We start from the raw sequence: 461,373 nt of genomic DNA on the forward strand, positions 1-461,373 counted from the left end.
TTCCTGAGTCTTCATCTTCCCACTCTGGTTCACCTATAGACTCCGGAATACTTTCAGTATCAGATGCTGGTTTAGAACCAATTCCCGAGTCATTATCTTCTACTTCTTCCACCAAAAATATTTTGAGAATTGCTTTACACTCTTTATCAAGCTCCTGAACTCTAGAGCCTGTTATTCTAGCGTTTTGAAAGTAATTATTGCGGTGCCATTTTTCGAAGCTTTTCGATAACTCAACAACAATGTTTGCAACCTCTTCTGGCTCACTCTGATTTATCTTATTAAATTTCTCTGTAAAGCTTTCACCTAAAAAAGATAAGTCCTCAACTTTTCTGAGATGTTCATTATTAAGTTCTTGCAATATTGCTTTAAGCTGTTTGCATGCTTTTGATAATTTTCTATTACCCAAAGAAGCATCATCGTTTACAGTTATTCTTTTTTTATTTTTCACCCCATCCTCTACATACTGAAGCATTCCCCCTCTTGCTGAACCTTTAAGGTATGACTGACCGAAAGTAGAGCTTATAGCTCTACCCAGTAGACTCTGACTACCAGGTAAAGAGCGCGCTATATGACGTGGAGTTTGATTAGGAAGGTTATTTTGAACCGCTACGCCCTGTGATTTCTGACTTTTTGGTGAACTACCATGAGGTAATTCCCTAGGTTGAAACTCACCACTTGTCCGTCCAAGACTGTTACTCTTATCCATAATAAACTCTGGCTGTTAATTCCCAATAATCATCAGATGAAAAGCTGTTCAAAAAACAAACAACAAATTAATCACCCAGCATTGATTAAGTTCAGATAACACTTATTAATTTCAGGCTAGCAGAACAAGAACAAACCAATTAGTGTGGGAAGAAAATATGAAGCATGTTAAAAAGGAAATAGCCAAACCTAAACCAAAAGGCTTTCAAAATTCAGCCAACTCAACAATTAATCATTTTTTTGACTGAACATATAAAGACAGACATAAATAAAAAAATAAAATAGATTAGCTAATACAATCAATTAATTACCCATTACCTGAAGTTAAAAAGATATGTCTTTTAATAAATCATGCATCCTTTTATTGATAACTGCGCTTATTTGGCTTAAATAATCAAAATCAAGTGGCTGCCCATCGCCGGAGTCTCCCTGTGCATTCAGCCCTTGCCACGACACAGAACAACGCCCATAACTGACAAACTCGTCAGAAATCAACCGGTTATCATTATCAAGCAATACCCAGTCCAGACTCTTCCTTAACATAAAGGGCTGAAGATGCTGATAACTGCTTTCGGAGTTCTGCTCGGTAATCACAGGGGAGTTTGGAGAATAACTTAACTGCAGAACAGAATCTGACTTTAACAGTGCCAGATCAGGAAGGATCAGATAATCCAGAGGAGCCTGCTGAGTCAGCCAGTTATTAATCCGCTCCAGCTCATAACTGGAATCACTGTCCAGAAGGCCTCCCAGAGAATAGAAAGGTTTCATAACACAGTGAGGCAGTTCACGCCTTAAGCCATCAGGACAGGAGTGCTCAACACCACTTACCCAGCGCTGATAGAGCTGCAGACTGTCATAAGGAGATCCCAATGACCATTCTGATTGCAGCAACTTATAGACCGGTTTACTCGCTATCAGGTCAAGAGTGATCTGCCCCTGCTCACCAAAAGCCATCAGTGGTAAAAGCAGACCTCGATGTTGATTTGATCGTAATTTCAGAAGCTCTGATTGAAACTCACACTCACCCACCAGTGTTTTACTGCTTTCAGGTAAGCCAAGAGATTCAGCAGGCAGTTCAGGATGAAACCACCGGGTCTCAAAGCGAAGCGGAGATACTTTTTCGGGAAGCACTTCAACCTCCCCGAAAAAATTCAGCCAACTACACCCTTGTAACCAGAAACTGGCCAGTAGCATCATCAACAAGCCGCAGTTTTTATTGTTCACCGGCTATTTCCATCCCTGATGTTAAAGGCTACTGAATCTTCAGCCCCTTGTCTTTAGGGTTTCCAAGGTCCCGCATGGTATTTTCCAGCTGCTGCAACCGGAGGGAAACCTGCCCCTGGAAGGCACTGAGTTTCTTGCTCAGTTCTTCCTGCGATTGCGTGGAAGCCTGAATTTTCTGCTCAACGGTCTGTTGGGCAGATAACGAGTTCCTCAAACCATCAATTTCCGCTTTCAGTGCTTCCACATGGGCGGTCATGTCTGAATTAGCCACCAGCTGCTCGGTAGTAATGGCCTTGATCATCTGATCCATTTCTGACAGTTTGGAAACTACCTGTTCAGATGACTTTTTAGCTGCATCAGACTGTTTGACGGCAAGATCAACTTTCTTCGCCCCCTGCTCAATCTTCTCTTTATTCTCATTAATCCACTCACGGTTTCTCTTGTTGGAAACATCCCAGAGCTTGCGAATCTCAGAATTAACCACCTTGAGTTCAGAGCGGAAGATGGAGTCGCTCTGGTTGATAGTTTCACCCGTTTCAGAAACCTTTCCAGTCACCAGGCCAAGCTGATCACGGGTTTGCTGAAGTTCATGACGGGTATCTGCCAGGGTTTTCTGCAATTCGGTCACTTGCCAGTAGCCACCAGCCGTCACACCTGCCAGAAGCACAAACAAGACACCGGAAACAAAATAACCTGCACCACTGTGTTTACTGGTGGTAGCTGGCTTACCAGTACTTTTGGGAGCATTACCAGCAGGGCGGTGCCTTGAAGGTCGCTGCTCAGCGGTAATGGACAAATCCTGGCTTGACTGACGAATCTTTTTATCCTCTTGCATAGTCACTGCTTTCGATCAAAAACACCGCACCAATCATTCGATCCGCTTTAGGTTAAACGGCGTTCCCAGCTCCTGGCTGTTCTGAAAAATAAATGAGGGACTATTGTAGAAGAAAGAAATCCAGCCCCCAACCCTTTCTTCAACGTAAAGGGCCACTTAAGACTTGAAATTTCTGTTTTTCACCTCAAGATACAGCTCACATGGATTCGTAGTAGCCACAGTGCTACTATCGCTTTGCGAAAAATCAGGTCTCTGAACGAAACCACAACTATTCCAATCACATCTGGAGAAGACAAATGGCTTTTCAACTGCCAGAACTGCCTTATGAGCGCGATGCCCTGGAACCACATATCTCCAAGGAAACTCTGGATTACCATTACGGCAAACATCACAACACTTACGTTGTCAAACTGAACGGCCTGGTTGAAGGCACTGAGCTGGAAAACAAGAGTCTGGAAGAGATCATCAAGACTTCTGAAGGCGGTATCTTCAACAATGCTGCACAGGTATGGAACCACACTTTCTACTGGAACTGCCTGAGCCCAAATGGCGGCGGTAAGCCTTCCGGTGAACTGGCTGCGGCTATCGACAAAGCCTTCGGCTCTTTTGATGAGTTCGTTGCCAAGTTCTCTGACATGGCCGTTAACAACTTCGGTTCTTCCTGGACCTGGCTGGTGAAAAACACCGACGGTTCTCTGGAAATCGTAAACACCAGCAACGCCGGCACTCCAATCACTGGCGATCAGAAGCCTCTGCTGACCTGCGACCTGTGGGAGCACGCTTACTACATTGACTACCGCAATGTACGTCCAGACTACCTGAAAGGTTTCTGGGCCCTGGTAAACTGGGAATTTGTTGCCGCTAACTTTGCCTAAGCAACATTCGAATATGAACCATTTGCATGGTTGATATTGATGACCGCCTGATGAAGAACATTATCAGGCGGTTTTTTCTACCCTCTTAATTCACCACTTTACCCATCGCCTGTTGCATATAAAGTGCTGTTTCACAGAAGTCACCATGTGCTTTCCCTTCATGGTTATGGCCGTAATGATTCTCCAGCTCAAGCACACTCAAACTATTTGCGGTGACTTTCATACCGGCATTACTGACATTAATGAGTGAAGATTCACCACGATACACAGTCGCCATAACATTGATGTCATTAAGATCCTGCTTATCTACCTTATAAGGGTTCTGATCAAGTACCGCAAAATTTGCGTATTTGCCCACATCAATGCTGCCTATCTCATTTTCGAGCCTGGCAGTATATGCAGCATCAATCGTTATGGCCTTCATCGCTTCATGAACCGTAATACGCTCACTGGATCCCATTACGGTTTCACCGGATAAACCGATGCGATTTACCGCTGCCCACATCAGAGTGATTGGCTGAGCAGGGGCCATAGGGGCATCAGAATGCAATGACAAAATGCCTCCAGCATCAATAAATGAGCGACCCCTTGCCATCACTTCGGCTCTTTCCTTCCCAACTCCTTTTTCACTGTAAAGCTCTGCCAGCACATGAGTGTAGTAAGGGTTAACACTGAAGTTTGCCCCGCTCTTAACTGCACGAGGAATGTCGTTTTTATCAGTAATCCCCAAATGATGGAAACTGGTGCGATGATCATCACGGGGCGTTTCTTTATTTAGCGTTTCCAGTACTTCAATGGCCGCTTCAAACCCCAAATCACCATTAGCATGAATCACAACGGTGTAGTCATCTTCCCAGTAGGGCCTCATACTGTCTTCAAGTTCTTCCGGCGTCTGCAACCACTCCCCATGATGACCGTCAGTGTAACCATCCTTTAACTGCATCAGTTGACTGTACATCGCACCATCCGAAAACAGTTTTACAAATTTGGGCAACCATTGAATCTGATCCTGTCCCTTGTATGACTGTGTCTGAGATTCAGCAATCGCTTTGCCTTTAAGTGCATCATAGCCCCCAGCACTGTAGGTAAAGTTGCCAGCAGGCATCAGCCAGTAATCCATTGGAAAGTCGTCGTCGAGGAGGATGGAAACCATTTGCTGATACATTTCCGGAGTAGCAATCACCCCCGGATCGACTGCGGTGGTAATACCTGCTGACTGGACGTAATCACGGGTTCGCTCCATACCCATGGCAAAACGGCCACTTTCCACGAGGAATTTCAACGTATCATTGAGTACTACCTTGGCTCCATTTTCAAAGGCATGCCCCCGCTCCCAATCAAGCTGCTCATAGGCTGCTCCTTCACCTTTCCAGTCGCTCTCCTCCCAGCCAAGCATGTTCAATGCCGCGTCATTGTAGAAAAGCTCATGAAAGCTGCGGTGCCAGACAATGATGGGCCGAGTATCAGACACCTGATTAATCAGCTCCCTGCCCATCCTGTTGCCATGGAAATAGTTATGATACCCCCAGACAATAAGCGGCTCCCCTTCCGGTTTGGTCGCTTCAATTTCCCGTAAGCGGCGGATAAATGTCTCTTCAGTCTGAACACCCGCTACATCTCCCCATGGCAGTTTCCAGTCGCCAGGGGTTATAAAATCAGTGCTCATTAAAATCCCACTGAGCCACAGATGAATATGGGGTTCAACAAACCCCGGAGTGATCACGTTATGTTCAAATTGTTTATCAACAAGCAGGTTGGGGTGCTCTGCGTACCTTTCCAGTAACTCTGCACTTTCACCCAGATCAAGAATTTTCCCATTCTGCACGGCAATGGCCGTTATATTTTCGGCCGCTGACTCTGACATGGTGATAATGTCATCCGCTATGTAAAGGGTGACAGGATTTGACGTTATCTCTTCCGATATTGCTGAAGCAGTGTTCTCATTGTCCGCCTGCTGAACACAGCCAGCCGTTAAAGCCACAATAGCGGCAATCACTGTGAGCTTGAATGTATTTTTCATTACTGTACCTCCATTTACCCAAACTTTTTTCTATTTCTATTGGCTGATGATGGAACAAGACTAACAATGATTTTTCGTTCCAAAAAATGCATTATGTGGGGTAAATTCCATCATAAAATAAGAAGTATGTTTTCTTACGAACATCTCTCATCCTTCTGCGCCACCGTAGAGGAAGGCAGTTACAGTCGAGCAGCACGTAAACTGGGTAAAGATCGCACAACAATCCGCGAGCAGATCAAGGTCATTGAAGAAAGCTATGCTGTCAGCCTGTTCCACATAGAGGGTAAAGCAGCGGTCGTTACAGAAACCGGGGCAGCCATCTACAAACAGGCAAAGCTACTGGTGAAACACAGTGAACGGCTGAATACACGACTGCTCAGCAGCTACATGGAGCCAGTTACCCAACTGGATGTGTTTCATGATGTGTTAGTCCCACCCAGACTGGTCGTGGAAATAGAGCACTTCATGACAAACCGCTTTCCTTATATCAAGCTCAATTGGTTGCATAAAAATCGGGAGGAAGCGTTAAAAGCAGTATCTGAGGGAACCAATCAACTCGCACTGATGCAACATCGTCTTGCCCACGAAACACTATTCCCGCTTGGGTATGCGTTCATAGGTACACAGGATATTGCTCTTTACTGTCATCCCGATCATACATTGGCAAAGATGGAGATCATCACTGTTGGTGACCTGCAGCTCGAAAAACAGTACATCAGTGAAAACCTTTACAAGGCAATGCCTGAGCTTTTTGCGCTATCACCAGACCTGAGCATTATCAGCAATAATGATGTGCTGCTTGAACTGCTTCAGTACGATGGCTGGAGCGCAATAAGCACCAGTCTTGCAAAGCCCTTGGTGAACCAGGGCTTACTCAAACAGTTAGTATTGGTTGAGTTGGAAACATCACTCAAACTGGGCATCTCTTTTTTCTACCCTGAAGCCAGAGATCAGACACCGGAAATTCAGGCACTTATCAAATTTCTGAAAACCTGCACAGACAGATTCTTTCTTTAAATCTTTATTATCTGGAAAGTGTCCGGTTAAAGGTGACGACAAACGGGCTTGAAAAATCTCAAGCCCATTCATAGAGACGTTATTGAACGTTTTCAAATACAAGGGGTCAGCACTGCCACTGCAATCAAATTTGGCAACATGTTCCTCACTGGTTAATGTGACAGGTGTGCCCTTCTGAGCATCCCACTCCAGTCCACACTCACTGCTATCAATGGTGCTGTAGATAAAGTCACTGCTAATCGTCATTGCATCACCAGCCTGGCTGCAATCGAACTTGGCAACATGCTCGTTGCCATCGACCGTCATTGGTGTCCCCGCCTTTGCATTCCATTGAAGGCCACAGGAAGAACCATAAATATTGGCATACACGTAATTGCCTTTCACCAGCAGTGGGTCACTGTTCCCTCCACAATCGAATTTAGCAATATGCTCACTGCGTTCCAGCGCTATTGGTGTACCGGCATCGGCATCCCATTCAAACCCGCAACGAGCACTGCCGATGGTTGCATACATCCGTTGATGCGGCTCGATCGGTCCCAGAAGAGGAAAGCCATCAAGGTACCCCAGTAGATCACTGCCAATGCCCAGATACTGCAAAATGGTGGGTACTATGAAGGTTTGTGCCGGTGTGTTGTACAGCCCATCAAAGTCCTGATTAGGAATTGAAGCAAATTGTTGGTATGCCTGACTCAACTCTTTATTAGAGGCGATAAACACCGTCTTCTCACTGCGTGTCTGGCTCCCATGACCATTACCGGTTATCGCATTCCTGCCATGGTCTGTGGTGACCAGCACCAGCCACTCTTCATTCAACACCTTTTCCCGCTGCTCAACTTCATCCAGTAACATACCCAGTCGTCTATCACTGTCAATGATGGACTGATCGTACTCTACGCCCCAGCCATGAGAGTGACCGGCACCATCCGGCTCATCCAGGTGTATAAAAATGAAGTCCGGACTGTTATTCCTTAACACATCCAGTGTCAGATTCAGGCTTTTATCATCACCACCGCCTTCAGAGCGAGCGGCCAGCAAAGGCATATCATAGGGAAAATAGAGCGTATTAATGGTGCCCCAGGTTGAAAATGAATAGAGTTCTGCATCGTTATTAGCGTTATGAATCAAGCGAAAGATACTTGGCCAGTCTCGGTTTGCTGGCCCTGTATCATTACTCTTAATCCCGTGCTTATTGACCCAGACACCCGTTAAGATGGTACTCCATCCTGGCCCACTGCTGGTGTTCTGCTGGTTGAAGCGCCCCTTAATACCACCTGCATAAGCTTTGGTTATGGTTAAACGATCAAAGTTTGGGGTGGGCAGCCTGTGAATATGTTCAAACTGCACCCCATCAATACCCACCAGCAGCACTTTTTTATTATCTGCAAAAGTCTTTGATATGGCCGTAAGCCCAACCAGAATGATCAGGCATCCCTGATTCAGTATTTTTTTTATCATTGCCTTATTCATTCGTGTTGTGAATAAGGTATTTATTTAATCTTCAATTTATGACGCTGGCGTTAATGTTTGATGACGTATTTATTGATCAATAACAGAATCAAGTTATCATTTTTTTAAACACCAGGCTTTTCTTTATGCCGACTCATTTAAATATTTATTCACTCGATTCTCGTTATACAAGAACAAAACAGCACACGCCAGAAAGGAAAAGCTGCAGCCAATCCAGGCAGTCAGGGAGACACCGTACTCCGTTGGTGTACCATTACTGCTTCCGATAATCAGCAGAGATGGGAAAACCAGGCTGGTCACCGAACCAGCCAGTTTTACATTCAGGCTCTGTAAACCAAAGAAAGTTCCCTCTTTATGCTCACCTGTACGTCGAGTGTCTGACAGAGTGATATCGGTCATCATGGCAGCCGGAATGATACTGGTAATGGCAATAGGAATCGCCCCCAGGAAAACAATCAAGCCAGCCAGCACCATTGGATGGGCAACATCATTGGCCAGCGGAATCATGGAAAAAACCGAACCTTCCAGAATGAGGGCAACGATATAAATGTTCTTCTTCGCGTAGAACTTAGTCAATCTGACGACCAGAGGGTAGAGGGCAAAACTCATGGCAAACATACCAACCATCAAAGCGGTTGCCCACTGCTCAGAAAGCCCAAGCAGCATCGTTACGTAATAAACAGCTCCTGTTTCCAGAAAATAGGTTGCCATCAACGTCAGACAGTTAACCAGCACAAATACGGTGAAATCGCGGTTTTTCAGCGCCTCCCCCATGGATTTGATGGCCCCTTCACTCGCCACCTTGCCACTGCAGTGCTTCTTCTCATCAATCACCAGAAGAGGAACCAGCATGCAGAGGGCACCGATCAGAGCAAAGCTGACCACAATGATTCGCAGGGCATCCATTGGTGATACCCCCTGCCCCTCAAGTACTCCTTTGAAGAACCACAACGTTTGCCCCACACAGAAAGCCGCTCCCCAGGCTGCAGCACTCATGGTTGCAAGAAACACACGATCATCCGCCGTTTTACCCAGCTCCGGAATCAAGGCCCCATAAGGCATCACATAGAGAGTCATAAAGAAGTAAAACAACAGAACACTGGCCGAAACCCACAGAATATTCCATGTGGTCGCCGTGTCATCCGGTGGAAAAAATGTAGTAATAGAGGTTAGTGCAAAGGGCACCAGTCCAACCATCATAAACAACCGACGTCGCCCGAACCGACTTCTGGACCGGTCGCTCAGATTGGCAATAAACGGGCTGGATACCGCATCAAATACACGACTTAAAGCGGTAATAATGCCGAGAGCGGTAAGGCCAAGAAACAAAGGAATCCGTGGCAGTAATTCCGGGATTTCAGCCTTACCTTCAACAACAGGAGGAAAGTAAAAATAGCTTAGGACAATACCCATGGAGAACGCGGTTAACGTTGCACCAAAATGCCCCAGAGAAAATAGCACCAGTCGCCACCTTGGCAACCGTTGGGAATGAGTTAATTCACTGACACTGGAAACATCCATCATTCAACCTTACTTCCTGCTACTTACCTTTCCCAGGCCCTAAGAATAATCAAAATTTCCTTTAAGCCCTTCACCATCGTCCTGTCTATCAGGAGCATCGTTCAAAAACTGGTTAACCCGGTCTTCGTCGTAAAACTTCAGCGCCAGGGCCGCCAGTAGGCAGAGCGCACCACCGACCATGACTGTGATAGAAGCTCCCGTGGCATTAGGTGTGCCACTGGCACTACCAATAATCAACAGTGAAGGGAAGACAAGACTGGTCAATGAGATGGCTAGTTTAATATTGAAATTCATGGCGCCAAAAAAGACACCCTCCTTATGACTGCCCGTGCGATTGCCATCCGAACGGGCAATATCAGCAAGGATAACCGTCGGCAGAATGCTGTTAATAGCGGTAGGAATTGCCAGCAGCAGAATAAGAATCCAACCCGTCAGAGCCGCATCGGGTAAAACAGTACACAGAGGAATCAGTGCCATTAACAGGCCATGCAATACCAATGCAAAAATTTGCATGGTGCGTTTCTGGAAACGACGGGTTAACTTCACAACCAATGGGTAACAGGCAAAGCTGCAGACAAACATGACAATCATGACCAGTGACGCTGTGGATTCACTCATCCCCATCAAAATGGTCACGTAGTAGATAGCACCGGTTTCCAGAAAGAATGTGGCCATGCACGTGAGCAGATTGGAGAGCGTAAACATGCGAAAGTCCACATTGGAAAAAGCGGACTTCATGGCACTGAAAACATGTTCCGAGCACTGATTACCATCGCAGTATTTCTTCTCATCAATAACCAGCACCGGGACAGCCATGGCCAGTGCGCCCACAATAGAGAAAAAGATCGCACACATTCTGATCGCGGTCATGGCATCAAACCCCATGGACTCCAGCTCACCCTTCAAGGCCCAGATTGACTGACTGAAAGCAAAGGCCAGTGCCCAGGCAATGGAGTTACAGGTTGCAATAAAAACTCGATCATCAGAGGTTTTCCCAAGCTCAGGAGTGAGAGCGCCATAGGGAATGCAGTACATGGTCATAAACAGGTAAGCCAGCAGCGCACAGACTGAGACCCAGATAACATTCAAGGTACTGGGGGTATCATCGGGTGGCCAGAAGACCAGAGCCGTTGTCAGTGCAAAAGGCAGTAATGCGGAAGCCATAAATATACGACGGCGACCAAACTTATGAGTCGAGCGGTCACTCATATTGGCAATAAGCGGGTCGGTTATAGCATCAAAACACCGGGAAAGGGCAAGAATAATACCCAGAACCGTTAGCCCCATGAGTACCGGTGCCCGTGTGATCAGTTCAGGTATGGGAGTAGTACCCTCCACCTCTGGAGGAAAGTAAAAGTAAGTAATCACTGAACCAAAACTGGCCGCAGCCAGCATCCAGCCAAAATTCCCGAATGAAAAAAGCACCAGCCGCCATCTCGGAACCCGGTTATTGATATCCATTACACTCCCCCAACCTACCGGTACAACCGGACTCTTTTTTATTATTATTTTTCACATCTGTTTACTGAGGTGTTATCAGGCTTTCTGGAACCATGGCAATGGTGATTTTTTCCGAGTAAGACATGACTCCGTTTTCAAACAGAACAGCCACATCACCATTGGAGAGTGTACCAAGGTCGGAGTAACCGGCAGCGCCAGGATAGACAGTGACACTGTTCTTCCAGCTATTCCCCTGATCCTCACTGTATCGAACAGTCATATTGACCCGTGCCCGGGTATTGGCCGGATTGGCAAAAAGCAAGCCCTTTTCGCCATACTCCTCAACAGAGGCTTGGCAAACCGGCGTGAGCAAGGACAGATCCTTTTCTGCCTCCAGCCAGTTCATCCCACCGTCAGAAGACGTACTCACCCAACGTCCATTAGGGGCAGGTGCCCGACCCAGGGCTGCATGCTGACGGGTATTCATATAAATACGACCATCGGCCAGTTCAGCAATGGCCGTTTCATCACCGGTATTGAGTGGCTCACTGGTCTGCCAGGTATTGCCATGATCATCACTGAACAGAACCACAGCCTGGTTGGCACGGCCTTCAACCTTCTGGTTCAGATAGCCTGGAATAATCAGACGCCCTTTCGCTGGATTCTGCTGTTTCTGGATACCATGCCCAGGCCCGAAAATCAGGCCCTTAAATGGCAGTACTTCACGATCACTCCAGGTCAGACCACCATCACGGCTGGTGATCATTACTGGCCAATGCTGCCTGGCTTCGTTACTGATATTGTGCGCAAGATGAATAATGCCGGTCTCCTGGTCAAAGGCCGGTGTGGGGTTGCCGCACTTACCCCGCTTATTATTGTCCTCATAGGTGCAGACGACATTCAGCTGGCTCCAGCTTTTACCCCCGTCCTTACTAACTTTGGTCACCAGATCAATAACACCGGTATCCAGAGCAGCATCGCGGCGGGCTTCAGCCACCCCAATCAAGAGGTCAGACTTCAGTTGTTCGCCATTACCCAGCTGACTGCCTGCTGGAACCACCAGCAATCCGGGAATCCGGTAGATGGCGTAACCATCAACACCGCCCACAAAGAGATCCTGCACATCCCTCAACTCATCATTATATTGCGGGTTATTGACCCAGTTCAGAGAACCCATCAATGGCCAGCCCAAAATGGCGATTAATCCTACGGTTGCCGTGTTTTTCAGTATTGCCTGATCATTTCGGTGGCGAGGCAATGCAGAAAACAACATGGCGATGGCTAAAAAGCCCCAGGCAACACCCAGTGCCGCAATCACTTCATCAAAAATACTGACCGGCTGGTAATAGTCGAATACCGTACTGTCGAGAAACACGATAACCAGGAGAGCGGCGGTTGCCAGAAAAGACAGAGAATAAAAAAAAGGTTTTACCCGTCTACTCTCTGGGTCTGATCGTTTAGCCCACAACCGGTTAACCAGACGAACTGATGCAATGGTGTAGATAAGGCCATAGATCACAGCTATGGCGGTAATCAGCCCAAATGCTGTCAGCCCCGGGGCATTAAACTCCAAGAACAGAAAGAGAAAAGTCAGCAGCCCCAGGCAGCTGACACTGATAAAAACAGCGGTGATTCTGGAAAGAAACACAGTCAGGTTACTCCATTTTATTCTTATTATTTTCAGGGTCTGTTGATGTCTTTGTGCGTAAGCTGCACGTCAGAGTAAAAACATACAGGCCGAGATCTCAGGCAATGGATTCCGTCATTTCACCCTGAGAAGGCGTCTCATCCTGTTCATCATCCAGATGACGGTTAACCCGTTGCTCATCATAAAACCTCAATGCCAGTACGGCGACAAAACAGAGGCCCGCACCCACCAGCGCAGTAAGCGAAACCCCAAAAGTGCTGGGAGCCCCATCGCTGCTGCCAATAATCAGCAACGAGGGAAAAATCAGGCTGGTCACTGATGTGGCCACCTTGATGTTGAAATTCATGGCACCAAAAAACACCCCCTCCTTATGACTGCCGGTGCGATTGCCATCAGACTTGGCAATGTCCGCCATAATGGCGGTTGGCAGAATACTGTTAATGGCGGTCGGTATCGCCAGTAACAGAATAATCACCCACCCCGTCAACGCGGCATCCGGCAGGATAGTACACAGGGGAATCAGTGCAAACAGAAGACCATGCAGTGCCATGGCAAACATCTGCATATTTCTTTTGGGAATTCGGCGGGTCAGTTTCACGATAAAGGGGTAACAGGCAAAACTGCAGCCAAACATCACAATCATAATCAGCGATGCTGTTGCCTCACACATCCCCATTAGCATCGTGACGTAATAGATAGCCCCGGTTTCCAGAAAAAACGTCGCCATAAAAGTCGCGACATTAGCCAGTGAGAACATGCGAAAATCAGGATTAGTAAATGCTGACTTCATGGCACCAAGAACAGGCTCTGAGCAGGTGTTTCCATCACAGTACTTGCTTTCATCAATGGCCAGAATCGGCACCAGCATGGCCAGGCCACCCAAGACCGCAAACAGTCCTGCACAGACCCGGATTGCCGTCATGGCATCCATACCTGAGGATTCCAGCGTATCTTTAATCACCCACACCAGCTGACCACAGGCAAAAGCCAGAGCCCAGGCAACCGAGTTAACCGTAGCAATAAATATCCGATCCTCAGACGTTTTACCCAGCTCGGGAATCAACGCGGTATAAGGCATGACATACATGGTCATAAACAGGTAGGCGAGAATGCCAAAAACAACCACCCAGGCGGCATTCAAGATCGTGGGGGACGTATCAGGAGGGGTGAATACCAGAACAGAACAGATGGCAAAGGGGATCAGGGAAAGTGCCATAAATATACGACGTCGACCAAATTTATGTACTGAACGGTCACTCATATTGGCGATCAGGGGGTCGGTGATCGCATCAAACAGCCGGGATACAGCCAGTATCAGGCCAAGCACTGTCAGCCCCATAAAAACAGGCGCGCGGTTGATTAACTCCGGTATTGGCTCGACGCCCTCAACAGTGGGTGGAAAATAAAAGTAATTAATGACTGACATAAAACAGAAGGCAGTCAGCATCCACCCAAAGTTGCCAAAGGAGAATAATACCAGCCGCCAGCGCGGCACCCTGCCTACTGCTTTCATATTTTCTCCCCCATCACTCCATAATGTGAATTTTTATCATGTTTTTATCATATACCAGAGAAATCTCGTGAAACAACCATGATTCTCTGAAACCGCATACCGTTGCCTTCCTCTCCTTCTGAAACAATACAGGATTGGCCAGTTAAATAAACACTGAACCAATGAAGGCTTTCATATTATCCCGGATGCTGTTTAAATGAGCACAAACAATAAAAATGAAAAATATTCAGTTTTTAACAATACAAAGACTGATCGATTGCTGATGGAGCCCAACCATGAAGCTTATTACCACATTGATTACCAGTTTTACATTCGCCCTCCTCTCCTTTACTGCCCATGCAAACCAGCTCAGCGCTGGCTACGAGCTGGAGAGTCAGTGGATTCAGGCACTGCAGGAAAGTGATACGGATAAGAGAGTCGCTGAACTTGAACGGGTACTGGAAGAAGCAACTCAGGCACTGATCGCAACACCAGACGACGTAGAACTGTTAATTGTTAAAGCCAATAGCAACCTTGAAATTGCCAATGCCCTCAACAGTGTAAAATCATTGGGTTATTTAAAAGAGGGCAAAAAGGATCTGGAAAAAGCCATCGAAATCTCGCCAATGGCACTTGATGGCATGGCAGAAGCGAGTCTGGCATCCGCACTCTACTGGGCACCTGGCTGGCCACTTTCTTATGGTGATAAAAAAGAAGCTATCGAGTTGTTTGATGAAGCGCTCACCAGAAACCCTGACAGCCTGGAGCTATTGACTCAATACGGGTACATCATGAGCCTTAATGGTGAAGGTGACCTCGGCAAGGCCAGGTCTCTGTTTGAATAAGCATTGCAACAGATCGAAGCAACGGAACAACAGGGAAGAACAGTATTCGCACAAATCCGGAAAAAGGACATTCTTTCGGCTCTCGAGAGCATAGAAAACCAATAACGGAGACACCCGATGTCCGGCAAGTGGTCTGCCGAGAAGGCACAGCAGTGGTATTCAGCGCTGCCCTGGCTGCGGGGGTTCAACTACCTTCCCAGAACAGCCATTAACTGGACCGAGCTCTGGCAGGGACTCTCTTTTGACCCTGCCACCATTGACCAGGAGCTTGGCTGGTCAACAGCCATCGGTTACAACACACTCAGAACCAACCTGCCTTTTATTGTCTGGAAGCATGACCGGGATAGGTTGATCCAGCGTATCAACCAATTCCTGAACATTGCCGAAAAGCATGGCATATACGTCATGCTTTGCCTGATGGATGACTGTGGATTCTCCGGTGATGAACCTTACCTTGGTCAACAGAAACCGCCGATTCCGGGCATCCATAACAGTCAGGCAGCTGCCAGCCCCGGCCGAGAAGTGGTTAAAGACAGACGTCAGTGGAAAGAAGTTGAAGCTTACATTCGGGATATTATTTCCACATTCCGGAACGATAGCCGGGTTCTGCTTTGGGACCTGTACAATGAGCCAGCGAATTCTGCAGTGTTCGGACGATTTAACTGGAAGCTGATAGACCCCAGGCTGACATCCCATGCAACGGAATTATTAGAACAGGCCTTTGTCTGGGCACGGCAGGAATCGCCAACCCAGCCACTGACGGCAGGCGCCTACGAAGTGGGCACCACGGTCAATGTTAAACTGCCACTGGTAGGCAATATCAGTCTGGATTACCTGCTGACAGGACAAAAAGATCCTTTTTACCACCGTCGATTTGACCGACTGGCCTTGGAACTCTCTGACATTATCAGTTTCCACGCTTATGTTTCCGCTGACAAAATGCAGAGCATCATTCACTACCTTGACGGGAAATATCAGCGCCCACTGTTCTGCACTGAATGGCTGGCCCGCCATGTTGGCAGTCGTCTCGAAGAGCAGCTTCCGATCTTTAAATCACACCGTGTCGCCTGTTACCAGTGGGGATTGGTGAATGGTCGTACACAGACACACCTGCCCTGGACAGATATCCGGGTATCTGCCAAAGAAAAAGATCTGTGGTTTCATGATTTGCTTAAACCGGATGGCACCGCTTATGATGAAAAGGAAGTTGAGCTGATTCGGTCATTGACCCATGAAAAAGTCACTGAGACTGCCTAAGTAGAAGGTTTATAAAGCCTGACCCACAGTCAGGCACGTTCTAAAGTCATAAGACCGGCAGGCACTTCAAGGGCACCTCTCTGCCGAATCTGTTGCTGCAGCCAATAGCCTGAATTTTTAATGGTTCTCTTACCCGACTCATAGTCAACATGAACCAGGCCAAAGCGGGTGCTGAAGCCTTTCGCCCACTCAAAGTTATCCAGCAATGACCAGGCAAAATAACCGCGGACATCAGTACCTTCCTGCCTGGCTTTCAGCACTTCATGGATATGGGACCGCAAGTAACTGATGCGAGGCTGGTCGCTAACAATTCCATGATCAACCTTGTCAAAATAGGCCGCCCCATTCTCGGTAATATAAACGGGAGGATTGCCATACTCCGCTCGCATCAATGTCAGCAGTTCATTAAAACCTTCAGGGTAAATTTCCCAATCCATAGCCGTATATCGATAGGGGTCTGGCTCTGGCCTTCTGGCAACAAACGTGCCTCTTAACCCTGGAACAAGCCGGTTACCTCTGACAAATTCACGGCTGTAATAGTTGAGTCCGGTAAAGTCGGTGGGTGTTTGGATAATATCAAAATCACCTGGGTTTACCGGTGGCCGAAACCATCGAAAGCGCTGCCATAAAACCTCTGGATAATGCCCCTTGAAGATTGGGTCAAATGCAATACCGTTCATAAAGGCATTGGCCGTCTTTGCTGCCTCCAGGTCAATAGCCCGGCTACCTTTGATATGCATAGGGGTATAACTGAGGGTAAGACCTGCCTTTGCTGTAGAGTCTTCACTGCGTATGGCCTGCATGGCCATACCATGCCCAAGAAGAATATGGTGCATGGCTCGCCAGAAAGTCCAGGGGTTTCGCTTACCGGGAGCATGATGGCCAAACAGATGGCCAAACGTAGCGTGCTCCCATGGCTCATTGACCGTAATCCAGTGTTTTACACGGTCACCAAAATGATTAACAACGGTTTTTGTGTAGTCGGCAAAATGGTAACAGGTCTCCCGCCCGGCAAAACCACCATACTGCTGGTACAGCGCTTCTGGTGTATCCCAGTGAAACAGCGTAGTGAATGGGGTAATGCCTGCTTCAAGCAGTGAATCGATCAACCGATCGTAAAAGGCCAACCCTTTCGGGTTTATCCTGCCCTTTCCTTCCGGAAAGATCCGTGACCATGAGATGGAAAAACGATAGGCATCCAGTGAAAGCTGATCCATGATGCCAACATCTTCCTGATAACGATGGTAATGATCACAGGCGGTATCGGCATTATGGCCGCGATCAATGTTACCAGGCTGGTGACAAAACGTATCCCAGATACTGGGACCCCGCCCATCTTCTCTGACAGCACCTTCAATCTGATAGGCCGCGGTTGCTGCGCCGATCAGAAAGTCCCTGGGAATGTTGAGATGATCCATTGGTAAACCGCACGGTCAGAGAATAAAAATATGAATAAAATCCATCATCTGACCATGGCAGTTTAATGTCAACCAAGACCTGAAAAAAATTCAGATTTATTGATAGGCAGGCAAATAGTCTCCATGGGCTTCAATCAAATCATCACAAAGGTTGGTAATCTGATCCATTGTCAACTCCGCTGCGGTGTGTGGATCCAGCATGGCGGCATGATAAATATAATCACGCCGACGTGTGAGTGCCGCTTCAATGGCCAGGTCCTGAACATTAATATTGGTTCTGTTCAATGCCGCCAGCTGGGGAGGCAAGGCACCAGTAACGGTCGGGGTAATGCCGTTCTGGTCAGCAAGGCAGGTGACTTCTACTACCGCATTTTCAGGCAAATTAGTAATCAGCCCTCTATTCAGGACATTTCCCCCGAAAGTATATGGGCTCCCCGTTTCCATCGCTTCCAGCATATAGGATGCGTATTCTTCAGAGCGGGTATGCGGCAGCGCCTCACCTTTTCTCCAGGCACTCAACAGCCCCTGAACCTCATTGGCGGTATTTTCATCCAGCAACGTCATCAACTGGGCTTCCATCTCTTCCGTCAGCATGCCCCCCAATGCCGCCTCAATCCCTGTCCACAGGTGCTCGTATTCCTCACAACGTCGTGGATACTCATCCAGCGGGATATTAAAGCGATCAATCAACTCTGGAGCCGTCGATTTAATGAAATAAGGAAGGTATTCCGCATTATGCTCACTAGACTCTGTGACGTAATAACCAAAGCGCTTCATCATTTCATAGCGAACCATGTCATTATGCTTTCCGGCTTTGCTGCGAGCCTCCGCCAGGCGCTTGATCTCTGGATAGAGATCCTCCCCGTTATGTGACACCTCCAGTAGCCATGCCATATGGTTGATACCGGCGATTTTCCACTTTACCCCGCTTAACGGAATATCCAGGGGTTTCAGCAGCTCTGGAACACAGCACTGGACACTGTGACACAGGCCTACCGTTTTAACGTCCGTTGCCCGAAGCATGGCACCGGTAACCATCGCCATGGGATTGGTATAATTAAGCAACCATGCGTCAGGGCAAAGCTCCTCTATATCCCTGGCAATATCCAGCATCACGGGTATGGTTCGCAAGCCACGGAATATACCGCCTATACCCAGCGTATCGCCAATGGTCTGCCTGAGGCCGTATCGGGATGGAATTTCAAAATCAATGACGGTTGAAGGCTTGTAGCCACCGACCTGAATGGCATTAAAGACATAATCAGCATCTTTAAGGGCTTCCCGGCGATCCAGGTGAGTCGTAATGGTTGCTTTCGAGCCAAAGGTACGGCTGATCGCCGTCATAATCTGAGCTGTCTGCTCAAGGCGCTTGGGATCTATATCATGCAGTGCGAAATGGCTATCTTCCAGGGCAGGGCTGGCCATACAGTCGCCCAGAAGATTTTTGGCAAAAACCGTGCTGCCAGCACCAATCATAGTAATTTTTGGCATGGACTCCCTCCACCGAATTAAACGACATGTTTTAATTATTATCTGTGTCTGGTAATAAGTAGCTGAGGATATGGAATCATATATTTCTGGCTACTTGGGCAGGTGCTATGCAAGGCACAACGGAGGAAGCATAGCCGTAGCTATGTGACCGGCGTTGTAACGAAGCAGAGTGGCTGAACAAGGAGTCAGGATATATGATTCCATATGCTCAGCTACTTACTATAAGCGGTTAGTGGATCACTCAGAATGGTGGAATGTCGGAAGATGTTGGCAAAAAGTCAGAATAATTACAGATCCAATCCTCCTGAAACCCATCACTATTTTGAGAAAGCCCCCTTCCCTTCCCAGGATATTATTCTCTACCACTGCGGCGAGCATGAGCGCTCACTCAACCGCAATGAAGCCTGCCCACAAGAGCACTTTTTGATTCATATTGTGTATCAGGGTGAGGGGCGATTCTTGCCCAACACATCAGTGGACAGTGAGCCTGTACTGATCAAAGCCGGGGATATTTTTCTGATCCCTCCTGGCACCAAAGCAATCTATCAGGGTGATAGCAGTAACCCTTGGTCATACTGCTGGTTGGGAATACAGGGGCAGATGGCTGAAGCAGCCCTGGAACTTGCTGGCTTTAACAGCCAGCAGCAAACCCTCCATTACCCAATGACGATCATTCACTCAATAATAGAGGCAATACAGTCACTGATTCTCAGTTCTGAAGAGCATTCTGTTAACCCCCTGGAAAAATTAAGCCAGGTATATCGAATTTTGGGATTGATGTGTCAGGCAACAAAACAGGTCCAGGAAAATCCAACCGGAACCCGCAGCAAATCGTATCTGGATCAAGCCCATGCTTTTATCAGTAATCACTATCACCGGAAGATTTCGCTGGATGATATTTCGGGCGAGATCGGTATTACACGAAAACACCTGAGCAGCCTGTTTCGTGAGAAATACGGGCAATCACTGAAAAACTACCTGACCACTTTCCGCATGCGAAGGGCTTGTGAGCTGCTAAGGCAGCAGCCACCTATACCGGTGGATACCGTGGCTTCTCAGGTTGGCTATGAGGATGTCCATGGTTTTTCCAAGATGTTCAGAAAATACATGACCGTTTCTCCCAGTCAGTACCGGGAGAAAAGCAAATGTATAGAGTCGATCTGTAGTGGGATATTGAAGTGAAGAATTATTTCCAGGTGAGTAATAAGCCCATACTGCGCAGCAGGTGCTTAAACGACTCATGAAGCTTTTTTCCCTCTTCATCACCAGCCATAATGCACAGACGGACCGCATTTCCTGCCAGGTGAGTCATCAGCAGCGCATAGCTTTCCAGCTCAGGAAGTTTGTCTTTATGAACAAAAGGCGACAAGGCATCCATGATGATTTTTGCCGACTCTCGACTGACCTGAAGTTCGCTGTTCTCAACGATCTTATCCGACGCCAATCCATACCAGATATCGGTAATCACCGGCTCTGATTTATACCATTCATAGTACTCATCCAGCATATCCTGCAGCGCCTGAAAGCCCTCTTCCAGACTTTGAATACCTTCCAACCGTTGAATGATCAGATCATTGGTAGTGCTGATGTAACGTTCATCCAATGCCTGAATAATCGCCCGTTTATTGGGAAAATACTGATAGATCGAGCTTGGTGTTACTCCGGCACGCTCAGCCAGTTCATGAATCTTAAGACCGCTGGTCCCTTTTTCACTGACAATATCACGTGTTGCGTTAAGAATCGCATCTACCCTGGAGCGACTACGCTCCTGACTGGGATTTCTTCTTTTCTGCCGACTTTTTGCAGGGGCAATGGTTTCACTCATAAACGTTTCAGCCTGAATAAATAACCAAGCCCTTTATGACCAAGGGCTTCAGGGCAGTCAAACTATCCAGCTTAATAGAGCTGCAACAGCTCATATCCTGACCGACCGAATAATCAAATCAGAAAAGAATATATCACAGATCCACCTTCTATTTTTACTCCAGACAGACTGCCTGTTCAGACTTTTCATGCCGTATTGAGGCCTGGCTCTGTTTAGAGACCTGTATACGCTGTTCAACCACACCAAAGCGCTCATTTCGAATGCGGACAATGGCTTCTCCGGAAACCCCGGTTGTCCTGACCCAGAAAGCAATACCACCACCCACCAGTGCAATACTTTTCGGGCCAATCACATCAACCGGCCCTTCGGTTTCGATATTGAGCGTATCGCTGGCATAGGTCAGCACATTATCTCCCTCATCAAGACAGCGAATTACAAAACGTGTTGTGTCGTAGGTTTCATCTTCCAGAAGATCAACATCATCAACCTGAACATCCAGTCGCTGCTCAAAGGATTGCTGACAGCTTTGCGTACATACCAGCTCACTGCCCCGATAGCCTTCGATACGGAAGGTAGTTGCTGAATCACCCCAGCCACCGACGTATTTACCATAGAGGGCAACCCCATCACTGAGCTTCATCCGGTTCTTTTTCAACAGATAGAGCATCTTCAGCTTGCTGAACAGCGAAAGTCCTTCCAGCCCAACCCTGCTGACCTCAATTAACAGTGACTTCATCAGGCGACAATCCGATTTACTGAAAGACTCATTCTCTTCAATCAGGTTACCAATAAAGTTATCAATGATAATGGGTGGGTTAGGAACATGGGGGTACTGCTCTCTGGCCGGATAAAAAGTCTCTATATACTGGTCGTTTTTATACAGTTTGATGTAATCGCAGTTCGTAAACACATGAACATCACTGAGCTCGCTGCCTGGGTAATCCCCCATTCGCATATTGCTGAGTACTTTCAGATACGGTGTTTGATTCTGCTGGGAAGCGTAGGTGGCCGCGGCATATTTTGGAATACGGAACATATCCATAACGCCGTGATAACAGATCCGGTCACCACTGCCAAAATCTTTGTGGGTATTGTAATCAAACATACACCAGCCAATGGCCCCACCAATACCATCATCCCCGTACATGGCATCCAACACCCTCAGGTGTCGGAGCGCATGCTCAAGACGATGCTCCTGGGAGTCAAACTGCTTGGTGGGAAACATATGGCCATTGTGCTCTGTCACCAGATAAGGCGCATCGTAACCAATAACGTCTTTTGGCCGGTCCAAACCGTGGGTTTTGCCGTTATGCACAAAATCGTTGTAGGTATAGACATCCTCGATCAAATTACTGTCTTTACGGCAACGCACGCCCCCCGTCGGCCGTGTATCATCCAGTGACTTGGCCAGCCGGCGGGTCTCCTGGTAAAGCGCGTCACAATCTTCTGACTCATTAATCCGCACGCCCCAGATAAAGATACTGGGCCGGTTCCAGTCCTTTTTTATCATCTCCTCAACATGCTGCAGGGTGATATCCCACCATTCACCTTTCTCACCAATGTGCTGCCAGCCAGGAATTTCATCAAACACCAGCAAGCCCAGCTCATCGCACCGATCAAGAAAGTGATTGCTTTGCGGGTAGTGAGAAAGACGAACCGTGTTCAGCCCCAGTTCCTGCTTGAGTATCTCAGCATCCTTCTGCTGCACACGCTTGGGCATGGCATAGCCGACATAAGGGAAAGACTGATGACGATTAAGACCGCGAATTTTCAGACGGTTACCATTCAGGAAAAAGCCATCATTGTTAAACTCAACCTGACGAAAACCAAATCGGAAAGAAGATTGATCAATCAAACGATCATGGTTTTTTATTTTAACGTCAAGAATATAGAGGTTAGGGTTTTCGGTATCCCATAGCTCCACACCGCTAATGATCTGCTGAATATTGAGCTGTTGATGACTATCCTCTGTCAGATCAACCGTTTCCAGAAACGTCAGAACGGGTTGATCTTCTTTGAGTACCGAAAACTCCAGATTAACCGTGGAAGTGCGTTGAGCAAAGTTGGTCAGATAGAGGTTAAGATCAAGAAGTTTCTCTGGGCTGAGCACATTACGGGTACGGACATGGCAGTTTTCCACAATCACCTGTTCAGTAAATTCCAGCCAGACCTCCCGGTAGATACCGCCATACGTCAGATAGTCCACCACATAGCCAAAAGGAGGAATTTCCCTTCTCTCACTGGAGTCAACATAAACCACCAGTTGGTTGTCCGCGCCGTATTTCAGGAATCGTGATACATCGGCTTTAAAAGGGGTATACCCACCCTTATGCTCCATCACCTGATGGCCATTCAAAAAGACCTTTGCATAGGTCATCACCCCTTCAAAGTGGAGAATGGCAGGCTTGCTCTTAAGCTCACTCTCAACATAGAGTGACTTTCGATAGCAACTCTCAAACTGGTAACGCTTTTCATCAAAATTGTTATAGGGCAGCTCTGTATTGGCATGAGGAATCTGAACGACCTCAAATTTACTGTCGTCAAAGCCAGAGTCGACAAATTCCTGCCTGAACTCGGGACTGTACTTCCAGTCAAAGTTAAGGTGTCTCACTTCTCTCATGGTACAAACCTGCCTTGGGTTTATTCTTATTATCAGTCCATGGTCAACCAAGTCATGATTACGGTCTGACCACAGGTAGCCTATGGTAAGTGGGGTCAGAAGTAGATATAGAACTCTATTTGGGTGTTGACTAGGTCCTGAGTGCTACAGGACTCTAATATCAATGATCTGAAAGGTGAGATCAACAATAATGTGAATATTTTTCAGATTTTATCTATTTGGTGATTTAGCCTGAATTTACTCGACACATACCAACTTATACCGGATATAGCTTCGCTATCAGGCTGCAAAGTAATAATAAAAAGAGGCTTCTATAAGATCTTGATCCTTATGAGAAATTATTATTCTCTTTCCTCAATTCTGACAACAAACCTGTTCGTCATCTGAAGCTCACTCAGGGGCAATAATGGTTCATCTAAGATCCGGCGATGACCAGGAGCGTCACCCACTACGAAAATAAAAGCACTGGGTGGATAGCCATTGATATGAGCAAAATCAAATATGCTCTGAACAGTATCACGAGGCCTGAAGCGGCGTGTTATTTTTTGACCACCTGTTGTTTGGAAGCGAATAGAAAAGATGCCATCATCACCTTCAGGCGGAGCATCCACTAATCTATTCTTTGCGGCAAGCTTAGCAGCCTCAGCCACCTCTTTAGCCAATCTGGCTTCTTGCTCACGAGCCCTTTTTTCTTGCTCCTGGGCTAATCGTTCCTTCTCAACATGCTCGACAAGCTCTCTAGCTAGTTTTAACACTATTTCTGGATCATGAGTTGGTCTGTAGAGCCTGTAAAACTCATCTCTTGATATTTTCCATCCAGAGATAAACTGCTGAATTGCTTCTTCAGGTATTTGCGAAACATTAATGCCACTTTTTGTGAAATCTTTTTCCTTCTCCTTCAACTTTTCCCTGACATTCTCATTATCAATATAAATTTGTTGATCGGCTTTACGACTCTTATTCTCATGCACTACATGCTCTAAAACAGTTCTGAGAGGCAGCTGAACAACTGGTATAGGAATGGCGGACGGAGTCACTGATGCTAGTTTCTGAATGGATGAATCCAAAATGGGCTGTGGGGTTCGTTGATTAGAAATATCTTGTTGTTGAATATTACTGCTGTCCAACCTCCGGTGAGTATATACCCCTGCATCGTCCTCCTCTGGTAGCTGAACAACTAACCCTGGAGCCGTTAACTGGGTCACTGGGAGCTGCTGTTGAGAATGATGTTGAGAATGGCTGTCGTGTAATGACTGGACAGTAGCCTCCCTTACATGATCCTCTTGTGGTAGCTGAACAACTAATTCTGGAGCAGCGAACTGGGTCATTGGGGGCTGCTGTTGAAATGATGCCAAGATTGCCTGCTGCATTTGTGAATTAGAAATATCAGGCTGTTGAGCATAGCTGTCGTGTAATGACTGGACAGAAGCCTCCCTTACACCATCCTCTTCTGGTAGCTGAACAACTAATTCTGGAGCAGCTAACTGATTAATATGCGGCTCCTGTTGAAATGATGCCAAGATTGCCTGTTGCATTTGTAGATCAGAAGTATCAGGCTGTTGAGCATGACAGTCGTGTAATAACTGGACAGAAGCCTCCCTTACACCACCCTCTTCTGGTAGCTGAACAAACAATTCTGGAACATCTACCGGAGCTCTCCGGCAACTCTGCTGAATTGAAGACAGAATTGCCTGTTGAATTTGTGGATGAAAAACATTCTGCTGACGAACATCGCTATCTTGTAACAATGGTTGATTAGCCAGATCCAGCGTTAAGTCTTCCTCTTCCTGCTGAACCAAGCAATGCTCATGGCTACAATCATCAAATACAGATTGTAACAACTCTTGATCCGATCGTTCTCCCCCCCGAGATCGGTTCTGTTCTACCAGATACTCTGAACGTGGATTTCGACATACATTGCTCTCCACCTGCTGTTCAGTCTCTCTAGGTAATGAAGCGATCCCAGCATTGAGGTTATCTTGATTTATTTCACCTGTTTTCTGCTGCGATGTTAAAGTCAATTGACTTCTTTGTTGAGCATTTTGATACTGAGACTGGTTCGATACCTGAACAGGGTCTGGAGATCCTGCAGGTCGGCTGGTTTGCTGACTCAGCCCACCCGTCCGCGTAGAAACCTTTTGATGAAGTGGTACTGAAGAAGGTTGATCAGAAACGGCTGTATTGACATGGTTGATCCCCATGTCAGCCGAAGCGTCAGCTTTTACATAGTCTGGATTGACTTTGGAATCAACGCTCTTACATTGCACTTCACGACTCGCAATAGGCGTTCCAGCAAATTTATTCCAAGCTGTAGAAATAATATAAAGCGTTGCTTTTACAGGAAGAATGCAAACACAGAATGCATTCCAAACAGCCCAGACAAGAAATTTCAGCTTTACTAAATTTTCAATACTCAGTTTGGGTGGTGCGTAAAAAGGGGGTAATGGAGATTCAATTCCAGCCATTGCACAGTCCAGATTTTATCATTATTGATTAAATTCTGACCAGAAAGTTAGATTTGAGTTCCATATATAAGGACTAAGGAGCCAGCACAGGTTGAAATGTGAAAGTATATGGTTGATAAAACCTCAAAATTCAGTTACTTGGCAGACAGTTAAAAGCTGAAAAGCCATTTAAATTAGAGCTAGAAGCATTCAGGCATTCTTGGAAAAAGAATGCCTGACCATTAATTAATGAATACCTCCAAAACACAGATATTTGGTTTCCAGGTACTCTTCTATACCTTCCTGCCCACCTTCTCGACCAAAGCCGGACTGTTTAACACCCCCAAAAGGTGCCAGTTCAGTGGAAATAATACCGTCATTAACCCCCACCATCCCGTATTCAAGTGCTTCTGCAACGTTCCAGATACGGTTAATATCTCGGCTGTAAAAATAAGCTGCCAATCCATAAATCGTATCATTAGCCTGTTTAATCAGCTCTTCATCGCTACTGAACCGAAGAATCGGAGCCACCGGGCCAAACAGTTCTTCCTGGATAAAGCTCATGGGCTGCTGAACACCGGTCAGAACCGTCGGCTCAACAAAGCAACCGTTCAGGGCTTTACCACCTGTTGCGACTGTTGCCCCTTGGTCTACAGCCAGATTAATTTTCTCAAGAATCCGCTCTTTTGCCAGTGCATCAATAACCGGACCAATCTGTACGCCTTCTTCCAAACCATTACCAACTTTTAGGCCTTTAACAGCCTCAATAAACTGGCTGACAAATTCATCATGAATGTCATCATGCACATAAAACCGGTTAGCACATACACAGGTCTGACCGGCATTTCGAAATTTGGAAGCAATAGCCCCCTGAACTGCCTGATCAATATCTGCATCATCAAAAACGATAAACGGAGCATTTCCGCCCAGTTCCATAGACGTGTTTTTAATGGTTTCAGCAGATTGGGCAACCAAATGACGTCCAACCCTGGTAGAACCAGTAAACGACAACTTTCTGATCGTTGGGTGCCGGGTAAATATATCCCCAACCTTTTCTGGAGAGTGGTGAACAACGACTTGAAGAACATCCTTTGGTATCCCAGCCTGCCAGGCAAGCTCAGCAACGGCATAGGCAGAAAGTGGGGTTTGGTTGGCTGGCTTTACAATAAAACTGCAACCTGCAGCCAGTGCGGGCGCAGCCTTACGGGTAATCATGGCAATGGGGAAATTCCATGGGGTGATCGCAGCCGCCACACCCACCGGCTGTTTGATGGTTACCAGTCGTCGATCCTGCGTATGTCCCGGGATAGTACTGCCATACGCCCGCTTTGCCTCTTCCGCAAACCATTGGATAAAAGATGCTCCATAGGCGACTTCGCCCTTGGACTCTGCCAGTGGTTTACCCTGTTCAAGAGTCATCAACCGGGCGAGATCATTTTGATTTTCCATGAGCAGCTCATACCAGCGGCAAAGAAAAACTGATCGCTCTTTTGCTGTCAGCCTTTTCCAGTCACCCTGCGCCTGACGGGACCTTTCAATAGCCTCCTCAACCTCAGCTTCTGACTGAACAGGAATATATCCGATCACAGCACCGTTAGCCGGATTATCAATAGCCAGCGCTGTATCCGCAGGCTCACATAGAACACTGAGCAATGATTTGTTATTAATTTTATCCATCAGCCAGCACCTCTCTATTTATACGACAATATACAACCACATAGATTTTTCACAATGTTTCACATAGTAAACCAAAGACTGGAACAAAGCAGTGACAAGTGTTGTGCTTTTACAGAGTTAAGTGTGCGTAAAGCAAAGCTATAGTTCTGGTTAACTGACTGATTTATCGCTAACATCTACCTCCAAAGCGCTGTATCCCAAACAATAACAAGCTGACCAGAACAATGACTGAATATCTGATGCCGGCAAAGTATGCCAAGCTATTACTGAAAGTGGCTCAGGAACAGGGTTATGACGTCAACCAGCTGATCAATGACGCGGGACTCTCTTTTAACCCGCTTGAATTACATACCGATGAGGAACTGGAAGTTCCCGCACTTACCTTCAGCAGGTTATACAGGAAAGTATCCGGTGCCATGCAGGACGAAGCATTCGGTCTGGGTACCACCTACAAAATGCCACCCGGAACTTTCCGGATGCTCTGTTATTGCATTATTCACTGTAGTTCATTACGAAAGGCTCTGGATAGAACCACTGAATTCACCGCCATGACCTATGGCATTCGAGGAATCACCATAAAACCAGAACCACCTTATAGAATTGCCCCAGATGGTAATGAAGCGACACTGGTATACTCCAGCGCCTCAAATAAATTCAATGCTGAAATGACTTCCGCAAAACAGCTGAGTGTTGTAAATAGCCTCTCGCTCTGGCATCGCTTCTGCAGCTGGCTGATCGGTAATAATATTGCGGTAAAACGGGTTAACCTGATGGGTTCCCCCAGCCTGAATCTGAGCGGCTACCGCTATTACTTTGACTGCCCGATTGAGTTCGACCAGCAGGAGAACTCAATCGTCATCAATGCCCAGATGCTGGATGCCCCACTGGTACATACGGAAGAGTCTCTGGAATCTTTTCTGGAAACCGCCCCTTACCAGTTATTTGTCATTAAAGACGAACAAGGCAGTGACAGCATTATTCCAAGAATCAGGGCCCTGATCGGCTATAATTTTACCCGCCGAATTCCCAGCTTTGATGAACTGGCTGAACTGCTGAATATCTCTTCAAGAACCTTACGGCGGCGACTTGAAAAAGAGGGTACCTCTTACCAGAAGGTAAAAGATGAGTGCCGCAGAGATGCTTCTATTGATTATCTCAGTCGCCCAAACCTAACCATTAACTCTGTAGCAGCACTGATGGGCTTTGATGAACCAAGTGCCTTCCACCGGTCATTTAAAAAGTGGACTGACATGACTCCAGGAGAGTTTCGGAAAAAGAACAATATTCAGATGGAAGAGATTGAAGAAGTTCCCTGACCGTCTGTTCTGAATAGTATTTGTAGCTCATAAAAAAAGCCGGCTTCCACCGGCTTTTTTATTAACGTGCAGCCCTTGCCATTCTTAAACCAAACATGGCAGCCAGCTCTCGCTGTACCTCATTAACCCCTCCACCGAAGGTATTAATCTGGCATTTGCGATAGCCTTCCTCAATTTCACCCTGAATAACAGCACCTTCGCTCCCAGAGCGAACCATACCCGGTGCACCAATAACATCCAGCAGAAGTCGGTAAACCTGAATCAGCGCTTCGGTACTGTATACCTTGATACCAGAAGCAAAGCCCGGACAAAGTTTGTTCTGCCCAAGTTCCCAGGCCATCCGGCTATTCATCACCTTCATAGCTTCCAGCAAACTGTAGGCTTCAGCCAGGTTATTCTGAACCCAGGGTTCATCAATCACCCGCTTGCCATTACCACGCACTTCCCGTGCCCAGTTCAGGACTTTCTGGAAGTGGCCCGTGCCATTGATACCAATAGCCGCCAGACCCACACGCTCATGGTTAAGCTGAGAAGTAATCAATTTCCAGCCACCGTTCAACTCACCAATAATCATTGAAGAAGGTACGCGTACATTCTCGTAATAGGTCATATTGGTGCGAACATCACCCACGGTATAGATCGGCGCTACACTGAAGCCCGGATCCTTACAGTCAACAATAAACAGCGTAATACCTTTGTGCTTTGGCGCATCTTTATCCGTTCTTGCCGCCAGCCAGATATAGTCAGCACCTTCTGCACTGCTGGTGTAGACCTTGGTGCCGTTGATGATGTAATCATCGCCATCTTTCACCGCCGTCGTGCCTAATGATGCCAGATCAGTACCGGCACCGGGCTCGGTATAACCAATGGCAAAATGAATTTCACCTTTAGCAATCTTTGGCAGGAAAAACTGCTTATGCTCTTCAGAACCGTGGTCGATCAGAGCAGGGCCTACCGTATTGAGCGTTACAAAAGGAATGGGAGCACCGGCCAGCTGCGCTTCTTCAAAGAAGACCAGCTGTTCAGCAGCAGAGCGCCCCTGACCACCGTACTCTTTTGGCCAACCGATGGCCAGCCAGCCATCCTCACCCATCTGCCGGATGACCCGCTTATAGGTTTCACCACTTTCATTACCGTGACATTCAGCCTTGACCTCTGGAGTAATCAACTCGGCAAAGTAGGTCCTTAATTCCTGGCGCAGCTTTTTCTGCTCGTCACTCTGATCCAAAAACATCATCAAGTCCTTTCATGTTGATTGCTTCAGAGGCTGCCGGGAAGGAGATACTTCCACAGCAACTTTCAAAGCCATTCACGCGATTAGCGCATTCCCAGCTTTCTCAGGTTATTAGGTGTGAAATACGACAGCTGCTTAACTTCGTGGTTCATCTTCGGAACCCCACCTTCTTCATTGAACAGGTTGGCAGCCATGTAATCCCTGGAAATCAGGTCATAATAGAGCTCTGTGCGCCCGCCAATGCCTGGGAGGTCATACATATTAATGGTATTAATATGTGTTGTTCTCCACAGCACATCACGATTGTCGTAGTGATCGGCATAAACGGTCTGCCAGCTGTCTTCGTCGATAAAGAGTTCACGGGTCTTATAGACGTGACGCTCATCATCTTTCAGCACTCCACGTACCACCCAGACGCGATGCAGCTCATAGCGCATATGTTCAGGATTGGCATGGCCCTGACCAAGAATGTCGTCATAGGACAACTCAGGGTTTTCAAAGTCATAGTTGTTGTAAGGAATATAAATTTCCTTCTTACCCAGCAGCTCCCAGTTATATTTATCTGGTGCACCATTGAAGCCCAGGAAGGCGTCAGTGGTCTGCATATTACCCAGTCCCTGCGGGCTATCGTAGTTGATGGTTGGCGCCCTTCTTACCCGACGGACACCCGGAATGTAGGACCAGGCAGCACGAGGCTTGAGTTTGGGGTTAATAAACTCATGAACCAGAACGCCCTTGCCTTTTTCACGAGTCGGCTTCAGCGTCTGGGTCAGCTGATAGATACGTGGATTAACGTCACCATTCACTCCAAAGGATTCCAGCGTGTGATTTTCTGCATCCTGAAATGGACTGTATCTGACGGTGTGCTGACGGCCATGAAGCCTTGAGCCATTTCGGTACACGACCATCTGCGAGTACTTACCATCCGAAGCATAAGAACCTGCACGTATCATCTGGTTCCAGAGCGCTTCGATGCCAGTTTTTGGAATTGGGAAAGGGAAGCCAACGAAAGCATTGGTTACACCATTACCACCCTCGATCAGCTCAGAGCGGGTCGCATTTTTAAACACCTCCTGTTCAGCCAGCGAGGAGTAACGGCCATCACGACGACTCGGGTAAACTTTCATTTCGAAAGTCTCAGGATAGCTCTTGAACATGGCCTGAGTGCCTGGAGTCAACTTGTCCTTATACTGGTCTACATTTTCGGCAGTGATGGTAAACAACACTTCATCATCTTTATAAGGGTTCGGGTAATAGCTACCAGTTCCGTTGTATTCTGCAGGGATCTGGAAGTTTGGATTCCAGGCTGGAATGGTGCCATCTTCATTCCCCGCTCTTTCAGCGCCAACAGGGGTTAAATCATTTTTCAGTCGTTCAGCTTCTTCGGGAGAAACCTTGGCCATTACCTGGACTGAAGCCAGAGTCAGGGCGGTCATTCCCACAGCCAGTAAGGATTTTTTTATTATCATCATTATTTCCTTGGCTTATACCTTGTTGATTAATGTGGTCAGGCTAATACCTGACCAGCTATTTTTTTATTGCTTAATCAGAAAGCGTATTTAACGTTGAAGGCCAGATAATCACGGTCGGTATATTGATTATCCTCGTAGTCTCCAAAATAAGCGGTATAAATAAGTGACGTTTCCAGATTCCCCTGATAAATCAGTTTACCACCCAGACTTAGACGATCCGTGTTTTCAGTATTGGTAAACTTACCACCGGCTGAATCACCCCGAAAATTTGCACTAAATTTAATAGGCACTTCAAAATTAGTACCTACCATAACGTTCGTATATTTAAGGGTGACAGAAGCGCCCAAACCAGAGCCCATTTTTTCACCGCTCATTTCATTATCTTTCAGGCCCTGAACCCGGTTAACGCCAACTTCACCACTGAACATAATATCGTCAGCAACCGGTGTTACACCAAAAGCATGCACAGCAGAAAGCTGAGCCTGTAAAATATCAGCTTTCATCGGTACAGAGTTTGGGTCACGAACGGCAGCGTCCTTCCTCATGGAAACTTCACCACCAATGTTGGTATTACCAACCAGAGTTCCAAAACTTGCGCCAATCATCTTAATGTCTTCGAAATATTCAAGATGGTAGCCAGTTGGAACGGTGAAAGGTCCCATCATGACAGTATCAAAAATCATTGATGGCTGTTTATCGTGATAATTGATGTAATAAAGGCCAAGATCCATTCCATTACCCAAGCCTTCAGCGAAGTAGTTTAATGCAACCCCCCACTGACCACTATCACGAGCGGCTATGTCATCATTCCTCTGAACCGAGCCAAGATTGGGAATAAAGAGGCTCTCTCCACCTTCATCCAAAATATCAGACAGACTGAAGAAACTACCTGCACCATTAATGTCTGTTTTTTCCCACTCCCACTGAGAGTATGCAGAAATACTCAGGTCGTTCGTCAAATCAAACTGAGCAAAGACTTGTCCAACAGGCAACAAGACATCTTTAACTTCAACCCCAGGCACGTTTGCCTTCGTTCCATCAGCCGGACTCATTGCACCGCTGATACCGGGGATAAATAAGCTCTCCCCCCAGCTAACCATCTGGCGCCCAACACGAAGATTCAAATTTCGGCCAGCAATATCAAAGTCGCCATAAACGAAAGCATCTAACAAGCGAGCATCTTTACCATTCTGATCTTTGGTTCCCTGAGTAAACTCGTTATGGGGAACTGAAACATTATTACTGGTGGTAGGAGAGTTATGGTCATTGGTATGAAAATAGACATCATCATAGAAAGCACTACCACGAATGAATGCCCCATAGTTTCGATAGCTTAGAGCTGCTTCAGAAATAATTGAGAGACGGTTATTAACCATCGCCCCTTTATTAAAATTCCGGTTTCCATCATCACCATTATTATTGGCCAGTGCTACTGCATCAGGATCTTCCATCCGCCATGCTGCTGCGTAACCAATATTGGTATCCCAATCTACAGTGATTTCATCGGTTGGCTGAAAAGAAAGCGCATACGCACCCGGCATGGCCATTGATGCAGCAATGGCTGCAGCCATAACAGACTTGCGTGGTAATTGAAAAAGAGGCGTTCGCTCTTTTGGTGAGAAACCAGGATTTTTTATTATTGTTTTTACCATCTCTACCCCCAGGAACAGCAACTGCAACCCAATTCTCACTATCAAAATGAAAACTGATGAATCCATCAGCAGGAATTCACAGTTAATGTTCTACCTTGTTGTTATTTTTTCTTGTTTGGCAGACTACTCGACAACAGTATATGGATGCTTGAAATCGCTCAATGACAAAAAACGGCCAAGAAAAATTAGCAAAATTCGCCACTTTTTATTTATTTAAAATCAATAAGTTAAGAATACAAAGAATAAAAAAACCGGCCCTTTTATAAAAGAAACCGGTTAAAAAAGAAGTCCATAAAGAATACGTTAAACTATTTAAAAACCCTCCAACCTGGCATACCGGTCATAATGAAAATGCGCATCTCCGAGTAACAATTGAGCAACTCGAGCCCGCTTCATGAAAAAGCCAATCTCCAGCTCGTCCGTCACACCGATCCCACCATGCAACTGAACTGCTTCATTGGTTACCAGCTCGGCCGTTTCCGATATTTTTGCTTTAGCCGCACTGATCAACGCGGGCGCTTTTTCCTTACCCGCCTCCAGTGCACTTAATGCATCCATCATCAGAGATTTGCAAAGCTGGATTTCGGTATACATATGAGCACAACGGTGTTGAAGCCCCTGAAAAGTACCAATCAACACACCAAACTGCTTACGCTCTTTTAAGTACTCAACGGTTCTTTCAAACGCTTCCTGCACACCACCAAACAGTTCCGCAGCCAAACAGATTCTGGCAACATCCAAAGCTCTATCCAGCGGAGCAAAGCCCTGACCCGCTTCGCCCAACAGAGCACTGTCAGACACTGCAACCTTATCAAAGGTAACACGGGCATAATTACGACTGTCAGCCAGGTGCGTTTTGCTGATCATTACCCCTTTAGCACCAGCATCCACCAGAAACAGGCTGATGCCATCATGGTCACCAGGCTGACCAGCGGTCCTGGCCACAACAATCAGCTGATCTGCTACATGAGCATCCATCACCAGGGTTTTGCTGCCACTGATGGTATAACCACCTTCATTTCTAACAGCAGTTGTAGAGATTGCCACCGGGTTATGACGAACGCCCTCTTCCAGTGCCAGACTGACCAACAGTTCACCTGACGCAATAGACGACAATAGTTCTTGCTTCTGGGTTTCATTGCCTGCCTGCAGGATTACGGAACCGGATAGAGCAACAGAAGACAGTAAAGGAGAAGGCAGCAGCGTACGACCAAACTCCTCCATGCAGGCGGCCAGGCCTTTTACGCCAAAGTCGAAACCACCGTAGGCTTCTGGAAAGATAATCCCCCCCCAGCCCAGTTCCACCATCTGCCCCCAGACGTCTCTGGAAAATCCAACCGAATCCTGGCTGTCTCGAAGTTTTCTGAGACTTTCAACCGGACTGTTGGCCTGTACAAACCCCCTGGCCGTGTCTTTCAGGGAACGTTGTTCTTCATTAAATACTAGAGACATGACTTACTTCCCCGCTGCATCTGGCAGCCCTAATACCCGCTTGGCAATGATATTCAACTGAATTTCAGAGGTGCCGCCCGCTATACTGTGGGTTTTTGAAGCTAACCAGTCCCTGGTCAACTGAAGCTCCGCATCACTGAACCCTTCACCAGACCAGCCCAAAGCCTGCTCACCGGCAATTTTCAAAATCAGTTCGTATTTGCGCTTCTCTTCTTCAGTACCCACATACTTCAAAATCATCGCCACACTCATATCGCCAACACCCTGGGCAAACTCATCAGCCATTCTCTGCTGAGTCTTATCCAGTGCCCGCTTCTGAATTTCATGCCTGACAACAGACTGACGAAAAACCGGATCCGCCAGCTTTCCATCCACAAGACCAATATGCTCAATCGCTGCAGAACGGGGAGTGGTTCCAGAAGTATTCGCAGAGGCTTCCATATCGGACATCATATTCCGTTCAAACTGAAGTACCCGCTTGGCAACCGTCCACCCTTTATTCTCAACACCCAGAGCGTTCTTCTTCGGAACACGGACATTGTCAAAGAAGGTCTGACAGAAATGAGTTTCACCGGTAATCAATTCAATCGGCTTGGCATCCACACCTTCACTGGCCATATCAAACAGCAGGAAAGTGATGCCTTCATGCTTCGGTGCATCCGGATCGGTACGAACCAGGCAGTAAATCCAGTCAGAATGATCCGCATAGGAGGTCCAGATCTTTGAACCATTGATGATGTAATCATCACCATCCGACTCAGCTTTACACTGCAAACCGGCCAGATCGGAACCGGCACCTGGCTCGGAATACCCCTGACACCAGCGGATCTCACCACGGGCGATTTTGGGAAGGTGCTCCCGCTTCTGCTCCTCAGTGCCAAATTCCAGAATCGCCGGACCAACCATCCAGATCCCCAGGTTGACCTGCGGTGCACGACAGTTGAGACGCGCCATCTCCTCTTTGAAGATGCGGGTCTCTTTTGCTGAGAAACCTGCACCACCATACTCTTCAGGCCAGTCAGGTACGCAGTACCCCTTCTCTACACAACGGTCAAACCAGAGTTTTGCATCTTCTGTTGGGAAACGAAGGTTACGACCACCCCAGATCTGCTCTTCCTGGGTAACCGGTGTACGCATTGACTCAGGACAGTTGTCGTTAAGCCAGTCACGTATCTCCTGGCGAAATGTGGTTAAATCGGACATGGACTGCCACCTGGATTCATTATTCTGTTTTTTATAAAAGTACCGACTAATGCGGTTTGCCAGGAGGCTGTCTGAGAATAGCGCCCGTAGCGAGGATGGCAGAAAATTGAGGATAAAAAATCCTTTTTGTGAGGTGAATAGTGGTTCTATTTGCCGAACAAAAAGGTTTTATTAGACCAATTATCTGCCACCGCACGACTGCATGGACGCAGGAGCTAGAGCAACGCAGGAGCAGTTGCCGTGCAGGGCAGTCTATTCTCGAACAGCCTCCTAGTTAACCCGCTACTCTGCGGTCAACCAGCTTCTGATAATTCTTTCTGAGTACCGTAACAAACAGGGCTTCTGCCTCAACCAGCACGTCATCCCCATTTTTCAGCACCGCTTTCATTGTCGACTTTCGCCCCCGGGTTTCTACCACCCAGGCTTCATAGCGCAGCTCAGTATGCAGAGGTGTTGGTTTCACGTAGCGCAGAGTCAGACTGGCCGTCATACTGGGCAGCTCTTTCTGATGTTGAACAACACCAAACAGCTCATCAAAGAGTGCCGCGATAAAGCCTCCGTGAACCAGACCGGGACCACCTTCAAACGCTTTGCCATAACAGACTCTGGCAGACACCCGATCCCCGGAACCCGAAGACTCCGTAAAATAAGTCACTTCCGGCGCAACGGCATTACAGCAGCCACTCACCGGGGTATACAGCCCCTGAAGCGTCTTTGCGTTATACCCCAGTTCAGCAGATTCTTCATCATCGCTCGGCGCAAAAACGGCTTGATAAGTACGTTCTGAAAACCCGGACAACCGGTTATGAATAGATGCCAGCTGATGACTGGCATCAGCCATTGCTTCTTCGGAAAGATCACTGCTGACCAGTTGCTCATTAATCGAACGAAGCAACTGAACCAGTTCCTGCTTTTTCTGATGAGAGCCAGTGTTCTCTTTCTCCCCGAGTGCATGTGTTTGCATGATTATTCTCTCAGGCAGTACCGGCCTTTTTAACGGTTGATAAGAAGGCCGGTAAGAAAACGACAATTACTGTGGAATCACACTGAACCCATCACGAACGGGTACTTTATTGGCAAAGTACTCACCCAGTGATTTATTGAGAGACTCTTGAGTCCAGGCCTCTGGGCTGTTGAACTGTGCCGCCTCTTTCGGACTGTCAACAACCACTACCTGCTTACCCCATACCACAAATACCTGTCCGGAAACGTTACCCGCCTCTGGTGATGCAAGATAGGTGACGAGAGGACTGACGTTTTCCGGAGCAAACGTATCAAAACCGGACTCCGGCTTGGCAAACATGCTGGCGGTTACGCCCTGATTGGTCATATCCGTCCGCGCTCTCGGGCAGATAACATTAGCTGTCACCCCATAGTTGTACATCACCTGAGCAGCCCCCATGGTCATGGCAACAATGCCTGCCTTTGCCGCTGCGTAGTTAGGCTGTCCGGCCGAACCAAACAGAAATGCTTCTGAAGAAGTACTGACCAGCCTGCCATAAACAGGGGCTCCATCCGCCTTACATTTTTCACGCCAGTACTTGGTCGCATGACGCATGTTGACAAAGTGTCCTTTCAGGTGGACACGAACTACCGTATCAAACTCATCTTCTGTCATGTTGAAGATCAGTCGATCTCGACAGAAACCGGCGTTGTTGACCAGGATATTGACATCACCCCAGGTATCCAGCGCCTTTTTGAACAGCTGCTCAGAATCATTCCAGTCGGCGCAGTCACCAAAGAAGGCAAACGCCTCACCACCAAAGCCTTTGATCTCTTCAACTACGGACATTGCAGCAGCTTCAGCATCCGGATTACCACCCAAATCATTAATAACAACCCGGGCACCTTCTCTGGCCAGATTCAATGCTTCAGCACGTCCCAGACCACGACCGGCACCGGTAACAATGGCGACTTTTCCGTCCAGCTCTCCGTTACGAGAAGTCATAACTCTTTCCTATTCTTATAGTTTTTTTTCAACCACAAAGATCACAAAGGAAAACTATAAAAAAGTCTTTTCTTTGCGTGCTTCGTGCCCTTTGTGGTTCAACATCTTGTAAACCTAAAGACGCTCAATAATGGTGCCGGTACCCACTGATGCACCACAGCACATGGTGATCAACGCGGTATTCTTGTCAGTCCGCTCCAGTTCGTGAAGGGCTGAAACAATCAGACGGGTACCGGTACTGCCCACGGGGTGGCCAAGGGCAATCGCACCACCATTGACGTTTACTTTATCCATATCCGGCTCATATACCCGGGCCCAGGAAAGGACAACAGCGGCAAACGCTTCATTCACCTCAAACAGGTCAATATCACTGAGGCTCATGCCGCTTTTCTTTAACAATGCTTTTGTGGCATCCACTGGGCCATCCAGCAGATAATAAGGATCAGTACCCACCACAACATCGGTCAGAATCCGTGCTCTTGGCTTCAAACCTCTGGCCAGAGCTTCTTCTTTGCTCATCCACAAAATTGCAGCGGATCCATCAGAAATCTGGGAGGAGTTGCCCGGGGTGTGGATACCACCTTCAGCCACGGCTTTCAGGTTACCCAGGCTTTCCATCGTCGTATCACGGAAGCCCTGGTCTCGACTCACCTTTCTGGTTTCACCATTTGGCTTACCATCTTCACCAAAAGCCGGGGCATCGACAGAGAACACTTCACGATCAAAGTAGCCTGCTTCCCAGGCTGCTTTCGCCCGCTGCTGGGATCGAAGTGCAAATTCATCCGCTTCCTGCCGTGTAATTCCACGGTTGGCCGCGATTCGCTCAGCACTTGCAAACTGGTCTGGCGTGCTGTCCCAAGGCCAGTTCCTGGGTAAGAAGAAGCCTGGACCGTTATAGACATTCATACCCAGTCCAACGCGGCTCATGGCTTCAACACCACAGGCAACGCCTACATCAATAGACCCACCGCGAACCAGGGAGGAAATCAAATGGTTAGCCTGCTGGGCAGAGCCACACTGGGCATCAATCGTCGTGGCTCCCGCTCCCCAGGTATTGCCCATGGATAACCAGGCATTCCGGGTTATATTGCCAGCCTGCTCCCCGGCCTGGGTAACACACCCACCAATCAGCTGCTCAACGTCGTCATACTCAAGCCCTGCTTTTTCAACAACAGCCCGCATGGACAGAGCCAGCAACTCAGTAGCATGAAAACCATGAAGATCCCCGACGACAGGCTTACCTCGGGCAATGGGGGTACGTAGTGCTTCAACAATGACTGCTTCCGCCACGACAGACTCCTTGTTCTTGTTATTAGCGATTAGGTGAAAAGGTAGTGGATGGCAAGCAGCCGATAAATGGCAGAACCTGTCCAAGGTGCATGGGCAAAATCAGCCGCTACCGGGCTGAAAAAAAATCCGCTAGGATGCCAACTGAAGCGCAGTGGTGTGCGAAAAAAATAACATCAACAAAGAGAATAATAATGAAAAAGTACGACTTTAAAGATATCGACGCCATGCAGGCTGAAGTCACTGAAGCTTTCAGTGACTGGAGTGAACAGGTTACCGTTTCCCAGGAACTGATCAACCAGTTTGCCGAGCTTTCCGGCGATAGTTACTGGTTACATACCGATACCGAGAAGTGCGCCCAATACAGCCCGTTTAAAACCACCATTGCCCATGGATTTCTGACACTGGTTTTGCTGCCTAAAATGCAGACCCCACAAACCTTTGAAGTCACCGGCTTTAAAAACATGTTGAATGTTGGCTCTGACAAACTCCGGTTTACCGGTATCGTTCCTGCAAACAGTAAAATTCATTGCCGCAGCCGGGTTAAAGCCATTACGGGCAGTGCCAAAGGCACAACGGTCACGATGGAGCAACAGGTCCATGTGGTTGGTGAAGAGCGTCCAGCACTGGTTTATGAGATGATGTTCATGTATATGTGAGTTATCTTGAACAACGCTGAGTAGCTCTTATAAGGAGCGAACTGTCAAAACCCTATGGACAAACATCATTTTCTGGATGAAGTGGAAACAAGGCTGACCAGACTGTCGTCAGCCTCCAGACAAGGCTACCCTCCCTCCCCTTTGGAGCGCCACCGTCTCGAAGGCTTTATGGAAGCCGGTGTATTCCTTGGACTGGTGACACCGCAGGAGCTGATTGACCTCAAAGAGCGCACCTGCCGGGCCATTTTCGGAATGAGTGTGGCTGAAAGAAAAAAACAAAAGCAGGGTAGCTGGCCATTGGAAGACATCGACTACAGCCAATATGAAAAACCTCGCTGGAGTCGCTGAAAAAGCATCTTTTAGACGATGAAGTGAAGAAACACCGGAGTCACTGATTGAGATCATCAGTTGCGCCTATCCTGCTCCCTTCTTCTTTGTTAACGTAATTAGTAACTAACGCCAACAAGGAAGGGAGAACAACATGCTGACCATTACACCTCACTCCCACAATCGTATTGACCTTTCGCTCGATGGACAGCTTGATGCTGAACAGATGAGCAAGGCAATTGACCAGTTCGTTGAAAAAACAAAAAACATTAAACAGGGCACCATGCTCTATCGCATAGAAGCGCTTCATATGCCGACACTGGGTGCCATGGGCATTAAACTTTCCCAGCTGCCACGGGCATTCAGTGCATTTCGCCGTTTCAGCCGAATCGCCGTGCTTAGCGATACCCAGTGGGTTCGGAATGTCAGTGAGATAGAAGGCATGCTATTCCCCGGTATGGAAATCAAAGCATTTGCTCTCTCTGAACAGGCAGTTGCAGAACAATGGCTGGATGCAATTTCCGACTGATTCCGCTACCCTGACGCCCAGATACACTAACGCTTTTTCATAATAAGTATAAAGGGTCACAGGCATGGATTGGTTATCCGCTGTTCAATTGTTTGTCCTGTCCCAGGGACTGTTGTTACTGGTCATCATTCTCGCAGTTCGCAGTGAGACCCCCAATGCCAATAAACTCCTCGCTATGTTTATCGGCATTAACACCATGGGTATTGCTCTCCATCTGGCGGTGAGAACCGAAGCAATCATTTACCAACCTTTCTATATCATCTATCTGTTGATGATTATGAAGGGCCCATTGATTTACCTGTATGTTCGCTCACTCACCGAACAACAGTTTGCCTTTGTCCGACAACTGCTTATACATACCCTCTGTCTTTTACCAGGATTACTGGCCTGGCTGGCCATCGCGCCAGAGCAGCCATTACCATCTGCCAGTCAAATATCTGAGGTTGATCATGCCATCGCTGTTTTCTACCTGCTGAACAGCCTGATATTGTTTGTTTATGGCGTGGCAGCCCTGCGCTTACTGCACTCCCACGAACACCGGCTGAAGAAAACCTTCTCCTCACTGGGTCCAATCACACTGGGCTGGCTCAAATGGCTGATTATTTACATCATCACGCTTCGTCTCACCTATATCGCCACAGGTTTACTGCTTAGCCTGGGACTCATTAACGAGCAACCTTCTTTTTTCCTTTTTCTGGACTTTGGCGTTATCTATCTCATTGCCATTGGCGGACTCAGACAGCCCAGAATTTTTACCGGAGAAGTTCAGAAAGTACTCGAGAGAGTCGAACAACCTTCTCTCACTGAAGAACACCCAACACAGACTAAATACGAACGATCCGCTCTTGATGATGACTCCATCAATCATATCTGGGGGAAATTACAGGCGTGCTTTGAACAGGACCTGACCTATATGCGTGAAGACCTCAATCTAAGCCAGCTTGCTGACCTGCTGGGCGTTACCTCGCACGAATTAAGTCAGGTAATCAACCTGAGGTCAGGAGGGAACTTCTATGAACTGGTCAACCGCTACCGAATCCATAAAGCTCAACAACTGCTTGAAGACCCTACGAACCAACACCGAAAGCTGCTCGATATTGCCCTGGAAGTTGGCTACAAAAGCCAGTCCACATTTTACAGCCAGTTCAGTAAACAATCAGGCACTACCCCCAGAAAATACCGCGAAAAGCACTGCCTGACAGATAACACTGGGTCATTAGCACGTTAGAAAAACAGCCTCTGAAAGGGGGGCTTATCAAAGATACTTTTAGAGGTTATACAATTTTCTGAATTGTCCAGAAAGCAGCTCTGCGATTAAATAGTAATCACATTTTTAATTCCCAGAGGGTCAGGTTTTTCCTGGCATCAGTCAAGATGACCATTACCACAACGACAACAGCCTCCTGCCTTATGCTGGCTTTACTTCTTTTCATTGTTGCCAGTGCAGTTATTGAAACCTCAATGTTAGTCCGTTTAGCAAAGCCACAGAAAGTTCAAATCGCTAGAAAAGGTACTCAATAGTAATACATTTGTACTGTAAAGCAGGGACTATCCTGTAGTGTTTACATGAACAGATAGCTCCTCTATGAAAACACCACTTGAAGTCACTCAAACCATCTATCAGCTTTTTTCTGAAGGAAATTTGGCTGGATTTATTGATCTCTGCCATGAAGACATACACTGGGTTGTCAATGGTCCGGCCGATTTGAAGAAGTGCCAGAGTTACCGAGGCAAACAGGGTGTTCAACAATTTCTGGATATCCTGGGAGAAACCTGGACATTCTCCTCCTTTAATCCCAAGGAGTTTATTGTTCAAGGCGACACCGTTGTTGCACTGGGCGAAGAGTCTGGTAAGGATATTTCCAGAGACCAACCTTTCTATAACCGCTGGGCTCATATCTTTACCATTGAAAATGGCCGGCTCGTCCAATTCAGAGAGTTTCTATGCTGCTGGTTTGGCGAAGAGAAAGCCCCGGATATGAACTGGTCAACAATGCATTAGTACCAGCAATAAGACCCTATATCGATATTGCTGTATTTTTACGAAAGGCTATGGGCGTTTCCCCCTGCCACCGCTTGAACGCTTTGGTGAAATTACTCTGATCAGAAAACCCCAGTAGCTGGGTAATTTCGCTCAAAGCCAGCTTATTCTGGCTTAAATACTTTTTCGCCATTTCATGGCGGACATCCAGCAGCACCTGACTGTAGTTGGTACCCAACTCATTCAGTTTGCGCCTCAACTGCCGGGAAGAGATATTCATCAGGCCGGCAATCACTTCCTGATTCGGTTCTCCGTAAGGCAATTGGGCAATGATATGAAAGCGGGTATTCAGCAGAACTTCATCACGTTCAGAGCGCTCCAGGTACTCAAGAACAATCTGTTCATTCAAATGAGCAATTTCCGGATTGGCACTTAACAGTGGCTTTGATAACAGGGCTGAATCAAACTCAAGCCGATTAATAGACTGGCCAAACATAACGGGAGCATTAAACATCTCCAGGTACGGCCCAACCTTCTCCGGCTCTGGCCTGACAAAATAGACACCTTTTGCCTTGAAATCCGGATCCATCAATTGGCGGATATTGTGTATTAATGCGGCAAAAAGCGCATCAATCCCCTCGAATGCCACCACCTCTCGATGCACTTCAGAGGTTATATACTCAAGGAAAATACTGCTGCCTTCCTGTGACAGTTTCAGCGCACTCATTTCATTGACGAAATGAAACATCTTACAAAGACGATCAAGTGCCTGCAGCAGATTATCACTGGAAGAAAACGCCGCATCCAGAGCGGGGTTCAGAGGAGGGCGAACCTTGGGAACTTCAAGACCAAAAGCGGGGTCACCGCTGGCATGAGCAGCCAGCCGCCAGAGATTGGCGAATTTGCGGGAGTCGTAACGCGCCCCGGGGTCGTACGACAATGATATATCCAGTCCAGCGGCATCAAACACGGCTTTACTGTCACAGCCATAATGCTCAAGCGTGATACTGATGGCACGTCCCAGTGTCGCGATGGTCGTCTCTTTTTTTATCATAGCGGACATAACGTGTTCTTCTTATCCATCCAGCCTCGGAGCCTCTGATCACCAAAAATCAGGCCGAACCAGACCAGAGATCCCAATTTCTGCTCACTATACTCGACCATGAATAGATAGTCATGGCTCATAAACCTGTTGCCAGAAGATTAATAATAAAATTCGGGGAGTATCTGATGGGTCCACTGAAAGGTTTCAGAATTATAGAGTTAGTAGGTATTGGTCCAGGTCCATTCTGCGGGATGATGCTGGCCGATATGGGTGCCGAAGTCATCAGTATCGAGCGGGCGCAGTCTGGAGGCATGAAAATCAAGGACATTGCCATGCGTGGCAGACGTTCAGTAGCCCTGGACCTGAAAACACCCGAAGGTGTTGAAACACTGCTCAAGCTCTGCGAAAAGGCGGATGCCATTTTTGAGGGATTTCGCCCAGGCGTGGCAGAAAAACTGGGGGTCGGCCCTAAAGACTGTTTAGCCCGGAACCCGAAACTTGTCTATGGTCGTATAACTGGCTGGGGACAGGATGGCCCTCTGGCCAAAACAGCAGGCCATGATATCAACTACATCGCACTATCCGGAGCACTCCACGCCATTGGCCGAAAAGGAGGAAAGCCCATCGCACCTCTGAACCTGGTGGGTGATTTTGGCGGAGGTGCCATGATGCTGGCTTTTGGCATTGTCTGCGGCCTGCTGGAAGCACAGAAGTCGGGTAAGGGCCAGGTCATCGACAGCTCCATGGTGGATGGCAGTGCCGCCTTAATGACCATGTTTTTCACCCTCCGCGGCTATGGCATGTTCACAGAAGAGCGCGGTGCCGGACTGCTTGATGGGGGCGCTCACTTCTACGACACCTACGAAACAGCGGATGAAAAATACATCGCTATTGGTGCCATTGAACCTCAGTTTTATCTGCAGCTGCTGGAAAAAACAGGACTGGATAAACACTCTCTCCTACAAGAACCTGGCAACCAGATGAACAAAAGTCAGTGGGAAGATTATAAAGAAACACTGGCGGAGTTGTTCAAGACCAAAACACGGGATCAATGGTGCGAACTGCTGGAAGGCACCGATGCCTGTTTTGCCCCGGTACTGTCAATCTGGGAAGCGCCAGACCACCCCCACAATCAGGCCCGTGGCACCTATACCGAAGTGGAAGGGGTATTGCAGCCATCACCAACGCCCCGCTTCAGCCGGACAGAAGCCACCATTTCTCATGGTCCACGGTCCACTGGGGAAGATACCGGAGCAGTACTGGCCGAATGGGGTGTGCTCGCTCCTGCCAGCGCCTGAACCTAATAACTAAAAAGAAAAATCAGGAATAAACATGACCACTGAAGCCTATATCTACGATGCGATCCGCACGCCAAGAGGTCGGGGAAAAGCGGGAGCCCCCAGCAAACCCGCCGGCAGTCTCTATGAAGTCAAACCCATTGATCTGGTAACCAACCTTCTGGAGAGCATGAAGGAAAGAAACCAGCTGGATACCCGACAGGTGGATGATCTGATCCTGGCTACCGGAGAACCGGTGAACGAACAGGGCCAGAATATTGCGAAGACTGCCCTCGTCTATTCCAGCTGGGATGACATCACTACTGGGGCACAACTGCACCGCTACTGCGCCGGAGGTCTGGATGCCGTTAACCTGGCCGCGATGAAAGTCCGTTCCGGGTTTGAAGAGATGGTAGTGGCCGGAGGTGTTGAGTCCATGTCCCGGCTGGGTATCGGTGCCAGCGGAGCTGCAGCAGGTGATCCCTGGACAGCCATGGAAAGTTATGGCATCTCCCAGGGTGTTGCCGCCGATCTGACAGCAAGACTGGAAGGTTTCAGCCGCTCCGATCTCGATCAGTATGCGCTGATGTCACAACAGCGTGCGGCTCATGCTCGGAAAAATGGCTATTTTGATCGTTCTATCATCCCCGTCAAAGACATGAATGGCCTGACCATTCTGGATCACGATGAAACCATCCGGGGTGACATTACCTCCGAGAGCCTGACAAAACTCCCTTCCTCTTTTCAGATGTTTGGCGACCTTGGTCATGGCGACCTGCTGAAATTCAAATACCCGGAAGTTGAAGCACTGGACTATATCCATACCGCAGGTAATTCATCCGGCATTGTGGATGGCGCTTCGCTGGTTCTGGTAGGCAGTGAAGCGGCAGGAGCTGCGCAGAACCTTACCCCAAGAGCTCGCATTGTCGCCTGCGCAACCACCGGTACTGAGCCAACGATCATGCTGGCCGGTCCGGTACCTGCTACAGAAAAGGTACTGGCCAAAGCCGGGCTGACACTGGACGACATTGATCTGTTTGAACTTAATGAAGCCTTTGCGGCCGTGGTTCTTCGCTACCAGAAAGCGCTGAATATTCCCGATGAAAAAATCAACGTCAATGGCGGAGCTATTGCCATGGGCCACCCTATTGGAGCAACAGGCGCCATGCTGGTTGGCACACTGCTGGATGAAATGGAACGACGGGATCTGAAACGAGGACTGGTCACACTGTGTGCCGGTGGCGGCATCGGTATTGCCACCATCATTGAGCGGCTGTAACCAGACAAAGCATCGTTTACATAAAAATAAGAACGGACAAATCAATGGAATACATTCGACTGGAAAAAGACGACAACGGCATCGTTGAACTGATCCTTGATCAACCGGGAAAGTCGGTAAATACCATGGGCTTCGAATACATCGAAGCCATGAAGAAAGCCGTTTCCGAGCTTCAAGCCCTGGCTTCGGCCGGTGATATCAGCGGTGTTTATATTCGCTCGGGCAAGAAAACATTCTTTGGTGGAGGCGACCTGTCCAGCCTGCTGGAAATACCGACTCAGCTCAGCGAAGAGGAAGCCAGAGACAACTTCCAGAGCATTCTGGATGCCAAACTCCCCTTACGGTATCTGGAAACGCTGAGCGTACCGGTTGTGGTTGGCATTAACGGCGCAGCTCTGGGCGGTGGTTATGAAATCTGTCTGGCGGCACATCATAGAATTGCCATCAATCAGAAAGGCGTTGAAGTCGGGCTGCCAGAAGCCCAGCTTGGTTTGATGCCTGGAGCCGGTGGCGTGGTTCGTATCGTGCGGATGTTCGGTTGTGAAAAAGCCGTAACCTGGTTATCTGCCGGTAAAAAGTTCAAGGCCGAACAGGCGCTGGCCAAAGGCTGGGTTGATGAACTGGTGGATAGCGAAGAAGCAATGCATGCCAGCGCCAAAGCCTGGCTTCTGGCCAATCCAAAAGCCTGCCAGCCCTGGGATGAAAAAGGCTTCAAGATACCTGGCGGTGCGCCCAACGATAAAGAAATATCCCGTGAACTGGCCGGTCTGTTTTACTTCGGGCCAGTCAATGTCATGAACAACACCAACAACAACTTCCCTGCCCCCAAAGCCATCATGGCCTGCGTCAACGATGTCGCCCGCGTGGACTTTGATACCGCAGAGAAAATTGAAGCACGCTACTTTATGAGCCTGATGACCTCACAGGTGGCGAAGAATATGATTCGTACGTTCTTCTTCCAGTTGAACGACATTAATAACGGTATCAGTCGTCCAAAGGGAATTGAGCCGACGTCGGTCAGGAAGCTCGGTATTCTCGGCGCAGGACAGATGGGTGCAGGTATTGCCTTTGGCGCAGCCAAAGCCGGTATTAAGGTCGTATTAAAAGATATCTCGCAGGAAAACGCCGATCAGGGTAAAGGCTACTGTGAGCAGGTCTGCAAAAAGAACAAACGCATCAGTGAATCTCAAGCTGAGGAGATCCTGGCCAGAGTAATCCCAACGGCCAGTTATGAAGACCTTGCTGACTGTGATCTGGTCATTGAAGCCGTGTTTGAAGACCGACGCATCAAAGCCCAGGTTACCCGGGAAACCGAAGAGGCTATTCCTACCAACGCCATACTGGCTTCCAATACCTCTGCTCTGCCCATTACCGAACTGGCGGAAGCCTCTTCAAGGCCTGAAAACTATATTGGCATGCACTTCTTCTCCCCTGCGGAAAAGATGCCTCTGGTTGAAATCATCTGTGGTGTGAAGACCTCGGACCATGCTCTGGCCGTCGCTTTTGATCTGGCCAAAGCCATGGGTAAAACGCCTATTGTCGTAAATGATGCCCCGGGCTTTTTCACAACCCGTGTGATCGGCAAAACGATTTCCGAAGGAGCCACCATGGTTCTGGAAGGAATCAACCCGGCACTGATTGAAAATGCCGCCCGTTTTAATGGTTCACCGGTAGGGCCTCTGGCGGCCATTGACGAGATAAGCCAGGAAACCGCCTACAAAAACACCATGCAGACCCGTGCAGATGCTGAAGCACAGGGTAACCCCATCAATAACGATCCTGCCGCAGAGTTGATCATTAAAATGGTCGAAGAGTTTGGCCGCAAGGGGAAAATCCACGGCGGTGGTTATTATGACTATCCCAAAAACGGTAAGAAGCACATCTGGCCGGGCATGAAAGAGCACTTTGCCCCCAACGGCTACCAGGAAATTCCCTTTGAAGATATCCGTGACCGACTGACCTTCTGCCAGAGCCTTGAAGCATTAAGAGCGCTTGAAGAAGGCGTGGTGAACACAGCCGCTGACGGCAATATCGGCTCCATTTTCGGTATAGGTTTTCCGGCTCATTCGGGTGGTGTATTCCAGTTCATCAATGCCTATGGCCTGCGTGCATTTGCCTGCAGGGCGAGAGAGCTGGCTAAACGCTATGGTTCACGGTTCGAACCACCGGCAATCCTCCTGGAAAGAGCTGAAAGCAACGAGCTGTTCATTTAAAAGAATAATAAAGGGTTATACCTCGTTCCCACGCAGAGCATGGGAGCGAGAGCCCATAAAAATAAGCATAAGGGTACAATAATGAGTCATTACCAAGCCCCTGTAAGAGATATCCAGTTTGTTATCCATGAGCTGCTGAACAGCGAAACCCATTACCAGTCTTTGAGCAACTGTGAACAGCCAGGCCAGGAGTTGATCGATGACATACTGGTCAATGGCGCCAAATTTGCTGAACAGGTGGTGGCCCCCCTGAATCAAAGCGGTGATGAAGAGGGCTGCCGCTTTGAAGGCGGTGATGTCCAGACGCCGGCAGGCTTCAAGCAGGCTTTTGCCCAGTACGCAGAAGCAGGCTGGCTGGGCCTCTCTCTCCCAGAACAATACGGTGGCCAGAATCTTCCGGGGTCCTGCGCCATGATGATGGGAGAGATGACCGGTTCTGCCAACCATGCGTGGAGTATGTACGGAGGCTTAAGCCAGGCACCTGTCACCTGTCTTCTGACTGCAGGCAGTGAAGAACAGAAAAACACTTACCTTCCCCACCTGATCAGTGGCCGATGGGGTGGCACCATGTGCCTGACTGAAGCTCACTGTGGATCGGATGTTGGCCTTATCCGGACCAAAGCCAAGTCAAACGACGATGGAAGCTACTCCCTCTCCGGCACCAAGATTTTTATCTCCGGAGGTGAGCATGACCTGACTGAGAATATTATTCACGCGGTACTGGCCCGTGTAGAAGGAGCCCCGTCAGGCACTAAAGGCATTTCACTGTTTATCGTTCCAAAGTTTCACTCCGATGAGAACGGGAACCTGACCGAACGTAATGCTGTTCACTGTGGCTCTATTGAAAAGAAGATGGGACTCAAGGGATCAGCCACCTGCGTGATGAATTTCGATGGAGCTACGGGCTATCTGGTCGGTGAAGAGAATAGTGGCCTGGAGGTCATGTTCAAAATCATGAATTCAGCCCGCATTGGTACGGCTCTGCAGGGAGTTTCCATGGGGGAGAACTCATTCCAGGGTGCCCTGAACTATGCCAGGGAACGCACACAGATGAGGGCATTAACTGGCCCAGCCAACCCCGATGGTGAAGCAGACCCCATTATTGAACACCCGGATGTACGACGGATGCTTCTTACTCAGAAAGCATTAAATGAAGGTTCACGGGCACTCATCTACTGGCTCGCCCAGTTAGTGGATCAGTCAAAATACGGCAATGAGGAGAATGCCAGAGCAGCGGATGATCTCCTTTCCCTGTTAACCCCAATAGCCAAGGCATTCTGTACCGAGGTTGGTGTAGAAGTCACTAACCTGGGCATTCAGGTTCTGGGTGGGCATGGTTATATCCGTGACAATGGTCAGGAGCAGATAGCACGGGACGCCCGTATTGCCACACTTTATGAAGGTACTACCGGAATTCAGGCGCTTGACCTTCTTGGCCGTAAAGTCATGGGAAGCCAGGGAACCCTACTGCGCAATTTCACCAAACGGATTCATAAGTTCTGTGAAGCCGCTGGTAACAATGAAGCAATGAAACCCTTTATCGAGCCATTGCGGACCCTGAACAAGCAATGGGGTGAACTGACCATGGCCATTGGTTCCAAAGCGATGAGTGACCCTAATGAGGTAGGGGCTGCATCCGTGGATTACACCATGTTCTCCGGCTATGTGGCACTGGCCTATATGTGGGCACAGATGGCTCAGCTGGCTCAGCAAAAAATTGCTGAAGGTGTCGAGGCCCCTGAGTTCTATCAGGCCAAACTGGCGACAGCAGAATTTTATTTTCAGCGACTGTTACCCCGTGCTGACAGTCATTCCAAAGCAGCCGAGGCTTCTGGTAAAGCAATGATGGCACTGAGTCAGGATGCCTTCGCTTTTCTATAAGCGTCATTCTCACGAACAGTTCCCACTGCAAGGTGGGAACAAAACAAATAACAATAAGAAAGAGAGTTCACATTATGACCATGCATCCCACTTTCCATGCGCAGAACACACCTGACAAACCGGCTTATATTCTTGCGGATACTGGTGAGCAACTGACATTTGGTGAGCTTGAACGGTTCAGTAATCGTGGTGCTCAGCTGTTCCGCCAGCTGGGTCTTAAAACCGGTGACCATGTTGCGGTCATGATCGAGAACTGCCTGGAGTTTCAACATATCTGCTGGGCTGCCGTCCGGGCCGGGCTGTACTTTACCCCCATCTCCACCAGCCTGAAGAGTGATGAAATTGCTTACATTGTCGAAAACTGTGAAGCCAGTGTCTTCATAGCCTCTGGCAAACTTGCCGACACCATCGACTTTTCCCAGCTGCCAGTACCAGCCGGTGTTGAAAAGTTCATGATCAAAGCGGATGAGCAACTGGTGGATGGTTTCCGCGACTGGGATGCCGAGCTGGAAAACATGAGCGATGAGCCTATCGACGATGAGTGCGAAGGCATGTTCATGATGTACTCCTCAGGCACAACAGGCCTGCCAAAAGGTATCAAGCGTCCATTTGTACAGGGCCCACTCGGCATGGGGAACAGTGCTGGCAACTATCCTGCCATGCAGAAATTCCTCTACGGTGCCAGCAGTGATTCGGTCTTTCTGTCGCCCGCTCCTTTGTATCATGCAGCACCTCTTTACTGGGCATCCGCTTATACACGACTGGGAGCCACGGTTGTGATCATGAAAAAGTTCGAGCCAGAAAAAGCGCTGCATTTTATCGAGCGCTTCAAGGTCACTCACAGTCAGTGGGTACCCACAATGTTCGTACGCTTTCTCAAGCTGGAGTCCGAAATCCGAAATCGCTACGACCTGTCTTCACTGCAGTGTGCTGTCCATTCTGCAGCACCCTGCCCAACCAGCGTTAAAGAGAACATGATCAACTGGTGGGGCCCTGTGGTTCATGAGTATTACACAGGTTCCGAAGGGAATGGCATGACCGTTATTAATCCCAAGGAGTGGCTGGAACACAAAGGCTCTGTAGGAAAGGCCATCTACGGTGAAATCCATATTGTTGATGAAGCAACCGGGGAAGAGCTTCCCAGTGGTAAGGAAGGCACAGTGTACTTTGGAGGCAGTTATACCTTCGAATACCATAATGAAGAGGAGAAAACCCAAAACAGCCGTCACTCTCAAGGCTGGAGTACTCTGGGTGATGTGGGTTATGTCGATGAGCAGGGATATCTTTACCTTACCGACCGCAGAACCAATCTGATCATCTCCGGTGGCGTCAATATCTACCCACAGGAAACCGAGAACCTGATTATTACCCTGCCAGAAGTGGCAGATGTTGCCGTGATCGGTGTCCCCAACGAAGACTTTGGTGAAGAGGTTAAGGCCATTATCCAACTGCAATCATCGGAACTGGAAGCGTCTGTTTCAGAGCAGCAGATCATCGACTTCTGTCGTGAGCATCTTTCAAATATCAAGTGCCCACGCAGTGTTGAGTTTGTGCAGGAACTGCCTCGTACAGAGACCGGAAAGCTTCTGAAGCGGGTACTCAAGGCTCAATATAAAGTAAAAGAGGAAGCGACTGCTTAACTAAGCTGGTAGGGTTCATTTATCAGGCTCGCTTCGGCGAGCCTGAGTGCTGTGCATAAAGCTCAGGAAGAAGTGAACCCCTTTGCACGTGAGATGTATGCAGACAGCTCGACTACAAAAATAAAAAGAATAACAGCGTCTTCATGGAGTTGAAGTGTTTGAATGGAGATCAGGAAACATGAATAACAACAGTGAAACCCAGCCACTTCCGGGACACTCAAACAATAAACGTCGATACTTCAGCAACGCTCATCACTTGATTGCAGGGGCAATCATTGCCCTGACTGCCTTACCTGGAATGTCCATGGCTGAGACTGGCCAGGTACAACCTGATCAGCCCAATATTATTGTCATGATGGCCGATGACCTCGGCTGGGCGGATGTCGGTATCAATGGCTCAACAATAGAGACGCCAAATATCGATAGCCTTGCTGCTGAAGGCGCCACCATGGAGCGGTTTTACGTTGCCCCGACCTGCTCTCCGACAAGAGCGGCACTGATGACTGCCCGGGATCCCATGCGCCTCGGTATTGCCTACGCCACCGTTATGCCATGGTCAAATAATGGGGTAAACCCTAACGAAACCCTGATGCCGCAATCGTTTAAGGCCAATGGCTATCAGACAGCCATGTTTGGTAAATGGCATCTGGGCATGTCCCAGGAAAGCTATGTTCCCAACCAGCGCGGCTTTGACTACTTTTATGGCCACCTGAATACCGAAGTTGATTACTTCCCACCTTATAAGAATCAAGGTGGTGCCGACCTGCAGCGCAATGGCGTCTCTGTCGCGGAGGAAACCGAGGGCTATGCAACGTATCTGCTAGCTGACGATACCAGTCGGTGGATCAGGGAGCGGGATAAAACTAAACCATTTTTTGCCTATGTCCCCTTTCTGGCGCCCCACACGCCTCTCCAGGCGCCGGCTGAGCTGATCGAGAAATACAAAGACCTGAATGACGATACCGAAAGCTCCCGTACCGGCACGGAAAGTATGCGTAAGCTGGCCAGATTGACCAATTCAGAAGCCCGTCCAATATATGCCGCCATGGTCGACGCCATGGATCAGGCCATCGGCCGTATTTTGAATACCCTGGATGAAGAGAACATTGCAGACAACACCATTGTCATGTTCTTCAGTGATAATGGCGGGCCAGTTTATGGTGGAGCAGGTGCCTACAACTACCCTCTCAGAGGAGGCAAGGGCAACACATTTGAAGGTGGTATCCGGGTTCCTTCTGTGGCTCGCTGGCCTGAACAGATCCCTGCCGGAACCAAAGTGGACAGCATCATGACCGTTATGGATGTGTTTCCAACCATGGCTTCAGCTGCAGGCTTTACACCAGAAACCACCTACCGGCTGGATGGTCATGACATGCTGGAAGCGATGACCGGCAAACAGAAAATAGCCAGGGATGATTACGTCTTTTTCGTTTCAGAAACGCCCGTTAGAAATCATTTCAGTATCACGGCGTTTAATGACCAGTGGAAACTAGTGCAGAAAATTGATCAGTCCCTGACTTCGATTGATGTTACTAATTACCTGTTCGATATTAATGCAGATCCTTACGAGCATAATAACCTGGCTGCGAATAATCCCAAGCAGGTAGCAAAAATGGCTGAAGCCATTCGTGAGTGGAGACTGCTGCATCCATTAAATGGTACACGGTCAAATGTAGTGCCACCTCCCGGCTGGAGAGCCCCTAGAGACTGGGCGGACTACCCCATTCCCATGGAGCGACTTCAGGCTGAGGAAGCGCGCGGTATGCCGCCTGAAGGGGTTAAACGGTTGCTGGATCGCACATACGGCGATGCGGGCCGCCTGATTTACGACTGTACTCCCAACCCCTGGTTGATGGGTTTCTGTACCAGGAATAATTAATCTGATAGCTCAGTGAAGAAGCCACCTTGTGAACAAAGGTGGCTTCTTTTTGTAGTCACTTACATAGGTCATTATTCAATTAATTCTGTGCCAACTTCTGCAAACACTCCTCTTTTGTTCGATATCCACTCACCTTCGAAGCACCCACTCATATGATTAGCCCGTCTGACTTCGTTAGAAAGTCAGGTGGTCAGCTTTCAGGCCAAGCCATTTGAATAATACCCATCGAGCTTTCTAACTACGCCATTGCTCTAGTGAAATGGACGCCAGCCCAGCGTTGGAACTCCTCGTAATACCTGAGGGCACAAGTAGCCCTGCTATTACTCGCCATTCCGCCTTGCTCTGACGCCCATATCAGCAGTTCATTACGATAGTTAGACAGTACGCTTGATATAACAAGGACACTGAAATAAATGGTTTAGGGATAGCCATAAAAAAGCAGCTCGTATTGAGCTGCTTGTTTATCTTCCATCTGGTTCTCTGGTTTTTACAACGCAGCGATATCCCTTTCTGTTGCTGAAATGCGAGCCTTCAGCCAGCCGGTTTCACTGAAGTTACTGCCATTCTCATAAGCATGAGCCAACAGCTGTTTCAGTGCCTGTAAACGCAGCTGGTAAGCTGATTTATGGTTTGGCTCACTGGAAAGCACCATTTCAATATAATGGAGCGCCTTAACCGGTTGGTTACTGCTTACCTGCTCTTCAGCCTTTACCATCAGAGGCTCAGCTCCACCCGCCAGCTCAGCCAGTTCAGGATAGAGCTGTCTTACTGGGGTCGTATATAGTTCAGTGGTGGACTCAAAGTGGAACCAGGTGCTGTAGTACTCCCAGATACTGCGGACATTCCAGGACACCTTGCCGTGCCCCTGACTGATGTTGATCTCATCAGGCAGCTGAACCTCATCCATGAGTTGCCACAGGGTTTTACCCGCATTCATTCCGGCAATGGTCGCGTCATGGATATAACGGGTGGCTTCCCGCATTTTCAACAGGTCGCTCTGTAATTGCGCAGCATCCGTCAAAGGATCAAAGTGGCTGGGCAAAATGATTTCCGGCTTCAGATCAACCATGGTATCCAGTGAGTTGATATAGGCGACAGGATCACGGAAGCGCTCACCACGTAAAGTAAACAGGTTGGGAACCATTGGGAACAGAGGGCCAAAGACATCTCCGGTGAAGAGTGCCTTCTGGTCAGGTATCCACATCACCAGGTTATCATCCCCTTCTGCGCCGGGTGTTGGAATTACCTGAAACTGAACGCCACCCAGCTCAAATTCGTAGGTACTACCATCTTCCACAACGATATCGCCGTTAATACCACCGTAGGCAAACATTGAGCCCTCTTTTGGCGGCTCCTCTGGCATAAAGGTATACAGCGTGCGATTCCGGTTCCAGAAATATTGTTCCAGGTCTTTCAGATAACGCTGCCCTTCTGCGAACCGTTCATGAACAATGACTTTGGCATCCGGGTATTCCGCCTGCCAGAATTTCAAACCGCCAATATGGTCACCATGTGAGTGAGAGAGGACGATATAGGCAATATCACCACCGGCCGCTTCCTTCAGCAGTCGTTTATGTTTTACAGCCTGAGTTGGAAGACCGGTATCAAACAAGACATTACCTTCCGGGGTTTTAATCAAAAAGGTGTTGGCAACGCCACTGGCCCGAAAGATATTCTCCTGAAAGCGATCCACCTCAATGGGAATGTGATGCAATTTCGCAACTGTTTTTACCTTCAGGTTCGGGTCATGCTCTGATTGTGATGCAATAAACTTGCTGGCCAGGTTACCAGCCACCTCCGCCTTACGTTCATCAATCATTCTGCCCGCATCGGTACCACTGATTCCCAAACCGATACCAACACCAATCAGCGCTGACAATGTGACCGTGAGCAAAAATTTTGTACTGCTTTTTTTCATAATGTGATGCCCCCAAAACAAGAGCTATTCGCTTTCTGATTATTGTTATGTTGTCAGGGATCCACCCTATTCCCCTGAACTGAAAGGTATTTGAACATAACCAGCTATTTCAGGCTTATTAGCCGATCTTTCAGGCGTTTTTTTTTCTCCAAACGGATCGGATAACACAAGAAAAACGATAATTCGCTCAAAAAACGCACAAAAATACAGCTCGGGAAGTAATTGGCCAGAAAGAACTGGCCAATTAAGAGGAGGGAGTGTTTTTCTGTTTTATGTGCTATTTCTCCAATTACTTCTCAACAAAAGCTCTTTCAATAACATAGTCAGCCACATCACCGGTATGTGCCGATGCTGTAAAACCCAAACTGTCCAGAATGTCACAGGTATCATTCAGCATGGCCTGGCTTCCACAGATCATAGCCTTATCGGTTTCCGGATTCAGCGGAGGAAGATCAAGATCATTACACAGCTGGCCACCGGTAATCAGATCCGTCAGCCGACCTGTATTTCTGAATAATTCACGGGTGACGGTTGGGTAGTAGATCAGCTTTTGACGGATCTCTTCACCCAGGTATTCATGGCTGGGCAAATCATCCAGCAGGTAGTCGTGATAAGCCAGCTCACTGACGTAGCGAACACCATGGACAAGAATAACCTTCTCAAATCGCTCATAGGTTTCAGGGTCTTTGATAATGCTCATAAACGGAGCAAGACCGGTTCCGGTAGCAAAAAGGAACAGGTTCTGGGCTGGCTTCAAATCCCCCACCACCAGTGTACCAACCGGCTTGCGACTCACCAGCACCGAATCCCCCTGCTTTAAATGCTGAAGTCTGGAAGTCAGAGGCCCATCAGGCACTTTGATGCTGAGGAACTCAAGGTGCTCCTCATAGTTGGCACTGGCAATACTGTATGCCCGCATCAATGGTTTCCCCTCAACCTCAAGACCAAGCATGACAAAATGGCCATTATGAAACCTGAGCGATGAGTCACGGGTTGTGGTGAAGCTGAACAGTGTATCGTTCCAATGCTTCACGGTTAATACGGTTTCTTGATTAAATGCTGACATACTCTGCTTCTTTTTCGTTGTTTGCTTCCTTACCAAAGAGTGCTTCGGAGTCCATATCCGATTGAGGAGCCAGATCCTTTTTATCAGCAACCTCAAAAGCCAAAGGTAACTTTAGCAAAGTACGGGCAAAGATGCTGGCCTCATAAGGACTATCTCCCACAATGGCAAACTGGCTGGTTTTCTCAAGCAGCTTTTTCAGTACGATACGAATCTCCATTCGCGCCAGTTCCCGACCAATGCAGGCGTGTACACCAAAGCCAAAGGTCAGGTGCTTCTTCACATGTCGCCGGTTCATATCAAACACTTCCGGGTTATCCCAGAACCGCTCATCCCGATTTCCGGAAGCCCACATCAGAAAGACCTGAGCACCCGAAGGAATGGTGACGCCATGCATCTCCACTTCCCGTGTGGTGACCCGGAAATGCCCCTGGAATGCCGACTCCGTCCGAAACACCTCTTCAATAAACAGCGGAATTTTATCTGGCTCAGCCCGGAGCGCCTTCTCAAGCTCAGGCTCCCTGGCCAGCACCCTGACCGCACTGCCCATGGAGCTGGCAGAGGAATCACTGCCAGCAATCAACAGCTGCAAAATAATAGCGATTGCTCTCTGATCATTGATAATACTGTCCGGGTCAGCACTGTTTTTGATCAGTGTTCCGGTAAAGTTGGCAGGCGGATTCTTTTTGGCTTCAAGGTAATGCTTCCAGAGATAACGGGTAAACTGTGCACTGCTCACACCGATTTCGATCAGCTCCACCCGACTGGCGGTACCGCTCAGTGAGCGTATACCCTGCATACACCAGTATTTGATCTGCTCAAAATCGTCTTCCGGCAATCCCAGTAACCGGATAATCAGGCGCATGGGCAAGCGCCAGGCAAAATCCTGTACAAACTCAACATTCCCCTTGGGCAGGAATTCATCCATCATCTCGTCGCAGAGATCTTCCACTTCCTTTTCCAGACTTTTCACAAAGTGCGCATTAAACCCGCTGTGGCCAACCTTTCGCTCTTCTTTATGGATAGGCGGATCCTGCAAAGCCAGTACATCCACAGGAACCACACCCAGTTCACCAAGCCGTTCTGCCAGCGTTTTTCCTTTTTTATCCGGATTCCGGGAGCGTCCCCTGACCAATATCTCCATCAGTTTTGAAGAAAAGGCAGCGGTGTCCTTACTCACGGCCTGTATATCTTCAAAGCGGGAAATACAGTAAAAATCTTTTCCCGGCATTTTATAAACCGGATAATGATCCCGAAGCATCCGATAATATTCAAATGGCTCCGTAAAATTACTCTGACTCAGGGGCCGAAACTCTTCTGGTGTTTTCGGATTCAGAATGGGCAACACTTCCCTCTTATGTTCCTGATCCCGCTGCTTCTGACGTTGTAAAACAGTCACTGCCTGGTAAAACAGCAGGGACTCAATTACGACCAGTACACCATGAATGCTCATGACCGGCGCACCCTGAATAAAACCTATGATGCGCCCTACCGCAGAACCAACGGCAAAGCCGGCAATCACCATCAGTGCTACCCGTCCACCGGTTTCAGTTTTGCAGGCTGCCGCCAATACCACGCCCAGTGCAATGAGCATGGTTCCGTAATAGGACTGAATATCCGTTCTGGCAACCGCATCCAGATTATTGAAATGAAAAACAGCTGCCAGCGTATCCGGCCACACCGTAAAACCGATGCCACAGAGGATGCACGCCATAGAAAAATAGAGCACCAGCATAAAGGGTTTCTTAATACTTAACGCCCAACTCAGTGACATCAGGAATCCCTGATAGAGATAAGACAACAGAAGTCGTCGGCTATGAAAGAAAAGGGATTGCATTGGTAGATCCATCCGGGACAGTTGTTTTTATTGTTTTCGAATACTCTTTTCAAACCACAAGTATACACTGTATACAAAAACAAAGTTTACACCGTATACTAATTTTTGCAACACTTATGGAAAGAGTTAACGCAGTCAGGAAAACCATGAAAAGAGCAGCACTGAGCCAGCAGCAAATTGTCGATATGGCTCTGATCCTCGCCTCCGAAGACAGTGTTCACAATGTCAGCTTTCGCAAACTTGCAGACCGCCTGTCAGTGACCCCCATGGCCATCTATCGCTATTTTGATGATAAAGAAGCACTTCAGGCGGCGATGCTGGATCAATTCATTATCAATGCCCGGGTTTTGCCCGACAGCCCGCTTAACTGGGAACAGTGGCTTTTGCACACATCGGATAAAATGTACGCAGCACTTTGCAGTGAGCCGGGCTGGATTACGCTCTTTGGTCAGATCCAGTTAAAACCCGGTGCGCTGGCCGTTATGGACGAATGTCTGATGACGTTGGAGGATGTCGGTTTTTCCATAGAAACCGCCATCGAAAGCTTTTTTATCCTGTTTCAAAATCTGCTGGGTGCTGTTTGCCTGAATACAGCATTTAATAACAGTGAGGGTCAGGGTATAGCGATTGATATGGACAGTATCCAGCCGTTTACAAGTGTGAAAAATAATCTTCATCGACTGAATAAGGTTGATCACAGAGATCTGTTGAAAAAAGGAATGATGTTGCTGGTTAAGGAGCTTAGAGAAGAAATGTAAACGATGGGTGTGGCATAACTTCCATCATGATGGAAGTTATGCCTGAAGAGAGCCAGGTCCCCCGGCGGCCTGCATTTGATATGTTCACTGGCCCAGTATCAAGCCACTGGTAGGAACACCGGTACCGGCAGATACCAGCACATTATTTACCTGATCAACCTGATTCACAGCACTGCCCCGCACCTGACGCACAGCCTCGGCAATACCATTCATGCCATGGATATAGGCTTCACCAATCTGCCCACCATGGGTATTGATAGGCAGCCTTCCTCCCATGGTGATCTGGCCATCGCGGATAAAATCTTTCGCAGTTCCCTTATCGCAGAAGCCAAACTCTTCCAGCTGTGGCAGTACAAACGGTGTGAAGTGATCATAGATCACCGCCGTCTGAATATCGTCCGGAGTCAGACCTGCCTGGCGGTAAAGCTGCTTGGCAACCAGACCCACCTCGCTCAGTCGGGTGATATCCTGCCGGTAGAAGTGAGTCATCATCTGCGGATCATCACAGGCACCCTGTGCCGCACCCTTAATCAGAGCAGGTTTATGATTCAGCTTTTTTGCACGCTCCGCAGAAGTAATGACCAGGGCCACACCTCCATCACTTTCCTGACAGCAATCCAGCAGACGCAGTGGCTCACAGATCCAGCGGGAGTTCTGATGATCGTCCAGGGTGATGGGCTGTTCATAGAACCAGGCATTGGGGTTAGTAGCAGCAAATTGTCGTGCAGCAACCGCCACCCGCCCAAAGTCCTCTGTCGTGGCACCCGTTTCATACATATAACGCTGTGCACACATGGCTACCCAGGAAGCTGGAGTAACCAGACCATGGGGGATATACCAGCCATAATGTGCCGTTTCAAAATCGGCCTGTGCCTGGGTGTCCTGCATGCCGGCACCAAAACGGTATTCCGAGCGCTCATTCATCGCACGGTAACAAACGACAACCTCACACACTCCACTGGCCACCGCCATCGCCGCCTGCTGTACGGTTGCACAGGCTGCGCCACCACCATAATGAATCCGACTGAAGAACTTGAGCTCTTCCCCACCGATCTCACGAAATATCTCTATTTCAGGGTTATTATCCAGGGTGAAGGTGACCAGACCATCCACTTCGGAGGGATGAATACCGGCATCTTCCAACGCTGAAGTTACACATTCCACGGCCAGCGTCATTTCACTGCGGCCAGAGTTCTTGGAAAATTCGGTTGCACCAATGCCGACAATTGCGGCCTGGCCACTGAGAGATCCTGCTGCCATTTCTTATTCTCCCCGGTCTACTGCCGGCAAGGCGACCACTACGGTACCCGTGACATGATTCCCCATGCTGTTCTTACCAGTCACAGCAACTTCTACCAGGTTTTCTCCTGATACTTCCCGTTTGTCCTGCACTTTGCCAACCAGTTTCATGACATCACCGGCATAATTAGGCACACCCAGCTTTATCTTGACTGATTTCAGACGCCCTTTTGGTCCGGTCCAGTCCGTAATAAAACGGCCAACCAGACCATTGGTGGTCAGAATATTCATAAAGATATCTTGAGAGCCCAGAGCCTGAGCCTGATCCCGGTCATGATGAACATTTTGATAGTCCCGAGAGGCCAGTGCCGTCGAAACAATAAGACGCGTTGTGACGTCTATCTCCTGAACCGGGAGCTTCTGGCCAACGTCTACCTGATCGAAACGCAGATTATTAAACTGCTGCGTCTTGTCCTGATTATCAATCACGAGCCCACTCATAATACATTGACCTCTGCTGATTCATCCGCCAGCAGTGCACCCAGTGCCGCCTGCTGATAGGTACCACCACCCAGGCTCAGCTCGAGCTGCTTGGCCCAAAGGAAGTAACGGTGGAGTGGATAGTCAATATCGGCACCAATACCGCCATGCAGGTGCTGGGCGGTATGAACCACACGACCACCACCGATGCAGGCCCACCATTTAGCGGTAGCAACGGCCGGTGCGGCTGCCTTTTCTTCTTCAAGTTGCCAGAGCGCCTGCCAGTATGTGGAGCGCATGGCTTCAATATCGATGTAAGCGTCTGCGCAACGCATGGTGGTGCTTTGGAATCCGGCAATGGTCTTACCAAATTGTTTACGCTCTGTCGTGTATTCAGCCGTACGTCGTAAGGCCTCTTCAGTCACACCAACCATTGTCGCAGCAGCAGCCACCTGACCACGGGCAATGATCCACTCCAATGCTTTTTCACCACTCTCAGCATCCACCAGAACATCTTGTGGTCTAACAGCAACGTCGGCCATTTGCACGGTATAAAGGGGTTCGCCATGAGTACTGTTCTGCGGGGTCAGCTCAACACCCGCCGCCTGGGCATCCACCAGAAGCAATACCGTTTTACCCGACTCATCCGTTGCTGGCATCAAAATAGCCCTGGCTTCACCTGCGTACGGTACACACTCACGAGTGCCGTTCAGAAGCAGGCTGTCGCCATTGGTGGAGACTGTCGCTTCAGACCTGATGGCCTCAGGCATACTCTGCTCGGCAAATGCCGCCGTGAGAATGTGTTCACCGCAAGCCAGTGGCTTCAGGTATTTTTCCTGCTGCTCTTTTGAACCAAAGCGGGCAATCGGCAGTGCCGCCAGCACCAGGGAAGGAAGCAGTGGCATAGGGGCAACATGCCGCCCCTGTTCTTCGAGCATCAGGCAGAGCTCTGTTAAACCAAAACCACTGCCGCCAGATGATTCAGGAATGGCCATCCCCAGCAGCCCGGATTCTGCAAACTGATACCAGAGGTTTTTATCAAACCCTTCACCTTCAGCTTTCAGCTGGTTCAGACGGGTCTCGGTTGCCTGATCAGACAGAATCTGTTTTGCCAGATCCCGAATCGCTCCCTGATCTTCACTAAATGAAAAATCCATTACACTGACTCCGCTATTCTCTTTTTTATTCTTATAAAATGTTGCCTCAATCTCCGACCAACCATCGGAGCAACAACACCTGATCATGCTTTCCAGATTTATTCTGTTACCGGACTGAACAGAGCCAGTGTCAGCTCATCATCACACTGGGTAATTTCAGCCTTCACCGGCATACCAATACGGACGTCTTCCGGCTCAATATTGATCAACCCTGCGACCAGTCTTGTGCCTTCTTCCAGCTCCACCAGAGCAATAGGGTTCGGATCATCAAAGGCGGGCAGTGCTGGATGATGCAGGTTGACAAAGCTGTGAACCACACCCTTACCACTGGCTTCTACCACGTCTTTTTCCAGAGACTGGCAGCTTGGGCACATTGGGGAAGGGGGATGCCTCAGGGTCTGACAGGAAGTACAACGCTGGATTAATAGCCTGCCCTGCTTTAAGCCTTCCCAGAAAAATGCGTTGTCTCGATTCAATCCCGGACGGGGACGTTGAGGTGCCTTGGGCTTATTGCTCTGGCTGTCGGCACTGGCCGGACGCTGAGCCTGTTGGGGAGCTTTGAACTTCAACAGACGGAAGCGCATCTCTGCAACTTTTTCATTGTCCTGATTAATAAACGTCCACAGTTCAGTAACAAAATACCCTTCACCCAGGGCCGTGTGCTTCAGTTCGGAGATCGACTCAATGGTCATGGTATGGGAGATATCATCACCGGGCTTGACGTAACTGAAATACTCCTGATCACAGTTAACCGCCACAACAGAGACATAGCCCGCTTCGTCCAGCATATCGAGAACGTATGGCTGTTCTTCAGTTCTGGGAACTGAACCCGGTGCCGGCGTTTCCGTCACACCTTTCATGGTCCAGGCCTGAATCATGGTGGGTGGTGCAATAATTGATCCCTGGTCGGATTGCTCTGCATATTCCAGATTGGTGTACATGGGGTTATCATCGCCCATGGCCTGACACCAGTGACGGATCATTGGAAGATTGACGGGATCCCAGCTTCGCTGTGGACCCACCTCAACACCAATCGTGGCAGCCATTCGGGCTTCCAGTTCTTTATTGTTATTTTCCATGAAAATACCGCTTTTCTGGCTTGTTCACTGTATCCAGGATTCAGAAGATGGTCTGAAAACAGACTACCCTGCTGAATCATTACTGTTTATCTGATCAACCAATTCGAACCGCGTCTTTAAACCCAAAAAGAAGCCGGATCTCCGATATACACCATTCTACGCAGCCAATAACAGCCCTCAATTACAAAAACCGGCCATTGTCGGCTATCAATATGCGGCCTCTCCATGACCTCAAATCGCTAACTGATACCTTGCCCGGTTACTTTCTGTTCTAATATCAGCAAGGGAATAAAGCGGCAGCCACTGGAGTTGGACGGAATCCATGGAAAACAGTCTGAGCATTCGCTCGTATACCAGAACAACACAGGCACACACTCACGACTTCCATCAATTGGTTCTGCCTATCCAGGGAACCATTGGCATTGAGCTCCATGATTACCGGGGGAAGGTCGCTGTTGGTGAATGCGTGGTTATCAGGGCCGGCGTGGAGCACCATTTTAATGCCGATGAGGCGGCACGATTTATCGTCGCAGATTTATCGGAACTGCCTGCCAACCTGATGGCACTTGAGTTTGTGATTTTTGCCATTTCCTCACCATTAACCAGTTTTCTGCACTTCGTTGAAAAACAACTGGAGCGGCAGGTGAATAACAAAATAGAGTCAGCAATCCTTGAGGTTTTTGTCGGCCTGCTGGAACAGGAAAGTGGCAATAAGTTCTTGGACCCTCGTATCCGCCCAATCCTCGCTTATATTGTTGATCATCTGGAAACGGAGCTAACGATAGACCGTCTGGCCAGCATCGCCTGCCTGAGTCCTACGCAGTTCAAAAAGCGATTTAAAGAAGCCGTCGGTTGCACTGCTATTCAGCACATTATCAAGAAACGCATGGAAAAGGCTAAGGCATTGCTGACCCATACCGACCTGCCCATCCAGCTGATTGCAGAACGTGTTGGCTACAACGATGTTTCTGCCTTCAGCCGTCGTTTCACCTCCCATTTCGGCCTGTCTCCAAAAGCGTTTACCCGCTAGCCCCTGAAAAGCGCCTGATCAAACAGCCATAGCGTCTTTTCAGCAAAGTGCATGCTGAATCTCTCCTATACCCTTAGATGCTAAGAAGATGACAACTCAGGGAGCAGGGAAATGAAGTATGCTTTGAGAAATATCAATACCAGCCGCCAAGGCAGCATTGCAGTGCTGTTATCTGCTTTAATGTGGGGAACCACTGGTGCTGCAGCCAGTTTTATATCGGATGTAAACCCCATGGCGGTTGGTGCTTTTTCCATGGGCATCGGCGGCATATTACTGGCCCTTACCGCCAGAAAAAAATTGATAGAAGAGTGTCTATTACTCAGTCATTCCTGGCGAATAATACTCATCGGTTCTCTCTCTTTAACGGTGTATCCGCAAGCCTTTTACTCATCGATGCACTTCGCCGGCGTCGCTGTTGGCAATGTGATTTCCATCGCCAGCGCTCCTTTTATGACCGTGATTATTGAGCGCCTGCTGCTTAATAAAAAGCAGATCACCTTTCGCTGGCTATTCAGTGCAGTGCTTGGAGCATCAGGTATTGTATTACTCACCTTATCAGACGCTTATAGCACCCAGGCTATCATTGAGGATTCAAGCAGACAGATAGGGGTACTGCTTGGATTGCTGGCGGCACTGACTTATGCCGGGTATACCTGCGCCGCCAAGAAATTAATGGAACAAGGAGCACATTCAACATCAGCCATGGGGAGTATTTTTTGCTGCGCCTCACTCATCTTACTGCCAACACTTCTGTTTACCGGTGAACATTTGTTCTCAAGCATTGAGAATACAGTAGCTGTCTGGTATCTGGCCTTGGTCCCTATGTTTCTGGGCTATCTCTGCTTCGGTTTTGGCCTGCGATTCATACCGGCCAGCAAGGCAACCTTATTAACCTTGTTTGAGCCGGTGGTTGCAGTTTGTCTTGCAGTAATTATCGTCAAGGAAGTAATTGCACTAACTGGATGGTTTGGTATGGGATTGATTATGGTTTGCCTGATCATCCAGGCTAGCGAAAAAGATGAAACGAGAAGAGGATTATTAAAGGAATACAGTAAAGCAGGATAACGACGGCCTCACCTTAATGAGGCCAGACATTTTAGACAAGAGAGCGCTATTCAATAACCGCAGGGTTAGGTATTGCCGGCCCACCCAGGAATGCCCGATGTGAAGGGGGCTGTGCACCATTCACATCCTTTACTCCGAGTTCTTCTGCCAGCTCTGCGCCAACCCAGATTCGCCCCGTTCTCTCCAGCATATCATCACTGTTTGCCAGAGCGGCAATCACACGTCCGCCAAACTCGGGAGATTCTGCAGTCGCAGCCAGGTCTGCGTATTTTTCAGGTTCAGCATCAAATACACGCTGGGTACGCTCTGTCAGAACCAGGCCTAACCAGAGCGAAATACAGGCGACATTATGAGGCTTGAGATCAACCCCCATATCCGCCGCAAACTTGTCCACCGCAGCCTTGCCACCGCCATAGGCCGGACCATGCATATAGCAGCGACCACCAAACGACGATGTATGAACAATCAAGCCCTGTTTCTGCTCTGCCATAATTTTTGCGCCGTAATAGCTGGCAACATAGGTGGAGCGCATCCCAACATCCAGAATATCCAGAAGTGACAGGCTCTTCTGCCAGAATGGGCCAGTTTGGGTCAACTCATCAGGAACGGCAGTGGCATTATTCACCAGCACATCCAGACGGCCAGACTCTTTCTGAATCCGCTCAAACAGTTTCTCAACCTGAGCATCATCACTGTGATCACAGACCACAGCAATGCCCTTGCCACCACGCTCATTGACTGCTTCAGCAGTGGCGAATACCGTTCCCGGTAAAGGGGCATCACCTTCCTGCTGACTTCTCCCGGTAACATAAACCGTGGCACCACTTTCTGCCAGCGCCAGGGCGATCCCCTTACCAACACCACGGCTGGCACCAGTCACCAGAACAACCGAATCAGGCTTCAACAGCATTTTTATTCTCCTGAGTATTCTCAGCCGCTTTAACAGTACGGGCATCTACCTGACGCTGCGCAACATGGTTTGCCGAAAGATAACCAAAGGTCATGGCTGGGCCGATGGTTGAACCGGCACCAGGATAGGTTTGCTTCATGACCGAAGCAGAGGTATTGCCAATTGCGTAAAGTCCAGAGATTGGAGAGCCATCCTCTTTAAGTACCTGACCATCGACGTCGGTAACCAGGCCACCTTTGGTGCCAATATCACCGATATTAACTTTCACCGCATAGAATGGGCCTTTCTCCAAAGGGCCAAGACAGGGGTTAGGCGTTGTATTGGGGTCACCGTAATAACGGTCAAACAAAGAATCTCCTTTGCCAAACTCAGGGTCTTTGCCTTCTGCTGAGTACTGATTGTAATTGACAACAGTCTCTTGCAGGCCCGATGCATCTACCCCAATCTTTTCTGCCAGAGCCTCAAGACTTTCCGCTTTCTGGAAGAAGTTTTTATAACGCTTCGGCACCGCTTTATCTGGCACAGCGTAACCCGGCAATAAGGCTCCACAGGGGTATTTATGGCGGTATTGAGCATCAAAAACAAACCAGCATGGTACAGATTCGGTACCATACATACCGTCTCCAAAGTCGTTATAAGGGGCGGCTTCATTCATAAAGCGCTTGCCGTCTTTATTGACCAGAATACAATTGGGTAAAGCACGCTCTACAAACATGGCTCTGGAGCGTGTTTCAGCCTCAACATGACTGGTCGGTGCCCACCAGCTGTGCTCCATTAATGCCGTTGCAGCCCCAAGGTTCTGGCCTGCCTGAATGCCGTCCCCGGTATTAATGCCTTCTGGTGCAGCACTCCAGAGACTCTGTGAAGGTTGAGGATGGTATTGATCCCGCATGGCCTGATTGCTTTCAAAGCCTCCGGCACCAATGATCACCCCTTTCCTGGCCTTTACCCTTAACGGTTTGCCATCACGGTTAACTACCACCCCGATAACCTGACCGTTTTCTTCCACCAGCGATTCCATTGGGCTGTTCAACCACAGGGGAATATCTCTATCCAGCATGGAGGCACGTAAAGCGGCAATCAGCGCATTTCCCAGGGTGAGAAATCGATCCCGTTTGGACTTCAGCCGCCAGAAAATATCCCGATAATAGCGCCACATGATTCTCATATTGGTCAGCAGAAAACCTTTACCACGACAGAGCAATACACGCGCCTCTTTCATGGTCATGGCCATTCGCCCCAGCATCAACGTGGCAGGTGTCGTCGGTCTCAGGTTTTCAAATTCACTGCCCAGCTTGCTGGCATGAAAAGGCATGGGATCCATGGAGCGATAGCCCGGCATTCCGCCTGGCAGCTCAGGGTAGTAATCCGCATAGGCTGACTGGGCTTCATAACGAACCCTGGTGTTCTCTTCGAGGTAACGGAGCATTTTCTTGGCATTGGCCACATAGGCTTCAATCCGGCCATCACCCGGCTCTTCTCCAATAACCCGTTTGATGTAATCGACGGCTACCTCATCAGAGTCTTTTACTCCCATGGCCTGCATCTGAAAGCTGTTTGGAATCCAGATGCCACCACCGGAGATGGCTGAAGTACCGCCATATTGTTCTGTTTTTTCCACGACCAGCGTTTTCAGGCCCAGATCATGGGCACGCAGTGAAGCGGTTAATGCCCCTGCACCAGATCCCACGACCACCACATCAACAATGGTGTCCCAGGGTTTGCTCCCGCCTTTTTTATTATTGCTGCTGTCCAAGTTAGTTTCCCCTTGTCGTTATTATGGGAATCGCTGTTAGGGATATTGATGACTTAAACGTGGTACCCGCCATCTACACAAATAATCTGCCCGGTAATATAACGTGCCCGGTTGGAAGCCAGGAAGCTCACGGCATCGGCCACTTCTTCAGCCTGACCAAAGCGTTTCAGGCAGAGGTTCTGCAGTACCGCATCCTCCCATTCCTGATCAAACGCCGTGCCTTTCAGCCTTAAAAATATGCCGGTTTCAATAACACCAATGGCAACACTGTTTGCCCGTACACCATAAGCACCTTCTTCTTTTGCAATCCCTTTTATCAGGCTTTCAATGGCCGCCTTTGGTGCAACAGAGAGGACATCCCGGGCGGGGAAACGGAACAGACCCGCAGAGCTGATATGTACAATAGAACCACCACCCTCTTTTCTCAGATAAGGAATGGCCGTATGCGCAATATTGAAAAAGCCATTCACATCCGATTGGATAATGTCCTGCCAGAGCTCCGGTGTCGTTTCTGAAATAAACTGCTGGGGGATATCATAACCAGTAGCAAGCACGACGGTATGAATATTGCCATACTGCTCGGCAAGGTCAGCAAACAGTTTCTCAGCGCTTTCCTTGTCCCCCATATTGAGCTGAAAAGCTTCTGCCTGCCCACCGGCTTTGGCCAGAGAAGCAACCACTTCCAGCGCTTTATCCCGGTTCTTGTTGTAAGTCAGTGCGACAGTCGCGCCCTGCTCTGCCAGACGATGACAGACTGCAGCACCAACACCACCGCTGCCACCAACTACCAGCGCCACACCTTTAGAAAACTCGTTTTTATTATTATTCATTGCCTTGTCCGGAAAATAAGAAGGTTACCGGTATCGCCATGATTGTGGTAACACAACCCTTATCCAGCTTGCTGCTGAAGTAGTCCCAGAAGACAGGCGAAGTCAATGATGAATTTTTGCGGCTGTACGGTTAACTCTCATCGTCTGAAGAGACTAACGACACTTTAATGCATGAAAGCTACAGAGCCTGTAAACGACCTTGGTATTTCTACCTAAAACAGGTAATAATCACGCTCAAATGGATCTTCCGATTACCATTCGGATCATAAAACGAAGAAATGCCTAATGAGCAAAACCATCAGTGTTGAAGCATTCAGTGATTTGGTGGACAAGCTGTACGGGGGATTACAAAGCAAAGTTCCCTGGAAGCTATTTCTGGAAACGCTGGAACGGCAGATTGGCGCCAGTTTCTCTACACTTATTTTACGTCCGCCATCACAAGATAGTGAAGGTCTGATTCTCAGTACTGGCGGTGACCATCATAATGAAGCGCTGACCTCCTATAATGAGCACTTTTTTGCTTTGGATCCCTTTGTAGATCTGCCCAGCGGGCAAGTGGTAACCCTGGATGAATTTATTCCTGAAGATGAACGGCACCAGTCCGAATATTTTCAACAGTTTCTAGCCCCTATAAATGTGCACCATATTTTAGGAGCAGATATCTACACACCTGACGGTGCCAAATGCAGTTTAAGAATCAGCCGCGGGACAGAAGACAAAGGCTTTGATCAGGATGACAAAGGAATTATTGAAACCCTGATCCCCCACCTCAAGCGGTCTGTTCAATTGCATATGCAGTTGAATCGTATGGAGGCTGAGCGCAATCTTTATGCTGGCGCAGTGGACCAGCTGGCAGTAGGAACCATCATACTTGATGAAGAAGGCAAGGTTCTTGAAATCAATCAAGTCGCTAAAGAACTGGAAAATGAAGATGACGGCCTGAGAGTCAATAACCGCACCTTACAAATTGGCACACAGCAGGATACACGCAGATTCAGGGAACTGATCAAGGAAACCCTGGCCCATCAACGAAACAACACACCCTCCATCGTACAGGCAATGCGTATTGCCCGCCTGTCCGGGAAACGTGACCTTGGAATTATTATTCGCTCAATACCATCAACCCAATGGTCCGGAACGGGAAAGCGCCCCTGTATCGCAATATTTGTCAGTGATCCGGAAAGACAGTCACAACCCGCTCAGGACATTGTCAAAACCCTGTTTGATCTCACACCAGCAGAAGCTCAGCTGGCCATGCATCTGGCCAATGGCCTGACTCTGGATGAAGCATCAGAGACCCTGTTTATCAGCCGTAATACCGCCCGAGCTCATCTGCGCTCAATATTTTCCAAAACGGGTGTTACCCGGCAAACCATGCTGGTCAGGTTGATTCTGAAAAGTGTTGCCCCTTTGGGATAAACGAGAAAAATTATGGTACTTAGTACCAAAAAATAATCATTATTCATTCAGCAATGAGTAATACAAGGGTTAATTGAAGTAACAAAATATTATTCCAATACTCATATAAGTCTAAACTGGAAGGCTCTAATTCCAATAAGAGCCTCTGCAATGGATAGTTTACGTAACATAACCAGTTTATCCCAAACCGGCTTTCAATCACCCAAGCAAGATGACGAAAAACCCTATTCTTCAAAATCTCCCCCCCTGGGCCCCGGATTAAGAAAAATCGGCTTTCATGAGAGCAGGAAAGCTACAGCTTTTAATATACCCAGTCCTGAGAAGAAACTTCAGCAATTACCAAGTCAAGTTACAATAGTGAAAGGTGTTTCAAGAATAGAGCCCCAAAGTTTATCGGGTGCAGTCTGCCAAGATACTAGTTTTTTTCCTGATGATAAACAGCAACTTACATTTCCTCTTTCCGCCAAACAAGAAAAGAGCATAGAGCAAACCCCAAAACCTCAATTGCAACCACTGAGTTACGTGGAGAAACTTACTGCAACACCAGTTTATAGAAGCCTCGAATCGCCGGGGCAGTCAGCTCAAGTTAAAGTTAGAAGTGAACCTGGCAGACTTGAAAGCCATATTCGAATAAATGAGGCAATACAACGACGTGACTGGCATCCACCTTTACTTGAAGAGCTCAAGCTACAACCCTGGAGTCATTTCTCTCAAAAAGTCAACACATACTTAAAGTATCTTCAGAATGTATTAAAAGGTGTCTCTGAGCCAATTGAAGCATGTATTAGAGTGACTTCCTGCATTAACTATCTTCAGGAAATGTTGAGGCCTGATGAAAACGATAATTTCAACCTCCTCAGACTTAAATTTGAATCCATATATAAGTTAACACTCCATCCTTGCATCGTAGAAATCAGAAAGCAGACAAGACCTGGCCTTGCTAAAGAGTATTTTGAGGCATTACACCAGGCAATCAATATATTTCATTTCCATCCTTTTCACAGAAAAGCCCCAAGTGATGAGGTTAGAGCTGAAATTCGTAACACACTCACTACAATGATCCAGTCTGAACTGGATTATTTAAGTTACGCTGCAAAATTATCAAATAGATGTGATAACCATTGGGCAATCACCCGCCTCCAGTGGACTCTTGGAGAGGGTGGACCAGCCAGACGATTTGACTTTTTAAGACCTGATAAAAGAAAACAATACCTTGCCAACGTAGCATCCATTGAAAAAGAACAATCCCAAGCAAGTGTAGCACCACAAGACAGAGCATCTGCACCTGAGAAAATACATCTTAATACCCAAGAAATTGACTCAATAATTGCATCTGGAGATCTTGAAAAAGCCGCCGATTTTCTGTCAGCACATCGGGGAAAATTCCCTATGCAGGAAAGGCTTTTATGTCAAATACTAAAATATGAACTGGACAAGGTACTTGAAACATTCACCCAAGAAAAAAACAGAGAAAATGACCTGTCATTGCTAGCAGCCTTGTATTCTTTCAGAAAAACATTCCGCAAATTTATTCCAATTCATCATTTCCTAAATAAAGATACACAAAATTTATTGTCCGCAGTTGTTGTACGCGTACTGTCATCCCACATAACGATAATAACCCCCCCTGATAGAAAATTAAAAATAGAGCGAATGATTCAAGAGCTAATAAAACATACAACTATGACAGATCAATGCATTTCCATGTGGCGAAAATTTCAACATGGAGAAATCATTCTCGAAGATTCATTAGAAGGCATGACCAGCTATGATGCTTTTCAGGCATTAATCAAAATATCCAGTAGATTAAGCTCTGAGCCGGCTGTTAATAACGATTTCCTTATAGCTGCCCAGGAAATAAGAGTATGGGCATTAAATGAAAAGACTGTTAGAAAAATGAATGATGGTATTCGTCTTTCAAAAATGCTTGCAGCATTAAAACATAAGCTGTATTTACATTTCTTCCATCATATATACAAAGATGGAAGCATGAGAAAACCAGGAACACTTACCGAATACAATAAAGTTATATCAAAAATGGATTGCCACAGGAAAAACTGTATAGAGAACCAGAAACTTTTATACTTACTGAAAGATGATAAACAAAGAAAGAGCTGGCAACTGATCGCATGCCAGGCATGGGGGCAATATATTTGTAACCTGAGGAAAAAAATATTTCGCTCAGAGTCTATTAGTGATCAAGATATAAGTAATCTCCTGCTATTAAAGGGCATTTCACCCGATATAGACTTAGGTTTTACTAGAGTTGATTTTAAAAAGCTGGCGATCGACATCTTCAACTCCGCAGTAAAAACGCCACATCTTGTTCAAGTACGTCCCGATAAGCTTCAAGCTTTATCAGGCTGGGTTCTTGCTCTTCTTGACACTGAGCCCAAAGACATTCCTGCTGCAATGAAGCGAAATGAAGAGGTTAAGACAAGTATCTCAGCGTATAGAACCCGATGCCATCAACAAGTACTGGCAGCGACTGGCCACCCTTCCTCTTCTTCACCTCAGCCAATTCCTGAACCTGAAACACAAAAAGCCAGAATACAAGTCGAGCACAGTCCACAAGAACAAGATTCTCAAGCAACTGCCCAAGCCTCAGAAGTATCTCACACTGCGGTTTCAAAATGTTTGACTCGTTTACCTCAAAAATCGTCTGAAGTTTGTCTGGTTGATAACCCAGCAACCCAGACCCAAAAAGAGCTTAACTTGTTGTTAGTCACCGACAGATTAAAAGAAGAGTTTGGTTGCAGCACTGAAGCAATGAAAGCGGTTGATCAGAAAGCCCGTGAAATGGGAGTGACGAGAAAAAGTTTACAAGACATGGCTCAGATAAACCCAAGCTCTTTCAAAAAGCTGATGGGCTTAGACATTTCTATTAGCGTCGATGATATTTTATCCGGTAATAGACCTATCAACTTTATTCAACCCAGCCTTATCGATGATGCTTTACCCAACCATAGGTCTCTTAAACTTTCTCAGCCCAGCTTTACCGATGAGATATTGTCCGGCAATAGACCCTTCAGCTTTATTCAGTCCAGTTCTGTCAATGATGGAGGTAATACAAAAATATCGACCACTCAAAACACAGGCCAGAAACCTGTTTCACCAGCCTCCCATGAAACCCAGCAAGCTGCCGAGCCTTTCCTCAATAGCCAGAAGACCAATAATCAGCCTATACTTCAAACAAACAACATTGCTTCTGCTTTCGCTCAACTCAACCGACATCCAACAGAGAAAAAGGTGGAGCGGGTCGATATTGAGACTGCTCAGGTTCATGCATTTTATGACACTTTAAACCAAGTTCCTTCCTGCTACCCAGCAACGGCTGCCCCTGCAACAACGAGTTACCATATCCCCCAAGATGTTCCACAGAATAGAAGATATCATACTCCTATGGATCTACTCACTGCACCACCCCTGATACCTCAACTGGAGAAAAACAGCCATAAACAAAACGTTCAAGCTAGTAATATTGCTCCAGCTATATCTCAGCTCCCACGATACCCAGAGAGAAAAGCTGCACATAGCTTTGTTAGAGATAACCGGGTTAATACATTTCATGAAACCCCAAGTTCAGTTCAGCCCATCTACCCGATAGCCAGTGCACCTGAAGCAACAAGCTACCCCACTGCCCAGATTATTCATCATGATATGAGATATAATGTTCAGGCAGAGCTACTGACAGCCCACCATCTGCCCGCTCAACAGCCCCCCTGTAACGCTCCCTTTTCGGAAATCCCATTTACGCCCTCTGAGCCATCAAACTATCTATACGTGCATAGAGTTTTCGAAGAGTCATTACTTGTCTACCTCCCACACACCAATACCATCCACCTACACGAAGACCATCTTCTTGAAGAAAACCTTAAAAAAATCGAGTTAATCCTTCAAATCTTGTATCAACGTCTTCAGGGAGATATTCGCTACAAGCTGGTAGAAGAGCATGAGATACAACATATTGATGACTGCATAAATGCATTGACACCGTGGTTTAAGAAATTTCATATTACTGATCAGGCAAAATACACTGAACTAGACGTTTCATTGAAATATTTAACCAAACCTGTTGAGAATGGAAAAATAGATCAGACCTTTCGTGACCTTGTGAATGACCAGATCATACAAGGAAAGCTTGCTGAGGCAGCTCAGATCATCCGTGTACAGCAGGGCTTATATCATGTTAGAGAGGTCTTAGGCTTATCCGTCAATTACGCTCCATAGCCAGGAACCTCAGGGTTTGTTCTCAAATCGTCATGGGACCAACCGCCCACGGTCTGCGCAGCTCGCTTTGTCTGAGTGCTGGCTCTGGTCAGTTTTGAAGTTGGTGAAGCCTGTGCTCCGCCACCTTCTCAATTAACCGGGAAAGTGTGAGTTCACATGCACTCCAAGCTCTGCGCCATTCAAGATCTTTACTGAGGTATTTAGTCGCACTATCCTGGAAGTGATCATTTCCACATGCCTTTAAAGAGCTGTAGTGTGCATGATGGCTGCCTTTAAGAAGTTCCATAATTCGGTGTCGACGATGGAAGGGTATGTGCACCTACTCCCAGAAATCGTTACACATAAATACAGAATTCTGGCAAAAGTTATTTATGTGGAGGAAAGTAAGGCAAGGACGCGGCACTATCGATGCTTGATTAATGAAAAAGATAGATTGCCAAAGGATGGCAAATGAGGAATGAATGATAGGGCAGTGATGGACGATAGCGTTATCTTCCAAGTAACAGACAAGAAAGAACTCTCTACAGGGCTTGGCATTCTCTGCATGTTTACTGCAGGGATAGTACCCTGCCCCAAAAGCTCAATTTTCAGATATCCATGTTTTAAGGCCTATGGAAATTATCAACCATGGCATATAAAAACGAAAAATTGACCCAGATCAACAACACCTAAGGCAATCGTCCACTTAGACGATGATGACCAGTGACTACTCACTGGAAAATCATCATTTGAGGATTATGCAAGCTTCTACCCGAATCATGGTGTTTTTTATTTTACAGGCCGGGAAGATAGCCTCGCACATGGCAGAATGCCAGATATTGCAGCCAGGAGAACAATAATATGAGCAAGTTGCACCTGATTGAGACCAACCCCATTCCTGATCGATATGCCCGAGGCTGGCACTGCCTGGGTAAAGCGGAAAACTACAAGGATGGCAAAGCCCATACCATTGATGCATTTGGTACCAAGCTGGTCGCATTTCAAGGTGAAGATGGCAACGTTCATATTCTGAATGCTTACTGCCCCCATATGGGTGCAGACATGAGTAAAGGCTGCATCGAAGGCAACTCTATTCGCTGCCCATTCCATGACTGGCGCTGGAACTCAGAAGGTGTTTGTGATGACATCCCTTATGCCAAGCGTATCCCGCCCAGAGCCAGAACCAAAGCCTGGCCTTCATGCGAGCAAAATAATCTGCTGTTTGTCTGGAATGACCCTGAAGGCAATCCACCTATCGAAGAACAGGCTATCCCTAAAATTGATGCCTGCTTTGATGACGAGTGGTTCGATTGGGAAATTGCGGAGATGCATATCAAAACCAATTGCCGGGAGCTGGTTGATAACGTAGCGGACAAGGCACACTTTGGCCCAGTTCATGGATCCCCTATTAAGCTATTTGCAAACGTGTTTGAAAATCACGTAGCTGAGCAGACCATGATTGGTTGCAGTGAGCGCCTTTCCGAAGACAGTGACCTTAAGACTGTTGCCACTTACTACGGCCCGTCTTACCAGATTACCGATATGAGTGGTGAGATGAATGGTGTGCCCATTTACTCCATACTCCTGAACTGCCATGTTCCCATTGACCAGAATAACTTTACTCTGCGCTATGGTGTATTAATCAAGAAAGTACCAGGACTCACAGAGGAGCAAAATCGCGAAATGGCTCAGGCTTACATCAAGCTCGCTCAGGATGCATTTTATGAGGATGTAGAGATTTGGGACAATAAGGTACGTATTGATAACCCACTACTTTGCGATGGAGATGGTCCTGTTTACCAGCTGCGTAAGTGGTATGACCAGTTCTATACTGATGTCGCTGACCTGAAAGATGAGCTTAAAGAGCGGAAAGTATTTAAAACTGAATCCTCTGAAGCTGTATAATCTTTCAGATTAGCCCCAAAAAAGCACCACCATATAGTCTAATTTCTTCAACTATATGGTGGTGTTTCGATAAAAAAAGCAACTTTTCCACATCAACTCATAGTAACTACTTTTAGTATTGTTCGGCTGAAGTGGCTTTAACAGGCTCTATTTCCACTTAATAGCCCATTTGTGTATCAGCTACCAGATCCATAAACATTTTTCTCATCCTAGCTTCAAACTCTTCCTGATGTTTTTTTGCCTCCAGCTCCCATGGATTCAATTCAGACTTGTCCAATGTTGCCGCACGATAAATATCGACGGGTAATTTAACCACGCTGCCAGCAGTACCAATAACAACACCAGCAGCCACACCAACAGCAGCAAGTGCAACCGCCACAGGTAAACCAACCAGCCCACCAGTTATTAAACCAATAGCAGCACCAATTTTACGGGCATTGGAGTTTTGACATCCAATCATTTTAGCCAGTTTAACGATACCACCTGCAATACTACCTGTGACATAACCCACAAACGCCGGAATGGAAAAACCAACTGCAGCACCAGCAACGCCCCCCCAAAAAGCTGATTGGATCAGTTGATTCTTAATTGCACGGAAGGGGTAAGCAATACGATCTCGAATAGATGATTTAGACTCTGAACTATCACTACTTCTACTGTAACGTGCACCTTCGGCTTCAGTAGCATCGAGCCCCATAAACCGAGCAGTTTCACAGCCTCCAACTGATGGCGATGACACTTCCATATTGCGGTCATCGCTTCTTAGATGACCGACTGTTGCTGTTGTATCCATCATATCTCTCCATTAATTTAGTTATTATTAGTCCGGACACCATATTGAACTGGCGTACATATTTAAAAACATCGGAAAGATAAACAGAATTTAGTCAGCTGCCTATAACAATATGGACAGAGGCACTAACAATCTAGAACCGCGTAAATGGAACAATCCGCTCTATGACGATTATGAGCATCAAAAAGATAAGATTAAGTAACGTAAAGCCTTTTTAAACGATGAGCTAATCGATTAAAACAGGCGCAATAGGCGCCTGCTTGCTTATTGATTATTCAATTTTCAAAAACTGGAAGAACATGCACAAGATATATGACTACGACTCCCATTAGAAGAACCCAGGCAGGTGTTACTGTTCTTGAAACTGTACAGCAATTCAACGACAGCATCACGATAGAAAGCGAACTCATCAAAATCCATATTCCTTACCAGGAACTCTGAAAAGCCCGCTACTTCCATTAAGTCATTTTTGCACAATACTTTAAAGCCCATGGACCATTCGGGAAAGTTACGTCGAGAAATCTGAGACTCAATCAATACTATATTCCCATTATTGCGACTATCACTGGTGATTGAACGGTAAATCTCTTTAACGTCTTTCTCTTCACCTTCTAGTACCTGAAAGAAGTTTCCATCGCAATAGATCAACATGCCCGTAACATTTTGCTTAAGATTACGATCCCTGCTTTGTGCCAAAAGAGTGGTCAGCTCGTGTTCGTCCATGATTTTGGAAGCACTGCTCACGTAAACCAGATTTATCATTTTTTTTCAATGCAGCTTTTGAAGTAGTTCAGATCAGAAACTCCCTTTCCTTTGTTGGCAGAATCGATTCTCCCAGTTGAGGAAAAAGGAAATGAGTTGATAGTGGAGGGAGCTATATATTGAAACCCAATAGTCAGGTGAATATCTTATATATTTCTATAATATATTTATTGCTTCAGGTCACAGTTTGCTTTCCTCCTGAAGGTTTATTTAACTATGAGCTATTTACTTTAAGGGAGTTAGGTCTTTCATTGAACCCATCAGGCAGTATACCAAGCTTGGTAGACATATGTGATTACAAAAGTAGTGTCGTTTTCAATTACGATATAGAGGGAACCCTGTTGGATGATAAGCAGTGTTTAGAATCACTGAAAAAGCCGCCGAAAAGTTATTCGACACCTGGTAGAGTTTTTGACCGGTGGAGTAAAACAGGCTTAATTACAAAGGTTCTCTTCCTATAAAAAATAATTTTACAATGTCGTACATATTGCAATCTATACTTCAAGCCCAGCTGATTCAATTGTGCTTATTCTTTTTGCACCTTTGGAGTTCCGAATATGTCGCGGCTAAGCCCCCCCCTCCTTGTCACAATTTATGTCATTTTGGTATTTAGCATTGAGCCTGTATTGGCTATCAACGTTGAGCTGAATACCTTACCTGATGACTATTTATCCGATACCTATACAGAACTTATACGTGAGGCTAAACCCGGCTGGTGGGGAAACTGGAGTCTAAGCAAAAGCGTAGAATTGGGTGCTATCGGTGTTGTTGGAGATGACTCTTCATTTAATCCTTCTGGGCTTCACCTGAGCAATCTGAAGATGAAAGTCAGTCCATTGTCAGAAAAGCTAAAAGTATCTACACAGCATGTACTAGGACCAAATGTGGTTTCTACAAATATGGCCGCCGGGCCTGCAGAAACCAGTGCACAGGTTACATTAAAGTGGGAGTTTTCTGCCAAGGGAGCCATGTCGGCACAGTGGATTCTTGTTGAAGAGCAGCACTTGTCAAATAGCGCTGATAGTATCATTAGAAATATGGAATTTCTCAAGTCGGTTGCCCGGGAAATGAATATGCTTAACCCGCTGACCGGAGAAATCAGCCAGGGTTTTGGCGTCATTACGGGCGTTATACTGGCAAAGAGCGGCGTTAATCTTGCTTCTGTTTCTGATTCAGCTGAATGGAGTATTTCCGGTGAAGGAGAAGGCCTTCAAGGCATGCTGGGAAATGCAAACGCTTTTGCAAGCTATGCCAGTGCAGAAAGCAGCAGCAATATAGTCTCAGTACTCTGGCCTGCAACGCCTAATGAGGTGACTGATGAACTCGTTCCCATCGCTTACACTTTTACCTCAATTCATGGTGAGACGGTTATCCCTCTCTGGGTTGAGAAAATCAATGATTTTGAACTTATTTTTAAAAACCATAGCAGCTATATAGTGATTGCCACTGTCAGTTACCACTCGTCGGAAGGCAGAGCAGAGAGGCAGACAAAAATATCTGGCTTTTTGCAAGGTTCGATTGGTGATATTCCCCTTGATGCTACCAGCTTGAAACTCAGACTAGAGTTCGTTGGGAGTGTGCCATACACCACACTACACAACCGTTGGAATACCCCATTGGGAACCTGGCTGACAGGAAAACGCCACATAGATGTCTGGGGCTTATGGCCAGACCATCCAAGCTTCACCATTCAAGAAGAAGAGTAAACAGCCTATTTAACGTGGTTAATATAAAAAACACATGAACTATGGGCGCAATACCCCCTTTTTTATCCATAACTGATAATTTTTCCAAAAATATGATTAGGACCAGTTGACGTTTCATTGTGAGCTCAGTGGCTCAGAAAAGCATCATATGCGTGAAAGGCTTACGCAGCACGTAGTTAATCTGCGTCAAGCAAGTATGACGAAGCAAATGGCGCTTTTCTGTGTCACCCAAACGGCGTATCAGGGCACGCAATGAAACGTCAACTGGCCCTGGCAAATAAAAAAGGGAGACCTGTAAAACAGATCTCCCTTTTAAAAACCAGTATAAAAACTTAAGCCAGAGCAGCTTTAGCCTTTTCAACCAGCTGGCCAAAAATCGCTTTGTCGTGAACGGCCAGATCGGCCAGAACCTTACGATCGACTTCGATAGCCGCTTTCTTCATGCCTGCGATGAAACGGCTGTAAGACAGACCATTCATACGAGCACCGGCATTGATACGGGCAATCCACAGAGCGCGGAACTGACGCTTACGCTGACGACGGTCGCGGTAAGCATACTGACCAGCTTTGGTAACTGCCTGCTTGGCTACACGGAATACACGTGAACGTGCACCATAATAACCTTTAGCCTGCTTCAGAACTTTTTTGTGACGACGGCGTGCAATGACGCCACGTTTTACACGTGCCATGAGTTTATCTCTCCGAAAAAATGATCAAAAAAGCGATTAGTCGCGCAGCATACGCTTAACGAGACCAGTATCAGCAGGAGATACCAGGGAGGTACCACGCAGCTGACGCTTACGCTTGGTGGTCATCTTGGTCAGAATGTGACTCTTAAAGGCACCTTTACGCTTGTAACCGGAAGCAGTTTTCTTGAAACGCTTCGCGGCTCCACTGTTGGTTTTCATCTTTGGCATGAAAAACACTCCGCATTCGCGATCTCCGAACAATCCAAAGGACTAGCAGGAGTCGGGATAGTTTAAAAAACAGTAATTCACGAAAAGGCCGACAACCAACCTGAACTTCATTCAGGAAGTTGCCGGCCTCTGCAAAACGAATTACTTCTTCTTTTTAGGGGCAATCACCATGATCAGTTGACGGCCTTCCATTTTTGGATACTGTTCAACGGTTCCGAGTTCTTCCAGGTCTTTCTCAACCCGCTTCATCAGTTCCATGCCCAGCTCCTGGTGAGCCATCTCACGACCACGAAAACGAAGGGAAACCTTCGCCTTGTTGCCCTCAGTCAGGAAACGTATCAGGTTGCGCAGTTTTACCTGATAATCCCCTTCTTCAGTACCCGGGCGAAATTTAATTTCTTTCACCTGGATCAAAGTCTGTTTCTTCTTAGCTGCTGCTTTCTGCTTTTTGCTTTCGTACTGGTGCTTACCGAAATCCAGGATCTTACAGACAGGTGGTTCACTGGTTGCGTTAATTTCAACCAGGTCCAGCCCCGCTTCCTGGGCCATACTCAAAGCGTCAGCTATATCTACAACCCCGACTTGTTCCCCGTCGGCGGCAATAAGGCGGACTTCTTTTGCACGGATATTTTCATTAATCGGAGCCTTTACTGGGCGACGATCACGGAAGCTGTTGCGTCTGATGGTTGTATCTCCTGTGTAAGCAACATAGTAAGTTCCGACCTTTTGTTATAAACAACATCAAAATCAAAGGTCGGAACCATTTTCCAAGCAGGCAGGTCAAGCAGTACGGCCACGCTTGAGAACGTCTGAATCAAGACGCTCTTTAAACTCTTCAATGGACATTACGCCCAAATCTTCACCGGTACGAGTGCGAACCGCAACGGTATTATTCTCCATTTCCTTATCGCCGATTACCAGCAGATAAGGCACCTTCATTAAGGTGTGCTCGCGGATTTTAAAGCCGATCTTCTCATTTCTCAAGTCCGCTTTTACCCTGATACCCTGTTCAGACAGATTTTTCTCCAGTTTTCTGGCGTAATCTGCCTGTCTATCAGTGATATTGAGGATAGCAGCCTGCGTCGGAGCCAGCCAGACCGGCATTGCACCTTCATAATGCTCGATCAGAATACCGATAAAGCGCTCGAAGGATCCCAGAGTCGCGCGGTGAAGCATAACGGGTGTTTTACGTTCACCCTGCTCATCCACATATTCAGCTCCGAGACGACCCGGCATGGAGAAATCCACCTGAATCGTACCACATTGCCACACTCGACCAATGCAGTCTTTCAGGGAAAACTCTATTTTAGGTCCGTAGAAAGCGCCTTCACCCGGCAGCTCTTCCCATGGAAGATCTTTGGCATCCAATGCTTCTGCCAATGCCTTTTCGGCTTTATCCCAGATTTCATCGGAGCCTACACGCTTCTCCGGGCGGGTTGAGAGCTTATAAATCAGGTTGTTACGATCAAACCCAAAATCATCATACACACTGTGCAGAAAATCAATAAAATCACAAACTTCAGATTGAATCTGATCTTCTGTGGCAAAAATATGGGCATCATCCTGAACAAAGCCACGGACACGCATCAGCCCATGAAGAGATCCGGAAGGCTCATTTCGATGACAGGAGCCAAATTCAGCCAATCTCAGTGGCAGATCACGGTAACTCTTCAATCCCTGGTTAAAGACCTGTACGTGACAAGGGCAGTTCATCGGCTTAATAGCCATGTCCTTGTTTTCAGAACTGGTGGTAAACATGCCATCAGCGTATTTGTCCCAGTGACCAGATTTCTCCCACAGACTACGATCGACCAGCTGAGGTGTTTTGATCTCTTCATAACCGGCCAGACGCTGCTTGTTGCGCATGTACTGTTCCAGTTCCTGATAGATCGCCCAGCCATTAGGGTGCCAGAACACCATGCCAGGAGCTTCTTCCTGCATATGGAACAGGTCAAGCTTCTTGGCCAGTTTACGGTGATCCCGCTTCTCAGCTTCTTCCAGACGGTGCAGGTAGGCTTTAAGGGCTTTCTTATCTTCCCAGGCAGTACCATAGACACGGGTCAGCATTTCATTATTCGAATCACCGCGCCAGTAGGCACCTGCAACCCGCATTAACTTGAATGCTTTCAGCTTGCCAGTAGACGGGACATGCGGGCCACGGCAGAGATCCATCCATTCGCCCTGACGGTACACAGAAATAGCTTCACTGGACGGCAGGTCGTTGATGATTTCAACTTTATACTCTTCACCCATTGCCTTGAAAGCACTGATAGCCTCGTCGCGGCTCATCACAACCCGCTCAATAGCAAGATCCTGTTTTGCCAGCTCTTCCATACGTTTTTCAATTTTGGACAGATCGTCCATATTGAAAGCCCGCTCATAGGAAAAGTCATAATAGAAGCCATTTTCAATCACTGGCCCAATGGTCACCTGAGCGCCAGGAAACAGGTCCTGCACCGCCATGGCCAGAAGGTGCGCCGTGGAGTGACGAATAACATCCACACCCTCTTGATCACGGGTAGTGATGATGGATAAATCAGAATCTTCAGTAATTTTGGCACTGGCATCCACCAGTTCACCATTCACACGGCCGGCGAGCGTCGCCTTGGCCAGCCCTGGACCGATGTCCTGGGCGACTTCCATTACGGATACTGCATCAGCAAACTCGCGCTTGCTGCCATCGGGAAGCGTAATAACGGGCATGAAGGAGTCCTTACATTGTTTTCACTATTTCAGTGGCAACCCGTACCGGAGGCTGCTTGTTCTATGACTCTTGCCAACCCATACGCAGGGCTGAGAGCCGGAAACCAGTGGCAATCCATACCAAGGATTGCATGAATTTTCTCAACGTTCATTGAGGAACTAATGGTTTGTAAAACCGAGGGAGAAAATTGCAGGTTTAACTTTATATAATCATAGTTACCAATCAATGATGTCAACCATATAATTTTGTTTTCTTCCATGTTTCCTGATATGCGTGCATGGATCAGGCGCAGCTATCCCAATAATGATTGTGAGAAGCAAACCACTCTCGCTTAACTCGGACTAACTCAATATGGGGATGATGCAAACTCATACCTGCCTGAACCTTTTCTACCGTCATACCTGGTTTAAAGATAAACACTTCATCATGATCCAGCTCTGCCTTTATGGTTAGTTCAAGGGCTTCTGCATATACCATTAAGTCAAACTTCAAGTCTTTGTAGTCGTAGCTTTCAAAGGCATTTGACCACAAAGAAGAGAATGCATCGATATCGTCCAGACTGAATATTTGCCGATGATTGTATCGGTCAAACCATAGACTTACATCAAACCACGGAGGAAGCTGTTTACCCGAACGCAGGCAACCCTTCTCAAGAAACTTTTTGACGTATCGATTAAACTTTGATTCTAGCTCATATGGCTTTACATCAGTCCCTACTGGTTCTTTAGCCTTATTACTAACAAGCGCTTTTTTGTTCTTTTGCTTTTGTCTTTGCCTGGCTTTTTTACCCTTTCCGGCAACATGAGTAGTCTTCTCGGCAAGGGATACTTCTTCTGCTTTCAGGTTTTCGCGCAGCCCTTTTTCTTTAAATGAATGACAAGATGCCTTCACAAGAGAGTCAGGGAGTGCATGACCAAACATTATTGGCGAATCTGGCTTATCAAGTTCATCAACATCGCTATATTGTGGGTCATGGTCATCATCTTCAATATTGATTTGCACAGCAAAGGCTGGCGGCTCTTCGGCATTTCTCACTATAGACCCAGAAATATTCATAGCAGGATTTGCCGGATAAAAAACTGCCGACTCTTTTCTACTGACTATCAGAACAGGCTGCTTTAAAGCTTCAGCCAATACCTTGGCTGGATGCTCAACCGCATCACTGGCCGGATGCCAAAAACGCAAATCAGTCTTTAGATTCTTAAGATCATCTATTTGATCTAAAAAAGCTTTTAGTTCCTCAGGTTTGCACATTTTTACAAGCTGCTGCTTAATCAAATCGGGGATTAAATCCAGTGATAGTTCATGAAACCTCTGAGCAACGTTGGCGTCCCCTTTTTGTAAGTTAACAATAGTCGCTGTATCAGATTTGCCTTTCTCAAAAACACCAAATGTATTGCCAGAAGCCAAACCCTCTTTGCTCTCACACTCAACCCCCTCGGACACACATATCACCGGCTGGGGTATAGTTTTTTTTGAAACAAGACTGTGGCGATCACTACTTTCCTGCATTCCACCATGTTCATTGCCTGATGCAGTGGAGTCAGCCATAGCACCAAATTCAGGCAAATCAGGGACAGACAAGTCTGGTATCATCTTTTGGCAATCAATTGATGCTATTACCTGCTCAAGTTCAGCATTTCCCTGACCTGAATGATCGGAAGGAAGATTAATAATTGATCCACTCTCCCCCCATTTCACACTGAGGGTTTCGTCAGTTGAAACATCTGAAATTTCTACCGGTTGCGAGCTTGGTCCAATACTCTCAAGTCCATCGGGATGCAGAGACTCACGGAAAGGCATCGCTTCCATGGTATTATCTATAATCGTAGAGGGAAGATTGAGGCTAGATTCTCCAGAAAATACCAGAGAACTCTGTGCTTCAACATCCAAAATCTGTTGCGCACGATGACAAACTTCCCAGGATCGCAACGCTCTTAGAGAAGAACAGGCCCTTTCAATTTGATCACTATTTGTTCTGAGCGAGTTCGACGCATCCTTAAGGCCGATAGCCCTGACTGTATCCTTTGAGGCAGTCAGCCCCCGTTTTCTAAGGACTCCCCCCCTCAATGTATATAACTTATCCAGCAGCTTACAATCCTCAGCGACTTTCTCTCCCCTGGTAGTCAGATCAGCAAGTTGATCATGTAACTCAATCATCTTATCTGCGATATCGTGTAGTAACTCCCCCTCATCTGAACACCGGCTGTTAAACTGACTGGCTATAGATTGCAGATGATTCAAGTCCCTGCTCACAGGTTCTGATGCACGGGCATACACTCGCATTGCTTCACAAAACAGAAAGTCAAGCCCCAGCACAGGCAACGTATCCTGAACAATCATATTCTTAAATTCTTCTATCGTGGGCAAGTAACTCTCACAGTGTTCAACTGCACTCAAAATTTTGTCTCGCAGCATATCTGCCAGTGCATATTGAGCCAATGCAATTTCTAACTGACTGCCATGTGCCAACAAAGTTTCCAGGCGATGCTCTACCTCATGAAATGGCACCTTAGCCAAATAGAGGTTAATGGCCGAACATATATCGGGATGAAGCGAAAACTCTTCCGTTTCCTCATTGACTTTTATTTCTGTGGCATCAACCTCAGGTGTTTTCACACCAGTCTCTTTGACAGGAGCCCCACTCTTTTTAACCGTTTTCCTCTGCCGTTTAAGCCTTGCTTCTAGTTCATTTTTTTTCTCAAGTTCTTCTTTATGAATCAAATCCATAACTGCATCATTGATTTTCTTTTCTTCGAATTCCAGACTCTTTCTAATAGCTTTGACTGTATCTCCCATACACTGAATCAGCTTAACAGAATCATAATGCAAATCATCCGGCAATATTTGCCCACCAAATTTATCAATAATATTTGCTTGCTCACAAATTCTCTGAGCAATTATTATAAGGTTTTCAAACCCAGATACTCGTAAAAGATCTTTTGAAAGGTTTTCTGTATTATGCCGAAATAAAATATCGCACAAGTAAGTAAGATGAAGAACCAATAGAAAAATATCGCCTTTTTCAATAGCACCAAATGGAAGTACTTTTACCATCCTTTCCAAGCATAAACATGCTTGCTTTAAGTCGCCAACAAGGCAATAGCCAATAATCGTATAAAACAATCTTCGAGAATTTTCCCTTGCAAAGCTGGCACTACCAAAATCCTGAAGATCAAGGCTATCAAGCCATTCAATCAAAACCTTATCATTCGCAGTGAGTAGTTTAAAAAAATCAACATCGCAGCGATTCCGGTGGGTAAATTTAAGCAGATCACAAACCTCTTTCATAATGACAGAGCCATTCAAAATGGCGTCATCATATATTGACTGAATCTGTGCAGAGTCAATATCCGAAAGCCTCTCTGAAGCACATGCAACCTGGTAGTAAGTTTTTAAAAGCTCCAAATTATCCAGTATCCAGTTAACATAGAGGTGCGGGGCAAAATCTGGCCTCATCAAATTAGGCATTGCATGAATATTTTCAGAAAAAGAAAAATTTGCCTTCATTCGCTTACACATAAAACCAATCAAGGATGTTGATAGTCTCATACCCTGCCAATAACATCTTTCTATCGCTTGCTTACCTCCAAAATCTTTTAGTAGCCTAACGTCCTGACTGAAAGCCTCTGCCAACCCCCACTCCTTACAGACATCCTGGAATTTGATATCAGAAACACCTCGAGCACGGATTGAGGGAAAACTTTCAATTAACCTTTTCTCATACTCTCTTATTAGGCCTTGAAGCTTTTTAAAGCATGTTAAGGTATCTGGTGGCTCAACTTTGTAGACAAGACCAATGCATGAAACAGATACTTGCTCAAATAGCCGGGTATAATCTCTTATAAGACCTGTAATTTCTTCATATAGCTCCCCAAATGCATCCGCATTTCTGCACATTTCTTCATCACTTTGGAGCTTTTTACTCCTTGGCGCTAATACCTCAGGGCTAAAGTGCCGTCGAACCTGTCTATCTCTGGCAGGAGCTCCCAATGGCAAGGAAGGGAGCTTTTCACCTGGATCAGGGGTTACGTTTACAGTAAGAACATCTACAGATTCTGGAGTAATGCTCAAAGATCTGTGCCCATGCGTATATTCAGGCTTTCTTTTACCAGATTTTGATTCTTTTCGAGACTGATTAGTCACATCATGTGATGATGCTTCGTATTGAGAAACGGGCAACTGTCCAGATAAACTGTCCATTTTTTTATTCCTTTACAACCTGAAAAATCTCATAAAGCAAAGTTTGTCTACAACCCTATTTTTTATTATTGACACCCTAATCCAAATTAGATTTTGGTTATCGCCAAATTGTTCCCCAGCGCATTAAAAATAATTTTGCATGCATAAAAATCCAGTTAAACACCATATAGCTCTCTATACCCTTATGATAATGTAGATAAAGTCACTCCAGACCATTACTAAGCGTTACAGCACAGACTGAATAGAAAGGTTCTGAACATTGGTTATATCAACACTTCTGCAATCGTTCTCTGACCAGTAAGAACATCAACAACCCCCGTCATACCAAGTAATAAAGGTAATGATTTAATACCATCAGGAAGAATGACTCGAACCCGTTAATTAAGCCTGCCCTGACCTCAGGAAGCCAATATCTGAGGGCTTAATACGTGCTTCAAGGATAAGTGGTTCTTCTGCTGGTACAATCTCAACCACCGTGTTTCCTGGCTGAATAACACTGACTTATTTATGTATCTTTACTGTTTTAATCAAGCCATCTACCGGTGCATATAAAGCGGCTTTTCGCACCGGGTCTTCCAGCCCCACCAGCACCCAGTAATTTACCCAACCAATCCCGACTATCCTGCAGCCCTTTTTTCAGTTCAGCCCGCTAACGAATGACCAGATCATTACGGCGCACAACTGACTCTGCCAATGCTGACTCAAGACGAGTCACCATTAATTGAGCGTTGGCCAGATCCCCCCTAAAGCTCAGTGGTTTTTCGTTCCAGGTTAATGATTCCTACACAGCTAATATCTCCCTCAATAGCCAATGGTTTCTTTAAAGATAATACTTCATCTAAAAGCTGTATGCTTTGCCCAGCGTTCTGTCTATCGCCACCCTACGAAGAGGCAGAAAGAGGAACTCTAACAAAGATGATCATTGAGAAAGTATAAGTCGTGCAAGCAGGTTGAAAGGATATTTGCCTGTTCTCATAGCCTCATGAGGATTGATGATTTGAGACAGATCATCACGAAAGACAAACCTTTTACCAATATCATCACATCAAACCTTCATTTTTTTGAGGGTAACTTCTATTGATAATAATTTCTTCTCAATAGTATGAAATTCTTTATCAACCTCTATCAGTTGCGTGCCTACTGAGATTCTAGAAGCTATATGCTGACAGTATCTCAGCATAAAGGGCAATCTTTCACTCTCGTTTGAAACATTGCCTTTTTCAATGCAAACCTTTTAAGGCTTTTCAGCTTTCACATTCCATAAACTCAACTTTGCTTTAACTTATTGGGTTAAAGTATTCTCAGGATGGTCAGATCGGTATTTTTGAAGAGAGTGACTACAATAATGATAATGACAATTTTTTTTCTGAATCCATAATCCAGAGCATTACCTAATAAGCAAACAAAGATTTCCCACCAACTAATCACCCCCTTACATTAACCCTTCTTTTGTACACTGAAATTTCTTAGTAAAGGGCTTATAAAATACTCGAGTACACTTTTATTCCCTGTAACAATGTCGGTTACCCCTGTCATGCCGGGGATCAACAGCAAGGAGCCATTATTACCTGATAGCACTATTCGAACCCGGTAATAAGGCAGTCCTTTTTCATCATCCAATGTATCGACACTGATCGTATCAACATGTCCTTTTAAACTACCAAAAGTAGCAAACTCATAAGCACTTAACTTTATCAATGACAACTGTCCTGAATGAAGGAAGGCAATATCTGCTGGTTGAATACGTGCTTCAAAAATGAGCGGATCTTCTGCAGGAACAATTTCAACTACAGTACTTCCTGGTTGAATAACGCTGCCTTCTGTATTTACCTTTACTGTTTTAATCAGGCCATCCACAGGCGCATACAAAGCGGCTTTTCGTACTCGGTCTTCCAGACCAGTCTGCCCCTCCAACAGTTTACCTAACCGATCCCTTGTATCCTGTAACTCTTTTTGCAGTTCGGCTCTGTGACGAATGATCAGGTCATTACGACGTCCAACTGACTCTGCCAAAGCTGACTCAAGACGAGTCACCATTAATGTAGCATTTGTCAGATCTCCCTGAAGCTCATTTACTTTTCGCTCCAAGTTAATAATCTCTACGCGGGTAATAACGCCATCATCAGTGAGCGGCTTCTTGAGCGATAACTCCTCATTGGCAAGCTGTAAGCTTCTAGCCAGAGTTTTTATTTTTTCTTTTAACTCATTCAGTTCATGCTGTTTCTGGATGACTTGCTGATCGAGAATGGTAACCTGACTCTTCAGTGCCGCCATTCGTTCATTCTTCAATGCTTTTTGCTGAAGCACCTGTTCAGGGAATTGCTTCTGATACTCTTCAGGAAAATGGATCTCACTTTGATCATCAATAGCCCATAAGCCATTCTGCAACCCTGACAATGCGGATAACTCTGACTCAAGCCTAGACACAGAACCCTGCAAACTTTCCAGTTCGGACTCATTCACCCGAAAAGAAGATTGATAGCGTGTTTCATCAATCTGCAAGAGTAAGTCCCCGGCATGCACAAACTCACCTTCCCTGGCATGCACCGATTTCAGAGTTCCACCATCCAGGCTCTGAACCTCTTGAACTCTGCTGGAAGGGATAATGCGTCCATGGCCTGTGACGGTCTCATCCATCATGGCCACACAGCTCCAGACAAGTAATGACGCAACAAAAACCACCATCACCCAGATAAACCAGCGTGAAGTGACAGTAATGTCCATCAGTTGAGCCTGCTGCCGATTATTAGCGGTTAACCGCAACCATTCCGGCCACGATTTAGCTCTCATGCCGGATGTTCTCTGACAAGAACAGGCTGATCGGATACCAGCTTTCCTCCATCCAGTACAATGACACGGCCAACTGCGGATAACAGGCTGCTTCTATGAGTGATGATTATCAGAGTAACACTTTCCGGTAAACTCTTGAGAGTCTTCTGAACACGGGCATCCATCAGGCTATCCATATGGGCAGAGGGCTCATCAAGGATCAGGATGTCTGGTTTGGATAGCATGGCACGAGCCAATGCAACGGCTCGCCGTTGACCACCAGAGAGTTGTCGTCCACCTTCGCCCACCGGGTATTCCAATGCAGCCAGAGAGTCGCCAGTGAAGAGGGTCACACCACAGTCTCTGGCGGTAGTCAGCAGATCTACCTCGGAGAAACTGGAAGCTCCCATCGTGATATTATCCATGACTGACCCATGAAATAACCAGGGGTCCTGTGCCAAAAAGCCGATTTTTGCCCTCAAGGTTGCCGGATGAATATCCTCCTGGGGAATACTATCCAGAAATACCTGCCCCTGGTCGGGTTGGTAGAGTGCCGCCAGAATACGGGCAAGTGTTGATTTCCCCGAGCCAGAACGACCCACCACAGCAATCTTCTCACCACTGTTAATGGACATAGATACATCAGAAAGAGCAGGAATGGCACTATCAGGGTAAGAAAACGACAACTGCCTTAACTCGAGATTCCCGTGAAATTTTTTTATCCTGCGATAGGTCGTTTGCTTACTCTGCTCTTCAGGTGCACCCATTAACTGGTTTATCACCATAAAAGCACTGCGAGCCTGGTAATATCGCGTACCCAACAGTGCCAGTTGCATAAAAGGCGCTATCGCCCTGCCAGAAAGCATCATAATAGCTATCAATGCACCCATGTTCATTCTGGCAGAGCTGATGAAGATCACGCCGAAATAAACAATACCCACGGTTGCCAGTTGCTGAAGCCAGGTTGCTACCGCGGTGACATTACCGGTAATTGAACGGGTTTTTAGTCCCCAGGTCGCCATGTGGCCTGTAGCCTGCTCCCAGCGTCGCTGGAAGCGGCTCTGAGCACCAGCAAGCCGCAGGCTTTCAAGCCCAGTAATGCTTTCCACCAGATCCCCATGCTTGCGTGCAGAGAGTCGCTCACTCTCTTCTATGCTCTGACGGAGCAGGGGTTGGACAGCGGCACTGATAAACGACATAACAATAATAACCAGTATGGGAATCCATACCAGCTGACCTCCCATAAGCCCTATAACGATCAGGAACAGAATGGCAAATGGTAAATCAACCATGGCTGTTAGCGTGGTCGAGGTCATAAACTCCCGAATAGCCTCAAAGTCCTGAACTTGCCGCGCAAATGAGCCAACGGCAGCAGGAATGAACAACATTCGGATTCCCATAATTTTGGCAAATAGCTGACTGGACATCAGCAAGTCGGACTTTTTTGCAGCTATATCAATAAATCGGGTGCGTAACTGTCGACAGACCAGTTCGAAAGAGATTACAACAACCACACCTGTGGTCAGCGCATTCAGGGTGGTAAGTGCCATACCTGGAATCACCCGGTCATAGATCAGGCGAACAAACAGAGGCACCGCCAGAGCAAAAACATTGATGAGCAGGGACGCTAACAATACTTCCCGATAAATACGTCGCCCTTCCAGTAACGAGCCCCAGAACCAATGATCTCGCCAGTCGGGTGGATAGCCCGGATCACGATCATCCTCAACCCTTGCCCGACTGAAAAAAACAATTCTATTTTCAATACTCTGAAGAAATTCGTCAGGAGGTAAACGCTCAGTAACCATCCCAAATTTCGGTTGCCGAAGCTCGACATACTCTTTGGTGATCTCTACAACAACGATGGGTGACTGTTCAAACCAGACAATACAGGGAAGGCACGATGGGGGGCAGTTTTCTTCCAGTGATTCATGAGATGCAAGAGGTCTGGTGAACATGGCAAGCCCCGCGCGCCCAGCAGCTCGTTCCAGATACTCATCGGAAAACTCACTTGGTTTAACGGGCAACCCCGTCAGTACACTTTCTGCAATGACTCTGATCCCATGAAACCTGGCAATCCAGATCAAGCTGGTCAGTAAAGGGCTTTGAGCCATTGCAACTCCATAGAAAGACAGGTTCTGTCATAGCAAGAACAGAGCCTAGAGTAGAAATGCCTCTCCCGCCATTCTCAGCCAAGCACAAAAAAATCATCTATTCTTAGTCAGACTTTTTATCACTGGTTCTTTTCAATTTTAATTCTCAGATAGCTCACATTGTTTACCTGAATATCACTGCCCCCATTGCGGGAAAGATCACCCCCAGAACATTTTCGACACTTTTATGATTATGAAGCGTCTTTCCTGTATTCATCATCTTCGATTCTGGCTGCCTGCCCTGATGGTTGCATCCACCATCTCAACAGTAAATGCTCAAAGTCTGGAAGAAGCCGTATCTACTGCATTGATGACGAACCCGAAGGTGCATCAGGCCATTCAAAAAGTGCAGACCCGCATTTATGAGGAGGGCATTGCCAAATCAGGATTCCTGCCAACACTGAACGTACAGGGAGGCTCCGGTTATGAATGGTCCTCCAACCCCACAACCCGTGCCGGTGGGCCTAACAGTAGTGACCGCCTTCATCGGTATGAGTCTTCCATTGCACTTCGCCAGGTGCTTTTTGCCGGCTTTTCAACAGTACACGACAGTAAAAGATCTGAAGCGACAACACGCTCTGAACAGTACCGCTTGATAACGACAGCTTCTGAAATGGCTCTAAAAGTCGCCCAGACCTATCTGGCGGTAATTATGATGGAAAGGGCACTGACCATGTCCGAGCAAAACCTGAAGATTCATCAGGATATCTACTACAACATATTTAAGCGTTCTGAGTCCGGTGTGCAGAGCACTGCAGACCTCAGCCTTGTCAGTGGAAGACTGGCAAGGGCTCAGTCCAATACTATTTCCGCTGAAAACAATTTGCAGGATGCCCGTTTCCAGTTAATGAGGCTGGTTGGGGCTCCAACCCATTCTCTGCACGAACCTGTACCTGATTTTGACTTACTGCCAGAAACGATGGAGCAGACAATATTACTGGCTGGCAAAAACTATCCTTTACTCAAATCTGCACTTCAGGACAATAACGCGGCAGAGAGTGAGTACCAGGCCAGCAAGGGACGCTTCTACCCAGAGATCTCCTTTGAGGCAACCCGATCATGGAACTACAACATGAATGGAGTAATCGGGCGTGATGATGATTACAACCTCATGTTCCATGCCCGTTACAACCTGTTTAATGGCGGTGCTGACTCTGGCCGGATGAAGGCCTCTCTAAGCCGTTGGAACGAAGCGAAGGATATATACCATCAGGCATTGCTGGACACCCAGGAAGAAGCCCGTCTCGCATGGGAAGCCCATACTCAGCTCAACAAACAAATCCCTCAATTGCAGAAGCACGTCACCTACAGTCTGGATACGGTATCCGCTTACCGAAGACAATTTGTCCTGGGAGAACGGTCATTACTGGATGTATTGAATGCAGAGAATGAAAGCCTTGAAGCTGAGCTGGCATGGAACCGGGCATGGGCTATACAGCTGGATTCATGCTACCGGCTTCTCCACATAACCGGCCGGCTCCTTGATTCATTCAGACTGACGCTACCAACAGACTGGTCTCCAGAGAGTTATTCAGGGCACAGTCACGGGCGGAAATCTCATATACAGGCTCACAGGGAGAACATGTTTGATGAGCAGTCTCAGCTCCTTACGCAACCTGATTCTATCAGTGCTAATACCGGTTTTGATGAACGGTTGCATGAGCCAAAAAACCGGAATCATGTCGTATCATCAGCAAACGCTCGATATACACGATGATGATCTTGATGGTGTAATTAACGAGAGGGATCACTGTTTAAATACACCTGTGGGTGCATCAGTTAATAGTGTCGGCTGCCCGCAATGGGAAGCAGTCCTGAGCCAGTATGCACAGACGATCTTTTTTTCCAGGGATTCATCATCTCTCTCAGGCCCTAAGGCTCAAAAGGTTCTGCAAGAAATTGCCACTGTAGTTATAGATAACCCCCAGAGCACGATCATACTCACCGGATATGCCAGTCAACCCGCTTCTGATGACTACAATCTGAAGCTTTCACAGAGGCGTGCAGAACATGTCCAACAGCAGTTAATCCAAAACTTTGGACTGAGTACTGACCAAATCAAAATTCGCTGGAAAGGTGAACAAAATCTAATAAAGTCAGGCAATACACCTCAAGCCAACCAGGCAAACCGAAGAGTAACCGCTCTGGTCATTAACGAACAAAACCGTCTAATCAAGAAATGGTCTGCTCAAACATTTCCTCAACCTGTTTTTCAGTGATTGGTGGAGGCCATGAAAAAAATCATTCAACTGGATAGCAATAGTATTGTCACCATTATTGCTGGAGAGGCTTGGAAATTATTACCCGATGGTACACAGCGCCCTTTATTGGAGGGGGAGCAACTCAGTGCCGGAGATCGACTTGAGCTTGATGACGACACTCATATCGAGCTTACCCCTGTAGAGAGTATTTCTGGTTCCGATGCTGACGAAGTTCTTACAGGAGGATCGGAGGCTTCGATTACCAGTATAGATTCACCACTTCAGGATACTAACCAATCGGATGACCTTGCACTTAATGGCCTGAAAGAACCATGGACTCTGGAGCTTATTCCACTTCAGGTTATACCAACAGCCGGTTTCACAACAGAAAGCGACAACCGTTCACAAAATACTGAACAACGATGGCTAACCCCGGAAGAACGGCAATATATGGATGACCGGGCAGTTATCACGATCAAAGAACCCATTACTGCTGACAATATCATTAATCATGAAGAGTCTCTGGCATTTGAAATAAGTGGGTTCGTTTATCATGTGGAGGCGGGACAACCGGTTACTTTGACATTGACCGATAGCCAAAGGCATAGCTTTGAACTGAATACCATTGTTTCCCCTGATGCACTGAACTGGAAAACACCCGTTGAAAAGCTTGGAGCCGAAGGATATGGATTGATTGATGGCACTGTCACCATCAAAGCTGAAACCGTTGATCTTGCCGGTAATTATGCCGAGGACATATCAACTTTCCTGCTGGATACAGTGACAGAGGTCACCATAGATCTCGCTCCGGAAAGTGATTCCTGTGACGATGATCAGGATAATGTGACCAATGACACGACACCGTTAATTCAGGGTACTGGTGAATCCGGAGCATCTATTTCCCTTTACGACGATGGTAATATAGTAGCTGAAGGTATTAAGGTTAATGACAGCGGTCAGTGGTCTACCAGAATTCTTAACCCTCTTAAGGATGGGGTACATAACCTGACAGCATCCGCCACGGACATTGCAGGCAATAAAGCATCCAGCAGTCTGGAAGTCACCATCGATACCTATACCAAAGTGTGGGTCAATGACCTGGATACCTTTCAACAAATACAATTTGAACCAAAAATTTCCGGTGAAACCGGTGGCGTCGCCAATGGTAAGGTGGTTAATGTCGATGCTTCTGATTTTTCCTCCCTTTTCACAGCGAAACCGGTTGTGCATGACAATCTGTGGAGCACCAACCTTCCTCCCACGCCCATAACCCCCGGCACACCTTACCATGTAACCGCCATTGTTCGTGATCGGGCATGCAATCTGGCCAGTGACCATGTAGTGACTCTGGGAAATCCGTTACCCGTAACGCTGACCGAAAAAGAGAGTCTTGGCTCCAACGTATCGATTGATCCCATTTCAGACCAGGAGACCCGCTTATCGATTGAGCCTGGCTTTCTCTCTGATCTTCCTGACAACCTGTCAATTATTCACTCCGGGCATATTTTTCCCATTCACTGGCAGCTGGATTCACCGCAGGAACTGAAAGCCGTTTATGAAATCAACAGCGATTTCAAAACTGCCTTGGCATTCTCGGTACCAGAGACAGGGAATGGACTTTCTGAATTAACCCTCTACACCCCTTTGAAACACCCTGCTGGTGCTGGCAACAATACCATTGAGATTGATATCCCTTACCAGAAAAGTCGTTATTCCCCGACCTTTTCCCGCTTTCACCACTCAAAGGCCGGAGTTCACATTACGGTCGAAGATGATATCCCCGAGGCCATCGACCATGAAACAGTGGATTTAAAGGAAGGCGAAGAAAGAAGCTGGCAGGACAGTGGTGGAAAACTATTTCATGAGCAGGATACTGGAGTAGATGGCGGTCAATTATCGCATATCAACCGAATTGCACTGGATACCGCTAATGAAGTGCATAATGGCAAGCTTTCAGGCTATAACGCATTTGATGGCAGTTATGGAAAACTCTATGTCAAACCCGATGGGACATGGACGTATCAGGCCAACATTGACCTTATTCACACGCAGGGAGCGTCTCTAGAGGATACGTTTACCTTTGCCCTGACGGACTTTGATGGCGACAGCAGTGATGCACACATCACCTTTGCCGTTGCAGATGGACCCCCTCTGTCTTTCAGTGGTGATTCCGTCAGTGAGATGGCCATAGATCAGGAGTGTGACCAGCCAAAGCCAGTTCCAGACAATGGCCAGCTATTGCTTATTAAGGGATCTGATCCTGTCCCCCCCGAAATGCTGAAGTTTGACCTGACAGCTACCAGTGAGCAGCTCAAAGCAGCATTAGATAAAAAAAATCCAAACAGTCATGGCATTCCCCTGGATCTTGATAACCTGCACCCTGACTCAGCAGTTCAATCCCTAACACTTTCAACAATTGATGGATCTCCTGTTTTCAAGATCAGCCTTATCAATATCAGCACAACCTCTGAAGGCAATCTGGCTGCGACGCTCAATGTAGAACAACTCAACTCTTTTGATGTTTCTGGCTCTGAGCCTGCCAGCCTTCCTCTCACCATTACGGCCAGTGATCATGATATCAATACCGTAACGCACCGTGTTTCCCTGACCATTATTGATGGTGGTATTACACTTCACGATGATTATGCTGAAGTCATAGAAGGAGAAACGATTACCGGTAATTTACTGGCCAACGACCAGCTCTGTATGGATGCGGTTGAAGTTACTCAGGTCACCGTTGATGACTCCGTCTTTCTGACCCGCCATATCAATGATCAGTTCACAGTCAGTTTTTTACCCTCCACAGCCATTGACACGCCTCTTGGCAGTCTGATCGTTCAAACAAATGGTGATTATGTATTCAGTGCACATGACTCCCTGAAAAATAACCCTGATCCAATTCAGTTTAGATTTGATTATTCTGTAAAGGACAGCAGCGGTGATACGGCTAAAGCCACAGCCGTCATCGATATTCTGGATGGAGCAGCCCCATCTGGAGGCAAAAATGCCACCCTGATCATTACTGAAGCCAACCTCAGCCACCCTCCGTATTACCCTGAATACAAGACAACTGGCATATATACCCTGAAAGCGGATGGCTCAGATCCCGTTGCTCCAGGTAGCCTTCACTTTGACTTTCCTGATGGAGCTCTCGACAATCTGATCACCTCTACCGGGCTTCCAGTAATCTTTCAACGTGAGAACCATGTACTTAGAGGCATAGTTAGCCCTCCGGGTCAGCCACCTGTTCCTGTGCTGGATTTTAAAATCGCCTCAGTATCTCCAGTTGGTAAAGACCTGCAGGTGCAAATCAAGAGCGAACTCTTTCAACCTCTGGATCATATCAATAAAATCACAGGCTCAGAGTTGATCACTATCACCGATCATGAAATCACCTTAAAACTTCCTTACTCCTTCAGTGATCATGATGGAACGCCTGCCCTGAAGGAAGGCACATTCACCGCTACCATTATTGACGGCTCCCCACCATTTCTTGCCCATATAGCCACCGTAAGGTTGGAAGAGGTGAATTTTCCCGTCAGCCGTACCGGGGAAATGATTACCAGTCCATCGTCTGACACAATTGTTCCATCAAGTTGGCAGTTCAGCTCAGCACAGCCTGGCCTTGAGAAACTTTATTCAAATGGTCACTCTCTGGAATACACAGTCACCGGCAGAGAAATACATATTTTTGAAGAAAATGTGCCCGACCAGGAAGTCTTAACCATTGAGCTGACAAATGAACCCAGCCCAGAGCACATCACAACGCTTTTTTACCGGGTGACGCTCAAGCAGGCCATGGACCAGGACAAAGGAACCTGGCCTTTGAAGGTACTTACTGAAGTTCAGGATTATGATGGCGATATCACTAAGCGCAACCTGATCGTCAACGTCATTGATAGAGACGATAACCTCAGTATTGATATCGCCCTGGATGATATGGGGCTGATTGAGCCTCTCTACCAGGGTGCTTCTGTAAATGAATACAGCCAGATCAGTATTGATGCTGGCACGGATGCTGTACAAGAAGTCTATTTCCTGAAGCCTCCGACCAATGCACAAGATTATGCGATAGAGAATAATGGGCAGCAGCTCAAGGCTGATGGTAAACCACTGAAGTATTTTCCCGGGCCGGATGGCTCCTGGGAAGCCTGGTCAATGGATTCCGGGATCCAGCATACGAAAATCTTCACACTGTCACCGATCCCTCCCGATGGTTCCCCCATAGTCATTGATCCAAGCACAACAGGGACAACCCGGCTTCAGGTTACCTGGTATCACTATCTTGATCACCTGACTGCTACCGGTGAGAACAAAGATTTAATCCCCATAACACTAACAATTCAGGCTAAAGACAGTGATGGCACTACGGTAGAAGACCAATTCACTCTCAAACTGTTTGATGGCGCACTGCCTGTACCCGGTGAAATAGTGAACCCACCCCAGGTTATTGATATTAACTGGGGCGAGCATAATAGTTCAGAGGGTACGATTCACTTCACAGCGGGGTCAGACCGGCCCATACCAACATTTGATCTGGATACCATCAAAGCATCCCTATCTGGCATCAAGTCAGATGATCAGCCTCTGGAGAAGTTTGAGCTGATCAATACGCCAAACGCTCAGCTAACCATCAGTCGTCAGGACGGGCATCCAGTATTACGCTTTTCCATAAAGAACCTGAAACCTGACAGTGCAACGGTACTGTTTGAGCAACTGGATAACCTTGACCACCCAAAGGAGCCTGGAGATCAGGACGACCTTATTGAATTATGCGTTCCGGTTCTTCTGGAAGATAGTGACAAAGACATCGTCACCAAAAGTATGGATCTGATATTCCGGGTTATCGATACCAACCCTAAAGCCAATCCGGATCACTTCTATAATGGTTACGCCATAGCAGAGGAGGGTACTCTCCTCGACGCTTCACCGGAAAGAAACCTGTTAAGTTATGACGAGCTAAAGGCGGATGCCGATCCGGCTCATATCCATGCAGTGGAATATAACAACAATATTTTTCCACTTGGATGGAGCCGAAGTATATCTGTGGACACAGATATTGGAGAGCTTTCACTCCATTTTGATGGGGAATGGTCTCTGCAAGCCCTGCCCCACATTGATCACAGTCAGGGGGAAAACATTACCGCTACTCTAAACGCAGTCATCATAGATGGGGATGGTGATACCGATAGCGCGCCGTTTACCATTACGATCGCTGATCAGCAGGTTCGGTTTGAGAATATCAAAAATGGAGAAGGTCTTGAGGATCCACTGGAACCTATACCTTTCCTCTTTCAGCTGAATCTTGGCGATATAGACCGTCACGAAACCATCAGCAAACTATCCATTGACGTCAGTGATCTTCAGGGAGGAACCCTGACACTGAATGGGCTTCCTGTCACTGACAATGCCGGTGAAGTACTGATCCCTCCAGACAGCCTGGAAGTCAAGGATGTCAATGGCGACAGAATCTACACCAGCAGAAACCTAGGCTATATCCCTGCTGAAGACGCCTCTGACTATACCTTCGCTGATCACCAGATAACCCTCAACCTGAAGGCTCATATCACCAAGACCCCGGGCCCCAATCAAGACCTCAGTTCTCCGGTGGTTATTCATGTTAAAGGCATTGCTGATCCCCCCATCTGGCCGGAACAGATACCGGTGGTTACCGGAGAGGAGGATCAATACATTCCCCTGGGCAACAGTATAAAAGCAGAACTCAAGGATAAGGATGGATCAGAAGTTCTCTCATACGAGATAACGCATTTACCAGACAACATGAAACTGTTTTGTCATGGAAGGGAAATTAGTGCTGGAACCACGCTGACACCAGAACAGTTTGGGCAGCTGGTTGTTCAGTCTGATGAACACTGGAGTGGCAAGCTGGAAATAATGGTTGATGCCATCGCCACCGAACAGGGTTATTTTGCGGTTGAAACCGTACAATCACCAGCGACCATTGTCGTTAATATTCAGCCTGTAGCAGATCCTCCCACACTGGTGGTTATGCCTGCCGGTGCAGATCCTGATACGGTTAAGATAACGGGAAATGAAGATGAGCGCATTGCCATTGGCAGTCACATCAAGGCTGCCCTTGTGGATACCGATGGGTCTGAGAGCCTCTTCCTGAAAGTTACACCATTGATTAAGCCTGGAGAAGATTTAGGCCAGCTGTGGGTTCAGCAGGGAAGCACCTGGACAGAAATATTACCCGGCTCATCGAATAGTTTTGAAGCGACGGGTCCAGATATTGACCATCTCTATTATCAACCCGGAAAAAATCGAAGTTCGGCAAACTTTGATGATGTTCGTTTGCAGATAAACGCCATCAGTCGAGAGTCTACCCAGGGTGGTGTCGCACCGGCACCTGGAAAAGAAGAAGCCCTATCACCAGACCGGTTTATTCAAATAAGCATCAAAGGGGTTCCAGATATTCCAGAAGTGACGCCTAACGATACCTGGACCGTGAATCCGGATAATGCCTATGAGTTAATAGGCCATGGCAAAGAAGACCTGCGATTGCCACTGGTGTTTGATCTTCACTCAACGGATATCGATGGCTCCGAAAGTCTTAACTCGGTTGTGGCCTTGGAAGACAGCCGGTTTCGCCTGGAAGATAACCATGGGAGACAGCCTCCCATCGCTTATGTTGTCAATGGAAAACCGCTGTACCAGATAACGCCAGTCGATCTTATTTCTGGTAAATATCTGCTGAAACCACCGTTGGACTACGCCGGTGAGGTATTGGTACCCATGAAGGTTCTGGTCACAGAACTGGACGGAGCCTATGCCATTTTTGACTATCAACTTCGCGCCATTTTTGAACCGGTGGTGGATACCCGGGATCAATCCATCGAGCCCATCCAGGGTAATGAAGTTGAACTGAACCGAGCCGGTAAATTTCTCTCGGGTGGTGCACCACTTGCCCTTACCGGGTTCACCCTGGGCGACAGTGATGGCAGTGAGTCCATTACCGATATCACCGGGTTCAATTTGCCTGATGGCTTCCAACTGATGGTAAATGGCGCATTAATGGCCAACCAGTGTGGGTCGCTGGCTGAACACCTGGGTGGCCTGGAAGTACTGAAGAGGACGCTTGCTGAAGGGAATATCCGCATTGTGCCTATCCATTCCGATGGAACCATTGACAATGATTATCCAACACCCACCAGCCAGAGCACCGACTTCAGTTTTACTGTAGAAATAACGGATCAGCAGAATGGGTTAACGGCAAAAAAAGAGGTAACCGTCAGTGGACATATTGACTGGCGGGGTGAAGTTGATGGTGAACAGCCACCAGCTACACCGCTGAATCCGGATGAAAATACCCAGGTTACCATCGATAATCCCGGGCCTTTTACAGGAAATGACTTTTCACTGGAAACATTACATCTTGCCTCCACCGATAAGGATGGCAGTGAGTGGATAAAAGACGACAAACGACCTCAATATGAGATCGCTGTTTATGATACAGCGGGAAATAAGGTAACAGGAGGCTGGCATCTTCAAACCTCTGGAGGACAGGAGCTGATCTTTGATAATGATGAGTGGCTGATCCAAAGTGGTGGACTCGATGGCGTATCGGTCCATTTTACCGAGAAGGGCACTTATTTTATTCATACAAAAGTCATTGTTGAAGACATTGGGGACGAAGAAGCCCGATATGCCCGGATGCAGGTCATTGTTGAAGAGAATACTGGCGGTCCGAGTGAACCAACAACACCGGAAAACATCGTTGTCTGCTCAGAACAGGTAGAAGGAAAAGAGGATTACTACTTCTCCATTCCAGACCATTGCATCAACCTGGATCAGACCCATACCTCGACCGAGGAAGAAACCACATTCCGCATAACGGTGGCTGATCTTCACGGATGGAGTCTTAAGGGTTTCACAACGGTGTACTGGAATAACGATGGCGAGGTCACCGAATACATCACGAAACCGGGAGATTTCGGCAACCTTCAATTCCGCCCACCCAGGGACTTTTCCGGAGAGGACAGCATCACCTATCACATATTAAAGAGAAACATCGATTCCGACCAGACCAGCAAAACTGACTACAAGATCTCATTCAGAGTACTTCCGGTTGTGGAAAACTCACCGGATGAACCACCAGAGGATTCGGTATATGACTTGAGAGCCTGGACAGAACCGGCTGCCGAAGCCGATGAGTGGAAGGATGCGGATCATCCCGAGCTCATGCATCTGCAATTAAGAACCACCGATATTGATGGCTCGGAAACCATCGAAAGAGTTGTTTTTAAACCACCCGAAAATATCGTCATCAGTGGTAATGGACTTCAACCAGACAACTCGGTCTATCGGCAAGTATCCGAAACAGAAGCGCAGTTTGAGCAACGGATAGCCAGCTTCACCTTTACTCCCGGGCCGGGACTGCCCGCCGGAACCTATCCTCTGCCACTTGAGGTGGAAGTACTGGATACCGCTCTGGGAACGGGAGATACCGACAGAAAAGTATTTACCAAATCAATCGACCTGATTGTCAAACCGGTCAACCACTGTGCCACTCTGACTGCACCCAATCAGGAAGGTTATGAAGACTCAGATATCTCTATCACCGGGCTGATTGCTGCACTGAACGATAATGATGGCTCTGAGGTCATCTCTGTTGTGCTCTCCGGCGTCCCTGATGGTTCGGTGATCAAGGACAGTTATGGAAAGCCCCTGCCCTTTAACGGCAATGGAAAGTGGCAGATTCCAGAACATTTGATGGATAACACCGGCCATATACAGCCACTGTCATTCAGGCCGGTAAAAGACTTCAGTGGTGTTGTTGAACTGACCTTGAACAGTCACAGCCACGAACAGAGCTTGAGTACGGTTTGCAGTGATGAGCAAGCATTTCAGATTATGGTACAGCCTGTGGGTGACCCAATCACACTGGATCAAATTCCCAAGGCTCTGACGGGTGATGAAAACATTCCCATCGTTTTTCATCTGAATGCCAAAACCACAGACACTTATTCAGACAGCCATGACCATCCGGAAGGTCTTCAGGTAGCGTTCACGATTTTACCGGGCAGCGCTACCACACTGATACCTCCAGAACCAGAGGCCATCAAACCCAGCCTTATCATTCCAGGCATCACACCAGCAACGTTCTCACCCAATGCTTCAGGTGGTTACACCGCAACCATAGAAACAGCGGATACCACATTGCCCAACCTGGAATTTAACCCGGGTGATGGTCATGGAACGCTGCTGATGTCTTTAGCTGTCCGGTCTGTGGATAAAACCGATGGACTGACAACGGCCTATGGTCCTGAAGTTATTATGGATAGCACAATCTCCATTGCACCAAAGTCCGACAAACCCTCGCTGCAGATTGATCGCAAAAACATCATTACCACCGTAGAAACACCAGTCCCTATCTTCATCCAGGCCTCAGTCATCAATCCGGCTGTGACTGTCAACAACCTGGTCGACACTGAACTCTATACCCTTGTCCAGGGACTTCCTGGCAGTGCATCGCTGGTTAACCATGCAGGCACATCAACAGGTACTCCGTCCACCAGCCCTGCAGGTATTGCTCTGGTCAACAATGAACTTCAAGATCTGTATCTTAAAGATCGTCAAACTGGAAGTTATACTCTTGATGTTGAGGCCATCTCAGATGTCGGTGATGGGGATAACCAAAACAGTGATGTCATACCCCTGAACGTTGTGGTGGTTGAAAGAAGTCAAAACATCAGTGGCACACCAAACAACGATATTATTGTTTCCGATGGAACAGCTCCGAAGATCTCCGCAGGCAATGGGGATGACCTTATTGCCGGAGGTAGCGGTGAAAACCAGATACTTCCCGGTTCAGGAAACAATACGGTTTGGGGGGGAGAGTACTCAGGATCAGGTGATAGCCAGCGTGATACGTTCCTTTTTGAAGCTGGCGATACAGGCACAACTGCTATCCAGGACTTTGAACCCGGCGTGGATGTGATTGATTTGAGCAAGCTTCTGAATCTTGACGATGTGTGGTCCAGCAGCGATCTGGCGCACCGGGTCACTATTGACGAAATGGATGGAAAAGCGCGAATAACCGCACTATCCGAGGTTATTACACTGGATACCATACCACTGGAAACGCTATTGCCGGGTGGAAGCGCAATGGATCCCGCAGAACGATTAAGCTCGCTGTTTGAACAGGGTCAGCTGATCGTCTCCCATCAGTTTGGCCACGAAGGAAAAGACACCCTGTATGCACCACCAGCTGCTGAACTGAAAGGCGATGGCATTGTGAATGCCGGTGCAGGAGATGATCACCTGTATGCCAATAACGAAGGCAGTGAGCTTAGAGGTGGGCCTGGCAACGATATTTTGGAGCTGAGCCCAAGCAGTCATGCGATAGACACGCTCTACTGGCTGAAAGAAGACGCTGGCAGTGTAGCAACACCCGCTTATGATCGAATACTCAATTTTCACGATGCAGAGGACGTTATTGATATCACAGATTTTCTGCCTGCAGAAGCCAGCGCCCAACCTTATGATTACATGGAGCTGAGCGCCAATGGCAGTAGCACTAACCTGAATATTGCCAGTGCAACAGCCCATCAATGGAGCAACACTATTGAACTCTCGGGTGTTGACTGGTTGCAGGGCAGCAGTTCGGAAGATACTCTGAAATACCAGCTCGAACAGGGTTACCTGATCACTGGATTTACTATATAGGTGTTCCAATAAGGGTAGTTACGGTAACCCCTGCACATATTCAGACTTGCCAAATCACTGCTTCGGGTACGACACTATGCAGTTTTGATCAGCCACTGCAGCCCTCGATGACGACGATCGCAAAAACAAGCACAAACAAAGAAAGAACAAATACTGAAGACTATCTGTCTATTTTTCTTCAGGACATTCCGTTGATGGATGTTCGTGCCCCTGTAGAATTTTCTAAAGGAAGTTTCCCTGCTGCTACGAATGAGCCGATTCTGGATGACCGTCAACGGGAACTGATTGGCACCTGTTATAAGAGGGAAGGACCTGACGCTGCTGTAGAGCTTGGCCTCCAACTGGCTACTGAGGATGTTCGTGCACAGCGTCTTGACAGTTGGCAATCGTTTGTTAAGGAACACCCTGAAGGTTATCTGTTCTGCTTTCGTGGTGGGCAGCGCTCTCATATTACCCAGCAGTGGCTGAAAGAGTCAGGATACCCTTACCCGTTAATTAAAGGTGGCTATAAAGCTCTGAGACGCTTTCTGATTGATGAGCTGGAACGCTCCATTGAAGAAATTCCTTTCATTATCCTCAGTGGCAAAACCGGTACCGGTAAAACCTACCTTATTCAACAGCTGCCTTACAGCATTGATCTGGAAGGGCTTGCGAACCATAGAGGCTCAAGCTTTGGCCGCAGATACGGAGGACAACCCAGCCAGATCGATTTTGAAAATCGCCTGTCCATCGCACTGTTAAAGCACCGTCACAAGCACCCCGGAATGCCCCTACTGCTGGAAGATGAGAGTAAACTGATTGGCCGCTGCAGCCTACCGCAGGAGATGCGGGACAAAATGCAGCAATCACCGTTAATTTTGCTCGAAGAGACAATGGAAGAACGGGTCAAGATTGGTCTTAAGGAGTATGTTACTGACAACCTTGCTGAGTTTATTGCTGCTTATGGTGAACAACAGGGTTTTGAGCAGTTTTCCGAGGGACTTTCTGGCAGCCTTTACCGCATTCGCCGCCGACTGGGTGGAGAACGCTATCAGCAATTAACCGACATTCTGGAAAAAGCCATTCAGCAGCATAAAACGGATGGTGTAATAGAAGGCTATAGCCCTCTGATCAGTGACCTGCTCAGTAATTATTATGACCCCATGTATGACTATCAGCTGGAGCAGAAGGAAGGTGAAATTATCTTCCGGGGTGATCGAAAGAAGATTCAGGAGAGCTACAGCACATTGCTGTGCAAATAACGATACAATAACGCCAGCCTGAGCGTTGATAAAATACACAGTCTCGCAGGGGAATTTGAGGCTGTGTATTTAGAGAAGCACATCTTAATAGAAAAACGACGATAACAGGATAAAACAGTGAGCATCGATTTCGATAAATTGGTGGATCGAACCAATACCTCCAGTCTTAAATGGGAACGCTTCAGTTCTGACGTTCTACCCATGTGGGTAGCGGATATGGATTTTCAGTCAGCTCCAGAGATTATCGAAGCTCTCCACCAGCGTATTGATCATGGTGTTTTCGGATATACTGAGCCAGATAGTGAGCTTGAACAACTGGTGGTTGAGCGCTGTCGCAACCTTTATCACTGGGATATTGAGCCGGATTGGATCGTCTGGACACCGGGCCTGGTATCCGCGCTGAATGTCTGTGTACGTGCTTATGCGGGGAAAAGAGAGGGTGTTATATCCCCTGTTCCTGTGTATTACCCATTTCTGATGGCTCCAAAGCTCGCAGGACGTGAACTTATTGGTGTCGAATGGATTAAGCAAAACGATCAATGGGTTCTTGATCTCGAAAGCCTGGAGCAGAAAATCACGCCCAGCACTAAGCTGCTGATGCTGTGCAACCCACAAAACCCGAACGGTCGGGTATTTACCCGGGCAGAGCTGGAAAAGCTTGAACAACTCTGTAAAAAGCATGGGCTTGTCGTCTGCTCAGATGAAGTGCATTGCGATCTTATTCTTGATCGCCATGCCGAACATATTCCCTATGCCTCCATCAGCGAATTTGCCCGAGAGAACTCAGTCACCCTGATGTCACCGTCCAAAACCTTCAACCTGGCAGGTTTCGGCTGTGCATTTGCCATTATTCCCAATAATCAGTTACGCCATCAGTTCAACCGGGTTCGTACCGGAATTGTACCGTCAACGGACAGCACTCTGATTGGTTATACCGCAGCAAAAGCAGCCTATCGTCATGGTGAACCCTGGCGGCAGTCATTACTGGATTACCTGCGTAGTAACCATAATTACCTGATGGAAGCCATCAATAACATCCCCGGCCTTTCCATGGAGCCACTGCAGGCAACCTACCTAGCCTGGATTGACGTCAGCGAACTGGGGCTGGATGACCCACACCAGTTCTTTGAACAGGCCGGTGTAGGCCTCTCGCCAGGAAAACAGTTCGGTGATGAAAATTACCTGAGGCTGAACTTTGGCTGCAGCCGATCACTGCTGGAAGAAGGCGTTAAGCGAATTGCCAAAGCCGTTGCACAGCTGTAAATAGCTAAAAGACTTTCACCACAAAGGCACAGAGACACAAAGAAAAATGTACTATTGAACTTTGTGTCTCTGTGCCTTTGTGGTTACACAACATTATTGCCAATAGCACTGCCTGGCGTCATTATACCCAGCCCAATAACTTGCCAGACTCACCGTGAAAGAAACCACCACTCAGTCATTCCAGTTTGAACAGATCGGTGTTATTCGCTCCTGCTACCGCCAGAAATTTGGAATCCCCCGCCAGCCCGGTATTGTCACCGCTGCTGAAGCCACACTGGAACTTATCCCACCCTACAACCAGGAAAACCTGGTACGTGGTCTGGATGGTTTTTCACATATCTGGGTCCATTTTATCTTCCACAAGACCATGGATGAAGGCTGGCGCCCGACCATACGTCCGCCAAGGCTGGGTGGTAGACAACGCATGGGGGTGTTTGCTACCCGCTCAACACATCGCCCCAATCCTATGGGCATGTCCGTGGTTGAATTGCGTAAAATTGAATCAGGAAATGGCAAGTTGAAACTGCACATTGGGGCTGTAGACCTTCTTGATGGTACTCCGGTTATAGATATCAAACCCTACCTGCCTTATGCCGACGCACTGCCTAATGCAAAGGGGGGCTTTGCTCCCTTACCCATGCAAATGGCCGAAGTGAAGTTCACCGATGAGGCCATGAGTCAATGCCTGCGTTATGAACAACGAACTGGCAGACAACTGATTCTGCTGATCGAGCAGGTGCTTGGTCAGGATCCAAGACCAGCCTACCTGAGGGAAACCTCCGAACGGCGCCATGGTACCGCCCTATGGGACCTGAATGTGGTCTGGGAATACACAAACCATCACTTTCTGGTTAAAGAGCTGGAGCCCCTTAAGCTGGATGAGAATACAAAGGAAGGTAATGGGCAATGATTATTCCCTATGAGATGCTTGAGCAGGAAACGCTTGAAAGTCTGATCGAAGAGTTTGTCAGCCGGGAAGGGACGGATAACGGCTATGACGAAGCACTTTCAAAGCGAGTGGAGCAGGTTTTGTCCCGATTAAAATCGGGAGAGATGGTGATCGTTTTTGATCAGGAGAGCCAGACACCCAATATCCTGCACAAAGATGTTGCAAAACAAATCCTGAGAGAGCAGGAAGTCTGACCTTCGCCTATTACTACCATCTGGCACCATCGATAAACCCTTTGGTGCCTTTCTTCGAAAGGTAGGCATCCTCCAGCTCTGTAGGCATTCTTTGCTTCGCCTGGTTTCGATGCGGAAAGCGCCCGAACATATACACCATCTGATAATGCTCAAAACCTTTATTCAGCGCATTAAGGAACTCATACGGGTGATCAGAATGTTCATTCAATGCTTTGAGATAATCAAGCGCTATCTGTTGTGACGCAAGATGCTCATGATGCATCATGGGAAAAATGACAAATAGCTTTTGATAGCCCGTGAAGTAGTGCTCATAAAACTGCTTTTCCAGATTAACCTTCGCCGCATCCCGAGCCAAAGCATCATAATAGAAAGCTCGTCCCTGATTCCGAAACATATTTCGGCTGAACTGATCAATCAAGATAATATAGGCCAGATTTTCAAAAGGATTACGATAAGTATTCCAATCGTGTTTACCTGAAACAACGGACTCAAAAATCGGAAGAAACTTCTCTCGGGTCAATCGATCAACTTCCTGACTACCCGCCGCACCATTTGGGCCATGAGGGAACCACTTCTCGTTATAACGACCCGCTCCGCGAAGTTCTATATCACGGTCCCACTCTTCAAACCAGAAGTGAAGAACGTCCAAAGCTTCAGGATTGGCCTCAGCTAACCAATCCTGACTGCTTCTTGTGGAGTCAAAAGTCTCTTTAGAAACAACAGAGCACCCATTCAGAAACAGCTGCAAAGCAAACAGAAGCAAGAGTGGAAGAAAATGTGTACGCAAAGGCATCATCAATTCCCTATGTAATACCTTGGCACTAGACCAAAAGAGAGGTTTAACTTGAGAAAGCTTCTGTTATGTTATCGACCTCTCAAATAACTTTTACAGGTCACGACGCTTACAGGTTACAACGTCGAAGTTGTTCACCATAATCACTTGCTCGACGCTTTACTGTACTGGCAGTATTAAGCAACCATTTCTTTTTCTTATGCGTCCCCTTTCGGTAACCGTACCAACCCTCATGGTAATTCAGATACTGTTGATCCGCAGCCCAGAGTGAAGTCCCGTTAACCTTACGGGACTTGTGGGTATACCAGCCAATAAAGTCGATGGAGTCGCCAAAATCTTTCCGGCTGGAGAAAAAGCCACCCGCCTCTCTGACATACTGATCCCAGGTACCATCCTGAGCCTGAGAGTAGCCGTAGGCAGAAGAATCACGAGGTAATGGAATAAAGAGAAACCATGGCCGTGGGGGCTGGGCATTATGCCGGTAGGATGACTCCTGATACATAATGGCCATCATAATCTGAATAGGTGTCCCCCAACGCTGATTGGCTTTTTTAGCATCCTTATACCAACTGCGTTTTTCCTTGAAAACATTGCAAAGATTGTGAGGCTTCTCAGGTGGTGCCTTAGAGGCACAGCCTGCCAATACTGCAGAAAATATCAGAACAATCAGCTTTCGGCTCAGGTTTGACATTCAGCCGCTATCCTCCTAATTCCAACCAAAGAGATCACAAAGCACACAGAGAAAAGACAAGCTTTATTCCACTTGATAAATTCTAACGTTCAGGAGTGTTTATCGGAACTTTGTGAACTCCGGGGTTTCAAATCAAATTACCGCAGGCACTACACGCCCCACTCCTGCCGCATCTGCATAAAATCATCTTCAGTGACGATACGCACTCCCAGCTTCTCTGCCTTGGCCAGTTTTGAACCCGCTTTTTCACCAGCCAGCAGCGCCGATGTTTTTGCAGACACAGAACCGGTCACCTTAGCGCCAAGCTTTTGCAGGATGGCTTTGCCTTCATCGCGGGTCATTACGTTTAAGGTCCCTGTCAAAACCCAGGTTTCACCAGCAAGCGGTTGATCCCCCTCTTCTACAACGGGAGATTCGGTTTCCCAGGCAACGCCTTTCGCTAGAAGCGCATCAATCACTTCACAGTTATGCTCCTGACGGAAAAACTTCTCAATATGACCAGCGACAATCGGGCCAACATCATCAACGGTTTGCAAATCTTCAACGGAGGCAGTCATCAACTTATTCAAATCTCGGTAGTGAACTGCCAGCCCCTGTGCGGTTGCCTCGCCCACTTCCCTGATACCCAGAGAATAAATAAAACGGGAGAGCGTGGTTTTTCTGGACTGATCAAGGGCATTGATCAGGTTTTCAGCCGATTTTTTACCCATACGTTCAAGGCCGGAAACTTCCAAGGCAGAAAGGCTGAATAGATCTGCAACCGTTTCTATCAATTTACGATCGACCAGCTGCTCGACCAGCTTATCCCCAAGGCCATCAATATCCATTGCCTTACGGGATGCAAAGTGCTTGATCGCTTCTTTACGTTGAGCGGAACAGAACAGTCCGCCAGAGCAACGCATGATGGCTTCTTCCCGTTCCAGTTCAGAATCACACACCGGGCAGCGATCAGGAAACTTGATATCCCGGACATCATCAGGGCGCATGGAATGGATAACCCGATCCACCTTGGGAATAACGTCACCAGCCCGGAGGATAACGACACTGTCACCTATTTTGATATCCAGACGTTCAATTTCATCCATGTTGTGCAGGGTCGCATTACTGACAGTCACCCCTCCAACAAACACAGGCTGCAAACGGGCGACCGGAGTGATCGCACCGGTTCTCCCTACCTGAAACTCCACATCCTTAAGCGTAGTGATTGCTTCCTGTGCCGGAAATTTACGGGCGATGGCCCAACGAGGCGCCCGTGCAACAAATCCCAGGGCCTTTTGCTGAGCAATTGAATTGACCTTATAAACGATACCGTCAATTTCATAGGGCAGGCTCTCCCGCTTTTCAGCCATAGCCTGGTAGTAGTCTTCACAGGCTTGAACCCCTTTGACGACTCTCAACTCAGGACTCACTCTTAGCCCCCACTTTCTGAAGCAGGCAAGAATCTCGCTGTGCTTATCCGGAAGTCCCCTCCCATCAACAATACCAGCACTGTAACAGTATATTGTCAGTGGTCGTTTGGCCGTAATACGAGAATCTAATTGACGTAGGCTACCTGCAGCCGCATTTCTCGGATTAACGAAAACTTTCTCTTCCCTTGCCCTGGCTCGTTGGTTCAACTGCTCAAATCCAGCCTTGGGCATATAAACTTCCCCCCTCACTTCCAGACGTCGGGGCCAGTCATCACCGATCAGTCTGAGAGGAATGGACTCAATGGTGCGTATGTTTTGGGTAATATCTTCTCCGGTTGTGCCATCTCCACGAGTAGCCGCCCTGACAAGAAGGCCATTTTCGTATAACAGACTGACGGCGATACCATCAAGCTTGGGTTCGCAGGCGTATTCAATATCCTCAGTGGTATCGAGACGCTCTTTAACCCGGCGATTAAAGTCCGCCTGATCTTCTTCATCAAAAGCGTTATCCAGAGAGAGCATTGGCAGTTCATGACGAACCTGACCAAACGCTTTCAATGGAGTACCGCCAACCCGCTGAGTAGGAGAGTCTTCAGTAATCAATTGTGGATATTCAGATTCAAGCGATTTCAAGCGGATAAACAACTTATCGTATTCGCTGTCCGGAATTTCCGGCTTATCCAGAACGTAGTAGCGATAGTTATGATCAGTGATCTGCTGGCGAAGCTGAAGAACCTCCAGTTCTGCAAGATCAAGGGAAGGAATGTCTGAAGAAGTCATGCTCATGGAGATTATCAAATGCAAGCGGGTTCTCTGACCGAGAACCCGCTGAAGAAAATATCAGGCGGCTGGCTAACCCCAGTAATAGGTGACAGCCTGCCCGTGAGAAAATTAATGAACTGGCTGTTTAGCCAGCTGCTTTCGCTCATACTCACGAATACGCTGACGACAGTGTTCCAGGGTTTGCTGTGTCATTACGCTAAACTGTTCATCCTTCAGCTCACCGCCCAGATCAAGAGCCAGGCGACGCGCCGTCTCTTCCATCAGGGCAAACGCCTGCATAGGTTTTTCAGGTCCGGGAAGACTCATAAAAAGACTCAAAGCCGGTGTTTCAGTGGCTTCCAGATTATCAATGGTAAAGGTACCCGGCTTTACACCATTGGCCATACTGAAAAGAATCTTTCCGGTGCCATCGGCGTTGCTGTATCGATGGAAGATCGACATATCACCAAAACGCATACCTGAAGCAAGCATTGACTGCATCAGTTGTTCACCAGCAAAAATACCACCTCCTTTTGACAGCACGTTGATCACGATAACTTCACTGGCTGGGGGACGGTCCTTTAACTTCTCAGCCTTTTCACGGCCTCCCAAGTTAAGCTCTTTCTGTGGGTTTGGATTATCTCTAGCAGAAACTTCACGCTCCTGAATCGTTGCCTTACCCTTGCTGGACGCCACCCTTGGTCGACTGACAAACTCTTCCGGCTCGGCACTCAGCCTGGAGGCTTCACGTGAGCGTACTGATCGGTCAGGGCCTTCAGTTCGTGAAAAGCCTTCGCTTTGTAGAACATCTTCAGATGGTGAAAAACGTTTAGCTCTACCAGACTGATGAGATTCATCCAGATTCATCAATACCGGTACAGGTTCGCCAAGGTCCAGCGCTCGCTGAGACTTGGTTTTTTCTGAAAATTCAGGTGTATCAGCCAGCTCATCAGAATAAGCGTCTGTATCTGGCTCTTTAACAGTGGGTTTCGGATGTTCCCTCTGCCTTGATGGTTCAGAGTATACCTGCTCATATTCAGCATAACCCTCTGAATAATCGGCACTTGAAAAGTCAGGCTCAACACGTTCCCTCAGTTGATCTTTTCTTGAGTGTGATTCGTTCGACGAGCGAGAGCGTGCTCCACCATTAGGAAGCTCACTGGAAAAGTCATCGTCATAGCCTTTGACCTCTTCCAGGCCAAAGCTGAGCTCTGATGCTCTTTTTCTGGCCAGCCGCATCCTGCGATAACCATCAGCCAGTACACCGATGATTACCAAAATTCCAATGAGTATTAGCCAATCTCGCAAACTCATGTCCTTGCTGCCCTATAGACCTTGAAACAACGCCCCGAATTGCAGTCTGTTTCCCTGTGATAACACTTTATGTCAAAACATAGACCGTCGTCATTTATCACATCTGAATTAATTACTGCTGCAATCGACCAACGTTGCAATATTACAATAAAAAAATAACAAATTAAGCTATGTTCTTCTGCTTTACGCGTTTTATAGACTGCTTTCACTCAAAGTCATAGCTTATTTATCCAGTTCTAAAATCCTGGTATAGCGAGTGTTTATAACTCCGCCATGGCCGCTGCCTGCTCAATATCTACCGATACAGGTCGAGATACCCCAGGCTCATGCATGGTCACACCCACCAACTGGCTGGCCGCCTGCATGGCTATTTTGTTGTGAGTAATATAAACAAACTGCACTTTATCACTCATTTCAGACACCATTTTCGCATACCGACCCACGTTGGCATCGTCCAAAGGTGCGTCAACCTCATCCAGCATACAGAAAGGTGATGGATTCAACTGGAAGATGGCAAATACCAGGGCAATCGCCGTCAGTGCTTTTTCACCACCGGATAGCAGGTGAATGGTACTGTTTTTCTTTCCTGGTGGCTGAGCCATTATAGCCACACCGGTATCCAGAAGATCATCCCCTGTTAATGCCAGATAGGCCTGACCACCACCAAACACTCGAGGAAACAGCTCCTGCAAACCAGAGTTCACTTTATCGAAAGTAACTTTGAACCGTTGCCGGGTTTCCTTGTCAATCTTGCGAATCGCATTCTCCAGCGTATTCAGCGCAGACTCCAGATCATCATTCTGGGCATCCAGGTACTGCTTGCGCTCCGACTGGGTTTCGTACTCTTCAATAGCCGCCAGGTTTATTGCACCCAGCCGCTCAATTCTTGCCGCAATTTTCTCCAGATCCTGCTCCCACGCCTGCTCTGAAGCATCATCAGGAAGGTTTTCCAATACGGTTTCAAGATCAAACTGATCTTCTTTTAACTGTTCAGCCAGTGTCGTTCGGCGAACCTGCATTCCCTGCCAGTCCATTCTCAGCTTTTCCAGCTGCTCACGAACCTTCTGGGCCTGCTGCTCGGCAGCATGACGCACTTTTTCACCAGAGCGAATCCGCTGTTCAACTTCTTCAAGAGCAATCCGGGCCTGCTGCATCGCCTCTTCTTCCTCAAGGCGCCTGGCCAGTAATTCTTCCAACTGGTCTCGCAGATCCCCTTCTGGTGAATTGGATTCCGACATGGACTCACGAAGAAACTCTCTTCGCTCTCGAAGCTTGGTAGCTTGCTGGCTCAATCGTTCAATAGCGGCTTTCAAAGAGCCAATCTGTGTATTGATGGATTGCTGCCTCAGGGCCAGCTGATGAGACCGCTCTTTATCAAATCGAGCCTGATGACGTACGGTTTCAAGGCGGGATTGGAATTTTTCCCGCTGTTCCTGCATCTCTTCCCGCCGACCAATATCCTGTTCCATATGGTCAAGGGCTTCCTGCAACCGCATTCGTGATTCGCCAATCACTTCCTGCTCAAGCTGATACTGCTCGCGGACTTCCTGCAACTCATGATCAAGACGACGACGACGCTCTGAAAACTGTTCAAGTCGTACTTTTCGAGCCCCGAGGTCCGCCCTCACCTCACCCTGACTGCGATTAATACCCGACAACTGCTTCTGGAGCTGCTCCCTCTGAACTTCATGTTGCTCCAACGCCGCTCTTGCACTATCGAGCTGCTCTTTCAGTATCAGGCTATTTTCTTCCAGTGTGGCCAGCTTTTCAGCTAAAGCTTCCATCTCTTTCTGGCGTTCAAGCACACCAGCATTATTTTCCACACCTCTGCTGACCCGAAGCCAGCCAGAGGATAACCAGATGCCATCCATGGTGATAATGGACTCACCGGGTTGCAGTTTGGATCGCAGTGAAAGTGCAGTATCCAGAGACTCTGCTGCATAAATTCCAGCCAGTAGAGGTAATGCTTCCTGACCGCTGACTATCTTTTCAGCCAGCAGTGGCAGCTCGCTCAGAGAAGGTGAAGAGCGCAACCCATTTCCTGCTTCCAGCAGTAACAGTGAACCCTGCTCCAATGAACCCAGAGCCTCGGCAACTGGGTCAAAGTTATCCAGACATACCGCCTGCAGACTATCACCCAGCACGGTCTCAACCGACCGTTCCCAGCCGGCTTCAACGTTAAGCTTATCCATCAAGCGGGGATGATCCGTGAGTCGCTGCTGCTCGAGCCACTCAATGGTTCCGGTATCCTGATGCATTGAGGCCTGATGCAAAGCCTCCAGTGAGGCATGACGTCCACGAACCATGCTCAGTTCATCACGGTTGTTTTCCAGCTCAGCGGTCAATTGCTGAACCAGGCCACGTTGATGCTCAACCGCCTCAACACTTTCTTCTATTCGGAGTTCTACCGTCTCTGCCGTCAGTTCCAGCTCTGTCAGTTTTTCAGAAAGCAGCTCCATCTCCTCCTGATCTTCACTGCCTCCCAGCGCTGCTGACTCTTCTTTCAAGCGGCCTTCACGCTCCTGCAGTCTTCCCATCACCTGCTCAGCATGGTTGATACGGGACTGCTCAACTTCTGCCGTTCGCTTTGGCTCATGAGAACGCTGGTTAAACTGGTCCCATTCCTGCTGCCAGCGCTGCATGGCCTCTTCAGCCTGAGCCAACACATCACCAGAGTCGGACTCCTGATCTTGCAGCATCACCAGTTCAGGCTCAAGCTCAATCAGCTCTTCCTGAAAAGCTTCCAGTTGCTGCTGATCATCCGCGAGCTGTTCCCGCGCCTCTTCCCAACCCTGCTCTACTTGCTCAAGATCACGACTTAGCTCTTTTGACCGTTCTTCCCGGTGTTGCAGCGTCTGCTCAATACGGGTAACTTCATTTCCTGTGCTGTAGTAGCTGGACTGGGTTTCATGAAAACGGTCACTCAACTCCATCTGCTGAACACGGTCTTCTTCCATGGCAGCATCAGCAGAACGTTGTTGGCTGATCGCGGCTTCCAACTGCACTTCAAATTCACGAATAGCCTGTTCCTGAGACTGGGCGCCGGTATTGATGGTCTGCCACTTCAATGCTTGCAGCTGCGCTTTTTTCAGCCGTTCTTCAGCTTTATATTCTTTATACTTTTCTGCAGACTGAGCCTGGCGCTGAAGATGCCCTAACTGACGCCCCAACTCTTCTCTCAGGTCGGTGAGACGCTCAAGATTTTCTTTTGTTCGACGAATCCGGTTTTCGGTCTCACGACGACGCTCTTTATAACGGGAAATACCCGCAGCCTCTTCAATAAATACCCGAAGCTCTTCCGGTTTTGATTCAACAAGGTTGGAAATGATGCCCTGACTGATGATGGCATAACTCCTGGGACCCAGACCGGTCCCAAGAAAGACATCCATAATGTCCTTACGGCGACATTTACTGCCATTCAGGTAATAGATATTTTTTGCATCAGAGTTAACAGTACGCTTAACGGAGATTTCCCTATAGGCGGCAAACTCCCCCGTAACCCGCCCTTCGTTGTTATCAAAAACCAACTCAACAGAGGCCTGGTTTGCTGGCTTACGGCTGTTAGAACCCTTAAAGATAACGTCCGTCATCGACTCGCCACGCAGATGTTTGGCGGAAGACTCCCCCATTACCCAACGAACAGCATCAATGATATTAGATTTACCACAACCATTGGGGCCAACCACCCCACACATATTGGAGGGAAAGTGAACCGTTGTAGCATCCACAAAAGATTTGAATCCGGCCAGTTTGATGGATTTTAAACGCATCGTTTCCTTTAGCTCTTCACTGTCGGGGCCCGGCTCTGTACACAATATACGAGCCTGAATACTGACCAATAGTTCACGCTATGGGGCTTTATGCTCCGGTAAAACCACCATTCATAGCATGCTGCTTTGGGCTCCGGTTCCTTGTCATAGCGAATCGTTTATTTGAAAGAATTTATATTTCTTTCAATCCAGATCTTACACATTACCACAGTTAATAGAAAAGTCGCCTTTTCCGAAATGAAAAAGGCGACTTCCATTATTTTTAATAACTTGAGACCGCTTTTAAGTACTTTAGTTCAAAGAATCACAGTTTACCCTGCTGGCGTAAAGGTAAGCCTGACCGGCTCGGTTGCCGAGGTTTTCACCCCTTTAGCCTGCACCTGATAATCAGGGGACATCACATTGCCAGTGAGGCTGATCCGTGCCGTGATATCAAGGCTCTCGATTGATGACAACAGCTGTCCACCCATCATCATCGCACTGTTATCATCAAGTAAAACTTCCCGGGGAAGATCTCTAACACTCAGCGGAACAGCAACCACGGGGGGCTGTTTAGCATCACCGGCAGGGCGGGCAAAGACCACCACACGCGCATCATCCGGCAGTTCACCCATCTCTGGGTCCAGATCAATCATGACCCGAAGAGCAACCACGGTATCACCCAGCATTGAGCGAGCCTGATTAATGCCCGCACTTAACGACTGCCGCGCTGTCGGATCGACTTCATGGGTCAACGCCAGCTGCCAAGCGGCAATCGCTTCCTGGTAGTTACCATTGGAAAAGGCATCAATCCCCTTCAATCCTAGTGCCGTGGTATTTTGACTCTCCTTCAGCAGTGTCTGCTCATAAAGCTCCCGGATTTCAGGTGTCACCACATTATTGCTGCTTAAAAACAATACCTGAGCCAGTTCTGCGGTTACCTGGGGATGCCCATTACTGATACTGGCAAGGTGTCGATAGGTTTTAACCGCTTCATCCAGCTTGCCTGCTCTCAGGTAATGGCTGCCCAGCATGAACAGCGCCTGATTATTCTCAGGTCGTTTGGCCACCCAGTCTTTAAGAACGGTTTCCACCTGTTCGCTATTGAGGTGGCCATTTCTCATGGCGTTGACTACCGCAATCTCGGTGGTTGCACCCAGCTTAAAATAAAGGAGTACAGCGGACACAGGCACAATCAGTGCAATGAGCAGTGCAAACCCCGGCTTTTTCAACAGGGAATATACGCTGGCTGGCGGTTCATCCCCTAACTCATCCGCCAGTTTTTTCTTTAACTCCAGTTTCAGCTTTTCTGCTTCTTCTGCTGACACCAGCCCCTGCTGGAGCTGCCAGTCGAGATCTGCCGTCTGATCACGAAAACTGGCAACGTTGGCAGATTCTTCAGATTCACTCTCATCAGGAGCTGATACTACTGGTTTAATTAATGGCCAGACAGAAACCAGAACAGCAATGGCAATCAGCAATGCGGCAACTAACCAGAACTCCATCATTACTCCTTACCATCCGTTTCTTTATCTTCTGATGAACGCTCGCTCAAAGAGTTTGCCAGAAATCTATTCAGCTTTTGATCCAGCAACGCTTCCTCTTCGACGCTCTGTCCATCAGGAACACCCTGTGAGGATTCCGCAACAGCCGCTTTATGCTTGCGAACGACAACAACAAGCACTGTCAGACCTGCCAGCAGCAGCAACAGAGGCCCAAGCCAGAGCACAAGGTTCACCCCTGAAAGACGGGGTTTGTAAAGCACAAAGTCACCGTAGCGGGCGAGCATAAAATCGACAACGGTCTGGTTGTCTGCCCCTTCATTTAACAGGCGGTGTACTTCTCGCCGAAGATCCTGGGCAATGGGGGCATTAGAATCAGCTATGGACTGGTTTTGACACTTTGGACAACGCAGCTCATTGGTGAGTTCGAAGAAGCGCTGCTCCTGCTCAGGATTAGAAAACTCATAAGAATCGATAACACCATAAGCCGTGCCCATAAACAGAATGGCTGACAACAGAATGATCAATCGGGAGGTTATGCGCTTCATCATATGGCCTCCTCTTCATGATTATTTGCCGTTGCTTTGAGCGCCTTCTCTTTCAGATGCCTGAACCTGGGCTCAAGGTCATTTTTCCAGACATTAGCATCAACAATACCGACATGCTTATACCGAATAACGCCCTGATGATCGATTAAATAGGTTTCCGGTGCGCCATAAACGCCCAGGTCTATGCCCAGAGAACCACTCTTATCGTTGATGCTGAAGCGATAAGGATCATGCAGCGTCTTCAGCCACTTTCTGGCTTCAGGCTGATCATCCTTATAGTTCACACCGTAAATGGGGATGCCTTTATTGGCCAGATCCACAAGGTATGGATGCTCTACACGACAGGCAGGGCACCAGGTGGCCCAGACGTTGATCAGGGCGACTTCACCCAGCAGGCTCTCTCTGGTCACTGTTCTGTCAGGATTCTTAACCGTTGCCAGTTCAAATGTCGGTAAAGGCTGATCCAGCAAGGCGGATGGCAGCTCTCCCGGGTTATCCCGGAATAACGCCACATAAAACATCAGGCAAAGCCCGAGAAAAATCGCCAGCGGCAAAAACAGTTGCAAACGTCGCTTCATGCGCTGGCTACTCCCTCATTTCCAGACGGTCTCAATGCGCTCACTTTCTGACGAACTTTCATTCTGTATCGCCGGTCTGAGATCGCCACAACACCACCAAGTCCCATAAATATGGAGCCCAGCCAGATCCAGCGGACAAAAGGTTTAATATGCAGTCTCAGGGCCCAGCTGCCGTCATCACCCAATGGCTCCCCCAGCGCAACATAGATATCGCGGGTTAGCCCTGGGTCAATGGAGGCTTCTGTCATGGGCATCTGCTGCGCGGTATAGACTCGCTTCTCAGGGTGCAGCACGGCTATTTGACGACCATTTTCGTATACAGTCACTGAACCGTATTCGGATGTATAGTTAGGGCCGGGTTGTAACCTGACACCATCAAAACGGAACTGATACTCACCGAGCGTTACCCGGTCACCGGGAGCCATCCGCAAGTCACGCTGACTGCTGTAACCACTAGTGATTGCGACACCAACAATAGTGACGGCCAAGCCCAGGTGCGCCAGATGCATCCCGTAATACGCGGGTTTCAGTCGCGTTAATGCCTCCATCAGTCCATTTTTAGCGCGGGTGTTTCGGGTTTTATTCAGAATATCCCGGATCATGGTGAGCAGGATCCACAGCACCAGTGCCATGGCCAGCACTTCACTGATCAGGAAGCTTTCACCGTAGAACAGGCTGAACCCTAAACCACCAATAATGGATACCAACAAAATCCATCGGGTCTGGCTGATCAACCATTTAACGGAGCCGTTCTTCCAGTTGAGCAAAACACCAAAACCCAGGGCAAAGGCCAGCAACATGGCCATTGGGACAAACACAAAATTAAAATAAGGAGGCCCAACTGAAATCATGCCCATATCGAGAGATTCCAGAAGCAGCGGGAATAAAGTTCCGAGAAGCACGGTCGCAGCACTGGCGGTCAGCAAAATATTATTGACCAGCAGCAGTGTTTCTCTGGATGCTATGGAAAAACTGATTCGACTGCGTACCTCAGGTGCCCGGAGGGCAAACAGCGTCAACGATGCACCGACGACAATCATCAGGTAAAAGAGGATAAAGACTCCTCTTTCCGGGTCATTGGCGAAAGCGTGGACCGATGTGAGCACACCAGAGCGAACCAGGAATGTACCCAGCAGGCTCAACGAGAAGGTAAAGATGGCCAGCAGCAACGTCCAACTCTTAAACAGGCCTCTTTTTTCTGTCACTGCCAGAGAGTGGATCAGTGCCGTTCCCACCAGCCAGGGCATCAGAGAGGCATTTTCCACTGGATCCCAGAACCACCAACCACCCCAGCCTAGCTCGTAATAAGCCCACCAGCTACCCAGTGAAATTCCCAGGGTCAGAAAAACCCAGGCCACTGTCGTCCATGGTCTGGCCCAGCGAGCCCAGGCAGTATCAAGCTGTCCACCCAGAAGTGCGGCAATGGCAAAGGCAAAGGCAACGGCAAAACCAACATAGCCCATGTAAAGCATGGGTGGGTGAACGATAAGGCCAAAATCCTGAAGCAGTGGGTTCAGGTCTGCACCATCTTCCGGAGGAAAAGGCAAGATCCGGTTAAAAGGGTTTGACGTCAGCAGAGTAAACAGTAAAAAGCCAACGGTAATCATCCCCATGACGGAGAGCACCCTGGCGGAGAGTTCAGGAGGCAGGCGGTAGCTTTTAAGTGCGACCATCGCCATCCAGCCGACTAGAATCAGGACCCACAACAGAAGCGATCCCTCGTGACCACCCCAGGTGGCACTCACTTTATACTGTACAGGCAACAGACTGTTTGAGTGCCTGGCGACATAATCCACAGAAAAGTCGTCAGTAATAAATGCCCAGACCAGGCATAAAAAAGAAAAGCCGACAAAGGCAAACAGACCCCAGGACAGGGAACGGGCCTGATTCATCAAACGGATATTACCGGTGTAACTGCCCACCAACGGGAAGATACTGAGCAAAAGACTCAGACACAGAGCAATAATCAGAGCCAGCAGGCCAGCTTCAGCTTCCATCTTGCAGACTCCTCAACTCACTTTGAGCAGTGGTTTGTGCAGCCGGCTTTGAGTAACCCGACTTTGGATGTGCATCATCAATGGCTTTCTGCACTTCCGGGGGCATATAGTTCTCATCATGCTTGGCCAGCACTTCCGACGCTTCAAAAACGCCGTCACTACTGAGTGTCCCCAGAGCAACGACGCCAGAACCTTCAACAAACAGATCTGGCAGAATACCCTCATAACGGACAATCACTTCTCCCGCACCATCACTGATGCGAAAGCTCACCTTCAGGCTTTCGGTATCACGCTCAACTGAGCCCGGAACCACCAGGCCACCACCACGCATCCGCTGACCAACCGGAGCTTCACCAGCAGCCATCTGAGCGGGAGAGAAGTAGTGATTAATGTTCTCGCGAAGCGCAAACAACATCAGAGCCACAGCCAACCCAACACCTGCCAGCAGCAGTAATACGAGTATTAATCTCTGTTTGCGAACTGCATTCATTGGGCGCTCCTCTCTACAGACTCAGGGCTTTCTTTCTGTCGCTCAGCGCGATGTTTTTGTTGTGTGCTTTCAGGGTTGGCAAAGCGTTGTTCAAGGTCATTACCACTGACTGTAGTGGCCTTGAAGTCATTTACGACGACTTTTCTTTTGACCAATCGTTCCTGTCGTCTTACTTGCGCAACTACCTGCCGTTTTGCCATAACCGGTGAAATCAGATTGTAAGCAATCACTACCGCAGCAACGGCGTAGGCACTCCAGACATAAAGCCCATGCCCCTCCATGGCCAGAAAACCACTCCAACTGTCAAAATACATAGACATTAACTCACCAGCTCTTTTACCCAGCGGGTCTTTCTTTCACGACTCAGAATTTCTATACGTAGACGAAGCACCATGACCAGGGTAAAAAACAGATAAAACCCAAGAATCGCCAGTAGCAGGGGCCATAACATTTCAGGAGCCATGGATGGTTTTTCGGTCAGTTTCAGTGTGGCGCCCTGGTGAAGAGTGTTCCACCAATCCACAGAAAACTTGATGATCGGGATATTCACAACCCCCACCAAACTCAAAATGGCACAGCCTTTAGCGGCAGCTTCTGTTGTCTGGATGGCACCACGCAGGGCAATAATCCCAATATACAGAAAGAGCAGAATCAGCATGGAAGTCAGGCGCGCATCCCATACCCACCAGGTTCCCCAGGTTGGCTGCCCCCAGATTGCTCCGGTAGCCAGAGAAAGCACACAGAAAGAAGCGCCAATAGGTGCCATGACTTTCAGCGCCATATCAGCCAGCTTGATTTTCCAGATCAGGGTCACTGCTGCAGCGGTTGCCATCATCATATAAACCGCCTGAGCAAGGAATGAGGCAGGCACATGAATAAAGATAATTCGGTAACTATTACCCTGAAGGTAATCCGGAGGTGTGAATGCCAGCCCCCAGACAAGCGAGACCAATATCAACGCGAAGGATGACACCTGAAGCCAGGGTAGCCATTTCCCGCTGATATCATAAAACCACTTGGGAGAACCCAACTTATGAAAAAACGTCCAGTTCATAATCTTGTTCTACTTACTGAGGCCGCTACCAATGCGACCTGATTTTGCAGGGACACAATGCTGGAAATCTCTTCACTTTTCAAGAAATTGCCCGAATAAAGAGCAACCTCTTTACCATATCCTGAAGAAAATTCATTACTCATTAATCACCCTTAATGCCCCCGCAATAGCCAGTGGCGAAAGACAGATCCCAAGTATCAGAAAAACAGACAACCAGAGAATGTGGCCTGTGTATGGCATGTTTTGAACTGCTGCATTCACTGCCCCGGTAGCAAAAATCAGTACCGGTATATAAAGCGGTAGAGCCAGCAAAGTCAGCAATACACCTCCTCGCTGAACTCGTACGGTTAACGCAGCACCAATGGCACCCGCCAAACTCAGTACTGGAGTTCCCAGTAGAAGGGTTATCATAAGAGCAGGAAATGCTTCCGATGGGAGGTGCAGCATCACAGCCAGCAGAGGCGCCATCAGTGTTAAGCAAAAACCACTGGTCAACCAGTGGCTGAACACTTTTGCTAATACTAATATGGGAAGCGGATGTGGCGACATTAATAATTGATCCAAAGCCCCATCGTCCTGGTCACTTTTGAATAACGAGTCCAGAGAAAGCAATACGGCTAATAAAGCACCAATCCAGATAACTCCAGCCGCCAGTTCTGACAACACTTCCCTATCGGGAGCAATGCCAAGAGGAAATAGAGTGGCCACCATCAGAAAGAATGCCATGGGGTTGATGGCCTGACCGGGAGAACGAAAAGTCAGCGTAAGATCCCGTCGAATCAGAGCGGCACAAGCAGAAAGGCCATTCATCGACGTTTTTTCAAAACTGGCCATTGTCTGCTCCCTGCTTTTCGAAAACAGCTTCTTCGATATACGCCTCTGCTGCAAAAGTTTCTAACCGAAGCTTGCGCAGATTCCCTTTTAAATTGCTTAAAGACTGATGGCTTGTAACTAAAACCATTCCTCCTTGACTGGCATGTTCATCAAATAACCCTTCAAGCCAGGCAACGCCCTCTGCATCAATTGCAGTGAAAGGTTCATCAAGGATCCAGAGGCTGGCTTGACTGGCAACTAAACCAGCAAAAGCAACACGCCTGAGCTGCCCGGCGGACAAGTGACTGCAGGGAATATCTTCATAGCCCGCCAGATGAACACGATGAAGCGCTGCCAATAAGCCTTCACGGCTTACCGTTGTATTAGCAAGCCGGGATCGCCAGGCAAGATTCTCGAGGGGGGTTAAATCCAATTTCAAACCAGGCTTATGGCCAAGAAAGAAGCAGTCCAGGCGGAAGTCAGCATAAACCTTTGGCATCGGCTGGCTGTTCCATAAAACATCACCGGTATAGCTTGATGACAGACCAGCAATTATGCGGAGTAATGAGGTTTTTCCGGCACCGTTTCGCCCTTCAATCTGGATCATCTCTCCAGGGGAGAGCACAAAGGACAAGTTACTGAAAAGCAACCTGTCGTCTCGCTCACAACTCAACTGAACCACACTCAGCAAAGAGAACTCCCGAATTTCTTATCATCTACGATAAATTTGATGCACATATCGGGATCCAGCATGAAAGAGACAAAGCCTTGTCTTTACCAGACCTCTTTTAAGGAGCATCGGCTCGCGATTATATCAGGAATCTTTGGCAACTGCGGAGCTAAATACTATTTAGAGATATGTATGGAGTTAGCTGAAATTATAACCAAATCCCCCACAACAAAATCGAAAGCAAAGTGGGCAAGGATATCTGTGGTTATAAGCTTTACGAAACAAGAAAAAATCAAACCTTAACAATTTGAGAAATCAGATTGTATCTTTCATGTTAAGGCTTGCTGTGAGAAGCAGGATTGACAAAGCTTACCTGATCAATCCATGACTCGCGTGGTATAAGATTCATCCACTGGGTCCGACTTCAATGTAACCGGGTAATCCAGAGCCAGCCATGAGAAATATCCATCGCGAAGAAAAAATACCCGCTCATAGCCCCATAGCGCTGCAAGGTAACTGCCTATAGCTCCACGCATGTGGTAAGTACTGTTACCATAAATAACTATCGGTGCTTCTTTCTCCAGCACTCCCGGTACCAGCAGTTGACGAAACCCTCCTCTAAGATCAAGACTGTGAGAACCATCTACGTGCCCGAACTGCCACTGCTGGTATGGCCGCACATCTATAAAAAGTGCTCCAATATCATGAAGTCGCTTAGCTTGGTGGGTATTAATGGTAATTACACCATTTATTTGCTCTGGTGCTTCTTCTTGAGCCGGAAGAATAAAAGAGAAAGCTGACAGCAAAAGTGCAGCTGGAATAGAAATCCATTTCATATGATGCAGGTCCGTTATTAAACAACTCTAACCAAAAAGTATATGGAGCCAAGACCCAGCTACTTGGAATAATAAGAAGCTAAAAAATAATTTTTCAAACCAATAGAGCATATAACCGGACTATTTTTCTAAAACCGCACCAATTCAACTGAACTCTGTCAATATAAAAAAATTAAACCATCCATTCACAGCCCCCGACAAAAACCCGTCAATAAATAATTCAAGAGTGGCTGGCTGAGAGCTTAGCTCAGCCAGTTTTGAAGCCGTGATCTCAAACGCAATGCAGCCTGCGAATGAATTTGACTAACCCTTGATTCACTAACACCCAATATCTTACCGATTTCTTTCAAATTCATTTCTTCATCGTAATAAAGCATCAACACGAGCTTTTCTCTTTCGGGCAGCTTATCGATAGCTTCGATCAACGCTGTTTTGAATTTGTCTTCCTGAATATCTGCTGATGGTCCTCTATCCCCAGAGCGGGCCTGCATTCTAGACTCTTCACTATCAAACAATTCTTCATAACTGAAAAGACGACAACCTCTGAGGTCACTGAGAATGGTATAGTATTCATCAATTTTCACATCAAGCTCTTTTGCCACCTCAGTATCCCGGGCATCTCTCCCCAGCTTTGCTTCAACCACCTGAACAGCTTCTGTAATACGACGACTGTTTCGATAGACTGATCTTGGACCCCAGTCGCCTTTTCGAATTTCATCCAGCATTGCACCCCGAATCCGAATACCCGCAAAGGTTTCAAAACTTGCTCCCTTGGTCGCATCATACTTTGACGCAGCTTCCAGTAAACCAATCATGCCAGATTGAACCAGATCATCAATCTGAACACTGGCTGGCATTCTCGCCGCAAGATGATTTGCAATTCTTTTTACCAATGATCGATGCTTAACAACCATTTCTTCCATGGTTGGTTTCTTTGTTTGCACTTCCTGTGCAGTCGCTGTCATGATTAGATCCTCTCCTTGATCCTACCAGGCAAAAAGAATTCGATACGACCTTTTGGCTCAGGTACCGGTAATTTAGATAACTGATGTCCAATTCTGTGAAAAGCTCGCGCGGCTCTACAGTCATTATTTACAGATAATAATGCTGACTGCTTGAATGCTGCTTCACTTACAGCCTTGTCATATGGAATTGCTCCCAGATAGCTTAAAACTATCTGCTTATCGTCTTTCAGGTATTGCTGTAGCTTCTCAAACTGCTTTGCACCGCCTCTTCGACTACTGACCAAATTAACGACTATGTAGAACTGATGTACATTAAACACTTGATACAAAAGTCGAATTTGTCGGACAGCATCAACTACAGAAACATCCTCCTGGTTAATAACAACCATTACTTCTGTCGCTGCCTGAATGAGCGTTACATTATCCGGGGCTAGCCCCGGAGCAGTATCAATAATCAACGTATCCAGATCTGATGCAAGATCATCCATGCCCTGAATCAGTTCAACCGCTTTGATAATCTGAATATTGTCCTGCCACTCCCCGTCAGCATCAGGAGTATAAACCCTCACTCCTGAAGGTCCCTCCAACAGGACTTTCTGCTGACTACTTATCTCTTCTTGTGAAAATCCGGAAAAAACAAATTCAGACGACAACTGATCTCTTTTAACCTCTTCATCCAACCCAAGGGTGAACTCAACATCAGGTACCGAGAGATTACCATCCATCAAAACGACACGCTGACTCAGCTTTGTTAAAGCCAGAGCAAGATTAACCGCAACCACAGTTTTACCAACACCTCCTTTACATCCCGAAACCGCAATCACTCTTTTCTTTACTTGTGTCATTGTTCTCACTTTGTTTTTCCCATTGCTCAAGAAGTGCATATAGAAAAACGACAAACTATATACATCAATGAACATGCCAACTTTTTTAAAAAAAATGAAAACATCAATACAGCCCAAAAATATCAAAACCAAAAAAACCATAAAAGCAAAAAAATCATAACCATCTGTTTTTATTGTTATTTTTACATTCTGATTATTTGTAATTCGTTATTTTTTTGACATAGATTAATTTTCGGTCATTCCAGAAAATTCTTGAACGCTTTTTTGAATTATTGAAAAAGGTAATTATTTGACAGTGTCACTTTATAGTGACACGAAACTGTCACTCTTCATTAGAGAATCAAAGGATAAAAATCGTAGAATTTTGCCAAACCTGGAAGTATCAGGATGCGCACTCATAAAAATCACTTCGTAAGAAACATAAATTTAAAACCATGAGCTCACTTACCCCCCCCTTCTCTTAAAAAAAATACTCCAACCTTTTTTCATCGAACAGCCATCCCGTAAATTTTATTTCGAAAAAATCATGAGATCTTTAACCTGAAATATAAAAAATAAAAACCAGAGAATAAACAGCAAGCCCTAAATAATCCGGAAATTTTAAAATAAATCCGAACCCGAAATTTTACACAAAAAAAAGCTGCAAGTAATTGCAGCTTTTTTAGGTTCGCAGAGCTTTATATCAAGTTTTTATGGTCTCTTCATATCGTTGAAGCCCATATTTGCGCATTTTCTCAACCAATGTTGTTCTTCGAATTTGCAGTTTATCAGCAGCCCTGGCAACCACACTATTGCAGTCACTCAGCGCCTGCTGGATTAAGCTTTTCTCGAGGCGAGTAAGATACTCTTTAAGATTCAGCCCTCCCACAGGTAAAACAGCAAGATCCTCTGACGTTGCATTTCCCGCTGGCTGAATACTGTCCGGGAATAAATCAGCAACACCATCATCCTCCTGACTGATCAAATCCAAATGACAGAAGCTATCCGGTAAATCCTGAACCCCAATAACACCATAGGGATACATGATGGCTAAGCGTTCAAGTAAATTAGCCATTTCCCTCACATTCCCGGGCCAGTCATGCCGACAGAGTGATAAAATTGCCGCAGAGCTGAGCCGAATTGAGCCCCGCCCCTGTTTCTCCATATTGTGAGTCAACTCATTAATCATGAGTGGAATATCTTCAGGGCGCTCTTTAAGAGAAGGCATCTCAATGGGGAATACATTCAATCGATAATAAAGATCTTCCCTGAAGCTTCCCTCTGCAATCATACCCTCAAGATTCTTATGGGTTGCGGCAATAATTCTGACATCCACTTCAACCTGCTCTGTCCCACCGACCCGCTCAAATGTTCTTTCTTGAAGAACCCGGAGCAGCTTCACTTGCATATGTAAAGGCATATCGCCTATTTCATCAAGAAACAGGGTACCTCCCTGGGCAAGCTCAAACCGTCCTTTCCGACTCGTCACCGCCCCCGTAAATGCGCCCTTTTCATGACCAAATAATTCACTTTCCAGTAAATCAGTCGGGATAGCGCCACAGTTAACAGGTACAAAAGGAGCACTTCTACGATAAGAATGTTCATGGAGGTTGCGAGCAACCACTTCTTTACCCGTACCGGACTCACCAGTGATCAAAACATTGACGTCCCGATCGGCAACCTGAGCCATCGCTGCCCGAACTTTTCGAATTCGTTCACTCTTGCCAACCAATCCACGGAACAGCTGCACTTGCTGGTTATAGCCAGTCTGATGAGCCTGACGCCACTGCTCGCGATAGACCTGGCCATAATGAAGGCTCGATAGAAGTTGGGGCTTACTGCATGGCCAGTCCACTCGGGCAATAATCTGCCTTGCAAGTGCAATGGGCAAATTGCTTGGCAATGCTTCCGAAATTCGGACTACCGGCACACCGCCGCACCAGCTCTGGACTCTGGAAAGCATTCCCTGAAGGGAACTTTCTGCCTGGAGAAAATCACCAAGGAATAAGGCACTGAAGGTTTCGGGAGGAAAAGCACTGACGGCGTCTTCCCAGTAGACTGCTCCTATAGCTACTGTTTGATACCCCATAAACTGCAAAATAGTGCTGAAGTCATGACGACGCTGCTCTGCGTCTTCAATGATGAGTACTTGCTCAGCTGTTTCCATAAGACGACGATCCCTGTCATCCGATTAATAAATACAGCAAAGATACAAATATTCGAAATTAAACTACCTCTTATTATTTCAGTAAAGAACCAAAAAGTGGGTTCGTCAAATTTTTGTTTGTTTTTTATTTCGAAAAAACATAAAAGAAAAATATTTAGCATATAAAGATGCAGAAGGCTCCGATTAAATCTCAGGGTCTGAAGACCAGGATATCAATCAGAACAGGCTCTGGATTCTCCCCCCCCCTTATCATCAGCGTTAGCCACACCTTCAATATCCACATGATTCACCAGCTGACCTGCCACATCATTCAGGCTGCTACGAATATTAGCCCTCTGGAAGTAATTAACACCTGTTTTCTGTATAACTGGAAGCTTCTACACCTTTACCATTAATACCTTTTAATACTGCACTCTGTGTATCAACAGTCGTCGCAGTATAACGGACAAAGGCCTACCACTTAACACCCTTTGGCTTGCCGAAGTTTCCTTTCTTGTAAGATCGCTTACCAACATCGAGCATTTAGGAAATCCCCCATAATAACCATTCAGGTTCATACTCAATTACTTCCACTTGATGTTTATTTTGCCCTGAAATGCCAACACGATTAGGATAAGCTCAATCCTATTCAGAAGAACTGACATCCTTCCTATTTCCCCGGGCATTTTTAATTACCGAGGGAGGTATTCTGGAGGCAGCTCAGCTCAGCTCAGCTCAGCTCAGCTCAGATTCATTAATGTTCGACAAAGCTTTTATGTCAATAAAAATTGATATTCCCTCCATGACGTCTGATTCATAGAGGGAATATCATTTACTTAAATATCTTCAACCTCTTCCCATAATTTGCGAAGACGTTTGTCCGATACAGGGAAACGCGTCCCTAATTGTTGAGCGAAAAGAGAAACCCGATACTCTTCGATCATCCAGTAAAACTGCTGAAGATTTGGATCCACAATCTTGTGCTGAGTATGAGCTTCCTGTCGCTTCTCATATTTCTGCTGGAGCACTGTCAGCTCTTCTGTCCAGGCCCGGTCCCGATTAACCTGCGCAGGTAGTTTCTCAAGCCTGACCTCGATTGCTTTGAAATAACGGGGATAGTGGCTCAGCCACTCCATTCCAGCATCCATCATGAACCCAGGGCGTAAAAGTCTTTGCAAATGCTGCTTGATATCTGCCAGCGCCAGTGCTCTATCGAAGGTAATCTTACCTTTGAGCTGACGACTCACGCCCTGGGCGATACGAAAAACCTCATTAATGATGGGGTCGAGCTTTTCAGCACAAGGCACTATGTGGCCTTTATGGCTTTCAAGCAACGCCATAAATGACTCTCGATTTCTTGGCACATCCTGACTTTCAGTCAAATAGACACCACTAATGATCAGATTTTGCAGATCATCCTCCAGCTGATTCTGGTTAATCAGGTTAGTCGCCAGCAATTTGCTCTCTTTTAGCTTCACCATTTTACTTAAGGCAAACTTCAGCTGAGTTGAAAGCCTGATTCTCAAAAGTCGAGTGAGCCCTCGCCGATTTTCAAAGTCGGCCATCGCCCGGCTTTCAAACAGCTGAACGGCCACAGAGTCTCGCTGATCAACCAGCGCCGGATAAGACTTGAGCAGCAGACCACCAGCCTTGCGAGTGATTTCGTATGGGAGCTCGTCACAAGACCAATCCAAAAGGCCTTCCTGCTCAAGGTGGCTTTTTGCCAGCTTACGAATCGTATCCTGCACATGATCTGAAAACTGCTGTCTCAGCTGATTTAAATCACGCCCCTCTCCAATGACGCCCCCCTCTTCATTAATCACCCGAATATTCATCAATAAATGAGCATCCAGACTGTCAGAACTCCAGTGTTCTTCGAGAATACGCACTCCAGACATTCGGGTTAACTGTCGCCCGAGCATTTCAGTAAGCGGCTCATCACAGGCTGCAAGTGACTCCAGGGCACCTGTTACATAATCTGGAACAGGAACGAAATTCTTGCGTACAGGCTTGGGCATAGACCGGACCAGCGCTACACATTTATCAAACAACATGCCCGGAACCAGCCACTCCAAACGATTTTTTGGTAACAGCCTCAACGCCTCTACCGGCACGGTCAGCGTTACACCGTCATCAAGTTCACCCGGTGCAAAATGATAGCTGAGAGGAAGCTCAAGCCCTTCCCAACGAAGTCGATCGGGATACCGGTTAGCCGTCACCTGTTCGGCATCATGCTTCATCAGATAATCTTTGGTAAGGTGGAGCAAATCAGGCCGCTGTCGCTCGGCGCCCTTGCGCCACTTCTCAAAGCCCGCACCATTACAGATCTCTGCAGGAATCAGCTCATCGTAGAAATAATAGAGAGTGTCGCTATCCACCAGAATATCCCGGCGACGGGATTTTGCTTCCAGTTCATCCACTTCATCAATCAACGCCAGATTATGCTTCTGGAATTCACCCTTGGACTCAAAGTGCCCCTCTACCAGCGCTTCACGGATAAAGATCTCTCTGGCAACCACCGGGTCAATCGCTCCATAGTTAATCCGGCGACGACCAACAACAATCAGCCCATATAAGGTCACCTGCTCAAATGCCACAACCTGCGCCCGTTTTTTCTCCCAATGCGGCTCAAAATAATTCCGCTTCACCAGATGTGAGGCTAGAGGCTCGATCCATTGAGGCTCAAGTTTTGCGCTCGTTCGGGCAAAAAGCCTGGATGTTTCCACCAGTTCAGCGGCCATAACCCACTTTGGTTTGCGCTTGTAGAGCGTTGACCCGGGAAAGAGATAGAAGCGTCGATTTCTGGCTCCCATGTAATCCGCTTCATCGTCTTTACTGCCTAACTGCGATAAAAGGCCAGACAAAAGTGCTTTATGGACATCACCATAACTGGCTGGGCTATCGTTGAGTCGGAACTCTAAATCTTTACAGGCCAACGTCAGCTGTCGATGAAGATCCCGCCACTCTCTCATCCGCATAAAAGACAGGAACTGTGTATTACAATATTTACGCAACTGATTCTGTGACAGAGCCTGGCGCTGCTCCTCGTATGCTTCCCAGAGATTCACATAGGTCAGAAAGTCCGAGTCATCATGATAAAACTCACGATGCCGTTGATCCGCAGCCTGCTTCTTGTCCTGTGGACGCTCCCTTGGATCCTGAACAGCCAGAGCACTCACAATGATCAGTACTTCATGCAACGCATTATTCTTATGTGCTTCTATCAGCATGCGACCCAGACGAGGGTCGACCGGCAACTGCCCAAGTTGTCGGCCAACTGGTGTAATACGACGATCCTGACCCACAGCCACCAGCTCCTGAAGAAGCTTGAAACCATCATTAATTGCTTTACTATCCGGCGGATCCACAAATGGGAACGCAGCTATATCCCCCAATCCCATACGAAGCATCTGCAAAATAACCGCGGCAAGATTGGTTCTGAGAATTTCAGGATCCGTAAACTCAGGGCGGGAAAGGAAATCCTCCTCTGAATAAAGGCGGATACAGATACCTTCAGCAACACGACCACAACGACCTTGACGCTGATTAGCCGATGCTTGGGATACAGCCTCTACCGGCAATCGCTGAACTTTGGAACGGACACTGTATCGACTGATGCGAGCCGTACCCGGGTCAATAACATAGCGTATACCCGGAACCGTCAGGGACGTCTCTGCAACATTGGTCGACAGTATTACACGACGGCCTGAGTGCTCCTTAAAGATTCGATTTTGCTCAGCCGCGGAAAGTCGGGCATAAAGGGGTAAGATCTCGGTGTGAGGCAGCTTTGCATCCCGAAGGAACTGGTGAGTTTCCCGGATATCCCGCTCACCACTGAGAAAGACCAGCACGTCACCCAGCCGCTTGCCCTTTCCTGAACGTTCAATGCCATCAATTTCTTCCAGTGCAGCCAGAATACCCTGTTGCAGCCGCTGGTCTGCATCCCGGCCTTCAAGCTCAAGATCTTCAAGGGGTCGATATAACGTCTCAACCGGATAGGTTCTACCGGATACTTCAATCACTGGCGCATTCTCGAAGTGTTTCGAGAAGCGTTCAACATCAATAGTGGCAGAAGTAATAATAACTTTCAGATCAGGGCGCTTAGGCAGAATCAGCTTGATGTACCCCAGAAGAAAATCAATATTCAGACTGCGCTCATGGGCTTCATCAATGATCAGGGTGTCATAACGATTAAGAAAGCGATCATTCTGGATCTCTGCCAACAAAATACCGTCAGTCATCAGCTTTATCAGCGTCGTTTCACAGGAATGATCCGTAAAACGCACCTGATAACCAACCTGCTCTCCCAGCGTTCCCCTTAACTCTTCAGCAATTCGATTAGCGACAGAACGAGCTGCCAGACGGCGTGGTTGAGTATGTGCGATAGTTCCAAAGATACCTCGCCCGGCCTCAAGGCAGATCTTGGGCAACTGGGTCGTCTTACCCGAGCCCGTCTCTCCGGCAATGACAACCACCTGGTTCTCCCGGATAGCCCTGGCAATATCAGTTTTCCGATCAGTAACCGGGAGATCAAGGTCATAGCGAACCTCTGGCAGAGCAGCCTGCCTTTGCTCTACCAAAGACTGGGATGACTCGATTCTCTTCCGGATCCGGTCCAGGCCAGCAGCATCATCCTGCTTAAGCCGACGCAATTGACCGCGTAAGCGATAGCGGTCACGAATCATGCACTTATTGATGGACTGACGCAGTTGCTTGTCGGAAAAACCGGACACCCAGATACTCCCGTTTTGATGGAATCAGTGGTTGATTATACAAGTTTGGAAAAGCGGCCAGAATGGCCGCCTGGCAGGAATTCTACCCGTTGTGCCGAGCAGCAAGTTCTTCATCACGCAAATGTCGACGAAGGATCTTACCCACATTGGTCATGGGCAGTTCATCTCTGAACTCAACCAATTTTGGTACTTTATAGCCAGTCAGGTTCTGCCGGAAAAAGTGAATGACTTCTTCTTTGGTCAACCCAGGGTTATTAGAAACCACAAACACCTTGATTGCCTCACCGGAACGCTTATCTGGCACACCAATGACTGCACACTGGGCAACATCCGGATGAGCAGAGAGAACATCTTCAAGCTCATTAGGATACACATTAAAACCGGAAATGCAGATCATATCTTTTTTACGATCCACAATAGTGACATAGCCTTCTTCATCGATACGGGCAATATCACCGGTTCTCAGCCAGCCATCCAGCATAGCCTCTTCAGTGGCCTGCTCACTCTGCCAGTACCCCTTCATCACTTGAGGGCCTTTTATACAGAGCTCACCAGCCTCCCCAATCGGCAGATCCTTATCGTCACTGTCGACGACTTTCAACTCACAGGAAGGCACCGGCAAACCAATGGTTCCCAGCTTGATTTTACCCAATGGGTTGATGGTTACCACCGGTGAGGTTTCCGTCATACCATACCCTTCACAGATACGACTGCCTGTCAGGTTTTCCCAGCGCTCTGCTGTATCCAGTTGCAACGCCATACCACCAGAAATGGTGTTTTTCAGATAGGAAAAATCAAGACGACGGAAGGCTTCCTGATTCATCAGACCAACAAACAGGGTATTCAGGCCAATAAACATGCTGAAGGGCTTACCAGTCAGATCCTTAATAAACGATTTCATATCCCGTGGGTTGGTAATGAGCATATTGTGCTCACCCAGCAAGATGGCGACCATGCAATGCACGGTAAAGGCAAAAATATGATAAAGCGGCAGAGGTGCAATAATCAGCTCCTCACCTTCCCGAAGATTACCTCCAACAAGCGCCTTTACCTGGAACATATTGCTGAGAATATTACGGTGAGTCAGCATAGCACCTTTCGCGACACCGGTTGTTCCACCAGTGTATTGAAGGATGGCAACATCGTCATTCTCCCTGCGGACATCCGCGCAATGGTGCAGGGCTCCTCGACTGAGAACGGTAGTAAACGACACGGCTGATGGCAGCGAATAGTCAGGCACCATCTTCTTGACGTGTTTAACGACAAGATTTACCAGTGTGCGTTTGAATGTCGGCAGCATATCACCAACCTGAGTCACCACAACATGCTTGATCGCTGTTTTGGGGATGACCTTCTCAGCCATATTAGCCATGTTGGCCAGCACAACGAGTGCCTTGGCGCCGGAATCACGAAACTGATGCTCCATCTCACGCTCGGTATAGAGCGGATTGGTGTTCACAACAATCAACCCAGCACGCAATGCACCAAAAACCGCCACAGGAAACTGCATGACGTTGGGCAACATAATCGCTATGCGATCGCCAGGACGTAAATCGGTGTGATTCTGCAGATAGCTGCAGAAATGGCCGCTGAGCTCATAAAGACGAGAATAACTCAGCTCATGCCCCATGTTGCTGAATGCTGGCTTACTGGCAAACTTGCGGGTACTGTATTCCAGTACATCAATAATCGAGCGATACTGCCCAACATCAATCGTTGCAGGAATGCCTTCCGGGTACTTGTCTTTCCAGAAACCGGTGGTCATGGGGTAAGCCTCCCGCATCCATGATGAAGCTGTATAGAATAAAAACTGGCTCGCAAACTGTTCAACCTGTCTTGCAAACTAAGGATCTTGCCGAACGTCGCAGCAGATAGTCTTGAACGGCATAACACCGCAGTGGTGTTGCCGCACTGGTCTGAACCAATAACGTTGGGCCTTATAGCCTCAGATAGCATCATGGTTAACAGAAGACAGAATGCTGCTTTTTATCGCATTGAAAAATTTTTTGAGATTATCAGTTTTCCTCTGTTCCTGATAGACGACTTACGGAAAATACCTTCATAACAAAATACATCAGGGTGACTTTAAGGACAGCCATATGCCGTACCCAAAACCTACATTTTTTCTGGAAAACCACATAGATAAGCACAGCATACCCATATACCACTGGGAGCCAGTAGAAGCAGCAAAAGCCATCATACACATCAGTCATGGTATGGCAGAACACGGAGCTCGCTATCACGAACTGGCTGAACAGCTGACAGCACAGGGTTATATTGTCTATTCCCATGACCACCGTGGACACGGGGCAACAATAAAAGATTCAGAAAACCATTCGATTCAAGGACACTTTGCGGATCAGGGTGGATGGAACAGTGTTGTTCAGGATCTGAAAATGGTTGCTAACCATATCCATGCCCAACACGCTTCACTGCCCTGCTTTCTCCTGGGCCATAGCATGGGGAGCTATATACTCCAAAGCTATCTGAGCAGATATAACCCAACGATATCTGGCGCCATTCTTTCAGGATCAAACTATGTTGCAAAGCCATTGCTGATACTGGGAAGGCTAGTGGCCAAAATTGAAACCCTGCGTCAGGGACGCATAGGATACAGCCCAGTCATCCACCAGCTGACGTTTGCTGGTTACAACAATAATTTTAAGCCCAATACGACCGAGTTTGACTGGCTAAGCCGCAACCCTGAATCAGTGAATCGTTACGTAACAGACCCACTTTGTGGTTTTCGCTGCAGCAACCAGCTCTGGTATGACCTTTTTTGTGGTCTGCAGGAAATATGTTCTGAAAACAGGTTAGAGAAGATTAGTGGCCAGCTGCCAGTATTGATTTTGGGGGGAGACCAAGATCCTGTCAGTGCACCAAATGGTTTAGAGAGACTGCATAAGGCATTTATCCGTTCTGGCCATAGCAACACAACATTAATGCTATACCCAGATGCAAGGCACGAATTATTTCATGAAACAAACAGTTCGGAAGTTATTAATCAACTTTGCACCTGGCTTAAGAAACACAGTTAAAGCAATATAAAACTGCACATTCACCAAAAATATAATTGGTCATTGTGCATTTCCCCTATACCAGCAGTTAACTCTACCACTGTTTTCAAAAAGCGCTCAACGGTTAAGAATTCATTAAGGTTCACTGTGCATAATGGCATCACCAATAGGGACAGAGTGAATTGAAAACAATTGAGCAATCGATGTTTATTAAACATCACTGTTTTTACTTCCACTCTGAACAACCCGAATAATCAATTAACTTTCTGTTCGCTAACAGTATTCGAATCAGCACAGACTTATCTTCAAGGTAGTAAAGAATGTTAAAGCATATCGCATCTGCAGCCATCGCCGCTTCTGTATTAATGAGTTCTTCAGCCGTTATGGCTAATGACTGGTTTGTGGGTGCAACCGTCGGTAGCGCCAATCATGGGTTCAAAGCAGATGAAGATGGCGATAAGCCAGCATTCAAAGATACTTACACTGGCCTGAGAGCAGGGACCTTTATTAATGATAATATCCGTGTGTATGCAAACTTGGGACAGGTGAAAGGAACTGATAAAGAAAGCATCGGTCCGGTTAGTCTGACTGGTAAGATCAAAAATCAGGAATTGAGCGTCTCTGCAGATTATGTAGACAACCTTCTGCAACTTGAAAACACCAAATACTTTGTTGGTGGTACGCTTGGCTACAACCGTATGAAGCTGGATCTTGATATCGAAGAAGGAAACAACAAGCTGAGTGCATCAGGTAAAGACAATGCGGCATTATATGGCGTGCAATTTGGTCTAATTCAGGAATTTACACCAAGTATTTCTGCAGAGTTGGGCTACCGCTATTCACGCATGAACAACAAGGTCAATCTGAACAATCCTGATTTTGATGAGCCAGTTGAATTCAAACAGAAAGATCAGAAACTGGCATATATTAACGTCTCTTACCGCTTCTAAATTTTTAAACAGGCATAAGTACTATAATCAGCAACATGTCAGATTTATCCGGCATGTTGCTTTTTTATTAACTCACCCACAGGCAGCATCAATGAAAAAAGTCACCTGTTTTCTTCTATTCTTCGCATTTCTGTCCGGCTGTTCTCAAATGACCACCACCACCCGCCAAACGGAGAGTGGGAAAGAGATAGCCATCGGTCAGTTCGCCCCAAAAGCAGAATCAGGGTGTACAATGGTTCATAATGAAGAACTGACCCAAAGCCTGCTTCAACGTTACACCGATGAAGGTGCACTGCTGGGCTTTTATGCTGATTCAGAAAAAACACTTTCAATCGCTGAAGCCAAATCAGCCAACTATGTCCATATTTACCTCCCCCCAAAAAAGATGCTGTTTGGTATTGTCGATCTGAATTACAACGACAAACCAAGAGCCACTTATTACCAATGCAAGCACATTCCTTTCCAGTAAGGGAGAAAAAAGTCAATGAACGTTCTTCTGGTAGAAGACGAAGCGCTTTTACTCCACCACCTGAGTTACCAGCTTGAGGAGGCAGGACATAAAACCCTGGAAGCCTCTGACGGAAAAAAAGGATGGGCATTCTTTCAAAACTATACACCTGATATTGCTATCATTGATCTTGGACTACCTGACTTTGATGGGCTTGAGTTAATCAGAAAGGCTCGACATGAAGGCATTGCCACCCCCATCCTGGTTTTAACCGCCAGAGACAACTGGCGCGATAAGGTAAACAGCTTGAACGCAGGTGCGGATGACTACCTTGTCAAACCCTTCGAGCTTGAAGAACTCAAGGCCCGCCTGAATGCACTCCTGCGCCGCAGCGTTGGATATGCACAGCCAGCCATGAGTTGCGGTCCCTTTACCCTGGATAGCATCACAGGGAAATTTACCATTAACGATGAGCCGGTTGTTCTTACCAGTTATGAAAGCACCGTAATGGAATCATTTCTGAGAAACTACAGTAAGGTTCTTTCCCGCTCACTGCTTGAAGATCAATTATACGGCAGCAATCATAGTCCAGACAGCAATGTGCTTGAGGTATTGATCAACCGTCTGCGGAAAAAACTGAAAAAACACAGTGGGCTTAACCCTATTGCTACTGTACGTGGTCGTGGCTATCGGTTTGAGTTGCCGTGCAGCTGATACGCTCTCTTAAAGGCAGGGTAACGACGGCAGTTGCTATTGTCCTCACCCTGACGTTCAGTCTGGTGCTTATCTCTGTCCTGAGTTCATTCAATGATACCGTCGAGCAGGCAGCCCGTGAGCAGATGGCATCCAATGCCAACACCATGCTTGCTGCTGCTGCCAAAGAGGAAAATGGGGCACTTGTTATGCCTGATACTCTGGCGGACCGACGCTTTAATACGCCAGGGGAAAGTACGCTTCGCGGTTATATATTTGATGCCACTGGAAAACTGATCTGGCAATCCATTTCGACAGATAATAAACCCATCGCTTATACACCCAATTTTGATCTCGAGCAGCGGGTCACGTTGAGTATTCTTGAGCTGGAAGGAAAGTCTTTTCTGGCGTACGAGGTGGACGCATTATTAAACAGACACTCCCCCGGTTACAGTTTTGTCACCATTGTGCCCGCAAAACGCTATCTGGATATTATCAATGTCTTTATCAATAACCTGTACATATCCATCAGTCTTATCTCCATCCTGATATTGGGATTTTTCTGGCTGGCTCTCTGGTGGACCCTAAAACCTTTCAGGCAGGTATCCAGACAACTGAATGAAATTGAGTCAGGTCAGCGGAGCTATCTTGAAGGTTCCTTTCCCAGTGAAGTACAGCGATTAACCGACAGCATCAATACTCTATTGCATTCCGAGCAGAAACAGCGGGAAAAATACCGCACCACCATGGATGACCTGACTCACAGTCTGAAAACGCCCCTCGTGGTACTGCAAAGCTTCAGCAACACACTCAAGATTCAAAGTGAAACACCAGATAAAGGCGTAATTCTTGACTTGTGCAGTAACCTGAATACCCAGATAAACAAGATGAATCAAATCATTGGTTATCATTTGCACAAATCAATTACTGGTCAGCACGGCCTGACCCGCCAGATCATTTCTGTTCAACCAATCATTGAAGACCTTCGAGATACACTGAATAAAGTGTATCTCGAAAAGCAGGTCTCCATGAGGATTGAGCTTGACCCCTCCTGCCTTTTTCACGGTGATGAAGGGGACTTTCTGGAGATGATGGGCAACTTACTGGAAAATGCATTCAAGTTCTGCGAGCGAGAAGTTTTACTGACAGGGTTTATCCAGGCAGAAAACCGAAAGCAGGCCAGCGAACTTATTCTTATCATCGAAGATGATGGTCCAGGCATAGCTGCAGATGAACGGGACCTGGTTTTCCAAAGAGGTGCAAGGGCTGACTGCCAGAAGCCCGGGCAGGGCATTGGACTGGCTATTGTCCGGGATCTGGTAGAAGGCTATCAGGGCAGCATCACAATTGAAACATCCGACCTTGGCGGGGCCAGAATTGTCATTAGCCTGCCCTGTTAACCCAAAGTTCAAAACGATGAACCAGGCTGTTTCAAAAACTCGAGTTCTTCTGCCGTGGAAGTCCGGCCAAGAATGTCATTTCGATGAGGGTAGCGACCAAACCGATCGATAATCTCTTTATGCTTTTGTTCCCAATGCAGGTCTAAACCATATTGCTTACGCAACCTGACAGCCTCTCCATGCACAATCCTGGACTCACTGTGCATATAAGGCATTAAGATCAGGTTTTGCTGAAACTCTCCTAGATGATCCAGTGATCCAGCCCTGACAGCTTCCTGGGCCAGCACCAGAGCAATACCATCATAAGCAAAAGACTCAGGCGAATCACGAAACATGTTCCTACTGAACTGGTCAAGAATGATCAATTCAGCCACACGACCCTCCGGAGTCGCACGCCAGTGAAACAGCTCACCAGCAACAGCCATTGCGTGTAGATCACCAAAACGTTCAACAATCTGCTGATCCAACGCAGGGCTTTTTTCATACCACTGAGCAGGCTTCAACTCTTTAAACCAGAAGTCCAGAACAGCCTGAGGTTCTTTCATCATTCGCTCACCCCCCTTTAAATACACACTTAGCGTTAACGCAATTGATAGTAAAATCAAGCGGTAACAAACAGTCATATAGGCTCTCCCAATAATGTAATGAAGTTCGCAGGCAACATAACCTCTCAGTGTCTGGCTGTTAACTATGCTGGAAAGCCGCCGATTTCTGCAATATGGATGGATCTTCAGGAGTTGGCGGCCCTGGGCAGAGTCACTATATTTCCACTCTCGGCTCCTCTAGTGCCTCAAACAGCAAACAAACCACAGCACAAACTCGGGGTTTGAGAGCTACCCCTGAGAAAGCGCCTCCCCAAAAAGGACTTCATGAGCGCTCAATAGTACCAAAAGAGCCAACCTCCTATCTTGGCTGGCTAACCACCCCAGCCAAAGAGGTTGCCCGAGCTGCAGCTTTATTTTCTTACGACCTTGCCAACACCACCTACCAAACCCTCACCGAGGGCTGGTCATCCATTGGCCAGGGGGTATCCGAAGTTTCAAAATTTGGTCTTGGAACACTTGGTCTGGCCGCCTCTTTGGCCCAGGCAGGACTTGCCGCTGCTGGAGAACTGGCAGATACAAAGGGTATGGCTATAGACGACAGCAGAGTTGATATGGTTGGCTGGGCTCTTGCCAAAGCTGGAATTAAAACGGTTGGAGTACCAAAGTCAGAATTGCGCCAGCTCGGCATGTCACTGGCCAGGCTCCATGTTGGCCTACAACAGGATATTCATATTACGCAGGGAAAGCTCGAGTTAACCTCCAGCGGTGATAGCTCAGGAGGACTGAAATGGGCCAGAAGCTATACTTCAAATGACCATACCCATCGCCCCCTTCATACTCAACCCATTGAAACGTCAACGCAAAAGAAACCAGATGGTGATAACCCTGTCGTCAGGATCAGCAATATTCATCTCGAAGGGATACAGCCTGCTACAGTAAACACGCAGGGCGTTGATGCCAGTAGGAACCCCATGGAAAGACTGACAATCAGGGCCGATAAGCTGGCTTTTGAAGTTGAGTATTCATCACCTGACACCATGAGAGAAAACCAACCCTCCCCCGTTACGCTTTCTATTGAGATTAACCAACCGGAACTCGTTGGAGAAAGTAACTTACTGTCTCTGGTTGCGATGTCCATCAATCGCTATTGCTCAGAACTCAGGCATCACCTTCCAAGTGCCATTATCCAGAAAAGTGATGATACGCTACCAAAGCCTTCTCTCTGGGGTCAGGAAGAAACTGGCGCTCAACTCACGTCGCAGACTGCACATATTAAGGTTAGAAATATTAAAAACCTAGCTCCCGACTACTCAGATTACATTCCTGAAGTAACAAACCTTTCACTAATTGATTTAAGAGCGGGGTTACATCAAGGTCTAATAGGTGGACAAACATCTAAGCCTCATATCTTTTTCGAAAACCTTGGGTTCAGTGGCAACAATGCAGGCCCATTCCATATACGAACAGGCCAAATGAAACTGGATGAAGACATGAGTGGCTCGCTTGATATTATGATTCAAACTCCTTTTTCCAAACTCGAGGAGTTTATGCAACATCTTCCCGATACAGTCAGAGCTCTGGCAAAGAAAAAAATCACTGGGAATGAAGCAGGTAATAACCAGCTGGGCATTATGATTCATCTGGACATTATTCATGGTGATATTGACTTAAACACTCTTACTGCACTGGGAGTGAGTGAAAAGAAATTACCTATGCTGCAGAAACAAATTGAGAAAGCCGCACTTCGAACATTAAGATCTGAACACACAAGGTTCCGAGACTTACCGTCGGGCAACAAAGAATTCAAACTCGATTCCCTTGCCATTTCGGGCAAAGCTCCTGAGTTTTTCAAAAAGAAACTCCATGGTGCAGCGACAAAGAAAACATCAAGCTATTTCGATGTTGGTGACAAATCCTATATTAAAACAGGCAAAAAAAGCAGAGGAATGATTTCTCTGCCCGAACTATTACAACTGGAGATAAGTTCAGATTTCAAGCCTACGAAACCATCCTGAACAATCGCCCTGCCAACTTCTGATTCAGTAACTTCAGCCAAAGTGTTAACCTTCCATCAAGCAACAAAGAGTGGTCGATAAAAACCATTACGGCAGACCCTGGTACCCCACAATAGGTACGATAATTATTCCCGATGAAAATATACTGCCACTAACCGTAAACCAGACCACTCTGAAAAACGGTTACTCATACCCTAACAACGCAATAGAGCCATACCTTATGCGCAAGCTGGAAAACATCCCATTCGAAGAGTTAACCATTGGCACCAAGGCCAGTCTGACACGCACATTGACAGAAGAAGACCTTCTGCTATTTGCCAAAGTATCCGGCGATACCAACCCCGTTCATCTGGATGAGGAGTTTGCCGCAACCACACAGTTTGAAGGCCGCATTGCCCACGGCATGTGGACGGCTTCAATTATCTCATGTGCCCTGGCAACAAAACTGCCAGGACCCGGTGGTATCTACCTGGGCCAGGAGCTAAAATTCATGCGTCCTGTCAAAGTCGGTGATACGGTAACCGTTGAGCTGGAGATTCTGGAAATCAACGAACAGCGAAAACGTGCGACAGTCTCAACGAATGTTGTAAACCAGCACGGTAAAGCCGTAGTGAAAGGCAAGGCAGAAATCATGCCTTCTTCTGGTAAAGTCGTTGTTGATGAATACCCTCTGCCTGAGGTGGTATTAAAGCCAGCCGACTGAAAGACAGTTCTTGCCTGACTGCGCTTCTGCTGTCAGGCTTCACTACAATAATAGACCGGCATTCGCTCTACCCGTAAGTAGCCGTGCCCATAAGTGGAGAAGAACAGGCAGTTATGACAATCACCTCTTTTCACCCCCCACAACGCACTCTGATGGGACCCGGCCCTTCTGATGTTCACCCAAGAATCACCGAAGCCCTGGCCCGACCGACCATTGGGCACCTTGATCCTGAGTTCATCCGAATGATGGACGAACTGAAATCACTGATCCAATACGCTTTCAAGACCAGCAACCGGCTGACGCTGCCCATTTCTGCGCCCGGGTCAGCAGGAATGGAAGCCTGTTTTGCCAACCTGGTGGAAGAAGGCGACAAGGTCATCGTTTGCATAAACGGTGTCTTTGGCGGTCGGATGAAAGAAAATGTCATACGCATGGGTGGCACCGCCATTACCGTTGAATCAGACTGGGGACGTGCAGTAGACCCAAAAGCTGTTGAAGAAACACTGAACACTCACCCGGATGCAAAAATTCTGGCCTTTGTTCATGCAGAGACTTCAACCGGTGCACGCTCCGATGCAAAAACACTGTGTGAGTTGGCAAGAAAACATAACTGCCTGACGATTGTCGACACCGTAACCTCTCTGGCTGGCTCTGAGCTAGAAGTTGATGAGTGGGGAATCGATGCCATTTATTCAGGCTCACAGAAATGCCTGTCCTGTGTGCCAGGCCTTTCGCCTGTTAGCTTTAGTGAAGCTGCCATTGAGAAAATTCAGGCCAGAAAAACGCCGGTACGGAGCTGGTTTCTCGATATGAACCTGATCATGGGCTACTGGGGAGGCGATGGAAAAAGAGCCTACCATCATACAGCACCGGTCAATCAGCTTTATGCTTTACATGAGTCTCTTTGCCTCTTGCAGGAAGAGGGCCTGGAAAATAGCTGGGAACGACACAAGTTACACCATCAGGCCTTGGTTGCAGGACTTGCGGCCATGGGACTGGAAATGCTGGTACCTGAAGAAGAGCGACTTGCTCAATTGAATGCAGTGGTAATACCAGAAGGGGTTAATGATGGGGCAGTAAGGCAACAATTACTGGCTGAATACAACCTGGAGATTGGTGCTGGTCTTGGCGCGTTTGCTGGAAAAGTCTGGCGGATTGGCTTGATGGGCTATGCCGCTAATCAAACCAATGTGTTGAACTGTCTCTCCGCACTTGAGTCTGCACTGCTGAGACAAGGCCATACGTTCACACCCGGCGAGGCGGTAAAAGCAGCCATTTCAATTTATCAATAGTAATAAAGGCTCAAAGGGTAAACCCTTTGAGCCTTTCGTAAGCGACGATGACTATCAACTACGAAGCCAGCTCATCAATGTACTGGTCACGAACCTCCTGCTTAACTACCTTCTGCATGGCATTTCTTGGCAGCGGCTGTTCCGCAAAAACAACATGTGTCGGTACTTTGAATTTAGCCAGTGATGCCGCCACGTAATCCTGCAGTTCGGCATCAGACAATTCTTCTCCTGGCTGAAGATGAATCGCAACCGCCAGCTCTTCACCCCATCTATTGTGAGGAACACCGAAAGCAGCGCTCTCCACAACAGCCGGATGCTCATTGATGAGTGCTTCTACCTCGGCACAATAAATATTTTCGCCCCCACGGATCACCATATCTTTCTTTCGATCGCAGACGAAGAGCAAGCCCTTCTCGTCCAAATACCCCACATCACCAGAACGATACCAGCCTTCCTTCAATACCTTGGCGGTCTCTTCCTCTTTGCCCCAGTAGCCTTCCACCATGGCTGGACTTTTAATACAGATTTCACCCACCTCTCCAACAGACAGCTCGTCACCACCTTCATCGATCACTTTAATTTCTGACACAGGGAAAGGAAGGCCAACACTGTCTTTGTTTTCCAGATACATAGGCCCCATATTAATGGAGGCATACATGTTACATTCCGTCATTCCATAACCAGTGCCCAGAAAGTTTAGAGGGAATTCATCAAGAATGTCTTTCAACAATGCTTCAGGCTGGGCAGCGCCAACACCGGTCAGGTTCAGAATACTCTCAGTGTCATACTGATCAAACTCAGGGTGCTCAAGGAAATCCCAGATCATTTTTGCGGCACCGGAGAAGGTAGCAACTTTTTCACGCTCTACCAATTCTAATGCTTTTTTAGCATCCCACTTTGACTGAATAACCACTTTCGTACCCTGTCGCAGAGCGGAAAGCACTACAGTATGCAGGCCGCTACCATGAAATAGTGGTAATGCCAGTAACACCGCAGGGGCATGCCCTCGTTTCATCGCTGCCTGAACAGATTCAGGGTGCTGGGTAGCCATGGTCATGCCCGCAACAGAACCACTGGTAAGGGCCTGCCCAATGGACCAATGCGAAGAAAGCGCCCCCTTTGGTCTGCCTGTTGTGCCTGAAGTATAGAGAATGAAAGCGGGATCTTTGCCATCAATACCCACATCTGGCATTTCAATTGCTGGACCACTTACCAGTGTCTGCCATGTGGTTACACGGTCATTCTGTGAAGCCGCTTCATCATCAACCACAATGGCCCGAACATCCATCTCGGCCAGGTCAGCAACAATATGATTCAATCTACGAGCATCGGTGAAAACTAACTTTGCTCCAGAATCCTCAATGCCATATTCCAACTCATCCCGCCCCCCCCAGCTATTAAGCGGAACAGCAATCGCGCCAGCAGAAGTAATCCCCATAAAAGCAAGGATCCACTCAGGCAGATTACGCATGGCAATAGCAACACGGTCACCCTTTTTAATGTCAAACTGATCAATCAGCTGTGATGCCACCTTACTGGCTAGAGAGTAAGCTTCCTTAAAGGTATAGCGCTTGTCCTCATAAACAAGAAATGGCTGCTCGCCAAAAGCCAGGCTTTCCCGATAGATCTGTGGCAGCGTGGCTGGTGCATTTTTATAGGAACGGTAGGTGATGCCCTGGATGGTCGTCTCTTCAAGTTCAAACTGCGCGCCGGGACGAGTTAAACCTGCAAATACGGTCTTTACCGCATCAATAGCATTGGACATATTTTTTTATCCTTATTGTTATTAAGAGCATGGTGAAAGCTGACTCAATTTCACACATCCTCTGGCCCCTACAAACCAGCTACACAGTTACCGGCCAAAATGGCTGTATTCTGCGAACTCACAAAAGAGGCATAAACCAGTGCAAGAAATAACTTTTTGTATCATCGCCAAACTGACAGCGGGAACAATGACAAAAACAGGCCAATCTGCAATGGCAATTTTTTAAATCTCAATCATTCTGACCAGAGGCTTAAAAAACCAATGTCGTTTATTGTAGTAAAACGGCCACAAGCACATCAATAGAAATCACAAAAACACAACAAACAACAAACAACAAAAACACTTGATCTCCCAATCATTTTATTTATAGTGACGCTATAAAAACAAAATAAAACAGGGAATCTATTCCATGAAACATCACTTTTTTGCTCTGCTATCAGCCGTACTACTGGCAGGCTGCAGCCCTTCTAAAGAGCCTGAACCTCTGAAAAGCTCAGCATTAACTGCTCCCGAATTTATTGGCCAGTCAGCAACCGCCAAGCCCTTTCAGGGGAGCAATATTACCCACCCTTTTATGGCTAAAGCGGGTAAAAGTACTATTCATGGCGATGGTTTTAATTCCGATGTCCATCTGATATCAGGCCCCCTGGGCATTAACCCGCAGATACAAACCCGTGATGGGTCCAATATGCCTGGAGGCATGTGCGCAACGGTCACCATCACAACTAAAGACCAGCTTATTGCACTGTGTGCATCTATTGCCGGGTTTGAAATCCACATGCTGAAGCCCAGATCACTTGAACTGTTGGCGCGCTTCAAATTACCAAACCGTCCAAGCTCGTTTCAGGCTCTGGTGAAACGTGACCCAACCATTGTTATGACGGATACTTCTGGCGGTGCCTACTACTACCTTGATGATCAAGATCGAGTTGTGCTGGCTGACAGCACACAGCGAATTATCAGGCTTGCCAATCGCCAGACTGAAACCGGTGAATGGGAGTTCTATTTGGATGGCAGCTGGGATCTCAGCCATGAAGTACCTAACGACTGTATGAATTGGAACAACTGGTTCCCTGATGGGGAATGCGACCCAATCACTGCCGTATTACCTGATCACAAAGGCTTGATATGGTGGGTTACCCGTTATGGCCGGGTCGGCACCCTTAACCCTGAAACCGGCAGAGTAAAAAGCACACAATTTAAGGGAGAAGAGATCCAGAACAGCTTCGCAATGGATGAAAATGCGGCCTACGTTGTCACAGATCATGCAACCTATGCCATGAATACCGATGCCAGGGGAAAGCCCACTGTTCTCTGGCAGGAAGCATACGACCGTGGATCTGCACGTAAAGTGGGTTCTATCAATCAGGGATCTGGCACTACCCCGACGCTGCTGGGTGATCGGTATATCACGGTTACTGACAATGCAGACGAAAGGATCAACCTTCTGGTATACCGCCGTCAGCCAGACTTTAACGGCCAGCGGTTAATTTGTACGGTTCCCCTGTTTGAAAACCAGCAGTCGGCTACAGAAAACTCAATGGTAGGCTGGGGACGCACAATCATTATCGAAAATAATTTTGGCTACAGCAGTGCCGTCCAACAGAAAGAGTGGGATGTTATTCCCGGCGGTATCACCCGGATTGATATCCGTAAAGATGAATCCGGTTGTGATGTTGTCTGGAATTCTCCTGAAAAAGCACCTTCCGTTGTACCAAAACTATCAGCCGATAATGGTCTTGTGTATTTCTACACCTTTGAACAACAGAAAAATGCAGAGGATGTCGCATGGTACCTGATGGCTCTGGATGCAAACAGTGGTAAAACAGCCTTTAAAATTCGCACTGGTGCAGGCATGGCGTTTGACAATAACTGGGCTCCCATTACCATCGGCACTGATGGCACGGCTTATGTAGGCACCATCAAGGGCATCATTGCTATCTGGGATGAGCCGCAACCAGCCTTGAGCCAATCAACAGAGCATGGGGCAAACCAGGGATAATAAATTATGGGTAGACCCCGCGTGCGTAACCGTATTCTGGAAGCCGCCAGGAACCTTCTGGAAACGGAGGGCCTCACAGGGCTCACAACCAAAGCTGTTGCAATGCATGCCGGGGTTACCGAAGCCAGCCTTTTCAATAACTTTGGTGATAAAACAGGGCTACTGCAGGCTTTGATTAATGAAGCCCTGCCTGAACAAGCAGCGCTTATGACACATATTACCGAAGACATTGAGCCAATAGACTTGTGGCTTCATAACGTGTTTGAAGCTGCTATAGCCTACTTTGAACGCGTTCTTCCAATCGCAGCGTCCTCTCTAACAATGGGTCAGGCTTCTATTCCTAAAGGTCGGGTAAAAGGATTCTATACTCCCCGTCAAATGCTTTCTGACAGACTGAAAGAGTTGAAAGAAAACAACCGGATTAAAAGAGAGATTACACCAGAACTCACTGCCGTCATGTTGATGGGAACTGCCATGCATACCGCAATGACCCGGCTGTCATTAGGTGACAGTGAGTTCTCACACCATTTCACCGCTCAACAGCTTGCTGAATCTCTCGGTATCGCATAGTCCATAACAACCATGAGCATCATAAGGGCTGAGATACAATGGACACTTGCCATCACAACCTGTTCACAATTCACTACTATTCTGTTAAATATTATGAACAGGTTATCCTTGATAATTAATGAGCTTAGTTATCGTAACCAATATTGCCGTGCTAGCATGAAGGCCGCATAGAACAGCACGCTTAATAATAAAATAAGACAGGTAGTCCCATGCCCAATAGAATTCCTCTGTTTATCGATGGCGAGTTCACTGCCAGTGAAAGCTCGCAGTATATCCCTGTCACAAATCCTGCGACTCAGGAGCTGCTGGCGGAACTGCCTTTTGCGACTGAAGCCGAAATGGAAAAAGCCATTGAAAGCGCTAAGTCGGCCTTTAAAAAGTGGAGAGATGTCCCTGTTTCTGACCGTGCCCGCTTGATGATGCGTTATGTTGCCCTGCTAAAAGAAAATCATGATGCACTGGGCGAACTGGTTTCTAAGGATACCGGTAAAACTTTTGCTGACGCCAAGGGGGATGTATGGCGTGGTATTGAAGTGGTAGAACAGGCAGCTAACATCCCATCTTCCATGATGGGTGAAACGGTTGAAAATGTTGCCAATAACATCGACACCTACAGTTACACGCAACCACTTGGGGTTTGTGTTGGCATCACCCCTTTCAATTTCCCGGCCATGATTCCATTGTGGATGTACCCCCTGGCCATTGCCGCTGGTAACACATTTATTCTCAAGCCCTCTGAGCAAGTTCCCCTGACGGTCATGCGCCTGATTGAGTTGTTTGTGGAAGCCGGTGCTCCTAAAGGTGTATTACAAGCTGTTCACGGTGGAAAAGAGCAGGTTGACTACCTGTTGAACCACCCTGATACCAAGGCTGTGTCGTTTGTAGGATCCGTACCTGTTGGTAAATACATCTACAAAACGGCCACTGAAAACATGAAACGGGCACAGTGCATGGCTGGTGCAAAAAACCACATGGTCATCATGCCTGATGCGGACAAAGACCGCGTATTGAATGGCCTTGTTGGCGCATCCGTTGGTGCTGCAGGCCAGCGCTGCATGGCCATCAGTGTCGCGGTCTTTGTCGGCGATAGCAAGAACTGGATTAATGAGCTGAAAGAGCAACTTTCAGTCGTTAAGCCTGGCGCGTGGGACGATCCCAAAGCCGGTTATGGCCCGATTATTTCCAAGGCGGCTACAGAGCGTGTACTGGGATTAATTGCCAAAGGTAAGGAAGAAGGGGCTACCTGTCTTCTGGATGGCAGTGATTGCACCGTTGAAGGGCTACCGGATGGTAACTGGGTTGGACCAACCCTGTTTACCGATGTAACCACTGATATGGCCATCTATCAGGAAGAGATCTTCGGCCCGGTTCTCTGCTGCATCACCGTCGACACTCTGGCTGAAGCGATCGAACTGATCAATGCCAGCCCATACGGCAATGGCACATCAATTTTCACCGGCTCTGGTGCCGCTGCCCGTAAATACCAGCGTGAAATTGAAGTTGGTCAGGTAGGTATTAATATTCCTATTCCTGTACCGCTCCCCTTCTTCTCCTTTACCGGCTGGAAAGGCTCGTTTATGGGTGATCTTCATGCCTATGGGAAGCAGGCAGTGCGTTTCTATACAGAAACCAAAACCGTCACTTCCCGCTGGAACTATGATGAAGAAGCCTTCAAACAGAGTGATCAGCCAAACCTGACGATCAACCTGAAGTAAACTTCCAAAGGCTGGCTTTTGCCAGCCTTGCCTCACCTCCTCCGACCTCAATGCATATGCCTTAACAAAAAGTCATTCAACTCGGCATACACCTGTCTGGACTCAGGAGTATCCGCTGCATACAGGTAATCAGCATGTGACATGCCCTCATAAACATTCAACTCTGCAACGACAGAAGCCTGTCGTAGTTTTCGATGAACCCTGACCGTATCACTTAACAACAAATCCCGAGTACCAGTAACAAGATACGTTGGTGGAAAACTCCCGTATTGTCCATACACCGGGGAGATTAAAGGCATTAGCAGATCATGATTACCGGCATAAAGCGCTGCAGATTGAGACAATAATCCCTCATTCCCCACCAGTAACCGGTCAAGTCCTTCATTGGTATATTGTGTATCCCCTGTTTTCGTCAGATCAGACCATGGCGTTCCCAGGTAGAGCGCTCCGGGAAAAGCAATCCCAAGCTCTCTGAATTTCAATAACGATGCCAGCGCCAGGTTCCCCCCAGCCGACGTCCCCCCCAGAATCATTGATTTTGCATGTCTCTCCCTCAGCAGTCCCTGGTACACGATGACAACATCATCCAGAGGAGCCGGAAACGGATGCTCTGGCAATGTACGATAGTCAATGGACACAACCGGGATCTTTAGACGAGTAGCAATATACATTGACTCTTGAATGGAGCCATCTCCCTCGTTAAGTAAAAATGCACCACCATGGATATCCACAAAAAGGTGATCTTTATGCCTTTCATCCACGTCATGGGGGGTTACATAGCGGACTGTTACGCCATTAATTTTTGAAAGGGTGATATTTACAGGAAGCTGTTTCATTAACTCTTGAGTCTTAACGATACGCTTACTGTTCACGCTGTTCTTTTTCTCTTTCCACTCGGCCCCGCTCTCAGGCTTGAACTGGCTGGCTGCTTTTACATCGGGCTGCAGGTTGCTCGTAATATAGTCGCGTAGACCAATGCTGATATCTTCAGGTACCGGAACAGTGCGTTCAGCAATCATCCAGCTTACTTTACCGTCCTTCGGGATTATCTCTTTCTGCCAGACACAACCGGAAACCAATAATAAGCATAGGATTAGTTTCCCGAGTAGCAGTTTTTTATTCAGAATAATCATTAAAAATAAAACCTAATATTTTTAAAGTTTGAGCATAGAACCAGGTTGAAAAATCATGAAATCAACATCTTAAATACTTATATATCAACAAGATATAAGATCGAATCCATTTGACATCCAAACATTTAAATCCTATTAAAACAACAAGCCACTCTATTTTTATTGAGCGTTAGTTTCAAATTAAATTCAAGTAAAGAGATCTGTCATGGTTAGAAAAATCTATCTATACCTGCTTATCCATTCCATTTTTAGCCTTTGCACCCTTCCATCAGCAGTATCAGCAAAGGAGTTTAATTGTATTCAGTTTTTAAATCAGCCAGTAGAACAGCAACGCGAAAAATTTACGGCCGCAAGAGATCAACTTATTGAGCACTTCAGTAAAAGTGATAGTTATGGATTTTCTACCTCAGACTTAGCCAGCCTGCTTCGTAAAAAAAAATTCGATCCAGACATTGGCAATGGAGTATACTTGGTTCACCTTCCTAATTTTATTTTCGAAACTAATCAGCACATTAATGCTGATTTTGTCAAAGATTTATATTTCAAAATCAATAATCTTGAAACGATTGGAAAATGCTTCCATTATCAGGCTCAGGAAACTTCACCGCAGCCTCTTATGGCATTAAAGCTATACACCCCGGAAGACAGCAACCCCTTTGATGCAAGCAATCAAGTCTTTATGGGCTACACAACAGTATCTACATTGAATGGAAAGCCAGCGAAGCAGGCAAGAGTTACATCCCCCCAAGAGTGTGCAACACACCAGTGCATATTTACAAATACACCTTTAGAACAAGCCAGAGAGTTATTAAAAACAAACACCGTAATTAGACTAATTCATAATCCAAAAGAGCTGGCAAAAGTTGTTTATGTGGCTCCAGATCAGCCTGATGAAAACCATCTTCCTTTACAAACCTGGCTAACTGAAGTAACCCTTTTTAAAACAGGAGAGATCTTCACTCGTCCCGAAATTTATATGACCATTGCCTATTACTCAGAAGAGCAATTAATCAGTAAAGTCGCTCGCCCTCTTCCGTGGGTGAACAAAAAAGGAATTAACACAGGATCTTCATTGTTGCTGGAATGGCCAACAGGAAGTGACAGAGCAAAACTGACCGTAATGGAGAGTGATATGGATATTCCTTACCGTTCAATAGCCAATATTATTCTTGGCATTTTCCAACATTTCATCAGTGATTCATACGCATCCCCGGCCATAACCTCAATTGCTGAGCACATGCAGGACCAGCCTAAGTCTGCAACAAGCTGGGGTGACGATGACTATATTGGCAAAGTCACTGTACACAGAAGAGGCGCCCTCACTGATATTATGACCGATGAAGGAACTGCAACATTAAAGCTTCAACACAAATATAAATAATGCTCCAGGAGCCTGTCGGACTTAGCGTAGCGAGAAAAAGTCCTAATGCAGTCAGTGGTAAGTCAAGCAGGCTCCTGGCGTCCTATTATTTAGCAACCAAACTCACCACCCACAACGGCATTTGTGAATGGTTCCCAGGGGGCCTCCAACACGCGGCCTTGATTAATTCAGCCTCCACCGTGAAGCAAACTCAAGAAAGTTGGCCATAATTGGTCCCGACTGGTTATAAGGAACAACAGCTGCCGGATGGAACTGGGTTGAGTAGACTGGACGATTCACATTATGCATGGCCTGGATATAGGAAGATCTGGCCATCACAGCGAAATCCTGGTGTTCCTTGATAAACTCATCACTCACTGACCAGCTGTGTATCTCAACCGCCTGAAAAGGGTTTGGGACATTGTCAAAAATCGGGTTACTGGTGAACGGTGGCTGAATAGTCACTTTATCGACTGGCAACCCCTGGTTTTTCCTGAATATTGTGTCATCAAACCATTCCATCCAGTGTGCGAATGAGATGCCATACGCCATGGCAAAAAATTCATTGCCTGCGCACATGCCCATCATGGGAATATCGCGGACTTCCCTCATCACTTGATATTCACCATAGTATTCAAACATAGGCAGATACTGCCAGTCTGCATTGTTTCCACTGAACATAATGGCCATTGGTTTATGTTTCAGTTTCTTCAGCACATCCAGTGAGAATTCGTAATGCGGAACCAATACCGTTTTAAACCCTTTACTCTTTACAAAATCACTAAGCTGCGTATATGTAAAACCATTCATCTGGTTACCAACAAGAAGTACATATTTCCCTTCAGGCACATCTGGAATTGAAGGAGAGCCTTTGGTGTAAGGAATGATGGTGTTGATCTGAGCCTGGAGAGCATTCTGCTTATTGATCAGTAAACGGAAATAGCGAGCTGTGACCGGTTTAAAATCAATAATATTACGATAAGTATCATTACCCACCACTTTGGCATCTCTAATGTCTTTCCAGCTGACTCGATCATCACTGTACTGCCATTGGAAGTCCACCAGCCACCCGGCAGCGGCCGTTATACTGCGGGTTGACAGCATCCAGAAACGACTTAGAGCTGTCTTTTTCCCAAGATCCAGTACTACCCAGCTATTTTTTTCCCCTATCCCCAGGGGTGAATTGTTCCAGAAAGTCAGCTGTCCCTGATCGTCCCAGTCAATGATGTTTTTCGGGTTCTCTCCAGAAGACACTTCGATGGATTTAACCGGTACTCTTAGATGCCCACTGAATGTTCTGGATCCCTGGTAATCCATAACAAAACGACTGACCGCCCATGGACTGACTGCCTTTTTATTAAGGGTACGAACCCGCCAGTAATAACGACCATCTTTCAATCTATTTTCCGGCTTAACACGCACCTGAGCAAAATACGGATTTAGTTGCCTGATATTTTTATAGTGGGCAACCACATTCCTGAACGTCTCATCACTGGCAATTTGCAGTTCATAATGCCACTTGGGGTCATGACCACTGACAGAGAACGTCATCACCGGCCTGGGGTTAGTTAATACCATGTCCCACTGCGGGTTATTGTTTTGCCTGGGTGATGGCAGTTCGCTGATGGATAGCGCAATTACAGGCATGAGCAGTAGCCAAAGTGCAAGAAAAGGACGCAGAAGAAGCATAATGAGACTCTTGGGAAAGGAAGCATGAAGGAATGCAGAGAGAAGGGATGATCATTTCGGTCTGAAATCAGTTAGAAGTTAGCATATATTGCTGCGCCCACAAGTTCAGGTTTCGCAACGGCAAGCCGCTGCTTTTTATTCGACATCACTGTGTTGTTTTGCCAGGTGCCTGAACCGCGTACCTAGCGATTTAGCCGATGTTATCCAGACAATAAAGAAACCCAGAACAATAACAGCCACATAAGGTGTTATGGCTGAAAGAGAGCCAAAGATAACCAGCAAGACCTGTTGAATCAGCGAGCCGGTAGACTTGCCCAAAGGGTTACCAATAACGTCTACGGCTGCCTTGCCTTTCACTTTCTTCTCAGGGTCCAGAGGGATATAACTCATCTCTTTGGTGGGGTCGAATAAAGAATACTTGGTGGATTTACTGAGAATATTTTGCAGCGCTCCTATAACAACAGTCATCATTAAGGGCGACATTCCCAAGATAAACCAGCCATTGGGTACGCTATCCCGGAACAGAACAAAGCTGAAAAACAAACAGCCCGTGGTTAAAAGCACAGCCGGTGTACAGAGTGCCGCCACGGTCCAGCCAAATCGTCGAATGACATTATTAGTCACGAAAAGCATCATGAAGATAGTAAAAATCCCGGTACAGGTAGAAAACAGACCCATAAACTGATTGTATTCATTCGGTGATGGGTACTGCATTCGCAACTGATTCTTCCAGGTTACCTCCACCATATTGATACAAACTCCATAACAGATAACCAGCATCGCTATACAAAGCAAGTACCTTGAGCTGAGAATCAGATGCAGACTGTCTTTTATGGAAAGGCTCAACTTTTCCAGCTTTGACTCTGCGGTATTATCCGCCTGATAAAGCTTGGGGTCGGTTACAACAAAGCGGTTAATCCACCAGTACACCAGCATAATTAGCAGACCGGCAATGGTTATTACTCCGGTCATGATATTGAGGGAGTACCCCCAGGAGTCAGTTCCTTCAGGTAATGTTTCCCGTGCCTGAGAGGCGTAATAGACAAAAAAACCAGCGGTTGGTAACGCCAGGTTTCCCATCATTCCAAAGAGTGCATAAAACCGTTTTGACTCGGATATCTGGGTAATATGATTGGCAAACCCCCAGAATAGGAGTGAGAGGCAAACACTTCCCCAAAGCTCAGACATCACATAGAAAAGGGAGAAGGTCCAGTTACGCAGAACGGCGATAAACCCTTTAAACCCCAGAGGCAGAACGGTTTCCAGATAGTCAGCCAGCTGATCGGCATGAAGAACATCCCGACAGGGGTACAAAACAAAAGAAAACAGGCAGAAAAAAAGGATGAACCCCGAAATGATAAAATAGAAAAGCATATTGCGACGAAGCACGTTGCTCAACTTTGCGTAGGAAATAGTAAAAAGAATGGCAAAAGGGACATTCACCCATAACTTCAGAAACGGGATAATTTCTGCTCCCGAACCATGACCGGTAATCACCAGTGTATCTTTAGTATCCCTGAGAATGGTGTAAACAAACAAAACCAGATAAAACATCAGGATCATGGGAATCACCTTTTTCAACTCATAGCCATGAACAGGCCAGAGTCTGGCTCTCCACACACTGAACGGATGATTATCTTGCATGGGCTTCCCATTGGGACGAGTGATTCATGATTCTGCTTATAGATAGCCAGTAAACCGGTAAAGTTCCATGCGGTGAGCTCTTTGAGCCGCTTTACGTTTACGTAAAGGGAATCTATACTCAAGTCATAATAAGAAAATGAAGCGTCTACAAACGCGCTTTAAATAAAGAGCACAGAACAATGTCCGAGACCACGTTCACAATTTCAGAACTCGCCCGGGAGTTCGACCTCACCCCCAGGGCGATACGCTTTTATGAAGACCAGGGGCTACTCAGCCCCAGCCGCAATGGCCTGCAGCGCATTTACTCCAAGAAGGACCGCGTACACCTCAAGCTCATTGTCCGGGGCAAGCGTCTTGGCTTAAGTCTTGCTGAATCCAGAGATCTGATTGAGCTGTATGACCCGACTTCCCGAAATAAAAAGCAGCTCCAGGCAATGCTGGATGCCATTGACACGTCCAGTACGCGTCTTGAGCAACAGCTCAAAGACATTCAAATGATGCGGGATGAACTTTTCGAAGCCAGAACGCGTTGCCTTAAAGCCTTGCAGGAAAACGAGAGTTAAATCGTCTCTTTTACATAAAACTCATACGGTAATAAGAATAAAAAAGTGAGGAAGCACCAATGAGTCAATACTCAGAGCTGAATTTCAACCTTGGAGAGACCAACGACATGCTCAGAGAGCAGGTCAGGCAATTTGCTGAAAAAGAGATTGCGCCAAGGGCAATGGAGATCGACCAGACTAACCAGTTCCCTATGGATCTCTGGCAGAAAATGGGTGATATGGGCTTATTGGGTATCACCGTATCGGAACAGTACGGCGGCTCAGAAATGGGATACCTCGCCCATGTCATCGCCATGGAAGAAATCAGTCGGGCTTCTGCTTCCGTTGGACTCAGCTACGGTGCCCACTCCAACCTTTGTGTAAACCAGATTTTCCGGATGGGCACCGATGCTCAGAAAGAAAAATACCTGCCTGACCTTATCAGTGGTCAGGCCGTTGGCGCGCTGGCCATGAGTGAACCGGGAGCGGGCTCAGATGTGGTCAGCATGAAGCTTAAAGCCGAAAAGAAAAGCGATCGCTATATCCTGAACGGAAACAAAATGTGGATCACAAATGGCCCTGATGCATCCACCTACGTTATCTATGCCAAGACGGAGCCTGAAAAAAAATCCCGCGGCATAACCGCATTTATTGTTGAAAGGGATTTCCCGGGATTCTCCAGAGCTCAAAAGCTGGACAAACTGGGAATGCGGGGTTCAAACACCTGCGAACTGGTCTTTGAGGACTGTGAAGTACCGGCAGAGAACATTCTGGGCAACCTGAATGGCGGTGTTGAAGTTCTGATGAGTGGACTGGACTACGAGCGTGTGGTTCTTTCAGGAGGCCCTACCGGCATCATGCAGGCCTGTCTGGATGTGGTTCTGCCCTACATTCACGACCGCAAGCAGTTTGGTCAGTCCATCGGTGAGTTTCAGCTGATTCAGGGTAAAGTTGCCGACATGTACACCCAGATGAATGCCTGCAAAGCATACCTCTATGCCGTTGCAGCAGCCTGTGACCGTGGTGAAACAACCCGTAAGGATGCAGCAGGCGTCATCCTCTACTGCGCCGAAAGAGCGACCACTCTGGCACTGGATGCCATTCAGATACTCGGCGGCAATGGCTATATCAATGACTACCCAACCGGACGCCTGCTAAGAGACGCAAAACTGTATGAGATTGGTGCCGGCACATCTGAAATCCGTCGTATGCTGATCGGTCGTGAGCTGTTTCAGGAAACAGGACATTAAACTAAGGGGAGCTGGTCATGGTTGCACTTACCACAACAATAGCCATAGACAGTGCAGAATTTAATGACAACCGTCGTCAAATGCAGGCACTGGTTGATGAGCTGCAGCAGAAGTCTGATCACCTGAAACAGGGAGGCCCTGAAAAAGCCCGCGAAAAGCACATCGGCAAAGGGAAGCTTCTGGCCAGAGATAGAATTGCCATGTTGCTGGATCCTGGCTCCCCCTTTCTGGAAGTCGGACTGTTTGCCGCAGACAAGGTCTATAACGAAGAAGTGCCCTGTGCAGGCGTAGTTGCCGGCGTTGGTCAGGTTTCAGGTCGCGAGTGCATGATTGTCGCTAACGATGCCACAGTGAAAGGTGGCAGCTACTTTCCACTCACCGTTAAAAAACATTTAAGAGCCCAGACCATCGCAGAGCAGAATCAACTTCCCTGCATCTACCTGGTGGACTCCGGTGGCGCCAACCTGCCCAGGCAGGATGAAGTGTTTCCTGATCGGGAGCACTTTGGCCGAATTTTCTTTAACCAGGCCAATATGTCCGCCAGGGGCATTCCACAGATTGCTGCGGTGATGGGTTCCTGCACCGCCGGCGGCGCTTATGTCCCTGCCATGGCCGATGAAAGCATTATTGTCCGCCGTCAGGGCACCATTTTTCTTGCCGGCCCTCCCCTGGTTAAAGCGGCCACTGGTGAAGAGATTACCGCGGAAGCTCTGGGCGGTGCGGACGTTCATTGTCGTAAGTCCGGCGTGGCAGACCATTATGCCAATGATGATGCCCATGCCATCAGCCTGATTCGTCAATCGGTATCCCGACTCAACTCGGTTAAGCTCTCTATTGAAAAGCGCCAATACGACCTTCAGCCAGGTGTTGAGCCACTGTATGACATCAGAGAGCTCTATGGGGTTGTCCCTTCCGACTTGAGACAACCCTATGATGTAAGGGAAGTGATAGCCCGCATTGTTGATGGTTCCGATTTTGATGAGTTCAAGGCACTGTTTGGTGAGACGCTGGTGTGTGGTTTTGCCCGTATTCATGGACACCCGGTCGGGATTCTTGCCAACAATGGCATTCTCTTTTCCGAATCTGCCCAGAAAGGTGCTCACTTCATTGAACTGTGCTGTCAGCGCAAAATACCACTGGTATTCCTCCAGAATACCACCGGTTATATGGTGGGATCTCAGGCAGAGTCAGGGGGAATAGCCCGTCATGGCGCCAAAATGGTCAACGCCGTTGCCTGTGCCAGAGTTCCCAAGTTCACGGTGATTATTGGCGGCAGTTTTGGTGCCGGTAATTATGGCATGTGCGGAAGAGCTTATGATCCCCGGTTTCTCTGGAGCTGGCCCAATGCACGTATTTCCGTGATGGGTGCAGAACAGGCTGCCAACGTACTGGTTCAGGTCAAACGTGACGCTATGGAAAAGCAGGGTCAGGCATTAAGTGAAGAGGAAGCCCAGGCCATTCGTCAGCCCATTCTTGAGAACTACGACCATCAGGGCAACCCTTACTATGCCAGTGCACGACTCTGGGATGATGGTGTGATTGACCCTGCTGATACCCGTAACGTCCTTGGGCTTGGTCTTTCCGCAGCAATGAATGCGCCCATTGAAGACACCCGCTTTGGCATATTCAGGATGTAAGTCTGAAGAGTACTCATCACAATGAACTACAAAAACCTGATACTCGATATAGAAACACTCAGTGGGCAGTCCAGCAAGATCGCTACGCTCTGCCTTAACCGCCCTGAAACCGGTAATGCGCTGAATGAAGCACTGATTGCAGAAATGCATCAGGCTTTTGATCAGATTGAGCAGACGCCCACACGCCTTCTGATACTCAAGGCCAATGGGAAACATTTCTGTACCGGTGCTGACCTCAACTGGATGAAACAGTCAAAAGCACTGAGCAAAGAAGAAAATCATCAGGATGCCCGGCAACTGGCCGGATTGATTCAACGGCTGGACCAGTTTCCTGCCCCCACCATAGCCGTGATTCAGGGAGCTGCGTTTGGTGGTGCCCTGGGATTGATCTCCGCCTGTGATATTGCCATCGCCAGTAAATCCGCAAAGTTCTGCCTGAGCGAAGTCAAACTTGGGCTCATTCCCGCTGTAATAAGTCCTTACGTGGTTCGAGCCATTGGAGCCCGCCAGGCAAGACGCTATTTTCTCAGTGCCGAAACCATCTCATCCAAACAGGCACTTCGCCTGAACCTGATTCATGAGCGGTGTAAAGAGCAGGATTTATCGTCAACGGTCGAGACGCTTTGCCATCAAATCCTCCAGAACGCACCGGTTGCGATGGCAGAGGCCAAACAACTAATCGATGACGTCAGTAATCAGCCAATTGATGAAAACCTGATTGACCTGACCTGCGACCGAATCGCCAGCATTCGCACGTCACCGGAAGGTCAGGAAGGTTTGAGCGCCTTTCTGGAAAAGCGGACTCCTGGATGGAGAGAGCCATCAGCGGATAAAAAGCCGTCAGCAAATAGAAAGCCATCAACAGGGGAGCAACACCATGATTAAACGCCTGCTGATTGCCAACCGTGGGGAAATCGCCTGCCGAATTATCAAAACAGCCCATACCATGGGCTTTGAAACCATTGCCCTCTACTCCGATGCAGACCATCGGGCCCTCCATACGACGATGGCCACGAAAGCTGTCTATGCGGGCCCTAGCCCTGCTCTGGAAAGTTATCTGGATATTGAAAACATATTATCCATCGCGGAACATGAAAAGGTGGATGCCATTCACCCGGGCTATGGCTTCCTGTCAGAAAATGCCGGCTTTGCCAAAGCCTGTCAGCAAAAGGGCATTATCTTCGTAGGCCCTCCTGCTTCGGCCATCGATGCCATGGGGTCGAAAAGTGAAGCCAAAAAAATCATGGCAGAGGCTGGGGTACCTCTGGTTCCCGGATACCACGGCGATAACCAGAGTAACGAAAGTCTGATGGCTGAAGCCGAGCACATTGGTTATCCCCTGCTGATCAAGGCTGCTTTTGGTGGTGGCGGTAAAGGGATGCGTGTTGTCGACAGTTCAGAGAACTTGAAACAACAACTGGAGTCCGCAAGGCGTGAAGCAGAAAAAGCCTTTGGCAATGACAAACTGCTCCTTGAACGTTTTGTTACGAAAGCACGGCATGTCGAAGTTCAGATTTTCTTTGATCAACTGGGTCATGGTGTTTTTCTGTTTGACAGAGACTGCTCTCTGCAGCGCCGACATCAAAAAGTGATCGAAGAGGCGCCCGCTCCCGGACTGACTCCCGAACTGCGCGAAGCCATGGGTAATGCTGCAGTAGCCGCTGGAAAAGCCATCGGTTATCAAGGGGCTGGTACCGTAGAGTTTCTGCTGGATGGTGATCAATTCTACTTTATGGAGATGAACACCAGACTCCAGGTTGAGCACCCGGTAACAGAGATGGTCACTGATCTTGATCTGGTTGAATGGCAGTTAAAAGTAGCGTCTGGAGAGCCTCTCCCATCGGACCAGGAGTCGTTACACTGCCATGGCCATGCGATTGAAGCCCGGTTGTATGCAGAAAATCCAAGGCAGGATTTTCTGCCCACCTCTGGACGTATTCTTGCCCTGGAATGGCCAGAAACCCACGGTAACCTGCGTATTGATACCGGAATTCAGGCCGGTGACAGCATCACCGCCTGGTATGATCCCATGATGGCAAAAATTATTGCCAGAGGCTCCAGTCGAAAAGCAGCAATAGAACAGCTTCAGACGGCGCTGGCCCAGTATTATCAGGCGGGGATCTGCGATAACCGGGATTTTCTGGCCCATCTGCTGGCAACTCCTGAGTTTATTGAAGCAAAACTCAGCACAGACTTTATTGATCATCACCCATTCCCTCCTGTATCAGTGGAGCAACAACACCAGCTGTTAGCGGTTGCAGCTATATATCAGTTTGAAACCCGGGCAGCCCAAAAACCGGTTAGCGATGCTTTATTTCAGCAGTCACCTGGCTCGAACTTATCTGTAGAGTCCCTGATACAGCTCTACCTTGATGATCAAAGCTGGCAAGTTCGAGTTAGCAGGCAAAAGGCTGGCTACCAGCTCTCGTTTGCTGGACAAGACTTGTTTGTCACCGCAGATTGGCAGGAAGAGCCACAGGGCATGTCCTGCTCACTGGGAATCAGCGTTACTGATCACACTAAAAACAGTTCGCCTTCTGATAATCCGCTGAGTTGCAGAGTGATTCCTCTCCCTGGAGAAAGACTGAAAATCATTCTTCCGGATGTCAGCCATGAAGTTGCACTTCCTGGCCATCCCATGGAACATGAAGAAGATCAGGATAATGTTCCTCTTGCCCCCATGAGCGGCTCAATCACCTGCGTGATGGTAAACGAGGGTCAGTCTGTGGAACAGGGAACCCCTCTTCTCATGATGGAAGCCATGAAGATGGAACACTGCATCACAGCAAAAGAGCCCGGAACCGTTGAGCGGATACTTTATAAGGAAGGTGACCAGGTTGCCGCAGGTTCTCCATTACTGACGTTCATCGAATAAGCTATAAAAACAAGAAAAGTGGAGCAAAAGGATGTCCAGTGACACAGCCAATTCACAGCGACTGCCAGACAGGGTCACGCTCGTTGAGATGGGGGCCAGAGACGGGCTGCAGAATCAGCCAGAGATACTCTCTGCTGAGATTCGCTCAGAGCTGATCAACCATCTTGCCAGAACCGGCCTGCAGCGTATTGAAGCGGGTAGCTTTGTGTCGCCCAACGCGGTTCCTCAAATGGCAGAGTCCCATAAAGTCTTCAGCCTGCTTCATCGACAACCAGGAGTCACCTATGGTGCCCTGACCCCAAACCTTAAAGGTTTTGAGGCGGCTCTGACCGCTGGCGCTGATGAAGTGGCCGTATTTGCTTCCGCCTCAGAAGGGTTCAGTCAGAAAAACATCAACTGCTCAATCGCCGAAAGCCTGCAGCGTTTTTATCCTGTCATGGAAGCCGCAGAAAAACACGGTTTGAAAGTCAGAGGCTATGTCTCCTGTGTCATGGGCTGTCCCTATGATGGTGATATCCACCCTGCCGCTGTTGCAGAGGTTGCCGGGCAACTCTGGCAGATGGGCTGTTATGAAATTTCCCTTGGAGACACCATCGGTGTCGGTACGCCCCTCAAAGCCAAAAAGGTTCTGGAACACACTTCCAGAACGATTCCCATCTCATCACTGGCTGCCCACTTTCACAATACCTATGGACAGGCGCTTGCCAATGTTTTTGCACTGCTCGAAGAAGGGCTTGCAGTCATTGATAGCTCTGTTGCCGGCCTGGGAGGATGCCCTTATGCCCCCGGAGCATCAGGCAACCTGGCCACAGAAGATGTGGTCTATATGCTGCATGGGATGGGAATAAAAACCGGGGTAAATATGGAGGAACTGCTAAAAGCAGCTACATTCATTTGTGACCAATTGGGCATACCCTCAAGATCAAACGCCGGGTTTGCATTAAGCAGTTTGATTCATCCTTCGGGGTGAGTCAGAAAATCACTAATCAATAAGGCTCTCCATTAGAGCATCCAGAAGAGAAGGCTTATGTCAGCACTGTGGATACCGGATCAAAAAACAATAACATCATCCAATCTTCAGGCATTCATCAACCGCGTTAAAGAAGTCACAGGTTTGCCGCTGGAGGATTATTCAGATCTTTATCACTGGAGTCTCCAAGACCGTCAGGAATTCTGGCAGTTATTAATAGAATTCTATCCGATAAAATTTCACACCCAGCCCTCCTCCACTTTAATAAACGACAGCATGCCGGGAGCTCAATGGTTTCCGGACTCAACGCTAAACTACGCAGAACACCTCCTGAAAAGAAGAGACAATAAAACAGCCCTTATTTTCAAAAGTGAGAATGGCAGTCGGAGAACCCTGAGTTATCAGGAACTGTATCAGTCGGTTGCTGCAGTCCAGCAGGGATTGATTCAAGCGGGCATCAAAAAAGGTGATCGTGTAGCCGCTTTTATGCCCAATTGCCCGGAAACCATTATTCTGATGCTGGCCACGACAGCGCTTGGGGCAATCTGGTCATCCTGCTCTCCAGATTTTGGTATTCAGGGCGTTCTGGACCGTTTCGGACAGATTGAACCCAGACTACTGCTCACCGTAGACGGTTACTTTTACGGTGGTAAAACCATCAACTGCATGGAAAAAATAGAGCGGATTCAGCAAAAAATCCCCTCTCTGGAAACGACCGTCGTTGTGCCTTTTGCCAACCTTGAACCGAATATCGAGCCGCTCAACAATGCGGTGCTCTGGCCTGATTTCTGCCAACCATCGAATGACCCGTTGAGCATCGTTCCTGTCGAGTTTAATCATCCGTTGTTCATTATGTACTCTTCAGGTACAACAGGCGTTCCCAAATGCATCGTACATGGTCACGGTGGCACTCTGCTGCAACACCTCAAAGAGCTTGGCCTGCATACAGACCTGAAAGAGCAGGACACAATTTTCTACTTTACGACCTGTGGCTGGATGATGTGGAACTGGCTCGTTTCGTCACTGGCCATTGGGGCTACCGTGGTTTTATTCGACGGTTCTCCTTTTTATCCGGAACCATCAACTCTGATGGATATGGCAGAGGAGGAAAAGGTTTCAATATTTGGCACCAGTGCTAAATACATTGCCGCCCTTCAGAAAGCCGGTGTAAAACCAGCCACCAGCCATAACCTGAAACACCTCAAAGCCATTTTATCAACAGGCTCCCCCCTGCTTCATGAAAGTTACGATTATGTCTTTCAGGATGTAAAGCCAGATGTTCGCCTTTCGTCCATCTCTGGAGGAACCGATATCATCTCCTGCTTTGCCTTAGGCTGCCCCATCCTTCCGGTATACCGGGGTGAGCTGCAATGTCGTGGGCTGGGTATGGATGTTCATTTTGTGGATACTGCAGGTACGTCACTGATCGAAGAAAAGGGTGAGCTGGTCTGCCAATCCAGTTTCCCATCAATGCCTGTTGGCTTCTGGAATGACCCGGATGGCAATAAGTATCACAATGCCTACTTTAATGAATTTGATGGCATCTGGGCTCATGGAGACTACGGTGAACTGACTCGACACGATGGGGTTATTATCCATGGTCGTGCAGATGCCGTACTGAATCCCGGAGGGGTACGCATTGGCACAGCAGAAATTTACCGCCAAGTTGAAAAAGTCGAAGAGGTTCTTGAAAGTATTGCTGTGGGGCAAGAGTGGGAGGACGACACACGCATTGTATTGTTTGTTCAACTACGGGACGGGATTACTCTCAATGATGGACTGATCGAGAAAATCAGCCACATCATTCGCAGCAATACAACGCCCCGGCATGTTCCGGCCAAAATTCTGCAGGTAACCGATATCCCAAGAACCATCAGCGGAAAGATTGTAGAATTAGCCGTTCGTGAAGTTATCCACAACCGTCCTGTGAAAAATACCGACGCTCTCGCTAACCCCAATGCTCTGCAGCTCTACAAAAACCGTCAGGAGCTGTCTTCCTGATTACAGTACCTCCGGGCTCAATTGATCCGCACGAGGAGCCTTTCCTGCCAGATGATTGAATAGTGCCAACATTCTCTGGCACCACATCTGGACAGGATCATCCTCTGCCAACAGCTGGAGTGCCGAGGTGCAATTCGCCCATTGGAATGTTCCAAACAGCAGGTAGTCTGCACCGCCAGGCTGATCTCCCCCCATGTAAGGCTGCCATTCAAGGGTCTTACGTATAGGCTCCAGCAACTCCCGAAAAGCCTGAATAGCTTCATCGGATGAATCTGAAAATGACTCGAGGGTCATGCCAAGACGCTGTTCTCTGGAAGTACGGAACCAGTCCTTATCTTTTTCATGGATACAGTTGAAGATATCCATAATCAGAATTTTAAATAAAGGCACGTGAACTGTTTTCTCCACCCAGAGCTTCAGGCTATAGGCAGACTCCTTTGCGGCTTCATTGATAAACAACGGTGGTTTGTCACTGTATGCTGTATCCAGGTAATTTAGTATGGTCCAGGAGTCATGAATAACCTGATCACCATCCACCAACACCGGTACTTTCTTTTGATTGCTGAAAGCAATCTGATCTTTTTCTGTAAACCTCCAGGGTTTGCAATCAACAATAAGCCCCTTATGGGCTAACGCCATCTTTACCCGCCAGCAGTATGGGCTAAAGCGCAACGCATCATTCTGACCAGCCAGATCGTATAAAGTCATCATCATTGTTATTCTTCTGGTTTAATGGAAAGGCAATACACTGACTACGTCAAGGGTGCCAGCATGCATTATAAGGGAATACCAGTATTCAGTCCCCCATGACGGCACCTTCCCGCCGTGGGTCCGCAGCACCTTCCAAACCTGACTTGTTAATAACAATGGCATGCAGACCGCTGTTCAGGTCACGGATAGAAACCTTATACCCCATATCTTTAAGTGGCTTTGCCAACGCTTCAGCATCTGTTCCAGCTTCAAGTTCATAATAGCCATTCATATTTATTCGGTGAGATAAATTAATGGCTTCATTCACAGGCAACTGCCAGTCAAGATGGGCAATTATCGTCTTGGCAACATGAACAATTATACGACTGCCACCCGCTGACCCGAGAACCATATAGGGTTCACCATCACGTAAAACAATGGTTGGTGACATAGAGGACAGTGGCCGCTTCCCTGGCTCTATGCGATTAGCAACCAGTTTTCCATCGATTGACGGACGCAGCGAAAAATCCGTCATTGAATTATTCAATAGAAAACCACGAACCATCAGGCGTGAGCCAAAAGCATTCTCAACGCTGGATGTCATTGCTACAACATTGCCTTCGCTGTCTACGATACTGATATGCGTGGTTGCAGGGAGTTCCAGTGCTTCACTGGGTGCCAGGGTTATTTTTTCTGCTCCGGATGGCAAGCCTGGTGACACTTCATTCAGGGGGCTTCCAGTTTCAAGTAGCTTCCTTCGCTCAAGAAGATATGATTCATCCAGCAAACCCTCTGGCACTTCGACAAAGTCCGGGTCAGCGATATACAGTCCACGATCCGCAAAGGCCAAACGAGTGGCATCTCCGATCAATCGCCAGCTCTGGGGGTTATCTTTACCCATTTCGGCCAGCTCAAAATGATCCAGCTGCCCAAGAATCTGTCCTATGGTTAACCCACCTGAACTCGGTGGCCCCATACCGCAAATCAAATCATTCCGGTAATCCATACAAACCGGGGCACGCTCGCGAACTTCATAACCTCTCAGGTCCTCCATACTCAAGAGACCCGGGTTATCTTTCACTGAGCTCACAGCCGCCACGATATCACGACCAATCTCTCCCTCATAGAAAGGACTGACCCCACGGCTGGCAATCAGAGATAGAGTATTTGCAAATGGAAGATTCTTCAGGAGATCTCCTTCCTGAACAGGGCTCCCTTCGGGATAAAAGTAGTTATTAGTGTTTTCATACCGGCTCAAACGTTTCCGGTCCATGGCAACAAGTCTGGCAAGTCTTGGAGAAACTATGAACCCTTCTTGAGCTAGTTTAATAGCGGGCTTGAATAATGCTTCCCAGTCAAGTTTCCCATGTTTTTGATGCACTTCGTACATTAATTTGAGAAGACCCGGAGTTGCTACAGAGTGTCCACCGACAACAGCATCATAAAAAGCCAGAGGCTCTCCGCTCTCATCAAGAAAGTGGTCAGGCCTTGCTAGCCCGGGTGCAGTCTCACGCCCTTCCCAAGTCGATAGCATTTTGGCGTTATTATCAAAATAAACGACTAATCCCACCCCTCCGATACCTGAAGACTGAGGCTCTACCAAATTCAGTACAAGCTGGGTGGTTATGACGGCATCAATAGCAGTGCCGCCCATTTTGAGAATTTCATAGCCAGCATTAGCAGCATAAGGATTTGCTGCTGCCACCATATAACTGGAGGCCCTGACCAACTCCTGCTCTGTATTTCCGGTGCCGGGCTCCGGAGCGACCTCTCCCGGAGGCGCTGTTTCAGCCAGTACGCAACTCGCCTGTAGCCAGAAGATACCTGTAACAATCCATGTTATTGGTTTTCTCACGCCCCATCCTCTTTATCACTTCTCAAGTTTCAAAATAAAACGTTGCAGACAGTGAAATAAAAATCAGACTGAAGCTTATACAATTACCACTTTATGGCCATGAGAGCGAATAAGTTATGTTACGCGGCATATAGTTAACAGAGATGGAGAAGAAGATAAAAGCCTGTGACCAGAGGGCGTTATCAATTAGCAATGAAGCCAGTTGATCACACAAGCGCTCAGTCAAGATGAATGACCCAGGATCCACAAGGCCTAAAGGCATGTGGCTCCATGTTCATGTCGCTCGCTAAAGGCTGTATGAGTGCTTTTGTGACCAGCCTCCCATGTCATGGCAAGTAACTTCAACACAGGTTAGCTATCACTATTCCAAACGCCCAATAGTTGGAATGCAGCAATGGAATTTAATAACAAAAAAATCAAACTACCGGCTCAAGGGTACTTTCCCGCTCAACCACATACTGGTAAAGGTCTTCATACGCCTCCCACAAATGGGAGCCAAAGAGGGGGTCAGACATCTGTTTGAGGTCATTATCAACCAGCACAAGATCATCCGTGGTTAATAATGACTGCATTGCCGGAATCATAAACTTGTTTTCCAAATCCATATGTTCCCGCTGCAGCTCACTGTATAGAGTATATTCAGCCAACAGTAGATTAATCGGCACCACGCGATCCGAGGCAACGGTGTTAAATGACTCAACCAGCTTCTGGGTCATTGCCGTAATCTGCTTATGTTGCTCCTCAATCATGTCAAACTGGAGACGTTCTTCTTTATTACCAAGACGTGGCCTCAGCCTGGCCATCAACCTTGATTCCAGGGGATGATGAAAGGCATCTGGATAGTTATGCATGTAGTCAAGGGCTTCAATAATGATATTAAGCTGAGGAGCGTGCTCACTACCCTCCCGATAGCCAGTTACCTCATAATCCAGATAGTCCAGAAGACGTGCCATATGCTGATGGTCTTTGATGATCCGGTCAATCACTGTCGTCATATCGCATTCCCCTTGGCTATTATTCTTCAAATACTCTTTTTTATAAGGCCTGTTGCTTTCGAGCATTGATATGAGTCAATTTTACAACTATTAACCCTGTAAACACTACTCAGGCATCATCCATATGCATCCTTGTCTCAAATAAAAACAGGTTTTCTGATTACAACGTCAAAGAGCATACAATGAACTTTTTTTTTCCAAATTGATAGACGACAAATGTAATCATCTATTTACATTTATTTTCAAAACAGTTTCATATCAAGCCATTCATTTCATGTCCTGCATCAACAAAAATGGCCACTCTGAAAGGTAAGCTACCGCGCAAGTTGTAACTGGTTTGGAGGTTATTATGCCTAACCCCCTGTACATGCTTGAATACCTGGAATATGCTGGAATTGATATCAAGCCTCTCATCGATGAAAAAGCCATTAAGAAAGAGTATCTTCGACAGATCTACCGTGTAGATTCCCGGGAAAAAATACTCGACAGCAAAGGAAAGGTGATTGGAAAATCAAGCAGCCCAAGAAACCTTCATTGATGACTCAACTCCCCTCTTATAAGTGTTGAGCTGTGTTTCATATCACGGCTCTCTTTATTACCAGCAATAATCAATTTAAAATGCAAAAATGGATGTTTTACTCTGGCTGACACTGCTTTTTATCCTCCTCTATTACTGGTTTGATACAGCCAACGCAAAAGAGGCGGCAGTTGCCCACGGCAAAAAGGCTTGCCGAGATATGAACGTGCAATTTCTGGATGATTCTGTGATTCGTTACAGAAGCAGAATAGCCCGTGGTATTTCAGGCCAAATGGTTATTGAACGCTCTTTTCGGTTTGAATTCACTGTTGATGGACAGACGCGAGAAAATGGCTTCATACGGCTATCCGGGCAGCGACTCCTGGTGCTTGAACTGGACTACCCGGACCTAAGCAACTCTGACCAGAGCAACCATCACTCCAATCGTATTTATATGCATACCAGCTATTCCGAGGAATCCGATGCCTTACGCTCGAGAACTGAAAAAAGGTCAGATTGTTGAAATTGAAGGCCAGTACTATCAAGTTCGTCAGGTTGAGGCCAAAAGCCCATCAGCCCGAGGTGCTCAGACATTATATAAGATTCGTTTCAACTCGGTACCCGGTGGTCAGAAGTTGGAACAGACATTGACCGGAGATATCCTTCTGGCCAATGTTGATATGCAAAGACGGGCAGTAACCCTGCTATACAGGGAAGGTGATGAATGCACCTTCATGGATACTGAGGACTACACCCAATACCTCGTCAATGTCAGCACTATTGAGGAACAGCTTCTTTATATTGCCGATAATATGGAAGGCCTGACTGCTCTGCTTGTTGATGGTCAGCTACTGGCAATTGATCTGCCCTCATCCGTTGCTCTGGAAATTGTCGATACAACACCTGGTATTAAAGGCGCCTCTGCGGCGGCCAGAACCAAGCCAGCCAGACTGAGCACAGGCTTGGAGGTTCAGGTTCCAGAATATCTCAGTAATGGCGAAATCATTAAAATCAATACAGAAACTGGAAAGTTCATGTCCCGAGCCTGATTTTAAATGGTTTCTGGAGAACATCTCCGGAAACCATTCTTGAAATAAAAAAATCTATTTTAATTCTATAAAAGCAGTAATACCTGCGAAACAAATATAACAAATCGAAATATAATACCTTTGTTCAAGTTATTTACCCTAATTAAGATCCTAAAATACTGATATACCTTTCAAAAAAACGGTATCTGAAAATAAAATTCTAGATTTAGTAATTGGAACTAAATAGCCATTTATTCAATCTAACTTGTAAAACATTTCTCTTGCGGAGATAGAAATGACCAAAACATAAACGACACACCTCAAGGAAGAAGGCCATGAATATAAAAAATATTGCTCAATACATTATTAGAACAATTTATTTATCTCTGGCCATGGGCTATGCCTCATATTCGTCTGCAGACCAATACATTACTACTGGATATAGCACACCTTATTCAAGAGATGTTGCTTCCCTTGAATATTATTCTTATCAAGAACCAGCATATCAGAGTGAAGAAAAAATCCCTGACTTATATTTTAAAGGAAAAAATAAAACGAATGAAGATCGTGTAGGGTCATTCTTTTATAAAACCATTAATGATCCAGACAAAGTTCGAAACCAGGTTGCTGGCACAGCCATACTTTATGGACTGGATGGCATCGGACTTGGTGATTCTGTTAGAGAAGGCATCTACTTTATTAAAAAGAACACTCGCTACTCTTTCGGAGACTGTGGAAATGTACAATTAAAAACCGGCAAGATTACTGCAGGAAGCTGTTTATCCGACGGCGGCTCTGTAGAGCTAAACTCAAGCTACAATTTCAACTCGGTTCAACTGCAATTTAAATGGTCATTATAAATGACTTAGAGGTGATGCCGCTGAAATCAAGAACTGCTAGAATGCCAGCGGCATTAATCCTAATGGTAATCATCATTGAACACCCGCAAGTTGTACACTCAGTATTATCGTCAAATCGAATCACTCTCTTCCTGGCAACTGACAGCTCTCGCTACTGCGACCACTGAACAAGCCTGGCCAAACTTCGCCCTGTTTTCAGAGCTGACAGAGTTTGGAGAGCCAAATGAAGTAAGGCACTGCCTTAACATGCTTTGGGATTATACAGCCGGACTTCAATCATCAAAAAATTTCGAACGCCTGCTTGAACGACTGGATGAAAATACTCCAGCCCTTGAAGAGTTTGATATGTTTGGTGTTCAGCCAGCACTGGATTTTTCGGTTAGTCTCCACTGTGCGATTAACTGTGCCATGAAAGCATCGGTAGATGACGCTGCCAGTGCATTGACCCTGTCGCTCAGTACCATTGGAAAATTTATAAAATACACAGAAGCTGCTGAACTGAAAGGGACTGAGTTAACTCAGTATATTGAAGAGCATGAGCTGTTTGAGGTTCAACTGAACTTCATGAGTGAACTGATTAGCATGGTCTGTCAGCAAAAAAAACAGACGAAAGAATTTACCAGGGAAGTCCGGATGTTTTCTGCCAATGATGGTATCAGTCAGCTGGGAATCAGCCTTGACTAGCTGGAACTCTGTTAACCGGCATTACTGCGCAAAACAAATGCCGGTTAATTTTATAAAGCATTACTTCACGTTAGAAATGATATCCTTAAGCAGTGAGTAGATCTTCTGCTGAGCGTTAGACATGGCTTCATAGTTTTGGTTATACGTCTGCATCGCCCTTTGCAGCTGAACGGTCTGTAGCTGATTATTTCCGTTGAGATTATCCCTTGCATTTATGAGATCCTGCTTTAAATCCTTCCATTCCTGCTGGGTAAGACTCCCTGTACCACTAGCATCAACATACGAAATTCTCAGTTCCTCCGTTAAAAGATCTATCTCCTTCTGTGTCATAAACGGGATTGAACCGGTGAACTCGTTAGCAAGATCCTGTTCAAAAGCCAACTTCCGAGCAAAATAGCCAGTGACCTGATCATTGGCATCATTGGGGTTAGTCTGGGTAATACTGCCGGTCCCTGAGCCATTAAATTCCCAGGCATGCATACCACCAGCTTCAAGCAGGATATAACCATCATTGTCGTTGGCATCGAGTGTGATGCCATTCAGGTTTGGCGCTCCTACGGTGGGTGTAGCAGTATCAACCCCCGTGATTGTCAGTCCCTGGTTACCACGGGTAATCGTGACAGTGGTAATATCTGCAAGCCCCCCGGAGAAATCTGTCGAATTGAAGGCAGTATCCGGCGTACCTGCTTCAAAAGTAATTTCCGTTCCGTCATCAAGAATAAAAGTCATATCGCTCATCACAGGAATACCCACTTCCAGGGCATCAACTGTTGTCCCGACGGGAACAGGAACCAGTGTCTGATTCTGATAAATTAACTGGTTTCCCTCAGCATCCAGAATGGTGAACGTGGTTCCGCCATTACCATCAGGCTGAAAGTTCAGCCCGTAACCATTATCCAGAACAACATTGCTGTTATTGGCAGTTGTACTGGTACTCCAGGTAGTGGCCGCGTAATTCGTCGTTCCAAATTCAGCGACATTGGCTTTACCAATCAGCGTATTGATCGTATCTACATACTGATTACTGGTATCCATTTCACCAATGATTCGACGAACTTCTGAATCCAGCATCTCACCACGTTCAAGATAAACGGCAGCGATAAAATCCTGCTGGCTCATTTCCGCAGGATTTAGCGTGGTTACTCCATTATTCGTGTTAACGCCATTAACGTTATTCATGCTGTTCTCATCCCTGAAAAGCAGTAACTATTTTTTACGCTGATCCGTTTATGGGTTATACATACCCGGAACGCTTTTTGGCTGAAGTTGTTTTGTTCACCTTGCGCTGACTGAGCAGACGACTGGCACTTCTCAACTCTTTCCGTTTAGCTGAAGCCTCATTAGCCATATTGCTTTTAAATTCATTATGAAAATTCAGCAGTTCTTCCCTGGCTTTCTGCTTTTGTCGGGATGTCCAGTAGTCACTGTTAATAAAAGCACGCAGCTTTTGCCGGTCCATGCCCCCGTTTTTCATAAATTCTTCCTGCTTATCCAACAGCACCTTTGCCTCACGTATGGCAGACTTTGATACTTCAGATGCCAGATAGTTGGATTTCTGCAACTTGGTAATATCTACCAGCTTGAGTTTGACCGCCATGACATCCCCCAGATAGCCTTTTTAAATCAGGTCGTATTGAAACTCTCTGGATACCTATATCGGTCTTAATCCGAAACTATGTAGAACAATGACCATTTTTATCACCGTGTCCGGCTCTGTTGCTTGAACAGTACTTCTTATATGGTGATTTGTCTGAAAACATTCAGCAGCCAAAATTGGCGAGCCAGACGTAAAATGCCTACAATGTCGCCAAAATAATGGGAGGTTCTATGGACGTTGCTGAATTCGAAGCCTTAATGATGCAGGTTCTAATCGGCGGACTGGTTTTATTCATGGCCTTTATCGTTTATGACCTGGCCAAAAAATCCAATGCGGGAAAGTGGGGAACCTTCGTACTTTTTGGAGCACTGGGCCTTGGTGTCCTAGGCTTTCTAATCAAAACGTTTATTGTTGAAATCATTCTTTAGGGGTCGGCTACAAATATGTATGCAAAAAAACCAACAGGTATGGGGCTGTAGACAAGGGCGTTTAGATAAATATCTTCCAAGAAAAAGTAATCTGCTATTTAAAGAAAAACAGATTTTTAGTGGGACCTTGCCCAAAAGTGATTAAGAATAGCCAAGCCAGGACATCCAGACACTACCTAAACCAAGCCAGACCACCAGGTATACCGGACTCATTATCAGCCCTACCTTCCACCAGGTTAAAAGAGGTACATATCCGGCACCATAAAGAATCGGGGCAGGCCCATTCCCGTAGTGAGTGACAACAGCACAAATATTACTCATATAAGCCAGCATCAGTGCTCCTCCCAGTGGAGGCACGCCGGCACTAAGCATAATCAGTAGAAAACTCGCATACATGGCACTGATCTGCGCTGTTGATGCAGCAAAGAAGTAATGAAAGAAATAGTAAAGTGCACAAATAGAGATCATTGTCAGCCAGGCAGGTAAACCACTAAACAGAACGCCAACCTGCTCACTGACATAATTCACAACCCCATAGGCACTGAGATAATGAGCCATGGTAATAAATGCCCCGAACCAGATCATGGTGTCCCAGGCTCCTTTATTGCCACGAACATCATCCCAGTTCAGCACACCACTTAACAGCAGAATACAGACCCCTACCATAGCAACCAGTGTTGCTGAAAAGCCAAGCTGGTGACCAAATATCCAAAGAACAAGCAGAGTCAGGAATGTACCAGCCATAATCCATTCATCCCTTGTCAGAGAACCCAGACGATGGAGTTCATTCTGGGCCACCTTGACGGCCATGGGGGTTTCTTTCAATTCTGGCGAGACAATGCGGTACAGACAAAGTGGCATTAAGATAAGGCTGACAATACCGGGCAGCAATGCTCCCAATGCCCACATAGCCCAGCTCAACTCAATACCCTGAGTGCCTGCAAGCTTGACCACCAGTGGATTACCTGCCATTGCTGTCAGGAACATGGTGCTGGTAATAGCATTGGCATGGAAGACAATCATGACCAGAAAGGATCCCATCCTGACGGCGGTCACTCCCGGTTTACTGTCATAGACAGTGGCAATGGATTGCATAATCGGATACACCACAGCGCCTGCACGAGCGGTAGTACTTGGCATTGCTGGAGCAAGCAGCATATCCGTCAGGGTCAGACCATAACCCAAAGTCAGGGTTTTCTTCCCCATGATACGCATGAAGCAGTAGGCGATTCTGAGCCCAAGCCCGGTTTTTATAAACCCGTGAGAGATGAAAAACGCCAGAACCACCAGCCAGGTAACAGGGTCACCATAACCCGCCAGTGCCTGCTTGAGTGTCAATGTTTCGGTCAACCCCAGGGCTGTAACCCCCATCAGGGTGATTGCTGACATCGTCATTGGAGTGACCATTACCCCCATCAGGGTGCTGAAAAAAATAATCAGCATATGCCAGCCCTGCAGATCCAGACCTTCCGGAGTCGGAAGTACCCATAAAGCCGCCCCCAGTAGCAATGGAGCTAAAAAACGGATAACTAATTTCAAGTCAATCGCCCGCTGCCGAATGTGCTCATTGCTTACTGGTGGTGTGCTCACAACAAACCCCTTTAAAAATTGTGGTTTTTGCCACAGTCTAGTCGTCAGGACCTCCTGCATTTATAATTCTGACTTTATTCCATCAGTGATCACCCATGCAGGCTTCTGTCATACGCTCTACTTCAAAAAACCGATTACTCCTCTTCAATAAACCTTACGGTGTTCTCACTCAGTTCACTGACCAGGAAGGTCGGCAAACTCTGAAGGATTTCATCAACATTCCCGGCATTTACCCTGCAGGCAGGCTGGACCGAGACAGTGAAGGGTTATTGCTGCTGACCAACAATGGTCAGTTACAAAACCTTATTGCCTCACCAAAACACAAGATGCCCAAAACGTACTGGGTTCAGGTTGAGGGAATCCCCGATGCCCAAGCTTTAGACCATCTTTGTACTGGAGTAGTTCTAAATGATGGCCCCACTCTTCCAGCGCAGGCAGAACTCATTGATTCGCCTGAAGTTTGGGACAGAAGCCCCCCCATACGAGAAAGAAAGTCGGTACCGGATTGCTGGATTCAATTAACCATTCAGGAGGGTAGAAACCGTCAAGTCAGAAGAATGACTGCCGCTATTGGTCATCCAACGCTCAGGCTGATTCGCTGCCAGATTGGACCATGGAAAATTGACGGTCTACAGCCAGGACATTGGCGTGAGTTGGAAATCCCTGCTTCACTGAAAGACAAACTCATTAACAATAAATCCAACAGTGTGAAGTGGAAAACATCAGGAAAACGCCCTCGCTGGAAGCGATAATTCTTCAGCACTATTTGCCAGTCAGCAAAGCGGCATTAGCGATAACCCTTACGACGATCACCATTTTGTCTCTATTGCCTGTAGACAACATTAAAGGCATTGATCTGACATTCTGGAATCTGCCGGTCGCTGCTGACAAAATAGCTCATTTTATTGCTTTTCTAGTTATCTCAGGGCTTATTGATAGCTTCTGTTATCAAGATGCGTTTAACCTTAAAAAAGCAGCAATCGCGGCCATTTATGGTATTTGGATCGAAAGCCTACAATCCCTTACGGATTATCGACACCCCTCTTTTTGGGATATCGTCGCTAACTGTGTTGGCATACTTATGTATTGGATGCTCATTCCTTTATTTAAAATAACTCCCATTTTAAGAGTTCGATGGCAATATAAAGAAACAACTCACCTTGAGACAACCTCAGAGCATGTTGATAAATAATGTAGCTCACTTATGCATCGCTACTACCAAGAAAATGACTGTAAGGTATAACCGAGCTTTCAAATAGCACAACAGGAACGTTTTCTCCTCCTGAGTTTTTTACTACCTTCAGATTACCTTTGGTCTCATTATCAGGAACAACAACCATCTTCGGCGTATATCCATCCTTAATCTGACTTATTAAAGTATCCGGATCAGAAAAAACTTTTACCTTAATTCCATCTTTTGCGAGCGTACGCCTGAACAGGTTCTGCTCCTCAGTGGAAAGTCCTATTAGTGCGATAGAAGGGGTAACCGGAGGGATCACAATGCTACCAAACAAAAATAAAAGGTTACTCCCTGCAACAGGAATCAAACCAGCATTTCTGGGCGTGTAGGCAAGATTGACACTCATGCCTCGTCCATCTTCATCCCGGTAGCGAATTGAAGGATAGGCATAGGGTTGAATGGCTCCTGAATCAAAACCAGATAACCATTGGAAAGTTCCCATAATTGAAAGGGCAAGATTCAGATCAATACTCCAGCGTTCGGATATATGAAAGGAAAAGCGAAGAATAGGACCAGTGAAGATCATCGGCAAAAAGCGGCAATCAAACATGCCCCCAAACTGCCAGAGTAAATCAACATCTCCCCATTCATTTTCATAGCCCGTTAAGACAACTTTTCCAGCAATTCCTGGATTTAGAACAAAGCGACCATCACCATCCAGTAAAATACCAGAATTCTGCTGCTGAAAGCCTCTGTCGATATGAGCCGATAAGCCCGTAATATCTATTTCAAACCCACTTACCCTGAACCCAAATAAAAGCAGGAAAATGCATATGGAAAGCTGAAGTTTTTTGATTAAACTGAAAGCCCTTGGCATAGCAAATAAACCCCACCCCCTAACCCATTGACTAATCAGGCAACCAAGAGATGGACAAAAACATAAGCAAATAGTTCAAGAACAAACGAATGCCATACTTATACGTATCAGGAAGGCCAGAAACAGTACATCTCTCCCCTTCCATAGTTACCAGAAAACTCAAAACTATAATGTTGGAAGGGAGTATTTAATAATCCAAAGACTATGGTCATCTATAGCTACTGCCAGCTTACTATAGGCCTGGGTGCAGTGATTAAAGGCTGGTGAGCATTCGTCGAACAGGCAACGCCATGATTATTCAAAAGATTGCAGGCATACTGCGCAATCTCATAATGAGTATGGGCAGTCGGATGAACCGTATCGAAAAAGAAGTGTTCATCAGGATTGGAACAGACTGGAACCTCTTCCCCAGCAGCAGAGTGAGATGCAACCTGTGCTGCATCAGCAAGGGATGGGTTATTCATGATGTGCTCAACAAGCCCTGCTCCATACTTTTCCTTGTGAGCATCAATGTTTGGAAGTCCCGCAGTTATCCCCAGACAAGGTTTATCCGTGATAATGCCATGCTGTGCTGCTCCAGAGATCAACTGATTCATCATGGTTGCTGCATCCAACTCAATAATCACCGTTTCCTTATAGCGCTCACGAACAGCTTGCAGAGCGGCTTTCAACTCGCTGTTGTTTTCCTGAACAGCATTGGCCATCCAGGCTCGAACAGGTTCCGGTGCCAGCTGATATCGAGGCGTTAAATTAATGTCCGGAAGGTTTATAACCACTACATGCCTGGCACCCAGACGAATCAAGCGCGTAATATCAGACACATATTTATTCACCACCTCTTTGGAATCAGGCCAACCATTCAAATAGTCATTTGCACTGTTAAAGAACATCACCAGTGTCTTTGACCCATCAAATGAGAGGTTTTCCTGTGACCAGGCACTAATAATCAAACCTTCACATGGGGGAACAAGACTGCCGGAAACGAAATCTTCCGCAAGGCTCTCAACCCCGTGAGCAATGTGAATAAGGTTACCAGGATGCTCCATTTTTTGAGGTGCACATAATGTCCAGCTACCAGCCATAGCCCGATTATCAAGGCTTGCCCCCAGCATATGATGGAGATAATCAGGCCAAACTCCCTTAAATTCGATACCACCTGTGAACATGCCTTTCAAATAGTATTTAGGGTCAGGCAAAATCGGGATAGGCAGATGTTTAGTAAAATCCAGAAGTGCAGTTAAAGACTCTTTTTCGATGTGCAATAGCCGGGTGCGAATCCAGTGCAAATGAGAAACCGCAGCATACCCAGGCACATCCTGCATCAGTGAATTATTCAGAAATGGCAGCAGGTTCAGCATAGGTTTGCCATCAACCATATTACCTTTCAGGGTGTTCAGCAGCTTCCAGGTTGAGAATGGGCCATTACCATCTGAAACACTGTCCCCGAAAACAAGCACATTCTCGATGCGTATCAGATCCGAGGAATCATCTGAAACTGAGTACTCTGGCAAGACAGAGCAGCAAGAAACAACAACGAGAAAGCACAAACCCTTCAGAAAAGGTCTCATGATAGCAACCTTGGAATCGTCTGATACTGGAATGAAAGTAGCCACATATCAGGATTGCTACCAATGAAACTTCGGTTGATATTTATGGGTTAATATAAACGACGATCATAATAAGACAGTATTAAATTACTTGACTTAAAAAAACCTTTAAACGATCACTTTCCGGAGCATCAAAAAAGGCACTTGGTTCACAGTCAACCAATAACTCTCCTCCATCCATAAACAGCACCCGATCAGCAACTTCCCGGGCAAACCCCATCTCATGGGTAACGACTACCATCGTCATACCTTCTCTGGCCAGCTGCTTCATGACATCCAGAACTTCACCCACCATTTCCGGGTCAAGCGCGCTGGTTGGCTCATCAAACAGCATAATACGTGGTTGCATAGCCAAAGCTCGAGCTATGGCTACCCGCTGCTGCTGACCACCCGAGAGTTGTGGAGGAAAGCTGACGGCTTTATCCGCCAGACCTACTTTTAACAGCAGGTCTTTTGCTCTCTCTTCCGCTTCAACCCGACCAATCCCCCGAACCTTCATCGGTGCCAGACAGATATTGTCCATCACGGATAAATGGGGAAACAGATTAAATGACTGGAAAACCATTCCCACTTCTTCCCTGAGCTTATTCACATCTCCAGGAGTCGTCAGTGAAATGCCATCAACAACAATCTCACCATCATTAATGGTTTCCAGCTGATTCAATGTTCTCAGGAAAGTCGACTTGCCGGAGCCACTGGGGCCGATAACAACAACAACCTCCCCTTCCTGTACATTCTGATGAATATTCCTGAGTGCATGAACCCCATTGGGATAGATCTTTTCAACGCCTTTTACCTGAATAATGGCTTCAGTCTCTGACGGCATATCTCACCTCCAAACGACGAACCAGCAAGGAAAGAGAAGCTGTCAGAATCAGATACAAAAATGCAACGCTGAACCATACTTCGAATGGACTGAATGTCACACTCACCACTTCCCGCCCGGCCTTGGTCAGATCCGTCAGAGAAATCACGGATACCAGTGAGGAATCCTTGATCAGATTGATAAACTGTCCCGCCAGGGGAGGAAGTACTCGTTTAAAGGCCTGAGGAAGAATGACATAACGCATGGTTTTACCACGACTCATCCCGAGGCTTCTTCCCGCTTCCATCTGTCCCCGGCTGATGGACTCAATACCCGCCCGAATAATTTCTGCAACATAGGCTCCTGTGAATACAGACAACGCCACCACGCCAGCAGTGAATCGCTCCAGATCCAGAACCGTGCCAAGAAAGAAATAGACAATGAAGATTTGAACCAGCAGAGGGGTTCCGCGAACCAGCTCAACGTAGAGAGTAGCAAAATGTCGCAATGCTGGATTCGGGGATATTCGAGCCAAACCTGCCAGGGATCCCAGAAGAATGGCAAAAACAATGGAAACCAGCGATAGCTTAATGGTCATCCAGAGACCGGTGGCTATTGGCCCTGACTGCCATTGATAATTTACAGCCAGTAAATCTCCTTCAAAGATGAGGTCACCCTCAGCGATGACAAACTCCTGATAATTGACAATAACAGCACGTTCACTGTCGTCAATATCATTAACAAGGATTAACTGCCCCTTATCGTTACTTTCAATGGTGCCATCAAACTCAGCGCGGAGTTCATCGCGGGCTTGATAAACGATGTACTGAGGAATACGATCCCAGCGCCAGATATAGTCAATCGCTTGACTGGACTTATAGATACCCAGACCCAACAGCAGCAATATTGCAGCGAAAACCAGATTCCAGAGAACCTGGTTTGGCTGCTTCTCCATTTGCAAAGGCTGGCCTTTCACGGGTTTACTCTGCAGCATCAACCGTTACTTAAGGGTCTTGTGCCATTCGGAACTTTCGAACCATTTGGCATAGATCTTATCGTAGGTACCATCACCCTGAATCTGACGCATGAAGTTATTCAACCAGTTCAAGAAATCCGGGTCACCTTTACGAACACCCCAGGCCAGTGGCTCATAGGTAAATGGAGTATCCAGGTGAACCAGTTTTCCTGGGTTCTGGCTGGAGTAAACCGCGTTGAATGGCAGGTCATAGATAAATGCATCTGCTTTGCCATTCACCACCTCAATAGCACCTTCTGACTCAGTTTCAAACAGTCTGAGTTTGGCCTTGCTCAAATAGCGCTTGGCAGCAATATCACCTGTAGTACCCAATTTAGAAACCACAGTGTATTTAGAGTCATTAAGATCTTTATAAGACTGAACTTCATCTTCGAGACCATTTCTGACCATGATACTCTGGCCAATAACAATATAAGGGTCCGCAAAGTTGATTTGCAGGTTACGCTCGGCGGTCAGTGTCATACCTGACATGATGATATCGAACTTATCAGTCACCAGGGCTGGAATGATGCCATCCCAGGCAGTGTTCACAATCTCAAGCTTTACCCCCATGGCCTTGGCCATTTGACGGGCAATATCCACATCAAAGCCAACAATTTTGCCTTGCTTGTTGGTCATCTCAAACGGCATATAGCCAGCATCCAGACCAACACGGAGCACTTTACGTTCCATAATCTGATTGAGTGTGGATTTTTCCCAAAGGTCGTTATCAGAGGCAAACAACGATGTACTGAATGCGAGCAGAAATGCCAGCATGGCGGTAATTTTTTTCATTATAACTCCTGTCCGCAACCAGAAATCCTATGAATCTGGAGCCAGAACTTTTTTTATCATTATGTACGGCTAATCGCTGACCGCTTTACCCTCGAATTCAAACCAGTTACACGAGGAAACATTCTGCATTGTACATACCCTGTCGTTTTTGACCAGAGCCTGAATCAAAAACCACACATAAAAAAACTGCCGGTATAACCGGCAGTTCTGGGTTAAAGCTATTTAACAATGAAGCATCATGCAGCCAGAGCACCCATTGCGTGCTGGCTGCGAAGCTCCTGAATACGGTTCATGTAGTTGTTGTACTCAGGGGATCCATGATGCGCATAGTGCATGTTCTTGAACAGGCCTGTCAGCTTGATGAAGTAATCACGCACTTCTTCTTTGTCACTGAAGCTGTACTGCTGACGAATCAGACTGACCACCAGGTCAAAGTTTTCCTGCTGACGATTGATTGGGCAGGAAGCGTCCACATCGTCAAAAGCGTCCTGTTGTAGGTACACCATGTCCAGCATGAAGGACTTCTGGAACGTCACGTAGTCTTCCAGGGTGATACCCTCTTCACCGGTTACCTGCATCATCTGGTTGATGCTGTCACCACGAACCAGCAGCTCCTGCATCTCCTTAACGTTACTGACCCACTCTGGTGACAGATTCTTGGAGTACCAGTCTTCCAGCTGATCCAGGTAACGAGACCAGGAGATCAATGGATCAATCGCTGGGTAGAAGCGCTTATAAGCACGGTCATAAGACAGACCAAGGAACGCTTTTACCGTACTCAGGGTTGCCTGGGTCACTGGCTCTTCAAAGTTACCACCGGCAGGTGATACAGAACCAATCATGGTCAGGGAGCCTTCGTCACCGTCTTCATTGCGAACCACACCACAACGCTCGTAAACACCCTTGATGGCAGAGTCCATATAGGCAGGGAAGCCTTCTTCACCCGGAATCTCTTCCAGACGGTTAGAGGTTTCACGCATTGCCTGAGCCCAGCGGGAAGTAGAGTCCGCCAAGGCCAGAACATTGTAACCCATCTGGCGATAGTACTCACCCAGTGTCAGACCGGTGTAGATAGAGGCCTCACGGGCAGCTACCGGCATGGACGACGTATTACAGATGATTACGGTACGGTCGATCAGGGCACCACCAGTCTTAGGATCCTGCAGATGCGGGAACTCTTCGATGGTTTCTACTACCTCACCGGCACGCTCACCACAGGCAGTGACAATTACAATATCCGCATCACAGTACCGGGAGAAGCCGTGCTGCAGTACGGTCTTACCGGAACCGAAAGGTCCTGGGATACAGCCGGTACCACCACGAGCAATCGGGAAGAAGGTATCGACGATTCGGGTGGTTGTGATCAGTGGCTGGTTAGGATAGAGACGCTCGGTCTTTCCTTTCGCAGCGAGTGTTTCAGAAATCGACTTACGCACCGGCCAGCGCTGGTACATGGTCAGAGGAATTTCTTCCCCCTTCTGGTTCTTAACCCGAGCCACCACAGTGTCAACAGAGAAGTTACCTTCCTGAATCCAAACCACTTCCACTTCGCCCACAGTATCAAATGGAATCATGATCTTATGAGTAAAGCGACCTTCCGGCACCGTACCAAAGGTTTGGCCAGCATGAAGTCGATCGCCAATTTTGGCAACGGCGGTAAAGGCCCAGTTTTGGGTTCGATCCAGGGACTCAACCTGAACACCTCGCTGCAAAAAACGGCCATGTAGATTCGCCAGACGTTCCAGTGGGTTCTGCAGACCGTCGTAAATCATACTGAGAATACCAGGCCCCAGATCCACAGACAGCATGTGCCCGGTCTGAATGATCATGTCTCCTACAGCGACACCACGGGTTTCTTCAAACACCTGGATGTCAGCAGTATTACCACGAACACGGAGAATTTCAGCCATCAGCTGTTCTTCTACCGCCTCATTGGCGCGACGGCTTGGCAGTACATAAACCACCTCGTTCTTAACCAGAGGCTTTCTCTCACCATCCTGGCCAGTGATGCTTTCGATGGTAATGATATCACCCATCACCGCTACCACCCGGGCAGAGGCCTGTTGCATCAAATCTGTATTTGTCTCTTCAGTCATGTGTATAACCGTTGTCGTAAATCGTCAGCTATATGTCGTTGTAGACACTTCTGTCATAGTCGACACTGTTGACGTTTAATCTGGGGAACCCGGCAATTGGTGGGCAAATTCGCCCAATGCCTGCTGGGTCAGCTCATTAAACCGAACCACTGCCTCTTCGCCATTGTAGGCCGTCCAGCGCGCCACCAGGTTCCAGCGAAGCAGATAGATCACCACGGCTTCAAAGTCGAAACGATGTCTGGCACCAAGCTCATTCAGCTTGTTCCATACCGCTTCCATCACTGTTTTTTCCAGCGTGAGGTAGTCTTTTTTGCTCAGGCATTCAACAGCCACCGGTATCCACGGGAATGCATTCTGCAAACCGAGTGTTGGATGATTCCAGTTGCGGCGGATGTATGCGTAGCGGCTACCGTAACTCCATTTCGCCGACGTCGGAGCCTGTATACCATTGGCCTTTCGTCTCAAGGCAGCAGCAATGGTTCGCATATCCAGACGCCAGTTCACCAGCTCTTTCAGATCAGGGCTGTCCAACTCCTGTAACAGGCGCTCTGCCAGGTTGATCAAATACTCTTCTTTGATCTCTTCGCCCAGGTGGCTCCAGTGAACCAGCTGCTCGACCTTAACCAGGGTTTCACGATCTTCCGTGGACAGCATGGCCAGACGACGATCCAGCTGAATTCGGGAGATAGGCGTAATCTTGCTGTTAAACAGTGAGTCAATATGCGGCAGCGATGTCAGCAGGGTATAGTAGGCATTGTCTGCCATCTCATTCTCCTCTATTTCAGGACAAGCATCAGGACACAAGTCCTCAGGATGAGAAACCGGATCAGACGGCAGCCGTAAACCCGGCTACCGATGATCTGACATCACTTTATTTAATAATGCCTTCAAGCAGGGCACGGAAACGTGGCTGCAGGTGCTTCAGCAGAACCGCAGCAACCGCTTCGTCTGTCAACTCTACCTGGATATCCTTATCTTTCAGACGGAACGCAATGCCACTCTGGCCGGCACCACCAACGGTGAACGTCACGCCATCCTGAAGCATCTCACTGGCACGCTTCATGGCAAACTCCAGCAGGCCACCCGCCTTGAGAAGTTCAGGGTTATCGCGCAGTTCATCCACACCAATCACTTTTCTTGGCAGGATCACTTCGATGTTGTTTTCGCCACGGAGGTTGTTCTGGCCAGCAACTTCAAGAATCATCTCTTCCAGCAGTTTGTCACCTTCCATGGAATGGCTGACGACCGCACGTATCTGGTCAGAGAATTTTTCCAGCAGATAATCTTTCAGCTCAAGGATGGCATTACGCTCAGCCAGCTGCAGTGCTTCTTTACCCGCTTTGGTAATAAAATCAGCTTCTTCACGGGCCTTGCCAACAATGGCACTGGCACGCTTTTCGGCATCCGCGATCATCTCAGCGGCTTTGGCTTCAGCATCAGAAATAATCTTGCCCGCTTCCTGGCGGCCACTGTCGACGCCCTGGTTACGCAGCTTTTCGATTAGTTCCTGAACACCGACGGAAACGGTTTTCCCGGTTTGTTTTTCAGGAGTTGCAGTACTCATTATCTAATCCTGTATTTGCTAATGGGTCAGTAAGTTTTTGTCACCACAAAGACACGAAGGCACAGAGAAATGATTTTTTAAACGCTGTGTCTTAGTGACTTTGTGGTGCCAATCATTCACCACATCATCAGGCAGCGATGCCCTGACCCATCACCAGTGCGAATACGAAAGCAAATACCGCAAAGCCTTCTACGATCGCAGCAGGTGCGATAGAGAGACCAAACACTTCCGGCTTGTTCTTGGAAGCATTGATTGCAGCCGCTACCGCCTGTCCCTGGTAAACAGCAGAGTACATCAGAGCAATACCAGTCAGCAGACCAATACCAAACAGACCAGGAGCGCTGGCCAGAGTGACGCCGATGCCACTCAGGGTAAACATGATTACAATGCCGTAAATAACCTGGGAAGATGGCATGGCCGAGAGACCGACGAACTTACCGTAGCCGCTCTCAACATCCAGCATCGCACCACAGGCAGCCTGTCCTGCGACAGAACAGCCGATTGCAGAACCCACTGCACCCAGAGCAACCGGCGCGAAAACACCTACCCAACCCAGAGCCAAAATCAGTGCATCCATTGTTAATCCTCTTCTTTACTAAAAGTTGTTCGTTGGTTAAAGACTTTGAATGGGTAGCCTTCGTCAGACAGTCCCCAGTTGACAAATTCAATGACGTTAAGACGCATGCCGTGAACCACACCACTCATGATGCATAGTGCAAAGTTAAGCAGGTGACCCAGCAGCAGAATAATTCCTGCAAACAGCACACCGGTAACGGGGCTGGAATTAAGAACGTCCATGGCCAGAGAGTTAAACGTCATGGCCAGGGATGCACCGGACAGGCCGAGGGCAAACAGGCGCATGTAACTGAGCACATCACCAAAAGCACCGGTAATGTTGTAGACGGCTTTCAGGCCATCCAGCATTCTCAGAATAAGGTCCTTGAAAGATTTCACTTCACGGCTGCTGGAGAACAGGAATACCAGCAAGGCACCGGCAATCATCAGGCCGGGGCCAATCGTGGTTTCAAAAGCTTCTGGTAATGTCCGGGTCATACCCAGCCACAGCGTCAGGCCACCACCCATTAACCCAGCCCAGCCCAGTGGGGCAAGAGCATAGCTTGAGCCTCGATTTACCACCGCCGTCATGACGTTGGCAACGATCAGGTGAGAAACACCGATCACCACCGACAGTTTCATCATGGCGTTGTAATCATTGAGATCAATGAAGGCCAGCTTACCCAGGAAGCTTCCACTGTCCGGTGCCGCACCGAAGTAACTGCCGATAAAGACACCCCAGACAATACCCACGCCGGACATAAAGTACGCCAGATTCATCAGACGACGACCCGCTTCACTCTGCTTGAGCTTGCCTCTGAGCAGAAAGATGATCAGTCCGAAAATCAGACAGTACATGGCGTCACTCATGATCATCGCAAAGAACAGCGAGAATGAGTAAAACACCACATTGCCCGGATCCCAGGCACGGTAGTTTGGTGTTTGGAAGAACCCAAGGGCATCCGCACCACCACCGGTTCCGGCCGGCTTGTCCAGCAGCGTCGGGGGATTGTCGTCTGCTGTCGGGTCTTCAAATATTGCGGCAACACCGTGGGCAGCGGTGAAGGCTTCAACATTGGCCTGCTCAGAAACCGGAACCCAGCCCTGAACCAGGAAGAAGCTGTCTTCATCCATCGTGCCACTCGTGGCCTGCTGCAGATCAGCACTGTCCAGACGAGCCGCCAGTACCTGATCCAGGAGGTAGTTCCAGCGTGTAAGCGCTTCGCGCTCAGCCAGAAGGTCCTCGATTGCATCTTCTGCTTCATCCAGCATCTCTTCCAGACGGGAAAGCGGGATCTTACCCACATGAGAACGATGAACAGGCAGCAGAACGTCTTCAGGCTCCTTGTCAGAAACAACAATAACGTAGCTGTCTTTCTGGCTCTGGTGAATCAGCTCCCAGGGCAGCTCGCACTCTTTCAGCGAATCCTTCAGTGCCGGCAGTTCACCATTGGGCAGAACATAGAACCAGAGCCGCTGACCATTCAGGTCTGACAGGGCAGGAAAAGTAAACTCTCCCCAGGGACGCACTTCACGAATACGCTCCTGCAGCTTGTCGCGAATATCGGACTGCTCACGGAACTTAGACTTATTGTCCAGAATCTTATGAACAATGTCGTCTACTCGGGCAGCATCCTTACGCTCGCGAAAGTTGCGAACCTGCCTTCTCTGCTTAGGACTGCGCTCCAGCCACGCTTTCGCTTCACTGGCTTCCGCAGGCTGTACCTGAACATCAGCCGGTTTCTCGGTTAATGGAATCAGATGCAGGCAGCCAAGGGATTGCAGCTCCTTAAGGATGCCGCTTTTCTCCTGACTGGGCCCGTAAAGGGTAATCTTTTTAAGTCGTTTAATAGCCATAATCAATGCTTTCGCAGGTTATGCGTGTCAGGTTCTTACCGAGCCAGACACCAGCCGGATATCAGCCTGCCTGCGAATGACCTCCTTTGGCTTCCTGGGCCAGAACCTTGCCCTTGGAGAGCTTGGCGTTCATTACGCTGGCTCTGTCCTGGTCAGACATATAGATCTGGATTTTCTGGATGTTCTTTTTGGTCTGGGGAATCAGAACCTTGGAGAACAGGTTTACCCGCTGGGACGTAGTACGTGTCGCCTTGTCCAGCTCCTTGTGCCGCAGCTGACGAACCTGAAGTTCTATTCTCAGGCGAATCATCTGCTGCAGAAGCTCAACCAGGTAATCAACCCAGTGGGGCTTAGCCAGATCACTGTATGGTGTCAGCGCAATTTCAATATGCTCTACCAGAGGAACTGATGTTCCGACAATATTTTCCTGGGTCAGGCGAACATCTGTCACCTTCACCAGGTTGTCCACTGGAACATCCTGTCTTGCCAACATCGGGAGCTGCTGTCTGACCAGCTGCTCCACTTCAGCCAGATGCTCCCGTGTTTCCGCCAGAGCCTCTTCGGCTTTCTTACGTTCCATCATCAGCTGCTGACGCTTGAGTTCAAGCGCTGGCAGATAACGGTTGTAAGTCTTTAAACTGCGCTTCTCTTTGTTTAATGAACTTTTGTTGAGAGCTACCTTGGCCATGATAATTACGCCTCAGCTGCAGCTTCAGAAGCTTCCTCAACGGCCAGTTGCTCTGGGTTTGGCCAGTACTTTTCCAGAAGACTCTGTTTCATCAGGGTCTCTTCAGGACCAAAGCATTCGGCCATGGTCTCCCAGCACTTATCCAGCGCTTCTTCGAGAGACATCGCAGCGTCCAGAGACATAAAGCGTTTCTTGAAGAGCTTGCCGAACTTGATGGTTTTCAAGTCATAGCTGGACAGTTCAAACGCCATTGCCTGCTTCTGAGCCGCATTCACAGAGTCAGAGTAGAAGCGGATCATGGTGTTCATGATCGCCGGATGGTCTTCGCGGGTTTCTTTACCCTGAACCATCTGCTTCAAACGAGACAGGGAACCAAATGGATCCAGGTGTCCTTCGTGCAGGTAGAACTGACCTTCGGTGATATAACCGGTGTTGTCGGGAACCGGGTGAGTCACATCATTACCAGGCATGGTAGTAACCGCCAGAATGGTCACAGAACCGGCACCCTTGTAGTCACAGGCTTTTTCGTAACGACGCGCCAGCTGGGAGTACAAATCCCCCATATAACCACGGTTAGCAGGAATCTTGTCCATGGCAACACCGATCTCTTTCATGGCATCGGCATAAGAGGTCATGTCGGTCAGCAGAACCAGAACCTTTTTGGATTCTTCTACTGCGAAGTGTTCAGCCACCGCCAGCGCCATATCCGGCGTCAGCAGACGTTCAACCGTTGGGTCTGAAGCCAGGTTGGTGAACATAACGGTACGGGCAGATACACCGGCTTCTTCAAAGGTAGTGCGGAAGAAGTGGTAATCATCGAAGATCAGGCCCATGCCACCAAAGACTACAACATCTGCCTCTGCCTGAATGGCAATACGGGCCAGAAAGCGGTTGTAGGGTTCACCAGCGACGGAAAAGATAGGGATTTTCTGAGACTCAACCAGCGTGTTGAAGACATCAATCATCGGTACATTGGTACGTACCATGCGGGAAGCCAGTACACGACGAACCGGGTTTACCGAAGGTCCATCAATCTCTACCTTGGGATCCTGCTCCAGTGCAGGACCACCATCAATAGGCTCACCGGCACCGTTAAAGATACGCCCAAGGATATTGGGTGAGTATGTCGTCTTCATTGGCTGGCCCAGGAAGCAGACAGACGCACCGGTGGATAGCCCCTTGGTGCCGGCAAAAACCTGGAGAGAAACCTCTTCATGGTCAATCTTGATGATCTGCGCCATGGAGTATGTCTGTCCATCCTGCTCAATCAACGCCAGGTCACCGTAGTTAGCCTGGGCATTACCCTCAGCCAGGTTAGGTACGTGGACGCGAATGAGGTCACCAACGATGCTGAGAATATTGGTGTATCGCAATAGGCTCTGGGGCATTACTGCTCCTCTATACTGCTGGGAAAATGAAAAGAGAATGGATCATGGGCTCAGAAGATCATCAGTCATACAGGTGACGCTGAGTAAGTGGCGATACACCTCATTGCACACAACATAAGCCAAGTGTCGTATGTTTGAACTAATAAGCTCAAACACTGATTTGTACTGCTGGCTCTATCCAAGCCTCCTGCTAGTAATCATTTCAATCAATAAAGCAGGCACCTCAGTCATCCATAGGGAAGATCTGAGGAACCATTCCAGGTAACGAATGAAAAACACCTAATAGAGTAGACAATTCCACGAGTTTCGCAGAGTTCTACCTGAACAGCAGGACAGGTTCATTGCTTCCTGCAATTCTGATGGGTAACCGTCGTTTGTACGAACTACCGACTCCCTATGGACTAACGGCTTTTACCCAATGTTTCCACCATCACTGCCTTGATGGTATGCATACGGTTTTCTGCCTGATCAAACACAATGGAAGCGTCAGACTCAAATACGTCCTCAGTAACTTCCAGGCCGTTCATACCAAATTTGTCAGCGACTTCTTTGCCAATCACCGTGTCATCATTGTGAAAGGCTGGCAGACAGTGCAGGAAACGGACATTAGCATTGCCTGTTTTATGCATCACTGTCTGATTCACCTGATAGGGTTTCATAAGCTTGACCCTTTCATCCCAGGCTTCCATCGGCTCACCCATGGAAACCCAGACGTCGGTGTAAAGGAAATCACAACCAGCGACCGCTTCATCCACCGACTCGGTAATGGTGATCTTCGCCCCGGATTCCCGGGCAATTTCCCGACATTGTTCAACCAAAGTGCTATCAGGGAAAAATGCCGCTGGCGCTGCGATCCGGAAATCCACACCCATTTTGGCAGAGCCCACCATCAATGAATTGGCAACGTTGTTACGCCCATCCCCGAGATAGCAAAGCTTCATCTCGTTCAGGGGGCGACCATTGCCGTGTTCCTGCATGGTCAGAAAATCAGCGAGCACTTGAGTCGGGTGCCAATCATTGGTCAGACCATTCCATACTGGAACACCGGAAAAGGTGGCCAGATCTTCAACATGTTCCTGTAAGTGGCCACGAAATTCGATGCCATCGTACATACGCCCCAACACCCGCGCGGTATCCTTCACGGTTTCTTTGGCCCCCATCTGGGAACCTCCACCGATATAAGTCACATTGGCGCCCTGGTCAAAACAGGCTACTTCAAAGGCGCAACGGGTCCGGGTAGACGCTTTTTCAAAAATCAGAGCAATATTTCGACCTTTCAAAAACTGCTCTTCAGTACCAGATCGTTTGGCAGCTTTTAACTGCGCGGCACGTTCCAGCAAGTGGCTGATCTCCAGTGGAGAAAAGTCCAGTAGCTTGAGAAAATGACGGTTCTGCAAACTCTGAGTCATAACAGTTTCCTGTGTCAGGTCATTTATTGTTCTTTCTTACACAATCCAGCGATCCTGAAGTACGTAGCCAGCCATAATAAAATTACTGCGTACGATCAGGCGTCAGGGAGTCACATCATCCATAGACCGGTTATTGCTGTCCAGCTCCAAATTGAATTTCATTCGGACATAGACTAGCGCCGGATGATACGGAAGGCATTACGTAAAAATACGTTTCCGATCTTTGAAGGGGTGCGAAAAGGCTTAGGCTCTGGAATGGTTGCTGACGCTCCGGGCTCTCGATATGCTCAAATATACAGTAGCATTAAAACAACCAGCCAAAGAGCTACTTAAAATAAAGTCAGAAGGGAACATCATGAAGATTGTCGCATTTGGAGCATCAACCAGCTCTACATCCATAAATAAAGCCCTTGCTTCCTACGCTGCTCATCTAATTGAAGGTGCAGACGTGATCGTTCTGGACCTCAACAGTTACAAGGTCCCTTTATTCAGTGAAGATAAAGAGAAAGAGATTGGACAGGCAGATGACGCGAAAACATTCCTCGCCGATATCGCCCAAGCCGATGCACTGGTCATTTCATTTGCAGAGCACAATGGTTCTTACTCTGCCGCCTATAAGAACCTCTTTGACTGGGCAACCCGTATTGAGCGTAACGTATTTGCCAATAAGCCAGCCGTTTATCTTTCTACCTCACCCGGACCAGGTGGTGCTCAGAGTGTATTGGCTGCAGCCAGAGGCTCAGCTCAATTTTTCGGCGCAGATGTTCAGTCTTCTATTTCCGTTCCCAATTTCTATGAAAATTTTGATTTAGAAGCAGGTGCTTTCAAAAATCAGGACATCGCTGAACAAATCAATCAGGCAGTATCGAAACTCTGATACCAGTCATTTGCTCAGAAAAAAGAATAAATGAAGCAGGAAATCACCTTACTCAGCTGGCGATGACCTCCTGACTTCATTCTTTCCCATCCCTGCTAATAACTGACACCCTGTTGGACTACAAAGTTACAGTATTTGATAAACAACAACAGAGTTACCCACCTTTTGGCGCAACTTCCATACTAAGACTATCCTTTCGTGAAAGTACTTACCTGCTACTCACTGCCGCTTCCCGGGGACGTTTGGTAACTAGGCATATGATCAACCGGTCTCGTGACTGATTGAGAACGCCCCCGAGGAACACGCTTCTGTGTAATCCCGAGTTCCTGTCAAGCCGCTTTCTTCGAGGTTGATTATGAAGATCACCAAACGGGCATGGCCAGTCCTGATTATTTCTGCTCAGTTTGACGCCAATAATGACGAAGGTTTCCGGCTGCGAGAGCTGGTTGAAAATCTGGAAGAGGTTCAGGAGTTGTCCGTACATCCATCATTCAGTTACGAAGATGGTGTTGAAATTTTCATGTCCCGCTCTGACCTGGGTGCTGTCATTATCGATTGGGATATTCGCAGCGAAACCTGCAGTGAGAATATGGAGCCCGAAGAACTGCTAAATCTCATTCGTTCCCGAAATAAACATATCCCGATTCTATTGCTGACCGAACGTTTGGCCGCTGCCAATATTCCTACTCATGTCCTTGAGATCATTGATGATGCTCTGTGGAAAACAGCAGACACCATCGAATTTCTCGCCGGGCGTATTGATGTCTTTGTGAATGACTATATCCGGAGCGTATACCCCACCTTTTTTGGCGCTCTGGTCGAGTACTCCCAAGAGTATAAATACGCCTGGCACACGCCCGGACACATGGGTGGCGAAGGCTTTCTGCACAGTCCCTCGGGCACGGCCATGCATGACTTTTATGGAGAGAATGTCTTTCGTGCTGATCTGTCGATCTCTGTACCGGAGCTCGGGTCTTTGCTGGATCATTCTGGAGTGGTAGGTGACGCAGAGAAAAATTCAGCCCGTGTATTTGGCGCTGACTACACCTATTACGTTCTTAATGGGACATCCAACGTTAACCAGATCATCTGGCGCAGCCAGCTGGTCAGGGATGACATTGCCTTTGTTGATCGCAACTGTCATAAGTCCCTGAACTATGCCATGGTCATTACCGATGCCTATCCGGTGTACATGGTTCCCAGAAGAAACAAACGGGGAATCATCGGCCCCTGCCGTTTATCCGAGTTTTCGGAAGAATCCATCCGCAGCAAGATCGACGCTCATCCTAATATTCCGGCTGAGATAAAAAGTCAAAGTGCGGTAAAAATGTCAGCACTGACGAACTCAACCTACGATGGCATCTGCTACAACGTTATCAACATTAAAAAAGAGCTTCAGCAAAGTGTCGAAAACCTACACTTCGACGAAGCCTGGTATGCCTACGCCCGATTTCATCCAATCTACAAAGATCACTTTGGCATGGCGGATGACGACAGGAACAGCGACCATCCCCCAATCTTCTGCTCCCACTCGACTCATAAGCTACTGACTGCCTTCTCCCAGGCATCCATGTTGCACATCCGCAGTGGCAGTAAAGTCAAAATCAACCCGGATGAGATTAACGAATCCTATATGATGCACTCATCCACCTCGCCACAGTACAGCATGATTGCGTCGCTGGACGTTGCCACCAAAATGATGGATGACAACGGTGAAATTATGCTGAACGACATTATTCTGGAGGCTATTCGTCTGCGCCAGAAAGTCACCCGGATTGCCAGAGAAATGAAAACCGCCAAAGGCTGGTTTTTTGAAATGTGGCAACCTCGCATCGTCAATTACGACGGCAGTGATACGGCTTTTGAAAATGTTCCTGTGGAATACCTGGGCAACCATCAGGAAGCCTGGGTATTCAACCGGAAGAATGACTGGCACGGCTTTGAAGACATTGAAGACAACTATGCCATGCTGGACCCCATAAAACTGACGTTTATCACGCCAGGGCTTGATGATGCTGGTAACCTTGCTGATGAAGGCATTCCCGCATCCATCGTTACCGACTACCTGATCAAACACGGCATTGTCTGCGAAAAAACCGATTATTATTCCTTCCTGCTGCTCAACTCACTGGGTACCACCAAAGCCAAACAAAGCGCCCTGCTTTCAGCGTTGCTGAAATTCAAGGCACTTTATGACACTAATGCTCCTCTTGAACAGGCACTGCCGAGACTGGTCAATGACTATCCGGAGACATACGCCGGTGTCGGCCTGAAGGATCATTGCAATGAAATTCACCAGTATTTTAAAGAGCACCAGATGCTCGACAAGATGCAGGCTGCCTTCCAGGTCATTCCAGACCCCGCCATGAAGCCAGCCGATGCCTACCACTGTGTCGTCAGAAAACAGGTTGAGTATGTGGAACTGGAAGCCATGGAGGGGCGTGTTCCTGCCGTCATGATGGTTCCCTACCCTCCTGGAATCCCCATCATGATGGGTGGGGAATCCATGAATGATAAAGCCAGCCCCATTTTTGACTATCTGACGGCAAGACAGAACTTTGAAAACCTGTTCCCAGGCTACGAAAGCGATATACATGGCGTCGAACGAGTAGAACGGGATGGCAAGAAATTCTTCCATACCCTATGCGTGAAGGCATGACCCATCCACCGGGAGTTTCACGCTCCCGGTCTACTTTTAACGACCGAGCCGACTCAGCTCTTTACCAAGAGAATGATGAAGAAAAAAACATCAAGCCATGTACGTTTAAAAAAGCTGCCTCATAAGCTCAACGTTTTCACCCTGACCATGATCAATGTGGCAGCCATACTGGCTCTCCATGCTCTCCCCAGTCTGGCAGAGTATGGGTATTCACTGGTTTTCTACCTCGGCCTTGCAGCACTGTGCTTCTTTATTCCTTCCGCCCTGGTATCTGCTGAACTGGCTTCCGGCTGGCAGGGTGAAGGCGGGGTTTATCTATGGGTTACTGAAGCCTTTGGCCCAAAGTGGGGTGTCGTTGCGATTTTTATGCAGTGGGTAGAAAACCTGCCCTGGTTTGCCATGGTTCTTGCCTTTGCCGCTTCTGCCGTGGCCTACATCATTCATCCGGCACTGGCCGAAAATAAATGGTTTGTGGTCGGGTTTATCTGGCTGGCACTGGCTTTTTCTACACTGGTCAACCTGAGAGGGCTGAAGTTCTCGGCCCTGCTGAGCACTACAGGCGTTATTATTGGCAGTATTATTCCCTGCCTGATTATTATCACGCTGGGTGGAATGTACCTTTTATCGGGTAAACCCACTGCCATTCACTTTTCCTGGGCAGCCACTATTCCAAAGTTTGAAAATGTCCAGCACCTGATGCTGATGGCCGCCATGCTGGTGTCGTTTACCGGCATGGAGATGTCCGCCGTTCATGTCACAGAAGTCAAAGACCCGGGAAAGAGTTACCCAAAAGCCATTTTCTCAGCCTGTGCCCTGATCATCGCTCTGTCGTTGCTGGCATCACTTTCCATTGCGCTGGTGATCCCCTCCAGTGATGTCAGCTTGAGTGCCGGTGTAGATCAGGCGCTCAGAACCTTTTTTGCCATCCATGACCTCTCCTGGCTGGCCCCAGTAATTACCCTGCTGATTGCCTATGGCGCCATGATTATGGTCATCACTTGGATGATCGGCCCTTCAAAAGGCATTCGTGAAGCCGCTCAGGAAGGCTACTTCCCAAGCCTGTGGCAGAAAAACAATAAATACGGTGTTCCTGTACCCATTTTAATTCTGCAAGCCTCACTCTCCGCCTTGTTGTCACTGGCAATTTTATTCATGCCTTCGGTCAGCAGTGCCTTTATGTTGATGAACGCCCTTGCTGCACAGCTGTATCTGATCATGTATCTGCTGATGTTTGCCGCAGCAATAAAACTGCGCTATTCACGCCCCGAGATCTATCGCAGTTACCGGATTCCCGGCGGAAAACCTGGTATCTGGCTGGTTTCCGGGGTTGCCATTATCACCAGCTGCTTTGTCTTCATGTTTGGCTTTATCCCCACAGCCGCAGTCAAAGAAGAGGGACTAACCGCAACCCTCAGCTACATTGGCTTCCTGCTGGCTGGCTGCATCATCTTTATGTCATTACCACTGTTTTATTACCACCGCGCAGGGCACAGGAGTCTTCACCATGTCCAGTGACACCCCGAATAAACAACAGACGTCTTCAAGTCAACCTGACTCAAACCCAACAGGGAGTAATGCGAAAAAACTGGGTGTCATCGGTGCCACCTTTTTAATTATTTCCAGCCTTGCCGGCAGCGGCGTCATTGCCCTGCCCCAACAACTCGCCTTTACCGGCTCTATTACGCTGGTTTCATTTATTCTGGTCACCTTGGGTGCGCTGTTTCTAACGCTGGTCTATGTCAGAGCAGGTGAACGTTTTGATGATCCAAGCCCAACAGCCCTGGCAACCACCGTCAGCCCGATCATTGGTGCCAAGTGCGGTTTCTTTTACGTCTATGGCAACCTGATTTCCAATGTCTCCATTCTGATTGCCGGACTTGGCTATATAGCTATGTTTCTACCAGAGCTGAATGATCCAATCATCCTTGGTTGCACTGTCATCGCTCTGATCTGGCTCTTCGTAGTGTTATCACTGAGAGGTGTAGGCATCATTGCCCAGGTAGTTTCCATCACGGTCACGTTACTGTTGGTTGCCGTTGCTCTCACCAGTGTACTGGGTTGGTTGGAGTTCAGCCCTGCTCAATTTCATGAAAACTGGAATGTCTCGGGCAAAGGCGATGGCTCAGCCATTATGGCTGGGTTTGCCATACTGATCTTTTCTTATGTGGGTGTAGAAAGTGTGGCCACCAATGCCGAGCAAATAGAGAACCCCCAAAAGGTGGTACCCATTGCTACCATTGTTGGCTTTCTGGTCGTGGCTGTATTCTACATCCTTTCCACCACGGTGATGGAAGGCATGTTTACCGCAAAAGTGATTCAGGAAGCCCCTGCGTCCTTTGCCCTTTCCATGGAAAAGATTTTTCATTCATCTTACGTTGGGCAGGTAGTTTCCCTGGTCATGGCCGTCGCCTGTATCGCCAGTTTTATGGTCTGGGGGCTGAACTCAGTCAGTGCCGCAAAAACCAGTGCGGATAATGGCTTTCTGCCTAAAGCCTATTCCTATACCAACCGATATGGCATTGCCAGCAAGGGGCTGGTTATTAACGGTGTAATTATGACCGCCGTAGAACTGGTTCTGATGTTGATGGGTAGCGATATTGCTGAGGCGTTTAATATCTCAGTAACCATCTCAGTTCTGTTACTGTTATTTCCTTATTTCTGGTCTGGCGTGGCATTGCTGAAACTGGATCACCTGGAGAAGAAAACATCCCGCTCCAACATTGCGATTGTGGCTCTTTCTTCGCTGTTTATTATCTCTGCCTTTGCCTCAGCCAATTATGATGAGCTGATGATGGTTATTGCCATGGTAATGATAGTTCCGGGAGTTTATGCAATTTTAATGAATATCAAAATTGTTAATGTTGATAGCGATGATGAATAAGACCAGCTAAAGAAATAGCTACTTTTGACTATTATTTGCCTCATATAGAGAGGCAAATAATATTTTTTCATCAAATGCCAACTTTAAGCTCAGCTCACTTGTATTGATAAAAAATACAATAGCCAATCACAAATGAGAACGAGTATCAGGATCCTGAAACACCCCACCAGAAATACTTGGAGTGCTTGGCCATGACTTAACCACGGCCACATCACGTGAGCTCACCGACCCTGAAGTCGAAACCTCTTGATGATCAACTTTTGCTTGGGTCAAAGTTGCTTGCTTTGTTTCTGCACTCTGACTGTCCATGGCTGCGGACATATCAATTGCAACATGTAACGCTCTTTGAGTACCAGGATTTTTTTCTCTTTTGGGTAAAAATGGAGTGGTTTCATCATTAACACCAAACGGTGTCATCTCGATACTTTCAGATATCCTAGAATCTTCAGCAGCGGATACAGCTTTAACCTTTTTTGCAACTGCACCCAATCCCGGTTGCAGGCCTGTATTTTCAGGCTTACCCTGCGTTGCATCGTCATAACTTACGACATCAAAACGCTTTATTTTGTATTGATGAGCCGGCGATAGTTGTTTTTTATTGCCCCCTCCTCCCAAATAAGCAAGCCGCCTTGTATTCGTATGTGAAGTATGGGTTAGCACATTTCCTAACTGCTGTACTTTTTTCGGTATTTTAATACCAAACCTAGTATTTACTTCTTTATAATAACCAATACCTTCCAACCCTTGGTCAACAAGCCCCAAAAACCCCCCAACGGTATAATTCTCCCAGGGTAGAGTTTGCATTTGACTACTGAACTCTTTTTCCTTCTTTTGACACTGATTTGCATTGGATGTTCTTTTAATATCTCCACCTAACTCACGAACATTATCCTCCCAGTATAAGCTCTTCCATAGATCCGAAAATGATCCAAGAATAGGAAGTATTGTAACATATTCTACAGATTCAGATGCTGAAGCATTAGAACCAGAAGCGTCTGAATAGACAGAACTTTCCGTGGCTCCCCTAGTTAGCGAAAGGGGCACCCCGGCAGTAGTTCTATGAATGGGTTCAGTAACCGAACCACTCATATTTGATAAACCTGCAGTGCTGTCTACATTGGCGGTAGCAAAAGCGTCTGAGCCATTGACTGTAAATATAGAAGTCGAATTAACTACTCCGGCAGTTGTACTTTCAATCGGCTCCGTAGGAATACGACTAGCACTCTCTGTTGTCTCTATAGAAACCCACGAACCTTTAGTGTATCCAGAAGCCCCATCAGAACCTACTCTCCTTGGATATGCATCCGGTACAGCTATCACAACAGTAGCCACAGTACATCCAAACCGAATGGCAAGGGCTTTTAGATATGTATTAAGTTTTTCTCTTACAATAGAGTTGTCACAACGTTTAATATCTAAAAAAGTATGGGCAGTTAAAGATGATGAAGCGGATAAGCTAGCTATTAGCAAAAGCCGAATAACCTCATCTCCGCCACTTAAAGGAGTGAATAAGTTATTTACCAAAGACCGAAGAGTATGAGGTATAAAGTTCTGATCACCTCCACTATAACCCCAATACTTTTTACTAGTCTCAGGAATACATAGAGGCAAAAAGTAGCAGGTACCACCTATCAAAATCGCAGGAGCATAAATCTTAGCCTTGCCCTTCCAATCCATGGGTCTCATGTCAACTTCATAAGCTTCCAAAAACCGGTGAATAAGGTCACGGGCAAAAATCGTACTTAAGCCAAGATTTAATAATTGACATAGACGAGTAGCAGGAGACACCCCTAAAAGAGAAAAAACACTTCCACCGAGAGCTGTCAAATCCTTACCAAAATTTGTAGCTATGCTAAAAACCGTATCTTTTTTAGGAGTCTCTGGATTATTTTTACCTGCACGATAGATGCTATAGCTGTTTTTCAAAGACGGAGGAATAACAGTGAATATACTATATAAAACAAGAAAGATACGAAACTGACTTGCGAATTGATATTCATTTGATATTTCTCCTTCACCGATTGAATGGAGTATTGTAAAAAAGATATCCGTGAGGTATAGCAGTGTTATACCGCTTCGAGTAAAGCAGCCAGCAAGTACATTAGCAAAAGATCTGCGCCACTCTGGTGATGCAGGAGACAAAGCAGTATGTAATTCAAAGTACAAGTTTCTATACAGCTCAATTTCCGAGGACTTAATTTCAATCTTACAAATCTCAAGAAAACAAATTGACAGTAAACTGATCATACAATCAAGATTAGCTCCATCAAAATCCGCCCCAAGATCAAACATAGCTTTTAAAACAATATCTCTGCACACATGATAATAAGTTAAATAATCAACATGAGAATTTTTCAAATACTCACTAACTTCACCTGGGCTACTACATTTTTCCAATTGTTCAATCACAGCCTTCATGGACTTATGGCTTTCCCCATCCAAACATCCTAGAGTAGAGTTTAAAAGCGATATTATTTTTTTCTGAAGGTAAAAAACAGGACTTACTTCCTTGTTCAACTTAGATGCTTTGATTGATTCAAAAATGAGTTCATAAAACTGATTAAAACCACCATTCAAATTATCAGAACTATAAATACCTCGAGCTCTTGCCCTTATAATATCTCCCGCCAGCACCTTTACTTGTTCCAGCAACATCATTCTTTTTGTCATATCAAATGTACTAGACGATAACTCCGCCTCTGTTGGGTTTTCCAAGTCAGGTGGTGTTACACTTTCAGTATCACAAAGAGAGATCTCATCAACTGATTTCTGCTCTTTTGAAAACTCATACTCTCTATCAAAATCATCAATCTCTTTAAGGTAATCAGCCATTTCATCAAATAAGATCCCTTTAATCGGTTCTATATATTCTTCAGGTTTGCCCACATCGAAAGCATGATCAGACGTTATTGGATTCACGGGCAATACGGAATCACCACTCTCACTGGAAGCTTGACCTCTATCGCCTGTGATACATGAATGTTCACACTGAGGCAGAAAAACCGGCTCTAGAACCTCAGTACCAGAACATGCAGAAGTAACAGGCTCATCGTTAGCAACATGTGGGTGCTCAGAAACTTCGGTTGTAGTACCTGAAGTTGAATGCTCTGCTAGACGTTTTTTTGTCACACTGGAAGCTTCGTCCGGCACTTTCATATTTAGCTCAGGCTCTGCAGGTCTAGCATCTCTGACCATCACAGAAGAAGGTGCACTGGAAGTACCAACACCAGACTCACCTTTGGGGCTTGATGTAGAGTGATGAATAAGGCCTGAAAGCTGACTTGGTGTAACAGTGTCAGGGGAAAAGTGAGGTAAAGAACTGCATTTCTCTGGAATTGATAAGCTGGGTGAGGGAGTTGAAACACCGTACCGCCCCAAGCTTGGAGTAGACATACTCCTTGTTAGCCTCCTGCAAGATCCTGAGGCAGGGTCTTGCAATCGCGATACGACACATTGTGAAGAAGTATCCACTATTGATTGGTGCATCATCAATCCTTTTTATAATATTACACTGTTTTTATAAACCTGGCGGGAACTCACGATGCTTAGTCATAAAGCTCAAGAATTTTTAATGGTGAAAATCAGCACCAGAAGCGTTTAAACAAACGCCACCACCAATCGAAGAGGTAAATTTCGAAACAATAGATTTAAATAAACTCTTTTGATTAAGAATAGGCACTGTAAAGAATCAATTTTTTTTTATTATGAAAAGAAAAAGTAAAAATAAACAATATTATAAAATGAAAAGTATGTACCAATAACCTCTGAAAGACTCGACCATCTTAATAAAGATAGGAAGCCAGCTACAGAGTGGGTATGCAGCTGGATTTACGCATCACCAATCAAAAGCCGAATATTCACCAATACCACACAAATTGAACAGCAATTCTCAAATCCAGCTTAATGGCGCAATTCTGTCCTCTATAACCTCTCCTGTTACCGCATTCACCACCATTTTATGCCTGACTCGGTTGTCATCCAGGAAAACAATTTCTCTAACTCTAATGTTATCTTTCATACTGCTTCGAGTTCTCAGCACCACCATTCCACGGTACTTTTCCCTTGCATTTTTAATAATCTGCTCTAGAGATATCTGCTTGCCATCCGGTTTCATGTCATAGGTTTCATCCTTGATTACTCGACCGGTATAAGCATCCATGGTTAACTGACGACGCTTTACCTTAAACTGCTTATCAGCCAGTTCGATAACATAGACCATACCTCCATTCTGTCTTTCCAGCCAGGTTCTGATTCGATTCGATCCCGGATACTTGCTATCTACCTTTGCCAATATTTCTTCCATAGGCATAGGCGTCTGCATGGGAGCATGATCTATCTGCTTTCCACTGAAGGCATCATAAACCACACGTTCCAGCTTGTTATTGGCATCGATAAAGTCGATAACAAACACCTTCTGCCGCTCCTCTTCCAGCAGCCGTGCTGAGTGGACAACCACGTCAGAAGCCTTATTTCCAAACTTATTTCGCGTTGTCACGATCAATTGATCAAGAGGCACCATTGATCTCAGCTTGCCAGGCTGTTCAAGGTGTGTAGGCGTTACTGGAGCATTACTCCCTACAGCAAAAGCTGAAGATGAAGACAGGGCTACACCTGCCAATACGCCTAATACTATAGGAATACGCAAACTGAACACTTTCATTGGAAAGCTCCTCTTCTTATATAACAAGAGCTGAGGAAATAACGCTAACTACCACCGAACAAAGGCATAAGGTTCATTGAATGGAAGTGGAGGTAACACAAAGATGGCAGGCGTCATTGATGCTAGTCTTTATGCCCGCTCATGCTGAGCGGATATAGTTAATTTAGAATTGATTTTCTATATTGCAAGCAGCAATACCCAATAGAAAAACAGGAGGCTACAGATTAAAGAAGGCGTAAAAGCTTTTTAAACTCTTGCCTGCTGTCTCAAGAGATACCAACTGGAAGCGTATTGAGGTGCCTGGCATTGCCTGCGCCAGTTTATTCAAGTCCAACTGAGCAACACAGCCAAACTTGGGGTACCCACCCAGCGTCTGGTGGTCACGCATAAGAATAATCGGCTGACCATTTTCAGGAACCTGAACAGCTCCTAATGCTATCCCCTCAGAAATTACGCCACTAAACGGCGGTTTAATCACAGCTCCGTCTAATCGATACCCCATTCGGTCACTGTTTGACGATAGCGTAAAGTTTGAGTCATAGAAACGTTTACGACTTTCTTCTGAAAAAGCTGATGCCTGATACGACTCTATGAGATTCAGCCTGAGCTCCAGTCCATATTCTGGGATAAAACAAGCCGGAACCATACGATTGATTTCTGGCCTGAAAACCTGATCAGATATCGACTTAAGACAATCCCCTCGGCCTATAAGGCAACCAGCACTGTTGTTAGCTCCAAGCCCACCAATACCATCCCTGGAAACTGTCGCGACACTGCCAAAAACCTCTTGTGCAGAAAAGCCACCGGGAATAGCCAGATAAACTCTAAGGCCTTTTCGGGGGAACAGAAACGAAAGCATATCCCCCTTATTGAGATGAATGGTTTTCCAACCACCTACAGGCTGGTTGTTCACTCTGACCCCCAGGTCTGCCCCCGTTACAGCCAGCGTTACGGCTCGATGCGCTAGAAATTTTGCCTGTCCTCCCGTTATCTCCAACTGGGAACAAGACATACTGTTTCCCAAAAGATAATTTGCCCAGCAATAGGCATGAAGGTCCATCGGACCTCCTTGAGCCAAGCCCTGATAACCCATTCCCTCTCGACCAAGGTCCTGAAGCTGCACCAGCATTCCTGGATCAATCACTTCCAGTGTGACCACACAGTGCCTCCAAGCTCAAAAAACTCATCCCGTGATATGGGTTGGAATTTAACAGAAAGGCCGACAGAAAAAGGCGACATAGGTGTCTTATCAAAATCAACCAGAGAAATTGGGCAGTTACCAATAATCTGCCAACCTCCGGGCGTGCTGGAAGGGTATACGGCTGTCTGTCGGTCAGCTATTCCTACACTCCCGGCAGGCAGCATCTTTCTTGGCTCAGTTTTTCTTGGCATTGCAATAGATGGATCAACAGCACCAAGGAAGGCAAAACCAGGACTGAAACCGATAGCACAGACAACATAGGTCGATTGACTGTGAATATGAACAACATCATCAACTGTGCACTCATGAAACCGGGCTATTCCAGGCAAATCCGGACCAGTTTCCAAGCTGTAATAGATGGGCAAGGTGATTACCTTGCTTACATTCTGGAGAAGGTCGCCGGACAGGAAAAAGGTATCAACCAACGCCTGCAATCTTTTTTTTAACTCATAATAATCAGCTTTGAGAGGATGGTACTGGATATAAATCGTCGTGTAAGAAGGGATAACTTCAATTAACTCTGATGCAAAGCTATTTCTAATACCGTCAGCTATATCACCTATTTTTACTGCAAGCTGCGTATCAATATAATCACCCAGCTTTATGATCAACGCCGTTTCTGAGATAGGCTGGATATCCATCATGGAGCCGAGTCTGCCGGCTTCAAAATCTGTCGAATCTGTTGGATCAGCGCGATAGCGTCAAGATTATCACCATGAACACACAGACTGTCGGCTTTCAGCACCAGTCGGTTTCCACTGATGGTGTTAATTTCCCCTGATAGTAAGTCTTTAACCTGTTGAAGTATCACGGCTGAGTCCTGGTGAACTGCATCCGGTAAAGACCTTGATACCAGCAAACCATTATCATCGTAAGCCCTGTCGGCATAGGCTTCATAAATCAGTGGCACTAAATACTTATCAGCCATCTTTTTATGCAATTCATTATCACCCATTGCCTGAATCATAAGGGCTGGCTTGATATCCATGTTTGCTGCCGCAATCACAATGGCCTCAAATACATCAGGATTATTCATCATCTCATGATAAAGAGCGCCATGAGGCTTAATGTACTTTACACGAGTACCATGCTGCTGACAGATAGCATCCAGTGCACCAACTTGGTAAGCCACCAGATTTGTGATGCTTTCAAGGCTGTGGGGAATAGGCCGGCGACCAAACCCCATCTTGTCATTGTATCCGGGGTGGGCTCCAACAGTGACACCACAGCCTACCGCCTGCTTCACAGTGTCACTCATGATATCGGGGTCAGAGGCATGAAAACCACAGGCAATGTTGGCCATATCGATCCATGGCATGACTGCTTCATCATTTCCCATTTGCCAGGAGCCAAAGCTCTCCCCCATATCACAATTCAGCTTCACTGCCTTACCTGTATAGTTTAAGTACTTCTTCCGCCAGAATAGAAAGACCTTTTTCAACGTCTTGATGATCACGGGTATAGGTCAACCGGAGACACTCATGCTTATGAGGCCAGTCATCGTCTATTCCCGGGAAGAAGTAATGTCCGGAAACGACCAGAACATTTCTTGCCTTTAGTCGTTCATAAAGCTCAAGACTGGAAATAGGTAACCCTTCAAACCACAGCCACAAAAACATTGCCCCTTCTGGCTTATGGACATGCCAGGGAATATCACCCAGCTTCTGCCTAAGGCAATTCACGGCAAACTCGGCTTTTTCCTGGTAGTAAGGGCGAATCACATTTTCACAAAGAGGGTTAATACTGTCATCGCGTATCATGTCGAGAGCCAGCAAACTGCCAGTACTGTTTGGAGCAAGATTCATAATGGCGTTAATACCAGACAGCGCCCTGATAACCTGCTCATTAGCAATAACAATACCGGTTCTGACTGCGGGAAGACCCAGCTTTGAAAGGCTCAGACAGAGAATCGTATGCTCATTCCAGCGTGGGGTCGCTTCTGTAAAAATCAGTTTGGGGAATGGCGTTCCGTAGGCCCCATCAACAATCATTGGAATATCATGCTGATGGGCAAGACTGTCCAGACGTTCAATTTCCTGATCCGTCAAAACATTCCCGGTAGGGTTGGTAGGGCGGGAAACACACAGCGCACCAATGCTCTTATCAATGACCAGTTCCTGAAAATCAACACGGTATTTAAAAGTGTGCTGATCCAGATGGTCAATTTCCGGTTTGTTGGCTGCAAAAAAATTATCGCTCAACCCAGCATCCGCATAACCAATGTATTCTGGCGCCAATGGTAACTGGATTCGTTTATGACTGCCGTCACCATAGTTTCCAGCAAACATATTAAACAGCATAAAAAATGCGGCCTGGCTGCCATTGGTTAGCGCGACATTTCTTTCTGTCAACTTCCACCCAAACTGCCGGTTAAGAAAAGCAGCCATCTCTCGAACAAAATCTTTTTCTCCCTGGGGAGGATCATAGGTACCCACCAGCCGGGTAAACTCCACCTGGCTTTCGGTTATTTTTCGCAGTCGCTGTCTGAAGACCTCTTCTACTTCGGGGATATGGGCCGGGTTACCACCGCCCATCATAATCATATCTTTACCATCGGCGAGGGCATTGCCCAGATCATCCATTAATGAAAGGATGCCGGAGTGGCTGGTAAATTTTTCGCCAAAGGCAGAAAGCTTCATGCTTACCCCTGATTATTCTGGTCGCAGGATAATAAAGGTGCTGTTATAACAATGGTAAGGTCGGGCTGTCTACACTACTCTGAATTATCAAAGGGCTCTACCCCTGCCCTGAGGCAATGTTATTTTTTAATGCTAAACAGAAAGAGAGAATGCTGATTTACTAAAGAAGAGTTTAACAACATCCATGTTCTTCACCGCTAATAAACCAGATGAGACTGATCAGTGCTTTCTACATTGCAATTGACATCATCCGACCTTTTGTAGGTTGTGCTGATCAAGCTAACACTCCAGGCCGCAAGAAAACCATTAAGAAACCCGCTAACACCGATAACATCCTTATCTTCCCCCTGACTGAAGTTCATGTCAGTGAACACACCGCCGGATGTGTCGCCTTTTCTGGTTCCGTTCAATGTATACCGGCTATAAGCAGGGTTTGAGTAAGTATTCTGAAACCGTGGGTATACACCGGACGCATCACGCATTTGAAACTGACTTACACTGCCTTCAGACCAGGTTTTATAATAAAAGCCATCAGGAACCACCTTAAAGAATGAGTGGGCCTGTTCTTTATCAACCCAGCAACCAATCAGCCATGAAGGACTCTGTATCGGCACATTAACCATCTCAAGCGCTGGTTTTACTGCACTTTGTACTTCTGACTCAACTTCATTCAGAAAACTCTGGGGATTTAAAACATCTGAAAACACTGGAGCAGACGCCAGCAGCAAACACGCCATGCACTTTTTCATTTCTCGCCTCTCTACCACTTTTAAAATCAGGTGACAGATAAGATAGTTGAGCTGCCAGAAACACGCCCAAAAAGCCCGTTATACAACACAAAAAGATCATCCTTTTGATGGGCTGACTGTAGATCCGTTAAAAACGGCCAGTGCAGGATCCACTTCTAGCAACCGGCTTTTCTGTTTTCCTCTGAGGACTTCAGGACTCTGCTATCTTAGGGCCTGTTGACGTTTCGTTGCGCGCTCAGCGTATCAGGGCGTTCCGACTGACAAAGCGCGTCATTGCAGGAAGGCTAGCTGCCTTTCAAAATGCCGCAACGAAGACATAGTGGCGCCCTGATACGCCCTTCGGTCGGGACGCGTTGTCTGGCTCAGAAACATAGTATCTGGAGTTTGAAAATGACTGTTCTGACGTCTTTTCTGGAAAAGCTGGGTGCCACAATAGCCCTCGTGTTGATGTTTTTTGTGGGCTTGTCACCCTATGTTGAGGCCAACCCTGCTTTTCCTGACATTGAGGTATCGGAAGAATTCGAAGAACAGTCCTCAACGCTGAACTCTGAGTCTGTTGATCAGTCAGTTGACGATATCGTCGAATACGATGATGAACCGGAAGATATGGAAGAAAATCAGAAGTTTGAGTACGAATCAGACGATGAGCCGCCGGACTATTATTCAGAAGATGAAGTAGACTGATATGAGGATTTCATGGAGGAAAATGGCGTCCCCTAGGGGACTCGAACCCCTGTTACCGCCGTGAAAGGGCGGTGTCCTAGGCCACTAGACGAAGGGGACGCAGACCTTCGTGCATTGCTGCAGCGGATGCGTATACTAATGGCCATTTTTTATAGAGTCAACCTTTCTTTGAGTATGAGCCGTTTCCCTTGAAAAACAGGCTTATTCAAGATTAGATGGGTTACTGATCACCGCCCGGGATAGGCAAAACAATGAGACTCAGGGACAGGCTCTCGTNTATTCCCGCAATGAAGATGATTTTAAGGGTTCTTCAAACCCTGCTCTCTATAAAGAGATAAGTGGCGTCCCCTAGGGGACTCGAACCCCTGTTACCGCCGTGAAAGGGCGGTGTCCTAGGCCACTAGACGAAGGGGACGCAGACCTTCGTGCATTGCTGCAGCGGATGCGTATACTAATGGCCATTTTTTATAGAGTCAACCTTTCTTTGAGTATGAGCCGTTTCCCTTGAAAAACAGGCTTATTCAAGATTAGATGGGTTACTGATCACCGCCCGGGATAGGCAAAACAATGAGACTCAGGGACAGGCTCTCGTATAAGCAGGTCAGATACACAGTTAGCGTCGCTTTTATACTGGGACTGGTTTTCAGTGCCTTTCAGGTTACCCACGACTATAAAACCCAGGATAAAAGTATCGACAATGCTATTGAGGCCTACCTGGATATCAGCAAAGCGCCCGCCTCTCGCATTGCCTATAACCTGGATGAAGAACTGGCTATAGAGCTGGTGAATGGCCTAATAGAATCACCACTGATTCTAAGTGCGATCATCACCGATTCCGACAAACAACTACTGGCCAAAGCAGGCAGCAATGAGCAGCCAGAAAACCAGAGCCAATTTACGGATCTTTTTTTCGGCACCACCCGAACCTACCGTCAACCACTATCAGTTCCTTATGATCTTGAAGAAGATCTTGGCACACTATCCATTATTGCAGACACACGCCCTTCCGGTCAGGAGTTTCTGGACCGATCCATCTTAACCCTTGTATTTGGAGTCATACGAACCCTGCTGCTCGCACTGGCCCTCCAAAGCATGTTTTATTTGATGCTTACCAAACCGTTGTTAAAACTGACGCGTCATGTCAAACAAGTTCGAAAGGGGATAACACACCATTCGTTATCGGTCTCTAAAAGACATCAACAGGATGAAATCGGGTTACTTACCACGGCGTTCAATGAGTTTCAGGATGATATTGAAAAGCAGCTCTACCATAGAAGCCTTGCTGAAAATGAACTGAGAAAGCATACCCAGGATCTTGAAAACCGTATCGCCGAGAGGACTCAAGAGCTACAGGAAAATAATAACGCCCTGTTCAAAGCCAACGAAGAGCTTGAGATAGCGCGACAGAAAGCACTTCACTCTGCCCAGCTGCGAGGGGATCAGCTTTCAAGCCTTAGCCATGAAATCAGAACACCACTCAATGGCATTCTGGGGATGCTGGAGCTAACCATTAATGAAGAGCTGTCCGAAAAACAATACGCCCGGCTCGACCTTGCCCATCAATCAGGCGTTCGACTGGTCAAACTGCTGAATAACATGTTGGATCTGGCCAGACTCGAATCAGGCAAAGCGGCCATAGAACAGTCGCCTTTTGATCTACGCGAGATCATCGAAGAGTCTGTGGTGATGATGAGCCAGAAGACCTATGGCAAAGATATCCCGCTAACCTGCGACATTGACCCCACAATGCCAGCAAAACTCCTTGGCGACCCTACCCGCATCAGCCAAGTCATCAATAACCTTCTTGGTAACGCCATCAAGTTTACCCACAAAGGCGAAATCAGCCTTTCACTGGAATCAAAATCCCTGGATGAAGACAATCTTGAAGTCATCATTAACATTACCGACACTGGGATCGGCATTCCCCAGGAAGCACTTGACGCAATCTTCACGCCTTTCACACAAGCCAATAATGAAATTTATCAGAGCTATGGTGGTTCAGGCATGGGACTGGCACTGACTAAAGAGCTGATCACAGCAATGAATGGTTCAATTCAGGTTATTTCCCGTGAAGGGCATGGCAGCACATTTTCAATAAGGCTTCCCCTGATTAAGCCTGAAAACGCGAATACCGAAACCATCAGGCCACTAATGAGTCACCCGATCATACTGGCCTGCAAAGAGTCAACACAGCAAATATGTTACAGAATGCTCAGCCACTGGAATATACCCTGCCGTATCATTGACCAGTATACCCCTGATCTGGACTTTAACTACCATTCAGGTACACACAAGACAGCCTCATTGGTTATTACCGATCAAAAAGCGCTGGCGCTTAACATGGCCAGACATCACCCAGACCGTAAAACCATTTTTATCAGCTTTGAACAACCACAGGGAATGCCGGACAATCTCGTCTGGCTCGCCCTCCCTGTCACACAACAAAAGTTATACCAAAAGTGCGCTGCCGTTGTTGGCATCAAAGATCCCGGCAAACTATCTGCCACAAAAATGCGTCACAAGCCTCATTGGGAAAAAAGTCCGCACACCCAGCCAGGTGAACGCAGGAAAAAAAGAATTCTGGTGGTTGAAGATAATGCCATCAACCGGCTGGTTACAGAGGGCATGCTTGAACAACTGGGACACGACGTAGAGCTTGCCCACAACGGTCAGGAATGCCTGACACTCTGCACTGATGAGAAATTTGACCTGATCCTGATGGACTGCAACATGCCATTAATGGATGGCTACACTGCAACAAAAAAGCTTAGAGCAATACCGGCTACTAAAAAAACACCGATCATTGCCCTCACCGCCAATACGCTGGAAGAACATAAGGAGCGTTGCAGGCAAGCAGGAATGAATGATCATATCGCCAAGCCCTTTAACAAAAAGGGACTCGGCAGCGTCATTAAAGAGTGGCTGACTCCTGAATAATCCGGGTTAGCGATCTTTAAATTTCATCGCAACCGAGTTAATGCAATAACGCAACCCGGTAGGCTCCGGTCCATCTGGAAATACATGCCCAAGATGGGCCCCACAATTGGAGCAGAGAACTTCCGTACGCTCCATACCGAGACTTTTATCTTCCTGCAGGGTTATCGCATCGCTATCGATGGTCTGGTAGAAACTGGGCCAGCCACACCCTGCATCAAACTTTACGGTTGAATCAAAGAGCGGCTCCCCGCAGCAGACACAGTGAAAAATGCCTTCTTTTTCAAAGAAGTTATACTCCCCGGTAAAAGGACGCTCTGTCCCTTTTTCACGGCAAACATGATACTGCTCGTCGGTAAGCTCTTCCCGCCACTGTTCATCTGACTTTTTCTCTTTCATCACACACAGCCCTCTTATTCCACCTTTAATCAGCAAACAGGTACTCACTGGAATACGCTCGCACCACTCAGAATAACCGCCCGAATAAAAACTATCTACCTAGTGCAACTCTTGACAGATCGCTTCATAATGCCATGCTGCGGAATGCATTGAAGCTAAATTAACCATCGGTACGACATCCATGAAGGATATTGAAAAATCCACCAAACTCGACAATGTCTGTTACGACATTCGCGGCCCCGTTCTTCGGGAAGCCAAGCGGCTGGAAGAAGAAGGGCATCGTGTCATTAAATTGAACACGGGAAATCCTGCGGCGTTTGGCTTTGATGCACCCGATGAAATCACCCAGGATGTTATTCGCAACCTGCCTCTGTCTCAGGGTTACTGTGACTCTAAAGGCCTGTTCTCTGCGCGCAAGGCCATTATGCAGTACTGCCAGCAGAAGAACTTCCCCCCCATTACCGTTGAAGACATCATCATTGGTAACGGTGTCAGTGAACTGGTCGTCATGACCATGCAGGCACTGCTCAATAATGGTGATGAGATGCTAATCCCGGCGCCAGACTATCCTTTGTGGACTGCTGCAGTGCATCTGTCGGGTGGCCGGGCTGTTCACTACCGCAAAGATGAACAGTCTGACTGGTATCCTGATATCGAAGATATGCGCAGCAAAATTACCGCCAAAACCCGCGGTATCGTCATTATCAACCCCAACAACCCCACCGGAGCTGTGTATCCGGACGAGATACTGAAAGAGATTGTCCAGCTGGCCAGAGAACATGACCTGATCATCTTCGCTGACGAAATTTACGACAAAATTCTCTATGATGATGCTGAACACACCGCACTTGCCTCCTTAGCAGACGATGTGCTCTGTATCAGCTTTAACGGCCTATCCAAATCTTACCGGGTTGCCGGTTTCCGGGCTGGCTGGCTGGTAGTTTCAGGACCAAAGCACAATGCCAGAAGCTACCTTGAAGGCTTGGAAATGCTTGCCTCCATGCGGCTTTGTGCCAACGTACCCTCACAACACGCTATCCAGACAGCGTTAGGCGGCTATCAGAGCATCAATGATCTGATATTACCGGGCGGCAGACTGCTCGAGCAGAGAAACCGTGCCTGGGAAATGCTGGATCAAATCCCGGGAGTCAGCTGCGTTAAACCAAAAGGTGCGCTCTACCTGTTCCCACGACTTGATACAAAACATTACTCAATTCACGATGATGAGAAGTTGGTTCTGGACTTTCTGCTTCAGGAAAAAGTGCTTCTAGTTCAGGGAACAGCCTTTAACTGGCCAGACCCCGACCACCTGAGGATCATCTCCCTCCCCTGGGTTGAAGATCTGGAAACGGTAATGACCAAACTTGAACGATTCCTTAGCCGATACAAACAGTAAACGAGCTAATAGGGGGTAAGCTTGCCCCCCTCTGTTCTTATGGATGGACTATGGCCGACATACACATTGACGAGTTTTACCAGGACTGCCTGAAAATTCTGGTTCAGCTCTATAATACTTTTCCTCGCCTGACGACACTCTACGTTGACGACCTGATCTCCAACGCTGGAACCGATGAATTCGGCATTCCTAACAGGCGTCACAAAGCCTGTTTTGATGCCATGCTCTGGCTGGCCTCAGAGGGCTATATCCGCTATCAGGACAACATTCGACATGATGCACTGGATCAGGTTGTACTCACTGAAAAAAGTTTTCTACGCTTAAGTCTGCCTGTCGTCATTATTAATGACTCACAGGATCTCCCGCCATCCGTTGCCCGTAAACAAGCGACAATAGCCTGGCACTGCCGACAGGCACTCAAGGACAAAGGCAGTGAAGCGATAGTGCAAGCGGCACTGCAATTTTTCTCTCAAAGCTGACCTTTAACAGGTCAGCTCAACACTTGACTCTCCCTTTTAAAACAACCTTTCTGTCAGCTCCGTGTAAAAAATGAACACATTTTTTAGGCTGCCTTACGACTCGCTTGAAAATATAAGGGTCTGCCTTTATATAGCTCTTTCTTGAAAATGATGACGATGAGGTCACCTTAACTAATGAAGAGAATCCTGTTGTTTCTGGCCACAAACATGGCAGTCCTTTTGCTGGCCAGTATCACACTGAATATTCTCGGCGTCGGCAGTTACCTGAGCCATCAGGGGCTGAACATGGGTTCCCTGCTGGTATTCTGTGCCGTATTCGGTTTTGCCGGCTCTTTTGTATCCCTGCTGCTCTCCAAAACCATGGCCAAGATGAGCACAGGAACGCAGATTATTGAACAGCCTCAAACAACCCAGGAACAATGGCTGGTCGATACCGTTAGAGAACTCTCTGAAAAAGCAGGCATAGGAATGCCGGAAGTGGGTATTTTCCACTCGCCAGAAGCCAATGCCTTTGCGACTGGGTGGAACAAAAATGCGGCACTGGTTGCTGTTAGTCAGGGGCTTCTGGACCGCTTCAACCCTAACGAAGCCCGTGCAGTTATTGGGCATGAAATTGGTCACGTAGCCAATGGTGACATGGTTACTCTGAGTTTGATCCAGGGTGTTGTGAATACCTTTGTGATGTTCTTCGCCCGGATTATTGGCTATGCCGTTGATTCCTTCCTGCGTCGTGATGATGAAGGAGAAGGTGGTGTAGGTATTGGGTTTTACGTAACCAGCTTTATTGCCGAGATTATTCTTGGCTTCCTGGCCAGTGCCATCGTTATGTGGTTCTCCCGCCAACGTGAGTTCAGAGCGGATGAAGCCGGTGCCGAACTGGTAAGCCGCAGGGACATGATTGCAGCGCTGGAACGCCTTCGCTCTGAATACGAAGCGCCCAGTGCCATGCCGGCAACCATGACTGCCTTCGGTATCCGAAGTGGTGTTCGCAGCGGACTGGCCGCCCTGTTTACCAGCCATCCGCCACTGGATCAGCGAATCGAAGCACTACGTGCGCACAGTTAAGCTACCCCCTTCAGGCCGGTGTTATCCGGCCTTTTTTATTGAAACCTCAGAGATCACAAAGAACACAAAGGAAAATAAAAGCATTTCTCCGTGAGCTTTGTGATCTCTGTGGTTGTACCAGCCCCCATCAAGATTAAAAGACAGAACCGATAAAAACTGTAATGTCCTATCAACAGTAGCTCATGACTGTTTATAATGGAGTTTTCCATTAGAACCATTAGCTATGCCACTTTTGCCTCCAGAGCCCGTCTGGATAATCAACAATCAGACACTGGAAGACTACTGCCAACAGTGGTCTGCTCTTGATGCGATTGCCCTTGACACGGAGTTCATTCGTACCGATACATTCTACCCACTGCCAGGCCTTATTCAGGTTGGGGCCGGGGCTGATGTTTTTTTGATTGACCCTCTGGAGATTAGCCAGTGGTCTCCTCTCGCTAAACTGTTTGAAAATCCAAATGTGATCAAGGTGCTTCACGCATGCAGTGAAGACTTGGAGGTTTTCAAGTTATTAACCGGTACCGTCCCACGACCACTGTTTGATACCCAGCTTGCAGCAGCATTTGCTAACCTTGGTTTTTCCATGGGCTACCAGGCATTATTAAAACATATATTGAATATTGATCTGCCCAAGGATGAAACCCGTTCGAACTGGCGGCAAAGACCATTAACAGAAGCTCAGATTCGTTATGCTAGCCTGGATGTCACTCACTTGCTTGAGGTTTATCAGCACCTTAATCAATTACTGGTACAGACGCCTAAAAAAGCGTGGCTGGATGACGAGTGCCTATCATTAACACTCAATGTGCTTCCTTATGATCCAGATAATGCCTGGCAAGATGTAAAACGGGCATGGCAGCTACGCCCTCAACAGCTGGCTGTATTAAAAGCCCTTTGTTATTTCCGTGAGACTGCAGCCCGCGAGGAAGATGTTCCCAGAAACCGGATTATCCCGAAAGGCAGTCTCTGGCCCCTGGCAAGATTTCAACCCAAGGCCATCAATGCACTCCGGGAAATACCGGACATGCGCTCCAGCATTATTCGTCATCATGGCGAACAAATACTGGATATCATCAATGCAGCCAGCCAAATCCCGGCGGAGCAGAGGCCCGGCTCCCTCCCCCCCCCTTTACCCAAAAACGCAAAGGACTGGGGAAAGCAAATCAAAGCCCTGATATCTCAACAGGCTGTTGAGTTGGAAATCCCTCTTGAGCTGCTGACGCCCAACAAGCTGACATCGCCACTGCTGCGCAGCTGGCTGGATAATGGCCATTTTTCCCTGCCTGATACACTCACGGGCTGGCGTCGTGATATCATCGGCCCCCCTCTGATCAATCAGCTCAATGCAATGGAAGAAAAAGGCCACTGAATGAAGTCGCTGGTATCGATTTACAAAAGCCCCAAGCGGAACGAGATGTACCTTTATGTCACCAAAGGTGCCTCTCTGGAGCAGATAATCCCTGAGCCGCTACTGAAGGCATTCGGCAAGCCTGCCCATGTTTTTGATTTACTGCTGACCCCGACCAAAAAGCTGGCCAGAGTTGAAACCGCCAGTGTACTTGAGGGGCTGACCAGTAACGGGTACTACCTGCAAATGCCACCGTCTGATTCTCAGGGACAAGAAGATGACTACACAATCCGTCTGCCGGATGAGTTTCTTTCGTTTAACGACCCAATATGACTTTACAACCTTTCTGGGAAACCAAAACCCTGTCAGAAATGACATCCGATGAATGGGAAAGCCTTTGCGACCGTTGCGGCCGATGCTGCCTACACAAGCTGGAAGATGAAGACACGGATGAAGTCTACTATACGTCAGTCGCTTGCCGGTTACTGGATACTGACAGTTGTCAGTGTCGGGACTACCCAAACCGAAAACAGATAGTGTCTGACTGCACTGTATTAACACTAAAGGATGTTAAGAACTTCCATTGGCTACCCGAAACCTGTGCCTACCGTCTGATCAGTGAAGAAAAGCCACTGTCCAGCTGGCACCCATTGGTCTCCGGCTCCAATACATCTGTTCACACAGCAGGAATCTCGGTCAAAGGCTGGGTGCATTCAGAAGTTGACGTAAACGAAGAGGACCTGGAAGACTTTATTATCCCCCACATCATGGTTCGCTGAACCTGTTTCTAATTTGAGCCTATTGATGTTTCTCTACCTGCTCAACAAAGAATAAGCTGACCACAGAGGCCCAGAGAAAAAGCTTTTCCTCCGTGACTCTGTGGTAAAGATGAAAATATACTAATTCCACCTTCTAAGAAACCTGAAGCCCTCCTGTCCAGACAGAAACAAATTGGCCTACATCCAGCACAGGCACTTTCTTTTTAACGCCCACAGGCTTACCCAGATAGATAAACCCCATTAACTGCTCATTGTCAGCAAGACCAAGCCCTTTGGCCAAGGACGGCTTGTAACACAGATCTCCAGTTCTCCAGATCGCCCCAACGCCTTGGGCATGGGCAGCCAGCAGCAGAGATTGAACTGCAGCCGCTAGAGACATCTTCTGCTCAACCTCCGGAACCTTTGGATGCTTCTTAACCGGACAGATGGCCAGTACCAGCATAGGTGCCCGGAGCGGCATCCCTCTGAAACGAGCCAGTGCATCTTCTGAAAGGTCCGGCTGATCTTCCAGGGCCGCTTGTGCCATCAACTCCCCCAGAGCCTCCCGCGCTTCTCCACTGACTTTCAAAAATCGCCAGGGGCGAATACGACCATGATCAGGGGCTCTCAGGGCAGCCCGAAACATGACATCCAGTTGCTGATCGCTGGGTGCCGGTTCATCCAGCATCGGTGTGGACACCTTTTCCAACAAAAGCTCTATAGCATTCATCAATCACTCCCACCAAAATTACTTACGGTTTTGATGTATTCAAGGCCATCGACAAAATCATCTCTGCCAGGGCTTCCAGGGACAAATCACCATCAGGCTTAAACCAGTTGATACTCCAACTGATGGAGCCGGTTAATAGCCGTCGTAACATGGCCGGTGGAATGACAATCAAATTCTGCTCCCTGGCCTCTTCCAGAACATCAATCCACAGTCGCTCATATTCATCTCTCAACTTCAGAATTTCACTCTGGTTTTCATCATTCAGCCCACGCCACTCGTAAACCAGCACTGCCATCTCCGCACCATTATCCACCAGAATGGACTGCAGCTCGCAGAGAATAAGACCATAAAGTCGATCCCTGACATCCTGATTCAGGCTCAATGACAATTTCATGGTTTCAATATTCAGTAAGATGGTCTCTTCCACCACACTGCGCAGGATCTCCTGCTTGCTGGGGTAATGGTGAAACAGGCTACCGGATTGTATCCCGATATCTTTTGCCAGATCCCTGACCGTCGTCCTCTCGTAGCCATTGGTTCTGAATAATCGGGCAGCAGATTTCAGCAGGCGCCCCTTAGCACTCTCCGGGGCAACAATTAATCCCTGATCAATCAACTGCTGGGAAAGCTCTGCGGTTTGCTGGGCACTGAGTGCAATAAATGACATAAGACGTCTGTTTGAGTTCTAAAATTATAATTTGAGCCAGTCTAACACAGCTGGAAAATCAGCAGCATATCACAAAGCAAACGCTTGTTTTTTTAGCTCAACCACTTCCCAACCAATCACTTGCTTGGTAACCTCCATCAAACAATAACAATATTTGTCATCAAACTCACCTATGACACCTCAAAAGACGCCTGAAAAAAAAGTTCGAATCGGTTGTGCCTCCGCCTTCTGGGGTGATACTGCCAATGCTGCCCACCAGCTGGTTAACGGTGGCCAACTCGATTACCTGGTTTTTGATTACCTTGCAGAAATGACGCTGTCCATCATGGCCGGCGCCCAAATGAAAAATCCATCCGCTGGGTTTGCTCCCGATTTCATTGCCACATTGAAGCCGCTGCTTGGTCAGATCAAAACCCAGGGTATTAAGGTATGCAGCAATGCTGGTGGCATCAATGCCATGGGTTGTGCTGAAGCACTGGCAAAAGTCGTTGCAGACTCAGGGATTGACCTGACGATCGCCGTCGTTGAGGGGGACAACCTGACACAAGCTTTTCAGACCAGCCAGCAATCACACCCCCATATCGTGGATATGTTCAGTGGCCAACCGATACCCAACCACTTAACCAGCGTGAACGCTTACCTGGGTGCTCCTTCTATTACGACAGCACTGGCTGCGGCTGCAGATATTGTGATTACTGGCCGGGTTGTGGACAGTGCGGTCGTACTTGGCCCACTGGTTCATGAGTTTGGCTGGTCCTGGCAGGACTACGACAAACTGGCGCAGGGCTCCCTGGCGGGCCATGTTATCGAATGTGGGACCCAGGCAACCGGTGGTAATTTTACCGACTGGCGTCTGGTGAAAGATGGTTATGCCAATATGGGATTCCCCATTATTGAGTGTCAGGAGGATGGGGCATTTATTGTGAGCAAATGTTCCGGTAGCGGTGGACTGGTGAGCTGCAACACCGTTGCTGAGCAGATTCTCTATGAAATTGGTAATCCCGAAGCGTATTTACTGCCTGACGTCACCTGCGATTTCAGTCAGGTAACGGTGGAGCAAACTGACACCAACCAAGTGCGGGTAACTGGAGCCAGAGGTCGCCCTTGTACGACCCAATATAAAGTCAGCGCGACGTATATGGATGGCTTTCGTTCAACAGCCACCTTTATGATCGGAGGCATTGATGCTGGTGAAAAGGGGCAGGCAGTTGCTGATGCAATTATTCAAAGAGTCCGTGGGTTGTTAACACTGAAAGGCCTGGATGACTTCAACGATGTGAATATTGAAGTACTGGGTACCGAAGCAACCTATGGTGCTCAAGCACTGACAGGTCAGGCTCAACCTCGTGAAGTCGTTGTAAAAATTGCCACTTCCCATCAGGATAAAAAAGCCCTGCAGTTATTTGGCTCTGAGATTGCCCAGGCGGCAACAGCCATGGCTCCAGGCATTACGGGTCTGGTGGGAGGTCGGCCAAAGCCAAGCCCTCGCCTTTGCCTCTTCTCTTTCTTAATCAACAAACGTGATATTTCGCCCACTTACCGGCTGATCAATGCCCGAGAGAGTGAATCTGAAGTGGTATCCGTTATTTCAGGACAGGCTGCAGATTCCTTAGAAAACACCTGGAAGGATAAGCCACTGCCCGAACCACTGAATAACAGCCCTGAATTTACCATACCTCTGATCAAGCTCGCTCTCGGACGCAGTGGTGACAAAGGTAACCACTGCAATATTGGCATTATTGCCCGAGATAAAAGATATTTGCCGTATATTGAAAAGACATTAACTCCCCACCGAATTGCAGAGTACTTTGCTCATCTTATGAGTGACCGAAGTGAGGTTATCCGCTATCAGCTACCCGCATTAAACAGCATCAATATTGTCATGACCCACTGCCTCGGCGGTGGTGGCATGGCCAGCCTGCGTATCGACCCACAGGGAAAGGCCCTTGCTCAACAATTACTTTCGATACCCATTCCTATCAATAAAAGCCTGTATGAACAGGTTGCGGGGGAAGCAGAGTGAGGATCATTGACTCTCAAATAGACCTTCATGGCCAGGAGTTCAGCGAGAATCGAAACGCCATGCTATCGGCCATTGAACAGTTTCGATGCCTTGAGAAGGCAACGCTCGATAAAGCCCACAGTGCCAGGGATAAATTCCACAGCAAAGGCAAACTCCTGCCCCGCGAACGTTTAGCACTACTCCTCGACCCCGGCTCCAGTTTTATTGAGCTGAGCTCTCTGGCCGGTTATAAAATGCACGATGATAAGGATGGCTCAACAGCGGGTGGCGGGATTATCGCAGGCATCGGGTTTGTCAGTGGTGTTCGGTGCATGCTGCAGGTCAATAACAGTGCCATAAAAGGCGGCACCATCTCTCCTACCGGCCTTGAGAAAACCCTGCGACTGCAGGAGATTGCCCGTGAGAATAAATTACCTCTGATCACGCTTGCGGAAAGTGGTGGAGCAAACCTGACCTACGCCACGGACGTCTTTGTCCCTGGTGCCCGGGCGTTTGCCAACCAGGCTCGTTTGTCAAAAGCCGGCATACCTCAGGTCACTGTCGTACATGGTAATGCCACTGCTGGCGGCGCCTATCAGCCGGGTTTGTCCGACTACGTGGTGGCTGTTAAGAATCAAACCAAAATGTTTCTGGCAGGACCGCCTCTGCTTAAGGCTGCTACCGGTGAGATTGCCACCGATGAAGAACTGGGTGGCAGTGATATTCATGTTTATCAAGCCGGTACAGCGGACTATCTGGCTCAGGATGATGTCGAGGGAATAGCCCTTGCCCGAGATATCACCCAGAGCCTTGGTTGGAATGAACGACTTGCATTGCCTGAGAAACGCGAAAGTAAACCGCCACGATATCACAGTGATGAACTGCTGGGCATTATCCCCTGTGACAGCAAAAAGCCCTACGATGTGAGAGAAGTCATTGCACGACTGGTTGATAGCTCGGCCTTCAGCGATTTCAAAAGCGATTTCGATCTGCAGACCGTTTGCGGCTTTGCGCATATTGACGGTCACAGCGTTGGCATTATTGGCAACAATGGACCAATAACCGCAAAAGGTGCTAACAAGGCAGCGCAGTTTATTCAGCTCTGTGAACAGAGTCACCGCTCACTGCTTTTCCTTCATAACACCACTGGATTTATGGTGGGCACTGACGCAGAGCAAAGCGGCATTATCAAGCATGGCTCAAAGATGATTCAGGCGGTGGCCAATGCCAGCATTCCAAAAATATCCATTTCAATTGGCGGTTCCTACGGCGCTGGCAACTACGCCATGTGTGGTCGAGGCCTGGACCCACGCTTTATTTTCTCATGGCCCAATGCCAGAACGGCGGTGATGGGGGGCGAACAGGCTGGCAAAGTACTTCGGATCGTCAGTGAAGAGAAAATGCGCAAAATGGGACAGGAACCCGATCCATCACAGCTCGAACAAATGGAGGCTGCCACTACGGCAAAACTCAATGCAGGGTCAACCGCACTATTTGGCACAGCCCGCCTCTGGGATGATGGTTTAATTGACCCAAGGGATACCCGGGATTTGCTGGCAAATTTGCTGGATATTTGCAGGCAGGCAGAAAACAGGCACCTCAAAAACAATACATTCGGTGTCGCACGTTTTTAATCCTGTTTCCTAATAAAAATGCCAATAACAACAATAAACCAGGAAATATCATGATACTCACCCAGGAACATCTGGAGCTTAAACGCACCATTGCAAATTTTGTGGAAAATGAAGTGAATCCCCATGTCGACAGCTGGGAGGAGGCTGGCCTGTTTCCTGCTAAAGCCCTCTTCAAAAAGATGGGTGACCTGGGTCTGCTCGGTATCAGCAAACCAGTAGAAAATGGCGGTATGGGACTCGACTACACCTTTGAAATGCTGGCGGCAGAAGAGTTCGGCGCCATTCGCTGCGGTGGTATCCCGATGGCCATTGGCGTACAGACCAACATGGCCACCCCGGCAATGGCACGATTTGGCAGTGATTATCTCCGTGAGACATACCTGGCTCCGGCCATTGCTGGCGATAGGGTGGCCTGTATAGGTGTCAGCGAGCCCGGAGCCGGCAGTGATGTTGCTGCCATCAAGACAACGGCCATAAAAGACGGTGACGACTACATCATCAATGGCAGCAAAATGTGGATCACCAATGCCACTCAGGCTGACTTTATCTGCCTGCTGGCCAACACTTCTGACGAACCAGCCCACAAGAACAAATCACTGATTATCGTTCCTACCGATACACCTGGAATTTCATTCTCGGAAAAACTCAACAAACTGGGCATGCGCAGTTCTGATACCGCACAGATTTTCTTTGATAACGTACGGGTTCCACAAAAAAACCGGATTGGCTCGGAAGGTAGCGGCTTCGTCATGCAGATGCAGCAGTTTCAAGAGGAGCGGTTATACGTTGCGGCCATGTCACTGAAAGGGATGGAAATCTGTATAAACGACACGCTTACCTACACTCTGGAGCGCAACGCCTTTGGCAAACCACTGATTGCCAACCAGTCCATCCTGTTTCGACTGGCAGAGCTGCAAACAGAAGTTGAGGCGCTTCGGGCCCTGACTTATCAGGCTTGTGAACGATACAGCCAGGGTGAAGATGTCACGCAGCTTGCCTCCATGGCCAAATTAAAATCCGGTCGCCTTTCACGGGAAGTCAGTGATGCCTGCCTGCAGTACTGGGGAGGCATGGGCTTTATGTGGGATAACGTCGTAAGTCGCTTTTACCGGGATAACCGTCTGGGCTCCATTGGCGGCGGTGCTGATGAAATTATGCTCGGGATTATTGGCAAAAATATGGCTAAAGCACTGGGGTAATAACAATGGGTACTCCAGAAATCTACAAAACCCTGCTCGTCGAGCAACAGGCGGATGTTCTAACCGTTACCCTCAACCGGCCAAGGCAGGCCAATGCCATGAATCTGACCATGGTCAACGAACTGACTCAGGTCATGAATCGAGCGGTTGAGCAACAGGTAAGGGTATTCATCATCCGTGGAGCGGACGGGAATTTCTGCGCGGGCGGGGATATCAAAGAAATGCAGGCCATCGCCAGTGACCGGGAAGAACTGGCCCAATTCAACCGCTCCTTTGGCCTGATGCTGGAACAGGCGAATACCCTGCCCTGCGTGGTCATTACCGTTTTACAGGGGGCCGTGCTGGGTGGTGGTTTTGGCCTTGCCTGTATCAGTGATGTCGCAATCAGCGATACCACCTCGGCATTTGCCATGCCTGAGACCTCTCTAGGAATCATACCGGCACAGATCGCCCCTTTCGTGGTTGACCGTATTGGCCTGACCCAAGCAAGACGACTGGCGTTGCTTGGACAGCGAATTCCAGCAGCACAGGCTCTGACGCTTGGCATTATTCATCATGTTTCCCAGACTCAGGACGAACTGGACAGCAAGCTGACATTGGCCGTATCAGCGGCGATGAATTGCGCGCCTCAGGCCACAGCCACAACCAAGGCTCTGATGCACAAAGTAGGCAAGCTGCCCATGGCATCATTACTGGATGAAGCCGCTATTCACTTTGCTGACAGCGTCCAGGGAGAAGGCCGTGAAGGTGCCAGGGCTTTTGCGCATAAAAGTAAACCGAATTGGCGATAGGGGAAGAACATGTTTCATAAAGTATTAGTGGCCAATCGTGGTGAAATTGCCCAACGTATCATTGCCTCTGCCAAGTCGCTTGGATACCGGACAGTAGCTGTTTATTCAGAACCTGATTGTGATGCTCCTCATGTCCAGCTGGCAGATGAAGCGGTGTGTCTGGGTAAAGGCGTAGCTAGTGATAGTTATTTAAATATCGAAAAAATTCTCCATGCAGCCCGGATCACGAGGAGTGATGCCATTCACCCCGGGTATGGATTTTTATCCGAGAACAGTGATTTCGCGCAGGCCTGCAGTGAGCACGGCCTGGTCTTTATTGGTCCCGATTCTAAAGCCATTAGGCTGATGGGCAGTAAGCGTGCAGCCAAAGAAGCCATGCTTGCAGCAAAAGTACCCTGTGTTCCCGGTTACGAAGGTAAAGATCAAAGTAATACAGCACTGACTGATGCTGCAGAAGGCATAGGCTACCCTATTATGGTGAAAGCCTCTGCTGGAGGTGGTGGCCGGGGAATGCGTGTCGTAAAAGATTCATCAGAGCTTGAAAGTGCAATCAAATCCGCCCGCTCTGAAGCTTTCAGTGCCTTTGGCAGTGATGAGTTAATCCTTGAGAAAGCATTGACTTCCGTCCGCCACATCGAAATACAGATCTTTGCTGACACCCATGGCAACACCATTCATTTAGGTGAACGCGATTGCAGTATGCAGCGGCGTCATCAGAAAGTTATTGAAGAAGCACCATCACCGGCATTAACTCCAGAACTCAGGGAGTCAATGGGACAAGCCGCCATCTCAGCGGCAAAGGCCTGTAACTACGTTGGTGCTGGCACTGTAGAGTTTCTGCTGACCGCTGAGCATGATTTTTACTTTCTGGAAATGAACACCCGGCTTCAGGTGGAGCACCCCGTCACCGAACTGGTGACCAATCTGGACCTTGTGGAATGGCAATTAAGGGTTGCCGCTGGTGAGAAATTGCCACTGAAACAAGACCAGATCAAAACGAATGGACACGCTATTGAAGTGCGCCTGTATGCTGAAGATCCTGCAAATAGTTTTATGCCTCAGACAGGAACGGTTTCACTATGGAGACCTGCATTAACTGACAGTGTTTCAGGTAAGGATTATCCCGGATTAAGAGTTGATTCCGGTATTTACGAAGGGAGTCAGATCAGCGCTCATTATGATCCAATGCTGGCAAAATTTATTGCCTATGGGGAAAATCGAGAACAGGCTCGACGTCGTTTATTACGATTGGTGCAGGACTCTCATCTTTTAGGGTTACGAGACAATCGCAGCTTTCTAAGTGAGTTGTTACAAAGTGACACCTTTGTTAGCGGTCAGGCCACTACCGATTTTATCCGTGATCAATTCACTAATAATCCAAGCCTGGCTTCTCAGGTCATCATGCCTGATGAGTGGGGCATTGCGGCTTTACTTCTGTGTGAAGGGGCTCTGATAAAACATAGCAACCTTCAAACCACTCAGTTCATCGAAAGACCGATTAAGATTTGTTGTGGAAATTATTTACGGACATTAAAAATCTCATACCAAAACACGAATAAGTATCGCCTTTCATTTGAAAATAAAGACCCCGATGATTCAGGGCAGTCGGCAATTACAATCGAGCTTGTTGACTGTAAAGACAACCAGCTACGCTATATTGCTCACGCCGGCGAAAAAAATAGCGTCATGAAAACATCAACCTTCACAATCAACCGTAATGGCGATATATCAGAGTTATGGCTGGCCAGCAACCGTGGAAACCTTCTATTCGCTGATCAGACATTTATGGTCACAAAAAACAGCACGACCGGTTCCAATAAAATACTCGCTTCCATGGATGGTGTAGTCGTTGACCTGCTGGTTGAAAAGGGACAGACCGTAAAATGTGGCGATGTGCTCACCGTCATTGAAGCCATGAAAATGGAACACCCGCTCAAGGCAGGCATGGACGGCATCGTTGGAAATATTCTAACCAGCCCAGGCGAACAAGTGAAAGGCCGACAGCTGCTGATCGAATTACAAGAATAATACCTCTCGGGAGTATGGCAATGTCTTCAAAAAAAACATCAAAGCCATTTTCAAATCAAACACTACCTTCTGACTGGCACGACAGACTGTCCATTCCAGTGGTGATGGCTCCCATGTTTCTGGTTTCAGGACCCGACCTGGTTATTGCCGGTTGTAAAAAAGGTATTGTCGGTACGTTTCCAGCACTGAACCAGCGAACCAGCGAAGGGTTTGAGGACTGGCTGATTCAAATAACCACAGAATTGTCGGACTTTGAACAGCAGACCGGAAAACAGGCAGCACCATTTGGTGTTAATTTAATTGTCCATGAATCCAACCCCAGACTGGAAACTGATCTGGCACTTTGCATTAAATACAAAGTACCACTGGTCATCACCGCACTGGGGGCAATTCGTGATGTCGTAGATCAGGTACACAACTATGGTGGTGTTGTTTTCCACGATGCTGCCAGTGTACAACACGCTCAAAAGGCAGCAGGGGCGAATGTTGATGGCATTATTGCCGTGAGCAGTGGCGCTGGTGGGCATGCCGGAACGATTAACCCCTTCGCATTAGTTGAAGAAATCCGGACATTCTGGAACAAGACCCTGTTACTGGGAGGATGTATTAACCATGGCCACCAGATTCATGCTGCGCAAATCATGGGAGCGGATCTGGCCTATATGGGTACCCGTTTTATTAATACCCTTGAAAGTCGCGCTCCTTCCGGACACAAAGCCATGATAATCGACTGTAACGCAGAAGATGTCATACATACGCCTGCAGTGACTGGCGTACCTTCCAACTTTATGAAGAAAAGCCTGATAGACGCGGGGTATGATATGGATGCTCTATTCAACCCCGGCAAAGTTAACTTTGGTGAAAAGCTCACTCCTGCCGGTTCAGATAGTTCCAAAGCCTGGCAGGACGTCTGGTCAGCAGGACAAGGTGTCGGTGGTATCTCAGATATAGTCAGTTGTGATCGTTTAGTGGATCAGATGATCAGCGAATATAACGAGAGTGTTCGTTAAAAAAGCAAAGTTAGTAAAGGGTCAAATGAGATACAGATTCCAGATGGTTCGCATGTTAGAATTTATGGCTCACAGCAAGCTGCTGACGGTATTATCAGGCCAGGTCATGAATCAACGCTAATGCAAACCCAAAAGAATACTGTATCTCCTCCCCTGAATCATATTCCCAGGCTATCACCCAGGGCACTAGCCTATTGGATAACTGCCTCCGTTATTCTTTACAGTTTAGCCAACCAGCATCTCTCCAGTATCTTTTTAGCCGTTGTGGCTTATCTATCCGTTTTTCCATGGCTATCAAAAATGGTTATCAATGCCGTATTCCGAAATCAACAACAAGACTCGGCAACTGGCAAAAGAGGCCTGTCCATACTATTTTGTGACTCTCTAAATATTGGTGTCTTAATCAGTCTGACTGATTTTCCAATGGTTGGCAGTATGCTGCTGGTTATTTTATTAGCAGGTTGGGCTATATATCTTCAGGGACCAAAAGGCCTGATGATTATCATTCCATCCGCTGTTGCAGCTCTACTCATCGATTACTTTATCGACCTCAGCATACCCATTTCAGCAGGAAAAGATGCAACATTTATCAGTCTTTTGGGAATGCTGATTTTCACCGCCTACCTTGCCTATGTTCTCAGGTGCAGGGAACAACACTTTCAAGCTATTCAGCTGAATGCCCAACAGCAACGACAACGATACAGCAGACTTGCCAGCAACCTGGCCAAATACCTATCCCCGCAGGTCTGGGAATCGATTTTTGCCGGTAAGCGCAATGCCAAACTGGAAAGCCAGCGAAAGAAACTGACGGTTTTCTTTTCCGACATTAAAGGCTTTACCGACCTGGCAGAAGAGCTCGAGCCGGAGGTGCTTACGGAACTACTGAACACCTATCTGAACGACATGTCCCGTATTGCGCTGAAATACGGTGGCACGATCGATAAATTTATCGGTGACAGCATTATGATCTTTTTTGGTGACCCTAAAACCCGGGGCTACCGAAAAGATGCACTGGCTGCAGTCTCAATGGCCATTGAAATGCAGAAGCACATGCAAGTACTGCGTAAACAGTGGATTGCCAAAGGCATCGAGAATCCACTTCGCATCAGAATTGGTATTAATACCGGTTACTGCACTGTTGGTAACTTCGGCGCAGAGTCCCGTATGGATTACACACTCCTGGGCCGTGAGGTGAATTTAGCCAGCCGCCTGGAAAGCGCAGCAGAACCCAACCAGATTCTGCTATCCAACGAAACCTGGTCACTGGTTAAGGACGTTGTGCTTTGCCAGTCCAAGGGGGAAATTCAGGTAAAAGGATTCAGTCGCTCAGTGCCTATTTATAAGGTTATAGACCTGCGCCGTAACCTGGGTCTGCAGAAAAGCTATTTTGAACACGATAGCAAAGGGTTTTCATTCAGCCTAGATACCAACAGTATTGATGAGTTTGAACGCAGAAAGATCATTCAAACCTTAGATGAAGCAACACAGAAACTATTGAAGGATGATATTTCCAGCCCTACTAAGCCTGCGCGCCACTCTATTTCACAAACTCCTTCCGAACAGCTTCAAAATAAAACTGTTGCATAACAGGCTATAAAGTAAATTATCAAGATTTACCATCCATAATCTAGAATGCGTCCAAGCCTTACTCCTGAACAACAAAAATCATTACCGAGTAAAACTGGTTTTAGCTTCTCCAAGGTACCCTTGATATGGATAAAGCGTACAATGCTGCAGATAGGATTCCCATAACCTATGGAAATCCTACTCTCAATTCACCACCATTAGACAGTCATAATTCTCATACTGAACACATACCTGAAACAGCACAATATAACCAACACACTGTACGAGCAGTTGAGCCGCTACAACATTTTGATGAACAGTCTTCTGCCCAATTCAGTGCAACGTCAGGTGAGCCAGAATATTTAAAAAACCTTGATGCGATATTTTCCCAATTCAGCAGAGTAATAGAAATACTAGGGCCTTTGCCTTTAACGCGCCGAGCGGTACTGTCTACCCAGTTAGACAAAGTATTAGAAATGCTAGAGCCTTTAACAAGCATTGAGCTTCTGGCTGTACAATTTAGCAAGAAATTAGAACAGCTTGAACCGGAAGAAATACCGCACGCTCTTCAACTTTCTTTTAATGAAATGAACTGTCAGATTCCTGATCCGCGTTATCATGCTGTATTTAAATCCCCCCCCAAACCGCTGGAGGAGTGGAAAGAACTGTTTAATCGTCTAGTTAATGACCCCGAGGTAAACAAAGTCAAAAAAGTCAAAAAAGGGATTATAAGGACTAACAATGAATTTTCTGAAAAAGTACTTGAGCAAATGAGACTGGTTTTAACAGGGGCCAAGTACGATCAACTTAGACAAAGCCACAAGAAAATAAAGGAAGATAACCCTCTAATCAGAATAATCGAAGCAACCAAAATGGCCGGTGATATTGCACCAGAAACACTAGTAAATGCCCTGAATAGAGCAGGTCAGTCCAAGTATATCAGGAATTTTAGCGACCTTTTAGATGGCCCAGCTCTTCCCTCTGAAAGTGATTCACATATTCACCTGGGCAATCGGTTTAGAAGAAGTGATCTGACAAGACACTCCTGGTCTTCCAGAGAAAGCGGGCGCTTAAGCCGCTCCTCCAGCATAAGAGGGTCTAATACAAGTATTGATACAATGGGCACAAACGTAACTCATGAAAGATACTCTTTAACATCTACTCATCATAAAACCGGCAGGTCAACTGAAAATGACTCTCCAAAGTCCCAACGATCCCTATATGACCATATGTTACCTGCACAAACAGGGCCATCTATGCGCCCGGCTCTCCCTGCCAGCTTTGCTCAAGTGGGCTTGGACTGTTCTCAGGCCAGTTACCATAGTGATGGAGATGCCGTCGGAATAGCCACAGTTACTCAACCAGAACTTACCAAAGAGTATGATGATTGGAGAGCAGTCACAGGAAAAAGAAATCAACAAGTTCTGCCGCCCACATCAACACCAAGCATGACCATCTCTGTGCCATCAAGATACCACAGGGACCGAGTGACTGATGACCCTACGTTGTGTCACAAACCTTCTGAGCCCTCGTCTCTTACTGCTCGAACTAATATCCCTTCAACTTTCGGATCAAGGGCATCTACAGTTGCCAAGAGGTATACACAAGCGCCACAAGAAAAATCCAGCTTTAGAGGGTTGCCTGGTAATCATTATAAAACCAGACCAGCTCTCGAATATATGCCACCTTTACCTAATGAGTTAATGGCACCACTAAGCCCTGAAGATCAACGAGCAACAGTTATGTCTGAGTTGAGCAGAGTACTTAGCAAAACAACAGAGACATCATCAGCAATGATGCCTATGAGAACGACCACCGCTTCTTCAGGTTATGGAGAAAGCATTAAAGTCGCAACCATAACACCGAGAGATTCAACTTATTTGTTCGCGACACCGCAACCGGAAAGAGGCATCGCCAGCACTTCATTTTCTACCTTTAAACCCAGCCCTCAATCTTTACGCATCGCCCCTGCCAGCACACTTGCTTCACCCGGACACCAGAAACAGGTTAGTTTTCATCACCCAGGAGAAACAATCAATAGTGAACAGAGACAGGTTGATGAAAGATACCCCCCACCCCAAAGCTCTAGTACTGAAACACTATACCAAACACAAAAAACAGCAGGGAAAAGCAGTAAAGAAAGCTTATCTCCAAGCACGCTGGGTGAACAATCAGGTAGCCAGTACTGGACAGACTCACTGAGCCAACCAGAAAACTCAACGGTTAAAAGAGGCGATTCACTCCCCTCTGAGTTTAAGCTATATAGGCTTGAAGACTCCCCCCCTTTAGGCATGGTAAAGAAGGCTTCACCCCATAGCCCTGGAATGGAATCAAAGAGCAAAACAGTTTTTTCTCAAAAATCGAATATCGGCAATGGAGATCACCCGACACAAACCAGGTACCGGTCATATAAAGAGAAATAATTTCAGGCAAAGGATTGAAAACCTTAGAGGACTGTTCTGCTCCAGAGGAATTACTCTGGAGCCACAGTGTTGACGATCATCTTATTGTCGAATAAACCTGAGAGCTTCTGGCTGGATATCCAACGTACTGCGCCATGGATTAATATCCAGCCCACCACGACGGAGATATTGGGCATAAACCGTCAGTTCTTCAAATTGATAGTGCTTTTGCAAATCAACAAAAGCACGCTCAACACACTGCTCATGAAACTCCTGATGATCCCGGAATGAGCAGACATATCTCAGCAGTGCAGCATGTTCAATTGGCTCTCCTCGATATCTGACCACCAACGTTCCCCAGTCTGGCTGGCCAGTAACCGGGCAATTGGATTTTAGCAGGTGTGTATTCAACGTCTCACTGATGACCTCTGAAGAAAACTCTGGGTCACGTCTTGCCAGCAGTGACGCATCATACTGATAACAATCCACAGCCACATCCAGGTCATCGATGTTGATCCCTTGTGCACAATCAAAAGCACGAGCCTCAAACTCATCGATGGTATATAGCTGCGCTGAAACCTGTGCTCTTGCTACTTTAGAAAGATCATCAATGATACAACTAGCCACCTGCTCAGCACTTTCAAACCGAGATTGGTTAAATGAATTGAGATAGAGTTTGAAAGACTTGGATTCAATCAGGCAAGGGGAATCACAGGGCAGCTCAAACTGAGCCACGCGAACCACTGGCTTTCCAGACAGATTTAACCAGGAAAGCTCATAGCCATACCAGAGATCACGACCGTAAAATGGCAAATTATTCTGGTGGATACCTAACTCTTCACGCTTTTCTTTACGTTCAATAGGAAACAGCAATGAAGGATCATATTCTGATTTGTACTCGCTGGTTTTACCCAACGGCGAAGCATGCAGACCATCACTCATTATTCAATACAACCATTAACTTCTCAGGCCACGACCAGTTTTCAAAAGGTGCAAACTATATGCCCCCAATGACAATATAGCCAGTAGCATTACAGCAAAGGAAAAACCGGTATCAATACCACCCGCCTCGCCCAGAAGCCCATAGCGGAAAGTATTCACCTGATAAAGAATGGGGTTCAACATGGAGACCTTTTGCCAGAACTCGGGCAGTATTTCGATAGAGTAAAAAACACCACCTAGGTAAGTCATGGGCGTCAGCACAAAGGTTGGAACGATGGAAACATCATCAAACTTTCTGGCAAAGACACCGTTAATAAAGCCACCAAGAGCAAAGAGGGTAGCCGTCATGACGACAGCCAATAGTGTGACCAGAAAGTCATGAACATCAAGCTCAACAAAAAACAACCCAAGCCCCATAACAATAGCCCCGGTAATCACGCCACGGGCAACGCCACCGAGCACATACCCCGCCAGAATGATCCAATTGGGCACGGGTGATATCAGAACTTCTTCGATACACCGCTGAAATTTATTGCTGAAAAAGCTTGAGGCCACATTGCTGAAACTGTTAGTGATGACTGACATCATCACCAGCCCCGGCAATACATATGTCATGTAACTGAAGCCGCTCATGGTACCAATACGGGAGCCAATAACTGCACCGAAGATCACAAAATAGAGCACCATGGAGATGGCCGGGGGTAACAGTGTCTGCGGCCAGATCCGCATGAAGCGACGAACCTCCTTGGCAAAAATCGTCACAAAGGCAACCCAGTGATAACGGTATTCACTCTGCTGTTGCCTGTTCTGCAGCCCATTACTCCCTGTTTGGTCCATACCCGACATCACGATTCCTCTCCCTTTACACCCTCTTCTATCAGGGCTCCCTTCGTCATATTGACGAACAGCTCTTCCAGTCGGTTACTTTTATTTCTCATACTGGCCACTTCAATCTGAAACTCACTGAGTTGTCGAAACAAGTCGTTAACCCCGGTATTTTTATCGACTTCGACTTCCAGAGAGTTACTGTCGATCCTGTTCACTCTATAACCTGAAAATACTGGTAGCTGATCAATTGGCTGGCGTAGATCCAGTACAAAGCTTTCTTTCTGAAGCAGGCTTAACAATTGCTTCATACTGGTGTTTTCAACAATCTCGCCCTGATCAATAATGGCGATATTGCGGCAGAGCTGCTCTGCCTCTTCCAGATAATGAGTGGTCAGAATAATAGTGGTTCCCTGGTCATTAATCTCTTTAATAAACTCCCAAAGGCTTCTTCGGAGCTCTATATCAACACCAGCAGTCGGTTCATCGAGTATCAGCAGTTCCGGCTCATGAATCAGGGCTCTGGCAATCATCAAGCGACGCTTCATTCCACCGGACAGCATTCTGGACTGGGTAAACCGTTTATCCCATAACCCCAGCTTTTTAAGGTAGTGCTCAATACGAGGCTTGGCCTGACGGGCAGACAGCCCATAATAACCAGCCTGACTGACCAGAATATCTTCTACCTTCTCAAATTGGTTGAAGTTAAACTCCTGGGGAACCACACCAAGTGAACGCTTAGCCCTGACCAGATCGTGCTCAATATCATTACCAAAGACCGATACACTCCCTTCAGATTTGCGAACCAATGATGAAATGACACCAATAGTGGTTGATTTACCTGCACCATTGGGGCCTAAAAGGGCAAAAAAATCCCCTTTAGCAACGTCAAGGTCAACCCCTTTCAGCGCAACATAACCGTCGTCGTATACTTTTTTTAAATTTTTTATGGCCAATGCCTGGGTCATCGTTCTCAGCCTTGAGACTTTTTGAATCAGTTATGGAATTTTATTACAAACCAGTCTTTAAAATCGTCATTTTATTCACTGATCACGTTAAACGGTCTTGACCGGAACACACCCAATGATTGAGAAAAGCCTATCTCAGATATGAAAGTAATGATGCCAGTGCCTTTCTGGCGTTGAGGTAGGCAAACGTAAAACCTGCATCCTGAAGCCGTTTGGGAATCACAGCCTGGCCTTCCGTTAATAGCTGGGCTGACTCACCCAGCATTAAACTGAGCACACATTCAGGTGTAGTGAAAATTGCCGGCCGTCGTACTGCACGCCCAAGCTCTTTGGCAAACGCTTTGTTGGTCAGAATTTCTGGTGCCACCGCATTAAATACACCTTTTGTTTCCGGGTGGTTCACCAGAAAAATCAGGGCATTGAGCATATCATCCATATGAATCCAGGACATAACCTGTTGACCATTTCCAATTGGCCCTCCTATTCCCAGCCGGAAAACAGGCAACATCTTCTGCAGTGCCCCACCACTTGGATGCAATACCACCCCTACCCTGACAATACAGGTTCGAACACCCAAAGCCTCGACCCGTCTAGCAGCCTGCTCCCAGCGATCACAAAGGGTTGCAGCGAAGTCATTGCCCACTTCAGCGAACTCATCCAGATGTTCTCCAGGTTGAGAAAAGCCGTAATACCCGACAGCAGAGGCACTGATAAAACAGCCTGGCTTATTCTCCATCCGCTCAACCAAATCAACAAGCTCAGATGTCACGCCAATACGACTATCCAGCAGCACTTTCTTACGAGCCTGGCTCCACCTTTTATCGAGAATACTTTCGCCTGCAAGATTAATAACTGCATCAAAATAGGTTGATGGATTAACCGCAGATAGCGATGAAACAGGCTTCACCCGGGTGGATAGCTGCAAGCGAACTTCTTTGGCCGGCTGGCGACTCAATACAACCACTTGATGCCCTTCATTTAGCAGGCGATGAACCAGTCGACGCCCAATAAATCCTGTTCCACCAGTAATCAGAAATTGCATGTGTCCATCAGCTCCAGAGACCCAGCCACCATTCATTAATGACATTAACATCAACTAATAGTAATCGTAACATTTTCTGAAAAGATAAAAAAAACCCGGATCCCCTCAAACCCGGGTTTGATGTACTTTCACGCTGCTGGCTCCCGCTTCTGCTCTAATATCCCTACTGGAAGTTAAACACCAGTGAGCCCCGGACAGGCTTTTTTTATTTTTTGAACCTGCTCTCATTGATCTTCTTAACACCTCAATAATAAGTAATAGCCAAATTCGACCCATTGACCTGCATCAATATATCCTCGGTATATACCTACACAAAAATGACAACAGCTCAACTTTCCACCTGAAAACCAAAATCAGAGGCTGTCACCATGGAAAAGCGAATAGTTAGTCTATTCTTGTGAATTATTGTTTTCTCTTCCAACAAACTGACCAAGACATACGAACTCTGACAACAGCAAGCTTCCGAATATTCTGGCCGGGCTGATGTCAACCAATACTCTCTCCTGTTGTTCCCTTTCCGGAGTCACCCTCATGATCAAAAGCACTTTCGGTACGCTGCAAAAAATTGGCAGAGCATTAATGCTGCCAGTTGCCGTACTGCCTGTAGCCGGGATTCTTCTGGGCGTGGGCAGCGCCGGTTTTTCATTTATACCGGACCTGATTTCCAGCATTATGGCCCAGGCCGGTGGCGCAGTCTTCAGCAATCTGCCATTAATCTTTGCCATTGGTACTGCCATTGGGCTTACTGAAAACGACGGCGTATCATCCGTAGCTGCTGTCGTAGGCTTTGTCATTATGCTGGGCACCATGGGCATCATGGCCAACCACCTGGGCTTTGAACCGTCCTCTGTGATGGGTATCGATACGATTGATACCGGGGTATTTGGTGGCATCATTGCAGGCGTACTGGCTTCAATGATGTTCAACCGCTACTACAAAATCCAGTTACCTGATTACCTCGGCTTCTTTGCTGGCAAGCGATTTGTTCCGATAGCTACCGGGGTATGTGCCATTTTTCTGGGCATCCTGCTCAGTTTTATCTGGCCTCCAATCCAGGCAGTTATCAATGACTTTTCTCAATGGTCAGTCAATGAAAATCCGGAAGCCGCTGGATTTGTCTATGGGTTTGTTGAAAGACTCCTGATTCCCTTTGGCCTGCATCACATCTGGAATGTCCCTTTCCAGATGGAGATGGGTGAATTCATTGACGAGTCAGGCACTGTGTTTAATGGCGATATAGCTCGCTTTTTTGCCGGTGATCCAACTGCTGGCTTTCTTGCTGGCGGCTATCTGTTCAAAATGTTTGGTTTACCTGCTGCAGCGATTGCCATGTGGCACTGCGCGAAACCTGAAAATAGAGCGAAAGCTGGCGGTATTATGCTCTCGGCCGCTCTCACTTCCGTGCTGACCGGTATAACTGAACCCATCGAGTTTTCATTTCTGTTCGTCGCTCCCCTGCTCTACGGCATTCATGCACTGCTCGCGGGTATGGCTTATGCCATCACAAACTATCTGGACATTAAAATGGCCATGTCGTTTTCCAACGGCCTGATCGATTATGTCCTCTACTTTGGGATTGCTACCAAACCCATCTGGGTCATTATTCTTGGTGCAATTTATGCTGTGCTCTACTACCTGATTTTCCGGGTATTGATTCTGGCACTGAACCTGAAAACACCAGGGCGTGAAGATGAAAGCGAAAGCTCAACGAGTATTGAGTCTTCCAGTGAGCTTGCTGTTGATCTGGTTAAGGCTTTTGGCGGTAAAGGCAACATCAAAAATCTGGATGCCTGCATCACCCGGCTGAGAGTCACCGTCGCCAATACGGAAGAGGTAGACGTTGACCGTATTAAGCAACTGGGAGCGACTGCTGTCGTTGTAGTTGGTCAGAATATGCAGGCGATCTTTGGACCACGCTCCGACAATATTCGTACAGAGATGCAAGAAGCGATAAAATCAATGTAGCAATACAATGCTTTTAAGATGCAGGAGGGTATAGTTTTTCATACCCTCTGTTTTTCAGTTATTCATTAACACCTCCGGCCGATAGTACTATTTTCTTATTGTATAAGGGAGATACAGTAATGAAAGGGGTAGGCGGCCATCAACCTGTCAATCAGGTGCCAATTAACGACAATAAAACCCAAGGAGTTAATAAGTCAGAGGGGGGCTTTGGCAGATTCAAGGTCACGTTACCAAAAACAATAAAACAATTTTTATCCTCTATTTTTTCTTCGAAACCCAGAGACGTAGCCATTCAAGCTCGGGATACCAAACCACATAACCCAACAAAGCAGCCAGCCATAGAAGAAAATAATAACAACACCAACAGAGCAAAAGAGGCGTTTGATCAAGCATTACAGCAAGCTAAAGGTGACACTCAGATTCAAAAATGCTTCGAGAAAGTTTGTGACAAATTGGAACAGATGCAAACTTATAAAAGTGATTTACGTCACCTTATTCGTGGTACTGACGACTTCAGAATGTGCAGCCTTGAAATCCAGCTGGCTAAAGCAGAATACAAAGATGTGGTTAAAAACTTCAACGATGCTGTGAGCGATGATCTAAAAATTGATTCCTCCAAGATTGAGATGGCAATGGCTAATAAACACTCCCCATTCTTTGCTCAAGATTATGCCAAGTATCAACAAATGAAAAATATTCTGCTTTAGGACACCTGCGGTATAACATTTCCCACCCAGTGATTTTTCATGAGTAATCAGCCCAAAAGCCAGTCCGAGAATAGCCTGTCCTATGCGGCAACGGCTACTGCGTTGCTCTAGCAACTTCACCGATGAAGCCTTCGATTGCAACCATCTGGCAACTGGTCTAGAAACCCCGTTTCGTCCGGCAAACAAAATGGCAACATTGCTCACCTCACAAAGCGAAATTTTTATCCTCAGGTGTCTGCAACCTTCACTCCAAGTACTATCCTCAGACAGCCTCCCAACCGGCCACTCATTTCAAAGTACTTAAAAGTAGATAGCAACAAACTTACTTCATATATACAGTCAGCAGAGTATCTATGCCCGCCTGCACATTTCCACTGGACTTCTCCAGACGACTGACATCGTCCATATTTGATATCACAATCGGCGTTACAATACTTCTGGCCTTATCTTTGAGCAGGGTAAGGTCAACCTCAACCACAGGGTCACCCGCTTTAATTTGCTGCCCTTCTTTGGCTATTCGCTTAAAGCCTTCCCCTTTAAGCTCTACGGTATCAATACCAAAATGGACAAATAACTCAACACCTGAAGGAGTTTCCATACTGAAAGCATGATTGGTTTCAAAAATCTTGCCAATCACACCATCACAGGGGGCAACCATGACATTTCCAGTAGGGTCAATGGCAAGCCCATCGCCCACTACCTTATCAGCAAAAACAGGGTCTGGCACTTCTTCTATGGGAACAATCTTTCCCGTCAAAGGCGCCTTCAGGACAGTCCCCTCGTGTGAGCTAAAACCCAGACTTTTTTTGAGAGAGTCAAAGATACCCATAACTGTTACCTGCTGTTGTTACAACAATCTTCTATGAAGCACACTTCAATCTGAAATCAAGTCACTTCACAAATGAGGGACCGGCTTTAAAGAGCATCCCCTGAAATACCGGTAGGGAGGAAAGTAAAAAGCCTCATTTTTCAGAGGCTTTCTGTTCTAGAGAACTTTAGTCATCCAATCGTTAGCATTCAACATCTAATCAAACGGAAACAATTTCAGCCACTTTCATCAGATGATTATCAATCTGGTTGTGCTTGCTAATCGCTCTTTCCAGAGGCGTTTTCACAACCTGCTGATCACGAACACCCACCATAATACCACTGTCGCCACTTCTAAGGGCTTCCACAGCAGCCACACCAAGACGACTGGCCAGAACGCGGTCAAAGCAGCTGGGCTTACCACCACGTTGAATATGACCAAGAACAGTCACTTTAACTTCATATTCAGGGAACTGTTCCTCCACTGCACGGGACAGCTCAAAAACACCACCGCCGCCTCGGTCACCTTCAGCAACAACAATAATACTGGAAGTCTTACCGGCACGACCGCTCTTTTGCAAAGACTCCATGAACAGCTCAACATTCTTTTCCTGCTCAGGAATCAGAATATCCTCAGCACCAGAAGCAATACCTGTATTCAGGGCAATAAAGCCAGCATCACGTCCCATCACTTCGATAAAGAAAAGACGGTTATGAGAAGTCGCGGTATCACGAATCTTGTCGATGGCCTCTACAACTGTATTCAATGCAGTATCGTAGCCAATCGTAAAGTCAGTGCCGTATATGTCATTGTCAATGGTGCCAGGCACACCAATACAGGGTAGACCGTGCTCTTCTTCCAACAGCATGGCTCCAGTAAAAGAACCATCACCACCGATGACTACCAGGCCATCCAACTCTGCGGCTCTGGCATTCTCGTATGCCTTTACCCGGCCTTCTTTAGTCCGAAATTCCTGACAGCGTGCAGACTTCAGAAAAGTGCCACCCTGATTGATAACATTGGCGACAGTTCTGGCATCAGCCACGTCCATCTTGTTTTCTATAAGCCCTTTATAGCCTTCCTGAATCACAACAGGTTCGATACCGTAGTAGATACAGGCGCGGACAGTCGCACGGATGGCCGCATTCATACCAGGAGCATCTCCCCCGGAGGTCAAAACACCGACTCGCTTTAATTCGGTCATGCTAGGCTCTTCTCCTTCCAAGTGCCAAATGCTTATAAAAAGCAACAGCAAAAATCAGTTACAGGTTTAATGAAAAACACCTAAGAGAGGGACAACCTTAGCTCACGTAAATGATCTGCATAGTATTCGTTCCACCCTCAATTTCCTGACTTTCACCTTTGGTCAAAATAATTTTATCACCCACCTCAAGAAGACCACGTTCCTTAAGAACGCTAATGGCTCTCCCATTCACTTCCGCGCCGTACTCGGTTCCACTGTCAAAAGAAACTGCCTCAACACCACGATAGAGCGCCACAAGGCGCTCAGTCGTTTCATAGCGAGTCATGGCAAAAATAGGCAGACGAGTGTTAATTCTGGACATCCACAGCGGCGTAGCGCCACTTTTGGTCAGGCAGACAATCGCTTTGATATCATCCTGATGATTGGCTGCAAACATGGTTGCCTGGGCAATAGCTTCATCCACATGTTCAAACTTGCCAACCCGGCGCTCAGTCATGAATTCAACGCCCTGCTTTTCAGCACCAAGGCAGATTCGGCTCATGGCCTTTACGACCTCGTCAGGGCGTTTACCTGTAGCAGTTTCACCGGAGAGCATCACCGCATCGGTACCATCCAACACAGCATTTGCCACATCGAAAACTTCCGCACGGGTTGGCTGGGTGTTGTGAATCATTGACTCCATCATCTGGGTGGCGGTGATAACCGGCTTATTCAAGCGGCGCGCTTCATTGATCATGTGCTTTTGCGCACCAATCAGCTCCGGGTCACCGATTTCAACGCCCAGATCACCTCTGGCAACCATAATCGCATCGGAAGCAGAAATAACTTCAGCCAGAAGCTCACGATCATTGACTACCTCGGCACGCTCAATTTTTGAGAGTATAGCCGCTGTACCACCAGCCTCACGCATCAGACGACGAGCCTCTTCAACATCACTGGCACGTCGGACAAAGGATACCGCCAGATAATCTACTTCCAGCTCAGCCGCCAGCAGAATATCCTGCTTATCTTTCTCGGTTAATGCCGCTGCAGAAAGACCACCACCTTGCAGGTTGATGCCTTTATTATTCGACAACTCACCACCATTGATTGCCCTGGTCTTGATACAAGCGCCATCAATCGCAACCACTTCAAGGCTGATACGCCCATCATCCAGCAGAAGAACATCACCGACCTTGCAGTCATTCGGCAGGTCTTTATAGCCAAGCCCAACCTGAGTTTCATCACCATCATCAATTGGGAGGCCGGCATCCAGATTAAAGCTCGCACCATCAGGAAGATGGATTTTGCCATTCTGAAAACGACCGATGCGAATCTTCGGCCCCTGCAGGTCTCCCAGAATCGCTACCGGGCGATTAAGTCTTGCAGCAATAGAGCGAATGGTCTGAGCTCTGGCTTTATGATCTTCAGGGTCACCGTGGGAGAAATTGAGGCGGACTACGTTAACACCTGCTTCAATCAGCCTTTGCAGCTGATCTTCTGATTCGGTTGCCGGGCCAAGGGTTGCAACAATTTTAGTGCGTCTGAGCATGATAATCATCTCGCTTGTGAACCCGTCGCTCTCATGGGCCTTTACCATCCCACAGGAGTCAATACAGCAAGCGACAGGCCTTTATGAATCAATGATGTGCACGGCCACCGCTCATAACCTGTACACCCTTGCTCTTAAAGCCTGCAGGACAAATCTATTGAACGGAGTGCAAACAAAAGAAGAAAGTGTTGTTCAAAGTTTAGGAGCATACTGCTCAGAAACACTGTCTTCTCTTTGTTTACTACCAACCTGGAAGTCAGGCATTGAACTATCTTTGTATACGATATATCGCAACCAACACAGGCCCGTTAAACGAGCCTGTGTTGATATGACCTTTCAGATCGCGTTATGCGTTCATCAAAGCTTTGGCTGTATCCAACATACGGTTGGAGAAGCCCCACTCGTTGTCGTACCAGGACATAACCTTAACCAGGTTGCCCAGAACACGAGTCTGAGTAGCGTCAAAGTTAGAAGAGTATGGGCTATGGTTAAAGTCCATGGAAACCAGCTCTTCATGATTAACATGCAGAACAGTCGACATTGCAGGGTTAGACTTCGCTGCAGCGATGATGATTTCGTTAACTTCTTCAACAGTTGTTTCGCGAGCAGCAACGAAGCTCAGGTCAACCAGAGAAACGTTGATGGTAGGAACACGAACCGCCATGCCGTCGAACTTGCCTTTCAACTCAGGAACCACTTCACCGACAGCTGCAGCAGCACCAGTAGCTGTTGGAATCATGTTCATGGCAGCAGCACGAGCGCGGTAAAGGTCAGAGTGATATACATCGCTCAGACGCTGGTCATTGGTGTAAGCATGGATAGTGGTCATCAGACCCTTATCAATACCCAGAGCGTCATTCAGCGGCTTGGCGATTGGAGCCAGACAGTTAGTAGTGCAGGAAGCGTTAGAAATAACGGTCATATCTGCAGTCAGAGTGTCATGGTTCACACCATAAACAATGGTCGCATCAACATTTGAGCCAGGAGCAGAAATGATAACTTTCTTGGCACCTGCATCCAAGTGAGGCTTGCAAGAATCTTTAGAGCGGAAAACACCAGTACATTCAAAGACAACGTCAACACCCAGCTCACCCCATGGCAGCTTGGAAGGATCACGCTCAGAGAAAGTCTTGATTTCGTCACCATTTACGAACAGTGCACCTTCGCCTTCTTCAACCTGTGCATTGAAACGGCCGTGAACGGTGTCGTATTTAGTCAGGTGAGTATTGATTTTGGTGTCACCCAGATCATTAATGGCAACAATCTGGTATTCATCGCGACGGCCAGCTTCGTAGAGGGCACGCAGTACGTTGCGACCGATACGGCCGTAGCCATTAATAGCAATCTTGATCATGATGTCTCCAATACCGTTAATCAAAGCGGACGAACCGCCCTGTCTCTAGTAAAAAGGATTTCATTAGCGAATGCAGCAGAGTAAAAACACCTATAGCGAAAGCCTTAACACATAACTACAGGGTTTAACGGCAGGTCACGGCTTTTATCCAGCCTTCACACAACACTCACTGCGGCACTCTGAAACCCACTTCACAGGACTTATATCCCTGAAGCACACAAACTTACAGACAAGGGTTGACTTCTTAGTGGTACGGAGTTACAAATATGCAAAAGAGAACAACATATAACACATAATCTCACACCACTTCTCATCCGGATCAACCGTTTGCCGAAGCCACTGGTCAGCTTCATACGTCACCAGTGTGATATAAAGTGTGATCGAAAAACTGGAATTCAGCAAAACCGCCACAGCTTTGTTGGACTCCTGATTTTCTCTATGTACTGGCCGAACATCATTCAGCTAGACAACCATAGTTTACTGATGAATTCAGCTCTAAATCATACGTTTAGATCAGCACCTTTACCTATTCAGATAATGCGGACTGTCAGTCCTGTAGTCAAGCCTGACGCAGACACTTTTGATTAAATCTCCAACACTTATTTACCTTGAACAATTACCATATATGAACATTATTTTTGTGCGAAGCCCCCATATAGCCAGAGTAAATCCCCCTCCTATACAAAGATAACCACTTCGATAAAAGCGACAGCTCCCCTTTAAACACCAGATACCTGTCCCATAAACAAGACGAAAGTCGCTGTTATTAAAGGTCTATTATAAAAACTTCCGACTCCCCTACAATAAAAACAGATATGCCTAGCTGGTAATAAACTTGATTCAATACCGTTTTCATATAACCAAAAAAGAACATGGTCGCAAAGTTTCTGACATAACCAACACTCTTAAATCAGTAACTTTTTATGCTTTTTCCCATCAAAAAAAATGTAATTTTTTTGTAAACACCACAAAAAGAAAGCAAAAACACATTAATTCGATTAACACCATAAATATATAAAATAGAAATATTTTTATAAAAAAGCTCTATATTAAAAATCAGCAATAGATATTTATTAATCGAGTAAAGCTACGCAGGAAATTCAATAACTCCCCATTATTCAACTTTTACAAACTGATAGAATATACTCACCTACCAAGTTATATATTAAATACCTCCCATGAAGAAATTATTCATTATCACACTTCTCATTTCCCCCCATCTGACTCAGGCAGAGCTACTGACCTGCGACCAGAAACAGGCAGTCTGCGAAGCACAATGCAAAGCATCAAGCCTTATCAGCGAACAGGACAGCAACACCTGCAAAGCCCAGTGCCTGGGAGAACGGGCTGCCTGTGAACTTGACCAGGGAAAAGCGTCGGCAGAAAAGCTGGCAGAACAGGCTAAAGGCGCCAGCCAGTCTTTTATGGATAAACTTAAAGCCTTCTGGAACGGACTCAGAAGCAACCTGTGAGAACATCATGAGCAGGAAGAAAGGTTCTGTATAGGACCTGCCGACAAGGCATGAAGAGAAACCGTAATCATATTATCCAGTGCGTAACAGTCGCTACCCTCAAAAGAGTGGTGCCCTATGAATTCGTATTTTCTGACTTATTATTCAGCCACTCTCGGTAACTGTTCCCAGTATTGCCCCTCACACATACAATCGTCCAAGGCAAAAGCTCAGATCATAAAGTTACAGCGATGTTCTTGCTATCGCACCTTGCATAACCTCTAACAAGCCAATAATACCAATTGCATTTTCTAACCCCCTATTGCGCTGCCTAGCTGAGCAGAAATTCTGCGTTGAAACTCCTCGCCATAGCTAATACCCATAGGACATACCAGGCTTAGAAAACTTAATTGGTATAACATTTGCTCCCATATGACTGAACACTAACTACTGGACAAAAAAATACCTCTAACCAATATCTGATTAGAGGTATACGACATATTTCAGTCGGATTTTATTTACCGTAGTAAGCCTTCCTCAACAGCTCTTCCAGCTCAGAAATCAATGGCAAACGAGGGTTCGCCGTTGTCGTTTGGTCTTCAAATGCGTGGTTAGCCAGCATACTGATTTTGCTCTTGAACAGAGATTCATCAACACCAATCTCCTGAATAGTTGCAGGCATATCCAGTCGCTTCATCAAGTCACGAACCGCATTAGCCAGAGATTTAACCCCCTCTTCCGGAGTCTTGGCAGGCAAGCCCAGCATTTTGGCAATCTCAGCATACTTCTCATGAGCAATGTAGTACTGATATTTCGGGAATGATGCCACCTTGGTTGGATTAGGGCAGCCGTTATACTCAATCACATGTGGCAATAACACCGCATTGGCCTGACCGTGAGAAATATGAAGCTCATTACCCAGCTTATGAGCGATCGCATGGTTTACCCCCAGGAATGCGTTGGCAAATGCCATACCGGCAATACAGGAAGCATTATGCATTTTCTCACGCGCTTTTCTGTCGGCAGTTTCATAAGACTGTGGCAGATAATCAAAGACCAGCTGGATGGCTTTCATAGCCAGCGCATCGGTGTAGTCTGAAGCCATGATGGACACATAAGCTTCTATTGCATGGGTCAGCACATCCAGACCAGTATCTGCAGCCACTTTCTTAGGAACCGTCAGCACCAGATTAGGATCAATGATCGCCACATCAGGCGTCAGCTCATAGTCAGCCAGTGGGTACTTGGCTCCTTTTTCCTTGTCGGTAATAACAGCGAACGACGTCACCTCAGAACCAGTACCGGATGTGGTTGGAATCGCAACCAGCTTTGCCTTCTTGCCCAGATGCGGGAATTTATAGACACGCTTGCGGATATCCAGGAATTTCTGGGCCATACCGGCAAAGTCAGCATCTGGCTGTTCGTAGAAAAGCCACATCCCCTTAGCCGCATCAATCGGTGAACCACCACCCAGGGCAATGATTACATCCGGATTAAAGCGCGCCATTTCGCGAGCACCATTGCGAACCGTTTCCAGGCTTGGATCAGGCTCAACCTGATTGAAAATTTCAACCTGAACCGGCGTAGAACGCTTTCTCAAGTGGTATAGGATTTTATCAACATAGCCCAGAGACTGAATAATCTCATCGGTAACGATAAATACACGAGAGATGTCCTGCATCTTTTCAAGATACTGAAGAGAGTTAGCCTCGAAGTAGATTTTTCTGGGAAGTTTAAACCATTGCATATTGACCCGGCGTTTAGCGACACGCTTCACGTTAATCAAGTTAACAGCAGATACGTTGGACGTTGTACTGTTACCGCCGTAGGTACCACATCCCAGGGTCAGGGAAGGCATATTGGTATTGTAAATATCACCAATGGCGCCATGAGTACTTGGTGAGTTGATGATGATACGACCCGCTTTCATGGCCAGAGAGAACTCATCAATCACCTGATTATCCTGGGCATGAAGCACGGCAGAGTGACCAAGGCCACCAAAGTTCAACATTTGATCCGCCAGCTCAATAGCATGGTGCGCATCTTTAGCCTTAAGCACACCCAAAACTGGAGACAGCTTCTCACGTGACAGCGGGAACTCTGGACCTACCCCCTCAATTTCTGCAGCCAGAATGCGGGTATTCTCAGGAACTTTGATACCAGCCAGCTCTGCAATATAAGAAGGCTTCATGCCAACAATCTTACTATTTACATGACCGTCATGAATGACCACTTCAGCCAGCCGTCTGGTTTCTTCAGGCGTGGTGAAGTAAACATTCTGAGACTTCAGCTCTTTGATGACCTCTTTATAAACCGCCTGATGAACAATCGCAGCCTGTTCAGAAGCGCAAATCATACCGTTGTCGAAACTTTTGGACATGACCAGGTCATTACAGGCCTGTTTGATGTCGGCTGACTGATCAATAATGCAAGGTACGTTACCAGAACCCACACCCAGCGCAGGCTTACCGGAAGAGTAAGCTGCTCGAACCATGCCGGAACCTCCAGTCGCCAGAATGACGGCAACTTCAGGGTGTGTCATCAACTTCTGAGTAGCCTCAATGGAGGGATGCTCCACCCACAGCACACAGTCATCAGGTGCACCGGCTGCAACCGCCGCATCGCGAACAATCCGGGCAGCCTCACTGGAACATTTTTGTGCAGAAGGGTGGAAGGCAAAAATAATAGGGTTACGGGTTTTGGTAGAAATAATAGACTTGAACATGGTGGTGGATGTCGGGTTGGTCACCGGAGTAACCCCACAAACAATACCTACAGGTTCAGCAACCAGCATAAAGTCTTCTTCAGCGTTATCTTCAATAACGCCTACCGTCTTATCATACTTGATGGAGTGGTAAACATACTCTGTCGCAAAAATGTTTTTGGTAACCTTATCTTCAAGGATACCACGACCAGTCTCCTCAACCGCCATTCGGGCAAGCTCCATATGAGCAGCCTGACCAGCCAGTGCCATGGCTTTTGTCACCCTGTCGACATCTTCCTGCGTCAGCTTAAGAAACTTCTCCCTTGCAACCATTGCCCGCTCAATTAATGCATTAATCTGAGCATCAACATCCTGAACAACCGCATCTTTATTTACGGTTTTTTCAGCCTGCTTTTTTCCGGCCATGATTATCGCCCTCTAGTAGTTAACCAAGATAACCTTTAAAAAACTGTCTATAATTCCGAGGCTATTCGTTTTAAATCTTCGCTCGGAATAGAAATACTGTTTAATAAGCTGGCAACCATCAGATGTCCGTCTTTTATTTCAACATCCTCAAGATAGTGCATCCTGACTATTAATGCCTGACCATTGCCATTTACTGATAAATTCTATCTGTCGACAAACCAGCAAATTTCAAGCTTTGCGAATTCATCGAACAGCTCAAAGCCTTATATTCCAAAAAATCATTACAATTAATTAATTTTATTATTTTAGATATATATCGATTGCTGTTTTCAGCATTACAACACAAGAAAACCACAAAAAAACTGACTCAAATCAAAAAACTTCTATTGATTTTTTTTCCAAAAAGAGAATCAAAACCTATCAACACCATTCATACATTGACATGACTTTTCCCATACATAATCCCCAAAATACTGATAAAAACAGCATTCTTAATAAAAACCAATAAACTAAAAAAAACATTTTCAAAATCAAACCATAAAGCCAACGACATCCAATCAAATAAAATCAAAGACAAACACCAGCCAACAATAGTTACAAAACCAATCCCACTACGCTTTTTATTCATTAGGAAAAAATCCTTACCTGTTGTAACCTACCCATTTCATTCTGATTGAAATATTGCCACCCCCTTTGGATGAGGAATAATCAAACCAATGTCCCAAAAAATCATGGACCTGGTAAAGCCAGGCGTAGTTACCGGTGATGACGTTCAGAAAATCTTTGAGGCTGCCAAAGCCGGTGAATTTGCACTGCCAGCAGTGAACGTTGTTGGCACCGATTCAATCAACGCAGTTCTTGAAGCTGCTGCCAAGGCCAAGTCACCAGTCATCATTCAGTTCTCTAACGGTGGCGCATCCTACTTCGCAGGCAAAGGCCTTAAAACTGACCCTGCTGGCGCCCTGGGTGCCATTGCTGGCGCAAAATATGTCCACGCAGTTGCAGAAGCTTACGGCATTCCTGTTCTCCTCCATACTGACCACGCCGCACGCAAGCTGCTGCCATGGATTGATGCCCTACTGACTGCGGGTGAAGAGTTTTACGAGCAGAACGGTAAGCCACTGTTCTCTTCTCACATGATTGACCTGTCTGAAGAGTCTCTGGAAGAAAACATTGCCACTTGCGCCGAATACCTGAAGCGCATGGCCAAGATGGACATGACTCTGGAATTTGAACTGGGCTGCACCGGTGGCGAAGAAGATGGCGTGGACAACTCTCACATGGATAGCTCCATGCTGTACACCCAGCCAGAAGACGTAGCCTACGCTTACGAAATTCTGAGCAAAATCAGCCCACGCTTCACCATCGCTGCTTCTTTCGGCAACGTTCATGGTGTTTACAAGCCAGGCAATGTTCAGCTGACACCAAAGATTCTGGACAACTCCCAGAAATACTGCTCTGAAAAATTCGGCATTCCAGCCAAATCTCTGAACTTCGTATTCCACGGTGGTTCCGGTTCTACCCTGGAAGAAATCCGCGAATCAGTATCCTACGGTGTAGTGAAGATGAATATCGACACTGATACTCAGTGGGCATGCTGGGAAGGCGTTCTGAACTACTACAAGAAAAACGAAGCTTACCTGCAGGGCCAGCTGGGCAACCCTGAAGGCGCAGACAAGCCGAACAAGAAGTTCTATGATCCTCGCGTATGGCTGCGCGCAGGACAGGAGACCATGATCTCCCGTCTTGAGCAGGCACATCAAGATCTGAACAGCATCGACGTACTGTAACCTCCCCCGGTGCCGGCATTGCCGGCACCCTATCACTCCCCCAATCCGATTACTGTATTTTTTATTGCAAGTTCACTCATCGCGCCCCCCGAAAGAAAAGAAATTCCACTTCACTATCCCGCTCTATGGTTTATCTTTCATCTCAGTGACTATCAACATGAAGGAGTATTCATGATGGCATCACAAACTCACTCTGCCATGCTGCAACGGGTAAAAACAGGCAATGGCTTCATTGCAGCACTGGATCAAAGTGGCGGCAGCACACCACAGGCATTACAGCACTATGGCATTGAACCAGATCAATACAATGGTGATGAAGAGATGTTTGCCAAGGTCCATGAAATGCGAACCCGTATTATCACCAGCGCCGTATTTGACAGCACACGAATACTGGGAGCTATTCTGTTTGAGAATACCCTGGACCGAAACATCGAAGGCATACCTTCTGCCGAATTTCTATGGCAAAAAAAGCAGATTGTTCCCTTTTTGAAAGTAGACAAAGGACTCGCCTTGGAAAACAACGGTGCTCAACTGATGAACCCCATGCCACAACTGGACACCCTACTGTCAAAGGCCAGCGCCCAGAACGTATTTGGCACCAAAATGCGATCAGTGATTAAAAAAGCCGATAGCACTGGAATTACTGAAGTTGTCCAGCAACAGTTTGAGGTCGGGAAGCAGATTATTGCGGCAGGCCTGATACCGATTATTGAGCCTGAAGTCGATATCAATAGTCCGGATAAATCCGACTCAGAAGCAATTTTAAGGACAGAAATCCTGAAACAGCTGAACACCCTGCCCGATACTCAACAAGTCATGCTAAAACTATCCCTACCTAATGAGGCCGACTTTTACAAGCCACTGGTCGACCACCCCCGAGTTCTGAAAGTAGTTGCCCTGTCCGGTGGCTACCCACTGGAAGACGCCAATGTCAAACTGGCGGCAAACCATGGCATCATTGCCAGCTTTTCAAGAGTGCTCACCAATGGGCTATCTGCCCAGCAGAGTGATGATTCGTTTAATGCCACACTGAACAGCACGATTGAAAGTATTTACCAATCATCCCTGACATAAACTGCGAGCCTTTAGAAACAAACCACTCCCAGCCCTGCACATAACCCTTACAATGCCTGGTTCAAAACGGATAAAAGTCACGCACAAAAAAAGCCAGTCCATTTGGACTGGCTTTTTAATTGGAGCGGGAAACGAGGTTCGAACTCGCGACCTCAACCTTGGCAAGGTTGCGCTCTACCAACTGAGCTATTCCCGCATATTTGAGTCATCAGCTTAAAAGCTGGACACCACTGCTTACACAATAACTGTAATAGTGGCGTCCCCTAGGGGACTCGAACCCCTGTTACCGCCGTGAAAGGGCGGTGTCCTAGGCCACTAGACGAAGGGGACACATACATCAAACGATGTTTGGTGGAGCTAAGCGGGATCGAACCGCTGACCTCAACACTGCCAGTGTTGCGCTCTCCCAGCTGAGCTATAGCCCCATATCAACCTGCCGTATTATGCCATTTTTCATAACAAATACAACATATTGAAACTGGAGCGGGAAACGAGGTTCGAACTCGCGACCTCAACCTTGGCAAGGTTGCGCTCTACCAACTGAGCTATTCCCGCAATGAAGATGATTTTAAGGGTTCTTCAAACCCTGCTCTCTATAAAGAGATAAGTGGCGTCCCCTAGGGGACTCGAACCCCTGTTACCGCCGTGAAAGGGCGGTGTCCTAGGCCACTAGACGAAGGGGACGCAATCCTTCTTATTCAAATGACACAATCATCATTTGAACTCTAGATTTGGAGCGGGAAACGAGGTTCGAACTCGCGACCTCAACCTTGGCAAGGTTGCGCTCTACCAACTGAGCTATTCCCGCAGTGAAGATAATTTTAGGGATTCTTCAAACCCTGCTCTCCGACTCTCAATAAAGAGAAGAGAATAAGTGGCGTCCCCTAGGGGACTCGAACCCCTGTTACCGCCGTGAAAGGGCGGTGTCCTAGGCCACTAGACGAAGGGGACGCAAAACCTTCTAATTCAAATGACGCAACGATCACTTGAACTCTAGATTTGGAGCGGGAAACGAGGTTCATTCTTGTTACAAGAAAGCGCGACCTCAACCTTAGCAAGCTTGCGCTCTACCAACTGAGCTCTTCCCGCAATGAAGATGGATTATAAAGGCTCTTCAAACCTTGTCTATAAGTGGCGTCCCCTAGGGGACTCGAACCCCTGTTACCGCCGTGAAAGGGCGGTGTCCTAGGCCACTAGACGAAGGGGACGCAAAACCTTCTGATTCAAATGATACAACGATCACTCAAACTCTAGATTTGGAGCGGGAAACGAGGTTCATTCTTGTTACAAGAAAGTGCGACCTCAACCTTGTCAAGGTTGCGCTCTATCAGCTGAGCTATTCCCGCAATGAAGATGGATTATAAAGGCTCTTCAGACCTTGTCTATAAGTGGCGTCCCCTAGGGGACTCGAACCCCTGTTACCGCCGTGAAAGGGCGGTGTCCTAGGCCACTAGACGAAGGGGACGCAATCCTTCTGACTTAAATGATATAAAAACCACTTAAGCTCTAGATTTGGAGCGGGAAACGAGGTTCGAACTCGCGACCTCAACCTTGGCAAGGTTGCGCTCTACCAACTGAGCTATTCCCGCAATAAAAATGGTGGAGCTAAGCGGGATCGAACCGCTGACCTCAACACTGCCAGTGTTGCGCTCTCCCAGCTGAGCTATAGCCCCAAAACCTTCGCAGCAACAATACTCAAAGTATTTAACAACTGCTTTTGCTTTAGCGCCTTTCAAAGAGCTCTTTAATTTTGCCCCCCGAAACGCAGGGCGAATGATATGGATGCCCCCCTATCCTGTCAAGCGTCGCTTATAAAAATTATTATTGAATAACTACGCAGTTATAAACCTTTTTATAAAAAAGGCCGGTATTTCCACCGGCCCCAAAGCAAAGCAGAGTCTCTGCTTAAAGCGCTGAAAATTCTTTTTCCAGTCGCTTCGCTTCCTTCTTGGAAACACCTCCCAACACTTCGACGGCATGACGAAGACGGGCACGGGTCATATCCGGGCCAAGAATCTCCATAGACTCCATAACAGACCAGGAGTTTGGTGTTCCGGCAATAGCGACAAAAATCGGGTGATTGAAATCTCCCAGTTTGATGTCCATTGCTTTGGAAAGCCCTTTAATTTCAGAGAAAATCTGATCACGCTGCCACTGACGCAGCTGCTCAAGCTTCCAAAGAGTGAATTGCAGCACCTTCTTCACATCACCCGCTTCCAGCTTTTTATGGGCAAAGTCTTCAGGCGACAGATTCAACATACCAGAGAACATAAAAGCGGCAATGGGTGCAAAATCGCTGAGCCGCTCAACACGTTCTTTTGCCAGAGGCAAAAACTTCATCATGTAGTCACGATTGAGCAACCACTGACCTAATCGGTCAGCAAACTGCTCCGTGGTCAGGTTTTCGCGAATCCAGCTGGCGTTCAACCATGACAATTTTTCCTGATCAAAAATTGGACCACCCAGGGATACACGCTTGATATCAAAATTTGCCAGCATCTCATCCAGACCGAACTTCTCTCTCTCGTCAGGCATGGACCAACCCATACGACCAAGGTAGTTCAACAACGCTTCCGGCAAATAGCCCATATCACGATAGTAAGTAATACAGGTCGGATTCTTCCGCTTCGACAGCTTGCTCTTGTCAGGGTTTCTCAGCAACGGCATGTGACAGAGAACAGGCATATCCCAGCCAAAGTACTCATATAACAGCTGATGCTTAGGTGCAGAGTTGATCCACTCCTCACCACGAATAACATGCGTGATCGCCATCAGGTGATCATCCACAACATTGGCAAGATGGTAAGTGGGCATGCCGTCAGCCTTAACCAGCACTTGCATGTCCACCTGAGCCCAGTCAATCTCAATAGTGCCACGGAGCATGTCTTCAACCTTACAGACACCACTCGCAGGTACCTTCATCCGAACAACATGCGGCTCACCTGCATCCAGCTTAGCCTGAACCTCCGCTTCGGAAAGATGCAAACAGTGGCCGTCGTAACCCGGCATCTGTTTATTGGCTGTCTGTTCAACTCTCAACTCATCCAGACGCTCAGAAGAACAGAAGCAACGGAAGGCATGCCCCTTATCCAAGAGAATCTGGCTATGCTCAGCATAAATCTCACGACGTTCACTCTGACGATAAGGACCATGTGGGCCACCTACATCTGGACCTTCATCCCAATCCAGACCAAGCCAACGCAGGGAGTCAAGAATTTGCTGTTCAGACTCGGGGGTGCTTCTGACCTGGTCAGTATCTTCTATACGCAGCAGGAATTGCCCCCCCTGACTCTTGGCAAACGCCAAGTTAAACAAGGCAATATAAGCAGTACCAACGTGAGGATCACCGGTTGGAGAAGGTGCAATACGGGTGCGAACAGTCATGGATTTGCTTTCTCAATAAAGTCTGCCTCCTCCCTGAGGGAGGAGGCAGACAGAATGCCAAAACAACCATTATAAAGCGGAGAGCCAGTAGCACCCAAATATTGATTCACTTCAAACAGGCTCAAGCCTGTCTTTTTATCCCCAGGCGAGACATCAACCAACCAATGGTTGTCCCTTGAACCAATAAGGAGAAAAGAATAACGGCGAGTGTCATCTCAATAATCATGCGTTTTTCTGGCATTGAGTCTGGAATCGACAACATCAGAGCAACAGGCACGACACCTCTCAGCCCCCCCCAGAACATGACCTTCATGGAACCACCATCCACCTTACCACTTAGCGGAATCAGATTACTGATGGGAAGCAACAGGTAAACAACCAGAAAACGTGCCAGCAATACAGCAACGACAGCAATTAGCAGAGTAGGATAGAACATACTGAGATGCTCCATATTTCTTAGCAAAAAGTCTTCACTCAGCCCAAGAAGAAGAAAGATAAAGCTATTTGCAACAAACGCCATAAATTCCCAGTACGGATCCAAATGGCGAAGCGTCATAAAGTCAGCCATTGCCCGCCGTCCATAACTGCGAGTGATAATTCCTGCAGCAATCACTGACATCACACCCGAGGTCTCAAAGACATGATCAGCAATAATAAAGCTGGCAAAAGCAAGAATCGTTGTCAGTGCAATATGCACATAAGGCATGCCGCGAGATAACCGCAGCAGCGCCAACATACTTCCACCCATAGCTGCCCCGACAAAAATCCCACCAAAAAACACCCGGAAGAACTCTATAATCGATGCAAAAACGGCGCCACCTGTTATGCCTGTACCTGCCTGAATAATTGAAAGCACTATACCAAACATAACAATGGCCGTTGCATCATTAAACAAGCTCTCTGCATCCATTAACAAAGACATTCGCTCAGGTGCCTTTACCTCTTTAAAAAGAGCAATAACCGCCACAGGGTCTGTTGCAGAAATTAATGCACCAAACAGTAGCGCACCAGCCAAAGACAACGGCGTAAGCTCTCCCAGAATGACACCAACCACCAGCGTAGATAGCACAACCCCAAAGATCGCCAGAATCAGCACAGGCACAAGCTCTTTCATCAGAGCCGATAATTTAATATTGATGGCTGCCTCAAAAACCAAGATGGGTAACAGCACATACATGATCAAGTCATGCGTCAAAGACAGACGAAGGATCGGTGCCAGTAATTCACAGTATTCAGCAGCGATTCCAAGCGCCATTCCAATAACGACCAGACCAATCGTATAAGGGAAGCGTAACTTTTTCAGAAGGATTGCTGAAATGGCCGCCAGAAGGAATAGGCCGCAAAAAATCAGCATGGGAATGGCAAGACCTGCACCAGAATGTGTTACCGACATTTCCTGTTCCGTTTATACGTATAAACACCACCCTAGTTAGAATATTAAAAAGAGCGGTATTTGAGGCCATGACTGCTATCCACTCATGACCACTTCGATCGGTCAGCCCACGATTCGGCAAACATCAGGAATGGCGAGGTGAAAAGTAAAACCAGAGATAGCGTATGGCAACATACAAAACGATTACCGTCGCTACCAGCAGTTCGAAGCCGGCCAGATTGTTAATAACATCACAAACTTTTTGATAGCCCTGTTGATTAAGTATATCCGCCAGCTTGAACAACGCTGTAGCCCCAATCACCATAGGAAACGTAAAGGCCGCATAACCCGGTGAAAATGGCAGGCGTAACAGACGAACAAACGCAACATAGACCAGACTCGTCATAAAAATAGCCAATGGCAGCAAGACTGCAACCAGTAAGTAGTTTGGCTGGTCAGTTATTGATAAATATCCCGCCAGAGAAAGACTGGCTGGTGCCGCCATGATGGCAAACGTTGGCAATGCCGCATCCGGAATCGTTTCCCTGAAGATCAATCGATACAGCATGACCGGCAGCTTGATAAAGTAGCAGCACAGGCCAAATACAAACAGTATAAAGACAAGCTTTTCATGCCCCATACCAGCACTGGTCACAGCTGCCACAATGATTCCCACAGGAGGCACAAACCAGCTTGGGACCATATGGTGCAAACGGAAATCAATCAGCCTGTGAACCGTAAAACCTATAAATAAAAGAAGATGTACAATAACGGCCAGCAACCAGAGCCCCCTGGCAAAAACCGGCAGTACTGACAGAAGTGACTGGGCAATGACCATCGTTGCCATGGCACAGGTGGGCATAACACTGCTAATCACAGGGTGCGCCAGATCCTCTCGAAAAAGATCCGGATTGGTAACAAACTTCAGAATAATGGCCAATACCAGAATCCCACCGACAAAGGCAGAAGCCAGCTTAAACCACTCCGCATACAGGGGCAGAACAAATGCCCAGAGAGACCCAAGACTGGCAATACCCAGAGCAAGGCCCCCTAACGGAGTAGGCACCTTCCTGAGACGGACACTCAAACCTGTTTTATGCATTAGCAAGCCATCTTCAAACTGACTAACAACAGCCACTTGCGCTCATCTCCAGAAAATAGTTGGAATAAAGATATAACCCAACCTAAGATAAGAAAAATCAAACTTATGAATATATAGATTAAGTTTTACTTATACTTAATAAAATTCAACAAGATAGTTAAAGCACTAAAGCATCAATACCATGCATATCACGCTAAGACAGCTACAGGTTTTCAGAGCCACAGCTACACTCGGCCAGGTTCAACTGGCAGCGCGACAGCTATACCTGTCCCAACCGGCAACCAGCATGGCCCTGTCTGAACTGGAAAAACACCTGAACAGCCAATTGTTTGACCGGACTGGCAACCGCCTGATTCTGAACTCAGAAGGCAAGAAACTACTGCCTCTTGCCTGTGAACTATTGGACCGCAGCGAAGAAATCACCCGCCTGTTCAGCCATAACAACCATCACAGTGGCAAACTCACTATTGGTGCCAGCACCACCATTGGAAACTATCTGCTGCCTGAAGAACTGGCCCGATTTGAAAGAATTAACCCAGAGATTTCGGTAGAACTGGATATCCACAACACCACGACCATCATTGAAAAACTGGCAGCACTGGAAATTGATCTGGCCTGCGTTGAAGGCCCCTGCCAACACCCTGAAATAGAAACCATTCCCTGGAGGGAGGACCACCTTATTCTCTTTTGTGCCAGTGACCACCCATTGGCAAAACGCAAAACAATGATGGTTGAACATCTTGAGCAGACGGAGTGGGTTCTTCGCGAAACCGGCTCAGGAACCCGCATGCTTTTTGAGCTGCATATTGGTCAGCATTTACGCCAAAGGCACTTGAAGATGGAGCTTAATCAAACGGAAGCGATCAAAAGCATGGTGCGCTCAGGCATTGGTATCAGCTGCCTTTCTGAACTCTGCATTGCCAAGGAGCTGTCACAGGGCGAACTGGTACAACTCCCTTTCCCCAAAGAGCCCATGAAAAGACAGCTGTGGCTATTATTAAATAGAAGAAAATACCGGAGCGGATTAGTTAACCTCCTCCTGAAAGAACTGCAAAAGTAAGCCGAATTCAGCCACTCTAAAACTTCTCGCTGACACCCTATTGATAGAAAGGGCTTCGAAAACATCGGTGACAGCGATTCCCGCCAAAGCCTTAACATATGGATGTATATAGAGAAAACCCAGGAATCGCACGCACAACTTTTCTCTAAGCATCCAAAATATCAATGAGTTAGTATTTCGATTCATCGAAAACTGCTACCTCTTCGATGCCTTGAAGCAATTTGCTGTTAATCCCGAATGGCAATAGTTTCAATCAAAGTGACAAGTTCTGAAAAATACACCTTAAATAAATGCTAACAATGACCAGTCTCGAAAAGACAACCACATCAGCAGCTAGCCCCACCCTATGAATACTGGACAAGCTGAAATGAGAGACTAAGTTTACCGCTCAACCAATAAAAAGCTGCCTACCTATAATGAGACGATTCTTTCAGCTACCAACGTTATTGTTAGTTCTGGAATCTTTCGTACTTTCAGGCTGCGCAATCGGAAGGTATCCCAACATGTACTCTGCAACTCACTCTGCCATGCCAGACGCCATGCGGCAGGCCGTGCTAGAGTTAATTAACTTAGATAGTAAAGACCATTTATCCCCAGAACAAAAAGGTCTTTTCAAGAAAGAAGTTGAGGCATTTTCACGCCGGGTAAAAAATAATTACGTTAAAAGTGATGAAGAGTCCCGACCAATTGTGGTTGGCTTTCAGCTAAAATTCGAACAAGCACTCATTCGTGAATACCCTGAGAAAAATCTGGATCAATGGAAAATCACTATCGCCGTTGTGACAAATAGACCCGGAACTGATAAATCAATAAAACCGGATGACGAAACAACATGGGAGGGAGCCATCTCTGAAGTAGTACTAAGCGATCCTGCCAGTCTTTACACAGTAACAGAGCGAAGCAGAACAGCGCCTCTACTATCAAACCTTGGACCCAACACGAAACCTTATGGATTTTACCCCAAATCCGGCATGTTAGATCGAAGCCCAAAGCATCAGGATATATATAGATGCTTCGTTAATGAGAACGCTAACTATGCTGATAGGCCAATGGAATTTGTAACCAAGCTGTCACCAGAAGAAGTCGGCGCAATCTATATCATGCAGCCACCAGGCACATTCATCAGAAAGCCATCCGAACTTGCTGACTCTGAAAACCCTCTGCAGGTCATTGAAGACGAACTATTCGAACTGCAACCAAAGAGTGAAGAAGACTTAAGAAGCCGGGTTTTCATCACCAACATTGGTGCAAGCCAAGCAATTGATGCCAATAAGGATAGCATGTTTTCACTTTGCTCTGGTCCACTAAGTAATCCTGAGGTAAAACAGTGTTTTGATCTTAGAAAAGATACAATTAACAAAGGAATTACAGATCCAGCCCTGAAAACAACAACTGAAGGCTAGAATTCTTATCTATCCACACCTAACAAGGATTCCAGAACAGAACTACAGCTAAATAACAACTGCGCAAATGCTTCATAATGCTCACTGCAGCAGTTGCGCGCCCCATACTGGTCACTTCCTATAACCATCCAGCCTTAGCTATCTATAATATGGATTCGATCATTTTAGGTATTTATACCCAAATATACCCATTCATTGACTTTGATCCGATGACAAACATAATCGGCATCTCTAAAATTGCGCCCCTTTCCCTAAACAAACTGGCTTAATTCTCATGGAAAAAGTGATTGAAACTCCTGATGCACCTCCAGCCATCGGCCCTTACTCTCAAGGCATGCGCTTTGGCAATCTGGTGGTAACTTCCGGCCAACTTCCAATCGACCCGGAAACCGGGGAAGTCTCCGAAGATACCAAAGAACAAGCTCACCAATGCCTGAAAAACCTGAAAGCAGTACTGGATGCTGCTGGCAGCGGCATGAACCGTGTGAAGAAAGTCACCGTTTTTGTCCGTGATATGGAAGAATTCAGTAACATCAATGAAGTCTACAAGCAGTACTTCAAGGTGCCTTTTCCTGCTCGCAGCCTGGTAGAAGTGGCTCGTCTGCCAAAAGATGTCAAAGTGGAAATCGAAGCTCTGGCTACTGTCGACTAAAAAACGACTAAGCAGCCGTGCCGCTCTCAATGAAAAGTACTTTGAGAGCCTGATATTGAACGGGGGGTTAGCCCCCGTTACCACATCAGATCATCTGGAATCTGGTAATCAGCATACCAGTCTTCTTCTTCCTCGGTCAGATCACCAGACTTGTCATTCTGCATGACAATTGCTTCCGGCTTTCGCTCAGCAATTTTACTGGCCACCGGAGCAGGAATTACCAGAAAATCCTCACCAAGCACAGCCAGAGCCAGAAGTCCCCGCTCCAGCCTAGCCAATTGATCGTTAGTTACATAAATCTTCTTAATCTTATTCTCAAAGACAAACTTATACTCCGCCTCTCCTCCATCCCTGGACAATGCATTCACTTCAATCAACTGTCGAACCTGTGCCTCTGAAGCCTTACGCTGGCGCTCCTCTTCAAGCTGCCGATTAAGCTCTCGATCCTTTTCTGCCTTAGCCTGCCTTTCACGCTCCAAGTCTATACGTCTTTTTTCCTGATCGGTCATATCCCCCGATTTAGCTGCCTGCTTTTTTTTCTTCTTATTACTGGTTTTTGCCTGCAACGCCTGCTGCTTGGTCGCCAGACCCGCCTTCATTAGCTGGTCACGAAGTGATTTACTCATAGTGTTTTATATACCAGAGGGAAAACAGAAAACTGGAATATTAGCAATCCATCTTGCTACCAGCCAGTGATTATCCCCCCCACTCCTTAATTTCCCACAACCCAATTTTTCACACAGTAGTGCGAGCATGGAAAGAGAGTAAAGGATTCCAATAAACCAAAAACCTTCCACCATAAAAAAGGCCGGATTACTCCGGCCTTAGATATGTTTAACTAATCAAAGAAGAGTTAATGCACGTCTTTCCAGAACTCACGCTTAAGCAGATATGCAAACACCAGGAACACTGCAAGGAACAGGAATACATAAATACCCAATTGCTTCCGCTGCTCCTGCATAGGCTCTGCAGAGTAAGCCAGGAAGTTCGTCAGATCATAAGCCATCTGGTCATACTCTGCGGTAGTCATACTCCCCTTACGCTCAGGGTCAATAGTCAAGCCACAGATTTTATCACCCGTAAGCGGATCACGCGCCGTTGGATCCTCATCACCGCAGTTGTCAATCTGAACACCCTGAAGCCCCAAGAGCACATGAGGCATACCAACATCAGGAAAGACCTTATTATTCACACCATAAGGACGACTAGGGTCTTCATAAAAGGTTCTCAGATAGGTATACAGCCAGTCGGGACCACCTTTCACACGGGAAACCAATGTCAGATCCGGAGGCGCTGCACCAAACCAGACTTTAGCCTCTTTTGGGTCCATACTGTTGTGCATCAGGTCGCCAATCTTGGCGGACTTATCGAGCACAAGGTTTTCCATCATCAGGTCATGGGGAATACCCAGATCGTCTGCTACACGCTCATACCGCTGATACTGGGTCGCATGGCAACCCGCACAAAAGTTCTGGTAATACTTCGCCCCCCGCTGCAAAGAAGCCTTATCAGAAGGATCCAAATTAGCCTCATCAAGAGGATAGCCCCCACCGGCTGCTGCCGCCAACGATGAAAACAGCACCGAAACCAGAAACAACTTAATGGTCAGTATTATTCTTTTCATTAGCCGGTCACCCTCTCCGGTACAGGTTTAGTCTTCTCCCACCGAGTATAAAAAGGCATCAACAGGAAGAACGCAAAGTAAATCAGCGTACAAATCTGGGCAATAAGTGTATAAGTTTCTGTAGCCGGTTGCGTTCCAAGCCATGTCAGGAGAATAAAGACAAAGGCAAAGATCACGATACTGGTTCTGCTGATAATACCCTTATAGCGCCATGATCTAACCGGACTGCGATCCAGCCATGGCAGAACGAAGAGAATGGCAATTGCACCACCCATCGCTATAACACCACCCAGCTTGGAGTCGATAGGCCCAATATCAAAGGTAATCGCCCGGAGGATGGAATAAAAAGCCCCAAAGTACCAAACCGGTGCAATATGCTCTGGCGTTTTCAGACCATTGGCCGGTTCAAAGTTAGCATGCTCAAGGAAAAATCCGCCCATTTCCGGGAAGAAGAAAATAATCCCACAGAAAACAAACAGGAACACCACCACACCCACAATATCCTTCACTGTGTAGTAGGGATGAAAGGCAATACCATCAAGAGGCACACCATCAGGACCTTTGTTCTTTTTGATATCAATACCATCTGGATTGTTAGAGCCGACTTCATGCAACGCAAGAATGTGGAGAACAACCAGACCAAGAATGACGATTGGCAGAGCAACAACATGCAGCGCAAAGAAGCGATTCAGGGTAATACCGGAGATAAGGAAGTCACCACGAATCCACTGCTGAAGGTCTGGACCAATAACTGGAATAGCACCAAACAGGGAAATAATTACCTGGGCCCCCCAATAGGACATTTGCCCCCAAGGTAACAGATACCCCATAAAGGCCTCACCCATCAGCGCCAGGTAGATCGCCATACCAAATATCCAAATCAGCTCACGGGGTGCTTTATAGGATCCATAGAGGAGACCACGGAACATGTGGAAATAAATAACCACAAAGAACATGGAAGCACCGGTTGAGTGCATATAGCGAATTAACCAGCCATATTCCACATCCCTCATGATGTACTCAACTGAAGCAAAAGCAGCTTCAGCACTGGGCACATAGCTCATGGTCAGCCAGATTCCGGTCAGTATCTGATTGACAAGAACCAGCAGAGCCAGAGATCCAAAGAAGTACCAGAAATTAAAATTCTTTGGGGCATAATACTTACTGAGATGCTTTTCCCACGCCTGAGTGACAGGAAGTCGGGCATCCACCCAATCCATTATCTTATTTCCCATCACGCATTCTCCTCATCTTTACCGATAATCAGAATATCATCGCCTTCAAAGGAGTAAGGTGGCACGACCAGATTCGTTGGGGCGGGAACTCCTTTATAAACACGCCCAGCCAAGTCAAATCTTGAACCGTGACAAGGGCAGAAGTACCCCCCCTTCCAGTTTGCATCAAACTCCATGGGTTTGACTTCTGGCAGATATTTAGGAGAACAACCAAGATGGGTACATAGACCTACCAGCACAAGAACATCTTCTGTCCGTGAGCGGTATACATTGGTGGCATACTCAGGCTGGTCCGAGTTTTCTGATTTAGGGTCGCGTAGACGACCATCTTGGGACGGCAACTCATCCAGCATATCTTTGGTTCGGCGCAACACAAACACGGGTTTACCACGCCACTCATAGATAACCTGCTGACCAGGCTCAAGCTTACTTAAATTCACCTTAACAGGAGCACCAGCTGCCTTTGCTTTTGCACTTGGATTCCACGACTTCAGAAAAGGCGTGGCGACCCCAACAGCTCCGGCAGCCCCCACCACCGAAGTCGCTGCCACGAGAAAGCGGCGCCGGCCTTTGTTTACGCCGTTGTCACTCATTAACCTACTCTCCCCATCCGGGCTGAATGCCCAATGACTTCTTTTTGTTCATGGGTGTGATAACTGGGGCCACACAAGCCCACTGTAAGAGTTCTCTAATACTGCAACCCGAGACGAGCTCCCAGCTGAAACCCCAAACTTTATTATCGGCAGGACATTCTCTCTGTCACAAAGCCCAACAAAACACACCAAAACATGATAACAGATTTACTTGTATAACAGGGCTTTTGTTAGGCAATGACACTACATTATTTTCGACAGAACCAACTGTAATGGCCCAGAGGCAACACAACAACTGGAATCCCCCCCACACAATAAAGCCGCTATCGCATTATACGTACCCACATAAGCGGCAGTGCGTAATGATACTGGTTTTAGCGCATAAAAAAAATGCCCATAAGAAAAACCGGGCATTTCTTCTCTAATAAAAAAACAGGCACAAAAAAAACCTCCCAAAGTCCCCCCCAAAAAAAAGAGGCACCATGAGAGGTTTTCCAGTAATCCAACAACCTGTCGAGAACCTCGACAGGCTGAATGAATACAATATCAGCGCTTAGAGAACTGTGGACGCTTACGAGCTTTACGCAGACCCACTTTCTTACGCTCAACTTCACGAGCGTCACGGGTAACGTAACCAGCCTTACGCAGCGGAGAGCGCAGAGTCTCATCATACTGCATCAGCGCACGGGTGATACCGTGACGGATAGCACCAGCCTGACCGGAACCGCCGCCACCAGATACAGTGATCTTGATGTCGAACTTTTCAGTCAGTTCAGTCAGTTCCAGAGGCTGACGAACTACCATTCGTGCAGTTTCACGACCGAAGTATTCATCCAGAGTACGGCCATTGACAGTAATACTGCCAGTACCAGTTCTCAGGAAAACACGTGCGGTTGAGGACTTACGACGTCCAGTTCCGTAGTATTGTGTTACAGACATAACCACCCCTGATTAAATTTCCAGTTGCTGAGGCTGCTGAGCAGCATGTGGGTGCTCGCTTCCGGCATAGACCTTCAGCTTGCTGTACATGGCACGACCCAGGGCATTCTTGGGCAGCATCCCCTTAACAGCCAACTCGATTACCAGCTCAGGCTTGTGTCCGATCAGCTTGTCAAAGCTCATGGACTTCAGGCCACCGATGTAACCGGTGTGGCGGTGGTACATCTTGTCAGTGGACTTACGTCCAGTAACACGTACTTTCTCAGCGTTTACTACAACAATGTAGTCACCAGTATCCACATGAGGAGTGAACTCTGGCTTATGCTTGCCACGCAGACGCAGGGCGATTTCTGTTGCCAGACGACCCAGCGTTTTGCCTTCGGCATCCACTACGAACCAGTCACGTTTTACGGTTTCTGGCTTTGCACTAAAAGTTTTCATTAAATTCGCCTCTATGATATCGCTCACGCGATACCTGTTCCTACACGGCCGTTCCCTGCTGGGCAAGAGCCAGGCTAATAGCCCCAGATCAGCAATACCGGCCTGTTCAAAACATTGGGCGCTCAATCGGGAAACGGGAGCGGTATTATACCGTTTGGCAAGAGGAAATAAACCCCCTCTGAAACCTGATACACTTTAAACATTCAGAACTCTGTTCTCTTGCCTTCTGTACCAAGCCTAAAGAGCCAATTACGTTAAGGATTGGTACAAAATATTTCTACATCATTGTTTTACATAAAAATTAAAAGGCCTTCACAGCCTCAAGGCTGACACATTAATAGACGGCATCTAACTCCACTCCTGAGGCCCTGAGGACTTTTAAGATATGCCGCCCCTGAAAATCAGGGTTAAACTGGAGTCCATCCGGCAGAATCCTTCTGGCCAGCGTTTGAAGCTCCAGAGAAGCAGCACTCGTGCGAGCCTCTACAGCCAGCAAAAGAGAACTCACCAAAAAGCCAACAATGCTTTTATGCCAGAAACTCACACCAAAACCTCCCGCAAGAGCAACGTAAGTAACAGCTATAGACATTCGATTAATAAACCAGTTCTTTTGGTCACTGTGGTATCCAGTCACCATTCTCACAGGAGGCTGAGTTTTATCATTATCAACAAATTTAAACCCAATCCCTTCTGATACCCCATTGATACTGAATGGCCCACCAATATCCAAGAAAAGTTCATTATCCTTAGGAAAGTTATAATAACGGTAGCCGTAGACACCTCCTCGTCCCGCACCACTGATATGAATCGATTTCAAATCCCCCCACTCAAGACTGAGGATATAAAGACTCCTTTCAGGAGAAAACATCAAATCAAGACTTGACTGGTGCGTTGCCAGAATTGAAAAAAGTAGTAAAGGGTTTTTCTTCAGAGGAGTAGGCATCACTCTTGAATCAATTCTTTTTACAAAACGTTTGATTTTATTCTCCGTTGTAAACAGCACCCTGTAACCAGAAACTTCAGAAGCAGATTCAGTCAGGACTTCCTCAAAGCCAACAAACAATGATTGCCCGGTTCTTTTAAGATAAGAAAGATAATTCACATAACCAAAAAACTTATCCTCAACCTCTTCCATTTCATCAATTTCTTCAGCCCTTGATGGGACAGAAATCTTTATTCGACACGACTCAGCATCACCCAGTAAACACCCTCCTGTATATTTCAATTCTCCTTTAACACCATATATATCCCTCAATTCAAAAGATCCTTCATAAACTTGATCCTGAGTTTCATCAGAAAGGCTGTGGTAGTTCGCCTGCACCTGACTCGTAATCAAGAATACGATACATCCCCCCAAAAAAAACAGACACCTCCACCACAAAGCCCTTGAAAAAAACAAATATGCAGCTTTAATTTTCATCACAAGCCTCATTAAATAGAAATAATCAACCCACCACTTCACAAGAACACCAATTAATAGAATCTAACCCCCAACTATAGACACGCAACAAACTCGAAAAATAATTTACAAAAAAATAATAAAACCACAATCAAATAGATTTAGTTTCCAAGTACATCAATATGAATACCGGACAATCAATCAATATGAAAAACAATGGTACTTATCAAGTCTGGGAACATTTTTACGCTCCCATATTATCAGTCATACCTGACAGAACAGCGGCAACCAGTTACAATCGCCAAAAATCTTACACTGGCAGATCAGGAACACCATGCGCGACTTTATTATTGCCCCGAGTATCCTTTCCGCAGATTTTGCCCGCCTGGGCGAAGAGGTTGAAAATGTTTTAGCCGCCGGTACCGACTGGGTTCATTTTGATGTAATGGATAACCATTATGTCCCGAACCTCACCCTAGGCCCTATGGTATGCAAGGCACTAAGAAAGTTTGGCGTCACCGCCCCCATCGATGTTCACCTAATGGTTAGCCCTGTAGATCGTATCATCGGTGATTTTATTGAAGCGGGTGCCAGTATGATTACATTCCACCCGGAAGCATCTGAACATATTGATCGCAGTTTACAACTTATTCGCGAAGGTGGTTGTCAGGCTGGACTGGTACTCAATCCTGCAACATCTCCCGATGTGCTTGAGTATGTGATGGACAAGCTGGACATGATCCTGTTGATGTCGGTAAACCCCGGCTTTGGCGGTCAGAAGTTTATCCCATCTACACTGAAAAAACTGTGCCGGGTACGCAAGCTGATTGATGATAGCGGCCTAAACATCCGCCTCCAGGTTGATGGCGGTGTTACTGCTAATAATATTCGCCAAATCGCTGAAGCAGGCGCCGATACGTTTGTCGCAGGTTCTGCCATTTTTGGTGCCGAAAATTACCAGCATGTAGTTTCTCAAATGCGCTCTGAACTCGCTGAAGTAGTGGCGCTATAAATCATGAGCCCAACATCTTCTAAAGGCCACCCGTTTCTGAACAACCTGTCACTGGTTATGTACGACCTGGACGGTACCTTGGTCGAGAGCGTGCCAGACCTTGCGGCTGCGCTGGACAAAATGCTTACTGATTTGGACATGCCGGTTGCTGGTGAGTCTAAAACTCGATTATGGGTTGGCAACGGCATTCCTGCTCTTGTTAAGCGCGCACTCACTGACGATATAAGCGGAGATCAACCAGGAAAAGTGGACCAGCCACTGTTTACAGAGGCTTATGAGCGCTTCTGCTTCCATTATGATAAAGAACTTGGCCTGCACAGTTATCTCTATCCAGGAGTTGTAAAGTTTCTTCAGGCAATGAAGAAGCGCGGCATAAAGCAAGCAGTCATTACCAATAAAAGTGAACAGTTTACCCATCACCTGCTAAAACTGATGGATATTGATCACTATTTTGACTGGGTGTCAGGCGGGGACAGTCTGTCAGAAATGAAGCCACACCCAATGCCCTTGCTTCATGCCATGAAGTCACTTGGCGCTCCGACACATCATACCCTTATGATCGGGGACTCCATCAATGATATTCGTGCCGCAAAAGCAGCGGGAGTTAAAGTGATTGGCCTGCCCTACGGTTACAACCACGGGCTCCCAATAGAAGAAGCCAACCCAGACCTGGTTGTATCTTCTTTAACTGAACTTCTCTAACCTCTTAGTTCAGAGATACTCTATTTTAATGTGTAATCAGCGTCAGTCACTCAACCGGTGACTGACGCTATCAAGAATTAGCGCACCCGAGAGGCTGACAGAGAATAGCGTCGTCAAGCCACCCCGCAGCGAGGATGGCTAAAAATTGAAGATAAGAACTCAAATTTGTGAGAAGAGCAGCACGACGCTTGACGAAGAACAGCAAATCTTTAAATCGATTAACAGTCACGCACCCTAAACTTTGAAATAATGAAATATGAAGAACGCCCGCCATTCAAGGTGGGCATTGTCGGCGGCGGAGTAGCAGGTGCCACAGCCGCTTTAAAAATGGCAGGGCTCGGCATAACAACCCATTTATTTGAAGCTAAAGACAGCCTTGTCAGTGGTCCGCCTATCTGTCATCTACACGCCGGTGGCAATTTATATCGCGAGATATCTAAATCACAATGCATCGCTCTCTTGGAGCAATCCATTGACACTATTCACGCCTTTCCTGGTACGGTGAACTACAGGCCAACAGTAATAGCCATTCCTGCCAGCGACCCTGAAAAACCCGAGGCGATCTTAGTCCGTTTGAAAGCGCTGAGACAGCATTATCATGAGATGGTAATGAGTAACCCTCAAAATGAAGTACTTGGCAACCCAGGTGATTATTTCAAGATTTACCATAAAGAAGACATTTTGCGACTGGTAAATCGTCCTTTACCACAGCAGCCAGCTACCGCCGATGACTGGATGACCCCCGTTGCCCGATTTATAAACCATGAGCAGATAAAATTCCCCTTATTCCTGGTACAGGAATTTGGTTTAAGTATATTCCGGCTAGCGGCGACCGCATCAATGGGACTGGAAGCTTCACCGAACGCTCATCTTCACCTGAATCACCGGGTTGTTAAGTTAGCGGAGTCTTCTAGCGGCTGGACCATTGAAAGCCATGACAAGCATGGTCAACGATGCCAGCATCAGGTGGATTTTCTCATCAATGCCTGCGGATTCCAAACCGGCACACTGGATAACATAGCTAACCGAACACGTAGACGCTGGGTAGAGTACAAAGCTGCTTATATAGCGCACTGGCCATCACAACAGGGTGTGTGGCCGGAAGTCATCGTCCATGGGGAGCGGGGAACGCCTAATGGAATGGCGCAATTTACCCCTTACCCCCAGGGTTTTATCCAACTACACGGAATGACCAAAGACATTACTTTGTTTGAGGGCGGTCTGGTGGCAAGTGATCACCATAATGCCCAGCCATGTTTACCTGACACATTTCTGGATAATATTAAGCATGGCTGGCAATGGGCAGATACCTGCTCACGCACTGAGCGAGCAATTACTCACTTCAGTCAGTGGGTACCAGAATTCAGCACCGCAGAAGTGGGTGGGAAACCCCTGTGTGGCGCACAACAGATCCCAGGAGATGATCCGGCTCTTCGTGCCGCAGACGTCTCCTTTGACGGACTTCGTTATGCCCGCCTGGAAATTGTCAAGGCTTCATCGGCATTGTATGCCACCCAACAGATAATTGAGCATTGTAAAAAGCAAGAATGGATAGAACCACAAGAAGGATGGCAGAAACCGTTGCTTCCCTTAACCAATATGCTTGATAACACCACTATTATTGAGAAAGCCAAATCCATTGCCAAATATCGCGGGTATCCAGAAGCTCTGGCACAACCATTCCCCGCACCACACGATTAATACCGGATTACAAAAGAATCTATTACCGAGAGATACCCTAAGCTATCAGCAGATAACAGCGCCTGCTCACCTGCTGATACACCGGGATATTTGCAATACAACGAGTGGTCATATAACCTTTGGTCTACAAGAGAACAAGCAATATTGATTAGCTCGGCCTGTTACCTGATTCGTAGGGAAGCGGGCATCCGGAGTCTGCAGTGAAACACTGTTACCACCAACATACCTTTCAATTGAGGAACAGCAACCATAACTGCTGTCCCGATACGCGCTTACCTTCATCATCCCTCCTTTCTGTTTCCTGGCGCTGGCAAAGCTGGCCTTGGGCCTGATAACTATTTCAGCCCAGCCGCAACATGGTTGTTGCCAACATAGATAATTCAAATTAATAAATATCCATCAACTTTATTCGAGAGACCTACTATGACGCCTGAAGTATTCGCGCGTCTGGCCAGCGAAGGATACAACCGTATTCCGGTAGTACGTGAGATTCTGGCAGACCTTGACACCCCACTAACCACTTATCTTAAGCTTGCCAATGGCCGCTATTCTTATCTGCTCGAATCCGTAGAGGGTGGAGAAAAATGGGGGCGTTACTCCATGATTGGCCTGCCCTGTCGTACCCTGCTTAGGGTGAACGGTGATCATATTCAGATAGAAACCGACGGCCAGATAGTTGAAGAGCATATGGCAGCCGACCCTCTGGAATTTATCAAAGCCTTCCAACAGCGTTACCAAGTGCCGGAGTTGGCAGAACTCCCCAGATTCACCGGCGGTCTGGTGGGGTATTTTGGCTATGACACTATTCGATACATTGAACCAAAGCTCAAAGAAAGTGCCCCCAGGGATGAATTGCACACACCAGATATCCTTTTAATGGTGTCTGATGAGTTGGTGGTATTCGATAATCTCAGCGGCAAACTGATATTGATCACCCATGCAAACCCTGATGAATCTGCCGCACTGGAAAGAGCACAATTCCGTCTGGACAACCTTGTACGCCAGTTACAAACCAGTAATATTCAACCCCCCGTTCAGGCATCCCTGAACCCGGCCACAGAAGACGATTTCCAGTCAGGGTTTGGGGAAGAGGCTTTCAAAGCTTCTGTGGGTACTATTCGTGAATACATTCTGGCTGGCGATGCCATGCAGGTGGTGCTGTCTCAGAGAATGTCTATTCCTTTTGACAGCTCTCCACTGAACCTTTATCGGGCACTGCGCAGCACAAACCCCTCCCCCTATATGTACTATATGGATCTGGGAGACTTCCATGTCGTCGGCTCTTCCCCTGAAATTCTGGCTCGACTTGAAGATGGTGATGTGACTGTTCGCCCAATCGCAGGAACGCGAAAGCGCGGCGATACAGAAGAAAAAGATAAGGCCTTGGAACACGAGCTTCTCAATGACCCCAAAGAGCTCGCTGAGCACCTTATGCTAATCGACCTTGGAAGAAACGACGTTGGTCGCGTCGCAAAAACCGGATCAGTAAAACTTACCGATAAAATGGTGATTGAACGTTACTCTCATGTTATGCACATTGTCTCCAACGTAACCGGTACGCTAAAAAGTGGACTGGATGCCCTTGATGTACTAAAAGCTACGCTACCTGCAGGGACATTGAGTGGTGCGCCAAAAGTACGTGCGATGGAAATCATCGACGAAATGGAGCCCGTTAAACGGGGAGTCTATGGTGGTGCGGTTGGCTATCTGGCATGGAATGGGAATATGGACACCGCTATCGCTATCAGGACAGCGGTTATCAAGGATCGTCAACTTCATATTCAAGCCGGTGCAGGTATTGTTGCCGACTCCAGCCCTGATCTGGAATGGAAGGAAACCATGAACAAAGGACGAGCCATATTTCGTGCCGTAGCCATGGCTCAAACCGGCTTTATGGGTCGTGGCCAGCCGACTTATGGTGCTCAAAAACTATATAAGCGCTCCTCAGAGGTGAAACACTGATGCTGTTAATGATCGACAACTACGACTCATTCACCTTTAATCTGGTTCAATATTTCGGAGAACTGGGCGCAAACGTTGAAGTCCATAGAAACGATCACATTACCATTGCGGACATTGAGAAACTGAAACCAACCCATATCGTCATCTCTCCTGGTCCATGCACGCCCAATGAAGCCGGCATATCAATGGATGTCATACGACACTTTCAAGGAAGAGTTCCGATTCTTGGTGTTTGCCTGGGCCACCAGAGCATTGGTCAGGTTTATGGTGGCAAGATCATTCGAGCCCGACAGGTCATGCACGGTAAAGTTTCTCCAGTCCACCATCAGAACTCTGGCGTTTTCCGGCATCTGGCTAACCCCGTCACAACAACCCGTTATCACTCCCTTGTTATTGAAAAAGAAAGCCTGCCGGATTGCCTTGAGGTAACCGCATGGACTCAGCTTGAAGATGGCAGTAATGACGAAATCATGGGGGTTCGCCATAAAGAGCTGCCCGTTGAGGGCGTTCAGTTTCATCCAGAATCCATTATGACTGAACAAGGCCATGACCTACTGGCCAATTTCCTCAAACAATCGGTATAACAGACTCAGGGAGTGACATCATGCAAATAAAAGAAGCCATCGGTCGGATTGTGCAGCACCTTGATCTCAGCCGGGATGAAATGGTCGATGTGATGCAGCAGATAATGACCGGCCAGTGCAGTGACACACAGATTGCAGCTTTTCTGGTTGGCATGCGGATGAAGAGCGAAAGCATCGAGGAAATTACCGGAGCGGCAATGGTCATGCGACAGCTCGCTACTTCAGTACAGGTGAATACTGATCATCTGGTGGATATTGTTGGTACGGGTGGCGATGGTGCCCACCTCTTTAACGTATCCACTGCTTCTGCATTTGTTTGTGCCGCCGCCGGCGCTAACGTTGCAAAGCATGGCAACCGAGGGGTTTCCAGCTCAAGTGGCAGCGCCGATCTTCTGGAGCATGCCGGGGTCAATCTGGATATCACCCCAGAGCAGGTTTCCCGCTGTATTGAAGAGGTGGGCGTCGGTTTTATGTTTGCACCAGCCCACCACTCAGCCATGAAAAATGTCGTTGGTGTGCGTCGGGAACTGGGTATTCGTACGCTGTTTAATATTCTTGGACCAATGTCCAATCCGGCTAACGTGAAAAATCTACTGATTGGTGTATTTACCAAAGAGCTATGCCGTCCCATGGCAGAAGTACTCCGTGAACTCGGTAATGAACATGTCATGGTGGTGCATTCAGTCGATGGACTGGATGAAATCAGTATTGCGAGTGAAACTCATGTTGCTGAGCTGAAGGATGGCAAAGTCTTCGAATACACCCTGAAACCAGAAGATTTTAATATTAATTCACAAAGCCTGATTGGGCTGGATGTGAAAGACAGTAATGAATCACTCACTCTGATCAAGGATGCACTTGGTAAACAACAAGGACGATATGCTGAAAAAGCGGCCAGTATGATTGCCCTGAATGCCGGCACCGCCATCTACCTTTCAGGCGTCGCCAGCCGCCTCGAAGAAGGCATCCTAATGGCTCAGGATGCTATCGACAGTGGCCTGGCTCTGGAAAAAATGAACGAACTGGCCAGCTTCACACGTGTTTTTTCAGCAGATGCTCATTGAGGACAGGTGCATGCCATTACCGACCATCTTAAATAAAATCGTCAAGCGAAAGCATGAAGAAGTTTCTGAGCGCAGCCTTGTAAAGCCTTTGGATGAAGTGATAAGGCTTGCCAAAAACAGCTCACCTACAAGAGGTTTTGCTGACAGCCTTTTCGCAAAAATTGAGAAGCAACAAGTAGCAGTAATCGCTGAAATCAAAAAAGCATCTCCTAGCAAAGGGATTATCCGGGAACACTTTGAACCCGCAGACATCGCTAGAAGCTATGAACATTCAGGAGCCAGCTGCCTGTCGGTGTTAACAGACCATGACTTCTTTCAGGGTAGTGAAGCATATTTGCTAGCCGCGCGGGAAGCCTGCTCCCTGCCCGTACTGAGAAAGGATTTTATGGTGGATCCCTACCAGATATACGAGGCGCGAATGATTGGTGCTGATTGTATTCTGTTGATCGTTTCCGCTCTCTCTGATCAACAACTCAGAGAGTTTAATGCGCTGGCACAATCACTGGGAATGGATGTTCTGGTTGAAGTACATGGTGCGGATGAACTGGAGAGAGCCCTGCCACTTCCAGGAGCCATTCTTGGTATCAACAATCGCAACCTGCATACCTTTGAAGTCAGTCTGGAAAATACCTTTGAACTACTGGGCTCAATTCCCGATGGTCGACTAGTGGTAACGGAAAGTGGCATTCATACTAAAAATGATGTGGAATCCATGATCGAGCACAATGTGAAAAGCTTTCTGGTAGGCGAGGCGTTCATGCGACAGGAAGATCCTGGCCAAGCCCTGAAGGAATTATTTGGTGCTTATTTATAATACTGGCCGACCCTAAAGGTCGGCTACTCTTCCCTGACATTCAATCACGTTTGAATTACTGAATAATCCCACAGGCTATTCTGGCACCACCACCGCCCAGAGGAGGATTATCAGAATAGTTGTCAGCACCAGCATGAATGACAAGAGAGTGCCCCCTCAGCTCTGATAATGAAAGTCGGGGAGCCTCCACAGGGGTAACTGCATTCCCGTAATCATCAACCATTAATGTGGGCAAGTCTCCTAAATGTCCATGACCTTCAGGCCCTTCATGATGGCCAGTCTTCTCAGGATCATAATGACTACCTGCGGCCAGTGCGGCAACTTTCTGACCACCTTTCTCTCCAGGTTCACAGGAAGGATTTTCGTGAACATGAAAACCATGCGCCCCCGGCGGCAAGTCATGAAGCGCAGGCTGAAACCTGACCCCTTGAGCAATATCATCATCGTCAGCGTAATGAATAACTACTTTCCCCACCATGGGCCCATTACCTGCCGAGGTCACCTGAAACATCACAACTTCCAGCTTTTCTTCAACTCTGCTCGAATTATCTACATGACTCGTATTATCCGAGCAACCAGACACTAAAGCAGAAAATATGATCGGTAGGGTCAGGAATCTGATGTCTCTGTTAACCATGTTACGTAGCCTCTGAGTATATTTATAAAACTCAGTATAGGTCTCAAATACGTTTACTTAATAGTGCTGACAGTGCTGGTAGCTATGATACCCAAGCCCTCACAAGCTACCGAGTACCAAAAACAACCATGGTTTTTCCTTTAACAGAAACAAGCCCTTGGGCTTCGAGACTTTTCAGCACCCGACCAACCATCTCACGGGAACATCCAACAATACGGCCAATTTCCTGACGGGTTATCTTAATTTGCATGCCATCAGGATGAGTCATGGCATCTGGTTGACGGCATAGATCAAGAAGCGTTCTGGCCACCCGACCAGTAACATCAAGAAAAGCAAGGTCTCCCATCTTCCGGGTAGTATCCTTCAGACGAGTTGCCATCTGACCTGACAGCAGCATCAAAATATCAGGATCTTTCTGAATCAGCCCCCTGAATTGCTGGTAGCTGATTTCAGCTACTTCGCAGGGGGTCTTTGCCTTGACCCAGGCACTTCGTTCAGGAAGATCCTCATCAAACAAACCCATTTCACCAAAGAAATCGCCCTGATTGAGATATGCGACGATCATCTCTCTACCTTCGTCGTCTTCTATAACAACAGATACAGCCCCCTTGACGATATAATAAAGCGTCTCGGAAGTATCACCTGCACAAAGTATTGTGCTTCTTGCTGGATAGCTTTTCTGAGAGCACATGGACAAAAAGTGCTCCATGCCGGGACCTGGTTTGACGGGCAAATTCTTTGTCAACATCTCCTCACCACAACGACCATGTTTGGTTAATATCATACCGCAAACTATTCTTTCGTTAATTGTGAATGTCTTTTTTCTTGACTGCCTTGGCACAATTCACTGAAAAAATACCTGAAATATAAAGTGATCAACTCCTATATATGAAAAAAGCATTAATCTCTTCTATGCTCTTTGCTTACCTTTTACCCAAACCAAAGGTAATTTACCATGAAAGAGCTGCCTGCATTTTGTTCAATTCATCCATATTTCCGAGTAAAACCGGAAAGAATGGACAGCTTCAGCCAGCTTATGACGGACTTCGTCGAAAGGACTCAGAACGAAGAAGGCGTTATATTTTATGGCTTCACTTGCCACGGTAACGAAGTACTCTGCAGAGAGGCGTATATCAATGCCCATGCATTGCTGCACCACTTGGATAACGTTGCTGATTTACTGGATGAAGCCAGTAAAATTGCTGAACTCACCCGTCTGGAAATCCATGGCAGTGAAGCAGATATAACCCACCTCAGAGAGCCTTTAGCCAAGTGGCAGCCTGACTTCTATACCTTTAAACTCGGATTTATTCACTAAAAAGGTAGAGGCATTAGCTAAATCACTCGTTTTCCTCTGGTAATGGTTGTTTTCATTTAAAGGCTTTAGAATGGCTCGAAAAGAGAAACAGCCTCAATTACCAGAACAGGAATTTCGAATGCGGACACAAGTAAAGTGGGTCGATAGCCAGCGTTTTCTAGGACTGACTGCCAGTGGCAATTCAGTGGTTATGGATGCAGACAAAAACCAGAAGAACGCTCCAAGCCCCATGGAGATGGTTCTAATGGGCTTAGGTGGCTGCTCCTCTGTCGATGTAGTCAATATTCTGGAAAAAGCACGACAGAACATCACCAGTTGTCATGTAGATATTGAGTCAGAACGCGCTGATGCCATTCCTGCAGTGTTTACCAAAATACATCTGAACTTTGTCGTCAAAGGCAGCAATATCAAAGAGTCTCAGGTACAGCGTGCCGTCAATTTATCCGCTGAAAAATACTGTTCTGTAGCCCGTATGCTCGGTAAAGGTGGCGTAGAAATCACTCACAGCTACGAGATTATTGAGACTGAGTAGACTGCTTGAACCACAAAGCACGCAATGAGCACAAAGAAAGACTCTAAAAACTTGTGTGCTTCGTGGTTAAAAAATCAACCTGGAGGCCACTGCATTTGACGGCCAGCCAGCAGATGAAGGTGTATGTGATACACTGACTGCCCACCATGGCTGTTGGTATTCAAGGCAAAGCGAAACCCATCGTCATCAACCCCTTCCTGAGCAGCGATATCTTTTGCCACCAGCATCATCTTGCCAAGCAGTGACTGATCTTCTGCCATTGCATCATTCATGGTTGCAATATGCTTTTTCGGGATGACCAGAATATGGGTTGGGGCCGCAGGATTAATATCCCTGAATGCCACCACCTCATCATCTTCAAACACCTTATCAGCAGGAATATCCCCTGAAGCAATTTTACAGAAAAGACAACTCATTCAATCCGCTCCTTTATTTGCCTTTAATAAAACTCACACTGCTGCATTTTTCTGTTCCATTTCACGCTCCCATAACAGGGAAGCACCAACGACTGCAGCTGGAATAATCAACAAATTAACCAATGGTATTAACATAGCCAGATTTACAATCGCCCCAAACGGCCAGGACTTTGATATTTGTGGCTTCAGTCTTGATAGCATATCGGAAAAAGAAACGCCTCGGTTATCCGCGGCATAATCGCAATATTGGATAGCCATCATCCAGCCATTGAATAAAAACCACAGCACAAAACCCAGTACAGGAACAAAGGATAATAGTAACAGCACTATTGCACGAGGCAGGTAATAGAGCAGTTTGCGCAGCTCTCGACCAATACTTCTCGGGACAATGACCAGCCAGTCAGACAATTGGAGGTCTGGCAAATCAGCCCCCTCCATACGCTGCACTTTTTCTGCCAGAAGTGCATTAAAAGGAGCAGCAATAAAATTCCCAATAATGGTAAAGGTAAAAAACATGACCGCTGCCAGTGCCAGAAAAAACAGAGGCCACAACAGGTATTCCAGAAATGCCAACCACTCGGGCATCCAACCTGTGAGTTGTGACATCCACAAAGAGAAATGGCCCGATGCCCAGTAAATAATCCCACCAAACACCAGAATATTGATAACCAGTGGAATCAAAACAAACCATCTCAACTGTGGCAGTACGATCATTTTCAGGCCCTGAATAAAGTAACCGGGACCAGATAAAGGGTTGTTATGTGTCATCACTCTATTTTTAATTCTTGCCAGAAGTAAGGGCCTGTTGACGTTGCGTTGCGGGGCTCAGTGGCTCAGAAAAACGTCATATGCGCGAAAGACTTGCGCAGCCCGTAGTCAGTCTACACCAAGCGAGTCTGACAAAGCAGATGGTGTTTTTCTGAGTCATCCGAAGGACGTATCAGGGCGCCACTATACCGTTGTTGCAGCATTTTGAAACGCAACCAGCCTTCCTGTAATGCCGCGCCTAGTCACAGGAGCGCCCTGATACGCTGCGCACGCAACGAAACGTCAACAGGCCCTAAATATTACAACAGCTAAAGCCATTTCTCTTACTTTCTTCTGTCTTCAATAGCGTCAGGCAATGCAATCTATCATTTTTGCCAATTGCCATGGCAGAAAGGCAATAGCTATTATATGCCCATTTAATCATTACCCCTTCCCCAATGGAGTACATAATGAGCACAATCAGACACTCCCGCCTGCTGATTCTTGGTTCCGGGCCAGCTGGCTACACTGCGGCTGTCTATGCAGCAAGAGCTAATCTCAACCCAGTCATGATTACCGGTATGCAGCAAGGTGGCCAGCTAACCACCACTACAGAGGTAGACAACTGGCCTGGTGGACAGGAAGGGCTTCAGGGGCCGGGCCTCATGATGGATATGGAAGCCCATGCCAAGCGCTTTGGGACTGAAATAATTTTTGACCATATTGAAGAAGTGGATTTCAGCAAAAAACCTTACACCCTCAAAGGAAGTCATACATACACCTGTGATGCCCTGATCATTGCAACGGGAGCCAGTGCCCGCTACCTGGGACTGGACAGCGAAGAAGCCTTTAAGGGGAAAGGTGTTTCCGCCTGTGCTACTTGTGACGGCTTCTTTTACAAGAATCAAGATGTTGTCGTCGTTGGTGGAGGCAATACCGCCGTTGAAGAAGCACTTTATCTTTCCAACATTGCGAAAACCGTTACCGTGATTCACCGTCGTCAGGAATTTCGTTCAGAAAAAATCCTCCAGGATAAAATGATGGATCGCGTACAGAATGGAAATATTAAATTAATACTTGATTCTGTTTTGGACGAAGTACTGGGTGATGATATGGGGGTTACCGGCGTCCGTGTTAAAAATGTACTCAACGGTGAATCTGAAGAAATATCGGCAATGGGCTGCTTCATTGCCATTGGCCACACCCCCAACACCGGCATTTTTGAGGGTCAATTGGAAATGAAAGATGGCTACATCAAGGTTCACAGTGGGCTTGAAGGTAACGCCACTCTGACTTCAAAAGAAGGTGTATTTGCTGCAGGCGATGTGATGGATCACGTATATCGACAGGCAATTACATCCGCCGGAACGGGCTGTATGGCTGCATTGGATGCGGAGAAATATCTGGACGCTTTGGAAGCATAATAAAATTAATATCGTTGGCTTCTTCAAAAGAGAAGAAGCCAACAAATCAGGCTACTTATCCACACTCGCCTCTTTCGCAGGCTCACTGCTAAAACCATACTCTTCTGCCAAAGCCCCCTGCTCATCCGGACTAGATTTAGGCGCATAATCCTTTGGTTGCTCAAGCGGAGGCGTACGTTCATTCCGGCGCTTATGAACCTTACCTGATAATAACGCATTACTGCTCAGCAAAGAGTCTCCAAGCCGATTGCGAACCTCTTCATCCTTACAGAGGCCTTCTGCGCCATTGGCAAGATGCTCATGGACATCCCGGTAAGTATCGGTGAGTTTGTTAACCAAATGCGCAGATGTGGTGAAATGGTCTCCCACGCGCTCCTGATACTCCTTGAACTCCTGCTGCAACTCATCCAGCTGGTTTTCCAGCTTGCCATTACGGGATTTCGACCCTGACAGTAGATGGTAAACAAGCGCACCACACAAAATCCCCGCCAGAAACGCCAGACTACCGACAAACCAAAGTACGTTCATGTTTTCCACAGTATCGCCTCACTCAGTGGGGCCCGCGCCCTTGTCATTAAATCACAACGCCATGTCCTTAAGCGCCTATTGTATAGATTCCATTGAAGTTGGCCTAGTCCATAAAGGCACAAGTCAGATTCGAGCAGAATCCACTTACTCTGTCCACCACTCAGCCCCTGATTTACTTTCAATACCCAGAAGGTTAGGGAAACAGTGCCTGATGCTTCTACCATGGGCATCTACATATAAATTCAGTGCAATTGCAGGACTCTGATCAGAGGCTTCCTGCAAGCGGTGCGTATTGTTCTTTTCCGGCACAAAATACGCTTCCGGTTGAAAAACCTTTAACCTTCGGCTCCTATCCAGTATGGCAATACCTGTCCCAGAGTTCTGCAATTTATCAGTATATCCATAGAACTCTACCACCTCTCCATAGATCAATAACGGCCCACACTCTACATCGTGATCATGTGTAACCGTACTCTGGCCAGGAGACAAAACAATAGCAACAATAGCGAAAGGGGCCGAATATTTGCAAAGCCCCTGGGAATCAAGACTTCGGTATAACACTTCGCGATAATATGCTTTCCTGCTTACCTTTAGTAAAAGATCTTCTACAACGACAGGAGACATCGACAGATTAATACCCAGATAACGCCATATCCACCTGGGCATTTCATCCCCAGGCACACCCATCTCAGAACCTTTCGTTACTCCCGCATCGACCAGACTCTGAAGCGCCAGACTGAAGCTACTCAAATTAAACACCTGAAAACCAGCAAGCCCGATAACTTTGTATAGCTCTTTTCATCAGGGTGTGAGGAAAAAATAAAGCGCTTCCCAGAATCCATTGCAACAGCCCAACCACCTTGAAATCGGTCACATTGCCAGCCAATCATTCACACACTATGTTGAAGTTATTCATGGAACAAACTATTGCCAAGAGGTTTTCCTGATGACTGCTGGCATGATGAGAGCTGTTCGCATCTTTGAACATGGTGATACAGGTGTACTCAAGGTTGACGAATATCCAATACCGGAGCCGGGTGAAAATGATCTTCTGGTAAAAGTCATAGCAACCGGCGTTTCCGGCTGGGATATCAAATATCGCAGAGGAGACTTTCTGAAGCACTTCAATCAGTCCGGCCTCCCCGGCAGAAAAAAATTCCCTCTACCTCAACAACCAGGTCGTGAAGCATCAGGAACGGTAATAAAAACAGGGTCATGTGTTACACGTTTTAAAACGGGTGATGCTGTACTCGGCCTGGTTCACCCACAAAACGATTATTGCACGAATACAATGAGAGGCCTTGGCAACCTTTCCACAGAAATTGATTATCCCGGCCATGCGGCTTTTGGAGGCAATGCCCAGTATATATGCCGCCCTGAGCACTACTGGTTTCCAATTCCCGATGGCGTAAGCTATGAACAAGCAGCGGCAGGATCATGGTCCTTTCCCACCAGTCACCGGATAGTGGTTGATCGTTGCAAGATAGCTATCGGCGATACTGTTTTTATTACCGGTACTGCCGGCGGTATGGGGAATGCAGCTGTCCAGTGGGCCAGATTAGCGGGGGCAAGTATCATCGGCTGCACCCGAAAGGCCGAGAAAATTTCCTCTATCGAAGCACTGGGTGTGGACCTGGTTATCAATACAATGGATTCCAGTCACGCATATGATCAGATGATGTCAATGACCCATGGTGAAGGAATTGATCACTTTATAGAATTTACCGGTTCGCCGTCACTTATTGAACTGGGGCTGGAAGCACTGAGGGTAGGAGGAACTGTCTGTCCAGTCGGAGGCGACATGAGCGATAAGCCGCTGCCCTTTAAAGTCATGGACTTTACCAAAAAGGAAATGACCGTCCTGGGCATTCGAGGCTCCCGCCTTAATGATCAGCGAATCTATCTTGAGCAGCTGGCTACAGGAAAGATCTCAGTCCCCATCGCAGCAACACTTCCCTTGAGCGAAATTCAAGAAGCTCACCGTCTGATTGAAAATGGCGAGGTGGTCGGTAAAGTACTAATTAACCCATGGCTGTAGATCCTGTTTCTTGAATGCAAACCTTGCTACCCAGGCTCTGTTGACATAAGGTTGCTGGCTCAGCTCAAACCCGAGTGTTCGTGGCCAGGCGCAAGAACGCAGGAAAAACCTAAAGGCCACAATTGCCAATGCCTTTAAAGTTCAACGCATAGTTATGACACCTTTAGCAAATATGAAAACAATAAGCAGCGAGCTTTTATTCATCAGTATTTTATTATGACCCCGCAAGCTTGTTATCACAGGAATATAACCCAAAATGGCTTTAGCAAGGATCCAGCGCAGGCCGAAGCAGTAAAGCACTTGCAAAGCCTGTTTGAAGAGTTGGTCCAACCACCCAGAAAGTCATTCTTTAAGGCGATTAAAGGCGCTTTGGGCAAACCCATGGAGCCAGTACGCGGCCTCTACTTCTGGGGGGGAGTCGGTCGGGGCAAAACCTGGCTGATGGATACCTTTTATAATTGCCTGCCCTTTCAGGACAAGCTTCGCATGCACTTTCATCACTTTATGCGACGGGTGCATGAAGAGCTGAAGACACTGGAAGGCCAGAAAAACCCGCTATCCATTGTTGCGGATCGCCTTGCCAAAGAGGCAAGGATCATCTGTTTTGATGAATTCTTTGTTTCTGATATCACAGATGCCATGATTCTCGGCGGTTTAATGGAACAGTTATTCCACCGTGGCGTTACACTGGTTGCTACATCCAATGTAGATCCAGACCTTCTCTATAAGGATGGCCTGCAAAGAGCTCGATTCCTTCCTGCCATTGAACTGATCAAAAAACACACGCTCGTCGTCAATGTAGATGGAGGTACCGACTACCGCCTTCGACTACTTGAGAAAGCGGAAACCTATTACTGGCCTCTCAATGACGAGAACCATGAAAAGCTGAATCAGGTCTTTTCTGACCTGGCCCCCGACCCGGATCATATTGAATCCTATCAAAGCATTGAAATTTCTGGGCGCCCCATTAATAGTGTGAAGCTGTGTAACGATGTAGCCTGGTTTACCTTTACCGACCTGTGTGATGGACCCCGTAGCCAGAACGATTACATTGAGCTAGCTCGTTTCTACCATTCAGTCATTCTTCAAGCGGTTCCTCAGTTTGATGCTAACCGGAATGATCAGGCCCGCCGTTTTATAAACCTGATTGATGAGTTCTATGATCGGGGTGTAAAACTCATCGTATCCAGCGAAGTTCACCTTGAAGCGCTCTATGCAAGTGGTACTCTGTCATTTGAGTTTCAGAGAACACTGAGTCGTCTGCAGGAGATGCAGTCCACTGAGTACCTTGCCCGCCCTCACAAACCCTGAGAGCTTAAGCAATGCCCATAGGGAAAGAAAAATATTTTGCGCCATCCTTAAGAATTAAAAAGTGAAGCAAAATATTTTTCACGACAAAAGCAATAAGCAGAGAGGAGTTTCATCGTATGGATCTTGGCGTTCAAAACAAAGTCTTCATGGTTGCCGGTGCCAGCTCTGGGCTCGGCTATGCCATCGCAAAAAAGCTGGCTGAAGAAGGGGCGAAAGTTTCTATTGCCAGCCGCAGTCCGGAAAATATAGCCAAAGCAGCGGCAACAATAAGCGAAGAAACTGCGGCTGAAATCCGGGGTTATGTATTTGATGCCCGGGATGAAGGCTCTATAACACAATGGGTAGAAGAGACCCAAAATGACTTTGGCCATATCGATGGCTTAGTGATCAATACTGGCGGCCCGGCACCGGGTTTCTTTGAGGAGTTTGACGATCAGGCTTGGCAGTCTGCCTTTGAGTTGACACTCATGAGTGCCGTGCGTTTGATCAGAGCCGCTCTGCCGGCCCTGAAAGTAAATGGCGGCAGCATTCTTACGCTGACATCTTCTGCCGTGAAAGAGCCAATCGATATTCTGGTTATGAGTAATGTCATGCGCTCAGGCGTCAATAGCCTGGTAAAAACACTGGCAACCGATCTGGCGCAATACAACATCCGAATTAATAACCTGATTCCGGGCTCAATTAATACGGATCGAATCAAAGCGCTAAATCTTTTTCTGGCAAAGCGTTCTGATACCAGCCCGGGTAAAGTTCGAAAAGCAGCAGAATCTGCTATCCCTATGGGGCGCTATGGTAAACCGGAAGAGTTTGCCAATGCTGCTGCGTTCCTGCTTTCTGATGCTGCCAGTTACATCACTGGAACCAACACCGTGGTTGATGGCGGTAAAATGAAGAGTGTTTAACATACAATGACTCCCCCGCTCGAGGGGAGTCTATAAACTTACAGCCGCATAAAATATGAGCTCATCATCGTTATCATTTAAAAAGTTGATGATCATTAAACATCTGCGATCCAGCCTTGATAACAGCTATATACTTCTCATCAACTTTAATTTCTACCTGTCTACCATGAAATCGCACCACTGCACCCTGCTCACCAACCTGAATTGGTATTGGCTTCCCTGATACTCCTGCCTTTCCTCGTATATAAGTGTTAGCACTTACGGCTGGCATTAACTCAAGAGTACATTGATGTTCGGGACAAAAAATTACAATTTTTCTACCACCTGAATACCCAACCAGATCAGACAAAGGGTAGCCTGCAACATTCGTTGCATTAGGTTCTATTTGATAGGTTGAATTGTGATTCTCCCAATTTTTATCTGGGTCTGTATTGTTAGCGATTTTACTGATTGAGAGATGAAGCATCGTATTAAATCCAATATTTAGACCCAGATCATTCAGGTTTCGAGTCTTCTAAAATATTGAGTAATCTCCGGCAAACATTAGCTTCAAAAGTCCATAACCGATATTTTCAGCGAAGACATTTATCATTTTAGCGACCTGTCCTGAAGCTGCCTATAACCACCCGCATTGAGCGTATTTTTATAACCTTGGGCAACTAATGCCTTATGCGCCTTACCACTGCGATTACCACTTCGGCAATAAAGCACAATATCTGCATCCAAAGTGATGTTTTTCTGTGCAAGCCCATTAACAATATTCTGATAAGGGATATTAATAGCCCCTGCAAGATGCCCCTCTGCATATTCCGCTGGTGTTCGGACGTCGATCAGCAAAGCACCATTCTTAATCCTCTCCCAAGCCTCGCCATAGAAATCAGTTGCACCCGCTGAACCCACAATCCCAAGGGCAACCAGAATACTCAGAAAACACCGTTGAAACAGATTTTGCACCGTACAAGCTCCTTTCTATTTTCTTCGTCATCAACACTTATCGGTCAGTTATACTGGCAGCCTGAACATAAAGCATGTCCAATGCCACAGTTGCTGCTGCCAGTGCAGTAATATCCGCACTATCATAAGCAGGTGCAACCTCAACCACATCCATTCCAACAATATCAAGCCCTTGCAGCCCACGAACCAGCTGTAATGCCCGGTCTGATGTCAAGCCACCGCAAACCGGTGTCCCTGTTCCCGGCGCGTACGCGGGGTCCAGACAGTCAATATCAAACGTCAGATAAGCAGGCCGATGGGCAACCGTCGTATGAATACGGTCAATAATCTCCGTTACTGGAGCTTCATTAACGTAACCTGCATCGAACACCTGGAACGGGGTATTTTCCTGATCATGGTGAGTGCGTATGCCAATTTGAACAGAAGTCTCAGGATCTATCAGTCCTTCCTGAATGGCATGATAAAACATTGTGCCATGGTCAAATGGCCCCCCTTGATCATAGTCATCCGTGTGAGCATCAAAATGAATAAGTGACAGGGGCCCAAACTGTCTTGCGTGGGCTCGAAGTAGCGGCAATGTAATGAAATGATCCCCTCCCAGCGTAAGCATCTTTTTACCCACTGCCAGAACAGCCTCAGCATGCAGCTCCAATGACTCACACAGATCACTGGCATTACCTGCCTCAAAAACCAGGTCACCACAATCAACTATGGACAAATAATTGCTTAACTTGAAACCCCATGGCCAACGTTGCGACTCCCAGGCCAGATTTATCGATGCTTTGCGAATGGCTTCAGGTCCGAAGCGGCTACCGCTTCGGCCGGTAGTTGCCAGATCAAAAGGAACCCCTGTGATGATCCACTGTGCATCACTGTTGACCGGGTCAAAATCAAGTGGCTGCCTCAGGAAACCAAAAGCATTGGAATAGAGTGAGTAATCTGCCTTTTTTTCCAGAGTTGTCACTTCATTGCTCCTTATTTTTCTTTATAAATCTTTTTTGAACCTGCCAGAGGCTCTGTCAGGTAGGTATAACCTTTAAGTGCTGACTCCAGTTCAGCCAGTGCAGCAGAGCGCTGCTCCTCTTCAAGATGTTCAAAAGCCATTTGCCGATAGGCCTGAAAAAAATGGTCAGGTTTTAGATCAACATACCGCATCACATCTTCAACACTATTGCCCTTATAGAATTCACTGATTTCTATATTTCCGTTTGCCATGATTTCCACAGAAGCTGAATCAGCATCTCCAAAAAGGTTATGCATATCACCAAGAATTTCCTGATAAGCCCCCACCAGGAAAATCCCCATATAATATGGATCATCTGACGTCCATGGCGGTACAGGCAACGTACTCTCAATCCCCTGACCATCGACATACTGACTCATAACACCGTCCGAGTCACAGGTAATATCAAGCATAAAAGCACGGCGGGTCAGCGGCTTATCAAGCTGGGATAAAGGCAATACAGGAAATACCTGCTTGACCCCCCAAACATCAGGTAATGACTGAAACAGTGAAAAATTCAGATAAAAACGATCAGCAAGCTTCTCGCTCAGTTCATCAATCAAATCCCGATGAGCCCGATTTTTAAAACCAAGTCGTTTCATTAATCGATGGCATATACACACGTTGATTTTTTCAGCCCAGGCTTTTTCTTCAAGACGAACGACTCCAGCCTCAAAACCCGTATGAATCTCAGCAAGATTTCGTTGTGTATCATGATAAATCTCGACAAGCGCCCGGTGACAATTCTGTTCTAACAACTCTAACCAGGATGCCCAGAGGTTATGAAACTGATAGGTACTGTCATCTGAAGGCTGTTCAGGAGATTGCTTAGATAATACACTCTGACAGCTTTCTACACTCACCACATTAGTAATCAGAACAGCATGGTGCGCTGCCAGATTACGACCAGATTCAGAAATAATTCCGGGTTCCGGAACTAGATATTGATGACATAGGCTACCTATTATGGAAACAACGCTGTTAGCGTATTCACAGAGGCTGTAATTCATTGAGCATTGGCTCTGACTACGAGTCCCTTCATAGTCCACAGCAAGTCCGCCACCAATATCTATCCACTGAATTGATACTCCCATTCGAAAGAGTTCTACATAAATACGTCCACACTCACTGATGCCCAGACTGGCATCCCGGATGTTGGTAATCTGCGAACCCAGGTGAAAGTGCAATAGTTGTAAGCAGGACAACTGACTGGATTCTCTCAGCCGGGCAATAACACTCAAAATTTGTGCAGTAGTCAGCCCAAACTTTGAGCCCTCACCTCCGCTTGCATACCACCGGCCTTTTATTTTTGAAGTAAGCCGCGCCCTTAACCCAAGTCTGGGAATAACCCCGAGCGCTTTTGCTTCGGACAGCACCAACTCCAGCTCTGAGAACTTTTCCAGAACAATGTATACCTGACACCCCAGCTTTTCACCAATAAGCGCCTGACGAATATACTCCCGATCTTTGTAGCCATTACATACAATGACAGCACTGGTTTGTTTGGCCAAAGCCAGCGCAGCCATTAGCTCCGGTTTGCTACCAGCCTCCAGACCCAGCTGCTTATCAGCCAGCAACGATTGGCTTCTTATGAGGGTTTCAACAACACTTCGCTGAGGATTTACTTTTAACGGATAAACAGCAAGGTAGCGATTACTGTACTCATGATCGCTGATTGCCTGGTTGAAGGCCTGGCACAACGTATGAACTCTATGGCAAAGAATCTCGGGAAATCGAACCAATACCGGCAGTGAAGCCCCTTGATTCAACAGCGCTTTGATTATGTCATTGAACTCCACCGCTATTTGCTTTTCTGGAGAGGAAAAAACGGCCTCACCATCATCATTGATATCAAAATACCCCTGACTCCAGTATTGAATATTGTAAGTTCTGCGCGATTCATCAACACGCCAGTTAGCTTTGATGGGGGAAACGACACTGGGGATTTTTTTTCTGGAGAAGCTGTGCATTGAACTGGTGGGTAACCTCCCGAAGAAAGTAGCAGCTTAGCTAGCCAACTAAAACAGCAGGAGTATAGTCACTCGTGAACAATAACAATCAATTGAAAACACATTTTCAGAGCAATAGCATTTATGTCAGGCGTAACAGCCTGTTACAAGCTTATTACAGAGAACTAATACGGAAAAACACATGATGAGCAGTACGAAAAACCAATTGAAAGAGGGAGAGTGCATCAAGCAGACGGATGCACAGCTCTCTCAACGATGGAGGTGGAAAGCCCATTAATCTCTTTGAAGATAAGGTATTTCTTTTTTCTTCTCAGTGCAGATCTGACCTTTCTTCGCAACTCGGAGAAGCAATAAACTACCGGTCTATTGGACTCAAGATCCACCCTGGTAGCTGCCGGAACGTACCAGTACATAAACTGCTTGCGCTTGGAATAGATCACAGCTCTGGCCTCCAGGAAAATAATCGACAGAATGATCCAGTTGATCAATTAGTCAATTAAATCCTGAAAAAGTTCCCTGGGAGCTTGTCAGACTTACCACTGACCGATCGCGAAAAGCCGAATTTGGCAATTTTTACGCTGTTTTTTGCTAAATAGCGCCGCTATTCACCTAACATCTGTACATAAACTAGTTCAAACCGGACTATCCTCGCTACGGCCGGTTAAGTCAGACAGACTCTTAACCTTTCTTTCTGGCTGCTCGAACCTGATCATAAGCTCCCTGAATTTCCTGCGTTTTCTCCTTGGCCACCTCCATCATCTCTTCCGGAAGCCCTTTAGCAACCAGCTTATCGGGGTGATGTTCACTCATCAGCTTTCGGTAAGCCTTCTTTACTTCAGTATCTGAAGCACTTTCTGAAACACCCAGAACATCATAGGCTCTTTTCAGATCCATTCCTGATGAGGCCCTGCTGCTACCACCAGGTCCAGAATGGTACCCACCTTGTTGATAATATTCTCTCTGGGCAATGAACCGTTTATGAATCTGGTCAAAGGCAAAGTTCCCCACCCCAAGAATACTGCAGACCTGCTTGAATACGGCTTGTTCTGCAGGGCTAAGCCCTCCATCTGCATACGCTGCCGAGAGTTGAATTTCCAGAAACATGGGAATCAATGTGCTGGCACCAGCAACTTCACGAAACGCCCTGAGTGCTCCTTCAATATCGGAAGATGGCTTCTTCCCTTCGTTAAACAAATCAATAGCCATCCTGCGCTGATCTTCCGAGAGGCGCATGTTGTGCATAATAGCTCGAGCCGTCTCTATCTCATACTCACTCACCCGCCCATCGGCTTTGGCAACCCGCCCCATTACCAGAAAGGTTGCCCGGAAGAAAGCAGTCTGCGCTTTTTGACGAGAAGCGGCAGAAGCACCAAAACCTGCTGCCCCCCGTCCACCTAGGTACGTGCGATTAATCCAGGAACCAACAAACGCGCCTAAAATAGCGCCAAACGGCCCCCCGGTCATGAACCCAACCAATGCGCCAATTACTATTGCGGTCATGAAGTCCTGCTCTGATCTTGAAGATTGTTTTGATTTTGATCCTGGAGATGTTCTTGAAGCTGTTGTTTAAGATAGCGCTCCAGTGCTTCCAGTCGTACTATAGATCCAGCATCAGTCCAGAAACCCTTATGGTACTGACCACTAACCTTGTCCTGTTTCATGGCACGAATCAATAAAGGGGCCAGAGCAAAAGACTCTCCTACCTGACACCCATCAAACAAACGTGGAGACAGAACACTGATACCACTGAATGTTAAATTCTGACCGGAAGGCATTTTATCCTTTTCAAACAGATGGCCATCTCTCAGACAAAAATCACCCTCCGGATGAAAATCGGGGTTATCCACCATCACCAGATGAGCCAACATGCCTTCAGGTAATCTTAAGGAGCCCAACTCTAAGTCGGTATAAACATCCCCGTTCATCACGATAAAAGGCATATCACCCAGCATAGGTAAAGCCTGAACGATCCCCCCACCGGTTTCCAGCGGTTCACCTTCAGGGGAGTATTGAATATTAACACCCCAGTTTGAACCACTGCCAAGTGCCTGCTCAATCTTTTCACCCAACCAACCATGGTTAATAACCAGCTCATGAAAGCCAGCCTGTGCCAGACGTTCAATATGATAGGTAATCAGTGGTTTACCCGCTACCAGCACCAAAGGTTTGGGAGTGGACAAGGTAATGGGCCTGAGTCTTTTACCATAACCCGCCGCTAGAATCATGGCCTTCATACGCTGGCACCCTCCAGTACACGCTTAAGCCTTTCATTCATGATCGGTTTGACATGTTCCTGCAACCAAAGCGCATACTCTTCGAACTGAGGGTATCGCTGACAAACAGACAGTACGTAATCAAATGTTCTTGGAATATCCTTGAGGTAACCTGGCTTGCCATCACGAAGCCACAATCTGGAAAAAATCCCCAGACATTTCAGGTGACGCTGCAGGCCCGCCAAGTCAAACCAGGTTGTTAACTGTTCTAAATCATAATCAGCCAATATCGGGTGGCGCGTCATAAACGCAGAAAACCACTGATCAATTTTTTCTTGAGGCCAGGAGATATAGCAGTCCTTTAATAAGGAAGCCACATCATAAAGCAGCGGGCCATGGAGAGCTCCCTGAAAGTCAATCACACCGACAATACCGTCAGGCGTGAACATCAAATTCCGAGAATGATAGTCCCGGTGAACAGTACCCTGGGGCTGCTCAAGCATGGTTGAAACCAGAACGGAAAAGAGTTCGGACAGTTGGCCGGTTATTTCTGAACCCTCTGTTTCAAAGCCCAACAGCTCCCCGAGAAACCACTTAGGGTATAGAGATAGCTCAAAACGCATTAACGTTTCATCATAAGGAGGCAGGTTTTCAGACGCCTGCTTCTGAACAGACAGCAATGTATCCAACAGTTCCGGATAGTACTGATCTGCTGAAGAGTTATGCAGTAAAGCCTGCATTGGCGTATCACCCAAATCTTCCTGAAGCATAAAGCCACATTCGAAATCGACAGCAAAGACCTCAGGGACATGAACCCCCCCGGCTCTCCAGCGACGGGCTATATCAACAAAGGTATGCGTATCTTCTGTTGCCGGAGGTGCATCGACTGCAACCAGCGTTCTCTGGGGAGTCTGAACCCGGTAATACTTTCGAAACCCGGCATCACTGCCAATCGCCTGTAAAGGCATTGAAATGCCCTCACCGGAACCCTCATTACCAAAAGAAAGGTCTTTATCAAAAGAGAGGTCATTTCCATCCGATAGAACTGAGACAACCCATTGTGCAAGTTGTTCCCGGCGCTGAGCATGTTCAGGCGAGGTCTGAAGCTCTGAAATTGTGGTGGCCAACGCGTTTGCTTCCTGTTAAGCAATAATGTCAGATCAATACTCAAGACTATCACAGAGAGTTATTCTGGCCTATTGAAGCTTCCAATGACTTTCATTTCCCTGCAATCGTCACGATTGGGCAGCATATAATCCCGGGATATTTGACATTTCAGGCTGTCGTGTTCAAAGTTCCCAATGGATTTAAAACTGCATTTCCGGTGCAAATGCATATAGAATGTTCCAGTTCTGATCCAGTTTGCATGTTGCAAGGTTTAAGCCTTTCTGCTGTATCACTCTACTGAGTGATGGGTAACCGGCCAAATAAGCCCTTCTCCACCGGTAATTAAATTGGCCCGCAAACGGTTTGTATGTCGACAAAAAGCCCGTAGAACGAGCAAGTTTATTTTCATGAAAAGCCGCTTCATTAATCGAGCAGAAAACACTACGTGTTTCAAGTCCAGCTATCGCGGGCTGTTCTGCTCTGCCTCTCCTATGCCCGTGGAGAAGGTTAACAGTGCACTTTTCGTGGTTTCAAATAAACAACAGAGTACCTTTATTTTAACGCAGCCTTTTCGCCAAATAAGAACGTTGCCCCAGGATTGCTGAGCTATGGACATGCATCTGCATCATTTACCATTTACCCCCAGAACCCTCACATTAGCCATTGCTGCCAGCATTCTGGCCAGCCAGCCAGCCTCTAATGTAATCGCAGCTGAAACCAGAGCACAACAGACTGAGTGGCGTTGCCAGACACTGACCAATGGCCAGTGGAGCTGTGATCCATCAACAGCGCAACCAATACCAGTGCAAAAAGTACAGAGAAGCAAGCCCAAAACCAGGGCCCAGAAAAAAAGTGTGCCTGCCACTGCTTCTGCCTCAAAAGAACAGCACCACTCTCTGAAAGCCCTTTTAGACTGGCAACCTATCCAAGACCTTCCACCGGAAATGAGAGCCTCTGAACCATTCTATAGCTGTGGTGCTTATATTGAACCGCCAAGGCCTGGTAAAGACGATACCGGTGATGTCAATAAGGCACCTATTGTCGCTGAGTCTAATGAGTCCAGCTATGACAAAGCGTCTGTTGCCACATTCAGAGGAAATGTCATTGTTCGCCAGGGTAGTCGACAATTTGAAAGTGATAAGGCATCTCTGGATAAAAACAGAAACCATGGCCAGTTCGAAGGCAATGTTCGCTTCCGTGAGAGAGGCGTACTCCTGGCCGGTGATAAGGGTGATCTACAACTGGACAGCGGCCGGGCAACACTTGAGAACACAGCTTATGTGATGCATGAACAGAAAGCCCGTGGCAGTGCGACTCGCATAGTTCGCAATGAAGATTCAACCCTTGAGCTGACCGACGCCACCTATACCACCTGCCCTCCGGGTGACAAAGGCTGGCAGTTGTTCGGACAAAACGTGACCCTTGATATGGACAGTGGTCAGGGCCTGGCTAAAAACGCCGTGGTTCGTGTACAGGGGCTGCCAATCCTATATACCCCTTATTTATCCTTTCCTATTGATGACCGCAGAAAATCGGGATTCCTTTATCCTACGCTGTCCCAGAGCAGTGATAATGGTCTGGACTTCTCCATTCCGTACTACCTGAACATTGCGCCAAACTATGATGCGACACTCACGCCCCGCTATATGAGCAAACGGGGGCTGATGCTGGAGAATGAATTCCGCTATCTCGCAGGTAATAGTCAGGGAGAACTGGGTCTCTCAGGACTACTGGATAAAGATGAGCTGAAGAAAGAAAACCCTTACTACAATGATCATCGGTGGCTAATTAACTATCGCCATAAGACCGACTTAACCAGTCGCTGGATTGCAGAAATAGACTACGCAAAAGCCAGCGATAAAAATTACCTAGATGACTTCAGCACCGCCCTTAACCTGTCTGCAAACTCACCACTCAACCAGCGAGTTGGCACTCGTTATCTGGGAGGCGATACCAATCATAGCTGGCAGCTGAGCCTTGATGCTCACCAATACCAGAACATGAACCAGACAGCAGATGATCCATATAACAAGTTGCCACAAATAAAGCTGGCGGGTAACTGGCTGGCCAATGACAGCCTGAACTTGAATTATGTCGCTGACTACACCAAGTTCACTCGTGCTGACAACTGGCATTACCTGAATGAAACGCTGGTAAACCCATCAGATGACGTTTACCAGAGCAATTACGATTCCGGCTATGGCATTAAAAGTGCAAACGGTGAGCGGCTTTACCTGGAAACGGGGGCAGGTTACTCGTTTGACCGGAGTTATGGTTTTATTCGCCCCTCAGTAAAGGTTCAGCACGTTGAATACCGGCTAACTGATCTGGACCAACAGAATGTTATTGATGACTTGAATCAGGCGTACTTTGGCAGCTTCACCGCAGCAGATTACACCGAGTCTCCAAAAACCACCGTACCCAGTTTCAGCATCGACAGTGGTCTCTACTTTGATCGCTTCACTAATATTGGCGGGACTACATTTACCCACACACTGGAACCCCGAATGAAGTATCTCTATTCTCCTTATGTTGAGGGGCAGGAGATGAATCCCGTGTTTGATACGGCGTTGATGAACTTCAACTACCACTCGTTATGGCGTGACAGCCGTTTCTCTGGACACGACAGGCTGGGAGATGCCAACCAGCTATCTCTGGGTCTGACGACTCGACTGATAGAAGACGATGGTTTCGAGCGGGTTCGTTTTGGTATTGGCCAGATCGTTTATTTTGAAGACCGTCAACTATGGATAAGCCCGAACGCAGGTATTGATCAGGGTGTTGACCAAGACCTGGATACCGATCCAAACGATGAGACAGAACGACTGCGGGAAGACATGCAGGACGCTGTATCACCACTGGCATCAGAGCTGGTCTATAACATAAACCGCACGATGAATCTCCGTCAGGATCTGATGTGGGATACCAGCAATAATGAATTGGATAGCTATGGTCTTTACTACCAGTACAAGCCAAGTGATCGTCGGGTAATGAACGCTGGCTATCGCTACCTGAGACAGGCTGACCGTTATGTTAAAAATGAACAGAACGGTAATATCCAGGATCCGAATAATCCGGGTACATACCTGACTACTGACAACAACCTGAGCCAGACAGACCTCTCTGTGGCATGGCCCGTTTCCAATAACTGGTCAGCCATGGGACGCTGGCAGTACGATTTAACCAACAAGCGGAACCTTGAGATATTGTCTGGAGTCGAATATAACAGTTGCTGCTACCAGGTACGTGTTCTGTGGCGTAAGTGGGTCGATGTTGATGACAACATTGATCACCCCAACAGTAAAAGTGGTATATTTCTCCAGTTTGTCCTGAGAGGACTTGGGGATCTCACCAGTGGCTCAACTAAAGAGTATCTTGAAGGTATTAAAGGTTACGCAGGGGATGAGAAGTAGATGATGAAGGGATTGAAACACATTGCACTGGCTTCCCTGTGCCTGCTGTCATTCAGCAGTAGTGGAGTTTATGCGCAATCAGCCGAAGCGGTTCAAGCCGCTCAGAAAGGTATAACTCAGAGTCGGATAGAACTTGATCGTATTGTTGCCAAAATTGATCAGGACGTCATCATGCAGAGCGAGCTTGATGCACGACTTGAGGCAGTTCATCGACAGCTTGCGTCCAGAAATATTGCGCTGCCTCCTGAAGAGGTTCTGCAAAAGCAGGTACTGGAACAACTGATACTGGAAAATATTCAAATCCAGATGGGCAAACGCGGAGGAATCCGTATTGATGACTGGGCACTCAATGATGCCATTGCTCGTATCGCCCAACGCAACCAGATGACCCTGGAAGAGTTCAAGCAAAACCTGGAAGCCGATGGTCTCTCTTTCAGCCAGGCGCGTGAAGAGATTCGCCGTGAAATGATTCTTAACCGTGTTCGTCAGCGTCAGGTTGCCCAGCGTGTTCAGGTCAGTGAGCAGGAAATTGATAACTTCCTGAGTTCTCCTGAAGGTCTGTCTCAAATGCAGACAGAATACCGTCTGGCTCATATTTTGATTGCAACGCCTGATAATGCGACACCTGACCAGATCCAGGGTGCGGAACGTCATGCCAACGACCTTTCGAGTCAGCTTCGTCAAGGAGCAGACTTTCAAGCGCTGGCGATTGCCAACTCCAAGGGACAGAATGCCCTGGAAGGTGGAGATCTTGGCTGGCGAAAAGCCGACCAGCTACCAACCCTGTTTGCTGAACAGGCAATAAAAATGTCCAAAGGACAGACCTCCGCACCGATTCGCAGCCCTGCAGGTTTCCATATTTTCAAGTTGATGGATACCCGGGGTAATGAAAAAGTGGTTCAGAGTCAGGTTCATGTTCGCCATATTCTGATTAAACCCAACGAAATCCGCAGCAATCTTGAATCGCAAATGCAGGCCAAGAAACTGTATCAGCGGGTTCAGGCAGGAGAAGAGTTCAGCGAGCTGGCTAAAGCCTATTCTGACGATACCGCTTCCGCACTCAATGGTGGTGATATGGGTTGGATATCTCCGGATGTACTGGTACCTGAATTCCAGACCGTTATGAACATCATTCCGCAAAAGGTTGTCAGTGAGCCATTCCGCACCACTTATGGCTGGCACATTCTTGAAGTTCTGGGTAAACGACAGTCCGATATCAGTACACAGGTACGTCGCAACCAGGTAAGAGAACTGCTTAGTAACCGTAAGTTTGAAGAAGAGCTGCAAGTTTGGCTGCGAGAAGTTCGTGACCAGACCTATGTTGAGATACAGCTCTGATATGGATCTCTCGCCCAATATCGAACCCACTCATCCCCGGCTGGTAATCACCGCCGGGGAACCTGCAGGAATTGGGCCGGATCTTTGCCTGATGCTTGCATCACAAAGCCATAAGTTGTCCAAACCCACTCAACTGGTAATCGCTGCAGATCCTGAGCTTCTGGCGCAACGTGCAAAGAAGCTGGGACTTTCCGTAAACCTCCAGCTCTTCAACCCGGCTAGCCGTGAGCCAGCCGAAAGAAACACCCTGCTGGTTGCACCAGTTAGCATGGCCTGCCCTACAAAACCAGGTATCATTAACCCGGCTAATGGTCAGTATGTACTTGATACACTGACGCTGGCTCTTCAAGGCTGTGTAAATGGCCTTTTTGACGGAATGGTCACTGGTCCGGTAAACAAGGAAGTAATTAATAATGCCGGCATTCCTTTCAGTGGTCATACCGAATTTCTCGCCGAACAGACCCACACTGAAAAAGTTGTAATGATGCTGGCGACAGAGGGGTTGAGAGTCGCTCTTGCCACTACCCACCTTCCACTGTCTCAGGTTTCTTCTGCGATTACCCAGTACTCTCTGACACAAGTTATAGAAATCCTCCACCGTGAGTTACAAGAGAAGTTTGGTATTCCCTCCCCTCATATTCTTGTCTGTGGGTTGAACCCCCATGCGGGCGAAGGTGGTCATCTTGGAATGGAAGAGATCGAAACAATCATTCCCGTTCTGAAAAACTGCAGAGCCCTGGGAATGAACCTTACCGGGCCCCTACCTGCTGACACCCTGTTCAATCCAAAGCTGCTACAGCAGGCTGACGCTGTTTTAGCCATGTATCACGACCAGGGATTACCCGTTCTGAAATACAAAGGGTTCGGACAGGCGGTGAATATCACTCTTGGCCTACCCATCGTACGCACCTCCGTGGATCATGGCACTGCCCTTGATCTCGCAGGCACAGGAAACATCGACTCGGGTAGCCTGTATACCGCTATCGAAACAGCTCTGGATATGACGACCCCATCCTGCAGTTAACCTTCCCCCAGGATCTGTTGACGTTTCGCTGTATGGTCTGCACATAAGGGCACGACACGCAGTCTGGCTCAGAAAAGATCATTGGCTTTATCAACCATTGCTTAATGGAGAGTATTAAGCACTGTGTGCATATAATTCCAACCGCAATTTCTAAATCCCCTATTGCACTGACAATAAATCATCAACAGATCCCAGCCTGCTATTGATTCTCACAGATTGAGTATTGATGTCGATGAAAAAACATGACCTGTGACGTTATGGATATCAATCTCAACATGGGAATCCAGTGCACTTATGCCAAATGAGATCAGCCCTCCACCAATGACACAACCATCGGCACCTGCGTCAGACCAATCCGCTCGCACTGCCTTAGAGGAAAGAAAAAGCATTTGGAGAGGTTCTTCCCTAACCAAACATCACACAGTGTCACGAGTAAAGCTCGAGTTCACATTAATAGCCAAAGGCGCTGACAAACAAGTATTTGAGGCCAAAAATCTCAATGATCGTAAAGTGGTTGTCTACACCCCGGTCAGAAAGTTGTTCGGATTATATTCTAGAGAAGCAGCACTTAAACAGGAGTATCAAAAGACACAGGAAATAAAACGCTCTGTTTCTGATTCAACTCATCTTGCTGTCGATATGAAGCCGCTAACCGGTCAGGATAGGATTGACGATCAATTCTCACTGGAAACAGCAAAAGCCGCTGGCGACCTGGAAGCAACCATTCAAAATAAAGCAACCACCTTTGGCCAGCGCCTTGATTATTGTGTGCAATACCTCGATGGTTTGATGAACCTCCATGGAGCAGATATGGCCCATGGAGATCTCAAGCCTGAGAATTGTCTTATCTATGACGACGGCTCTTTAAAAATCGCAGACTTTGGTAAGACAGAAAAGCTCCCCAACAATAAAACCAAAATGTATAAAGGCAACCTGAGATTTTGCCCTCCAGAAGGAGTGCTGAGTATAAAAAGCGATGTGTATGGCAGCGCCCTGCTGATTATCCGGGCACTTGAGGAAACGGGGAGTGTATTGGATAAAAACGGCTGCCTGTTACCCATTCCAGAAGAAGACCGGGAGTCGGGAGTAACAGGCATGGGGCGGGGAATTGATAAATACGTGGTAGAACACAAGGAATTCCTGGCTATAGACTCACAAAGTCTGGCAGGAAAAATTACAAAACGACTGCCGAGGCAGATAAAGCTTGCGCACCTGCCAAAGACACAGCAAAAAGAACAGCGGAAGTTAATTGTTAACTATATTAAAACGCTGGCAAATAAATTACACAACCAAGGCTATTTCACCGAGAAAAGTGCTGAGAACCTAACTCAATTACTAATAGATATGACGACTAGAAATCCCTTGTTAAGAATAACGGCTCGTGAAGCCTTCTCCAGATTTAAAGCACTTCAGAATGATGTTGGCATAGAGAAGTAATATTACCCGCATAAGCCTGATAGTCTCCCGAGAAGCGACCCAAGAATAGCGCCCGTAGTGAGGATGCCAGAAAAAATTCGGACCAATTGTCTGCCACTGCTATAGTGGCAACCTATTCTTAAACAGCTTCCTAGCAAAAGCTACGGCATAAAGTTATCATTACCGGTTTGACAGGCATCCATGACCTCCATTTTCATAACTGACTGTCACGGATAGTTTCTCCCCAGTTGAGCAATACTCCTCATGTCTCAGACCGATGTCCCCTACCATAAGGCCCGAAAGCGTTTTGGCCAGAACTTTCTCCATGACCATGGCGTAATCAATGAAATTATTGCGTCTATTCATCCCAAACAGGGTGAGCATCTGGTGGAGATTGGCCCCGGCCAAGGGGCCTTGACGGCTGGTATACTGGAGCGCGCTGGCGAGCTGGATGTCGTAGAACTGGACCGGGACCTGATTCCCACCCTGCTTCTCCGTTTTGGGTTGAACCAAAACTTTCGAATTCACGAAGCGGACGCTCTGAAGTTTGACTTTTCCAGTATTAAAAACGATGAGCGCCCCTTGAGAGTTATCGGTAACCTGCCCTATAACATCTCAACCCCGTTAATTTTCCATTTATTAAGCTTTGAAAGCATGATTAAAGATATGCACTTCATGCTGCAAAAAGAGGTGGTTCAGCGCCTCGCCGCCAAACCCGGTGAAAAACACTATGGCCGCTTGGGGATTATGGCCCAGTATTATTGCAAAGTAGATTACCTGTTTACCGTAGGGCCCGGAGCATTTAAACCCGCACCCAAGGTTGACTCTGCCATTGTACGTATGACACCACATGGCGAACTCCCTCATCCTTGCAAGGATGTCGAGAAACTGTCTCTGATTGTTCGCGACGCTTTCAGCCAACGACGTAAAACCATCCGAAATACCCTGAAGCAACATCTCAAGGTAGAAGAGCTTGAGGCACTCACCATAGACCCCTCTGCCAGACCAGAGGTTTTGCCCCTTGCCGATTTCGTCCGGATTGCCGATTACCTGACCGACAGATAACCTTTACAGGCTACGTTCCGGAAAAGCACTTAAGGACTCTCTCAGGAAAAAAAGTTGATGGCTACTTATGCTGTTGGGGATATACAGGGTTGCTATGACCCTCTTCGTCGCCTGTTAGACAAACTCAAGTTTAATCCGGAACACGACCGTCTCTGGGTTGCTGGCGATATGGTCAATCGAGGACCAGACTCCCTTGCGACCCTCAGATACTTGAAGAGTCTTGAGAGCAGCTGCATAGCGGTTCTTGGGAACCATGACCTGCACCTGCTGGCCGCCGCCTGTGGTATTCGCAAGCTAAAGAGTAAAGATACGCTGGCTGATCTACTGGATGCACCCGACGCCGATGAACTGATCCAGTGGTTACGCTATCGTCCCATGCTTCACCACGATGCTCAACGAAACATCACCATGGTTCACGCCGGCATTCCTCCAATCTGGACTGTTGAACAGGCGATTGAAGAGGCCCAGCATCTGGAGCAGGCTCTCCGCTCCGAGGACTATATCAAATGGCTCAGAAAAATCTTCAAAAGCAGTAAACCGTGCCCATGGAGTGATGAACTTAAGCTAAAGAAAAAACTGCGACTGACCGCATCCTATCTGACACAAATGCGCTTCTGTAACGCTCAAGGCATGCTGGACCTTGAAAGCAAGGGCTCGACACCTCAAGAGGGTTATGCACCCTGGTTTACTTTTCCACAAAGCCCCTGCTACCGGGAACACATCATTTTTGGCCACTGGGCTGCATTGGAAGGCATTAGCGGTCATGACAATATCCACGCTATAGATACTGGCTGCGTCTGGGGAAAAAGCCTGACAGCAATCAATGTAGATAGTTTTGAGCGAACCGAGGTCTTCAACTAACAGCAAACGCCTGATTAATGACTGCCTGAAATTGACCGAAACAAACAATAATCAGTTCTCATTTTCAGAGGATTATCAGCATTTGTGATCGCTCTGATATAAACTTTGGGAAAGTGAACTTATAATCTGCCAATCAAGCAGAACAGCTATGGATCGCGCATAATATGGCCGCAAAACCAACCAAACTAGTCACTTTTGTCTGGCAGGGTAAAGATAAAGCCGGCAAAAAGACCAAAGGGGAAATGCAGAGTTCCAGTATCGCGCTGGTTAAAGCTGAGCTTAGAAAGCAGGGTATTATAGCCACAAAAGTTGCCAAAAAGGGCCCTTCACTAGGTCTTGGTGGTGGCGGAAAGATAAAACCCATGGATATCGCTCTTTTTACCCGGCAGATGGCGACCATGATGAAGGCAGGGGTACCATTGCTTCAGGCCTTTGATATTACCGCCGGTGGTATTGAAAAAGAGTCGATGCGGGATCTGGTTGGCAAGATCAAGAATGAAGTAGCCTCAGGCAGTACATTTGCAGATTCTCTCAGGAAACACCCGGATTATTTCGATGACCTGTACTGCAGCCTCGTTGCCTCGGGTGAACAGTCTGGAGCTCTTGAAACCTTGCTTGATCGTATCGCAACCTATAAAGAAAAAACCGAGGCGCTTAAAGCAAAAATCAAAAAAGCAATGAATTACCCAATCGCGGTAGTCTGTATTGCGATCGTTGTTACTGTCATTCTCCTTGTAAAAGTAGTTCCTCAATTCGAAGAGGTTTTCCAGGGCTTTGGTGCTGAACTACCAGCCTTTACCCAAGTGGTAATTAACATTTCTGAAGCGGTCCAGGATTATTGGCATATCGTCTTAGGTGTTCTGGTCATTGCAGGCTTCCTGATAAAACGCACGCTGAAATCATCCAAAGCGGCCAGAGACGGGCTGGATCGCTTAGTGCTCAAACTGCCGGTTATTGGTGAAATACTGGATAAATCTGCCGTTGCCCGCTTTGGGCGAACATTGGCAACGACATTCGCAGCAGGTGTTCCCCTTGTAGATGCTCTTGACTCAGTGGCAGGCGCTGCGGGCAATGTGGTTTATGCGAATGCTGCAAAAAAGATAAAAGAAGATGTATCCACGGGTCAGCAGTTACAATTTGCCATGAAAAGCTCTGGCATATTCCCTGCTATGGCAGTACAGATGGTTTCTATCGGTGAAGAATCGGGCTCTCTGGATGAGATGCTCGAGAAAGTTGCCAATTTTTACGAAAATGAAGTGGATAACATGGTGGATGGTCTGACCAGCCTGATGGAACCAATAATCATGTCGGTACTGGGCGTACTGGTTGGGGGCCTGATTATTGCCATGTACCTGCCAATATTCCAGTTGGGTTCTGTGGTTTAAAGAACCTCAAAGAGCCATACTGATAAATTAAGGGGGAAGACGATTCCCCCTTGCTGACATTTGTACCTTACATAACTCTTCCCAAGCCCAACATAATGATACTTAACGCTTCCCTCGTCTGAACATTTCGAAAAACCTATAAGAAGGATCATCCAGTCCCGGCCGACCTATATTGGAACCAGCAATAAACGGATGCTCCAGCTTAACGACGGTCTGTTCCTGAATATTGACCCAATCCGCCAGCACTGCACGATGGGAAAACTTCCAGACACCATCTCGCTTTTCATACTTATCCAGATAACGGCCACCAATTAATACATCAAACAGCCCCTGCCCTCCTTCGGCCTGATGGAAAGCGAGAACATACACTTCACCTTCAGCCTTGTGGCCATCCAGCTTGATATTATGAGTCGTGACATTGTGGTGGAGTATTCTCATGGTCGCCTGAATGTCTGGCAACTTGTCAATGAAGTCCATGGCAGCTCCATGGAAAAATGCACCATGATCATCAATGGCATCTTCATGGTAAAGAGAACGCATTTTCTCATGGTCGTGGCGGTCCGCTGCGTTACAGTACGCCTGAACCAGTTCACGAATTGACTCTTTATCCAGCAATGCCCTCAACTGATCATTAAGGTCATCAGTTACTTTATTATTCATTATTATTTTAATGCCAACTGTTCAAAGATCAGGGGATGGGCAAAGCTCACCCCCAATCTTCTGCTATCAGTGTTAGCTTGTGATTTGCGGGCTTTGCTTTGCCCCCATTCGCCATTGCAGGGCAACCAATACCATAACGACTAGTGCCCCCAGTAATGCACCTCCATATGGATTAAATAGCAATACTGGCAGGCTTGCTGAAGACACAAGTCTTTCCCAAACAGTCAGTTTTCTTAGCAAATAGCCTTCAATGGTCATTGCCATGGCAATAATAATGGCTACAGTTTGGAGTGTTGCCAACACCAGACCCAACGGGTCTTCAGCTGTATTAATCAGCCCGGTATAAGCCATCATAATTGGAATGACAAACAAACCAGCAGCAAGCTTAAATGCCTCAACCGAGGCTTTCATTGGGTTGGCATTGGCCACACCGGCTCCTGCGAATGCAGCAAGGGCAATGGGTGGTGTTACGTTAGACGTTTGTGACAGCCAGAAAATAATCAGGTGGGAGGTTAACAGTGGCAAACCAAAATCACCCAGCAGAGGTACAGCGATAACGGCAAGAACAATATACGCAGCCGTGACCGGCAACCCCATACCCAGAATCAGTGCAACAAGGCTGATCAACAATAAAGCGGTGAACAGGTAACCACCGGAAAGTGCCATAACAAACTGGGTAAATTGCAGGCCAATTCCGGTCTGACCAACCACGCCGACAATAATACCGGCAGCACCACAGGCAACAGAAATAGGAAGTGCTAATAATGCGCCCGCTTTCATACCCTCAATCACTTTGGGAATACTGACACGACTGTGTCTGCGTAAAGCAGCGGTCACCAAAATGGCTGCACAACCAGCCACCCCCACCAGCAAGGGTGAATACCCCATCATCAGCAGTGAGGTGATCAGCACCAGCGGAATCAAAAAGTGTGCGCCCTGTTTCATCACCTTAAGAACCGCTTCTGTGCGACTGACCGTCTGCAGGTCCAGTTTGCAGGCCATAATATGAACATACAGTAGCGTGCAGAAAAAATAGAGTAGCGCTGGCACAATGGAGGCAATCATAATGTCGCTGTAGGGTACACCGGTAAACTGCGCCATGACAAAAGCACCGGCTCCCATAATCGGCGGCATGATCTGCCCACCGGTTGATGCTGCAGCCTCAATACCTGCAGCCTGCTCGGATTTATAACCCAATCTCTTCATCATTGGGATGGTGATTGAGCCTGTCGTCACCGTATTGGCAATGGCTGAGCCTGAAATAGAGCCCAGTCCGGCAGAAGCAATCACAGCAGCTTTGGCTGGCCCTCCTCGATACTTACCGGCAATAGCAAAAGCCAGATCGATAAAAAACTTACCCGCACCGGTGACTTCGAGAAAAGCCCCAAACAATACAAAAATAAAGACAGTTGTTGCTGCTATCCCTAGTGCAGAGCCAAAAATGCCGTTACTGGAAAAAATCTGGAACTGCACCAATTCTTGAAGACTGTAGGCCTTGGTAGCCAGAGCACCTGGAAGCAAATCACCAAATGCACTGTAAGCCAGAAATATACCGGCGATAATCACCATGACCCAGCCCACCGTCCGTCGGCAGGCCTCCAGCAGTAAAACCGTAAAAACAGCACCGGCAATCAGGTCCATTTTCGCGAGGCCAAATAGCAGGTAGTTGATGTCGTTGTAGTCAAACTGAATAATTCGATAGCCAGCAAATACGGCCAATGTACACAGTGCCAGGTCAATCACTCGGCCTGCAGCAAAAAGACGATGTTTATCTTCTTTGATTCGAAGGCTTTTTATTAAGGGGTTTTTTATTAATGGATAGTGAAGAAAAATCAACACAATGACCCAGGTCAGGTGGGCAGGTCGAAAGTACGTTGCGGAAATGGTTGAGGTCACGCCCTGCCAGATCTGGAATACTGACAGCATCACTGCAAGAGCCAATAACAAATAGCCCAAGACCTGATTAAGCCTGCTCATATAATTCGTCCGCCAGAATATTGGAAGGGGCTCAGTGATAACGTTTAAACGTTACCACTGAGCTTAAATGCCGTTAACTATTGAATACTGTTAAGGTACTTCTCTGCACCTGGGTGCAGGGGAACGCCAGCAAGTTGTTTTGCATTGGCCGGAATAGTTGCTTCGGCAACTTTGACTACCTTGCGTACTTCCCCCATATTTTCATAGGCGACACGTGTCAGCTCATACGCCATATCGTCTGTCATATCTGCATGAACAACCAGCACGTTCCAGATACTCAGCGTGTCAGTGGCTGGCACATTGTTATAGATGCCCTCAGGAATGGTGTATTCACTGTAGGCTGGGTACTCTGCAATAAATGACTGCCTTTCTTCTTGAGAGATCGGAATAACGCGCAGTTTATGGGTCAGGGCAATCTGAGTAACCGCACCAACACCCTGCCCACCAACAATAAAGCCAGCATCTATCTGGCCATTAGCTAGGGCATTAGTGGTTTCAGAATAATTGAGGTAAACGGCATTGATATCCTTTTCAGGATTAATTCCCAGGGTTTTCAGCAATGCTGCCGAAGTAACGGCAGTACCTGAGCCAGGCGCTCCCAGAGAAACGCGCTTACCTTTCAGGTCTTCCAGTTTTTGGATGTCGGAGTTTTGCAATGTCATGGGGTGAACAAGGTTTGGATAAAGTGCGAACAACACCTTAACGGGCATTTTGGCTGGGAACTTTCCTTCGCCCTGATAAGCATCCATCACCACATTTCCCATGGCAATACCGGCCAGCATGTCACCACGAACCACTTTGATAGTGTTTTCAACGGAAGCTGCGGTCACCTCAGCTTTGACGTTAATACTGCTGACTTCATCCGACCAGACTTTGGCAAGCGCGCCACCAAAGGGGTAATAAATACCACTCTGCCCACCGGTTCCAATGGAATAGTTTTGTGCAAAAGCAATCATGGGTAATAGCATTGCGAAAGCGGCAGCTATCCGTCTCATATTGGTCATCCCCCTTTTACAGGTCATTTTGTAGTTATTAGCGAGCGGGATCTTCCGCTCTATACCCAAAGGATTCAAGTTGCTGCGCGGCGGTAAAGCACAGGGAGCTTAGCAATAGCGCTCCAGTGAGCCGAACTCAGCCAACTAAGTCGTAACCTGAAAGGCGACGGGTATATTTCGTTGTTTGAGCAGAGCTTACTATAGGAAAGGCTGTTGGAGAATACTCTCTGAGAAAGGATGGAGAACTAATATGTGAAGTAGGCATACCGAAAGAAATTTCAGTAATGATCAAAAAACAACCAATACATATCCAAAACAACAACAGTGACCTCTTCTCTGCTTTTCCTCATAAGACTCACAATGTTATCCACAGAATCTGTGGTTAAGTTTTCAGGAATGGAATATGCCTTGATAATTAAGTAAAACCTTAGGGAGTACCCAGTAAAAATCCCATATAATTACCATCTCAACGTGACCACAGCCTTAATATCCACAGCGACTAGCATCTCCAAGCAATTATTTTTCGATGAAAAATATTATTCTCAGTAAAAACAGCTACAGACAAATAAATGCTCGCTAAAGCAAGACAAAAACAAAAGGCACAACCTCGATTTTCATACGAATAAATCATTAGAGCTGTATTAGATATTACGAGAAACCCACAGTTATTGCTTAAAAAAAGTTCTATCAGAATGATAGTCCCACATAATATAGAAATTCGGAGCACTCAATGAAGCGCGTTCTCCTAGGGACAGTTCTGGCTACTTCTTCTGCAATGGCTTTCGCTGGCGGCAGTTACGTAACTGGTAACGTTCAAAGCCACAGCAAAGACATTCATGGCTCCAGCATGACTTCTACTCTTGAAGCCGGCCATACTTTCGATACCACTGAGCGTGGTGGTCTGACTGTGCTGACCGAGTTTGATGGCATCCAGATTGGTAATGCTGCCGTTGAAGGCGTATCCAGCAGCCCATACATTACTTTGGGTGTTGAGCAAGCCTATAGCCTAACTGACAATCTGTGGGTTGCGGCGGGTTACCATCATCTTCTGCACGATGGTGACTTTATTCAGGCTCGTCCACTGGTGAAAATTGGTTACAACTTTGATAATGGCGTAGCCATCAGTAACCGTACCCGCTGGCATTTGGACCAGACCGGGGCAGCTGGTGATGCAGATAACATTCGTACTGATAACGCCATCAGCTACCAGATGCAGAATCAACCGGTTCAGCTGAAATACAACAACGTATACATGTGGAAAGACAACAGCGCTACTGTTGCTGACGAAAAAACTATGGATCACGAATTCCGTGCAACCTGGACCAAAGCGGGCGTTCAACCATATGTTGAATGGCGGAACCAGGCTGACGATGCCAACAATGCTCTGGTACTGGGTGCATCCCTCGGCTTCTGATTCAGTTACCTGTCCCCATTAGTAACTGGTGTGCCAAAAGCCCTCGACATATGTTGAGGGTGTTTACTAAAAATCAGTGCAAACCCTCAAACAATTACTACACCTTCATTTTCCAGTGTTTCTACTAGAGTCACAATTAAATTGCCCATTCTATGGCGATAACTCCCACTATTCTGAGCAAGTTGACCCTCTGAGAACTTAAACTGAACGCTGCCTTTTGTCCCGTTTTTTCAAACTGCCCCAGCAAACCATCTATCAGGGGGGCGCTTCTATATTATTCGAATTAAAGCCTAACCAGAGTCATTCTAGAGCTGTTCTCATGGTGCTGGCCGGAGCATATAACGCACCGCGGCTCAACAAGCTTTACTATGGATGACCTTGCCAGACAAACAGCTGGAATTGAGCGCTGCAAAGATAAAGGGATTCTGGATGAAATTCCCAGCGTATACAAAAACATCGATAAAGTCATGAGCTTCCAGAAAGACATGGTAGAGGTAGTTCATACTCTCAAGCAAATCATTAATATCATCGATTAAGTCCCTTTCTTCAGCCACACCTCTCTTTCATAACGCCTCTTCTAACTTAATGTTGAGAGAGGTCTGGCTCCCCTACTCATCCCGCAGTCATTATTTCTCTCAGCGTTAAAAACCCAATGAATCAGTGATGCAATTTGCCAATAAATAATAAGAAACAAATGCCGACATCAAGTCTATATTGGCTGGAGATATAGCAATGACAGACCCGCAAGCCCGATTTGAGCAATTGATACAGCACCTGCGTGATCTTACTGGGCTCGACTTCCCTCTTGAAAACAACAGCTGCACGCTTGTTGACAGCAGTGATGAAGAGAAGATTGTGCTTGAGCTTCCAGAAAAGAGTGACCTTCTCTTATTGCACAGAATGATGGCCAGGCTTCCAGCAGATCCTGCCATTCGAACTGGCAGAGCCCTGCAGCTTCTGGCACTTAATAGCCATCCGGAAAAACTTCGCGGAGCCTGGTTCTGCATCGATAATCAGGCAAGAGCCATTCATCTAATGCTAGGACAGTCACTCGAGAGCCTGAGTGACGGCAACTTCGAAAACCTGATATTCAACTATGTAGAGCTGGCGGATAATCTGGCAAAAGAGATGAAGGAGGAAGAGCAGGAAATTGGTAAGCCGTCCCGCCCTGACTTACAGAACCCGGGGATACAGGTATGACTTCTATTACTGGACCATCCATTAACCCAATTCCCAGCCAGAACCAACCTCCCAGCCAGACGGGCAAAGTTGATGAAAATTCCAATATAGCCCAGTTGTTCAGTGGCTGCAGGTGTGATAATGGCAAACAGTCAATCCAGTTGCCAGGAAACTTTTCATCACTTCAAACTGCGGCCGACAAAGTTCCAGATTTAGCTGGCGCTAAAGCGGGTCAGTCAATCAATAATAGCTCCGAAAACAGCACCCTTGATCAAGTAATCGATACTGGTGGAAAAATACTTGATGGAGCACTTGCACTTGCAAGCTTTGTTGCGATGGTTACTTAATTACGGATTCAGCTCTCACCATCTATAAAACGAAATATGTTCTATGAATCAAAAGAGGTTCCAAGTACCAAATAATCATCATATCCATGCTTCCCAGAACGTTTGCCTCAAACTCATAATGGAAAACCGCTAGAAATCTAGATAATCTAGCGCTCTTCTTTCATCGAGTTGCAAGCCCGTTCTCCAATGATCATAACACCCGAAGTAAAGAATGTTGTGGCACTTAACTGTTTCCCTCCTGGATGTAAAGAAGCTGTTCAACGACAGGTTGATTATATTCGTTCCCAGTCTGCCCTGAAAAATGGCCCAAAACGTGTTTTGATCCTTGGAGCTTCTTCCGGATTTGGCCTGGCATCACGTATTGCAGCCTTTGGAGCAGGAGCCGACACACTCGGAGTCTCTTTCGAGCGGGGCCCCTCTGAGGATCGATCAGGTAGTGCTGGATGGTATAACAACCTTTATTTCAGAGAGATCGCTGAAGAGCATGGTTTGTATGCCAAAAACCTGGTGGGTGATGCTTTCTCGGTATCAATGCGCGAGCAAGTTCTCAGCACCATAAAAGCGGATTTTGGTGGTAAAGTTGATCTTGTAGTTTACAGTCTGGCAACCGGAGTTCGTCCTGACCCGGAAAGTGGCAACCTCATTCGATCAGTCATTAAGTCTGTGGGAATACCGTATACCGGCCTGACACTGAATATTGAAAAAGAACAACTTGAGGCAGTAACGTTGGAGCCAGCAACACTGCAGGAAATCGACAACACCATCAAAGTGATGGGTGGGGAAGACTGGGCTGATTGGATTGAACTGCTCAACCGCCACGATATGCTGGCGGATGGTTTTAAAACCGTCGCCTATTCCTATATTGGCCCGGAATCCACACAAGCCATCTATCATAAGGGCACCTTGGGCCATGCCAAGAAAGATCTGCAATACCATGCCGAGATGATGCATGAATGGCTAAGACCTCTTGGTGGTGATGCCTGGGTGACTGTTTGCAAAGCACTGGTTACCAAAGCCAGTGTATTCATTCCGGGACTTTCCCCTTATGTCATGGCTCTTTTCAAAGTCACCAAGGCAATGGGACTCCATGAAGGCTGTATTGAGCAGATGTACCGGCTCTTTTTCACTCACCTGTATGCCCTGAATGGCCCGAGCCTGGACGCAGAGCGAATGATTCGCATGGATGACTGGGAACTTCGTGATGATGTTCAGTCGCAGGTTAATCAGTTACTGGAAAAAATCACACCAGATAATTTCAAAGACCTTGTTGACTACCAGGGGTTGCGTCAGGATTTTATGCAGCTTAACGGGTTCGGCTTTGACAACATTGATTATGAAAAAAGTAAATAGTCAGGGCTTGAGGAATATTTTGCCTTGCCAAAATTGGGTATCAGCTCCCAGTTTGGTGTGCGGTAGTGATTTCCCTTAAGCTTCAAAGGTTTGATTACTGAAACAGTCATGCCAATATTGGACTATTAAAATATCAGGTAAGTAGCCAGCCTTACTGATAACCATCAGGGAACCGTGTGAATGTCACCGATTATAGAACTTCTTGAGACCTCAACCCCTTACCTGGCTTTTGTCCTGGCACTTATTGGATTGATTGTCGGCAGTTTTCTCAATGTGGTGATTCACCGGTTACCCATAATGATGGAAAGGCAGTGGCAGCAGCAGAGCGAGGCTATTTTACATCCTGAAAAAGAACCAGAGCCTCTCCCTGCTTATAACCTTGTGGTTCCCGCATCAACCTGCCCTTCCTGCCAGCACAAAATCCGGGCCTGGGAGAATATTCCGGTCATCAGCTATCTATTCCTGAGAGGTAAGTGCTCCGCCTGTCAAACATCGATCTCCTTGCGCTACCCTGCCATAGAGACTATCAGTGCAGTGATGACGTTAGTGATTGGCCTGACCTACGGTTTTACATTACACACTCTGGTTTTCTGTCTGTTTGGCTGGTCACTGCTGGCCCTGACCATGATCGACTACGATACACAGCTGCTACCTGACGATATTACGCTTCCCCTCCTATGGGCTGGCCTGATTGTAAACAGTTTTGGGCTTGTGGTAACCCTTGAGCAGGCCCTGTGGGGAGCCATCGCCGGTTACCTGTCCCTGTGGAGCGTCTACTGGATATTCAAGCTGATTACCGGTAAAGAAGGTATGGGCTATGGAGACTTTAAACTGCTGGCAGCACTGGGAGCCTGGCTGGGCTGGATTAAACTGCCCCTGATCATTCTTCTCTCTTCTCTGGTTGGCACCATCGCTGCAGTGCTATTGATCGTCACGAAGCGTCAGGAGCGATCCAACCCTATCCCCTTTGGCCCCTATTTGGCCATTGCTGGTTTTATTGCCCTGATCTGGGGCGATAAGCTGATTAATGCCTATCTCAGCTTTTCGGGACTGGGCTAATGAAAATAGAGCTATTTCAACACAACCGTCCTTTCACCGTGGGTGTAACCGGTGGTATTGGCAGTGGAAAAACGGCAGTGACCAACTTTTTTGCCAGCAAGGACATTACGGTTGTTGATGCGGATATCGCGGCGAGGGTTGTTGTAGAACCGGGAAAGCCCGCTCTGGCTGGGATTGCACAACGCTACGGCCCAGATATTCTTGTTAATGACAATCTTGACCGTAGAAAGTTGAGAACCATCATTTTTGATGATGCCGATGAGCGCAAGTGGCTTGAACGCCTTCTGCACCCTATCATTCGAGAGCAGATTGTCCATGAGCTAAGTAGTGCGGAATCAAGTTATGCCGTGTTGGTTTCCCCCCTGATGCTGGAAACCAATCAGCATGAATTGGTGGATCGTGTGCTTGTGGTCGATGTACCGGAGAGCATTCAGATTGAACGAACCATGGCTCGCGATCAAATGACAGAGGAGCAGACCCGACAGATCCTCAACAGCCAGATTCAGCGAGAGCAGAGAGTAGCGAAAGCCGATGATATAGTGGATAACAGTGGTTCATTAGATCAGCTGCATCATTCACTGGAAAAACTGCATCAATTTTACCTGAGCCTTGCTTGAGGCTCAGGTTGTTTAGGACTTTTAAACCCCAGGCCTCCAACCATTAGTTATCGGATAACGGCGATCCCGTCCGAAGCCTCTAGGTGTGATTCTGACACCAATAGCAGACTGACGACGCTTGTATTCGTTGATATCCACCAGCCTTAAGACACGATAAACCGTATCCCGGTCAAACCCCTCTTTGGCAATGATGGACTCTGCACTCTGATCCAGTTCAATATAGAGTTCGAGAATGCGATCCAGTTCATCATACGGTGGCAGACTGTCTTCATCGACCTGATCTGGTGCCAATTCGGCTGATGGTGGGCGATCTATTACCCGCTGAGGAATCACATACCCCCGTGTATTTCGGTATTCTGACAGTTTGAACACCAGCGTTTTTGGCACATCCTTCAGAACATCAAAGCCCCCGGCCATATCCCCGTAAAGCGTGGCATAGCCTACAGCCATTTCACTTTTGTTACCGGTAGTGAGAACCAGATACCCCTTTTTATTGGAAATCGCCATCAGCATGACACCACGACACCGGGACTGAAGATTTTCCTCAGTGGTATCTCGACTATAGCCAGCAAACTCAGTATTCAGGGTTTCCATAAAGGCATCAAACATCGGTTCAATTGGTAGAACCTTATATTCAACACCCAGAATTTTTGCCTCTTCTGCCGCATCCTCAAGGCTCATATCGGATGTGTAGCGATATGGCATCATTACTGCCTGAACCCGGTCTTTACCCAGAGCATCGGTGGCTACAGCCAGAGTCAGAGCGGAATCAATCCCCCCGGACAGGCCAAGTACGATGCCTTTAAAACCATTTTTATTAACATAGTCTCTGACACCCGTAACAAGAGCATCGTAAACCCTTGAACAAACCTCTGGTATTTCAGCTATCTCACCTTGATCAAAGGCCATAGAACCTTTATCAAAAGAAACATTAAAGAGTTCTTCAGTAAAATAGGTAGCACCAAAAGCCATTTCACCATCACCATTCATGGCGAAAGAGCCTCCATCAAACACCAGCTCATCCTGACCACCGACCAGGTTGCTGTAGAGTACAGGAAGGCCTGATTCCAGACAGCGTTCTCTGACGACCTGATGGCGAAGAGACTGCTTATTCATATGAAAGGGTGAAGCATTCAGGCTGATGATCAGGTCTGCGCCGGCTTCTTTAGCCCTGCGAACCGGTCCCTGATACCAGAGATCCTCACAGATCAAAAGCGCAATATTTACCCCTTTGCAGGAATAAATAACCGTATCCTGACCTTTAACAAAATAGCGTTTTTCATCGAAGACCTGATAATTGGGCAGATGCTGTTTCCCATAACGGGCAAGAATATCACCGTCACGCATCACCAGCGCCTGGTTCTCCAGACCATGAGCCCCCATCAGCGGAACACCGATAATCAGATCAATCCCCTTAATCACTCTGAGCCGACTCAGAGCCTGTTCAACCCGAACAATCAGGCTGGGCCGTAACAACAGGTCTTCCGGCGGATAACCGGAAAGGGTCAACTCTGGAAAGACAATAACATCCGCATCCAGCTGATCCCGGGCCTGCTCGGCAGCCTCAATGACACGGGTAGTGTTCCCGTCAATGTCGCCCACTACCAGGTTGAGCTGGGCCATGACCATATTGAGCTTTGCTGACATGGAAATACCTGTCTATCCCTTTTTAGAAACATCAATCATCTCAGGGGCGGTATTGTCTTGTAAGTATTCGCGTCTGTAAATTGAAATACCATAATGCGGGCTATAAACCCATTAATCTGAGGTAGTGAAAATTGAAAGAATAAGGGAGGAATTAGAAAGATGTCAGGATTAACCATCCGACCCGAAGTCAAAATCCATACGCTCCGAAGGTGGCTGCATATAACTTCCCTGAATAAAATCAGCACCAAACTGCCAGACAGGGGTCATTTCTCCTGCTGTTTCAATACCAGGCACAATAACCTTTCTTCCACTTTGACTAAGGGCTTCAATCATTTTCTGCAACTCTTCTGCATTATCACCATCATTAAGGTCTTCAGTGAACGATGGATCAAGCTTGACCAAATCAACATCCAGGTGAGCAATGCCTTCCAATGGATTCAGACTACAGCCAAATTCACTGACAACCGTCTGGCACCCCATGTCTTTGAGTGATCTGAAAAAATCAGGTATTACCTCTGAGTAACGGGCAAGATTTTGCTCACTCAATTCGATAGCGACAGCGCCTGCAGGAATTCCGGCAGCCTTGAGAGCAACTTTCATCCAGGGAAGAAACGTATCATCTGTGGCTGAAATGCCGCCAACATGCATCAGCATGCGAGTATCACTTCCCTCCTTTCGCTTGGCCATCAGGGCTTTACTGGCTTCAATGAGTTGCCATCGGTCCAGCTTATTCCACAAACTGACTTTTTCCAGTTTCGGTCTGAAAGCCGCTGCCTCATGCTCCCTTCCCTGTGCATCGGTCATAACAAAAGAGACTTCATAATATTCAGCGGGAGAGCCTGCAAGGGAGATAACAGGCTGATAGCTTAATCTGAACTTTTTATGTTTTAACGCCTGGTTGACCATACCAGCCAGCTGCTTTTCAACAGAATGGACAGAGCTAACTTTGCGTTTCTGGTAAAAGCATAATTGATTACCACCTTCTTTTTGTGCCTGCACTGTGGCCTGACGACTCTGTACCATCAACGTTTTGGCATCGTTTGTGGTATCACTGAGGATTACGGCCCCTATAGATAGCTTAACTGACAACAAATTTTGATCAATGACGATATCTTCCCCCGTTACAGCAGTCAGCAGACTATCGGCCAATAATTTAACTTCCCGCTCTTCTCCCTCCCGAAATAGAGCAGAAAAATTCCCACCCCCCATGCTGGCCACCGGATGCACACCTCCCAAGTGAGAAGTTACTTTTTTAGCAAGTGCTTTAAGTAGCTTCTGGCTGACCTCCTTGCCGTGTTGCTCGTGAATTGCTTTCAGGGTCTCTATATGAAGGCAGCACAATGTCGCCTTTCCCTTCCCTGAAACAGCTCTCTGAATAGCAACATCCAACTCCTGCTCAAACTGCTTTCGGTCAAAGAGCCCTGTTTCACTGTCCGGAGCTGACTTTTCAAGGGTTTTATCCGCACCTGTTTGCTCAGCTTCCTGTTCATTGAATTTAATTTGCAAACTAAGGGTGAATTCGCCATTAAACGATGTAGGAGAGATCACCGCACGAGTAGGAACTTCTGAGCCGTTTTTAGCAATTAAAGGACATTGAATGACAGCCAGAGCCTGACCACTCTCTTCAATACCAATCAGAAACTCTTCAACATCCTGCTGATCTTTGGTGATGATCAAATCCTTGAACAGCTTTCCATCCAGAGACTCCTCTTCCGGAAGCCCGAGCAGCTTCAGAAAAGCAGAGTTAACATATTGAATCCGGCCATTATTGACGTACACAACCGCATCAACCTGATCATCCAATAATAGCCGTCGCTGTTTTTCTGATTCGTGCAAGGCAACACTCATGCGCCGGTGGTGCCGCCTAATCTTCAGGTCTTCCAACTCTTTTTGAGCAACAGCCAACAGGTACTCATCATGCCCCAGGGGAATAACCGCACGGGCTCCCATTTTCATCAGAGAGAGAGAATCCCTCTCACCATCCGGTGAGGTCAGAATTATCCCAGGAAGGTCCACATCTTTTTGGTTTATATAATCAAAGATTTGAGAAAAACTCAGAGGCGGTGGAGGATCTGTCATCAATAGCAGATCCCAGTGCTGATGCCCGGATATTGCCGTTGTCAGGTCATCCAGAGAGTTGATCAGGCTTGCACGGGTTGAGTAGCCGGATTCACGAAAAACATTCAGGAAAGACTCCGCTTCCCCGGGAGATGAATCAATAATTAAAAAGCGAACTGTATCCTTACCACCCGATGCCATGGTCATGCTTTCCCTCGTTATCTTAGAGAGCTATCGGCGGTTACCAGATGAATTATATGCTGCAAGCGCTATTACCAGAAATCAACGGGCGTTCTTACCCCACGGCTATTCAGAGTCAAGTTACCATCACCAGTCTGATCTCCCTGAGGTACAGCAGTTAGCAGCACACAACGGTTCAGGGGATCTGTCCCACACTGAGCAGCATTAATTGTGTAATTATTATTTTCAGAGGCTGGGTTCGCAGTAAAACCCAGCTGAGTCAAATCAGTGGTATAAGATAGCTGTTCTGTATAAAAACGCTCCTGCTGCTGCATCACCCACATAAGCATTGCAATCCCGTCACTTCTGCGACTTTCAACCACATACTGACGATAGCTGGGGAAAACAATCGATACTAAAATACCAACGATTACAAGAGCAATCATCAGTTCGATCAGACTAAACCCTTTATTGATCATTTTCATCGATTTTCTCTCCAGAACTGCCTGAACACAGGGATAGAGCCAAAGCTTCTTAATGTGTTCTGAAAACATTCGGTGCCTACACAAAGCTCAGAACCCTGAGAGCCTCGAGTGACAATAGAAGGTTCCGGAGCCAAGGTAGAGTGCCTCAAAACAGTCCTTCGGTTTGATTTATCCAGTGGTGTAGTGCTGGTCATATCACCAAAATTGAACGAGGCACCTGCATTCTCAATATTCAGTGCATAGAGATAATTTATTCCGGGGTTTGGCGTACATTGATTGACGATATTGGTATTCTGACCAAATGAGTTAATCAACAAAACACCTCTAAATGTTGCCGCTTTGCTGATCACTTTTTCACCGGCAGACTCTAGTCTGACATACCACCCCCGGCTACTGTCCAGACTACTTTGAGCAGCTTGGCGCTGAGTATCATTACCCTCCTGCAAAATATTGTTTGTTGCATCATACAGATTGGACTCAGTAATTATGTTGCTTCCAACGTAGGTATAATCGGTAGGGGCCTGACTGATATGGGGGTCACGAAAGACATAAATCCGATCATCCGTATCGTCACTAAGAGGGTCCGACCGGTCTCCGGAACCAATAGCAATATTCAAGTAATCAAACGTGGTAGATACACTGACATCAGGTGCTTCAAAAAAACGTCTAACCCCCCTGCTGTCAGAGGAATTCGAAATTCTGGCTATGACCCCGCCATCTGCAAAGTTATTTGCACCTGTGTTTGTCTCACTAATATCAAAGCGGATCAGTTGACCTCCGGTATCCACTGCATAAAAGAAATCAGTCAGACCATCCTGATCATGATCAACTAGGGTTAAGCTGGCCGGAATGCTATAACGAAGGTCAGAAATGTTCAGGCTGGAGCGGTTATTTGAGGAAGACCAGAGCAGTGCTCCTGTATCAGCATCAACCATGAAAACTGCGTTACCAATATTACTGTTCTGAACGGTCGCCTGACCATCAATGGCAACATCATAGCCGCCACCAAAAAGTAACACCTGACGTTCAGCACCATTCCATGGAACTCTCGCTAACTTTGGCTCAGACCACGTCTGTCCCAACCTGGCAAAATCACCGGTACTGTCAGTCATATGATCATTATCGACATCACCCCGTATTACCCATTTCAGAACAGGGCTATTTCTATTGGTCACATCGAGCGCATATATATTGTTTCCTCCACGACGCATCGTCATATATAAGAATGCGTGCTCACCTGGGTCAGCAGTGCCATTATTGGATTGAAGGATGTCTCCATCGCCATTAAGGTCATTAATCCACGAAGCCATGGGGCCATCCATACCGTATACTTTGGGGATCACACCTGCTGCAGGTGGTAGAAAGTACTGAACATCAATGCCGGCGATAGTAAAAATGCCTTCAGAAACCTCAATCTCATAATCATCCCACGATCCGCCCCCATCAGTGATTTGCAGCCTTTTACCACCGTTGACTATTCGGATCTGAGGATTAGTAATAGTCCCCGTTGTTCCATGCCCGTTGTAAATGACCCTGTATCCCCCCGGGCGAACATTGCGGCGAGTTGTTTGATTCTTCGCTTCCGGGAAATCACCAATGCCTTCGAGTTCTATGCTATGCCAGATGGCTGATTCTTCATCAACAAAAAAGGTTTCTTCAACCCTCTCACCGGTATCCGCATTACTTCGGCCTCGATACATTGCTACATTTTGAACAAGCTCTTCAGGGACAAAAGAAAACTCAGTTGTACCATCATCTGCATTCACTGCGTAAAGGAATCCATCATTAGCTGTGAAATAGATAGTCTTATCGGTTCCACCAAAATAATTAATAAGCTGTGGCTGAGTATGAAGCGGATCTCCAATACTGTGCCGGTCATCAGTGGTATCACCATCACCATCTTCATCATCGACATCGACACCTCTGCCCCATTGGATAACACTGTCCCGGTCTGTCGCGCTGATAAGATTCAGCATCGCAGCAGTAATAAGGCTGTTACTTTCGTGGAAACTGTTGCTGGAAGAGGTGAGAGAGACATTTGTATTACCGCTCATATTGATGTAGGCGGGTACAGTCTGGCTTCGCTGTTCTGCCATTCCACCCTGCTCGACCACCTGACCATCTGGCGAACTGCTCCAGAAGCTTCTTGCCGACTCACTGAAGAAACCGGTAACGGGGTCAATGGCTACATTACCATCAGCATCATAAATCTGATTATCTTCACCCAGACGGTAGCGCTTAAGGTTGCCACGCCAATTAACACCTTCTTCAGGCTTAAACATGACAAAATAAACATCTTCCGCTGTTTCCAGTGCGCTGAATGCGCTGGTAGTCGTTACAGGGGCAGTAAACGTTGACTCCTGAGAGCGAACCCTGGCCATAATATCTCCCAGAGCCTCATCCAGCTGTGTTGCATCTGCAGCGTTATAATAGACTCCACCACCTGCATTGGCTGTTCTGGTCAAAATCCCCGGAGCAGCACCACCAAAACCGGCAATAGTATAAACCGTCGCATTCTGATCACCGGTTACAGACGGTTGTATATCTGCGTTTTGCATGAACCAGGCCATTTCATCCAAGCACTCATCCTCAGCACAATTGGAATCAATGCCCGATGGCAAAGTCATCCCACTGATCAGGCTTCTGACATCATTTTGATGATCACCAAGTGCATAACCATCACCATCAGTGAACAAAATAACATTGATTCTCTGACACTGATTGCTTACCGGGGAATTAAATCGAAATCCAGTCAATGCAGCAGGAACACTATCATTGCCTCCCCACCTTGTGTTTAGCCCGGCAATATAACGATAAGACTCATAGAGGGCACCAACTAATGGAGTACAGCAGACATTGGCAGCGTAACCATTGGCAACATCAAGGGCTGCCTGTCGATTGTTATCAATATTCTGTGAAGGGAAGTCAACTCTAGCGCCATCACTAGTAAAACTCATCAGTGACATATTGATATTCTGAGCACTTTGAATGAACCGACTCGCTGCTGCTTTCGTAATGTCCATGCGGGTCAGATCAATACCACCACCTGAGGTCACCAAGGCTCCCATACTGGTCGAGGTATCCATGATGAATATCACAACACCTCGCTGAGCATCTGGAATTTGACGCACAAAAAGATCCACATCTTCAGCAAATGCCTGAGTGGTTAAAAAAATAAGTAAAAAGACTTTCCTGGACCAATTGGCGAAAAAGGTATGTAAACCAATCTTCCGGCTGGCTATAACACTTTTTCTAACAATGCGATGAATAGACATATTTACCAAAGCCCTCCCTGACTGGTCATAATTCCTTTAAAAGTTCGGCCAGAATTCCTTTAAAAGTTCGGCCAGATGCGTAAAGCCTGAACGGTATTAGGCTTCCAGGTTAATACTGCTGGTTTTCCATCTAACGCTCTAAGCTTCTGGGTAAAGCTCCTTTCATCATGAGGTAAAACAATCAGTTTCTCATTAAAGACAAAGCTTTTGGGTGGACAGCTGTGGCAAGCATAAGCATCAATAATACCCGAAGTATCTGTTGCAAATTTGATATCTACCCTCACCAGTTCCTTGATATCTTCAACTTTTTGAAACCCCACTGACATCAATGGAGTAATTAAAAAAGCACAAAACAGAAATCCTTTTAATAATATTCTCATTTTATATTCCCTATCTCGCCGCTACATAAATCACACCCAGTGTTTGATCGGATCGTGCACCAGTGCCATCAAGAGTAGCGACACTGTTTATTTCGAAAGACAAGCCAATAAAATTTGTGAAACTAAAGCCTGCTGGTGGTGGAACCTGCCCGATAAACCGAAGGGTAACGTTCTGCTGGATCCCCCCTCCGGGATTAACAATCGCCGTCAGGGTCTGCTCCCCAGCCAAAGCAGTATTAAAAAGCCCAGGGTTTGTTTCCAGAAAGTTGAGTTGCACTTCTAATTCGCTATAAGCGACTTGGTATACCTGCACCGTGCGCTGCTCATTGCTCACGGTGACCTCTTCCAACTTTGCCATCTCCATCACAAAAAGGCCGGAAAAAATCATAACGATCATGACGATCATCACAATTAATAAAAAAGATCCAGCCTGCTCTTTTCTTCCTGAATTGATTCCCATTATTACAGCCCTGTATTATTTAATCGGATAGCGGTGCTATACATATACCTGGGTGTTTGATCATTGAATGTCAGATCACCACTATTAAGCAGGTTATAGGTTCGAGCTCTTGAATCAAAAACACGTGAAAGCTCTCCAGCACCAACTAAAACCCCCACACGAATTCCTACGACCTCCCGCCAGTCCGCCACAGCAGCGGCCGTAACGTATTGATTAATATTGGTGGTACCCGGTATTGCAACTCCATAAACTGCCTGAAACCTTTCAACGCCCTGAACTAAAGCCAGTGCATTGCCTGGTGGCCAAGGCAGGCCGGTTACTGGGTCATAACCAAGGCAAAACAACGTATTTATATTGTTTGCATCAGGAGCAACAAAATAGACATCAGCTGTTAAAGCACCACCAGTGACCGTTCCTCCTGCGCAATCACGCCCATTCCCAGTAATTGGATCTGTTAGTGGTTCGTACTGAATAGCCACCCTGTCACTGTTAGTACCTCCACCATCAACAGTACAGATTGTATCTCCCTCACATGCCCCTCTGTAAAAAGGTGGTGGAGGCGCTGTCCCAGCTTGAGCCCTAAACCCAGCACGTCGAAACTCACTACTCATAATATAAAGACTGTGGCGACCGTTCTCCTGAGCGGTAGCGATAAACTCATTCACGCTCGCTGACCGGCTATTACTGATCATCAACTGCAAAGCACTACCCGCAATGATAAGCCCCATAACAAAGGCCAACATCATTTCAATAATGCTAAATCCTTTTTGATGATTGATTACCTCAGTCCTTTTCATGTTTTAATTCCGGTTATAGGTAAACCCAACCTGCTGACGAACCGCTAGAACGCCTTGTTCTGCTCCTCTCGAGTCCCAGGCAATGGTGATAGTGACAACAGCGCCTGTGGCACAGGGAGCAGGACAGTTAATCACGATAGTCGGGTTAATGATGTCATTTGCATTTCTACACATAAGATCATGAACATCAAAAGCAGCCATCTGATCAGGAGTACATGCAGTGCCAATACACTGAGTCGGAATCACTGGACAATACGCAGCAATATTTGCACTGGCCGTTGTTGCAGCCATTTGATAGGCAGAGCTCTCAAGCCCTGCCGGGTTTAACTTCATTAACTCAGCAGTAGCATTTGCAAGCCACACGGCCTGTGATCGCTGAAGACTGTCATGAGTGACTCGTATGGCCTGGCTTTGCATACCTGCAACCGCCATCACACCCCCGACAAAAATCAACACACCAATCATGACCTCAATAAGCCCTATACCCTTTTGCCGACTTAATGCAAAAGGCTGCATTGGTTTATTTGAAATCGAAACAAAGAACGAGGAAGAACATGTGCCTTTCAGTTTATTCATGGACAGTTTACCCCCTCCTGCTTCCGGATTAACCCTGATCCTGAAACATTTACCTGTCTCTGAGCCAATGGTCTGGCCGGTACCGGACATAAAGTAAATGTGCCCTGACCCACCGGGCTTCCCCTGGGAATAAAGGTAAGCAGCTGACCATTGTTCCATCCAATGTTGACAGGGCTACTGACCTGGTTGTACACACGTAAAATTTCTTCACCAGCATCAATAACATTATTTCTATTTGGGTTTACAAAAATGACCCACCCATCAGCCCAATTCGCACCAGCATCACAGGCCGTTCCTGCAGTGGAACGACACACACTGACATTTTCAGATCGTTTGATTGCCTCACTTCTCGCCAGAGCAGCGCTTGAGTAAATACGCTGATTCAAGTAATCGAGCTTAAAACCTTCTGCAACCAGCCCCAGTGGAGTTACCATGGAGACCATAATTCCCATCAACACAACGGTGATCATCAGCTCAATCAAAGTGAAACCGCTGTTGAACTTATGCTTTACAGCTGGGTGGAAAAAAACCAACTTCACGTCCTTCCCTATGAAGAATCCCTCTCCTTAAATCTAGGTGGGTAAGTTATACAGACGATCAGAAGTCGATAAACGGTAGAAAAAAACCGATAAAAGAAATAGTCATATACATAATCAATTGTTTTTAAATTCATTCATCACTAATGATGGAAGCATTACTTATCTATTCACTTACTACAAAAGAACAATTGACATTTATATATAAGGTTTAAAAAACAACAGCATCTTTTATTGAAAAGTAGATAATTTAATTTAAAAAAATCATCCCAATATAATTTTCAAAACACTTCATTAATTCATTTAATCACCAGCAGTCACCAGTAGCGCCACCTCCGGAATTACTACTACCTCTTACCCCAAGGTTATTCAGTGTGAATGTTCTACAGTTTGTATCCAGAAACTGTGTGCTACCGGATGCTGCCGTGGCAGTTAGAGTAAATGTACTATCAGTTGCTGTCAGTGTTATTACATAATGACCTTCCGGCGAGTTACTCCCTCCCAAATCAGCAATGTTATTACTGTAGCTGTTGTCATAAATATAAATTCGCTCCTGCTCTGCTGCAGCGGAAGTTAATGCAACGTAAGCATCAGAGCGCCTGCTTTCCTGAATATATGTCCTGTATGAAGGAACAGCAATCGCTGCCAAAATAGCAATAATAGCAACTACGATCATCAGCTCAATTAAACTGAACCCATTTCTTACTCTATTAATCATGTAATCACCGTGGAATATTATGAATCTGTCTCCATGATTGACGACCTTGGTCAGATATACTGTATTCAAGACTGGTGCTTGAAATATTACCTGCCTCACCCTGAACAATAACACTGGTTTTGCCATCACCACTCTGGTGGATTATTGGTGCAGGAGCCATACCTGCTCCTAATGCAACTCGTTTTACCGATATACTGGAATCCGTTATCGTACCGGTTGTTAAGACCCTCTGTATATTCGCCGGTATAGCTGTACCAGTTTGATAATGCTGAGCTCGGAGGAAACTGTTGCCATCAACCTGACATTGATCGGCAGGTGGCTGATATTCAGTAAACAATAAAAGGGCAAACGTACTTACTGGTGAACTTGTGCTCTTATTACTTGGATTAGTTCCATCATGCTCAAAATAATTTATCCATCCAGCCTCATTTACCATTGCATCTTTTAGTGCATTAAAATTATCAACGGTTACTCCAGGCCTAATGGAAAAAGTAGAGCTAAAATCACCATTGCCACGGACTTCTATATCCGTTGTGTTTACCAAGTCATTTTTAAGAACCTGCCCATAAGTAAAACCGGACGCATTTTTAGGCTCTTTTACACCAAAGAAGTATTCCTGAGACGTATCAAGACTATCACTTCTGATTAGCTCACGCCCAGTACCGGAAAATATCCAGCGCTCTCCTTCATTGTTCGTGATTGCCAAGGGCTTTGAGGTAATGGGCCTGCCGATATCCAGCAGTGTAGTCACATCCCAATTATTGGTTGAGCTATCTTCAATGTTTATTCGCAACAACTCTCCACCAAGTGTCGAGGTGCTGATACTACCGAAATACACTGCATCGTCATAATTATCCTTGTCCCAGTCAATAACCGACATATCTCCAGAGTACGAGCTGGACAGTCCGGTGTCATAAGGGGCAAAACGAGTTAAGAACTGTTTATTTCTCAGATCGTATATGAATACTTTTAAGTTCTGGTCACTGGTTGCATTATCCAGAGCATCCCTGATCCCAGAAACGCCAGTGCCCCTTGGGCCAGAACCAAATACCAGATACCACTCATTAATCTGTGGGGCACTATAGTCCCCAGAACTATCCGGCAACCTCCTTTGGATAAGTTCAGGCCTCATAGTGGTAAACCCCATTTCGGGATGGGTAATCTCTGCCAATACTTTTGGAGGCTTTTCCGGGTTGGTAATATCCATGATCACATAAGCAGACCTGCGGGTCACGGTACTCCCACCAACAGAGATATCAATAGCTCCCCCGCCCAGCCCCATCCCCATAACAAGAACAGTTCCCCACCCCTTCGGGTGGTCAGCGTCAGCTGGAAAGATGTTTGCATCAAATATCAATGGCTGACCGTCCATATAATAAACATGTGGATAAGCAGGGTCAGATAGCCATTGCAAATGAGGTAAAAGATTCATTGGAGTATAAGCCCACAATTCACCACCAAGAGGATGACTGGTTTCCCCATTTTGGCTCAAGGCAAACTGCTGATTAGCTTCATCCCAGAACCCAGCATTGAATGCATGGATAGAGCCCCCGTTACTTCCTACATAGATGACTTGCCTGCGATCCTCATACTGTTGAATGAACTCCAGAAATGTCGAGTCATTTGGATTATATGATCGGCTATCCCCATAAAAGCCAGCGGGCTTGGAAACAGATAACGGGTTGGAGTTAATGATGTCACCCAGTCTCCATACATCCAAGTCTCCATCATTGTCGTAGTCAACAGAGCGAGAACGATATCCAGGTTGATCCTCCCCCCTGATATATTTCATTAACGTGTCAACAGTACCAGAAGAAACCCCAAGATAACCCTCATTACCACTGCCAAAGGTTGAGGTAATCATTGGTTTTTCTTCGGTTGCTCCAACGACACCATCATTGTTGCTATCGATCCATGTAAACATATACCGCCCCATACTTGATGGGTCTGTGTATGTTCTCTGCCATAACACATTGGTTAGATTCATCAGTTCTTCATGAGCACTCCATACTGGCTTCAAGCTATCCAGGCTTGAGGTGCTCCCTTGGGGGACTAAAGTTGTGCCGCCATCAGAGGAAGAGTACCTCTGAACAAGTGTTTGATTTACAGAAGCATCGAAAAAGAGATTCACAGCAAAATCTGTGCTGTAATCATCAAGCTGGTCATTTCCATTGGAGTCTTCGCGAAGATTTCCCTTAGAATCTATGAACAAGCTGTTAAGAAGCCCAACCCAGCCAATTTCAACATTATTTATTTTCACCTTCGGCCTGAACAGCGCCTGAACAGCAGTACCCGCACCACTTGCACTGTTGGAGACCAAAGCAACATTTGATGCAGAAGAAATTCTGCTGGCAATATCTTTTAAGATTCTTGAAAGCTGTTCCTCAAGGAGAGCAGGATTATTTGAAAAAAAGTAATTGTCCGGAATACCATCTGCACCGAGGGAGCCCGTGAGATTATTTTTATTATCCCACTCCCTTGAGTCATCTGGCGTACCATCCCTGTCAGCATCATGGTTGGGTGTGCCGTCGCTGTCTAAGTCGGTAAAACCACCATATTTTGCCGCCATGAGTAGAGGCTTTGGCAGTACACTGGCCAAGTTATTGCTTGGTGTATAATTTTTGGTTACATCATTGGGTGTAACCAACGTGCAATCATTTGTTGCATCACAGCTAAACTGACCACCACCTGCTGTCGTAGAAGTTCTTATGATTAGGGCTGATTCACTATCACCATCATCGTATGCTGTATTCGTACCTCCTACTGCTGCGTAAACAGCATTATAATCAGCGTCAAGCGCCATACCGTTGGAGCCACTTACTCCAGAGACTGAATACCCCAGCCTAAAAGCATTTGCCCCCCTAAAAACAGGGTTATGAAGGCGAACACGCAAATTATTGTTCTGGATAGTAACCGTGTAGGATGCAGTCATATCCGTATCACCATCGCCCCCAAATGTTTCATCAGCCCACCCCATATGAAAAGAGATACTTTCCAAGGCGCCTGAGGCGTTATAAGAAAAGCTTTCAACATCTACATCAAGAAAGCGACAGGGGTAATACCCCGTTTCATCCAGAGCCCCACGGGTAAAGGATATGGTCTGACAAATAGGAGAAAAGCCAACAACATTTGTATTTCCAGCACCATCCGGCACGGCAAATGACAATGAAGGAACAGTCTGTGCCAGTTCAACACCATAAGTTACAATATTTTGAGTGCCATCAAGGTCAGCACGAAGGTCAGCGGTTTTCGCATAAGATGCCAAACCTGCAACGTAATAACTTCCTTGGTATTGAGGCACTTCTGGGCAGACACCACGAGCCTCGGAAAGACCCGTTAAGCTTTTGGGTTCACACTGGGTAATTCCTGCACTGCCATTACTGCCAACTAGAAAGTTTCCAGGAAAAGTTAAGCCCGGCTCATTATTTCCAACTTCATCCGTCAGTTGATTTAGTTTTGTTAGCCCGCCACTTAGCAGATCCCCAATACTTGAATAGTTGTCCCCATCGTATGAGTTTTGCCCTGTTGAAAGAACGATTATTGCGCAGTTGGCACAGCGATTTGTTGTTGTATAAGGGTCTTGCCATGTGGGCGTTGGTAAATTCAGATCATTACTTGAGGTAACCGCATAGTCACTGGAAGGGTTACTTTCCCCGGAAATATAACGCAGAGCTTCAAGGTATATCTCCGAAATAGGATTTCCCCAGTCTCGACAGCTTACTGGACTGGAACCATTACAGTTATAGCGCTCACTTGAGTAGTTATATTCAGAAACACGAAACGCATCAATTGTAGATATCATTCCAGAATTATTGTTAAAACGGCCGTTACTCTGATCAAATTCATCGGTTGCAAATGATATATTTTTTCTTAACACACCTCCGCCAGTGTTCTTTTCAAAACTCCCTGAAACCAAACCAAACTCAACTTGGTCATGGTATTGTTGAATGAGACCAATCGGCTTTCTAACAGCCCCGTACTGTACACAATCACTGGAACTGAGTGTGGCATGACAGGCTTCAACACGAACGTTAAAATCAGCCACCGATGTCCCCTCACATCGTCGTCCTCTCAGAGCTCCCCATGTGGCATCTGCTGAAGTCCGAATTCGCAGTAATGGAGCACCATTAGCTGTATCACTCAAGTTACAAAGGGTGATCGCACCTGAGGTATAGGGGGTCAGTCTATTAACGTTAGGTCCATCGTAAATTTTGCCGAAGGCATGGAAGTCAAAGGGAATTTCAGCACGTTCAAGAACCGTCTGAGTTGGCGTGTCAGTTGATCGCTTTCCTCCATAAAGTACCTTTCGAATCAGATCCATTCGTGTCATGGAAGCCCAGTTCAAAAAATTCCCACTCCATGGGCCCCCTGGAGTTGTACAGAAATGTGAGTTAGCCCCCGTTGCCGCTGAGACTGGCTGAAATCGTCCACTGCCGTAGTTATAACACCAGTTAGGCTCGAAATACCCATAATAATCAATGCTGTCGTCATAGACGACGTCCATTCCCCCATCCCCATCTACATCGGAATAGTCACTGTACGCTTTTTTAAAAAGCTCATGATCAAATGACATGGCAAAAAGGATCAAGGGAGGAGAGCTTGTTGTGCCTTGACTGGGGCTTGATGAATAAGTTGAAACATTAGCTTGAACTGCATTAGCGCTAATAAGCATCCACATGATTAATGGCCATTTAATGAAAGACTGCGCTGCCTTCAAAGACAATAGGAAAGAACTAAATAAATTTTTTGGCAAGCATGTATGTCGAACTGAATAGAATATACTCACACAGATTAATGTGATGTAAATTAATCGTTCCATAACTAAAATCACCACTTATACGTTGATTGTAACATCACTCTTGCACCATCAATGTCCATAGATGCAAGAGCCGTAATTCTATAAAGACTTGACCAATCAGCAGGATTTGCAGGATTTGGAGTTACACCAAAAGGGTTTCTTGGCACATAACAGAGAAACTCAATGATAAAACTCCCAGTTACAGTAGGCGCAGTTAAATTAGTCGCAGCGATATGCCTTGCCGTATCAGTCCATATCGCTGCCTGCTCCCAAGGTCGTTGATTTCCCGATCGACAGCTAACGGTACTGGTTCGGTCACTCCCATTGAAACAAAGACCATTAGTGCAATTAGTGTCAAATAACGCAATATTTGAGCAGGCAGCATCCTCCCGAATACACTGTTCTGCTTCCAGTAGAATTGTCTCTGCACCAAAGAAGGTCGTCTGCTTGGTTCTGAAATTGGATGAAGTGCGCTGCTCCAGGCTGGAAAATTGAACCGCTGTCAGACCTGCAGTTATCATGATGCCCATGAATACCATGGTGTAAATTAACGATGAGCCTTTTTCTTTCTTGGTTTCCATCATCCACCTTTAATTCCGGACATCAATCGTCATTACATATTCTCTTCTCAGCAGCCTGTCTGTTGGTGTCACCGTTGTACCATCAAAAAAATATGCTCTGGGAGTAGGAGCTAACTGACCTGTACTTTGGGTAAGTAAATGAATTCTGATTGCTGTTACCTGTTGCCAATCTGCGTTTCGAAACGCTCTATCACCGGCATTTACAAAACGATTAGCAACACCATTTCCATTTGAATCCAGGCCATAGTAAATAACCATATTCTCAATACCCCCAACAACAGGAAGAGCATTAGTATCACCCAGTGTTTTTCTGTATAAGGTATTAACACCGTTCGCAGGATCTGGCTTGATAAAATAAACAACTGAATCGACAAGCCTCATTGAGCCTGGGTTAAATGATACTGTTCCTGCTGAAACAGAACCGTCATAACAGTTAAAATTTCCTCTTAAAGCTACCGAGCAATTGCTAAATCGTGCAGTTCCTCCCGTTGTATAAGCAAGACTATTGGTAGAAGCCGCTGCAGCAAAAACCAAAGAAATTTGCTGACAATCCTGTCGGATTAGACCGACAGGAAAGTTGGCTGCAGCAGGGAAGCCACCTGTATCAAAAGTTACTATTCCAGAAGCGACATCATGATTGGAAACATTCCATACCAAGTCAGTAGAAAGTTTAAATATAATAATTCCCTCAGATGTCGCATCAGGATCAACCATATTAACTACGTCTGCCTGACTGATTCCTTGTATTTTTTCTTCCGTTATCATCCATAAATCGAGAGGATTGGTATTCACAACAACATTCGACACAGGAAACTCATCGCTACAACCTGTGTACCCAGCTGTGCGAATATCATTTGAAATTGAATACAGCCCTATTCTTCCAGACTGCTGCATTAACCCAAATTGGTAGTTTAATTGATCCGTCAGATTCGATGCTGCAAAAAGCCGGATTGCAGCAGTAATGATGAAAAGGCTTATCATCATAGAAACAACCAACTCAATCAGAGTCAGCCCAAGCTCAAACCTCTTATTCATACTCCTCCCCGGATAACTATATTTCTTCTGGGAAGAGCGCCTTTGCTATCATCAAAAAAAATCGTAATGGTATAGACACGACCTTCCGGTGTATCCGCCATCACAATAGAACCGTCCCCATTGGGTAGCTGCTCATTTATGATGAATTTCCATTGATTGATATCATAGGTAGCTAATTGTGCAGGTGTGCAGTCAGCAACAACACAATTATCAGGATAAACAGTAGGGATACTGCCAAGACCAACACTATAGCCCGGACCATCTATTGAAAAAACCGGGTTCGATCGGATGCGATCAAGCATGTCATAACCGATAGTGTTTGCAGCATTATTAAAATAAGCGATCTGACTGTATGATAAGCTTCGTGTCTGTACAACTGAAATCCCAAGCATTCCGGATGCCAGAATTAAAACTGATATCAATACTTCAACCAGTGTAAAACCACTAGACGCTTTCTGAGTATGTTCAAAATGAATCATGGGCATGTCACCGTATTATTTTCGACGACCCTGCCAGTCAAATTTACAGTAACGCCCCTGATAACGGAGAGGTCACCATTCAAATCACAAATTCTCAGATCTCCCTGACTGCCAGTAATCACATTTCCTTCCCCCTGAAATGTAATATTTCTCGTTCCTCCCCAGGCAACAGTTGCCACACTTGGTATGACTGAAGCTCTAATCAACTGATCAACGCCGGCATCCAAAGCGCCATTGCCATCTATATCCAGAAAAATGATCCAACCATTATTCCATGAGGCTGGTGTTGCCAAACATGTGGCACTGTCATTTGAAGGGCATACTGTCACACCACTGCCCTGTTTCATCGCCTCAGCTCTGGCAAAAAAAAGGCTTGATATCAGGTTTCTCTGAACTGATTCAAGATTTGCCCTAGTCGAAATCTGGCCAATCCTCGGAGCCGCTATGGATAAAATAAGCGAGGAAATCAGCACAACAATAATAAGCTCAATCATGGAAAACCCTCTCAGGCTGAATAGCTTCATACCCCATCTCCTGAGAATTTCTGCTAATCCTTTTGTAGCGGCAAAAAAAGAGAAGCAAATAGATCTAAATCAGGGAGGACATGACAATCTGTCAAATTAAAAATGATTTAAAAAATCAGTGGCTGTTATGAAAGGATACAAAAGGATTTTTGACAGATAATCAGGACTTATTTCTGCTATTATTTAATTCTCGTTTTCCAATAAGAGTTATTACTTCCAGCACTCTTGGGGAGCCTGTATTCCAAAATGATCCAGAGTTATCTCTGTGCAGCCTGAATCCGTTGCCTGAACATCTGTGTTTAAGGCAGTAGCCGTCAGGGTAAATGAGGCGCTGTCAGCTTCAACACTGATCGTATAATACCCTTCGGGAGAGCTATTCCCCCCCAGACTGTTAACTGCATTTGTATACGCATGGTTGATGGAATACCAGCGCTCCTGAGCCGCAGCAGCAGCCGTCAATGCCGACCAGGCATCACTTCGCCGGACTTCATACATATATTGGCTATAGGAGGGATACACAATACCCGCCAGAATGCCAATAATGGCAACGACAATGATCAGCTCAGGCAGGGAAAAACCCTGTTCACGATTCTTAGTCACGGGCACATTTCCATTCATATCAATCAATCCATGGAATCCTGAAAATCTGCCACCAGCTCTGTCGTCCTTCAGAACTGAAACTGTATTCAAGATTAGTCGAAGTAATGCTCCCTCCCGCGCCCTGAGTCACTGCGGTCAGTTTTCCTTGCTCCCCCTGGTGCACCACTGGTGAAGAGGCATAGCCAACCCCCAGACTCACCTTATCAAGAGAGCGCTCAATTTCCAGACTATCGACTTGCACACTGCCAAGCACGGCATCGGGAGATGCAGTGCCTGTCAAATAGTGAAGGGCATACAGAGAGCTTGTGCCATCAATGGAGCAGCTGTCAGATGGTGGGCTGTACTCGGTCAACAGAATTTGAGAGAACAATCGGGCAGCTTTATTCACACTGCGTCCCGAAGGGGCAGATCCGTCATAGCTTAAAGGAAGCTTCCATCCACCCTGTCCAGCAACCACGTCCTGTAGCATTCCAAAACTATTAATGGTTTGAGAACCCACTACAAATGGGATATAGGAAGAACCGGACTTCTTCAGGACATCGCCATTAGTAAAAACAGCCACATCACCCACGTTAACCAGGTTGCTCTGGCTCACAGATGCGTATGTAAATTCTTTTGTACTGTTCAATGGCTCCTGAATACCATAAAAATAGTTGGCCGCAGTATCACGATTATCACCAGCAGTTAGCAGGCGCCCTGTACCGGAATAAACCCAGAAACTGTTTTCATCGGTGACCGTCATGGGTGGAGCCATAATGGGTTGACCAGCATCCATAAAAACATTCAAGCTGGAACTGCCCAACGTAGATGCCAGCTTCAGTCGCATTAATTTCCCTGTCAGACTGGTTCCCCCGGTTTCCACAGTGCCAAAGTAAACAGCATCATCTTTGTAATCCCTGTCCCAGTCCTCAGCCACCATATCTCCGGCATAAGCAGCGGAATAAGATGTCATCAGAGGGTCAAAGCCGGAAACAAAAGACTTGTTGTTCAGGTCATAAACAAAGACTCGGAGATTCTGGTCTGACGTTCCCTGCTCAAGAGCAGACCGCAGTGCTGTGGAGCTGCTGCCCGCTGGCCCGGAGCCAAACACCAGATACCATTCGTTTTGTGCTGGATTGCTCCAGTCCGTTTCTCCATTAGCACTAACACCTGCCTCACGCCTTTTAACCAGTGCAGGGCGCGAGGTTGTAAACCCCAGGTCCGCATGGGAAATTTCAGCCAGTAATTCAGGTGGCTGCTCTGGGTCAGTGACATCCAATACCACCCAGGCAGAACGCATGGTGCGACTTTCACTGCCAATGGTTACATCAATATCACCACCTCCAAGCCGCATCCCCACTACCAGAACCGTACCCCAGCCATCTGGATGATCACTGTCATCCGGAAAGATATTCGCATCAAAGACCATGGGTTCTGAATCCATGTAATAAACATGAGGGTAATCTTCTTCGGTCAACCAGCGCATGTGAGGCAGCAGATTCATAGGCGCGTAGCTCCATAACTCTGAGCCCAGAGGGTGCTGTACTTCATTATTATCCGATGTCAGCTCATAGCTGTATGAACTTTCATCCCAGAAGCCACCGTTAAATGCATGAATCAGACCATCATTGGCCCCTACATAAAGAATATGTCTTCGATTGAGGTATTGATTACGAAATGTACGATAACTGCTGTCATTGTAATAAGAGTCAAAACGGCTATCAGGTGTAGCAACCAGTCTGGGGGTCGAATGCACGATATCACCAAGACGCCAGACATCATCCATACCATCCTCATCAAAATCGATGGTGCGGGAACGCGTTCCGGATAGCTCCTCTCCGCGAACATAATTAACGACCGTAGACACATCACTGGAAGAAATCCCCAAGTATCCCTCATGACCGGCAAAGGTTGAGGATATAAAGGGTTGCTGCTCACCCGTATCAACCTGCTGATTATTATTGGAATCAAGCCAGGTCAATATATGCCGGCCACCAGAGGCAAGAGCATTGTAGGTTCTCTGGTTTGTTAGATCGCTCAATAAGGCCAGCTGCTCTCTGGCATCCCAGATGGTTTCCAAAGATGAGAGTGATTTCAATGAACCATCTGCCACTTTGGTAACACCAAAGTCATTGGAGGTATAACGCTGGACCATTGTCTGGCCGGCATTAGGATCAAAAAATAGCTCAACAATCTTATCGGTGTTGTAGTCATCGAGCTGGGCGTTACCATTACCATCTTCTCGAATATATCCTTTGCTATCGATGAATAGTGAATGAAGAATCCCCCCCCATGTTACCGATTTACCGTTAACATCGAGGTTTGGCTGAAACAACGCCTGATAAATAGCACCGGTTCCTGTGGAGCTATTGGCAAATAGAGCAGCATTCGTCGCGGAAGAGACTCGACTGGAAATGTCTTCCAGAACCTGCCCCAACTGACTGGAAAGCAGGGCTGGATTCCTTGAAAAAAAGTAGTTATCTGGCAGGCCATCTGAACCAAGGGCTCCGGTCACGTTATTTCTATTATCCCACTCGCGGTTATCGCCTGCATCAATACTGCCATCACCATCGGCATCATGATTTGGGCTGCCATCACCATCCAGATCTATGAACCCACCGTATTTGGCAGCCAGAAAAAGTGGTTTGGGCAACACACCCGCGGCAGACCCGGAAGCAGTAAAGTCGGTGACCTGAAACGCTGTTGTTCCTTTATAGGCATAACTACTTTGTAACCCATCATTGCCTGAACTCCCGGTCACCGTGTATGAGAAACGCATATTCAGGCCAGCAAACACACCGTCCACTTGCACAGCTACTCTGACTTCATTAGCGTTAAAACCCGTTGTATTCAGAGTACTGTCTGCGGTTTGGTTGCATTGGTCTCCGACACAGAACTTGACTCTTGAAGAAGCATCGTAGTCATAGTCATTGCCCCAGAGAGAATCTTCCCAGGTAAAAAGCAGAGATCCCTGAACCACTTGCCCAGATCCATCGAGTATTAGCTCTTCAACGACAACATCGGTTAACGTACAGTCACTGCCACTGCCGGAAAAATCACCTCCGCCACTGCCAAAGTTTGAACTGGTCTGACAAACAGGCTGAAAAGTGAATGTCTTTCCATCCACATTCAGGGTAAAACTGGGCATAGTTTCGGCCAGCTCAATGGCGTAAGTTTTAACTTTCTGGATGCCATCAAGGTCTGTTCGTAAGTCTGTAGTGTTACCATGAAAAGCCAACCCTGATACTTGATAGCCGCCTTCCAGCTGAGGAATCTCCGGACATAAACCGACGGCATCAGAAAGACCCGATAAATACTTAGCAGTACATTGGCGCGTACTACCAGTACCACCCACCAGATATTGGCCGGCAAAACTACCACCGTACTCATGATCTCCAACCTCGTCGGTTTTGCTATTTACGGAGCTGGTGCCAGACATACCCGGAAGGTCTGAGCTACTGGATAGCTGGTCGGTATCAAATGAGTTCAACCCAGTGGATAAAACAATAATTGAGCAATTGGCACAGGCATTATCTGCAAACATTGGGTTCGCCCAGCTCTCTCTGGACAGGTCACTGACAAAGGAGCTGTCATTGCTGGTGTCAAAACTGCTGGTGGCTGTCGTTTCTCCCGCAAAGTAACGCAGTGCTTCGAGATAAAGTTCCGCCAGTGGGTTCCCCCACATACTGCAGTGACGGGAAGAGTATGTACTTCGGCTGGATTTAAACGTTGATACAGAGATGCCATAGCTATTGCAGTCCGTATATTTGTTTTGAGAAAAACTGTACTTCGCCAGCCTGAACTGATTAATGTTATGAATAATCCCTTCTACATTGGTGAATCGTCCAGAAGAAAGCTCAATCTCATCATCGGAGCTCTGAGTATTGCCACCAATCTTGTTGATATTTCTTCGCAGTACACCACCAGAAATATTTTTGTCATAAGAACCACTGATTAAACCGAAGCGGATATCCCCAGACTCACCGTACTGCTGGAGCAGGCCTATGGGCTTACTCTTTCCATTACTGTAAAGCTTACAGCGATCGGTATTTACAGAATCCTTATCAGTTACACAGGCTTCAATATAAACATCATTTGTCGTCAGCCTGTAACTGGTGGATGGGCTGTTTTGAGCTCCCCACTGGCACTGCTTTACTTCTGTTGAAGCCCATCGAGGCCAGGCTTCTCTGGCAACCCTGACTTCAGGAGTTCCATTTTCAGAGTCGGCAACACTGCAAAGGCTGATCTCACTGTTGGTATAGGGCGTAAAATTTTCGGTGGGCACACCCGAATCACTGCTTCTATAGATCTTCACAAACGCATGTACGTCTCTGGGAATATAAGCACGCTCCAAAATCGTTTGATTATTGGTATCTGTCGATCGCTTACCACCAAAGAGCACCGTTCTCAGGATGTCCATCCGTGTCATGGTCGCCCAGTTCAGGAAGTTACCACTCCAGGGTGCCTGGGATGTGGTGCAGTAATGCTGGTTATCTCCAGAGGCTTCGGCTACCGGAGAATAGCGTCCAGAAGAGTACTGGTAGCACCAGTTACTGTCGAAATAACCCAGATAATCAAAGCTGTCCACATAGCTGGTATCCAGTCTGCCATCCGAATCCAGGTCAGTGTAATCACTGTACGCTTTTTTAAATAACTCATGGTCGACAGACATGACCAGCATGACCAGCGGTTCCGAGGTATTACTGATCAAGGGAGGTGTTACTGCATAATCACTCGATACAGCTTCAGCATTGACCCGTAATGAAAACAGCAACAGCAGAAGCCCGGACAACACAATCTGCCTGAGAGTAAGCCTTTGTGAGGTATATCGATCCATGATCACCTCCATTTCCCTGTTAACTTCTTACGACCAACTCGAAAATCAGCTGCTTTTCTTATACGACGATTGCAACATTACCCGTGAATCATTTGAGCCACCGGTCGCCAATGCAGTAATCCGATAGAACTGAGCCCAGTCTCCACGGTTGGCCGGATCAGGCAAAGGCCCTGGCGCTTCTTTGGCGATATAGCAGCGAAATTCAATAATGTATTTTGCCTGAGCCGATATACCGCTGATTGAAATCGTAGTAACTCTGTGTTGATTACTATCACTCCAGACAGTGCCAGTTTGCCAAGGCTCGGAAACTCCGGGATCACAGCTACCTATATCGTCAATATCGGATCCTGAAAAACAGTACCCATTATCGCAATCTACATTAAAGCCAGATAAGGTAAGTGCATTATTGGCAATGAAGTTTTCAGCCTCTTTTAATGCTGCCTCAGCCGCATATAGTGCCATCTGTTGATCCTGGTAATTACCACTCATTTTTTCTTCGAGGGTTGCCATTTTCACCGCTGTTAACCCTGCAACCGTGATGACCAGCAGCATGACCAGGCTAACCAGTAACACACTCCCTCTTTCTAATGGCCAGGGAGTCAATAAACGGCTTTGCTGAAGAACCTCAGGATACTGTTCTGGCATTGATGCGTTTATGTGCCCTCCCATCACAGCCCCCGGTTCCTTAACTTAATGGTTTTCATGAAACTGCGTCGAACATACAGATCGTTTGGCAATATTCTCTGGCCCGCAAAGAAATAGGCCTGGGCTTCTGGCGCAACTTCAGTGAAGCTCCGAACCAGTAATTCAAGCTTGATTGTGATTATGTTCAGCCACTCATCGCTGTAGGGTGTTATTTCACCGGCAGTCATATACCGGTTTGCAATACCGTCATTGTCGCTGTCCACCCCATAACGGATACTCAGCCCTTCAATACCTTCAACCAGTGCTTCTGCATTTATGCTGCTGCCACTGGCATACTCTCCCGCGAGCTTTCGATACAGTGTTGGAACGTTATTACTTTCCCTCAGGTAAAAAGCATAAGATTGCAATGGTGCCAACCTTGATCCCTGATGGTTTATGTTGCTGGAGTCAACCGTGCTGCCGTGGCAGCTGAAGTGTCCCTGTAACTGACTGATACAGTTGTAGAGACTGCCGCTGGCAGAAGCAGGGTGAGTCACTACACTATTTGCCGTTGCAGCGCCTGCTCGAAAAACAGAAACCTGTCCACAATCCGATGAAATCAGAGCCAAAAGGTCACCTTCGTCATAGTCATGACTACTGGGAAGTGTGACCGTTGCAGTTCCGGTATTATGGCCAGTGACCACAGTCGCCTGGTCACTATCAATACTGTGGATAATAATTGCTTCGGAAATCGCATTAGTATCCAACTGTCCCTCAACACTGCTGCCAGAAGGAATTCCCAGAACACCTTTGTCAAAATGCATCATCCACTGCCGGCTATCTGTTTCGGTATAGAGCAGATTTGCCAGACTGGCCTGAGCTGGGCAACCGGTGTATGCAGCCGTACTGATACTCTGGCCCAGAATATCCAGCGCCAGCCGAGCATTCTCCTGAACTCGTGAAAGCTCGTCCTGCAATGCCCACGAACGACTGGATGCCAGAACCAGGTGACCCACCCCTGTAAAAAGCACTAATCCAAGGGCCAGGGCAATCATCAATTCAACCAGTGAGAATCCCTTCTCAACTCTTCTCATAACACTCCCCTCAAGACGACATCACTAAGAGGAACCCTGCTCCCCATATCCGGGAAACTGAGGCGAATGGTATAGGTTCGAACATCACTGCTATCGACGAAGGTGACCGCTCCCTGACTTCCCGGAATCTGACAGGCCAGCTGAAACTTCCACTGAAGAATGTCGTAAAATGCCATCTCCTGAGGCGTACAGTTTCCCGCTTCGCAATGAGTGGGATAACTACTTTCAATGCACTGGCTGAATTCGAGATCACCCAAACCAACCTGATAGTTCGCGCTGCTCTTTGCCAGACTACTGTTGGCCTGAATACGATCCAGCATATCCGTCGCCAGAAATGTGGCTTGAGATTGCACATAGGATGACTGGTTATACTGCAGACTACTGCTATGAACCCCTGCCATTCCAAGAATTCCAATGGTGATAATCAATAGGCTGATCAGGACCTCGATCAGCCCTACGCCACGATTTTTTTTCTCGAAGTTTTTTTCATCCCAAAAGCTCAAAGGTACAAAAGGGTATTTCTTAGTTTTCTCTCTGTGTCTCTGTGTCTCTGTGGCGAAAGCTCCCGGCAACTGCCCTGCATTAGAGAACGGCACAAAGGGTACATCATGGCAATTGTTCAACTGCATGCTCCCTGCTCCTCTGTCCGTAAACGCCCTGTCATGCTGATCACAATCGCTTTTGAGTCAGTGCTATTTTCTTGATCGCAAATCTGGAAAGTGCCGGCCTGAGTGGTCTGTCCACGGCTATTGAAACGGAGGCTGTAACCCCGATTCCATATAATCGAGATAAGATCTGATTGTTCCGCAATACGACGAATAAGCTGGTCACTGTCATTCAGCAAGCCATCATCACTTTCATCCGTAAAAATAAGCCAGCCATGATGCCAACCCGAGTTACTTTCATCGCAGGTCAAATCATCGACCGTACTGCATAGCGAAACAGTCCGTTGCCGTTTGATGGCTTCTGATCTTGCCAGCATCAAGCTGCCATAAACTTCATCTGCAACATTGTCGATCCGGTTATTAACAATCAGTGCTTTCATGCCAGGTGCAGATACAGTGATCAAAATCGCGGCAACCGATAATGAAACCAGCAATTCGACCAGTGAAACACCTAAGTTTTTTGAAGGGTTAGACCTGCGCTGCGCTGACTGAAGAGACAAAAAAGAGCCTTTGCTCTCTCGAAATCGAGGAGAGCCAGCAAAATAGTCTGTTGTGAAACAATGGCCAACCTTGTACTTCATCGCCCAATCCCTGGCACTCAGTCTTGTTCCATATTTTGCAGTGTTCTGTCGTTTAAAAGCCTACACGCCACCTTAACCAAAAAGAGGGGCTTGCAGGCAGTAAAACACCATTACTTTTCATCCATTATTAAACCCTTAAATAGAACTGGTTATGTTTATTCTATTAAAGGTTTTTTTCCTTTGACCAATGGTTCACAAAGCTTCAAATACTCTACAAATGTCGCCCGAAACCGATAGTCGTCTTTTTGATCAGCAGCATGCATCTCATCGCTATTCATTACCATTGATCGAGTTTTATTAGACGAAACCGCCTTCCTGTGACCTAATGCGCCCAAACTCATTTGGCCTGACTTAAACTTGCTTACCAACAGATAATGACAAAGCAACTCTCTAACGGATTTACCTTGCTGGAACTGGTTATTACCGTAGCGATACTCAGTATCCTGGCCGCCATTGCCTACCCCAGTTTTGAAAGCAGTATTCAGGAAAATCGACTGACGTCACAAACCAATCGACTTCTCGCCGCTCTTCAATTCGCCCGTAGCGAAGCTGCTGCTAACAACACAACCATTACCGTCTGCAGCTCTGTCAATGGGCAAACTTGTGATGGCAACAATGGTAACTGGAGCAATGGTTTTATTGTTCTGGAGGGAGCCACCATTCTGCAGGTATTTGATGGACTTGAGGGTAACAATACCATCAGAGGATCCTCCCAAATAGCCTTCAGCAACCAGGGTACTCTTACCAACAGTATTCAGCTCAGCCTTTGTGATAACCGTGGAAACAATTCCGCCCGGGGCATCTGGATTAATGGCGCAGGTCAGGCAAGAGCTGGAGGCAACCCGCAGTGTATCTAAGAGTAAAAGGCTTCACTCTGATTGAGGTTCTGGTCGCCATGCTGATCCTCAGTATCAGTCTGCTGGGAATGGCAGGTCTTCAGATAATGAGCCTGCAGTCTTCAGGCAGTTCTCTTGCTCGAAGCCAGGCAACTATGATGGCATACGACCTTGCAGAACGGATGCGTCGAAACCCGGATCAAACCGGCTTCTATATCACTAACCTGGATCAGGTTATTACTTCTCCAGACTGCCTTAGCACAGGCTGTTCACCAGAAGAGCTGGCACGGGAAGACATTATCCAATGGCAGACCAGCCTGCAGGATATCAATGGCGAGGCAGCACTTGCCTCCATAAATAATGAAATCACGCTGGAAATCAGCTGGAGCGAGAGCCATTACGGTAATGGCCTGTCTGACCAATCCTACGAAATGACCTTTGAGCTGTAAGTAGCATGGAAAGAATACGGTTTGTTCGCTCTCAGCAGGGCATCAGTCTTATTGAGCTGCTGATAGCCCTGACTCTCAGTTCCCTGCTTATGCTGGGAGTCATGAGAATGTTTATGGACAGCTCACGCTCCAATGCCTCAGACAGTGCCCTGGCACAGGTACAGGACAGTGCCCGTATCGCCATGGAGATGATTAAGCGTGATGTCCGTATGGCGGGCTATCGAGGCAGTTGCGTCTCTGCGGATGCAGAGATAACACCCGGTTCTCTGGTGGATTTCAGCAGCCAATCCGTCATCGGGGTTGAAGGCAGCAATACCAATAGCGATACACTGGCAATCCTGGCTGCTGAAGAATTGATGCGACCAGATGACTTCACCAATCCAGGCAGCCCACTGACCCCTGTTTTCGTTACGACCTTTAATAGCGCTGGCAAAATAACCCTGAGCAAAGACATCTGTTATTCATCTGATGACGTATTTCTGATTTCAGACTGTCGTCAGTTAGCCGTTTTTTCTCCTCAGGAAGCACTTTATGAATGCAAAGATGATCCCAGTGAAACGACCACCGCAAACACAATGACGGCTCTTGGTACTGGTAATAATAATATTTCTTTAAAAGATTATGTCGTCCCGCCTGAATGCAGCACAGACCCCAGTACCTGCCCCACGCTGCATAACCTGGGTTCAACCACCGGTTTGATCTATGACACACGGGACTCTGGAAGAAATGGCTCCGATGGCGAACCACTTTGGGCTTTGTTCCGGGATGGGGAAGAAATGGTAGAAGGCATTGAAAATATGCAGGTGCTCTACGGTGTGAGGGATGGAAACAATATCCGTTATACATCCGGTTGTACTCAGGCAAGCTTTGATAACGGCACCTGTAATCCAGGCAATACCACCCATATTCGTATCAGCCTTGTGGTTGCTTCCAGTAATAATGTCACAAACACCAATGAACAGCGGACGCTTGATATTCTTAACCTGAACACTAACACCACATTAACAACCAACGACCGACGCTTAAGAAGAGTCTTCACCACGACCATACAGCTTCGTAACCAGGGGTAATCACTGTGTCCATTCGGGGGAGTCAGCAGACTGGCAAACAGCAGGGAGCCATTCTGTTCATCTCATTAATTATTCTGCTGTTAATCACCATGGTTGCTATTGGCAGTACTCGCCTGTCCACCATGGGGCAGCGGGTTTCCATGACCTACCAGCTTCAGAACACAACCTTTCAGGCAGCAGACAGTGCACTAAGAAGCACTCAGCGCTTACTGGAAGAAAGCGCCTTTGCTCTGGAACAGGCAGCAAATGGTAACTTCCAGCCTGATCCGTATGAATACACAAATGGTACGACCAACCTGACAGTAAGAGCAGTTACCGAAACCACACTGCGGGAAAAAATATCAGACTCTGGCAGCAGCCTGGGTGTAGGCAAAGGTTTGCCTCAGACATTTATTTATGAAACCACCAGCACTGCACAAATTGATGGTTACGAGATCGTCACAGAGCTGGAGCAGGGCTACCAAATCAGAACACTGGATCAGTAACAAGGCAGTTTTATGAAAGGCTACTCACTCCTCAAAAAGGGACTGGTTACCTTAGCCAGTGTCTTTTATTTATCATCCGCTACCCTAACCTGGGCTGATGATACGGACATCTATCTTCACAACCCAAATCTGGACAGCAGCGTTAAACCCAATGTCCTGTTTGTGCTTGATAACTCCGGTTCGATGGAGTGGACTGTAGACAAAGAGCAACCCCCGAAAGATGGGGAAAAATCCCGTATGGAAATTATGCAGGATGCATTTCGGGACATTATGGAGAGCTCTTCTGGACTGAATGTTGGCTTAATGAAACTCTGGGCAAGAGAAGGTGAGTCAAGCCAGCTCACCTATCCTGTTACTGATATAGATAAACCCATGGGCTCATCAATTATTGTTGATGGTAGCCCTGAAATCGCTGAAAGTGCTGATGATGGTCATGAGACATCAAATGGGCAGGTTGTTCTCTCATCAGACTTCTTACCACTGGGTGGATTCAATATCAGCTCTTTAAGAGCCAAGGCTTTTTCAACTTCGGTATCATCCAGCATTTCTCAAACCAAAGATAATGCAGAGGGTATCAACTTTTTTGGGGGATTCAATTTCAAAGGTGATGAACTTGAGTTCAGCAGTAGCTCTGGCCATAGCATAAACGCCCTCTATTTCAGAGATCTTAACATTCCTGAAAACGCCGTTATAGACAGTGCTTTTGTAACCTTTACAGCCAGTCGTAAAAGTGAGTCTTCTGATGCGTATTTTAAAATTCTAGCGGAGCTGGATAAACGACCAGATAACCTTGATGTTAACAGCTATTATTTTCGTAAAAAATCGAATGTAAAAATCGATTGGAGGTCTGATGAACGCTGGTATCAAGGTAATACCTATCAAACTGCCGATATTTCCGCACTTATCCAATCCATTTTAGACAGTCAGGAAGTCAACTTTCAGCCGGGAGAAGAGCTGGATAACCTGGCCCTTTTCTTTGAGTTTCAGAAAGGAGGTAAGCGTTACGCAGAAAAGTATTCCAGAGGCGAAAGTTACCGTGCAGCAAAGCTGGAGTTCAGTTATACCGTTCCAAATAATAAAGACAACTATCTGACAGGCCTTCGATTCCAGACTCTGGGTATCCCACAAGGTGCAACAGTTAGCTCTGCCACCATTGATTTCACTGCCAGCGATAGCAATGATGAAGACATAAGTCTGCAGGTCTGGGCCGGTCAGCCTGGAAGTACTCACAATGATGCATTCTCTGAAACGGGGTTTGACCTATCCAAACGTGCAAAGATTGGCCCCATTATCTGGACACCAGAGCCTTGGGTGAAAGGCACTTCTGAAAACCCGAATCGATACTCATTGGATGTAACATCTCTGATTCAACAGGTAGTCAATGACACTTCATGGTGTGGAAATAATCCCTCTACCTTCTATCTCAAACTCAACTCCGGTGAAGGACTTCGCCGAGCCTTCAGTTTTGATGGCAGTAGTGCTCTTCGCCCGAAGCTGAACGTTGAATACAGTGGTGGAGAAAATGGCTGCAGAAATGAGCTGATTAATACACGCATCCAGGCATCATCTCATGATGCTTATGAGGACTTTAATAACAGTAACAAGGTTTATGATCTTCGGGATTATTTAATCGCCAAAGGCAGTAACAGGTCTTTAGTCGGCCTTCAGTACCAGAGGTTTCCAATCAAGAAAGATGCCCTGATTCTTGACGCCTGGCTGGAATTGACTGCGTACGATCACGATAATGGCTCAGCAACGATCAGGATTCAGGCAGAGGATACCGATAACTCCAAACCCATTAAGCCAAGCAAGAGAGACCTGTCCAATCGAACCAAAACGACCAGTAAAGTCGACTGGACAGATAATAAATGGGTAAAAAATGTGACATACCGGTCTCCCGATATTAGTTCAATAATTCAGGAGGTTGTGAATAGACAAAGCTGGCAGGCAGGCAATAATCTGACACTGCTGGTATCTGCCACATCCGGCCTGAGAGAGATCATCAGTTTTAATAAAAATCCTTCACTTTCTCCCAGGCTCATCATTAAGGTTGCTTCTGGCGGCATTGATTCAGATAGCGGGTATAAAGTCAAAGATCACCTGATCACCCTGGTTGATAAAATGTATCCCAGTGGTGGTACACCTTTAACCCCTACCTTTTATGAAGCAGCAAAATATTTCCGGGATGGCAAAAACTCTCACCCCAGCCCGATTAACAACGTGTGCCAGTCCAATTACACCGTGCTGCTTACCGATGGTGAAGCAAACTCCAGTGAAAGTGATGACTGGAACAGAATCAATAGTCTTACCGGTGGATACAAACACCCTGATGGCCATACAACCCACTGCAAGAACGACTCTGGTCGGGAGGGAGAAAAATGTGCACGAACCCTCTCTACCTGGTTAAACACCACCGACCTCAGTAAAGAAAGCGATATGCCTGGCACACAGAATGTGTTCACTCATACGATCGCTTTTGGCTTGAAGAACAACCAGACTGTTCAGAAATTCCTAAAAGACTTGGCGCATAACGGGGGGGGAGAATTTTATACGGCAGATAATGCGGCTGAGCTGGCTAAAGCGTTCAACAATATCATCACAGGTATTATTGAAGATGAATCCAGTTTTGTCAGTCCGGGCGTCACCGCAAATCAGTTTAATAACTCACGGCATTTGTCTCAGGTTTATTACTCAGTATTCAAGCCATCTAAAACTGATCGCTGGCAAGGCAACCTAAAGCGCTACCAGTTGATTGAAGACCCTTCGGGTGCTGGCGGAGCACTGGATGTCTACGACTCTAGGCCCGCTCTGGCAGTAGACAACAAAACTGGCTTCTTTAAAGAAGAAGCGTTCAGTTTCTGGAGTAACAAGGTTGATGGCCGTAAGGTTAATGAAGGTGGCGCTGGTGACAACATTCCTGATGCCAGCATTCGCAAGCTGTTTACTTATATGGGGAACAACCCCAAAGGCCAGGCGGTTAACCTGAATAGCGCTGCACATAGGCTTCACAAGGATAATAAACAGATAGAAACACAGCATCTGGGCATATCTGAAAATGCACGCAGAAATGAGCTTCTGGACTGGATCCGAGATCCAGGCACTTGGTATGGGGACCCCCTTCATTCAGTCCCGGCCCTGGCAACCTATAGCTGCTCTGTTCAGGAAAAGTACTGTCCTGAAAAAAACCAGAAACTCGGTATATTCTTTGGTACTAACGACGGTTTCCTGCACTCCATCGATGCGAACACAGGGGCAGAAAATTTTGCCTTTATGCCGGCAGAGCTTCTTCCTAACCTGAATAAGCTGGAAGCTAATGCAACAACAAATCGAACCCCAGGTCACGGTCGACCCTATGGCATGGATGGCTCCGTCACGCTCTGGGTCAATGATGTCAATAAGAATGGCGTAATCTGGGGTGGCTACGACACCTTAAACTATGACCAGAACAGTGACTTTTTAAGCAGTAAATCCATTAATAAAGATGAGTTTGTTTATGCCTATATCGGCATGCGCCGAGGCGGAAGAAGTTACTATGCGCTGGATATAACAACACCTGACTCCCCAAAATTACTGTGGTTTATCTCCGGTGGTGATAGTGGTTTTGAGAGGCTCGGACAAACCTGGGCAAAACCGGTAAAAACCAGGATAAAAATTGGCTCAACCATAAAGGATGTTCTTGTTTTCAGCGGTGGTTATGATGATAAAAGTCAGGATGAGGCCAGGCTTTATCAGACCGATACGATGGGTAATGCGATTTACATCGTGGATGCAAAAACAGGTCAACGAATCTGGTCCGCAGGTAATGACACGGATACCAGTGCCAACCTGAAACTGAGCAAAATGAACTACAGCATCCCCGGTGGTGTTCGTGTTATTGATCTGGAAGGAGATGGGCTGGCAGACCAATTACTCTTTGCCGATGTTGGTGGTCAGGTCTGGCGACTGTTTATTAATAACTGCACATCAACCAATACCAGCGAATGCGCAGTTCCAAACTCTACTGCCATAAGCAATCTGGTGTGGCCAACCGACAGCGATGGTAATGGCAAATGGGATCGCCACGAAGGTATCTTCGCCTATATTGGCCCAGACCTGAAAAATCAGGATCAAATGGATGGAGGAAAAGAGCAGAGAACTCACTCCCGACGTTTCTTTGTTGAACCCGATGCTTCGCTGTTCAGGCTGAATGGAGCTACCCATCTGGCACTTGCCATTGGTACCGGCAGCCGGCCTGATCCTCTGAGCCGGGTCAATGAAGATGTTAAGGACAGAGCCTATGTACTGGCATCAACTGCTTATGCAAACCCTGTCGTCAATAAAGACAATGTTGGTAAAAAAGCAGTTCCTGCTCATAAACTGCTGAAACATGACAGTCAGGATACCCAGCTGTTCAATATCACCAATGAGATGCAGGCAACGGCAGAAGATGCATTTGGCAATACATTGTCTTCTGCCAGAAAAGGCTGGTTCCTTGACCTGGACTATCAGGAAAAGGTCATGACTGAGTCGGTTACCTTTGAAGAGGTGATTTACTTCAACACCTACCTGCCATCCGATGAGGTTTCAGCGAGCTGTAACCCAGTGGCAGGTAAAGCCAGAGCGTACTCTGTAGATCTTCTGACCGGCAAACCTGCTGATAGCGATCTGACGAATCCTGAGGACCGTTACAAGGAGCTGGCGAACAGTGGGCTTCCACCCACTACCAGTATTCTGTTCCCGGAAGGCAGTAAAGATGCACTGGTCTGTGTAGGCGCTGAATGTGACCCACTGGAAATCGGGGATGATAAGCAAACCACTTATTGGCGACAGGTTCGCTAGGATGTCCCCAACTCATTGAATAAGTCCGGGTGGAGACCACCCAGAATAATGACAGACTCCAAAATTCGAGACGCGTGAAATGAACCGCTATAAAGGATTTACACTGATCGAGCTCATGATTGCTGTGGCAGTACTGGGTATTCTCGCCGCAATCGCCATTCCCAGTTACAGACAGTATATAGAGGATGGCGCAGTCGCCGATGCCCAGGCATCTCTTATGGGACTGGCCAATGCCATGGAGCGACACAGAGCTCAAAATGGCAGTTACCTTGGTGCTGCTACCGATGCTGATAACAATGGTGCCAGTGATAATACCGGTACACCGGGCATCTACCATCAACAGAGTCCGGAGTCCGGTGCAGCATTCTTTAACCTGACCATCAGTGCAGCTACCGCCAATAGCTATACCCTGACGGCTACGGCTACAGAAACCTCTCCCGCCTGGAATGACAGCGCTGAGGCCTCAACCATTACCTTGACATCCGTTGGAACTCGCGGAGGGACATTACCCGAAGCCTGGTAATCCACTGACTTTGAATTGGAAATCAATGTGATGGGCTGATTGAGTCAGTTCATCACTCTCAATATTATCTACCTCATACACCGTGAAATCCCAGAGCACCCGAACACCTTCGAACAATGGTTTACTGTTCACCCATTAAACCAGTCAAATATCCGTCACCCCTCAAACAAGCGAGAAATAAGGCATCTCTTGTGCTCAGTCTACCACTGACAGGAAAACATCAAATCATGAATTAGTATTAATCAGATAAAGATATTTAAAAACAGGATTTTTTAATCAGGAAGATTACATCATGCTGGAGTCTGTAGATCCACTACTGGTAGCCTATTTACCAAAAGATATTCGTTCATCCTTGTTTCCTTATGCCAGTGTGAGTCTGGCTTCGTTAATGTTGAATCTGGTCATTGGCTATATTCTCTCTAGTTTAATTGGCATTCACTTTCGCAAGTATTCAACGGCTTTTGGTAACAGAAAAGATTTTTCCCGACTGTTTCCAATACTCATGCTCTCGGTGATACTCATCATTACCGTTGTTAAAGCGTCTCTGGCTCTGGCGCTTGGTCTTGTTGGTGCCTTGTCTATAGTACGCTTTCGAACCCCTATTAAAGAGCCGGAAGAGCTGGTCTATCTCTTCCTGAATATCGGTCTGGCAATAGCGCTGGGGGCAGGTCAAACCTTTGCCGCCATTACGGCATGTGCGGTTATCCTGATATTGATTGCTGTTTCTAAAAAACGAATGGCTCGCTCATTACAGGAACAAGGCTTATTTCTTTCCATTAGTTACTCCGTTGAAGAAACTACCTCAAGAGAAACCATTCTCTCTGATTTAAAAAATATATTAACTAACCACGTTTTAAGAATGGATTTGAGTCGTCTGGATTTTTCCAACTCAAAAGTAGACGCGCTATTTTTTATTAATGTACATACCGCCGAGGAACTGGATTCTATAATTTTTGATCTGAATAAAAAGTTCCACCAGGTTCAGGTTTCCATTCTGGAACAGAATGATATTTCAGGACTATAGCGATGAAGCTTCGCCTGGATCGTCAAGCCCATATTATCTCTAAACGCGAGAAGCGGTTTATATGGATTGGTATCTTCTGCATTGCAATCCTTCTGATTCCGTCTCTTGATATAGCAAGAACATTATTGATTCAGGGTGGCTATCGCTCCCTGCATACCAACCCTCAAGATCGTATTCTGCAGCTTATTCATGATGTAAAAGATGCCCCCGCAAAGTTGATTACTGCGGAACGAGATATTCCGGAGTTAAGGCTGGACATCAAATACAAAGAGTGGCAAAAGCTGGTTGATGATCGACAAACCGCATTAGCCGATGGCTTGATACCAGAATCGCGCCAATATGCAAAAGGAACCCTCTATTTTCAACAGTCACATTATGACGTTGATTTAAGACTTCAGGGTGATCTGCTTGATCATGTTAAAGGTCAGGATCGCTGGTCACTTCGCCTTGAGCTGAAAAAAGACAAGGCCATCTTTTCTACATCCCGCTTTGCGCTGGTCAGTTCTAATGTCCGCTCCCATCAGGGTCCTGAGTTATTCCGCCAAACGATGCGTATTGCCGGGTTTGATATCCTCTCCCCCCAACACTTTCCTGTTAATGTCATGGTCAATGGCGATGATTGGGGCGTAATGCTACTTGAGCAAGCTTTTGGTCAAAACCTGCTGGCAACCAATAATCGTACAGAAGGGCTTATCGTTCGGCTGGACCTGCTGGATGAAAGCATCGATAGCCAAGGTCAACGATTGCGGGAATTAAAGCCCAGGGTCATTCAAAGAAAAAAGATTCTCAAAAAAGAAGAGATGGCACGACAACGGCTGATTGCCCTTGCGCTGATAAGTGACTTTATCAATGATAAACGCCCTGCCAGTGACGTTTTCGATGTCGAAAAACTGGGGCAATATCTGGCGACTGTAGATATCTGGGGAGCCTGGCATGCACTGACATGGAACAATTGGCGCTGGTATTACAACCCTCACACAGCAAGACTTGAACCAATACAAAGTGATGTCGCCGTTTCACCCGCCAGGCACTTCTGGTTAATGAAACAACCCAGTAAACATTCACTGATCAGTAAAAAAATGCTGTCAGACCCCAAAGTCAGTAAAAGCCATGAGCGGGCATTGCAACATCTGAAAAAAGTGATCGACTCCGGATCTCTCTTTGAAAAGCTTGAGGATGTTCAGAAAAAGTACAGCCGAATGCTTCATGCAAGCGTCCCCTTTCTTGGTCAATATAACTTCCAGTTAATGAAAGAGCAGGCTGACTGTTTAGGTAGTGAGTATCAAACACCACCCTGCTCTGGTTTTCGAGAGCTGAGCAGCGATCTTCACTTACCAATGCAGGCCATGTCCTCTCTGTTCCAGCCACCAGGTGACATAGAGCCTCTCAGTTTTATTCCCAGGCCCGATAGATCAACCAGTTTGATTAAATACCCATTCATCAAGCAAACCGATGACTCCTGGGAAATTCAATCAGGCAACTGGAAGGTTGAGGACTATCTGGTTACTCCAGACAACTGGGAGGTCCGTATTCAACCAGACACACGTCTGGAATTCTCAGAAAGTGCTGGTCTGATGGTTTTTGGTGAACTGCAAGTCAATGGCAGTGAACAGAAGCCGGTTATATTCACCAAACAGCCCAACCATGGAAACTGGTCTGGGCTGGCAGTTTTTGGCACCACCCAGCGCAAAAACAGTAAAGTCAGTCATCTAAGAGTAAGTCATGCCAAAAGCCCTAAGCTTGGCTTATGGCAACCCCGTGGCGCTACTTACTTTGTAAATACAGAGCTTTCTACAAACCATCTGAAAATAAACGACAACTCATCAGAAGATGCTCTTAATATCATTAACAGCAACATTGAAGTCAGCTATTTAGAGGTATTGAACGCGCTATCCGATGGTTTTGACTGTGACTTCTGCAGGGGGACAGTCAATGAGAGCCGTTTCACAAATATTGGATTAGTTTCGGGCGGCGATGCAATTGATACCAGTGGCTCGGTATTTCTGGTAAAAAACAGCAACTTTAACCTGGTCAGCGACAAGGCTATTTCAGCCGGGGAAAACAGTCGCCTGACCATTGAAGACAGCACAATAACAAACAGCAACATCGCTATTGTTGCGAAAGACCGCTCAGAAGTAACTGCTAATCGAGTAATGCTTGAGAATATTAAAGAGTTCTCTCTCATGAGTTACACCAAAAAAGGAATTTTTGGGCCTGCCAGACTCCATGCCAATGATATACATTGCCTTCAATTCTCCTGTAAAAGCAAAGCACTCGTAGAAAAAGGCAGCGTATTATTACTTGATGGGGTTGAGATCAATAGTAAAAATGTCAATGTAAAAGCCCTGTATAAAGGCATAATGAAATCGGACAAGCCAAAGTGACGGAACCACTGAGATTTGAAGTCAAGATTCCCATACCTGCAGCCCAGATGCAAAAGGTACTTCTCTGGCTAAAAACAAACCCTTTGCTCTTTTCGCAGCAATACAACCAAAGGTCCATTAACAGCCTTTACCTCGACAGTTGCGGCCTCGCAAGGTATGAAGAAAACCTCAACGGCATCAGCGAACGTAAGAAAGTCCGTTTACGGTGGTACGGTGACGTTCAGGATGCAAGCACAGCTAAACTTGAGTTCAAACTGCGAAAGTCCGGAAAAGGGAAAAAAATACTATTTAAAGCTCCTCTTAACCTTACTTCAGAAAATTTCAGCTGGCGTACCGCCCTGCATGATTGTTATTCGCAACTGCCTGACAAAGGTCAGATATATCTGGGTAATGGCATCATGCCCATACTGATCTGTCGCTATCAGCGGGAATATTTCATTTCTGCCTGTCAGAAAATCAGAGCGACCATTGATAGTGAGATTGAAGTTTTTGACCAGCGATACAGTGACCGACTCAATATATCCAAACCACAGTCATTAGGTCATTACTATCTTCTGGAACTGAAAGCCAATGAAGGTTTTGAAAATGAGCTTTCAGACTTGATTGCTTCATGCCCCCTGCGTCCATCCAGACATTCAAAGTACGTAAACAGTATTAGAAAACTGATCTGGAAGTAATTACACTCATAACAGTAATAGCAACGAAACTAAACGATGCGGTGATTTATCACATCCAATAGCCATATCACCACCATATGGCAAATTTGCTACCTGAAGGTATTGTTCTATCACGGCTTCTTGAATAATGTTGAACAGCAAAAATTTACTTTTCATATTGAGCTGATGGTGCCTGAAAAAATCAGGAACAGAGCACACTTCAGTATCATTTAAATTCAACACATCACGATTTTTTCATGAACCACCAGGCGACAAACTTGTGTTGTCTGCACGATGTCTGGTGATACCACCACTGTTGACCTGAGAAACCTTTGAATATAAAGCGATCCAGCCTTCCGAAAACCCGCTTGTTGCAAAGCCCTATAGAAGGCTGACCCTCCCCCAATGGAAAAAATTGCTATGCCTCTGCCAGACAGCATTAACAGTGTCTCCGCAACCGCTGTTATTGAAACCAGAGAAATTGCAAAATTTCTAGTAAGAGTCCACAGAGAATTCGTACTGAACAACTTAAATCTTTCAATTAATTTCGTTCTGGGAATGTGATACTACGTCACTCTAATTAATATATCAATGTATATTCAAACAACACGCATATAAAAATACTATTTTTATTTTTAAACATATGACATTTAAAAATAAATTATTATTAAATATCCATAGAAAATATATGGAAAAAAACTAAAATAAAAACAATTCAATATTTAATCAGTCATAAAATATCATGTTAGAACCACCTATCCAACCATCTGTCTATCATTATTCACCAAAAAAAATACCAACACCAGAAAAAACAAACCCTCATCACTTTCATGATCCAGTCAAACAGATCCATGAATATGATCCATCCCCCCATACATTACAAGCTCCTTTGCGAAGAAGTTGCAAATCAGTCTCATATGACAAACAGGTTTATATTGAAAGAAACCACAATACTCACAAAACAGTTCAATTCGAACGAATGGGAAATGAAATTTATGATCTATACCGAACCATTGATGTTTTAATACTAAGAACGACAGGAGAAGAATATAATCAGACTATGGAAAATGCTTTATTAAGAATAAAGTCCATATACGATCACAGCAGAGACTTAAAAGACAAACTGGAAAAAGATTACCAAGAATATGAAAGAAAATGTTCTACCCACTCAGAAAAATTTTCGGGAATAAATTTACAGAGTTCAAGAACAGAACTTAACCGACAGCTATTGAGTGATTTCAGCAGAGTCATGATGATTAGGGATCAATTAATAGCTGACCTTTCAAAATTAGACAAAAGTCACGTTCATATTAATGAACGTCCCTTGAAATTTAGAGAGTTACTTGCTGAGCTGTATCATAATTTTGAAAATCTATATAAAGAAGATTTACATTGGCCCGAAGCGCCCAAGCTTCAAATACAAGACAAGCCATCAACAACATCGCCTCCAACAACCGTCCCTTTACATAATGAGAGTGAACAGCAAAGAAACATTCCTGAAGCAGCCAAAAGCTCAGAAGCAATTCCAGAGGAGGTGCTGATAAAAACTCAACCACCTCAAAAATTCAAACCAGATGCCCAAGAATCATCTGGTGTAACAACTACCCGAACAACTGATATTTACTCGACCAAAAGTCCTAATAAACTCAGTCAACCCGGTTCAATAAAAGAAGCTCCGACATTCAGCATGGTTTCACAACAAGCGAAAATCGATGATTCTAAAACCTTAGATGACGATCAAACAGACAGCTTCTTGCCAAGTTTTCAGACACAGCCAACAACTCCAGAGAACAGCTATCCACCCTTTACCAGTATGCCATCATTTACTAAAGGTTGGGATGCAAGAGAAAGCACCACTCTTGCAAACCCTCAAATGCAAAGACCTGAAGAAAATAATGAAGGCACTCACCCCCAACTTAGTCAAGAACATATTGAACCGAATGTACAAACCACCCACTCTCTTCCAGCCACTGAAAGCGTTGAACATAATCGACACACAACAGTTCAATATTCTGGAAGGGCTCGACAAATAACACCAGCTCCCTTCTCGGAAGCGGCTGAAACAGTTACAGCAACGGTTGGAGCAACACTCAGTTCAGCCACCGACAGTATGATATTTAAAGAGATTCTCGATCAATGCATACAAGACTTACCCATGTTTCAGGTAAGAAAAGGAATGGTTGCTTATCTTGAAATGAACCCTTCTACTGAAGATATTGACCAGCTATTACCAATTATTAATGAATCGCTTGCATTTTACCGGGCCATCATTTTTATAGAGTTAGTTGATATTTTTTCAGATCGTCTTAGTAATAAGGACCCTGTCAGTGCAGGTCTGTTCAAGGGTGAAAATCAACGACTAAAGAAAGCCCTGTCCAGTGCACATAAAGACCTTCAAAATGAACATAAAAGGTCCAAAAGAAACCTGTTTGAAAGTATAGACAGTGAGTTAACTAAAACATTTGACCGAATAACAAATCTTAATCACAGCAATGGGCTTAAACTTTTTTTCAAAGGATATAACACAAGAAAACAGCAGATTCTTGATGAAGTCAGAAATTCTGGCTCTCAACCTTCTGTAAGAGAACTATTACTGCCGACACCTGCAAAGCTGAAAGAAACTAACAGTAAAATGAATCAATCCATGGAATCCGAAGATTATGAGTCTGCAGGCCGGCAGTGCTTCGAAGCTAACTTTATGTATAGTGAACTCCATCCAAAGCTTGCCCCAAAGACATCATTTCAAGAGTTCTCATCAGAAGATGGTTATCTGGCAAAATTCAAAGAAATTGAAATAGACTTAAAACAGTCTGGAAAAGTTGAAAGCATTGCTCTCAATCGTTTCTTACAGTTCGAAATGCTTTTAACCAACCCATTCTTTATACATCAAGTTATCCAAAAAGTTGATCCCGGGCTTTGTATGGCTTATACCTATACAGCAGCCGCTGGAGGAACTGATACAACCTTCTTAAGCAATCTTGTTGAGTCTCTATATACCAGCCGCTCCCCTACAGCAACGCTTGTAGTTAAAGCATTGGCTTCTCTACAGGAAATACAAACCATTGCAATAGTTGATCAACTTTCAAAAGGCAAGCCTTTAACGGAAACTACTCCCTACCTCTATCGCACAAAGCTATCTCGACTTGGATTCAAGCTGAACAGTTTTTCTTTACAAGAGTTAATAAAAGATTTCTGGAGCATTAAGTCAAGTTTGGATGCACAAGGTGAAATGATAGCAGTTGAAGACATAGGCCCTCATTTGATAAAAAAATTAAAAGAAAAAATAAAAGAAAACCCGGAAAAGGAATCTGTAAGCTACAGCGAGATAGTAAAGCCTCACAGTAAGCATGTTTGTCGCATGTCAGCAATGAAGCTTCCGGATGGTACATTCAGTATCGTTTATGAAGATACTGCTATGGAAGCTCTCACTGTATCATCAACATCAATCAGTAGATTATCCAGAAAATTTGATCGATATTTATATCCATTATTTCATGAGTCGATGCTCCGCTACCGCCAAAAATTCCAGCCTTCTATTCCAAGCTCTGAACCTCTAAAAATAGGCCATACCCCCATGGTTCAGAATATTCTTGAAAAAATTGCAGAGCTGCAAGTATTACCAGACTCCTGTCTGACCATTGGAGATATTGCAACAAAAGATCTTTTAGATTTGCAGAAAGTTGATCAACTAAAAACAGTTCAGCTCTTTACAGAGTTCACTGATTTTATGAAGAGAGATGATGTTAAGCAGTGTGTAAAACAGCCTATACCAGAAGGATTCAAACCTCGTCAGGAAATGGTACAAAAAGACTCTCATCTCATATTACAAGTCCGGGAAGTCATGGCTGCTGTTAATTATGCATTAGCTCATGGGCAGAAGGTTCCTGCTCAAATTACAGTATTAACTGACGACATTGTTGGTGCGATCAATACTGCCCTTGATATCAAAAAACAGAAAACACACGAAGATGCCAAAAAATTACGGGTTAGCAGCCAAGATGCCCATCCAGCCAAAATTGCCGGTATCTTGAAAAAACAACTGGTCCCGGTTAAGGCTCCCGAAGAGACTGCTGAAAACCCAGCGCAAGCCGCAAGCAGCACACCAAAATCAACGCCACTCCGTATTGCTGATGCTCTATCAATAATACTTGCTGAAGATGTTTCAAGTATTCTCAAATGGCTACCTGCTTACCTAAAAGGTGAAAAGGCTTTACCAGTCCCTGAAAGTCACTCGTTTCAAGCACTACAATCCTTGGATAAAGCACGCTTAAAGCAACTCGAGAATAAAGAAACAGAAAGATCTGATACTAAAAAACCGCTTCCTGCAGAGGACTCAAAAATTTCTGATGGAGCCGCAGCAGGAGGAGCCATTGCCAGTGCAGCTCTTGGAACTGGCGGAGCCGGACTGCTAACATTTCTATCCATTAGTAATTCTCCAAGCGCTGAGTTTAGCTTTTCTTCAAGCAGTTCATCTATCAACTCACCTGTATCCAATCAACAAATACAGCAAAGCATTGACCAAGCTACTGATGAATTATTAAGAGAAGCGCCTGATCCTCCACAAAACAACCCTAGTGAAAACTCACAACGGCAGTCAGTACGGTGTAAAAGATCTGCTGGAAACTGCCAACCACCCAACAGTTCAGGAGGGGGCGGTGGAGGAGCTGGAACTGCAGGGCTTGGCGGTGGAGGGGGAGGAGCTGGCTGGCTGGCAGCCTTTCTTGCAGGCCTGGGAGCAGCCGCAACTGGAGTAGTGACGGCAGCACTCACAAGCTTCTCTTCTGATTATGATGATCCACAAAAAACAACGCCGGCTCCTGCTCCAACGCCTGCTCCAACGCCTGCTCCAACGCCTGCTCCAACGCCTGCTCCAGCGCCTGCTCCAACTTCTTCGACAACACCACTTTCGACGACAACACCACTTTCGACGACAACGACCACACCAACGACAGCAAAAAACTCTACCCAACAACAGGTAACCACTCAAACTTTCAAACAAACAACAACAGATACCATCACTTCGAATTTAGATATTGATACAACAAGTGCTACTACTGAATTAGAAACTACGGTTCAAAGCGATAGCTCCTCAACTCCCTATGCTACTTCCTCAACCGAAAATCAGGACAAAACTGAATTAACACCTCTGCCAGTTATGTATACCTCCGGTGATGAAGGCGTCTCCAACGTTACCTCTCATGCAAGCACATCAGACGAAACTCTGTTCAATACTGAAACCACAGGCAGTTCCTTATATGAGAGTAGTGAAAGCCCCTCACCTCTCACTACTTTCTTCAATGCTAGGTCAAGTGCTATACATGGCACAGGCACCACACTGGAAGCTGCTGATGTCATTGATACCAGCATGAATCCATCAACAGAACTCGGTACTAATACCTCAATAACAACAGCGACCTCTGAAGATCTGCCAACTTCCAACCCAATACCGCTACACGAGTCCACACCTGAACCACATAAACACCGACATCACCATGGTGATACATCCGGAGAAGAAATCCGTCATTCAGAAGTCGAACCAACGAATCACAAAGTACGCCACCATCATAATAAAGAGGGTCATAGAAATAGCTCAACAACGGCTAACACAGAAATGCCTTCTTTTAATGAGGCAACAAACCATCAGACTGATTCAATCCATGAGAATAAGAAAAGTTATCGACACAGGCATGGCCATGGGCTGGGCGATAAAGTCAGACATCAGGTTCATGCACCTGAAACAACACGTCAGCATGAACGGGAAAACATTGCCTCCCCCCCTACCAAGCCTGCCCCCCATATTACTGTACCTTTGTATGATCAGGCGTTCGTTACAACAGAGGATATATCTAAAACGACAACCACTTTTCTTGATCGTGACGCCAGGGCAGAACAGCCAACAGCAACATCCTCAGCCAACAGTCCACATCAAGGTATCATTTCCCAGACCAGTCGGCTTTTGGCGTCCATTGGTGTTTCCAGTCTTTTATCAACCAACTGGTCAGAAGGTATACAGCACCTTTGGCCATTCAAGCCCAGCACTACCAAACCTGCAGCACCTGCTCCCTCCGCCGGTAGCTATCAGCGTCCCGGAGATACAAAAAGTGACCAAATAGCATCAGTGAACATTCAAAGCCCAGATATCAACGGACTTGCTCAACTTGCTCTTCTTGGAATTCATACTTTAAACCAAAAAACGATGGCCGCGAATGCGACTGGACTCGACATCCCCCCCTCCCAATGGCACCTTGAAAGCTTGGATAAAATGCCTCACCTTCGCTTTCCAACAATGGCATTTCTCCAAAATTCTTATGCTGTCATGCCAGAGCTACAAAGAGCCATCACTCAGCTGATGGCTAATCTTAATGGAGAAATGGCAGTATCCGCTTGCTGGAATACAGAAGACCTTCTTAATCTAGCCATTCTGAAAAATGCACAAACCGCCCCCGGAACAGATATGCCCCCCAATATAGCCGGAGACTTTCTGCTTGAAATACTGCATTCACCTGTTCTAAGTCCTCAGCATACGCAGCTTCAGGATATATTCGGAATGGACGGTAAAGGTAAGGTCATGATTAAAGATAGAAATGGTTTATTTCATAAAATACAGAGCCAGTTAAGCAGCCTTCTGTTCAATCAGGTTTCTTCCGATTTTGAGCCCCAAAGTAAGCTTCATCTGGAAATGCTTCGGTGCATGATACGAACCACGGCAAGACAGTACCTGCCTAAACAGCAACAGAAACCCGCCATTGTCGATCAAGTCACCCAACTGATGGCCAGACACTCGTCAGTTCATAAACTCACTTCACAACAAATAGCTGAAGAACTGAACCTTCAGACTTCAAAACTGGAAACACCCTCTTATACATCGTGCCATGGAAAAGCAAAACGTATAGTCACTGAATTAAGGGCAGGTAACTATCTCAAAGCGAGAGAGCATTTTTTCTTACTGAACAGTAAACAGCAACTGGAGGCTATTGATCAACTCTCCGCCTTACCCGATGTACTGCTGCTGGATCGATCAAGCCTGTTATTTAAAGAGGTAAAACAAAAACTAAATACAAGTAGTAGTGAAGAGTCCCAGCATCTGGCATGGCAACTACTGACCTACCAATTTGTCACCAAAATTCAAGCTTGCCAACAGGTTAATGATTTTGCTCATGTAGCACACAATGTTGATCGATCAAATGTAACCACTGGAAGTGATGAAAGCCAGCAGCTGACAATATTGATTCAAGAAGCTATGCCCAAACAGGCAACGGTGTATGAGAGGACAGTGTATAGACCAAAAAGCACAAGACGCCCTTCTCCTTACGACTTACCCCTACCACCTCCCTATCTCTCACGTTTATACAATCCCAAAATTGCAAAGCAAATGCTGGAAGAGTATCAGGTAATCAAGAGCAGAGTACAAGAATGGTACCCTTCATGTTTTGAAGAACTAATCTCCGACCGAGCCCTTAAAGAGGAAGTCATCAACAATATAGCGCTATCTTGTTTTGACGTTATGAAATACAAACCTGGAAACTGCGAGCATAGAGATCGCGTAATAACTGAACAGATGAGGCAAACAAGGAAAGAGCATAGAAAAAGGATCACATAAGAGAAACTTAAAGCAGGCTCCCCTTTAAATATTTTCTTATATTTCATAGAACAGCAGAAGTACTGAGATGTCAAAACGCCAAGCTTTAACAAGATAGGGGAAATGTAACCTTCATATGGAGCTCGGCTTCATTGGTAACCGAGCCTCAGTAATAGAACAGACACATCAAGTAATTGCTTTTAGTCTCAGCTCTTTGGGCATGGTAAAGACGATATTTTCGGCTTTGCCATCCAGTTCCTCTGGTAATTCTGCGCCAAGTTCTTTCAAGCGTGTGATAACTCCCTGAACCAGAATATCCGGTGCCGAGGCACCTGCGGTGATACCAATGGCAGTTTTGTCCACCAGCCATCCCGGTTTGACATCTTCGGCATTATCCACCAGATAAGCTTCAGCTCCCGTCCTCTCGGCCAGCTCTCTCAGACGATTGGAGTTTGAGCTGTTTACTGAGCCAACCACCAGCACCAGGTCACATTGTCCTGCCAGAATCTTTACCGCATCCTGCCGGTTCTGCGTGGCGTAACAGATATCGTCTTTTCGTGGTCCCTGAATTTCAGGGAACTTGAGACGCAAGGCTTCAATCACCTTGGCCGTATCATCCATGGAGAGTGTTGTCTGGGTGACATAAGCAAGCCTGAAGGGATCTGATACCTCAAGAGCACGAACATCGTTTTCGTTCTCCACCAGGTACATAGCTCCACCGTTTCGCGAGTCGTACTGCCCCATGGTGCCTTCCACTTCAGGGTGCCCATGGTGACCAATCAGTACGCACTCCATGCCATCCCGGGAGTAACGAACCACTTCCATATGAACCTTTTTAACCAGTGGGCAAGAGGCATCAAATACTTTCAGGCCCCGTCGCTCTGCCTCATCTTCTACGGCTTTGGAGACACCATGAGCGCTGAAGATGACGATGACATCGTCAGGAACCTGATTGAGCTCGTCTACAAATACGGCTCCCCGCTCCTTCAGGTTTTCCACCACAAATTTGTTGTGTACCACCTCATGGCGGACATAAATGGGCGGGCCAAAAACATCAAGTGCTCGGTTGACGATCTCAATGGCACGGTCCACACCTGCACAGAAGCCCCGGGGGTTTGCCAGTTTGATTTTCATAGGGGAATCACCAACCTTTTCTACCACTACTTTTTATAGCTCTGGGCTATTAGTTATAGCTCAGGGTGTCTGTACATCCAGAATCTGTACCTCAAAAATCAGGTGTCGACCTGACAGAGGATGATTGAAGTCAACTTCAACCGCTTCATCATCAAAAGCCCGGACCACGCCGGGAAGCTCACTGTTGGCTGCATCAGAAAAGGACATCACCAGCCCTTCTTCCAATTCAACCCCACTGGCAAAACTCCCCCTGGGAATACGCTGCACATTATTAGGATTAGGCATTCCAAATGCTTTTTCCGGGGGAATCCGGGAAGCCCTGTCTTCACCAGCACTCAAGCCGAGCAACGTTTCTTCAAAGCCTTCCGGAAGGTTACCATCACCGATAATCAGAGATGCCGGTTTTTCCGGTGGCGTACTGTCAACCAGACTCCCATCATCCAGTTTCAGGGAAAAATGCAGAGTGACTTTGCTGCCCTTCTCAATGACTGCTGACACCGTGACTCGCTCCTGCTCTTTTATTTATCGTTACTGCTACCTTCATACGAAGGGTTACTCCGGAACATATCCAGAATCAACATGGCAGCGCCCACAGTAATGGCCGTATCCGCCAGGTTGAACGCAGGAAAATACCAGTTTTTGTAGTAAAACAACAGAAAGTCAGTGACATGCCCGTTCAGCAGACGATCAATCAGGTTTCCAAGAGCACCGCCAAGTATCAATGACAGAGAACAAGCCTGCCAGTTTTCACCTGAACGAAGTTGCTTTAGCCATCCAACCAGCATGATGCTGACAATAATAGCTACACCACTGAGAAACCAGCGCTGCCAACCGGAAGCATCACCTAGAAAACTGAACGCAGCGCCAGTGTTGTAAGCCAGAGTCAGGGAGAAGAACGGCAATACCTGAACTTGCTGATACAGTGAGAAATCCTGGATCACCCACCACTTTACCAGTTGATCAATGCCGAAGATGAATGCACTGAGCCAGAGCCAGTGAAGCTTTCCTGATTTTTTACTCTGCATGGCCAGTTCCTGCTTTAAAAAATCCATATCATTAGGTTCTGTTGACATAAAGCTTTCAGGCTCAGCTCAAGCCAGAGCGCTCAGGGCAATACCCACAAGGGGCACCAGGACACATGAACGCAGGAATTATGTCTTTCAAGTTCTTGCAACACAGGTATGCGTGCTCTGGCTTGAGCCCACAGGGTGGTTTGTAAAGTAGCTTTGCAGCTTAAACGAACCACTGACTGCGACAACATAAATGCCAACAGAACCTGAGTGAGTCTTTTTAATATTAAGTGTCATTAACAGCCAAGGGATAGTGTGAATTACCGAAATCAATCAAAATTTAACCAGTTACAACACCCAAAGAGTCAATTCGTTGTAAAGTCACACAATAAAATAGACTATCGTACAAAAAAATACCCGGTGTTTGCCGGGTATTTACTATGCCTATTATAAATATCAGGCAAATTGACGCTGCTCTCCACTGCCTTCTACATTTTCTACACACCGACCGCAAAGATCAGGGTATGCTTCAATGGTTCCGACATCTTCACGACGGTGCCAGCAACGATCGCATTTCTTGTGGTCAGACTTTTCGACCAGCACTTTCAGACCAGCCAAATCGGTAGCAGCCGCATCACCTGAATCCGCCAAAGGCCTTACCGTTGCTGCTGAGGTAATCAATACAAAGCGCAGCTCATCCCCCAGTCGATCAAGCTTCTCAGCCAGAGCTTCGTCCGCGAAAAGAGTAACCTCCGCTTCCAGAGAACCGCCGATAGCACCCAAGGCACGAGCATCTTCCAAGGCCTTGTTGACCGCAGTTTTCACCTCCAGAATGGAGTTCCAGTACTCACGACCAAGTTCGTCACCTTCCAGGCTACTTAACCCTTCATACCAAGTCTCCAGGAAGACTGACTCACCGCGCTTACCTGGAATCGCTCCCCAGATTTCTTCCGAGGTGAAGCTGATGATGGGTGCCATCCAGCGGGCAAAGGCTTCAATGATATGATACATCGCGGTCTGACAGCTGCGGCGTGCCAGGCTGTCCTGCTGTGTGGTGTACTGCCGATCTTTGATGATATCCAGATAGAAACCACCCAGATCCAATGAGCAGAAGTTATGAACTTTCTGATACACAGACAGGAAGTTATAGCTGTTATAAGCTTCAACCACTTCGTTCTGTAATTTCAGGGTACAATCAACCGCCCACTTATCCAGTGACAGCATATCCTCCCAGGCAACAGCATCCGTTTCCGGATTGAAACCAGTCAGGTTGGAAAGCAGGAAGCGCGCTGTATTTCGGATACGACGATAACTGTCTGCGGTCCGCTTCAAAATATCATCAGACACCGTCATTTCAGAGGTGTAGTCGGTGGCAGAAACCCAGAGACGCAGAATATCAGCACCCAGAGACTTGAAGACCTTCTGAGGTGCAATTACATTACCCAGCGACTTGGACATTTTCCGGCCGTTAGCATCTACCGTAAAGCCATGAGTCAGCAGCCCTTTATACGGAGGGACTCCATTCATGGCAATACTGGTTTTCAGCGAAGACTGGAACCAGCCACGGTGTTGGTCTGAACCTTCAAGATAAAGATCTGCCGGGAATTGCAGTTCTTCACGACGCTCAATAACCGAATAATGAGTGACACCGGAATCAAACCAGACATCCAGGGTGTCAGTTACTTTGACGTACTGTTCGGCATCTTCAGCAGAGAGCATGTCAGCAGGTTCCAGATCGAACCAGGCATCCATCCCTTCCTGTTCAACTTTAAGCGCAACTTTTTCAATCAGCGCCTGAGTATCTGGATGAAGTTCTTCCGTCTCTTTATGGATAAACAGAGCAATAGGCACACCCCAGGTACGCTGACGGGAGATACACCAGTCCGGGCTCTGGCCCAGCATGGACTCCATCCGGTTACGCCCCCAATCTGGCGTAAAGTCCACGCCCTTCAGTGAGTCCATTGCCGTATCCAGCAGACGCTCTTTGGTCATGCTGACAAACCACTGAGGCGTCGCACGGAAAATCAGTGGTGTTTTGGTACGCCAGCAATGTGGGTAGCTGTGAGTCAGCTTCTCTTGAGCCAGCAAACGGTCATTTTCAATCAGGACTTCAACAACTTTCGGGTCAACCTTGTAAACATGCTCACCGGCAAACAGTTCCACATTAGCGCGGTAGTAACCACTGTCGTCCAGATAGTTCAGTGTACCAATGCCGTATTGACGACCTACATTAAAGTCGTCAACGCCGTGGTCAGGCGCCGTGTGAACGTTACCGGTACCCGCATCAACGGTAACGTGATCCCCCAGGATCAGCGGCAACTCACGGTTATAAAATGGGTGGGCAACCTTTTTATTTTCAAAGGCAGCACCTTTGGCACGGGCGATGATGGCGTAGTCTTCAATGCCATAGCGCTGCATGGCGCTTTCCACCAGAGCTTCAGCCAGAATCAAACGAGCAGGAGCACCATTGATCTGACACTGAACCAGCGCATAATCCAGATCTCCACCCATGCTGACCGCCTGAGAAGATGGCAGCGTCCATGGAGTTGTCGTCCAGATAACGACAGCTACCTCACCTTCTCCTTCTGCACTCTCGAAAGTAAAAGCACCTAACAGATCTGCTTCATCAATCGCTGCATAGCGCACGTCGATCTGGGTAGAGGTTTTATCCTGATACTCAACTTCCGCTTCAGCAAGAGCAGAACCACCCACAACACTCCAGTAAACCGGCTTATAGCCCTTTACCAGATGGCCATTCTCAGCGATTTTCCCCAAGGCACGAATGATGTCAGCCTCAGTTTGAAAATCCATGGTCAGGTATGGCTTATCCCAGTCACCAAAGATACCCATACGCTTGAAATCTTCACGCTGACCATCAACCTGTTTCGCCGCATATTCACGGCACTTTTTACGGAAAGTTTTAAAGTCTACCTTATCTCCAGCCTTGCCAAGCATGCCTTCTACTTTGTGCTCAATAGGCAAACCGTGGCAGTCCCAGCCCGGAACGTAAGGTGCGTCAAAGCCACTCAACGTTTTGGACTTAATAATAATATCTTTGAGAACTTTGTTAACCGCGTGACCGATATGGATGTCACCATTGGCATAGGGAGGGCCATCGTGAAGGATAAATTTTTCCCGTCCCTGGCTGATCTTGCGAATTTCTTCGTAGAGATCCATGTCATACCAGCGCTTGAGCATTTGTGGCTCACGCTGGGCCAGATTGCCGCGCATCGGAAAATCGGTCTGCGGCAAATTCAATGTATGCTTGTAGTCGGACTTTTCAGAAGACATAAGTTGTTTACCGGAATCTCTACGAACTAATCACTACGGCGATTCATTAATAAAAAGCTTGCGGGCTACTTCGATATCATTAGCAATCGCAGCCCGCAAGGCTTCAAGCGATTCAAATTTCTGTTCATCCCTGATTTTCTCAACAAACTCTACCCGCAAGGTCCGATCATACAGATCTCCCTTGAAATCGAGCATATGTACTTCAAGCAGAGGTTTTACTCCGGATACGGATGGCCTTATGCCCAAATTGGCAACCGCATTAAAACGATGACCATCGACCAGTGTACGAACAGCAAACACGCCCTGCAAAGGCAGACGCCGACGACACACCCTGATGTTCGCCGTGGGAAAACCAAGTGTTCTGCCCAACTGTTGCCCCTTCACCACTCTTCCAATCATGGTAAATGGCCTGCCAAGCATATGTTCAGCTTCTGCGAACTCATTTTCAGCCAGGGCATTACGAATACGGGTACTGCTGATACGCCCCTGCTGCATTAATACGGTCTGGGTATCACAGATTTCAAACCCATATCGCTCTCCCATCATTTCCAGGTGAGAGAAATCTCCTTTGCGGTCACAGCCATAGCGGAAGTCATCGCCCACAATTAGATAGCGAATATCCAGACCTTCCACCAATGCACGCAACACAAAATCATCGGCACTGAGACTGCGAAGCCGGTCATTGAAAGGCAGACAGAGCACCTGATCAACATGATTTTCCGCCAGCAATTCCAGTTTTTCCCGAAGACTGGATAATCTTGGCGGAGCAGCATCGCCCTGAAAATACTCTCTGGGCTGGGGCTCAAAGGTGATGACACAAACCTTGGCATTCAGCTCAAAAGCCTGTTGTTTCAGGGCCTCAAGAATGGTCCTGTGGCCCACATGCACACCATCAAAATTACCGATGGTGGCCACGCATCTCTGATGTTCTGGCCTGATATTGTGCAACCCGCGGATCAACTGCATGGAGAGGCTCAGACTCCCTTACTTCCTGTATTCAACCGGTGTTTACCAGAGCCCGCCCTTTCTGACGAAGCTGGCTTAACGACGAAGCGGAGCAGTATACCCCAGCAGGTTCCATGGGTCACTGAGTTGATATTCTTTAACTTGCGTAACCTGACAGTCTGAATAACTGATCAACTTTTCAAAAACTACAAATCAACGAACCCAATCACTAAAGCAAAGAAGTGTACGTTCTAAATGAAAAAACCCCCTTAATCCCCGACTGCTCTGGAGAAATATCTATACTCTGCCAACAAAAAGTAAAAAACATACAGTAATTACAGGTTATGGATTGAGAGAATGTATTCTTTTCCAAGTTACCAAACAGCAGTTAATAATGCTTCCAACTTCCAAACGAGCACCTCACTGACTACACCCCATATCTTCACCGGTCAGGCTATAAGTCAATTCTCCCAGTACAATACATCAAACACACCATTAGGCTCATATCAAATCAGGGATTCAGCGCCAACCAAACAATATATTCCATCTTCAAATGTACTTCTGCCGCAGGTATTAAATCATCAATCATCTGGCATCCCCCGCCAAGTTCAACCACTCCCATTACCCTACCTACTACCACCCGTGCCACATCCCCCGTCTTACTTTCACACTGGTATACACCCCCCCCACACATACATACCTGGTTCTCTACCAATACCAGCCGCTACTACAACGCCTGAACAGGGCATTCAAGCACCTATAGCTTTACCATACCTTCGAGAGCCACCTCCAAGCTACCCCGTTTCTACCATTACCAACCACGCTAATTTGGTACAGACTTATAGGGCGACAGATTACTCAGCGATGAGCATACGTTACATACAATGCCAAGCTATGCTGCCTTCGACTCATGAACCAGCCCCCCAACAGACCACTACCCAAAAAGCACAACCACTGAATGCTGATGCTAAAGAGTTTATCCCAAAGAGCCTGTGTCTCTTAGATCAAATACATCCCTCCTCCACCTCTTCCACACCGGCCACAATAAAAAAAGACAAAGAAGAAAAAAGCCCAGAAACCACTGCTTATAAAACGCAGGAAAACCATCAGTCTAAGCACCACTCTGGCGCTGAAATACCCCGATTGATAAAAGTACAAGATACAACGAAACAATTATTTCCAGCAGAAACAATCCACAGCAACCGTGTAGTGTCCTCCGGCCTAGAACAAGAAGTCTGTTTGTTGGATACATCCACGGACACCCCATATACCGTTCAACAATCACCCTCAGAAACAAAAGCCCCTCCCACAGAGACGTCTCAAGAAAGTGAAGAAGGGCAAAAGTCTGGCACTATTCGTAGAGAAACCATGACAATAGTTACAACTGAACAGCAACCTCTTCCAGAACTACCTGAAGCAATACAAGAACAAGATCAACCTCAGGTAAAGACAGCCCGGAGTATTTGTATAACGAGTCCTACAGAAGGTATTCCCCCCACAAACTCAGTGAATAAAAAAGAGACTGACATAGGAAAAAAAGTATCAGAAACTACTATTCAGGAAATAACGCCTGAAATACTGATACCTCCCCCAGCCAAATTGAAAGGTAGATTAGACCAGCAAATAGCTCTTTTATATTGCCGTGGAATAAGACTCCCCCATTATGATGAGACAGGCCTTGCTGCCAATCTGGCTTTGCTAGCCGATTTAGGCACGCCTGAAAGCTGCTTCACTAGAAAAGACACAACACAGATTAAAGAGAGAAGCACTACAGTAGAAAAACTATCAGAACACATCAAAGACCATCCGGACTTTAAAAAAATAGTGACTGATCTAAAAAGGTTTTTCCAAACAATGGGAGACTTTGGAATGGTAGCTCAGGCATTTGCACAAACACCATCGGCAGAGAGCCTAATCAATCAAACCATGGTTCTTCAGTTTCCCTTTACTAATCCACACGAACTTTCTGCATCATTAGGCCCTTTTCTCCCTCCTATACATTTTTTATTCTGTGCGACAGAAAGTATTTTAATTGATCTTCAATCTCAAAGCTCAAGAATCAAAAAACCTGTAAAGCTAAGCAACCTGAATGTTATAAGACACTTGACAAACATAATCAAAATTCTTGAGTTCACCTTCCAAAGTAAACTGCAGCAACTCACTGAAGCCTTAAAATCCACTGAAAATAATGACAGTTATCATAAAGACATTTTACTGCATGTAAAATTTATTGTTCAGCTAGTACTTACAGGTACACATTGCTATGGAAGCAGTGCCTCCGACCGGGAAACACAAGCAATGATTGATATGCTGGATTTATTTATCTCTCATGCTCATCTCGCAGAGCAAAAAAAAGATGAGTTTCCAGACTTATTTTTTAAGTTTGTTGAGCTCATCGTAGCCTTAATACAAGAAAAAAAGATTACTGACATATTAGCTGGACTAGAAACAATTCATGAAGAAAAAGCAAAAAAAACTCATGATGTATATTTGAAACCATTCCATATACGCCACCTTAATACTCAAAGACTTTTATTGTCTGCAATACAAATGGCACAGAGAAAAGCTTCGCGACCTGCTTTGGTATCTTCAATTCTTCTAGCTTGCTCAAGGAGTAATCTATTTAGCCCTAGAAACACTGCCATCTTTGATCAGCCTTATATAAATGAATACACAGAGACTCTTCTCCACCTGACAACTAGGCTTATTCATTTACTTCAGGAGGGACCTCTGCTCCCCTTCTCATCACATAGAGCATTAGCTAAGGCAGTAAAGGATAAATGGCTTCCAAGCCTGAGCTGCAATATCCCAAAACTAATGGGAAGAAAAATTCCAGATAAACATAACCCACAGGAAATTTTAGCTGGAGAGTGGACTTTGACTGCGCCATTTCCAGCCAATCAAAACAAAGAGCTCTTAGATACTCTTATAATGCGGCTAAGAGAGTTAGCCAAAGAGTCTGAAAAAGCCAATGCCGCATTTGCAAACGAAAAGCAGAACCATGATAGAATCAAAGCAGAGGTTAAGGAGCTACTCGATAGCTGGGAAGCTGACTCAACGATCACAGGAGCCCCTCTCGATACTGCGCGCAGAACTGCAGAAAACGACGACCTGCGAACAAACACCTCCCCCCCAGAGCTTTCTTTAAAACAAACAAAAGGACCTACCGACAACTCCAGCCAAAACACTTCACTTTCAGTTGAAACTGATCAAGTCAAACAGCCCTCAGATAATGTAACCGAAAGAGCACCTGAATCCAGAGATACGCACCCCAGTAGTCCAACTGACATCGCAAATAAGCATCCATTGCATCAGTTAGAATCAAGCCCCCAAAAGCATCAAAAACAGGCACTTTCCACTGACTCACCCAGAAAGTTTCTACCTCATCAGACCTGCGGAGAAAAAATCAATGAGAAGCAACGCCTGAAAGACTTATGTTTACAGGCGGCAAGTAATCTTCCCTTTCCCGAAATGTCAAAAGAGCTAGAATCCATAGACCCCTTAGCAACAAGACACCCCATCCTAAGATTCTGGCAATGTGCCGATATCGCTACGCGTTTATTAGAAGTAAACAAAGAAGGCCTTGCTCAGCTACATGTAAAAATATGCACTATAAACAGTCTATACAACCTTACACTCCTGACCCTGCAGCACTTACCACAGAATCCCCCCATGAGAAATGCTGCTTTACTCTGGCTCGATACTTATTTTCCCAACCAGGAACTTTCTGAAAGCCCGCTTCTACTCTTAAGCCAGGGTATAGAAGATAGCGTCATAAAAAAAAGCACTCTTTGCATTAGCAATATATTGCAATTACTACAACATGCTCTATGGAATGGCCAATACTTATTTAATGCGGCTCAAAAGCTGGGACATACCCAATCACAGCTTGCTTCCCACTTTTGCGTGAGCTCCATTGATGACCTCAGACAGAGATTCGAACATATCATTGCTGCTCTAGGTATGCTTACAGCCTTCGAAGCAACACTCACCCAGCCAATTTTCGTGTGTGAGTTGTTTACAGCAAGGGAGCACATTTTAGACAGCCTTGGACTAGGCCCAAGAGATCATAGGAACATAATTTCAAAGCCACCAAGCCAGATAAAAAAAGACTTTCGTAATGCAATTGCCATTATCAATGCCAACAAACATTTCTTTGAAGCTCATAATGCAAGTCACGGAGCAACTTTATCGATTGACAGTCATCAATTAAGAGTTCAGCTAACTTCTTTCAGTGAACAGTTTTTAACAAAAAAATCAATCTCTAGAAGCGCTTCCTGAAACAAATTAATGCGAATCAGGAAGCGAAAGTAGAAAGCCATTAATGCCTGAAGTGCTTTGGCCTGACACCACTAACTAGCAGCACAATGATATAAACCAGTATCCCGGACAGCACCAACAGGCCTGTCTGGGATACCCGCTCCCATAGTGACCAGACCAGCCACTTCTCGATATCTGCAGCCAGCCAGAACAGGGTTGCTGCCATAGCCAGATTGGCAACCAGCAGCCGGGCAAAATAGACCAACCAACCATTCGCGGGCCGATAAACATCAGACTGCTTTAAACCACGATAAAGCAAACCGGCATTCAGAAAAGCTGACAGGGTCGTAGCCAAGGCCAGCCCCGCATGTTGAAGCGGGAATACCAGAATCAGGTTAAAGATCATATTGGCCACCATCGCCTTAATGGCAATTTTTACTGGTGTTTTGGTATCCTGTCGAGCGAAATAACCAGGAGCCAACACCTTGATCAGCATAAAAGCGATGATACCGAGAGAATATGCTTTCAAGCTCATGGCAGCCATCAGAACATCCCGGTCCGTCATTTCACCATAATCAAACAGTGTCGCAATCAGTGGGCCTGCAAGAATAAATAGAGCTACTGCTGCAGGAACCCCAATCAGCAATACCAGCCGGATTGCCCAATCCAGTGTTCTTGAGAAGTGTCTGCTATCGGCTTCAGCATGCCGGGTTGAAAGGCTTGGCAGGATCACTGTTGCAATGGCAATACCAAAAACGCCAAGTGGAAGCTCGGACAAACGATCCGAGTAATAAAGCCAGGAAACGCTACCCGTTTGCAGAAACGATGCCAGCACAGTATCCAATAACAGATTGATTTGACTGACCGATACACCAAACAGTGCAGGTATCATCAGTTTCATAATCCGCCGGGTTCCTTCGTGTTGAGGCCCCCACTTGGGAGCAGGCAGCAAACGAATCTGCAAAAGAAAGGGAACCTGCAACAGCAGTTGAGAAATACCTGCAATTGCCACTCCCCAGGCTAATGCCATCACTGGCTCAGCAAACCATGGAGTGAGCAGAAGGGTAGAACCAATCAAACTGAGATTAAGCAGTACCGGAGTAAATGCCGGAACTGCAAAACGCCCATAGGTGTTAAGAATGGAACCCGCCAATGCGGTTAAGGAAATCAGCAGCAGGTAGGGAAATGTAATACGCAACATTTCACCAGCAAGGGCCAGCTTTTCCGGTTCACTGATAAAGCCTGGTGCAAACAGCCTGATTAACAGTGGTGCAGATAAAACACCCAGAACAGTCACAAGCACCAGTGTGCCCGCCAAAGTTCCACTGACTCGGCTAACCAACTCCCGGACATCTCCAAAACTCCGCTGAGTGCGATATTCCGATAATACGGGCACAAAAGCCTGGGAAAATGCGCCCTCGGCAAAAAGGCGGCGAAGAAAGTTCGGTATCTTAAAAGCCACAAAAAAGGCATCAGCCGAAGCCGTAGAGCCAAAATAGCCAGCAACCACCACATCTCTGGCCAGACCAAGCACTCGAGAAAGCATGGTCATAATTCCCACCACCAGGCTTGACCTCAGCAACCCGGACTTTTTCTGCTTGGGCTGATTAGATGGTGGACTGTTTTCGGAGTCGATCATTTCAAGACTTAATTAAAAAGTATAAGAATAAACAGATCATCATATCCAACGTAATAGCGGTTTGCCCACGATATTTCTTAAACTGTATACAAACAAGCTCTGAGAAACGCCTTGCACAGACTTATAAAAAACGCCCCAATCCGGCAGATTCAAAGCTCCACAGGCAGTATGTCGTATTGACAAGCACCCGCTAAATCGGCATAGTTCCGCGACTAAATAGCCTTGAGCTAAATGAAAGTGGGATATGGGCTGACAATGTCTTACCCGGGATATTGGCAGTAACTGCGGCAAACAACCTATTCCATGCAGGGTGCCCCTAAGCCGCCCTGAGACAACCCCAAACAAATTGATTTTCCAGGAGCACCGAAATGGCTAACTCTCCTTCTGCACGTAAGCGCGCCCGTCAGGCTGAAGACCGTCGTCAGCATAACGCCAGCCTGCGTTCTATGGTTCGTACTTCTATCAAGAAAGTAATCAAAGCAATCGACGGCAAAGACGTTGAAGCTGCTCAGGCTGCATTAACTGCAGCTGTGCCTGTCATCGACCGTATGGCTGACAAGGGCATTATCCACAAGAACAAGGCTGCTCGTCATAAGAGCCGCCTGAACGCTCAGGTTAAGGCTCTGGCTACTGCCTAAGTCTCCCTGATACTGACAGCCATTCTGTACTGTCAGGACATAAAAAAACCGGCAATGGCCGGTTTTTTTATGTCTCGCTATTAAGAAGCAAACACCATGTTATCCCGGTGCAGCAACTCAGGCTCACGCTGATAACCTAACAGCACCTTAATCTGATGACTGGGCTTGCCAATAATACGCTCAGCTTCGCTGGCACCGTAATTGATCAGCCCACGAGCTACTTCATTACCATTTTCATCCAGACAGGTAACCATCTCACCACGCTGGAAGCTTCCTCTCAACGCTTTTACCCCCACCGGCAACAGGCTCTTACCCTGTTCCTTCAGTACACGAACAGCACCTGCATCCAGCACCAGCTCTCCCGCTGTCTTCAGATGCCCTTGCAACCACTGCTTACGGGCTGCCATCGGCTCCTGATCCGGAAGTAACAAAGTACCCAGCTCTTCACCCTCGAAAATACGGGTAATCACATCATCCGCGCGACCACCAACAATAATGGTCGCCGCACCGGATGCTGCCGCCTGTCGGGAGGCACGCAACTTGGTTTGCATCCCTCCTCTGCCAAGTCGGCCACTACCACCGCCCGCCATGGAATCCAGAGATTCATCACGTGCACGCACCTCATGAATCAGCTTGGCATCAGGATTCGTTCTTGGATCTGCAGTAAACAGACCATCCTGATCCGTCAGAATCACCAGAACATCCGCTTCAACCTGATTGGCAACCAGCGCCGCAAGCGTATCGTTATCACCAAAGCGAAGTTCATCAGTAACAACGGTATCATTCTCATTAATGACCGGTACCACCCCCATTTCCAGCAGGGTTTTCAGTGTGCTTCGGGCATTCAGGTAACGCCTGCGGTTACTATGATCATCATGGGTCAACAGCACCTGCGCTGGCTGAATCCCATACTTCTGAAAACCCATCTCCCAGGCCTGAACCAGACGAGCCTGACCGACAGCAGCAGCGGCCTGCAACTGATGAAGCGCCGTTGGCCGCTCCATCCAACCCAGTTTCTCCATTCCTGCTGCTACAGCACCAGAGGAGACAAGCACGACTTCGACACCTTGATCATGCAACTGGCACATCTGGGTTACCCAGCCATCCATTCGCTCAAGATCAAGTCCCTGCCCCTCATTGGTCAAAAGCGCACTGCCAATTTTGATTACCCAGCGCCGAGCTGTCCGTAACCGGTTGCGCTCACTCATACGTAGAACACCTCGACATCATGATCGTCATCATCGTCGTCATCATCATTATCCGCCGCTTTCTTAGCAGCACGGCGAGCACGACGCTCTTCTGCCAGCTCCCGCATGCGCAGGCGAGCCTCAGACTCCATTTTACTCAGCTGCTCTTCTTCCTGCTTAGCCAGCGCTTCATCTTCTTTTTGTTCCAGGGCACGCTCTTCAATAAAGTTCATAATATTCTGGCAAAGAATATCCGTACCCAGCCCAGAAATAGCGGAAGTCTGATAAACAGGCCCAGTCCAGTTCAGCTCTTTGATAACGTGCTGACAGACAGCTTCACGCTGATCTTCAGGCAGCAGATCCACTTTATTCAGCACCAACCAGCGATCACGGGCAGCCAGAGTTTCACTGAACTGTTCCAACTCATGAATAATTGCCTTGGCGGACTCAGCCGGATCGGTATCATCGTAAGGCGCCACGTCCACAAGGTGAAGCAAGATACGACAACGGGCCAAATGCTTGAGGAAGCGAATACCGAGGCCCGCGCCCTCTGCAGCGCCTTCAATCAAACCAGGGATATCAGCAATCACAAACCCACGATGACGATCCACCGCTACCACTCCAAGATTTGGAACGAGTGTAGTAAATGGATAATCAGCAACTTTAGGCCGTGCCTGGGAAACCGCACGAATAAACGTGGATTTACCCGCATTGGGCATGCCCAACAGCCCGACATCAGCAATTACTTTAAGCTCCAGGCGCAAATCTCTGCGCTCTCCCTCGGAGCCCGGGCTGGTCTGTCTGGGAGCACGATTCACACTGGATTTATAGCGGGTATTGCCCAAACCATGAAAGCCACCCTGGGCTACCTTGATGCGCTGCCCTACATGTGTCAGATCACCAACAACCTCTTCTGTATCGTTATCAACAACCGTAGTACCAACCGGCACTTTCAGTTCAACATCTGCACCTTTAGCTCCGGTGCAATTCCGTCCACGCCCAGGCCCACCATTCTGCGCCTGGTAGTGCTTTTGATAGCGGTAATCCACCAGGGTGTTCAGATCGTTATCAGCAATAACATAGACGCTGCCGCCGTCACCACCATCACCGCCGTCAGGACCACCCTTTTCAATAAACTTTTCACGCCGAAAGCTCAGGCAGCCATTACCGCCTTTGCCAGCCTGAACCGCGATTGTCGCTTCATCTACAAACTTCATTGCCTAACTCTCCTGCAACAACAATTGCAGCGATACCAGCCATCTGCAATGCCTGCAGATAAACTCTGAGCTACCTATGGACAACCATGAGTGGCGTTCCAATAAATAAGCAAAACCTATCTGGAGGCACTGTCTGGTATAACAGAACCTAATACACAAAAGCCCCGCGATAGCGGGGCTTTCAGGGGAGCCGTCAGCAATCATCAGATAACCACTGACGACCCAAACGCCATTATGCAGCGGCTACGCTGACATACTTGCGCTTCTTTGGACCTTTCACTTCAAACACGACTTTGCCGTCGGCTTTAGCGAACAGAGTGTGATCCTTACCGATACCTACGTTAGCACCAGCGTGGAACTTGGTACCACGCTGACGAACGATGATGGCACCCGCCTGGATAGCCTGACCGCCAAAGATTTTGACACCAAGGCGTTTACTTTCTGAGTCGCGACCGTTACGGGTACTACCGCCAGCTTTTTTGTGAGCCATCTTGCTCTCCTTTTATCCCGGACCTGTCGCCAGCTACCACACCAGAGACCGTCCTTAGAAGTGTTAAACAGATCCGAACGGATCCATCAGCAATAATTAACCGGCAATTCCGGTGATCTTCAGCTCAGTGAACCACTGACGATGACCCATCTGCTTACGATGGTGCTTACGACGCTTGAACTTGATGATCTTGATTTTTGGACCACGGCCATGGCTGACAACTTCAGCAGTAACCTTGGCACCTTCAATCACTGGAGCACCGACTTTCAGCTCTTCGCCATTAGCGATCAGCAGAACGTCGCTGATTTCCAGACTTTCACCAGCGGCAGTGTCCAGCTTCTCAACCTTCAGGATTTCTCCCTCGGTCACGCGGTACTGCTTACCACCAGTTTTGATAACTGCGTACATATTTTGATCTCCGAAAATCCTGAGAGCCTCTTTGTCAAAGGCATCCGTCAGCCCTGGAAAGGCACGACGGAATTTGTATCTATCTAAAAACCACTAACTGTGGGCTGGATGGGCCTTTATGGCCTACAGGCACCATCAGGGATGGGCGGCACCTCATGAGCTGATAATTTGCTGAAACCAGCGAACTGTATCTGCAATATCAGCAATCCATGACAAAACGGCACACCGCACCGGATTCTCAGATAGGGGCGCAAATTTTAAGGAAGTCCAGCCCCTCTGGCAAGACCTGTTGGCAATTTATCCCCTCTTGCTCAACAAAAGAGATTAAAAGGCCTTCAGTACCTTTCACAGAGATAAGTAAGCTCCCCGTAGAGACTCTGTATAAGTGCCTTCAAAGCAGGCTGCTATTGACAGTTGCAGTAGCACTAAATACGATGCCTCATTTCGCCCCATCAAAACAGCCACCAGATGCCGGACAAACAACAAGCTTCTTTTCAGACCGCAGTTCACGACGATTTTAAAAGGGTGAACGAGTGCATCCATGAGCAATTGCACTCGGATGTTGCCCTGGTCAGCAAAATCGGTGAGTACATCATTAAATCTGGTGGTAAGCGGCTGCGCCCGCTATTAGTACTGCTCACTGCTCGCGCCTGCGGCTATAACGACTACAATCACATCCCTCTTGCAGCCATTATTGAGTTCCTGCACACCGCCTCATTGCTACACGATGATGTGGTTGACCAGTCCGATCTCCGTCGCGGCAAAGATACCGCCAACGCACTCTGGGGGAATGCCCCCAGTGTTTTGGTCGGCGACTTTCTATACTCGCGGGCATTTCAGCTGATGGTCGGTCTGGAAAACTTCAAGTTACTCCACATCCTGGCAGATGCTACCAATATCATTGCCGAGGGTGAGGTGATGCAGCTGATGAATATTCATGATGCGGATGTCACTGAAGATGACTACATGGAAGTCATTCGCTGCAAAACCGCTATGTTATTTCAGGCGTCTAGTCATACCGCAGCGATACTAAGCAAGGCCAACCCGGAACTTGAAAGCGATATGGCCAACTACGGCAACTATCTCGGCATCGCCTTCCAGCTGGTCGACGACCTGCTGGACTACGATGGTGATGCTGAAGCCATGGGCAAAAACCTGGGTGACGATCTGGCAGAAGGAAAACCTACACTGCCGCTGATTTACACACTGAAGCATGGTACTGGTGATCAGAAAACGCTGATCCGGGAAGCCATTGAACAGGGTGGAAGGGATAATATTGAAGCCGTTGTTGAAGCCGTTCGCAGCTGTGGAGCACTTCAGTATACCGCCGCCAAAGCTCAGGAGTACTCAGCCAAAGCCAAGCGGTGCCTGAACCTGCTGCCTGAAGGCGAGTTCCGCAGTGCCATGGCGGACCTAGCGGACTTTGCTGTTGCACGTAGTTTTTGAATCAGCATTAACCTGAACCAAACGCCATTCTACCTGGATAACCAGTGTAGAATGGCGTTTGGTTACTCAACGCTCTCTCGCCCTGAATGGTTCCAGCACCTCTTCAACCGCTGGAACCCGGACCGCTTCAACCAAACTACATATGCGCAGCTGTTCATCAGCTAATAAGTTTATTGGTTTACCAATCAAACGAACTATGCCCGCTTTCTGCAAGGCATCTCCCAAACCAGAGTTTGAGCCATGATCATTTATTAAAAAAGAAATTTCATTGTCTATAGGCAAAGGTATTTCATTGCCAAAATCAATACGAGGATCAATACAGGAGATGCTTCGAGTATCTAAATGCCCAAGCCCCTTTTTACCAGCAGCACTGGCAGGCACCAGTGAAAGCACTTTAACTCCATCAGGAAGAGTTCGTATAGCAACAAACCAGCACTCATCATCAAATTTCAAAAGAGGCCAGCTCAGGCTGAGAGGTATTGGCAAAATACCTCTTACAAAACTAACGGTCCTTCCAAATATTGGCACATTAACGGCAGCACTTTCTTTATCCTGCCACTCACCAAAAAATAAACCTAAATAACTCTGACAAAAAACAGATCTGCCAACTCTATCCTGACGAATAGTTCCAGCACACTGTTGTTCATGTTCAGTGTTCTGAGCGATACCTGCAGGATGCGCTCCCACATTATCATTGATCACCGAAGCACCCTCAAATATAAATTTTATTATTCTAAGAATAAGCGAATTGAAACATAGCTTAAGAGAAAAGAATAGACATAGATCATGAGAAACAGAGACTGAAAACTATTCACATGACTGACGGTAGAGGTAAAAAACAGACAGGTATAAAAAAGTATCAGCTTTAGACTTAAAAAAGCCAGCTTCAGTCTTAAGCCGGCTTTTTCACTTATTCAGAGTAAAGGTTATCGTAACAGTAGTTGGTAGCCTCCATAAAATCCTAAATGCTGCCATAGTCACAACGTTCGCCCCTAAACATACACACCCCAAGGGTTAAGTAATCATTTCCCATTTCGCTCCCTTTTCTCTATCTGAAAATGTCGAAGACAAGGCAACAGCTTGACCAGCTACAGCCCTAACCGCATGGACCCCGTCATAATCTTCAGCTACTACACCTTTGACAGTGATACCTCGCACTATATTTTCCAACGTATGTTTCCCATAGGGTGAAAAACCATCTAGATCAGCGTTTATTAAAATACTTTCAAGTCGACTTGTGTTTGAAAAATTTTCTTTTGGGAAGCAGCCGATCGCTCTATCAAAACCCAAAGATGTCATTACGCTTTTCACTTCAGCTGGCTGACGAATATAGGCAGGAGCAGCTTTACCATTAGCAAAAACTGCAATTTTTGTAAGTTGGCGGGAGCCACTATAACTCTCCACCATATCTGCAAAATTTTTCAAACCCTTTCCAGAAGCCGTATAATCAACCAGAATCAAATTTTTATCTTTAACTTCTGACAGATAGTCATCCAAATAGCTATTACAACGAGCCTGAACCTGGTCAGCCCTGCATTCAAAATCACTCCTACTCTTATCAACAGGCTCAAGAATCTCTGACCTTAGTGCTTCAGGCAAGTCACCTGAGCGTCTGATAGACGATATAGCCAGATCAATTTCACTATTTTTTAATGCCCTGGCTTTGACATGGCGCCCCTCTTTGTGGCTTACCATCCCGAATTTTGAAAAATGTTCATATTGATCCACTTGACTAAGCGGAATTTTAATAACTTTAATATCCGGATACTTCTCTTCTATGTAGTCCGCACAGGCAATTAGACTTCTACCCGGAAAAACCAGAACACCATCCCGCTTCTCTCTAGCTTGTCTTACTAGCATTTCACTGATCTGAGAAAGCTCAAAAAAAAGTTTTCTTTGCTCTTTGGTATGATAAGCCGCAGAAACAGAGTCATAGTGCTTTAATACCTCTCCTTCATTTTTAAATGAGCGCTTCCCATAACGTTCGAAAAACAACTGAGCTATTGCTCGATTATCAGCTTTCTTCTGCTCGTAAGCATTTTGAGCTTCGCCAAGTTTTCGCCTAATAAGCACCCCCCGACTCTCAACTCTTACAAGCTCTGCTGTTCTAGCCCCCATCATCCCTAACGCACCATATCGCCTGCACTCTTTACGAATTAAATTATCAGCTACTAACGCCTTATCAAATTCAAACTTCAAAGCTTCTTCAGACTGAGCAATTAAATCATCTATTAATAACTCTACTCTCTTTCCTCTTAGCTCTTCCCCAGCAGAAACCTTTACTGGAGTTCGAGAAATCAAAGCATCATTAAATGCACCTAATGTCTCTCGAGCCAATCTTTGATCTTCTGAGTTTAATTTACACAACACATTACAAACTTGTACGGACCTGCCATCGTATAGAACAGGAAATCCTCCCTCTTTAGTTTCAATTATACCAAAAGGATAATTAATCCTATAGACCTCAGATTCCAGCATATTATTTATTAAATCAAACGCCTTACTATCCATACCATTCTCCATACTACATCCCAAAGCTTTCATCAAGAGCAACTGCAAACACCCCTAAAATCATAAACAGGTCTGCATATTCATTGGTATAGGACTAAAGAATAATAAACAAAAAGGCAGGAACAACAATCAATTAAATTTAAAAACAAATCCAGTTAAAATATACTTACAATCAAGGGGCAACTGGAACAAAACTACGCATTAATCAATAGTATGATTTATAAATGCCATTATTAGACAGCAATACACTATAACAATACCCAGATAACAAAAACGCCGCCCCTAACAAAGAGTCGGCGCCCATAATACTTAAGTATAGAGATTGTCGTAGCAGTAATTGGTAGCCTCAATAAAACCCTCAATACTGCCACAGTCGAAACGCTCGCCCTTAAACTTATACGCCATTACACAGCCACGCTGCGCCTGGGCCATCAGCGCATCAGTAATCTGAATCTCGCCACCCTTTCCAGGCTGCGTATCATGAATCAGGTCAAAAATATCCGGAGTAAGGATATAACGACCAATGATCGCGAGATTGCTGGGCGCATCTTCTTTCGCTGGCTTTTCGACCATATTCTCAACACGGATTAGATCCTCAGAGATATATTGGCCAGAGATAACCCCATATTTATGCACTTCATCTTCTGGTACTTCCTGAACAGCAACAATGCTGCAACGGAACTGCTTGTAAAGTTGCGCCATCTGAGCCAAAACTCCCGGACCACCCAGGTTGATACAGAGATCATCCGCCAGCACCATACCGAATGGCTGATCTCCAATCAAAGTCTGGCCAGTCAAGACCGCATGCCCAAGCCCCTTCATCTCGCGCTGACGAGTGTAGGAGAATGAACACTGGTCAATCACACTACGGATATCAGACAACAGATTTTCCTTGTCCGTACCTGAAATCTGATGCTCCAGCTCGTAGTTCACATCAAAGTGATCTTCCAGCGAGCGCTTGCCTCGACCGGTCACAATGCAGATATCCGACATACCGGCCTGCAGCGCCTCCTCAACGCCATACTCAATCAGCGGTTTGCTGACGATAGGCATCATCTCTTTGGGCATGGATTTGGTGGCTGGCAGGAACCGGGTTCCATAACCTGCTGCTGGGAAAAGGCATTTTTTAAGCATTTAAGGCTCTTTATTTATCCAACTCAAACTAAGCGACTACCTTCAAACAGCAGTCTCTTGAAAAATGTCAGTCGCGAATAATCTTCAGCAATTCTGCAGTTTTTTTCTGCATCAACGCCTCATCTCCACGACTTTCTACATTCAGACGAATTACCGGCTCGGTATTGGAAAGACGCAGATTAAAGCGCCACTGCCCCATGTCCAGAGAGATGCCATCGGTATTATCGACTTCCAGAGCATCTTGCTGATAGTGGGCCAGTACTCGATCGATAGCGGCCTGAGGATCGGTCAACTTGCTGTTAATTTCACCGGAAGACGGGAACATGGCGATACGCTCACTAACCAGCGCGGACAAGGGCTGGCCCTTTCTGGCCAGCAACTCAGCGACCAGCAGCCAGGGAATCATGCCGGAGTCACAATAGGCAAAGTCACGAAAATAATGGTGAGCACTCATCTCACCGCCATACACCGCATCTTCCTGACGCATCCGCTGCTTGATAAAGGCATGGCCAGTTTTACACAGTACAGGCTCTCCACCCGCTGCTTTGACCTGATCGATGGTATTCCATGTCAGTCTGGGGTCATGGATGATTTTTGCCCCTGGGTTATGCGCAAGGAATGCCTCCCCCAATAACCCGACGATGTAATACCCTTCAATAAACTGCCCCTGCTCATCAAACAGAAAGCAGCGATCAAAGTCGCCATCCCAGGCAATCCCCATATCAGCCTGATGCTCCAGAACGGCATCCGCAGTAGTCTGACGGCATTCTGGCAGTAATGGATTAGGGATACCATGGGGGAAATTACCATCCGGCTCATGGAGGACTTTAACAAATTCCACTGGCACACCAGCGGCTTGGAATCGTTCCTCAATAGCATCCACCACATGCCCTGCGGCACCATTACCAGCATTAACCACCAGTTTCACCGGCTTGAGGCTTTCAGCCTGGATATAGCCCAGAACGTGGCTGACATAATCATTCAGAACAGAGACCTTCTGATAGTCGCCTCGTTTTGCCGCAGGTTCCGCAAACCGGTTCTCTTCTGCCAGCTGCTGAATTTCCCTCAAACCATTATCACCACTGATGGGCTGCGCACCGGCCTTCACCAGTTTCATGCCGTTGTAATCAATCGGGTTGTGACTCGCCGTCACCTGAACACCGCCATCAACCCTCAGATGGAATGTGGCAAAGTAGATCTCTTCCGTACCAGACAGGCCAATATCCAGAACATTGACCCCAGCATCACGCAAACCCTCAGATAAGGCGTGCTTGAGTTCCTCACTGGTCAGGCGGATATCACCACCCACCACAACATCCTTCGGCTTAAGGTACTCGCCATAGGCTCTACCTATGCGGTAAGCAATATCTTCATTAAGTTCATCTGGCAGGCGGCCACGGATATCGTATGCCTTGAAGCAGGGGAGATTGGTCATTTCTCAGTCGCAGCGGAAATTAAAAGTCTGTATTTAACTACGAATAACGCCCGATAGACAAATGGCATTGAGCACCCGCATGGGTCGCCGATAGCTAATGAGATAGCCACCGAACTGAACAGCATTGAAATACGCCAAATGAACCAGGCAATTACCAAATACTGTACTCAACAGCTAATTTCAAAACTGCTGAGTTTACTCCTTTTGTCCTGCCTGTCCTTATCCGCAATAGGTGCCAAACAGCCTTGCACTACCGAAGGACGCCCATTATTTGGTTACCTGGAAAACGCCACTCTGGTTAGCATTAAACAGCAAAAGGTCGAGTCTCTAGTGGATAGTGGCGCTACCACCACCGCTCTGGACGCACGAAACATTCGCATGCACATCAAACGAAATGGTGTGCGCTGGGTTCACTATGACTTCATTCATAAGGAAAGTGGCCAGAAAACCCCCATGCATCAGCCGGTCAGTCGGGTGGCCAGAATAATCACTCACAAGGGTGCTCCCAGTGAACGTGCAGTGGTTCGTAATACCATCAAGGTAGGAAAAATCTCTCGCTCTGTTGATACCTCCTTAATTAGCCGGAGCAACTTTCCGCAACAACTATTGATTGGCCGCAACTTCCTTAAAGATACCGCTCTGATTGATTCCGGGGTGAAATTTCTGCAGGAAGACTGCCAATGAGGGCTCGTATAGGAGCAGCAGAAGAGGTTGTTACGATGCTTCTGCTCGTCATGACTTTCTCAGTACTTCCGGCTCATGCGGAAGAAAGTGCTCCCGGACAAAGGCTGCATCGGGCCTATGAGCCAGCCTCTATCCAGCTGGACATTAATCTGCAACGGGAAACCCTGAGCCTGTTCCTTTCCATGAACCCTGAGGCAGCCCGCACCATTACCAGAAAACCCATTCACTCTCTGGCTAATCACCTGAACGAGTTTTCTCCACTGGCAACCCTGCCTGACGATGCCGGGTGCAAACAGACACAAAAACAATTTCTTGTAGAACCAGCAGACAGTCTCTCACCCTCAACGAACTCACCTGCAACAACCATCATCTCCCAGCAGATCACGGGATATCTTGAGTATGAGTGCGAAAACCCGGAAGAACTCTCCCATTTAAAATTTCGCGGTTTCAAAGCAATGCCTGGCTTAAAACATGCCAGCGTCTGGTTAATCAGCGACAGCTGGCAAAGTAAACAGCAGCTCAGCCAAAAGCAGAAAAGGGTCCAGCTACAGAAAAAGCGAAGCCTGACTCATATTCTTTGGCAACTCTTGAATGATTAAAGAAGGGATACACTCATGAATCAGGCAGTGACTATAGAAAACCTGGAATTGAACAGAGGAAATAAGAACTACCTGTCTATTCCCATATTCACTGTCGAGAAAGGCGAGCGTCTTCAGATAACCGGACTGAATGGCTCAGGCAAGACCAGCCTGCTGCAAATACTGGCAGGCTTACTCATACCGGACAGTGGCAAGATTGAAATATTTGGCCAGAGAATAGATCAGCTTTCCGGATCTGAGCAGGAGAAATTTCGGTCAGGACAGGTTGGCTACATATTTCAACAACCAACACTGATTGCCTATCTAAACCCGCTGGAAAACATTCTACTCCCCTGTCGTTTATCTGAATTGCGCCAGCAGCGACTGGAAGCTCACAAAACAACGGCCAATTACGAAGCTTACCAACTGATGGCCGCTCTCAAAATGGAGAACCCGGAGCTGCTGCGCCAGAGCACAGGCCAGCTGAGTATTGGTCAACAGCAACGCGTTGCTATTGCACGGGCGCTGATCGGCACGCCTTCACTGATTTTGGCGGATGAAGCTGCGTCAGCACTGGACCCACTGACCCGACAAACCATGTATGAAATGCTGTTGCAATCAGCGAAAGAGCATGAGCAAACATTAATCTGTGTTGACCATACCCCATACCCGGGGTTTGACCGCTGTCTTGATATGTCAAAAATCAACCATTCCCAACAGGTAGCCAAACTATGGTAAACGTCAACTGGCTCAGTAATACAAAAATCACTTTTCATCATGTGATGAAAAGTATGGCTTACCGGAAAAAAAACACGGTTGCCATGTTGGCTGTTCTAAGCTTTGGCTTCTATCTTTTTTTCCTTTTCCAGAACATCAAGGGGCAACTGATTGAAAATATTAATCAGTACTCACTGAAGCACGATCTGATCATCAGCATGGAAACAGCTCATCTGCCACTGGTTCTGTTCTCATTATTTCAGATAGGTTCGTCGCCACCCGCAATAAGCCAGAGTCACCTGGATGAGTTGATAAACCATCCTGAAATTGAATACGCCATTCCTTACGCTTATGGTGAGACCCATCGTGGAATCACTGTCATTGGCACCAGCCCAGAAGGTATAGAACAACTGATTCAACAACACACCAATGAGCTAGAGAGAGAAAACAAGCTGAATGATCATACTGAAACAGTATCATTACGCGATAACCCAATGACTGCTTATATCGGTGCGAATATTGCTAAGCACCTTGGTTATAAAATCAACGACCAGATTACGATTGCCGATGGCAGTGAACCAATATTAGAACAAGAGTACCCAGAATTATTTACCATTGCAGGTATTTTGCCACGCTTAAATACCCATCAAGATGATGTAATTTTTGTCCCCCTTGATGGATTGATAACAGCAAGACAACGTTATGCTGGCGGCCATGCTACGAGTTGGCTCAGCCCTGATGATATTTCTTATATAGATATAAAGCTTAGAGATCGGATGGCTCTTCTGGCCATGGAACAGACATTGACGCAGTCTGCAGCCCAACGGGGATTGAACATAACAGCAGCCATGCCAGCCAAAGAGCTTGGAACGCTATACAGCTACCTCAACAAAGCAGCAATGAGCCTGATTTCCATGTCTATGGTAACTCTGGGGTTGTGCCTGATAACCCTGTTTTATGCATTAACCAGAAACATTCAGGAAAGAAAACAGGAAATACTGCTTTATCGAACACTGGGCATGAGCCAGAGCTACATCAATATAATGGCCGTACTTGAACCCCTGTTAATTATTTCAGGCGCTCTTTTATTGGGTTTTGTATCCAGCGATCTTTCATCAATTCATGCATCTGAATTTTTCATGGTAAAATGGCTGATGAATTAAGATATTTTATACCAAGTAAAAACATCAATTAAAAAACTTCAATAAAGGATAAAAGCCCGAAACTTCAGAAGAATACAACGAAAAGCATCAATAAGAGCACCATACAGGGGAACTTTTCAACACAACCTGATTCCAATGAAATCATGCCTGTTTTCATCAACTAAGATGGGAAATTTTATTTCCGAAAAGACAAATCGGAAAATTTCCATTCGGAATCAGAGAATGTCCACACGAAGTTCCAACACACTATCGAAAATAACTTTGCCGCTATTTCTGGCAATTTTTATTATTTATCCTCATCTAAATACTTATGCCAGTGGATTTCCAGAACCTTCCATTATGCAAGGCCATAGTAACTACTCACCACCGATCGATTACCGCCATATGGCTCTTTATCAGCTTAAGCTGAATCGCTACTACCACCCTTCTGGTTCAGGCAACCCCAACAATGTTCGTGTTGAACACACCCATCATCATACTCACTGGGGCTGGTGGGATGTACCATTTTTCTGGGGAGGGTATACCAACGACCGAAACTCCTCATTCGGTGACCGGGTTTCGGACGGCCTTATTGGCGTTGCCGTGGTGGTAGCGGTTGTTGCTATCACAGTAGCTACTATCTACTCAGTATCCCATGCAGTCTGGCCTTACGTAGGAGCGGCTAGCTTGACCTCTATTGAACTCCCGGAAAACTCACCCTGGAAAATTACAGGCTACAAAGTTGCGCATGGTGGAGCCATACGATATTCCGACCTCGCTTTCAACGAAGACGCCATGAGTAATGCCAGAGAATATGAAATGTACGACCGGCAAAAAACAGCGCAGGGTCGCTTCCTCCTGCTTGATCAGGAGAACTGGTGGGGTATCGTAGATTACCCTGTTGATGTAGACGTAACATTCACGCGCTTTGATGAAGTTTCAGGAGAGGCCATTGAGCAGGTGACTGTTAACGTTCAACGTACCATCACTAATGGTATGAAAGCCGGAAATATTTCATCACGGGTCGTTCGCGCCACTCAAAACCAACAGAACTATCAACTGGTAACCAGGCCTGACTATCCAGACTGGTTTGACTTTTCCAGCTGGTATCACAAACCGTCACGGCTCATGGTGGACTTTAAAAATGGTGGATACCGTTGATACGTATCACCACCATTACAATGCTTTCTGCAATTTGAAGGAACTATCCAGTGATGAAGAAGTCTTTAATTCTCAGTTTATACTTACGAAGTAAGCCACCATGAACGTAATGACCAGAACATTAATCTTTTCTATCTCCCTTTCATTCTTTTGTACCTTTTCCAGCAGTATCAACGCAAAAGATGATTATCCTGTTGACTACCTTGCAATGGATTTGTACTCCCTTAAAACCCGACGCTGGTTTGAAAATGGAAACCTGCCTCACCTTCCCATCTCTGCTCCATTCATGCGTTTCAACCCATCCACAGTAAAACAATTCTCATCTCCAGAATACTCATCATCGTCTTACCTCTTAATAAATAATCCCGTCCTGTTCACTATGCTGTTTCCATTTTCACTCTTTTCTCCGGCAGCAAGCGCCTGTAGCCTGACAGCCATTGAACTTGCTCCTGATTCAATGTGGAGAATTTCAGGGTACAAACTAAACAGTGGAACCCCTATTGCTTACAACGATTTCAACCAGAATCACGAGCTAATGACTGCAATCAAAGCCCAGAATATGTTCGATTTCAACGAAAACAGTTCTGGCCGATTTCTACTCCTCGACCAGGAAAACTCCTGGGGGCTTTTCAATTACCCTCTTGATGCCAATATTACCTTTAGTCGCCATAATGATTTAACTGAAGCTTTGGAAGAAATTACAGTCAATGTCAAAAGAGAAATCACTAATAATATGAAAGCAGGTAAAGTCTACTCTCGAATTATCTCGACAAGAGGCATACCGGAAAACATCAGTGGCTACAAACTGGTTTCTAATATCAGCTATCCAAATTACGACTTTGATACCTGGTATCACCAGCCTTCACGAATCATGATTGATTTTAAACCCACAGGCCGTGATAAGAACCATTTTTATTAATCTTCGGGACAGGTGATGTCCCCCTTACCAGAGCTCTTTATAATCACCGGCTCGGTGTTATTTTGTCATCTTGCAGCCCCCTCGGATTTACAGGAAAACCTCCTGCCTACTTGCAGTCCCTCCACCGATTTGGATAATTCACCCAGCTTTTGACTATTTGTTATTTTGTACACAGCCCAATTGTGTACAGAGATACGTACACAATTCGGAACCCAAACATGTCATCACTCACCCGGGAAGTTGAAGCCAGACGCACCTTCGCTATCATCTCCCACCCTGACGCCGGTAAGACAACCATTACCGAAAAACTCCTGCTACTGGGTGGCGCCATTCAGCTTGCGGGTACAGTAAAAGGTCGAAAAAGTGGCCGAATGGCGACTTCTGACTGGATGAAAATGGAGCAAGAGCGTGGAATTTCCATCACTACCTCGGTCATGCAGTTTCCATATCACGGTCGTACGGTAAACCTGCTGGATACACCCGGACACGAAGACTTTTCGGAAGATACCTACCGAACACTGACTGCGGTAGATAGCTGCCTGATGGTGATTGATGGGGCCAAGGGTGTCGAGGACCGAACCATTAAGTTGATGGAAGTCTGCCGCCTGCGTGACACGCCCATCTTCACGTTTGTGAATAAGATGGATCGTGAAGTCCGCGACCAGATAGAAGTACTGGATGAAGTTGAAGATATCCTGAAAATTCAGTGTGCTCCTATCACCTGGCCTATTGGAATGGGCAAGCAGTTTAAAGGGGTTTACAACCTTTACACCGACACCATTCATGTTTTCAAACCGGGTCAAGCCAGTGTTATCCCTGATGATATCCAGATCAAGGGGTTAGAGTCGGAAGAAGCCAGAGCTCTGCTGGGTGACCTTCATGAAGATCTGACTGAAGAAATTGAACTGGTTCGCGGTGCCAGCCATGAATTTGATCTTGAAGAATACCTTGCTGGCAGAATGACACCTGTATTTTTTGGAACCGCATTGTCCAACTTTGGTGTTCGGGAAATGCTGGATGATTTCGTCAAGTGGGCTCCTTCACCCATTCCCCGTGAGACCAGTGACCGTATAATTGCTGCCGACGAAGAGAGCTTCTCAGGCTTTGTGTTCAAAATTCAGGCAAATATGGACCCCAAGCACCGTGACCGCATCGCTTTTTTGCGGATCTGTTCCGGTAAATACACTCGCAACATGAAAATGAAGCACGTCAGAATTGGTAAAGATATTAAAATTGCCGATGCCGTGACCTTCCTGGCTGGCGACCGTTCACATGTGGATGAAGCAACTTCCGGCGATATTATCGGTTTGCACAACCACGGTACAATTCAGATTGGCGATACCTTTACTCAGGGCGAAATGCTGAAGTTTATGGGGATCCCCCACTTTGCCCCAGAGCTGTTCCGACGTGTTCGTCTGAGAGATCCATTGAAACTGAAACAGCTGCAAAAAGGGCTTCAGCAGCTGTCTGAAGAAGGGGCTACTCAACTATTCATGCCCGTGAACAATAATGACCTGATTCTCGGTGCGGTGGGTGTACTTCAGTTTGACGTCGTTATGCGCCGCTTGAAAGACGAATACAACGTTGATGCCCTTTATGAACCCGTCAATGTCAACACGGCTCGCTGGGTTGATTGCAGCGACACGAAAAAGCTCGAAGAGTTCAAGCGCAAATGCGCTGATAACCTTTCAATAGATGGCGGTGGCCACCTAGCCTATCTGGCACCAACCCGTGTCAATTTATCCCTGGCTGAAGAGCGCTACCCGGACGTTGTTTTCCGAACCACCAGAGAGCATTAACGGGCTCTTCTCAGCTAAATCCCTGGACTCTGGATTTACAGGCAGTCTGCTTTAGACTGCCTGTAACTTCTATTAGTTCCACAACTAAGTGGACTCAGTTATCTCGCCTGCACTTATTCCGTTTCTGACTAATACCAATACTGCAGGTTCTAAAAATATTGTCTAATCTGAATGATTAATTCTTTCTGGTATTTCTATGAGTGATGCAGTCTCGACCAAATCAGAAACTTCAACGGGTGTACGTCAAATCGTAGAACCCCTAGTTCTGCTCGTCACAGCAGGACTCCTGTTTGGCTACCTTGGCCAGACCATGGGTGTTACCCATATGTTCAATACTCTCTTCAACACCGCTCACCAGCTATTACTGAACACAGTATTATTTCTCATGGGAATTACCGTACTGACCGGTGCTGCGGGTCGCCTGCTGATGGAATTCCATGTTATTTCTTTGATTGAACGTCTGCTGGTTCCATTAATGAGGCCCGTCTTCAACTTGCCTGGTAGAGCAGCCATGGCAGCCATGATGACCTTTTTCTCAGACAACCCTGCAATTATTGGTCTGGCCAAGGATCGTCGCTTCAGCCATTCGTTCAAGGCTTATGAGATCATATCCCTGACCAACTTTGGCACCTCTTTCGGTATGGGTCTTATCGTCATCACCTTTATGGCTACGCTGCAAAATAGTGAAACCGGTGCTACCTACTTTATACCCGCCATGATAGGACTGGCCGGCGCCCTTGTTGGTGCGGTTATCTCTACGCGCCTGATGCAACGCTTTATCCGGAATGATCCCAGGCTTCACGAATTAAGCATCCAGGATACACACAGTGAACTGCTTGACGACCATAGTTCTACTGACCCAGTCTGGCTGAGATTCCTTAACGCTCTATTGGATGGCGGTAAAGGTGGAGTCAAAATGGGCGTCGCCATTATTCCAGGCGTTCTGATTATCAGTACCTTTGTGATGGTTCTCACCTTTGGGGCGCCAACAACCGGTTACACTGGTGGTGCGTTTGAAGGGGTTGCCCTGCTACCAAAGCTGGCCAGCCATATCACCTGGCTGTTTGAACTGCTCTTTGGCTTTGACCATGCAGAGCTGGTTGCTTTTCCAATCACCTCTCTGGGGGCCGTAGGTGCAGCCATGTCACTGGTGCCTAACTTTATCAGTCAGGGAATTATCGGTGGCAGTGATATTGCGGTCTTCACCGCCATGGGTATGTGCTGGAGCGGTTATCTCAGTACTCATACTGCCATGCTGGACTCGCTGGGCTTTCGCCAACTGACGTCCAAAGCCATACTTGCTCACACTATTGGCGGTATCTGTGCCGGTGTCGCAGCCCGTTATCTCTATCTTCTGCTCAGCCCTCTTATTGTTTAAACTGGCAACCACGCTCAACTCATTTTACAGGTTGAGTGTGGTTTCTATCGCCTGAGCCCAGTAAAAACAGTCTCAGCAATCACATCACCTTCACGTTCAAGATCAACCATCCCGCCAACCGAAAGCCATCGTTCAATCACTCCGTGAAAGCAGCCACTGGCAACCAGCGAGGCCGCTTCAGGCGATATACCCTCCCTGAGCAAGCCCCGATCCTGAGCTCTCTGCATCAGTAGAGTAACTTCCTTCTGACTCCTCAAGCAAAACTGATTCCAGCGTTCGATCATCTGCAGGTCAAAGGCTGCCTGCTGGCTGATCCTGCATACCTGCTGAAACTGGAGATTGGTTGCTACCTCCTGTAAAACCCGTTTACCAAGAGCACAGAGTACTTCCAGAGGGTCTTCATCATCGGCCTCAAGCTGTGCTGCAAAATGTTGATCCAATGGATCAAAAACCCTTTCCCAAAGGGCTTCCAGCATTTGAGATTTATCCTTGAAGTGCCAGTAAATAGCTCCCCGGGTGACACCTGCAGCACTGGCGATCTGGGCCAGGGTTACATTGGCAATTCCCTTATCACTGAACAGGGCCAGAGCGGTTTCCAACAACTGAAGCCGTGTTTTCTCAGCATCTTCTTTTGTACGACGCGCCATAAATATCTTTAACCTGTCTGAAATTGCGGTAGTTCAGTACTGCCTTTAAACTCAGAACTGTCTCCAGCAGTTTTCACATCAGAGGTTAATAGCAGATACAGCGCAGGCACCACGACCATGGCAAATAGCGTTGAGGCTGCCAGTCCAAAGATAATCGCCATACACAGTGGATACCATTGCGGGTCACTACTGGCCAGAGGAATAAGCCCGAGCACTGTTGTCAAACTGGTGCTGATTACCGGACGCAGACGATCAGCGGCGCCCCGAGCTGCCGATTCAGCCACCGATAAGCCAGACAATCGATGACTATTCATCGTTTCAATCAGAACAATACCATTATTGACGGCAATACCAGCCAGAGAGACAACGCCCATCAAACCAATAAACGACATTGGTATTTCCGCAAGAAAGTAGCCAATAAAGGTTCCGGTTAATGCCAGGGGAACCACCAGAAGAATAATCAATGGCTGACGCATGGAGTTGAACATCAGGGTCAGCAGCACGAAAATCATGCCCATGGCCAATACCATAGCCCCCCCCATGCTGCCATAGCTTTCATCCGTCGACTCCATTTCACCGGCCAGTCGATAGTCATAGCCCACAGGCCATTCATGCTTCATCGCTTCCAGGTGGGGAATCATCGCCTTCATAATGGTGGTTGCCGTCTGCCCTTCTGCTCTCGCCTGCACCGTCACTGCTCTCTGACCATCGGTATGAACATAGACCTGTGGTGCTGCCATCAGCTGATATTCAGCCAGATCCAGCAAAGGAACACTCCGCCCATCATCCGTCATCACCGTCATCAATTGCATCTCAGCAATATGCTGGGGGCTGCCAAGCTCACCACCCCGGCTAGCCCAGGCCATACTGATGCGAATATCAGGGTCATCCTGAATACCGGGCACTTTGAAACGTCCAAAGTCGTCTTCTTCCATCGCCATTCGTATCTGCTGGGCAACACTGTGCTCAGAAAGGCCATGAAAGCTTAAGCGCTCAGGTATCAGACGAAAGCGAATTTCCCGATGGGCTGCTCCCAAGTTATCACGCACGCCCTGGGCACCAGGAACCTGAGAAAGCTTGCTGCGAACGTCTGCCGAAATATCACGGAGCAGGCCATAATCTTCACCCAGAATTTCAATCTGAACTGGAGCCGCATTGTAGGGATTGCCTCCAACATGGGTCAGGAATATTTCCAGCCCGGCCTCACCGTTGAGCGACTCATTCAAACCCTCACGAATTTCATCAAGGTATTCAAACGAGATACGATCCCGGTCTTTCCGGGGAACCAGAATGGCCGTAAACCCGACCTGATTGTAAGCTTTGGACGGTAACAGCGCCTCATTCAGTGAACTGCTGGTCACCGGGCTTTTTTCGCCAACGTAAGCAATATTTTTCTCAATCCAGGGCTGTTGTCGCAAGTAAGCCCCTGCCTTATCAGCGGCCTGCTGAGCCTGCTCCAGTGTTGCATCAGGACCTAACTGAATTGCTATCCCAATTTTACGGTCATCACTTTCAGAGAACATCATCACCGGCAGCTGCCCTGCCGCCAGCAGACTCAGGGCAAACAGTCCAAAAGCCCCAGCGACCCATGAAACAGCAGTAATACGATTCTTTAAAACGGTAACCAACAACCAGTCGGTAAGCTGGCCACGATACTTCATACTCAAACGGTCGATTAGTAATTCTCTGGAACGGCCAGAGTCTTTCTCCAGCAAATAACGGGAAAGTGGTATGCAGACCAAAAATGCAACCAATAAACTGACGAGCAAGCTGATGGTAATGGTCATGGGCAATATTCGGATGAACTTTCCGGGAATACCACCTACCAGCATCAGCGGAACCATGGCCAGAATAGTCGTCAACTGTCCTGCAGTGGCGGGTAAAAGAAAGGTTTTAACGGTTGAAAGTGCAGCCTCTGCGTACGACTTTTTACGAACATAGAGCCCGTCATGCATGCCTTCCATAACAAGGATATACACATCCACCAGCAACCCGAGCGCTAACACCATACCCACCAGTACCGTCGAACTCAGGGTATACCCAAGCACAGCCATGCCAGCCAGGGTTGCCAGCAATGTCACCGGAAGAGCAATGCCGGCAATCAAGGCTTCACGCCAGGTTAACAGGAACATCAGAACGATAAAGACAATGATGACCGCCTGATACATGGAGCCGGAGATATCCTCAAACGCCAGCTCAATCAGTTCACCGTCATCGGTTACCTTAGTGAGCTGCAGCCCCTGAGGCCAGGTATCACTTCTGACTACCTGATCAGCCAGCCGCTCTGCAGCACCAATAACCGCAAAAGTATCCTCACCGGGACGTTTGGTGATATCCAAAGTAATACCACGGGTAAACTCACCATGGTCAAGGCTGAAATAGTTGCGGCTTTTTTCCCGGTCCAGTCTCAGACTAACATCGGCAATCTCACCAAGCCTGACCGGTCGATTCTCATCAAGTCGGACTATTGGTAGATTTTTAAGTTTTTCCACACTGTCAAAGCGACCGGCCAGATACAACGTAAAGGTACTCTCACTGCCTTCAAACTCCCCCCAGGCCATATCCTGATTCGCGGTCTGTAACCGGTCTCTGACTAACAGCGGTGAAATCCCCAGTTCTCTCAATTTATAAGGTTTTAGTCGTATATGAAGACTCTTTTCCCGCATTCCTCCCAGGTTTACTTTCTTAACGGTGGGAATGGTTTCAAACTGAGACTCCAGACGCTTTGCCACATCGGTCAGGATCAGATCATCTACATTGCCATGGAGTACCAGACTGATTACCGGCATGTCGGCAACTGACATCTCCTCTATTTCCGGTTTATCAATATCCGCTTCCGTTGGAAACTGACTTTCAGCCTTATCTACTTTGGCACGAAGTCGCTGAAGCGCTTCAGCAACCGGCATATCAGCTTCAAACTCAACAGCCACCATCGAGTAAGAGTGGTAAGAACCACTGGCAAATGTCTTTAACCCCTTAACACTGCGGATTTCATCTTCAAGCGGCTTGGTGACCTCTTTTTCAACCTGCTCAGGCGCAGCACCGGGCCAGGAGACGGTTATCAATGCCTTGGGGATTTCCAGATCCGGGTAGTTCTCACGAACCATCGTGTTATAGGACAGCACACCAGAAAGCAGGAATAACCCCAGTAAAAGACGGGCAAAGAGCGTTTCCAGAAACAGCTTTCGAGACAACCAGTTCATTCAGTGCCTCCGGCCTTCAGCTCATTAATGACGTTAACAGAACTGTCATCAGCCAGAAGATGCTGACCACGAACCACTACCCGGTCGCCATCTTGAAGCCCATTTACCACTTCAAGACTCAGCAGCCCCTGAATACCAATGGACAACCAGCGTAGCTCAACCCGGTTATCCGGCTTAACAACAAAAACATACGGTTTACCATCACGAAATGAGATCGCCTGCCAAGGCAGGGTCAGAACATTGGTTTTCTGCTCGGTAGCAATCCAGGCTCTGACAAACATCCCATCCTGTATTGCCTGCACATCACCGTCCGTCCTGACCTTAACCTGTCGTGAACGGTTCTGGAGGCTGAGGGCAGGGCTTACCGACCATACCCGGCCTTGTACAACACCCGGCTGATCGAACCCTGTGTCTGCGGAGTCATAAAGAATTCGGTCATCCTGAGCCATATAGACGGGCTGACCTTCCTGAATGGAACGGGCTTCTGCTTCGGAAACTTCCAGACTTATTTCATAACGACTGTCGTCTACTACAACGATGGCACTGGCTGCTTCCCTTTCCCTATTGGTGCTGATACCTGCAGGAGGGTAATAATAATTATCCTGAAGTACATTCATGGCCGTAATCACACCATCAAATGGCGCAAAAAGACTGGTTTTCTCCAGATTAACAGTTGCCCGGTTCAAGTCGGCTGCAACACCTTTCTCTTCTGAGCGTGCTGCCTGAAGGCTACTTTCTGCGGCTTCAACACCAACCTGTGCGTTGAGCATACCGGTTCGATAGCGATCGTACTCATCTCTGGACACAACGCCTTTTTTATAGATCGTTTCAATCCGGGCAAAGTCTTTTTCAGCCTGTTTCTTATCATTCTGAGCCATATGAACACCGGCCTCAGCTTCCTTCCGCCGCTCTCTCGCAGACTGCAATCTGGCCTCTAAAGCAACCACTTCTGCGGTATTTTCACGATTATCAATCCTGGCCAGCAGCTGTCCCAACCGCACATCATTATTAGGCCCAAAAACACGAACACCTTCACGCAACGGGGAGCCATCGGTGAGGGTACCGATATGCACAACCTTTCCAGACTGCTCAAAGTTAAGAAACGCCTTTTGCAGTGCCTCCACGGTTCCTTCCGCAAAAGCCCAAGCAGACAGTTCACCCGGTGAAACCTCCAGCACATCAACCCGAATCGGTGGTGTTTCATAAACCACAGCAGCAGAATCGCCACTGCTTTGAATTCGATAACCGGCCAGCGCCAGACCGGCCAGCACCAGACTGATGATAAGAACTTTGCTGAATTTCATGGGCTTCTGCTTATTTTTTTGCATATTGGTATCTATTTCTAATTTTACATACATACATGAATGCTTGTATATAACCCATATTGACGAGGACACAGGTTCGGATCGTGATCAAGTGACTCAAACAAAGGTCTAACGGTCAAAAATCATTTCCGGAGCCATAGTTATAGATTCTGCAGATATAAGCAGATTACTTATAACAACCAGTTTTTTTAAAGCACTGCAATGAGCAGCTTCCGGATAACGAATTGGCAAGGAGAGATGTATGCGCCTGAACCTTCTGTTAGCACCTTTACAACATGTAATAGATACCATGCAAAAAGGTGAAACCTTTAAGATCAGGGTGCTGATGGAAGAGCTTGGCCTGTGGGAACACCAGGATGACCTGCAGAAAATGAGAACAGCCACGGCTTTCCGATCGATGGTAGAAAGCGGTGTGTTATCTAATATCCAGCTTCTCACTCATCATAAAACACGGCATGCAGTGTACATAACCATCTAGTCCAAGTTCCATTGACATAAAAAAGCCGGCTATAGCCGGCTTTTTTAATCATTAGTGGACATGCCCACCCGGTCCATGAACATGACCGTGATCCAGTTCTTCTTTAGTCGCTTCACGAACTTCAACCACTTCGATGCTGAAGTGCAGATTTTCGCCAGCCAGAGAGTGGTTAGCATCAATTACAACCTGGTCACCCTCTTCATCAATAGCCACTACTGTCACCACACGTGGACCAATAGCAGTATCCGCATGAAACTGGTTACCCACCTCTACCGGATGGTCACCAAACTGCTCTTTAGGCACTGGCTGAACCAGACTTTCATCGTACTCGCCATAACCTTCAGCAGGCTCAACGACCACTTCAAACTTATCTCCAGCCTGCTTGCCTTCCAAGGCATTTTCAAGCCCTTCAACAATATTGTGCTCTCCATGAAGATAAGCCATGGGGGACTCGCCTTCAGAACTGTCGAGAACTTCTCCCGCATCGTTTTTCAGAGTGTAATGGAACAGAGCCACTTTCTCTTTGGCTATCTTCATCTGTTTACGCCTTTAACAAAGTAAACAACTATCTTAACTGCCATTGCTATTAGGAGCCAGAAAACTGCAAATAAATGCGGTTTCTGGTGTAATTAGCAGGTAAACCCTATTTGAAAGCGCCTAACAAACGGAGTTTTTTCTCTTGAGCGATTCTCGATGCAGCTGGTGTCATGGCGATAAACTCTATACCCGATACCACGATGAAGAGTGGGGTGTTCCCTGCCATGATGACAGGAAACTCTTTGAATTTCTGACTCTGGAAGGAGCCCAGGCAGGTTTGAGCTGGATCACCATCCTGAAGCGCAGAGAAGGCTACCGGGAAGCATTTCATCAATTTGATGTTCAACAAGTCGCCAGAATGACAGAACAGGATGTTGAAACACTGATGCAGAATGAAGGCATTATCCGAAACCGACTGAAGATCCAGAGCGCCATTAAAAATGCCAGGGCGTTTACCAAGGTTCAGGAGGAGTTTGGCAGCTTCAACCACTACCTCTGGTCCTTTGTAAACCACCAGCCCGTCAGAAACCATCGGCAGTCAATGAGTGAAGTGCCGGCCACCACCGAGATTTCAGACCGGATGAGCAAAGACCTGAAAAAACGCGGTTTCAGCTTTGTGGGCAGTACCATCTGTTATGCCTATATGCAGGCGATGGGGCTGGTAAATGACCACCTGGTCACATGTCCGTCATTTAGCAATGTCAGCCAGACGACCTGACGTCAGCCTGATCAGATCAGCAGGGGCAAGTTCAATTTCAAGACCTCGACGCCCCGCACTGACAAACATCGTATCAAAGGACTCTGCACTGCTATTTACCACCGTCGGCAAACGCTTTTTCTGGCCCAGTGGACTGATGCCGCCAAGAATATAGCCGGTGCTCCGCTCTGCTTCCTGTTGCTCCGCCATTGCCGCCTTTTTGGCGCCACAGGCACCGGCCATGGCTTTTAAGTCCAGTTTTGCGGCCACCGGTACCACCGCAACGGCCAGTTGCTTACTGTCCAGTTTCACCATCAGGGTTTTAAAGACTCGCTGAGGGTCCTGCCCCATTTTTTCAACCGCCTCCTCACCATAGGACTGGCTGTTGGGGTCATGGTGATATTGGTGAACCTGATGGATGGCTTTGGCTTTTTTCAGCGCATTAATGGCAGGAGTCATCGTTTACTTCCAGATAATCGTTAGTGTTCAGGGCTGTGACGTTGCGATTTGGCGACTTGAAAAGCAACCAAACTTGCGCTGACCTCCAACCATATTACCCAAATTATTGTGCAAACCAACCTTTAAAGCAGTGAGTGGTAGAATAAGAGCGCACCATATTTGGAGTTAAACGATCAATGCTACATTGACTGAAAAATGACGATCAGAGAATGGCTACCCATAAGAGCAGCTATAAGGTGAGCAAACGCTAAATCTAATAAAAAAATACTCGCCGATCTTCCCCCTGGATTTTAATAAAACAGAAAAAATTCACCATTCGATTTAATTCTATTTAATCACACCATGACTTCTTTTAGTCATCACCTGTTGGCAAGAAGATACAAAGACCACAAACACATAAGTTCAATTCATTAGCTAAACCTTTAGGAAATGAGACTGTTTAGATAGATCTTTGGGGGGAAGCACATTAAAAGTTTTTTGTTCTATAAGCTTTTTCACTTCCTCTATATTACCTACACTATCTTCCAACTCATTCTCGGATTTAACCATTTCACTAGCACCTTCATTAGTACGTAGAGCTTGACCTACTAGACCTCTGGAATAACAAAATTCTATAATCCTATCAAATTGCTCTTGGGGTATAAGGACAATTTTTTTACTATCTCTATCTCGTCCATCACGGGAATCATTTCCTGAAACTTCAACCCTTATAAATGGTGTCCCATTTTTACGCACCCTATAAAAGGCAGCATTTCCCCAGCCCATGAGTAGGTTTAAAGCCGTTTCTATCGCGTAGAATGGTGACTCCATACTTACAGCTAAATAGAAGGCGGGTAAAGCATCCAAGATGCTACTCGCCGCAGCTATTTTTTTGCAAATTGCTCTTTGATTCTCCTGCTGGATAATATCTACCTCTTCCCCTGTACAGATTTTTTTCATGCAAAAATATAGCTCAGGCAAAGGCATTCCGAGCGCAAACCCTGCTTGAGAAAAGTGGCCCGCAGCATGGGATTTGTGTCCATGCCACAGGTCACCAGCTGCAGCAGTTATAGTTCCAATAGCACCAAAAGCTTGTAGAACATTGGAGATAACCTTACATTTGCTGTAGTGCCTATCGCTAAAGAACAGCGCACCAAAAATTCTCGCAAGGCCGGCAGAGGTCGTGCATATTCCTTCAACCCCATGACCTAGTTGCCGCATTATTCGCCCCACAAGCTCATCGTATGCATCATTAACGTCACCGTGGTCATGATCATGAGCGTCATGGTGGTGATGGTCATGATTGTCAACATGGTATTTAGAGTCGAATACTGCTGTGAGAATTGCTGATACGCCGAGCCCAAAGAGACATCCACCAATCACAAGATCTTGTAGACGCTTAATTTGTTGATCTTCCACTCCTGAAGCAAAAACAGCTTGTGGTGATGGAATAGTAACCTCTGGCTGAAATAACCTGCCAGTCTGACAGGACTTCCATCCTGAATCGTATTGGGCACATGACCTTTGACTTATCATACGTGAAGTTTCTTCTACTTCACCTCTATCTCCTGTCGCATCATCAGGGGAGGCAACCTGAACACTCCAATGATGATAACTTACAGACTGGGAACTCACCGACAATGAGTCTGGCGACTGTGCACTACCTTCCGCGATTATATTATGCTTATAAATCTGATTGGGTGACCTATCATTATGAATCATAATTATTCTCGTTAATTTCACTCAAATACAATTGGAAAATGCCATGCACGATACTAGCCAGGATTATTTCTTTATTGCTCAGTAAATATTTATCATTAAATAAACTTTCATCCCCTTAACCAATGACGGAGTCGAAGATAATTGAAGTGGTGCTTGATAAATTCAAACCCAAACGGCAGCCTTGCTGTAAATTCAGATACTGCTTTCAGATAGCTCCTAACGACCCCGCCAGCTTTAATTTTTTTGATAGGCAATAATAGAAATGAGAAAACATGCATTCAACGCTTTACAGCCAACACTATTCATAAAATATTATTAACATAAACCCTATCATCCTAACATCCAATACTTGATTAATAAAAACCGTTGCATATGTGAATCTATTTCTTCACCACACATTATTAACCCTCAGTCAAAAAGCAATGTTATTTTTAATTAAAAATGATTTGATGCATTAAAAAAACCATCACGCCTCCAATTATTCTTTATTTTAAAGAACAAATGAAAATCATTTAGAGAAATCCAATTTAGTCACTGAAGATAGATTGTTTTTTCACTTTAACAAATCAATGTTCTTTACTATAAAAGTATATTTATTTAAAGTCTGCTGAAAACAAGCGTACTCGAAAAAAAACGTACTGCACACCAGCATACCCAGACTCGTACTCAGCCTACCTTAGCTTCCAAACTGTAAGAAACAAGTGAAACCGATCTGCCCTATTTTTTCAGCCACATCTCCTCCATAGGGCAGACTATTGGAATAATGGTAAATCCAAATCAATGATCAATTCGACCACGCAATGTTTTCGTCTGGGCCCGTCGCTTTTTCTGTTCAACACGCCGTTTTTTTGAAGCCAGAGTCGGACGGCTTGCCTTGCGCTGCTTATGAACGACAGTTGCCTTGTTAATCAATTCCTTGAGCCTCAAGAGAGCATCTTCACGATTCTTTTCCTGAGTGCGGAACCGCTGTGCCTTGATGATGATAATCCCTTCCCGGGTAATACGGGCATCGCGGAAAGCCAGCAGTCGCTCTTTGTAAAACTCGGGCAATGAGGAAGCCCGGATATCAAAGCGCAGATGAACAGCGGAAGAGACCTTGTTGACATTCTGGCCTCCCGCGCCCTGGGCTCGAATATAACTGAACTCAATGTCATCTTCGGTAATGATGATACCGTCAGCAATCTCCAGCATTCAGACTATTATCTCCTTTCTTTTCTCAAAACAGTTCCTAAAACCGTTCCTGTACTCTTTCCTGAACAAGTACCCAGGGTCTAACTACAACAGCCCACAGCTCACGATCGTCTGCAAACCAGGACTGTGCCTGTTCATCACTAACCGCTCCCAATACGCCCTGTTCCACCCAGGCTTCTACCGCTGACTTGTTATCGACTGAGACCTGGTAGCTAACATCAATCAGATCCAGAGAATCATCCACCCGCAGCACAACGCCCTGGGCAAAGTAGCGCTGCAGTTCAGACCAGGCTATTTTTGAGGTTTCCTGATTGAGTTTGGCCTTTTCAAGTGTTTCCCGGCTGACGGACTCAGACATCTTTTTATGACTTCCCATTACATTGCACACATAGTGTACAAATCGACATTTTTTTAAAACAGTGGGCGGGAGAATAACAGCACATGACACTAAAGTTAAAACGCTCAATTTTGCGTCAACCGAAAGACGATTATTCGGGAGTCGGTGTCTCTAAGAGCAGCGATTGAATAGATAGATGTTCAAACTGAAAAACAAAAATCATCATGGTTCTTTATCCTGCTTTTCAAAAGAGCAGCAGATCATTCTACTATTTCACTCCCATTTTAAGGAGCACGCTGCTCTTTGGTCACCGGGCAATACCTTACAAGAGAAATAGCCAGACAATTGCCCAAAAGACCTAGTTTATCCCTATTCATCTCCTGCCAAAAACACCCTCAAACATCAGAAGCTGCGAAATATACCTATTTTGTCCAAATTAAAATTTCGCTAAAAAGATAAAAAAAATATGAAATACAACTAATTATGAAACCGTTTTCAGTATTTTTTGCTGATTAAATAAACAACAACTTCTGAGAAGCTCAGAAAGAGCCGTGGCTGCAAATTTCAATAGCGATCACCCCACAGAGATAAAACATCTCAACATCTGGGGTCGCAGTAAAGAGCAAAAAATTTGGACTGTCATGTGAGTAAATTATTAGAAGCACGTCATCTCAATGTGAATTTCGACACCTTGCTGGGGACAAAACAGGTGTTGAAAGACATTAACATCGGCATGGCATACAACGAAATACTGGCCATTGTTGGAGAGTCCGGTTCTGGCAAGTCGGTTTTCAGCAAGTCCATTATGGGCCTGCTGGGGGAAAGAGCCGATGTGCATGGTTCCATCTGGCTGCATAAGGGGACAGCCGATGATACCGCCATTGAGAACAATGGACTGGATCTGGTCAGCCTGAAACAGGCAGAGCTGGAAGAGATTCGGGGGGATCAGATCTCCATGATCTTCCAGGACCCAATGACCTCACTTAACCCGGTGATGACCGTCGGCAAACAGATTGCCGAAGCCATCTGTATTCACCAGAACAAAACCATGAAGGATTCTCTGGAAGAGGCTGGCAGGCTTCTGGACCTGGTTCGTGTTCCCAGTGGTCGCAAGATTCTTTCCGTTTATCCTCACCAGCTGTCTGGTGGCATGCGGCAGCGGGTCATGATTGCCATGGCACTGGCCTGCAAACCCAAACTGTTGATTGCCGATGAGCCGACCACCGCATTGGATGTGACCATTCAGGCACAGATACTGGGTCTGATTAAAGAGCTGCAGAAAGAACTGAACATGGCGGTCATATTCATTACCCACGATATGGGCGTGGTGTATGAAATCGCCGACCGCGTGGCCGTAATGTACAAAGGTGAACTGGTGGAAACCGGTACGCTGGAGCAGATCTTCACCTCACCACAACACGCCTATACCCGAGCCTTGCTCGCCGCAGCCCCCAAGCTGGGAGAAATGAGCGGAACCGATCTGCCTCGCTCGTTCCCGGTACTGACCATGGAAGAAGAGCTGGCGGGTAAAGGTGGTAACGTTGCACAGATTGACGGGCATCAGGTGGACTACAGCCAGAAGCCTATTCTTACCGCCAGCAACCTGCAGGTAATTTTCCCCCGCCGTCACAATTTCTTCGGGCAGGTAACTCATCAAATTCATGCGGTTGCCAATGTGTCGTTTGATCTCTACCACGGCGAAACCTTGGGAATCGTAGGTGAATCCGGTTCCGGGAAATCTACCATCGGAAACGCCATTCTCGGCCTGCTGCCAGAAGCGACGGGGGACGTACATTATGGTGGCATCAATCTGCTGGAGCCAACGCCTGAGCAGCGTGAACTGATTCGGAAAGATATCTCGTTTATTTTCCAGGATCCCTTGGCGTCATTGAACCCCCGTATGACCATCGGCGCGGCTGTAGAAGAACCTCTCATCATTCACTGCCCGGAAATGACCTCGGCAGAAAGGGAGATTCGTGCCAAAGAACTGTTGCAGCAGGTAGGCATTGCACCAGAGCTGTACCGCCATTATCCCCATGAGTTTTCTGGCGGCATGCTGCAACGGGTCAATATTGCCCGGGCATTGACCACCAACCCGAAAATAATCGTTGCCGATGAGTCGGTTTCCGCACTGGATGTATCCGTACAGGCCACCGTGCTGAACCTGATGATGGAACTTCAGCGCGATCTCGGTGTGTCTTTTATTTTCATATCCCACGATATGGCCGTTATCGAACGTGTCTGCCACCGTGTACTGGTCATGACCAAGGGGCAACTGGTGGAAGTGGGTCATCGCCGCGCCATTTTCGAGAATACGCAACACAGCTATACCCGTAAGCTGCTGGCAGCCATACCACAGATTGATTTCTCAACCCGTCGCCAGAAAACCTTCGAATTGATTACCGACGAAGTTCCAGATCCGGTATTTCCGGTGGGCGATTCGCCAGCCCCTAAGGAAATGATTGATGTGTCGCCTGGCCATAAGGTGGCGATGGAACGATACACAAGAGATGTAATAAACGTCAGTAGTCAATCGATGCGTGAAGCGGTGTAAATAACAACCAATCCTGTCCTGAAGCCCCGGGGGGAAATTACCGAGGTGGGTTTCAGGGCATCAAATAAGCAGCTGGCCATATGAAATCGAATATTTCTGGTTACTTGGATTGGTGCTATGCAAGGCACAACGGAGGGAGCATAGCCGTAGCTATGTAACCGGAGTTGTAACACAGCAGAGCGCCAGAACAAGGAGTCAGAAATATATGATTTCCATATGGTTAGCTGCTTACTCCAACCAAAAGGATTAACCATGAACCGAATGAAGTCACTGGTTCTTTCGGCGGCTCTTGCCGCCAGTTTTACCGGGCAGGCGCTGGCCTCCCATATCGTGGTCGCGATTGAAAGTTCCGTCCGAACACTGAACCCACACAATGCTTCCATCACACTGGATATGTCGGTAGCCGGTGCCGCCTATGAAGGTCTGTTTACCTTTAACAATAAGATGGAAGTGGTGCCCAACCTGGCCACCGGTTATAAGGTCAGTGACGATGGCAAAATTTACACCATCAACCTGAACAAAGGCATCAAGTTCCACGATGGCACGGATTTCAACGCAGCTGCTGTCAAATACAACTTTGAGCATGAAATTAAGCACAAACTCCGTCGTGCATCTCTGCTGTCCAACGTTGCGGAGTTTAATGTTCTGGCCGACGACACTCTGGAAGTCGTTCTGAAAGAGCCATCCAATAACTTCATCAACTCCATCACGCACCCTTCCCAGGGCATGATCAGCCCCGCAGCCCTGGAAAAATACGGTGAAGACATCCAGAAAAACCCCGTAGGCACCGGACGCTTTGTCTTTGACAAATGGGTTCGCGGCAGCACCGTCAGCTTTAAGGCTAACCCGGATTACTGGCGTGGACCGGTAAAAGTCGATGGTATTGAGTTCCGTACCGTTGCTGAAGCCGGCTCCCAGCTGGCCATGCTGCAATCGGGTCAGGCCCAGTTTATTGCCAACGTGGCCCCGGCCATGAAAAAGGTCATCGCCGCCAACCCGAAAATTGAAAATGTTCAGGTACCCACCATCATCGGTCGCTGGTATTCACTGAACACCAAAAACGAAATTTTCGCGAATGAGAAAGTGCGTCATGCGATGAACTATGCATTCCACAAAGAAGCATTTGCCAAGGTGGTTTATAACGGTGACGCCGCACCTCTCAAGTCACCCATCCCGGATAATCTGGAGACGTTTGCAGAACAGCCTGCCTACACCTACAACCTGGACAAAGCGAGATCCCTTCTGAAAGAAGCTGGCTACCCCAATGGTTTTAAAGCCGTCCTCTGGGCCAAGAACAATACGCTCTCTCTGCGTTCTGCTGAGTTCCTTCAGCAGCAGCTGGCCGCCATTGATGTTGAGTTGGAAATCATTCCACGGGATACCGCCAGCCACTATGCTGCGGGTGACACACTGAAAGATGACCCATCACGTCCAGTTATCTTTGATGCGGGCTGGTCTTCTTCCAGCGGTACTGCTGACTGGGCACTGCGTCCGATTTATGGCACCGGTGGTGGCTCCAACTACTCCCTGTACTCTAACGATGAGATTGATTCACTGCTGAAAGAAGGTCAGCTGGTTCAGGATCAGGCCCAGAAGGAAAAGATCTATCACCAGATTCAGACACTGGCCTGGCAGGATGCTCCGGTTATTTTTACGACAGTTGACTACCGCACTATCGGCAAGAGCAGAAAACTCAGTGGTATTGAGTTCCTTCCGGACGGCTCTATCAGTGTCGGTGACGTAGCACTGGTAAATTAAGGTAAAAGACCGTAATGCCGCAATATATCCTCAAACGCCTGATGGGCACCCTGGGCGTCATGCTGGTCATTGCCATTCTGGCCTTCTTCTTTGTGCACATGCTGCCGGGTGACCCGGTACGCATGATTGCCGGTGAAGATGCGACTTTTCAGGAGATGGAAATTCTGCGACAGAAGCTGGGACTCAACCTCCCGCTTCACCAGCAGTTTTATCTCTTCATGGTCAACCTGCTGCAACTGGACTTTGGCACCTCACTCATTTCCGGTGATGCCGTCTATGACGTGTTGTCCCATCGCTATGTGCTGACTGCCAAACTGACCCTGGTATCCCTGTGGTTTATTCCCGCTGGTATTATCCTGGGTGTGGTTGCAGCAACCCATAAGTCCAGGTTTCTGGATCGGGCATGTATGGTCTTTTCAGTATCAGGCATTTCGGTGCCCGAATTCTGGTTCGGCCTTATTCTGATCCAAGTCTTTGCCGTGAAGCTGCAATGGTTTAATCCGACCGGCTTTCAATCACTGGCCGACCTGACCCTGCCTGCCATTACCGTTGGCATGATGGGTACAGCGGTAATTGCCCGCTTTACCCGTTCCGCGTTTCTGGATGTGCTCTCAGAAAACTATATCCAGACTGCCCGGGCCAAAGGGGTAAAACGCTTTAACGTGACTTATGTGCACGCCCTGCGAAACGCCATGCTGCCCATCATCACGGTAATAGGTCTGCAGATCGGCTTTATTCTCAGTGGCTCCATTGTCGTTGAAGCCATTTTTGGTCTGCCCGGTCTTGGCTCTCTGCTGATTGAGTCGGTGGTCGCCCGTGATCATCCAGTGGTGCAGACACTGCTGCTGCTCTACTCATTCCACTTTGTCATGATCAACTTCGTCGTTGATGTGCTTTACACCGTTATTAATCCGCAGGTTCGACTCAAATGAGCAGTACGACGACCTCGCCATCCGTTTCGCCGTTCCAGCTCTTTCTTATGCGTTTCAAACGGGAAAAGCTGGCCATTGCTGCAGGCATCACCCTGCTCATTATGATTCTGATGGCGCTATTTGCCCCGCTCCTGTTGAGCCATGGGCCAAACGACTTTGACTATAACCGCATTCTGATGCCGCCCTCACCAGAGAACTGGGTCGGCACGGATATCTACGGCCGCGATCTGTTTACCCGTCTGGTCTATGGCGCCCGTGTCTCGCTGACGGTTGGCTTTCTTTCCGTCACGATCGGTGCACTGGTCGGGTCATTTATCGGCATTCTGGCCGCCTACCGCGGCGGTTGGCTGGACAGCATTGTCATGCGTGCAGCCGATGTCCTGTTTGCCTTTCCCAGCTTTCTGCTGGCCATTGCCATTGTTGCGGTGCTGGGCGGCGGCATTATGAACGTCATCATTGCCATTGCCATTTTCAGTGCGCCGACCTTTGCCCGGATTACCCGTAGTTCGGCACTGTCAGTACTTAACTCACAATTTGTTCGCGCAGCAACCACCATGGGCGCGAGCCATAGTCGCATCATGTTTGTGCACATTCTGCCCAGCACCATCAGTGGCATTCTGGTCTATTTCACCATGCGGGTAGGCACATCGGTTCTGACGGCTGCCAGCCTCAGCTTCCTGGGCATGGGTGCTCAGCCACCGTCGCCTGAGTGGGGTGCCATGCTCGCCTCCAGCCGGGACTTTATAGCAGTAGATGGTTATATGTACCTCACTCTCTATCCCGGGCTCTGTATTTTTCTTACCGTTTTGTGCTGCAACGTTCTGGGTGACGGCCTGCGCACGGCACTGGACCCGAAATAGGAATTTCGAATCATGCAGCTATTGATCAAAGGCGCCGATGTTTTTGCTCCCGAAGCCCTCGGCCGAAAAGATATTCTGATTTCTAATGGCAAAATTCTGGCCATAGAAGAAAACATCAATGAATCCGGTCTGATTGGCCCTGTTGAAGTGATTGATGGTCAGGGCAAACTGGCTATCCCCGGTCTGGTTGATACCCATCAGCACTTTATTGGTGGTGGGGGCGAAGGTGGTTACCGAACCCGCACTCCGGAACTTACCCTGACCCAGCAAACCCTTAATGGTGTAACCACTGCACTTGGATTACTGGGCACAGACTCACTCTCCCGGCATGTTGAAAGCCTTTACGCCAAAACCAAAGGGTTCAATGAAGAAGGCATCACCGCAGTGATGATTACTGGTGCTTACCACCTTCCATCCCCAACGATTACCGGTTCGGTACAACGGGATATTGCCTTTATTGACCCGGTCATCGGTGTAAAGCTGGCTGTTGCCGATCATCGTGGTCCGTTTGTCACCCGTGATGAACTGGGCCACTTGGTCAGTGAAGTACGGGTAGCCTCGTTGATTGCCAATAAGAAAGGCATCATCACGGTGCATACCGGTGCCGGAAAAGCCTGCCTTGATCAGGTTTTCGATATCCTTGAAGTGAGTGATTACCAGCCAGAACGTTTCGTGCCTACCCATATTAACCGTCCAGATACCTGGGAATCTGCAGTAAGACTGGCGAAGATGGGTGCCTATATAGACGGCACAGGAATTCTTCATGACGATGGTGGAGCCGGGAAAATCACCTGTGCTGATGCCACGCGGATGAGCATTGAAGAAGGTATTGAATCACGCTTTACCTTCAGTTCTGATGCCGGCGGTTCAATGCCAAAGTGGAATGAAAACCGTACCCGTATCATCGGTATGGGCGTAGGTACTCCGGATTCCCTGCTGATCGAAGTTCGCAGAGGTGTTGAGAAAGGGTTAACCCTTTCCCAGATGCTGGCTCCTGTAACCATCAACGCAGCCCATCAGATTGGTCTTGAAGACAGAAAAGGGCAGTTGCTGCCTGGTTTTGATGGTGATGTGGTTCTGCTGGATCAGGACTCACTGCAACTGACCGATACCATCGCCAAAGGGCAGTGGATGGTTGCCAGTGGTGAAGCCATTGTTAAAGGGACGTTCGAATAAACAGGATTCTTTAAAGCATCTGAATAAAACCACAAAGGCACCAGAACACACAGTTTAAACTTAGGCCTCTGTGTCTTGGTGCCTTTGTGGTTAAAGAAAAGGATATGGACAAGCAAGTATCGCCTGTTTGGCAATCGAGGCGGATTGTGGGAGGATAGGTTTCTCGAAATAGAGAAGGTTACGTTGTTTATGCCCCTCGCTCTCGAAGGCCCCCTGAAAGATCACCCCAGGCTGACGCGTGAATACTTCACCGTTACCCGCATGATTGAGCTTTACTGCAAGCACAATCACCAGCACCCCACCCTGTGCAATGATTGCCTCTCACTGCTGGCTTTCAGCAAGCGCCGCCTTGAGCGCTGCATCTATGGTGCTGAAAAACCCACCTGCGCTAACTGCAATGTCCACTGCTACAAGCCGGATCAACGGCAACAAATTCGTGAAGTGATGAAGTGGGCTGGGCCTCGTCTGCTATTGAAGCACCCGGTGCTGACGATTCAGCATCTTATCGATGACCGAAAGACTGCCCCAGAACATCCTAAAAAGCAGAGAACGTTGAATTAGTTGATAAGTAGCTAACCAGATGAAATCATATATTTCTGATTTCTTGTTCAGGCACTTTGCTGTGTTACAACTCCAGTCACATAGCTAGGGCTATGCTCCTTCCGTTGTGCCTTGCATAGTACCTGCTCAAGTAGCCAGAAATATTCGATTCCATATGGCCAGCTACTTAAACCTTGCCGGGCTGAATGGAGAGACATCAATAACCGGTTTTCCTCCACTGATAAGCTCGGCAATCAACCGCCCAGTTATAGCACCCATCCCAACACCGGCATGACCATGACCAAAGGCAAACCAGAGACCAGGGTGTCTCGGTGCTTCGCCAATGACCGGCAGACCATCCGGCATGGAAGGTCGGCTGCCAATCCAGACTTCTCCGACTGGATTACCCAGAGAAAAAACGTCGCGGGCATTATGGCTCGCCTGATAAAGCTGTTTTGAAACCGGCGGCGCATCGCGGGCAGACAACTCAATACCGGTGGTCAGTCTCAAGCCGCTTTTCATTGGCGACATAACATAGCCGCCTTCCACATCATGAATCGGTCGACTCAACTGAAAGGCATCCGAAGGTTGGAAGTGCTGGTGATACCCTCGCTCAGCAGCCATGGGAAAGCGATAACCCAGCTTTTCACAGAGTTCCCCACTCCATGGGCCGAGTGCCAGCACCACTATACGGCTTCTGATGTTTTCCCCATGGGTCTCAATCAGAAAGTTGTCACCCTCTCTGGTAATAGTTTGAGCAGATGCCTGAAAGAACTGACCACCGGAGGATTGAAAAGCTGTTACATAATCATTGATGACTTCGGAAAGGTCCTCAAATGAAGCGGTATCCCGGATCAAAACCCCTTTACGGAAACCAGAGGTGATCGCCGGTTCCAGTTCCGAGATCCCCTCCGGATCGAAAATATCATATCGAATACCTAACCGGTCATAGTAATCTCTCTGGTATTGGACTGCCTGGAAGGACGCCTCTTCCCGGTATAACCGGAGCCAGCCTTTTTCCAGAAGCAATTCCCGACAACCGGACATATCCAGCAGTTTCCTGTGCTCGGCAACGGCATACTGGAAGAGACTGTCCAGCCCCTTTACCGACGCTTCATAGCTAGACTGACTGTTTCGAACCAATAGATAATAGAGCCAGCGCCAGTAATGCGGTAGCTGACTCAAATGAACATGCACATTGGGGTGATTTTTTAACAGGGCCCCGGACAGGTGATGGGTTATATCCGATAAACTGAGCGGGAATACAGAACCACGATTAATGAGCCCGGCATTACCATATGAGGTTTCCATCCCGGGCGCTTTCCGGTCAACCAGTGTTACCTGGTAGCCAGTTTTCTGCAGATGGAGTGCAGAGCAAACACCCACCATTCCGGCTCCAAGTACCACCGCACTTTTCCCCGCCATGGCCACATACCTCGAACACTGAGTCAGTCAGATTAACTTATCATAATGAGATCAAAGTGCGATGTTTTCTGCGTGAAAACGCCTTATGCCGTTTGCCGGGTAGCCGTCACCACCAGTTCACGGATACAGACATTCTGCGGTTGCTGATAAACAAAGGAAATACAGCGGGCAATATCTTCTGCAGTAATAACGCCTCCCATGCCATCTTTCCACTGTTCATAGCCATCCTTGATTTCACTGGATGTTGTATGACTCAGCAGCTCGGTTTCTACCGCTCCCGGTGCGATGGTTACCACCCGTACACTGTCGTCAGCCAGCTCTTCTCTTAGCGTTTCAGACAAACCATGCACTGCAAACTTGGTTCCACAATAGGCCATATGGTTTGGAAAGCCCTTAATACCAGCCACTGAACTGATATTAATAATGGTTCCCCCTTTTCGGGCTTTCATCTGACGAGCAACGGCATAAATGCCATTCAGGACACCTTTGATATTCACATCAACCATCGCATCCCACTCGGCAGGGTCCTGTTCGTCGGCACGCCCCAGCTGCATTAGCCCTGCATTGTTGATAAGACAGTCCGTATCTCCGTAGCGAGACTCCGCCTCTTCGAGAGCCAGCTTCAAGGTATCACGATCCGTTACATCCACTCGCCGGCAAAGTGCATCCGGAAGATCCAGAGCCTCCAAACGCTCAACCCTTCTGGCCAGTAATAACAATGGATGCCCAAGTTGACTCATGGCCCTGGCAACCGCTTCACCGATACCAGAGCTGGCTCCGGTAATCACGACCAATGGCTTATTCATGGCGGGACTCCTGCGGGAGTATATCCTGAGGTTTCAGTCCACCAGCGTGTGGTGAACCCGAGTATCTGTATTTAAAGAACAGATAGTTAAGATAGCTGATCTGAAACGGCTGATTGATGAGGATATATCAGGCATTGTTTGTTATTCGGTATCCTCCAACTTCATTACAGCCATCACTACATGCATCCTGCCTGTTGTGGCGTTATAATCCCCGCCTCCTGAGCCAAGGCTGTTCAATTAAGGCCTGATGAGTCTTCCGGAAAAAGCACCCAAATCGGTTACCGGCTTATCGTTATTCGATTTGCGTCTTTAAACGTCATTTATCTGCTTTTTTCGGGAATATATACTTGACGCCTTCCATCAGGTATCCAACCGCATTTTTGATCGGCCGGCTCTTTAAAAGTCAGGCATTGCAGCAGGGAAACCAATGAGCGAACTGATACTGATTCTGGTCAGCGCCATACTGGTCAACAACTTTGTACTGGTCCAATTCCTTGGACTCTGCCCCTTTATGGGCGTTTCCAACAAACTGGAATCGGCCATGGGCATGTCAATGGCCACCACTTTTGTACTCACACTGGCCTCTATCTGCAGCTATTTAACGTACAAGTACATCCTGCTGCCACTGAACCTGGAATTTCTGAAGACTATCTCATTCATTCTGGTGATTGCCGTGGTGGTGCAATTCACCGAGATGGTGGTACGCAAAACCAGTCCGCTGCTGCATAAGGTGCTGGGCGTCTTCCTGCCACTGATCACCACCAACTGTGCGGTACTTGGGGTTGCCCTGCTGAACACCAACCGTATGGACAGCTCACTGGTGGATTCGGCCACCTACGGTTTTGGAGCTGCGGCCGGCTTTTCCCTGGTACTGGTGCTGTTTTCTGCCATGCGTGAGCGCATCGCCGCTGCGGATGTACCAACACCATTCAGAGGGGCAGCCATTGGTATGATCAGCGCAGGCCTGATGTCGCTGGCATTTATGGGCTTCACCGGGCTGATCAAACTGTGAGCGCAGGATTTCGAGCAATGATGAGAAATGCCAGACGACATAAAAAGCTGAAGGAGCGGTTGCGCTAGTCCATGGAAATTGTTCTTTACGCTATTGGAGCCCTTCTGGCTCTCGCCCTGATTTTCGGGGCCATTCTCGGTTTTGCTTCTATCCGCTTCAAGGTGGAAGGCAACCCGATTGTTGACCAGATTAATGAAATTCTGCCTCAAACTCAGTGCGGTCAGTGTGGCTATCCCGGCTGTCGCCCTTATGCGGAAGCCATTGCTAATGGTGATGCCATTAATAAGTGCCCTCCCGGCGGGCAGGCAACCATCAACACGCTGGCCGACCTGCTGGATGTCGAGCCTGAACCGCTGGATGCTGAGCATGGGCAGGAGTCGGTCACGAAAGTTGCGTTTATTCGAGAAGCGGAGTGCATCGGCTGTACCAAGTGCATTCAGGCCTGTCCTGTAGATGCCATTCTTGGTGCTGCCAAACAGATGCATACGGTTATCTCTGATGAGTGCACCGGCTGCGACCTCTGTGTTGAGCCCTGCCCTGTTGACTGCATCGAAATGCGCCCTGTGGATATCACGGTCAGAACGTGGAGCTGGGAGTTGCCCCAGCCGAATCACGGAAAGGCTGGTTTGATTGCCACTGATCGCAGGGGGCAAACCGTATGAACGCAATAGCAAAAAGCCCAGCCCCTCAACACTTAGACACCCAAAGCCATGTTTCCAGGAGCCAGGTGATCGCAAGTTCTGAACGTAAAATCTGGCCGCTGACCGGTGGGGTCCACCCTGAAGAAAACAAGCATCAGTCAACCGGCTGCCCTGTCAGTGTTCCGCCTCTGCCCAAAACACTGGTTCTGCCATTATCTCAGCACGCCGGCGCGCCCGCTGATCCGATTATCAGCGTTGGGGACCAAGTACTCAAAGGTCAGATGATTGCCAAAGCGTCCGGCTTTGTCAGCGCCGCTTTGCATGCACCCACCTCGGGCATTATTACGGCCATTGAGAACCGCCCAATTCCTCACGCCTCAGGCATGTATGACCTGTGCATCATTCTGGACACCGATGGGCAGGATCAATGGTGTGAACTGGCTCCAGTAGCGGATTATCGTCAGCTGTCGTCTGAAGAGCTGGTAGAGAAAGTTCGTAATGCCGGTATCAGCGGCATGGGTGGCGCGGGTTTCCCAACCGCCATCAAACTGGCTCCCAACACAACAATCAACACGCTGATTCTCAATGGTACGGAGTGTGAACCCTATATTACCGCTGACGATATGCTCATGCGGGAAAAGGCGGAAGCGGTTATTCAGGGAGCAGAAATCCTTCAATACATGCTGGGTGCCCAAGAGTGCCTGATCGGTATTGAAGACAATAAACCGGAAGCCATCTCTGCGATGCGAAAAGCAGCGACCGGAAAGAATATATACATCGTCGTTTTCCCAACCATCTACCCTTCCGGTGGTGAAAAACAGCTGATCCAGATCCTTACCGGTCAGGAGGTACCATCTGGAAAGCTGCCTGCAGATCTGGGCATGGTGGTCCAGAACGTGGGAACCGCCGTTTCGGTCAAAGAAGCCATTCTCGAAGGCAAGCCGCTGATCTCTCGCATCACCACGCTCACCGGCGATGCACTGGCAACGCCACAAAATGTAGACGCATTAATCGGTACACTGGCGGAAGACCTGCTGCACTACGCTGCCCTTAAAGAGTCCGAGCTAGCGACACTGGTGTTTGGCGGCCCCATGATGGGCTTCAGCGTGGACCGCATGGATATCCCGGTGATCAAAACATCAAACTGCCTGATTGCCGCGACTCAGGATGAGTTTCCAGACGCACCGGATGCCCAGGCCTGTATCCGTTGTGGGCATTGTGCAGAGGCGTGCCCATCGTCATTACTGCCTCAACAGCTCTACTGGCATGCCAAGGCTGAGAACCATGAGCAGCTTATGCACCACAACCTGTTTGACTGCATTGAGTGTGGTGCCTGCTCCTTCGTCTGCCCGTCGTCTATTCCACTGGTTCAGTATTACCGGGCATCCAAAGGAGCTATTCGAACCCAGGAAGCCAAGCACGCCAAATCCGAGCGATCTAAACAGCGCTACGAAGGTCGCCTGGCCCGACTGGAACAGGAAAAAGCAGAGAAAGAAGCCAAACGTAAAGCCAATGCCGAGCGGGCTGCAAAACTGAAGGCCGCCAAGGCAGCAGAAAACACCGAGAGCGATGCCAAAGCAGAAGAAGACCCAATCCAAGCCGCCATTGCCCGGGCAAAAGCACGAAAGGCAGCCGCTGCTGCAGGGTCTTCTGAATCTACACCTGCCAGACAAGAGCCTTCGGCGCCCAGTCAACAGCTTTCAGCCAAACAGAAAGAACTGAAAGTTCAACTGTCTATGGCCAAAGCCCAGGCCAAAAAGACGGAAAGAGCGCTTGCGGCTGCAGAAGCCTCTGGCAATGGGGATATTGAACAACTGAAGTCTAACCTTCAGATGTTGAATGATCAGGTCACCAAGCTTCAGCAGTCATTTGACGAAAGCGCTCAATCTGATGCTGCTAATGACAGTAATAAAAACAAATCAGCCAAACCGGTACTCTCTGACGATGAGAAGAAACGCAAGGTTGAACTGGCCATGGCCAAAGCTGCTTTGAAAAAAGCAGAGCGAGCACTGGCAGAAGCAGTTGAAAGCAACAATGAGAGCACAGAGTCTTTTCAGCAAGCCGTCGATGAGTGTCAGGCGAAAATCAAGAGCCTTGAAGTCGTCGTTTTAGCCCCTCCGGCAGAAACGGCGATAACACCTTCCGCTGATGCAAAACCATCAGCAAAAAAGGCCAAAGCTCCACTAAGCGATGAAGCCAAAAAGCTTAAGATTGAGTCGGCCATGGCCAATGCAGCCGTTAAAAAGCTTCAGCGAGCCATCACCAGTGCCAGTGACGATGAGCTGGAGACACTGAAACAGCAACTGGTAGAAGCCCAGCAAAAAGCAGCTGAAATGCAGCAGGCGCTGGATAATCTTACCAACGGCAATGTAGGAGAAGCAGCAGTAGAGTCTTCAGTCAGCGAAACACCCTCTGCAGGTGTCAGTGCATCCGCTAAAAAGGCCAAAGCCCCATTAAGCGATGAAGCCAAGAAGCTGAAAATCGAGTCGGCCATGGCCAATGCTGCGGTAAAAAAACTTCAGCGAGCGATCGCCAGTGCCGGTGAAGATGAACTGGATACGCTGAAACAACAGCTGGCAGAAGCAGAGCAAAAGGCGGCGGACATGAAGCAGGCTCTGGAGATACTTTCATGACCAGCAGCCTTGAACTAAATAAGCACGAGAAAGACACACAAGAGCGGAATCGTTGAATGGCTTTGATTAACAGCAGATCATCCATCAGCCAGAGGGGAAGAGAGACCTCACCCCACACGCTGGGACAAAACAGCACTCAGCGAGTCATGAATCTGGTGATCATGGCCACCATCCCCGGCCTGATCGCACAAACGGTCTTTTTTGGCTGGGGCACACTGATCAATGTTCTCTGGTGTTCCCTGATCGCAATGGGCTGTGAAGCGGCAGTGGTATCACTGCGCAAACGGTCTGTGAGTTTCTATTTGAGTGATTGCAGCGCCCTGGTAACCGGTTTACTGCTGGGGCTGGCGCTGCCACCTTTCGCACCCTGGTGGCTGTCACTGGTCGCAGTCTCCTTCGGTATGGTCATCGGCAAACACCTCTATGGAGGCCTGGGTCAGAACCCCTTTAACCCGGCCATGCTGGGCTATGTTCTGGTACTGATCTCGTTTCCACAGGAGATGACCACCTGGCTTCCACCACTAGGGCTGGAAGGCCATAACAACAGTCTGACCGATGCACTGTTCACCATTTTCCCCTTGGGGCAAGGTGTCAGTGTTGATGCCATCAGCATGGCCACCCCACTGGATGTGTTGAGGGAAAACAAAAGTCTGACCATAAACGAGTTGTGGGAAGCCAACCCGGTATTTGATGGACTGGCCGGTCGTGGCTGGATGTGGGTTAACCTGGCCTATCTGGCCGGCGGTGTCTTCCTTATCTGGCGGAAAGTATTCACCTGGCATGCCCCTGTTGGAATGCTGGCCGCCATTGCAGTGATGGCAACCCTTTTCTGGAGCGGTACCGGGTCAGACAGTCATGGCTCCCCACTGTTCCACCTGCTCAGTGGGGCCACCATGCTGGGTGCATTTTTCATCATTACGGACCCGGTCAGTGGTGCAACCAGTAACCGTGGTCGCCTGATTTTTGGTGCAGGTGTCGGCGTGATGGTGTACGTGATCCGTGCCTGGGGTGGTTATCCGGACGGTGTCGCCTTTGCTACGTTGCTGATGAATATGGCAGCCCCCACCATCGACTATTACACCCAGCCACGCACGTATGGCCATCGCAAGGCCAATAAAGGCCTGCCAAAGAAGGACTGAATTATGAGTGACGGCCAGATTCCTTTAAAAGACACAACCGACAGCCCCCCCCCCAGCGGGAATGGTCTGCTTCAGAGCATTTTTCGCAATAGCCTAGGCCTTGGCCTGTTTGCCGTATTTACCGTAGGCCTTATTTCCATTACCTGGATCCTGACTCAGGAGCGAATAGAAACGCAGGTTCGTGCCTATGAAGCCAAAGCACTGATGGAGATTTTACCGGCAGACACTCACGACAATGTGCTTGTTGATTCCAAAATTGTTCTGGAGCCATCCCGTTTGCTCTCAAGCCAGGATCAACGCGAAGCCTATATTGCCCTGAATGATGGAAAGGTCTCTGCTGTCATTCTGCCCGTCACCGCACCTGACGGTTATAGCGGGCGAATTGAGCTTCTGGTTGGCATCAACCGGAATGGCACACTGGCAGGTGTCAGGGCCATTACTCACAAAGAAACTCCGGGGCTTGGCGACAAGATCAACACCAATGTCACCGACTGGATTCTCGGCTTTGCCGGCAAATCGTTGAGCAACCCTGCAGGCGAAGGCTGGGGCGTGAAAAAAGACGGCGGTGAATTTGATCAGTTTACCGGTGCCACCATAACCCCTAGAGCGGTTGTTGCCGCGGTTTACCGTGCACTCCAATACTTTGAGGCAAATCGCAATCTATTGCTGGATCCGCTCAGGATGACCGGAGTCCGCGAGGAGATTCAAAATGACGAATGAAACATCTCCCACAAGTCAGGCCGCAAAGATTGCTCTGAACGGTCTCTGGAAAAACAACCCGGCACTGGTTCAGCTGTTAGGCCTGTGCCCACTGCTGGGGGTTTCCAGCAGCGTAGTCAATGCGCTTGGCCTGGGTATAGCCACCATGCTGGTTGTGATGGGCTCAAACGTTGCGGTGTCTCTTATACGACACCAGGTTACAGATGCCATTCGCCTGCCGGTGTTTGTGATGATTATTGCGTCATTCACCACCTGTATCGAACTGCTGATGCAGGCTTACACCTATGAGCTCTACCGGATACTGGGTATTTTTATTCCACTGATTGTGACCAACTGCATTATCCTGGGTCGGGCCGATGCCTTTGCCTCCAGAAACCCGGTTCTGCCAGCCGCTTTTGATGGCTTGATGATGGGCACCGGCTTTGCTGTGATTCTGGTATTGCTGGGCGCTCTGCGAGAGCTGATTGGTCAGGGCACTCTGTTCTCCGGCATGGACCTGCTGCTGGGACCTATTGCTGCTGACTGGACCATTACAGTGATTCCCAACTATAAGCAGTTCCTATTTGCCATTCTGCCTCCCGGCGCCTTTGTCTTTATGGGCTTCCTGATTGCGATTAAGAATATTATTGATCGACGCATGGAAGAGAGAAGAAAGAACTTAGAACCTTTGGCTCCTAGAGAGAGTAAACGGGTAAGGGTTACCGGAAATATCTAGCTGACAAGAAGCGACTTATCATATCAATGCTCAGTTACTGGATGACCTTGGCAAGGTTCAGTAACTGAGACTTAACCAGTAACCCTGCCTGCTTAACTGCTTTGATATTGACGGTAAAACGTACTTTACCGTCTTCGGTATAAAGACCAACCATTCCACCATCACGAGCAAACTCTTCGCTGTCACCAATAGTCAGAACTGGCCATTCCTTCAGACTTCTTAATACCACTCTAACATCACTTTCATCAAGATCCCGGATATAAAGCGCATCACAGTGGTTTGTATAATCTGAACCCAATTTCAGGGTATTTACCAAAATTTTATTCTCTTTCCCTGCCTGCTTAACAACGCCTCCCAGCATTTCCGACAGCTGACTGGAACCCAGAGTGCAGAGTTTCAGTATGCTTGGCTTATCAGGCCAAACTACAAAGTGGGTGATTTTATAGGCCACGACTGCTTTAATCCGCTCCTCCTCTACTTTGGGAGCCGACATGGCTAGCTCTGATAGCAGCAACAGAGCTAAACAGTAGCGATACCAACAGGATCTCAAGGTCATTCCCGGCTTCCTTGCCTATATTACCGCGGACCTAAAAGTTCCACTGGATCTGAGCGTACCAAGACTCTTGAACTTCAGTTGCAGAAATCCCTGTGAAGTTCTCATTAAATTCCAGCCTTGTTGGGTCAAAAAGATTTTTACCGATCAGGGAAAGCTCCAATTCTTCGTTGAATTTATGTGCAAGGCGAATATCAAGGCTGGTATAAGCATCAGTTCCTGCGCTTCTATTCTCTCCCATGTAACGAATCCATGTATCGAAAGACCAGTTATTAGGAAGATCCATCATTGAACGAAGGTTTCCTGTGTACTCTGCACTCAGACTTTCCACCAACGCCTCAGTCTGCCGACTGTATTCCAGTTCATCACGACGACTGGCATCCACCTGTAACCAGGCAACATCTGTCTTGATGCGCCACCAGTCAAGAACATCCCAATCCATCACCACTTCCAGGCCATAAGTGATGGCATCAAGGCCATTGGTCAATCCTACCGGGAGCAAGAAATATGTGGGGATTGCTGGCTGACAAAGGCCTCCTCCATTAATTGGTGCTGACGCTGGGCAGCTTACGCTATTTGCCAGACTGTGCAGGTCTTTGTAGCGATTTATAAATGTTGCAACATCAACACTTAAAGAACCGTTGACCCTTCGGCGAACACCAAACTCAAATGCAGTTAGTTTTTCAGCCTCCAGTTCTGGATTCCTGTTGATTCTCAAATAAGTATTATTAGGAAGCGGTGGGGTATCAACCATATAGACCCCGTCCACTTCTGCCCGTCTTTCCGAAATGGAAGGAGTTCTCACCGCTCTGGATATTTTCGCCCACGCCGTTGTTTGGTCATTGACCTTCCAAGCAACACTAGCATTAGGCTGAAACTCATAACCCGTTGAGGTGTGATGCTCCAAACGTGAACTCAACGTCAAATGCCAGTCAGGACTCAATTCTATTTCATCCTGAATAAATGCACTGTACAAACGCTCTACGGACTTCTCAGTATCCACAACAACATAATTCATATTGCTGAGGTTGTACCAACTTGATCGGTACCCCAGCCCCCATATCAACTCCTGATTTTCCAGCCACTGATACCGGTGCTGAGTTTCCAGATCGATCGTGTCTCGATCAGCGCTGATACGATAATCAGTGTTCTTGTAATGGTCGTAGTATCCCTTAAGGGTAAAATCGCCTTTGTCACTTGTTGATCGCTGCCAGCTGCCGATTAGATGCGCACCTCTCTGGGTTTTGACCTTGTCGGTTAACATCACCTTGGCAGGTATGTCTCTATCGAAAATGAATAAAGGGGAACGGGTTTTCCCATCAAAAACAGCCCCATCCAGCGTAATCTGATTTTCTGAATCCTTTTCCCAATCCACTCGAAAACCAGCACGACTGATCTCCCAGTCATCCTCAGCATCACTGCCATCGGAGTTAGCCAGACCATCTCTCTTAAATGTCTTGAAAAAGGCCCGATAATGAGCACCTTCCGAGAGATGCCCTCCATGCCTGAAACTACCATAGAGCTTTTCTTCGCTGCCTGCCCCAAGCGTTAAAAGGCTTCCCTGAGTCTCATTGGCAGCTTTGGTAATAATATTGATAACACCATTGACTGCATTGGCTCCCCATAATGCAGCCCCAGGGCCTCTGATTACTTCTATCCGATCAATATCCTCCATAAGAGTATCCTGAACATCCCAGTTTACTCCTCCAAACTCTGGGGTATATAAGGTTCTACCATCCATCATGACCAACAGTTTATTGGCAAAAACATAATTAAACCCCCGGGCACTGATTGACCAGGTATTACTGTTCATCTGGGCAACCTGAACGCCGGGAACCATCCTCAGGGCATCTGGAATGGTTTTCGCCCCTGAGCGCCGAATATCTTCCTGAGTAACCACATAAACGGCAGCTGCTGAGTCCATCAATCTCTGCTTTTTTCTTGATACCGAGGTGACCTCCAACGTCATCACCTCTTCAAGGCTCAGCGACAGCAGCTCTTCATTGGAAAGCTCATCACTGGAAAAATCGTCTGTTACCAGTTCAGCCAGTAGCGAAGGGGCTGAGAAAGTTAAAGTCGCTGCCAGCAGCGCTGAAGTTACCTGAGGTTTCACATTCCGCTCCCTGGAAAGTTCACCAAGTTTTCAGTTTTATGCCTTTGTGGCATCTCAAAAAATAAGGTTATCTTGCATAAGAGTCGGCCATAATCTCTGATCCATAACCTTGTTCATAGCTTTCACCTGTTAGAGAATGACCTCGAAGTCAGATAAGGATGTTTTCCCTTGCGCAAAGATACCCAACTCACTCGTCAGAAGCTGGTTGATGCAGCAGAAAGGCTGTTTGCCGAGAAAGGCTTGGAAAGCACCAGTCTGTTTGATGTTCTAAAAGCCTCTGGCGTCAAAAACCGGAGCGCCCTGCAATACCACTTCAAGGATAAGGCAGGACTGATTAATGCCGTGTTGAACAAGCATTCCGGGGTAATCGCTGAATACCGCTCCACCCTCATAGATAAACTACAGAAAGAGGAACAGTGGACCCTGCATCAGGCAGTGGATGTCATTGTGGCACCTTTGGCCGAGAAGTTGAGCCCAGAGTCCGGAGGTAGAGAATTTTTAAAGATTCACAGTCAACTAATGGTTTCAGAACAATACAGCCAGCTGCGTCTGCAGCGACCTGAGCTTCGAGCGGAAGCCAAGCGTATACAATCGCTGCTGGCGCCTTTTGTGAAAGATATCTCTGAGCAGTCAATCCATGCCCGATTCGCCCTGATCGACTGCCTGCTGATTCATGGCCTTGCCCGTTATTTCTATACAGAAGAAGAAGTTAGCCGACAGTTTTTTCACCAGACACTGGTGCAAAGTATTGTGGACATTATTTCCCAACCTGAGCCTCAAACTTAATAACATTTGATTAAATAAACCAAGATGCTTATGATCCCTGATTAATAACAAGTGATTAATCAGCAGATACCTGCTGCCTATAAAAGCAATAAGAGACCAGCAGTCATGAGCAGCACTCATTATCGTACCTGTCATCTGTGCGAAACCATGTGTGGTATCGCCGTTGAGTATGAAGGGGACAAAATCCTTTCCATCAAGGGTGATCCGAATGACGTCCTTAGCGAAGGCAATATTTGTGCAAAAGCTACCGGATTGCAGGATGTTCATACTGACCCCGATCGCCTCAAGCGCCCGCTTCGTAAAATTAATGGTGAGTGGCAGGAAGTCTCCTGGGAAGAAGCGCTTGATTACGCTGCTGAACAAATGGTTAAAACCCAGAGTCAATACGGTAAAGATGCTGTCGGCTCCTATTGTGGTCGCAGTACTGCCCATAACGTGGGAGCACTTCTGGGCGTAGCGCCACTGAGAAAAATTCTCGGCTCAAAAAATATCTATACCGGCTCAACGGTTGACCAAATGCCTCACAACTTTGTCTGGCATTTTATGCTGGGACACCAGTTTTTCGGCACCGTGCCCGATATCAATCGTACCCACTACTACTTAATGCTGGGCACCAATCCAAGAGTTTCGAATGGTGCCATGATGTCCACCGGTGCCAACCCACAGCGCAAATTTGTTGATATCCACAAGCGTGGTGGCAAGACTGTACTCATTGATCCTCGGAGGAATGAGTCCGCATCTCACGTCAGCGAACACCACTTTATTCGCCCCAACACTGATGCTTTGTTTCTGATAGGACTTATCAAAACTATCTTTGCCAAAGGTCTGGCGACACCAGGTAGGCTTGGTTCTCATATAAAAGGCTGGGAAGTCACCAAAAATCTATTCGATGATTTCGAGATAAATGATATCTCAGAAGTCACGGGTATACCGGTAGAGGTTATCGAGCGTATTGCCTTAGAGTTTGCCACGGCAGAGTCAGCTATCTGTTATGGCCGAACGGGAGTCTCCATGGTGGAGTTTGGCGGCCTTTGCCAATGGCTGATGCAGGTTGTCAATATCATCACCGGCAATATGGATGAGCCCGGCGGTATGATGTTCCCAAACACGGCAATCGACTCACTCTCACTTTCAGAAAGTAGCTGGGATCGCTACCGCAGTCGTGTCAGCAGTCGCCCGGAATTCAGCAGTGAGCTACCTCTGTGCGTACTGGCCGAAGAAATCACCACACCAGGGGAAGGCCAAATAAGAGGACTGATTGCCATTGGTGGCAACCCTGCTCTCTCCATGGCCAATGGCAAAGGACTTGAGGATGCGTTTGATCAACTGGACTTCATGGTGTCCGTCGACCCTTATCTGAATGAAACTACCCAGCATGCCGATGTCATTCTGCCACCTGTCGGCCCTTTTGAAAAAAGTCACTACGACATGTATTACCATTTGTACGACACCATCAATTGGGCAAAATATTCACCTCGCTTGTTTAAGCCGGAAGGCGAGGGCTATACCGACTTCGAAATCCTGCGTGAGCTCTTTTCCAGAATCCTCGTGTTAAGGGCTAAAAACCCACTGTCAAAAGCATTAGTCAATACCGCGACAAGCCTGGTCAAAAAAGTCATTACTCCGGAAAGGATCATTGATCTTGGCCTTCGTTTTGGCCCTTATGGGCCAGGCCTTAATCCATTTAAGAAAGATGCACTGACACTGCAGAAACTTAAAGATAACCCTGGTGGCGTATTCCTGGGAGACCTTGAGCGCTGCCTGCCCGAGCGACTGTTTACCAAAGATAAGAAAATTGATCTTGCCCCGGAGATTCTGGTCAGTGATTTACCCAGACTGAAAGCTCGGTTTATTGCCCCACTGAAACAGGGCTCCTCCAAAGACAGCTCCGAATACGACCTGATGATTATCAGTCGGCTTACCAGCCGTACTCTGGGCTGGATGCACAACAGTCATCGACTGGTTAAAGGAAAATCGGTATGCCATTTACTGATCCACCCGGAAGACGCTGCAACCCGGGGGATCACTCAGGAAAGTACAGTATCCGTTAGCTCTGTTGTTGGTTCCATTGAACTTCCCGTAGAGATCACTGAAAACATTATGCCTGGTGTCGTCTGTATGCCTCATGCCTGGGGACATAACCGGCCAGGTACCCGAATCACTGTTGCTGAAGCCCATGCTGGTGTCAGCTTGAATGACATCACCAATGAAAAAGTGATCGATGAGCTGACCGGTAATGCTGTGGTTCATGGAATTCCAGTGAAAGTCGAAGTCACCAGGTTGGCCACGGCCTGAGTAAATGAACAACAGAGTTCACAAAGTGCACAAAGGTTTTCTTTTGCGAGCTTTTTGCGCACTGTAATGGCAAAAAATTAAAACAAAAAAGAAGAAAGCATTATGAAGTTCTCTAAAACAAAAATTGCTTTGGGCATTGCTGCATTCACAGCTATCTCAACATTCTCCTATTTAAAAGCAACCGAAAATGATGTACCTGCCGAACTGGGTTCACCGGCGATAGCTCAACCAATGCCGAGCGCATTGCAGCCGGATCACCCCTGGCTGGCTGAATCCCAGCGCAGCAGTATGCATGGCGGATCTTACAATCGAAACATCACAGATTACCCAGGCCCGCTAGGAGAAAACACCAGAGCCATTCATCGCAACTTCAGCTCTATTGTTGGCGTTGCGCCAAATATTGCCTTTGACGCAAAAGGCCGCCTGATTACCGTCAGCATCAAACTGACCGGCGTGGAGCTGCATCTTCTGGATCCCGATACATTGGAAACCATCGCCCAATACGATATGCCTATGAAAACCTCTGGGGACAACAGTGGTGGTGGTTATTTTCACCTTGATCACAAAGACCGCCCTATTCTCGCGCCAGCAGACAAAACCATCAAAATTCTGGAGCTGGATGAGTCAGGCAAGCAACCTGAATGGGTCGTCGCTGAAGAATATGACATCAGTGGCATTTTGCCTGAAGGCAGTAATATCCATGATGTCATGCCGGATTGGGAAGGAAACCTCTGGTTTGTTACCAGTAACGGCTATACCGGTTACCGGGATCAAAAGACCGGAGAATTCCATACCTACAAAATGGAAGGTGACGACGAGGTTATTCAAAACTCCTTTGCAGTGGATCAAGAAGGTGTCTACATCGTTTCAACCCACGCCCTTTATCAATTCAAGATTGATACTGAAAGTGGCAAACCCTACTGGAGCTGGCGCATGCCCTATGACCGGGGAGAAGCACAGAAGCCAGGTACCCTTTCTTTTGGCTCGGGCACCTCACCAACGCTGATTGGTGATGATCTGGTCACCATTGCTGATGATGGTTCTCCCTCAACTCACCTGATGGTTTATCGTCGCAATTCTGACATTGAGGGAAATCGGGAAGTATGCAAAGTTCCTCTGTTCAAGCCTGGAGAAAGTGCGACTGAAAACTCCATCCTGGTATATGGTAATGCCATGGTTGTACAAAACGACTATGGACATGTTTATTCCGGTAATGCCCTGGAAACCTCTCCGGGCGTCATGCGTATTGATGTACGGAAGGATCGCAGCGGCTGTGATGTGACCTGGAACTCCGAGCTTCTCTCTCAATCCCTGCCAATTCTGTCTACTGATAATGGCATACTCTATTTCTACACCTTCAAAAAGCAGAATGATAAAGATCGTTTGGGTGGCTGGTATCTGACTGCTGTGGATTTTGATACAGGTGAAGAGAAGTTTGACCGTCTCATCGGTACAGGTAGTGGAGGCATTGCAGACACCTTATCCAGTGTTACAGCCCCCGTTGTCTTAGGTCCCAATGGGGCCGCTTATGTGGGGATCAGAACAGGGGTTGTCGCAGCCATTGACAGTAAAAAATAATTAAACCATATCAACCAGAGCCTGAAAGGCTCTGGTTATTCAAAGGATTACAATCCCAGTTTCTCAACAACAAAATCCAGATCCTTATCTCCCCTGCCACTCAGGTTTACCAGAATACTCTGTTCTGGTGATAACTGTTTAGCCAGTTTCATGGCATAAGCAACAGCATGAGCACTTTCCAGCGCAGGAATAATACCTTCTTTTCGCGACAGGGTCATAAATGCATCAAGGCATTCCTGATCGGTAGCACTTTGGTATTCCACGCGACCAATATCTTTCAGATAGCTGTGCTGAGGACCAACACCAGGGTAATCAAGGCCTGATGCAATAGAGTGAACGGGTAAAGGCTCACCTTCCTCATCCTGCAACACATAGCATTTGAAACCGTGAATAGCACCCGGTTTGCCCAGAGTCATCGTGGCTGCATGCTCACTGGTATCAAGCCCCTTACCGGCAGGCTCAACACCGACAATATTGACCTTTGGATCATTCAGAAAAGCAGTAAAGAGACCAATAGCATTACTGCCACCTCCGACACAGGCCATCACGTAGTCTGGCAGTCGCCCTTCCATTTCCTGAAACTGATCTCTGGCTTCTTCACCAATAATCTGCTGAAAGTCCCGTACCATCATGGGGAAAGGATGAGGACCAACCACTGAGCCAATGGCATAGAGCTGATTTTCCGGGTCGGCAAGGTAAGCCTCAAATGCACTGTCTACCGCGTCTTTCAAGGTGCGGGTACCAAAAGTTACGGGAACCACCTTACATCCCAGTACTTTCATTCGAGTTACATTGGGCGCTTCTTTTTCAATATCAATCTGCCCCATGTGAATCTCACATTCGATTCCTACCAGGGCACAGGCTGTTGCCATGGCGACACCGTGTTGTCCGGCTCCCGTTTCAGCAACCACTTTCTTCTTACCCATGTATTTGGCCAGCAGAGCTTCACCAATGGCATGGTTGATCTTATGAGCACCAGTGTGATTCAGATCTTCACGTTTGAGATAGATTTTTGCACCACCAATGGCATCAGAAAGCCGTTTAGCAAAAAAAATCGGACTGGGTCTTCCAACATAATGTTTGTAGAGCGTATGGAGCTCTTTTCGAAAGGCAGGGTCTTGTCGAATGGATTCATAAGCAATGGTCACTTCTGCTATGGCTTTTTCCAGAGGGGGAGGAACCATCGAACCACCATAGCTGCCAAAATGACCGGTGTCGTCCGGCATTGGTGCAAATTCAAACTTTGTACTCATGTCGCTCACCTGCTGACTGACATTGTCGTTGTTATCCCTGAATATCCTCAGGACTTTGCAGGCAGCAGGATGCCATTTTTTAAAACCAATGTCCCAGATTAATTCACACCTCTTTATGACACTAATAACCCGGTCCGAAAGCAAAAATGACAGTATCAGAACTGATAACGGTCAATCAGCTGTTGAGCATCAGCATCCAGCTTGTTTTGATAATCCAGAAACACTCTGTGATGATTCTGAAACTCCCTGAACGCATCAATTTCAAAATCATTTTCAGCCTTTAGCTTTTTTTCATGACTGGGTTTACGAGCTGGCCTCAGACTTTCAGCGGTAAAATAGAATGCATAGTTTTGCGATATGCGAATCCAACCTCTTTCCATGATTCGGGCAGTTATTATTATTTCTGTATCTGAGCCAGCAAGAGGATTTATAGAGCCCTGCGAATCCATTGCCAGTGGCACCATTTGATAATGGGCATACTGCCCGGAATAGACAGGGTCAAGTTCCTGTATTCTCCATAACTGATCAATGTCACCACCCTCAGCGTATGTGGTTCCATGGCCATCCGATCGCTCATTTATCTCAACATCCAACTCAATAACATAGCGCGCGATGTTCGGAGCAGACACACTAGCCCCAGACTTTTTCAATGACATAGATAATTGTTTTTCAAGGTATCGAGTAACATCCAGAGCAGTATGTTTTTTATCAACATAAATGGTGTTTTCCCCCAGGCGTCCCCTGGAGATCAGGCTTTTAGCCAGATGATCAGCAATAATATTCCAATATTGGATTGACGGAACGCTCTCATGAGCGGGAAGAGGAGCGGCTAATGCCCTTGTTGTGGAAAAGGCCCCACCGACGATTAACAATCCTGTGACTACGAACAGGTACAGCTGCTTATTAATCACAATACATCCCTATAACTGCTTTTCTATTTCAATGTAGCATGTCAGGGTTTGTAGCCTCACCAAGCGCTCATGAACCTCCGCTTTAGCCTCAGATATAAGTCAGAATTATGACAATTTAAAAACTAAGTGCCCGATCATTCGACCACCGGTAAATATGATTAGTTATAACGATAAATCCCAGTCGATTAATAGCGGAAAAATCTATAGACTCTTCGCCTTTCATCCAACAAAAGGGCTCCTGCCTTAATGGATTCCGATTTTCAGGGCGGCATTCAACCGACCTCCAGCGCCTCACTAATGAATGATGATGCTTAACCGAGTTTTGCCAGTTTTCTTATCGAGCCTGATCATGCTATCAGGCTTTGTTCAGGCCAATACATCTGCAGATGAAGTTGCAGCAGAGCCTGATCCAAACACCGAATTCGAGTTTTCTCTACAAGAAGAACGCTCCCCTTGGGCCGTGACGCTGTTTGATGACAACCCAAAAGAAGATCAGGCTCGTTTATGGGGCCAGACCAAATTGATGTTTGGCTTAGGTGTCGGGGTCATTGGTGCTCTGGCTGTTATGCCTGAGTCGTTCACCAACTGGGATAAATCAGAACTTAAGCAGTTCCACAAAAAGTGGTGGGACAATGTCAGCTCAGGCCCGGTTATGGATGAAGATGATTTTTTCCTGAACTACGTTGCTCACCCTTACTTTGGTGGTGTTTACTACATCGTTGCCCGGGAATCCGGATATAACCAGTGGAACTCATTTGTTTATTCCTTCCTGATGTCAACCTTCTACTGGGAATACGGTATTGAAGCCATCGCAGAAGTGCCGTCCATTCAGGACATTATTGTCACGCCTGTTGGTGGCTGGCTCTACGGTGAGTGGGCATTTAAGCAGAAGCGCTCGATTGTAGAGAATGATGGCCTGGTATGGGGCTCTTCGGGTCTGGGCTCCACAGCTCTGTTCTTCCTGGATCCGGTAGACAGCATTGACCAGTGGATCAATGGTGATCGCGAGCAGCCAGTGGTTGAAGACTTTAATATCCGTCTGGCATTTGCTCCAACCTTTTATCAGGTACAGGACCAGGATGAAGACCGGAATTACTTCGGTCTGGTCATGACCTTCCGAATGTAACACTCTGATATTCGAACAAATTTTTCTCAAAAAACAGGGCTAAAATGCCCTATTTTGCCAAAAAATTGGCAACACAAAACCACGATTTCTTTGCAATAATGAAAAGAGTTACAACCATTAAAAGTTAATAAACTCACTGGGTCCGACCCAACCAATGGCTAACAGGGAAGTTGCCATGTTTCGTAAATCTGCAGCTCTGGCAATGCCGGCAATTCTGATGACACTGGTGCTCACTGCCAGCCTCACCTTATTAACGCTCCATTTTAAAAATATCCTGCTGGAGAGTTATCAAAGCAAGCTGGAGCAGGTTGCAGAGATAACCTCACGTATTTTACGAGACGATATCGAGCTGCACGGAGACCATCACTTTGACTTTGATGTAATTGCCACTGATATAGGCGTAAGTGCAGATATCAGAGTCACTGTCATTAATGAAAGTGGTGTTGTTATTGGTGACTCTCAAGTACCTCAACATGATCTTGACCAGATGGATAATCATGCTTCCCGCCCTGAAGTAATAACAGCACTGGAGCATGGGCAAGGCTCATCAACACGACACAGTCATACCAAGGGGTATGACCTGATGTACTACGCGTTGAAGGTAAGCATTGTCAATCCTGGCGATCATGATCACAGTGGTGAACATGGCCATGAGTCAGCAAGCCATATTTCCGACGCTGGTGAGACTTATGTGATACGCACGGCTGTTGCCATGAATCTGTTCACCGACGAATTGATGTGGATCTGGGTCTGGGTAGTCGTCATCAGTTTACTGGGTGTTTTTGTAGTCATTATGATCACCCGCTTCTTCAGCTCCATGCTCGATAAACAGGCCAAGCGCGAGCGGGAATCACTGAAAACTGAAGTCAAAGAAAGGACCCACGAACTCAGTTTGATGCAGCGGCTAGGCAGCCTGATGTCAGCCTGTACGACCATTGACAGCGCTGCCAATGTGGTTCACCCAATCGCAGATCACTTACTTCCAGGATGCCGTAGCGGTGCCATCACACTGATCAAATCTTCCAGAAACCGTCTGGACCTTATTACCCAGTGGGGAGAGCAGTGGCAGGGAAGTGACCGTTTTGAGCCCAGTGATTGCTGGTCATTGCTAAAAGGACATACACACTTCAGCAACGAAGATGGTCTGGAAATTCGCTGCCGCCATAGCAGTATGGAAAGCGACCTGTACCAGGTTTGCATTCCCCTAGTTGCACAAGGAGAAACACTGGGTGTCCTGCACCTTAATTATGATGACCAACAGGCTCTGGAAAGCAATATATCAAAAGCTGAGTCCATGGCAGAACAGATAGGTCTGGCACTGGCCAATATGCGCCTGCGTGAAGATCTCAGGCAGCAGGCTATACGAGACCCACTGACAGGCCTTTTCAACAGAAGATATATGATGGACTTTCTGGAGCAGCATACTTATAGCGCTGAAAGCCAGAATGAAACACTCTCTGTCATGATGATCGACCTTGATCACTTCAAGCGCTTCAACGACACCTTTGGCCATGATGCCGGTGACTATGTTCTGAAGCAGGTCTCTATGGAATTAAAACAGGCAGTACGGGAAGGTGACCTGGTTTGCCGGTATGGTGGTGAAGAAATATGCATTGTCTGCCCCGATACCGATCTGGACACTGCCAGGGAGCTGGGCAATATGCTGGTCACCCGGATTGCTGGCCAGGGTATGCAGTTTAATGGTCAGTCTCTGGGTAACATTACCATTTCAATGGGTATAGCAACCCGCTTAAATGCTGAAACCAACCATGATCAGCTTCTGAAAGAGGCTGACAATGCTCTTTATCAGGCCAAAGAGCAGGGACGTAATAGAGCCGTTATCAGCAACCCGGAAAGTGCTCCACCAGCACTTCCTTCTGACGAGAGTTGATACACAACACCTCGTCAGAAAAAGCTTTTTACCTGCAACTTTGCTGTGCATAATTCCCTTTCCTCATATTTCTGCACAGAACAACCCCATGAGTCTTTACCTTGAGACCGCCCTTCAAGTGGCTTTCATCTGGACACTGGCGTGCTGTACCCCGGGCGCCAATGTATTGCTTACCATGAATACCGCTCTTCGCTATAACCGTCTGCTAGCTATTGGCTCTGCTGCGGGTGTAACTGCTGCGGTTATTCTGTGGGGAATCATGGGGGCATCGGGCGTCCTGATCATACTGCAGACCTTTCCATGGTTATTTGGTCTGCTGAAGCTGCTGGGTGGCAGCTATTTGCTGTACCTGGGACTTTCGAAGATCTACAGCACCCTTAAACAAGGTAGTAAACAACCTTACGATATTGCTGAGCGGGAGAACCTCAAGTCCCCCTGGCACCTTATCAGGCTTGCCTTTTTTACCAGCATTGTAAATCCCAAAACCGGATTGTTTGTCATCAGCCTCTTTTCTGTTGCCATGCCCAAAGACCCATCATGGCCAATCACCATACTCTGTGTGTCTATCATGGGTAGCATCACCCTGCTATGGCATCTGTTTTTAGCCTGTGTATTTTCTACAACCTCTGCCCAAACGCTCTATCAGAAATCAGTTAATCTGATTGATTACCTAACAGGGGGACTCTTCACCCTCTTTGGCATTAAAATAATCGCAAGCTAATTTTTATACATCTTATTACTGGTCAAAGGATGAATAAGGAAAAACGTACACAGATATTCACCCGGCTCAGGGACGCAAACCCAAACCCAACGACAGAGCTTAATTACAGCACGCCTTTTGAGCTTCTTGTGGCCGTTATACTCTCTGCGCAGGCAACGGATGTGGGGGTAAACAAAGCCACAGATAAACTCTACCCGGTTGCCAATACGCCGGAGGCAATTCTGGCTCTGGGTGTTGATGGCCTGAAAGAGTATATAAAAACCATTGGACTGTTTAACGCCAAGGCAGAAAATGTCATTAAGACCTGTCAGCTTCTGATTGAAAAGCACAACAGTATTGTTCCGGATAACCGGAATGACCTGGAAGCTCTGCCCGGTGTTGGCAGAAAAACAGCCAATGTCGTTTTAAATACCGCCTTTAATCAACCAACCATGGCGGTAGACACTCATATCTTCCGGGTATCCAATCGAACCGGTATCGCACCGGGAAAAGATGTGTTGGAGGTTGAGAAGCGACTTGTAAGGCTCGTTCCCAAAGAGTTTCTGATGGATGCCCATCACTGGCTTATCCTTCATGGTCGTTATGTTTGCAAAGCCAGAAAACCCCAGTGTGGCAGCTGTATTATTGAAGACCTTTGTGAGTACAAACAGAAGACATCTTAGGCTATGGTTTAACCTCTGGTTTAGCTGTCAATTGAACTTCATGTAAACAGGGAAATATCCGCAAATGGCATTCAGGTATGGCGTAATCGAAGGTCTCTATGATCAAGACAACCTGTGGTCTTGGGAAGCAAGGGATGCCTATGCCAACTTCTGTGCCCAAAAAGGCTTCGACTTTTATATCTATGCCCCGAAAAATGATCCATACCTTCGAGAGCAGTGGAATCACGCCTGGCCAGAAACCGAGTTCAATGCCCTTAAAGCTTTAAGGTCAGGGATCAGGGGAAAAAACGTTCGGTTTGGTGTTGGACTCACACCTTTCAACGTTCAAGCGTTGAATAAGAAAAACCGCCAGCAACTGAAAGAGAAAATCTCCAGCATTAATCAACTCAGCCCGGAAATACTGTGCATCCTCTTCGACGACTTCAGCAATGAGATTGATAACCTGGCAAGAACACAAGCTGATATTGCTGAGTTTATTGCCGGAGAAAGCAACGCAGAGCAAATTATAATAGTAGGTACTTACTACTCAAAAGACCCATTACTGCAGAGAGTTTATGGCACCATGCCAGAAAATTATTGGTCAGATCTTGGGCAGTACCTCGACCCCCGCTTTGATATTTTCTGGACCGGTGACCATGTTATCTCCCTGGGTTATGATCAGGCCGGCCTGGAAGAGATGTCTGACCACTTCCAGCGCAAACCATTCCTCTGGGATAACTATCCGGTTAATGATACAGACTGGCTAAAGAGCCGCCTCCGACTCTACACTTTTACTGGACGCCCATGGCAAATCAGTGAATGGTGCAGCGGGCATGCCGTCAACCCGATGATTCAGCCCAGGCTCTCCATGATTCCTCTGGCAACACTATCGAACCTATACCAGCAAAAAGGTCAATTCGATGGTCATGCCAGCTTCAAGCAAGTAGTCTCAGAGCTTTGTGGTGCAGAACTGGCTGCAGCTATAGACGATAACCTGCTCTATTTTACCGAAGAAGGAACACGGAACTTTTCAGACTTTACCCGCAAACGGCTGGTAAAGACTTTTTCAGAATTCCATTCCGAAATAGAGTTACCGTTCACCAGAGAAATTCTCAGCTGGCTTAAGCAACCAGTCACTGACGATAAATGCTAAACTGCCTATTCCAATGTGGTTCAACTGAACTCTCACCAGAACAATAAATGACAGACTTTCTGAAAATGACATCAAAAACCCTCGAATTAGCAATGGACTTGATTAGACGTACTTCCATCACCCCTGAAGATGAGGGTTGTCAGGAGCTGATGATAAGCCGTCTTGAGCCTCTTGGGTTCAAGGTTGAGCGACTCCGTTTTGGGGAGGTTGAAAACATCTGGCTGCGCAAGGGTGATCAAAGCCCGGTTCTGGCATTTGCCGGCCACACTGACGTCGTGCCAACCGGACCGGTAGAAAAGTGGGACAACCCGCCTTTTCAGCCTGCTGTGATTGATGGAATGCTTCACGGCCGTGGCGCTGCGGATATGAAAGGTAGCCTGGCCGCTATGGTTACGGCTTGCGAAGACTTTCTGGCGGATCACTCTGATCACAAAGGGTCAATTGCCTTTCTGATCACCAGTGATGAAGAAGGTCCGGCCAAAAATGGCACAGTAAAAGTTATTGAGCATCTTGAAGCACGAAAGGAAAAAATCGACTGGTGCCTGATTGGTGAGCCTTCCAGTACCCATGTTGTTGGTGATGTGGTTAAAAATGGCCGCAGAGGCTCACTCCATGGCCACCTGACCATTAAGGGCATTCAGGGCCATGTGGCATACCCTCACCTTGCTCGAAATCCGGTGCATGAAGTGGCACTGGCCATTGCTGACCTGACTGGAGAGACCTGGGATGAAGGCAATGAATTCTTTCCTCCCACCAGCTTTCAGATCTGGCAGATTCATGCTGGAACCGGTGCCAGCAATGTCATTCCCGGAGAGTGCCAGGTGAATTTCAACTTCCGGTTCTCTTCTGAAGTCACAGCAGAGCAACTTCAGAAGAGAGTTAAGACTATTCTGGATAATCATCAGCTGGAATACGATATTGACTGGCACCTGAGTGGCCAGCCGTTTTTAACTCACCCAGGTGCATTGGTAAACGCAACTCAAAAGGCCATTCTTGACGTCACCGGAATGACAACGGAGCTGTCCACATCCGGTGGTACGTCTGATGGCCGCTTCATTGCACCAACGGGTGCACAGGTCGTAGAGCTTGGTCCTGTTAATGCCACCATCCATAAAGTGAATGAATGTGTTAAGGCTGAAGATCTTGATACCCTGCAGGAAATCTATAAGGGTATACTTAGGCACTTGCTAGCCGACAAATGACGTTTTAAAAAATGAGCACTACTGATCAACCTAAAACCGACAGTACTGAAGTTGATGATATCGAAGTTTATGCCAAGAACACCTCTCTGGAGACTATTACCGGCTGGCTGAGCGATACTTTTGATAACGTTGCGACCTTAAACAGTGGCAACGTGGTTCATGATCTGGAAGTCACCTTCCAGGGCAAAAGGATTCCGGTCATGATTGTTGAAAAGGCCGTGGGCAAAGCCTGGACCAGCATCTGGTTTAAAACCACTGGCACGCTTTGGCAGGACGATACCCAGTGCGCTAAAAGCCTTCAGGCGTATTGTCACAGCACAGTCCGCTGTAACTCCGGCCCCTGGCAGGAAGGTGCCGATATGGACGAGTGGTGGCAACTCGATGAAAATGGGCAGGAAAGCCTGATCAAATGGCCTAACGCTTCATAAATGGAAAGCAGCAAAGCTGCTTTCCATACCATTCCCCTACACATCATTTTTATAGAAAGTCTACCAAGACTGCCTGAAATCCCCCCCTGCTTAAATTATTGCATCACTCACATAATGATCTTTAATTACCTTCAAGCCATGAAGAAAGTCTGTTTGTAGAGCACATTATTGCTTGAAGATCTAGCCATGCCACACCCTGTTATTATTGATTGTGATCCAGGCCATGATGATGCCCTCGCCCTGCTGATGCTTGGCAAAAGCAAGGAGCTTAACCTGCTGGGAGTTACCGTCTGTGCAGGTAATCAGACACTGGATAAGACCGTCTTTAATACTCTACGAATTCTTACCCTGGCAGGTATGACTCCTCGTGTTGCAGCCGGAGCCAGGAAACCACTCAGCAATAAAATAACCCCTGTTTCAGATATTATGGGTGAAAGCGGTCTGGATGGAGCTACCCTGCCTGAGCCAGCGCTTGCTGTAGAGGCTCTATCCGCAGTAGAGCTGATTGCTGATTTACTTCGTCAGTCTGAAGATAAGGTGACGCTCATTGCCACAGGGCCTCTAACGAACGTTGCTACCTTTTTAATTGGCTGGCCATCCCTGCACGCAAAAATTGAACGTATTGTACTCATGGGTGGTGGAACCTTTGGGAACGTATCACCTGTCGCTGAGTTCAACTTTCATACAGACCCTGTTGCCGCAGATATTGTCTTTCAGTCAGGCACTCCCATCGTGATGTCTGGGCTCGATGTAACTTATCAGGCATTGATATTCGAAGATGAGATTGAGCAGATACGAAAACTGGAAAGCCCTGTAAGTATAGCCACCGCCGATATGCTGAGCTACTATCTCCAGCATATTGTACAGAAGGGATATTCAAAAGAAGGTGCCCACCTGCATGACCCCTGTACCATTGCCTGGCTACTTGCACCGGATTTATTCACCATAGAACCAGCCTATATAATGGTTGAAACATTTAATGGCTACTGTCTGGGGGCAAGTGTTATTGATTATTACGGCAAGCTATCGGGTAAACCCTGTAACGCAGAAGTTATGACCACTATCAATAGGATAGGATTTGTTGATCTTATCAAAGATCGAATAGCTTGTTACTGACTATAGTGTTTAACTATGGTTCTATATTAGTTTCTCTTATGCATTTTTAGGTTCCTAAAAATGGTTAAATATCGATATCATCTTTTATAAAAGAAAACTATAGGAATCCGTTATTTGCTAGTCCAAAGTAATATGATGAGACAGGTACCTATAGACGAACCTCCACATGAGGCAAACTTAGAGTACCTTGAATTAAATAGCCACATATCAATTGATGGCAGACAGTATCAAAAAAAGTCTTTGTCTGAATATAACATCCGGGTAGTTCATGGAGTAACTTCTGGAGTATTTTTCAAAGGTAACTTTAATACCTTAATGCATTTTCAAACACCTCATACTATTAAATGTGTTAAAAATACACCCCAAGGAATAATTACTACATATTACCAACCTTCAATAGTTAAGTTTGAAGAACCCAAGAATATAGAAGAGTATAAAGTCGGCAGTCCATCCTGCGTCAGTTATCCACTAACCAAGACAGGCCACTTACAAATAACCATAAGAAACATCCTGAGTTGGCACTGCGCCAAAGCTCTAAAGATAGATAGACACTTCCCTGAATGTGGCATTGCTATTACTGATGAGAAACCAGGCTTATTCATGAGAAGAATTAATGGACAAACTGTTCATACTTGGCTGATAGAACAAGGGTATTTTGATAAATCTGCCACAGCTTTAGGAATAAGCAACCAACTACTTGAAAAACTTAAACATATGCAAAATGCCTACACTGACTCACGGTTTCAAAACATTATGCACAACAGCCTCAATCTCGCATTTACTGAGTTTCAACAACTAGAACTCCAATGGAGAAATATACGATTCAATGATTACATTACCGGCCAAGGAGATAGAGGAACACTGACAAACTTAATGATTTCCTTTGATAAAGAAGGCATCCCTCTAATAGAAGCTTTAGATAATGACATGACATTTCCGGTAAGCAATACCCATTTGCAAGACCACCTTAAAAAACCTCCAATACCGCCTTCCACATTTGAAGTAGAATTTGAGAGTTTTTACAACAATCTCATACCCATGGTCCAGGAGCTTCTTCCTGAAGCTCTCGAAGCACTGACTGAACGACTTGAATGCTTTCGGAATCTCTTCTGGTTTTACGCACCACCTCTTGGCAGTCCAAAACACAGTGAATCCATCACTCCTCCTGAATTTGTTTCGCAAACCCTGCCCCCTCCCGGCCAAACAAATTTGTCGATAAGACAACGGATATGCAAGGCCGCAAACAATCTCGCTGATGCTACTTTGAAATGTGCATGTTTTAGACGAGGTGACGCCCCCTAACAAGCATGTTGTGAACTTCCTGATCTGCTGCACAAACTCATACCGAGCTAATGCCTCCAACAAAGAGTACTCTTTAATCCAGTAAATTTTGCGCAACAAAGTACAATCAGGCTAGAATGTCCGGCTAATTCATCACAGACTTGAGAGTCGTTGTTTTACTCTTAAGCCAGAGGCCTGCTACGGGTTCATCGGACCAGTCTTCTGAACGATTCTTGTCTCCTTTACTGACGGATGCAGGCCAAGAGCCAGTTCCATGCTGAAACCCATTACCCTGAATCGCTATGTTTTCCATAGCTTGAGAAAACTCCTTTCTACGTGGGTTCGTACCACGGTTGAAAACAATAACCCCGAAGCCCTGCATTTGCAGCCCGGCAAACCGGTTGTTTATGTTATACACCAGCGCTCTCTGACAGACCTCATGGTGCTTGAAGGTGAATGCATAAAAGCAAACCTGCCAAGACCCTATAAACCTATTGACCCAGAACACCCACAAAGCAAGGCTCACTTCTTTCTGAGCCAGTATGAAGGCCTGATCCTGCAAAGGGAGCGCCCGGAACCACCGGAACTTCTGGCGCAACTGGTTCGCCAGGTGGAAGAACATCATCAGGATGTACAGCTGGTCCCAGTCACCATCCTCTGGGGACGTTCACCCGAGAAAGAGCAGTCAGCCTTTAAACTGTTGTTTGACTGGAACTTCAGTCTTGGTGGCCGTTTCCGCAAGTTTATGGCGACGCTGCTTCACGGTCGACAGACCATGGTTTACTTCAGCCCGGCATTGTCACTTCAGGAAATCATTGGTGATAGTCAAAATCATGCTCGCAGTGTTCGCAAGGTAAACCGGATTCTCCGGGTTCATTTTCGTCAGAAAAAAGCCTCGGTTCTTGGGCCAGACCTCTCCCATCGTCGCATGCTGGTCAATAGCCTGATTCATACGCCCAGAATCCAAACAGCCATTGCCGCAGAAGCTGCAGCCCAGGAAATCACTCTGGTTGAGGCTGAGGCAAAAGCGCGTAAATACGCCAATGAAATCGCTTCTGATTTCTCAATGCCAGTCATCCGATTCCTGGATATTATCCTGACCTGGTTCTGGAACAAGCTTTACAGCGGCGTAAAGGTCAATCATATCGAGCCATTGAAGGAGCTGGCGCAGAGCCATACGATTGTTTATGTGCCCTGCCATCGAAGCCATATCGATTACCTGCTTCTTTCCTATGTACTATTCTATGAGGGATTACCACCACCCCACATTGCGGCTGGCATCAATTTGAACATGCTGGTAGTAGGAACCATTCTGCGCAAGAGTGGCGCTTTCTTTATGCGTCGCACCTTCAGGGGTAACCCTCTCTACAGCACTGTATTTCATGAATACATGTACACACTGACCAGCAAGGGTTTTGCCACCGAATACTTCATCGAAGGTGGCCGTTCCAGAACGGGTCGAACACTGGCACCTAAAACCGGCATGCTCTCCATTACCGTACGCAGCTTCCTGCGTGATAATCGAAAGCCTCTGGCTTTTGTTCCGGTATACATCGGTTATGAAAAGCTGCTGGAAATGGCCAGCTATCTTGGTGAGCTTCGTGGCGAAACCAAGAAAAGCGAGTCCCCGATGGACATCGTACGCACACTGGCAGCCCTGAGAAATGAGTTTGGTAAAGCTTGGATTACCTTTGGCGAGCCTGTTGACCTTGGTTCTTTCCTGAATAAAGAGGTTCCACACTGGAAAGACAGTGTCCGCAGGGAAGATAAGCCTGAATGGCTGGTTAAAACTACCTCTAACCTGGGTGATATGCTGGCCGGCAGAATCAATTCCGCTGCCGTAATCAACCCTGTCAACCTGGTCGCTATTGCCCTTCTCTCTTCTCCAAGACATGCACTGGGTGAAGAGGAACTGATTCGCCAGCTGGATGGCTATACACGACTACTGTCTATGGCACCTTACAGTGACCGGACGGCCATGACTGATCTGGATGCCCGCAGCATGATCCACTATGTGGAAAATTTGCAGCTGGTCCAGAGAAAGACAGATGCACTGGGCGATATTATCAGCATGGATGAGAAGACAGCCATTTCAATGACGTACTATCGCAACAATGTTCTTCACATTTTTGCCATCCCTTCACTGATCAGTTGCTTCTTTGTCAACAGTCCCAGCATTACAAGAAAAGAGATTCTGCGCATCAGTGCGATTCTCTATCCCTACCTGCAGGCTGAACTTTTCCTGCAATGGACTCAGCATGAGGCTCTGGCCGTTGTCCAGAAGTGGCTGGATTGTCTTGTAGAGGAAGGTCTGATAACTCAAGGCAATGATGATAATGGAGACGTGTGTTTCTTCCAGCCAGACCCATCCACTTCTGAATACATCATGCTGAATGTGATGTCCCGCTCTATTGTGCAGACACTGGAACGCTTCTACATGGTTATCAGCCTGCTGCTGCGCAACGGCAGCGGTAATATTGAAGCAGAAGCCCTTGAGCACCAAAGTGGTGTTCTCGCACAGAGATTGTCAATTATTCATGGTCTGAACGCCCCTGAGTTTTTTGATAAATCACTGTTCAGGAGCTTCATTGCCCAGATGGGAGATCATGGTGTTCTGGAAATCACACAGACCAATAAACTGGTTTACGGTGACAACATCCAGAAGATTGCCGATCAGGCCCACTTCCTGCTGACTACCGAAATACGACACAGCATTGATCAGACCAGTCGTTATGGTGTCAGTAACAACGCCAGAGATCACGATACAACCTCTTAAGCCCAGTAACTCTCAACCAGCATTATTTAATCAAGTAATGCTGGTTGAATCTTCCGTCTGATTTCATCCTGAATAGCCTTTATCCAACAATAAAGTGACTCTTTCCTCTTGTCTTCCTGGGGCGTTACCAGTTGGCCATAAAAGCACCCAGACAATACCCTAAGGGCATAAAGGCGCAGGGCATCAGCGGCACCCCAAAGGGCCACCCATGATTTGCGCCATGCTGCGTTGCTCTCTGCTCGCGTGGAATAACTACTCTACCCAGCTCGTGCCTTGTCTGGTGCAAATCATGGGTGGCTGGTTGTATACCCAGTTGATAACGCCCCCTATATTTATAAGAACTATTTAGCCAGTTCAGCGGTCTATTCGATTTAACAGCCTATAATGCTGACGCAGCTCAGGTGTTCTCAATTCTCATGCAATCCATTATTTTAAAAACGATTACTTTTATTCTTACGGGACTTGTTTCTATTGCTTCCTATGGCGCAAGTACAAGCGGTCAATCACTATTAGACAGGGGAATGCCTATTACTGAGCTGAATTACCCAGTAACACAATGTGAAGATGTATCAGAGAATTACTTTGGTACAGAAGTTAATGACCCCTACCATTGGCTGGAAGATGACCTCAGCCCAGAAGTCGCTGAGTGGGTGAAAGGGGAAAATGAACTAACCCAACAGTATCTGAGGCAAATCCCCTATCGGCAGGCTCTGGCCTCTGTCTATGAGAACATGCTGGATTACGAAAAGATCTCCCTACCTTTTCCAGAAGGGCGCTATATCTACTTTTATAAAAATACAGGCCTCCAAAACCAGTACGTGTTGTATCGTCAGAAAGACGATAGTGAAGCAGAAGTTTTCATAGATCCAAACCGTTTTAGCGATGATGGAACAGTCTCAATGGAAACGGTCAGCTTTTCCAGTGATGGCTCTCTGGTTGCTTACTCTATCTCAGAAGGAGGGAGTGACTGGCAGAAAATAGTGGTCATGGATGCTGAAACCAAAACCATTATGGAGCCAGTACTGGAAGACATAAAGTTTTCCAATATAGCCTGGCTTGGCAACCAGGGTTTTTATTACTCCAGCTATGATAAACCGGAAGGCAGCGCCTTATCCGGCAAAACCGAGCATCATAAACTCCACTTTCACAAACTCGGAGATCAGCAGAAGAACGATCAGGTTATTTTTGGTGCCAACGATGGGCAACAGTATCGCTATGTCACCGGCTATACGACTGAAGATGAACGTTTTCTGGTCATTAGCTGTTCGGAATCCACTTCGGGGAATAAACTGTTTATCAAAGACCTGATCACTGCTAGCAGTTCACTGGTAACGGTATTGGATCATTTTGAGTCTGATACTCAAGTGATCGACAATCAGGGCGATGAGCTGTTCTTGACCACCAACCTGGGGGCGGAAAAAGGAAAACTGGTGAGGGTCAATGCTAATGACCCGGGAACAGAAAACTGGCAAACCGTCATCCCCGAAAATAGTCATGTACTTTCAGTGTCTACCGGAAGTGGTTATCTGTTTGCTCACTACATGGTCGATGCTTTATCACGTGTTTTTCAATACGATCACCAGGGGAAAAGACTCAGGGAAATACAACTGCCCGATCAGGGTAGTTCCAGCCTTCCTTATGGGAAGAAAGAAGCCACCACCCTTTACTACACTTTTGAGAATTACCACTTACCCACCACCATTTTTGCCTTTAACGCAAACAGTGGCGAATCAGAAATCTATCGAACATCCAAGATCTCATTTGATAGCAACCAGTATGTTTCAAAGCAGGTGTTTTATCGCTCCAAGGATGGCACTGAGATACCTATGACCATTACTCACAGAAAAGGTATCGAACTGGATAGCAGTCATCCTGTCATGCTTTATGGCTATGGGGGATTTGATGTCAGTTTGATGCCTTCATTCAGTGTCTATCTAGCTACCTGGCTGAAGCTTGGCGGCATATATGCCGCTGCTAATCTGCGAGGGGGTGGAGAATACGGTAAGCAGTGGCATGATGCTGGTCGGCGATTGAACAAACAAAATGTGTTTGATGACTTTATCGCAGCCGCTGAGTATCTGATTCGGGAAAAATACACATGCAGGCAACGCCTGAGTATTTCCGGAAGCTCCAATGGTGGTCTATTGGTTGGTGCAGTGATGATTCAACGACCGGACCTTATACAAGTAGCTCTTCCTGATGTGGGAGTTATGGACATGCTCCGCTACCACCTGTTTACTGCCGGAGCGGGCTGGGCATATGACTACGGGACGTCCGAAGAAAGTAAGGAAATGTTTACCTACCTTCTGAACTATTCACCTTTGCATAATATCAAGACAGGTCAACATTACCCTGCAACCATGGTGACAACAGGTGACCACGATGACCGGGTTGTGCCTGCCCACTCTTTCAAGTTTGCTGCCGAACTTCAGGCTAAACAATCCGGCAATGCTCCGGTGTTAATCAGAATTGAAACGGATGCAGGACATGGCGCGGGCACTCCAATGTCAAAAATAATTGAGCAAGGTGCCGATGTGCTGGCCTTTACCCTTTTCAACATGGGAATCAAAGCATTACCAGAAGGCTTTAAATGACCCTTAAGAACTGACCTGGCAATGAGCTTTCAAGCATTAAACGCTTTCAAAGCGTAAATATCATAGCGGCAGGCTTTCCCTTCGAGCCGATAGGTTGGAGCCTGACCATTAAGATCCGGTGCTAACCTTGGTCGTTTCACAACAACTCGATACTCGGCCAGTTCAAGTGCCGGTTCCAGTAGTTGATCAGCATCCGGGTCATCGCCCAGCAGATCCTGGAACAGTCTCATCTCTTTTTTGACCAGTGCTGATTTTTCCCGATGAGGAAACATCGGATCCAGATAAACGACATCGTATTTATTTTCTGAGGCTTTCATCAACTCAATGGCATTCCCTTTTAAAAGGGACATCTGTTCTGCGATAGGAGAGACATCACTGTCTTCAAGTGCCCGGCGCAAACCATCTTCCAGAAGGGCAGCAACCACCGGGGAACGCTCAATCATGGTGACATTGCATCCCAGGCTGGCCAGAACAAACGCATCCCGCCCCAACCCACCGGTTGCATCCAGTACCGATGGTTTGACGCCTTTATTCAATCCCACGGCCTTGGCAATGTCCTGCCCCTTACCTCCACCAAATTTGCGCCGGTGCCCTGCTTTTCCACCGACAAAATCAACAATAATCGGCTTCTCTTTGGATCCTGCCCGCTGAACCGCCAGTTCACCGGATGCATCAAAAGCCACCAAAGCCCCGTCACCAAGGTCTTGAAGACTATGACTAAAGTCAATACTCAGTTGTTCTGCAAGACTTTCTAGCAAAGCCTGAATTGAAGGATGATCCGAAGCAAGAATAAATAGCTGAGTAGACATCAGTGCATAAGAAATGAGCCATGAGGGAGGCTGAATCTAACACCTCCAGAGTGGCTGTGGCAATGAATACAATCAGCTCCTTCCCCTTCAAGAATGTCCTTTCCCATAGCAGTCACTCATAAGTGTTTTCCACTGCGATATACAACAACAATGGATTTCACATAATCATGTTGCTATCTTCCGCAGCTTCATTTTCATCACCTTGATGACTGGGGGTGTAGCGACTCGGTTGAGTCACTACTGATTATTTAAAAATGCCATCGAAGAGTGCCTGGCTCCAACCGATATGAGTATCAGGCTGCTCACCAATGGTTTGTTGTAAGGATTCACCATGATCGGACGTCTGGGGAAATCTGTATCCACTCTTGTATCCACCGCGGTTCTCGCTTCTTCTCTCACAATAGCACCTGCTTATGCCAAAGCGGCTAATGAAGTGCAAAGATCACTAAACATATATAACTGGTCGGATTATATCGCCGAAGACACCATAGCCAACTTTGAGAAAGAGACGGGCATCAAGGTTCATTACGATGTCTTTGACAGCAATGAAGTACTGGAAGCCAAATTGCTTTCAGGAAAAACAGGCTATGACATTGTGGCACCATCAGCAGACTTTCTGCTGCACCAGATCAAAGCCGGTGTATACCAGCCACTGGATAAAAAGAAGCTGTCCAACTGGAAGCACCTGGATGGCGAACTGATGACATTGATGGAAACCTACGATCCGAATAACCAGTTCTCATTTCCCTATCTGTGGGGAACCACTGGCATTGGTTATAACCCCGACCTGGTGAAAGAGCACCTTGGGAAAGATGCCCCCATCAATAGCTGGAGCCTGATCTTTGATGAGAAGAATATCAGCAAGCTCAGTAAGTGCGGAGTTGCGTTCCTGAATGCGCCTACCGAAGTCATTCCTGCTGCCCTGAGCTATCTTGGCCTTAATCCAAACTCGACCAACAGAGCCGATTACGCCAAAGCCGAAGCGCTGCTGATGAAAGTTCGCCCCTATGTTACTTACTTCCACTCTTCACGCTCAATTTCTGACCTGGCGAATGGCGATATCTGTGTGGCCATGGGCTGGTCCGGAGATGTCCTTCAGGCTGCAGACCGTGCTACCGAAGCGGGCAATGGTGTAACCGTGGAGTATGTAATCCCAGACGAAGGTGCAGGCCTCTGGTTTGATACCGTTGCCATTCCTGGGGATGCCAAAAATCCGGAGGAAGCACATATCTTTCTGAACTACCTGTTGCGCCCCGATGTGATTGCCAATATCACCGACTATGTGGCTTATGCCAACCCGAACAAATCCGCCACAACACTGGTGGATGATGACATTCGTGAGAATCCTGGAATCTACCCAACCAATGAAGCCAAAGAACGACTATTCGTCTTTGAGGTTCTACCCTCCAAAATTAACCGTCAGGTTAACCGCATGTTTACCAAACTGACATCCGGTCAGTAATAAAAAAACCGCCTGAAAAGGCGGTTTTTTTCATCAGCCAGCTAGGGAATCCTCAAGCTCTGCTTTCCAGATTGCCATGGCCAGTGCTGGTACACGGAGGACTTTGGGGGTTGGTATCCACTTGTGGCGAATGCGGGAGAACACATCAAATCGCTCAGACATACCCGCCATTGCTTCAGCAACCACTCGTCCGGCAATATTGGTCAGTGCGACGCCGTGCCCTGTATAGCCATGCGCTGTGTAGATATCATTACCCAGATGCTCAATGTGCGGCATGTATTCCCGGGTAACCGCGAACAAACCACCCCAGTGATACTCCATTTTGACATCATCAAGTGTTGGAAATACCTTCAGCATCCGCTGACGCAGACGCTCTTTAGAGTCACTGTATTCGCCATTGAATGGGTGATTAACGCCACCAAAGAGAATACGGCCATCCGCCGTTGGGCGGAAATAATCGAGACTGTTGTTTAAGTCCGACATGGCCATTTTATTGGTAATGGGCTGTCGATCCCCCAGTTGCTCGGTAACGGCAATGTACGAGGCCACTGGCAATACTTTGCTTTCCGCTTTCCGGTTGAGGCCGTCAATGTAGGCATTACAAGCCAGAAGTACCTGCTTCGCCTTCACACTCCCCTGCTCTGTCAGTATCCGGTTTGGACTGCCTTTGACCAGTTTAATTGCCTTGCTCTGCTCGAATACACGAGTACCCAGATCAATTGCTGCGCGGGCGAGACCCAGTGTGTAGTTGAGGGGGTGCATATGGCCGCTGTTGGTATCAAACAGCCCACCCAGGTATTTCTCTGTTGAGGTCACTTCCCGGATTTTGTCACGATCCCACCAGCTAACACTGGGGTAGTCATAACGGGTCTGTTTCAGATCCAGCCAGGACTTCAACTCTTTCTCCTGGCTTGGCTTGATAGCCAGTTCGATATAGTTCTGCTGAAAATCACATTCGATATTGAATTCACGGATACGGTCACGAACGATATCCAGCGACTCACAGGAAAGATCCCACAGTTGCTTGCCCCATTGCGGGCCAAAAGTTTCATCCACCTCACGCAGTCCCAGACAGAAACCCGCCAGACACTGCCCGCCATTTCGACCGGAAGCCGCCCAGGAAATACGGCCAGATTCCAGCAGCACTACATCAAAACCACGCTTGCGCAGTTCAATCGCAGCATTAAAGCCGGTCATACCGCCACCGATGATGCAGACATCCGCAGTAATATCTCCAGTCAACGTCGGCTGTAATGGGAGTGAATGCCCGGTGGCCTGATAATAAGAATCAATATACTCGCCTGCTTGGCTCATTCCAAATTGCTCGCTTATTTTTCACAACAGCTGAAAGTCTATGAATGCAGAGTCTCTGAGCGATGCAAACCAGCCCATCAAAAATCACCGTCAGTCTCTGGTCATGGCAGTATGGCTTTTAAAATATCGTCAGCCACAAGCGGCGTGGATTATCCGGTGGATAATGGGCACTGGCAATAAGTACCCAACCATATGGAAAAGAAGAAGGCTTCGCGAGACAGAACGCCCCCTAAGCAAATATTGTCGTTTTTTTTCAATCCCTGAAAGTAGCACCTTTCTACAATGTCCTCTTACCTATGAGCCTCATCAGTAGCTGATAGCTACCTGAACAAATACAGTGCTGAAATAGACAATGAAACACTTTCAAAAAACAGACTCAATCGAATTATTGAAGAAACTGAAAAAACAGTATGTTGAGCAGGCAACTGCTCCGCTGGATGGTATGTGGCTTGACGGTTTTGCGGCCATGGCCAGTCACTACGGAATTTATGAAGATGAGATGTTGATTGGTTACTTCTGTGTCAATGAAGAGGGTTATTTACTGCAGTTCTATCTGACTCCTGGAAATAAAGCAAAGTCCTCAGAAATATTTACGGCATTAATCTCTCAAGATAAGACACCCGAAATTAAGCTCAACGGAGCTTTTGTAAGTACGGCTGAGCAAGAGTATCTGTCACTCTGTCTGGATAGTTTCTCCAGATTCGAGGTGAATACACTGATGTATCAGCTGGAAGATCCTGAAAAACGATCACCTGTCCAGTTAAGTACCTTACCCATGACTGCAGCCAACCCAGCACAACTGACAGAATGTATTGGGTTTGCGGTCGACGCTATTGGTGCCCCAGAGCAGTGGTTAACCGGTTATTACGGTAACCTGATCAAGCGTCAGGAATTATTTGGGTACTGGGTAGAGGGTCGACTGATTGCCACAGGGGAGTGTCGACTGTTTGATGACCATCAAACTGACTATGCAGACCTGGGTATGATTGTTGCCAGAGATGCTCGAGGAAAAGGCCTTGCCACCAGGATATTGGCAACACTGATAGCACTGACCCAGGAAAAGGGAAGACTACCGATACTCTCAACCGAAAAGGGCAATATTGGCGCACAGAAAGCCATTACTCGCGCGGGATTTATTTCCAGCAATCGTATTATCAAGTTTACAACATAATCGGGTTAGGGCCTGTTGACGTTTCGTTGCAACTCAGTGGCTTAGAAAAGCACCATAGATATCAATGGTGAGATCACGCAACCTCGCATACTCTCCTGGAGTTTCGCCAATGGCTCGCTTCAGATAACGGATAAGGTGGGGCTGGTCACTGAAACCAAACTGGCATGCGATATCTCCCCAGTTAATGTCCATCTCACGGTTCAAATACAGGTACTCCAGCATGGTTTCCAGTCGATTCATCGACTGGCACTGCTTTAAAGTAAATCCCGTGACGCGGGAAAAGCTTCTCTCCAGAGTGCGCTGTGAGCAGTGGAGCAAATCCCCAATATCAGTAATTGAATGGCTGGATAATAATGGCAAAGCGGCCCTGGTCAGTTTACTGTGTTTATCCTGATGTGCTTTGGATAACCAGGGCATCAACCATTCATCGAGAAGTGTCACACAGTAACCAATTTCTAGCTTTGACTTATGCAGCAGATCGGTTGTACTGACTGCTTCGGGGTGAAACTGACGATTGAGATCAACATTAACCACCTGATCAAGGACAGGCTGCTCCGGTGTGATATCCAGAGAATACAGCGCACCGATATGGAATTTGATGCCAATCATTGAGAATGGCTTAGTATGATCCATCTGATAGGTCTGACTATGGGGGAATAACCAGTGGCTGCCTTTTCCCACCATAAACCGTTGACTGACGTTATATCGATACGTCTGATCAGCAGGTGCGATGATCAGATGCCCTGCAGGATCGGGATTCAATTTTGGAAACGGGTGACTTTGGACGCCTGTCTGTTTTTCTAAAAACCAGTAGCACTCAACATATTGAGCAATTTGAGCACTGTCTGGTGGCTGTTTCCAGTTAATCATTGCATTTACTTGAGACAACTCCCTCTACCATTATATGCCGAAAACCTGATTCACAGTCTCATTTCTGACGCTTTCTACGGTAGATAACAGCCCGTAACAACCATTCGTCTGCTCTAGGACATCTGAACTGAGCAAAACACGCCGCCATGCAGTTAACTGTTCATGTCTGTTAACCCGCAATTTTGATCTGAATCATTTTTATTCACCCCCATTACAGGAAGCATCAATCTTCTGAATAAATAATCATCAAAATTCAATAAGTCGGATAAATTTTCATCACAAATTCAGAATTAAGTAATGAAATACGATTTCCAGTGATTCAAATCAAAAAAACAAAACCGGCCGAGCTTTTAAATACTCACAATTCAATACAAACAACAACATTAATTACATCACTTTCTAATCCGTTCAATCCAGTTTCACCGATCAATAATTACCCATAACAGTTAAAAGCATTAAGCAGCCAATAAGTTGGGAGCAGGTGCTTTAACGGAGGAAACGATGGAGCTTTACTACAAACTTGATGACCGCCCACCACTGGCCAAGTGTCTGATACTGGGTCTTCAGCACTTGTTATCAGCACTCCCGGGAATCATTGGTGCTCCATTAGTTATTGCTTCTGTCCTTGGCTTCTCCGTTCAGGAAACCATTATTCTGGTTAACGCCTCCCTGCTGATGTCCGGTCTGGGCAGTATCGTTCAGGCGACGGGTATGGGACGTTACAATATGGGGGCAAAGCTCCCAGTGATTCAGGGAACCAGCTTTGCCTTTGTTGGCGTGGCAATATCCATCGGGTTCCAGTACGGATTTGCCGCCGTTATTGGCGCAACCATTGCCGGTGGTATTTTCGAAATACTGCTCAGTTTTATCATGCCCCAGGTGAGAAGACTGTTTCCTCCGGTAGTGACTGGCACTGTGGTCTGTCTGATCGGTATGACCATCTTTCCGGTTGCCGTTGACTGGCTGGGTGGTGGCCATGGCGCTGAGGATTATGGCAGTCTCGTAAACCTTGGTGTGGGTATGACGGTATTTGCCGTGGTGGTGGTTCTCAACCAGTGGTTTAAAGGCTTTATCTCTGCCGCTGCCATTATCATTGGTTTAACCGTTGGCTATGCACTCTGGTTTGCCCTGGGTCGGCTGGATCTGACCAGTGTTGCTGAAGCTGCAATTGTTGCTATTCCGAACCCTCTGCACTTTGGTGTTGAATTCCACGCGGGCGCCATCATTGCCATGTGTGTTGCCTATATCGTCTCCATGGTGGAGTCCACTGGCGACTATCTCGCCCTCGCCAACTATTGCGATACCCGCCTGGACAGCAAGAGACTGAGCGCAGGCATTCGCTGGGAAGGCCTAAACAGCATTATTGCTGGCTTTTTCAACTGCACGGCTACAACATCGTTCAGCCAGAATATTGGTGTAGTCGGGGTTACTGGCGTTGCCAGCCGGTATGTGGTCATGGCGGCAGGGGGCATTCTTCTTGCTGCCGGCCTACTGCCTAAGCTGGGCGCGCTGATTGCCAGTGTTCCCCAGCCTGTAATCGGCGGGGCTGGCCTCATTATGTTCGGCATGATTCTGGCTGGCGGGATCGGCATCATCAAAACCATTGATTTCTCCCGACGGAATACCATGGTACTAACCCTTGGTGTTGCAGCAGGCCTTGCGGTTACCTATCGCCCGGAAATCGTAGGTCAGCTACCAACCGCCCTTAAAACAATAATGGGGAATGGTATTGCACTGGGAGCTATTGTCACTGTATTGGCCAACCTCATTCTGCCTGGACAGCGTATGGAGGTTGAAGAGGAGCCAGAGACTGAGCCCGCTACGCAGAGCTAGAGCCAATGTTTGAGACATATGTGGTAATCACGTTCTAAACTATTAGAAACCATTTTGTTCAGGGAGTGAACACGTATGTCTCAGTTGATACAAGATTTTAAAAGCGAACACTTGCAAATCAGTGACTTACTATTGCAAGCTCGTGAAGTGGGCGTAGGTAACCAGCAAGGAAGAGATTTAATACTTTCTGCCAAGAAAATGTTACTGGCTCATCTGAATAAAGAAGACCAATACCTTTATCCGGTCTTGCGTGAAGCAGCAGAGAATGATGAAAGCCTGAAATCAACCCTGACTGATTATGCACTTGATATGGATAAGATTTCTTATGATGTAATGGCCTTTTTTTCCCTTTACGAGACAGGTGAGAATACCACTGAACACTTCCAGCAGGACTGTAACAACATTATCAAGGCTCTCAGCAAACGAATTACCAAGGAAGAAGCCGTTCTCTACAAAACCTACGATAAAATTAAAGGCGCTTAATTCCAGAAGCTTAAGTGATCGGCTGCCCAACACAGCCGATCATGACTTTCCTGCCTAGAAAAATACAAACCCAAGCAATACCCCCCCCAGAATCATTCGATAGATGACAAATGGCATGAGCCCTATACGGTTAATGAACGCCAGAAAGTAATAAACACAGATCCAGGCACTGATAGCAGATACCACCGCTCCAACCATTAAGGTTCCCCAATCTACCGGGACGGTGCTTTTCACCAGATCCAGCATCAGCAGGCTACCCGCGCCCACAATCACCGGAATTGAGAGCAGGAATGAAAAACGGGCTGCAGCGTCTCGGGTGAAGCCCATCATCAGGGCTGCAGTCATGGTTATACCTGAGCGCGAGGTACCGGGAATCAGGGCCAGAGCCTGCGCAAAACCAATAAGCATGGCCTGCTTAAACGTTACCTGCTCCAGAGGCTGAATACGTTTTCCCTTAACGTCAGCCCACCCCAGCAGCGCCCCAAAAATCAGCGTAGTACCAGAAATAACAGCCACTGTACGCATCGCCTCATCCAGCCCCATCGTTTTCAGCACTAGACCAAAAACCACAGCGGGCAGGGTTGCAAATATCAGATACCAGCCAAGACGACTGTTAAACGTGGATCCTTTGCCTGCGAGAGAGCCAAGCCAGTCTCGGGCAATGGCAAACAGGTCTTTCCAGAAATAAGCGATGACAGCAGCCAGCGTACCAATATGAACCGCTACATCAAACGCCAGCCCCTGGTCCGTCCAGCCGAGTAGTTGTGCTGGCAATATCAAATGACCAGAGCTGGAAATGGGTAGAAATTCAGTAATGCCCTGGATTAGCGCCAGAACAATGGTCTGCAAGGTATCCATAACGATTTATCCAACTGTTTATTTTGAAAATGTCACTATTTCCAGCTCTGTAGACATTTTCATGGTTTGGGTTAAGCGATACTTTCCGCTGTTAACGTTCTGATTTTTTCAGAGCCACCTTATCACGGAGATAAACCGGCATGGCCTGCTCCGCAGGCAGCCCTTTACCTTGTTTAAAGTCGGCTGCAGCCAGCAGAGCTACATCATGAGCGTGGGGCCAAACCTCTATCTGACAGTCCATCACTGTCGCAGACATACGATTTTGGAAGGCCCAACCCGTTCCCATCCCAAACCAATGCCTATCAAGAGAAGGGACTGTGACATTTTCCGGAGCCGCCACAATTTCACTGGCAACCGGGACCATCAGGCCATCAGATTCAGAAAAAGCCCCCCAGTAGACCTCATCCATTCGTGCATCAATAGCACTGAGTACCCGTGATGCCTGGTGTTCTCTAAGCCCCTGTTGAGCCAGAGCAGCAAGCGTTGATACCGGAATAACCGGCAAATCCACGGCAAAAGCCAGCCCCTGAACCATGGCAGTGGCCACTCTAAGGCCGGTAAAGGCTCCAGGGCCACGGCCAAAAGCCAGCGCATCCAGCTGACTCAGGCTTAAGCCGGCCTCGGCTAGAATGGCTTCCACCATGGGCAGCAGATCACGACTGTGCCGACGGGGAGACAGCTCAAAACGTTCAATGACATCGCCATCAAGGTTAAGCGCAACGGAACAGGCTTCCGTCGCCGTATCAAGAGCAAGCAGTTTCATGGGGAAGTCATCAGCTCTATGGAGAGTTATCAATTCAGGAAATGAACAGCATTGTGAAAATACAGCCTGATTATTTCAACCGCATTTTCATTTATTACAAAAAAGTCGGCGATGCTTTCACACCCCGACTTTAGTTCTCAATTTGCATACAACTCAGGCAGAAACTGGCTTCAGTGCGTCCAGTACCTGCTGTTTGATATCCGCTACAGAGCCAACACCTTCGATACGGCTGTACCGGGTATCACCACCCAGTTCCTGATAGAACGCAACCAGTGGTGCAGTCTGATCATGGTAAACGCCCAGACGCTTACGAACCGTCTCTTCTTCATCATCTGCACGCTGAACCAGTGGTTCACCGGTCACGTCATCCTTACCCTCTTCTTTGGGTGGATTGAAGATCACATGATAAGTACGGCCACTTTCAGAGTGAACACGACGACCACTCATACGCTTGACGATCTCTTCGTCTTCAACAGCGATTTCAACAATATGGTCAATGGCAACGCCAGCATCACGCAGTGCTTCTGCCTGAGGAATCGTGCGAGGGAAGCCATCAAACAGAAAACCATTACCGCAATCGTTTTCAGCAATGCGCTCTTTTACCAGGGCAATAATGATGTCATCAGAAACCAGAGCTCCGGAATCCATTACTGCTTTTACCTTTTTACCCAGCTCAGTGCCGTTTTTGATGGCAGCCCGCAGCATGTCCCCGGTAGAGATCTGAGGGATACCGTACTCTTCCATGATAAATTGGGCCTGAGTCCCTTTACCGGCGCCCGGTGCACCCAGCAGAATAACGCGCATGAAAAGCTCCTGTTGCCAGCCATCCGTTCTCTGCAGAAAGAGATCGTTTTATAGAGACATCGTCTGGCCTAGAATAATTTGACGTAGTTTTAAAAAGCCGACAAGCATATACAGCCAGACGCCCGGTGACAAGTTTGGACTTTTCACCGGTGTGTAGGCACTCTACCCGTTTTTTGGAAATTACTGTTTTTCAACGATGACACTACCGATGGAATAGCCTGCTCCAAATGAGCAGATAACGCCTTTATCACCGGAACTAAGGTCTATCGAGTGTTTATGAAACGCAATAATGGACCCCGCAGAACTGGTATTTGCGTACTCATTTAGAATAACCGGTGCTTCCTGAGGGCTTGGGTCCCTCCCCAAAAGTTTGCGCGCCACCAGCTGGTTCATGCTCAAATTTGCCTGATGCAACCATAACCGGCTCAAATCATCAGGAGAAATGTCCAGAGACTCCAGATGGTCAGAGATATGTTTAGCCACCTGCGGACAAACCTCTTTGAAGACCTTTCGTCCATTCTGGACAAACAGCTTGTCTGTTTTGCCCACACCCTTTTCATCAGCCCGGTTTAAAAAACCAAAGTTGTTACGAATATTATTGGAGAACTGTGTCCAAAGATGGCAGCCCAACACTCTATAACCATCTTTACGTCGGGCAATATCTTCTCGCTCAAGCAATACCGCAGTACAGGCATCACCAAAGATAAAGTGACTGTCCCGATCCCGAAAATTAAGATGCCCTGAACAGATTTCAGGATTCACCATCAATACTCGCTGAGCCGAACCACTGCGAATAGCGTCAACAGCAGATTTGATTCCAAAAGTGGCCGAGGAACAAGCCACATTCATATCATAACCGTAGCCACCACCACCCAGAAACTGCTGAATTTCAACGGCAATCGCCGGATAAGGACGCTGCATGTTGGAACAGGCAACGATAATCATATCCACCTGAGAAGGATCTACCTGCGCCTGGGCAAGCGCGCCTCTGGCGGCATGGAGTGCCATTTCACACTGTACGGAGATATCTTCATTGGTGCGTTCCGGAATCAGCGGCACCATTCTTTGCGGGTCAAGAACCCCTTCACGGTTAACCACGTATCGATTGACAATCCCGGACGCTTTTTCAATAAACTCGCTGCTACTTCCAGCCAGTGGCTCCAGTTCACCAGAAGCAATGGCCTCTTTGTTTTTTTCATTCTCCTGGTCGACCCAGGCATTGAATGCATTGACCAGCTCATCATTACTGATGGCCCCCGGTGGGGTATATAACCCGGTTCCACTGATCACTACTTCCGGCACAATCACTCCATCACATGCTTATTATCTTTTATTTTTCGCATCTTATAGCAGGGTAATGAGCAAGGGAACCAATATTAGACTATGGTTCTTTATGATTTACGATCAAATGCATTGTCAGACTCTATCATTGATCTGTCCGACATTTTCACTTCAATAAACCACTTAGGCTGCATTACCTGGAAATCGGTTCTGATATTGTCTGACAGGTAGCTCGCAGAATCCAAAACCACAGCTTTTCCTTCCTCTCTTTTGAAAACGACCCAGTGCCAGAAATTTCTGTTTCCATTCTGATGATGCTTTATTGAGAGTAATGCAAGGTCAGGCAGGGCTTCCCAGGTTGTAAATGGAATTTCCTCATCAGAAGTATCAACACCTGAAGCCGAGAGCATACACCTGACGTATTGAGTATCAGACCAAAGCGATGTATCTGAAGCATAAATCCCCAGATTACTCGCAACTTCCTTCATATCTGAATACTCGATGCCCAGAATATTCGCTACTGATGCAATGCCACACCCTGTGGCTTCTTTCTGCACGATAACCTTCATTACTTCAGGCGTCCTATCTGACAGATTTTTTTACTGGATGGCCAGCTCAGCCAATGGTTCGGGAATATCCACCTCCCATTCATCATACAACGCCTGCAGGCGGCCTTGTTTTGCTAACACTTCAATACGCGCATCAAAAATGTCCGCCAGCGGCTTACTTACATGCCCATCGCCGTATGACATGTAGTAGTAGTCACCTGTCACAAACTCGGTGATTTCAAACTGCTCCAGCTCAATCTCTTCTTTCTCGGCAACGGCTTCGATTTCGGCCAGCTCATCCACTAAAACATCAATGTCCCCGATTTCAAGCAAAGCCATTCCTTTTTTCAGGTTAATAAACTCTTTAACCTCAAAATCACCGTATCTTTCACCCTCTGGAATCAGGTTGTAGCCCTTTCTCATCCCAACGACTTTCCCAGTCAGGTCAGGCCACTGGTCAAAAGACTTTACTGTACCTTCCTGATAGGCAATCGCCAGGTATTCCGGCTCCAGCGGGTATTTACTGAATGTCAGGTTTTCATAATCAGAATCAAGACCTTCACCTGGCACACCATCCACTGCACGGTACTCAGTCATCAGTTTCATGCTGCGGTTCCACGGCAGATTCTTCAGTCGAAGTTTAAATCCGAGGGGGGCATAGACTTCTTTCAGGATTTCCCAGTAGAGGCCAGAGCCATCTTTATGGGTATAACCATCCCACATGGGAGCAGCAAAGGTGAGGGTTTTACGTTTAATCGTGGCCGCTATATCTTCTGCTGAATTTGCTGCCAGAGCCAGACCACTAACTGAAAGTGACATTGCACACAGGAATGTTGTCAACCACTTCATGAGCTGTTTTCCCTTCTTTTTATGCGAAAGTACTGTAGAGGTACGGCAAAACTTGTCTGCTTAACAACACACAACACTTTCTGCTCAAGGCTGTTTTTATTAGTTATTGCAGGAGAGATGATCTACAGATTGATCGACAAAGGCAAGGCAAAGACAGAAGAAACCGCTAAATTGGTGACCCTTTCAGCAAAAAAATCGAGTAGGATTAGTTTTTTATTTCTTATCACTTTAAACAAACAACTCTTACCTGGCGGGTAAAAGCAACTTATACCTCTCAGGGTTATCATCACAAACCCAAAATCCACACTCTATAAACGCAGACCCCATATTAACCAGAATAACCAGAAGAGCAGTGACAACGATTAATCTTACCCACAGAGGCTGGCATGTAAACGCAATAAACGTCTCGCTCTCAGAATATTGATTTGGGATAAGCAGTAGCAGGCTTGTTAACAGAATTATGCTGACAAAAGAGACAAAAGCCCACGTGTAGAAGTGCATGCCAAAAAAGTCTTCCCCGTAAGGTGGTGTTCCGGGAATCACATGGAGGCTAATCTGCCTCAGGGCAACAGCCGCACCAAAAGCACCCGAAAGCAGTAATAAGCCATAGTGCCATGGCTTGGGCCCGTATGTGACATTCAGCAACAAGGCGATCATACAGGCAGCAAAACCAACACGCTGAAGCAAACACAGTGGACACGGTAAATCATGCTTAAACAACTGGTCATAAAGTGCATATATCAGCACCGCTTCCAGAGCTAATAATCCACATGCATTCAGATAACGCAGAGACAGAGACCGATCATGGGTTTGTAGATTCATGGTTATCGAATCTTCCAGAGCAGTTATAAAAGAATTCGTAATGCCGATGTGGCGTGAAAGTGAAACCAGTAGAGGGATAAAGAAAAAGCAATAAAATAAACACTCAGCCCAAACTTTAACGCATTTCTTAATAGAGCAATGGCTGCAGAAAAATAGAGTAGGAACAATAATGCCACCACGGGGAGTTACCTGTAAGGTGAATAAACAGCAAAGATGCTGACTGCCAATCACTCCTTGTAATCGACAACAGCATCATCAGAACCAATTTCAGGACTTTCCAGTACCACGCTTTTGCCTTGACGCCTCCAACTCCGGACTATTATCCCCAAGACTCCAGTTTCCGGGCTCCTGTTCTTCTATAATCACCCAGACCGCCTGCTGAAAACGATCTTCACCACCTGCAGCGACTTTCACTAGCAGATCAGAAATGCCATCCATCACTTCCTGCTTCTGGATTTCATTAAACAGCCCCTTGACCGTCTTCACAGAAACAAACGGCATAAGCATTAACCTCACAATACATTACGACCCTCCCAGAGTAGCTCATTTTCACCACTGTAAACCTTTGGAAAGCCCGGGAGTCTGTCGGACTTACCACTGACCTACCGGCAACTGCTCCTTGCGTTGCACTAGCGCCTGCATCCATGCAGTCGTGCGGAAAAACCGTATTTGCCCATTTTTTATACTACTTTTCGTTAAATAGAACCACTATTCGCTTCAAATCAGCATAAAACCTGATTCAAACCGACTTTTTTCTCGCTAAGGACGGCTAAGACCGGCAGGCTCTCAGAGATACTTTTAATCCGTTATCATTCGGTTTAACCAATGCGCCGAAAGCAACATACAAACAGATACAGCCAGAGAAAATAGCCCCATATCGGTAAAAAACTGGCTATAGACGGGTAGAGTATCTATCGCGGAAGAGAGGTCATCAATTTCAAGGGCGGTAAGACCGGCCACATAGCCTGCCATCACAGATGCAGCAGAGCTGGTTAAAAACCAGATCCCCATAATAAAGCCGTGAAGGCGTTCGGGAACCAGTTGAGCCACCATTGCCAGCCCCAAACCACTGATCAACAATTCACCAATAGCCTGAAAAAAGTAACTTAATACCATCCAGCCAGACGAAACCATTCCTTGCTGATTCGCACAGTATGCAGCTAGTGGCAATACCAGAAAACTGACCGAAGTAAACAGCATACCCAGAGCAAACTTGAGGGGCATACTGGGACCACCGCCATTTTGCTCAGTTCGGTTATAAATCCAGGCCATGACAGGGCTGGCAATCATAATCCAGAATGGGTTCAGTGATTGAAAAGTGACGGGATTGATTGTGATTCCCAGAATGACTGGATCAACATTATTGATGGCAAAAAAATTAAGCGAGGTGGGCATTTGCATATACATGACAAAGAAAACTACGGCCTCCAGCATCAGAATCAATACCACTACCATTTTCCGTCGCTCAGCCCCTCCTGCCCGAATAATCTCCTTTATAAACATCAGCAGTGCACCACTGCTTACCAGGGCCAGTAAGATATTTGCCAGTAAAAGGTAATGCAAAATCCAGGCACTAACACCGCAGGCGAGAATTATACCAAGATAGAGCAGTACTCTTGTTTTCAATAGAACCGGTCTGAAGTCAGGCTCTGAGCCCAGATCCCTGACCCAGTGTCGCATAAAAAAATAGTTACTCACTGCCACCAGCAACCCGATCGCACTGGCCATAAATCCAGTACCCCAACCAAAGTATTCCGCAATATACGGGACTAAAGTCATGGATAGGAAAGAGCCGATATTGATCGACATATAGTACAGTGTGAACGCACCATCCAGCCGGTTATCACCATCTTCATAGCATTTTGCCAGAAGACTGGAGGGGTTCGCCTTGAACAGACCATTCCCAACAGCAATACAGCCCAGTGCAATATAAACAACCGCCTGATCATGGCCAGCCAGAGCCATCACCAGATAACCAATCATCATCACCAATGCGCCCAACACCATGGTCCGCTTGGTTCCGAACAGGTTATCGCCTACAAAGCCTCCAATAGAAACAAACCCAAACACCAGGGCACTGAAAGCACCGAAAGTAATAAAGGCATCATCGTCTTCCATGCCCAGTTGGCGCACGAGATAGATCGACAGCAGAGCCTGAAGCCCGTAATAACCAAAGCGCTCCCACAGCTCGATAAAGAAGATCAAATAAAAGGGCTTGGGCTGTTTAAGAATATTAAACGACTGCGACATATTGGCTCCAGATCAGATTCAGGAAGCACATTTCGGTAGGGTCTGAGAATAAAAGAGGTAGATTTTGAAAAGAATCGAAATGCTTTTGGAAGGGTAAAATACATTCTCTCTGGAAACAGGAACCTGCCTAGTATAGTTCCAGACCTTTCTAAATCACCAATAACCAGGCATAAAAAAAGCACTCACATATTTTCATATATGAGTGCTTTTTATTTCAGCCAGATCATCTGAACAGGCTACTAGCCAGTATTACGCATACCTGCAGCAATACCTGCAATCGTAATCATCAGTGCCTTCTCCAGCTCTTCACCCACTTCAGCACCCTCTTCATGGGAACGGACCCGCTGTAAGAGTTCAGCCTGAAGGAAGTTCAGCGGATCCGTGTAAGGGTTACGCAAACCAATGGCTTCTTTATTCTGAGGGTGTGATGACATCAGCTCATCACCTTCCTTAAGATCAAGCAGCACTTCAATAGCAGACGACAACATAAGTCTTAGTCGTTCACCCAGGTAACGCAGGTTTTCCGGTACCAGCTGGTCTTCATAATATTTGGCAAGCTGGGAGTCGGTCTTCATAAAGACCATTTCCAGCATTTCCAGACGAGCTTTAAAGAAAGGCCAGTCGGTCATCATCTCTTCCAGCACATCCCGCTTGCCATTCTGCACAGCATTTTCCAATGCTTCGCCACAGCCGAGCCAGGTAGGCAGCATCAGACGAATCTGCGTCCAGGCAAAAATCCAGGGAATCGCACGGAGACTCTCAACACCACCATTGGGCTTTCTTTTTGCTGGACGGGAGCCAAGAGGCAGTTTGCCCAGCTCCATCTCTGGTGTTACCGCACGGAAATAAGGGACAAAGTCTGGCTCTTCCCGAACAATGCCACGGTATACCTTGACCGAATCAGCGGACAGCTGATCCATGACATCCCGCCACTCCTGTTTGGGTACTGGTGGAGGTAACAACGTCGCTTCCAGAGTTGCGCTGGCATAAAGCATCAGGCTTTGTACGGCTACCTGAGGGAAGCCAAACTTGAAGCGAATCATTTCACCCTGTTCAGTCACACGCAGGCGGTTATTGACCGAGCCAGGAGGCTGGGAAAGAATAGCCGCATGAGCAGGGCCACCACCACGGCCAATGGTACCACCACGTCCATGGAACAGAGTCAGCCTGACGTCCGCTTCAGCACATTCTGCGGTGACCGCTTCCATCGCCCGGTACTGTGCCCATGCGGCAGCCATCCAGCCCGCATCTTTAGCAGAGTCAGAGTAGCCAATCATGACCATCTGACCACCATGGCAATAACCTCGATACCAGGGCAGAGAAAGCAGATGGCGAATACATTCAGCAGCGTTATCAAGATCGTCCAATGTTTCAAACAAAGGTACGATTGGCATGTCGAAGTCAACGCCGCACTCTTTCAACAACAGAGCAACTGCCAGTACATCCGATGGCTGCTTTGCCATGGAGATCACATAGCAATTCAATGCCCTGGAGCCTTCGGCAGCAACCACACGACAGGTATCGATAACTTCCTGAACTTCTGGAGATGGTAACCACTTATGAGGCAACAGTGGTCTTGGATTTTGCAGTTCTTTCAGCAGAAAGCTCTGTCTTTCCAGCTCTTCCCAGTGTTCATAATCACCCAGGCCTAGTGCCTTGGTCAGCTCACTTAATGCCTGAGTATGACGACCTGACTCCTGACGGATGTCCAGTTTAATCAGGGTCAGGCCAAAGCAATAGGCTCTTCTGAGTGTATCCAGCAGAGGGCCGTCAGCAATAACACCCAGACCACAGGCATGAAGAGACTCGTAACACAGTCTTAATGGCTTGATCAGTTCTTCATTATCAAGAAGCACACCAGCCGTTGGCGCTGAGTTAGCATCACCGGGTCTGGCAAGACCTCGTTCACACCACTGTCGCGTATGCTTCAGTTTTTCTCGCAGATCTTTAAGCAAAGACCAGTAAGGTTCCCGGGAATCCCCAACAAGCGCTCGCAGTTCATCACTGCAGTCGTTCATGGAGAGCTCACTGATCAACGGTTTAAGGTCTCTCAGGAACAAGTCCGCGGCCATCCAGCGGCTGAGTAGCAATACTTCACGAGTCACTACCGAGGTAACAAATGGATTGCCATCCCGGTCTCCCCCCATCCAGGAAGAAAAGTGAACAGGTACTGCATCGATAGCTAATTTGTGTCCGGTAAACGCCTGAAGCCGCTCATCTATTTTACGGACAAACTGAGGCACTGCATTCCACAGAGAGTGCTCGATAGTGGCAAAGCCACCTTTTGCCTCATCAACCGGTGTTGGTCGTTTACTGCGGAATTCATAGGTATGCCACGCCTGAGTGATCAGCTGGCGAATACGTTCTTCAACATGTTGTTTTTCATTATCGCTAAGCGACTGGTTTTCCAGATCGTTCAGGCACTGGAATACCTGTTCATATTTTTGGATTAATGTACGACGGGTTACTTCGGTTGGATGGGCAGTGAGCACTACCTCAATGTCCAGCTCAGAGGCTTTCTCTGCAATCTGCTGATCAGTAAAGCCTTTTTGCTTCAGAGCTTTGAGTAACTCTCTGAAGTGATCAGGAACACAGTAACTGGTTTCACAGTCTCTGGATACCAGGTGAAACTGCTCTGCGATATTTGTGAGATTCAGGAAGTGGCTGAAAGACCGTACTACGGGTACCAGCTCATCATCGGGCAAGCTGTGCAACAGATCCAATAACGCCTGCTGCTCAGCTTTCTGGTTACCTCCGTCGTCGTCCAACTCATCACTGCGGGCAGCTTTGGACAGTTGTCGAATGGCTTCAATTTTATTGAAGAAGGTTTCTCCCTTGTGGTCTCTAATGACATCTCCCAACAAGGTACCCAGCATATTCACATTTCGACGCAGCGACGACGGGTTCTCTGACGGCTTTTCTGACATAGCTATTTGCCTTTCGATGTTATTCCGGCTCACTTTGCCTCCATAAGTCGTCATGGTCGCCTGACTTTAAAAACGGATATCAGCCCATGACAATTTACTTTTTAAATGAGTACAACAAGGCGCAGCCTATACCAGAAACACGTAAGAAAAAAGGGAAATCACCTACCCACGAGAAACCCCACATCATCACAGAAAAGCACCCGACCATCCCTCAACTTCTCCAAAAATCAACAGCATGCAACACGCCCAATACCATTCACAAGACGAGAGCCCATCTGCAATTGAAAGAGTGTGTCGTATGAACCGAAACCAAAGTACAAAATACTGCGTCTAACCCTGATTCTATCTTGCACAGCTCCCTTATAAGCTCACAGGCAGTGTGGATTTTTCAATCAGATTTCTACAACGCCTGTAAATATCCCTGGGGGAAATAATGAAAACTGATGAGCAGGAAAAGGTTTCCATTGGAGCCTACATAGCACTGGCATTTGCCGTGGTGTTTTTTTCCGGACTTATGAAGTCTAATGAGTGGTACGGCATTTTTGACTTCACCACTCTCAATGGCAGCTTCGGCAATATGCTGAAAGATGCCACTGGTGGTACCACATACTTTCGCGGCGTTGGTGGTAGTGGTGCCCGTGATGGTTTCATGTTTGCCCTGAGCCTAGTTCCAACCTGTATGTTCGCCCTGGGTATGATTGCCGTACTGGAACACTTTGGCGCCCTGAAAGCAGCCCGTAAATTATTGACGCCTATTCTGCGTCCGATCATGGGTATTCCGGGCACTACAGGCCTCGCTATCATTGGTAGCCTCCAGTCTACTGACGTTGGTGCAGGCCTGACCAAATCTCTGGTTGATGAAGGTGAGCTGAACGAAACCGAGAAAGACATCTTCACCGCTTTCCAGTTCTCCGGTGGCGCACTGATCGTTAACTTCTTTGGTTCTGGTGCCATTCTGTTCACCTTGACGGACAGTACTGGCGCTGCGGTTCCTGGCTCCATTGGCCTGGCGCTTGCCGTCATGTTTGTCTTCAAAATTGTAGGCGCCAATATCATGCGCTTCTATCTCAAGACGATCGACAAAAAAATCACTGCCAAGACTGCGGAGGCTAACTGATCATGAGTGCTGCACCTGAAAGTAAAAAAATGATCACAGATGTCTTTGTTGAAGGCGCCCGTAAAGGTTGGGGTATCGGTATTGGGAGTATTATCCCCAACATCATGATGGCCTTCATCATTATCAAAGTCCTGAGCATGACCGGATTTCTGAACATCCTGTCCACTGTATTCGGTCCTGTTATGGCGCTTTTTGG

Annotated in this window: 367 protein-coding genes and 15 tRNA genes (1 of these 382 running past the window's edge); 168 read left to right on the forward strand and 214 right to left on the reverse strand. The window is 47.1% G+C overall.

Annotation, left to right across the window (positions count from 1 at the left end):
* The 3 genes from GV64_RS25365 to GV64_RS18430 form a co-directional block, all read right to left on the reverse strand.
* The coding region (locus GV64_RS25365; protein ID WP_160171814.1) for a hypothetical protein at nt 1-706 on the reverse strand (706 nt) is incomplete at its 3' end.
* Nucleotides 707-1,029: 323 nt separating this feature from the next.
* Nucleotides 1,030-1,929, reverse strand: a complete 900-nt coding sequence (locus tag GV64_RS18425) for a hypothetical protein (protein WP_020581246.1) — start codon at nt 1,927-1,929, stop codon at nt 1,030-1,032.
* A gap of 28 nt (nt 1,930-1,957) precedes the next feature.
* Nucleotides 1,958-2,764, reverse strand: coding sequence for a hypothetical protein (locus tag GV64_RS18430; protein ID WP_020581247.1), 807 nt, complete (start codon nt 2,762-2,764; stop codon nt 1,958-1,960).
* 296 nt (nt 2,765-3,060) lie between these two features.
* On the opposite strand from GV64_RS18430, the gene sodB reads away from it, so the two are divergent.
* Nucleotides 3,061-3,639, forward strand: a complete 579-nt coding sequence (gene sodB, locus GV64_RS18435) for a superoxide dismutase [Fe] (protein ID WP_020581248.1) — start codon at nt 3,061-3,063, stop codon at nt 3,637-3,639.
* Nucleotides 3,640-3,724: 85 nt separating this feature from the next.
* Here the strand turns inward: sodB and GV64_RS18440 are convergent, their stop codons facing one another.
* Entirely contained in the window at nt 3,725-5,659 is a 1,935-nt protein-coding gene (locus GV64_RS18440; protein ID WP_020581249.1) for an amidohydrolase, read from the reverse strand.
* Nucleotides 5,660-5,785: 126 nt separating this feature from the next.
* On the opposite strand from GV64_RS18440, the gene GV64_RS18445 reads away from it, so the two are divergent.
* The gene (locus tag GV64_RS18445; RefSeq protein WP_026258066.1) at nt 5,786-6,676 is read left to right on the forward strand and encodes a LysR family transcriptional regulator; all 891 of its coding nucleotides are present in this window, start codon (nt 5,786-5,788) and stop codon (nt 6,674-6,676) included.
* Here the strand turns inward: GV64_RS18445 and GV64_RS18450 are convergent.
* From GV64_RS18450 to GV64_RS18470, 5 genes are all read right to left on the reverse strand, one after another.
* Nucleotides 6,566-8,131 carry an alkaline phosphatase family protein gene (locus tag GV64_RS18450; protein ID WP_020581251.1) on the reverse strand — a complete coding sequence of 522 codons (1,566 nt, stop codon included), beginning with the start codon at nt 8,129-8,131 and terminating at the stop codon, nt 6,566-6,568. The genes GV64_RS18445 and GV64_RS18450 overlap by 111 nt on opposite strands.
* A gap of 135 nt (nt 8,132-8,266) precedes the next feature.
* Nucleotides 8,267-9,667: an MFS transporter gene (locus tag GV64_RS18455; RefSeq protein ID WP_020581252.1), complete on the reverse strand. Its 1,401-nt coding sequence runs from the start codon at nt 9,665-9,667 to the stop codon at nt 8,267-8,269.
* A gap of 36 nt (nt 9,668-9,703) precedes the next feature.
* Nucleotides 9,704-11,125: an MFS transporter gene (locus GV64_RS18460; protein WP_020581253.1), complete on the reverse strand. Its 1,422-nt coding sequence runs from the start codon at nt 11,123-11,125 to the stop codon at nt 9,704-9,706.
* Nucleotides 11,126-11,186: 61 nt separating this feature from the next.
* Nucleotides 11,187-12,752, reverse strand: a complete 1,566-nt coding sequence (locus tag GV64_RS18465; protein ID WP_020581254.1) for a sialidase family protein — start codon at nt 12,750-12,752, stop codon at nt 11,187-11,189.
* Between the two features lie 97 nt (nt 12,753-12,849).
* Nucleotides 12,850-14,265 carry an MFS transporter gene (locus GV64_RS18470; RefSeq protein WP_020581255.1) on the reverse strand — a complete coding sequence of 472 codons (1,416 nt, stop codon included), beginning with the start codon at nt 14,263-14,265 and terminating at the stop codon, nt 12,850-12,852.
* Nucleotides 14,266-14,540: 275 nt separating this feature from the next.
* Between GV64_RS18470 and GV64_RS18475 the strand changes: the two genes are divergently transcribed.
* Complete coding sequence (locus GV64_RS18475; protein ID WP_020581256.1) at nt 14,541-15,089, forward strand: tetratricopeptide repeat protein; 549 nt, start codon at nt 14,541-14,543, stop codon at nt 15,087-15,089.
* 117 nt (nt 15,090-15,206) lie between these two features.
* Complete coding sequence (locus GV64_RS18480; RefSeq protein ID WP_020581257.1) at nt 15,207-16,346, forward strand: glycoside hydrolase 5 family protein; 1,140 nt, start codon at nt 15,207-15,209, stop codon at nt 16,344-16,346.
* 29 nt (nt 16,347-16,375) lie between these two features.
* Here the strand turns inward: GV64_RS18480 and GV64_RS18485 are convergent, their stop codons facing one another.
* Both GV64_RS18485 and melA read right to left on the reverse strand, forming a co-directional pair.
* Nucleotides 16,376-17,764: a GH1 family beta-glucosidase gene (locus GV64_RS18485; protein WP_020581258.1), complete on the reverse strand. Its 1,389-nt coding sequence runs from the start codon at nt 17,762-17,764 to the stop codon at nt 16,376-16,378.
* Nucleotides 17,765-17,860: 96 nt separating this feature from the next.
* Nucleotides 17,861-19,255, reverse strand: a complete 1,395-nt coding sequence (melA, locus tag GV64_RS18490) for an alpha-glucosidase/alpha-galactosidase (RefSeq protein ID WP_020581259.1) — start codon at nt 19,253-19,255, stop codon at nt 17,861-17,863.
* Between the two features lie 264 nt (nt 19,256-19,519).
* On the opposite strand from melA, the gene GV64_RS18495 reads away from it, so the two are divergent.
* Nucleotides 19,520-20,437 (forward strand): AraC family transcriptional regulator, encoded by a 918-nt coding sequence (locus GV64_RS18495; protein ID WP_020581260.1) that lies wholly within the window; start codon nt 19,520-19,522, stop codon nt 20,435-20,437.
* 4 nt (nt 20,438-20,441) lie between these two features.
* On the opposite strand, the gene GV64_RS18500 is transcribed toward GV64_RS18495, so the two are convergent.
* The 4 genes from GV64_RS18500 to GV64_RS18515 form a co-directional block, all read right to left on the reverse strand.
* Entirely contained in the window at nt 20,442-21,080 is a 639-nt protein-coding gene (locus GV64_RS18500) for a TetR/AcrR family transcriptional regulator (RefSeq protein WP_020581261.1), read from the reverse strand.
* Nucleotides 21,081-21,234: 154 nt separating this feature from the next.
* On the reverse strand, nt 21,235-23,700 hold the full coding sequence (locus tag GV64_RS18505) for a glycoside hydrolase family 2 protein (RefSeq protein ID WP_020581262.1): 2,466 nt from the start codon (nt 23,698-23,700) through the stop codon (nt 21,235-21,237).
* Nucleotides 23,701-24,041: 341 nt separating this feature from the next.
* Complete coding sequence (locus GV64_RS18510) at nt 24,042-26,165, reverse strand: ubiquitin family protein (protein WP_020581263.1); 2,124 nt, start codon at nt 26,163-26,165, stop codon at nt 24,042-24,044.
* A 225-nt stretch (nt 26,166-26,390) separates the two neighbouring features.
* A complete protein-coding gene (locus GV64_RS18515) occupies nt 26,391-27,821 on the reverse strand; it encodes an NAD-dependent succinate-semialdehyde dehydrogenase (protein WP_020581264.1) in 1,431 nt (476 codons plus the stop codon).
* A gap of 224 nt (nt 27,822-28,045) precedes the next feature.
* Here GV64_RS18515 and GV64_RS18520 point away from each other — a divergent pair, with 224 nt between their 5' ends.
* Nucleotides 28,046-29,137, forward strand: coding sequence for an AraC family transcriptional regulator (locus GV64_RS18520; protein WP_020581265.1), 1,092 nt, complete (start codon nt 28,046-28,048; stop codon nt 29,135-29,137).
* Nucleotides 29,138-29,198: 61 nt separating this feature from the next.
* Here GV64_RS18520 and GV64_RS18525 read toward each other — a convergent pair whose 3' ends face one another.
* From GV64_RS18525 to GV64_RS18560, 8 genes are all read right to left on the reverse strand, one after another.
* A complete protein-coding gene (locus GV64_RS18525; RefSeq protein ID WP_236632970.1) occupies nt 29,199-30,374 on the reverse strand; it encodes an acyl-CoA dehydrogenase family protein in 1,176 nt (391 codons plus the stop codon).
* 80 nt (nt 30,375-30,454) lie between these two features.
* Nucleotides 30,455-31,843 carry a DUF1329 domain-containing protein gene (locus GV64_RS18530; RefSeq protein ID WP_236632971.1) on the reverse strand — a complete coding sequence of 463 codons (1,389 nt, stop codon included), beginning with the start codon at nt 31,841-31,843 and terminating at the stop codon, nt 30,455-30,457.
* Between the two features lie 74 nt (nt 31,844-31,917).
* Nucleotides 31,918-33,495 carry a DUF1302 domain-containing protein gene (locus GV64_RS18535; RefSeq protein ID WP_026258069.1) on the reverse strand — a complete coding sequence of 526 codons (1,578 nt, stop codon included), beginning with the start codon at nt 33,493-33,495 and terminating at the stop codon, nt 31,918-31,920.
* Between the two features lie 312 nt (nt 33,496-33,807).
* Nucleotides 33,808-34,947, reverse strand: a complete 1,140-nt coding sequence (locus GV64_RS18540) for an acyl-CoA dehydrogenase family protein (protein ID WP_020581269.1) — start codon at nt 34,945-34,947, stop codon at nt 33,808-33,810.
* Nucleotides 34,948-34,950: 3 nt separating this feature from the next.
* Nucleotides 34,951-36,150, reverse strand: a complete 1,200-nt coding sequence (locus GV64_RS18545; RefSeq protein ID WP_020581270.1) for an acyl-CoA dehydrogenase family protein — start codon at nt 36,148-36,150, stop codon at nt 34,951-34,953.
* 274 nt (nt 36,151-36,424) lie between these two features.
* Nucleotides 36,425-37,114 (reverse strand): PaaI family thioesterase, encoded by a 690-nt coding sequence (locus GV64_RS23975; RefSeq protein ID WP_020581271.1) that lies wholly within the window; start codon nt 37,112-37,114, stop codon nt 36,425-36,427.
* A gap of 66 nt (nt 37,115-37,180) precedes the next feature.
* Complete coding sequence (locus tag GV64_RS18555; RefSeq protein WP_020581272.1) at nt 37,181-38,098, reverse strand: SDR family NAD(P)-dependent oxidoreductase; 918 nt, start codon at nt 38,096-38,098, stop codon at nt 37,181-37,183.
* Between the two features lie 114 nt (nt 38,099-38,212).
* Nucleotides 38,213-39,388, reverse strand: a complete 1,176-nt coding sequence (locus tag GV64_RS18560) for a steroid 3-ketoacyl-CoA thiolase (RefSeq protein ID WP_020581273.1) — start codon at nt 39,386-39,388, stop codon at nt 38,213-38,215.
* A gap of 191 nt (nt 39,389-39,579) precedes the next feature.
* Between GV64_RS18560 and GV64_RS18565 the strand changes: the two genes are divergently transcribed.
* From GV64_RS18565 to GV64_RS18585, 5 genes are all read left to right on the forward strand, one after another.
* Complete coding sequence (locus tag GV64_RS18565; RefSeq protein ID WP_020581274.1) at nt 39,580-40,044, forward strand: MaoC family dehydratase; 465 nt, start codon at nt 39,580-39,582, stop codon at nt 40,042-40,044.
* A 54-nt stretch (nt 40,045-40,098) separates the two neighbouring features.
* A complete protein-coding gene (locus GV64_RS18570) occupies nt 40,099-40,392 on the forward strand; it encodes a hypothetical protein (RefSeq protein ID WP_020581275.1) in 294 nt (97 codons plus the stop codon).
* Between the two features lie 133 nt (nt 40,393-40,525).
* Entirely contained in the window at nt 40,526-40,900 is a 375-nt protein-coding gene (locus GV64_RS18575) for a SpoIIAA family protein (protein ID WP_020581276.1), read from the forward strand.
* 64 nt (nt 40,901-40,964) lie between these two features.
* A complete protein-coding gene (locus tag GV64_RS18580; protein WP_020581277.1) occupies nt 40,965-42,128 on the forward strand; it encodes a helix-turn-helix domain-containing protein in 1,164 nt (387 codons plus the stop codon).
* 357 nt (nt 42,129-42,485) lie between these two features.
* On the forward strand, nt 42,486-42,902 hold the full coding sequence (locus tag GV64_RS18585) for a nuclear transport factor 2 family protein (protein ID WP_020581279.1): 417 nt from the start codon (nt 42,486-42,488) through the stop codon (nt 42,900-42,902).
* 16 nt (nt 42,903-42,918) lie between these two features.
* On the opposite strand, the gene GV64_RS18590 is transcribed toward GV64_RS18585, so the two are convergent.
* Nucleotides 42,919-43,944: an AraC family transcriptional regulator gene (locus tag GV64_RS18590; protein ID WP_081622044.1), complete on the reverse strand. Its 1,026-nt coding sequence runs from the start codon at nt 43,942-43,944 to the stop codon at nt 42,919-42,921.
* Between the two features lie 167 nt (nt 43,945-44,111).
* Here GV64_RS18590 and GV64_RS18595 point away from each other — a divergent pair, with 167 nt between their 5' ends.
* The 6 genes from GV64_RS18595 (at nt 44,112) to GV64_RS18620 (ending at nt 54,095) form a co-directional block, all read left to right on the forward strand.
* On the forward strand, nt 44,112-45,224 hold the full coding sequence (locus GV64_RS18595) for a CaiB/BaiF CoA transferase family protein (RefSeq protein WP_026258070.1): 1,113 nt from the start codon (nt 44,112-44,114) through the stop codon (nt 45,222-45,224).
* Between the two features lie 34 nt (nt 45,225-45,258).
* Nucleotides 45,259-46,482 (forward strand): acetyl-CoA C-acetyltransferase, encoded by a 1,224-nt coding sequence (locus GV64_RS18600; RefSeq protein WP_020581283.1) that lies wholly within the window; start codon nt 45,259-45,261, stop codon nt 46,480-46,482.
* 44 nt (nt 46,483-46,526) lie between these two features.
* A complete protein-coding gene (locus tag GV64_RS18605) occupies nt 46,527-48,695 on the forward strand; it encodes a 3-hydroxyacyl-CoA dehydrogenase NAD-binding domain-containing protein (RefSeq protein ID WP_020581284.1) in 2,169 nt (722 codons plus the stop codon).
* A gap of 81 nt (nt 48,696-48,776) precedes the next feature.
* A complete protein-coding gene (locus GV64_RS18610; RefSeq protein WP_020581285.1) occupies nt 48,777-50,576 on the forward strand; it encodes an acyl-CoA dehydrogenase C-terminal domain-containing protein in 1,800 nt (599 codons plus the stop codon).
* A gap of 74 nt (nt 50,577-50,650) precedes the next feature.
* Complete coding sequence (locus GV64_RS18615; RefSeq protein WP_020581286.1) at nt 50,651-52,216, forward strand: acyl-CoA synthetase; 1,566 nt, start codon at nt 50,651-50,653, stop codon at nt 52,214-52,216.
* Between the two features lie 178 nt (nt 52,217-52,394).
* Entirely contained in the window at nt 52,395-54,095 is a 1,701-nt protein-coding gene (locus GV64_RS18620; RefSeq protein WP_020581287.1) for a sulfatase-like hydrolase/transferase, read from the forward strand.
* Between the two features lie 487 nt (nt 54,096-54,582).
* Here GV64_RS18620 and GV64_RS23980 read toward each other — a convergent pair whose 3' ends face one another.
* The 3 genes from GV64_RS23980 to GV64_RS18635 form a co-directional block, all read right to left on the reverse strand.
* Complete coding sequence (locus GV64_RS23980; protein WP_020581288.1) at nt 54,583-56,013, reverse strand: MBL fold metallo-hydrolase; 1,431 nt, start codon at nt 56,011-56,013, stop codon at nt 54,583-54,585.
* A gap of 289 nt (nt 56,014-56,302) precedes the next feature.
* Entirely contained in the window at nt 56,303-57,079 is a 777-nt protein-coding gene (locus tag GV64_RS18630) for a ferredoxin--NADP reductase (protein WP_020581289.1), read from the reverse strand.
* The gene (locus GV64_RS18635; protein ID WP_157236917.1) at nt 57,066-58,913 is read right to left on the reverse strand and encodes a cytochrome P450; all 1,848 of its coding nucleotides are present in this window, start codon (nt 58,911-58,913) and stop codon (nt 57,066-57,068) included. Before GV64_RS18635 ends, GV64_RS18630 begins: the two co-directional genes overlap by 14 nt.
* A gap of 146 nt (nt 58,914-59,059) precedes the next feature.
* Here GV64_RS18635 and GV64_RS18640 point away from each other — a divergent pair, with 146 nt between their 5' ends.
* Nucleotides 59,060-59,671, forward strand: coding sequence for a TetR/AcrR family transcriptional regulator (locus GV64_RS18640; RefSeq protein WP_020581291.1), 612 nt, complete (start codon nt 59,060-59,062; stop codon nt 59,669-59,671).
* 84 nt (nt 59,672-59,755) lie between these two features.
* Here GV64_RS18640 and GV64_RS18645 read toward each other — a convergent pair whose 3' ends face one another.
* The 4 genes from GV64_RS18645 to GV64_RS18660 all read right to left on the reverse strand — a co-directional run bounded on the left by GV64_RS18645 (nt 59,756) and on the right by GV64_RS18660 (nt 63,626).
* Entirely contained in the window at nt 59,756-60,931 is a 1,176-nt protein-coding gene (locus tag GV64_RS18645; protein WP_020581292.1) for a lipid-transfer protein, read from the reverse strand.
* Between the two features lie 3 nt (nt 60,932-60,934).
* Nucleotides 60,935-61,411 (reverse strand): MaoC family dehydratase, encoded by a 477-nt coding sequence (locus GV64_RS18650; protein ID WP_020581293.1) that lies wholly within the window; start codon nt 61,409-61,411, stop codon nt 60,935-60,937.
* On the reverse strand, nt 61,408-62,547 hold the full coding sequence (locus tag GV64_RS18655) for an acyl-CoA dehydrogenase family protein (RefSeq protein WP_026258072.1): 1,140 nt from the start codon (nt 62,545-62,547) through the stop codon (nt 61,408-61,410). The genes GV64_RS18650 and GV64_RS18655 overlap by 4 nt, the downstream gene beginning before the upstream one ends.
* A gap of 98 nt (nt 62,548-62,645) precedes the next feature.
* The gene (locus tag GV64_RS18660) at nt 62,646-63,626 is read right to left on the reverse strand and encodes a bifunctional MaoC family dehydratase N-terminal/OB-fold nucleic acid binding domain-containing protein (RefSeq protein WP_020581295.1); all 981 of its coding nucleotides are present in this window, start codon (nt 63,624-63,626) and stop codon (nt 62,646-62,648) included.
* 322 nt (nt 63,627-63,948) lie between these two features.
* Between GV64_RS18660 and GV64_RS18665 the strand changes: the two genes are divergently transcribed.
* The gene (locus GV64_RS18665; RefSeq protein ID WP_020581297.1) at nt 63,949-64,656 is read left to right on the forward strand and encodes an AraC family transcriptional regulator; all 708 of its coding nucleotides are present in this window, start codon (nt 63,949-63,951) and stop codon (nt 64,654-64,656) included.
* A 111-nt stretch (nt 64,657-64,767) separates the two neighbouring features.
* Nucleotides 64,768-65,721, forward strand: a complete 954-nt coding sequence (locus tag GV64_RS18670; RefSeq protein ID WP_020581298.1) for a DMT family transporter — start codon at nt 64,768-64,770, stop codon at nt 65,719-65,721.
* A 46-nt stretch (nt 65,722-65,767) separates the two neighbouring features.
* On the opposite strand, the gene GV64_RS18675 is transcribed toward GV64_RS18670, so the two are convergent.
* From GV64_RS18675 to GV64_RS18685, 3 genes are read right to left on the reverse strand one after another with little or no spacing between them, the layout of a single operon-like run.
* Nucleotides 65,768-66,631: an SDR family NAD(P)-dependent oxidoreductase gene (locus tag GV64_RS18675; RefSeq protein WP_020581299.1), complete on the reverse strand. Its 864-nt coding sequence runs from the start codon at nt 66,629-66,631 to the stop codon at nt 65,768-65,770.
* Nucleotides 66,615-68,387 carry an FAD-binding protein gene (locus GV64_RS18680; protein ID WP_020581300.1) on the reverse strand — a complete coding sequence of 591 codons (1,773 nt, stop codon included), beginning with the start codon at nt 68,385-68,387 and terminating at the stop codon, nt 66,615-66,617. Before GV64_RS18680 ends, GV64_RS18675 begins: the two co-directional genes overlap by 17 nt.
* A gap of 53 nt (nt 68,388-68,440) precedes the next feature.
* Nucleotides 68,441-69,217 (reverse strand): SDR family NAD(P)-dependent oxidoreductase, encoded by a 777-nt coding sequence (locus tag GV64_RS18685; protein ID WP_020581301.1) that lies wholly within the window; start codon nt 69,215-69,217, stop codon nt 68,441-68,443.
* Between the two features lie 285 nt (nt 69,218-69,502).
* On the opposite strand from GV64_RS18685, the gene GV64_RS18690 reads away from it, so the two are divergent.
* The 3 genes from GV64_RS18690 (at nt 69,503) to GV64_RS18710 (ending at nt 76,750) form a co-directional block, all read left to right on the forward strand.
* The gene (locus GV64_RS18690) at nt 69,503-70,636 is read left to right on the forward strand and encodes a helix-turn-helix transcriptional regulator (protein WP_020581302.1); all 1,134 of its coding nucleotides are present in this window, start codon (nt 69,503-69,505) and stop codon (nt 70,634-70,636) included.
* Between the two features lie 150 nt (nt 70,637-70,786).
* A complete protein-coding gene (locus GV64_RS18695) occupies nt 70,787-74,866 on the forward strand; it encodes a hypothetical protein (protein ID WP_020581303.1) in 4,080 nt (1,359 codons plus the stop codon).
* Between the two features lie 840 nt (nt 74,867-75,706).
* The gene (locus GV64_RS18710; protein WP_020581306.1) at nt 75,707-76,750 is read left to right on the forward strand and encodes a Rieske 2Fe-2S domain-containing protein; all 1,044 of its coding nucleotides are present in this window, start codon (nt 75,707-75,709) and stop codon (nt 76,748-76,750) included.
* A gap of 157 nt (nt 76,751-76,907) precedes the next feature.
* On the opposite strand, the gene GV64_RS18715 is transcribed toward GV64_RS18710, so the two are convergent.
* Both GV64_RS18715 and GV64_RS18720 read right to left on the reverse strand, forming a co-directional pair.
* The gene (locus GV64_RS18715) at nt 76,908-77,546 is read right to left on the reverse strand and encodes a hypothetical protein (protein WP_152554125.1); all 639 of its coding nucleotides are present in this window, start codon (nt 77,544-77,546) and stop codon (nt 76,908-76,910) included.
* A gap of 279 nt (nt 77,547-77,825) precedes the next feature.
* Nucleotides 77,826-78,305 (reverse strand): BLUF domain-containing protein, encoded by a 480-nt coding sequence (locus GV64_RS18720; RefSeq protein WP_020581308.1) that lies wholly within the window; start codon nt 78,303-78,305, stop codon nt 77,826-77,828.
* Between the two features lie 557 nt (nt 78,306-78,862).
* Between GV64_RS18720 and GV64_RS18725 the strand changes: the two genes are divergently transcribed.
* A complete protein-coding gene (locus GV64_RS18725) occupies nt 78,863-80,011 on the forward strand; it encodes a hypothetical protein (RefSeq protein ID WP_020581309.1) in 1,149 nt (382 codons plus the stop codon).
* 332 nt (nt 80,012-80,343) lie between these two features.
* Here GV64_RS18725 and rplT read toward each other — a convergent pair whose 3' ends face one another.
* The 7 genes from rplT to GV64_RS18765 form a co-directional block, all read right to left on the reverse strand.
* A complete protein-coding gene (rplT, locus tag GV64_RS18730; RefSeq protein WP_020581311.1) occupies nt 80,344-80,700 on the reverse strand; it encodes a 50S ribosomal protein L20 in 357 nt (118 codons plus the stop codon).
* Nucleotides 80,701-80,736: 36 nt separating this feature from the next.
* The gene (rpmI, locus tag GV64_RS18735) at nt 80,737-80,928 is read right to left on the reverse strand and encodes a 50S ribosomal protein L35 (protein WP_020581312.1); all 192 of its coding nucleotides are present in this window, start codon (nt 80,926-80,928) and stop codon (nt 80,737-80,739) included.
* Between the two features lie 141 nt (nt 80,929-81,069).
* Nucleotides 81,070-81,612, reverse strand: coding sequence for a translation initiation factor IF-3 (gene infC / locus GV64_RS18740; RefSeq protein ID WP_026258073.1), 543 nt, complete (start codon nt 81,610-81,612; stop codon nt 81,070-81,072).
* Between the two features lie 96 nt (nt 81,613-81,708).
* Nucleotides 81,709-83,631, reverse strand: a complete 1,923-nt coding sequence (gene thrS / locus GV64_RS18745; protein ID WP_020581314.1) for a threonine--tRNA ligase — start codon at nt 83,629-83,631, stop codon at nt 81,709-81,711.
* A gap of 283 nt (nt 83,632-83,914) precedes the next feature.
* Nucleotides 83,915-87,835: a hypothetical protein gene (locus tag GV64_RS18755; protein WP_020581316.1), complete on the reverse strand. Its 3,921-nt coding sequence runs from the start codon at nt 87,833-87,835 to the stop codon at nt 83,915-83,917.
* A gap of 1,437 nt (nt 87,836-89,272) precedes the next feature.
* Nucleotides 89,273-90,625 (reverse strand): HlyD family type I secretion periplasmic adaptor subunit, encoded by a 1,353-nt coding sequence (locus tag GV64_RS18760; protein WP_020581318.1) that lies wholly within the window; start codon nt 90,623-90,625, stop codon nt 89,273-89,275.
* Nucleotides 90,622-92,718, reverse strand: a complete 2,097-nt coding sequence (locus GV64_RS18765; RefSeq protein WP_020581319.1) for a type I secretion system permease/ATPase — start codon at nt 92,716-92,718, stop codon at nt 90,622-90,624. Before GV64_RS18765 ends, GV64_RS18760 begins: the two co-directional genes overlap by 4 nt.
* 226 nt (nt 92,719-92,944) lie before the next feature.
* Here GV64_RS18765 and GV64_RS18770 point away from each other — a divergent pair, with 226 nt between their 5' ends.
* The 7 genes from GV64_RS18770 to GV64_RS18800 all read left to right on the forward strand — a co-directional run bounded on the left by GV64_RS18770 (nt 92,945) and on the right by GV64_RS18800 (nt 109,294).
* Nucleotides 92,945-94,474 carry a TolC family outer membrane protein gene (locus GV64_RS18770; RefSeq protein WP_020581320.1) on the forward strand — a complete coding sequence of 510 codons (1,530 nt, stop codon included), beginning with the start codon at nt 92,945-92,947 and terminating at the stop codon, nt 94,472-94,474.
* On the forward strand, nt 94,416-94,976 hold the full coding sequence (locus GV64_RS18775; RefSeq protein WP_157236919.1) for an OmpA family protein: 561 nt from the start codon (nt 94,416-94,418) through the stop codon (nt 94,974-94,976). Before GV64_RS18770 ends, GV64_RS18775 begins: the two co-directional genes overlap by 59 nt.
* Before the next feature lie 12 nt (nt 94,977-94,988).
* Entirely contained in the window at nt 94,989-105,647 is a 10,659-nt protein-coding gene (locus tag GV64_RS18780) for an Ig-like domain-containing protein (protein ID WP_020581322.1), read from the forward strand.
* A 107-nt stretch (nt 105,648-105,754) separates the two neighbouring features.
* The gene (mnmH, locus tag GV64_RS18785) at nt 105,755-106,888 is read left to right on the forward strand and encodes a tRNA 2-selenouridine(34) synthase MnmH (RefSeq protein WP_020581323.1); all 1,134 of its coding nucleotides are present in this window, start codon (nt 105,755-105,757) and stop codon (nt 106,886-106,888) included.
* 117 nt (nt 106,889-107,005) lie between these two features.
* A complete protein-coding gene (locus tag GV64_RS18790) occupies nt 107,006-108,151 on the forward strand; it encodes a MalY/PatB family protein (protein ID WP_020581324.1) in 1,146 nt (381 codons plus the stop codon).
* A 154-nt stretch (nt 108,152-108,305) separates the two neighbouring features.
* On the forward strand, nt 108,306-109,061 hold the full coding sequence (gene tsaA / locus GV64_RS18795) for a tRNA (N6-threonylcarbamoyladenosine(37)-N6)-methyltransferase TrmO (RefSeq protein ID WP_020581325.1): 756 nt from the start codon (nt 108,306-108,308) through the stop codon (nt 109,059-109,061).
* Nucleotides 109,058-109,294 carry a YheU family protein gene (locus tag GV64_RS18800; RefSeq protein ID WP_020581326.1) on the forward strand — a complete coding sequence of 79 codons (237 nt, stop codon included), beginning with the start codon at nt 109,058-109,060 and terminating at the stop codon, nt 109,292-109,294. Before tsaA ends, GV64_RS18800 begins: the two co-directional genes overlap by 4 nt.
* Nucleotides 109,295-109,307: 13 nt before the next feature.
* Here the strand turns inward: GV64_RS18800 and GV64_RS23985 are convergent, their stop codons facing one another.
* The 21 genes from GV64_RS23985 to GV64_RS18910 all read right to left on the reverse strand — a co-directional run bounded on the left by GV64_RS23985 (nt 109,308) and on the right by GV64_RS18910 (nt 136,933).
* Nucleotides 109,308-110,087 carry a DUF924 family protein gene (locus GV64_RS23985; RefSeq protein ID WP_157236921.1) on the reverse strand — a complete coding sequence of 260 codons (780 nt, stop codon included), beginning with the start codon at nt 110,085-110,087 and terminating at the stop codon, nt 109,308-109,310.
* 109 nt (nt 110,088-110,196) lie between these two features.
* Nucleotides 110,197-110,778, reverse strand: a complete 582-nt coding sequence (locus GV64_RS18810) for a transglycosylase SLT domain-containing protein (RefSeq protein WP_020581328.1) — start codon at nt 110,776-110,778, stop codon at nt 110,197-110,199.
* 149 nt (nt 110,779-110,927) lie between these two features.
* Nucleotides 110,928-112,973 carry an NAD-dependent DNA ligase LigA gene (gene ligA / locus GV64_RS18815; protein ID WP_020581329.1) on the reverse strand — a complete coding sequence of 682 codons (2,046 nt, stop codon included), beginning with the start codon at nt 112,971-112,973 and terminating at the stop codon, nt 110,928-110,930.
* Between the two features lie 105 nt (nt 112,974-113,078).
* On the reverse strand, nt 113,079-114,263 hold the full coding sequence (zipA, locus tag GV64_RS18820) for a cell division protein ZipA (RefSeq protein WP_020581330.1): 1,185 nt from the start codon (nt 114,261-114,263) through the stop codon (nt 113,079-113,081).
* 260 nt (nt 114,264-114,523) lie between these two features.
* On the reverse strand, nt 114,524-118,033 hold the full coding sequence (gene smc, locus GV64_RS18825; protein ID WP_020581331.1) for a chromosome segregation protein SMC: 3,510 nt from the start codon (nt 118,031-118,033) through the stop codon (nt 114,524-114,526).
* Between the two features lie 311 nt (nt 118,034-118,344).
* Entirely contained in the window at nt 118,345-119,517 is a 1,173-nt protein-coding gene (gene ccmI, locus GV64_RS18830) for a c-type cytochrome biogenesis protein CcmI (RefSeq protein ID WP_033402724.1), read from the reverse strand.
* A 2-nt stretch (nt 119,518-119,519) separates the two neighbouring features.
* Complete coding sequence (locus GV64_RS18835) at nt 119,520-120,065, reverse strand: cytochrome c-type biogenesis protein (RefSeq protein ID WP_020581333.1); 546 nt, start codon at nt 120,063-120,065, stop codon at nt 119,520-119,522.
* Nucleotides 120,062-120,640: a DsbE family thiol:disulfide interchange protein gene (locus tag GV64_RS18840; RefSeq protein ID WP_020581334.1), complete on the reverse strand. Its 579-nt coding sequence runs from the start codon at nt 120,638-120,640 to the stop codon at nt 120,062-120,064. Before GV64_RS18840 ends, GV64_RS18835 begins: the two co-directional genes overlap by 4 nt.
* Nucleotides 120,637-122,637, reverse strand: a complete 2,001-nt coding sequence (locus tag GV64_RS18845; RefSeq protein WP_020581335.1) for a heme lyase CcmF/NrfE family subunit — start codon at nt 122,635-122,637, stop codon at nt 120,637-120,639. Before GV64_RS18845 ends, GV64_RS18840 begins: the two co-directional genes overlap by 4 nt.
* A complete protein-coding gene (gene ccmE / locus GV64_RS18850) occupies nt 122,627-123,127 on the reverse strand; it encodes a cytochrome c maturation protein CcmE (RefSeq protein ID WP_020581336.1) in 501 nt (166 codons plus the stop codon). Before ccmE ends, GV64_RS18845 begins: the two co-directional genes overlap by 11 nt.
* The gene (gene ccmD, locus GV64_RS18855; RefSeq protein ID WP_020581337.1) at nt 123,124-123,447 is read right to left on the reverse strand and encodes a heme exporter protein CcmD; all 324 of its coding nucleotides are present in this window, start codon (nt 123,445-123,447) and stop codon (nt 123,124-123,126) included. The genes ccmE and ccmD overlap by 4 nt, the downstream gene beginning before the upstream one ends.
* Nucleotides 123,447-124,181, reverse strand: coding sequence for a heme ABC transporter permease (locus tag GV64_RS18860; RefSeq protein WP_020581338.1), 735 nt, complete (start codon nt 124,179-124,181; stop codon nt 123,447-123,449). Before GV64_RS18860 ends, ccmD begins: the two co-directional genes overlap by 1 nt.
* Nucleotides 124,178-124,324 (reverse strand): hypothetical protein, encoded by a 147-nt coding sequence (locus tag GV64_RS25980; protein WP_020581339.1) that lies wholly within the window; start codon nt 124,322-124,324, stop codon nt 124,178-124,180. The genes GV64_RS18860 and GV64_RS25980 overlap by 4 nt, the downstream gene beginning before the upstream one ends.
* On the reverse strand, nt 124,317-125,015 hold the full coding sequence (gene ccmB / locus GV64_RS18865) for a heme exporter protein CcmB (protein WP_020581340.1): 699 nt from the start codon (nt 125,013-125,015) through the stop codon (nt 124,317-124,319). Before ccmB ends, GV64_RS25980 begins: the two co-directional genes overlap by 8 nt.
* A complete protein-coding gene (gene ccmA, locus GV64_RS18870; protein WP_236633009.1) occupies nt 125,002-125,676 on the reverse strand; it encodes a cytochrome c biogenesis heme-transporting ATPase CcmA in 675 nt (224 codons plus the stop codon). The genes ccmB and ccmA overlap by 14 nt, the downstream gene beginning before the upstream one ends.
* A gap of 365 nt (nt 125,677-126,041) precedes the next feature.
* Complete coding sequence (locus GV64_RS18880) at nt 126,042-126,500, reverse strand: rhodanese-like domain-containing protein (protein ID WP_020581343.1); 459 nt, start codon at nt 126,498-126,500, stop codon at nt 126,042-126,044.
* Nucleotides 126,501-126,742: 242 nt separating this feature from the next.
* Nucleotides 126,743-127,465 carry an RNA polymerase sigma factor FliA gene (locus GV64_RS18885; protein ID WP_020581344.1) on the reverse strand — a complete coding sequence of 241 codons (723 nt, stop codon included), beginning with the start codon at nt 127,463-127,465 and terminating at the stop codon, nt 126,743-126,745.
* A 2-nt stretch (nt 127,466-127,467) separates the two neighbouring features.
* Entirely contained in the window at nt 127,468-128,310 is an 843-nt protein-coding gene (locus GV64_RS18890) for a MinD/ParA family ATP-binding protein (RefSeq protein WP_157236923.1), read from the reverse strand.
* A gap of 682 nt (nt 128,311-128,992) precedes the next feature.
* Nucleotides 128,993-130,456 carry a sigma-54 dependent transcriptional regulator gene (locus GV64_RS18895; protein ID WP_020581346.1) on the reverse strand — a complete coding sequence of 488 codons (1,464 nt, stop codon included), beginning with the start codon at nt 130,454-130,456 and terminating at the stop codon, nt 128,993-128,995.
* Nucleotides 130,457-131,271: 815 nt separating this feature from the next.
* Nucleotides 131,272-135,168 (reverse strand): ATP-dependent RNA helicase HrpA, encoded by a 3,897-nt coding sequence (gene hrpA / locus GV64_RS18905; protein WP_020581349.1) that lies wholly within the window; start codon nt 135,166-135,168, stop codon nt 131,272-131,274.
* Between the two features lie 82 nt (nt 135,169-135,250).
* Entirely contained in the window at nt 135,251-136,933 is a 1,683-nt protein-coding gene (locus GV64_RS18910) for an AMP-binding protein (RefSeq protein WP_026258079.1), read from the reverse strand.
* A 334-nt stretch (nt 136,934-137,267) separates the two neighbouring features.
* Between GV64_RS18910 and GV64_RS18915 the strand changes: the two genes are divergently transcribed.
* The 5 genes from GV64_RS18915 (at nt 137,268) to GV64_RS18935 (ending at nt 141,676) form a co-directional block, all read left to right on the forward strand.
* Nucleotides 137,268-138,206 carry an alpha/beta hydrolase gene (locus GV64_RS18915; RefSeq protein WP_020581351.1) on the forward strand — a complete coding sequence of 313 codons (939 nt, stop codon included), beginning with the start codon at nt 137,268-137,270 and terminating at the stop codon, nt 138,204-138,206.
* Nucleotides 138,207-138,505: 299 nt separating this feature from the next.
* The gene (locus GV64_RS18920; RefSeq protein WP_020581352.1) at nt 138,506-139,135 is read left to right on the forward strand and encodes an outer membrane beta-barrel protein; all 630 of its coding nucleotides are present in this window, start codon (nt 138,506-138,508) and stop codon (nt 139,133-139,135) included.
* A gap of 91 nt (nt 139,136-139,226) precedes the next feature.
* Entirely contained in the window at nt 139,227-139,604 is a 378-nt protein-coding gene (locus tag GV64_RS18925) for a hypothetical protein (RefSeq protein WP_020581353.1), read from the forward strand.
* A gap of 15 nt (nt 139,605-139,619) precedes the next feature.
* On the forward strand, nt 139,620-140,297 hold the full coding sequence (locus GV64_RS18930) for a response regulator (protein ID WP_020581354.1): 678 nt from the start codon (nt 139,620-139,622) through the stop codon (nt 140,295-140,297).
* Entirely contained in the window at nt 140,288-141,676 is a 1,389-nt protein-coding gene (locus GV64_RS18935; protein ID WP_020581355.1) for an ATP-binding protein, read from the forward strand. The genes GV64_RS18930 and GV64_RS18935 overlap by 10 nt, the downstream gene beginning before the upstream one ends.
* An 8-nt stretch (nt 141,677-141,684) precedes the next feature.
* Here the strand turns inward: GV64_RS18935 and GV64_RS18940 are convergent, their stop codons facing one another.
* Nucleotides 141,685-142,224 carry a DUF924 family protein gene (locus tag GV64_RS18940; RefSeq protein WP_020581356.1) on the reverse strand — a complete coding sequence of 180 codons (540 nt, stop codon included), beginning with the start codon at nt 142,222-142,224 and terminating at the stop codon, nt 141,685-141,687.
* Between the two features lie 170 nt (nt 142,225-142,394).
* Here GV64_RS18940 and GV64_RS18945 point away from each other — a divergent pair, with 170 nt between their 5' ends.
* From GV64_RS18945 to GV64_RS18955, 3 genes are all read left to right on the forward strand, one after another.
* Nucleotides 142,395-144,236: a hypothetical protein gene (locus tag GV64_RS18945; protein WP_020581357.1), complete on the forward strand. Its 1,842-nt coding sequence runs from the start codon at nt 142,395-142,397 to the stop codon at nt 144,234-144,236.
* A 70-nt stretch (nt 144,237-144,306) separates the two neighbouring features.
* Nucleotides 144,307-144,939, forward strand: coding sequence for a MaoC family dehydratase (locus GV64_RS18950; RefSeq protein WP_020581358.1), 633 nt, complete (start codon nt 144,307-144,309; stop codon nt 144,937-144,939).
* A gap of 113 nt (nt 144,940-145,052) precedes the next feature.
* Entirely contained in the window at nt 145,053-146,231 is a 1,179-nt protein-coding gene (locus GV64_RS18955) for a pyridoxal-phosphate-dependent aminotransferase family protein (protein WP_020581359.1), read from the forward strand.
* A gap of 58 nt (nt 146,232-146,289) precedes the next feature.
* Here GV64_RS18955 and GV64_RS18960 read toward each other — a convergent pair whose 3' ends face one another.
* Nucleotides 146,290-147,996, reverse strand: a complete 1,707-nt coding sequence (locus tag GV64_RS18960; RefSeq protein WP_020581360.1) for a class I adenylate-forming enzyme family protein — start codon at nt 147,994-147,996, stop codon at nt 146,290-146,292.
* Nucleotides 147,997-148,405: 409 nt separating this feature from the next.
* Here GV64_RS18960 and GV64_RS18965 point away from each other — a divergent pair, with 409 nt between their 5' ends.
* The 3 genes from GV64_RS18965 to GV64_RS18975 all read left to right on the forward strand — a co-directional run bounded on the left by GV64_RS18965 (nt 148,406) and on the right by GV64_RS18975 (nt 152,283).
* Complete coding sequence (locus GV64_RS18965; RefSeq protein WP_020581361.1) at nt 148,406-149,998, forward strand: hypothetical protein; 1,593 nt, start codon at nt 148,406-148,408, stop codon at nt 149,996-149,998.
* A 6-nt stretch (nt 149,999-150,004) separates the two neighbouring features.
* Nucleotides 150,005-150,568: a TetR/AcrR family transcriptional regulator gene (locus GV64_RS23990; protein WP_020581362.1), complete on the forward strand. Its 564-nt coding sequence runs from the start codon at nt 150,005-150,007 to the stop codon at nt 150,566-150,568.
* Nucleotides 150,569-150,777: 209 nt separating this feature from the next.
* A complete protein-coding gene (locus GV64_RS18975; protein ID WP_020581363.1) occupies nt 150,778-152,283 on the forward strand; it encodes a CoA-acylating methylmalonate-semialdehyde dehydrogenase in 1,506 nt (501 codons plus the stop codon).
* Between the two features lie 47 nt (nt 152,284-152,330).
* Here the strand turns inward: GV64_RS18975 and GV64_RS18980 are convergent, their stop codons facing one another.
* Nucleotides 152,331-153,416: an alpha/beta hydrolase gene (locus GV64_RS18980; RefSeq protein ID WP_081622048.1), complete on the reverse strand. Its 1,086-nt coding sequence runs from the start codon at nt 153,414-153,416 to the stop codon at nt 152,331-152,333.
* A gap of 205 nt (nt 153,417-153,621) precedes the next feature.
* On the opposite strand from GV64_RS18980, the gene GV64_RS18985 reads away from it, so the two are divergent.
* Nucleotides 153,622-154,797: a hypothetical protein gene (locus GV64_RS18985; protein WP_020581365.1), complete on the forward strand. Its 1,176-nt coding sequence runs from the start codon at nt 153,622-153,624 to the stop codon at nt 154,795-154,797.
* 162 nt (nt 154,798-154,959) lie between these two features.
* Here the strand turns inward: GV64_RS18985 and GV64_RS18990 are convergent, their stop codons facing one another.
* Complete coding sequence (locus tag GV64_RS18990; RefSeq protein ID WP_020581366.1) at nt 154,960-156,465, reverse strand: discoidin domain-containing protein; 1,506 nt, start codon at nt 156,463-156,465, stop codon at nt 154,960-154,962.
* A gap of 135 nt (nt 156,466-156,600) precedes the next feature.
* A complete protein-coding gene (locus GV64_RS18995; RefSeq protein ID WP_020581367.1) occupies nt 156,601-158,109 on the reverse strand; it encodes an NTP/NDP exchange transporter in 1,509 nt (502 codons plus the stop codon).
* Between the two features lie 179 nt (nt 158,110-158,288).
* Between GV64_RS18995 and GV64_RS19000 the strand changes: the two genes are divergently transcribed.
* The 7 genes from GV64_RS19000 to GV64_RS19030 are packed head-to-tail and all read left to right on the forward strand — an operon-like array spanning nt 158,289 to nt 167,384.
* Nucleotides 158,289-158,672: a MerR family transcriptional regulator gene (locus GV64_RS19000; RefSeq protein ID WP_020581368.1), complete on the forward strand. Its 384-nt coding sequence runs from the start codon at nt 158,289-158,291 to the stop codon at nt 158,670-158,672.
* Nucleotides 158,673-158,731: 59 nt separating this feature from the next.
* Nucleotides 158,732-159,901 (forward strand): isovaleryl-CoA dehydrogenase, encoded by a 1,170-nt coding sequence (locus GV64_RS19005; protein ID WP_020581369.1) that lies wholly within the window; start codon nt 158,732-158,734, stop codon nt 159,899-159,901.
* Between the two features lie 17 nt (nt 159,902-159,918).
* The gene (locus GV64_RS19010) at nt 159,919-161,538 is read left to right on the forward strand and encodes a carboxyl transferase domain-containing protein (protein WP_020581370.1); all 1,620 of its coding nucleotides are present in this window, start codon (nt 159,919-159,921) and stop codon (nt 161,536-161,538) included.
* A gap of 21 nt (nt 161,539-161,559) precedes the next feature.
* A complete protein-coding gene (locus tag GV64_RS19015) occupies nt 161,560-162,423 on the forward strand; it encodes an enoyl-CoA hydratase/isomerase family protein (RefSeq protein WP_020581371.1) in 864 nt (287 codons plus the stop codon).
* Entirely contained in the window at nt 162,416-164,413 is a 1,998-nt protein-coding gene (locus tag GV64_RS19020) for an ATP-binding protein (RefSeq protein ID WP_020581372.1), read from the forward strand. The genes GV64_RS19015 and GV64_RS19020 overlap by 8 nt, the downstream gene beginning before the upstream one ends.
* Before the next feature lie 31 nt (nt 164,414-164,444).
* A complete protein-coding gene (locus tag GV64_RS19025) occupies nt 164,445-165,383 on the forward strand; it encodes a hydroxymethylglutaryl-CoA lyase (RefSeq protein ID WP_020581373.1) in 939 nt (312 codons plus the stop codon).
* Nucleotides 165,384-165,440: 57 nt separating this feature from the next.
* Entirely contained in the window at nt 165,441-167,384 is a 1,944-nt protein-coding gene (locus GV64_RS19030) for an acetoacetate--CoA ligase (protein WP_020581374.1), read from the forward strand.
* Here the strand turns inward: GV64_RS19030 and GV64_RS19035 are convergent, their stop codons facing one another.
* From GV64_RS19035 to GV64_RS19045, 3 genes are all read right to left on the reverse strand, one after another.
* Complete coding sequence (locus GV64_RS19035; RefSeq protein ID WP_020581375.1) at nt 167,385-168,098, reverse strand: glutathione S-transferase N-terminal domain-containing protein; 714 nt, start codon at nt 168,096-168,098, stop codon at nt 167,385-167,387.
* A gap of 82 nt (nt 168,099-168,180) precedes the next feature.
* Nucleotides 168,181-169,929, reverse strand: a complete 1,749-nt coding sequence (gene ggt, locus GV64_RS19040; RefSeq protein WP_020581376.1) for a gamma-glutamyltransferase — start codon at nt 169,927-169,929, stop codon at nt 168,181-168,183.
* A gap of 416 nt (nt 169,930-170,345) precedes the next feature.
* Entirely contained in the window at nt 170,346-170,924 is a 579-nt protein-coding gene (locus GV64_RS19045) for a hemerythrin domain-containing protein (protein WP_020581377.1), read from the reverse strand.
* A 349-nt stretch (nt 170,925-171,273) separates the two neighbouring features.
* On the opposite strand from GV64_RS19045, the gene GV64_RS19050 reads away from it, so the two are divergent.
* The 5 genes from GV64_RS19050 to GV64_RS19070 all read left to right on the forward strand — a co-directional run bounded on the left by GV64_RS19050 (nt 171,274) and on the right by GV64_RS19070 (nt 174,013).
* Nucleotides 171,274-171,462: a hypothetical protein gene (locus GV64_RS19050; protein WP_020581378.1), complete on the forward strand. Its 189-nt coding sequence runs from the start codon at nt 171,274-171,276 to the stop codon at nt 171,460-171,462.
* An 88-nt stretch (nt 171,463-171,550) separates the two neighbouring features.
* Complete coding sequence (locus tag GV64_RS19055; protein WP_020581379.1) at nt 171,551-171,964, forward strand: DUF3301 domain-containing protein; 414 nt, start codon at nt 171,551-171,553, stop codon at nt 171,962-171,964.
* Nucleotides 171,924-172,490: an elongation factor P-like protein EfpL gene (gene efpL, locus GV64_RS19060; protein WP_020581380.1), complete on the forward strand. Its 567-nt coding sequence runs from the start codon at nt 171,924-171,926 to the stop codon at nt 172,488-172,490. The genes GV64_RS19055 and efpL overlap by 41 nt, the downstream gene beginning before the upstream one ends.
* A 314-nt stretch (nt 172,491-172,804) precedes the next feature.
* Nucleotides 172,805-173,329 (forward strand): hypothetical protein, encoded by a 525-nt coding sequence (locus GV64_RS19065; protein WP_020581381.1) that lies wholly within the window; start codon nt 172,805-172,807, stop codon nt 173,327-173,329.
* Nucleotides 173,330-173,404: 75 nt separating this feature from the next.
* On the forward strand, nt 173,405-174,013 hold the full coding sequence (locus GV64_RS19070; protein ID WP_020581382.1) for a DUF416 family protein: 609 nt from the start codon (nt 173,405-173,407) through the stop codon (nt 174,011-174,013).
* Between the two features lie 60 nt (nt 174,014-174,073).
* On the opposite strand, the gene GV64_RS19075 is transcribed toward GV64_RS19070, so the two are convergent.
* Together GV64_RS19075 and GV64_RS19080 are read right to left on the reverse strand one after the other, a co-directional pair.
* Nucleotides 174,074-175,192, reverse strand: coding sequence for a hypothetical protein (locus tag GV64_RS19075; protein ID WP_020581383.1), 1,119 nt, complete (start codon nt 175,190-175,192; stop codon nt 174,074-174,076).
* 55 nt (nt 175,193-175,247) lie between these two features.
* Nucleotides 175,248-175,610, reverse strand: coding sequence for a hypothetical protein (locus tag GV64_RS19080; RefSeq protein WP_020581384.1), 363 nt, complete (start codon nt 175,608-175,610; stop codon nt 175,248-175,250).
* 230 nt (nt 175,611-175,840) lie between these two features.
* On the opposite strand from GV64_RS19080, the gene GV64_RS19085 reads away from it, so the two are divergent.
* Complete coding sequence (locus GV64_RS19085; protein WP_020581385.1) at nt 175,841-176,038, forward strand: DUF2788 domain-containing protein; 198 nt, start codon at nt 175,841-175,843, stop codon at nt 176,036-176,038.
* Nucleotides 176,039-176,179: 141 nt separating this feature from the next.
* On the opposite strand, the gene GV64_RS19090 is transcribed toward GV64_RS19085, so the two are convergent.
* A complete protein-coding gene (locus tag GV64_RS19090) occupies nt 176,180-177,628 on the reverse strand; it encodes a DASS family sodium-coupled anion symporter (protein WP_157236926.1) in 1,449 nt (482 codons plus the stop codon).
* A gap of 95 nt (nt 177,629-177,723) precedes the next feature.
* Between GV64_RS19090 and GV64_RS19095 the strand changes: the two genes are divergently transcribed.
* On the forward strand, nt 177,724-178,380 hold the full coding sequence (locus GV64_RS19095) for a pseudouridine synthase (protein WP_020581387.1): 657 nt from the start codon (nt 177,724-177,726) through the stop codon (nt 178,378-178,380).
* Nucleotides 178,341-178,820 carry a VanZ family protein gene (locus GV64_RS19100; protein ID WP_157236928.1) on the forward strand — a complete coding sequence of 160 codons (480 nt, stop codon included), beginning with the start codon at nt 178,341-178,343 and terminating at the stop codon, nt 178,818-178,820. The genes GV64_RS19095 and GV64_RS19100 overlap by 40 nt, the downstream gene beginning before the upstream one ends.
* Nucleotides 178,821-178,830: 10 nt before the next feature.
* On the opposite strand, the gene GV64_RS19105 is transcribed toward GV64_RS19100, so the two are convergent.
* From GV64_RS19105 to argF, 13 genes are all read right to left on the reverse strand, one after another.
* The gene (locus tag GV64_RS19105; protein WP_020581389.1) at nt 178,831-179,685 is read right to left on the reverse strand and encodes a hypothetical protein; all 855 of its coding nucleotides are present in this window, start codon (nt 179,683-179,685) and stop codon (nt 178,831-178,833) included.
* Nucleotides 179,686-179,903: 218 nt separating this feature from the next.
* Complete coding sequence (locus GV64_RS19110) at nt 179,904-181,253, reverse strand: SGNH/GDSL hydrolase family protein (protein WP_020581390.1); 1,350 nt, start codon at nt 181,251-181,253, stop codon at nt 179,904-179,906.
* Nucleotides 181,254-181,374: 121 nt separating this feature from the next.
* Nucleotides 181,375-182,118 (reverse strand): amino acid ABC transporter ATP-binding protein, encoded by a 744-nt coding sequence (locus tag GV64_RS19115; protein WP_020581391.1) that lies wholly within the window; start codon nt 182,116-182,118, stop codon nt 181,375-181,377.
* Entirely contained in the window at nt 182,102-183,091 is a 990-nt protein-coding gene (locus tag GV64_RS19120) for an amino acid ABC transporter permease (protein ID WP_020581392.1), read from the reverse strand. The genes GV64_RS19115 and GV64_RS19120 overlap by 17 nt, the downstream gene beginning before the upstream one ends.
* A gap of 6 nt (nt 183,092-183,097) precedes the next feature.
* Nucleotides 183,098-183,907 carry a transporter substrate-binding domain-containing protein gene (locus tag GV64_RS19125; protein WP_020581393.1) on the reverse strand — a complete coding sequence of 270 codons (810 nt, stop codon included), beginning with the start codon at nt 183,905-183,907 and terminating at the stop codon, nt 183,098-183,100.
* 236 nt (nt 183,908-184,143) lie between these two features.
* Nucleotides 184,144-186,003, reverse strand: coding sequence for a V-type ATP synthase subunit A (locus tag GV64_RS19130; protein ID WP_020581394.1), 1,860 nt, complete (start codon nt 186,001-186,003; stop codon nt 184,144-184,146).
* A gap of 75 nt (nt 186,004-186,078) precedes the next feature.
* On the reverse strand, nt 186,079-186,768 hold the full coding sequence (locus tag GV64_RS19135) for a DUF2764 family protein (RefSeq protein ID WP_020581395.1): 690 nt from the start codon (nt 186,766-186,768) through the stop codon (nt 186,079-186,081).
* Between the two features lie 106 nt (nt 186,769-186,874).
* Entirely contained in the window at nt 186,875-187,567 is a 693-nt protein-coding gene (locus GV64_RS19140; protein WP_020581396.1) for a hypothetical protein, read from the reverse strand.
* Between the two features lie 127 nt (nt 187,568-187,694).
* Nucleotides 187,695-188,144 carry an ATP synthase subunit C gene (locus tag GV64_RS19145; protein ID WP_020581397.1) on the reverse strand — a complete coding sequence of 150 codons (450 nt, stop codon included), beginning with the start codon at nt 188,142-188,144 and terminating at the stop codon, nt 187,695-187,697.
* A 2-nt stretch (nt 188,145-188,146) separates the two neighbouring features.
* Complete coding sequence (locus tag GV64_RS19150; RefSeq protein WP_020581398.1) at nt 188,147-189,979, reverse strand: V-type ATP synthase subunit I; 1,833 nt, start codon at nt 189,977-189,979, stop codon at nt 188,147-188,149.
* Nucleotides 189,980-190,040: 61 nt separating this feature from the next.
* Nucleotides 190,041-190,667, reverse strand: a complete 627-nt coding sequence (locus GV64_RS19155) for a V-type ATP synthase subunit D (RefSeq protein ID WP_020581399.1) — start codon at nt 190,665-190,667, stop codon at nt 190,041-190,043.
* A gap of 5 nt (nt 190,668-190,672) precedes the next feature.
* Entirely contained in the window at nt 190,673-192,055 is a 1,383-nt protein-coding gene (locus GV64_RS19160) for a V-type ATP synthase subunit B (protein WP_020581400.1), read from the reverse strand.
* A 401-nt stretch (nt 192,056-192,456) separates the two neighbouring features.
* On the reverse strand, nt 192,457-193,464 hold the full coding sequence (gene argF, locus GV64_RS19165; protein WP_020581401.1) for an ornithine carbamoyltransferase: 1,008 nt from the start codon (nt 193,462-193,464) through the stop codon (nt 192,457-192,459).
* A 283-nt stretch (nt 193,465-193,747) separates the two neighbouring features.
* Between argF and GV64_RS19170 the strand changes: the two genes are divergently transcribed.
* The 4 genes from GV64_RS19170 (at nt 193,748) to GV64_RS19185 (ending at nt 199,881) form a co-directional block, all read left to right on the forward strand.
* On the forward strand, nt 193,748-194,341 hold the full coding sequence (locus GV64_RS19170) for an NADPH-dependent FMN reductase (RefSeq protein WP_020581402.1): 594 nt from the start codon (nt 193,748-193,750) through the stop codon (nt 194,339-194,341).
* Nucleotides 194,342-194,696: 355 nt separating this feature from the next.
* Complete coding sequence (locus GV64_RS19175) at nt 194,697-197,000, forward strand: Orn/Lys/Arg family decarboxylase (RefSeq protein ID WP_020581403.1); 2,304 nt, start codon at nt 194,697-194,699, stop codon at nt 196,998-197,000.
* A 72-nt stretch (nt 197,001-197,072) separates the two neighbouring features.
* On the forward strand, nt 197,073-198,515 hold the full coding sequence (locus tag GV64_RS19180; protein WP_020581404.1) for an APC family permease: 1,443 nt from the start codon (nt 197,073-197,075) through the stop codon (nt 198,513-198,515).
* Nucleotides 198,505-199,881 carry an amino acid permease gene (locus GV64_RS19185; RefSeq protein ID WP_020581405.1) on the forward strand — a complete coding sequence of 459 codons (1,377 nt, stop codon included), beginning with the start codon at nt 198,505-198,507 and terminating at the stop codon, nt 199,879-199,881. Before GV64_RS19180 ends, GV64_RS19185 begins: the two co-directional genes overlap by 11 nt.
* A gap of 126 nt (nt 199,882-200,007) precedes the next feature.
* Here GV64_RS19185 and GV64_RS26330 read toward each other — a convergent pair whose 3' ends face one another.
* From GV64_RS26330 to GV64_RS19220, 7 genes are all read right to left on the reverse strand, one after another.
* Nucleotides 200,008-203,274, reverse strand: a complete 3,267-nt coding sequence (locus tag GV64_RS26330; protein ID WP_020581407.1) for a hypothetical protein — start codon at nt 203,272-203,274, stop codon at nt 200,008-200,010.
* Between the two features lie 496 nt (nt 203,275-203,770).
* On the reverse strand, nt 203,771-204,541 hold the full coding sequence (locus tag GV64_RS19195; RefSeq protein ID WP_020581408.1) for a PepSY domain-containing protein: 771 nt from the start codon (nt 204,539-204,541) through the stop codon (nt 203,771-203,773).
* A gap of 217 nt (nt 204,542-204,758) precedes the next feature.
* Complete coding sequence (locus tag GV64_RS19200) at nt 204,759-205,700, reverse strand: 5-oxoprolinase subunit C family protein (protein WP_085931362.1); 942 nt, start codon at nt 205,698-205,700, stop codon at nt 204,759-204,761.
* Nucleotides 205,682-206,386, reverse strand: coding sequence for a 5-oxoprolinase subunit PxpB (gene pxpB / locus GV64_RS19205; protein ID WP_020581410.1), 705 nt, complete (start codon nt 206,384-206,386; stop codon nt 205,682-205,684). The genes GV64_RS19200 and pxpB overlap by 19 nt, the downstream gene beginning before the upstream one ends.
* Nucleotides 206,383-207,126 (reverse strand): 5-oxoprolinase subunit PxpA, encoded by a 744-nt coding sequence (locus tag GV64_RS19210; RefSeq protein WP_026258087.1) that lies wholly within the window; start codon nt 207,124-207,126, stop codon nt 206,383-206,385. The genes pxpB and GV64_RS19210 overlap by 4 nt, the downstream gene beginning before the upstream one ends.
* A 4-nt stretch (nt 207,127-207,130) precedes the next feature.
* On the reverse strand, nt 207,131-208,381 hold the full coding sequence (locus GV64_RS19215) for a valine--pyruvate transaminase (protein WP_020581412.1): 1,251 nt from the start codon (nt 208,379-208,381) through the stop codon (nt 207,131-207,133).
* 197 nt (nt 208,382-208,578) lie between these two features.
* Nucleotides 208,579-209,130 carry a hypothetical protein gene (locus GV64_RS19220; RefSeq protein ID WP_152554126.1) on the reverse strand — a complete coding sequence of 184 codons (552 nt, stop codon included), beginning with the start codon at nt 209,128-209,130 and terminating at the stop codon, nt 208,579-208,581.
* Between the two features lie 390 nt (nt 209,131-209,520).
* Here GV64_RS19220 and GV64_RS19225 point away from each other — a divergent pair, with 390 nt between their 5' ends.
* Nucleotides 209,521-209,814: a hypothetical protein gene (locus GV64_RS19225; RefSeq protein WP_020581414.1), complete on the forward strand. Its 294-nt coding sequence runs from the start codon at nt 209,521-209,523 to the stop codon at nt 209,812-209,814.
* A gap of 23 nt (nt 209,815-209,837) precedes the next feature.
* On the opposite strand, the gene GV64_RS19230 is transcribed toward GV64_RS19225, so the two are convergent.
* Together GV64_RS19230 and GV64_RS19235 are read right to left on the reverse strand one after the other, a co-directional pair.
* Nucleotides 209,838-209,913, reverse strand: a tRNA-Glu gene (locus GV64_RS19230).
* Nucleotides 209,914-210,153: 240 nt separating this feature from the next.
* Nucleotides 210,154-210,229 (reverse strand) — tRNA-Glu (locus GV64_RS19235).
* A gap of 152 nt (nt 210,230-210,381) precedes the next feature.
* Between GV64_RS19235 and GV64_RS19240 the strand changes: the two genes are divergently transcribed.
* Complete coding sequence (locus tag GV64_RS19240; protein ID WP_020581415.1) at nt 210,382-212,751, forward strand: ATP-binding protein; 2,370 nt, start codon at nt 210,382-210,384, stop codon at nt 212,749-212,751.
* Between the two features lie 6 nt (nt 212,752-212,757).
* On the opposite strand, the gene msrB is transcribed toward GV64_RS19240, so the two are convergent.
* Nucleotides 212,758-213,147 carry a peptide-methionine (R)-S-oxide reductase MsrB gene (gene msrB, locus GV64_RS19245; RefSeq protein ID WP_020581416.1) on the reverse strand — a complete coding sequence of 130 codons (390 nt, stop codon included), beginning with the start codon at nt 213,145-213,147 and terminating at the stop codon, nt 212,758-212,760.
* A gap of 181 nt (nt 213,148-213,328) precedes the next feature.
* Here msrB and GV64_RS19250 point away from each other — a divergent pair, with 181 nt between their 5' ends.
* The 6 genes from GV64_RS19250 (at nt 213,329) to GV64_RS19275 (ending at nt 218,214) form a co-directional block, all read left to right on the forward strand.
* Nucleotides 213,329-214,543 (forward strand): pyridoxal phosphate-dependent aminotransferase, encoded by a 1,215-nt coding sequence (locus tag GV64_RS19250; protein WP_034844407.1) that lies wholly within the window; start codon nt 213,329-213,331, stop codon nt 214,541-214,543.
* A 50-nt stretch (nt 214,544-214,593) separates the two neighbouring features.
* On the forward strand, nt 214,594-215,022 hold the full coding sequence (locus GV64_RS19255) for a hypothetical protein (RefSeq protein ID WP_020581418.1): 429 nt from the start codon (nt 214,594-214,596) through the stop codon (nt 215,020-215,022).
* Nucleotides 215,023-215,196: 174 nt separating this feature from the next.
* Nucleotides 215,197-216,087 carry a protease HtpX gene (gene htpX, locus GV64_RS19260; RefSeq protein WP_020581419.1) on the forward strand — a complete coding sequence of 297 codons (891 nt, stop codon included), beginning with the start codon at nt 215,197-215,199 and terminating at the stop codon, nt 216,085-216,087.
* Between the two features lie 223 nt (nt 216,088-216,310).
* Nucleotides 216,311-217,456, forward strand: coding sequence for a ribonuclease D (rnd, locus tag GV64_RS19265; protein WP_020581420.1), 1,146 nt, complete (start codon nt 216,311-216,313; stop codon nt 217,454-217,456).
* The gene (locus GV64_RS19270; protein WP_020581421.1) at nt 217,457-217,768 is read left to right on the forward strand and encodes a YcgL domain-containing protein; all 312 of its coding nucleotides are present in this window, start codon (nt 217,457-217,459) and stop codon (nt 217,766-217,768) included.
* The gene (locus tag GV64_RS19275; RefSeq protein WP_020581422.1) at nt 217,765-218,214 is read left to right on the forward strand and encodes a YcgN family cysteine cluster protein; all 450 of its coding nucleotides are present in this window, start codon (nt 217,765-217,767) and stop codon (nt 218,212-218,214) included. The genes GV64_RS19270 and GV64_RS19275 overlap by 4 nt, the downstream gene beginning before the upstream one ends.
* Nucleotides 218,215-218,347: 133 nt before the next feature.
* Here GV64_RS19275 and GV64_RS19280 read toward each other — a convergent pair whose 3' ends face one another.
* Entirely contained in the window at nt 218,348-218,923 is a 576-nt protein-coding gene (locus tag GV64_RS19280; protein WP_026258091.1) for a nitroreductase family protein, read from the reverse strand.
* 22 nt (nt 218,924-218,945) lie between these two features.
* Nucleotides 218,946-219,590 carry a TetR/AcrR family transcriptional regulator gene (locus tag GV64_RS19285; protein ID WP_020581424.1) on the reverse strand — a complete coding sequence of 215 codons (645 nt, stop codon included), beginning with the start codon at nt 219,588-219,590 and terminating at the stop codon, nt 218,946-218,948.
* Between the two features lie 172 nt (nt 219,591-219,762).
* Between GV64_RS19285 and GV64_RS19290 the strand changes: the two genes are divergently transcribed.
* From GV64_RS19290 to GV64_RS19325, 8 genes are all read left to right on the forward strand, one after another.
* Nucleotides 219,763-221,613 carry an acyclic terpene utilization AtuA family protein gene (locus GV64_RS19290; protein ID WP_020581425.1) on the forward strand — a complete coding sequence of 617 codons (1,851 nt, stop codon included), beginning with the start codon at nt 219,763-219,765 and terminating at the stop codon, nt 221,611-221,613.
* Nucleotides 221,610-223,226 carry an acyl-CoA carboxylase subunit beta gene (locus GV64_RS19295; RefSeq protein WP_026258093.1) on the forward strand — a complete coding sequence of 539 codons (1,617 nt, stop codon included), beginning with the start codon at nt 221,610-221,612 and terminating at the stop codon, nt 223,224-223,226. The genes GV64_RS19290 and GV64_RS19295 overlap by 4 nt, the downstream gene beginning before the upstream one ends.
* A gap of 50 nt (nt 223,227-223,276) precedes the next feature.
* Nucleotides 223,277-224,425 carry an acyl-CoA dehydrogenase family protein gene (locus GV64_RS19300; RefSeq protein WP_020581427.1) on the forward strand — a complete coding sequence of 383 codons (1,149 nt, stop codon included), beginning with the start codon at nt 223,277-223,279 and terminating at the stop codon, nt 224,423-224,425.
* Between the two features lie 5 nt (nt 224,426-224,430).
* Nucleotides 224,431-225,216 (forward strand): enoyl-CoA hydratase/isomerase family protein, encoded by a 786-nt coding sequence (locus GV64_RS19305; RefSeq protein ID WP_020581428.1) that lies wholly within the window; start codon nt 224,431-224,433, stop codon nt 225,214-225,216.
* 9 nt (nt 225,217-225,225) lie between these two features.
* Nucleotides 225,226-227,244 carry an acetyl/propionyl/methylcrotonyl-CoA carboxylase subunit alpha gene (locus GV64_RS19310; RefSeq protein WP_020581429.1) on the forward strand — a complete coding sequence of 673 codons (2,019 nt, stop codon included), beginning with the start codon at nt 225,226-225,228 and terminating at the stop codon, nt 227,242-227,244.
* 20 nt (nt 227,245-227,264) lie between these two features.
* Nucleotides 227,265-228,254 carry an NAD(P)H-dependent flavin oxidoreductase gene (locus tag GV64_RS19315; protein ID WP_051087795.1) on the forward strand — a complete coding sequence of 330 codons (990 nt, stop codon included), beginning with the start codon at nt 227,265-227,267 and terminating at the stop codon, nt 228,252-228,254.
* Between the two features lie 120 nt (nt 228,255-228,374).
* Complete coding sequence (locus GV64_RS19320; RefSeq protein WP_020581432.1) at nt 228,375-229,841, forward strand: adenylate/guanylate cyclase domain-containing protein; 1,467 nt, start codon at nt 228,375-228,377, stop codon at nt 229,839-229,841.
* A 125-nt stretch (nt 229,842-229,966) separates the two neighbouring features.
* Nucleotides 229,967-232,243 (forward strand): hypothetical protein, encoded by a 2,277-nt coding sequence (locus tag GV64_RS19325; protein ID WP_020581433.1) that lies wholly within the window; start codon nt 229,967-229,969, stop codon nt 232,241-232,243.
* A gap of 81 nt (nt 232,244-232,324) precedes the next feature.
* On the opposite strand, the gene queF is transcribed toward GV64_RS19325, so the two are convergent.
* The 4 genes from queF to GV64_RS19345 form a co-directional block, all read right to left on the reverse strand.
* Complete coding sequence (gene queF, locus GV64_RS19330) at nt 232,325-233,164, reverse strand: NADPH-dependent 7-cyano-7-deazaguanine reductase QueF (RefSeq protein WP_020581434.1); 840 nt, start codon at nt 233,162-233,164, stop codon at nt 232,325-232,327.
* A 15-nt stretch (nt 233,165-233,179) separates the two neighbouring features.
* On the reverse strand, nt 233,180-234,010 hold the full coding sequence (locus GV64_RS19335) for an ABC transporter permease (RefSeq protein WP_020581435.1): 831 nt from the start codon (nt 234,008-234,010) through the stop codon (nt 233,180-233,182).
* Nucleotides 234,010-234,957 (reverse strand): ABC transporter ATP-binding protein, encoded by a 948-nt coding sequence (locus GV64_RS19340; RefSeq protein WP_020581436.1) that lies wholly within the window; start codon nt 234,955-234,957, stop codon nt 234,010-234,012. The genes GV64_RS19335 and GV64_RS19340 overlap by 1 nt, the downstream gene beginning before the upstream one ends.
* Before the next feature lie 130 nt (nt 234,958-235,087).
* On the reverse strand, nt 235,088-235,999 hold the full coding sequence (locus GV64_RS19345) for a TIGR01777 family oxidoreductase (protein ID WP_026258097.1): 912 nt from the start codon (nt 235,997-235,999) through the stop codon (nt 235,088-235,090).
* Nucleotides 236,000-236,530: 531 nt separating this feature from the next.
* Here GV64_RS19345 and ptsG point away from each other — a divergent pair.
* Nucleotides 236,531-237,964, forward strand: a complete 1,434-nt coding sequence (gene ptsG / locus GV64_RS19350) for a PTS glucose transporter subunit IIBC (protein ID WP_020581438.1) — start codon at nt 236,531-236,533, stop codon at nt 237,962-237,964.
* A 119-nt stretch (nt 237,965-238,083) separates the two neighbouring features.
* Nucleotides 238,084-238,671 carry a BAR domain-containing protein gene (locus GV64_RS19355; RefSeq protein WP_020581439.1) on the forward strand — a complete coding sequence of 196 codons (588 nt, stop codon included), beginning with the start codon at nt 238,084-238,086 and terminating at the stop codon, nt 238,669-238,671.
* A gap of 322 nt (nt 238,672-238,993) precedes the next feature.
* On the opposite strand, the gene crr is transcribed toward GV64_RS19355, so the two are convergent.
* The 4 genes from crr to gap form a co-directional block, all read right to left on the reverse strand.
* Complete coding sequence (gene crr / locus GV64_RS19360) at nt 238,994-239,500, reverse strand: PTS glucose transporter subunit IIA (RefSeq protein ID WP_020581440.1); 507 nt, start codon at nt 239,498-239,500, stop codon at nt 238,994-238,996.
* 199 nt (nt 239,501-239,699) lie between these two features.
* Entirely contained in the window at nt 239,700-240,683 is a 984-nt protein-coding gene (gene pfkA / locus GV64_RS19365; protein WP_020581441.1) for a 6-phosphofructokinase, read from the reverse strand.
* A gap of 97 nt (nt 240,684-240,780) precedes the next feature.
* Nucleotides 240,781-242,214 (reverse strand): pyruvate kinase, encoded by a 1,434-nt coding sequence (gene pyk / locus GV64_RS19370; RefSeq protein WP_026258098.1) that lies wholly within the window; start codon nt 242,212-242,214, stop codon nt 240,781-240,783.
* Nucleotides 242,215-242,560: 346 nt separating this feature from the next.
* Complete coding sequence (gap, locus tag GV64_RS19375) at nt 242,561-243,571, reverse strand: type I glyceraldehyde-3-phosphate dehydrogenase (protein ID WP_026258099.1); 1,011 nt, start codon at nt 243,569-243,571, stop codon at nt 242,561-242,563.
* Nucleotides 243,572-244,746: 1,175 nt separating this feature from the next.
* Between gap and GV64_RS19380 the strand changes: the two genes are divergently transcribed.
* The gene (locus GV64_RS19380; protein WP_020581445.1) at nt 244,747-245,040 is read left to right on the forward strand and encodes a hypothetical protein; all 294 of its coding nucleotides are present in this window, start codon (nt 244,747-244,749) and stop codon (nt 245,038-245,040) included.
* Between the two features lie 493 nt (nt 245,041-245,533).
* On the opposite strand, the gene adhE is transcribed toward GV64_RS19380, so the two are convergent.
* Nucleotides 245,534-248,149: a bifunctional acetaldehyde-CoA/alcohol dehydrogenase gene (adhE, locus tag GV64_RS19385; protein WP_020581446.1), complete on the reverse strand. Its 2,616-nt coding sequence runs from the start codon at nt 248,147-248,149 to the stop codon at nt 245,534-245,536.
* A 430-nt stretch (nt 248,150-248,579) separates the two neighbouring features.
* Nucleotides 248,580-248,777 (reverse strand): hypothetical protein, encoded by a 198-nt coding sequence (locus tag GV64_RS19390; RefSeq protein WP_020581447.1) that lies wholly within the window; start codon nt 248,775-248,777, stop codon nt 248,580-248,582.
* Between the two features lie 88 nt (nt 248,778-248,865).
* Here GV64_RS19390 and fbaA point away from each other — a divergent pair, with 88 nt between their 5' ends.
* Entirely contained in the window at nt 248,866-249,939 is a 1,074-nt protein-coding gene (gene fbaA / locus GV64_RS19395) for a class II fructose-bisphosphate aldolase (RefSeq protein WP_020581448.1), read from the forward strand.
* A gap of 171 nt (nt 249,940-250,110) precedes the next feature.
* Nucleotides 250,111-251,013 carry a fructose bisphosphate aldolase gene (locus tag GV64_RS19400; RefSeq protein ID WP_020581449.1) on the forward strand — a complete coding sequence of 301 codons (903 nt, stop codon included), beginning with the start codon at nt 250,111-250,113 and terminating at the stop codon, nt 251,011-251,013.
* Between the two features lie 120 nt (nt 251,014-251,133).
* Here GV64_RS19400 and GV64_RS19405 read toward each other — a convergent pair.
* From GV64_RS19405 to GV64_RS19480, 16 genes are all read right to left on the reverse strand, one after another.
* A tRNA-Gly gene (locus GV64_RS19405) sits at nt 251,134-251,209 on the reverse strand.
* A 58-nt stretch (nt 251,210-251,267) separates the two neighbouring features.
* Nucleotides 251,268-251,343, reverse strand: a tRNA-Glu gene (locus GV64_RS19410).
* 19 nt (nt 251,344-251,362) lie between these two features.
* Nucleotides 251,363-251,438 (reverse strand) — tRNA-Ala (locus GV64_RS19415).
* A 54-nt stretch (nt 251,439-251,492) separates the two neighbouring features.
* Nucleotides 251,493-251,568: transfer RNA gene (locus GV64_RS19420), tRNA-Gly, on the reverse strand.
* A 53-nt stretch (nt 251,569-251,621) separates the two neighbouring features.
* Nucleotides 251,622-251,697, reverse strand: a tRNA-Glu gene (locus GV64_RS19425).
* Nucleotides 251,698-251,745: 48 nt separating this feature from the next.
* A tRNA-Gly gene (locus GV64_RS19430) sits at nt 251,746-251,821 on the reverse strand.
* 67 nt (nt 251,822-251,888) lie between these two features.
* Nucleotides 251,889-251,964, reverse strand: a tRNA-Glu gene (locus GV64_RS19435).
* A gap of 49 nt (nt 251,965-252,013) precedes the next feature.
* Nucleotides 252,014-252,102 (reverse strand) — tRNA-Ser (locus GV64_RS19440).
* Nucleotides 252,103-252,145: 43 nt separating this feature from the next.
* Nucleotides 252,146-252,221, reverse strand: a tRNA-Glu gene (locus GV64_RS19445).
* A gap of 49 nt (nt 252,222-252,270) precedes the next feature.
* Nucleotides 252,271-252,359, reverse strand: a tRNA-Val gene (locus tag GV64_RS19450).
* Between the two features lie 43 nt (nt 252,360-252,402).
* A tRNA-Glu gene (locus GV64_RS19455) sits at nt 252,403-252,478 on the reverse strand.
* Nucleotides 252,479-252,526: 48 nt separating this feature from the next.
* A tRNA-Gly gene (locus GV64_RS19460) sits at nt 252,527-252,602 on the reverse strand.
* An 8-nt stretch (nt 252,603-252,610) separates the two neighbouring features.
* Nucleotides 252,611-252,686, reverse strand: a tRNA-Ala gene (locus tag GV64_RS19465).
* A 232-nt stretch (nt 252,687-252,918) separates the two neighbouring features.
* Entirely contained in the window at nt 252,919-254,397 is a 1,479-nt protein-coding gene (gltX, locus tag GV64_RS19470; protein WP_020581450.1) for a glutamate--tRNA ligase, read from the reverse strand.
* Nucleotides 254,398-254,518: 121 nt separating this feature from the next.
* On the reverse strand, nt 254,519-255,790 hold the full coding sequence (locus tag GV64_RS19475) for a cation:proton antiporter (protein ID WP_020581452.1): 1,272 nt from the start codon (nt 255,788-255,790) through the stop codon (nt 254,519-254,521).
* Between the two features lie 124 nt (nt 255,791-255,914).
* Complete coding sequence (locus GV64_RS19480; protein ID WP_020581453.1) at nt 255,915-256,907, reverse strand: TDT family transporter; 993 nt, start codon at nt 256,905-256,907, stop codon at nt 255,915-255,917.
* A gap of 145 nt (nt 256,908-257,052) precedes the next feature.
* Between GV64_RS19480 and GV64_RS19485 the strand changes: the two genes are divergently transcribed.
* The 3 genes from GV64_RS19485 (at nt 257,053) to GV64_RS19495 (ending at nt 259,986) form a co-directional block, all read left to right on the forward strand.
* A complete protein-coding gene (locus GV64_RS19485) occupies nt 257,053-257,931 on the forward strand; it encodes a LysR family transcriptional regulator (protein WP_020581454.1) in 879 nt (292 codons plus the stop codon).
* Nucleotides 257,932-258,458: 527 nt separating this feature from the next.
* Complete coding sequence (locus GV64_RS19490; protein WP_152554127.1) at nt 258,459-259,334, forward strand: hypothetical protein; 876 nt, start codon at nt 258,459-258,461, stop codon at nt 259,332-259,334.
* A 274-nt stretch (nt 259,335-259,608) separates the two neighbouring features.
* On the forward strand, nt 259,609-259,986 hold the full coding sequence (locus GV64_RS19495; RefSeq protein WP_020581456.1) for a RidA family protein: 378 nt from the start codon (nt 259,609-259,611) through the stop codon (nt 259,984-259,986).
* A 77-nt stretch (nt 259,987-260,063) separates the two neighbouring features.
* On the opposite strand, the gene GV64_RS19500 is transcribed toward GV64_RS19495, so the two are convergent.
* From GV64_RS19500 to GV64_RS19530, 7 genes are all read right to left on the reverse strand, one after another.
* On the reverse strand, nt 260,064-260,612 hold the full coding sequence (locus tag GV64_RS19500; protein WP_020581457.1) for a DUF2058 domain-containing protein: 549 nt from the start codon (nt 260,610-260,612) through the stop codon (nt 260,064-260,066).
* A gap of 227 nt (nt 260,613-260,839) precedes the next feature.
* A complete protein-coding gene (locus tag GV64_RS19505) occupies nt 260,840-261,610 on the reverse strand; it encodes a cytochrome c1 (protein ID WP_020581458.1) in 771 nt (256 codons plus the stop codon).
* Nucleotides 261,610-262,845, reverse strand: coding sequence for a cytochrome b (locus tag GV64_RS19510; RefSeq protein ID WP_020581459.1), 1,236 nt, complete (start codon nt 262,843-262,845; stop codon nt 261,610-261,612). Before GV64_RS19510 ends, GV64_RS19505 begins: the two co-directional genes overlap by 1 nt.
* On the reverse strand, nt 262,845-263,438 hold the full coding sequence (petA, locus tag GV64_RS19515) for a ubiquinol-cytochrome c reductase iron-sulfur subunit (RefSeq protein WP_020581460.1): 594 nt from the start codon (nt 263,436-263,438) through the stop codon (nt 262,845-262,847). Before petA ends, GV64_RS19510 begins: the two co-directional genes overlap by 1 nt.
* Before the next feature lie 546 nt (nt 263,439-263,984).
* Complete coding sequence (gene rpsI, locus GV64_RS19520; protein WP_020581461.1) at nt 263,985-264,377, reverse strand: 30S ribosomal protein S9; 393 nt, start codon at nt 264,375-264,377, stop codon at nt 263,985-263,987.
* A gap of 12 nt (nt 264,378-264,389) precedes the next feature.
* A complete protein-coding gene (gene rplM, locus GV64_RS19525) occupies nt 264,390-264,818 on the reverse strand; it encodes a 50S ribosomal protein L13 (protein ID WP_020581462.1) in 429 nt (142 codons plus the stop codon).
* Nucleotides 264,819-265,152: 334 nt separating this feature from the next.
* Nucleotides 265,153-266,238 (reverse strand): hypothetical protein, encoded by a 1,086-nt coding sequence (locus tag GV64_RS19530; protein ID WP_020581463.1) that lies wholly within the window; start codon nt 266,236-266,238, stop codon nt 265,153-265,155.
* A gap of 313 nt (nt 266,239-266,551) precedes the next feature.
* Between GV64_RS19530 and rpe the strand changes: the two genes are divergently transcribed.
* From rpe to trpC, 7 genes are all read left to right on the forward strand, one after another.
* Complete coding sequence (gene rpe, locus GV64_RS19535; RefSeq protein ID WP_020581464.1) at nt 266,552-267,229, forward strand: ribulose-phosphate 3-epimerase; 678 nt, start codon at nt 266,552-266,554, stop codon at nt 267,227-267,229.
* A gap of 3 nt (nt 267,230-267,232) precedes the next feature.
* The gene (locus GV64_RS19540; protein ID WP_020581465.1) at nt 267,233-267,931 is read left to right on the forward strand and encodes a phosphoglycolate phosphatase; all 699 of its coding nucleotides are present in this window, start codon (nt 267,233-267,235) and stop codon (nt 267,929-267,931) included.
* A gap of 249 nt (nt 267,932-268,180) precedes the next feature.
* Entirely contained in the window at nt 268,181-269,632 is a 1,452-nt protein-coding gene (locus GV64_RS19545; protein WP_020581466.1) for an FAD-dependent oxidoreductase, read from the forward strand.
* A gap of 423 nt (nt 269,633-270,055) precedes the next feature.
* A complete protein-coding gene (gene trpE / locus GV64_RS19550) occupies nt 270,056-271,594 on the forward strand; it encodes an anthranilate synthase component I (RefSeq protein ID WP_020581467.1) in 1,539 nt (512 codons plus the stop codon).
* Nucleotides 271,594-272,178, forward strand: a complete 585-nt coding sequence (locus tag GV64_RS19555) for an anthranilate synthase component II (protein WP_020581468.1) — start codon at nt 271,594-271,596, stop codon at nt 272,176-272,178. Before trpE ends, GV64_RS19555 begins: the two co-directional genes overlap by 1 nt.
* Nucleotides 272,179-272,198: 20 nt before the next feature.
* Entirely contained in the window at nt 272,199-273,242 is a 1,044-nt protein-coding gene (gene trpD, locus GV64_RS19560) for an anthranilate phosphoribosyltransferase (RefSeq protein WP_020581469.1), read from the forward strand.
* Nucleotides 273,243-273,252: 10 nt separating this feature from the next.
* Nucleotides 273,253-274,056, forward strand: a complete 804-nt coding sequence (gene trpC, locus GV64_RS19565; protein ID WP_026258104.1) for an indole-3-glycerol phosphate synthase TrpC — start codon at nt 273,253-273,255, stop codon at nt 274,054-274,056.
* Nucleotides 274,057-274,111: 55 nt separating this feature from the next.
* Here trpC and sodC read toward each other — a convergent pair whose 3' ends face one another.
* Nucleotides 274,112-274,567, reverse strand: coding sequence for a superoxide dismutase family protein (gene sodC, locus GV64_RS19570; protein ID WP_152554128.1), 456 nt, complete (start codon nt 274,565-274,567; stop codon nt 274,112-274,114).
* Between the two features lie 232 nt (nt 274,568-274,799).
* Entirely contained in the window at nt 274,800-275,441 is a 642-nt protein-coding gene (crp, locus tag GV64_RS19575; protein ID WP_026258105.1) for a cAMP-activated global transcriptional regulator CRP, read from the reverse strand.
* A 207-nt stretch (nt 275,442-275,648) separates the two neighbouring features.
* Here crp and GV64_RS19580 point away from each other — a divergent pair, with 207 nt between their 5' ends.
* Together GV64_RS19580 and GV64_RS19585 are read left to right on the forward strand one after the other, a co-directional pair.
* Nucleotides 275,649-276,011: a putative quinol monooxygenase gene (locus GV64_RS19580; protein ID WP_020581473.1), complete on the forward strand. Its 363-nt coding sequence runs from the start codon at nt 275,649-275,651 to the stop codon at nt 276,009-276,011.
* Nucleotides 276,012-276,129: 118 nt separating this feature from the next.
* Nucleotides 276,130-276,543 (forward strand): OsmC family protein, encoded by a 414-nt coding sequence (locus GV64_RS19585; protein WP_026258106.1) that lies wholly within the window; start codon nt 276,130-276,132, stop codon nt 276,541-276,543.
* A 74-nt stretch (nt 276,544-276,617) separates the two neighbouring features.
* Here GV64_RS19585 and GV64_RS19590 read toward each other — a convergent pair whose 3' ends face one another.
* Together GV64_RS19590 and cysZ are read right to left on the reverse strand one after the other, a co-directional pair.
* Nucleotides 276,618-276,959, reverse strand: a complete 342-nt coding sequence (locus GV64_RS19590; RefSeq protein ID WP_020581475.1) for a histidine triad nucleotide-binding protein — start codon at nt 276,957-276,959, stop codon at nt 276,618-276,620.
* Nucleotides 276,960-276,992: 33 nt separating this feature from the next.
* The gene (cysZ, locus tag GV64_RS19595; RefSeq protein ID WP_020581476.1) at nt 276,993-277,727 is read right to left on the reverse strand and encodes a sulfate transporter CysZ; all 735 of its coding nucleotides are present in this window, start codon (nt 277,725-277,727) and stop codon (nt 276,993-276,995) included.
* Nucleotides 277,728-278,176: 449 nt separating this feature from the next.
* Here cysZ and trxB point away from each other — a divergent pair, with 449 nt between their 5' ends.
* On the forward strand, nt 278,177-279,130 hold the full coding sequence (gene trxB, locus GV64_RS19600) for a thioredoxin-disulfide reductase (RefSeq protein WP_020581477.1): 954 nt from the start codon (nt 278,177-278,179) through the stop codon (nt 279,128-279,130).
* 51 nt (nt 279,131-279,181) lie between these two features.
* Here trxB and GV64_RS19605 read toward each other — a convergent pair whose 3' ends face one another.
* Nucleotides 279,182-279,658, reverse strand: coding sequence for a YhcB family protein (locus GV64_RS19605; protein ID WP_160171815.1), 477 nt, complete (start codon nt 279,656-279,658; stop codon nt 279,182-279,184).
* 144 nt (nt 279,659-279,802) lie between these two features.
* Nucleotides 279,803-280,408, reverse strand: coding sequence for a cupin domain-containing protein (locus tag GV64_RS19610; RefSeq protein ID WP_020581479.1), 606 nt, complete (start codon nt 280,406-280,408; stop codon nt 279,803-279,805).
* Between the two features lie 196 nt (nt 280,409-280,604).
* Between GV64_RS19610 and GV64_RS19615 the strand changes: the two genes are divergently transcribed.
* The 3 genes from GV64_RS19615 to GV64_RS19625 all read left to right on the forward strand — a co-directional run bounded on the left by GV64_RS19615 (nt 280,605) and on the right by GV64_RS19625 (nt 283,909).
* Complete coding sequence (locus tag GV64_RS19615) at nt 280,605-281,696, forward strand: quinone oxidoreductase family protein (protein WP_026258107.1); 1,092 nt, start codon at nt 280,605-280,607, stop codon at nt 281,694-281,696.
* A gap of 216 nt (nt 281,697-281,912) precedes the next feature.
* Nucleotides 281,913-283,007: a cell division protein ZapE gene (gene zapE / locus GV64_RS19620; protein WP_026258108.1), complete on the forward strand. Its 1,095-nt coding sequence runs from the start codon at nt 281,913-281,915 to the stop codon at nt 283,005-283,007.
* 116 nt (nt 283,008-283,123) lie between these two features.
* On the forward strand, nt 283,124-283,909 hold the full coding sequence (locus tag GV64_RS19625) for an SDR family oxidoreductase (protein WP_020581483.1): 786 nt from the start codon (nt 283,124-283,126) through the stop codon (nt 283,907-283,909).
* A 73-nt stretch (nt 283,910-283,982) separates the two neighbouring features.
* On the opposite strand, the gene GV64_RS19630 is transcribed toward GV64_RS19625, so the two are convergent.
* The 8 genes from GV64_RS19630 to GV64_RS19665 form a co-directional block, all read right to left on the reverse strand.
* Nucleotides 283,983-284,375 carry a hypothetical protein gene (locus tag GV64_RS19630; RefSeq protein ID WP_020581484.1) on the reverse strand — a complete coding sequence of 131 codons (393 nt, stop codon included), beginning with the start codon at nt 284,373-284,375 and terminating at the stop codon, nt 283,983-283,985.
* A gap of 122 nt (nt 284,376-284,497) precedes the next feature.
* Entirely contained in the window at nt 284,498-284,863 is a 366-nt protein-coding gene (locus GV64_RS19635) for a rhodanese-like domain-containing protein (protein WP_020581485.1), read from the reverse strand.
* A gap of 37 nt (nt 284,864-284,900) precedes the next feature.
* Nucleotides 284,901-285,827, reverse strand: a complete 927-nt coding sequence (gene speB / locus GV64_RS19640; protein WP_020581486.1) for an agmatinase — start codon at nt 285,825-285,827, stop codon at nt 284,901-284,903.
* Nucleotides 285,828-285,838: 11 nt separating this feature from the next.
* On the reverse strand, nt 285,839-287,836 hold the full coding sequence (gene speA / locus GV64_RS19645; RefSeq protein ID WP_020581487.1) for a biosynthetic arginine decarboxylase: 1,998 nt from the start codon (nt 287,834-287,836) through the stop codon (nt 285,839-285,841).
* 224 nt (nt 287,837-288,060) lie between these two features.
* A complete protein-coding gene (locus GV64_RS19650; protein WP_020581488.1) occupies nt 288,061-288,324 on the reverse strand; it encodes a hypothetical protein in 264 nt (87 codons plus the stop codon).
* Between the two features lie 190 nt (nt 288,325-288,514).
* Nucleotides 288,515-289,336, reverse strand: a complete 822-nt coding sequence (gene djlA, locus GV64_RS19655) for a co-chaperone DjlA (protein ID WP_020581489.1) — start codon at nt 289,334-289,336, stop codon at nt 288,515-288,517.
* The gene (gene murU / locus GV64_RS19660; RefSeq protein ID WP_020581490.1) at nt 289,333-290,070 is read right to left on the reverse strand and encodes an N-acetylmuramate alpha-1-phosphate uridylyltransferase MurU; all 738 of its coding nucleotides are present in this window, start codon (nt 290,068-290,070) and stop codon (nt 289,333-289,335) included. Before murU ends, djlA begins: the two co-directional genes overlap by 4 nt.
* Nucleotides 290,067-291,176 (reverse strand): aminoglycoside phosphotransferase family protein, encoded by a 1,110-nt coding sequence (locus GV64_RS19665; protein WP_020581491.1) that lies wholly within the window; start codon nt 291,174-291,176, stop codon nt 290,067-290,069. The genes murU and GV64_RS19665 overlap by 4 nt, the downstream gene beginning before the upstream one ends.
* A 588-nt stretch (nt 291,177-291,764) precedes the next feature.
* Here GV64_RS19665 and GV64_RS19670 point away from each other — a divergent pair.
* Genes GV64_RS19670 through pdxA form a run of 3 tightly spaced genes read left to right on the forward strand, consistent with a single transcriptional unit; the run spans nt 291,765 to nt 296,931 of the window.
* Nucleotides 291,765-294,569, forward strand: coding sequence for an LPS-assembly protein LptD (locus GV64_RS19670; protein ID WP_020581492.1), 2,805 nt, complete (start codon nt 291,765-291,767; stop codon nt 294,567-294,569).
* Entirely contained in the window at nt 294,570-295,907 is a 1,338-nt protein-coding gene (locus GV64_RS19675) for a peptidylprolyl isomerase (protein WP_020581493.1), read from the forward strand.
* Nucleotide 295,908: 1 nt separating this feature from the next.
* Complete coding sequence (pdxA, locus tag GV64_RS19680) at nt 295,909-296,931, forward strand: 4-hydroxythreonine-4-phosphate dehydrogenase PdxA (RefSeq protein ID WP_051087790.1); 1,023 nt, start codon at nt 295,909-295,911, stop codon at nt 296,929-296,931.
* A 209-nt stretch (nt 296,932-297,140) separates the two neighbouring features.
* Here pdxA and GV64_RS25370 read toward each other — a convergent pair whose 3' ends face one another.
* Nucleotides 297,141-297,320 carry a hypothetical protein gene (locus GV64_RS25370; RefSeq protein ID WP_157236930.1) on the reverse strand — a complete coding sequence of 60 codons (180 nt, stop codon included), beginning with the start codon at nt 297,318-297,320 and terminating at the stop codon, nt 297,141-297,143.
* A gap of 34 nt (nt 297,321-297,354) precedes the next feature.
* Here GV64_RS25370 and GV64_RS19685 point away from each other — a divergent pair, with 34 nt between their 5' ends.
* The 4 genes from GV64_RS19685 (at nt 297,355) to GV64_RS19700 (ending at nt 301,658) form a co-directional block, all read left to right on the forward strand.
* Nucleotides 297,355-298,368 carry a protein kinase domain-containing protein gene (locus tag GV64_RS19685; protein WP_157236932.1) on the forward strand — a complete coding sequence of 338 codons (1,014 nt, stop codon included), beginning with the start codon at nt 297,355-297,357 and terminating at the stop codon, nt 298,366-298,368.
* A gap of 243 nt (nt 298,369-298,611) precedes the next feature.
* A complete protein-coding gene (rsmA, locus tag GV64_RS19690) occupies nt 298,612-299,412 on the forward strand; it encodes a 16S rRNA (adenine(1518)-N(6)/adenine(1519)-N(6))-dimethyltransferase RsmA (RefSeq protein WP_020581496.1) in 801 nt (266 codons plus the stop codon).
* Nucleotides 299,413-299,469: 57 nt separating this feature from the next.
* The gene (locus GV64_RS19695) at nt 299,470-300,273 is read left to right on the forward strand and encodes a symmetrical bis(5'-nucleosyl)-tetraphosphatase (protein WP_020581497.1); all 804 of its coding nucleotides are present in this window, start codon (nt 299,470-299,472) and stop codon (nt 300,271-300,273) included.
* Between the two features lie 164 nt (nt 300,274-300,437).
* Nucleotides 300,438-301,658 (forward strand): type II secretion system F family protein, encoded by a 1,221-nt coding sequence (locus GV64_RS19700; RefSeq protein WP_020581498.1) that lies wholly within the window; start codon nt 300,438-300,440, stop codon nt 301,656-301,658.
* A gap of 102 nt (nt 301,659-301,760) precedes the next feature.
* Here GV64_RS19700 and GV64_RS19705 read toward each other — a convergent pair whose 3' ends face one another.
* The 3 genes from GV64_RS19705 to GV64_RS19715 all read right to left on the reverse strand — a co-directional run bounded on the left by GV64_RS19705 (nt 301,761) and on the right by GV64_RS19715 (nt 305,290).
* Nucleotides 301,761-302,318 carry a nuclear transport factor 2 family protein gene (locus tag GV64_RS19705; RefSeq protein ID WP_020581499.1) on the reverse strand — a complete coding sequence of 186 codons (558 nt, stop codon included), beginning with the start codon at nt 302,316-302,318 and terminating at the stop codon, nt 301,761-301,763.
* A 72-nt stretch (nt 302,319-302,390) separates the two neighbouring features.
* On the reverse strand, nt 302,391-304,295 hold the full coding sequence (locus tag GV64_RS19710) for a TRAP transporter permease (RefSeq protein ID WP_020581500.1): 1,905 nt from the start codon (nt 304,293-304,295) through the stop codon (nt 302,391-302,393).
* 77 nt (nt 304,296-304,372) lie between these two features.
* Nucleotides 304,373-305,290 carry a TAXI family TRAP transporter solute-binding subunit gene (locus tag GV64_RS19715; RefSeq protein ID WP_026258113.1) on the reverse strand — a complete coding sequence of 306 codons (918 nt, stop codon included), beginning with the start codon at nt 305,288-305,290 and terminating at the stop codon, nt 304,373-304,375.
* Nucleotides 305,291-306,020: 730 nt separating this feature from the next.
* On the opposite strand from GV64_RS19715, the gene GV64_RS19720 reads away from it, so the two are divergent.
* From GV64_RS19720 to coaE, 7 genes are all read left to right on the forward strand, one after another.
* Nucleotides 306,021-306,704: an oligogalacturonate-specific porin KdgM family protein gene (locus GV64_RS19720; protein WP_026258114.1), complete on the forward strand. Its 684-nt coding sequence runs from the start codon at nt 306,021-306,023 to the stop codon at nt 306,702-306,704.
* 368 nt (nt 306,705-307,072) lie between these two features.
* Nucleotides 307,073-307,240, forward strand: coding sequence for an RtcB family protein (locus tag GV64_RS25985; protein ID WP_020581503.1), 168 nt, complete (start codon nt 307,073-307,075; stop codon nt 307,238-307,240).
* Nucleotides 307,241-307,436: 196 nt separating this feature from the next.
* On the forward strand, nt 307,437-307,904 hold the full coding sequence (locus GV64_RS19725) for a type III secretion system chaperone (RefSeq protein ID WP_020581504.1): 468 nt from the start codon (nt 307,437-307,439) through the stop codon (nt 307,902-307,904).
* Nucleotides 307,901-308,230 carry a hypothetical protein gene (locus GV64_RS19730; RefSeq protein WP_020581505.1) on the forward strand — a complete coding sequence of 110 codons (330 nt, stop codon included), beginning with the start codon at nt 307,901-307,903 and terminating at the stop codon, nt 308,228-308,230. The genes GV64_RS19725 and GV64_RS19730 overlap by 4 nt, the downstream gene beginning before the upstream one ends.
* 186 nt (nt 308,231-308,416) lie before the next feature.
* On the forward strand, nt 308,417-309,580 hold the full coding sequence (gene fabV, locus GV64_RS19735) for an enoyl-ACP reductase FabV (RefSeq protein WP_020581506.1): 1,164 nt from the start codon (nt 308,417-308,419) through the stop codon (nt 309,578-309,580).
* A 180-nt stretch (nt 309,581-309,760) separates the two neighbouring features.
* The gene (locus GV64_RS19740; RefSeq protein ID WP_020581507.1) at nt 309,761-310,639 is read left to right on the forward strand and encodes a prepilin peptidase; all 879 of its coding nucleotides are present in this window, start codon (nt 309,761-309,763) and stop codon (nt 310,637-310,639) included.
* Nucleotides 310,639-311,256, forward strand: coding sequence for a dephospho-CoA kinase (gene coaE, locus GV64_RS19745; RefSeq protein ID WP_020581508.1), 618 nt, complete (start codon nt 310,639-310,641; stop codon nt 311,254-311,256). The genes GV64_RS19740 and coaE overlap by 1 nt, the downstream gene beginning before the upstream one ends.
* A 21-nt stretch (nt 311,257-311,277) precedes the next feature.
* Here coaE and GV64_RS19750 read toward each other — a convergent pair whose 3' ends face one another.
* The 21 genes from GV64_RS19750 to GV64_RS19850 form a co-directional block, all read right to left on the reverse strand.
* Entirely contained in the window at nt 311,278-312,903 is a 1,626-nt protein-coding gene (locus tag GV64_RS19750) for an NAD+ synthase (RefSeq protein WP_020581509.1), read from the reverse strand.
* A gap of 168 nt (nt 312,904-313,071) precedes the next feature.
* Entirely contained in the window at nt 313,072-315,168 is a 2,097-nt protein-coding gene (locus GV64_RS19755) for an EAL domain-containing response regulator (RefSeq protein WP_020581510.1), read from the reverse strand.
* Between the two features lie 65 nt (nt 315,169-315,233).
* Nucleotides 315,234-315,626: a type IV pilin protein gene (locus GV64_RS19760; protein ID WP_020581511.1), complete on the reverse strand. Its 393-nt coding sequence runs from the start codon at nt 315,624-315,626 to the stop codon at nt 315,234-315,236.
* Nucleotides 315,623-318,901: a pilus assembly protein gene (locus GV64_RS19765; RefSeq protein ID WP_020581512.1), complete on the reverse strand. Its 3,279-nt coding sequence runs from the start codon at nt 318,899-318,901 to the stop codon at nt 315,623-315,625. Before GV64_RS19765 ends, GV64_RS19760 begins: the two co-directional genes overlap by 4 nt.
* Nucleotides 318,902-318,960: 59 nt before the next feature.
* On the reverse strand, nt 318,961-319,281 hold the full coding sequence (locus tag GV64_RS19770; protein ID WP_152554129.1) for a hypothetical protein: 321 nt from the start codon (nt 319,279-319,281) through the stop codon (nt 318,961-318,963).
* 10 nt (nt 319,282-319,291) lie between these two features.
* Nucleotides 319,292-319,741 carry a hypothetical protein gene (locus GV64_RS19775; protein ID WP_020581514.1) on the reverse strand — a complete coding sequence of 150 codons (450 nt, stop codon included), beginning with the start codon at nt 319,739-319,741 and terminating at the stop codon, nt 319,292-319,294.
* A gap of 2 nt (nt 319,742-319,743) precedes the next feature.
* Nucleotides 319,744-320,538: a PilW family protein gene (locus GV64_RS19780; protein ID WP_020581515.1), complete on the reverse strand. Its 795-nt coding sequence runs from the start codon at nt 320,536-320,538 to the stop codon at nt 319,744-319,746.
* Nucleotides 320,539-320,541: 3 nt separating this feature from the next.
* Nucleotides 320,542-321,114: a type IV pilus modification protein PilV gene (pilV, locus tag GV64_RS23995; protein ID WP_020581516.1), complete on the reverse strand. Its 573-nt coding sequence runs from the start codon at nt 321,112-321,114 to the stop codon at nt 320,542-320,544.
* On the reverse strand, nt 321,111-321,653 hold the full coding sequence (locus GV64_RS24000; protein WP_020581517.1) for a GspH/FimT family pseudopilin: 543 nt from the start codon (nt 321,651-321,653) through the stop codon (nt 321,111-321,113). The genes pilV (GV64_RS23995) and GV64_RS24000 overlap by 4 nt, the downstream gene beginning before the upstream one ends.
* A gap of 304 nt (nt 321,654-321,957) precedes the next feature.
* Nucleotides 321,958-322,368: a type IV pilin protein gene (locus tag GV64_RS19795; protein ID WP_020581518.1), complete on the reverse strand. Its 411-nt coding sequence runs from the start codon at nt 322,366-322,368 to the stop codon at nt 321,958-321,960.
* A gap of 4 nt (nt 322,369-322,372) precedes the next feature.
* Nucleotides 322,373-327,046 (reverse strand): pilus assembly protein, encoded by a 4,674-nt coding sequence (locus tag GV64_RS19800; RefSeq protein WP_034844413.1) that lies wholly within the window; start codon nt 327,044-327,046, stop codon nt 322,373-322,375.
* 149 nt (nt 327,047-327,195) lie between these two features.
* Nucleotides 327,196-327,750 carry a pilus assembly PilX family protein gene (locus tag GV64_RS19805; protein WP_020581520.1) on the reverse strand — a complete coding sequence of 185 codons (555 nt, stop codon included), beginning with the start codon at nt 327,748-327,750 and terminating at the stop codon, nt 327,196-327,198.
* Nucleotides 327,751-327,756: 6 nt separating this feature from the next.
* Nucleotides 327,757-328,782, reverse strand: a complete 1,026-nt coding sequence (locus GV64_RS19810; protein WP_020581521.1) for a PilW family protein — start codon at nt 328,780-328,782, stop codon at nt 327,757-327,759.
* Nucleotides 328,779-329,261, reverse strand: coding sequence for a type IV pilus modification protein PilV (gene pilV / locus GV64_RS19815; RefSeq protein ID WP_020581522.1), 483 nt, complete (start codon nt 329,259-329,261; stop codon nt 328,779-328,781). The genes GV64_RS19810 and pilV (GV64_RS19815) overlap by 4 nt, the downstream gene beginning before the upstream one ends.
* A complete protein-coding gene (locus GV64_RS19820) occupies nt 329,258-329,785 on the reverse strand; it encodes a GspH/FimT family pseudopilin (protein WP_020581523.1) in 528 nt (175 codons plus the stop codon). The genes pilV (GV64_RS19815) and GV64_RS19820 overlap by 4 nt, the downstream gene beginning before the upstream one ends.
* Nucleotides 329,786-329,995: 210 nt before the next feature.
* On the reverse strand, nt 329,996-330,385 hold the full coding sequence (locus tag GV64_RS19825) for a type IV pilin protein (RefSeq protein WP_026258116.1): 390 nt from the start codon (nt 330,383-330,385) through the stop codon (nt 329,996-329,998).
* A 19-nt stretch (nt 330,386-330,404) separates the two neighbouring features.
* Nucleotides 330,405-335,201, reverse strand: coding sequence for a pilus assembly protein (locus GV64_RS24005; RefSeq protein ID WP_157236935.1), 4,797 nt, complete (start codon nt 335,199-335,201; stop codon nt 330,405-330,407).
* Between the two features lie 45 nt (nt 335,202-335,246).
* Nucleotides 335,247-335,870, reverse strand: coding sequence for a pilus assembly PilX family protein (locus GV64_RS19835; protein ID WP_020581526.1), 624 nt, complete (start codon nt 335,868-335,870; stop codon nt 335,247-335,249).
* Nucleotides 335,870-336,919, reverse strand: a complete 1,050-nt coding sequence (locus GV64_RS19840) for a PilW family protein (RefSeq protein ID WP_020581527.1) — start codon at nt 336,917-336,919, stop codon at nt 335,870-335,872. Before GV64_RS19840 ends, GV64_RS19835 begins: the two co-directional genes overlap by 1 nt.
* On the reverse strand, nt 336,916-337,548 hold the full coding sequence (gene pilV / locus GV64_RS24010) for a type IV pilus modification protein PilV (RefSeq protein WP_020581528.1): 633 nt from the start codon (nt 337,546-337,548) through the stop codon (nt 336,916-336,918). Before pilV (GV64_RS24010) ends, GV64_RS19840 begins: the two co-directional genes overlap by 4 nt.
* Entirely contained in the window at nt 337,539-338,165 is a 627-nt protein-coding gene (locus GV64_RS19850; RefSeq protein WP_020581529.1) for a GspH/FimT family pseudopilin, read from the reverse strand. Before GV64_RS19850 ends, pilV (GV64_RS24010) begins: the two co-directional genes overlap by 10 nt.
* Nucleotides 338,166-338,539: 374 nt before the next feature.
* On the opposite strand from GV64_RS19850, the gene GV64_RS19855 reads away from it, so the two are divergent.
* The 10 genes from GV64_RS19855 (at nt 338,540) to GV64_RS24880 (ending at nt 358,010) form a co-directional block, all read left to right on the forward strand.
* Nucleotides 338,540-339,022, forward strand: coding sequence for a GspH/FimT family pseudopilin (locus tag GV64_RS19855; RefSeq protein ID WP_020581531.1), 483 nt, complete (start codon nt 338,540-338,542; stop codon nt 339,020-339,022).
* Nucleotides 339,013-339,450 (forward strand): type IV pilus modification protein PilV, encoded by a 438-nt coding sequence (pilV, locus tag GV64_RS19860; protein WP_020581532.1) that lies wholly within the window; start codon nt 339,013-339,015, stop codon nt 339,448-339,450. Before GV64_RS19855 ends, pilV (GV64_RS19860) begins: the two co-directional genes overlap by 10 nt.
* Before the next feature lie 5 nt (nt 339,451-339,455).
* A complete protein-coding gene (locus GV64_RS19865) occupies nt 339,456-340,520 on the forward strand; it encodes a PilW family protein (protein WP_020581533.1) in 1,065 nt (354 codons plus the stop codon).
* Between the two features lie 5 nt (nt 340,521-340,525).
* Nucleotides 340,526-341,005 (forward strand): PilX N-terminal domain-containing pilus assembly protein, encoded by a 480-nt coding sequence (locus GV64_RS19870; RefSeq protein WP_020581534.1) that lies wholly within the window; start codon nt 340,526-340,528, stop codon nt 341,003-341,005.
* A gap of 12 nt (nt 341,006-341,017) precedes the next feature.
* Nucleotides 341,018-345,823, forward strand: coding sequence for a DNRLRE domain-containing protein (locus GV64_RS19875; RefSeq protein WP_020581535.1), 4,806 nt, complete (start codon nt 341,018-341,020; stop codon nt 345,821-345,823).
* 79 nt (nt 345,824-345,902) lie between these two features.
* Nucleotides 345,903-346,346, forward strand: a complete 444-nt coding sequence (locus tag GV64_RS19880) for a type IV pilin protein (protein ID WP_020581536.1) — start codon at nt 345,903-345,905, stop codon at nt 346,344-346,346.
* Between the two features lie 292 nt (nt 346,347-346,638).
* Nucleotides 346,639-347,370, forward strand: coding sequence for a DUF4956 domain-containing protein (locus GV64_RS19885; protein WP_020581537.1), 732 nt, complete (start codon nt 346,639-346,641; stop codon nt 347,368-347,370).
* Between the two features lie 2 nt (nt 347,371-347,372).
* A complete protein-coding gene (locus GV64_RS19890) occupies nt 347,373-349,754 on the forward strand; it encodes a CotH kinase family protein (protein ID WP_020581538.1) in 2,382 nt (793 codons plus the stop codon).
* Nucleotides 349,751-350,431 (forward strand): polyphosphate polymerase domain-containing protein, encoded by a 681-nt coding sequence (locus tag GV64_RS19895; protein WP_020581539.1) that lies wholly within the window; start codon nt 349,751-349,753, stop codon nt 350,429-350,431. The genes GV64_RS19890 and GV64_RS19895 overlap by 4 nt, the downstream gene beginning before the upstream one ends.
* 721 nt (nt 350,432-351,152) lie before the next feature.
* Nucleotides 351,153-358,010 carry a hypothetical protein gene (locus GV64_RS24880; protein ID WP_152554131.1) on the forward strand — a complete coding sequence of 2,286 codons (6,858 nt, stop codon included), beginning with the start codon at nt 351,153-351,155 and terminating at the stop codon, nt 358,008-358,010.
* A 165-nt stretch (nt 358,011-358,175) separates the two neighbouring features.
* Here GV64_RS24880 and ispH read toward each other — a convergent pair whose 3' ends face one another.
* From ispH to ribF, 5 genes are all read right to left on the reverse strand, one after another.
* Nucleotides 358,176-359,123, reverse strand: coding sequence for a 4-hydroxy-3-methylbut-2-enyl diphosphate reductase (ispH, locus tag GV64_RS19910; RefSeq protein WP_026258120.1), 948 nt, complete (start codon nt 359,121-359,123; stop codon nt 358,176-358,178).
* 60 nt (nt 359,124-359,183) lie between these two features.
* A complete protein-coding gene (fkpB, locus tag GV64_RS19915; protein ID WP_020581545.1) occupies nt 359,184-359,621 on the reverse strand; it encodes an FKBP-type peptidyl-prolyl cis-trans isomerase in 438 nt (145 codons plus the stop codon).
* Between the two features lie 20 nt (nt 359,622-359,641).
* On the reverse strand, nt 359,642-360,196 hold the full coding sequence (lspA, locus tag GV64_RS19920; RefSeq protein ID WP_082210310.1) for a signal peptidase II: 555 nt from the start codon (nt 360,194-360,196) through the stop codon (nt 359,642-359,644).
* A 393-nt stretch (nt 360,197-360,589) separates the two neighbouring features.
* The gene (ileS, locus tag GV64_RS19925; protein ID WP_020581547.1) at nt 360,590-363,424 is read right to left on the reverse strand and encodes an isoleucine--tRNA ligase; all 2,835 of its coding nucleotides are present in this window, start codon (nt 363,422-363,424) and stop codon (nt 360,590-360,592) included.
* 33 nt (nt 363,425-363,457) lie between these two features.
* The gene (ribF, locus tag GV64_RS19930) at nt 363,458-364,390 is read right to left on the reverse strand and encodes a bifunctional riboflavin kinase/FAD synthetase (protein ID WP_020581548.1); all 933 of its coding nucleotides are present in this window, start codon (nt 364,388-364,390) and stop codon (nt 363,458-363,460) included.
* Between the two features lie 843 nt (nt 364,391-365,233).
* Here ribF and GV64_RS19940 point away from each other — a divergent pair.
* Nucleotides 365,234-368,650: a hypothetical protein gene (locus GV64_RS19940; RefSeq protein ID WP_020581550.1), complete on the forward strand. Its 3,417-nt coding sequence runs from the start codon at nt 365,234-365,236 to the stop codon at nt 368,648-368,650.
* A gap of 40 nt (nt 368,651-368,690) precedes the next feature.
* Here GV64_RS19940 and murJ read toward each other — a convergent pair whose 3' ends face one another.
* Nucleotides 368,691-370,268: a murein biosynthesis integral membrane protein MurJ gene (gene murJ, locus GV64_RS19945; protein WP_020581551.1), complete on the reverse strand. Its 1,578-nt coding sequence runs from the start codon at nt 370,266-370,268 to the stop codon at nt 368,691-368,693.
* A gap of 368 nt (nt 370,269-370,636) precedes the next feature.
* Between murJ and rpsT the strand changes: the two genes are divergently transcribed.
* Nucleotides 370,637-370,906 carry a 30S ribosomal protein S20 gene (gene rpsT / locus GV64_RS19950; RefSeq protein WP_020581552.1) on the forward strand — a complete coding sequence of 90 codons (270 nt, stop codon included), beginning with the start codon at nt 370,637-370,639 and terminating at the stop codon, nt 370,904-370,906.
* An 80-nt stretch (nt 370,907-370,986) separates the two neighbouring features.
* On the opposite strand, the gene proB is transcribed toward rpsT, so the two are convergent.
* From proB to rplU, 4 genes are all read right to left on the reverse strand, one after another.
* The gene (gene proB / locus GV64_RS19955) at nt 370,987-372,114 is read right to left on the reverse strand and encodes a glutamate 5-kinase (protein WP_020581553.1); all 1,128 of its coding nucleotides are present in this window, start codon (nt 372,112-372,114) and stop codon (nt 370,987-370,989) included.
* Nucleotides 372,111-373,310 (reverse strand): Obg family GTPase CgtA, encoded by a 1,200-nt coding sequence (cgtA, locus tag GV64_RS19960; protein WP_020581554.1) that lies wholly within the window; start codon nt 373,308-373,310, stop codon nt 372,111-372,113. The genes proB and cgtA overlap by 4 nt, the downstream gene beginning before the upstream one ends.
* 232 nt (nt 373,311-373,542) lie before the next feature.
* Nucleotides 373,543-373,800, reverse strand: a complete 258-nt coding sequence (gene rpmA, locus GV64_RS19965; RefSeq protein WP_020581555.1) for a 50S ribosomal protein L27 — start codon at nt 373,798-373,800, stop codon at nt 373,543-373,545.
* Nucleotides 373,801-373,896: 96 nt separating this feature from the next.
* On the reverse strand, nt 373,897-374,208 hold the full coding sequence (gene rplU / locus GV64_RS19970; protein WP_020581556.1) for a 50S ribosomal protein L21: 312 nt from the start codon (nt 374,206-374,208) through the stop codon (nt 373,897-373,899).
* Nucleotides 374,209-374,676: 468 nt separating this feature from the next.
* Between rplU and ispB the strand changes: the two genes are divergently transcribed.
* Nucleotides 374,677-375,654, forward strand: coding sequence for an octaprenyl diphosphate synthase (gene ispB / locus GV64_RS19975; RefSeq protein ID WP_020581557.1), 978 nt, complete (start codon nt 374,677-374,679; stop codon nt 375,652-375,654).
* A 66-nt stretch (nt 375,655-375,720) separates the two neighbouring features.
* On the opposite strand, the gene GV64_RS19980 is transcribed toward ispB, so the two are convergent.
* The 4 genes from GV64_RS19980 to cpsG form a co-directional block, all read right to left on the reverse strand.
* Nucleotides 375,721-376,356: a hypothetical protein gene (locus GV64_RS19980; RefSeq protein WP_020581558.1), complete on the reverse strand. Its 636-nt coding sequence runs from the start codon at nt 376,354-376,356 to the stop codon at nt 375,721-375,723.
* 312 nt (nt 376,357-376,668) lie between these two features.
* Nucleotides 376,669-378,165, reverse strand: a complete 1,497-nt coding sequence (locus tag GV64_RS19985; RefSeq protein WP_020581559.1) for a hypothetical protein — start codon at nt 378,163-378,165, stop codon at nt 376,669-376,671.
* A gap of 309 nt (nt 378,166-378,474) precedes the next feature.
* On the reverse strand, nt 378,475-379,299 hold the full coding sequence (gene galU, locus GV64_RS19990; protein ID WP_020581560.1) for a UTP--glucose-1-phosphate uridylyltransferase GalU: 825 nt from the start codon (nt 379,297-379,299) through the stop codon (nt 378,475-378,477).
* 67 nt (nt 379,300-379,366) lie between these two features.
* Nucleotides 379,367-380,734, reverse strand: coding sequence for a phosphomannomutase CpsG (gene cpsG / locus GV64_RS19995; RefSeq protein WP_020581561.1), 1,368 nt, complete (start codon nt 380,732-380,734; stop codon nt 379,367-379,369).
* Between the two features lie 138 nt (nt 380,735-380,872).
* Here cpsG and GV64_RS20000 point away from each other — a divergent pair, with 138 nt between their 5' ends.
* From GV64_RS20000 to GV64_RS20035, 8 genes are all read left to right on the forward strand, one after another.
* Nucleotides 380,873-381,418 (forward strand): putative ATP-dependent zinc protease, encoded by a 546-nt coding sequence (locus GV64_RS20000; RefSeq protein ID WP_020581562.1) that lies wholly within the window; start codon nt 380,873-380,875, stop codon nt 381,416-381,418.
* Nucleotides 381,415-382,017, forward strand: coding sequence for a ZrgA family zinc uptake protein (locus tag GV64_RS20005; protein WP_020581563.1), 603 nt, complete (start codon nt 381,415-381,417; stop codon nt 382,015-382,017). The genes GV64_RS20000 and GV64_RS20005 overlap by 4 nt, the downstream gene beginning before the upstream one ends.
* A 15-nt stretch (nt 382,018-382,032) precedes the next feature.
* Nucleotides 382,033-382,734, forward strand: a complete 702-nt coding sequence (locus GV64_RS20010; RefSeq protein ID WP_020581564.1) for an ABC transporter ATP-binding protein — start codon at nt 382,033-382,035, stop codon at nt 382,732-382,734.
* Nucleotides 382,728-383,876 (forward strand): ABC transporter permease, encoded by a 1,149-nt coding sequence (locus tag GV64_RS20015; protein ID WP_020581565.1) that lies wholly within the window; start codon nt 382,728-382,730, stop codon nt 383,874-383,876. The genes GV64_RS20010 and GV64_RS20015 overlap by 7 nt, the downstream gene beginning before the upstream one ends.
* A gap of 222 nt (nt 383,877-384,098) precedes the next feature.
* The gene (locus GV64_RS20020; RefSeq protein WP_152554132.1) at nt 384,099-385,016 is read left to right on the forward strand and encodes a hypothetical protein; all 918 of its coding nucleotides are present in this window, start codon (nt 384,099-384,101) and stop codon (nt 385,014-385,016) included.
* A gap of 100 nt (nt 385,017-385,116) precedes the next feature.
* Nucleotides 385,117-385,935: a hypothetical protein gene (locus tag GV64_RS20025; protein ID WP_026258123.1), complete on the forward strand. Its 819-nt coding sequence runs from the start codon at nt 385,117-385,119 to the stop codon at nt 385,933-385,935.
* Between the two features lie 218 nt (nt 385,936-386,153).
* A complete protein-coding gene (locus GV64_RS20030; RefSeq protein WP_020581568.1) occupies nt 386,154-387,734 on the forward strand; it encodes a peptide chain release factor 3 in 1,581 nt (526 codons plus the stop codon).
* A gap of 196 nt (nt 387,735-387,930) precedes the next feature.
* The gene (locus GV64_RS20035; protein ID WP_020581569.1) at nt 387,931-389,112 is read left to right on the forward strand and encodes a CD0519/CD1768 family membrane protein; all 1,182 of its coding nucleotides are present in this window, start codon (nt 387,931-387,933) and stop codon (nt 389,110-389,112) included.
* Between the two features lie 44 nt (nt 389,113-389,156).
* Here GV64_RS20035 and GV64_RS24020 read toward each other — a convergent pair whose 3' ends face one another.
* Genes GV64_RS24020 through GV64_RS20050 form a run of 3 tightly spaced genes read right to left on the reverse strand, consistent with a single transcriptional unit; the run spans nt 389,157 to nt 394,266 of the window.
* Nucleotides 389,157-389,759: a TetR family transcriptional regulator gene (locus GV64_RS24020; protein ID WP_020581570.1), complete on the reverse strand. Its 603-nt coding sequence runs from the start codon at nt 389,757-389,759 to the stop codon at nt 389,157-389,159.
* Between the two features lie 8 nt (nt 389,760-389,767).
* Nucleotides 389,768-392,962 (reverse strand): efflux RND transporter permease subunit, encoded by a 3,195-nt coding sequence (locus tag GV64_RS20045; protein ID WP_020581571.1) that lies wholly within the window; start codon nt 392,960-392,962, stop codon nt 389,768-389,770.
* Nucleotides 392,959-394,266: an efflux RND transporter periplasmic adaptor subunit gene (locus GV64_RS20050; protein WP_157236940.1), complete on the reverse strand. Its 1,308-nt coding sequence runs from the start codon at nt 394,264-394,266 to the stop codon at nt 392,959-392,961. The genes GV64_RS20045 and GV64_RS20050 overlap by 4 nt, the downstream gene beginning before the upstream one ends.
* Before the next feature lie 262 nt (nt 394,267-394,528).
* Between GV64_RS20050 and GV64_RS20055 the strand changes: the two genes are divergently transcribed.
* Nucleotides 394,529-394,765: a hypothetical protein gene (locus tag GV64_RS20055; RefSeq protein WP_020581573.1), complete on the forward strand. Its 237-nt coding sequence runs from the start codon at nt 394,529-394,531 to the stop codon at nt 394,763-394,765.
* Nucleotides 394,766-394,816: 51 nt separating this feature from the next.
* Here the strand turns inward: GV64_RS20055 and GV64_RS20060 are convergent, their stop codons facing one another.
* The gene (locus GV64_RS20060) at nt 394,817-395,302 is read right to left on the reverse strand and encodes an FKBP-type peptidyl-prolyl cis-trans isomerase (protein WP_020581574.1); all 486 of its coding nucleotides are present in this window, start codon (nt 395,300-395,302) and stop codon (nt 394,817-394,819) included.
* Between the two features lie 142 nt (nt 395,303-395,444).
* On the opposite strand from GV64_RS20060, the gene GV64_RS20065 reads away from it, so the two are divergent.
* Nucleotides 395,445-396,020, forward strand: a complete 576-nt coding sequence (locus GV64_RS20065) for a DNA-3-methyladenine glycosylase I (RefSeq protein WP_020581575.1) — start codon at nt 395,445-395,447, stop codon at nt 396,018-396,020.
* Here GV64_RS20065 and ybaK read toward each other — a convergent pair.
* The 4 genes from ybaK to GV64_RS20085 all read right to left on the reverse strand — a co-directional run bounded on the left by ybaK (nt 395,991) and on the right by GV64_RS20085 (nt 399,708).
* A complete protein-coding gene (gene ybaK, locus GV64_RS20070; protein WP_020581576.1) occupies nt 395,991-396,458 on the reverse strand; it encodes a Cys-tRNA(Pro) deacylase in 468 nt (155 codons plus the stop codon). The genes GV64_RS20065 and ybaK overlap by 30 nt on opposite strands.
* Nucleotides 396,459-396,872: 414 nt before the next feature.
* Nucleotides 396,873-398,159: a hypothetical protein gene (locus GV64_RS20075; RefSeq protein ID WP_152554133.1), complete on the reverse strand. Its 1,287-nt coding sequence runs from the start codon at nt 398,157-398,159 to the stop codon at nt 396,873-396,875.
* A 777-nt stretch (nt 398,160-398,936) separates the two neighbouring features.
* Nucleotides 398,937-399,350 carry an alternative ribosome rescue aminoacyl-tRNA hydrolase ArfB gene (gene arfB, locus GV64_RS20080; protein WP_020581578.1) on the reverse strand — a complete coding sequence of 138 codons (414 nt, stop codon included), beginning with the start codon at nt 399,348-399,350 and terminating at the stop codon, nt 398,937-398,939.
* A gap of 37 nt (nt 399,351-399,387) precedes the next feature.
* Nucleotides 399,388-399,708 carry a DUF2288 domain-containing protein gene (locus GV64_RS20085; protein ID WP_020581579.1) on the reverse strand — a complete coding sequence of 107 codons (321 nt, stop codon included), beginning with the start codon at nt 399,706-399,708 and terminating at the stop codon, nt 399,388-399,390.
* A 622-nt stretch (nt 399,709-400,330) separates the two neighbouring features.
* Between GV64_RS20085 and GV64_RS20090 the strand changes: the two genes are divergently transcribed.
* The 6 genes from GV64_RS20090 (at nt 400,331) to GV64_RS20115 (ending at nt 407,528) form a co-directional block, all read left to right on the forward strand.
* On the forward strand, nt 400,331-402,241 hold the full coding sequence (locus tag GV64_RS20090) for an ABC transporter ATP-binding protein (RefSeq protein ID WP_020581580.1): 1,911 nt from the start codon (nt 400,331-400,333) through the stop codon (nt 402,239-402,241).
* 252 nt (nt 402,242-402,493) lie between these two features.
* Nucleotides 402,494-403,999, forward strand: coding sequence for an ABC transporter substrate-binding protein (locus GV64_RS20095; RefSeq protein WP_020581581.1), 1,506 nt, complete (start codon nt 402,494-402,496; stop codon nt 403,997-403,999).
* Nucleotides 404,000-404,013: 14 nt separating this feature from the next.
* A complete protein-coding gene (locus GV64_RS20100) occupies nt 404,014-404,931 on the forward strand; it encodes an ABC transporter permease (RefSeq protein ID WP_020581582.1) in 918 nt (305 codons plus the stop codon).
* The gene (locus GV64_RS20105) at nt 404,928-405,791 is read left to right on the forward strand and encodes an ABC transporter permease (protein WP_020581583.1); all 864 of its coding nucleotides are present in this window, start codon (nt 404,928-404,930) and stop codon (nt 405,789-405,791) included. The genes GV64_RS20100 and GV64_RS20105 overlap by 4 nt, the downstream gene beginning before the upstream one ends.
* A 12-nt stretch (nt 405,792-405,803) precedes the next feature.
* Nucleotides 405,804-406,967 carry a beta-aspartyl-peptidase gene (gene iadA, locus GV64_RS20110; RefSeq protein ID WP_020581584.1) on the forward strand — a complete coding sequence of 388 codons (1,164 nt, stop codon included), beginning with the start codon at nt 405,804-405,806 and terminating at the stop codon, nt 406,965-406,967.
* A gap of 189 nt (nt 406,968-407,156) precedes the next feature.
* Nucleotides 407,157-407,528: a nitrous oxide-stimulated promoter family protein gene (locus tag GV64_RS20115; protein ID WP_034844419.1), complete on the forward strand. Its 372-nt coding sequence runs from the start codon at nt 407,157-407,159 to the stop codon at nt 407,526-407,528.
* 162 nt (nt 407,529-407,690) lie between these two features.
* Here GV64_RS20115 and GV64_RS20120 read toward each other — a convergent pair whose 3' ends face one another.
* Both GV64_RS20120 and GV64_RS20125 read right to left on the reverse strand, forming a co-directional pair.
* Nucleotides 407,691-408,932, reverse strand: coding sequence for an NAD(P)/FAD-dependent oxidoreductase (locus tag GV64_RS20120; RefSeq protein WP_020581586.1), 1,242 nt, complete (start codon nt 408,930-408,932; stop codon nt 407,691-407,693).
* An 83-nt stretch (nt 408,933-409,015) separates the two neighbouring features.
* A complete protein-coding gene (locus GV64_RS20125; RefSeq protein WP_020581587.1) occupies nt 409,016-409,738 on the reverse strand; it encodes an SDR family oxidoreductase in 723 nt (240 codons plus the stop codon).
* Between the two features lie 427 nt (nt 409,739-410,165).
* On the opposite strand from GV64_RS20125, the gene rsxA reads away from it, so the two are divergent.
* The 6 genes from rsxA to GV64_RS20155 all read left to right on the forward strand — a co-directional run bounded on the left by rsxA (nt 410,166) and on the right by GV64_RS20155 (nt 416,598).
* The gene (gene rsxA / locus GV64_RS20130; protein ID WP_020581588.1) at nt 410,166-410,750 is read left to right on the forward strand and encodes an electron transport complex subunit RsxA; all 585 of its coding nucleotides are present in this window, start codon (nt 410,166-410,168) and stop codon (nt 410,748-410,750) included.
* A gap of 71 nt (nt 410,751-410,821) precedes the next feature.
* Nucleotides 410,822-411,412 (forward strand): electron transport complex subunit RsxB, encoded by a 591-nt coding sequence (gene rsxB, locus GV64_RS20135; RefSeq protein WP_020581589.1) that lies wholly within the window; start codon nt 410,822-410,824, stop codon nt 411,410-411,412.
* Nucleotides 411,413-411,477: 65 nt separating this feature from the next.
* A complete protein-coding gene (gene rsxC, locus GV64_RS20140) occupies nt 411,478-414,024 on the forward strand; it encodes an electron transport complex subunit RsxC (protein ID WP_201772503.1) in 2,547 nt (848 codons plus the stop codon).
* A 56-nt stretch (nt 414,025-414,080) separates the two neighbouring features.
* Nucleotides 414,081-415,163 (forward strand): electron transport complex subunit RsxD, encoded by a 1,083-nt coding sequence (rsxD, locus tag GV64_RS20145; protein WP_051087791.1) that lies wholly within the window; start codon nt 414,081-414,083, stop codon nt 415,161-415,163.
* A gap of 3 nt (nt 415,164-415,166) precedes the next feature.
* The gene (gene rsxG / locus GV64_RS20150; RefSeq protein ID WP_020581592.1) at nt 415,167-415,883 is read left to right on the forward strand and encodes an electron transport complex subunit RsxG; all 717 of its coding nucleotides are present in this window, start codon (nt 415,167-415,169) and stop codon (nt 415,881-415,883) included.
* Complete coding sequence (locus GV64_RS20155) at nt 415,873-416,598, forward strand: electron transport complex subunit E (protein WP_020581593.1); 726 nt, start codon at nt 415,873-415,875, stop codon at nt 416,596-416,598. Before rsxG ends, GV64_RS20155 begins: the two co-directional genes overlap by 11 nt.
* A 34-nt stretch (nt 416,599-416,632) precedes the next feature.
* Here GV64_RS20155 and GV64_RS24025 read toward each other — a convergent pair whose 3' ends face one another.
* Together GV64_RS24025 and GV64_RS20165 are read right to left on the reverse strand one after the other, a co-directional pair.
* Entirely contained in the window at nt 416,633-417,154 is a 522-nt protein-coding gene (locus GV64_RS24025) for a YfiR family protein (protein WP_020581594.1), read from the reverse strand.
* A gap of 31 nt (nt 417,155-417,185) precedes the next feature.
* Complete coding sequence (locus GV64_RS20165; protein ID WP_020581595.1) at nt 417,186-419,264, reverse strand: TonB-dependent receptor plug domain-containing protein; 2,079 nt, start codon at nt 419,262-419,264, stop codon at nt 417,186-417,188.
* 168 nt (nt 419,265-419,432) lie between these two features.
* Here GV64_RS20165 and GV64_RS24030 point away from each other — a divergent pair, with 168 nt between their 5' ends.
* The 3 genes from GV64_RS24030 to GV64_RS20180 all read left to right on the forward strand — a co-directional run bounded on the left by GV64_RS24030 (nt 419,433) and on the right by GV64_RS20180 (nt 423,923).
* Nucleotides 419,433-420,050, forward strand: a complete 618-nt coding sequence (locus tag GV64_RS24030) for a TetR/AcrR family transcriptional regulator (RefSeq protein ID WP_020581596.1) — start codon at nt 419,433-419,435, stop codon at nt 420,048-420,050.
* Between the two features lie 105 nt (nt 420,051-420,155).
* Nucleotides 420,156-422,345 carry a molybdopterin-dependent oxidoreductase gene (locus GV64_RS20175; RefSeq protein WP_033402796.1) on the forward strand — a complete coding sequence of 730 codons (2,190 nt, stop codon included), beginning with the start codon at nt 420,156-420,158 and terminating at the stop codon, nt 422,343-422,345.
* 102 nt (nt 422,346-422,447) lie between these two features.
* On the forward strand, nt 422,448-423,923 hold the full coding sequence (locus GV64_RS20180) for an SMP-30/gluconolactonase/LRE family protein (protein WP_020581598.1): 1,476 nt from the start codon (nt 422,448-422,450) through the stop codon (nt 423,921-423,923).
* Between the two features lie 47 nt (nt 423,924-423,970).
* On the opposite strand, the gene trpB is transcribed toward GV64_RS20180, so the two are convergent.
* Together trpB and GV64_RS20190 are read right to left on the reverse strand one after the other, a co-directional pair.
* The gene (trpB, locus tag GV64_RS20185; protein WP_020581599.1) at nt 423,971-425,176 is read right to left on the reverse strand and encodes a tryptophan synthase subunit beta; all 1,206 of its coding nucleotides are present in this window, start codon (nt 425,174-425,176) and stop codon (nt 423,971-423,973) included.
* 155 nt (nt 425,177-425,331) lie between these two features.
* Entirely contained in the window at nt 425,332-426,087 is a 756-nt protein-coding gene (locus GV64_RS20190) for a hypothetical protein (protein ID WP_020581600.1), read from the reverse strand.
* A gap of 349 nt (nt 426,088-426,436) precedes the next feature.
* On the opposite strand from GV64_RS20190, the gene GV64_RS20195 reads away from it, so the two are divergent.
* The 11 genes from GV64_RS20195 to GV64_RS20250 all read left to right on the forward strand — a co-directional run bounded on the left by GV64_RS20195 (nt 426,437) and on the right by GV64_RS20250 (nt 441,016).
* Entirely contained in the window at nt 426,437-427,213 is a 777-nt protein-coding gene (locus tag GV64_RS20195) for a DUF3943 domain-containing protein (RefSeq protein ID WP_236632972.1), read from the forward strand.
* A gap of 175 nt (nt 427,214-427,388) precedes the next feature.
* On the forward strand, nt 427,389-429,104 hold the full coding sequence (locus GV64_RS20200) for a sensor domain-containing diguanylate cyclase (RefSeq protein ID WP_020581602.1): 1,716 nt from the start codon (nt 427,389-427,391) through the stop codon (nt 429,102-429,104).
* Nucleotides 429,105-429,192: 88 nt separating this feature from the next.
* Nucleotides 429,193-429,825 (forward strand): LysE family translocator, encoded by a 633-nt coding sequence (locus GV64_RS20205; protein WP_020581603.1) that lies wholly within the window; start codon nt 429,193-429,195, stop codon nt 429,823-429,825.
* Nucleotides 429,826-429,854: 29 nt separating this feature from the next.
* Nucleotides 429,855-430,487, forward strand: a complete 633-nt coding sequence (gene nth / locus GV64_RS20210) for an endonuclease III (protein ID WP_020581604.1) — start codon at nt 429,855-429,857, stop codon at nt 430,485-430,487.
* Nucleotides 430,488-430,551: 64 nt separating this feature from the next.
* On the forward strand, nt 430,552-431,619 hold the full coding sequence (locus tag GV64_RS20215; RefSeq protein WP_020581605.1) for a beta-N-acetylglucosaminidase domain-containing protein: 1,068 nt from the start codon (nt 430,552-430,554) through the stop codon (nt 431,617-431,619).
* Between the two features lie 47 nt (nt 431,620-431,666).
* Complete coding sequence (gene dapE, locus GV64_RS20220; protein WP_020581606.1) at nt 431,667-432,821, forward strand: succinyl-diaminopimelate desuccinylase; 1,155 nt, start codon at nt 431,667-431,669, stop codon at nt 432,819-432,821.
* Nucleotides 432,822-432,832: 11 nt separating this feature from the next.
* Nucleotides 432,833-433,249, forward strand: coding sequence for a hypothetical protein (locus GV64_RS20225; RefSeq protein WP_020581607.1), 417 nt, complete (start codon nt 432,833-432,835; stop codon nt 433,247-433,249).
* A 168-nt stretch (nt 433,250-433,417) separates the two neighbouring features.
* A complete protein-coding gene (locus tag GV64_RS20230; RefSeq protein ID WP_020581608.1) occupies nt 433,418-434,365 on the forward strand; it encodes a nucleoside hydrolase in 948 nt (315 codons plus the stop codon).
* A gap of 132 nt (nt 434,366-434,497) precedes the next feature.
* On the forward strand, nt 434,498-435,667 hold the full coding sequence (locus GV64_RS20235) for a hypothetical protein (protein WP_020581609.1): 1,170 nt from the start codon (nt 434,498-434,500) through the stop codon (nt 435,665-435,667).
* 253 nt (nt 435,668-435,920) lie between these two features.
* On the forward strand, nt 435,921-438,422 hold the full coding sequence (gene plsB / locus GV64_RS20240) for a glycerol-3-phosphate 1-O-acyltransferase PlsB (RefSeq protein WP_051087792.1): 2,502 nt from the start codon (nt 435,921-435,923) through the stop codon (nt 438,420-438,422).
* A 416-nt stretch (nt 438,423-438,838) separates the two neighbouring features.
* Nucleotides 438,839-441,016 carry a prolyl oligopeptidase family serine peptidase gene (locus GV64_RS20250; protein WP_081622062.1) on the forward strand — a complete coding sequence of 726 codons (2,178 nt, stop codon included), beginning with the start codon at nt 438,839-438,841 and terminating at the stop codon, nt 441,014-441,016.
* A gap of 29 nt (nt 441,017-441,045) precedes the next feature.
* On the opposite strand, the gene GV64_RS20255 is transcribed toward GV64_RS20250, so the two are convergent.
* On the reverse strand, nt 441,046-441,825 hold the full coding sequence (locus GV64_RS20255; RefSeq protein ID WP_020581614.1) for a class I SAM-dependent methyltransferase: 780 nt from the start codon (nt 441,823-441,825) through the stop codon (nt 441,046-441,048).
* Nucleotides 441,826-442,156: 331 nt separating this feature from the next.
* On the opposite strand from GV64_RS20255, the gene GV64_RS20260 reads away from it, so the two are divergent.
* Entirely contained in the window at nt 442,157-443,287 is a 1,131-nt protein-coding gene (locus GV64_RS20260) for a polyamine ABC transporter substrate-binding protein (RefSeq protein ID WP_020581615.1), read from the forward strand.
* 33 nt (nt 443,288-443,320) lie between these two features.
* Here GV64_RS20260 and GV64_RS20265 read toward each other — a convergent pair whose 3' ends face one another.
* Nucleotides 443,321-444,601, reverse strand: a complete 1,281-nt coding sequence (locus GV64_RS20265) for an NAD(P)/FAD-dependent oxidoreductase (protein WP_020581616.1) — start codon at nt 444,599-444,601, stop codon at nt 443,321-443,323.
* Between the two features lie 352 nt (nt 444,602-444,953).
* Here GV64_RS20265 and GV64_RS20270 point away from each other — a divergent pair, with 352 nt between their 5' ends.
* Entirely contained in the window at nt 444,954-445,772 is an 819-nt protein-coding gene (locus GV64_RS20270; protein ID WP_020581617.1) for a GNAT family N-acetyltransferase, read from the forward strand.
* A 33-nt stretch (nt 445,773-445,805) separates the two neighbouring features.
* Here GV64_RS20270 and GV64_RS20275 read toward each other — a convergent pair whose 3' ends face one another.
* Nucleotides 445,806-446,660: a helix-turn-helix domain-containing protein gene (locus tag GV64_RS20275; RefSeq protein WP_236632973.1), complete on the reverse strand. Its 855-nt coding sequence runs from the start codon at nt 446,658-446,660 to the stop codon at nt 445,806-445,808.
* Between the two features lie 483 nt (nt 446,661-447,143).
* On the opposite strand from GV64_RS20275, the gene GV64_RS20280 reads away from it, so the two are divergent.
* Together GV64_RS20280 and GV64_RS20285 are read left to right on the forward strand one after the other, a co-directional pair.
* Nucleotides 447,144-448,475, forward strand: coding sequence for a uracil-xanthine permease family protein (locus GV64_RS20280; protein ID WP_020581619.1), 1,332 nt, complete (start codon nt 447,144-447,146; stop codon nt 448,473-448,475).
* Nucleotides 448,476-448,550: 75 nt separating this feature from the next.
* On the forward strand, nt 448,551-448,958 hold the full coding sequence (locus tag GV64_RS20285; protein WP_020581620.1) for a hemerythrin domain-containing protein: 408 nt from the start codon (nt 448,551-448,553) through the stop codon (nt 448,956-448,958).
* Nucleotides 448,959-449,012: 54 nt separating this feature from the next.
* Here the strand turns inward: GV64_RS20285 and GV64_RS20290 are convergent, their stop codons facing one another.
* The 11 genes from GV64_RS20290 to ppc all read right to left on the reverse strand — a co-directional run bounded on the left by GV64_RS20290 (nt 449,013) and on the right by ppc (nt 460,060).
* A complete protein-coding gene (locus GV64_RS20290; protein ID WP_020581621.1) occupies nt 449,013-449,816 on the reverse strand; it encodes an undecaprenyl-diphosphate phosphatase in 804 nt (267 codons plus the stop codon).
* 91 nt (nt 449,817-449,907) lie between these two features.
* A complete protein-coding gene (gene tsaB / locus GV64_RS20295) occupies nt 449,908-450,579 on the reverse strand; it encodes a tRNA (adenosine(37)-N6)-threonylcarbamoyltransferase complex dimerization subunit type 1 TsaB (RefSeq protein WP_020581622.1) in 672 nt (223 codons plus the stop codon).
* Nucleotides 450,580-450,732: 153 nt separating this feature from the next.
* Nucleotides 450,733-451,383, reverse strand: coding sequence for an adenylate kinase (adk, locus tag GV64_RS20300; RefSeq protein ID WP_020581623.1), 651 nt, complete (start codon nt 451,381-451,383; stop codon nt 450,733-450,735).
* A 180-nt stretch (nt 451,384-451,563) separates the two neighbouring features.
* Nucleotides 451,564-452,685, reverse strand: a complete 1,122-nt coding sequence (locus tag GV64_RS20305; RefSeq protein WP_020581624.1) for a beta-ketoacyl-ACP synthase III — start codon at nt 452,683-452,685, stop codon at nt 451,564-451,566.
* An 89-nt stretch (nt 452,686-452,774) separates the two neighbouring features.
* The gene (locus GV64_RS20310; protein WP_020581625.1) at nt 452,775-453,233 is read right to left on the reverse strand and encodes a hypothetical protein; all 459 of its coding nucleotides are present in this window, start codon (nt 453,231-453,233) and stop codon (nt 452,775-452,777) included.
* A 30-nt stretch (nt 453,234-453,263) separates the two neighbouring features.
* Complete coding sequence (locus GV64_RS20315; protein WP_020581626.1) at nt 453,264-454,061, reverse strand: substrate-binding periplasmic protein; 798 nt, start codon at nt 454,059-454,061, stop codon at nt 453,264-453,266.
* Between the two features lie 243 nt (nt 454,062-454,304).
* Nucleotides 454,305-454,883 (reverse strand): disulfide bond formation protein B, encoded by a 579-nt coding sequence (locus tag GV64_RS20320; RefSeq protein ID WP_020581627.1) that lies wholly within the window; start codon nt 454,881-454,883, stop codon nt 454,305-454,307.
* A gap of 23 nt (nt 454,884-454,906) precedes the next feature.
* A complete protein-coding gene (locus GV64_RS26300) occupies nt 454,907-455,062 on the reverse strand; it encodes a DUF5993 family protein (protein WP_407919923.1) in 156 nt (51 codons plus the stop codon).
* Nucleotides 455,063-455,150: 88 nt separating this feature from the next.
* Nucleotides 455,151-455,384, reverse strand: a complete 234-nt coding sequence (locus GV64_RS20325) for a tautomerase family protein (protein ID WP_033402803.1) — start codon at nt 455,382-455,384, stop codon at nt 455,151-455,153.
* Nucleotides 455,385-455,681: 297 nt separating this feature from the next.
* Nucleotides 455,682-457,133: an oligopeptide:H+ symporter gene (locus GV64_RS20330; protein WP_020581629.1), complete on the reverse strand. Its 1,452-nt coding sequence runs from the start codon at nt 457,131-457,133 to the stop codon at nt 455,682-455,684.
* Nucleotides 457,134-457,372: 239 nt separating this feature from the next.
* Complete coding sequence (gene ppc, locus GV64_RS20335; protein ID WP_020581630.1) at nt 457,373-460,060, reverse strand: phosphoenolpyruvate carboxylase; 2,688 nt, start codon at nt 460,058-460,060, stop codon at nt 457,373-457,375.
* Between the two features lie 433 nt (nt 460,061-460,493).
* Between ppc and GV64_RS20340 the strand changes: the two genes are divergently transcribed.
* Both GV64_RS20340 and GV64_RS20345 read left to right on the forward strand, forming a co-directional pair.
* Nucleotides 460,494-461,177, forward strand: coding sequence for a nucleoside recognition domain-containing protein (locus GV64_RS20340; RefSeq protein ID WP_020581631.1), 684 nt, complete (start codon nt 460,494-460,496; stop codon nt 461,175-461,177).
* 2 nt (nt 461,178-461,179) lie between these two features.
* Nucleotides 461,180-461,373, forward strand: partial view of a YjiG family protein gene (locus GV64_RS20345; protein ID WP_020581632.1) — the beginning only. It continues 274 nt past the right edge of the window; 194 of the gene's 468 nt are visible here — the first part of the coding sequence; it begins with the start codon at nt 461,180-461,182; its stop codon lies beyond the right edge, outside the window.

This window comes from Endozoicomonas elysicola, assembly GCF_000710775.1.
Taxonomy (GTDB): Bacteria; Pseudomonadota; Gammaproteobacteria; order Pseudomonadales; family Endozoicomonadaceae; genus Endozoicomonas; species Endozoicomonas elysicola.

Excerpts from the sequence above, each read along its gene's own strand:
- GV64_RS19180 (WP_020581404.1), top strand. The coding sequence starts at position 197,073 with ATGATGAAGAAAAAAACATCAAGCCATGTACGTTTAAAAAAGCTGCCT.
- GV64_RS18595 (WP_026258070.1), top strand. The coding sequence starts at position 44,112 with ATGGGTCCACTGAAAGGTTTCAGAATTATAGAGTTAGTAGGTATTGGT.
- GV64_RS25985 (WP_020581503.1), top strand. The coding sequence starts at position 307,073 with ATGGATGACCTTGCCAGACAAACAGCTGGAATTGAGCGCTGCAAAGAT.
- GV64_RS19085 (WP_020581385.1), top strand. The coding sequence starts at position 175,841 with ATGGACGTTGCTGAATTCGAAGCCTTAATGATGCAGGTTCTAATCGGC.
- GV64_RS19810 (WP_020581521.1), bottom strand. The coding sequence starts at position 328,782 with ATGAATAAGAGGTTTGAGCTTGGGCTGACTCTGATTGAGTTGGTTGTT.
- sodC (WP_152554128.1), bottom strand. The coding sequence starts at position 274,567 with ATGTTTCAGGTGACCTCGGCAGGTAATGGGCCCATGGTGGGGAAAGTA.
- GV64_RS19390 (WP_020581447.1), bottom strand. The coding sequence starts at position 248,777 with ATGAATAAAAAGCGTAGTGGGATTGGTTTTGTAACTATTGTTGGCTGG.
- GV64_RS25370 (WP_157236930.1), bottom strand. The coding sequence starts at position 297,320 with ATGCTTTTTCTTTCCTCTAAGGCAGTGCGAGCGGATTGGTCTGACGCA.
- GV64_RS18715 (WP_152554125.1), bottom strand. The coding sequence starts at position 77,546 with ATGATGGATACAACAGCAACAGTCGGTCATCTAAGAAGCGATGACCGC.
- GV64_RS20030 (WP_020581568.1), top strand. The coding sequence starts at position 386,154 with ATGTCATCACTCACCCGGGAAGTTGAAGCCAGACGCACCTTCGCTATC.
- GV64_RS19105 (WP_020581389.1), bottom strand. The coding sequence starts at position 179,685 with ATGCCAAGGGCTTTCAGTTTAATCAAAAAACTTCAGCTTTCCATATGC.
- queF (WP_020581434.1), bottom strand. The coding sequence starts at position 233,164 with ATGAGTGATGGTCTGCATGCTTCGCCGTTGGGTAAAACCAGCGAGTAC.
- GV64_RS19765 (WP_020581512.1), bottom strand. The coding sequence starts at position 318,901 with ATGTCTATTCATCGCATTGTTAGAAAAAGTGTTATAGCCAGCCGGAAG.
- pyk (WP_026258098.1), bottom strand. The coding sequence starts at position 242,214 with ATGCTCAGACGCACTAAAATTGTTGCAACCCTTGGCCCGGCAACCGAA.
- GV64_RS20265 (WP_020581616.1), bottom strand. The coding sequence starts at position 444,601 with ATGAGCCAAGCAGGCGAGTATATTGATTCTTATTATCAGGCCACCGGG.
- GV64_RS18755 (WP_020581316.1), bottom strand. The coding sequence starts at position 87,835 with ATGGACAGTTTATCTGGACAGTTGCCCGTTTCTCAATACGAAGCATCA.
- proB (WP_020581553.1), bottom strand. The coding sequence starts at position 372,114 with ATGAGTGAGCGCAACCGGTTACGGACAGCTCGGCGCTGGGTAATCAAA.
- GV64_RS19800 (WP_034844413.1), bottom strand. The coding sequence starts at position 327,046 with ATGTGGATGCTTATTAGCGCTAATGCAGTTCAAGCTAATGTTTCAACT.
- GV64_RS19670 (WP_020581492.1), top strand. The coding sequence starts at position 291,765 with ATGGACATGCATCTGCATCATTTACCATTTACCCCCAGAACCCTCACA.
- speA (WP_020581487.1), bottom strand. The coding sequence starts at position 287,836 with ATGCACAGCTTCTCCAGAAAAAAAATCCCCAGTGTCGTTTCCCCCATC.
- GV64_RS18485 (WP_020581258.1), bottom strand. The coding sequence starts at position 17,764 with ATGGATCATCTCAACATTCCCAGGGACTTTCTGATCGGCGCAGCAACC.
- GV64_RS19780 (WP_020581515.1), bottom strand. The coding sequence starts at position 320,538 with ATGAAAAGGACTGAGGTAATCAATCATCAAAAAGGATTTAGCATTATT.
- GV64_RS20200 (WP_020581602.1), top strand. The coding sequence starts at position 427,389 with ATGTTTCGTAAATCTGCAGCTCTGGCAATGCCGGCAATTCTGATGACA.
- GV64_RS18920 (WP_020581352.1), top strand. The coding sequence starts at position 138,506 with ATGTTAAAGCATATCGCATCTGCAGCCATCGCCGCTTCTGTATTAATG.
- GV64_RS19710 (WP_020581500.1), bottom strand. The coding sequence starts at position 304,295 with ATGAGCAGGCTTAATCAGGTCTTGGGCTATTTGTTATTGGCTCTTGCA.
- GV64_RS20320 (WP_020581627.1), bottom strand. The coding sequence starts at position 454,883 with ATGAATCTACAAACCCATGATCGGTCTCTGTCTCTGCGTTATCTGAAT.
- GV64_RS19255 (WP_020581418.1), top strand. The coding sequence starts at position 214,594 with ATGGCCGACATACACATTGACGAGTTTTACCAGGACTGCCTGAAAATT.
- rpmI (WP_020581312.1), bottom strand. The coding sequence starts at position 80,928 with ATGCCAAAGATGAAAACCAACAGTGGAGCCGCGAAGCGTTTCAAGAAA.
- GV64_RS19220 (WP_152554126.1), bottom strand. The coding sequence starts at position 209,130 with ATGAAAAAGTGCATGGCGTGTTTGCTGCTGGCGTCTGCTCCAGTGTTT.
- GV64_RS18570 (WP_020581275.1), top strand. The coding sequence starts at position 40,099 with ATGGACAAACATCATTTTCTGGATGAAGTGGAAACAAGGCTGACCAGA.
- msrB (WP_020581416.1), bottom strand. The coding sequence starts at position 213,147 with ATGAAAGAGAAAAAGTCAGATGAACAGTGGCGGGAAGAGCTTACCGAC.
- GV64_RS19215 (WP_020581412.1), bottom strand. The coding sequence starts at position 208,381 with ATGAAGCTTTCTGCCTTTGGCGAAAAATTTACCAGCCACTCCGGCATC.
- GV64_RS19170 (WP_020581402.1), top strand. The coding sequence starts at position 193,748 with ATGCTCAAATATACAGTAGCATTAAAACAACCAGCCAAAGAGCTACTT.
- GV64_RS20025 (WP_026258123.1), top strand. The coding sequence starts at position 385,117 with ATGAACGTAATGACCAGAACATTAATCTTTTCTATCTCCCTTTCATTC.
- GV64_RS20000 (WP_020581562.1), top strand. The coding sequence starts at position 380,873 with ATGAACCAGGCAATTACCAAATACTGTACTCAACAGCTAATTTCAAAA.
- GV64_RS20020 (WP_152554132.1), top strand. The coding sequence starts at position 384,099 with ATGTCCACACGAAGTTCCAACACACTATCGAAAATAACTTTGCCGCTA.
- GV64_RS19285 (WP_020581424.1), bottom strand. The coding sequence starts at position 219,590 with ATGTCATTTATTGCACTCAGTGCCCAGCAAACCGCAGAGCTTTCCCAG.
- GV64_RS19760 (WP_020581511.1), bottom strand. The coding sequence starts at position 315,626 with ATGAAAATGATCAATAAAGGGTTTAGTCTGATCGAACTGATGATTGCT.
- GV64_RS18580 (WP_020581277.1), top strand. The coding sequence starts at position 40,965 with ATGGATTGGTTATCCGCTGTTCAATTGTTTGTCCTGTCCCAGGGACTG.
- rsmA (WP_020581496.1), top strand. The coding sequence starts at position 298,612 with ATGTCTCAGACCGATGTCCCCTACCATAAGGCCCGAAAGCGTTTTGGC.
- ptsG (WP_020581438.1), top strand. The coding sequence starts at position 236,531 with ATGATCAAAAGCACTTTCGGTACGCTGCAAAAAATTGGCAGAGCATTA.
- GV64_RS20105 (WP_020581583.1), top strand. The coding sequence starts at position 404,928 with ATGAGCAGTACGACGACCTCGCCATCCGTTTCGCCGTTCCAGCTCTTT.
- rsxA (WP_020581588.1), top strand. The coding sequence starts at position 410,166 with ATGAGCGAACTGATACTGATTCTGGTCAGCGCCATACTGGTCAACAAC.
- GV64_RS20325 (WP_033402803.1), bottom strand. The coding sequence starts at position 455,384 with ATGCCGTTTGTTTCTGTGAAGACGGTCAAGGGGCTGTTTAATGAAATC.
- GV64_RS19270 (WP_020581421.1), top strand. The coding sequence starts at position 217,457 with ATGAAGTCGCTGGTATCGATTTACAAAAGCCCCAAGCGGAACGAGATG.
- GV64_RS19140 (WP_020581396.1), bottom strand. The coding sequence starts at position 187,567 with ATGAGTACTGCAACTCCTGAAAAACAAACCGGGAAAACCGTTTCCGTC.
- GV64_RS19290 (WP_020581425.1), top strand. The coding sequence starts at position 219,763 with ATGACACCTCAAAAGACGCCTGAAAAAAAAGTTCGAATCGGTTGTGCC.
- GV64_RS19740 (WP_020581507.1), top strand. The coding sequence starts at position 309,761 with ATGTCACCGATTATAGAACTTCTTGAGACCTCAACCCCTTACCTGGCT.
- crp (WP_026258105.1), bottom strand. The coding sequence starts at position 275,441 with ATGTTGACAAAGAATTTGCCCGTCAAACCAGGTCCCGGCATGGAGCAC.
- GV64_RS18800 (WP_020581326.1), top strand. The coding sequence starts at position 109,058 with ATGATTATTCCCTATGAGATGCTTGAGCAGGAAACGCTTGAAAGTCTG.
- GV64_RS20115 (WP_034844419.1), top strand. The coding sequence starts at position 407,157 with ATGCCCCTCGCTCTCGAAGGCCCCCTGAAAGATCACCCCAGGCTGACG.
- GV64_RS20310 (WP_020581625.1), bottom strand. The coding sequence starts at position 453,233 with ATGAAGGTTATCGTGCAGAAAGAAGCCACAGGGTGTGGCATTGCATCA.
- rpsI (WP_020581461.1), bottom strand. The coding sequence starts at position 264,377 with ATGTCTGTAACACAATACTACGGAACTGGACGTCGTAAGTCCTCAACC.
- GV64_RS20125 (WP_020581587.1), bottom strand. The coding sequence starts at position 409,738 with ATGAATAAGCCATTGGTCGTGATTACCGGAGCCAGCTCTGGTATCGGT.
- nth (WP_020581604.1), top strand. The coding sequence starts at position 429,855 with ATGAATAAGGAAAAACGTACACAGATATTCACCCGGCTCAGGGACGCA.
- GV64_RS19505 (WP_020581458.1), bottom strand. The coding sequence starts at position 261,610 with ATGAAAAGAATAATACTGACCATTAAGTTGTTTCTGGTTTCGGTGCTG.
- cgtA (WP_020581554.1), bottom strand. The coding sequence starts at position 373,310 with ATGAAGTTTGTAGATGAAGCGACAATCGCGGTTCAGGCTGGCAAAGGC.
- GV64_RS19985 (WP_020581559.1), bottom strand. The coding sequence starts at position 378,165 with ATGGATAGTAAGGCGTTTGATTTAATAAATAATATGCTGGAATCTGAG.
- rsxB (WP_020581589.1), top strand. The coding sequence starts at position 410,822 with ATGGAAATTGTTCTTTACGCTATTGGAGCCCTTCTGGCTCTCGCCCTG.
- GV64_RS19715 (WP_026258113.1), bottom strand. The coding sequence starts at position 305,290 with ATGAGACGGATAGCTGCCGCTTTCGCAATGCTATTACCCATGATTGCT.
- GV64_RS18555 (WP_020581272.1), bottom strand. The coding sequence starts at position 38,098 with ATGACTTCTCGTAACGGAGAGCTGGACGGAAAAGTCGCCATTGTTACC.
- GV64_RS19615 (WP_026258107.1), top strand. The coding sequence starts at position 280,605 with ATGACTGCTGGCATGATGAGAGCTGTTCGCATCTTTGAACATGGTGAT.
- GV64_RS18890 (WP_157236923.1), bottom strand. The coding sequence starts at position 128,310 with ATGACACAAGTAAAGAAAAGAGTGATTGCGGTTTCGGGATGTAAAGGA.
- GV64_RS18725 (WP_020581309.1), top strand. The coding sequence starts at position 78,863 with ATGTCGCGGCTAAGCCCCCCCCTCCTTGTCACAATTTATGTCATTTTG.
- GV64_RS19820 (WP_020581523.1), bottom strand. The coding sequence starts at position 329,785 with ATGAAGCTATTCAGCCTGAGAGGGTTTTCCATGATTGAGCTTATTATT.
- GV64_RS20340 (WP_020581631.1), top strand. The coding sequence starts at position 460,494 with ATGAAAACTGATGAGCAGGAAAAGGTTTCCATTGGAGCCTACATAGCA.
- GV64_RS19225 (WP_020581414.1), top strand. The coding sequence starts at position 209,521 with ATGACTGTTCTGACGTCTTTTCTGGAAAAGCTGGGTGCCACAATAGCC.
- GV64_RS18565 (WP_020581274.1), top strand. The coding sequence starts at position 39,580 with ATGAAAAAGTACGACTTTAAAGATATCGACGCCATGCAGGCTGAAGTC.
- GV64_RS18450 (WP_020581251.1), bottom strand. The coding sequence starts at position 8,131 with ATGATAAAAAAAATACTGAATCAGGGATGCCTGATCATTCTGGTTGGG.
- GV64_RS19310 (WP_020581429.1), top strand. The coding sequence starts at position 225,226 with ATGTTTCATAAAGTATTAGTGGCCAATCGTGGTGAAATTGCCCAACGT.
- GV64_RS19300 (WP_020581427.1), top strand. The coding sequence starts at position 223,277 with ATGATACTCACCCAGGAACATCTGGAGCTTAAACGCACCATTGCAAAT.
- GV64_RS19795 (WP_020581518.1), bottom strand. The coding sequence starts at position 322,368 with ATGATTAATAGAGTAAGAAATGGGTTCAGTTTAATTGAGCTGATGATC.
- GV64_RS19175 (WP_020581403.1), top strand. The coding sequence starts at position 194,697 with ATGAAGATCACCAAACGGGCATGGCCAGTCCTGATTATTTCTGCTCAG.
- GV64_RS19865 (WP_020581533.1), top strand. The coding sequence starts at position 339,456 with ATGGAAAGAATACGGTTTGTTCGCTCTCAGCAGGGCATCAGTCTTATT.
- GV64_RS18775 (WP_157236919.1), top strand. The coding sequence starts at position 94,416 with ATGAGCCAAAAAACCGGAATCATGTCGTATCATCAGCAAACGCTCGAT.
- GV64_RS20045 (WP_020581571.1), bottom strand. The coding sequence starts at position 392,962 with ATGAACTGGTTGTCTCGAAAGCTGTTTCTGGAAACGCTCTTTGCCCGT.
- GV64_RS20085 (WP_020581579.1), bottom strand. The coding sequence starts at position 399,708 with ATGTCTGAGTCCGTCAGCCGGGAAACACTTGAAAAGGCCAAACTCAAT.
- GV64_RS19490 (WP_152554127.1), top strand. The coding sequence starts at position 258,459 with ATGCCAGACGCCATGCGGCAGGCCGTGCTAGAGTTAATTAACTTAGAT.
- htpX (WP_020581419.1), top strand. The coding sequence starts at position 215,197 with ATGAAGAGAATCCTGTTGTTTCTGGCCACAAACATGGCAGTCCTTTTG.
- GV64_RS18895 (WP_020581346.1), bottom strand. The coding sequence starts at position 130,456 with ATGGAAACAGCTGAGCAAGTACTCATCATTGAAGACGCAGAGCAGCGT.
- GV64_RS19500 (WP_020581457.1), bottom strand. The coding sequence starts at position 260,612 with ATGAGTAAATCACTTCGTGACCAGCTAATGAAGGCGGGTCTGGCGACC.
- GV64_RS20285 (WP_020581620.1), top strand. The coding sequence starts at position 448,551 with ATGTCTCAGTTGATACAAGATTTTAAAAGCGAACACTTGCAAATCAGT.
- GV64_RS18635 (WP_157236917.1), bottom strand. The coding sequence starts at position 58,913 with ATGCAATCCCTTTTCTTTCATAGCCGACGACTTCTGTTGTCTTATCTC.
- ppc (WP_020581630.1), bottom strand. The coding sequence starts at position 460,060 with ATGTCAGAAAAGCCGTCAGAGAACCCGTCGTCGCTGCGTCGAAATGTG.
- GV64_RS18690 (WP_020581302.1), top strand. The coding sequence starts at position 69,503 with ATGAGCAAAACCATCAGTGTTGAAGCATTCAGTGATTTGGTGGACAAG.
- GV64_RS19605 (WP_160171815.1), bottom strand. The coding sequence starts at position 279,658 with ATGAACGTACTTTGGTTTGTCGGTAGTCTGGCGTTTCTGGCGGGGATT.
- GV64_RS23975 (WP_020581271.1), bottom strand. The coding sequence starts at position 37,114 with ATGCAAACACATGCACTCGGGGAGAAAGAGAACACTGGCTCTCATCAG.
- GV64_RS19345 (WP_026258097.1), bottom strand. The coding sequence starts at position 235,999 with ATGCAATTTCTGATTACTGGTGGAACAGGATTTATTGGGCGTCGACTG.
- GV64_RS20180 (WP_020581598.1), top strand. The coding sequence starts at position 422,448 with ATGAAGTTCTCTAAAACAAAAATTGCTTTGGGCATTGCTGCATTCACA.
- GV64_RS19125 (WP_020581393.1), bottom strand. The coding sequence starts at position 183,907 with ATGAAAAAAATTACCGCCATGCTGGCATTTCTGCTCGCATTCAGTACA.
- GV64_RS18475 (WP_020581256.1), top strand. The coding sequence starts at position 14,541 with ATGAAGCTTATTACCACATTGATTACCAGTTTTACATTCGCCCTCCTC.
- GV64_RS24880 (WP_152554131.1), top strand. The coding sequence starts at position 351,153 with ATGTTAGAACCACCTATCCAACCATCTGTCTATCATTATTCACCAAAA.
- trpD (WP_020581469.1), top strand. The coding sequence starts at position 272,199 with ATGCAAATAAAAGAAGCCATCGGTCGGATTGTGCAGCACCTTGATCTC.
- GV64_RS19010 (WP_020581370.1), top strand. The coding sequence starts at position 159,919 with ATGGTTGCACTTACCACAACAATAGCCATAGACAGTGCAGAATTTAAT.
- GV64_RS26330 (WP_020581407.1), bottom strand. The coding sequence starts at position 203,274 with ATGTCTACTCCAAGCTTGGGGCGGTACGGTGTTTCAACTCCCTCACCC.
- GV64_RS23985 (WP_157236921.1), bottom strand. The coding sequence starts at position 110,087 with ATGCCTTTGCGTACACATTTTCTTCCACTCTTGCTTCTGTTTGCTTTG.
- GV64_RS18840 (WP_020581334.1), bottom strand. The coding sequence starts at position 120,640 with ATGAAGCGACGTTTGCAACTGTTTTTGCCGCTGGCGATTTTTCTCGGG.
- cpsG (WP_020581561.1), bottom strand. The coding sequence starts at position 380,734 with ATGACCAATCTCCCCTGCTTCAAGGCATACGATATCCGTGGCCGCCTG.
- GV64_RS18525 (WP_236632970.1), bottom strand. The coding sequence starts at position 30,374 with ATGATGTTTTTGGATCAGAGTGACGAGCAGAAAAAGCTGCGCCAGGAA.
- GV64_RS19725 (WP_020581504.1), top strand. The coding sequence starts at position 307,437 with ATGACAGACCCGCAAGCCCGATTTGAGCAATTGATACAGCACCTGCGT.
- GV64_RS19080 (WP_020581384.1), bottom strand. The coding sequence starts at position 175,610 with ATGGCGGTCAAACTCAAGCTGGTAGATATTACCAAGTTGCAGAAATCC.
- GV64_RS20015 (WP_020581565.1), top strand. The coding sequence starts at position 382,728 with ATGGTAAACGTCAACTGGCTCAGTAATACAAAAATCACTTTTCATCAT.
- GV64_RS19755 (WP_020581510.1), bottom strand. The coding sequence starts at position 315,168 with ATGACCATGGCATCGGGTGGTAAGGATACAGTTCGCTTTTTAATTATT.
- GV64_RS20255 (WP_020581614.1), bottom strand. The coding sequence starts at position 441,825 with ATGTCTACTCAGCTATTTATTCTTGCTTCGGATCATCCTTCAATTCAG.
- GV64_RS18760 (WP_020581318.1), bottom strand. The coding sequence starts at position 90,625 with ATGAGAGCTAAATCGTGGCCGGAATGGTTGCGGTTAACCGCTAATAAT.
- dapE (WP_020581606.1), top strand. The coding sequence starts at position 431,667 with ATGACAGACTTTCTGAAAATGACATCAAAAACCCTCGAATTAGCAATG.
- GV64_RS20205 (WP_020581603.1), top strand. The coding sequence starts at position 429,193 with ATGAGTCTTTACCTTGAGACCGCCCTTCAAGTGGCTTTCATCTGGACA.
- GV64_RS19485 (WP_020581454.1), top strand. The coding sequence starts at position 257,053 with ATGCATATCACGCTAAGACAGCTACAGGTTTTCAGAGCCACAGCTACA.
- GV64_RS18600 (WP_020581283.1), top strand. The coding sequence starts at position 45,259 with ATGACCACTGAAGCCTATATCTACGATGCGATCCGCACGCCAAGAGGT.
- pilV (WP_020581528.1), bottom strand. The coding sequence starts at position 337,548 with ATGCAGTTGAACAATTGCCATGATGTACCCTTTGTGCCGTTCTCTAAT.
- GV64_RS18445 (WP_026258066.1), top strand. The coding sequence starts at position 5,786 with ATGTTTTCTTACGAACATCTCTCATCCTTCTGCGCCACCGTAGAGGAA.
- ribF (WP_020581548.1), bottom strand. The coding sequence starts at position 364,390 with ATGCAGTTGATCCGCGGGTTGCACAATATCAGGCCAGAACATCAGAGA.
- GV64_RS18640 (WP_020581291.1), top strand. The coding sequence starts at position 59,060 with ATGAAAAGAGCAGCACTGAGCCAGCAGCAAATTGTCGATATGGCTCTG.
- GV64_RS19835 (WP_020581526.1), bottom strand. The coding sequence starts at position 335,870 with ATGGGAGGGCACATAAACGCATCAATGCCAGAACAGTATCCTGAGGTT.
- GV64_RS19875 (WP_020581535.1), top strand. The coding sequence starts at position 341,018 with ATGAAAGGCTACTCACTCCTCAAAAAGGGACTGGTTACCTTAGCCAGT.
- mnmH (WP_020581323.1), top strand. The coding sequence starts at position 105,755 with ATGACGACGATCGCAAAAACAAGCACAAACAAAGAAAGAACAAATACT.
- GV64_RS19120 (WP_020581392.1), bottom strand. The coding sequence starts at position 183,091 with ATGCTGCAGAGTAAACCCGTGAAAGGCCAGCCTTTGCAAATGGAGAAG.
- GV64_RS18885 (WP_020581344.1), bottom strand. The coding sequence starts at position 127,465 with ATGACAGCGACTGCACAGGAAGTGCAAACAAAGAAACCAACCATGGAA.
- GV64_RS18460 (WP_020581253.1), bottom strand. The coding sequence starts at position 11,125 with ATGGATATCAATAACCGGGTTCCGAGATGGCGGCTGGTGCTTTTTTCA.
- GV64_RS18620 (WP_020581287.1), top strand. The coding sequence starts at position 52,395 with ATGAATAACAACAGTGAAACCCAGCCACTTCCGGGACACTCAAACAAT.
- trxB (WP_020581477.1), top strand. The coding sequence starts at position 278,177 with ATGAGCACAATCAGACACTCCCGCCTGCTGATTCTTGGTTCCGGGCCA.
- GV64_RS20290 (WP_020581621.1), bottom strand. The coding sequence starts at position 449,816 with ATGGATACCTTGCAGACCATTGTTCTGGCGCTAATCCAGGGCATTACT.
- adhE (WP_020581446.1), bottom strand. The coding sequence starts at position 248,149 with ATGGCCGGAAAAAAGCAGGCTGAAAAAACCGTAAATAAAGATGCGGTT.
- fabV (WP_020581506.1), top strand. The coding sequence starts at position 308,417 with ATGATCATAACACCCGAAGTAAAGAATGTTGTGGCACTTAACTGTTTC.
- GV64_RS19055 (WP_020581379.1), top strand. The coding sequence starts at position 171,551 with ATGGATGTTTTACTCTGGCTGACACTGCTTTTTATCCTCCTCTATTAC.
- GV64_RS18925 (WP_020581353.1), top strand. The coding sequence starts at position 139,227 with ATGAAAAAAGTCACCTGTTTTCTTCTATTCTTCGCATTTCTGTCCGGC.
- GV64_RS18835 (WP_020581333.1), bottom strand. The coding sequence starts at position 120,065 with ATGATGAAGCGCATAACCTCCCGATTGATCATTCTGTTGTCAGCCATT.
- murU (WP_020581490.1), bottom strand. The coding sequence starts at position 290,070 with ATGAAGGCCATGATTCTAGCGGCGGGTTATGGTAAAAGACTCAGGCCC.
- GV64_RS18585 (WP_020581279.1), top strand. The coding sequence starts at position 42,486 with ATGAAAACACCACTTGAAGTCACTCAAACCATCTATCAGCTTTTTTCT.
- GV64_RS18720 (WP_020581308.1), bottom strand. The coding sequence starts at position 78,305 with ATGATAAATCTGGTTTACGTGAGCAGTGCTTCCAAAATCATGGACGAA.
- GV64_RS18665 (WP_020581297.1), top strand. The coding sequence starts at position 63,949 with ATGGAAAACAGTCTGAGCATTCGCTCGTATACCAGAACAACACAGGCA.
- GV64_RS18575 (WP_020581276.1), top strand. The coding sequence starts at position 40,526 with ATGCTGACCATTACACCTCACTCCCACAATCGTATTGACCTTTCGCTC.
- GV64_RS19130 (WP_020581394.1), bottom strand. The coding sequence starts at position 186,003 with ATGACTGAAGAGACAAATACAGATTTGATGCAACAGGCCTCTGCCCGG.
- GV64_RS18910 (WP_026258079.1), bottom strand. The coding sequence starts at position 136,933 with ATGACCACCGGTTTCTGGAAAGACAAGTACCCGGAAGGCATTCCTGCA.
- ccmB (WP_020581340.1), bottom strand. The coding sequence starts at position 125,015 with ATGGCCAGTTTTGAAAAAACGTCGATGAATGGCCTTTCTGCTTGTGCC.
- GV64_RS18520 (WP_020581265.1), top strand. The coding sequence starts at position 28,046 with ATGACTGAATATCTGATGCCGGCAAAGTATGCCAAGCTATTACTGAAA.
- GV64_RS18675 (WP_020581299.1), bottom strand. The coding sequence starts at position 66,631 with ATGCTGTTGAAGCCTGATTCGGTTGTTCTGGTGACTGGTGCCAGCCGT.
- GV64_RS18765 (WP_020581319.1), bottom strand. The coding sequence starts at position 92,718 with ATGGCTCAAAGCCCTTTACTGACCAGCTTGATCTGGATTGCCAGGTTT.
- GV64_RS20055 (WP_020581573.1), top strand. The coding sequence starts at position 394,529 with ATGCGCCTGAACCTTCTGTTAGCACCTTTACAACATGTAATAGATACC.
- melA (WP_020581259.1), bottom strand. The coding sequence starts at position 19,255 with ATGCCAAAAATTACTATGATTGGTGCTGGCAGCACGGTTTTTGCCAAA.
- GV64_RS20175 (WP_033402796.1), top strand. The coding sequence starts at position 420,156 with ATGAGCAGCACTCATTATCGTACCTGTCATCTGTGCGAAACCATGTGT.
- rpe (WP_020581464.1), top strand. The coding sequence starts at position 266,552 with ATGCGCGACTTTATTATTGCCCCGAGTATCCTTTCCGCAGATTTTGCC.
- GV64_RS18780 (WP_020581322.1), top strand. The coding sequence starts at position 94,989 with ATGAAAAAAATCATTCAACTGGATAGCAATAGTATTGTCACCATTATT.
- pdxA (WP_051087790.1), top strand. The coding sequence starts at position 295,909 with ATGGATCTCTCGCCCAATATCGAACCCACTCATCCCCGGCTGGTAATC.
- GV64_RS23990 (WP_020581362.1), top strand. The coding sequence starts at position 150,005 with ATGGGTAGACCCCGCGTGCGTAACCGTATTCTGGAAGCCGCCAGGAAC.
- pxpB (WP_020581410.1), bottom strand. The coding sequence starts at position 206,386 with ATGATGGATATCCAGCCTATCTCAGAAACGGCGTTGATCATAAAGCTG.
- GV64_RS19675 (WP_020581493.1), top strand. The coding sequence starts at position 294,570 with ATGATGAAGGGATTGAAACACATTGCACTGGCTTCCCTGTGCCTGCTG.
- GV64_RS20215 (WP_020581605.1), top strand. The coding sequence starts at position 430,552 with ATGGCATTCAGGTATGGCGTAATCGAAGGTCTCTATGATCAAGACAAC.
- zapE (WP_026258108.1), top strand. The coding sequence starts at position 281,913 with ATGACCCCGCAAGCTTGTTATCACAGGAATATAACCCAAAATGGCTTT.
- GV64_RS18430 (WP_020581247.1), bottom strand. The coding sequence starts at position 2,764 with ATGCAAGAGGATAAAAAGATTCGTCAGTCAAGCCAGGATTTGTCCATT.
- GV64_RS20270 (WP_020581617.1), top strand. The coding sequence starts at position 444,954 with ATGAAACACTTTCAAAAAACAGACTCAATCGAATTATTGAAGAAACTG.
- GV64_RS18955 (WP_020581359.1), top strand. The coding sequence starts at position 145,053 with ATGACAATCACCTCTTTTCACCCCCCACAACGCACTCTGATGGGACCC.
- GV64_RS19145 (WP_020581397.1), bottom strand. The coding sequence starts at position 188,144 with ATGGATGCACTGATTTTGGCTCTGGGTTGGGTAGGTGTTTTCGCGCCG.
- GV64_RS19850 (WP_020581529.1), bottom strand. The coding sequence starts at position 338,165 with ATGAAGTACAAGGTTGGCCATTGTTTCACAACAGACTATTTTGCTGGC.
- GV64_RS25980 (WP_020581339.1), bottom strand. The coding sequence starts at position 124,324 with ATGAGTAATGAATTTTCTTCAGGATATGGTAAAGAGGTTGCTCTTTAT.
- ligA (WP_020581329.1), bottom strand. The coding sequence starts at position 112,973 with ATGAGCATGACTTCTTCAGACATTCCTTCCCTTGATCTTGCAGAACTG.
- GV64_RS18710 (WP_020581306.1), top strand. The coding sequence starts at position 75,707 with ATGAGCAAGTTGCACCTGATTGAGACCAACCCCATTCCTGATCGATAT.
- GV64_RS18455 (WP_020581252.1), bottom strand. The coding sequence starts at position 9,667 with ATGATGGATGTTTCCAGTGTCAGTGAATTAACTCATTCCCAACGGTTG.
- GV64_RS18495 (WP_020581260.1), top strand. The coding sequence starts at position 19,520 with ATGTTGGCAAAAAGTCAGAATAATTACAGATCCAATCCTCCTGAAACC.
- djlA (WP_020581489.1), bottom strand. The coding sequence starts at position 289,336 with ATGACCGCAATAGTAATTGGCGCATTGGTTGGGTTCATGACCGGGGGG.
- GV64_RS19335 (WP_020581435.1), bottom strand. The coding sequence starts at position 234,010 with ATGTCGGGTATGGACCAAACAGGGAGTAATGGGCTGCAGAACAGGCAA.
- GV64_RS19065 (WP_020581381.1), top strand. The coding sequence starts at position 172,805 with ATGAATATAAAAAATATTGCTCAATACATTATTAGAACAATTTATTTA.
- GV64_RS18540 (WP_020581269.1), bottom strand. The coding sequence starts at position 34,947 with ATGTCTCTAGTATTTAATGAAGAACAACGTTCCCTGAAAGACACGGCC.
- rplT (WP_020581311.1), bottom strand. The coding sequence starts at position 80,700 with ATGGCACGTGTAAAACGTGGCGTCATTGCACGCCGTCGTCACAAAAAA.
- efpL (WP_020581380.1), top strand. The coding sequence starts at position 171,924 with ATGCCTTACGCTCGAGAACTGAAAAAAGGTCAGATTGTTGAAATTGAA.
- ybaK (WP_020581576.1), bottom strand. The coding sequence starts at position 396,458 with ATGACTCCTGCCATTAATGCGCTGAAAAAAGCCAAAGCCATCCATCAG.
- GV64_RS19155 (WP_020581399.1), bottom strand. The coding sequence starts at position 190,667 with ATGGCCAAGGTAGCTCTCAACAAAAGTTCATTAAACAAAGAGAAGCGC.
- GV64_RS19020 (WP_020581372.1), top strand. The coding sequence starts at position 162,416 with ATGATTAAACGCCTGCTGATTGCCAACCGTGGGGAAATCGCCTGCCGA.
- GV64_RS20195 (WP_236632972.1), top strand. The coding sequence starts at position 426,437 with ATGCTATCAGGCTTTGTTCAGGCCAATACATCTGCAGATGAAGTTGCA.
- GV64_RS20330 (WP_020581629.1), bottom strand. The coding sequence starts at position 457,133 with ATGTCGCAGTCGTTTAATATTCTTAAACAGCCCAAGCCCTTTTATTTG.
- GV64_RS20155 (WP_020581593.1), top strand. The coding sequence starts at position 415,873 with ATGACGAATGAAACATCTCCCACAAGTCAGGCCGCAAAGATTGCTCTG.
- GV64_RS18960 (WP_020581360.1), bottom strand. The coding sequence starts at position 147,996 with ATGTCCAATGCTATTGATGCGGTAAAGACCGTATTTGCAGGTTTAACT.
- GV64_RS19355 (WP_020581439.1), top strand. The coding sequence starts at position 238,084 with ATGAAAGGGGTAGGCGGCCATCAACCTGTCAATCAGGTGCCAATTAAC.
- GV64_RS18500 (WP_020581261.1), bottom strand. The coding sequence starts at position 21,080 with ATGAGTGAAACCATTGCCCCTGCAAAAAGTCGGCAGAAAAGAAGAAAT.
- GV64_RS19840 (WP_020581527.1), bottom strand. The coding sequence starts at position 336,919 with ATGAGAAGAGTTGAGAAGGGATTCTCACTGGTTGAATTGATGATTGCC.
- GV64_RS19275 (WP_020581422.1), top strand. The coding sequence starts at position 217,765 with ATGACTTTACAACCTTTCTGGGAAACCAAAACCCTGTCAGAAATGACA.
- GV64_RS18985 (WP_020581365.1), top strand. The coding sequence starts at position 153,622 with ATGGTTAGAAAAATCTATCTATACCTGCTTATCCATTCCATTTTTAGC.
- GV64_RS18930 (WP_020581354.1), top strand. The coding sequence starts at position 139,620 with ATGAACGTTCTTCTGGTAGAAGACGAAGCGCTTTTACTCCACCACCTG.
- GV64_RS19890 (WP_020581538.1), top strand. The coding sequence starts at position 347,373 with ATGAAGCTTCGCCTGGATCGTCAAGCCCATATTATCTCTAAACGCGAG.
- GV64_RS18915 (WP_020581351.1), top strand. The coding sequence starts at position 137,268 with ATGCCGTACCCAAAACCTACATTTTTTCTGGAAAACCACATAGATAAG.
- GV64_RS19695 (WP_020581497.1), top strand. The coding sequence starts at position 299,470 with ATGGCTACTTATGCTGTTGGGGATATACAGGGTTGCTATGACCCTCTT.
- GV64_RS18590 (WP_081622044.1), bottom strand. The coding sequence starts at position 43,944 with ATGTCCGCTATGATAAAAAAAGAGACGACCATCGCGACACTGGGACGT.
- GV64_RS19540 (WP_020581465.1), top strand. The coding sequence starts at position 267,233 with ATGAGCCCAACATCTTCTAAAGGCCACCCGTTTCTGAACAACCTGTCA.
- GV64_RS18880 (WP_020581343.1), bottom strand. The coding sequence starts at position 126,500 with ATGAAATGGATTTCTATTCCAGCTGCACTTTTGCTGTCAGCTTTCTCT.
- GV64_RS19025 (WP_020581373.1), top strand. The coding sequence starts at position 164,445 with ATGTCCAGTGACACAGCCAATTCACAGCGACTGCCAGACAGGGTCACG.
- coaE (WP_020581508.1), top strand. The coding sequence starts at position 310,639 with ATGAAAATAGAGCTATTTCAACACAACCGTCCTTTCACCGTGGGTGTA.
- GV64_RS20010 (WP_020581564.1), top strand. The coding sequence starts at position 382,033 with ATGAATCAGGCAGTGACTATAGAAAACCTGGAATTGAACAGAGGAAAT.
- GV64_RS19150 (WP_020581398.1), bottom strand. The coding sequence starts at position 189,979 with ATGGCTATTAAACGACTTAAAAAGATTACCCTTTACGGGCCCAGTCAG.
- GV64_RS19320 (WP_020581432.1), top strand. The coding sequence starts at position 228,375 with ATGCAAACCCAAAAGAATACTGTATCTCCTCCCCTGAATCATATTCCC.
- GV64_RS18630 (WP_020581289.1), bottom strand. The coding sequence starts at position 57,079 with ATGTCAGCATTTAATCAAGAAACCGTATTAACCGTGAAGCATTGGAAC.
- GV64_RS20075 (WP_152554133.1), bottom strand. The coding sequence starts at position 398,159 with ATGATTCATAATGATAGGTCACCCAATCAGATTTATAAGCATAATATA.
- GV64_RS23980 (WP_020581288.1), bottom strand. The coding sequence starts at position 56,013 with ATGAAAAAAAGCAGTACAAAATTTTTGCTCACGGTCACATTGTCAGCG.
- GV64_RS24025 (WP_020581594.1), bottom strand. The coding sequence starts at position 417,154 with ATGACCTTGAGATCCTGTTGGTATCGCTACTGTTTAGCTCTGTTGCTG.
- GV64_RS20035 (WP_020581569.1), top strand. The coding sequence starts at position 387,931 with ATGAGTGATGCAGTCTCGACCAAATCAGAAACTTCAACGGGTGTACGT.
- GV64_RS19545 (WP_020581466.1), top strand. The coding sequence starts at position 268,181 with ATGAAATATGAAGAACGCCCGCCATTCAAGGTGGGCATTGTCGGCGGC.
- GV64_RS19195 (WP_020581408.1), bottom strand. The coding sequence starts at position 204,541 with ATGAAAGTGTTCAGTTTGCGTATTCCTATAGTATTAGGCGTATTGGCA.
- GV64_RS19775 (WP_020581514.1), bottom strand. The coding sequence starts at position 319,741 with ATGGGAATCAATTCAGGAAGAAAAGAGCAGGCTGGATCTTTTTTATTA.
- GV64_RS20005 (WP_020581563.1), top strand. The coding sequence starts at position 381,415 with ATGAGGGCTCGTATAGGAGCAGCAGAAGAGGTTGTTACGATGCTTCTG.
- GV64_RS19095 (WP_020581387.1), top strand. The coding sequence starts at position 177,724 with ATGCAGGCTTCTGTCATACGCTCTACTTCAAAAAACCGATTACTCCTC.
- murJ (WP_020581551.1), bottom strand. The coding sequence starts at position 370,268 with ATGATCGACTCCGAAAACAGTCCACCATCTAATCAGCCCAAGCAGAAA.
- GV64_RS18615 (WP_020581286.1), top strand. The coding sequence starts at position 50,651 with ATGACCATGCATCCCACTTTCCATGCGCAGAACACACCTGACAAACCG.
- GV64_RS18650 (WP_020581293.1), bottom strand. The coding sequence starts at position 61,411 with ATGAGTGGGCTCGTGATTGATAATCAGGACAAGACGCAGCAGTTTAAT.
- GV64_RS18535 (WP_026258069.1), bottom strand. The coding sequence starts at position 33,495 with ATGGTAAAAACAATAATAAAAAATCCTGGTTTCTCACCAAAAGAGCGA.
- ccmE (WP_020581336.1), bottom strand. The coding sequence starts at position 123,127 with ATGAATGCAGTTCGCAAACAGAGATTAATACTCGTATTACTGCTGCTG.
- GV64_RS19720 (WP_026258114.1), top strand. The coding sequence starts at position 306,021 with ATGAAGCGCGTTCTCCTAGGGACAGTTCTGGCTACTTCTTCTGCAATG.
- GV64_RS19700 (WP_020581498.1), top strand. The coding sequence starts at position 300,438 with ATGGCCGCAAAACCAACCAAACTAGTCACTTTTGTCTGGCAGGGTAAA.
- GV64_RS18545 (WP_020581270.1), bottom strand. The coding sequence starts at position 36,150 with ATGTCCGATTTAACCACATTTCGCCAGGAGATACGTGACTGGCTTAAC.
- GV64_RS19115 (WP_020581391.1), bottom strand. The coding sequence starts at position 182,118 with ATGCCGTCAGAGACTGAAGCCATTATTCAGGTAAAAGGCGTTGAAAAG.
- GV64_RS20100 (WP_020581582.1), top strand. The coding sequence starts at position 404,014 with ATGCCGCAATATATCCTCAAACGCCTGATGGGCACCCTGGGCGTCATG.
- GV64_RS19880 (WP_020581536.1), top strand. The coding sequence starts at position 345,903 with ATGAACCGCTATAAAGGATTTACACTGATCGAGCTCATGATTGCTGTG.
- GV64_RS19885 (WP_020581537.1), top strand. The coding sequence starts at position 346,639 with ATGCTGGAGTCTGTAGATCCACTACTGGTAGCCTATTTACCAAAAGAT.
- GV64_RS19625 (WP_020581483.1), top strand. The coding sequence starts at position 283,124 with ATGGATCTTGGCGTTCAAAACAAAGTCTTCATGGTTGCCGGTGCCAGC.
- rnd (WP_020581420.1), top strand. The coding sequence starts at position 216,311 with ATGCCACTTTTGCCTCCAGAGCCCGTCTGGATAATCAACAATCAGACA.
- GV64_RS19075 (WP_020581383.1), bottom strand. The coding sequence starts at position 175,192 with ATGAATAACGTTAATGGCGTTAACACGAATAATGGAGTAACCACGCTA.
- GV64_RS20250 (WP_081622062.1), top strand. The coding sequence starts at position 438,839 with ATGCAATCCATTATTTTAAAAACGATTACTTTTATTCTTACGGGACTT.
- rsxG (WP_020581592.1), top strand. The coding sequence starts at position 415,167 with ATGAGTGACGGCCAGATTCCTTTAAAAGACACAACCGACAGCCCCCCC.
- gltX (WP_020581450.1), bottom strand. The coding sequence starts at position 254,397 with ATGACTGTTCGCACCCGTATTGCACCTTCTCCAACCGGTGATCCTCAC.
- GV64_RS19380 (WP_020581445.1), top strand. The coding sequence starts at position 244,747 with ATGAAGAAATTATTCATTATCACACTTCTCATTTCCCCCCATCTGACT.
- GV64_RS19510 (WP_020581459.1), bottom strand. The coding sequence starts at position 262,845 with ATGGGAAATAAGATAATGGATTGGGTGGATGCCCGACTTCCTGTCACT.
- rpmA (WP_020581555.1), bottom strand. The coding sequence starts at position 373,800 with ATGGCTCACAAAAAAGCTGGCGGTAGTACCCGTAACGGTCGCGACTCA.
- GV64_RS19000 (WP_020581368.1), top strand. The coding sequence starts at position 158,289 with ATGTCCGAGACCACGTTCACAATTTCAGAACTCGCCCGGGAGTTCGAC.
- GV64_RS20225 (WP_020581607.1), top strand. The coding sequence starts at position 432,833 with ATGAGCACTACTGATCAACCTAAAACCGACAGTACTGAAGTTGATGAT.
- GV64_RS24005 (WP_157236935.1), bottom strand. The coding sequence starts at position 335,201 with ATGGATCGATATACCTCACAAAGGCTTACTCTCAGGCAGATTGTGTTG.
- GV64_RS19475 (WP_020581452.1), bottom strand. The coding sequence starts at position 255,790 with ATGTCGGTAACACATTCTGGTGCAGGTCTTGCCATTCCCATGCTGATT.
- pilV (WP_020581516.1), bottom strand. The coding sequence starts at position 321,114 with ATGAATAAACTGAAAGGCACATGTTCTTCCTCGTTCTTTGTTTCGATT.
- GV64_RS19015 (WP_020581371.1), top strand. The coding sequence starts at position 161,560 with ATGAACTACAAAAACCTGATACTCGATATAGAAACACTCAGTGGGCAG.
- plsB (WP_051087792.1), top strand. The coding sequence starts at position 435,921 with ATGCTGAAACCCATTACCCTGAATCGCTATGTTTTCCATAGCTTGAGA.
- ispH (WP_026258120.1), bottom strand. The coding sequence starts at position 359,123 with ATGAAAATCAAACTGGCAAACCCCCGGGGCTTCTGTGCAGGTGTGGAC.
- ccmI (WP_033402724.1), bottom strand. The coding sequence starts at position 119,517 with ATGGAGTTCTGGTTAGTTGCCGCATTGCTGATTGCCATTGCTGTTCTG.
- GV64_RS19585 (WP_026258106.1), top strand. The coding sequence starts at position 276,130 with ATGCGGACACAAGTAAAGTGGGTCGATAGCCAGCGTTTTCTAGGACTG.
- argF (WP_020581401.1), bottom strand. The coding sequence starts at position 193,464 with ATGACTCAGAGTTTGCAGAACCGTCATTTTCTCAAGCTACTGGACTTT.
- crr (WP_020581440.1), bottom strand. The coding sequence starts at position 239,500 with ATGGGTATCTTTGACTCTCTCAAAAAAAGTCTGGGTTTTAGCTCACAC.
- smc (WP_020581331.1), bottom strand. The coding sequence starts at position 118,033 with ATGCGTTTAAAATCCATCAAACTGGCCGGATTCAAATCTTTTGTGGAT.
- GV64_RS18530 (WP_236632971.1), bottom strand. The coding sequence starts at position 31,843 with ATGATGATAATAAAAAAATCCTTACTGGCTGTGGGAATGACCGCCCTG.
- GV64_RS20280 (WP_020581619.1), top strand. The coding sequence starts at position 447,144 with ATGGAGCTTTACTACAAACTTGATGACCGCCCACCACTGGCCAAGTGT.
- tsaB (WP_020581622.1), bottom strand. The coding sequence starts at position 450,579 with ATGAAACTGCTTGCTCTTGATACGGCGACGGAAGCCTGTTCCGTTGCG.
- GV64_RS18965 (WP_020581361.1), top strand. The coding sequence starts at position 148,406 with ATGAAACATCACTTTTTTGCTCTGCTATCAGCCGTACTACTGGCAGGC.
- trpB (WP_020581599.1), bottom strand. The coding sequence starts at position 425,176 with ATGAGTACAAAGTTTGAATTTGCACCAATGCCGGACGACACCGGTCAT.
- GV64_RS19630 (WP_020581484.1), bottom strand. The coding sequence starts at position 284,375 with ATGCTTCATCTCTCAATCAGTAAAATCGCTAACAATACAGACCCAGAT.
- GV64_RS20050 (WP_157236940.1), bottom strand. The coding sequence starts at position 394,266 with ATGAAATTCAGCAAAGTTCTTATCATCAGTCTGGTGCTGGCCGGTCTG.
- GV64_RS20120 (WP_020581586.1), bottom strand. The coding sequence starts at position 408,932 with ATGGCGGGGAAAAGTGCGGTGGTACTTGGAGCCGGAATGGTGGGTGTT.
- GV64_RS18975 (WP_020581363.1), top strand. The coding sequence starts at position 150,778 with ATGCCCAATAGAATTCCTCTGTTTATCGATGGCGAGTTCACTGCCAGT.
- GV64_RS19050 (WP_020581378.1), top strand. The coding sequence starts at position 171,274 with ATGCCTAACCCCCTGTACATGCTTGAATACCTGGAATATGCTGGAATT.
- rsxD (WP_051087791.1), top strand. The coding sequence starts at position 414,081 with ATGGCTTTGATTAACAGCAGATCATCCATCAGCCAGAGGGGAAGAGAG.
- adk (WP_020581623.1), bottom strand. The coding sequence starts at position 451,383 with ATGCGCGTTATTCTGCTGGGTGCACCGGGCGCCGGTAAAGGGACTCAG.
- GV64_RS19030 (WP_020581374.1), top strand. The coding sequence starts at position 165,441 with ATGTCAGCACTGTGGATACCGGATCAAAAAACAATAACATCATCCAAT.
- GV64_RS20260 (WP_020581615.1), top strand. The coding sequence starts at position 442,157 with ATGATCGGACGTCTGGGGAAATCTGTATCCACTCTTGTATCCACCGCG.
- GV64_RS19280 (WP_026258091.1), bottom strand. The coding sequence starts at position 218,923 with ATGAATGCTATAGAGCTTTTGTTGGAAAAGGTGTCCACACCGATGCTG.
- GV64_RS19160 (WP_020581400.1), bottom strand. The coding sequence starts at position 192,055 with ATGCCCCAGAGCCTATTGCGATACACCAATATTCTCAGCATCGTTGGT.
- ileS (WP_020581547.1), bottom strand. The coding sequence starts at position 363,424 with ATGTCTTCTGAAAAGTCCGACTACAAGCATACATTGAATTTGCCGCAG.
- GV64_RS18510 (WP_020581263.1), bottom strand. The coding sequence starts at position 26,165 with ATGGCTGGAATTGAATCTCCATTACCCCCTTTTTACGCACCACCCAAA.
- GV64_RS19580 (WP_020581473.1), top strand. The coding sequence starts at position 275,649 with ATGAAAGAGCTGCCTGCATTTTGTTCAATTCATCCATATTTCCGAGTA.
- ccmD (WP_020581337.1), bottom strand. The coding sequence starts at position 123,447 with ATGTCTATGTATTTTGACAGTTGGAGTGGTTTTCTGGCCATGGAGGGG.
- GV64_RS19045 (WP_020581377.1), bottom strand. The coding sequence starts at position 170,924 with ATGACGACAGTGATTGACCGGATCATCAAAGACCATCAGCATATGGCA.
- trpE (WP_020581467.1), top strand. The coding sequence starts at position 270,056 with ATGACGCCTGAAGTATTCGCGCGTCTGGCCAGCGAAGGATACAACCGT.
- GV64_RS19855 (WP_020581531.1), top strand. The coding sequence starts at position 338,540 with ATGACAAAGCAACTCTCTAACGGATTTACCTTGCTGGAACTGGTTATT.
- GV64_RS19750 (WP_020581509.1), bottom strand. The coding sequence starts at position 312,903 with ATGTCAGCAAAGCTCAATATGGTCATGGCCCAGCTCAACCTGGTAGTG.
- GV64_RS18655 (WP_026258072.1), bottom strand. The coding sequence starts at position 62,547 with ATGGATTTTTCATTTAGTGAAGATCAGGGAGCGATTCGGGATCTGGCA.
- GV64_RS19185 (WP_020581405.1), top strand. The coding sequence starts at position 198,505 with ATGTCCAGTGACACCCCGAATAAACAACAGACGTCTTCAAGTCAACCT.
- GV64_RS19240 (WP_020581415.1), top strand. The coding sequence starts at position 210,382 with ATGAGACTCAGGGACAGGCTCTCGTATAAGCAGGTCAGATACACAGTT.
- GV64_RS20235 (WP_020581609.1), top strand. The coding sequence starts at position 434,498 with ATGATGAGACAGGTACCTATAGACGAACCTCCACATGAGGCAAACTTA.
- GV64_RS18770 (WP_020581320.1), top strand. The coding sequence starts at position 92,945 with ATGATTATGAAGCGTCTTTCCTGTATTCATCATCTTCGATTCTGGCTG.
- GV64_RS18695 (WP_020581303.1), top strand. The coding sequence starts at position 70,787 with ATGGATAGTTTACGTAACATAACCAGTTTATCCCAAACCGGCTTTCAA.
- GV64_RS19325 (WP_020581433.1), top strand. The coding sequence starts at position 229,967 with ATGGATAAAGCGTACAATGCTGCAGATAGGATTCCCATAACCTATGGA.
- pfkA (WP_020581441.1), bottom strand. The coding sequence starts at position 240,683 with ATGACCGAATTAAAGCGAGTCGGTGTTTTGACCTCCGGGGGAGATGCT.
- GV64_RS18610 (WP_020581285.1), top strand. The coding sequence starts at position 48,777 with ATGAGTCATTACCAAGCCCCTGTAAGAGATATCCAGTTTGTTATCCAT.
- GV64_RS20095 (WP_020581581.1), top strand. The coding sequence starts at position 402,494 with ATGAACCGAATGAAGTCACTGGTTCTTTCGGCGGCTCTTGCCGCCAGT.
- pilV (WP_020581522.1), bottom strand. The coding sequence starts at position 329,261 with ATGATTCATTTTGAACATACTCAGAAAGCGTCTAGTGGTTTTACACTG.
- GV64_RS18505 (WP_020581262.1), bottom strand. The coding sequence starts at position 23,700 with ATGAGAGAAGTGAGACACCTTAACTTTGACTGGAAGTACAGTCCCGAG.
- rplU (WP_020581556.1), bottom strand. The coding sequence starts at position 374,208 with ATGTACGCAGTTATCAAAACTGGTGGTAAGCAGTACCGCGTGACCGAG.
- GV64_RS18810 (WP_020581328.1), bottom strand. The coding sequence starts at position 110,778 with ATGTCAAACCTGAGCCGAAAGCTGATTGTTCTGATATTTTCTGCAGTA.
- GV64_RS24020 (WP_020581570.1), bottom strand. The coding sequence starts at position 389,759 with ATGGCGCGTCGTACAAAAGAAGATGCTGAGAAAACACGGCTTCAGTTG.
- petA (WP_020581460.1), bottom strand. The coding sequence starts at position 263,438 with ATGAGTGACAACGGCGTAAACAAAGGCCGGCGCCGCTTTCTCGTGGCA.
- GV64_RS19530 (WP_020581463.1), bottom strand. The coding sequence starts at position 266,238 with ATGAAAATTAAAGCTGCATATTTGTTTTTTTCAAGGGCTTTGTGGTGG.
- GV64_RS18995 (WP_020581367.1), bottom strand. The coding sequence starts at position 158,109 with ATGCAAGATAATCATCCGTTCAGTGTGTGGAGAGCCAGACTCTGGCCT.
- cysZ (WP_020581476.1), bottom strand. The coding sequence starts at position 277,727 with ATGACACATAACAACCCTTTATCTGGTCCCGGTTACTTTATTCAGGGC.
- GV64_RS20315 (WP_020581626.1), bottom strand. The coding sequence starts at position 454,061 with ATGAAGTGGTTGACAACATTCCTGTGTGCAATGTCACTTTCAGTTAGT.
- arfB (WP_020581578.1), bottom strand. The coding sequence starts at position 399,350 with ATGCTGGAGATTGCTGACGGTATCATCATTACCGAAGATGACATTGAG.
- GV64_RS19005 (WP_020581369.1), top strand. The coding sequence starts at position 158,732 with ATGAGTCAATACTCAGAGCTGAATTTCAACCTTGGAGAGACCAACGAC.
- GV64_RS18470 (WP_020581255.1), bottom strand. The coding sequence starts at position 14,265 with ATGAAAGCAGTAGGCAGGGTGCCGCGCTGGCGGCTGGTATTATTCTCC.
- rpsT (WP_020581552.1), top strand. The coding sequence starts at position 370,637 with ATGGCTAACTCTCCTTCTGCACGTAAGCGCGCCCGTCAGGCTGAAGAC.
- rplM (WP_020581462.1), bottom strand. The coding sequence starts at position 264,818 with ATGAAAACTTTTAGTGCAAAGCCAGAAACCGTAAAACGTGACTGGTTC.
- GV64_RS20060 (WP_020581574.1), bottom strand. The coding sequence starts at position 395,302 with ATGAAGATAGCCAAAGAGAAAGTGGCTCTGTTCCATTACACTCTGAAA.
- GV64_RS18860 (WP_020581338.1), bottom strand. The coding sequence starts at position 124,181 with ATGAACTGGACGTTTTTTCATAAGTTGGGTTCTCCCAAGTGGTTTTAT.
- zipA (WP_020581330.1), bottom strand. The coding sequence starts at position 114,263 with ATGAGTTTGCGAGATTGGCTAATACTCATTGGAATTTTGGTAATCATC.
- GV64_RS19495 (WP_020581456.1), top strand. The coding sequence starts at position 259,609 with ATGGAAAAAGTGATTGAAACTCCTGATGCACCTCCAGCCATCGGCCCT.
- thrS (WP_020581314.1), bottom strand. The coding sequence starts at position 83,631 with ATGCCCGTTATTACGCTTCCCGATGGCAGCAAGCGCGAGTTTGCTGAT.
- GV64_RS19315 (WP_051087795.1), top strand. The coding sequence starts at position 227,265 with ATGTCTTCAAAAAAAACATCAAAGCCATTTTCAAATCAAACACTACCT.
- GV64_RS18980 (WP_081622048.1), bottom strand. The coding sequence starts at position 153,416 with ATGATTATTCTGAATAAAAAACTGCTACTCGGGAAACTAATCCTATGC.
- GV64_RS19940 (WP_020581550.1), top strand. The coding sequence starts at position 365,234 with ATGAGCATACGTTACATACAATGCCAAGCTATGCTGCCTTCGACTCAT.
- GV64_RS18845 (WP_020581335.1), bottom strand. The coding sequence starts at position 122,637 with ATGGAAGCTGAAGCTGGCCTGCTGGCTCTGATTATTGCTCTGTGTCTG.
- GV64_RS18645 (WP_020581292.1), bottom strand. The coding sequence starts at position 60,931 with ATGGCAGCAGGATCTCTCAGTGGCCAGGCCGCAATTGTCGGCATTGGT.
- GV64_RS18515 (WP_020581264.1), bottom strand. The coding sequence starts at position 27,821 with ATGGATAAAATTAATAACAAATCATTGCTCAGTGTTCTATGTGAGCCT.
- galU (WP_020581560.1), bottom strand. The coding sequence starts at position 379,299 with ATGCTTAAAAAATGCCTTTTCCCAGCAGCAGGTTATGGAACCCGGTTC.
- lspA (WP_082210310.1), bottom strand. The coding sequence starts at position 360,196 with ATGTCAACAGAACCTAATGATATGGATTTTTTAAAGCAGGAACTGGCC.
- GV64_RS19555 (WP_020581468.1), top strand. The coding sequence starts at position 271,594 with ATGCTGTTAATGATCGACAACTACGACTCATTCACCTTTAATCTGGTT.
- GV64_RS19135 (WP_020581395.1), bottom strand. The coding sequence starts at position 186,768 with ATGGCAGACAATGCCTACTATACCCTGCTGACATCGCTGCCGCATATT.
- iadA (WP_020581584.1), top strand. The coding sequence starts at position 405,804 with ATGCAGCTATTGATCAAAGGCGCCGATGTTTTTGCTCCCGAAGCCCTC.
- GV64_RS18660 (WP_020581295.1), bottom strand. The coding sequence starts at position 63,626 with ATGGAAAATAACAATAAAGAACTGGAAGCCCGAATGGCTGCCACGATT.
- GV64_RS19705 (WP_020581499.1), bottom strand. The coding sequence starts at position 302,318 with ATGAATAATAAAGTAACTGATGACCTTAATGATCAGTTGAGGGCATTG.
- GV64_RS19250 (WP_034844407.1), top strand. The coding sequence starts at position 213,329 with ATGAAGGATATTGAAAAATCCACCAAACTCGACAATGTCTGTTACGAC.
- trpC (WP_026258104.1), top strand. The coding sequence starts at position 273,253 with ATGCCATTACCGACCATCTTAAATAAAATCGTCAAGCGAAAGCATGAA.
- GV64_RS19805 (WP_020581520.1), bottom strand. The coding sequence starts at position 327,750 with ATGATGGAAACCAAGAAAGAAAAAGGCTCATCGTTAATTTACACCATG.
- GV64_RS18990 (WP_020581366.1), bottom strand. The coding sequence starts at position 156,465 with ATGCTTCTTCTGCGTCCTTTTCTTGCACTTTGGCTACTGCTCATGCCT.
- sodB (WP_020581248.1), top strand. The coding sequence starts at position 3,061 with ATGGCTTTTCAACTGCCAGAACTGCCTTATGAGCGCGATGCCCTGGAA.
- GV64_RS18945 (WP_020581357.1), top strand. The coding sequence starts at position 142,395 with ATGGATGGATCTTCAGGAGTTGGCGGCCCTGGGCAGAGTCACTATATT.
- GV64_RS19730 (WP_020581505.1), top strand. The coding sequence starts at position 307,901 with ATGACTTCTATTACTGGACCATCCATTAACCCAATTCCCAGCCAGAAC.
- ispB (WP_020581557.1), top strand. The coding sequence starts at position 374,677 with ATGCCGGACAAACAACAAGCTTCTTTTCAGACCGCAGTTCACGACGAT.
- GV64_RS19770 (WP_152554129.1), bottom strand. The coding sequence starts at position 319,281 with ATGAGAATATTATTAAAAGGATTTCTGTTTTGTGCTTTTTTAATTACT.
- GV64_RS18670 (WP_020581298.1), top strand. The coding sequence starts at position 64,768 with ATGAAGTATGCTTTGAGAAATATCAATACCAGCCGCCAAGGCAGCATT.
- fbaA (WP_020581448.1), top strand. The coding sequence starts at position 248,866 with ATGTCCCAAAAAATCATGGACCTGGTAAAGCCAGGCGTAGTTACCGGT.
- GV64_RS18440 (WP_020581249.1), bottom strand. The coding sequence starts at position 5,659 with ATGAAAAATACATTCAAGCTCACAGTGATTGCCGCTATTGTGGCTTTA.
- GV64_RS19400 (WP_020581449.1), top strand. The coding sequence starts at position 250,111 with ATGATGGCATCACAAACTCACTCTGCCATGCTGCAACGGGTAAAAACA.
- GV64_RS18685 (WP_020581301.1), bottom strand. The coding sequence starts at position 69,217 with ATGAATAATAATAAAAACGAGTTTTCTAAAGGTGTGGCGCTGGTAGTT.
- GV64_RS19035 (WP_020581375.1), bottom strand. The coding sequence starts at position 168,098 with ATGATGATGACTTTATACGATCTGGCTGGTCAGAATGATGCGTTGCGC.
- GV64_RS19305 (WP_020581428.1), top strand. The coding sequence starts at position 224,431 with ATGGGTACTCCAGAAATCTACAAAACCCTGCTCGTCGAGCAACAGGCG.
- GV64_RS19590 (WP_020581475.1), bottom strand. The coding sequence starts at position 276,959 with ATGAGTTGTCTTTTCTGTAAAATTGCTTCAGGGGATATTCCTGCTGAT.
- GV64_RS18605 (WP_020581284.1), top strand. The coding sequence starts at position 46,527 with ATGGAATACATTCGACTGGAAAAAGACGACAACGGCATCGTTGAACTG.
- GV64_RS19340 (WP_020581436.1), bottom strand. The coding sequence starts at position 234,957 with ATGACCCAGGCATTGGCCATAAAAAATTTAAAAAAAGTATACGACGAC.
- GV64_RS18940 (WP_020581356.1), bottom strand. The coding sequence starts at position 142,224 with ATGATGAAAGAACCTCAGGCTGTTCTGGACTTCTGGTTTAAAGAGTTG.
- GV64_RS19110 (WP_020581390.1), bottom strand. The coding sequence starts at position 181,253 with ATGAGACCTTTTCTGAAGGGTTTGTGCTTTCTCGTTGTTGTTTCTTGC.
- GV64_RS18480 (WP_020581257.1), top strand. The coding sequence starts at position 15,207 with ATGTCCGGCAAGTGGTCTGCCGAGAAGGCACAGCAGTGGTATTCAGCG.